The sequence below is a fragment of the Coriobacteriia bacterium genome (assembly GCA_003149935.1).
Classification (GTDB): domain Bacteria; phylum Actinomycetota; class Coriobacteriia; order Coriobacteriales; family QAMH01; genus QAMH01.
The window spans coordinates 1-329,159 of the sequence record QAMH01000004.1; the positions used below are offsets into that span (position 1 = coordinate 1).

The 329,159-nt window shown below is 59.8% G+C and carries 247 protein-coding genes, 1 tRNA gene and 2 pseudogenes; 159 read left to right on the plus strand and 91 right to left on the minus strand.

Features of this window, described 5'->3' with window-relative positions; translation table 11 throughout:
* The first annotated feature begins 98 nt into the window (after positions 1–98).
* Genes DBY20_00650 through DBY20_00660 form a run of 3 tightly spaced genes read left to right on the plus strand, consistent with a single transcriptional unit; the run spans position 99 to position 1,453 of the window.
* Entirely contained in the window at positions 99–641 is a 543-nt protein-coding gene (locus tag DBY20_00650) for a hypothetical protein (protein ID PWL79764.1), read from the plus strand.
* Positions 642–643: 2 nt separating this feature from the next.
* Positions 644–925 carry a hypothetical protein gene (locus DBY20_00655; protein PWL79765.1) on the plus strand — a complete coding sequence of 94 codons (282 nt, stop codon included), beginning with the start codon at positions 644–646 and terminating at the stop codon, positions 923–925.
* A gap of 15 nt (positions 926–940) precedes the next feature.
* A complete protein-coding gene (locus DBY20_00660) occupies positions 941–1,453 on the plus strand; it encodes a peptidylprolyl isomerase (GenBank protein ID PWL79996.1) in 513 nt (170 codons plus the stop codon).
* Positions 1,454–1,764: 311 nt separating this feature from the next.
* Here DBY20_00660 and DBY20_00665 read toward each other — a convergent pair whose 3' ends face one another.
* A complete protein-coding gene (locus tag DBY20_00665; GenBank protein ID PWL79766.1) occupies positions 1,765–2,964 on the minus strand; it encodes a hypothetical protein in 1,200 nt (399 codons plus the stop codon).
* 427 nt (positions 2,965–3,391) lie between these two features.
* On the opposite strand from DBY20_00665, the gene DBY20_00670 reads away from it, so the two are divergent.
* The 8 genes from DBY20_00670 to DBY20_00705 all read left to right on the plus strand — a co-directional run bounded on the left by DBY20_00670 (position 3,392) and on the right by DBY20_00705 (position 10,032).
* Positions 3,392–3,670, plus strand: coding sequence for an excinuclease ABC subunit A (locus DBY20_00670; GenBank protein PWL79767.1), 279 nt, complete (start codon positions 3,392–3,394; stop codon positions 3,668–3,670).
* Between the two features lie 11 nt (positions 3,671–3,681).
* The gene (higA, locus tag DBY20_00675; protein PWL79768.1) at positions 3,682–3,996 is read left to right on the plus strand and encodes an addiction module antidote protein, HigA family; all 315 of its coding nucleotides are present in this window, start codon (positions 3,682–3,684) and stop codon (positions 3,994–3,996) included.
* 302 nt (positions 3,997–4,298) lie between these two features.
* The gene (locus DBY20_00680) at positions 4,299–4,859 is read left to right on the plus strand and encodes a hypothetical protein (protein PWL79769.1); all 561 of its coding nucleotides are present in this window, start codon (positions 4,299–4,301) and stop codon (positions 4,857–4,859) included.
* A gap of 216 nt (positions 4,860–5,075) precedes the next feature.
* Positions 5,076–7,793, plus strand: coding sequence for a dehydrogenase (locus DBY20_00685; GenBank protein PWL79770.1), 2,718 nt, complete (start codon positions 5,076–5,078; stop codon positions 7,791–7,793).
* 12 nt (positions 7,794–7,805) lie between these two features.
* Positions 7,806–8,609, plus strand: coding sequence for an oxidoreductase (locus tag DBY20_00690; protein PWL79771.1), 804 nt, complete (start codon positions 7,806–7,808; stop codon positions 8,607–8,609).
* Between the two features lie 68 nt (positions 8,610–8,677).
* Positions 8,678–9,220: a hypothetical protein gene (locus DBY20_00695; GenBank protein PWL79772.1), complete on the plus strand. Its 543-nt coding sequence runs from the start codon at positions 8,678–8,680 to the stop codon at positions 9,218–9,220.
* 2 nt (positions 9,221–9,222) lie between these two features.
* Positions 9,223–9,504, plus strand: coding sequence for a hypothetical protein (locus DBY20_00700; protein ID PWL79773.1), 282 nt, complete (start codon positions 9,223–9,225; stop codon positions 9,502–9,504).
* Positions 9,505–9,519: 15 nt separating this feature from the next.
* Complete coding sequence (locus tag DBY20_00705; protein PWL79997.1) at positions 9,520–10,032, plus strand: peptidylprolyl isomerase; 513 nt, start codon at positions 9,520–9,522, stop codon at positions 10,030–10,032.
* Positions 10,033–10,343: 311 nt separating this feature from the next.
* Here DBY20_00705 and DBY20_00710 read toward each other — a convergent pair whose 3' ends face one another.
* The gene (locus DBY20_00710; GenBank protein ID PWL79774.1) at positions 10,344–11,543 is read right to left on the minus strand and encodes a hypothetical protein; all 1,200 of its coding nucleotides are present in this window, start codon (positions 11,541–11,543) and stop codon (positions 10,344–10,346) included.
* A 427-nt stretch (positions 11,544–11,970) separates the two neighbouring features.
* Between DBY20_00710 and DBY20_00715 the strand changes: the two genes are divergently transcribed.
* From DBY20_00715 to DBY20_00780, 14 genes are all read left to right on the plus strand, one after another.
* Positions 11,971–12,249 carry an excinuclease ABC subunit A gene (locus tag DBY20_00715; protein ID PWL79775.1) on the plus strand — a complete coding sequence of 93 codons (279 nt, stop codon included), beginning with the start codon at positions 11,971–11,973 and terminating at the stop codon, positions 12,247–12,249.
* A gap of 11 nt (positions 12,250–12,260) precedes the next feature.
* A complete protein-coding gene (gene higA / locus DBY20_00720) occupies positions 12,261–12,575 on the plus strand; it encodes an addiction module antidote protein, HigA family (protein PWL79776.1) in 315 nt (104 codons plus the stop codon).
* Between the two features lie 302 nt (positions 12,576–12,877).
* Positions 12,878–13,438, plus strand: coding sequence for a hypothetical protein (locus DBY20_00725; protein ID PWL79777.1), 561 nt, complete (start codon positions 12,878–12,880; stop codon positions 13,436–13,438).
* A gap of 216 nt (positions 13,439–13,654) precedes the next feature.
* Complete coding sequence (locus tag DBY20_00730; GenBank protein ID PWL79778.1) at positions 13,655–16,330, plus strand: dehydrogenase; 2,676 nt, start codon at positions 13,655–13,657, stop codon at positions 16,328–16,330.
* A 13-nt stretch (positions 16,331–16,343) separates the two neighbouring features.
* The gene (locus tag DBY20_00735) at positions 16,344–17,147 is read left to right on the plus strand and encodes an oxidoreductase (GenBank protein ID PWL79779.1); all 804 of its coding nucleotides are present in this window, start codon (positions 16,344–16,346) and stop codon (positions 17,145–17,147) included.
* A 67-nt stretch (positions 17,148–17,214) separates the two neighbouring features.
* Positions 17,215–17,751, plus strand: a complete 537-nt coding sequence (locus tag DBY20_00740) for a hypothetical protein (protein PWL79780.1) — start codon at positions 17,215–17,217, stop codon at positions 17,749–17,751.
* A gap of 9 nt (positions 17,752–17,760) precedes the next feature.
* Entirely contained in the window at positions 17,761–18,012 is a 252-nt protein-coding gene (locus DBY20_00745; GenBank protein PWL79781.1) for a hypothetical protein, read from the plus strand.
* Positions 18,013–18,100: 88 nt separating this feature from the next.
* Positions 18,101–19,561, plus strand: a complete 1,461-nt coding sequence (locus tag DBY20_00750; GenBank protein PWL79782.1) for a hypothetical protein — start codon at positions 18,101–18,103, stop codon at positions 19,559–19,561.
* A 29-nt stretch (positions 19,562–19,590) separates the two neighbouring features.
* Positions 19,591–20,229, plus strand: coding sequence for a hypothetical protein (locus DBY20_00755; GenBank protein PWL79783.1), 639 nt, complete (start codon positions 19,591–19,593; stop codon positions 20,227–20,229).
* A gap of 34 nt (positions 20,230–20,263) precedes the next feature.
* A complete protein-coding gene (locus DBY20_00760; GenBank protein ID PWL79784.1) occupies positions 20,264–21,040 on the plus strand; it encodes a hypothetical protein in 777 nt (258 codons plus the stop codon).
* 27 nt (positions 21,041–21,067) lie between these two features.
* Positions 21,068–21,583 carry a peptidylprolyl isomerase gene (locus tag DBY20_00765; GenBank protein PWL79785.1) on the plus strand — a complete coding sequence of 172 codons (516 nt, stop codon included), beginning with the start codon at positions 21,068–21,070 and terminating at the stop codon, positions 21,581–21,583.
* A 326-nt stretch (positions 21,584–21,909) separates the two neighbouring features.
* Positions 21,910–22,749 carry a hypothetical protein gene (locus tag DBY20_00770; GenBank protein PWL79786.1) on the plus strand — a complete coding sequence of 280 codons (840 nt, stop codon included), beginning with the start codon at positions 21,910–21,912 and terminating at the stop codon, positions 22,747–22,749.
* 49 nt (positions 22,750–22,798) lie between these two features.
* Positions 22,799–23,428 (plus strand): hypothetical protein, encoded by a 630-nt coding sequence (locus DBY20_00775; GenBank protein ID PWL79787.1) that lies wholly within the window; start codon positions 22,799–22,801, stop codon positions 23,426–23,428.
* Positions 23,429–23,818: 390 nt separating this feature from the next.
* Positions 23,819–24,106 carry a hypothetical protein gene (locus DBY20_00780; GenBank protein ID PWL79788.1) on the plus strand — a complete coding sequence of 96 codons (288 nt, stop codon included), beginning with the start codon at positions 23,819–23,821 and terminating at the stop codon, positions 24,104–24,106.
* A 120-nt stretch (positions 24,107–24,226) separates the two neighbouring features.
* Here the strand turns inward: DBY20_00780 and DBY20_00785 are convergent, their stop codons facing one another.
* Positions 24,227–27,457: a carbamoyl phosphate synthase large subunit gene (locus tag DBY20_00785; GenBank protein PWL79789.1), complete on the minus strand. Its 3,231-nt coding sequence runs from the start codon at positions 27,455–27,457 to the stop codon at positions 24,227–24,229.
* A 176-nt stretch (positions 27,458–27,633) separates the two neighbouring features.
* On the opposite strand from DBY20_00785, the gene DBY20_00790 reads away from it, so the two are divergent.
* The 5 genes from DBY20_00790 (at position 27,634) to DBY20_00810 (ending at position 34,100) form a co-directional block, all read left to right on the plus strand.
* Positions 27,634–29,367 (plus strand): methylenetetrahydrofolate reductase, encoded by a 1,734-nt coding sequence (locus tag DBY20_00790; protein PWL79790.1) that lies wholly within the window; start codon positions 27,634–27,636, stop codon positions 29,365–29,367.
* A 141-nt stretch (positions 29,368–29,508) separates the two neighbouring features.
* On the plus strand, positions 29,509–31,185 hold the full coding sequence (locus DBY20_00795; GenBank protein ID PWL79791.1) for a formate--tetrahydrofolate ligase: 1,677 nt from the start codon (positions 29,509–29,511) through the stop codon (positions 31,183–31,185).
* Entirely contained in the window at positions 31,186–31,818 is a 633-nt protein-coding gene (locus DBY20_00800) for a sugar ABC transporter substrate-binding protein (protein ID PWL79792.1), read from the plus strand.
* Positions 31,815–32,669: a bifunctional 5,10-methylene-tetrahydrofolate dehydrogenase/5,10-methylene-tetrahydrofolate cyclohydrolase gene (locus tag DBY20_00805; protein ID PWL79793.1), complete on the plus strand. Its 855-nt coding sequence runs from the start codon at positions 31,815–31,817 to the stop codon at positions 32,667–32,669. The genes DBY20_00800 and DBY20_00805 overlap by 4 nt, the downstream gene beginning before the upstream one ends.
* A gap of 117 nt (positions 32,670–32,786) precedes the next feature.
* A complete protein-coding gene (locus DBY20_00810) occupies positions 32,787–34,100 on the plus strand; it encodes a hypothetical protein (protein PWL79794.1) in 1,314 nt (437 codons plus the stop codon).
* A 2-nt stretch (positions 34,101–34,102) separates the two neighbouring features.
* Here the strand turns inward: DBY20_00810 and DBY20_00815 are convergent, their stop codons facing one another.
* On the minus strand, positions 34,103–35,557 hold the full coding sequence (locus DBY20_00815; GenBank protein PWL79795.1) for a hypothetical protein: 1,455 nt from the start codon (positions 35,555–35,557) through the stop codon (positions 34,103–34,105).
* A gap of 160 nt (positions 35,558–35,717) precedes the next feature.
* Between DBY20_00815 and DBY20_00820 the strand changes: the two genes are divergently transcribed.
* Positions 35,718–36,515 (plus strand): hypothetical protein, encoded by a 798-nt coding sequence (locus DBY20_00820; protein PWL79796.1) that lies wholly within the window; start codon positions 35,718–35,720, stop codon positions 36,513–36,515.
* Here the strand turns inward: DBY20_00820 and DBY20_00825 are convergent.
* The gene (locus DBY20_00825) at positions 36,493–37,500 is read right to left on the minus strand and encodes a biotin--[acetyl-CoA-carboxylase] ligase (GenBank protein ID PWL79797.1); all 1,008 of its coding nucleotides are present in this window, start codon (positions 37,498–37,500) and stop codon (positions 36,493–36,495) included. The genes DBY20_00820 and DBY20_00825 overlap by 23 nt on opposite strands.
* Positions 37,501–37,512: 12 nt before the next feature.
* Entirely contained in the window at positions 37,513–38,061 is a 549-nt protein-coding gene (locus tag DBY20_00830; protein ID PWL79798.1) for a biotin transporter BioY, read from the minus strand.
* A 169-nt stretch (positions 38,062–38,230) separates the two neighbouring features.
* On the opposite strand from DBY20_00830, the gene DBY20_00835 reads away from it, so the two are divergent.
* The 6 genes from DBY20_00835 to DBY20_00860 all read left to right on the plus strand — a co-directional run bounded on the left by DBY20_00835 (position 38,231) and on the right by DBY20_00860 (position 44,667).
* Positions 38,231–38,923: a branched-chain amino acid ABC transporter permease gene (locus DBY20_00835; protein PWL79799.1), complete on the plus strand. Its 693-nt coding sequence runs from the start codon at positions 38,231–38,233 to the stop codon at positions 38,921–38,923.
* A complete protein-coding gene (locus tag DBY20_00840) occupies positions 38,920–39,243 on the plus strand; it encodes a branched-chain amino acid transporter (GenBank protein PWL79800.1) in 324 nt (107 codons plus the stop codon). Before DBY20_00835 ends, DBY20_00840 begins: the two co-directional genes overlap by 4 nt.
* Positions 39,244–39,418: 175 nt before the next feature.
* Positions 39,419–40,660, plus strand: a complete 1,242-nt coding sequence (locus DBY20_00845; protein ID PWL79801.1) for a hypothetical protein — start codon at positions 39,419–39,421, stop codon at positions 40,658–40,660.
* A gap of 15 nt (positions 40,661–40,675) precedes the next feature.
* Positions 40,676–41,236, plus strand: a complete 561-nt coding sequence (locus DBY20_00850) for a hypothetical protein (GenBank protein ID PWL79802.1) — start codon at positions 40,676–40,678, stop codon at positions 41,234–41,236.
* The gene (locus DBY20_00855) at positions 41,233–42,714 is read left to right on the plus strand and encodes a molecular chaperone DnaK (GenBank protein ID PWL79803.1); all 1,482 of its coding nucleotides are present in this window, start codon (positions 41,233–41,235) and stop codon (positions 42,712–42,714) included. The genes DBY20_00850 and DBY20_00855 overlap by 4 nt, the downstream gene beginning before the upstream one ends.
* A gap of 144 nt (positions 42,715–42,858) precedes the next feature.
* Positions 42,859–44,667 carry a hypothetical protein gene (locus tag DBY20_00860; GenBank protein ID PWL79804.1) on the plus strand — a complete coding sequence of 603 codons (1,809 nt, stop codon included), beginning with the start codon at positions 42,859–42,861 and terminating at the stop codon, positions 44,665–44,667.
* 42 nt (positions 44,668–44,709) lie between these two features.
* On the opposite strand, the gene DBY20_00865 is transcribed toward DBY20_00860, so the two are convergent.
* The gene (locus DBY20_00865; GenBank protein ID PWL79805.1) at positions 44,710–45,942 is read right to left on the minus strand and encodes a hypothetical protein; all 1,233 of its coding nucleotides are present in this window, start codon (positions 45,940–45,942) and stop codon (positions 44,710–44,712) included.
* 228 nt (positions 45,943–46,170) lie between these two features.
* Here DBY20_00865 and DBY20_00870 point away from each other — a divergent pair, with 228 nt between their 5' ends.
* The 5 genes from DBY20_00870 to DBY20_00890 all read left to right on the plus strand — a co-directional run bounded on the left by DBY20_00870 (position 46,171) and on the right by DBY20_00890 (position 51,431).
* Entirely contained in the window at positions 46,171–48,162 is a 1,992-nt protein-coding gene (locus tag DBY20_00870; GenBank protein PWL79998.1) for a methionine--tRNA ligase, read from the plus strand.
* A 12-nt stretch (positions 48,163–48,174) separates the two neighbouring features.
* Positions 48,175–48,259: transfer RNA gene (locus tag DBY20_00875), tRNA-Leu, on the plus strand.
* 309 nt (positions 48,260–48,568) lie between these two features.
* Positions 48,569–50,182, plus strand: a complete 1,614-nt coding sequence (nhaA, locus tag DBY20_00880) for a Na+/H+ antiporter NhaA (protein ID PWL79806.1) — start codon at positions 48,569–48,571, stop codon at positions 50,180–50,182.
* Positions 50,183–50,618: 436 nt separating this feature from the next.
* Positions 50,619–51,011, plus strand: a complete 393-nt coding sequence (locus DBY20_00885) for a molybdopterin biosynthesis protein (GenBank protein ID PWL79807.1) — start codon at positions 50,619–50,621, stop codon at positions 51,009–51,011.
* A 216-nt stretch (positions 51,012–51,227) separates the two neighbouring features.
* On the plus strand, positions 51,228–51,431 hold the full coding sequence (locus tag DBY20_00890) for a cold-shock protein (GenBank protein ID PWL79808.1): 204 nt from the start codon (positions 51,228–51,230) through the stop codon (positions 51,429–51,431).
* A 271-nt stretch (positions 51,432–51,702) separates the two neighbouring features.
* Here DBY20_00890 and DBY20_00895 read toward each other — a convergent pair whose 3' ends face one another.
* The 3 genes from DBY20_00895 to DBY20_00905 all read right to left on the minus strand — a co-directional run bounded on the left by DBY20_00895 (position 51,703) and on the right by DBY20_00905 (position 53,589).
* Positions 51,703–52,344, minus strand: a complete 642-nt coding sequence (locus tag DBY20_00895; GenBank protein ID PWL79809.1) for a hypothetical protein — start codon at positions 52,342–52,344, stop codon at positions 51,703–51,705.
* The gene (locus DBY20_00900; protein PWL79810.1) at positions 52,337–52,756 is read right to left on the minus strand and encodes a hypothetical protein; all 420 of its coding nucleotides are present in this window, start codon (positions 52,754–52,756) and stop codon (positions 52,337–52,339) included. The genes DBY20_00895 and DBY20_00900 overlap by 8 nt, the downstream gene beginning before the upstream one ends.
* A gap of 134 nt (positions 52,757–52,890) precedes the next feature.
* A complete protein-coding gene (locus DBY20_00905; protein PWL79811.1) occupies positions 52,891–53,589 on the minus strand; it encodes a hypothetical protein in 699 nt (232 codons plus the stop codon).
* 243 nt (positions 53,590–53,832) lie between these two features.
* Between DBY20_00905 and DBY20_00910 the strand changes: the two genes are divergently transcribed.
* From DBY20_00910 to DBY20_00940, 7 genes are all read left to right on the plus strand, one after another.
* Positions 53,833–56,268, plus strand: coding sequence for a dehydrogenase (locus DBY20_00910; protein PWL79812.1), 2,436 nt, complete (start codon positions 53,833–53,835; stop codon positions 56,266–56,268).
* A 78-nt stretch (positions 56,269–56,346) separates the two neighbouring features.
* Complete coding sequence (locus DBY20_00915; GenBank protein PWL79813.1) at positions 56,347–56,724, plus strand: oxidoreductase; 378 nt, start codon at positions 56,347–56,349, stop codon at positions 56,722–56,724.
* Positions 56,725–56,774: 50 nt separating this feature from the next.
* Positions 56,775–58,109 carry a hypothetical protein gene (locus tag DBY20_00920; protein ID PWL79814.1) on the plus strand — a complete coding sequence of 445 codons (1,335 nt, stop codon included), beginning with the start codon at positions 56,775–56,777 and terminating at the stop codon, positions 58,107–58,109.
* Positions 58,110–58,552: 443 nt separating this feature from the next.
* A complete protein-coding gene (locus DBY20_00925; protein ID PWL79815.1) occupies positions 58,553–58,924 on the plus strand; it encodes a hypothetical protein in 372 nt (123 codons plus the stop codon).
* Between the two features lie 135 nt (positions 58,925–59,059).
* Positions 59,060–60,121, plus strand: a complete 1,062-nt coding sequence (locus DBY20_00930; GenBank protein PWL79816.1) for a tRNA preQ1(34) S-adenosylmethionine ribosyltransferase-isomerase QueA — start codon at positions 59,060–59,062, stop codon at positions 60,119–60,121.
* A 219-nt stretch (positions 60,122–60,340) separates the two neighbouring features.
* Positions 60,341–61,456 carry a tRNA guanosine(34) transglycosylase Tgt gene (locus DBY20_00935; protein ID PWL79817.1) on the plus strand — a complete coding sequence of 372 codons (1,116 nt, stop codon included), beginning with the start codon at positions 60,341–60,343 and terminating at the stop codon, positions 61,454–61,456.
* Positions 61,457–61,669: 213 nt separating this feature from the next.
* Positions 61,670–63,529, plus strand: coding sequence for a hypothetical protein (locus DBY20_00940; GenBank protein PWL79818.1), 1,860 nt, complete (start codon positions 61,670–61,672; stop codon positions 63,527–63,529).
* Between the two features lie 16 nt (positions 63,530–63,545).
* Here the strand turns inward: DBY20_00940 and DBY20_00945 are convergent, their stop codons facing one another.
* From DBY20_00945 to DBY20_00955, 3 genes are read right to left on the minus strand one after another with little or no spacing between them, the layout of a single operon-like run.
* Positions 63,546–63,830 carry a hypothetical protein gene (locus DBY20_00945; protein PWL79819.1) on the minus strand — a complete coding sequence of 95 codons (285 nt, stop codon included), beginning with the start codon at positions 63,828–63,830 and terminating at the stop codon, positions 63,546–63,548.
* 15 nt (positions 63,831–63,845) lie between these two features.
* The gene (locus DBY20_00950; protein ID PWL79820.1) at positions 63,846–64,142 is read right to left on the minus strand and encodes a hypothetical protein; all 297 of its coding nucleotides are present in this window, start codon (positions 64,140–64,142) and stop codon (positions 63,846–63,848) included.
* Position 64,143: 1 nt separating this feature from the next.
* Positions 64,144–64,980 carry a hydroxyethylthiazole kinase gene (locus DBY20_00955; protein ID PWL79999.1) on the minus strand — a complete coding sequence of 279 codons (837 nt, stop codon included), beginning with the start codon at positions 64,978–64,980 and terminating at the stop codon, positions 64,144–64,146.
* A gap of 173 nt (positions 64,981–65,153) precedes the next feature.
* Here DBY20_00955 and DBY20_00960 point away from each other — a divergent pair, with 173 nt between their 5' ends.
* The 12 genes from DBY20_00960 to DBY20_01015 all read left to right on the plus strand — a co-directional run bounded on the left by DBY20_00960 (position 65,154) and on the right by DBY20_01015 (position 75,025).
* Positions 65,154–65,426: a metal-binding protein gene (locus DBY20_00960; protein PWL79821.1), complete on the plus strand. Its 273-nt coding sequence runs from the start codon at positions 65,154–65,156 to the stop codon at positions 65,424–65,426.
* 99 nt (positions 65,427–65,525) lie between these two features.
* On the plus strand, positions 65,526–66,395 hold the full coding sequence (locus DBY20_00965) for a hypothetical protein (GenBank protein ID PWL79822.1): 870 nt from the start codon (positions 65,526–65,528) through the stop codon (positions 66,393–66,395).
* Positions 66,396–66,496: 101 nt separating this feature from the next.
* Positions 66,497–67,615, plus strand: coding sequence for a hypothetical protein (locus DBY20_00970; GenBank protein ID PWL79823.1), 1,119 nt, complete (start codon positions 66,497–66,499; stop codon positions 67,613–67,615).
* The gene (locus tag DBY20_00975) at positions 67,431–68,279 is read left to right on the plus strand and encodes an ATP phosphoribosyltransferase (protein ID PWL79824.1); all 849 of its coding nucleotides are present in this window, start codon (positions 67,431–67,433) and stop codon (positions 68,277–68,279) included. The genes DBY20_00970 and DBY20_00975 overlap by 185 nt, the downstream gene beginning before the upstream one ends.
* 69 nt (positions 68,280–68,348) lie before the next feature.
* Positions 68,349–69,710, plus strand: a complete 1,362-nt coding sequence (hisD, locus tag DBY20_00980) for a histidinol dehydrogenase (protein ID PWL79825.1) — start codon at positions 68,349–68,351, stop codon at positions 69,708–69,710.
* Between the two features lie 6 nt (positions 69,711–69,716).
* On the plus strand, positions 69,717–70,802 hold the full coding sequence (gene hisC / locus DBY20_00985) for a histidinol-phosphate transaminase (GenBank protein ID PWL79826.1): 1,086 nt from the start codon (positions 69,717–69,719) through the stop codon (positions 70,800–70,802).
* A 17-nt stretch (positions 70,803–70,819) separates the two neighbouring features.
* Positions 70,820–71,002 carry a hypothetical protein gene (locus DBY20_00990; GenBank protein ID PWL79827.1) on the plus strand — a complete coding sequence of 61 codons (183 nt, stop codon included), beginning with the start codon at positions 70,820–70,822 and terminating at the stop codon, positions 71,000–71,002.
* 16 nt (positions 71,003–71,018) lie between these two features.
* Positions 71,019–71,609: an imidazoleglycerol-phosphate dehydratase HisB gene (locus tag DBY20_00995; GenBank protein PWL79828.1), complete on the plus strand. Its 591-nt coding sequence runs from the start codon at positions 71,019–71,021 to the stop codon at positions 71,607–71,609.
* Positions 71,609–72,280: an imidazole glycerol phosphate synthase subunit HisH gene (locus DBY20_01000; GenBank protein PWL79829.1), complete on the plus strand. Its 672-nt coding sequence runs from the start codon at positions 71,609–71,611 to the stop codon at positions 72,278–72,280. The genes DBY20_00995 and DBY20_01000 overlap by 1 nt, the downstream gene beginning before the upstream one ends.
* Positions 72,281–72,354: 74 nt before the next feature.
* Complete coding sequence (hisA, locus tag DBY20_01005; GenBank protein ID PWL79830.1) at positions 72,355–73,095, plus strand: 1-(5-phosphoribosyl)-5-[(5-phosphoribosylamino)methylideneamino]imidazole-4-carboxamide isomerase; 741 nt, start codon at positions 72,355–72,357, stop codon at positions 73,093–73,095.
* On the plus strand, positions 73,089–73,853 hold the full coding sequence (locus tag DBY20_01010) for an imidazole glycerol phosphate synthase subunit HisF (protein ID PWL79831.1): 765 nt from the start codon (positions 73,089–73,091) through the stop codon (positions 73,851–73,853). The genes hisA and DBY20_01010 overlap by 7 nt, the downstream gene beginning before the upstream one ends.
* 416 nt (positions 73,854–74,269) lie before the next feature.
* Positions 74,270–75,025: a short-chain dehydrogenase gene (locus tag DBY20_01015; GenBank protein ID PWL79832.1), complete on the plus strand. Its 756-nt coding sequence runs from the start codon at positions 74,270–74,272 to the stop codon at positions 75,023–75,025.
* A gap of 160 nt (positions 75,026–75,185) precedes the next feature.
* Here DBY20_01015 and DBY20_01020 read toward each other — a convergent pair whose 3' ends face one another.
* Positions 75,186–75,995 (minus strand): amidohydrolase, encoded by an 810-nt coding sequence (locus DBY20_01020; GenBank protein PWL79833.1) that lies wholly within the window; start codon positions 75,993–75,995, stop codon positions 75,186–75,188.
* A 171-nt stretch (positions 75,996–76,166) separates the two neighbouring features.
* On the opposite strand from DBY20_01020, the gene DBY20_01025 reads away from it, so the two are divergent.
* Positions 76,167–76,655, plus strand: a complete 489-nt coding sequence (locus DBY20_01025; protein PWL79834.1) for a DNA-deoxyinosine glycosylase — start codon at positions 76,167–76,169, stop codon at positions 76,653–76,655.
* 234 nt (positions 76,656–76,889) lie between these two features.
* On the opposite strand, the gene DBY20_01030 is transcribed toward DBY20_01025, so the two are convergent.
* Together DBY20_01030 and DBY20_01035 are read right to left on the minus strand one after the other, a co-directional pair.
* The gene (locus tag DBY20_01030; protein PWL79835.1) at positions 76,890–78,146 is read right to left on the minus strand and encodes an amidohydrolase; all 1,257 of its coding nucleotides are present in this window, start codon (positions 78,144–78,146) and stop codon (positions 76,890–76,892) included.
* 102 nt (positions 78,147–78,248) lie between these two features.
* Positions 78,249–80,351, minus strand: a complete 2,103-nt coding sequence (locus DBY20_01035) for a DNA helicase (protein PWL79836.1) — start codon at positions 80,349–80,351, stop codon at positions 78,249–78,251.
* A 125-nt stretch (positions 80,352–80,476) separates the two neighbouring features.
* On the opposite strand from DBY20_01035, the gene DBY20_01040 reads away from it, so the two are divergent.
* Entirely contained in the window at positions 80,477–81,403 is a 927-nt protein-coding gene (locus DBY20_01040) for a hypothetical protein (GenBank protein ID PWL79837.1), read from the plus strand.
* Here the strand turns inward: DBY20_01040 and DBY20_01045 are convergent, their stop codons facing one another.
* On the minus strand, positions 81,404–82,603 hold the full coding sequence (locus DBY20_01045; protein PWL79838.1) for an NADP-dependent isocitrate dehydrogenase: 1,200 nt from the start codon (positions 82,601–82,603) through the stop codon (positions 81,404–81,406).
* Positions 82,604–82,732: 129 nt separating this feature from the next.
* On the opposite strand from DBY20_01045, the gene DBY20_01050 reads away from it, so the two are divergent.
* Positions 82,733–84,982 (plus strand): hypothetical protein, encoded by a 2,250-nt coding sequence (locus tag DBY20_01050; protein PWL79839.1) that lies wholly within the window; start codon positions 82,733–82,735, stop codon positions 84,980–84,982.
* A 79-nt stretch (positions 84,983–85,061) separates the two neighbouring features.
* Entirely contained in the window at positions 85,062–85,946 is an 885-nt protein-coding gene (locus tag DBY20_01055; protein ID PWL79840.1) for a methionine aminopeptidase, read from the plus strand.
* A 670-nt stretch (positions 85,947–86,616) separates the two neighbouring features.
* Here DBY20_01055 and DBY20_01060 read toward each other — a convergent pair.
* The 4 genes from DBY20_01060 to DBY20_01075 form a co-directional block, all read right to left on the minus strand.
* Positions 86,617–89,217: a homocysteine methyltransferase gene (locus tag DBY20_01060; protein PWL79841.1), complete on the minus strand. Its 2,601-nt coding sequence runs from the start codon at positions 89,215–89,217 to the stop codon at positions 86,617–86,619.
* Between the two features lie 329 nt (positions 89,218–89,546).
* On the minus strand, positions 89,547–90,206 hold the full coding sequence (locus DBY20_01065) for a vitamin B12 dependent methionine synthase (GenBank protein ID PWL79842.1): 660 nt from the start codon (positions 90,204–90,206) through the stop codon (positions 89,547–89,549).
* A 220-nt stretch (positions 90,207–90,426) separates the two neighbouring features.
* Entirely contained in the window at positions 90,427–91,104 is a 678-nt protein-coding gene (locus tag DBY20_01070; GenBank protein PWL79843.1) for an orotate phosphoribosyltransferase, read from the minus strand.
* 105 nt (positions 91,105–91,209) lie between these two features.
* Complete coding sequence (locus DBY20_01075) at positions 91,210–92,430, minus strand: LL-diaminopimelate aminotransferase (protein PWL79844.1); 1,221 nt, start codon at positions 92,428–92,430, stop codon at positions 91,210–91,212.
* Positions 92,431–92,519: 89 nt separating this feature from the next.
* Here DBY20_01075 and DBY20_01080 point away from each other — a divergent pair, with 89 nt between their 5' ends.
* On the plus strand, positions 92,520–93,248 hold the full coding sequence (locus DBY20_01080; protein ID PWL79845.1) for an N-acetylmuramoyl-L-alanine amidase: 729 nt from the start codon (positions 92,520–92,522) through the stop codon (positions 93,246–93,248).
* Between the two features lie 99 nt (positions 93,249–93,347).
* Here DBY20_01080 and DBY20_01085 read toward each other — a convergent pair whose 3' ends face one another.
* From DBY20_01085 to DBY20_01095, 3 genes are all read right to left on the minus strand, one after another.
* Positions 93,348–95,144, minus strand: coding sequence for a YgiQ family radical SAM protein (locus DBY20_01085; GenBank protein ID PWL79846.1), 1,797 nt, complete (start codon positions 95,142–95,144; stop codon positions 93,348–93,350).
* Between the two features lie 5 nt (positions 95,145–95,149).
* Positions 95,150–95,962 (minus strand): hypothetical protein, encoded by an 813-nt coding sequence (locus tag DBY20_01090; protein ID PWL79847.1) that lies wholly within the window; start codon positions 95,960–95,962, stop codon positions 95,150–95,152.
* 293 nt (positions 95,963–96,255) lie between these two features.
* Positions 96,256–96,795: a phosphatase PAP2 family protein gene (locus DBY20_01095; GenBank protein PWL79848.1), complete on the minus strand. Its 540-nt coding sequence runs from the start codon at positions 96,793–96,795 to the stop codon at positions 96,256–96,258.
* A gap of 267 nt (positions 96,796–97,062) precedes the next feature.
* On the opposite strand from DBY20_01095, the gene modD reads away from it, so the two are divergent.
* From modD to DBY20_01115, 4 genes are all read left to right on the plus strand, one after another.
* Positions 97,063–97,908, plus strand: a complete 846-nt coding sequence (modD, locus tag DBY20_01100; GenBank protein PWL79849.1) for a ModD protein — start codon at positions 97,063–97,065, stop codon at positions 97,906–97,908.
* A 1-nt stretch (position 97,909) separates the two neighbouring features.
* Positions 97,910–98,434, plus strand: coding sequence for a hypothetical protein (locus DBY20_01105; protein ID PWL79850.1), 525 nt, complete (start codon positions 97,910–97,912; stop codon positions 98,432–98,434).
* A 119-nt stretch (positions 98,435–98,553) separates the two neighbouring features.
* Entirely contained in the window at positions 98,554–100,404 is a 1,851-nt protein-coding gene (locus DBY20_01110; GenBank protein ID PWL79851.1) for a carbon starvation protein A, read from the plus strand.
* 116 nt (positions 100,405–100,520) lie between these two features.
* Positions 100,521–101,027, plus strand: coding sequence for a hypothetical protein (locus tag DBY20_01115; protein PWL79852.1), 507 nt, complete (start codon positions 100,521–100,523; stop codon positions 101,025–101,027).
* Here the strand turns inward: DBY20_01115 and DBY20_01120 are convergent, their stop codons facing one another.
* On the minus strand, positions 101,028–102,311 hold the full coding sequence (locus DBY20_01120; protein PWL79853.1) for a radical SAM protein: 1,284 nt from the start codon (positions 102,309–102,311) through the stop codon (positions 101,028–101,030). It abuts the gene before it with no gap.
* Between the two features lie 48 nt (positions 102,312–102,359).
* Here DBY20_01120 and DBY20_01125 point away from each other — a divergent pair, with 48 nt between their 5' ends.
* A complete protein-coding gene (locus tag DBY20_01125) occupies positions 102,360–103,538 on the plus strand; it encodes a hypothetical protein (protein PWL79854.1) in 1,179 nt (392 codons plus the stop codon).
* A 157-nt stretch (positions 103,539–103,695) separates the two neighbouring features.
* On the opposite strand, the gene DBY20_01130 is transcribed toward DBY20_01125, so the two are convergent.
* Positions 103,696–105,177 (minus strand): hypothetical protein, encoded by a 1,482-nt coding sequence (locus tag DBY20_01130; GenBank protein PWL79855.1) that lies wholly within the window; start codon positions 105,175–105,177, stop codon positions 103,696–103,698.
* A gap of 939 nt (positions 105,178–106,116) precedes the next feature.
* Between DBY20_01130 and DBY20_01135 the strand changes: the two genes are divergently transcribed.
* The 8 genes from DBY20_01135 (at position 106,117) to DBY20_01170 (ending at position 154,878) form a co-directional block, all read left to right on the plus strand.
* Entirely contained in the window at positions 106,117–106,332 is a 216-nt protein-coding gene (locus DBY20_01135) for a hypothetical protein (protein ID PWL79856.1), read from the plus strand.
* Between the two features lie 758 nt (positions 106,333–107,090).
* Positions 107,091–107,618 (plus strand): hypothetical protein, encoded by a 528-nt coding sequence (locus DBY20_01140; GenBank protein PWL79857.1) that lies wholly within the window; start codon positions 107,091–107,093, stop codon positions 107,616–107,618.
* Between the two features lie 59 nt (positions 107,619–107,677).
* Complete coding sequence (locus DBY20_01145; GenBank protein PWL79858.1) at positions 107,678–107,950, plus strand: hypothetical protein; 273 nt, start codon at positions 107,678–107,680, stop codon at positions 107,948–107,950.
* A gap of 699 nt (positions 107,951–108,649) precedes the next feature.
* Complete coding sequence (locus tag DBY20_01150; GenBank protein PWL79859.1) at positions 108,650–109,051, plus strand: hypothetical protein; 402 nt, start codon at positions 108,650–108,652, stop codon at positions 109,049–109,051.
* 1,042 nt (positions 109,052–110,093) lie between these two features.
* Positions 110,094–153,197, plus strand: coding sequence for a hypothetical protein (locus DBY20_01155; GenBank protein ID PWL79860.1), 43,104 nt, complete (start codon positions 110,094–110,096; stop codon positions 153,195–153,197).
* A gap of 380 nt (positions 153,198–153,577) precedes the next feature.
* Positions 153,578–153,889 (plus strand): hypothetical protein, encoded by a 312-nt coding sequence (locus tag DBY20_01160; protein ID PWL79861.1) that lies wholly within the window; start codon positions 153,578–153,580, stop codon positions 153,887–153,889.
* Entirely contained in the window at positions 153,879–154,166 is a 288-nt protein-coding gene (locus tag DBY20_01165) for a putative addiction module antidote protein (protein ID PWL79862.1), read from the plus strand. Before DBY20_01160 ends, DBY20_01165 begins: the two co-directional genes overlap by 11 nt.
* 445 nt (positions 154,167–154,611) lie before the next feature.
* A complete protein-coding gene (locus DBY20_01170) occupies positions 154,612–154,878 on the plus strand; it encodes a type II toxin-antitoxin system RelE/ParE family toxin (GenBank protein ID PWL80000.1) in 267 nt (88 codons plus the stop codon).
* A 196-nt stretch (positions 154,879–155,074) separates the two neighbouring features.
* Here the strand turns inward: DBY20_01170 and DBY20_01175 are convergent, their stop codons facing one another.
* From DBY20_01175 to DBY20_01185, 3 genes are read right to left on the minus strand one after another with little or no spacing between them, the layout of a single operon-like run.
* Complete coding sequence (locus DBY20_01175) at positions 155,075–155,830, minus strand: AAA family ATPase (protein ID PWL79863.1); 756 nt, start codon at positions 155,828–155,830, stop codon at positions 155,075–155,077.
* Complete coding sequence (locus DBY20_01180; protein PWL79864.1) at positions 155,827–156,075, minus strand: hypothetical protein; 249 nt, start codon at positions 156,073–156,075, stop codon at positions 155,827–155,829. The genes DBY20_01175 and DBY20_01180 overlap by 4 nt, the downstream gene beginning before the upstream one ends.
* Before the next feature lie 48 nt (positions 156,076–156,123).
* Positions 156,124–157,290 carry an IS21 family transposase gene (locus DBY20_01185; GenBank protein ID PWL79865.1) on the minus strand — a complete coding sequence of 389 codons (1,167 nt, stop codon included), beginning with the start codon at positions 157,288–157,290 and terminating at the stop codon, positions 156,124–156,126.
* A 164-nt stretch (positions 157,291–157,454) separates the two neighbouring features.
* Between DBY20_01185 and DBY20_01190 the strand changes: the two genes are divergently transcribed.
* The 4 genes from DBY20_01190 to DBY20_01205 all read left to right on the plus strand — a co-directional run bounded on the left by DBY20_01190 (position 157,455) and on the right by DBY20_01205 (position 159,732).
* Positions 157,455–157,574, plus strand: a complete 120-nt coding sequence (locus DBY20_01190; protein PWL79866.1) for a hypothetical protein — start codon at positions 157,455–157,457, stop codon at positions 157,572–157,574.
* A gap of 451 nt (positions 157,575–158,025) precedes the next feature.
* Complete coding sequence (locus tag DBY20_01195) at positions 158,026–158,802, plus strand: hypothetical protein (GenBank protein PWL79867.1); 777 nt, start codon at positions 158,026–158,028, stop codon at positions 158,800–158,802.
* Positions 158,803–159,172: 370 nt separating this feature from the next.
* Entirely contained in the window at positions 159,173–159,451 is a 279-nt protein-coding gene (locus tag DBY20_01200) for a hypothetical protein (protein PWL79868.1), read from the plus strand.
* Positions 159,448–159,732 carry a toxin-antitoxin system antitoxin subunit gene (locus DBY20_01205; GenBank protein ID PWL79869.1) on the plus strand — a complete coding sequence of 95 codons (285 nt, stop codon included), beginning with the start codon at positions 159,448–159,450 and terminating at the stop codon, positions 159,730–159,732. The genes DBY20_01200 and DBY20_01205 overlap by 4 nt, the downstream gene beginning before the upstream one ends.
* A gap of 356 nt (positions 159,733–160,088) precedes the next feature.
* Here DBY20_01205 and DBY20_01210 read toward each other — a convergent pair whose 3' ends face one another.
* Positions 160,089–161,027 (minus strand): aldolase, encoded by a 939-nt coding sequence (locus tag DBY20_01210; protein PWL79870.1) that lies wholly within the window; start codon positions 161,025–161,027, stop codon positions 160,089–160,091.
* Between the two features lie 198 nt (positions 161,028–161,225).
* On the opposite strand from DBY20_01210, the gene nadE reads away from it, so the two are divergent.
* Positions 161,226–162,812, plus strand: coding sequence for an NAD(+) synthase (nadE, locus tag DBY20_01215; GenBank protein ID PWL79871.1), 1,587 nt, complete (start codon positions 161,226–161,228; stop codon positions 162,810–162,812).
* A gap of 898 nt (positions 162,813–163,710) precedes the next feature.
* Here the strand turns inward: nadE and DBY20_01220 are convergent.
* Positions 163,711–164,841: pseudogene (locus DBY20_01220) on the minus strand (acetyltransferase).
* A 208-nt stretch (positions 164,842–165,049) separates the two neighbouring features.
* Complete coding sequence (locus DBY20_01225; GenBank protein PWL79872.1) at positions 165,050–166,234, minus strand: pyridoxal phosphate-dependent aminotransferase; 1,185 nt, start codon at positions 166,232–166,234, stop codon at positions 165,050–165,052.
* A gap of 271 nt (positions 166,235–166,505) precedes the next feature.
* Here DBY20_01225 and DBY20_01230 point away from each other — a divergent pair, with 271 nt between their 5' ends.
* Positions 166,506–166,835 carry a TrpR YerC/YecD gene (locus DBY20_01230; GenBank protein ID PWL79873.1) on the plus strand — a complete coding sequence of 110 codons (330 nt, stop codon included), beginning with the start codon at positions 166,506–166,508 and terminating at the stop codon, positions 166,833–166,835.
* A 3-nt stretch (positions 166,836–166,838) separates the two neighbouring features.
* Entirely contained in the window at positions 166,839–170,483 is a 3,645-nt protein-coding gene (locus DBY20_01235; protein ID PWL79874.1) for a DNA polymerase III subunit alpha, read from the plus strand.
* 44 nt (positions 170,484–170,527) lie between these two features.
* Here DBY20_01235 and DBY20_01240 read toward each other — a convergent pair whose 3' ends face one another.
* Positions 170,528–171,703, minus strand: a complete 1,176-nt coding sequence (locus DBY20_01240) for an AAA family ATPase (protein ID PWL79875.1) — start codon at positions 171,701–171,703, stop codon at positions 170,528–170,530.
* Between the two features lie 605 nt (positions 171,704–172,308).
* Here DBY20_01240 and DBY20_01245 point away from each other — a divergent pair.
* Positions 172,309–173,289 carry a hypothetical protein gene (locus tag DBY20_01245; GenBank protein ID PWL79876.1) on the plus strand — a complete coding sequence of 327 codons (981 nt, stop codon included), beginning with the start codon at positions 172,309–172,311 and terminating at the stop codon, positions 173,287–173,289.
* 535 nt (positions 173,290–173,824) lie between these two features.
* Here the strand turns inward: DBY20_01245 and DBY20_01250 are convergent.
* The gene (locus tag DBY20_01250) at positions 173,825–175,111 is read right to left on the minus strand and encodes an IS256 family transposase (protein PWL79877.1); all 1,287 of its coding nucleotides are present in this window, start codon (positions 175,109–175,111) and stop codon (positions 173,825–173,827) included.
* Between the two features lie 491 nt (positions 175,112–175,602).
* Positions 175,603–176,043 (minus strand): hypothetical protein, encoded by a 441-nt coding sequence (locus DBY20_01255; protein ID PWL79878.1) that lies wholly within the window; start codon positions 176,041–176,043, stop codon positions 175,603–175,605.
* 1,576 nt (positions 176,044–177,619) lie between these two features.
* On the opposite strand from DBY20_01255, the gene DBY20_01260 reads away from it, so the two are divergent.
* The 4 genes from DBY20_01260 (at position 177,620) to DBY20_01275 (ending at position 196,615) form a co-directional block, all read left to right on the plus strand.
* Positions 177,620–177,826, plus strand: a complete 207-nt coding sequence (locus DBY20_01260; protein ID PWL79879.1) for a hypothetical protein — start codon at positions 177,620–177,622, stop codon at positions 177,824–177,826.
* Between the two features lie 689 nt (positions 177,827–178,515).
* Entirely contained in the window at positions 178,516–191,223 is a 12,708-nt protein-coding gene (locus tag DBY20_01265) for a hypothetical protein (GenBank protein PWL79880.1), read from the plus strand.
* Positions 191,223–193,865 (plus strand): hypothetical protein, encoded by a 2,643-nt coding sequence (locus tag DBY20_01270; protein PWL79881.1) that lies wholly within the window; start codon positions 191,223–191,225, stop codon positions 193,863–193,865. The genes DBY20_01265 and DBY20_01270 overlap by 1 nt, the downstream gene beginning before the upstream one ends.
* A 194-nt stretch (positions 193,866–194,059) precedes the next feature.
* Positions 194,060–196,615: a hypothetical protein gene (locus DBY20_01275; protein ID PWL79882.1), complete on the plus strand. Its 2,556-nt coding sequence runs from the start codon at positions 194,060–194,062 to the stop codon at positions 196,613–196,615.
* 1,848 nt (positions 196,616–198,463) lie between these two features.
* Here the strand turns inward: DBY20_01275 and DBY20_01280 are convergent.
* The 7 genes from DBY20_01280 to DBY20_01310 form a co-directional block, all read right to left on the minus strand.
* The gene (locus tag DBY20_01280; protein ID PWL79883.1) at positions 198,464–199,540 is read right to left on the minus strand and encodes a type IV pili twitching motility protein PilT; all 1,077 of its coding nucleotides are present in this window, start codon (positions 199,538–199,540) and stop codon (positions 198,464–198,466) included.
* 15 nt (positions 199,541–199,555) lie between these two features.
* The gene (locus DBY20_01285) at positions 199,556–200,200 is read right to left on the minus strand and encodes a hypothetical protein (GenBank protein ID PWL79884.1); all 645 of its coding nucleotides are present in this window, start codon (positions 200,198–200,200) and stop codon (positions 199,556–199,558) included.
* Positions 200,200–200,601 (minus strand): hypothetical protein, encoded by a 402-nt coding sequence (locus DBY20_01290; protein ID PWL79885.1) that lies wholly within the window; start codon positions 200,599–200,601, stop codon positions 200,200–200,202. Before DBY20_01290 ends, DBY20_01285 begins: the two co-directional genes overlap by 1 nt.
* Positions 200,601–201,161 (minus strand): DUF4860 domain-containing protein, encoded by a 561-nt coding sequence (locus tag DBY20_01295; GenBank protein PWL79886.1) that lies wholly within the window; start codon positions 201,159–201,161, stop codon positions 200,601–200,603. Before DBY20_01295 ends, DBY20_01290 begins: the two co-directional genes overlap by 1 nt.
* Complete coding sequence (locus DBY20_01300) at positions 201,113–201,439, minus strand: hypothetical protein (protein ID PWL79887.1); 327 nt, start codon at positions 201,437–201,439, stop codon at positions 201,113–201,115. Before DBY20_01300 ends, DBY20_01295 begins: the two co-directional genes overlap by 49 nt.
* Positions 201,440–201,446: 7 nt before the next feature.
* Positions 201,447–202,499 (minus strand): type II secretion system protein, encoded by a 1,053-nt coding sequence (locus DBY20_01305; GenBank protein ID PWL79888.1) that lies wholly within the window; start codon positions 202,497–202,499, stop codon positions 201,447–201,449.
* A gap of 70 nt (positions 202,500–202,569) precedes the next feature.
* Positions 202,570–203,580 carry a transglutaminase gene (locus DBY20_01310; protein PWL79889.1) on the minus strand — a complete coding sequence of 337 codons (1,011 nt, stop codon included), beginning with the start codon at positions 203,578–203,580 and terminating at the stop codon, positions 202,570–202,572.
* Positions 203,581–204,095: 515 nt separating this feature from the next.
* Between DBY20_01310 and DBY20_01315 the strand changes: the two genes are divergently transcribed.
* The 12 genes from DBY20_01315 (at position 204,096) to DBY20_01370 (ending at position 219,656) form a co-directional block, all read left to right on the plus strand.
* Positions 204,096–205,775: an energy-dependent translational throttle protein EttA gene (locus DBY20_01315; GenBank protein PWL79890.1), complete on the plus strand. Its 1,680-nt coding sequence runs from the start codon at positions 204,096–204,098 to the stop codon at positions 205,773–205,775.
* A 1,037-nt stretch (positions 205,776–206,812) separates the two neighbouring features.
* A complete protein-coding gene (locus DBY20_01320; GenBank protein PWL79891.1) occupies positions 206,813–207,031 on the plus strand; it encodes a hypothetical protein in 219 nt (72 codons plus the stop codon).
* Between the two features lie 925 nt (positions 207,032–207,956).
* Positions 207,957–208,385: a hypothetical protein gene (locus DBY20_01325; GenBank protein PWL79892.1), complete on the plus strand. Its 429-nt coding sequence runs from the start codon at positions 207,957–207,959 to the stop codon at positions 208,383–208,385.
* Positions 208,367–208,927, plus strand: coding sequence for a TIGR00730 family Rossman fold protein (locus DBY20_01330; GenBank protein PWL79893.1), 561 nt, complete (start codon positions 208,367–208,369; stop codon positions 208,925–208,927). Before DBY20_01325 ends, DBY20_01330 begins: the two co-directional genes overlap by 19 nt.
* Positions 208,928–208,939: 12 nt before the next feature.
* Positions 208,940–209,443: a phosphatase PAP2 family protein gene (locus DBY20_01335; GenBank protein PWL79894.1), complete on the plus strand. Its 504-nt coding sequence runs from the start codon at positions 208,940–208,942 to the stop codon at positions 209,441–209,443.
* A gap of 1,265 nt (positions 209,444–210,708) precedes the next feature.
* Positions 210,709–211,899: an IS30 family transposase gene (locus DBY20_01340; protein PWL79895.1), complete on the plus strand. Its 1,191-nt coding sequence runs from the start codon at positions 210,709–210,711 to the stop codon at positions 211,897–211,899.
* Between the two features lie 285 nt (positions 211,900–212,184).
* Positions 212,185–212,460 (plus strand): 30S ribosomal protein S15, encoded by a 276-nt coding sequence (locus tag DBY20_01345; GenBank protein ID PWL79896.1) that lies wholly within the window; start codon positions 212,185–212,187, stop codon positions 212,458–212,460.
* Positions 212,461–212,592: 132 nt separating this feature from the next.
* Positions 212,593–214,782 (plus strand): polyribonucleotide nucleotidyltransferase, encoded by a 2,190-nt coding sequence (locus DBY20_01350; GenBank protein ID PWL79897.1) that lies wholly within the window; start codon positions 212,593–212,595, stop codon positions 214,780–214,782.
* Positions 214,783–215,228: 446 nt separating this feature from the next.
* Complete coding sequence (locus DBY20_01355; GenBank protein PWL79898.1) at positions 215,229–216,560, plus strand: capsular biosynthesis protein; 1,332 nt, start codon at positions 215,229–215,231, stop codon at positions 216,558–216,560.
* 1 nt (position 216,561) lies between these two features.
* Positions 216,562–218,034: a hypothetical protein gene (locus tag DBY20_01360; GenBank protein ID PWL79899.1), complete on the plus strand. Its 1,473-nt coding sequence runs from the start codon at positions 216,562–216,564 to the stop codon at positions 218,032–218,034.
* 15 nt (positions 218,035–218,049) lie between these two features.
* Entirely contained in the window at positions 218,050–219,114 is a 1,065-nt protein-coding gene (locus DBY20_01365; GenBank protein ID PWL79900.1) for a redox-regulated ATPase YchF, read from the plus strand.
* A 74-nt stretch (positions 219,115–219,188) separates the two neighbouring features.
* Positions 219,189–219,656, plus strand: coding sequence for a hypothetical protein (locus DBY20_01370; protein ID PWL79901.1), 468 nt, complete (start codon positions 219,189–219,191; stop codon positions 219,654–219,656).
* Between the two features lie 547 nt (positions 219,657–220,203).
* Here the strand turns inward: DBY20_01370 and DBY20_01375 are convergent.
* The 10 genes from DBY20_01375 to DBY20_01420 form a co-directional block, all read right to left on the minus strand.
* Positions 220,204–221,712, minus strand: a complete 1,509-nt coding sequence (locus DBY20_01375; GenBank protein PWL79902.1) for a hypothetical protein — start codon at positions 221,710–221,712, stop codon at positions 220,204–220,206.
* A gap of 593 nt (positions 221,713–222,305) precedes the next feature.
* Complete coding sequence (locus DBY20_01380; GenBank protein ID PWL79903.1) at positions 222,306–223,007, minus strand: ECF transporter S component; 702 nt, start codon at positions 223,005–223,007, stop codon at positions 222,306–222,308.
* Between the two features lie 38 nt (positions 223,008–223,045).
* Complete coding sequence (locus tag DBY20_01385; protein PWL79904.1) at positions 223,046–224,749, minus strand: cobalt ABC transporter ATP-binding protein; 1,704 nt, start codon at positions 224,747–224,749, stop codon at positions 223,046–223,048.
* Entirely contained in the window at positions 224,722–225,693 is a 972-nt protein-coding gene (locus tag DBY20_01390; protein PWL79905.1) for a hypothetical protein, read from the minus strand. Before DBY20_01390 ends, DBY20_01385 begins: the two co-directional genes overlap by 28 nt.
* Positions 225,694–225,702: 9 nt before the next feature.
* Positions 225,703–226,149, minus strand: coding sequence for a hypothetical protein (locus DBY20_01395; protein PWL79906.1), 447 nt, complete (start codon positions 226,147–226,149; stop codon positions 225,703–225,705).
* 481 nt (positions 226,150–226,630) lie between these two features.
* Positions 226,631–228,496: a hydrogenase gene (locus tag DBY20_01400; GenBank protein ID PWL79907.1), complete on the minus strand. Its 1,866-nt coding sequence runs from the start codon at positions 228,494–228,496 to the stop codon at positions 226,631–226,633.
* Positions 228,490–230,355, minus strand: coding sequence for a glutamate synthase (locus DBY20_01405; GenBank protein ID PWL79908.1), 1,866 nt, complete (start codon positions 230,353–230,355; stop codon positions 228,490–228,492). Before DBY20_01405 ends, DBY20_01400 begins: the two co-directional genes overlap by 7 nt.
* A 476-nt stretch (positions 230,356–230,831) precedes the next feature.
* Entirely contained in the window at positions 230,832–231,068 is a 237-nt protein-coding gene (locus DBY20_01410) for a hypothetical protein (GenBank protein PWL79909.1), read from the minus strand.
* A gap of 80 nt (positions 231,069–231,148) precedes the next feature.
* Entirely contained in the window at positions 231,149–232,585 is a 1,437-nt protein-coding gene (locus DBY20_01415; GenBank protein ID PWL79910.1) for a hypothetical protein, read from the minus strand.
* 10 nt (positions 232,586–232,595) lie between these two features.
* Positions 232,596–233,642 carry a sulfonate/nitrate/taurine transporter substrate-binding protein gene (locus tag DBY20_01420; protein ID PWL79911.1) on the minus strand — a complete coding sequence of 349 codons (1,047 nt, stop codon included), beginning with the start codon at positions 233,640–233,642 and terminating at the stop codon, positions 232,596–232,598.
* Positions 233,643–234,083: 441 nt separating this feature from the next.
* Here DBY20_01420 and DBY20_01425 point away from each other — a divergent pair, with 441 nt between their 5' ends.
* Complete coding sequence (locus DBY20_01425; protein PWL80001.1) at positions 234,084–234,998, plus strand: XRE family transcriptional regulator; 915 nt, start codon at positions 234,084–234,086, stop codon at positions 234,996–234,998.
* A 200-nt stretch (positions 234,999–235,198) separates the two neighbouring features.
* Positions 235,199–239,422 (plus strand): hypothetical protein, encoded by a 4,224-nt coding sequence (locus DBY20_01430; protein ID PWL79912.1) that lies wholly within the window; start codon positions 235,199–235,201, stop codon positions 239,420–239,422.
* A gap of 165 nt (positions 239,423–239,587) precedes the next feature.
* Here DBY20_01430 and DBY20_01435 read toward each other — a convergent pair whose 3' ends face one another.
* The 3 genes from DBY20_01435 to DBY20_01445 all read right to left on the minus strand — a co-directional run bounded on the left by DBY20_01435 (position 239,588) and on the right by DBY20_01445 (position 243,916).
* Positions 239,588–241,033, minus strand: a complete 1,446-nt coding sequence (locus DBY20_01435) for a glutamate decarboxylase (protein ID PWL79913.1) — start codon at positions 241,031–241,033, stop codon at positions 239,588–239,590.
* 100 nt (positions 241,034–241,133) lie between these two features.
* Entirely contained in the window at positions 241,134–242,744 is a 1,611-nt protein-coding gene (locus DBY20_01440) for a glutamate:gamma-aminobutyrate antiporter (GenBank protein ID PWL79914.1), read from the minus strand.
* 629 nt (positions 242,745–243,373) lie between these two features.
* Positions 243,374–243,916, minus strand: coding sequence for a ferredoxin (locus DBY20_01445; protein PWL79915.1), 543 nt, complete (start codon positions 243,914–243,916; stop codon positions 243,374–243,376).
* Positions 243,917–244,310: 394 nt separating this feature from the next.
* On the opposite strand from DBY20_01445, the gene DBY20_01450 reads away from it, so the two are divergent.
* From DBY20_01450 to DBY20_01460, 3 genes are read left to right on the plus strand one after another with little or no spacing between them, the layout of a single operon-like run.
* Positions 244,311–245,954 carry a glutamine-hydrolyzing GMP synthase gene (locus tag DBY20_01450; protein ID PWL79916.1) on the plus strand — a complete coding sequence of 548 codons (1,644 nt, stop codon included), beginning with the start codon at positions 244,311–244,313 and terminating at the stop codon, positions 245,952–245,954.
* Positions 245,955–245,988: 34 nt separating this feature from the next.
* Complete coding sequence (locus tag DBY20_01455; protein ID PWL79917.1) at positions 245,989–246,612, plus strand: hypothetical protein; 624 nt, start codon at positions 245,989–245,991, stop codon at positions 246,610–246,612.
* A gap of 7 nt (positions 246,613–246,619) precedes the next feature.
* Positions 246,620–247,201, plus strand: coding sequence for a hypothetical protein (locus DBY20_01460; GenBank protein ID PWL79918.1), 582 nt, complete (start codon positions 246,620–246,622; stop codon positions 247,199–247,201).
* A 33-nt stretch (positions 247,202–247,234) separates the two neighbouring features.
* On the opposite strand, the pseudogene DBY20_01465 reads toward DBY20_01460, so the two are convergent.
* Positions 247,235–247,353 (minus strand): annotated as a pseudogene (locus DBY20_01465) (transcriptional regulator).
* A gap of 11 nt (positions 247,354–247,364) precedes the next feature.
* On the opposite strand from DBY20_01465, the gene DBY20_01470 reads away from it, so the two are divergent.
* The 4 genes from DBY20_01470 (at position 247,365) to DBY20_01485 (ending at position 251,140) form a co-directional block, all read left to right on the plus strand.
* Entirely contained in the window at positions 247,365–249,197 is a 1,833-nt protein-coding gene (locus DBY20_01470; GenBank protein ID PWL79919.1) for a hypothetical protein, read from the plus strand.
* A gap of 178 nt (positions 249,198–249,375) precedes the next feature.
* Complete coding sequence (locus tag DBY20_01475) at positions 249,376–249,996, plus strand: hypothetical protein (protein ID PWL79920.1); 621 nt, start codon at positions 249,376–249,378, stop codon at positions 249,994–249,996.
* 3 nt (positions 249,997–249,999) lie between these two features.
* On the plus strand, positions 250,000–250,902 hold the full coding sequence (locus DBY20_01480) for a hypothetical protein (GenBank protein ID PWL79921.1): 903 nt from the start codon (positions 250,000–250,002) through the stop codon (positions 250,900–250,902).
* A complete protein-coding gene (locus tag DBY20_01485; GenBank protein ID PWL79922.1) occupies positions 250,871–251,140 on the plus strand; it encodes a hypothetical protein in 270 nt (89 codons plus the stop codon). Before DBY20_01480 ends, DBY20_01485 begins: the two co-directional genes overlap by 32 nt.
* Here DBY20_01485 and DBY20_01490 read toward each other — a convergent pair.
* From DBY20_01490 to DBY20_01510, 5 genes are all read right to left on the minus strand, one after another.
* The gene (locus tag DBY20_01490; GenBank protein ID PWL79923.1) at positions 251,115–251,870 is read right to left on the minus strand and encodes an AAA family ATPase; all 756 of its coding nucleotides are present in this window, start codon (positions 251,868–251,870) and stop codon (positions 251,115–251,117) included. The two genes, DBY20_01485 and DBY20_01490, sit on opposite strands and share 26 nt — an antisense overlap.
* On the minus strand, positions 251,867–252,115 hold the full coding sequence (locus tag DBY20_01495) for a hypothetical protein (protein PWL79924.1): 249 nt from the start codon (positions 252,113–252,115) through the stop codon (positions 251,867–251,869). The genes DBY20_01490 and DBY20_01495 overlap by 4 nt, the downstream gene beginning before the upstream one ends.
* 48 nt (positions 252,116–252,163) lie before the next feature.
* The gene (locus DBY20_01500) at positions 252,164–253,330 is read right to left on the minus strand and encodes an IS21 family transposase (protein ID PWL79925.1); all 1,167 of its coding nucleotides are present in this window, start codon (positions 253,328–253,330) and stop codon (positions 252,164–252,166) included.
* A 204-nt stretch (positions 253,331–253,534) separates the two neighbouring features.
* Positions 253,535–253,960 (minus strand): restriction endonuclease, encoded by a 426-nt coding sequence (locus DBY20_01505; GenBank protein PWL79926.1) that lies wholly within the window; start codon positions 253,958–253,960, stop codon positions 253,535–253,537.
* A complete protein-coding gene (locus DBY20_01510) occupies positions 253,957–254,757 on the minus strand; it encodes a hypothetical protein (GenBank protein ID PWL79927.1) in 801 nt (266 codons plus the stop codon). Before DBY20_01510 ends, DBY20_01505 begins: the two co-directional genes overlap by 4 nt.
* 172 nt (positions 254,758–254,929) lie before the next feature.
* Between DBY20_01510 and DBY20_01515 the strand changes: the two genes are divergently transcribed.
* Both DBY20_01515 and DBY20_01520 read left to right on the plus strand, forming a co-directional pair.
* Positions 254,930–256,000 (plus strand): hypothetical protein, encoded by a 1,071-nt coding sequence (locus tag DBY20_01515; protein PWL79928.1) that lies wholly within the window; start codon positions 254,930–254,932, stop codon positions 255,998–256,000.
* A gap of 40 nt (positions 256,001–256,040) precedes the next feature.
* On the plus strand, positions 256,041–256,871 hold the full coding sequence (locus tag DBY20_01520) for an ADP-ribosylglycohydrolase (GenBank protein ID PWL80002.1): 831 nt from the start codon (positions 256,041–256,043) through the stop codon (positions 256,869–256,871).
* On the opposite strand, the gene DBY20_01525 is transcribed toward DBY20_01520, so the two are convergent.
* Positions 256,849–258,240, minus strand: a complete 1,392-nt coding sequence (locus DBY20_01525) for a hypothetical protein (GenBank protein ID PWL79929.1) — start codon at positions 258,238–258,240, stop codon at positions 256,849–256,851. The genes DBY20_01520 and DBY20_01525 overlap by 23 nt on opposite strands.
* Positions 258,241–258,481: 241 nt before the next feature.
* A complete protein-coding gene (locus DBY20_01530; protein PWL79930.1) occupies positions 258,482–258,751 on the minus strand; it encodes a hypothetical protein in 270 nt (89 codons plus the stop codon).
* A gap of 212 nt (positions 258,752–258,963) precedes the next feature.
* On the opposite strand from DBY20_01530, the gene DBY20_01535 reads away from it, so the two are divergent.
* Entirely contained in the window at positions 258,964–260,163 is a 1,200-nt protein-coding gene (locus tag DBY20_01535; GenBank protein PWL79931.1) for a hypothetical protein, read from the plus strand.
* A gap of 40 nt (positions 260,164–260,203) precedes the next feature.
* Here DBY20_01535 and DBY20_01540 read toward each other — a convergent pair whose 3' ends face one another.
* Both DBY20_01540 and DBY20_01545 read right to left on the minus strand, forming a co-directional pair.
* A complete protein-coding gene (locus tag DBY20_01540) occupies positions 260,204–260,755 on the minus strand; it encodes a gamma carbonic anhydrase family protein (protein PWL79932.1) in 552 nt (183 codons plus the stop codon).
* Between the two features lie 166 nt (positions 260,756–260,921).
* Positions 260,922–261,824, minus strand: a complete 903-nt coding sequence (locus DBY20_01545) for a hypothetical protein (protein PWL79933.1) — start codon at positions 261,822–261,824, stop codon at positions 260,922–260,924.
* Between the two features lie 322 nt (positions 261,825–262,146).
* Between DBY20_01545 and DBY20_01550 the strand changes: the two genes are divergently transcribed.
* The 4 genes from DBY20_01550 to DBY20_01565 all read left to right on the plus strand — a co-directional run bounded on the left by DBY20_01550 (position 262,147) and on the right by DBY20_01565 (position 264,128).
* A complete protein-coding gene (locus DBY20_01550) occupies positions 262,147–262,488 on the plus strand; it encodes a hypothetical protein (protein ID PWL79934.1) in 342 nt (113 codons plus the stop codon).
* A gap of 96 nt (positions 262,489–262,584) precedes the next feature.
* Positions 262,585–263,100: a hypothetical protein gene (locus DBY20_01555; protein ID PWL79935.1), complete on the plus strand. Its 516-nt coding sequence runs from the start codon at positions 262,585–262,587 to the stop codon at positions 263,098–263,100.
* A gap of 323 nt (positions 263,101–263,423) precedes the next feature.
* The gene (locus DBY20_01560) at positions 263,424–263,678 is read left to right on the plus strand and encodes a DUF4160 domain-containing protein (protein PWL79936.1); all 255 of its coding nucleotides are present in this window, start codon (positions 263,424–263,426) and stop codon (positions 263,676–263,678) included.
* Between the two features lie 15 nt (positions 263,679–263,693).
* A complete protein-coding gene (locus DBY20_01565) occupies positions 263,694–264,128 on the plus strand; it encodes a DUF2442 domain-containing protein (protein PWL79937.1) in 435 nt (144 codons plus the stop codon).
* Between the two features lie 30 nt (positions 264,129–264,158).
* Here the strand turns inward: DBY20_01565 and DBY20_01570 are convergent, their stop codons facing one another.
* The gene (locus DBY20_01570; protein ID PWL79938.1) at positions 264,159–265,361 is read right to left on the minus strand and encodes a hypothetical protein; all 1,203 of its coding nucleotides are present in this window, start codon (positions 265,359–265,361) and stop codon (positions 264,159–264,161) included.
* A gap of 39 nt (positions 265,362–265,400) precedes the next feature.
* On the opposite strand from DBY20_01570, the gene DBY20_01575 reads away from it, so the two are divergent.
* Positions 265,401–266,078, plus strand: coding sequence for a hypothetical protein (locus DBY20_01575; GenBank protein ID PWL79939.1), 678 nt, complete (start codon positions 265,401–265,403; stop codon positions 266,076–266,078).
* Between the two features lie 49 nt (positions 266,079–266,127).
* Here DBY20_01575 and DBY20_01580 read toward each other — a convergent pair whose 3' ends face one another.
* Positions 266,128–267,018, minus strand: a complete 891-nt coding sequence (locus DBY20_01580) for a multidrug DMT transporter permease (GenBank protein ID PWL79940.1) — start codon at positions 267,016–267,018, stop codon at positions 266,128–266,130.
* Positions 267,019–267,064: 46 nt separating this feature from the next.
* Positions 267,065–267,544: a GNAT family N-acetyltransferase gene (locus tag DBY20_01585; GenBank protein PWL79941.1), complete on the minus strand. Its 480-nt coding sequence runs from the start codon at positions 267,542–267,544 to the stop codon at positions 267,065–267,067.
* A 268-nt stretch (positions 267,545–267,812) separates the two neighbouring features.
* Here DBY20_01585 and DBY20_01590 point away from each other — a divergent pair, with 268 nt between their 5' ends.
* The 9 genes from DBY20_01590 (at position 267,813) to DBY20_01630 (ending at position 279,354) form a co-directional block, all read left to right on the plus strand.
* Entirely contained in the window at positions 267,813–268,223 is a 411-nt protein-coding gene (locus tag DBY20_01590; GenBank protein PWL79942.1) for a hypothetical protein, read from the plus strand.
* 23 nt (positions 268,224–268,246) lie between these two features.
* A complete protein-coding gene (locus DBY20_01595) occupies positions 268,247–270,271 on the plus strand; it encodes an MFS transporter (GenBank protein PWL80003.1) in 2,025 nt (674 codons plus the stop codon).
* 217 nt (positions 270,272–270,488) lie between these two features.
* On the plus strand, positions 270,489–272,888 hold the full coding sequence (locus DBY20_01600; GenBank protein PWL79943.1) for a molybdopterin oxidoreductase: 2,400 nt from the start codon (positions 270,489–270,491) through the stop codon (positions 272,886–272,888).
* Positions 272,889–272,898: 10 nt separating this feature from the next.
* Positions 272,899–273,516: a 4Fe-4S ferredoxin gene (locus DBY20_01605; GenBank protein ID PWL79944.1), complete on the plus strand. Its 618-nt coding sequence runs from the start codon at positions 272,899–272,901 to the stop codon at positions 273,514–273,516.
* 9 nt (positions 273,517–273,525) lie between these two features.
* Entirely contained in the window at positions 273,526–274,698 is a 1,173-nt protein-coding gene (locus DBY20_01610) for an oxidoreductase (protein PWL79945.1), read from the plus strand.
* Complete coding sequence (locus DBY20_01615) at positions 274,586–275,323, plus strand: molecular chaperone TorD (protein PWL79946.1); 738 nt, start codon at positions 274,586–274,588, stop codon at positions 275,321–275,323. Before DBY20_01610 ends, DBY20_01615 begins: the two co-directional genes overlap by 113 nt.
* A gap of 130 nt (positions 275,324–275,453) precedes the next feature.
* Positions 275,454–276,353, plus strand: a complete 900-nt coding sequence (locus DBY20_01620; GenBank protein ID PWL79947.1) for a hypothetical protein — start codon at positions 275,454–275,456, stop codon at positions 276,351–276,353.
* Positions 276,350–278,722 (plus strand): dimethyl sulfoxide reductase subunit A, encoded by a 2,373-nt coding sequence (locus DBY20_01625; GenBank protein ID PWL79948.1) that lies wholly within the window; start codon positions 276,350–276,352, stop codon positions 278,720–278,722. The genes DBY20_01620 and DBY20_01625 overlap by 4 nt, the downstream gene beginning before the upstream one ends.
* A 77-nt stretch (positions 278,723–278,799) precedes the next feature.
* Positions 278,800–279,354 (plus strand): dimethyl sulfoxide reductase subunit B, encoded by a 555-nt coding sequence (locus DBY20_01630; GenBank protein PWL80004.1) that lies wholly within the window; start codon positions 278,800–278,802, stop codon positions 279,352–279,354.
* A 1,248-nt stretch (positions 279,355–280,602) separates the two neighbouring features.
* Here DBY20_01630 and DBY20_01635 read toward each other — a convergent pair.
* Positions 280,603–282,393: a hypothetical protein gene (locus DBY20_01635; GenBank protein PWL79949.1), complete on the minus strand. Its 1,791-nt coding sequence runs from the start codon at positions 282,391–282,393 to the stop codon at positions 280,603–280,605.
* A gap of 134 nt (positions 282,394–282,527) precedes the next feature.
* Here DBY20_01635 and DBY20_01640 point away from each other — a divergent pair, with 134 nt between their 5' ends.
* Together DBY20_01640 and DBY20_01645 are read left to right on the plus strand one after the other, a co-directional pair.
* Positions 282,528–283,361 (plus strand): hypothetical protein, encoded by an 834-nt coding sequence (locus DBY20_01640; GenBank protein PWL79950.1) that lies wholly within the window; start codon positions 282,528–282,530, stop codon positions 283,359–283,361.
* 377 nt (positions 283,362–283,738) lie between these two features.
* Positions 283,739–284,536: a hypothetical protein gene (locus tag DBY20_01645; GenBank protein PWL80005.1), complete on the plus strand. Its 798-nt coding sequence runs from the start codon at positions 283,739–283,741 to the stop codon at positions 284,534–284,536.
* A gap of 153 nt (positions 284,537–284,689) precedes the next feature.
* Here the strand turns inward: DBY20_01645 and DBY20_01650 are convergent, their stop codons facing one another.
* The gene (locus tag DBY20_01650) at positions 284,690–285,067 is read right to left on the minus strand and encodes a hypothetical protein (GenBank protein PWL79951.1); all 378 of its coding nucleotides are present in this window, start codon (positions 285,065–285,067) and stop codon (positions 284,690–284,692) included.
* A gap of 709 nt (positions 285,068–285,776) precedes the next feature.
* Here DBY20_01650 and DBY20_01655 point away from each other — a divergent pair.
* The 3 genes from DBY20_01655 (at position 285,777) to DBY20_01665 (ending at position 287,121) form a co-directional block, all read left to right on the plus strand.
* Entirely contained in the window at positions 285,777–286,223 is a 447-nt protein-coding gene (locus DBY20_01655) for a GNAT family N-acetyltransferase (protein ID PWL79952.1), read from the plus strand.
* Between the two features lie 111 nt (positions 286,224–286,334).
* On the plus strand, positions 286,335–286,904 hold the full coding sequence (locus DBY20_01660) for a GrpB family protein (protein ID PWL79953.1): 570 nt from the start codon (positions 286,335–286,337) through the stop codon (positions 286,902–286,904).
* Between the two features lie 31 nt (positions 286,905–286,935).
* Positions 286,936–287,121, plus strand: a complete 186-nt coding sequence (locus tag DBY20_01665) for a hypothetical protein (GenBank protein ID PWL79954.1) — start codon at positions 286,936–286,938, stop codon at positions 287,119–287,121.
* Positions 287,122–287,229: 108 nt separating this feature from the next.
* Here the strand turns inward: DBY20_01665 and DBY20_01670 are convergent, their stop codons facing one another.
* Entirely contained in the window at positions 287,230–287,904 is a 675-nt protein-coding gene (locus DBY20_01670; protein PWL79955.1) for a TIGR00266 family protein, read from the minus strand.
* Positions 287,868–288,131, minus strand: a complete 264-nt coding sequence (locus DBY20_01675) for a hypothetical protein (GenBank protein PWL80006.1) — start codon at positions 288,129–288,131, stop codon at positions 287,868–287,870. The genes DBY20_01670 and DBY20_01675 overlap by 37 nt, the downstream gene beginning before the upstream one ends.
* A gap of 113 nt (positions 288,132–288,244) precedes the next feature.
* Here DBY20_01675 and DBY20_01680 point away from each other — a divergent pair, with 113 nt between their 5' ends.
* Positions 288,245–288,952 carry a TetR/AcrR family transcriptional regulator gene (locus tag DBY20_01680; GenBank protein PWL79956.1) on the plus strand — a complete coding sequence of 236 codons (708 nt, stop codon included), beginning with the start codon at positions 288,245–288,247 and terminating at the stop codon, positions 288,950–288,952.
* A 7-nt stretch (positions 288,953–288,959) separates the two neighbouring features.
* Here the strand turns inward: DBY20_01680 and DBY20_01685 are convergent, their stop codons facing one another.
* The gene (locus DBY20_01685; GenBank protein PWL79957.1) at positions 288,960–289,931 is read right to left on the minus strand and encodes a hypothetical protein; all 972 of its coding nucleotides are present in this window, start codon (positions 289,929–289,931) and stop codon (positions 288,960–288,962) included.
* Positions 289,932–290,040: 109 nt separating this feature from the next.
* Between DBY20_01685 and DBY20_01690 the strand changes: the two genes are divergently transcribed.
* From DBY20_01690 to DBY20_01710, 5 genes are all read left to right on the plus strand, one after another.
* Positions 290,041–290,499, plus strand: coding sequence for an XRE family transcriptional regulator (locus tag DBY20_01690; GenBank protein ID PWL79958.1), 459 nt, complete (start codon positions 290,041–290,043; stop codon positions 290,497–290,499).
* Positions 290,500–290,533: 34 nt separating this feature from the next.
* Positions 290,534–291,373: an alpha/beta hydrolase gene (locus DBY20_01695; protein ID PWL79959.1), complete on the plus strand. Its 840-nt coding sequence runs from the start codon at positions 290,534–290,536 to the stop codon at positions 291,371–291,373.
* A 142-nt stretch (positions 291,374–291,515) separates the two neighbouring features.
* Positions 291,516–291,887, plus strand: coding sequence for a GntR family transcriptional regulator (locus DBY20_01700; GenBank protein PWL79960.1), 372 nt, complete (start codon positions 291,516–291,518; stop codon positions 291,885–291,887).
* Between the two features lie 18 nt (positions 291,888–291,905).
* Positions 291,906–292,790 carry an ABC transporter gene (locus DBY20_01705; protein ID PWL79961.1) on the plus strand — a complete coding sequence of 295 codons (885 nt, stop codon included), beginning with the start codon at positions 291,906–291,908 and terminating at the stop codon, positions 292,788–292,790.
* Entirely contained in the window at positions 292,787–293,479 is a 693-nt protein-coding gene (locus DBY20_01710) for a hypothetical protein (protein PWL79962.1), read from the plus strand. The genes DBY20_01705 and DBY20_01710 overlap by 4 nt, the downstream gene beginning before the upstream one ends.
* 182 nt (positions 293,480–293,661) lie before the next feature.
* Here the strand turns inward: DBY20_01710 and DBY20_01715 are convergent, their stop codons facing one another.
* A complete protein-coding gene (locus DBY20_01715; protein ID PWL80007.1) occupies positions 293,662–294,897 on the minus strand; it encodes a chloride channel protein in 1,236 nt (411 codons plus the stop codon).
* A gap of 132 nt (positions 294,898–295,029) precedes the next feature.
* Between DBY20_01715 and DBY20_01720 the strand changes: the two genes are divergently transcribed.
* Positions 295,030–295,803, plus strand: a complete 774-nt coding sequence (locus DBY20_01720; protein ID PWL79963.1) for a hypothetical protein — start codon at positions 295,030–295,032, stop codon at positions 295,801–295,803.
* A gap of 41 nt (positions 295,804–295,844) precedes the next feature.
* On the opposite strand, the gene brnQ is transcribed toward DBY20_01720, so the two are convergent.
* Genes brnQ through DBY20_01735 form a run of 3 tightly spaced genes read right to left on the minus strand, consistent with a single transcriptional unit; the run spans position 295,845 to position 298,876 of the window.
* Positions 295,845–297,134 carry a branched-chain amino acid transport system II carrier protein gene (gene brnQ, locus DBY20_01725; protein PWL79964.1) on the minus strand — a complete coding sequence of 430 codons (1,290 nt, stop codon included), beginning with the start codon at positions 297,132–297,134 and terminating at the stop codon, positions 295,845–295,847.
* A 45-nt stretch (positions 297,135–297,179) separates the two neighbouring features.
* Positions 297,180–298,214 carry a hypothetical protein gene (locus DBY20_01730; GenBank protein PWL79965.1) on the minus strand — a complete coding sequence of 345 codons (1,035 nt, stop codon included), beginning with the start codon at positions 298,212–298,214 and terminating at the stop codon, positions 297,180–297,182.
* A 5-nt stretch (positions 298,215–298,219) separates the two neighbouring features.
* The gene (locus DBY20_01735) at positions 298,220–298,876 is read right to left on the minus strand and encodes a hypothetical protein (protein PWL80008.1); all 657 of its coding nucleotides are present in this window, start codon (positions 298,874–298,876) and stop codon (positions 298,220–298,222) included.
* Between the two features lie 360 nt (positions 298,877–299,236).
* Between DBY20_01735 and DBY20_01740 the strand changes: the two genes are divergently transcribed.
* The 4 genes from DBY20_01740 to DBY20_01755 all read left to right on the plus strand — a co-directional run bounded on the left by DBY20_01740 (position 299,237) and on the right by DBY20_01755 (position 300,830).
* Positions 299,237–299,656: a hypothetical protein gene (locus DBY20_01740; protein PWL79966.1), complete on the plus strand. Its 420-nt coding sequence runs from the start codon at positions 299,237–299,239 to the stop codon at positions 299,654–299,656.
* 78 nt (positions 299,657–299,734) lie between these two features.
* Entirely contained in the window at positions 299,735–299,920 is a 186-nt protein-coding gene (locus tag DBY20_01745; GenBank protein ID PWL79967.1) for a hypothetical protein, read from the plus strand.
* 233 nt (positions 299,921–300,153) lie between these two features.
* On the plus strand, positions 300,154–300,351 hold the full coding sequence (locus DBY20_01750) for a hypothetical protein (protein ID PWL79968.1): 198 nt from the start codon (positions 300,154–300,156) through the stop codon (positions 300,349–300,351).
* 20 nt (positions 300,352–300,371) lie between these two features.
* A complete protein-coding gene (locus DBY20_01755) occupies positions 300,372–300,830 on the plus strand; it encodes a HicB family protein (GenBank protein PWL79969.1) in 459 nt (152 codons plus the stop codon).
* A 91-nt stretch (positions 300,831–300,921) separates the two neighbouring features.
* Here the strand turns inward: DBY20_01755 and DBY20_01760 are convergent, their stop codons facing one another.
* Together DBY20_01760 and DBY20_01765 are read right to left on the minus strand one after the other, a co-directional pair.
* Positions 300,922–301,374 (minus strand): GNAT family N-acetyltransferase, encoded by a 453-nt coding sequence (locus tag DBY20_01760; GenBank protein PWL79970.1) that lies wholly within the window; start codon positions 301,372–301,374, stop codon positions 300,922–300,924.
* Between the two features lie 103 nt (positions 301,375–301,477).
* A complete protein-coding gene (locus DBY20_01765; GenBank protein ID PWL79971.1) occupies positions 301,478–301,678 on the minus strand; it encodes a hypothetical protein in 201 nt (66 codons plus the stop codon).
* 143 nt (positions 301,679–301,821) lie between these two features.
* Between DBY20_01765 and DBY20_01770 the strand changes: the two genes are divergently transcribed.
* Both DBY20_01770 and DBY20_01775 read left to right on the plus strand, forming a co-directional pair.
* Positions 301,822–302,139 (plus strand): hypothetical protein, encoded by a 318-nt coding sequence (locus DBY20_01770; protein ID PWL79972.1) that lies wholly within the window; start codon positions 301,822–301,824, stop codon positions 302,137–302,139.
* Between the two features lie 47 nt (positions 302,140–302,186).
* Complete coding sequence (locus DBY20_01775) at positions 302,187–303,167, plus strand: EamA family transporter (protein ID PWL79973.1); 981 nt, start codon at positions 302,187–302,189, stop codon at positions 303,165–303,167.
* Between the two features lie 368 nt (positions 303,168–303,535).
* Here DBY20_01775 and DBY20_01780 read toward each other — a convergent pair whose 3' ends face one another.
* Positions 303,536–305,221 carry an alanine glycine permease gene (locus DBY20_01780; GenBank protein ID PWL79974.1) on the minus strand — a complete coding sequence of 562 codons (1,686 nt, stop codon included), beginning with the start codon at positions 305,219–305,221 and terminating at the stop codon, positions 303,536–303,538.
* 286 nt (positions 305,222–305,507) lie between these two features.
* Here DBY20_01780 and DBY20_01785 point away from each other — a divergent pair, with 286 nt between their 5' ends.
* Positions 305,508–306,299 carry a hydrolase gene (locus tag DBY20_01785; GenBank protein ID PWL80009.1) on the plus strand — a complete coding sequence of 264 codons (792 nt, stop codon included), beginning with the start codon at positions 305,508–305,510 and terminating at the stop codon, positions 306,297–306,299.
* A gap of 294 nt (positions 306,300–306,593) precedes the next feature.
* Here the strand turns inward: DBY20_01785 and DBY20_01790 are convergent, their stop codons facing one another.
* Genes DBY20_01790 through DBY20_01800 form a run of 3 tightly spaced genes read right to left on the minus strand, consistent with a single transcriptional unit; the run spans position 306,594 to position 311,021 of the window.
* Entirely contained in the window at positions 306,594–307,001 is a 408-nt protein-coding gene (locus tag DBY20_01790) for a nitrous oxide-stimulated promoter family protein (protein ID PWL79975.1), read from the minus strand.
* A gap of 17 nt (positions 307,002–307,018) precedes the next feature.
* Complete coding sequence (gene cydC / locus DBY20_01795) at positions 307,019–310,495, minus strand: thiol reductant ABC exporter subunit CydC (GenBank protein ID PWL79976.1); 3,477 nt, start codon at positions 310,493–310,495, stop codon at positions 307,019–307,021.
* Positions 310,496–310,532: 37 nt separating this feature from the next.
* Positions 310,533–311,021 (minus strand): DUF454 domain-containing protein, encoded by a 489-nt coding sequence (locus DBY20_01800; protein ID PWL79977.1) that lies wholly within the window; start codon positions 311,019–311,021, stop codon positions 310,533–310,535.
* A 290-nt stretch (positions 311,022–311,311) separates the two neighbouring features.
* Between DBY20_01800 and purF the strand changes: the two genes are divergently transcribed.
* The 4 genes from purF (at position 311,312) to DBY20_01820 (ending at position 315,049) form a co-directional block, all read left to right on the plus strand.
* The gene (purF, locus tag DBY20_01805) at positions 311,312–312,673 is read left to right on the plus strand and encodes an amidophosphoribosyltransferase (protein ID PWL79978.1); all 1,362 of its coding nucleotides are present in this window, start codon (positions 311,312–311,314) and stop codon (positions 312,671–312,673) included.
* A gap of 117 nt (positions 312,674–312,790) precedes the next feature.
* A complete protein-coding gene (locus DBY20_01810) occupies positions 312,791–313,966 on the plus strand; it encodes a hypothetical protein (GenBank protein ID PWL79979.1) in 1,176 nt (391 codons plus the stop codon).
* Positions 313,967–314,495: 529 nt separating this feature from the next.
* On the plus strand, positions 314,496–314,765 hold the full coding sequence (locus DBY20_01815; protein PWL79980.1) for a hypothetical protein: 270 nt from the start codon (positions 314,496–314,498) through the stop codon (positions 314,763–314,765).
* Positions 314,762–315,049, plus strand: coding sequence for a hypothetical protein (locus DBY20_01820; GenBank protein ID PWL79981.1), 288 nt, complete (start codon positions 314,762–314,764; stop codon positions 315,047–315,049). The genes DBY20_01815 and DBY20_01820 overlap by 4 nt, the downstream gene beginning before the upstream one ends.
* Positions 315,050–315,091: 42 nt before the next feature.
* On the opposite strand, the gene DBY20_01825 is transcribed toward DBY20_01820, so the two are convergent.
* On the minus strand, positions 315,092–316,126 hold the full coding sequence (locus DBY20_01825; GenBank protein PWL79982.1) for a hypothetical protein: 1,035 nt from the start codon (positions 316,124–316,126) through the stop codon (positions 315,092–315,094).
* A 42-nt stretch (positions 316,127–316,168) separates the two neighbouring features.
* The gene (locus DBY20_01830; protein ID PWL79983.1) at positions 316,169–316,369 is read right to left on the minus strand and encodes a hypothetical protein; all 201 of its coding nucleotides are present in this window, start codon (positions 316,367–316,369) and stop codon (positions 316,169–316,171) included.
* A 505-nt stretch (positions 316,370–316,874) separates the two neighbouring features.
* Between DBY20_01830 and DBY20_01835 the strand changes: the two genes are divergently transcribed.
* Entirely contained in the window at positions 316,875–318,656 is a 1,782-nt protein-coding gene (locus DBY20_01835; GenBank protein ID PWL79984.1) for an ABC transporter ATP-binding protein, read from the plus strand.
* 176 nt (positions 318,657–318,832) lie between these two features.
* On the opposite strand, the gene DBY20_01840 is transcribed toward DBY20_01835, so the two are convergent.
* Positions 318,833–319,306, minus strand: a complete 474-nt coding sequence (locus DBY20_01840; protein ID PWL79985.1) for a DUF3021 domain-containing protein — start codon at positions 319,304–319,306, stop codon at positions 318,833–318,835.
* A gap of 9 nt (positions 319,307–319,315) precedes the next feature.
* The gene (locus tag DBY20_01845; protein PWL79986.1) at positions 319,316–319,753 is read right to left on the minus strand and encodes a LytTR family transcriptional regulator; all 438 of its coding nucleotides are present in this window, start codon (positions 319,751–319,753) and stop codon (positions 319,316–319,318) included.
* A 222-nt stretch (positions 319,754–319,975) separates the two neighbouring features.
* Here DBY20_01845 and DBY20_01850 point away from each other — a divergent pair, with 222 nt between their 5' ends.
* The 6 genes from DBY20_01850 (at position 319,976) to DBY20_01875 (ending at position 325,404) form a co-directional block, all read left to right on the plus strand.
* The gene (locus DBY20_01850) at positions 319,976–321,430 is read left to right on the plus strand and encodes a hypothetical protein (GenBank protein PWL79987.1); all 1,455 of its coding nucleotides are present in this window, start codon (positions 319,976–319,978) and stop codon (positions 321,428–321,430) included.
* A gap of 155 nt (positions 321,431–321,585) precedes the next feature.
* Positions 321,586–322,098: a MarR family transcriptional regulator gene (locus DBY20_01855; GenBank protein PWL79988.1), complete on the plus strand. Its 513-nt coding sequence runs from the start codon at positions 321,586–321,588 to the stop codon at positions 322,096–322,098.
* Complete coding sequence (locus DBY20_01860; GenBank protein ID PWL79989.1) at positions 322,095–322,931, plus strand: amino acid ABC transporter substrate-binding protein; 837 nt, start codon at positions 322,095–322,097, stop codon at positions 322,929–322,931. Before DBY20_01855 ends, DBY20_01860 begins: the two co-directional genes overlap by 4 nt.
* On the plus strand, positions 322,900–323,733 hold the full coding sequence (locus DBY20_01865; GenBank protein PWL79990.1) for an amino acid ABC transporter permease: 834 nt from the start codon (positions 322,900–322,902) through the stop codon (positions 323,731–323,733). Before DBY20_01860 ends, DBY20_01865 begins: the two co-directional genes overlap by 32 nt.
* Positions 323,723–324,685, plus strand: a complete 963-nt coding sequence (locus DBY20_01870) for a hypothetical protein (GenBank protein PWL79991.1) — start codon at positions 323,723–323,725, stop codon at positions 324,683–324,685. Before DBY20_01865 ends, DBY20_01870 begins: the two co-directional genes overlap by 11 nt.
* A gap of 50 nt (positions 324,686–324,735) precedes the next feature.
* Positions 324,736–325,404, plus strand: a complete 669-nt coding sequence (locus DBY20_01875; GenBank protein PWL79992.1) for a pyridoxine-5-phosphate oxidase — start codon at positions 324,736–324,738, stop codon at positions 325,402–325,404.
* Positions 325,405–325,407: 3 nt separating this feature from the next.
* Here the strand turns inward: DBY20_01875 and pstB are convergent, their stop codons facing one another.
* The 4 genes from pstB to DBY20_01895 are packed head-to-tail and all read right to left on the minus strand — an operon-like array spanning position 325,408 to position 328,928.
* Positions 325,408–326,262, minus strand: a complete 855-nt coding sequence (pstB, locus tag DBY20_01880) for a phosphate ABC transporter ATP-binding protein (GenBank protein PWL79993.1) — start codon at positions 326,260–326,262, stop codon at positions 325,408–325,410.
* Positions 326,263–326,306: 44 nt separating this feature from the next.
* Positions 326,307–327,140, minus strand: coding sequence for a phosphate ABC transporter permease PtsA (pstA, locus tag DBY20_01885; protein PWL79994.1), 834 nt, complete (start codon positions 327,138–327,140; stop codon positions 326,307–326,309).
* Positions 327,137–327,997: a phosphate ABC transporter permease subunit PstC gene (gene pstC, locus DBY20_01890; GenBank protein ID PWL79995.1), complete on the minus strand. Its 861-nt coding sequence runs from the start codon at positions 327,995–327,997 to the stop codon at positions 327,137–327,139. The genes pstA and pstC overlap by 4 nt, the downstream gene beginning before the upstream one ends.
* Before the next feature lie 19 nt (positions 327,998–328,016).
* A complete protein-coding gene (locus DBY20_01895) occupies positions 328,017–328,928 on the minus strand; it encodes a phosphate ABC transporter substrate-binding protein (protein PWL80010.1) in 912 nt (303 codons plus the stop codon).
* Positions 328,929–329,159: the final 231 nt, after the last annotated feature.

Genomic DNA, 329,159 nt, shown 5'->3' on the forward strand with positions numbered 1-329,159 from the left:
AAGGGCCTCGGAGACGTCGCGTTTGTGTAGATGCACGAGAACCTGGGGGCCGCCGCTGGAAATGCGGCGGCCTTTGCTCTTGTGAGGGGGACAGGCATATGGACAACAAGCTATTTGGTACCTACGGAATCAAGCAGCTGGGCTATTACGTCGAGAGCATCGAGGAGACGGCCGAGCTATTCCATGGCCTACTGGGGGCAGGACCGTTCATAGACCTGGGCGTAAACGTGCCCGATACCTGCAAGGTACGCGGCATGGAGGAGCCCGTCGAGATGCGCACTGCCATTGGCTATCTAGGTGACATGGAGATCGAGCTCATCGAGGTTCTGAGCAATTGCCCGAGCCCGTATCAGGAGATGGGGCGCTATGGGCTTAACCATTACAGCATATGGGTCGACGATGTCGAGCAGGCCAAGGCCGACTTCAAGGAGCGCGGCTTCGAGATTGCCATGGAGCTCACGAGTGGTGCGGGATTGCACGTCGTGTATTTTGACATGCGCGAGACGCTGGGGCAGTACATCGAGGTGAACAATCCCAATGACCGTCTCGCGCAGATGGGCAAGGGCATTCATCAGAAGCTGGATGACCCGGCGCTCATTGGCGTCCAAGATGTCATGAAGATGGTGGCAGGCAGGGATTAGCAATGCAAATTACGTTACGAGAAATACCCATCGTTGGGATTGACAAGGCAGCGCGCGCGTTTATCGACGCGCATGAGAATCGCTACTTTGAAGTCTCCAATGATTTGTTCGTTATGGAAGGCCCCGTCGAGGAAGGCACGATTGCCTACCATGGAAGCGGGTCGCATGGCGGGCATATCGTGCTCAAGCCGTTCTACAAGCGCAAGAACGGCCGTTGGACATACCTGTACGGACCAGATAACAGCTGCCGAAAGAGCCAGAGCTCATTGGCAATTAAGGCATAGGAAAGGGTGATGCTTATGCCACGACAAGGAGACCGCGTCATTGTCGAGTATCGCGGCAAGCTCGATGATGGTACCGTTTTCGCGAGTACCAGGGACCAGGGAGAGCCGCTCGAATTCACCATCGGGGCGGGCATCATGCTTCCGGACTTCGAGATGGCCATCATGAACCTCAACCCCGGCGAGTCGGTGAGCATTCACGTTCCCGCGGCGCAAGGCTATGGGATGCGCGACGAGAGCCTTGTGATATCGATGCCCGTGACCTCGCTTCCCAACGGCGAGCCGCTGCCCGTCGGGGCTATGCTCGGCATTCAGGGACCCGATGGCGAGGTTATGCGCGTGCGCGTTGTCGAGGTGAACGACGACGAGGTCGTCCTCGATTGCAATCACGAGCTTGCGGGCGAGGCGCTCAACTTCGACATCACGCTCGTGGATGTGGAGGATGACGATGTCATGGAGCGCGAGAAGCACGCTGCCGGCTGCGCATGCGGTTGCGATAGGCTGCAGGAGTCGTTGAAAGCCGTCAAATAGCACGCCGAGTCGCATCAGGAAACGGGGATAGCGTGTCAGGAAACGGGGATAGCGACATGCAAATTGCATGTCGCTATCCCCGTTTCCTGACACGACCCATAGTGCAAGTTGTGCCCCGCGCCTCATCTTGCACCACGCGCGCACGCGGATTCGAAGCCCAATCGTGCAAGTTGTGCTCTACGCCTCATCTTGCACCACGCGGGCTGACACCGAGCCCACTCTTACGGTTAGTTCTGCATCAGATAAACAAAGAAGGTGCCCGGGAACCGCATGGCCCCCGGGCACCTCTTGTTGCGACAGGAAAGCTCGTCCTAGTCACTGATGTTGAAGACCACCTTGCAGTTGTCGTCACGTCCGCATGCCGCCTCGAAGGCGCGAATGGGCTCGTCGAGGGGATACTCTGCTGTCACGAGCCTCGACAGGTCATATTCGCCGTCGGCGAGCAAGTCGATGCACTCGCGAATGTCTTCGGGAGTATAGCCGCGCGCACCCTTGACCGTGAACTCCTTGCTCATGAACTCGTTGGGAAGGATGGTAAGCGACGTGGGGTCGAGCCCAAGCGTGGTGAAGGTCGACTTACCACGTCCCTTCTCGAGGTATTCGCCAAGAATCGACCCGAGGCCAGCGTAGTCGATGACGGCGTCGACATCGGCGCGCTCGTACGTGAACGGGCTTGCCGTGCCAAATCTCTCGGCTGCGATTTCGTATGAGTCCTTGTCCTGGTTGCAGTAGGCCTCCACGCCGAATCCACGCGCGAACTCGACACGCGAGGGCATGTACTCGACGGCGATGATGTCCTTGATGCCCTGGTGCCTCATGGCGGCCCATCCCATGAGGCCAATGGGGCCGGCACCAATCATCATCACCTTGTCGCCCGGTTTCACGCCGGCGCGGTTCTTGGTGTGCACGCCCACGCCCATTGGTTCGAGCAGCACGGCTGTCTTGAAGGGTACGTTGTCGGGCAAGATGAAAACCGTCTCGCCAAGGCGCGCGTCGACGGTGGATGCATACTCGGCAAAGCCACCGGCCATGCACGACTTGCGCGGATCTCCCTTGCAAAAGTCAGGGTTGACCCATACGCGATCGCCGATTTTGATGCCTTCGACCTCGTCGCCGACTTCGACGACGATTCCCACGAACTCATGACCAAACTGGACGTCTTTGCCCCATAGGCCGCCAGCAAGCGGGCCACGATTGTATGCGTGGATGTCCGACCCGCAGATGCTTGCCCGTGCCACCTCGATGGTGATCCCTTTGGGTCCGCATTCGGGAATGGGCAGCGTGACGCATTCCACTTTGCCGATGTCTCGGTACATCAACGCCTTCATGTTCCCTTCCATGTTCTCTCCAATCCACTCGGGTTTCCCTGTATGTCTAGGGTATAGAGCAGGGCTGTCGCGCGGTAGCGGACAAAGAGGGGGAGGTGGGAGGGTGTCTAGCATGAAACCGGCGTTTGATAAGCAGCGCTCAACATCTTGCCTGATATGTAACGTGCTGCATAGACTATGCATGTCGATTGCTGCGAGGAGAAAACGATTTGCCTCGACTGGCAATTGATTGAGTGTGCTGTCACGAGCATCATATGAGCCAGGATTCGTGGTGACAGATGCCTGTCCATCGCATTAGCTCCTTTTCCTCAACTGGGCGTCTTGACGTGTCTGGAATCATGTCGGGTGAGCCTTCCCCTCATGGAGTGAATCCGCCCCCCTTATGCGGATGCGCTGCCGGAATCGCCGGCAGCGCATCTGGATTTTGCGGCTCACTCCGACGATTCGCCGGATTTGTGGGCCGGATTTCATCTGGCCCACACAAGTTGCAGTGGGCTGCGTGGGCCGCATGGAATGCGGCCCCTGCGCAAAGGATGATTCGCGGGCGAAGACAAGTTCATGATAAGTATTGATGCTTGACGTTAATAACGAATGACGTTAATATTCTTCCATGATAAAGTCGTTCAAAGATTCGGATACGCGCAAGCTTGCTGACGGACAGCATGTAGCCCGCTTCGCGAATATCGAGAGAGTGGCGCTCAGGAAAATTCGCCAGCTCCAGATTGCCGGATCGCTCAACGACTTGCGTGTGCCGCCCGGCAATCATCTTGAGGCCTTGAAGGGGAGTCGGGAGGGCCAGCATAGCATTCGCATAAACGATCAGTACCGCATCTGCTTTGTCTGGACGCAAGCCGGGTGCGCTGACGTCGAGATAGTCGACTATCACTAGGAGGTCAAGCCATGGGAACCGTCGAATATGCAATCGTGCCCGTCTCGCCAGGCGAGCTCCTCGAGGAGGAGTTCCTCAAGCCCATGGGCATCTCCAAGTATCGCCTGGCAAAGGATATTCACGTGCCTGCCGGCCGCATTGGTCAGATCGTCGCTGGCAAGCGTGCGGTCACGGCGGACACGGATCTGCGGCTCTGCAGGTACTTCGGCCTGACGGATGGCTATTGGCTACGTGCCCAGGCAGCATACGATACCGAGCTTGCCAGACGGCGCATCGAAGGCGAGCTTGCCACGATAACGCCCCTTTGCGAGCTCGAAATGGCCTAGTGCACCAGGTCCCTGCGCAAGGATTGGCCCGCGATCACGATTGTGCAGGGGACGCCTGCAAGGCACCCCGCGGGCTGCGTGAAACGCGGCCCCTGCGCAAAGAAAGAGTTGCTCGCACGTGGCAGAGATTGCCGTTTGTGACCTCGCCACGACAAGGATATACGGTCAGTGACCGGCTGTCTTTGTCATTTGGCAAAGATGGTTGGTCAGTGACCGGCAAAGCGTGTCGTCATCATTCGACGCCGCTGTGCGTTCGAGATGCTACAATCCACCGCAAGGGGAATTATTGCGGGGGAGGCATAATGACGGCGACGCAGGAGCGTGTCATCGAGGCGTTTACCGGCATGGTCAAGGAGATGCGCTACGACAAGATCACGGTGAACGAGCTGTGCAAGCGCGCGGGCGTCTCGCGCAACGCCTTCTACGCCAATTTCGAGGACAAGGAAGACGTCATCACCTATATCTTCCGGGAGGATGTCATCCAGCCCATCCGCGACCTCAATCGCCTGCTAACCAACAACGACCTCGACCCCATGATGGAACTCATCAACGAGCGCATGTACGAACGCCTGGCAGACAACGGGGAGTTCTATCGTAACCTCGTCGGGCCCATGCGCGGTCATGATGACACCTTCCTGCGCGTGGTCACGCATGTCATCTACGACCTGAACATGCATCTTATCCCGAGCGTTTCGACTTTGACGGATCCCCTCAAAGCCGACTACGTCTCGTACTTCTTTGCATCCTCGCAGGCCATGCTCATGCAAAAGTGGGTAAGTGACGGCTTTCCCATGACACCGCACGAGCTTTCCACGCTCTACAGCTCCATTACTGCGAGCTTTTGGCGCAGCATCAAGCAGTAGGCTCATTTTCGTACATCATTCTCGCAAGAGGATGTACAAACGAATTGATTTGTAATCCCGCACATCACGAAGCACCCAGATTGCTTTCGCACGTCAATGACTCGTTGACTTTGTAAATTGTGCGCTCCCTCCATGCAGAAGAAGATAGATGCACAAGGTGGCAAAGGTGTGTCTTTCGCATGCCCAATGCCATGAAGATGAGAGGAAGGAGAGCACATGAGCAAGATGGAGACGACGCTCCAGAGCATTGCTTGCGGCGGTACGGGCGGTGAGATGACCGCGGTCGACACCATGGACGGCAAGATCGTGCGCATCAGGCCGTTTCGCATCGACACCAAGTACACGCTCGACGAGCTGAAGGACTCGATGTGGGAGATTGACGTCGACGGCGAGGTGTTCAAGCCGACGATTAAGACCTGCCCCAATTGGATGGCGCTTGCCTACAAGAACCGCGTGTACTCCAAGAACCGCGTGCTCAAACCGCTCAAGCGCGTGGACTGGGAGCCGGGCGGCGACCCCGCAAAGATCAACGCGGCCAACCGCGGCAAGTCCAAGTTCGTCGAGATCTCCTGGGACGAGGCGCTCGACATCATGGAGAGCGAGCTCAGGCGCATCATCGACACGTACGGCCCCTACGCTGTTTTCTGCGTGGGCGAGGACGGGCACCGCGAGTCCAAGGACCTGCACGCCGGCGGCGGCATGCACGCAAACCTCATGGACAAGTTGGGTGGCTACACGCGCGAGACCCGCACGCCGGACTCCGTCGAGGGCTGGTACTGGGGTGCCAAGCACGTCTGGGGTTGCGGTTGCAACAAGGGCCTGGGTCTTGCCGCGCCTGTTGAGACCGGCTACAACCCCTGGAACGTCATCAAGGACGTTGCGGAGAATTCCCAGATGCTGCTTTTCGATGCTGGCGACTGGGAGCTCACTACCAACTATGCAAGCCTCTTCCTCTCGCAGCTCATGGATTACTTCGAGGTGCTTGGCAAGGAGATGGTGAGCGTCGACCCGTTCTGCAACTACACCAACGTCTGCCACAACATGAAGTGGATCCCGGTGCTTCCAAATACTGACGCAGCCTTCCACTTCGGCGTCTTCCATACGTTGATCACCGAGGGACTCTACGACAAGGACTACATCGAAACGCACGCCATCCACTTCGATAAGCTCGTCGATTACGTCATGGGCAAGGAGGACGGCGAGGTCAAGGATCCCAAGTGGGCAAGCGAGCGCTGTGGCGTTCCGACTTGGACAATCAAGGCCTTTGCGCGCAACGTCATGGAGAAGGCGACCGCACACGTCCACTACAGCTCTGGCCACATCAAGACGCCGTATAGCCATGAGCCCGCCCGCACCTCTGCCTATCTCATGGCCATGCAGGGCCTGGGCAAGCCAGGTGTGCAGCAGCTGCACCTTGGTTCGCTGGTCGTCGCCAAGGAGAAGATTGGCCGTTCCACGTCAGCGCCGTTTACCATGGCAATCCAGTGCCGCATGTTCTATCCCAGCGCGCAGACCATTCCGCGCACCCTTGTGGCCGAGGCGCTGCAGAAGGGCAAGCTCGAGTGGTGGGGTTCTCCCTCCATCGTCTACGTCGAGACGAGCGAGCAGTTCCAAAAATTCGTGTACCCCACGACCGAGGAGAGTTTCGTCACCGCTCTTGGTACGCCCAACGCGGCTATGGCTAACTCGCGCGGCATCACGCTCGAGGAGCTTGAGGCCGAGTACGAGAAGAAGAAGCAGAATATACCGCGCTTCTCCAAGGTTCACATGCTGTGGTCGGAGAAACCCTGCAACATGAACTGCTGGGACGGCGGCTTCAACTACCAGGACGCCATCCGCACCGACGAGGTCGAGTTCTTCGTGACCAACCACCAGTGGCTCGAGAATGACTCGCTGTTCGCCGACCTGGTGCTCCCCGTCACCACCTGCCTCGAGGACAACGACGACATGGGCTCTTCGCAGACGGTTTCCATGCGACACGCCGGTCTGACCCCACCTGCCATCGAGCCACGTGGCGAGAGCATGTCCGACTTCCACATTGCCGCCACTCTTGGCGAGCGCTTCGGCGTGCGCGAGGCGATCGACAAGGGCATGAGCGACGACATGTGGCTCGAGGTCGCCTTCCAGAGCTCGCGCCTGCCCGAGGAGATCGAGTGGGAGGACTACAAGGAGCGCGGCTACTACTATCCCCAGCTCGAGGAGAACTGGGAAGATATGGTTCCGGGCATGCGCAATTTCTACGAAGATCCCGAGGCCTATCCGCTGGACACCCCGAGTGGCAAACTCGAGTTCTGGAGCCAGGCGCTTGCGGACAACTTCCCCGATGACAAGGAGCGCCAGCCGCTTGCCAAGTGGATCGTCGGCGGGCCAGCCGAGGAGGGCTGGACGCATGACGAGACCTTCTGGGGCGAGCGCTGCAAGAAGTACCCGCTGCTGGTCACCGCAAACCCGGCAAAGTGGCGCGTGCATGTCCAGGGCGACGACATCAAGTGGTTCCGCGAGATCGAGACCTGCAAGGTCAAGGGCAAGGACGGCTACCTGTACGAGCCCGTCTGGATTGCCCCGGAAGACGCTGAGGCTCGCGGCATCAAGGATGGCGACATCTGCAAGGTGTACAACGACCGCGGCACGATTCTGTGCGGTGCGCGCATCTCCGAGCGCGTCGCCGAGCGAAGCGTGATCATCGCCAAGGGCAGCCGCGTAGACCCTATCGCCCCGCACCTGGACCGCGGCGGCGCGGCGAACTTGATTTGCCCGCAAAACCAGATCTCCAAGCACTGCAAGGGCTTTGCCGTCACCGGCTACCTCGCCGAGGTTCAGAAGGTCACGGACGAGGAGTACGAGGGCTGGAAGCGCGACTACCCGGAGGCGTTCGAGCGCAAGTATGACCCGGCCACCGGCATCACCCGTGACTCGTGGATCATCGAGAAGTAAAGAGAGGTCAACATGAAGGTATTTGTCATTGATCCCACCCGCTGCGTCGGCTGCCATGACTGCCAAATCGGCTGCAAGGACGAGCATTGCGGCAACTGCTGGATGCCGTACGCGGAGTCCCAGCCCGAGATCGGCCAGTTCTGGATGAAGGTCGATCAGAAGGAACGCGGGCACAAGCCGCATGTGCGCGTAAGCTACACCCCGCGCCTGTGCAACCACTGCGGCAACGCTCCGTGCATCAAGGCTGCGCAAAACGACGCGGTCTACCGCCGCGACGACGGCCTGGTCATCATCGACCCGGTCAAGGCCAAGGGCCAGAAGCAGATCGTGGACGCGTGCCCGTACGATGTGATCTACTGGAACGAGGAGCTCGAGATTCCTCAGAAGTGCACGGGCTGCGCGCACCTCATCGACGACCCCGAGCAGCCCATCCGCACCCCGCGCTGCGTGGACAACTGCCACCTGGACGTCATCCGCTTCGGTGAGGCCGAGGACTTCGACCTTGAGGACATGGAGGTCCTGCACCCCGAGTACAAGACCGACCCGCACGTGTACTACACGAAGCTCCCCAAGCGCTTCATTGCCGGCACGCTCTACGACCCGGACACCGAGGAGGTCGTCGTGGGCGCCAAGGTCACGGCTTCGTGGGCCGAGGGCGAGTTCACGACCATGACCGATGATTGGGGCGACTTCTGGCTGGAGGACCTGCCCGCCGCCGAGTGGCGTGTCGACTTCGAGAAGGACGGCAAGAGGGCCTTCCGTGAGGTTGATACCATCAAGGAGGACAAGGGCCTCGGAGACGTCGCGTTTGTGTAGATGCACGAGAACCTGGGGGCCGCCGCTGGAAATGCGGCGGCCTTTGCTCTTGTGAGGGGGACAGGCATATGGACAACAAGCTATTTGGTACCTACGGAATCAAGCAGCTGGGCTATTACGTCGAGAGCATCGAGGAGACGGCCGAGCTATTCCATGGCCTACTGGGGGCAGGACCGTTCATAGACCTGGGCGTAAACGTGCCCGATACCTGCAAGGTACGCGGCATGGAGGAGCCCGTCGAGATGCGCACTGCCATTGGCTATCTAGGTGACATGGAGATCGAGCTCATCGAGGTTCTGAGCAATTGCCCGAGCCCGTATCAGGAGATGGGGCGCTATGGGCTTAACCATTACAGCATATGGGTCGACGATGTCGAGCAGGCCAAGGCCGACTTCAAGGAGCGCGGCTTCGAGATTGCCATGGAGCTCACGAGTGGTGCGGGATTGCACGTCGTGTATTTTGACATGCGCGAGACGCTGGGGCAGTACATCGAGGTGAACAATCCCAATGACCGTCTCGCGCAGATGGGCAAGGGCATTCATCAGAAGCTGGATGACCCGGCGCTCATTGGCGTCCAAGATGTCATGAAGATGGTGGCAGGCAGGGATTAGCAATGCAAATTACGTTACGAGAAATACCCATCGTTGGGATTGACAAGGCAGCGCGCGCGTTTATCGACGCGCATGAGAATCGCTACTTTGAAGTCTCCAATGATTTGTTCGTTATGGAAGGCCCCGTCGAGGAAGGCACGATTGCCTACCATGGAAGCGGGTCGCATGGCGGGCATATCGTGCTCAAGCCGTTCTACAAGCGCAAGAACGGCCGTTGGACATACCTGTACGGACCAGATAACAGCTGCCGAAAGAGCCAGAGCTCATTGGCAATTAAGGCATAGGAAAGGGTGATGCTTATGCCACGACAAGGAGACCGCGTCATTGTCGAGTATCGCGGCAAGCTCGATGATGGTACCGTTTTCGCGAGTACCAGGGACCAGGGAGAGCCGCTCGAATTCACCATCGGGGCGGGCATCATGCTTCCGGACTTCGAGATGGCCATCATGAACCTCAACCCCGGCGAGTCGGTGAGCATTCACGTTCCCGCGGCGCAAGGCTATGGGATGCGCGACGAGAGCCTTGTGATATCGATGCCCGTGACCTCGCTTCCCAACGGCGAGCCGCTGCCCGTCGGGGCTATGCTCGGCATTCAGGGACCCGATGGCGAGGTTATGCGCGTGCGCGTTGTCGAGGTGAACGACGACGAGGTCGTCCTCGATTGCAATCACGAGCTTGCGGGCGAGGCGCTCAACTTCGACATCACGCTCGTGGATGTGGAGGATGACGATGTCATGGAGCGCGAGAAGCACGCTGCCGGCTGCGCATGCGGTTGCGATAGGCTGCAGGAGTCGTTGAAAGCCGTCAAATAGCACGCCGAGTCGCATCAGGAAACGGGGATAGCGTGTCAGGAAACGGGGATAGCGACATGCAAATTGCATGTCGCTATCCCCGTTTCCTGACACGACCCATAGTGCAAGTTGTGCCCCGCGCCTCATCTTGCACCACGCGCGCACGCGGATTCGAAGCCCAATCGTGCAAGTTGTGCTCTACGCCTCATCTTGCACCACGCGGGCTGACACCGAGCCCACTCTTACGGTTAGTTCTGCATCAGATAAACAAAGAAGGTGCCCGGGAACCGCATGGCCCCCGGGCACCTCTTGTTGCGACAGGAAAGCTCGTCCTAGTCACTGATGTTGAAGACCACCTTGCAGTTGTCGTCACGTCCGCATGCCGCCTCGAAGGCGCGAATGGGCTCGTCGAGGGGATACTCTGCTGTCACGAGCCTCGACAGGTCATATTCGCCGTCGGCGAGCAAGTCGATGCACTCGCGAATGTCTTCGGGAGTATAGCCGCGCGCACCCTTGACCGTGAACTCCTTGCTCATGAACTCGTTGGGAAGGATGGTAAGCGACGTGGGGTCGAGCCCAAGCGTGGTGAAGGTCGACTTACCACGTCCCTTCTCGAGGTATTCGCCAAGAATCGACCCGAGGCCAGCGTAGTCGATGACGGCGTCGACATCGGCGCGCTCGTACGTGAACGGGCTTGCCGTGCCAAATCTCTCGGCTGCGATTTCGTATGAGTCCTTGTCCTGGTTGCAGTAGGCCTCCACGCCGAATCCACGCGCGAACTCGACACGCGAGGGCATGTACTCGACGGCGATGATGTCCTTGATGCCCTGGTGCCTCATGGCGGCCCATCCCATGAGGCCAATGGGGCCGGCACCAATCATCATCACCTTGTCGCCCGGTTTCACGCCGGCGCGGTTCTTGGTGTGCACGCCCACGCCCATTGGTTCGAGCAGCACGGCTGTCTTGAAGGGTACGTTGTCGGGCAAGATGAAAACCGTCTCGCCAAGGCGCGCGTCGACGGTGGATGCATACTCGGCAAAGCCACCGGCCATGCACGACTTGCGCGGATCTCCCTTGCAAAAGTCAGGGTTGACCCATACGCGATCGCCGATTTTGATGCCTTCGACCTCGTCGCCGACTTCGACGACGATTCCCACGAACTCATGACCAAACTGGACGTCTTTGCCCCATAGGCCGCCAGCAAGCGGGCCACGATTGTATGCGTGGATGTCCGACCCGCAGATGCTTGCCCGTGCCACCTCGATGGTGATCCCTTTGGGTCCGCATTCGGGAATGGGCAGCGTGACGCATTCCACTTTGCCGATGTCTCGGTACATCAACGCCTTCATGTTCCCTTCCATGTTCTCTCCAATCCACTCGGGTTTCCCTGTATGTCTAGGGTATAGAGCAGGGCTGTCGCGCGGTAGCGGACAAAGAGGGGGAGGTGGGAGGGTGTCTAGCATGAAACCGGCGTTTGATAAGCAGCGCTCAACATCTTGCCTGATATGTAACGTGCTGCATAGACTATGCATGTCGATTGCTGCGAGGAGAAAACGATTTGCCTCGACTGGCAATTGATTGAGTGTGCTGTCACGAGCATCATATGAGCCAGGATTCGTGGTGACAGATGCCTGTCCATCGCATTAGCTCCTTTTCCTCAACTGGGCGTCTTGACGTGTCTGGAATCATGTCGGGTGAGCCTTCCCCTCATGGAGTGAATCCGCCCCCCTTATGCGGATGCGCTGCCGGAATCGCCGGCAGCGCATCTGGATTTTGCGGCTCACTCCGACGATTCGCCGGATTTGTGGGCCGGATTTCATCTGGCCCACACAAGTTGCAGTGGGCTGCGTGGGCCGCATGGAATGCGGCCCCTGCGCAAAGGATGATTCGCGGGCGAAGACAAGTTCATGATAAGTATTGATGCTTGACGTTAATAACGAATGACGTTAATATTCTTCCATGATAAAGTCGTTCAAAGATTCGGATACGCGCAAGCTTGCTGACGGACAGCATGTAGCCCGCTTCGCGAATATCGAGAGAGTGGCGCTCAGGAAAATTCGCCAGCTCCAGATTGCCGGATCGCTCAACGACTTGCGTGTGCCGCCCGGCAATCATCTTGAGGCCTTGAAGGGGAGTCGGGAGGGCCAGCATAGCATTCGCATAAACGATCAGTACCGCATCTGCTTTGTCTGGACGCAAGCCGGGTGCGCTGACGTCGAGATAGTCGACTATCACTAGGAGGTCAAGCCATGGGAACCGTCGAATATGCAATCGTGCCCGTCTCGCCAGGCGAGCTCCTCGAGGAGGAGTTCCTCAAGCCCATGGGCATCTCCAAGTATCGCCTGGCAAAGGATATTCACGTGCCTGCCGGCCGCATTGGTCAGATCGTCGCTGGCAAGCGTGCGGTCACGGCGGACACGGATCTGCGGCTCTGCAGGTACTTCGGCCTGACGGATGGCTATTGGCTACGTGCCCAGGCAGCATACGATACCGAGCTTGCCAGACGGCGCATCGAAGGCGAGCTTGCCACGATAACGCCCCTTTGCGAGCTCGAAATGGCCTAGTGCACCAGGTCCCTGCGCAAGGATTGGCCCGCGATCACGATTGTGCAGGGGACGCCTGCAAGGCACCCCGCGGGCTGCGTGAAACGCGGCCCCTGCGCAAAGAAAGAGTTGCTCGCACGTGGCAGAGATTGCCGTTTGTGACCTCGCCACGACAAGGATATACGGTCAGTGACCGGCTGTCTTTGTCATTTGGCAAAGATGGTTGGTCAGTGACCGGCAAAGCGTGTCGTCATCATTCGACGCCGCTGTGCGTTCGAGATGCTACAATCCACCGCAAGGGGAATTATTGCGGGGGAGGCATAATGACGGCGACGCAGGAGCGTGTCATCGAGGCGTTTACCGGCATGGTCAAGGAGATGCGCTACGACAAGATCACGGTGAACGAGCTGTGCAAGCGCGCGGGCGTCTCGCGCAACGCCTTCTACGCCAATTTCGAGGACAAGGAAGACGTCATCACCTATATCTTCCGGGAGGATGTCATCCAGCCCATCCGCGACCTCAATCGCCTGCTAACCAACAACGACCTCGACCCCATGATGGAACTCATCAACGAGCGCATGTACGAACGCCTGGCAGACAACGGGGAGTTCTATCGTAACCTCGTCGGGCCCATGCGCGGTCATGATGACACCTTCCTGCGCGTGGTCACGCATGTCATCTACGACCTGAACATGCATCTTATCCCGAGCGTTTCGACTTTGACGGATCCCCTCAAAGCCGACTACGTCTCGTACTTCTTTGCATCCTCGCAGGCCATGCTCATGCAAAAGTGGGTAAGTGACGGCTTTCCCATGACACCGCACGAGCTTTCCACGCTCTACAGCTCCATTACTGCGAGCTTTTGGCGCAGCATCAAGCAGTAGGCTCATTTTCGTACATCATTCTCGCAAGAGGATGTACAAACGAATTGATTTGTAATCCCGCACATCACGAAGCACCCAGATTGCTTTCGCACGTCAATGACTCGTTGACTTTGTAAATTGTGCGCTCCCTCCATGCAGAAGAAGATAGATGCACAAGGTGGCAAAGGTGTGTCTTTCGCATGCCCAATGCCATGAAGATGAGAGGAAGGAGAGCACATGAGCAAGATGGAGACGACGCTCCAGAGCATTGCTTGCGGCGGTACGGGCGGTGAGATGACCGCGGTCGACACCATGGACGGCAAGATCGTGCGCATCAGGCCGTTTCGCATCGACACCAAGTACACGCTCGACGAGCTGAAGGACTCGATGTGGGAGATTGACGTCGACGGCGAGGTGTTCAAGCCGACGATTAAGACCTGCCCCAATTGGATGGCGCTTGCCTACAAGAACCGCGTGTACTCCAAGAACCGCGTGCTCAAACCGCTCAAGCGCGTGGACTGGGAGCCGGGCGGCGACCCCGCAAAGATCAACGCGGCCAACCGCGGCAAGTCCAAGTTCGTCGAGATCTCCTGGGACGAGGCGCTCGACATCATGGAGAGCGAGCTCAGGCGCATCATCGATACCTATGGCCCGTACTCGGTCATATGCGTGGGCGAGGATGGCCACCGCGAGTCCAAGGACCTGCACGCCGGCGGCGGCATGCACGCCAACCTCATGGACAAGCTGGGCGGCTACACGCGCGAGACGCGCACGCCGGACTCCGTCGAGGGCTGGTACTGGGGTGCCAAGCACGTGTGGGGCGCAGGTGCAAATCACGGCCTGGGCCTGGTGGCACCTCCCGAGACCGACTTCAACTCGTGGAACGTCCTTCCTGACATCTGCAAGAATTCCGAGCTGCTGGTCTTCGACGCTGGTGACTACGAGCTTACCACCAACTACGCCTCGATGTTCCTCTCGCAGGTCATGGGTTACTGGGAGCGCCTGGGCAAGGAGATGGTGTCTGTCGATCCGTTCTGCAACTACACCAACGTCTGCCACAACATGAAGTGGATTCCGGTGCTCCCCAACACCGACGCCGCCCTGCATTTTGGCGTGATCTACACGTGGATCACCGAGGACCTCTACGACAAGGATTACGTCGACACGCATACGGTGCACTTCGACAAGCTCGTCGACTACGTCATGGGCAAGGAAGACGGCGAGGTCAAGGATGCGAAGTGGGCAAGCGAGCGCTGCGGCGTGCCGCCGTGGACCATCAAGGCCTTCGCGCGCAATATGGCCAAGAAGACTACCGCGCACATTCACTACAGCTCCGGCCACATCAAGACGCCGTACTCCCACGAGCCTGCCCGCACGTCGGCCTACATGCTCGCCATGCAGGGCCTGGGCAAGCCCGGCGTGCAGCAGTACCACCTGAGCGCGCAGGTCACCGCCAAGGAGAGGATCGCACGTTCCACGACCGCTCCGTTCACCATGGCCATCCAGTGCCGCATGTTCTTCCCCAGCGCCCAGAGCCTGCCGCGCACGATGATCGCCGAGGCGCTGCAGACCGGCAAGGCCAAGTGGTGGGGCAGCCCCTGCATCGTCTACGTTGAGAATAGCGAGCAGTTCCAGGAGTTCAACTATCCCGGCAACCCCAAGGCCGCGCTTGCCATGCAGCAGGCCATGGCCGAGCGCATGGGTCAGCCCATTCCCACCGAGGAGCCCAAGATCGACCGCATTCACATGCTGTGGTCCGAGAAGCCCTGCAACATGAACTGCTGGGATGGCGGCTTCAACTACCAGGACGCCATCCGCACCGACGAGGTCGAGTTCTTCGTTACCAACCACCAGTGGCTGGAAAACGACTCTCTCTTCGCCGACCTGGTGCTTCCCGTCACCACTTGCCTCGAGGACAACGACGACATGGGCGCTTCCTCGCAGGTGCCGCTGCGCCATGCGGGCCTTACGCCTGCTGCCATCGAGCACCAGGGAGAGTCCCTGTCCGACTTCCAAATCGCCTGCACCATCGGCGAGCGCTTTGGCGTGCGCGAGGCAATCGACAAGGGCATGAGCGACGACATGTGGATCGAGACGGCGTTTATGAGCTCGCGTCTACCTGAGGAAATCGAGTGGGAGGACTACAAGGAGCGCGGCTACTACTATCCGAAGCTGGAGGAGAACTGGCAGGACATGAAGCCGGGCATGCGCAACTTCTACGAGAACCCCGAGGAGTTCCCGCTGGACACGCCCACCGGCAAGATCGAGTTCTGGAGTCAGGCGCTGGCCGACAACTTCCCCGACGACAAGGAGCGCCAGCCCATGGCCAAGTGGATCATCGGCGGTCCCAAGGAAGAGGGCTGGACGCATGACGAGACGCTGTGGGGCGAGCGCGCCAAGAAGTACCCGCTCTTGGTGACGGCCAACCCGGCCAAGTGGCGCGTGCACGTCCAGGGTGACGACATCAAGTGGTTCCGCGAGATCGAGACCTGCAAGGTCAAGGGCAAGGACGGCTACCTCTATGAGCCGCTGTGGATCAGCCCGGAGGAGGCAGAGCGCCGTGGCATCAAGGACGGTGACATCGTCAAGATGTTCAACGAGCGCGGCACGATCCTGTGCGGTGCCCGCATCTCCGAGCGCGTCACCGGTCCGTCCGTCGTCATCGCCAAGGGCAGCCGCGTAGACCCCATCGCTCCGCATCTGGACCGCGGCGGTGCGGCGAATCTCATCTGCCCGGGCAACCAGATCTCCAAGCACTGCAAGGGCTTTGCGGTCACCGGATACCTGGTCGAGGTCGCTAAGGTCACCGATGAGGAGTACGAGGGCTGGAAGCGCGACTACCCCGAGGCATTTGCCCGCGACTATGACCCGGCCATCGGCATCAACCGCAAGTCCTGGGTCATCGAGAAATAGAGAGAGGTCAACCATGAAGGTATTCGTCATAGATCCCACCCGCTGCGTTGGCTGCCATAACTGCCAGATCGCCTGCAAGGACGAGCACTGCGGCAATTGCTGGATGCCGTATGCCGAGGAGCAGCCCGAGATCGGCCAGTTCTGGATGAAGGTCGAGCAGAAGGAGCGCGGGCATGCACCGCACGTCAAGGTGAGCTATACCCCGCGCCTGTGCAACCACTGCGGCAACGCGCCCTGCATCAAGGCTGCCAAGGATGGCGCGGTCTACCGCCGCGACGATGGCCTGGTCATCATCGATCCGGAAAAGGCCAAGGGCCAGAAGCAGATTGTGGACGCCTGCCCATACGACGTGATCTACTGGAACGAGGAGAAGGAGATCCCGCAGAAGTGCACCGGCTGTGCGCACCTCATCGACGACCCCGAGCAGCCCATCCGCGTGCCCCGCTGCATGGACAACTGCCACCTGGACGTCATCCGCTTCGGCGAGGAAAGCGAGTTCGACCTCACCGGCATGGAGGTCCTGCATCCCGAGTACAAGACCGACCCGCACGTCTACTACACCAAGCTGCCCAAGAAGTTCATCGCCGGCACGGTGTATGACCCGGAGGCCGAGGAGATTGTCGAGGGCGCGACTGTCACTGCGACTTGCGCCGAGGGCAACGCCTCGGCAACGACCGATCACTGGGGCGACTTCTGGCTCGAGGACCTGCCCGATGCCCAGTGGCGCATCACCATCGAGAAGGACGGCAAGCAAGCCGAGCTCGAGGTGAGCACCATGGAAGAGGACCAGGGTCTCAAGGACATCCCGCTAGCGTAAACGCCATGAGCCATAGGGGTCGTCGTGACTGGGAACGACGGCCCCGCTCCTTTCAGGGAGGGAAACCATGATCGACAAGCTTATGAACAAGTACGGCATCAGGCAGATTGGCTACAGCGTCAAGAGCATCGAGGAGACTGCCGAGCTTCTTTACAGCACCCTGGGCGCCGGACCCTTCATCGACCTGGGCGTGAACAGCCCTGCCACGTGCAAGGTGCGCGGTGTCGACCAAGAGGTGACCATGCGCACGGCGATTGGCTACCTGGGGACGATGGAGCTCGAGCTCATCGAGGACATGACCATGGGCCCAAGTCCGTACAACGAGACCGGATACTACGGGCTGCATCATTACTGCATCTGGGTTGACGATGTGGATGCGGCGGTGGCCGATCTTACCGCGGCAGGCATGGACGTCGCCATGGACATGGTGAGCGGATCTGGCCTGCACGTGGTCTACGTGGACGCGCGCGAGCAGCTCGGGCAGTACATCGAGGTGAACCCGCCCAACGAGCAGCTCGCCCAGATGGGCATGGGCGTGCACCAGAAGATGGAGGGTCCGGCGCTCATCGGCATCCAAGACGTCATGGCAATGATGGGCCGCTAGGGCTGTGTCATGGCAGACCGTGGACCGGAGATACCCATCGAACGAATTGACCGGGCGACCGGCGCCTTTCTCGATGCGCAGGGCAATGGCTACTTCGAGATATCGAATGACCTGTTCGTTGCCGAGGGTGTGATAGGGGAGGGCACGATCGCCTTTCATGGATCGGGGTCGCACGGAGGCCACATCGTCTTGAAGCCGCTGTACGTGCGGCGCGGCGCGCGATGGGTGAACATGCTCACCGGCGTCGCATGCCCTATCTAGGCACATCAATCAGAAGGCTGCGCAGGCGCGGATGTAAGGCATACAGGAGGCCCGCGCAGCACATCCACTACCCATTCTAGGGGGAATCATGAGTGAAGAACAAGTGAGGGAAAACCCGTTTTACGCGGCTCCCGAATCGAAGAAGATGGTAACGCTCATCGGCGTGTACCTGGGCGTTATCGCGAATCTGCTCGTCTCTTCGACCAATGCGACGCTTCTGCCCGTAGCGGCAGCCGAGCTGGGTGGCCTGGAGATATACGGGCTTGCGCAATCGGTTGCGGGCGTTCTGGGCGTATGCGCCATGCCGATCTTTGGCTTCATTGGCGCCCGGCAGCCGCAACTCAAGCGCTTGCTGCTTGCTGGTGGCCTGGGCGTGGGCGCCATCGTCATCTTTGCCCGTGCAATCGCAATGAACTTCTGGGTGATCATCATCGCGAACGTGTTCTGGGGACTCGTGAGCGCCGGCGTGTTCGTCGTTGGCTTCACGATGGTGCGTGACATGTTTGATCAGAAGAAGGCGGGTTTCTACCTTGGCCTCAATGGCACGATGATGTCCATCGCCATGATTGCCGGACCGTTCTTGGGCGGTCTGGTCATCGACAACGTGAGCTGGCGCGTCTGGAGCTGGATCGTGTTCGCGTTCCTCGCTCTGGCGACCGTGCTCGTCTTCGTCTTTGGCATCAAGGCGACCAAGGAACAGGTTGCCGGCATGGCGGTTAAAGGTGGCTCGTTCGACTTTGCCGGCGGTGCCGCCGTCACGGTGTTTTTGGCCATGGTCATCCTCGTCCTGTCGCTGGGTGGTAGCTACGTGCCGTTTGGGTCCGCTGGCTCCTGGACTATGATCGCCGTGGGCATTGTCGCGCTCATCGCGCTCGTGTTCATCGTGCGCAAGAAGGGCAACGACGCCATCGTGCCGCTTGATGCCATCAAGGATCGCAACACGCTCGTCTTCTCGGGTACCAACTTGCTGCATAACCTGGGCCAGATGTCCATCACCTTCTTCGTCCCGGCGTTTGTCATGATGCAGCTTGTCAACGATCCGCTTGTTGGCATGCTGGGCGCAGCGCTTGCGGGCGGCATGGTCACGGTGTGCCTTGCCATCCCCGGACTGTTCCTCGGTCCAATCTGGGGCAAGATGATTGCCAAGGATTCGAGCGCCAAGCGTGCCATGACCATCGCCAACGTGTTCCGCATCATCGTCATGGGAGCATTGCTCTTCGTGCTCGTGCCCACGACCCCGGCATGGGTCATCTTCCTCATCGTTCTGCTTGCGGGCATCTACAACTCCAACATGACCGTTGCCATGTCGGCTGGCCCGCAGATCCAGCTCAAGCCCGAGCTGCGCGTTACGGGCAACTCCGTGGTGCAGCTGGGCCAGAACCTGGGTGCGGGCATTGGCGTCGCGCTCTTCACCTTTGTCATTGGCATCGATCCGGTGTATGGCATGACCATCTGCATCGCGATATCGCTCGTGTGCTTCGTCGTGCTGTTCTTCATCACGCTGTTCCTCAAGAAGGGCGGAGACGCCACGCAGCAAGGGCGGCAGTAGGCGCGTCCGCTTCGAAAGGAGAGATGGTGATGACGGGGATACTGAGAAAGAACCAGGCAGAGTACTTCCATGGCCGCGATTGGGTGCATCAGGTGGGTTTCTACGCCCCCGATTGGCGTGCCTTCGTGGAGAACCACAATCGCCTCTTTGGGTCGGGCCCGTTCTTCCACACGGTCAATACCTTTGGCAAGCTGCTCTATCACGGCGAGGAGGTCGATTGCGCGGGGCTGGAGTTTCGCGCGGCCTATGGCGCGTGGGGCGCGCACTCGATAGAGGTTGTTGAGCAAAGCGACCTGTCGGTCCCCACGATGTTCACCGAAATCAACGATACGAGCAAGCCTGGCTTCAACCACCTGCACATGTTCGTGGAGAGCCTGGAGGAGGCGCAGGACGCCTGCGACTTCCTGGCCATCCCCGTCATCACCGTAGGCTATCCGGATTTGGAAAACGCCTTGGAGAAGGCGCGCACCACGGGGGCCGACGAGGCGCTCGTGCGCGCCAATGCCGGCAAACCCTCGTTCATGGTGTGCGACATGCGCAAGGAGGTGGGCTACTGCATCCAGTTCATCGAGCCGCGCGCGAAGAATCTGCATGACGCGATTGTGCGCGCACGGGAGAAATGGGATGGCAGCGCCGAGACGCTCCTCATTTCCATGGGCGGCAACTAAAGCTATGCAAACTATCAAGTGAAGGGAAAGGCACATGAACGGAACCGAGAGATTTGACCTGACCGGGCGCGTGGCGCTCATCACGGGCGCGAGCTCGCACGGCATCGGCAACGATGCGGCAAAGCTGCTCGCGGCCAATGGCGCCAAGGTGTTCTTGGTGGCGCGTCGCGAGGAGCAGCTGCAGGTCGCGTGCGACGAGATTCGCGCGGCAGGCGGCGAGGCATCGTATCGCGCCATGGACGTGTCCGACGAGATGGAGTGCAAGGTGGCCGTCGAGCAGTGCGTCGCCGAATTTGGACGCCTTGACATCATGGTGCTCTCCGCTGGTATCTCGGGCCTGTCTGCCAGCGGCGGCATGGATGCGATCTTCGATACGGACAACTGGCGCAAGGTCCAGGCCATCAACCTCGATGGCGTGTTCTGGATGATGAAGTATGGGCATGTCGAGTGCGCCAAGCATGGCGTGGGCTCGATCATTCCCGTGAGCTCGCTTGCCGCATGGCATGCCGATGGTGCTGCTGCCTATACGGCAACCAAGGGTGCCATCCGTGCGCTCACGCACTACTTTGGCAAGATGCTCGCGCCCATGAAGATACGCGTGAACAGCATCTACCCCGGCATGATCGACACCGATATGACGCATGGGGCGTGCGCGCACGAGCAGTATGGCCCCATGATGCTCAAGTCGATTCCGCTGGGCCGTTTTGGCACGCCCGAGGACATGGCCTACGGCATCCTGTTTTTGGCAAGCGACGCATCTGACTTCATGACCGGCCAGCATCTTGTCATGGATGGCGGCGCGCTGGCGTAGCGCCAGCTAGAGAGGGGAGATACGAGCATGGTAAACGCAGGGGAGCGCGTCGTCGTGGAGTATCGCGGCAAGCTGGATGATGGCAGGGAGTTCGCGAGCACGCACGCGCAAGGCGAGCTGCTCGAGTTCGTCGCGGGGTCGGGTGCGATGCTGCCGGACTTCGAATATGCGGTCATGGGCATGAGCGAAGGCGAGACGCGCAGCATTCACATTCCCATGGACAGGGCATACGGGTCGCGTGATGAAAGTCTGGTCATCACGATGCCGGCAACGACGCTTCCCAATGGCGAGGCGCTGCCCGTGGGTGCCATGCTCGGGATACAGGGGCCCGATGGCGACGTCATGCGCGTGCGCGTGCTCGAGGTGAGTGACGACGAGGTCGTGCTCGACTGCAACCACGAGCTTGCGGGCGAGAACCTCAACTTCGACATCACGCTCGTCGAGGTGCGAAGCGAGTCCGCCATCGAGCACGAGAAGCACGCAGAGGGATGCACCTGCGGGTGCGATCGGCTCCAGGAGTCGCTGAAGGCGCAAGGAGCGTAACGGGCACGGGACGGGGCCCTCAGGCCCCGTCGCATCCCCCTCATAACCGTCGACGGGGTCTGAAGGTCTCGTCCCGTGCACATGGCCTTTATGCGCGGCGGGCCGCGTGGAACGCGGCCCCTCCAAAACAGGGTGAATCGCAAGCGCGTTTACAGGGTGAATCGCGAGCGCGTTTGCGCAGGGGACGCCTTCCAGGCGTCCCGCCCCATCTCGCGTGGGTGGCATTTGTCCGAGCGCGTTTGCGCAGGGGACGCCTTGTAGGCGTCCCGCCCTCCCAAACGAGGAGGGCATGGACTGGCATATTCAAGACAAGGAGCGTTTGAATCATGAGCATCGAGGGAAAGATTCAGGTCGTCACGGGCGGAACATCGGGCATGGGCCTTGCCACTGCCAAGGCGCTGGGCAAGTTTGGCCCCGTGCTGGTAGGGGGACGCAACGAGAAGCGCCTTGCCAATGCCGTCGCCAAGCTCGAAGCCGATGGCGTCGAGGCCTACGGGAAGACGGTCGACATCGCCGATCGCGCCTCTCTCGACGAGTTCGCGGCCTATGCGGCCTCGATTGCGCCGTTGGGAAACGTGGTGAACGCCGCGGGCGTTGACACGGGCGGTGGCGACCTCATCGTCAAGGTCAACATGGTGGGAACGGTCAATTTCGTCGAGGCGTTCCTGCCCTATCTCGAAGAGGGATCGGCCTTGGTGAACTACTCGTCCATCACGGGATACTTCGTGCAGCCCACGCCCGAGGAGCGCGAGATTTGGGACGATCCCAACAACCCTGCGTTCTTCGACAAGGTCAAGGCGGCTATAGATGCGCGTGAGGTGCCCGAGGCCATGCGTGCCATGGGCGAGGACTACCAGTACTATCCGATATCCAAGACCTTCACGCAATATTACACGCGTGCGAACACGCGGCGGTTTGGGAAGAAGGGCTGCCGTATCTTCTCCATCGCGCCAGGAGCCTTTGACACACCCATGTTGCGCGAGGCCTCCGAGGAGACGGTCGCCGGTATCGAACGTGGCACTGCGTTTGGCCGTCTGGGAGATCCTGATGAGATGGCTGAGTTCATCGTGCGCATGCTCGAACCCGGTTTGGAGTACCTGACGGGCGTTGACCTCATTTTGGATGGTGGCAAGTTTGGCATGACGATGGCAAAGCAGCTCGACTAGATTTCATTGCATGAGGCGTTTGACACTTATGCAAGAAGAAAGGATACACATGACCATGAAAGATTACTCGACTTATTTCGAAGGCAAGGACTGGGTGCACCAGCTCGGCTTTTGCGCACCCGACTGGCGTGCGTTCATGACTGCCCATAACCGCCTGTTCGGGTCCGGGCCGTTCTTCTACACGACCAACACCTTTGGCAAGCTGCTCTATCACGGTGAGGAGGTCGATTGCAAGGGACTGGAGTTCCATGCCTGCTACGGCGCGTGGGGTAGCCACTCCATAGAAGTCGTGGCGCAAAACGATTGGTCAATCCCCACGATGTTCACAGAGCTCAACAAGGAGGAAGAGCCCGGCCTCAACCACGTGCACATCTTCGTGGACAGCCTGGCCGAAGCCCAGGATGCTTGCGATTTCCTCGGCATCGACGTGATCACGGTTGGCTATCCCGACCTCGAGAACGCACTCGAGAAGGCGCGTGCGACAGGTACCGACGAGGCGATGGTGCGCGCCAACGCGGGCAAGCCCTCGTTCATGGTGGCCGACATGCGCAAGGATCTGGGCTTTGCCGTGCAGTTCGTCGAGCCGCGTGCCAAGAACCTCCACGATGCCATCATCGGCGCTCGCGAGAAGTGGGACGGCTCGCAAGAGACGATGTTCATTCCCATGGGCGGAAGGTAGCTTTCCTGTTCTTGCCGGGGGATGTCTGGGATCTCTCGGCAGGCGATATGCCCATTTCCGAGGCGTGCCATGGATTAATCCCCCTACCCTCAGGTCCATGGCGCGCCGCTCTTTCGAGAAGACCGAAGCCGGTGGACTTCGGTCTTCTCGCGTTTGGGGCTGTGGGCACGAATCGTTGCTGCCGACATGCAGAAGGGGCCGAAGCCCCTTTGGCCCTCGACCCCTTCCATGCCGGTGCAACTCACATTGCCCCGCAAGGATACCAGCCGCACGTTGCAGTGCGATGACGGGGCGCTTACCGCGGCGTTTCAGATGGGACGACCACTTTTTTGAGAACGCCCTGTTCGGGACACTCATCAGCTCAAGAACCGATACGCGCATGTCGACTGGATCGATGGGGGCGAAGACGCTCAAGGCGCAAATGATGACATTTCAAAGTGCAATAATTGCACTTTGGATTGCACTTTGGAGGAACTCACTCTACTACGTCTACTTGTAAGTGAGCCCACGATGACGCAGAAACAGTTGGCAGAGGCTCTTGGTGTTTCAGAACGAACGGTGAAGACACGCACCGTTGATCTTCAAACAAGGCAATTGCTCCATCGTGAAGGCGGGCGACGCAACGGCAGGTGGGTTGTTCCATCCGTGGTCCAGGATGAACTCGGTGTTGCGGGGTAGCGAGATTTCTCGACTTCGCTCGAAATGACAGAGGGGCTCACCGCACTCGCATCGCTCAAAATGATAGGAACCCCATCTTACGTGCGATGGGGTTCCTGCTTTGTTCGGTATGACGATGCCCTACACGATCGTGGCGTGGATGTCCTGCAACGACATGACGCTTGCCTCGCTCGCGTCCTTGACCGCCTGGATGCCCAGGGCGCTTGCCATGGCGGCGGCGAGCGTCGTCATGTAGGGCACGTGGGCCTTGATGGCCGCCTTGCGGATGTAGCTGTCGTCGACGGCGCTTTCCTGCGTGGAGGACGGCGTGTTGATGACGAAGTCGATTTCGCCGTTGGTGATGGCGTCGAGGATATCGGGCCTACCCTCACCCTGCTTGTTGATGGTGCCGCAGGAGATGCCATGCTCTGCGAGTACCGCGCCCGTGCCTGCCGTGGCGATGATGGAGAAGCCGGCACGCTCGAACTCGCGGGCGACGTCGACGGCCTCCTCCTTGTCGCGGTTGTTCACGGTGATGAGCACGGTGCCCGAAAGCGGCAGCACCGTCTGCGTGGCCTCCTGCGCCTTGAAGAACGCCTCGCCGAAGTTATCGGCCAGGCCCAGGACCTCGCCGGTCGAGCGCATCTCGGGGCCGAGGACAGGGTCGACCTCGGGGAACATGTTGAACGGGAAGACGGCTTCCTTGACGCCGTAGTGCGAGAAGGTCTTCTCGCGCAGCTCGGGAACGGGGCTGGGACGGCCGGTGATCTGACCGGTGATGACGTCGGTGGCGACCTGCACCATCTGGATGCCGCAGACCTTGGAGACGAGCGGCACGGTGCGGCTCGCGCGCGGATTGGCCTCGAGCACGTAGACGGTGTCACCCTCGATGGCGTACTGCATGTTCATGAGGCCGCAGACGTGCATGGCCTCGGCAATCTTGCGCGTATAGTCCTTGATGGTGGCCAGGTGCTCCTCGGAGATGTTGAGGCTCGGCAGGATACAGGCCGAGTCGCCCGAGTGGATGCCCGCGAGCTCGACATGCTCCATGACGGCCGGCACGAAGGCGAGCGTGCCGTCGCAGATGGCGTCGGCCTCGCACTCGAGCGCGTGCTGTAGGAAGCGGTCGATGAGGATGGGACGGTCCGGCGTGACGCCCACGGCGGCCGCCATGTACTGGCTCAGGGTCTCGTCATCGTAGACGACCTCCATGCCGCGCCCGCCCAGCACGTAGCTCGGGCGCACCATGACGGGATAGCCGATCTCGTGCGCGATGTTGAGCGCGTCCTCGACGGTGACGGCCATGCCCGCTTCGGGCATGGGGATGCCCAGGCTGTCCATGACCTCGCGGAAGCGGTCGCGGTCCTCGGCCAGGTCGATGATCTCGGGGCTCGTGCCGAGGATGTTGACTCCGGCTGCCTTGAGCTCGCTTGCGAGGTTGAGCGGCGTCTGGCCGCCGAACTGCGCGATGACGCCGACAGGCTGCTCCTTCTCGTAGATGGAGAGCACGTCCTCGGTGGTGAGCGGCTCGAAGTAGAGCTTGTCGGAGGTGTCGTAGTCGGTCGAGACCGTCTCGGGGTTGCAGTTGACGATGATCGTCGAGAAGCCGAGCTTCTTGAGCGCGAACGCCGCGTGCACGCAGCAGTAGTCGAACTCGATGCCCTGGCCGATGCGGTTGGGGCCACCGCCCAGGATCATGATCTTCTTGCCGGGAGCCGGCTCGCTCTTGTCAGGAGCGTTGTAGGTGGAGTAGAAGTACTCGGAATCGGCCGTGGAGCTCACGTGCACGCCCTCCCATGCCTGGCGGATGCCGGCGTCAAGACGTGCCTCGCGCACCTGCGTCTCAGGCAGGTGCAGAAGCTGTGCCAGATAGCGGTCGGCGAAGCCGTCGCGCTTGGCGCTGGCGAGCTCGTCGGCGGGAAGCATCTGCGCGGGATGCTCGGCGGCCCAGGCGATGATGCGCTCCTCGTGATCGACGAGCTCCTTCATCTGCTCGATGAAGTAGGCCTTGATCTTGGTGAGCTCGTGGAGTTGCTCGACCGTGGCGCCCTTGCGCAGCGCCTCGTACATCTGGAACTGGCGGTCGGGCGTGGCGAAGTTGAGCAGCGTGAGCAGCTCGTCGAGGGTCTTGTCGTTGTAGTCCTTCACGAACCCTAAGCCGTAGACGTTTTTCTCGAGCGAGCGAATGGCCTTCTGGAAGGCCTCCTTGTAGGTCTTGCCGATGGACATGACCTCGCCCACGGCGCGCATCTGCGTGCCCAGGTGATCCGAGACGCCCTTGAACTTCTCGAAGGCCCAGCGCGCGAACTTGACGACGACGTAATCACCGTCGGGGTAGTACTGGTCAAGCGTGCCGTATTTGCCGCAGGGAATCTCGTCGAGTGTCAGGCCGCTTGCGAGCATGGCCGAGACCAACGCGATGGGAAAGCCGGTGGCCTTGGAGGCCAGAGCCGACGAGCGCGAGGTGCGCGGGTTGATCTCGATGATGATGTCACGGTCGCTCACCGGATCATGCGCCCACTGCACGTTGGTACCACCGATGACGCCGACCTTGTCGACAATCGCGTAGCTCTTCTTCTGGAGGCGATCGATGACCTCTTGCGAGATGGTCTGCATGGGGGCGGCGCAGAACGAGTCACCCGTGTGTACGCCCATCGGGTCGATGTTCTCGATGGTGCAGACGGTGATAAGCTGCCCCTTGGCGTCGCGGACGACCTCGAACTCGAGCTCCTCCCAGCCCAGGACGCTCTCCTCGACGAGCACCTCGGTGACCGGCGAGGCCGCCAGGCCGCGGGCGACCGTAGTCTTGAGCTCGTCGATGTTGTAGACCAGGCCACCGCCGGTGCCGCCCATGGTGTAGGCGGGGCGCAGCACGCACGGGTAGCCGAGCTCCTCGGCGATTTCGACGGCTTCTTCGACGGTGTGCGAGACGCGGCTGCGCGCCATCTCGATGCCGAGCTCCTCCATCGTATTCTTGAACTCCTCGCGGTCCTCGCCGCGCTTGATGGCATCGATTTGGACGCCGATGACCTTGACGCCGTACTTGTCGAGGATGCCCGCCTCGGCAAGTTCGCTGGAGAGGTTGAGGCCGGACTGGCCGCCCAGGTTGGGAAGCAGCGCGTCGGGGCGCTCGATGGCGATGATCTGCTCGAGGCGCTCGACGTTGAGGGGCTCGATGTAGGTGCGATCGGCGATGTCGGGGTCGGTCATGATGGTGGCCGGGTTGGAGTTGACGAGGACGATCTCGTAGCCCAACGAGCGGAGCGCCTTGCATGCCTGCGTGCCCGAATAATCGAACTCGCACGCTTGGCCGATGATGATGGGGCCGGATCCGATGATCATTACCTTGTGGATATCGGTGCGCTTGGGCATGAGATCGCCTTTCTGCGAGAGCTTACAATCCTAGATATGATACCGCGCGTACTGGCCCTCGAATCGCACAATCTACGGATGCAGTATGCGTATCGGGGGACGGGCACGGGTGAGACACATTGGACAGGTACATCTGTCTCATTGCGAAGTTGCAATGAGACAGATGTACCTGTCCAATGTGTCTCACCCGTGCTCTCTGCTCGGCTGATATACTGCTCGCATATCGGAGAACGAGGGTAACAAGGGGGATCTCCGTGAGAAACGTGTTCCGAGAGGCGTTGGAAAACGGTGAGTTCGTCGTCACCTGCGAGATGATTCCGGGGCGCGGCGCCTTCGAGGCCTACCAGGAGGCCGATCACCTCAAGATGAAGGCCATCTGGGAAACCGGTCTCGTGCATGCCATCTCGATCACCGATTGTCCGAGCGGCAACCCTGCCATCAGCCCGCCTACCGTTGCGCGACGTTTCGCGCGCGAAGGGATTCCCTCGATCGTCCACTACACGTGCAAGGACCGTTCGCGCAACATGATGCAGGGCGAGCTCTACGCGATGCAGCTGCGCGGTCTCGAAAACCTGCTTATCATGTCGGGGGATTACCAGGGCTCTGGTTTCGAGGGAGCGGGCCGGCCGGACTTTGACCTCGATCCCGCCAACGCCCTGCGTCTCGTGAGCGCCATGAACGAGGGCCTCGTCTACCACGGTCGCGATGGCGACGTGCGCGAGACTCCCGCGCATTTCTTTCCCGGGGCCGTCGTCAATCCGTACAAGTACCGCGAGGGCGAGAGCATTCCGCAATACCTCAAGCTGGAGAAGAAGCTCATCTGCGGCGCAAAGTTCATCATCCAACAGCTGGGGTTCGATGCGCGCAAGATGCAGGAGCAGCTCTTCTATGTCGAGGAACGTGGCTACAACGTACCCATGATCGCCAATATCTTCATGCTTACCAAGAGCGCCGCACAGCTCATGCGTAAGGGAACAATTGCCGGTTGCGTCGTCAGTGACGAGCTCATGGCTGAGCTCGAGGAAGAGGCCGCGATTGACGCACAAACGCCTGGCTATGCCCGCGACAGGCGCATCGAACGCGCTGCCAAGCAGATCGCCATCGCTCGCGGATTGGGCTATGCGGGCGTGCATATCGGCGGTGTTGGCCTGGATGCGGACACCGTCACCGAGGTGCTCGAACGGTCGAGCGCCTATGAGGATGATTGGCTTGCCTGCGTCCGGGAGCTCTCCTATGGTAAGCCCGGCGGCTTCTACCTCTACGAATCCGAGCTCGACGAAGACGGCAAACCCACCGGACTCAATACGCATGAGCACGCCGCGCTCGACGAGGACATATCTGGTCGCAAGCTCTTCAAGGGTTATGGCCTATCGCGCCTTTTCCACAAGCTTGCGCTCGCGCAAGAATACGATGACGAGGGGAGCGTTGTTGGCCGCTCTGGTTTGAACGGCATGCTCGCCTGGAACATGGACCGGCTGGACCGCAAGAAGGGCGTCAACCGCGCTCATGGTTTCGAGCACACGTGCAAGACCTTCCTCTACGGTTGCATCGACTGCGGCGACTGCGGCCTGGAGTCCGTCGCCTACAGCTGTCCGATGGCTTCGTGTCCCAAGAGCGAGCGCAACGGCCCGTGCGGCGGCAGCATGGATGGCTACTGCGAGGTCTATCCTCCCACGAAGGAGGGCGGAACGCGCTTTTGCGTGCATTACATGGCGTACCATCGGCTCAAGCGCGCCGGCAAGCTCGACGAATACACGAGCTTCATCACGCCGCCCAACGACTGGACTTACTGGCAGCGCAGCGCCTGGAGCAACTACACGCACGGGCGCGATAACTGCGCCAAGCGTATCCCCATCGACATCGGTTTCGACGGTAGCCCGGGCGGCTTGCCGAAAGACGAAGCGGAATAGCGACGCCCCAGCATTTTGCTGGGAAAAACACGTATCATCTATGCAGAATGTCGGTTGCGTCGCATCATGCGCGCAAGGCAAGATGAGAAGGCGCGCGGGTTCGTCGCAAGACGGGGCCGCGACGAGGAGAAGGAGAGGCATATGCCGTCTGACATCGAAATCGCGCAGGCTTGCGAGATGGAGCCCATCGTCGAGGTTGCCGCGCAGGCGGGTATCGACGAGAAGTACCTCGAGCCCTATGGCAGGTACATGGCCAAGGTCGACAACATCTCGGTGCTCAAGGATTACGCCGACAAGCCCGACGGTAAGCTCATTCTCGTGACGGCCATCACGCCGACGCCAGCCGGCGAGGGCAAGACCACCACGTCGGTGGGCCTGGCCGACGGCATGCGCCAGATCGGCGAGGACGTGATCGTCGCGCTGCGCGAACCCTCCCTCGGGCCTGTCTTTGGCATCAAGGGCGGTGCGGCTGGTGGCGGTTATGCGCAGGTCGTGCCGATGGAGAACATCAACCTGCACTTCACCGGCGACTTCCATGCCATCGGTGCCGCTAACAATCTGCTCGCGGCCATGCTCGACAACCACATCCAGCAGGGCAACGAGCTCAACATCAATCCCAAATCCATCACCTGGAAGCGCGCCGTCGACATGAACGACCGTCAGCTCAGGCACATCGTGGATGGCTTGGGTGGCGAGAAGCAAGGCGTGCCGCGCGAGGACGGCTTCCAGATCACGGTTGCCTCGGAGATCATGGCGATCTTCTGCCTGGCGACCGACATCGACGACCTCAAGGCGCGCCTGGCCCGCATCGTCGTGGGCTACACTTATGATGGCAAGCCGGTCACAGCCGCCGACCTCAAGGCGGTGGGCGCCATGGCGGCGCTGCTCAAGGACGCGCTCAAGCCCAACCTCGTGCAGACGCTCGAGCACACGCCGGCGCTCGTGCACGGTGGCCCGTTCGCGAACATCGCGCACGGCTGCAACTCGGTCATCGCCACGACCACGGCGCTCAAGCTCGCCGACTACGTCGTGACCGAGGCCGGTTTCGGTGCAGACCTTGGTGCCGAGAAGTTCCTCGACCTCAAGTGCCGCTTTGCCGGTGTGTCGCCTTCGGCTGTCGTCGTGGTCGCCACGGTGCGCGCGCTCAAGATGCACGGCGGCCTGGCCAAAGACGAGCTGGGAACCGAGGATCTCGAGGCGCTCGAGCGTGGCCTTCCCAACCTGCTGCAGCACGTGAGCAACATCCAGGACGTCTACAGCCTGCCGGTCGTCGTGGCCATCAACGCCTTCCCGGCGGATACTCCTGCCGAGCTCAAGCTCGTTGAGGAGAAGTGCGCCGAGTTGGGCGTCAACGCAGTGCTCTCCGAGCATTGGGCCAAGGGCGGCGCGGGTGCCATCGACCTGGCACATGCCGTGGTCGATGCCTGCGAGATTCCCTCGCAGATGACGTACTCGTACGAGCTCGAGGGTACGTCCATCGAGGACAAGCTCGAGGCCGTCGCGCGCAAGGTCTACCACGCCGACGGCGTCGACTTCGTGGAGAACGCCCCGGCCCAGCTCAAGGTGCTCAAGGAGCAGGGCTTCGGTGATCTGCCGGTGTGCGTGGCCAAGACGCAGTACTCGTTCAGCGACAACCCGGCCCTGCTGGGTGCGCCACGCGACTTCCGCATCTCCGTGCGCAACCTCACCGTGTCTGCGGGCGCGGGCTTCATCGTGGCATTGACCGGCGACATCATGACGATGCCGGGTTTGTCCAAGGTGCCGAGTGCCGAGAAGATCGATGTTGATAGCGATGGAAAGATCACGGGGTTGTTCTAGATGACGAAGAGCGTCGAGCTGAGCTGCGAGGAGTTTGTCGAGGCGCTGTCCTCGAGCCAGCCGGCCCCCGGTGGCGGGGGAGCGGCCGCCCTCGTGGGCGCCATCGGCGCGGGCCTGGGCCATATGGTGGGTGCGCTCACCGTGGGCAAGCCCAAGTACGCCGATGTGGAACTCGAGCTGCTCGAGCTCATGCTCGATGCCGATGACGTGCGAGCGCGGCTGCTCGCGCTCGTGGAGGCGGACGCCGAGGCGTTCGTGCCGCTTTCGGCCGCCTACGGGCTGCCGAGCAATACCGACGAGGAGAAGGCGCACAAGGCGCAGGTCCTGGAAGCGCGCCTGCGCGATGCCTGCGCGGTCCCGCTCGACATCATGCGCGCATGCGCTCGCGCCATCGAGCTGTGCGAACGCTTCGCCGCGCTGGGAAGCCCGCTCGTTGTCTCGGACGCGGGTTGCGGTGTCATCACCTGCAAAGCGGCCCTGCAGGCGGCGAGCCTCAACGTCTTCGTGAACACGCGGCTCATGAAGGACCGCGTGCACGCCGAGGCCTGCGACGCGCAGGCACGCGAGCTGCTCGATGAGTACCTGCCGATGGCAGATTCCGTGTTCGCGAGCGTGGAGGAGCGATTGCGATGAGTGCGACGATACTCGAGGGACCGGCTGTTGCCGAGGCAATCAGCGTCGACGTGATGCAGCGCGTCGAGGCGCTCAAAGAGCAGGGCGTGACGCCGCAGCTCGCCATCATGCGTGTGGGCGAGCGAGCCGATGTCCTCTCGTACGAGCGTGGCGCATGCAAGCGCGCTGAGCTCGTGGGCGTGACGGTGCGCAATCTCGTGTTCGACGAGGACGTGACGACCGATGAGCTCGTGGCGGCTGTCGAGGCCGTCAACGGTGACGACACCATTCACGGCCTGCTCATCTTGCGGCCATTACCCGCGCATATCGATGAGGAACGTGTGTGCAACGCGCTTGCGACCTACAAGGACGTCGATGCATGCAACGAGCGCTCGCTCGGCGCCATCTTCACGGGAAGCGGACTGGGGTTCGCGCCGTGCACGGCGCAGGCCTGCATCGAGATCCTGGACCACTACGGCATCGAGATCGCGGGCAAGCGCGCCGTCGTCATCGGACGCAGTCTCGTGATTGGCAAGCCGCTCGCGATGCTGCTGCTCGAGCGCAACGCGACCGTGACCATCGCGCATTCGCGCACGGCCGAGCTCGAGAAGCTCACGCGCGAAGCCGACATCGTCGTGGCCTGCGTGGGTCGTGCCCTCATGATCGGCAAGCCGCACGTCTCGACGGGGCAGGTGCTCATCGACGTCGGCATCAACGTGATCGAGAACGGTGCGCTCGTGGGTGATGTCGCTTTCGACGAGGTGGTCGATGTCGTCGAGGCCGTCACGCCCGTGCCGCGTGGCGTCGGCTCCGTCACGACGAGTGTGCTGTGTAAGCACGTGGTACAAGCCACCGAGCGCATGTTGGTGTAGTATTCCCCTGTAAAAAATTGTGACAGCGAGCGGGGCCGAGAAATCTTGGCCGAGGCATTTTTGTGCAGCGAGGGAGGAGATCTCTCCACTTCGCCTCCTTCGGAAGCTTCAGTCGAGATGACATTACGGGCGTTTCCCTTTTTGCTGGTCACACAGGGGGAGGTGGCCGTGTCGGGTGCAAAACGGGAACATATAAAACAACGGCTGTGGACGGGTGATTTTACACTCATGCTCGCCATTGCGTTTTGCGCGTTCGTCTCCTGTCAGGCCCTCAACAACGGTACGCCGCTCTACATCACGCGCATCGGGGGCTCGACGGGCTTTGCCGGCATGCTCATTCTCGACTTCTCGATCGCTGCGGCCATTGCGCGCCTGTTCGCTGGCCGCATCATCGACCGTATGGGACGCAAGCGCATCATGGTCGTTGGCGCGCTTTTGCTCATCGCGGGCTCGGCGCTTGCCATTCCGCTGCCCGGCTTTTATCCGCAAATCGTGCTGCGCGCGCTGCAGGGTATCGGCTTTGCCTGCGTGACGACGGCGAGCGCGACGGCAGCTGCCGACGTTCTGCCTTGCGAGCGGTTGGGTGAGGGCATCGGCTATTACGCCCTCGGGCAATCGCTTGGCATGGCGTTTGGTCCGGCCTTCGGTATATTTCTTTGCTCGCTCGTCTTTACCGAGAGCCTGTTTGTCGGCGTTGCCGGCGTGGGTGCAGTGCTTCTCATCCTTGTCATGTGCTGCAACTACGAGAAGCACGTCGAGCGCCTGCCCGAGACCTCGGAGTATCGTGTGCTCGAGGAACGTCGTCGCCGTCTTGCCGAAGAGGCGGACATCGGGGCCATCGAGGAGGAGGTCGAGGACGCGGATCGCTACCGCGGACTCGCGGCGCTTTTCGAGAAGCGCGCGCTCGTCGGCGCCTTGCCGATGATCGTCATCTGCCTCGGATTTGCGATTCCCGTAAGCTACACCGCACTCTATGCCCAATCACTGGGGCTTTCGAATGCCGGCATGTTCTTCTTCGTGGGTGCCATTGCGATGACGGCTTCGCGTTTTTTGGGTGGCCGTCTGCTCGACGTCATGCCACCACGCGTTCTCTTCCTGTTGACGAACTTGTGCGGTATCGCGATGTTTCTCGTCATGGCGTTCGTGCATGCCGAATGGATGCTCTATGTCGGAGGGTTCTTCTTCGGTGTGTCGATGGGCTTCGCGTTCCCGCTGCTCAACTCGATGGCGGTCAAGAACACGCCACCGGAGCGTTGGGGCGCGGCCAATGCCATGTTTCTCCTCGCCAATGACATGGGTATCGGGCTGGGAGCATCGCTGTGGGGATTCGTCGCCGATTCCGTCGGGTTTCTTCCCGTCATGCTTGGCGGTGCGGCGATGTTCGCCATCGGCTATGCCATCGCGCTCATCGTGTTTCCGCGAAAAAAATAGCGCTAGAACAAGCCCATCATTTGCCAGAACGGTACGGCGATGAGCAGGCAGACGATGGCGATGGCGGTGTAGAGGATGCAATATTCGGCAAGTTTGGAGTTCTTCGCCATCTTCCCGTCGACGCTGTAGAAAGCCGCCAGATACACGGGATTCTGATATTGCACGAACCAAACGTTGATGACCGTGTAGCTTGCCATGCCTATGACCCAGGGATTGATGTCGAGCGTAATCGCAATGGGAATGACAAAGGCGAGGAAGATGTTGATGAAAGCGGTTTGGGAGACGATGAGGAAGCGCGCCGCGATCGTGATCAAGGCGATGCCGACGACGAGCATGTAGGGATTGTCCGCAAGTGCCATGACGAGGGGCGTGAACTCGGCGACGATCCACTCGGTAATGCCAGCTTGGGCAAAGACATCGCCCAGACCGAGCACGACGCCAATGAAAATGAGCGACTCCCAGCCCACGCCTGGCCCGAAGTTTTTCTTGTTGATGATGCCGCAGGCCGTCATCGCGACGAGTGCGCCGACGGCCGGAATCCAGGCGGCCATGCCGTGAAGGCTCTGGGTGACCCAAAGCGCAACGGTCACGGTCGTGATGATGGCCATGCGACGCTCGTCGAGGCTCATGCGGCCCAGCTCGCGACGCTTGGCCATGAGCTCGTCTTCGCTCGGCTCGGATGCGGCTTCGGAGTCAGGCTCGGAATCGACGGTTGCATCTTTGCGTCGCGGACGGTAGATCAGGGCCAGGGCCATGAGGTTGAGCACAACCATGGGGACGAACCAGGGAAGCGCGCTTACGAACCAGTGGACAAAATCGAACTGCGCTTGGACCTGGGCTGGATAGATTGCAAGGAGGGTATAGCCAACGATTGAGGAGCTGATGAAAGCAGGCGCGGCGGTCTGAACGCCGGTGAACATGGCGAGGAACAGGCCTGTCGCCTGCCGGCCCTGACGGCGGTAGCCGCGCAGGTCGCCCACCTCCATGGCTAGCGGCGCGAGCAGCGAGGCCTTGGCGGCCATGGACGGGATGAGCGGACCGAGAATCGTTCCGCAGGCGAAAAAGCCGATGACCTGAGCGGTGAATGACGAGGGAAAGCGGCTCACGATGGCGAGCGCCATGCGCTCGAGCAAGCCGGTCTCCTTCATTCCGAGGCCGATGGAAAACGCTCCGACGAGCAGCCACCAGATGGGGTTGGAGAAGAACGAGAAGCCCGATGTCGCCGGTATCTGGCCGATGAGCGCGAAGAGCGCCACCATGATGAGTGCCGTGGCGAACTCGGGCAGAACTGCGCAGATCCACCAGACGATAGCGCCCGCGAGGATAGCGAGCACGAAGCATCCCTGCTCGCCGAGCCCTTCAGGGCGAAAGAGGATCGCCATGAGCACGGTGACGATGACACCGGCGATGGCACCGACGATGCGCTTGATGCGTTGCCTGCGAGCTGCCTTGTCCACGTCTCCCTGTGCTTTCCCGATTGACCTGATTGGCTACAGAATAGCTCTCTTGGGTATTTGATACCAACATGGCACCAAAGTCGAATTTCGCTGGGGTAATATGGCTCGTTGCAGGAGCCGCCATGCGGGCGGTGTGAAACGCGAGACATGAGGGACATACGTGGGACTTCTCATCACATTTGTGCTCGGCATCTTCGTGTTGCTGGGTGCGGCCATTGCGGGTTTTGCCAAAAACGAGCATCGTGTGAGCGAGCTCTCGGTCGCAGTCGCCCTCGGCGCCATCGTCATGCTGCTCGTCCTCGACCTCTTGCCCGAGACCTTCGAGGGCGTCGAGCACATCGGCTGGGTCCTCACGCTCGTCGCCGTCATCGTGGGCTTCGCGGTCCTGGCGCTGCTCGACCGCTTTTTGCCGGATTCCGACCACGGCAAGCATGGAGCCCACGGTCATGTCGAGGACGACGATACGTATGACCATGCTCATACGCCCGTGGTTTCCGGGCATCCACATGGCAGTGCGCTCCACGTGAGCGTTGCCGTGGTGATTGCCCTCACGGTCCACAACATCATCGAGGGCATGTCCGTGTATGGCGTGGCGACGCAGTCCGTCACGGCGGCATTTTTGCTCGCCTTTGGCATCGGCATCCATAACATGCCCATGGGCATGATCATCTACTCCGGCGTGCGCGACCAGTCCCTTGGCCGACGCGTCGTCATCCTGGCGATTGCCGCGCTGTCCACCTTCCTGGGCGGCCTTGTCATGTTCATGCTCGGCACAGCCGTAGACGACCACATCGTGCACTTCATGATTGCGCTCACGGTCGGCTTGCTGCTCTACATCGTCATCTGCGAGCTCGTCCCGCATGCAATCAGGACGGACAACGCCAAGCTCACGATTGCCGGCCTGCTCGTCGGCGCCGGCGTCGTGCTTCTTGGCGTCACGCTCGCCGGCATGGCCTAGGGGCAGGGGCGAGCTGGCTCGAGGGAATGTGTACCTCGCCGCTTGCAAGCGCACGTTCCTCGCCGTTATCGAGTCGCACCCGCAGAGAGAAATCGTCATCGACTCCGATGACGAGTGCCTCGAAAACCTCGTTTCCCCGGTAGACCTCGACGCGCTTACCATCGAGAATCGAGCGCGCACGGTAGGCGGCAAGGTGCGGGAGCGCCCCGACGCCTTCATAGCCAGCCATGAGGCGATTGACCGTGTCGGCGACGATGCGGCATCGCAGATCATTCGCATCGGTGCAATCACTGGTAAGGGCGCCGACGATGTCATCCTCAAAGCCATCCGGAGGCTCGACGACGTTCACGCCGATGCCCACCACGACGTAGGCGACGGTCTGGGTCTCGGCATCGAAGCTTGCCTCGCTCAAGATGCCGCTTACCTTGCGACCATCGACGAACACATCGTTGACCCACTTGATTTGGGCATGCTTGCTCGTGTTCTCGTCGATGGCGTCAGCCAGACAGCAGGCGGCGAAGCTCGTGATGAGCGCGACATCCTCGACTGCGAAACGCGGGCGCAAAACGAGCGTAAAGTACACGCCCGTGTCCTGTGGCGAAAAGAAGGAACGGCCCTGTCGCCCGCGGCCGGCGCTCTGGGAGTTCGCGACGACGAGAGTGCCCTGCGGGGCGCCTTCTTCCGCGAGCTGCTTGGCGACCGTATTGGTTGACGAGACGCAGTCGTGGAAGTCGATGATGATTTGTGGGTCGTCGATGAGCCGCGCAATGCTCGCGGCGTCAAAGGTGCTCGGGGATGCGATGAGACGATGTCCGCGCTTCGTGACGCTTTCGATCTCGAATCCGTCGTTGCGCAGCGCCTTGACGGCTTTCCAGACACTATTGCGCGAGACACCCAGCTCCTCGGCGATATGCGCGCCTGAGATAAAGGCGCCGGGGCTCCTCTCGAGAAGCTCGCGGACGCGGTCTTTTGTGGTTCTCTGCATGCATGCAGGATATCATGCCCGCTGCCACCCGACTGCTGGGCGTACGGCAGCGGCTACGGCAATGGCGAGCACGCCTTTGGCGCAGTCGATGATGATGAAGGGCGCGTCTGCCACGAGAAAGGCCGAAAGCGGATCGCTCTGGGTAACCATCATGAACCAAAGCCAGCCCAGGATATCGGCGATGACGATGATGCAAGCGGCGGCAATGCCATCGCAGATGACCTGGCGCACGCCGCGACGTTCGAGCGTGCGACGGACAAGACTCGCAATCGTGACCGCGATGGGGTAGCTCACGAGGAAGCCGCCCGTGGGACCGAGGAACTTGCCGAACCCACCCGTCATGCTCGAGAACACGGGCAATCCGACAGCGCCCATGAGCAAATAGATGCCGCAGGTTGCCGCTGCCTGACCGGGTGTGAGCAGCAACGAGATGAGAATGATGACGGCGGTCTGCAACGTGAAGGGAACCGGACCGAGCGGGATGGTGAAGAGGCAGGAGACGACGAGGAGAGCGATAAGCAGCCCGCAGGTCACGATGGTTCTTGTTGATGGTCTTGTCATGGATGTCGTCCTTTTGTCGAATTGTCACCCAATAATGCACTAACGGGTGACAATCGTCAAATGCGGAATGAGACACATTGGACAGGTACGTCTGTCTCACTGCATGCAGTGAGACAGACGTACCTGTCCAATGTGTCTCATTCCCCAAACTGCTATCATCGTGAGTTCTATGAACAGAAGCGTTTTCACAGACGGACTCAAGGCCGCATTGCCCATCATGGCGGGTTACATCGTGCTCGGTCTTCCCTGCGGCCTGCTGTGCCAGCAAGCGGGGATGGACTGGGTCATGGTTCTCATCATGTGCGTCATTTTCTATTCCGGTGCCGGTCAGTACATGATTCCCAACATGTGGCTTGCGGGCAATCCGCTGCTTTCGATCATCCTGAGCGTGTCGCTCGTGAACACGCGCCAGATGCTCTACGGCGCCTCGCTGTCGCGGTATTGCGAATCGGCGAGCAAGCGCCTGGCCTTCCTCTTCGGCGCGACGGTCACCGACGAGTCCTTCGGCGTCAATCTCGCGCGCTTCGAGAACGGCGGCTGGGACGTGAAGCGCGCCACGGTCGTCAACCTGTGTAGCCAATCGTCGTGGGCGTTTGCCTGCGTCATGGGCGCGCTTATCGGCAACCTCGTGTCGGTGCCGACCGCCATTGCGTCGTTTGCCATGACCTCGATCTTCATCTGCCTGCTGTGCATGCAGAAGATCACGGCGACGAACCTCATCACCGTCGGCGTGGCGGTTCTGGGCGTCTTGCTGTGCAAGCTCACGGGGCTTTCCGGACCTGCGATCTTGCTCGGTGCGCTGGCGGGCATGTTTGCCGGCTATATCCATGCGACGATCACGAAGCCGGGTGAGCGCGCATGAACTGGTTCGACTTCGCCATCATCACGGCATCGGTCGCGCTCACGATGCTTGCCTGCCGCGTGATCCCGGTGTTTGCGCTCAAGGGTCGCACCCTACCATCCAACGCGGTGCGGCTGCTCAACCTCATCCCGCCCGCGGCCTTCGCGGCGCTCGTCGCCAACGACCTCATCGTGCTCGACAGCTGGGCGACGGGACCTTGGCCGGCGATGATCCCGTGGATTTCCGCGACGCTCGTGTTCGTGGTCGGCTACAAGACGAAGTCGCTCGTCTGGTGTATTGTCGTGGGTGTCGTCTCCTACGCGCTGCTCATGCTCCTCTAATAATCCCCATTTGACTATGATTTGAGACAGCGTGCCATGAGACAGCGTGCCAGGCACGCTGTCTCCTTCATTAACGATGCCTGAACAAAATGTGCAGAACGCGCATTATGCGAGAACAGTCCCGCGTGCCGTAGTAAAATCAACAGACTTGGTTTCTCGTAGGCACGGAGTGTGAATGGCCAAAGGTAGTTCGAAAAGCACGGTTCTCAAGAATGCGCAGAGAGTCGCCGCCGCCACTTCGATGGATTCCGTCGCGATTAACGCCGGAAAGTACGATGCGAAGAACCGTACGAAGCAGAGCGAGGTAAAGCCCGCAAAGCCTGCTTCACCCGCGCATTCCAAGAAACCTGAGAAGAAGATGAGTGCCGCGAAGAAGGCGCTCGTCGTATGCGTTGCCGCGATGGTCGTCGTTTTCGGGTGCTGCTGTTTCGCGTTTGCCTCGGTTGAGGAGACCCGTTCGCAATTCGTTCCGGAGACGACCATGCTTGATGGTCAGATTGACATATCCGGCATGACGCGCGACCAGCTGCATGAGCTCATTACCCGGCGCGTTAACAGCAATATCGGCACGACGATCACCTTGAGCGCAGGAGACGCGAGCCATTCGATCGAGATGTCGGAGATCGGCGCCATTGATATCGATGCAACGGTGGAGCAAGCCTTTGCCCCATATCGCGACAACCCCGTCGTGCGCGTCTTCGTGATGATCGGCGAGCTCGTGGGCGCAGAGCCAGAGACGCACGACGTAAACCTTGCGTGCGTGGTCGACCATGACGCGCTCGTCAACCGTGTGGCAGCAATTGCGCAGCAGACAAATACGCCTGCGAAGAGCGCCGGTTATGCTTACGACGAGGCCACCAATGCGCTTGTAATTGCCGAGCCCATGCAGGGTGTCATGATGGACGAGGCGACGACGGTCACGCGTATCGAAAACGTGCTTGGCGCCTCTGGCAACGGTGACCCCAATCGTCTGGCCATCCAAGCCGAGGCGACGCTGAGCGAGCCAGAGCTCCAGCCCATCGGGCAGGCCATCTTCGTCGACACGCGCGGTTGCCGGGTGAGTCTCTACGAGGAAGGCGAGGTAGTCGCGACTTATCCCTGCACGCCGGGCATGTCGGGCTACGCAACGCCCAAGGGCGATTTCTTCCTCTCGTACAAGGATTCGGCGCCCACTTGGTATAACCCGCATAGTGCCTGGTCGGAGGGCATGGAGGAGACCATCGGGCCCGGTCCGTCCAACCCGCTCGGCTTGCGCGCGCTTGCCGTGAGCTGCGGAGGCGGCATCTTCCTACACGGTACGACGAATACCGGCGGTTTGGGCTCTCCAGGTAGTCACGGCTGTGTGCGCCTCTCCAATAACAACATCGTCGAGCTATATGACCGGGTATCTACCGGCATTCCCATCATCATTCGCTAGACTCAAGGAGCAACCATGGAATCGACCCTGTATCTCGACCTTTCGACCGATGCGACGCGCAAGTCCATTTTCGGGCAGCTCGTCGCCGCCACGCCCGAACAGCGTCGCGGCAACATCGGCGTCGTCGTGGGTGACGAAAGCATTCCCGCCAAGGCGCAACTGCACGACCTCGCCGATGTCGAGCGCGCCATCGGCACCTCGGTGGCCAGCGACTGGACCAAGGAGGAAGCCAAACAGGTGTATCGCATCCTGGCGCACGCTGAAGCTCAGGTGCACGGTTGCGATGTGGAGCAGACGCACTTTCACGAAGTCGGCCTCGGGATGACCGTGCGCGAGATTCTGGGCGTGTGCTGCGCAATCGAACAGATCAATCCGGACAAGGTCATCGCCTCGAAGGTGCAGGTTGGCAGCGGCAAGATCGAGTGCGCCCATGGCGTGCTCGACATCCCCGCGCCGGCGACCGCGGCCATCCTCGAGCGCTACCACATACCGCTGGCTGAGCCGCGTCTCGAGGGCGAGCTATGCACGCCCACCTCGGCAGCATTCATCGCACGCTACGTAGAGGAGTACCAATGAGCAGACTTATCGGCATCGACCTGGGCACGACGAATTCCTGCGTTGCGGTGATGGAAGGCGGGCATCCCGTCGTCATCGCCAATGCGGAAGGGTCGCGCACGACACCGTCGGTCGTGGCATTCACGAAGAAGGGCGAGCGCCTCGTGGGCGAGATCGCCAAACGCCAGGGTGCCATGAACCCCGAGCGTACCATCGGGTCGGTCAAGCGCCAGATGGGTTCGACCACGCCCATCCGCATCGATCGCAAGAAGTATCTGCCGCAGGAGATTTCCGCCATGATCCTCGCCAAGCTCAAGGCAGACGCCGAAAGCTATCTAGGCGAGCCGGTCACCGACGCGGTCATTACCGTACCGGCGTATTTCACCGATGCGCAGCGCCAGGCCACGAAGGACGCCGGTGTCATCGCCGGGCTCAACGTGCAGCGCATCGTCAACGAGCCCACGGCTGCGGCGCTTGCCTATGGCGTGGACAAGGAGGAGAACAAGGCCGTCATGGTCTATGACCTGGGCGGCGGCACCTTCGATGTCTCGGTGCTCTCCATTACCGGTGGCGTGATCGAGGTGCTGGCCACCGCCGGCGACAACCATTTGGGCGGCGATGACTTTGACGCGCGCCTCGTCGAGGAGCTGCTGCGACGTTTCAAGGCGCAGTACGGAGTGGACATCTCGGGTGATGCGGCGGCGATGAACCGTCTGACCGAGGCTGCCGAGGCTGCAAAGCGCGAGCTCTCGTCGGTATCCACGACGACGATCAACTTGCCGTTTTTGGCCAGTAACGGTGGCCAGCCCCTGCACTTCGAGACGCAGCTCACACGCGACGAGTTCGAGCGCCTGACCGCGGACCTGGTCGAGCGTACGATGGGGCCATGCAAGCGTGCTCTGGCCGATGCGCACATGGGGCCCGGCGACATCGGCAAGGTGCTCATGGTGGGCGGATCGAGCCGCATCCCCGCCGTCAAGCGTGCGGTGCGCGAGCTTACGGGCAAGGAGCCGTCCGAGTCGATCAATCCCGACGAGTCCGTCGCCTTGGGCGCGTGCCTGCAAGCCGGCGTTTTGGCCGGCGACGTGGGCGGCCTGTTGTTGCTCGACGTGACGCCGCATTCGCTCGGTATTGAGGTCGTCGGTGATGTCATGTCGGTGCTCATCCCGCGCAATTCGACGTTGCCGACCACGAAGAGCGACATCTACACGACGGTTTCGCCCATGCAGACGACGGTCGAGATCAACGTGTTGCAAGGCGAGAGTCCTCGTGCAAGCGAGAACACGTCGCTGGGCAAGTTCATGCTGGGAGGCTTGCGTTTGGGGATGAAGAAGCCGCAGGTCGAGGTCACTTTCGAGATCGACGCCAACGGCATCGTGCACGTGACTGCCCGCGACCTCGAGACGAACAAGGCCGCCAACATCTCCATCGAGGGCTCGTCGAACATGTCGCAGCGCCAAATCGAGGCCGCGACCAAACGCCTGACGGATGGCAAGTAACGCTTCGGCATCGTGGGCGCGTGGCGGCGAAAACGTTCCTCGCTCGTGTATGATGATGAGATAAGTTGACAGGTGTGTCAGGGGGTCTGACCCCCTGACACACCGTCCCCCTGCCACGCCCAACCGCGAAGAGAAAGCAAGCGCATGGAAAAGAACGTGAAGAAGACGATTGTCATTCCGCTGATCATCACGATCGTCGTCATCGGGATTCTCTACTACGTGACCATCCCACCCATCAACATCCAGAGCGTGCAGTTCTGGAACTTCCTGATTTGGTGCCTCATCATCATCGCGGTGTGCTTTGGCGTTCCGCGTGCGCACGATGCCTCGACCAGCTTCATCTCCGATTTCATCGATGGCATCAACCGCGAGGGTCTCGGCTACATCTTCAAGTTCCGCGAGCGTCGCGCAGCTCGCAAGCAAGCCAAGGCGGATGGCGACAAGTCCGCCGTGCCCAAGCGCAGCTGGCTGTTCTGGGTCATCGCGCTCATCATCTTCCTCTTCCTCGGCATCTTCGTCGGGCAGATCGCGAGCTCCCCGCTCTTCAACGCACGAGCCTACTCGGGCCTGCTTGAAGTCAAGGAAGGCAACTTTGCCGAGGACATCTCCGAGATTTCGATGAAGAGCGTGCCCGTCGTCGATCGCGATACGGCCGTGCGTCTCGGCTCGCGCACCATCGGCGAGATGAGCGACCTGGTGAGCCAGTTTGCCATCGACGAGGGAGCCGATTCCTATACCCAGATCAATTACGAGAGCCAGCCCTATCGCGTGGCACCGCTGATTTACGCCGACCCCATCAAGTGGCTTATGAACACCTGGGAGGGTCTGCCTGGCTTCGTCACGGTCAACATGGCCACGCAGGACACGCAGCTCGTGCGCCTGCCCGAGGGCCACTACATGCATATCTCCACGGGCGAACACTTCAACAACTACCTGTATCGCTACGTGCGCTTCCAGTTCCCGTTCGAGATTTTCGGCGAGGCGGCTTTCGAGCTTAACGACGAGGGCGAGCCGTACTGGATCGTGCCCACCGTCAAGATGCGCATCGGCCTGTTTGGCGGCGAGGATTACGATGGCGCCATTCTCGTGAACGCCTGCACGGGCGAGACCACGAAGTACGCACTTGACGAGGTACCCAGCTGGTGCGACAAGGTCTTCACGGCCGACCTCGTCTACGGGCAGCTTGGCTATTACGGCAAGTATCGCTCGGGCTTCATCAACTCGCTCATCGGTCAGACTGGCGTGCTCGTGCCCACGGGCTCTCCTGCACCCGGCCTGTTCAATGACTCCGAGAGTTCCTCGAGCGTCGGTGGCGGATACAACTATCTCGCGATCAATGACGACGTCTACATGTACACGGGCATGACGAGCGCCAACAGCGATGAGTCGCTCGTCGGATTCGCGCTCGTCAACCTGCGCACCAAGGAGCCGCGCTACTATACCTGCGCGGGTGCGACCGAGTCTTCGGCCATGTCGTCTGCCGAGGGCCAGGTACAGCAGATGAGCTACAAGGCGACCTTCCCGTTGTTGCTCAACATCGCCGATCGACCCACGTACTTCCTGTCGCTCAAGGATGCAGCTGGTCTGGTCAAGATGTACGCGTTCGTTGACGTGCAGCAGTACCAGATCGTCGGCACGGGTTCGACGGTCGCCGATGCGCAGAACGCCTATATCGCGGCGCTTACCAACGACGACCAGGTCGAAATCGATGAGGGAGCCATTGCCGAAAGTGGCATCTTGCCTTCGGTGGATGGCCAGATCGAGGCCATCGAGTCGGTGGTCTTCGATGGCAACACGCGGTACTACTTCAAGCTTGCGGGTGACCCGGTCATCTACATCGCGGGTATTTCGGCCAACGAGAACATGCCGTTCTTGCGGGCCGGTTCACGCGTGTCGGTGATGTACACCGAGAAGGACAACACGCGTGAGGTCACAGCGCTCACGCTGCTGTGACCTGCGCGACCAGGCAATTGTCGCCGGGGCGCTTTTGTCTGCTTATAGACCGATGCGGGGGCTTCCCTTCTGGGGAAGCTCCTCGTCTTTGTAGAGGAATTTGATGACGTCGGGCACGAGGTCTGCCGCAGGAACCTTGGTCGTGTAGATCATCGAATGCGAGATGCAGCTATCACGGCAGAGATGGCAGTTCACGCAGAGCGCGGGCCTGAAGCTGAGAGTTGCGCGTCGCTCGTCATCGACGTGGTACTTGAGCGCCTGGGTCACACACATGCGCGCACATGCTCCGCAGCGCTTGCAACGATCGGGGTCGATATCGACCGAAGCCCAAAAGCGCGTGTCGATGGTGGCACCTTGCGGGTGCGTGCCGATGGTTTCGAGCATCCTGAGCAGACGTATGCTGCGGTAGCTGTCGGGAGCGAAGCGCTCCTCGGGGGTCATGATGATCTGGGCGTTGGGGTCGGGTACGGCCTCGCCTGTGAGACTGCCGATGGCCGAGCTCACGGCATGCCAGGCGTATCCGACTGCCGAGGCACCGGCCTGCTCGAAGGCCTCGCGCCGATCGGACTTGATGACGTTCGTCTGCGCACGTGGCTTGTCGAGGACGAGGGTGGCCGGCACTTCGTCGAGCGTGGCGAAGGTGCCGGGTATCTTCCACAGGTCGAGCACCTGGCGCGTGCTGCGGACCATCTCCTCGAAGTAGGGTTGTTCACAGTCGATGTCGCACCCCTCGCAACTCAAGGTGAAGAGGACGACGCGCTTGAACTTGAGCGCGAACATGCCGGTGATGAGATACTCGTCGAGATAGTCGAGGCACGGTAGCACGACGACACGGTCAGTATCGATATGTGTCGTCTGGGCGTGTCGCGCGCAGATGAACGCGGCGCTGCCGGCGTTGCGCTCGGCCGAAATGCGGGCCTGACGCACGATTTCCGTGGCCGAGGGCGCGGTCGTGCTCATGGCCGACGTGGGGCAGGCCGCCACGCAGGCACCGCAGTTGGTGCAGAGTTCCGAGTCGATGGAAAGATGGCCAAGCGAGCGCTTGATGGCGTCGTGCTGACAGGCTGCCAGACAGCTGCGGCAACGCGAATGCCAGTTACGGATGTAGACGCAGCGCTTGGGCACGACCGCAATCGAGGTCGCGGCCAGCTTGTCCGAGATGCTCTCTATGGTGTCGATCTTGCTCATGCGCGGATTATAACGCGCCATTTCGAAGTCGATGCGCCGGGGAATGGGGCAAGAATCAGGTCCCCATCGTATTTTTGCATGTCGCATGTAAGAAAATTGCGATTGTGTGAGAGGCGTCCGCACCCCCGTCCACGTGGTCTCACATTAACGCAAAAAAGCTGTATGCGCACTCACGCTGCTTCGCACGAACGCGAAAACAGCCAAGCGCTTCTTCGGATCCTTGCCGTATAATCAACGGTTTGTCAGCTACGAGCGAAAGGCTTCTTCGTGCACGAACGTCCCGAATTTCCCGAGCGCGCCGTCGTCACGGCGGGCATGCCCTACGGTAACAAGGGCCTCCACTTTGGCCATATCGCCGGCGTCTTCGTGCCGGCCGATGTCTACGCCCGCTTCCTGCGCGACCGCATCGGGTCGGATAACGTGTTGTTCGTGAGCGGCACCGATTGCTATGGCTCTCCCATCAACGAGGGTTACCGCAAGCTTGTCGAGGCTGGCGAGTTCGACGGCACCATCGCCGATTACGTGCAGATGAATCATGACGCGCAGAAGGCCGCACTCGACGCCTATGACATCAGCCTCGACATCTACGAGGGGAGCGGCATCGGGCTTTCCGGCATCAAACAGCAGGAGATGACTGATGCCTTCATCACGCGCCTCTACGACAATGGCTGGCTCGAGAAGCTTTCTACTCCCCAGTTCTACGATGCGCAGGCGGGCACCTTCCTCAACGGTCGTCAGGTCATCGGGCGTTGCCCCGTGCAGGGCTGCAAGTCCGAGAAGGCTTACGCCGACGAATGCGACCTGGGTCATCAGTACGACCCGGTCGACCTCATCGCTCCCAAATCCGCGCTTACCGGTGAGACTCCCGAGATGCGCGAGGTGAGTAACTGGTATTTCGAGCTCCCGCGCTTTCATGACCTCATCGCCGACCATATCGAGCAAATCGCGGGTCAGTGCGGTACGCGTCGTGTGCTCGTCGACGAGGTCGAATCCTTCCTCGCGCCGCCCATCATCTACGTTCAGGAAAAGTTCGCCGACGACTTCGCCGCCATCGAGGCAGAGCTGCCGGAGCATACGGTGCTGCCCGCCGAGAAGGGCAAGAGCTCATTTGGCGTGGAGTTCGCGAGCATTGCCGAGCGCGAACGCGCCGTTGAGGTCATGCATGCTCATGGCCTGCGTTTCCGCACGGGCAAGACGCTCGTCCCCTTCCGCCTGACCGGCAACATCGAGTGGGGCGTGAAGGCTCCGGACCTGGACGGGACGCTGCCGGACGCGACCGTGTGGTGCTGGCCGGAGTCGTTATGGGCACCCATCGCGTTTTCGCAGGCGGCGCTCGAGGAGAGCGGACGTGATGCGAGTGATTGGCGCGCCTGGTGGTGCTCGGATGACGCGAAGGTCTACCAGTTCATCGGACAGGACAACATCTACTTCTACGGCGTCGCGCAGACGGCGTTGTGGCAGGGCACGCAAGCTGGCCATGAGCCGCGCGTCGATGGCACGGGCGACGAGCTGCGTCAGACCACGCTCGTTCCCAACTACCACATCCTCTTCATGGGCAAGAAGGCCTCGAGCTCGGGCGCGATCAAGCCGCCGATGGCCTCCGAGCTACTCGATTACTACACGCCCGAGCAACTGCGCTCGCATTGGATTTCGCTGGGCCTGGGCGTCAAGCCCGCGAGTTTCTCGCCCAAGGTGCTTGACCCGAACGCCAACGAGAAGGCGCCCGATCCCGTCCTCAAGGAAAGTGCGCTGCTCACCAATATTTTCAATCGCATCGCGCGCTCGTGCTTCTACACGGCGCAGAAGCATTGCGACGATCGCCTGCCGCTGGGTGGGCCGAGCGAGGACGTGCGTGCCGCGTGCGAGCAAGCGGTACTCGAATATGAGGAACACATGGCCTGCTTCGAGATGCACGCCGTGATGGCGCAGATGGACGAGTTTTTGCGTGGCATCAACAAGTGGTGGGCGAGCGAGAGCCGCAGCGCGCTTGCCGAGGACGCGCCCGAAGGTGCCGTCGAGGCGCTGCTGCGTGATGCCTTCCATTATCTGCGATGCGCGACGCTGCTCATGCACCCCATCGTCCCGCGTGGCTGCGAGCTCATCTTCGAGTACCTGGTCATCGAGCCGAAGGACGCTTCGTGCGAGGCACATGATGCGGGCTTCTTCAACTGGTGCCACGTCTTCGAGCCCATCGATTTCTGGGCTACCGACGAGGAACGCGCCGTGGGGAGCAAGGCGCTCAAGGAGCTACCGCCGCGTTTCGACTTCTTCAAGAAGCATCCCAGTCAGTACGAGGATATGGCATAATACCGGTCACGTGCCCGAGTGGCGGAATGGCAGACGCGACGGTCTCAAAAACCGTTGTCCTCTGGGCGTGTGGGTTCGACTCCCACCTCGGGCACCAATAGAACATGATGTACGGGGCAGCGAGAGACTGCCCCTTTTGTCATTTCGAGCGCGGTGAATGAGGCTTGTCCTTGTCATTTCGAGCGCAGCGAACGAAGTGAGCGGAGTCGAGAAATCTCGGTTTAGTCTACGATAGGGGATGAGATTTCTCGACTTCGGGGCTTCGCCCCTTCGCTCGAAATGACAGGGGAGGGCAGTCGCGCCTCCGGTCGAAATGGCAGGGGAGCGCTACGCGCCTTCCGGTCGAAATGACGGGTGGGATGGCCAGCGGACCATCCGCTCTATACGATAGAAAACGGAGCTTCGCATGACCAACCAACATGAAGATACCGACGCGCGCGAGGACTTCTCCGACACGCCCATCATCCCCGGTCCCGATAATCCCGACCCCGACGGGCTGTTCATCGCTGAGGTGCAAGGTCGCAACAAGCGACTGCGCCAGCTCATCCAGTTCACGCACTCGTCCACGAAGGCCGCGGCCATCATGCTCGTGGCTGCCATCATCGCACTCATCGTTGCCAACACGCCCGCGCACGGGCCCTTCCTCGAGTTCTGGCACACGCAAGTCTTCGTCGGCATAGGGCCTTTTCATGGCGAGATGTCGTTTGCGCACATCATCAACGACATCTTCATGGCCGTGTTCTTCCTGCTCGTCGGCCTCGAGATCAAGTACGAGATGACGGCCGGCGAGCTCACCAACATCCGCCAGGCCATCCTGCCGATTCTCGGCGCGTTGGGCGGCGTGCTCGCGCCCATCGGCATCTACCTTGCGTTCAACGCGACGCACCCCGAGGCGTTCATGGGCTGGGGCGTGCCGACCGCGACCGACATCGCCTTTGCCCTCGGCATCCTGTCGCTTCTGGGGAGCCGCGTGCCCAACGGCGTGCGCGTGTTCCTCTCGACGCTGGCTGTCGCAGACGACATCATCGCCATTCTCGTCATTGCGATCTTCTACGGCGAGAGCCCCGATCTGTTCTGGCTGGCTGCTGCCGCCGTCGTCTTCGTCGCGCTCATCGTCATGAACCGCATGCACGTCTATTCGCTTGTACCCTACGTGCTCGTGGGCTGCGTGCTGTGGTTCTGCGTGTTCTCTTCGGGCATTCACTCGACGATTGCCGGTGTGCTGCTCGCGTTTGCCATTCCGTCGGGTTCGCGCGTCAACCTCGACAACTTCTTCGACTGGTCCAACAAGCGCCTGCGCATGGCCAACAGCTTTTACGAGGGCGACGAGACGCCGCTCGTGGCGCAGAAGGACTACATCACCACGGTCTCGAGCCTGAGCAAGATATCCAAGCAGGCGGTGCCCCCGGCCACGCGTCTTGAGCACAAACTCTATCCGTGGGTGTACTTCCTCATCTTGCCCCTGTTTGCGTTGACCAACGCCGGCGTCGCGGTGACGGGGCTCGACCTCGCGATGGTCACGTCTTCGCCGGTCGTGCTCGGCGTGTTCTGCGGCTTGATGTTTGGCAAGCCCATTGGCATCATGTTATTCAGCTTCATCACGATTAAGACGAAGATTGCGCAGCTGCCCGAGTTCGTGACCTGGCGTCACATGTTTGGTGCGTCGGTGCTCGGCGGCGTCGGCTTCACGATGGCCATTTTCGTGGCAAACCTCGCCTATGCGGATGCGATGCTCATCACCGAGGCCAAGCTCTCGATTCTGGTTGCGTCGACGGTTGCCGGCATCGTAGGCTTTGTGCTGCTGTTTCTGCAAGCCAAGGCAGATCAGAAGCGCGGCATCAGCTATGTCACCGTGGTGCCCGACGACGGAAACGTCTCGCATGCAGATGCCGAGATGGGCCGCGATTCCGAGGAGCTCGTCGATTCGCTGGGTGATGAGAAGCTTTCCGAGCGCATGCGGATGGCGCATGAAAGCGCGACCGTTCCCGGTGAGCTCAAGATCGAAGTCAAGGACGTGTAGAAGGCCAGACCTTCCGACGCTTGTGTTGGCTTAATGGGGAAAAGGCAACGGGCGAATGTCAAGACTGTTTCTTGCCGTAGGTAGTATGTATAGTACGTAGTGCTTCATCCTCTGACCCGGCTTATTGCGATGGACCGATGGCAATTCTATGGGATCCCGAGATCTTGGGTCGGAAAGGTATCCCTCGTTACGACGGTGGGGAAGCTGGAACGCCCAGTGTGGGAGCCCACCTTACAGGGTGGGTTCATCCTACCGGCAGGGGATGGGGTTGACTTAAGGGGCTGCTTTTGGCAGCCCCTTTTGCGTTTGTGGGATTGGGATGCTGGCTATCTGGCCATAGGGGCGCATTGTGTGGCAACCCGCTGTGGTACACTCTGCTCAAAATTCTGCGCTCGTGAGGATAATGGGGCAATGTCCCATTTGTGAGGAGGAATCGATGAAGGAATCACCGTCCATGGACCAGTGGCTCGCCGAGGCAAAGGCTGACGAGAGCGCACCGCGCTGCGGCATGTACCTGGCGCATAACGGCACGGTACGCGAGCTGCCCAAGAAGCTCGTGCGCGAGGGTGTCGATGACGGCACGAAGGTTACGGGCATGAACTTCAGCTATGATGCCGCTGCTGTGGATGCTGCCGTGAAGGAAGCACTTACGTGGCCGGGCATCGAGTACGTGCGCGTATGGCTCAACGAGGGTACGCTATCCGTGGGTGACGACATCATGTATGTGCTCATCGGTGGCGACATTCGCCCCAACGTGATTGACGCGCTTCAGAATCTCGTGGGCAAGATCAAGAACGAGATGGTGCAGGAAGTCGAAATCGCGGGCTAGCTTGTGCGGGTGGTAGCCTCTGCCATGGCCACGTCTGCGCCGAACTCGTGCAGGTAACGGCTTTCTTCTGGGGCAATGTTTTTCTTGTGGCGAGAATATAATTATTCTAGAATGTAGATAACGTGATTGGCACGTGTTTTAAGCGCTTGCTTGGGCTTGGCCGCCCGGTTTGCGTGTATTGGAGCTCCTAACGGAGCCAAACGAAAGGCGTTTCAAATGGCTGAAGGTACGGTTAAGTGGTTCAATCCCGACAAGGGCTACGGCTTCATCTCTCGTGAGGATGGCGACGATCTGTTCGTGCATTTCTCCGAGATTCAGATGGACGGCTTCAAGACTCTTGACGAGGGCGACAAAGTCAACTTCGAGGTGACGACGGGCCAGAACGGCAAGCTGCAGGCGAGCAACGTCACCAAGGCTTAAGTTCTCGATTCATACTGACGCCTAAAGGGCTCCGCGCAAGCGGGGCCCTTTTCGTTTAGCGGGGAGGGAGCGCACCCGATGGGGGATATCTGTCTCGGTTGCATGCGCGCTGGCAAGGATGCGCTCTTCTGGTACATAAATGGCAAGTAGGCGTACCAATGGCCGCTTAACTTGCCAAAAGCGACGTATTTGCGTGCCGTATCTCGCGAAACATGCCAGGTGAAGTCGCCGCTGGTTTTAGACAAGCAGGGCTTGCCTGTTCGCTCTCATGCTATTTCTGGGTACGAACGCCCTCGGCGGCCATGCAAAGCAACGCCACGTGGCGGATGTGCTTCTCCTGGTCACGTTGCATCTTGGCGGCTTCGCGCTGTGCCTGTGCTTCGGCGATGGAAAAGCGACAACCGCAGTAGTTCTGGCGGTACATGCCCTTCTCTCGGCTGATCCGTGTTGCCTCTTGGTAGCGGTCGCGGAAGTCACGCGCATCGACGTTGAGTCCGTGACGTGCAGCCGCCGCCTCGAGCTCCTCGAGGATGACGTCCGTCAGTTGGTACGGGCTGATGGTGAGCGTCGTTGAGATCGTGTCGAAGCCTCGCTTTTTGGCCTCGCGAGCCGTCTCCTCGAAGCGCAGTCGGTAGCAGGCACGGCAGCGAGCTTCGCGGTCGGTGCCGTATACGGCGACCTCGCGCTCCCAGGCGCTCGGATCGTAATCACCCTCGATGAGCTCGATATCCTGCGGATCGCATACATGCTCTCTGAGCGTGGAGAGACGGTGTTCGTATTCCTCGGGTGGAAAGATGTTCGAGTTGGCGTAGTGGATTGAGAACTCGACGTCTTCTTGCGCGAAAATGCGGGTAGGCTCAAGCGAACACGGCCCGCAGCAGGCGTGCAGAAGCATGCGTGTGCCGCTAGACATTGACGATGTCCTTGAGCATGGACTTGGCCTGGGATTCCGATATCTCGCCCGCCTGGTACATGGCGGCGATGTCCTGGATCTCGTCCTTGTTGCCGATGTTCTTGGCGACGAAACCGCTTACGGCAGCGGGGTCATCGGTGTTGACGCCGAGCTGGTCGGCGATGTCGATGACGGTTGCCGCCTGGCTCGTCGAGAGGCCGAAGTCCTGCGTGAGCATGCCGACGGTGCTCGTCGAGCCCGCTGGTGTGCTCACGCCCGTGACATGCGCTAGCGTCGAAAGCCCACGCTCGAGTTTGTCGATGGGGCCAGTGTTGCCGCTCACGGCGCTGTAGACGAAGAACGCGGAAAACGCGATGCAAATGACCGAGATGATGACGAATATCCCCTTGAGGATGTTCCCGAGGACCTTCACGTGTAACTCCAAACCAATGTGTGGGATTTCAAAGCATGCTAGTACAACTAGATGGGCCACATGTCAGATTGACCAATTCTGCGGCGAACGACCCCAAAATCAACACAATCGCGAAAGGACGTCGGGAGCGACCGCTATAGGCTGAAGAGACGAGAGATGGTGTCATCAGCCGGCTCGTTCAGCAAGTTGTAAAGCCTTCGTGGAACGGCGTCGTCAAGATACCTGCATAGGGTCTCTATGCTGTACGGCATGTTTCCGACGAACCAGTGCGTGACACCGCCGACTTCGGCATCTGCCAATGCCACGATCTGGAATTCCAGCTCCGGATCGAGCTTTTCATGCTTGTAGTCGACGATGGTCTCGCGCAGCGTCTGGATACGTCGGCGCTTGGCGTGTTCGAAGAGCGATTGATAACCCTCCATGCCGAAACCCCATCGATAGAGCGTGTCATGCTCGGCAAATGCGGTCGTGTTGAGGAAGTTTGCTTGGAACCAGTTGAGGGTGCGCCCCGTCTGGAAGAGGAAATGCTCGGCGATGGCGCCGTAGTGCCACTGGCATATGTCCCATTTGTCCTTGAAATGGTAGTAGAAAGTGGCGCGCGATATGCTCGCTTCGTTGCAGATCTGGGTCACGGAAATCTCGTCGAAGGGCTTCTCCTTCAGCAGCTTCTCAAAGGCGTTCACAACGGCGAGTCGAGTTTCGTTCAGATTGAACCCAAAGACCTCATTCATCATAGCCCCCTCTTCGAATTCCCCCTCTTTAATGTACTCGCCTTTATTGCCTTTTTGTGACGTTTGGACAAAAGAGCAGTTTTGTCTGATTGCTCCTGACATATGGATGGAAGTGACAAATACGCTCCGAGGAGGCGCATACGCCGACGCGTCATCCTGACAGCATGCAAGAGCTGTAAGTTGGTTTCAGGCGCTGCGGCGACATTGAGAGTTCCATGTGAAAACCGCGCTTCCTAATCTCTCAATTAGAGAACTCTGACTTTTTTGTTGGGGTCAGGCAGTTCCAATGAACTGCTTCTGGAGCATGGCAAGACATTGCCATGCAAGGAGAGAGGAGTGAGGATTATGGCAGAACATGGAGTGGAGGGCTACAACAACAGTGGCGTGTCGACGCAGCTCGTCGGCGACTACGTTGAAGTCCCGCACAAGCACCCCTGGCGTTACGAGGAGGACGGCTTGACCGTCACCCGCGGTAGCGCATGGTCGGGCCCGGGCTGCCACGATGGCTGTGGTGTCCTGCTGTACACGGACAAGGACGGCAAGTTCGTCAAGTGCGAGGGCGACCCCGAGAACCCCTACAACCGCGGACGCCTGTGCGTGCGTTGCCTGGACGTTCCCGAGGTGACCTACCACAAGGATCGCCTCCTGTATCCGATGAAGCGCGATCCCAAGGACCGTGGCAAGGACAAGTGGGAGCGCATCAGTTGGGAAGAGGCCATCGACCTGGTGGCGACGACCTTCCTCGATATCAAGGAGAAGTACGGCGCCGAGTCCGTCGTCTTCGGCCAGGGTACCGGTCGTGATATCGCCGCCTACATCACGCGTCTGTGCTGGTCGTTCGGCTCGCCCAACTACGTGCTGTTCCTGTCGGGCTGCGCCTGCTACCTGCCGCGCGTCGCCGGCATGGCTGCCACGGCCGGCTCGTTCTGGGTTGCCGACTGCTCGCAGCAGTTCGCCGATCGCTACGACAATCCCGAATACAAGGTCCCTGAGACGATGTTCATCTGGGGCAACTATCCCCTGCGCGCGAATTCCGATGGTTTTTACGGCCACTGGGTTGTCGACCTCATGAAGCGCGGTATGGAAGTCGTCATGATCGACCCCAAGGTCACCTGGCTGTCGTCCCATGCCAAGATTCACCTTCCCATCCGTCCCGGCACCGACGCGGCGCTCGCCTTGGGCTTCCTTAACATCATCATCAACGAGGACCTCTACGATCATGACTTCGTCGACCGTTGGACCTACGGCTTTGACGAGCTCGCAGAGCGCGTGCAGGAATACACGCCGTCCCGGGTCGCGGATATCACCTGGATTCCCGAGGAGAAGATCGTCGCGGCTGCCCGTCTTCTGGCCAACAGCAAGCCCGCCACCATGCAGTGGGGCGTCGCGGTCGACATGACCAAGGAGGCCCTGCCGGCTTCCCAGGCAATCGCCGCATGCTTCCAGATCACGGGTAACGTCGACGTGCCTGGCGGCATCATCGCTCCACCCGAGATTCTCAACTACGCCGGCGGCTGGGGTCGCGAGCTTTGCCCCGAAGAGACGTGGAAGAAGCGCATCGGTCTGGACATGTATCCACTGCTCAACTTCGGTTTCCAGATCGCCCAGCCCGACGAGCTGCGCCACACCATGGTGACCGGCGAGCCTTACAAGATCCATGCCACGTGGCTGCAGCAGAACAACACGCTGTCCTGCATGTCCGCCGACCCGCAGGAGACCTACGCCGGTCTCATGAACTGCGATTTCAACGTGTCGGTCGACCTGTTCATGACGCCGACCATCATGGCGACGTCCGACGTGGTGCTCCCAGCGGCGACCTTCCCCGAGCGCGACGGTATCCGCGTCGGTGACGGCGTGCAGCGCGGCGAGGTCATCAACAAGGTGTGCCAGGTGGGCGAGTGCAAGTCCGACATGGAGATCAACCTTCTGCTCGGCAAGCGCTTCAACCCGGAGGCATGGCCCTGGGAAAACGTCGACGAGATGTTCAGCGCCATGCTCGAGGCGCAGACGCCCTACAGCTTCCAGGACGTTCGGGAGAAAGGCCCCATCTACTTGCCGTTCAGCTACAAGCGTTACGAGACGGGCCGCCTGCGCGCCGACGGACAGCCGGGCTTTGGCACGCCGACGGGACGCATCGAGCTGTGGTCGACGTTCTACAATAGCGCCGGCATGGACCCGTTGCCCTACTTCGAGGAGCCGGTGCCAGGTCCCAACTCCACGCCCGAGCTGCTCGACGAGTATCCGCTGGTACTTACCACCGGCGCCCGTCCCTGGTCGCTGTTCCATTCGGAGCATCGTCAGGTCAAGCGCATGCGCAACCTCAAGAAGGAAGCCAACGTCTACATGAACCCCAAGACGGCGGAAGAGTACGGTTTGGTCGATGGCGACTGGGTCTGGATCGAGAACGTGTACGGCCGCTGCAAGTCAAAGGTCGTCGTCACGAACATCTACACCAACCCCAAGGTCATTGCCTGCGACCATGCCTGGTGGCATCCGGAAGGCGACCCCGAGAAGCTCTATGACACGCATGACCTCAACGTCAATAACCTGCTTCCGGGCATTCCCGGCAAGGCCGGATTCGGTTCCAACTACAAGACCACGCTGGTCAAGCTCTACAAGGTGACGCCGGAAGACGACACCAACGGGGCCTTCCTGACCGGCGAGGAAGGCGAGCATTCGCAGGCTCTCGACGGTAAGGGTGTCGAGGCGATCCAGGACTTGGTCGATCAGCGCAACGCCCTGGTCGCCAAGCGTGATGCCGCCAAGGCCGAAGCGGAATAGCCGCAACGAGATCAAGACGAACCACGGGGCGCGAACCGAGGCGTCGGCCTGCGCCCCGTACGAGAAGAGAGGTGCGCTATGCAAACTCCAGCTGAGCTCAACGCCCGAACGAGGGCGAAGTACGGAATGCTCATCGATTACCAGTGGTGCACGGGTTGCCACTCCTGCGAGATCGCTTGCCAGATGGAGCACGGCTTGCCCGTAGGACAGACTGGCATCATGGTCCACGACATGGGCCACTGGCCCCTCGAGGAGGGTGGCGATGACTGGCAGTTTGGCTATCTTGCCGCCCCCAACTCCGTGTGCGACACCTGCGCACACAGGCGCTCCCTGGGCAAACCGCCCACCTGCGTGCAGCATTGCCAGGCGCAGTGCATCGAATTCGGCCCCATCGATGAGATGGCCGAGAAAGCCAAGGAGCACAAGGACTACGTCCTGTTTGCCCTCGGTAAGTAAGTACGAAATGCCTCCGGCGTCTTGGGTGGGACGCCGGAGGGCACCCAATCATGGAAACAACTGGTCTTATGGGAGGGATAATGTCAATCGTGAAATATGGTGTTCTGGATAGGCAGACCACCAATACGGAGCGCTGGCTCGCCTTTGCCGCGCTTTTTCTGTTCGGCTTCACGGCCTCATGCAACCTCTTCAAGGCATCTCCGATTATGCCCGTGCTAGGTTCCGCCCTGGGAATCGATGCCGCCATGATCGGACTCATCATGACCTTCTATTCGATTGCCGCCGTCATCTTCGCGCCCATTGGCGCGCTTGTCATGCGCAAGGTCGGTGTCAAATTCATGGTCGTGGCATCCTGCATCATCATGATCATCGGTACCCTCATTAGCTGGCTAGCCGGTGATAACGCTGCCATTTTCTTTACTGGACGTGCTATTGAGGGCGTTGCCTATGGCCTAATTTGCGTTTGTGGTCCCAATATCTTGCCGAGGCTCTTCCCACGCAAGCAGATGGGTATGGCCGTTGGCATCTGGTCACAGTGGATTCCCTGCGGAACCATCATCGCGTTCTTTACGGCTCCGGTTATATTCGATGCGACTGGCGCATGGCAGAATATCTGGCTCGCGACGTTGATCCTAGAGGTTATCGCTCTCATCGGGCTTGTCGTGTTCGTGAAGATGCCCGCGAAGAACGAGAACACGATTGTTGCGGGCAATGCCGATGTCGAGGCGAAGCACGGCAAGCAATTCCCGGCTTCGGGCTTTGTCGTCTGCGGTATCTTCCTCATCTGGGTATACGTCTACGTCGTCAATATTAACGGCATGTATCCGACCTTCCTGATGGAGGAGAAAGGCATGAGCATGTTCGACGCCTCCATGCTGCCGAACTGGCTTGCCATCATCACCATTCCATTGGGAATCGTCGCAGGTGTCATATCCGACAAGTTCCCCATTCGCAAGAAGTCCCTTGTGGTCTTCTATATCATCGGCGCCCTGATTTTCTTCTTCCTGGCCTTCACGCCGGGCAAGGACGCCTCCAGTGCATGGGCCTTCTGCATCATCATGGGCATCTGCGCCTCGTTCATCCCAACCTACACTCGAGGCATTACGCCGCTGCTTTGCACGGACTCGATGAAATGCGACATGGCCCTGATGGTCATGGCGCTCGTTACTGGTATTGCACAGTGTCTTGCGTTCCTCGCTTCCACGAGCGTCGCCGTGCTCGGTTGGTTTGCCAATTCGCAGTTCATTTGTGCTCCGCTCATGCTCATCGCCGCTATCGTCGTCCTCATCTTCGTCAAAGACGATAAAGCCGTCGTCGAGATTCGTGAGCTCGAAGAAGCCGAAGCTCTTGCTGAGAAGAAGTGCGATACAAGCAATGCCGAATAAGTTGTAGTCCCTTTCCTCATGATGTCGGGCGTGTTCCCTCCTCTGGCAATGGCGCGCCCGGCATCACCTTTGCGGACTTCGAGGAACTTCGCGGCCCGAGGGCTTGATGCCCCCGGGTCGCTTGTCTCTTACGGGAAACGAGGAGAAACCATGTCTTGCGGATACGCTTGCGTCGGGTGCGGAAAATGCACGGGAACGCCTAAGCCCATGCTCGTAATGGGAACATGCCCCGCTTGTGGGCATCGGAACGCCAGCGATGCGATGCACTGCGACGAATGCGGGCGTCCACTGCCCCCAAGGCCCGGCATGGCCACTGCCAAACCGGTAGGTGCGGAAGACGGAGGCGGGAGTGGCTCCCGCTAGTTGTGTGAGCTGAATGCCCGGCTGCGAGACGGTGTCATACGTGCCATACTGACGCACGACGCTACGGACGGAGACCTTTCATGATTACGATATCGAGCATATTCGAGATGTTGTTTCTCATAGGCTTCGGGCTCTCCTGGCCCATGAATATCGTCAAGGACATTCGCGGGAAGACCTCCAAGGGAAAGAGCCTTATGTTCCTGGTCTTCGCGCTCTTTGCCTATGCCTGCGGAATCCTCTCGAAGCTCACCGCCGAGACCATCTCCTTCGTCCTAATCTTCTACATCATCAACGCCGTGATGGTTGTAATCGACACCGTCTTCTGGTTTGTGAATCACAAGCGCGATCTCATGTACGATGCCGAAGGGCAGGTATGCATCGAGGTCGTGGAGGAGATAACGTGCCCCTACGGATACGAGTGCGAAAGGCTCATCGTCGCGAGTGGCAAATAGGCTGTGGGAACGGTCGGCGTGGTAGTATAGCTATCTGGACACGACGAACGTTACGCTCGCCTTGCCCGTCACGTATTGGTAGAAGCAATTAATGAGACAGTTACTCTGAGCAACTGTCTCATTTTGAGGGTGTCGATGAAGACCGAAGATTTTGATTACGAATTACCCGAAAAGTTCATAGCGCAGCAGCCGGCCATTCCGCGTGATTCCTGCAAGCTCATGGTTGTGAGCCGCGATGGAATCCTCGAACATCGCGTCTTTCGCGATATCGGGGAGTATCTGCATCCGGGTGACCTGCTCGTCGTGAATGAGACGCGCGTGCTGCCGGCTCGCTTGCTTGGTCATAAGAAGGGTACGGGCGGAGCAGCCGAGGCATTGTTGCTCGACAAGGTGGCAGATGCGCCTGATACCGCTGATGAGCAGACCTGGAATTGCCTGGTCAAGCCCGGCAAACGCCTCAAGACATGCGCGCGCATGGAGTTCGAGCATGACGGCGAAGTCGTGCTCGAGGGCGAGGTCATGGGAATCGACGAGGCGAATGGTTCGCGGTCGGTGCGCTTTACGACGCCGGGGGCCATGAGCGTCGACGAAGCCATTCATTTGGTGGGCCATACACCGCTACCGCCCTATATCAAGGAATACGCCGGTGATGACGAGTTCTACCAGACCGTTTACTCGACCGAGGAGCGAAGCGCTGCGGCACCGACAGCCGGTCTGCATTTTACGGTTGGGCTTCTGGATGAGCTGAAAACCGCCGGCGTTGATATTGCGAGCGTGCATTTGGAGGTGGGGCTCGATACCTTCCGAATCGTATCGGAGGACGATCCGCTCGACCACGAGATGCATACCGAGCTCTACACCGTTCCACCCAAGACGGTGCGGGCGATCAAGGAAGCCAAGGCACGCGGCGGCCGGGTCATTGCCGTGGGCACGACATCGGTGCGCTCGCTCGAGAGCGCGGCGGCTGGCGGTGCGCTCGAACCGTGCACGCGGGCGGCCACGAGTCTCTACATCCTGCCAGGTTACGAGTTCAAGGTATGCGACGCCATCATCACCAATTTCCATGTGCCCAGAAGCACGCTCATGATGCTCGTGAGCGCGTTTTCGGGACGCGAGACGATCATGGATGCTTACGAGACTGCCAAGACCGAGGGTTACCGGTTCTTCAGCTTCGGCGATGCGATGCTGCTGCTGTAGAGGAGCTGATAGATGGCACGGGAAGGGGCGCCGCCAAGTTCTCGGAGAGCGTGTCGATGGGACTGCGTAGAACGCTGTCGAGATGACGGCAGATGACATGTTGAGGAGCTAAGCCGAGGTCTAAGGGAGCGCGCCGTAAAGACCGCGAAGCGGGCTGTCGGGAAGCGACCGTCGAGGCGATGCTCCTCAACATGTCATAAGCAAGACAAGGAGTATTACGTGTTCGAATACGATCTGATAGCGACTGACCCCGTATGCGCGGCGCGCCTGGGCTGCCTGCACACGCCCCATGGTGACGTCCAGACGCCGATCTTCATGCCCGTGGGCACGCAGGCAACTGTCAAGGGCATCACCAATCCCCAGCTCGAGGATCTGCACGCGCAGATCATCCTCGCCAACACCTATCATCTGTATTTGAGGCCGGGTATCGACATCATTCGCGAGGCTGGAGGCATTCACGGCTTCATGCATTGGGACCATCCCGTGCTCACCGACAGCGGCGGTTTCCAGATCTTCTCGCTTGCCGATACCCTCGAGCTCGATGCCGATGGCGTGAACTTCCGCTCCATCGTGGATGGCTCCAAGCACCGCTGGACGCCCGAGGACAACATGCGTGTGCAAGAGGCCATTGGCGCCGACATCATCATGCAGCTCGACCAGTGTACGCATTACCCGGCGACCAAAGAGGAGGTCGCCGCGGCCGTGGAGCGTTCGGCGAGCTGGGCGGCCCGGTGCAAGGCGGCACATACGCGCGAGGACCAGGCACTGTTCGGCATCGTGCAGGGTGGCGTCTTCGAGGACCTGCGTCTCGAGAGCGCCCAGCGTGTAAGCGAGCTTGATCTGCCGGGCTACGGCATCGGCGGATACTCCGTGGGCGAGGATCACGAACTCATGCTCGCGCAGCTGGGCACGGTCACGGCTGCGCTGCCGGCAAACAAGCCGCGCTACCTCATGGGCGTGGGCAACCCCACGACCCTCGTGCGCGCGGTGGCCTTGGGCGTCGACATGTTCGATTGCGTGCTGCCCACTCGCACGGGGCGCATGGGCACGGCGTTTTCGAGCACGGGTCGCATGAACATGCGTAACGCCAAATATGCGCGTGACTTTGGTCCGCTCGACGAGCAATGCACGTGCCCGACCTGTCGCAACCACACCCGCGCCTACATTCGACACCTCGTGAAGATGGACGAGATGCTTGGCGGGATTCTGCTCTCGATTCATAACGTGCACTTCCTGCTCGATCTCATGCGACGTGCCCGCGAAGCTATCGCCGCTGGCGAGTATGCGGCCTTCGAGCGCGCATGGATGGAGTCGGAGGCCGCTAACGATTACTAGAGGTATGCTGACGAGAATTGCCGTTTGGGGCACGTTTCGCCGAGCCAAGTCAACTTGAACCTCCGAGTCAGCTTGGGTTCCTATGGCTTTGCCCGAAATGACAGAGGATTTCCATGCTTGCGTTCTCGTGTTGTAAGATGCGGTGTCTATACTGTTGACCACGTTGTAGCGAATGGCGCATCGCGCCTGTTCATACGAGGAAAGGGGCCTTTTATGGCAACGTCATATGGGGCTTTAATCGCAAAGCGCGTCGCGGGTGTGTTTCTGGCAATCGCACTCGCCGTTTCGTTCATGCCGTTGACCGCATGGGCGCAGACCGCTCAGGTCGAGGAGCCCGCGGCCCAGGAGGCCGTGGCATCCGATGCTGACGCGGGTCTCGTGGCCCAGGCAAATGTTGCCCAGGGACATTTTGGTACCTGTAACTGGAGACTCGAATCCTCGGGACGTCTCGTCATCGAACCGGATGGCAGTGCCAGTGGTGGCGACCTTGGGGATATCCACTACAACTTTCATAGTGGCGTCGTGAGCGGTGCGGCGGAGTCGAACGCCCCGTGGTATCCCAGGCGCGATAGCATCACGTCCGTCTATATCGCCCCCGGTGTCAGGGGCAACAACACGATGACGGGCCTGTTCTACAATTGCAAGAACCTCACGAACGTCAACATCGCCAACCTCGACACTTCCAAGGTTCGCTATGCAGGTGGCATGTTTGACGGCTGCACCTCGCTTGCCTCGTTCACCATGCCCAACTTCAATTTCAATAACGTCACGGACATCAAGTACATGTTCTACGGCTGCACGGGGCTCAAGAGCCTCGATCTGCGTTATATCGACACCTCGAAGGTTGTCGTCATGGATCGCATGTTCTACGGATGTTCGGCTTTGACCTCGCTCAACCTGAGCGGTTTCAAGACGACGGCGGCAAAGCAGATGTTCGAGATGTTCCGCGGTTGTTCGTCGCTCGCTTCGGTGGACGTCTCGGGATTCGATACGAAGAACGTGACCGAGATGTGGAACATGTTCCGCGACTGCTCGTCGCTCACCGACCTCGACCTTTCCGCGTTCAAGACCGATAGCCTGACGAACATGCGCGACATGTTCTACGGGTGCTCTTCGGTCAAGTCCATCGACATCTCCGGCTTCCGGGTTTCGACTGGTTGCGATCGCGGATCCTCGCTGTTCTACGGTTGTCCTGCTCTCGAGCGTGTGAGCGTGGGCGATGGCTGGACCTTCCAGGGCAGTGGCGGTTTGGGGACTTCGCTGCCCACGGCAACCTGGCTCTCTGGTGCCACCTCCAAGACCTTCACCGCTCGCCAGATTGCCGACGAGCGAAACAACATGGCCGACGTGTACGTGAAGTACCGTCCTTCCACACCGGGTCCCATCATCAGCTATGGTGACGGTCAAAACTGGGCGCATGGTTCCATGGGCGGCGCGGCGTTCCGTTCGACGGGCAAGCTCGCCGACCTCTCGTGCGTGCGCGTGGACGGCAAGATCATCGCCCGCGGCAACTATGAGCAGCGCGATGACGAGGGATCGACGCTCGTCACGCTCAAGCCCTCGTATCTGGAGACGATTGACAACGGGACGCACACGATCGATCTCGTGTTTGCCACGGGAACGGCGAGCGCCAGCTTTAGCGTGAGCGGCAACACGTCGGGTACGGTTCTCGATCCTGTCACCATGTTCCGCCTGTACAATCCCAACAGCGGCGAGCACTTCTACACCTCGAGCACCGTCGAGCGTGACAACTGCGTGAGCGTCGGTTGGAACGATGAGGGTGTGGGCTGGGTGGCGCCTGCCGCCGGAGACCCGGTCTACCGTCTCTACAATCAGTACGGTGGCGAGCACCATTACACGACGAGCGTCGTGGAGCGAGACAATCTCATCAGCGTGGGCTGGAACGACGAAGGCGTGGGCTGGTACTCGGGTGGATCCGTGCGCCTGGATCGCCAGTACAACCCCAACGCCTACGCGAACAACCATAACTATACGTCAAGCGCCGTCGAGAAGGAGAATCTCCTAAGCTTGGGATGGCAGGACGAAGGTACCGCCTGGTACGGCGTGCGGTAGGCCTGCAAGAGCGGCTTTACGCTGGGTCGGCAGCGTTGAGGCGCAGGGCGCAGGCCTGAAGCTCGTCGGCGAGTGCGGGCGTGATGGGCTCGGGGAGCTCCCCGCCCGATTGCAGGGCCTCGTCGAGGGCGAGCATGCGACGCACGAAAGCCTCGTTATCGGCATCGAACATGCGCAGGCGCCGTGCAGCGGCAAGACCGGCGTCAATGTCGTTTGACTGCGCGACACGGCGCAGGTGCAGAATTACGAGGTTGACCGAGCCGTGAAAGCGGCGCTCGATGGGGACTTCGGTCTGGGGCATGCGCGTTCGCCTTCCTTAGTCGAGGATAGCGTCGATTTTGGCGACCTTGCTCGTCATGGTATTTGTGTGACCAGGACGGATGTCAGCCTTGAGGATGACTTCGGTGCGAATGCCGCGCTCCGCCAGGACGAAGGTCGCGTCCTTTACGACTCGCATGACCTCGTCATATTCACCTTCGATCTCGGTAAACATCGAATTGGTACGCGAGGGGAGTTCCGAATCGCGGATGACGCGTATGACTTCGGCCACGTATTCGGATAGCTCCTCGCCTTCGCCGAAGGGCGCGATGGCGACGGCAACAAGCGCGTTCATGCTAGGCCTCCTCGAGGGTCAGGGGATTGGCGGCGATGTCTTCGGGTGTGGCGCGATACAGCTCGTCGAGGAATGCGACCTTGAAGCTTGCGGGTGCGTCCGTGTGAGCGGCTGCTCGGATTGCGGCGAGGTTGAAGGCCGCGCTTGCGGTAAGGGCTGCGGTAAAGGGGTCGGCACAGGCGGCATATACGGCGGCAACGCCTCCGAGTGCACAGCCGAAGCCGGTCACTTTCTCCATGAGAGGTGACCCGCCTTGGGAATGGGCAACAAGCTTCCCATCGGTGATGAGATCGATGGGCCCGGATACGGCGACAGCGCCTTTGATGTGGCGAGCGAGTGCGATGGCAGCGTCACGAGCGCCATCGACGCTGTCGGTGGAGTCGACGCCCTTAACGCCACTGGTTGCATAGTTACCTTCGAGTCCCCAGAGCTTAGCGAGCGCGATGGCTTCGGAGGCGTTACAGCGAATGATGGTGGGCGTGTGTTCCTTCATATGCGCAAGGATGTGTCCGCGCACCTCGCCCAGGCCAATGCCGACGGGATCGAGTACCCAAGGCGTTTCATGTTCGCATAGGGCGGTTGCGGTACGGCACATTGCCTCTTCGTGGGAGGGTAGGAGTGTGCCCACGTTGATGTAGAATGCCCCGGATTGCGCACCCAGGGCTTCGCCCTCATCGGGCAGATAGACCATCGCGGCAGATCCACCAGCCGCAAGCTGCGCGTTTGCGACAAAGTCGACGGTTACGTAATTGGTAATGGAGCCCGCAAGCGGCGTGCTCTCTTTGACGGCGGATACGGCGGCAAGGATGCGTTCGCGTGTTTGGTCGAGACATTGCATCGGGTTTATCTCCATTCTGGGTAGGGGTGCGAGTTCTCATTCTAGCGCACGGGGGAGATTTCTCCACTCCGCGGCCTGACGGCCGCTCCGGTCGAAATGACAGGGGAGGCGTGGCTTACCTCGCGGACCAGACAAATGTGCCCCGGCGACTTTCGTCTGGTAGACTGCGACGCATGGACGACAAGCCGGCATATGAGTATCCGTTCTTCTCGCACGAGTCGTGTGAGTACTTTCCCTGTCACGAGGGCATTGCCCCGGACGAGTTCAATTGCCTGTTTTGCTACTGTCCTCTCTATGCGCTCGGACCGCGTTGTGGTGGGGATTTCACCTATACCGATGCCGGTGTCAAGGATTGTTCTGCGTGCACGTTGCCGCATCGCGCGGATGCCGGCACGCGCTTGGTGATGGAGCATCATGACGAGCTCAAGGAACTTTCTAAAAAGTGATAAAGGTTGCCTATGTCATTCATCGGAGAATAATACGCGTAAACCGATTTTTTGCATGTATTTGCCGCTGCTAACACACATATTATTAAACTAGATCATATGGAAGAAGCGGGGAAGACAGACAAGGTGTTTCAGTCGATCGAGTGCTCGGATGCCCTCGAACGCTTTCTCTCTTCCGATGAAGGTGCTGGGTCGGGTTACGGTGTTGCCGCATATGTCGGCACGAGTTTCGTCATCTGCCGCATCTACGATCTCCAGACAAACGAGTTGCTCGCCACGCTGCAAAAATCAGGTGACTTTGCCTCGCTTTCGGGCACAAAGCTCAAGAATACGCTGGCTGATGTGCTCGATGAGCTTGCCGAGCAAGCGCATGTCTCGCTTTCAAAGATTAACGTTGCCGTTGTGAGTGGCACGACAGCCATGGAAAGCAAGGTTGCCGGTCTCGAGCAGCCCGAGCTTCTACATGACCTCGAGGAGGAGCTGGGGGAGTTCGGCCGCGATGTCGAGTACATGCTCGCCGGATCGAACTCGATTGCCGTCGGACAAGCCTACTTCGTGCCGTGTCTTGCCGCGGAGGTGGGCGGCGATGTCATCTGCAACTTGCTTGCCATCGACATACTCGGCGCCGATAAGCCACAGCTCATCGTCAACACGGGCTCGCGCGGGACGTCCGGCATCGTGCTCGTGTACGGCAGCAAAGACAAGCTTTCGGTATGCGTCGTCCCCGACGGCGTCAGCACCAAGGACGCCATGGGCCGCCTGCTTGAGGTGTGCCAGGCCGAGCTTGGGCATATCGAGCGCATGCTCGTGTCGGGCGATGTCGATGTCGAGGTTCCGTCCGAGCTTAGCGACAAAGCGCAGCGTGTGCCCGATGTCGCGATTGAGGGAACGAGCGCCGTGCTGCTGAGCGAAGCGGCCGAGGATGAACTCTGCCGCATCGTGTCCTCGTGCAACATCATCGAGGTATAACAAGCTGCAGAAATAATAGGTATACTCCATCACTCTACTGTGATAGAGTGATGGATGTTGCGCTATAGTGTGCAATCACGCGATTTGAAGGAGAACGCACGATGATTCCCAAAACGCCGCGCGGCTTTCGCGACGTGCTGCCCACCGAAGCGGCATGGCGACGCTCGACGAGCGATGTCGTTTGCAGGCAGTTTGAGCTGTGGGGCTATCAGCCCATCGAGACGCCGGCCGTTGAGCTTGCCGCCGTGCTCGATGAGGCGCGTAGCCTCGATAACACGGCCGCACAGTTTACGACGAGTGCCGAAGCGCCATTTCGCTTCTTCGACAGTGACAGCAACCTCGTCGTGTTGCGTCCGGATGTGACCATTCCCGTGGCGCGTTTGGCCGCGACGCGCCTGCGCGAGAAACCCGGTCCGTTCCGCTTTTACTATAGCGAGCCCGTCTTCACCGAGTGTGCGTCCACATATGGCCAGGAACGTCAGTTCACGCAGCTGGGCATCGAGTTCATCGGACGCGCGGGCTATATCGCCGACGCCGAGGTTCTGAGCGTGTGCATGGAGGCGCTCGCGGCGGCTGGCGTGCGTGACTTCACCGTGGCCATAGGCACGGTCGGCGTGCTCAACGCGCTCGTGCGCTCGGCATGCGACGATGACGTGTGGCGTGACCAGGTGCTGCGCGCCTTCCACAAGTCCGACATGGTCGCCGTGGACGCGCTCAGCTGCGCCGATGGCGTCAAGCCAACGTACGGGAAGGCTATCGCCCAGCTCGCACGCATACGCGGCGGGGCGGAGGCATTCGAGGCCTGCCGTGCGATTTGCGAGCCGCTCGGCTGCGTCGATGGGCTCGACGAGCTCGAGAGGACCTACGAGCTGGTTATCGCCAATACGCGAAATGGCAAGCTCATCGTCGATTTTTCGATTGTCTCGTCCTTCGACTACTACACCGGCCTCGTCTTCAAGGCGTACGCGCCGCAAGTACCGGCTTCGCTTGCAAGTGGCGGACGCTACGACACCACGCTTGCGGCCTTTGGGCGCAATGAGCCGGCTGCTGGCTTTGCCATCGGCCTGGAGCGCGTCCTGGCCGCCATCGAGGCCCAAGGTGCTACGCCACCGGATACGCGCGCACAGGAAACGCTGCGTGGCGATGATCCCTATGAGCTCTTCGCCCGTGCTGCCGAGTTGCGCGAGCAGGGCATTCGCGTCGAGTTGGGTGGTGAGTAGCATGGAGCAGAGGAACTTGCGCATCGCCGTGTCGAAGGGCTCGCTCTTCGGCGACGCGGTGGAGCTGCTGACCGAGGCGGGCCTGGACACGACGGGCCTGGCCGATCCGGGTAGGCGCCTTATCATCTCGAACCCCGGCGTCGACTTCATCATCGTGCGGCCGACGGATGCCCCGGTCTTCGTCACCTACGGCGGAGCCGACTGTGGCATTTGCGGCAAGGACACGCTCGTCGAAGCAGGGCTTTCGGTCATGGAGCTCGTGGACCTCAAGTTCGGATACTGCCGCTTCATCGTGGCCGAGCCCGAGGAGCGCCGTGGCATTGCCGAGGAGAATTACGAGCGCCTCGGGGTGCTGCGCATCGCCACGAAGTACCCCAACATCACGCGCTCGTTCTTCGAGAAGAAGGGCGTGCAGGTCGATGTCATCAAGATGCATGGCAATATCGAGCTCGCGCCGCTTGTGGGCATGGCCGATCGCATCGTCGACATCACGGCGACGGGCACGACGCTGCGTGAGAACAACCTGCGTATCGTTGACGAGGTGCTTTCGTCAACCGCGCGTTTCATCGCAAATTCCGCATCTGTGCGCACCGATGCGCGTGTGCGCGAACTGGCGGCGCGACTCGAGGACCTGACGCGTGATCGTGACGTGAGCTTGAGTTGAGACAACGTGCCTGGCACGCTGTCTCATATTGTGGACAAAAGACTCGTTTTGACGAGGGAAGGACGGAAGATGAGGACGATCGTACTGGAAGAGGGGCAGAGCTTCGATGCGTCACTGCTCGAGAGGGACAGCGCATTCGATGCCGAGGCGCTCAAGGCGGCCACCGACATCGTCGACACCGTGCATCGCGAGGGTGATACGGCCCTGCGTGCGTATTCGGAGCGTTTCGACGGCGTGACGCTCGAGGAGCTCGAGGTGAGCGAGGAGGAAATCGACTCTGCGCTCGAGACAGTGGACGAGGAGTTCCTGCGCTCGATCGAATATGCGGCCGACCAGATCGCCGATTTCCACCAGCGTCAGCTGCAGCAGTCGTGGTTCACGACGCGTGACGACGGTGCCATCACCGGCCAGCGCTTCACGGCCCTCGAGCGTGCGGGCATCTACGTGCCCGGCGGTCGCGCCCAGTACCCCTCGACCGTGCTCATGAACGCGATTCCGGCATCTGTAGCCGGCGTGGACGAAATCATCATGTGCACGCCGCCGTCCAAGGACGGCACGGTCAATCCCTACACGCTCGCCGCCGCGTCTGTGGCTGGTGTGGACCGCATCTTCAAGGTGGGCGGGGCCCAGGCCATCGCCGCGATGGCCTATGGCACCGAAACGATTCCCAAGGTCGATAAGGTGACCGGGCCGGGTAATGCGTTCGTTGCGGCTGCCAAGAAGCTTGTCAACGGCGACGTTGGTATCGACATGATCGCCGGTCCCTCCGAGGTGTGCGTGGTGGCCGATGAGAGCGCCGTGCCCGAGTTCATCGCCATCGACCTCATGGCGCAGGCCGAACATGACCCAAAGGCAACATGTTACTTAATCACGACCGAGGAGGGCATGCTCGATGACGTCGACGCCGCGCTCGAGACGCTGCTCGAGCAGTCTCCGCGTCGCGAGATCACCGAGGCATCGCTCGAACATGGGCTCGTCGTCGTCTGCAAGACGCTTACGCAGGTCTTCGAGACGGTCAACGTGATCGCGCCTGAGCACCTCGAGATCAACATGTCTGACCCATGGGAGCTTCTGGGGGCGGTACGCAATGCCGGCGCCATCTTCCTCGGCCCCTGGACGCCCGAGGCCGTGGGCGATTATGCTGCAGGCCCCAATCACACGCTGCCGACCGGCGGCACCGCCGCGTTCTCGAGCCCGCTTTCGGTCGATGACTTCGTGAAGCGCTCTTCGGTACTGAGCTATTCCTTCGATGCGCTCGAGGCTGACGCTGACGCCGTCATGACCATGGCAGCTCGCGAGGGGCTCTGGGCGCACGGGCGCTCGGTTGACCTGCGTCTCAAGTTCATGGAGTACGTGACCGACCAGTTGGCTGGCGAAGACGAAGAGCACGAATGCGGTTGCGGTTGCGACCATGACCATGGCGAGGAGTAGACGCGCATGAGAGAGGTGCGGCGTAGCGCCGACGCGCTCGTGGGGATGCTTCCCTACGACCCCAAGTACAAGAAAAGCAATACATTGCTTTCTGCAAACGAGAGCCCGCTCAACGTGCCTGATGAGGTGCTTGAAGCGGTTATCGAGCGCATGCGCACGCTCGACTTCAACCGCTACCCCGACCCGCTCGCCAATGCGCTGCGCGTTGCGATCGCCGAATGGCATGGCCTCAAGGCGGCTAACGTGCTCGTTGGCAATGGTGGTGACGAGCTTCTCTACGATATCTTTGCCGCCTGGGGAGGCCCGGACCGCGCGCTCTTGACTTTTCCACCCACGTTCTCTGCGTACGAAACGAACGCGGTGCTCACGAACACGCAGGTTATCAACCTGCCGCGCAGCCAGGATGACTGGTCCATTGACGTGGATCGCGCCTGCGAGCGCCTGGCCAAGGGCGACATCGACATCGTCGTCATCACGAACCCGAACAATCCGACGGGTACGCTGACGCCGCTCGAGGACATTCGTCGCATTCTGGACGCGAGTGATGCGCTCGTGCTCGTGGACGAGGCATACGGCGAGTTTGCGGATGAGAGCGCGGCCAAGCTGCTCGACGAGTACGAGAACCTGCTCATCCTGCATACTTTCTCGAAGGCGTACCGCTGTGCGGGTATCCGCCTGGGGTATTTCCTCGGCAATCCGAGCGTGATCAACGAGTTCAAGAAGGTGCGCCAGCCCTATTCGGTCGATGCGATCAGCCAAATCGTGGGCGAGGAGGTCGTGCGTCATCGTGAGCTGTTTGCAGAGGGTATTGCGCAGACACGCGTCGAGCGCGATCGCCTCATTGCGGCGCTCTCGCAGCTCGACAAGGTCACGGTGTATCCGAGCGAGGCTAACTTCGTGATGCTCAAGCTTCCGTTTGCGGTGCGCACCTGGAACGACCTGGACGAGAAGCATTCGGTGCTCGTGCGCAACGTGTCGGGGGAGAATCACCTGGCTGGTTGTCTGCGCGTGACGGTGGGCACTCCCGAGGAAAACGATCGCTTCCTCGACGCGCTCAAGACGGAGCTCGACGACTTGGCGAATCAGCGGTAGGGGACGGGTTCAGGAGCATGTTGCTTGCCAATGATTCGCACCCGAAGCACGAAAAAGGCGAGGCCGCTGCGGAACTCGCGCGCAAGAACTGCGCGCTCAGACAGTCCTCGCAAGACCGCCTCGCCTTTTTCGCGCTTCTGCTCATCGGGCTTCGCAACATGCTCCTGAACCCGACTAAGCTGGCAGTATTCAGTTATTGAAAGAAAGATAGATAATATGGATCGAATTGCTGAGATTACGCGTACGACGCGCGAGACGGACATCACGATACGACTCGACCTCGATGGCACGGGAGTTACCGACATCGACACCGGCGTGCCGTTCTTCGATCACATGCTCGACGCCTTCGGACGTCATGGGCTCTTCGACCTGTACGTGCGCTGCACGGGTGACGTCGACGTCGAGGCGCATCATACGGTCGAGGATTGCGGCATCGTGCTCGGGCAGTGCTTTGCGCAGGCGCTTGGCGATTGTCGCGGCATCGTGCGTTATGGTTCGATCATCTTGCCGATGGACGAGGCGCTTGTCATGGCGGCCGTCGACATTTCCGGCCGCGGCCAGTTGCACTACGACGTCGAGATGACTTGTCCGTTGCTCGGCACCTTCGACGTGACGCTCGCGCAGGAGTTCTTCATCGCGTTGGCTGCCAATATGGGCGCTACGCTCAACATCCGATCAGTGACCGGGCGAAATATGCATCACATCCTCGAGGCGGCCTTCAAGGCGGCAGCACGTGCCATCAGCGCGGCCGTGGCCATCAACCCGCGCATCGCCAACGAGGTCCCCTCGACCAAGGGAGTGCTGTAATGGCCGCCACGATTGCCGTCGTCGACTACTGCAAGGGCAATTTGGCTAGCGTGCAGCGCGGCCTTGCCGATGCGGGTTACGATGCGCGCATCACTGACAGCCCCGCTGACATCTTGGCCGCCGATGGCGTGGTGCTGCCTGGTGTGGGCGCTTTCACCGATGCGATGACGACGATGGAGACAAGCGGCCAGGCCGATGCGCTGCGCAAGGCCGTGGCTGATGGGGTGCCTTTCCTCGGCATCTGCCTGGGGATGCACCTGCTCTTTGATTGGGGCGACGAGGGCCAGCCTGAGGGCGAGCGTCTGGCGGGGCTGGGCGTGTTGCCCGGCCATATCGAGCGCATGGCGGCGTTCGACGCGACGGGGGTTAAGCACAAGATTCCGCACGTGGGCTGGAACTCGGTTGAATACGTTGACGGGCCAACGCGCCCCGAGGACGTCGCACGCCTCTTCGACGGCATCGAAGATGGCGAACACTTCTACTTCACGCATTCATATTGCGCAGTTCCCGATGACCAGAGCGATTTGGTGGCGACGAGCGAGCACGCGTGGCGTTTTGCCTGCGCCGTGGCGCGCGACAATGTCTTCGGAGTGCAATTCCATCCCGAGAAGTCCTCTCACCTGGGATTACGGTTGCTCGAGAACTTCGGCGGGATTGTCGAAAGCGTATAAAACTGCTCAGAGTTGGATGTTTTGACTAAGAAAGTGCATTTGACCAAGATACGGGAAGAAACGGCAGGTAGATCATGATTCTCGTCCCCGCAATCGACATTCTGGATGGACGTGCAGTGCGCCTCAAGAAGGGCGACTATGCGCAGGTGACCGTCTACAACGACGATGCCGTGGCACAGGCACATCTCTTTGAGGAAGCGGGAGCACAGCGTATCCATATCGTTGACCTCGATGGTGCCCGTGATGGAGCGCCCACCAACATGAACATCATCGCGCGCATCGCCCGCGAGACGAACGTCGAGATCGAGATCGGCGGTGGCATTCGCAGCATGGAGACGATCGAGCGCTATCTCGATGCAGGGGCGACGCGGCTCGTACTTGGCAGTGCACTCGTGCGCGATCCCGAGTTTTGCGAGCGCGCCGTGGCAGCTCATGCTGATAACATCGTCGCCGGCATCGATGCCAAGGATGGCATGGTGGCCATCGAGGGCTGGTGCGAGGGGACGAGCACGCCGGCGGCGGAACTCGTGGCCGAGCTCAAGGATCGGGGTATCCACGAGCTCGTCTACACTGACATCGCGCGCGATGGCATGCAGACGGGTATCGACGCGGCTGCCTACGGGAGGCTTGCGCAGGTCGCGGGTTTTCCAATCACGGCATCCGGTGGCGTGGCCACGCTCGCGGATATCTACGCGCTCGGAGAGCTTCCCGCAGGTAGCATCGACGGTGTCATTACCGGTCGTGCCATCTATGAGGGCGCCTTCACTGTCGAAGAGGGTGTCGCAGCCTGCAAGGAGGCGAGTGCGCGATGCTGACCAAGCGTGTCATCCCGTGCCTGGACGTGAAGGACGGACGCGTCGTCAAGGGTGTGAACTTCGTCAACTTGCGCGATGCGGGAGATCCGGTCGATCTGGCCAACGCCTACGACGAACAAGGTGCCGACGAGGTCATCTTCCTCGATATTACTGCCACACACGAAGGGCGTAAGACGACCATCGCAATGGCATCGCGTGCGAGCGAGGAGGTGCACATTCCCTATGCTGTGGGCGGTGGTTTCAAGTGCGTCGATGATATGCGGCAGATGATTGCCGCGGGTGCTGACAAAGTCTCGCTCAACTCCGCTGCATTGGCTGATCCTTCGATCATCACCGCAGGAGCGCTTGCGTTCGGCAGCCAGGCGATTTTGGTTGCTATTGACGCCAAAAGGGCATCGGATGGCTCGGATAGGTGGACAGCATACGTGCACGGGGGTCGTAAGGACACGGGTATCGACGCTATCGAATGGGCCCGTGAGGCGGCACGTCGCGGTGCCGGCGAGATTCTGCTCACGAGCATGGACTGCGACGGCTCGAAGGACGGTTTCGACATCGCGCTCACGCGCACGGTCGCACGCGCGGTCGATATCCCCGTCATCGCGAGTGGCGGCGTGGGCAAGCTCGAGCACTTCGCCGAAGGTATCATCGAAGGCGAAGCTGATGCCGTGCTTGCTGCGAGCGTCTTTCACTTCGGGGAGCTCACGGTGCGCCAGGTGAAGGAGTACATGGCGAAGCAGGGAATACCCGTGCGGCTGTGATGCGAATACGGGGTATCTGCTGAGGCTCGCGGTAAGCGTGACATGGCATACGCCAGAGCTCAGAAGACCATTCGCTCTGATCGCATGCCATGTCATGCTGCACGAGGTGATGGTGTCGCGTTCAGGATTCAGAAACCCATTCATCCTGAACGCGACACCATCATCTCGAATATGTGACAGGAGCCTAATGCCCGAGCCGTGCATTCCCTGCCTCGCCATGAATGGTGAATAATGAGACAGTTACTCAGAGACGTTGTCTCATTTGTCATTTCGACCGAAGGCGCCGCGAGGCGCCGAAGTGGAGAAATCTCCTCGCGTGTCATTGTGTAAAGGATAAGGATGTGCACATTGCTGCTTCGTCATGAGGGCATGATGGGGTATTGTTCTTCTCATCGTATATATCGAAGGGGGTCAATATGAAGATACTGGAAGGAAAGAACGCCGTCGTCACCGGCGGGACGCGCGGAATCGGCCTGGCCATCGTGCGCACCATGCTCGATACGGGCGCCAACGTGGCCGTTGCCGGTTCGCGTATGGAGACGGCCGAGGCCGCGGTTGCCAAGCTCATCGAAGAGGATCCGGCGCTGGCCGACCGCCTGATCGCCATTGCTCCCAACCTCAACGACCCTGATGCCGTCGCGGCGGCATTTGACGAGGTCGTGAACGCCTTTGGGAGCCTCGACATCCTGTGCAACAACGCGGGCGTGAGCTCGCGTACGCCGCTCGTGGACTACACGGTCGAAGAGTTCGAGCGCATCGTCGATCTCAACCTCAATGCGGTGTTCGTCTGCTCGCAGGCTGCCGCGCGCATCATGATCGAGCAAAAGAGCGGTGTCATCATCAACACGAGCTCGATGGTGAGCCGTGACGGCCAGCCCTCCGGTTGCGCCTATCCGACGACGAAGTTCGCCGTCAACGGTTTGACACTATCGCTGGCGCGTGAGCTTGCCGGCAAGGGCATTCGCGTAAACGCCGTCGCGCCGGGTGTCATCCACACCGATATGGTCGATGCGCTACCCGACGAGGTCATCAAGCCGCTCATCGCGACGATTCCGCTCGGCCGCATGGGTGAGCCCGAGGACATCGCCGACGCTGTCGTGTTCCTGGCAAGCGACATGGCGAGTTATATCTCCGGCGTCGTGCTGCCCGTCGATGGCCTGGCAAGGACGTAGGGGACGACCTGGTGGGTCGACGAGATTTCTCGACTGCGGCGCTACGCGCCTTCGCTCGAAATGACAATAGGGAGGCGCTGCCGCCCTCGAAATGACGGGGAAGGACCGCTCCCGCGTTCGGAATGACGGGAGCCGCGCCTTCGCCCGGAATAACAGGGGGCTACTGCACCTGGACGCCGGCGAAGTGTTCGGCGTTGTGCCAGAGCATGGCGTCAAACTCCTCGTCGGTAAAGTCGAGACCGCGGAAAGCCTCGTATTCGCTGATGGGACTCCACATGGGGTGGTCGCTGCCCCACATGACGCGGTCAACACCCCACATGCGCACGAGTTCTGCCGTGTGACGGTCGCCCATGAGCGGCTGCGAGCTTGAGGTATCGATGAAAAGGTTGTCGTATTTCCCCAGGTAATCGTAGCCTTGGTCATAGATTGACCAGCCTCCGAAGTGTGCCGCATCCACGACGAGCTTCGGGAACGCGTCAAGCACGCGCGCGAGTCTGCGCGGATGCGAGAAGTCGTGACGATAGTCGCCGGTGTGGATGGTGATGGGCAATCGACCGGCGATGATCTCGTAGAATTCCATGAGGCGCGGATCATCGGTGTCGACCATCTGCGTGTCGGGATGGATCTTGAAGCCGTGCAGGCCAAGCTCTATCGCGCGTTCGACCTCGGCTTCCTTGTCCTCGAAGTCGGGATGCATGGTGCCGAAGCCGATAAACTCGGGATGCGCGTGCGCTTGCTCGGCGATGAAGTCGTTGATGCTCGTCACGGCATGGGGCGTCGTGGCAACCGAGTGGACGATGAAGTGCGTGATTGGAGAGGCATCCGCGCAGGCAAGCAGTGCCTCGGGCGTACCGGGGTCACAATTGCCGCCATCGTACATGCCAACGCCATAAAATGCGCCGACTGCCTCGACGGCTCTCGTTGCGATTTTCTCTGGATAGATATGCGCGTGCGCATCGATAATTGCCATGTTCTCTCCTTCAACATGCAGCATCCTACCCCAATCATGAAGTTTGGGGAAGATAAAAGGTGAAAAGTCGGGTAATGGACGTTCCGGACAAGTGGCTATTTTAGGCATGGCGACCAGAATATAACCAGACAAAAGTGCTCCGGCAACGATTGCTTGGTTTACACTGGGGGCATGGAGTACACGCGACATATCCACGAGATCGAGCCGGTGTTCGATGAGCGCCCACGCGTCTTGCTGCTTGGCAGCTTTCCCTCACCCAAGTCGCGGGAGCTTGGCTTCTTCTACGGTCATCCGCAAAACCGCATGTGGAAGGTGCTTGCTGCGGTGACGGACGAAGACGTGCCGCAGACTGTTGTCGAGCGCCGCGCTTTTCTGCTGCGCAACGGTATCGCGATGTGGGATGTACTCGCCAGCTGCGCCATCAAGGGCGCATCGGATGCAAGCATTCAGGATGCCGTTCCCAACGATTTGTCGCGCGTCCTTGACACGGCGCCCATCGAGCGCATCTACGCGACGGGCGCAAAGGCGCATGAGCTCTATCGACGCTACCTGGAGCCCGTATATGGACGAGAGTGCGTGCGCCTACCTTCGACGAGTCCGGCGAACGCGGCAATGGGACTCGACGAGCTTATCGAGGCGTATCGGGTGATTCTGGACTAGAGAGATTTCTCGACTGCGCTCACTTCGTTCGCTCCGCTCGAAATGACAATGGGGCGCCACTTCGTTTGCTCCGCTCGAAATGACAATGGACCACGACTGCCTCGCTCGAAATGACTGGGATGCGTCGCTGCGTTCCGCTTGAGTGCATTATTGTCATTTCGACTGGAGCCGCCGATAGGCGGCGCAATGGAGGAATCTCTCCATTCGCTCGAAATGACACAGGGGCATCAAGGTCTACGAGAGCATGTCGAGGGCCCATTGGGCGGCAATGGTCGCGCCAGGGGCCAAGACGCTCTCATCAATACGATACAGGCAGCTGTGCTGTGGATGGATGGCACCGATATCGGGGTTGTTGATGCCGGTGAAGACGAAGACACCGGGTACGTATTGCAGATACTCGGCAAAATCCTCGCCTGACAGCGTGCCGTGATATGTCCCGGTAGCTTCCTTGCCGAGCGTCTTCTCGATGGCACGGGCCGCAACATGGGTTACGGCCTCGTCGTTTACCACGGCAGGGTTGCCGGGCGTGTACTCGATGCTGATGCTCGCACCGTATGCGCTGCCAATGCGGCCGCCCATCTGCGAGAGTCTCTCCGCAATGAAGTCACGTGTCTTCTTGTTCCATGTGCGCACGGTGCCGGTGATATAGGCGCTCCCGGCCATGATGTTGCGGGCCGTACCGCCGTGAATTTCGCCAACGGTGACGACGACAGGCTCGAAGGGTGACGATCGACGGCTCACGAGCAATTGCAGCGCGTCGACGATTTCGCAGGCGACGACGATGGCGTCCAGGCCCTTGTGGGGCATCGAGCCGTGAGCGCTTACGCCCTCGATATCGATGCGGAACCAGTCCGTGTTGCCCATGCGGCCGCCTGGCTCGGCCGAAAACGTTCCCGCATCGACCTCGCTCCATACGTGCTGGCCGAAGATGGCGTCCACGCCGTCGAGTGCACCGGCGGCGATCATGTCGCGAGCGCCGATGGAGATTTCCTCGGCAGGTTGGAAGATGAGGCGAACCTCGCCATGCAGCTGGTCGCGCATGTCCATGAGGATGTGCGCGGCACCGAGCTGCATTGCCATGTGGCAATCATGTCCGCAGGCATGCATGACCCCGTCGTTCTGCGATGCGAAGGGCAGGTCGGTCTTCTCGGTGACGGGCAGCGCGTCCATGTCGCAGCGCAGGGCGACGCGCATGGCGGGATTGCCCTGGCTATCATAGGCATCCGGTGCCTCGCCGCGTATGGTCGCGATGATGCCGGTGCCGATGAACTCGTCACGTTCCTCGCGCTTGTCCTCGGGATGTGGCCCGGTAATGCGCTCGTAGGGGATGCCGAGCTCGTCGAGATACGCGCATATGTAGTCGCTCGTGGCATGCTCCTGAGCGGAGAGCTCGGGATGCTGGTGGAAGTGACGTCGCAGGGCGATGATATTGTCGGCGTAGCGCTCGCCTAGCTCGCGGGTAACTTGTGCTGTATCGGCTGTGTCGGACATGGTCGGCTCCTTCATCGGAAATCGCAGTCCTATGATACAGCGATTGCGGGATACGGATGAATGAGACAAGCGGCCTCGCCGGTCGAAATGACGGGGGACGGCCTACCCCAGCAAGCTCGTGAGCTTTCCGTTGGCGACGAGTGTGACCTTCTTGGTCGCGCGCGATATCGCGGTATAGAGGCGGTGACGTGCGAGCGTCTCGTCGGGATAGGAGCGATTGCCTGCATCGGGCACAATGACCTGGTCGAACTCGAGGCCCTTGGCAAGTTTGATGTCGAGCAGCAGCACGCCGTGTTCGGGCATGGTCTCCTTGCCGGCGCCCGTCGTGATAGGCAAGTCTTCAAGCAACTGCTCGAGTTTGGCCAGGCGGCGTGCATCAGGAGCGATGATGGCGGCCAGACACTCGGCTTCGAGTGCCTCCTCGACTGCCGTCTTGAGCTGCACCTCGTAGTCGAGGTCATCGGCGCATTCGATGATGACCGGCTCGATGCCTGCCGGCTGGACGGACTCGACGCGCACGCGCTCCTCGTTATCGAGCAGGCTCGTGAACAGAGCCGTAATCTCCGGTGACGAACGGTAGCTCGTCATGAGCTCGCAGTTGTCGACCGAGCCACATGCACGCGTGAAGACCTCGCGAATCTCGTCGAAGCTCGCCGTACCTTCCCGGATGGCCTGGTTCTCGTCGCCGAGCATCATGAAATGCGCCTTGCCGAAGTAACGCGCCAGGCACATGAGCTGCGCGGCGCTATAGTCCTGGACCTCGTCGATCATGACGTAGCGCGCGTGGCGCATACCACCACCGACGAGCGCGAGCTTGAGGTAGAGCCACTCGATGGCACTCAGGTTTTCCGAGCCGGTCAGGCGCATGCCAATGGCGTCGAGACGCAGCCAGCGACCCTCAGCGATCTCGTGTTCGACGCCTGCATAGCGCCAGCGCAGGAAGCGCTCGGTATAGCTCACGAGCTCGGCTTCGTCCATGTCGCCGATGTAGACGTTCTCGCCAAAGCACTCGATTTGCTCGGCATCGGACATGTCGCTGATCATGTCCTGGTACTTCTCGGACTTCGCGAGACGCTTGATGCGCTGCTCAAGACGATCGAGGAGGTCGTCAATGACGAGCGCGCTGCGATGCGAGCTGGTGGGGAGGTTCTTGAGCTTGTTCCACGCTCCGTGTGCCTGAGCTGCCGTGATGACGGGCTCACCTTCGATGCGGATGTCGGTAAAGTCGCCCTGCTTGAGCTTGAAGTCCGGGAGCATCTCGTCAATGGCGCGCAGCGCGTCGGCGCTGACATCGCGCCCGAGGTCGCGGCTACCGAGCCCGAGACCGCACATGAGCGATTCGAAGGTAATCGACGAAGGGTTGCTTTCGCCCATCTCGGGCAAGACGTTCTCGATATAACGCTGGAACACCGGGTTAGGCGTGATGAGGAAGACGTCCTCGGGCTTGAGCGTGTCGCGTTGCCGATAGAAGAGATAGGCAATGCGTTGCAGAAGCACCGAGGTCTTGCCAGAGCCTGCGATGCCGCTGACGAGCAGCGCCGGGACATCCTCATGGCGGATGACCTCGTTTTGCTCCTTCTGGATAGTTGCCGTGATGGCCGACAGGCGCGAGGAGCGGTTCTGCGCGAGCGCGGCGAGCAGCATCTCGTCTTGGATGGCAACGGTGGTGTCGAAGAGGGCCTTGAGCTGGTCGCGCTCGATGTCGAACTGGCGGCGCAGCTTGAGTTCGCAGTCGATGGTGCGACCGTTGGCTTCGTAGCTCGTCTTGCCGTTGTCCTGGTTGTAGTAGACCTCGGCGATGGGGCTGCGCCAATCGACGATGAAGTGACGGTAGTCGTTGTCGGTCATGCCGACATTGCCGATGTAGATGTCCTTGGGCTCGCTGCCAGGTTTGAACTGGAGCGTGACCTTGGCGAAGTAGGGCTGCTTGAGGAGGAGCTGCGCGCGATGCAGGCGTTCGGTCGTGACGTCGGCTGCGATGTTGTAGGTGTCGATGATGCGGTTGACGGCTTCGAGTTCGGCCATGGTCTCGACGTGGATTTCCGCGTCGAAGTCGAAGTTGAGCTCGTCAGTGATGAGGTTCTTCTCGGAAGCGACCTCGCTGAAGATGCTCGCGAGCTGCTCTTGCAGGCTGCGCTCGATGCTCTGGAGCTTCGCGTATGTTGTGCTCAGGTGCTCTTGTTCGACTTCGAATGTCTTGTCCATGTTGCCCCTTTGGCGTTGGTGGTGTGTGCGGTGCCCGTCTCGCTCTACCGTGGTCCAAACAAAACATGGCAATCAATTGTACGCGAGTGCGATGAATGTGACCATGCCGCCCAGGGGATTTCTCCGTGAGCTATCATACGGGCATGGATCCGATCTGGCTCATAGGTGGATGCGCACTGGTGATCGTGGCTGTTGTCGCGGTCGTGGCCGTCGTTCTCGTTCGCCGATATAGGCGTCAACGGGAGATCTTCATCAAGTTTGACACGATGGCGGGGCCGTGCCGTGTCTTCACGATCGAGCGCAAGGATGGTCTGGTGCGCGTGATGAACGTGGCGGGTACCATGCAGTCTGCCACCTATCTCGATGATGACACGTACTGCGATCTTCCCTATGCCTACACGCGTGACTATGACAGCATGTTCTTCGCCGGGGTTCCCGTGCGTGACGTGCTGGTTTTGGGCGGCGGCGGGTATTCGTATCCCAAGCACCTGATTGCGCATCATCCGGAGACATACGTGACGTGCGTTGAAATAGACCCGGTCATCACGGCAATCGCGTGTCGATACTTTTTCGTGGATCGACTTTTCGAGGAATATGACCTCGATGAAACGGGGCGCCTGCAGCTCCTCGAGGGCGATGCGCGGGAGTTTCTCGAAGAAACGGACGAGCGCTACGATGCGATCGTGAACGACTGCTTCAGTGGCATGAGCCTCGTCGAGAGTCTCGTGACGCAAGAGGCCGCGCAGCTGTACCACGAGCATCTACGCGAGAATGGTGTCTATCTGGCCAACGTGATTGGCGCGATAGAGGGGCCGCGCTCACGCATGATGCGTCGCATCATGCGTACGCTTGCGAGTGAGTTCGCACACGTCTACGTGTTGCCGGGGCAACCCGACATCCTCTCGAATTGTGACAACAACGTTGTGATAGCGACAGACGGGCCATGGCGTTTTGTGGGCGCGATCGAGCTCGAGGCATGGGAGCTCGCAGGCGCCGAGCTGCTGCTCGACGCGAACACGGCTGAGGAAGACTGGACGGTGCTCAAGGCGTAACTACAGTCGTGCGGCCACCGCTTCGATGAAGCCCTCGGTGGAAAGCACGGTGGGGTTGGGCAGGGTCGTGATGCGCGCAAGATCGCCGGTCATCTGGCCATCCTCGATGCACGAGAGCGTTGCCTGCTCGAGCCTGTCCGCGAAGGCCATGAGCTCGGGTATGCCATCGAGCTCGCCACGCTTGCGCAGCGCACCGCTCCACGCGAAGATCGTCGCGACGGAGTTGGTCGAGGTCTCCAGTCCCTTGAGATGCTTGTAGTAATGACGCTGCACCGTGCCATGTGCAGCCTCGTATTCGTAGTAGCCGTGCGGGGAAACGAGCACGCTCGTCATCATCGCGAGGCTACCGAAGGCGCTCGAGACCATGTCGCTCATGACATCGCCATCGTAGTTCTTGCAAGCCCAGATAAAGCCGCCTTCGGATTTCATCACGCGTGCGACTGCATCATCGATGAGCGTGTAGAAATACTCGATGCCGGCCTGTTCGAAGCGCGCGCGGTACTCGGTCTCGAAGACTTCGGCGAAGATGTCCTTGAACCGGTGATCGTAGATTTTCGAGATTGTGTCCTTGGTCGAGAACCACAGGTCCTGTCCGGTTTCGAGTGCGTACTCGAAGCAGCTTTTCGCGAAGCTCTCGATGGAGGCATCGAGGTTGTGCTGGCCCTGCACGACGCCGGGGCCGGTAAATGTATGCACCAGGGTGCGTATTTGCTCGCCGCCATCGGCTGGCGTGAAGACGAGCTCGACGCTACCGGGAGCTTCGATACGCATCTCAGCGTTCTTGTAGACGTCACCGTAGGCATGGCGAGCGAGCGTGATGGGTTTCTTCCAACAGCGCACGCAGGGCTCGATGCCCTTGACGACGATGGGCGCGCGAAAGACCGTGCCGTCGAGCAGGGCGCGGATGGTGCCGTTGGGGCTCTTCCACATCTGCTTGAGGTCATACTCCTCGACGCGTGCGGCATTAGGTGTAATGGTTGCGCATTTGACGGCAACGCCAAGGCGCCTGGTTGCCTCGGCGGCATCGATGGTGACTTGATCATCCGTAGCATCACGGTGCTCAAGGCCAAGGTCGTAGTATTCGGTCTTGAGGTTAATGTGCGGTATGAGCAGCTCCGATTTGATCAGCTGCCAGATGATACGGGTCATCTCATCGCCGTCCATCTCGACAAGCGGGGTCTTCATCTCGATTTTGCTCATGGCACTCTCCGGTATTCGCGTGGGTGATGCGCCAAGGGGTCAGGCCCTTTGGCACGTTTGCGTGTATTGGTTGGTCATTGTAGCGGTAATGGGCGTGGCGTGCGCGGCAGATAGGCTATAGTTAATCGCATGGAAATCTTCGGTGATACCCTCATGTTTGGCAGCGTGCGCTCTGCGCCCGAAGATCTTGACCTCAGTGAGCTTGAGGTCAAGACGGGGCAAGACGCCATCGCGGTCATTACCGAGGTCATGGATCGCCAGCGTCGTGAGCTTGCGGAGCGTCGCGTACGCGAGGAGGAGCGTTGCTCCGAGCTGCGGCATGAGACGATTGACGGCGTGATCTGGGAGTATGTCGTCGTTGATGGAACATTCGCCCGCATCGTAGACTGCGAGCTGCTGGATGCCAGTATGTGTGAGCTTACGGTGCCGAGCAAGTTGGACGGCCTTGCCGTGCTCGAGCTGGCGTCCGGCGCTTGCGAACAGCTTACTGGTGTGGAGCGCATCGTCTGCGCCGATTGCATCGAGGTAATCGGTCCGTCGGCGTTCAGATCATGCCGCGACCTACGCAGCCTCGTTCTGCCGCGCATGACGGCAAGCTTCGATTCGAGCTGGGTCAACCAGTGCCGCAATCTCGAGGAGCTGACGTTGCCGGGCATGCTCGAGCGCGTGGGGCTGGAAGTGCTGAGCGTGAATGGGCTCAAGCGGCTTACGATAGGAATGGGGACGCGCGCGGTAGAGCCTGGTGCTTTCGTGAATAGCGCGCTCGAGGAAATCCGCCTTGACGATCACAATCCCTTTTTAGCAACGGATTGCATAAGTATTTTCGAACGTGCGTGCCCAGATGGAGATGGTGCCGGGTTGCGGCTTGCGGCGGTTGCCGTGCCGGTCGAGGAATACGAGGTACCGGCTCGTTGCGTCGAAATCGGTGCCAAGGCATTCGCATGCTGCCCGGAGCTGCGCAAGGTGACATTTGCAGGTGGCGTTCAGTCGATTGGCGCCCATGCGTTTTCGCGCACCAGGTTGCGTAAGTTCATGGCTCCTCCGAGCTTGCGTCGCATCGAGAAGCGCGCGTTCTTCCGCTGCCGCGAGCTCGAGAGTGTCACACTCAGCGAAGGGCTCGTCGAGATTGGCGAGGAGGCATTCGCCGAGAGCGGTATCACTGAGCTGCATGTGCCCGCGAGCGTACGGCAACTAGCCTGCGACTGCGTAGCACGCACGGGTGTACGCTGCGTCATCGAGAATGGTGGGACGCTCCGACTTGACGAGCATGGTGTGCTGTACGCGAACGGAACGCAAGTGCTCGTGGGCGCGATGGATCCCGAACTCGTGCAGTACGCCGTTGCTTCCGGTTGCGAGATTGTCTGCGGGCACGCGTTTGCGAACATGCCACGTTTGCAGCAGGTGACGCTCCCCGAGGGACTCGTCGAGATTGGCGATGCGGCCTTTCGCGGTTGTCGCAACTTGCGACGGGTGCGTTTTCCGGAGACCCTGCATTCCATCGGTGACGAGGCGTTCTTCGACACGGCGCTCGAGGGTATCTACTTGCCTGCGGATTTCGAGCATCTGGGCAAGCTCGCGCTCGTCACGGCCGGCGTGCGTGATATCAGTGGCAGACCTTCTCTCGTGAACGTGCATGTCAACCCCAATTGCGAGCGTTTCTACCATACGGGTGGCTTGCTTTGCGAGCGCATGGATAATGACGCGTCGCGCGTCGTGCTCTACGACGAGAGCAGACCTGATGTCGCCATCCCGCGTGAGGTCGATACGCTCGCACCGTTCGCATTTGGCAACGCAACGAAGCTTTCCTCGCTCACGATTGGGACAAACGTGCGGCATATTCAAGACCGCGCCCTCAACGTGAACTGTCTCATCGAGCATATCCACGTTGATTTCGCCGAGCCCATTCAAGAGCACGACTGCATTGACCTGCATTTCCCCGTCACCTTCCGTAGCCTCAACGAGATCGTGCGCGGTTTCAACTCGATGACCTACTTCAATGCCGAGGCGCTGCTCGCACGTTATGACGCGTGCGTGATCAACATGCATGACTATGATGCGAAGAGCATGGCGCCCATCGATTTGTATGGCCAGCTTATACGCATTATCGAACGGCTGCGCGACCCGCTGTTCTTGAGCGAGAACACGCGCCGCATGTACGGGCAAATTCTTCGCGACAATCTTGTGGAAATGTGCGTTGCCGCTGCGCGCCACGATGACCGTGCGAGCGTTGATGCGCTTGTCGAGCTCGGCTACCTCGATCGCGAGACGCTGCTGCCGGTTATCGAGGCCGTCACCAAACTGCAGGATGCTGCCATGACGGGATATCTGCTCGAGCTGCAGAGGCACCTCGCGGGCCACGAGGTCGATTTCGAGCTGTAGGGAGCGCTCGACGGCGGGGGTAGTACAATGGGGCGAGCCGTGAACGCAAACACGAAACGCGAGACAAGTGAGGAATCCCGTGTACGATAACTTGGAAAGTCCTGGTCGCAACGATGAGTGCTGGTGTGGCAGTGGCAAGAAGTACAAGAAGTGCCATCTCGACTTCGATCATCGCTTGCAGGAGCTATATGATGCGGGCGAGATCGTCCTCGGGCGCGACCTGCTCAAAACGCCCGAGGAAATCGAGGGCATCAAGGCATCGGCCAAGGTCAACATCGGAGCACTCGATTACGTGGCCGAGCATATCGGCCCAGGCGTGAGCACCGAGGAGATCGACCGCTGGGTACACGACTACTGCATCGAGCATGGTGCCATTCCCGCCGACCTCAATTACGAGGGCTTTCCCAAGAGCGTGTGCACTTCCATCAACGAGGTCGTCTGTCATGGCATTCCGAGCGAGGACGATGTGCTCGCCAGCGGCGACATCGTCAACGTCGATATGTCGACAATACTCGATGGGTACTTCTCGGACTCGTCGCGCATGTTCTGCATTGGCGAGGTCGATGAAGAGAAGCGCCGGCTGGTCGAGGTCACGCGTGAAGCCGTCGAGGCTGGCCTTGCGGCTGTGAAGCCGTGGGCGCACCTAGGCGATGTGAGCGCGGCGGTCAACAAGGTTGCGACGGATGCGGGCTTCTCGGTTGTCGTCGAGTTCGGTGGCCATGGCATCGGCCTCGAGTTCCACGAAGATCCGTTCGTAAGCTTTGTGGCAGCTGCGGGGACGGGCCCCGTGCTCGTTCCTGGAATGTGCTTCACGATCGAGCCCATGGTCAACATGGGTGCAGCGAAAATCGATATGAACGACCCGAATGGCTGGACCGTGCGCACGGCCGATGGCTCGCCGTCGGCACAGTGGGAGGTGCAGATCGTCGTCACTGAGGATGGCTACGAACTGCTGTGCTGGTAGTCCCGTCATTTCGAGCGAAGGAGATCTCTCCGTTCCGTGGCCTTGCGGCCGCTCCAGTTGAGATTGCATTGCTCTCTGATGCCATTTCGAGCGAAGGAGTGCCCCCTCTTGTCATTTCGAGCGAAGCGGAGCGAAGTCGAGAAATCTCAACCTTGCGTTTCATCGGGTCGTGGCGGGGGAGATTTCTCCACTACGCCGCCTAACGGCGGCTCCGGTCGAAATGACAACGGTGGTGGTCTGCACGGCTCCGGTCGAAATGACAACGGTGGCGGTCTGCACGGCTCCGGTCGAAATGACAAGGCATTTTCCGCAAACAAAAGGGACCCCGAAGGGTCCCTTTCTTCATGCTATGTTGCCGCGTCTATGCGCCGATGGCGGCAATCAGGAAGAAGCAGGCGATCACGGCGATCGAGGCGATGTAGCCAGCGGTCGTGGTGAGAATGATTTCCTTGAAGCCGCGCTTCTTGGGGGTGACGGGGGAACCGTACTGAGCCTGCATGGCGGAGCGCTCCAGAGCCTTTTCGGGGTTGAGTATCATTGTCTCATCCTTCTCTCTAGGCGGCACGCTGCCGCCGGATTTCACACTTCCTGCGATGATAAAGCTTCGCGAGAACCTGCGCAAGAGCGTGTCGGTGGGTGCGCTAAAGGACCCGGCACCCTGGCGCGCATCTCATCCATCGAGGAGCTGCTGGGCGACACGAACGGAGGCTGCCGCGTCATCGGCGTAATAGTCGGCGCCGATGCGTTGCGCATAGTCCTCGGTGAGCACAGCACCGCCCACCATGATGCGGGTTTGGGGTGCCTGCTCGCGCAACAGTGCGATGGTGCGCTCCATTGCGGGCAATGTCGTGGTCATGAGAGCCGAAAGGCCCACAAGAGGGGCGTTGGCATCGAGCGTCGCATCGACGATGGCTTGGGGAGCTGCATCACGACCAAGGTCGATGACCGTGTAACCATAGTTTTCGAGCAGCATTTTGACGATGTTCTTGCCGATATCGTGAATATCTCCCTCGACTGTGGCGAGGATGATTGGCAACGTATTGCGTTTTGCAGCGCCAGCCGAGGCGCTTGCTTCGCTAAGCACGTCGAAGGCCGATTTGGCGGCCTCGGCTGAAGCCATGAGCTGGGGGAGAAAGTACGTGCCCTCGTCATAACGCACCCCAACCTCGTCGAGGGCGGGTGCGAGGACGTCTCCTGCGATGGAAGCGACATCGCTGGTTGCGAGCATGGTGCGTGCCGCTTCGGCGGCAGTATCGCGCTGGCCAGTGAGGATTGCATTATGGAGGACGGAAGCGCTGTCATTTCGACCGGAACCGTGCAGGCCGCCGCCGCTGTCATTTCGACCGGAACCGTGCAGGCCGCCGCCGCTGTCATTTCGACCGGAGTCGCCGTTAGGCGACGCAGTGGAGAAATCTCCTTCGCCACTGCCAGCGAAACGCGAAGGGCGAGGTTTCTCGACTGCGCTCGAAATGACAGGAGGGGCACCCGCTGCGCTCGAAATGGCGTTCTGCATCGCGTGCACGTATTCCAGGCAGCCGGCGTCCTGGCCGTTGATGATGCGGAAGGCTGCAATGGCCTCGCGGTAGCGCGCCTCGAGCGGGTTGATGATGGGCAGATCGAGCCCGCAGGCAAGCGCGGCCGTGAGGAAGCTCGCGTTGAGGACGGGACGTGCGGGCAGCCCGAAGCTCACGTTGGAGATGCCGAGCACGGTGCGCACGCCGAGGCGCTCCTTGCAGAGTCGAACGGCTTCGAGGATCTCGGGGATTTCGGGCTGATTGGTGGCGGCGGCCATGACAAGGCAATCGATTGCGATGTCCTCAAGCTGCAGGCCAGCCGAAAGAGCAGCGTCGATGATACGCTCGGCGATGGCGAGGCGCTCCTCGGCAGACGGTGGGATGCCGTCTTCGTCGAGCGTGAGGCCAACGATAGTCGCGCCATAGCGTGCTGCAATGGGCAGCACGGCGGCGAGGCTTTCAGCCTTGCCGTTGACCGAGTTGATGAGCGGACGTCCCGCATAGCTGCGGCAGGCAGCTTCGAGTGCGTGAGGGTTGGCGGAGTCGAGTTGCAGGGGCGCTGATACGGTGGCTTGCAGGCGCTCGGTAAGCTCGCGCAGCGCATGCGACTCGTCAATGCCCGGCACCCCGACGTTGACGTCGAGAATGTCGGCGCCAGCTTCGATTTGCGCGACGGCTTCGGAGATGGCTAGGTCATAGGAGCCGCTGGCAAGTGCCTCCTTGAGGCGCGGCTTTCCCGTGGGGTTGATGCGCTCGCCGATGGTCGCGACCGTGGGTGCGCCTGGCATGAGTTCGACTAGCTCCTGAGCACTTGTCACGACGAAGGAAGGTCGATAGTCGGAAACGTTATCGTGCAACCAGTTGCCATCATCAATGAGCTGGCGCAATGCCGCGATATGGGCCGGCGTCGTTCCGCAACAACCGCCGACGATGCGAGCCCCGGCTTCCAAGATGGCGCCCATGGCCTGTGCGAATCTTGCGGGATCGACATCGTAGACCGTGGAACTATCTTCGGCGATGCGTGGGAGTCCCGCATTGGGCTGCACCATGAGTGGGCAGCGGGTGTGCGGGGCCATCTGCGCGACGAGAGGCGTGATCTCGCCTGGGCCGAGCGAGCAGTTGATGCCAACGGCCGAGGCACCGAGCGCGGAGAGCGTGGCGGCGGCAACGGCGGGTGTCGTGCCCATGAAGGTACGACCATCCTCGCCGAAGGTCATCGTCACGAAGACCGGCAACGGCGTGTTGTCGAGGCAGGCGAGCAGCGCCGCTTTGGCTTCGAGCAGATCGGCGAAGGTTTCGAGAAAGATGAGGTCGCAACCAGCTGCGCAGGCGGCGCGGGCTTGTTCGGCGAAGATATCGTAGGCCTCCTCGAAGCTGAGTTCCCCAAGCGGGGCAAGCAACGATCCGGTAGGACCGATGTCACCGGCAACAAGCGGTGCTCCCGCATCACGCGCGATCTGGGCTGCGGCTGCGTAGAGCTCATCGACGCTCGCGTCATGATTCGCGAGTTTGAGGCGGTTCGAGTTGAAGGTGTTGGTGGCGATGCAATCGCTACCTGCTTCGACATAGCCGCGTTGCAAGGTGCATATGTCGTCTGCGTGCGTGAGGTTGAGGAAGTCCGGCACATCGTGGATTTGCGAGAGGCCCGCCTGTTGGATGAGGCTTCCCATGCCGCCATCGCATAGCAGCGGCGCGCGGCCATCTATGACGCGTTTGAGGAGATCGTTTGCGATTTCGAGTTCTCGGGGAGCTGCCATATCCGCCCTTTCAGATCGTGGGTAGATGATACCGCAAGACAAAGCGCGGCCTTTGTGTCGCGAGATAGAGTGTGCGCGGCGTGCGACAATCATCTGGGTACACTCGCGTGCAAGCTTTTTTCGATTTTGTGTAATCGCAAAAACTCGGATGCAAGCTTTAAGCGATTTTGTGTAATCATCCAACGGGTTATGCACATTATTTTCGATTTTGTGAGGCGGCCATCTCCTATGTTTCGCAAAATCGCAATTTCTTTGCACGCTGTCCGTTGCAGGCACACATTATCGAAATTAATCTGCACGAGAATTCCGTGGCCTTGAATAATTGCACCTTACGTATGAGGATCTGGCTTCAAGCCGACTATCGCAGTGACGCTCTTCATCGGCGTCATGAGGTGCGAGCTTGCGGTATGGATGCCGAGTAGCTTGCCGGCATCGATCGTCTGGATGAGGGCGTCTTGCAGCTCGAGCGGCAGGTCACCAAAGCCGGGGCTAAAGCGTTTCGTGGGCACGAGATCGATTTCATCGGCGAGTTCGGCGATGCGCCGAGACGCGGCCTGGGCGGCTTCCTCGGCCATTGACGAGGCACACACATCGAAGAGCAGCGCGTCAAGTGGGTTCGTGGCCTGCAGGCGTGCAATCGTGCGCTCGCTCTCCATGCCGAGGGTCACCGCGAGCAGGCAGGCAAGGGTGCAGCCATCGAGGTGGCGGGCGATGTTGCGTCCGGTCAGGACGAGGGAGCTGCCCGCGAGTGCGATGCCATCGGGGCGTTCTCGGTCAATCGCGAAGCTACGTGCGATGCCACGTGGCCGGGCGACGCGTTCGCAGCGCGCGACAGCGCCTTCGAAGCGAGTTGCGAGTTCGTCGGTGAGCTCTTTGCCGCGTTGCCCGAGGTACTTGAGGGCGCGGAACTCGTCAACGTGGCAGGAGAGTGTCTCGGGACCGAAACGCATGACGCGCAGGGCGCTGAGCGTGTCGTCGGGAATGTCCATCGGCGTCTCCTTCGTCGGTCCGATCGCAAGCGCGCCATTTCGGCTTGAGGTGCATGGTGCCAGGATGGGAAGGCCCCGTCCCTCTTGTCTGCCGGTGGGGTTGAGATTTCTCGACTCCGGCGCTTCGCGCCTACGCTCGAAATGACAGGAGGGGGCACGCTCGCCCCGCTCGAAATGACAGGAGGGGAATGCTCCGTCCGCTCCGGTCGAAATGGTGGGGCTAGCGGGCGCCGTATTGCTCGTAGTAGGCATCGAGGGCGGCCTTGACGCCGTCGTCGATGACCACGCGGCCACCGCGCTCCTGGTTATGCAAGTAGCCGATGACCTCGCCCATCGTCACGATGGCGGCAGTGGGAAAGCCGTACTTCTCGCTCACCTCGTCGATGGCGCAGATCGTGCCGCTCGGGCCGACCTCCTGGCGATTGAGCGAGACCATGAGTCCCACGACCTCGACATCGGCAATGCTCTTGAGCAGGGGATACGTCTCATCAATCGACTTGCCCGAGGTCGTTACGTCCTCGACCATGACCACGCGATCGCCATCGTGTAGCTCGGCACCGAGCAGGATTCCCGCATCGCCGTGATCCTTGGCCTCCTTGCGGTTGGAGCAGTAGCGCGCTTCCTTGTCGTAGAGCTCCTGCAGAGCGATGCAGGTTACGACCGAGAGTGGGATACCTTTGTAGGCGGGGCCGAAGACGATGTCGAAGTCCAGGCCGAAGGCATCGTGAATGGCCTGTGCATAGTAGAGGCCAAGTTTATGCAATTGATTGCCTGTTACGTATGCGCCCGCGTTCATGAAGAACGGGGACTTGCGTCCGCTCTTGAGCGTGAACTCCCCGAACTTGAGCACGTCGGAATCGACCATGAAGTCGATGAACTCCTGCTTGTAAGCTTCCATGAATCTCCTCGTCTTTCCTGTCAATGAGACAGTTGAATCTGTCCAATCTTTCCCATAACTTCCTCCTCTGGCCAAGATATGAGACAGCGTGCCAGGCACGTTGTCTCAGAAGGAGAGATCCTCGATGCGGCGCATGGCTTCCTTGGTGGCCTCGGCATCGCCGAAGGCGGTGAAACGGATGTAGCCCTCGCCAGCCGGTCCGAAGCCTGCGCCCGGCGTGGTGATGACGCCGCAACGCTCGAGCAGGATATCGAAGAACTCCCACGAGCTGATGCCTCCAGGGGTGCGACACCACACATACGGGCTGTTCACGGCACCGTATACTTCGTATCCGCAGGCTTCGAGTGCGTTCTTGATGACGCGAGCGTTTTGCTGATAATAGGCAATCGTTTGCATGACTTGCTGCTTGCCCTCGGGCGTGTAAATAGCAGCCGCGCCTTTCTGGATGACGTAGCTCGCGCCGTTGAACTTGGTCGTCTGGCGGCGGTTCCACATGGCGTTGAGGTTCTGGCCATCGCGCTCGAGCGCCTTCGGCACCACGGTGTAGCCGCAGCGTGCGCCCGTGAAGCCGGCTGTTTTGGAGAACGAGCGGAACTCGATGGCGCAGGTCTTGGCACCCTCGACCTCGAAAATGGAGTGGGGCACGCCTTCCTCGACGATGAAGCGCTCGTAGGCGGCATCGAAGAGGATAACGGAGCCGTGCTCGTTGGCGTAATCGACCCAGGCCTTGAGTTGGTCGTAGGTGAGTACGGTGCCCGTGGGATTGTTGGGCGAGCACAGGTAGATGAGGTCGACCGGGGTTTCGGGCAGCGCCGGACAGAAGTCGTTTTCCGCGGTCGTGGGCATGTAGACGATGTCCGTCCAGCCCTCCGTCGTCTCGTCGTAGAAGCCTGCGCGGCCGGCCATGGCGTTGGTGTCGACGTAGACGGGATAGACCGGATCGCATACGGCGACGCGATTGTCGATGGCGAAGATGTCGCCTATGTTGCCGCAATCGCTCTTGGCGCCGTCGGAGACGAAGATCTCATCGGCGGCGATGTCCACACCACGGGCTGCGAAGTCGTGCTCGACGATGGCCTCGCGCAGGAAATCATAGCCTTGTTCGGGGCCGTAGCCATGGAAGGTCTCCACATGGGCGAGATCGTCAACGGCGGCGTGCATGGCCTCGACAACGGCGGGCGCGAGCGGACGCGTCACGTCACCAATGCCCATTTTGATGAGCTTGATGTCCGGATGGGCCGCGGAGAACTCGGCCGTACGATGGGCGATGTCGCTGAAGAGGTAACTACCGGGGAGTTTCTGATAATTCTCGTTGACTGTGGCCACGAGGAGTCCTTTCGTGTGGGAGTAAATCGTAACTCGTAACTCGTAAGTGTACAACGAGAAGCGACCGTGGTTGTGGCAGAATAGGCGCCATGAAAAAACGCATCATATATATGGTCACTGTCGCGCTTGTGGGTGCTTGTGCGCTTACGGGCTGTGCGTCGGGGGCCAAGACACCCGTTGCGTCATCGGCAACGAGTGCCGCACCGGCGATGACTGGCAACAAGGCGGCGCAGGCAGCTGACGTTGTCGGGGCACAGCTCGAACGCTTGGATATCGTGGAGGACATGCGTCCTGCATTCGATCACGGCGAGAAGGGCCGGGAGTTCCAGCGCTACATCGTCTTGCACGACACCGAGAGCGAGGCCGATGCCGCGAGCATCGTGGAGTACTGGGACCAGGCCGGCACGGGCGTGGCGGCGCACTTCATCGTCAACCGCGATGGTAGCATCGTGCAGTGCGTGCCGCTTGATCGCATCGCGCATCATGCCGGTTTTGGCGATACCGGTCACAACGAGCTCTACGGCGTTATGGACGAGTCGCGCGACGATAAGGTGGGGACGGTCCCCATTGGCAGCGACATGGCCGATTACGGGATGAACTCGTATTCGGTTGGCATCGAGATGGCGCACGCGGCCGGGCAGGACTATCCCGAGGCGCAGCTCGCGGCCGTGGATGCGCTCATCGCGTACATCGACGGGTATTATGGCTTCGAGAGTCGCATCATCGACCACAAGGCTTGGCGCACGGGCAATTCGGACACGAGCCCGCAGTTTGCGGAGTACCTGGCCAACTACCAGGCCCATGGGACGCATGTGTAGAGGTATTTGAACAGAGGCAGTTGACTCGCGGGGCTTACACCGCTGACCGGTGGTAATTCTAGCATGGAATCGAACGTATGTACGAAACCAGATGCAAAATCACTTTCGGATGAGGCATTTGGGTCCGGGGCCGATGAGGTCGTTGCGTCCGGCCTTGAGAAGCGCCTCTCTCACGAGCTTGCGGTTCTTGGGGTTGCGGTACTGGATGAGCGCGCGTTGCATGGCCTTTTCGTGCGGCGTTTTTGCCACGTAGACCGGCTCCATCGTGCGTGGGTCGAGCCCCGTGTAGTACATGCAGGTCGAAATCGTCGAGGGCGTGGGATAGAAATCTTGGACCTGCTCGGGGTTGTAGCCCATGTCACGTACGAATTCGGCAAGCTCGACGGCATCGGCGAGCGTTGCGCCGGGATGTGACGACATAAGATAGGCAACCAGATACTGTTTGAGCCCGGCTTTCTTGGTTGCCCGCTTGAATGCGGTGGCAAATCGCTTGAAGACGCTGATGGGCGGTTTGCCCATGGTCATGAGCACTGCATCTGACGCATGCTCGGGTGCGACGCGAAGCTGGCCGCTCACATGGTGCTCTACGAGCTCGCGCAGGAAGCTCGGGTCATCGTCGAGCATCATGTAATCGAAACGCAACCCACTGCGTATAAAGACCTTCTTGACATCGGGCAGCGCACGGAGCTTGCGCAGCAGGGCAAGATAATCCTCGTGCGTGACGCGCAGGCTGGGGCACGGCTCGGGCGATAGGCAGCGCTTGCCCACGCAGGCGCCGGTTTTGAGTTGCTTGTTGCAGGCGGGTACGCGGAAGTTCGCCGTAGGGCCGCCGACATCGTGAATGTAGCCCTTGAAGGCGGGGTCTTCGGTCATGAGGCGCGCCTCGTCGAGGATGGACTCGTGGCTCCGGGCCTGGATGATGCGGCCCTGGTGGAAGTTGAGCGAGCAGAAGGAGCAGTCGCCGAGACAGCCACGATTGCTCGTGATCGAGAACTTCACTTCGGCAAGCGCGGGTACGCCGCCTGTCTGCGCGTACGAGGGATGCGCGTCACGGGCATAGGGCAGTGCGTAGATGGCATCCATCTCGGGCATGGAGAGCGGCTTAGACGGTGGGTTTTGCACGACAAAGACATTGTGCGGGTATTCCTCGGCAAGAATGTGCGCGGAGAAGGGATCGAGATTTTCGTACTGTATCGCGAAACTCATTGCATATTTGCTCGAGTCCTGCTGTATCTCCTCGAAACTCGGCAAGACGATTGCGTCGTTGGGAAGGTGGTCGAGTGAGCGCGCTTTGTAGACGGTACCGTCAATGAAGCTCAGGTCATGTACCGAGAGACCACTGGCCAAGGCATCCGCTATCTCGACAATGGACCGCTCGCCCATGCCGTACGAGATGAGATCGGCTCCCGAATCGAGCAGGACGGAGCGTTTGAGGCTATCTGACCAGTAATCGTAATGCGCGAGACGGCGCAGGCTCGCCTCGATACCACCGAGGATGATGGGCGTTTTCTTGTACGTGCGGCGAATGAGATTGCCGTAGACAACGCAGGCATGATCGGGACGCAAGCCGGACTCGCCACCCGGCGAATACGCGTCTGACCTGCGGCGCTTCTTGGCGACCGTGTAGTGGTTGACCATGGAGTCCATGTTGCCGGCCGAGACGAGAAAGCCAAGCCGCGGCTCGCCCAGAACGGTAACGGAGGATGGGTCGCGCCAGTCGGGCTGCGCGATGATGCCGATGCGATAGCCGTGGGATTCGAGCAGGCGGGTGATGATGGCGGCCCCGAAAGAAGGATGGTCGACGTATGCGTCGCCGCTCACGTAGACGAAGTCAAGCTCATCCCAACCGCGATCGCGCATATCGGCGCGGGTCATGGGTAAAAAGCCACTTGTCACGGTGACTACTCTTCGTCTTCGGGAAGCTCGAAGGCGATGAAGTCGATGAAATCGTACTGCTCGTAGCGCTTGTTGATTGCCTTGATCGCGTCAGCGCGTGTCGCGAGCTTGTCGAGTATCTCGCGGCGACGGCGAAACGCCAGCCGTCCGAGCGTGCCGTATTCCTCGCGCAACGCGTCATATTCCTTGACATAGGACATGACGTCGTCCTGGTACTCGGCGATGATTTCGTCGTTCGTCTCTTCCTGATCGCCCGCCTTGGCGTCTTGAGCGGCTGCCATGAGCTCTGCGTGCTGGCGCGTGAGGTAGTTTATATCGGTGAGGCGCTGGCGCAGCTCGGTCTCGAACTTGTCGAGCTGGGTGGCCTTGGAGCGCGTGAAGGGTGTCATCGTGCTCGTGAAACGTGCCCAGAACGACTCCATGAGCTGCTGGAGGGCGGTGACCTTCTTTACGAAGTCCTTGCCGAGTAGACCGACTTCACGGCGGATGTTCTCGTGTTTGACCTGGTCGAAGACCTGGAGCGCTGTGAGCTCGCCGGCAAATTGGCGGCCAAGCAATTCCTCGCGCTCGGTGACGTGCTCGGGGTCATACGTACCCGAACCTTCGGGCGTGTAGGGCTTGTTTCCGATGACGGAGATTTCGTCACCGACCTCCTTGACGAGGTCAAGGAACTCGAGGATGCGCACGACGGTGTCGTCCACGCTTTCCTTGCGGCGACGGAGAGACTCGGGCAGCGACTTATAGGCGTAGCGCTCGGCGGCCGTCATCTCGGGCCGGGGCGGGACGTACTTTCCACCTTTCCGCTGCTCTGCGGGCATCTCATCTCCTTCGCGCGTTAGCGCAATCTATTCTACGCCCCAAGAGCGTCTGGGGTAAATGGGGATTCGGGCAAACGTGCCTGGCACGCTGTCTCAAAAATAAGCCAATTGCCGGGATATGGCGAGCTTATGAGTCACCGTGCCTGGCGCGCTGACTCTGGCGGCGTGGCTCGTTTATGGAGTTATGGTACATCACAAGTGCCATTGCTTCCGTTTTTTGTCGGTTATTGTCGAGTTATCGGAGTTATGGCGCATTGCATGTGCCAAGTTGCATGCTTCTTGCCAATGCCTCGCTAGCTGGAGATTCCTGACGACTTACCCGAAGCGATGCGGTTGCTGATGGCGATGCCGATGAGAGCCGCGAGGACGCCGATGATTGCGCCGGCGAGTACGTCGGTGGGGAAGTGTACGAAGAGGTAGAGACGCGAGAACGCAATGGCAACCGCCATGACCCAGGCGGCGATTTTCCAACCGCGGGCGATAGGCGCGCGCGTGATCACGGTGGCAGCGAGGAACGAGGAGAGCGTATGGCCCGAGGGAAACGAGAAGCTGGCTGGAGCCGCGATGAGGAGCACGAAGCTGGGGTCAGCGATGAAGGGACGGGGACGGGCGACGAGGTTCTTGATGCCAAACTCGCAGATGGCCCAGGTGACGGCAAGGGTCACGAGCAACGTGATGCCCCAACGGCGTGTCTTGGGAAAGATAAGCAACAAGATGCCCGCTATGATCCAAATCAGGCCATGATCGCCACATGCGGTGACGATGGGCATGAGTGCATCGAGAAACGGGCAGCCGAGCACGTTTTGGATGCCGTAGAGTATGGCGAAGTCCATGCGCGTCCTTTCGGGATGATTGCTGGCATTGTGCCACATGCGTAGGCTGATTGAAACGAGGTGCATGAGATGTCCGCCGAGGCTCAGAAACCCATTCGCCTCGGTCGCACATCCCCCGCGTCTCGGTCGTACAGCCCCCGCACCTCGCCTCGGCGTACATCCTCCAAAGCTCTGACATGCGCGCATCCCGAAAGGACGCGCGATGGAGAGAGGGGGAGTGGGAGTGGTAGTATGTGCGGCATCCATCGTCGTAGACTAGGAGTGCCCATGTACATAGCCGATTCGTACCTCGAAGAGCTCATCAGCGAAGATGTCCCGAGTGTCGACCTAACCACGCACGTGCTGGGCATCGGCGGGCATCACGGCTGTATAGAATACTTCACGCGGGATGCGGGCGTGCTGTGCGGTACCGAGGAAGCCGAGCGCATCTATCACATGCTGGGTGCCGAGCGTGTCGAAATCCAGCCGTCGGGCACCCAACTTGCGCCCGGTGATGTCTTCATGCGCGTCTGGGGACGGGCAGAAGTCCTGCACATGGGTTGGAAGTGCTGCCTTAACATCTTCGAGTACTACAGCGCGCTGGCGACCAAGACGCGCGCCATGGTCGATGCAGTGCATGCGGAGAATCCCCGTTGCGAGGTGCTGACGACGCGCAAACGCATGTCGGGTACCAAGCCGCTCGACACGAAGGCAACGCTTGTGGGCGGCTCCTTCCCGCATCGCCTGGGGCTTTCCGAGACCGTGCTCGTATTTGCGCAGCATGTTGCGTTTTACGAGGGCGGCATCGATGCTCTCATCGCCGACATTCCTGAGCTCAAGGCGCGTTGTTGCGAGAAGAAGTTCTTCGTCGAAGCCGATGCGTCCGATGCGGTGCGCTTTGTCGAGGCGGGCGTTGACGGCATCCAGCTCGACAAGGTTCCCGCAGACAAACTCGCGCAGCTCGTGCGCACCCTCAAGGGCATCAATCCCCAGGTCACGGTTATCGCAGCTGGTGGCGTCAACATGGAGAACGCTCGCGCATATGCGGCGAGCGGCGTCGATGGCATTGCGACGACCTGCCTGCACTTCGCCAAGCCGCTTGATATGAGCGCCCGCATGGTGGCAGATGCCTGACATGTCGATGGATGCCGCGGCTTCCGAGAGGGCACATGCGGTGCTCGAGCGCCTGCTTGCCGCACACGAGGCGTACTTTGACGTCGAGCACAACTACTCGTTTGCGGGACGCGATTTTGAGGGGTATGCCGAGCTGCATTCGAGCGCTTTGCAATACGTGCTGGTGAAACGTGCCAAGCTCTGGGAAACCACTTCCCACGAGTATCTGTTCTTTAAGCTCGTGGGCCATTTGGATGCCGGAACGTTCGACGAACTCGTGGCGTTCATGCAAGAGGAGACCATTGCCAAGGTCTCGCTCGGGCCCGATCACATGAACTCGTTTCTCTCGCTCGTCATCATCGCTGATTCCATAGATGCGGGACTAGCGCGTCGCGTGCGCAAGACGCGCTTCCGCAAGAACTTCGCGCTTGGCCTCAAGGGCTGGGCTGACCTGCGCGTATGCGTCGTCTGTCTGGACGAGGGCGCGGTGCATGCCAACGCGATGGGGGCTGATATGGTGCCCACACTCGAGGCGAACGCCTTCTAGACGTATCCCTCGCTTCCATTGGTTCCCATAAGAATTAGCCGCGGTTAAATTTTTCTTCCATCTGCCGCCAAAAGTACTAAAATCCCGTGCATTAACGAATGGACGAGAGGTGAGTATCGATGAATGCAATGCTGATTCTGCTGGTCTCCATAGTGGTCTTGGTGCTGGGCTACATCTTCTATGGCGGATGGCTCGCCAAGCAATGGGGCGTCAAGGCCGAGCGCATCACGCCCGCTCACGAGTATGAGGATGGTCGCGACTACGTTCCCGCGCCGCCGTATGTCGTGCTTGGTCATCATTTCTCGTCGATTGCCGGTGCTGGTCCCATCAACGGCCCCATCCAGGCTGCCATCTTTGGCTGGGTGCCCGTGTTGCTGTGGGTACTCATCGGCGGCATCTTCATCGGCGCCATGCACGATTTCGGCGCGCTGTTCGCGTCGCTCCGGCACAAGGGCCAGACGCTTGCGACCGTCATCCAGGAAAACGTTGACGGCATGGCCAAGAAGCTCTTCTGCATTTTCGCCTACCTTACGCTCATCCTCGTGGTCGCTGCCTTTGCGTCCATCGTTGCCAGCACGTTTGCCGTCACTCCGGTTCCGGCCGACGCCGCCAAGGCTGCCACTGTCGAGATGACGAACCTCGCCAACACGCGCACCGCCATGATTTCGATGCTGTTCATCGTCGTCGCGGTCATCTTCGGTCTGGCCACGCGCGGGCGTAAAATTCCCACGGCCATCAACGTGATTTCGGCAATCGTCATCATCGTGCTTGTCGTCACGCTGGGCTTCCTCTTCCCGGTCATCTCGCTCGACAATACCACGTGGATGATCATCATTGGCGTTTACATCCTACTCGCCTCGGTCGCGCCCGTGTGGATCTTGCTGCAGCCGCGCGATTATCTCTCAAGCTACCTGCTTTACGGCATGATCGTGCTTGCACTCGTCGGCATCGTGGGATCGGGCATCGTGGGAGGCTCGAGCGATCTGTCGATTCCCGCGTTCACCGGCTTCACCGCCGCTGCCGGCACGTCGAAGGTTGCGACGAGCGGTTTCCTCTTCCCGGCACTGTTCATCACCATCGCCTGTGGCGCCATATCGGGCTTCCATAGCCTTGTGGCCTCGGGTACGACGTCCAAACAGCTCGATCGCGAGAGTCAAGCGCAACCTATTGCGTACGGTGGCATGCTGCTCGAGTGTCTGGTCGCCGTCATTTCGCTGTGCGCCGTGGCGTTCGTGTTCTCGGGGTACATGGATGGCACCTACACCTCGCCCACGCAGGTCTTCGCGGCGGGCCTTTCGCAGATGCTCGGCATGATTCCGGGGCTTGCCGGTGCCACCGACATCGCGTACGCGCTGCTCATCCTTGCCGTTTCGGTGTTTTGCCTGACCTCGCTCGACACGGCGACCCGCCTGGCGCGCTACATGTTCCAGGAGCTCTTTACGCCGCAGGGTGTCGAGATCAAGGACCTGACCGGATGGCGTCGCGTCGTGACCAATCCTTGGTTTGCGACGATTGTCACCGTCGTCTTGGGCGTGTGGCTCGGCATGACGGGCTACCAACTCGTATGGCCGCTGTTCGGCGCCGCAAACCAGCTTCTCGCCGCCTTGGGCCTGCTCGCCGTGTGCGCATGGCTCGGCAATGCGGGACGCAACAACAAGATGTTCTACGTGCCCATGGCGTTCATGCTCATCGTGACGCTGACTTCACTTGTCATGACGCTGTACGCCAAATGCATGGCGCTTGCGGGCGGTGCGTTTGACGCGGCGACCATTCTGCAGCTGCTCATAGCGCTGCTGCTCATCATCTTGGCGGTCATTCTGGCCGTGAAGGGGCTCAGGACGATCTTCGGCGCCCACAAGGGCGGATCGGGGACGTCGGGTGGTGACTCGGCGAGTGCGGACGCGAAGGCGAACCCGGCTGACGAGCCCTTCGAGCATGCTGACCTGGGATTTGAGGATTTAAATATATAGGTGGGAGCGAGAGGCCCCGGAGCGGAGGAATCTCTCCCGCTCGCAATGATGGGGAGCGGAGCCGTTCTTGCATCGCAAGGGAATCGTGCTAGAATAACCGCAATAAGTTGCACAAGATGTGCCAAGGGCCCGATTCCCTGGCACGGGCCTTATCCAGGAGGACGATTACCATGCAGCGCAGCGAACGGGGACAGTACGAGCAATTCGTCATCGGTGCCATCTCGATTCTCTCGAATCGCTTCAATCGCTTTGCCGATTCGCTGCATTCGGACATCACCTTCAAGCAGTGGTACCTCATGATGATGATTTCGCGCATGGAAGACGAGCCCAAGAACGTGCGCGACATCGCCGAGTTCACCGGTACGACGCGTCAGAACGTCAAGAAGATGCTCGCGGCACTCGAGGAGAAAGGCTATGTCACGTGCAGCCGCTCAAGCGCCGATGGCCGCGCCCTGGACGTCGAGCTTACGCGCAAGGCATACACGTACTTCTCCGATAACGGAGCTGCTGCGGAGCGCAAGATCGACGAGCTCTTCGCAAACGTGTCGGATGCCGAGCTCATGTCCATCGTAAAGGGAATCCAGAAGCTCACCGAGTGCCTGGACGAACTCGAAGAAGAGTAACTAGAGAACTTCAAGCCCCACTTCGCGCAGGTAGCGGCCCTGATCGTCACGCTCGAGCACGTTATAGGAGACGACGGGCGTGCAACGCGTGCCTGCGAGCGCGTCCACAAAGCCTAGCGGAAAAGCAAGCGAATGCTCGTGCGTGCTCTCGATGTAATCGGTGCATCCGGCAGCCTGAAGGCGCTTACGGGCTATCTCGACGTCCTTGCCGAAGACCTTGCCCGATTTGAGGAAGAAGTCCTCTTCGTCAAAGCTGAAGCAGGGGTGCATATCGCGTCCGACCTCGTTCATCTGGCGCATCTCGCTGCGGTGCTTGTTGTCGAGCGAGCAATAATGCATGCCGAAGGAAAGCCCCTCGTCCATCGCCCACAGCATGAGCTCGAGTGCGAGCTGTTCGCTGCCATCGATGGCCAGCCCGCCAGAGTAGTTGTAGTCATACATGACGTCAAAGGGAGGATTGCGCAGTTCGAAGCCGCGCTTGGCGAACTCCTCCCAGCTATGGAAGGGGAAGCAGAACTCGAGAAGGTTCATGCCATCGATGCCCGCCTCGTCAAAGCGCCGCATCCAATCGCGCATCGCATCGTCTGTGCCGGGGATGATGGGCATCTCGACCATGACCGATGGGATGTACTCGGTGGCCATCTGCATATTGGCGAGCACGCGTTCGCGCTGTTCGTCGGTGTCATCCTGCTTGATCGAGAAGCGAATCTCGTCGAGCCCGGCATCACGCAGCTGCTCGGCCATCTCACGCGTGAGCAGGTCTCCCGAGGTGTACATGCGCTTGTGGGCGTCACCGAAGAGCTCATGCGCGCGGGCGAGGAAGGCGAGCGTATCGGCGAAGTTGAGCAGGGGCTCCCCACCGGTCAGGCCAACGACGGCCATCTTTCCGCCGGTTGATTGCGCAGCCTGTTGCATAACTTCTTCCCACGGGCAGCCTTCCTCGACGAACTTGTCGTAGTCGGCGAGGTTGTAGTTGAAGCAGAAGTAGCAATCTCGGTGGCATTTGAAGGTGGTCGAGAAGGTCTCGCTGCCGTTTGCGCCGGTACATTCGACGCAGGCGGGAGAGAGCCAACCCACGCGAATGCTTGCGCCGCCGTTGCGCATCTCGGCGCCTCGATCGGCAAGCTGCCTGCGCAACTCGTCGATCGCATCGTGACGCGCATCTGCATCGGCAAAGGTCAGGCCCCTTTCACGCAGGGCCTCGATGTAGTTTTCCTCGGTGCGCTCGAAAACACGCAGGGCATTGCGTAATGACTGGTTGTTCATGAGGTTCCATATCCACATAGACGGCTTTCCACTGGCGATTATAGAGCCACCGAAGGGTGGCGTGGCGTGGAAAGTGCCGATATACTGTACGAGTTCGCGCCTGGGAGGGATGCGAAGACGCCTGCCATGCTCATGGCAGGCGTGGGAAGCCGCGCGAGCGCTACGCGGCTTTTCTCGTATAGGCGCGGGTCTGCAGGAGGGCCGACCCGCACGAACAGGGGGAATTACATGAAACCTTACAAGACCGTGTTCTACAGCTTCTGCGTGGGCGGCGTTCTCGCCCTTATCGCGCAGGCCATCTTGTCGTTCTGGCAGTTTGCGCTGACCGGTACGCCGATGGAATTCTTCACGGGTGGTGCCACGCTGGTGAGCATGGGCCTCATCGGCTGCGTGCTCGGTGGCTTTGCGTGCTACCAGTACGTCGAGGAGTGGGCTACGTTTGGTGCCTTGCTGCCGTTCTCCGGCTTCGCGATGGCCGTCGGCATGAAGGGCGTTGGCCCATGGACCAAGGAAAACGCCTCGATGGGCAAGTGCATCTGGAATTGCGTGTGGTTCGTCATCTGGTTTAACGTCGTGTTCATGCTCGTGTGCGTCGTGATTGGTTACGTGTGCGGCATGATGGGCGTCCAGCCTGGCCAAAACCTGGGCGTGGCGAAGACCGAGGGCGGCATGCTCTTCTTCAACGCCCTGTGGGTGGGCGGCTTGCTCGCCGCGTTCTTCCAGATTCTGTTCCTGGTCTGCAAGTCCATTACTTCCAAGACGACGCCGCTCCACATCCTGATGACGGCATGGATGTTGGGTGCGATTCTCGCGCCCTTCGGCATTTCCGGTGCGCTTGCGAACTTCGCCGGCCAGGGTTTTTCGGTCATGATCACCGTTGGTGGCTACAACACCTACAACATCGGCATGGACCTGTTCCTCGGTGGCGAGCATGCCATCGCTGGTCTGGTTCACCTGGGTTCCTTTGCGCTGGCTGTGTGTGGCCTGGCGCTCACGGCGCTGTTCACCTTCTGGATTTATAACGCCATCTTTGGCCGCAAGCCCATCAACGAAGTGCATGCCGAGAAGGCGCTGCATTCGCTCGAAGAGCTTGGTTATGACGCCTCCATGGTCAAGGTCGCCAAGGTCGAGGAGCAGGAGGGCTTCGACGAGGGGGCCGATGGCACGCCCATGGGCACGGGTGGTGCAGTCGATGCCAATGACGATGGCATCGTTGACGTAACTGGAGATGTTATCGATAAATAACAGGTTGCGTTTAGGCAGCTGGTTTTGGCGTCGAGGGCGCCCGCAATTCCTCAGAAGCCCATTCGGAATTGTCGGGTCCCTCGACGCTTTTACATAGCCGCAGGTAGTTGACGCAGAATGGATCCAGTGTAATAATGCAATAGGTAGCGTATAGTGGTTATCGGTGATAGTACGCGCGGCGCTCGAAGATGGGCTCGCAGCAGACGTTGATGCCGAGGTTTGCGTAGGTTTTCTCATCTGTCGAGGAGATGATGACCGAGAAATAGGCATCGCAGCCGCGTAGAGCTTCGGTTGCATCGATTGCCCTCTGGGCGAGAGGGTCGGTGGCCGAGCTAATGGAAAGGGCAATAAGTGTCTCATCTGAGTGGAGACGCGGATTGATGCTGTGCAGATGCTCGGTCTTGAGGTGACAGATGGGCTCGAGGGCCGCATCGCTCACGATATAGGTGCTGTCATCGATGCCGGCCACGACCTTGAGGGCGTTGAGCAGGAGCGATGAGGCAGCACCGAGGAGCTCCGAAGTCTTGCCGGTGACGAGCGACCCGTCGGGGAGTACCAGGGCGCCAGCGGGCAGGCCCGAGGCTTCCGCTTTGGCGAGTGCGGCCTGGTGAGCGGGGGAAAGGTCGACATCGACACCCGCATCCTTCATGAGAAGCTCGAGCTTGCCGACTTCCTCTTTGCCGGTACCGACGCGTGCGAGTTGTTCGCGGGCACGGAAGTAGCGGCGTACGACCTCGTTGCGGGCTGCATCGCTGCAGACCTCATCGTCACAGATGCAATTGCCTACCATATTAACGCCCATATCGGTGGGGGATTGGTAGGGGCTCTCTCCCAGGATGCTCTCCATCATGGCCTTGAGCACGGGGAATGTCTCGACATCACGGTTGTAGTTGACGGCAATGCTCCCGTAAGCCTCGAGATGGAACGGATCGATGATGTTATTGTCCTCAAGATCTGCCGTGGCGGCCTCGTAGGCGATGTTGACCGGGTGCTTGAGCGGGAGGTTCCAGACCGGGAAGGTCTCAAACTTGGCATATCCGCAAGTAACACCATGCTTGTTCTCGTGATAGAGCTGGGAGAGACACGTTGCCAGCTTGCCTGAGCCCGGACCGGGGGCCGTGACGACGACAAGCGGGCGCTCCGTTGCGATGTAATCGTTTTTGCCGAAACCATCATCGCTCACGATATGCTCGATATCCGACGGATAACGGTCTATGACATAGTGGCGGTAGCATTTGATGCCCATGGACTCTAAGCGGCGCTGGTACGCCTCTGCATGGGGCTGGCCGGTGAATTGCGTGATAACGACGCCGCCGACGAGCAGGCCCATCTCGCGATATACATCCATGAGGCGCAGAACATCCTCGGAGTAGGCAATGCCGATATCTGAGCGATGCTTATTGCCCTCTATATGATTAGCGTTGATTGCAATGACGACCTCTGCATCATCGGCCAGGGTCATGAGCATGCGGACCTTGGAATCAGGCTCGAAACCAGGAAGCACGCGTGAAGCGTGGTAATCGTCAAAAAGCTTGCCACCGAACTCGAGATACAACTTGCCACCAAATTGCGCAATGCGCTCCCTGATGCGAGCGGCCTGCATTTCGATATACATGTCGTTGTCGAATCCGATGTGCATGCCATACAACCTTCCACTCGAAATTTTTCATCATCATACACGACAGCCGAGACACGAAAAGCAGAGCGATGCGTTGAATCGGTTGGCGCGTCTCCACAAGAATCCACAAGAAAAGTGACCAAGATATTTTGGCAGAAATTCAGGTCTAACAGAGTCCCAAACGAAGGAAGATTTTCAGTCCCAAAAAAGAGGCTTCAGAATCGCGCCTATGGCACTTTTAGAGATTGATTGGCATCGAAACACAAAGAGCAGTCAGAGGGGCTGAGAAGCCAGTATTTTGCACGAGAGAGCAAATTCAAAATCTGGAAGCAGAAAGAGAGAATTTGAAAGCAAAATCTTTAGCTTGTACCAGTTGAAGATATGTTATTAAGTTGCATAAATAAGAGAATTTGAGAGTGGCAGAAAGATCTATGTGGAAAAAGACGAGAGGTTTGAATTATCTGATTTGGAAATAAAGGATTATCAACAAACAGATAATCAATATATCAGAACTTGAGATAAAGAACTATCTGAGAACAGGATAATAGAGCATATGAAGTGCTATTTACTAACTGGTGCCAGTTAAAAATACGGAGATCCGTATCTATTATTTCATACCAAGAATATATAATTATCAAATTTGAGATAAATTAAATCGAAGCGAGCAAAATTTGTATTGAAGCGAAATTATCCAAATATGAGATAAAATATTATCTAGATAAAGAATAAATTAATTCAGATTGGTAAAAGATTGACTCTTGAGTTAATTAACTACTAATCAGATAAAGATTTATCAGAAGAAAGAATAATAAGACCGGATGGGATATCAAAATCGGGAAGAGAAGAATAAGCAGGTACCAATAAAAAATATGCGTTGATTTAATCTAGATTAAAGATAAAAGAATTATCTAAAAATCAGTTAATGTTATATCTACGAATAAGATAAAGAATCCTGAGTTGATGATTTTCGCGAGTTCGAAAATACAAACGGAAACAAATTGGAATCCTGTTGAAAAGGTCTGGAGGCTCTCTGAGGCACGAGAATCAATTTTGAGCCGTTTTAGCCTCCGTGGAGTCTTTGAGTCCGAGATGGTTTTCCAGAACGTCTTGAGGCCCAAAATAATCAGTCAAATTTTCAATGCCCAAGATCGAAATTATTATCTGTATTGTGAATAAAGATTTCCAGAAAAAGATTGGACCTGATTTTTCGTTTCTCGTTCGAAACTTTATTATAAAAGCAGATAAAGATGACTCGAATCAAAAACATGGCATATTAACTTAAACTAAGATAAAGATTTCTTTTCAAAATAAGCTAAATAATTCTACGTTAAGAATAATAAAGGCACCCCATCTTAATCTGATTAGTCGATAAAGTATAACAGGGTTGTCTGAAAAATCAGGAATCGAGTTGTGATCGAATCATGAATCGGCTGTTACCCAAACTCTCCATTCACGATAAAAAATCTTTGCAGAAATCTGCTAGAAACGCTCAAAATTTAACGATAGCTATCGCGGGATTCTGCCCCAAAACAAAGGCCTTAGAAGGGCTTAAAATCGCTTGTAGATATACCGTGAAAGCAAGCTTTGATTTTGTATAGAAAAATGTATATATTGCCTGATAAATCGCTGATATCATTAATTTGCTAACCAGGCGATAACACAGCTAAATCAGGCGTTAGCGTGGCTACCGAATCCCCTTCGCTATGCGTCTTGAAAATCGGGCCGTGAGAACCACTCAGAAGCCACAGAAAGCGTCAAGCTATCAATTTGTATTTTTTATAGATTTGCGTATATCACTTGGTATATAATCTCAAAGACTTTAGATGAGTCAGATCGTCTAGTTACTCGCCAAGAATGTTCTCAAAAATGTAGGTTAGGTGGTTGAGTTGAGTTCAAAAGTCAAACAGGCGAACTTCCGTTTACCCCTCGAGTACATGTCGATGATTGATGATTTCGCGCATCGCGAAAACATCACCAAGGCGGCTGTCATCACCCGCGCCCTGGATTGCATGTGGGCATCGTACGACTCGGGCAACAACGGAATGCCCGTCACCGATTCCGGCTCGGGTATTTCCGAGCAGGAATTCAACGATCTTAAGAATCAGCTGAAGCAGGCGGAGGAGCGCGCGCAGGCCGCAGAGCAGCGTGCGAACGATGCCGTTTTGGCTCGCGATGCCGCCGAGGCGAAGGCTCGCGAAGCGGTGGCGGATGCAAGCGTTGCAGCCCCCATCGTTGCCGCAGTCAACTCCGTTTCGGACGACGAGATCGAGCGCCTCAAGGCACTGGTTGCCAAGCAGGAGGCAAGCCTCGAAGAGAAGACAAAGGCGCTTGCCGCCAAGGAAGCCGAGGTCGCAGCAAAGGAGGCGCAGATTGCCGAGCGTGACGCTCGCATCACGTCTCTGAGCGAGCAGCTCGGTGCGGCAAATGCCAAGGCTCAACTGGCCGCACCGCTCAGACCGTGAGCGTCGCACCCATAGATGGTGGTGGTTCACCCGGAGAAGATTCAACCCGTGCGCTGACCATGCTTAACATGCTTGGCGGTGTCATGGGTGCATTCCAGCAGCAGGTCGACGATGCCCGCCAGGTGGGTGAGCAAGAAGGCCGCTCGGCTGTTCAGAAAGAGCTCGAGGATATGATCAATAGGGCTCGAAACGATGGTTATCGTGACGCAATGACATATCTCGATGACCGTGTCACAACCGCACGTGAGTCTGGGGCCAAGGAGGAAAGAGCACGTATCGCCAATATGGGATTCTTCGAACGCCGCCGTTACCTCAAGATTCACTTAGCCTAAAGGAAGCATCAAACACACACCAGGTTTCACCACTTACCACGACTTCCGCACTTCCCTTACAACCCTCCAGCGACCCCGGATCCACCTACCGGGGTCGCTGTTTTTATGCCCGCAAACGCTCAGGGCGGCAGGCTTTTTTGTCCCGGCGTGTCATCTCGACCGGAGGTGCCGTAAGGCACAGGAGCGGAGAGACCTCGTGGGTGCTCGGGGCATGAGATTTCTCCACTCCGGCGCTGCGCGCCTCCGGTCGAAATGACAAAGGGGCGGGCTTCGCTTCACTCGAAATGACAGGGGGCGGGCTTCGCTGCGCTCGAAATGACAGGGGAGTGGGCTTCGCTGCGCTCGAAATGACAGGGGGCGGGCTGCGTCCCGTGCTCGAAATGACAGGGGTAGTTTTTTGTCATTTCGATCGAAGCGAGCGCAGTGAGCGGAGTGGAGAAATCTCCCACGCCGTGCATCAGCAAGGGTTCTCGAAGCATGTGGGAACGCCACTTTTTGGCTCGTGCCTGTGACTCGATACCGTAATTGACTGGTACCAGTGATAGCGAAACGAAACGTTCTGCGCGAAAGGGAAATGAGAGTCGAAACGATGATAGTGATAGGTCGATTTTAGGGTTTTCGAGTGTCTTCTTTTGCTATTCATGGGGCCTCGGGGGCGCAGATATATCGATGAGAATGTCGGTCAGTTCAGGCGTGCGAATGGGGTCGCGTCTGCTGTATCGGGAGCTGATTTTGAGTCTGAAACTATGGTGCGTCGATGCCGAAATCAGCTCCCTGTTTGAGCGATTCGTGGTGGAGAGTCAAAGCGAAATTGGCGGCGCGGACGGATCGCGGAAGTCTGCTGAGACTCCCGCGATTTCGTTTCAGGTTCCGCGCCAGCAAGTTTATGAACCGATTTTATTGGAGCGGGGGTTCCGCGCCGGGGCGCGGAAACGAGCGCTGAATTGCCGCGCGGTGCCGCGGTCGATTTTTGGGGCGCGGCGAGGCATGCGGAGGATGGATTGGGACGTGTGGGTGCTTGGCGGTTTTCGGAGGTGTGTTGGTCGTTGGCGCGTGGAGAATATGGCTCATGGGTACTATTGTCTTGGGGGTGGCTGCTGAACCGAAGTGACCAAGATACTTGAAGTGAGCAGGGAAGGGGAACTCGAGGCGCTATCTTGGTCTGATGATGAGGGTTCAAAGGGATTGCGATAAGTCGGTTGAAGCGTCTGAAAAAGTCCGGATTGAGTTGAACCGCTATAACGAATCGCCTTAAGTGAGGGAAGAAGTGGGCGGGTTTGAGCAAATCGCTATATGCAGGATGCAATTTGGGATTGCGTGATTGGGTTTTTAGGAACCTGTGGAGGTACGGATGGGTCGCGCAGATGTCTCCCGGGTCCATTTTTGGCTCTGGAGCGAACGGCTTGGTTTTCTTACGCAACAAGGACGAAAAACGATGCCTTAGAATCGATTCTAAGGCGTTTTGCCCGTATGACAGGTATCCGAATGTGCCAGAAGAACATAAAAGGGCTTAAAACGCCTTAAAATGCGCCAAATGTCTCTCAGGCTTGATTTGGAAGCTTTGGATGAGACTTGAGCTGCACGGAAGGGGTTTCGAACCTAATCTGGGCCCCGATTCTCCTTCAGGGGGATCCAAATCGGACCGAAATCACGAAAATGGTCTTCGATGCATAGTAGCGTCAGAGTTGTCAATCATTTTTTCACAAAGAGAGATGGGCAACTCAAAGAAGATAAGAAAATCCATACGAGTATATCTAAAAATAGGATAAAGATTTTGAATGTTTGGCTGGTGGGGGCGTGAAAAATGCGCAATTGGTTTCGTGAAGAACTTGCCAACCAAATGTGGAGGAATTGTGAAGACGAAAAATAGTTTTGAGCTTGGGTTTTGCTTGCAAATGGCTAGAAATGGCCAAAAAACAGTGCCTGATGCTACCAAAATGTTTTAGCAGTCTCATTTACGCGTTTATCCAGTGGTTCTATAGACACTCTATACAAATGTAGCGTAAAAGCTATGCAATGCTTGCAGGGTGGTAGATGCTGCTAAACCCGCAGGTAGATGGCACAATTGCCGAAGTTTCTCGCTTGCAAGGCAAAACGCGATTTTGTACATTGCGCATGCCGGTGAGTGAGGAAAGTAATACGAATGATCCAAAGCAACGAAAATATCTTTCGCGGTGCACGTGCGTTACGCGCGCGTGCGCGCGTTATATATATGGTCGTTGCAGCGATCTTCCTCAGTCTCACCATTTCGGCAATTTCCGCCACGGTTTTCACCCCCGCCGCTTTTGCAGACGATACGCTCCTGGTTGCCCAAAGCGCCACGAGCGATGACGCTGTAAACGCTGGCGCGGATGATTCCGCCGGCACTCCTGTTGACCAGGCGATTTCTGGCGCGGAAGGTGGAGATTTCTCGACTCCGCTCACTGCGTTCGCTTCGCTCGAAATGACAGGAGAGGGTGCCACTGCTCCTGCCGAAATGGCAGGAGAGGGCGCTGTTGCCGAGAATGGCGCGGAAGACTTCTCCGAAGATGCTTCTGACCAGCAGATTTCTGGCGCGGAAGGTGGAGATTTCTCGACTGCGCTCGAAATGACAGAGGGGGAGACGGCCGACGAAGATTCCGCCGCCACGGAGAACGTCGAGAATCCCACCCCCGAAGAAACCACTACCGTTGAGGAGGAGACCACTCCCGACCAGGTCGACGTGCCTGGCATCGAGGAGCCCGAGGAAGGAGATTTCTCGACTTCGCTCGAAATGACAGATGGGATCTACGGTCCGGTGCGTTATCTGGCCGCTGCGTCTGCGCCGGTCATCGCGCCTGCTGCGGGCACCAATACGTTCTCGGATAACGCAAACATCACCTGGGAGTACAAGAATCATGTGCTGACGATCACTGCCGGTGGCAGTGACAAGCAGCTCACGACTTCCCTGACGGGTTCCAACCTGCCCTGGCTCACCTCGACCACGAGTGCGGTCAGCCGTGCCGACATCCATAGTATTAAGTTCGTGGCCAACGGCTCGGGTGGCAAGGTCACCCCGTTGGACCTCACGAGCTGGTTTGCCGATTACACGGCGCTCACCACCATCGACGTGACCAATCTGGATGTCTCCAAGGCCGTGAGCTTTGACAAGATGTTCCAGAACGCGAAGGTGCTCACCACCATCACGGGTATGGGAGGCTGGAAGACCGACAGCGGCATCTCGTTCCAGGACATGTTTGCCAATGTCGAGAAGCTCGAGTCGCTCGACCTCTCGGGAGTCTATACTGCGACAGGTTCCGGCAGCAATGTTGCTGACGGTACCGAGAAGAATAGACTCGATATGTTGGCCGGCATGAAGTCCTTGCGCACCATCACGCTGCATCCTGACACTGCGCTGACCGATACGGGTATCGAGCGCATCTCCTCGCGCAATGACGACCTTGGCTACTGGATGGCCACGCGCGTCGTTCAGGGCGAGATCAACGTTTGGCAGGGCAAGCCCTCCGAGCTGATCCAGCGCTGGGGCACCAACGGTGCGGCGGACAACGGACTCAAGGCGAACTTCACCCTCAACTTCTTCCCCGAGGGTTACTTCACTAGTAATAGTGCAATCAAGTGGACCTACAACTGGAATCGCAAGACGCTCGAGATCGAACTTGATCCGAGCATCGCCCATACGGACTTCGCCGTCACCGAGACCGCCAGCCAGCTGCCCTGGCTGCGTGCCGTTCCGAGCGAGCTCATCAACATCGTCACCTTCCACGAGACGATCGACGGCACTAATACGTATAAGACGGTTGCCCCCGCATCGATTGCGAACTGGTTTGCCGACTACGTCAACCTGAGCGTCTTCAGGGGTTCTGGTCTCGATGTCAGCAACGTCACGGACTTTGGCGGCCTGTTCAAGGGCTGCATCAATATCGCGAACATCGACATGACGGGTTGGGTCATGGGTGCATCGGCCAACATTTCCGAGATGCTCGGGGACTGCCGTTCGCTCAAGACCATCACCGTTTCGGACACCACGCGCATTGCCGGCGCCGGCCTGCTCGACATCTCGTCGATGAACAAGGCCAATGGCATCTGGGAGCGCTACGACGACAAGGGCAAGGTCAAGGATCCTTGGTTTGGCACGACCGACAACCTCGAGCGTCGTTACAACGGCACCATCCTGGGCGCTGCCCACGGCGATGCCACCTACCGCTTCAACACCATCCTGCGCGGCGGTCGCTTTGACAACGACAACACCTGGTGGAAGTTCGACAACGTCAACAACATCCTGTCCATCGGCGCTGACGATGATGAGGATGGCGAGACCCTGGGCAAGCTCATCAGCGAGACCGCCAGCGCCAACGGCACCCGCTACATGCCGTGGCTCGAGCAGGTCGATGGCCAGCCCATCGTCACCATTCGCAACGTGGAGCAGATCAAGACCTATAACGGTGCCCAGCCCGCTGACATGTCCTACTGGTTCAAGGACTTCGTGAAGCTCTTCGACTTTGATGGCACCGGCCTGGACACGAGCCAGTGCGTCGGGTTCACGGGCCTGTTCATGAACGATGTCAATCTTGGTGGCATCAACAACGGCGTCCTCGACATCAGCTCCTTTGACATGAGCCACAGCATGAGCGCCAATCGCGCTGACATGTTCAAGGGTGTCAACAAGTTGCTTAATATCAAGTTGGGTCCCAAGGTGCAGCTCATCGGTTCCGGTCTGGACAAGCTCGACCTCCATGACCAGACGAGTGGCACCTGGGTGCGCAAGGGCTCCGATACCGACTACTGGATCGGCACCTCCGCCAGCTTGCTGAACCGCTACGGCAATGCCGCCTCCGAGGGAGCCGCCCTGGGCGAGGCTGCCCTCTACTTCTGGGATGTCACGTTGCTGCGCAACGTCTTCCAGTCCAACGGCAACATCTGGTGGGAGTACGACTCTGATGCCGCAACGCTGCGCATCGGTGCCACCAACCCGAGTGGCAACGTCACCATCACCGAGCGTCCCGATCCCGTCAACGTGCAGAACGACCAGCCTTGGCTGCTCGTCATTGGCAAGGCTGCTGGCAGCGGTGAGCCCGCCCGCGCTCTGGGCCGCTCCTCGATTCGCTACATCGTCTTCGAGGACAAGCTCCACATGCTGTATCCGGCCGACTGGTTCAAGGACTATGTCAATCTCGAGAACCTGCGCTTTGCCAAGGGCATGGACTTCACGGGTGCCACGAGCCTCGCGAACTTCTGCGCCAACTGCACGGCGATGCACACCATCTCGGGTATGGGCAACTTCACTAATACTACGGGGATCACCTCCGTGGCCCATATGTTCGATGGCACGAGGTTTGCCACGCTGGCTGGCGTAGACGTCTTCGACACTTCCAACGTGACGGACTTCAGCTACTTCCTCGCCAACAACACGGTGCTGCGCACCTTCGACAAGGCTGCGGCTTGGAACACCTCCAAGGGCACCAACTTCAGCTACTTCTTCTACAACAACCGCTCCCTGTCCACGCTCGACATCTCCGGTTGGGACATGAGCAAGGCGACGACCGCGAGCTCGCGCGAGAACTTCCTCGCAGGTCTCAACTCGCTCGAGATGCTGTTCCTGGGCGACAAGATTATCCTGACCGATTCCGGTCTGGGTGACGCCACGCTCGCCCCGGACCGCGCCCAGGATAAGGGCAGCTTCCAGGCCAGCACCTTTGATCCCTCGACGGCCACCAACGCCAGCGTGACTCACAAGTGGCTCGGCCCCTCGGCCGATCTCGAGCGTCGCTACCCGGTGACCAGCCGCAATTACGGAAGCAACTTCCTCTACGAGTGGAGGGCCCGCAACTACTCTGGTCGCTTTAGTGACGTCAACGGCGGAGACATGGCCTGGTGGAAGTACGATGCCGTTACGGGCATGCTGACCGTTGGCACCGACACCACCAACCCCATCCAGCTCGCGCTTGACCCGACCGAGGCCGAGGCTGCCTGGATCCCCGTCATCGATGCCATCTACGAGGCCGAGAACCAGTACGATGGCCTGGCCAACGTCAAGTCCTTCGTCGCCGAGGCCCTCAACGGCAATCCGACCATCCGCCTGTCGGCTTGGAGTCTCGCGAACCTCTTCGCCACCCATTACACCGGGCTCACGAGCTTCAACGGCGCGGGCCTGGCAACGGACCTCGTGATCAGCCTCGCCTCCATGTTCGAGGGCTGCGACTCGCTCGTCAGCTTCACCGGCGTGGAGAACTGGGACACGGGCAAGGTCACCACCGTAAACGCCATGTTCAAGGACACCAAGAGTGCCATCGAGATCGAGGGCACCCAGAACTGGAACACCTCGGCGGTCACCGACTTCTCCTCGATGTTCGAGAACGCCATCGGTGTCGAGAGCATCCTCAACATCGGTACCTGGGACGTCTCGGCGGGCACGACCTTCGAGAACATGTTCAACGGCGCCACGAGCCTCAAGTACCTCAACATCGCCTTTACCCCGGCTGCCGGTGGCCACATGAGCGTCACGGCCAACCGCAACGGCATGCTCGCCAACGCACCGGCCATCCTCGAGCTCACGGTCGGCAACAACTCCTACCTGGCCGACACGGGCATCGATGACAACCACAAGTCGTCGCGTGGCTCCTGGGAGCGTCGCGACGAGTCGTTCACCATCGTATGGTTTGGCACGACGAAGAACCTTATGGTGCGCTATCCGGTGTCTGACCCGGCAAGTGACCTGGGCGTCGTCAAGTACACCTGGGAAGAGGGCACGCTGCGTGGTCGCTTCACTAACGAGAACGCCTGGTGGCAGTTCACCTACACCGACGACGAGAAGACCCATGGCGACCTCATAATCGGTCTCATCGACACGAGCACGGGCGCCGACCACGTCATCACCGAGACGGCCGCCGAGCTTCCCTGGGCCGACGCCTTCGGCGACAACAGGGTCTCGGCCGTCACGATGCAAAACGGCGTCACCTTCGTGGGCGACAACCTCGCGGGATGGTTCGAGAACTACACCGCGCTCGAGCACTTCGATGGCACCAGCATGAACGTCAGCGGCGCCACGAGTCTCGCCAATCTCTTCAAGGGCGATGACAAGCTCATCGTCGTCGAGGGCCTCTCCAACTGGAGCGTCCACAACGTACTCAGCTATGACTCGATGTTCGAGGGTTGCGCATCGGTCACCTCCATCGACGTCCACGGCTGGGAGATGAACGTCAACGCCACGCGCGTCAACATGTTCAAGGGCCTCGACTCCATCATCTCGCTGTACCTTGGCCAGTACATCAGCCTCGAGGGCACCGCGCTGTTCGATTCCGACACGCGCAACGCCACCATGGGTTCCTGGATGCGCGCCACCAAGGACGCGGATGCTGTGCTCTACGCCGATGACCCCTGGTTTGGCAGCTCCGATGACCTCGTACGCCGTTACGAGAACCCTGCCGGCAACGACCATGGCTGGAAGAACACCGACACTTACGGTGCCTACTACTACTGGCAGACCGGCGTGTTCCGCGGCCGCTTTGGCGAGAACGACAACGCCTGGTGGTCCTATGACCGCGGTACGCTGACCTTTGGCATGGACCTGCCCGAGGTATGGTCGAGCGAGAACACCGTCGAGCCCGTCGTGACCGACCGCTCCATCTACGAGGCCGACACCATCGACCCCGAGACCGGCAAGGTCGTCAAGGGCGAGCAGAGCTCGCAGCTGCCCTGGGAGAAGGCCTCGAGCGTTGACGGCCTGTTCAACGCCTGGACCGACGTGGTCTCCGTCACGGCACAAACCACCGAGTACAACGGTGTCACCTACAAGATCAACCCGCGCAACCTCTCCTTCTGGTTCAAGGATTACAAGGGTCTCAAGAGCTTTGACGGCGTCAACATCAACATGAAGTCCGATGAGCAGTCCCTCGAGTCGCTGTTCGAGGGCTGCACGAGCCTCGCCGTCCTCAACTTCTCCGGTTGGGAATGGGATGGCGACATGGAGCGCACCAACATGCTCGCCAACCTGCCGGCGCTCTCCAGCCTCACCATCAAGCGCGTCGTGCTCGAGGGCACGGGCCTGGGCCTCGACGTGAACGGCAAGGAGCTTGCCGCCCGCGCCGCCAACGTGGGCCGCTGGGTCATGGACAACAACATCGTCCATGACGTGCCGTGGTTTGGTCCCACCGCCAAGCTCGTGAGCCGCTATGACGTGATCCTGTCCGTCGCCATCGACGACGAGCACATGTACACCTGGGACTCCAAGTACGCCGGTAGCCGCGTGGACAACAACCCCAACGCCTGGTGGATCTTCTCGCTGGTCGATGACGAGGAGAACGACGTCAAGAAGGGCACGCTCATCATGGGGTCGGATGCCAGCGAGGACCGCGACATCAACAAGTCCGGTACGGCTACCTTGGTGGACGGCAAGATGGAGTACAGCGGCTCCACCCTGCAGTGGGCGCTGTCGCCGGGCACCACGGTCGTCAAGACCGGCACCCTCGACAACATCGTCGAGATCACCGAGGACCTGATTGCCGGCATCCCCAACATTGCGGCTGTCAAGCATGTCAGCACCTTCTCGACCCTGGTTCCGCAGGACACGATGCTCGGCTGGTTCTCCAACATGGTCAACCTCGAGAGCTTTGACGGCACCTTCCTGGACGTCTCCCACGTCACCAACTTCAACGGCCTGTTTGCCGGCTGCAAGAAGCTTGCCTACGTCAAGATCGGCAACTGGATCATGCATGATGCCGGCCGCGATGCCGATGTCACCGACATGTTCCGCGACTGCCAGTCGCTCTACAAGCTCACCGTGGGCAAGGGCGTCGTGCTCTCGCAGGCTTCCGGCCTCAGCGAGACGCTGACGAATCGCGAGCCCGACAAGGGCACCTGGATCTACAACCTGTGGTTTGGCTCCTCGAGCGACCTGGCCGACGACTACACCAACGCTGGTATCTCGAGCGCGGCCGACGCCCTCTACACCAGCGGCTCGGTCGTCTCGACCGAGATCACCTACACCTGGGACGAGGGCAACCTGGGTGGCCGCTTCCCGAGCAACCCCAACGTCTGGTGGCGCTACACGGGTGTCGTGCGCGACGGCATGGTCGGCCTGCGTGTGGGTCTGCTGCGTATCGGCAGTGACTCCGAGGACAACAACGCCATCACCGAAACCTCCGTGCAGCTGCCCTGGCGCAAGCTGCTCAAGAACGTCAACACCATCACCGAGGTGCGCACTGCCGCCGACGGTAGCTATCCTGTCTCGGTCAAGGACCTCTCCGGTTGGTTTGGCACCTATCTGGCCGCCGACAACTCGACCCGTGCCCATACGGGCCTGGATACCTTCAAGGGCGAGGGCTTCATCCTGGACAAGCCTGGTAACGAGTGCATCAGCCTCGAGGGCATGTTCGACGGCGCGACCAAGCTTTCCAAGGCCACGGGCATGGAGCACTGGAAGACCTCGACCGTGCGCAGCTACGTGCGCATGTTCTACGCCTGCCAGGTGCTCTACGACCTGGACATCCAGGATTGGGATATGACCACGGCCCACATCCAGGACACGCCCACCACTCAGGACATGTTCCACGGCATGGGATCGTTCCACATGGGCCTTGCCAGTTTGACGCTCGGCCCCAACGCCGTGCTTGAGGGCACCAACCTTGCCATGCTGCTGCCCAACCAGCAGGAGGGTCGCACCTTCCACAACAACGGTGACGGCGTGTGGGTCATGGGTGATGCCCTCAACTCCGATGCCATCACCGGCGATACCGACACGCCGTGGTGGGATACGACGGCTGCTCTCGTGGAGCGCTACAAGCTCGACAAGACCGCCCAGCGCACAGCCGCCTCCATCGCCACGAAGACGACGCCCGCAACCGTTGCTCCGCCGGCTGACCTCATCCACAAGTACACGTGGACCCCGGGCATGCTCGGTGGTAACTTCCCGAGCAACGCCAACGTCTGGTGGAAGATCGATCATGACACGCGCGACCTCACCATCGGCTTGCACAACAAGGACCTTTGCAACGTGGTGACCGAGTACAACCATTTTGCTGACGGCGATGTTGTCGCAGGTTACGAGCAGTACATGACTCCGTGGGCAAAGATTGGCGCGACCATTGCAAGTTTCAAGGTCGATACGAAGAACGGCAAGGTCGCCCCGACTACTCTCGAAGGCTGGTTTGACGAGGATTACGTCTTCCGTAACGGTGGCATTGCCGGTAGCTTGGGTAATCCCGCCTGGAATGCAAATAACAGGCTCGATGAGTGGCAGCGCTATATCAGTTCCGAGTGGATTAACCTCGACTGGGAGTCGACGGCGAACGGCTACAAGCCCTCTGACGGCTACAACGAAGTCAACTCCTTCTACCATAATTGGACGAATTGGACCTATTCGTTCGATCCGCAGTGGTACAAGGACAAGTACGATAGCAATGGCAATAGGTATACGAGCTACATCGCTGAGAAGATCTTCACGCCCGTATACCTCGAAGCTGGCGAGACCTACTACATGTCTCTCGATTACATGACGAGGAATGAGCCGGATTCTTATTGGGGTTGGTATTGGGGTTATCCCGATTACAGCTTCGAGCTCTACGACACTCTCAGTCCGCGCCAGAGCACGCACCGCTATAAGGGTATCCACGTCTCCTTGCCGCGTAATCACGATTATCTTACGCATGGTTATGTCACGTTCACGGTTGACAAGACTGGCACCTACTACGTCGGCTTCGATGCCTCGGGCTTCTCGGATAACTATGGTCATCTGACTGGCTGGCTTGCCAAGGATCTTGCCGTGTCTCGCTACACGAAGTTCACCTATTTCGACGGCTCGGGCTTGGATACGACCAATACCACGTCCACGGAGCGTCTGTTCAACAACGCCGTGTTCCTGCGTGACATCATCGGCATCGATGATTGGGACACCACGCGCGTCACCACCATGCAGTCCACCTTCCGCAACACCAAGGCTCTCACGACGCTCGATTCCATCAAGGAATGGAACGTCTCCAACGTCGTCAACTTCAGCCGCATGTTCGAGGGCATGCAGTCCATGGACGCCACCCTCAACCTCGACTGGGTCACCATCTCGGCCGAGGACCTGAGCTACATGTTCCTCAATAACACCTTCGTCCCCAACACCAACTACCTCAAGCTGTGGGATGTTTCCAAGGTCACCAACTACACGGGCATGTTCAAGAACGCCACGGCGCTCGAGGACGCGGCCGCCATCTCCGACTGGCGTCTGGGCATCGACGTCACGAGCGACCTCACCGAGATGTTCATGAACACGCCGGCGCTTGCTGCCATCGACACGCGTGGTTGGAACCTGGGTAGCCCCACCATCATCGACCGCATGCTCTGCAACGCCACGGCCCTGCGCTCCATGGCCTTTGGCGTCACCACCTCGCTCAAGGGTGCTTACCTGGGTCTTGACGAGAACGGCAAGCAGTTCCCCTCGCGCAACGCCCGCGCCGGTGGCTGGATACGCCTCAATGCCTCCAAGGACTGGTTCGGCTCCACGGCCGACGTCGTGGCCCTGTACCCGACGCTCAACTGGGGCGACACGGTCGAGGGCCCCTACACCTACATCTGGACCGACGAGCAGACCGGCGGCAACTCCTTCCCCAGCAACGAGTATGCCTGGTGGAAGTACATGAAGGACTCCAAGACCCTCATCATCGGCATCGACGAGGAGAAGGCCAATAACCCCGACTTCGTCAACTACCACACCTGGGTCACCGAGACCTTCGAGGAGCTGCCCTGGTTCGTTTCCGAGGATGGCACCGAGAACCTCATCTACACGCCCGAGGAGATCGAGAACGTGCAGTTCGTCTCCAACGTGCACGTCATCAACCCCTCGCGCTGGTTTGCCGGCTACGTGAACCTGCATTCGGCCGACCTCTCCGGCATGCGCATCGATCTGGCTGGTGACATCTCCGGTCTGTTCGATGGCGACGTCAAGCTCCAGAGCGTCATCGGCTTGGATGATTGGTACAACGAGATCGGCGCCGCCACGGATGCCGCCATCGACGAGGCCAACAAGACGCTGCCTTCCGACAAGCAGCTCGTGAAGGACGACACGATCATCACGTCCTTCGAGAACCTCTTCAAGGACAATACGCTGCTGCGCGAGCTCGAGACACTCGAGAACTGGGATGTCTCCACGGTCACCAACATGGCCGGCATGTTCTGGGGCGCCGCCACGCTCAATGACATCTCGCAGCTCAACAACTGGACGACCGCGCAGGTCACGACCATGGAGAACATGTTCCGCGGCATGCTCAAGCTGCGCAAGGTCGATGCCGTCGTCAACTGGGACACCTCGTCGTGCGCCAACTTCGACGGCATGTTCCAGGACTGCAAGACCGTCGTTTCGGTGGACCTCACGAGCCCCAACTGGACCACGGATGCGGCCATCTTCCCCAACGGCGATGGCACCAACCGTCTGCAGGCCATTGACATGCTCGCGGGCATGGATGCCCTCAAGTTCCTCTACGTGAAGCCCACGACCATCCTCACGGGCACGGGCCTGGAAAAGTCCGACACGCACGAGGGCCGCGATGGCCGCTGGACCCTGCAGACCATCAACGGCTACGTGCCGTGGTGGGGTAGCGCCACCGACCTCGTGGAGCGCTATCCGATGGAGTACAACACCGAGCTCGACCCGTTTGGCGGCCCCGACGGCATGAACCTCACCTATCGCTTCGAGTTTGGCAAGCCGGGTGGCCGCTTCGAGAGCAACAAGTTTGGCTGGTGGTACTTCGACAACGACCCCGAGTCCGAGACCTACAAGACGCTCTTCATCGGCGTGGACACCGAGTGGGTGCAGGTCACGGTCACCAAGGACGGCTCCGGCAACAAGAGCTTCAGCTACGCGAAGGTGCCCGTCGACAACTTCGTCGTGACCGAGACCGCCGACTACTTGCCGTGGCTCACGCCGGCATCCGGCGCCATCGAGCTCACGCCCGAGGCGGCCCGTCCGCTCATCGAGCATGTCTCCTTCAACAATAACGGCATCACGCCGACGGACATCTCGCGCTGGTTTGCCGGCCTGACCAACCTCATCGACGCCGATTTGGCTGGTGTCGAGATGAGCCAGACGCGCTCCATCGCAAGCCTCTTCGAGGGCGATGCTAAGCTCGAGACGCTCAACACGGGCAACAAGGGCCAGCGCTGGACCGCCATGTCCAATGTCACGACTGCCGCCAACATGTTCAAGGGCTGCGCGATGCTCGGTGCCGTCACGGGCATGGAGTATTGGGACATGAACAAGGTTCTCAACTTCTCGTCCATGTTCCAGGGTTGCACCGTGTTGCCCAACCGCATGATCGAGCAGGCGGGCAAATGGCAGCTCAACACCGATACCGCCACCACTGTCAGCATGGCGAACATGTTCCAGGGCTGTGCCACCATCACCACGCTCGACGGTTTGCTCGACTGGAACACGAGCCGCGTCAACACCTTTGCCTACATGTTCGAGAACTGCGCCTCGCTGCTCTACGCCAACGGCGTGCGCAATTGGACCACCGACATCTGCATGGATTACACGGCCATGTTCCAGGGCGATCGCGCCCTCAAGGAGTTCAACGCCAAGAACTGGGTCGTGGACCGTGGCTGCGCCTACGAGAACACCTTCTACCTGTGCATGGCCCTCAACCGCTGCGTGCTGGGCGAGGGCTGGTCCACCATCAAGGAGCCGACCCGCGTCGATCCGTTCCAGAATATCGTCAACGTCACGCTCGATCCCGGTCAGTCCTACAGCTGGAAGTTCACCGCCCCGCAGTGGGCCGACGGCTTCTACGTCGAAATCTTCAACTACATCTTCGACAGCCACTATCCGAGCTGCCCGGCTACTCACGGCTACATCTACGGTGCCGAGAAAGAGGGCATGCCCCTGACGATGTTCTGGACCGACTACAGGCATGGTTCCACGAGCGCTCTTATCGATGGCCGCTTCTGCCAGATCGATATCGTCGTGCCCGGTGGCTGCGCTGCTAAGTCCTACATCAACTTCCAGGTGCACTACGTCTATCCCGAGAAGATGATTTGGGAGTGCGAGGAGGACCACTGGACCGGCACTTGGGATAACATCAACGAGGGCTTTGACAAGTACCAGGCAACCATGGCCGGCACCTACGTATGGGGCGACTTCAAGGCCGGTGCGCGCTTTGACTCAAACGACCGTGCCTGGTGGACCCTCGAGATTCGCGACGACAGCTACGAGCTCGTCATTAGCCTCGACGAGGGCGACAGCACCCGCGGCAAGGTCAACACCGACCCGGCCAAGGGCCTGACCGTCACCGAGACCCGCTTCTACGTGGACGAGGCGCTCAAGTCCCAGCTCGGCTGGTCGCCTTGCAGCCGTTTCAAGGACTACGCGCGCTACGTCAAGATCGTCAACACATATAACGGTGTCAACGTGCTGTATCCCAACAGCTGGTTCGAGAACAACGTCAAGCTCGAGAGCTTCGACGGCTCGGGCCTGACCGTGGGCGATGCCACGGATATGAACCGCATGTTCAATAACGACGGCAAGCTCTCGAGCTTCACGGGTGTCGAGAACTGGGATGTCTCGCACGTTCTCGACTTCAGCTACATGTTCAACATGTGCGCCTCGCTCGGGGACATCAGCCCGCTTGTCGGCTGGCATCTCAATACCGATACGGGTAATACCATCAACATGACCCACATGTTCTATGGCACGCGCATCGTGGACCTCAACCCGCTGGCCGCGCCGCAGCCCGGCCAACCCACTGGTTGGGACATGTCGCACGTCCTGGACACGAGCTACATGTTTGCCGAGAACAAGTTCCTCGTGGACCAGACGCCCATCGCCCATTGGGACATGTCCACCAACGTCAACTTCAGCTACATGTTCGCCAACGACAGCGCCCTTGCCACGATGGACCTTTCGCGCTGGCAGATGCGTCGTGTCGTGAGCACGAGCCCGTACTATGCCGTCAACCTCGACAACATGCTCGTCGGGCTTTCGAGCCTCGGCCAGCTCACGGTGGGCGAGTCGTCCCTGCTGCAGGGCACGGCGTTCAACAATAGCCTGTCCAATCACGGCCCAACAGACGGCATGTGGCAACTCACGTCTACGCGCGACGGCATCGAGGATGGCCTGCTCTTTGCCGACGGACGTAGCCCCTGGTTTGGCGACACCTCCAAGCTCGCCGCACGCTACACCAACGACCCCTATTCGGCCGACGCGCTCGTCTTCAAGTGGGTTCCCAAGCAGCTGGGCGGCCGCTTTGACAGCAATCCGTACGCCTGGTGGCGCTACGACAAGGACCCGGAGTCGGATACCTACGGCACGCTCACCCTGGGCGTGGACGACCACGACAGCACCACCAAGTACGTGGCTGCCGATGACGACACGACCGTTTACGGCAAGAACGTGACCGAGCTTTCCGGCACCGTCGATGGCATCGAGTACGTCCTTCCCTGGTTGCAGGTCACCGACGACGAAGCCACCATCACCGACACCTCGCTTCCCACCACCCCCAATCTCGTCACCAAGACGATCATGGCCGTGACCGACGTCAAGAACGTCGTCAGCTTCAACGGTCTACTCATCGACAATCCCGCCAACTGGTTTGCCGGCTACTCCGCCATGGAGAGCTTCGACGGCACCCAGATGGACGTCATCAACGCCACGGACATCTCCCACATGCTGCAGGGGACGAGCTCGCTCACCTCGCTCACGGGCAACTGGAACGTCTCCAACGTGACCGACATGTCCTACTTCCTGAATGGCGCGAGCTCGCTCGAGTCGATCGCGGCGCTCACCAACTGGGACGTGACCAAGGTCACCACCATGGCCCACAGCTTCGACGGCATGAAGAGCCTGCCCAATCTCGACGAGATCGGCTCCTGGCAGATCAACAGCCTCGAGGACGCCTCCTACGCCTTTGCCAACACGGGCATCACCAACCAGCTCGCCACCATGCACTGGCCCATTCTGGGCACCATGAACCTCACGGGCATGTTCGCCGGCAGCCATGAGCTCGCCACCGTGGACATCTCCTACTGGGATACGACCAACTGCACCGTGACCGACATGTTCAAGGAGCTGCGCAGCCTCGGTGCCGACACCGGCTACCTCAAGGTCTCCGGCTTCAACACCCTGATGGGCACGAGCCTTGACGGCATCTCGACGCGTCTTGCCAACCAGGGCATGTGGGTGCGCCAGGAGACCACGCCCATCGAGTGGTTCGGCAACGGCAACTCGCTCATCAAGCTGTATCCGGCCACGGGCAAGGGCGTCAACGAGGACACCAACGTCTTCACCTACAGCTGGGATCCGACCCGTCTGGGTGGCCGCTTCGAGAGCAACCCGTACGTCTGGTGGATCTTCTATCCCAACGCCCTGGGCGATCATGCGGCCAAGACCCTGACCATCGGCTCCGATCCCGGTTGCCCGAGCACCGAGGTGACCGAGACCAACACCGGTACCACCGACGAAGCCGGCAACGTGACCAATCTGCTGCCCTGGCTCGTCTACAACGAGCACATCGACGGCCCCATCGTGCCCAAGGGCAATGTCGTGCACTTCATCGCCGAGAGCGACGTCACGCCGGTGGACGCCGCGGGCCTTGCGGCCGAGAGTCGTGGCAAGAGCTTCGAAGGCTGGTTCAGCGGCTACAGCGTGCTCAAGGACTTCGATGGCAAGGGCCTCGTGATCGGCAACCCCATCACGTCCTTCAAGGACCTGTGGAACGGGGACTCGAGCCTCACCAGCATCAGGAACATCTCGCACTGGGATGTCTCCAACATCACCAACATGGCCAACCTGCTCAAGGACAACAGCTCGCTCGAGACCTACGGCGAGTTTGGCACCTGGGCTGCTGGTCTGGGCACGGGCAAGCTCGTCAACATCTCCGGCTTGCTCTACAACAACGACAAGCTTACCAACGACGACCTGGCCTACTTCGGCGGCTGGGACGTCACGGGTGTCACCGACATGAGCTACCTGCTCTACGACGCCGACGCCATCACGACGCTCGTCAACCTCGAGAACTGGCGCGCGAGCAGCCTGCAGACCATCAACTACGCTTTCGCCGAGATGGAAGAGCTCACGACGCTCGATGGCCTGGCGGATTGGGCACCGGGTCGTGGCGGCGCCGTCTCGCTGTTCACCATGGCCCACATGCTCGAGAACGACCTCAAGCTCTCCGACGTGACGGCCATTACCGGTTCTGCGGCTGGCGGATCGTTCTGGGATGTCTCCAACGTCACGGACTTCAGCGCGCTCTTCAAGAACATGGGCCGCAACGTCTGGGCCCAGAAGGTCACCAAGCTCGACCTGTCGCGTTGGGACATGCGCAGCATGACCCATCGCTCGGTGCTGCCGACCGTTACCGACATGATGCTCCTGGGCACCATCACCGCCGAGGACATGGACTTCTCGAACTTCGTCGAGCTCACGCTCGGACCCAACGTCATCCTGGAGGGTACCGGCCTTGACAAGAGCGGTTGCCAGGCCGGCGACTACGGCGTGTGGGTCAAGAACGATACGAGCATCGGCAGCGGCGTGCCCGTGGGCAACACCGGCGACCTGGTGCGCATGTATCCGGCCTCCACCTCGGCGACCGGTCCTGTCGACGTCACCGTCTACACCTGGGACACCACGCACCTGGGCGGCACCTTCGACTCCAATCACAACATCTGGTGGACCTATGCCAAGGAGAACTTCTCCAACGGCGAGAAGACCGGCACCATTACGCTGGGCGCCATCGACCGCTCCAAGCCCCTCTACACCTTCGAGGTGGCCGCGGACGTGCCCTGGAAGCGCCTGCAGGAGACCGTGAGCGCCTTCACCGTCAACGACGTGAACGGCAAGGTCGCTCCCGTCAGCCTGGCCGAATGGTTTGCCGAGTACCCGGCGCTCGAGGACTTTGACGGAAGCAAGCTCGACGTCAAGGACGTCAACAGCTTCTACCGCATGTTCTACAAGACGCCGTCCCTGCTCACCTTCAGCGGCACCGAGAACTGGAACACGAGCAGCGCAGCCACCTTCGAGGGCATGTTCCAGGAATCTCCGCAGGTCATCGAGATCCACATGGAGAGCTGGGCCATGCGCTACAACCATGCCAAGGTCACGACCCTGCAGCCCGACGGCTCCACGAGGACCGAGTACACCTGGGTCGTGCCGAAGCTCACCAACATGTTCCTGGGCACCGAGCACCTGCGCGTGCTGGGCCTGGGCGAGAGCTCCGTGCTCGAGGGCAGCGGCATGACCGACATCGTGGCCGTGGGCCCGACGCGTCGCGGCTTCTGGTACCAGGACACCGACGATGTGGACGCACCGGGCGTCAACAAGTACCTGACAACCGAGCTTGCCAACCACTACCGCGCCGGGCTCACCGACATTCCCGGCACCCACGTGTACTACTGGGTGTACAACTCCGCGTTCAAGAACGAGAACGTCTGGTGGCGCTACGACAACAAGACCTACACGCTGGTCATGGGCGTCTACGACCCGCTGGGCAATTGCGTGGTCGAGGAGTTTGGCGATGACCTGCCCTGGAAGGGTTCCATCGACACCGAGGCCTCCAACCGCGTCGAGAACGTCGTGACCTACAACGAAAACGGCGGTCGCATCGCGCCCAAGTCCCTCGAGGGCTGGTTCGATAACTACAAGAGCCTCATCACCTTTGACGGCACGGGTCTGCGCGTCGATGACACGGGCAGCTTCGAGCGTCTGTTCAAGGGCGACGACAAGCTCGAGACCGTCGACATCTCCAACTGGGTCATGGTCACCGGCCCGCGCTTTGCGCAGGCAAGCGACGCTACGCTCACCACGCTCGATCCGAGCGTCACCGACATGTTCACCGGCGCCTCCTCCATCCGCGAGCTCTCGACGCGTTACACCGTCAAACTCGACGGCAGTGGCCTGAACCGCAAGGACGGCATGTGGGCCACGGGCAACTTCACCGACAACCACACGCCGGACGACACCTTGTGGTTCCTCACCTCCGAGCGCCTGCGCAAGAACTATCCGAGCGCCACCATCGAAGAGGCGAGCAACGCCAAGACTGGCTCCATCCGCTTCAACGAGCACGTGGTGTACTACTTCGTCAAGGGCTCCGGCAACATGCTGCATGACAACCAGGACGCTGCCTGGGCCGTGGTGCTCGAGGACACCGTTGTGGGCAACACGACGCTGCACGCCAACGAGATGTACATCGGCGTGCGCCCCGAGGCCGAGAACAAGGAGATCAGCGGCATGCGCTGGCGCCCGTGGGGTCCCTACACCGAGAAGGTCACCGACATCAAGACCTACGGCCTGCTGTCGCCCGACTACATGTACGACTGGTTCAACAACTCGCGCTATGCCTACACGCAGCCCCTCGAAGAGGGCGTGTACCTCATCCATGCCGAGAATCCCCAGTACAACGGCTATCTGTACTATGCCTTTGAGTCGGGCCATAGCTACGGTGGTGGCTATTGGGAATATTGGTATGGTGGCTTGGGCAGCCGCAACCAGGGCTGGTACATCAAGTACATGGGTACCGACCCGACCTATGGCCACTACTACGAGATGCGCTACGGCAGCTCCACGGGCAACAGCATCACCGACGTCGGCCGTGTCGGCGGTTACGTGTACATCCGCAACTACTACAGCGGCGATCGCGGCACCTGGAACGGCGTCACCATCAGTCCCGTCAATAACCCCGGCCTCATCCTCGACCGTGCGGGCGGAGGCAATCGACTCCAGTGGATCAATGACCCTCGTGGCTACGGTGGCTGGGCTCGCTTCTGGAGCGGCGGCGGCTACTTCACCGGCAGCTACAGGCCGCAATCGCAGGGCGGCGGTATCACTGGTCAGTGGTATGCCACTTCCTGGGGCATCGAGCGCCCGTACGACCCGTTCCCCAACCTCACGACCTTTGATGGCACGGGTCTGGACGTCTCGCGCGTCAACAGCTTCGAGCATCTCTTCCGCGATTGTCCCAAGCTCGAGAGCGTTGACTTCTCCAACTGGGAGATGAAGCTCGACGCCAAGACCGACCGCATGCTCAAGACCAACCCGAAGCTCAGCGAGATCAGGCTCGGCAACAAGTGCCTGCTCACCGAGTCGGCGCTTGACGCCCACTACGACGCCATGGGCCGTTGGGAGACCTGCGATCCGGACGCCCTCCTCTTCGACGGCAAGTGGTGGGGCACCACGCAGGACCTCATCAACCGCTACTCCAACGAGCACAACACCCACGGCTACCGCATCTACCAGTGGAACGACGGGGCGTTGGGTAGCCGCATCGGCAGCAACGACCGCGTCTGGTGGTACTACACCGAGGACGGCTTCAGCCCCGAGGGCGTGCACAAGCCCAAGGTGAATCCCAACTCGCTCGTCATCGGCGTCGATGATGGCTACCTGGACGCTGCCCTCAACGTCACCGTGAGCGGTTTTGACCAGGTGCCCTGGTACAAGTTCCTCAAGGGCGGCATCATCGAGCACATCTACTCGTTTGCCGGTGACAAGGGCAAGATCACGCCCACCACCCTGAACGAGTGGTTCTATAACAAGGACGGCCTCTACGAGAACAACGTCACCTTTGACGGCAGCGGCTTCAACACCGCCCTGGTCAAGGACTTCACCAACGTCATGCGCGGTCAGGATTGGCTTGCGGCCGTGAACTTCTGCGGTTGGGACTTTGCCGATGACGCCAAGATCGACAACGCGCTCACCGACACCGTGCGCCTCAAGGAGCTCACCGTCAACGACGACTCCTCGCTGCGCGTGCTCTCGACCCTGCCCGACCATGGTGCCGGCCGCTGGATCGCGATGTCGGTCGAGACCGTCCCGACCGACAAGAACCCGGCCTACGTGGGCCAGTTCCTCAACAACACCGAGATCCAGGCCTACTACCCGGCCGGCGGCAACGACCATGGCCTGGTCACCTGGGAGTGGAAGAACGGCACGCTGCTCTACTTCGAGAAGAACGTTGGCGACAACTCGGTCACCGGCGACCTCGAGACCATCTTCCTCGAGCGCGGCCTGACCTACACGCTGCCCACCCGTGACAGCGATCCGACCTGGCATCGTGCCGGCTACAACCTTATGTACTGGAACACCAAGGCCGACGGCACGGGCGACGAGTGGCAGCTCGGCAGCGAGTACCTCGCCGAGTACGCCGAGTCCATCACCTTCTGGGCGCAGTGGTACCGCGATGCCTACGTGACCATGACCTACGTGCTCGACACGGGCGAGGGCAACTACCCGCTCGGCCCGGATGCGGCCATCTCGACCGGCCGTGCCCACAGCGCCGGTGCCGACCTCATTGGCAGCGACCGTCTCATCTGGGACGGCACGGCCGAGAACGCCGTCGAGGAGGGTGTCACCATCCAGGCTCCGTTCGTGCGCCCGGGCTACGAGCTGTCCGGCTGGGTGTACTACACGCGCCAGACCATCGAGGGCGAGGAAGGCGAGGAGCCGCAGGTCATCACCACCGAGCACAAGGTCGCCTTTGGCGACACGCTGCGCCTCTTTGACGCCAACGCCGGCGCTCCCGGCAACACCGAGATTGTCTTCTACGCCTGCTGGACGCCGCTCACCGGCTACAACCTCATCTACGACCCCGCGGGCGGCTCCTACACGCCGGCTCCGCGCGAGGTGGGCTACGAGGACAAGAACCTCATGCCGACGGACGCCGACCAGATGACCAAGCATGGCTACCGCCTGGCTGGCTGGTACGCCACTCGCCTGGTCAACGGCGTGGAGGAGAAGATCATCCTCGACGACCAGGGCAACTACCTGATCACCGCCGAGACCATGTTCCGCACCATCGCCGCTTCCGCCGACACCTCGGTGGTCACGACGTTGCACGCCGAGTGGGTCGTGGGTAACGTCGACCTCGTCTTCGACACCGACGGCAACGGCTACAACGGCCTGGGCGGCGTGGGTACGAGCCCGTCGATCACCCAGACGGTGCCCGGTAACGACACCACCAAGCACAACTTCGTCCAGACCAACCCCATCAGCGACGGCCACTACCACTTCTCGCACTGGACCGTGGACTTCGACCCGACCTGGCGCTGGGACGACTCGCTGCTTCCCATCGACGAGATCACCCGCATCGCCTTCAACGCGCTGGGCGACGGCCTGTGGGTCGACGCCACCTTCACGGCGCACTTCGAGCCCAATGAGTACGAGATCGTCTTTGCCGGTGGCCAGGGCAAGCACGGCGAGGTCGCCGTGGGCGCCCGCCCCGACGAGCATGCCGCCTTCGGCACGGCGTTCGAGGCTCCCGCCGGCACCGACTTCACGCTGCCGGGCTACATCTTCGTGGGCTGGCTCACCGACGAGCAGGTTCCGCGCGTGCTCAAGGCCGGTACCGCCTACAAGGACCTCACGAGCGCCAACGACGTCATCACGCTGACCGCCCAGTGGCAGGCCCAGACCTCCACCTTCACCTACATCGCCCAGACTGGCGGCACCGTCTCGACGCCCGAGTCCACCAACAACCAGCCGAGCCTCACGCTCACCTTCGACCGCGTGTCCCCGACGATCACCACCGTCATCGCCCGCCCGAAGCCCGGCTACGCCTTCCTCGAGTGGCGCGACACCGTCACCGGCGACCCGATTGTCGCGGGTAACGGCGTCACCATCACCATGAACTCCGATGGCAGCTGCAGCCTGTCCATGGTGCTGCCCACCGGCACGCTGTGGCCCGCAAACGCGAGCTTCACCGCCGCCTTCAAGGCCGCCACCTACACCATCCACTACGAGATGCCCAACGACGGCTCCGTTGGCACGGTGCCCGCCGACCAGACCAAGACCACCGGCATCAAGCTGCGCCTCACCTCGCTCACGGCCGACACCGTCGATCCCACGCTGCAGCGCGAGGGCTACATCTTCGACGGCTGGAAGACGGTCGTGGGCAACAAGACCTACACCTTTGCCGATGGCGCCCTGCTCGACTTCGATCTCTCCACCGTCCAGGACGCCGTGGTCACCCTGACCCCGGTCTGGAAGGCCACCAACTACACCGTCGTGTTCTTCCGCGGTGCCGACACGGCCGTCGGATCCATGGAGAGCCAGGTCTTCACCTACGGCGTCAAGCAGCAGCTGCGCGACAACGCCTTCCAGCGCAACGGCTACACCTTTGCCGGCTGGGCCACGCGCATCAACGGCGAGCCGCTGTGGACGGACTGCATCGAGGCCGATAGCCACGGCAAGATGCACTACTACCTGACCACCGCCGGCAAGGAGGGTCAGCGCATCGTCGTCTACGCCCTCTGGAACGTCATCACCGAGTACGAGGTGAGCTTCGAGGTCGACGGCATCGACGTCGACAACGTGACGCTGCATGACGCCGACCCGGTCATGGTGCCCATCAACGGCTTCGCGCCGGCCAACCCGACCTGGACCAAGAACCCGGATGCCAAGGGCTCCTACGAGCTGGCCTACTGGTCCTACATCACCTACCACGAGGTCACGGGCCCCGAGGTCGGCATCACCCAGGACATCACCAAGATCGCCATCACCGGCCGCACGATCTTCACCGCGCACTTCGACAAGGACGCCTTCACGGTGCGCTACGACCCGGGTAGCCATGGCGGCTACATCGAGACCAAGGACCAGACCTTCTTCACCGGTCTCACCATCAACTCCGACATGCCGTTGTTCGCCAACACCGGCAGCGCCGGCACGAGCCAGAGCCCCGACTTCTTCGACACCGCGACGTCCAACTACGTCAACGTCGGCAAGCCCAAGGGCGAGATGGGCTGGATCTTCCTCGGCTGGGCCTGGGTGGATGGCGACGGCCTCGGGTGGCAGGACTACTCCGACGCGCCCATCACCATCGACGGCCTGGTCTACAACCGCGCCGAGAAGCCCACCAAGGTCACCTTCCGCACCACCTTCGTGGCCCAGTGGACCCCGACCGAGACCATCGTGCGCTTCCAGCCCAACAAGGGCTCCATCGCCCCGGGTCATGAGACCGAGATGGCCAACAAGACGCTCTACGTGGGCGACACCGTCGTGCTGCCCGCGGCCAACGCGGTCTTCCGCGATGGCTACGTCTTCGAGGGCTGGTCCATGGAGGAGAACGGCGACGCCACCTTGCAGCCTGGCGACAAGGTCACCGTCGTCGGCAGCCCCGGCGGCATGAACATCTGGGCCATCTGGTCCAAGCTCTCCTACACGCTGCACTACGACAGCCAGGGCGGCAGCTCCGTTGCCGACCTCACGGGCGTGGCCTGGGATGGCAAGAACCTCGTCAACGTCGCCGACCCGACGCGTCCCGGCTACACCTTTGCCGGCTGGTACTCCAGCCCCGACACCACCATCCAGGAGGGCCTGGCCAAGGTCGATAACGACATCCCGTTCAGCGTCATCGCCAAGGCAAACGGCAAGGACGCCACCGAGGCCCTGGCCACGGGTGCCTACCTCTACGCCAAGTGGCTCCAGGTCGAGGTCATGATCAGCTACAAGCCGGTCATCATCGACCCGGCGACCGGCGAGTTCGTCGAGACCACGGGCGGCATGACGACGCCGATGGTCAACTCCGTGGGCGCCGACTTCGACATCCCCAAGGGTGCTTCGGCCTACGCCAACCCCGGCTACAAGTTCCTGCGTTGGCAGAGCGTCGACGGCAGCCAGGTCTCCACCGACCCGCTGGCCTTCATCCCCACCAAGAAGCATGGCGAGCTGTGGGGTGACGAGCTGCATGCCGTCTACTACGCGGTCTTCGCGCCCATCACCTACACGATCACCTTCAACACCAACGGCGGCATCGGCGTCATGGACGCGATCAGCGCCCAGTTCGGCGAGACCAAGAAGCTTCCCGCCAACAACGGCCAGATCGCCCGCATGGGCTATGACTTCATCGGTTGGAACACCCGCGCCGACGGTTCGGGCATGATGATCGATGACGAGGGCGAGGTCCGTAACCTCTCCAACCTCGACAACGCCATGGTGCGCCTGTACGCGATGTGGGTCGGCAAGGACTTCAAGCTCACCCTCAACGCCAACCATGGCACGCCCAACACGACCCTGGGCCAGGAGTTCGACGAGAACGGCAACATCTCCTATATGATCAAGGCCGGCACCTCCACGCGCCTGCCCGACGCCCGCACCTTCACGCGCCAGGGCTACGTCATGGACGGCTGGGCACGCACGCCGGATGGCGAGCTGGCCTACACGCCCGGCTCCCTGTACTGGATGGCCGGCGGCGAGACCACGCTCTACGTCCACTGGGCACCCAACACCTACACCATCCGCTTCGCCCCCGACTTCGTGGATGCCACGGGCGTCATGGACGACGTGAAGGCCCCGATGGGCAAGAGCGTGTCCCTGCCCGCCAACACCTTCGAGCGCGGCGGCTACGACTTCCTGCGTTGGCGCTACACCTACGAGGGCGAGACCTTCTACTTCAACAACATGGAGGCCGTCAAGGACCTCGTGCCGACCGACGGCGCCGTGGCGATGCTCTTTGCCGAGTGGACGCCCAAGCTCAACACCGTCGTCTTCGAGAACGGCGATAGCGGCGTCATCAGCGGCGTGGCCAACCCGCAGCAGGTGCTCACGGGCTCCAAGCCCTCCATGAAGAACCTGAGCGTCGAGGGCCTGCCCGGCTACGTCCTGCTCGGCTGGGATTACGAGATGCGCGTCGAGGGTGCCAAGGCGCTCACCGGCCACATCACCGACCCGTCCGATCTCGTCATCCTTGGCCCCACGACCTTCACGGCCGTGTGGTCCAAGCCAATCGTCGTCAGCTACCTGCCGGGCGAGCACGGTCTGTTCACTCCCTACGAGCAGGGCAAGACCACCTTCTCCAACCTGCCCGTCACGGCGACTCCCGACTCCTACCGCATCGCGCTGGACGCCGACATGGTCTCCATCGCCACGGGCAATCCGCTGGGCGACGGCGACTGGGTCTTTGCCGGCTGGCGTCGCGCGGCCCTGGACAAGGACGGCAAGCCCACCGGCCAGGTCTTCGACTACCTGGTCAAGGACATCAACCCCGGTGATCCCTTCCCGTTCCCCGGTTTCAGGGTCGAGGAGTCCTCGGTCACCTTCACCGCACTGTGGACCCGCAACATCAAGATCACCTACCAGCTCGGCACTGACGACGAGGGCAACGAGCTCGGCATCGAGAACTGGGCCAATCCCAACTACGGCGGCGAGAACCGCGTCGGCAGCGGTGCCCCCGTCATCCTCTCCGTCGAGTCCGGCAACACCATCGAGCTGGCCAACGGCGACGACCTGTTCCGTCCGGGCTGGCGCTTCGAGGGTTGGGCCCTGAGCCCCGAGAAGGCCGAGCTTGCCCTCATCGCCTACCTGGGTGTCAACGACGACGGCACCAAGCAGGAGATCACGCTGGATGGCGACGACATCACGCTGTACGCCGTCTGGACCGAGCTCGTCTACAAGATCCACTACATCACCGACGGCGGCACCTACATCTCGCCGGCGCGCCTGCACTGGGACGAGGCCTCCGTCATTCCCGAGGAAGACCCGACCTGGGACGGCCGCACCTTCAACGGCTGGTATTCCGAGGACAATACCGGCGTCCCGGCTGGTAGCGCCCCTAACGGCGTCAGGGGAGTCTACGGCATGACCGTGGCCGAGTTCGCCGCGCTCATGAACTTCGATTACCGCGTCACCGACATGAACGTCTACGCCTGGTGGATCCCCAAGAACGCCACGCTGCACTACGGCGTGTGGCAGGGCGTCGGCGGTACCGTCAGCGTCTACGAGGAGACCATCGACTCGGCCACGGGCGTTCCCACCGGCTCGATCGCCACCCCGTCCAAGAGCTACGCCTTCATCGGCTGGGTTGACGCCTCCGGTCGCCTCGTGTGGACCTCCGAGAACCTCGTGCCCACCAAGACCGCCAACGAGGCCTGGGTCGACGGCACCATCTGGTACGCGAAGTTCGCCTACGACACCTACACGATCCGCTACGACTCCAACGGCGCCGAGTCCGGCAGCATTCCCGACCAGTACGTGGGCTATGACGAGACCACCTACCTGACCGAAAACAACGAGCGCCTGCAGCGCAAGGGCTTCACCTTCCTCGGCTGGTCCAAGGAGAAGCACGACTACTTCGTCGATGGCGACGCGGCTCGTGCCGCCCGCGATTACGTCGATGGCGCGCAGATCACCTCGATCTGCCCGAAGGGCCAGTCCATCATCACGCTGTACGCCGTGTGGCTCATGACGGGCTACAAGGTCAACTACGTGCTGACCGACCAGAACGACTTCTACGGCGAGCACTACCTGGGCTACATCGACGACAACCTCAACGGCATCAAGCACATCTACGGCGATCAGGTCACCGCCCTGCTCGAGACCGATACGCACAACGCGCATCGCGAGGGTTACAACTTCGCCGGTTGGAAGTACTACACCGACAACGGCACGCCGGTCTTCGTGGACTTCGGCTCGACCTTCGAGATGCCCAACTACGAGATCACCCTCGAGCCCAACTGGCGCCCGATCAGCTACACCGTGCAGATCCTGCCCGGCGAGGTTCCCGCGGCCAACGTCATTGCCGACTACGCCTTTGACGAGTTCCTCAAGTACGACGCCAACAAGATGCCCTACTTCGAGTTCGAGGTGGCCTGGGACGAGATGTTCGACGCCCTGCAGCGCTTCACCGCGCCGGGTTACGAGTTCGTCGATTGGTACGTCACCGGTGGCCAGAGCTGGTACGTGGACGTCGACGGTCCGCATGAGCCCGGCTGGTACAAGAACTTCTCCGACGACCTCAACGGCACCGCCGTCGTCGTCTTCACGGCCCGCTGGCGCACCGAGGCCCAGCACGTGGTCTTCACCACGCCCGATCCCAACGAGGGCGTCATCGGTGGTGCCTACGAGCAGGACATCTACATTGGCGACGTGGTGGCCTACGACAAGCTCGCCATCCAGCCCGCGCACAAGAAGTACCTGGCCGGCTGGAACGCCGAGGAGGTCGTGACCGTCGATGGCGTCTCGACCACCAACACCTACACCAACCTCACCCTCGACGAGGTTGCCAACTGGGAGGTCAAGGGCAAGATCACCTTCACCGCCATCTGGAAGGACGGCTTTGCCATCCAGTACAAAGAGGGTAGGGAAGAGATCGGCGTCGGCATCTTCGGCGACTTCTACGGCGACCATGACCACAGCCACGACATCGACGGCATCGAGGGCAAGACGCTGTTTGCCCACGTCGCCCCCGATTCGCCCACGCCCGCCTATAACGGCATGACCTTTGGCCAGCCGCGCAGCATCGACAACAAGCTCTACAGCTTTGCCGGTTGGACGTACCTTGATTACGCCACCGGCCAGTGGCTCACGATCGGTCAGGTCGACCTCTCCGACATCGTGGTCACCGAGGACCGCATCTACTACGCGGTGTGGGCGACGGCCGGCTACTTCATCGACTTCGAGCCCAACTTCCCGACGCAGCCCACTTACGGCGACGTCGAGTTCAAGAACGACGGCGAGATGGACGTCCAGGGCATGAGCTTCGGCGTCGAGGTCGCGCTGGCCCCCAACCGCTACACGGCCAACGGCTTCGAGTTCCTCGGCTGGTCCACCAAGCCGGTCAACCATGACCTCAACACCGGCGCGGCGGCGCTGCTCTTCGGCACCGCCTTCCCGGCCAACTTCGACGATGACGCGGTTGCCGCGGCACTTGACGCCTGGGGTACCGAGCTCATCCTCGACAAGTCGATGTTCCGCCGCCTCGACGACGGCACCATCGCCTACGGCGCGACGATCAAGCTCTACGCCGTGTGGCGCGTGGCGACCTACGACGTCTTCATCGACAATGGCGACGCCAACTCCGGCGAGGTCACCGGCGATGCCGACCAGATCGCGCAGAAGGTGCCCTATGGCGGCGGCGCCGTGACCGATACCATCACGGCCACGCCCTACGACAAGCACGCGTTCAAGGGCTGGGACTTCGAGGTGACTCTCGACGACGGCACGACCTTCAACGGCACCGTCGCCGATCTGTCCGACCTTCCCATCTACGGCACGGTGAAGGTCTATGCGAACTGGGAGCGTACCTACTCACTCACCTACGCTCCCGGAACGCATGGCGTGTGGAGCGTCACCGACGAGGGCGCCCATTTCGAGGGCCTGCGCGCCGGCGATACCCCCGACACCTTCCCCGAGTTCAGCGCCAAGAACGGCCTGTGGACTCCGCCGTACCAGATCTCGCTCAATGGCGAGCTGGCGTACCACCAGCTGCCCAAGAGCAATGACGAGAACTACATCTTCGACGGCTGGCAGAGCAGCGATGGACGCTTCTTCCTGACCATCGCCGATGCCGCCAAGGCGCTCATGACCGAGCCGGCAGACGGCGAGGGCATCACGCTCACCGCGACCTGGATCTACGCGCAGGTCACCATCAAGTTCGACCCGGGTGCGGGCGAGCCGGTCCTCGACGAGTACGGCAATTCGCTGCTCGCTCCCAAGACGGCCGTGCCCTACACCGTGGTCACGCTGCCCAGCAGCCTGTCCGCCACCCGCACCGGTTACACGCTCGACGGCTGGATGCTCGACGGCGTGCTCTACCCGGTCACCTACAACGGTGGCGTCATGGTCGCCCCGCGTCATAGCGTCACGATGCTCGCCCACTGGGCCGAGCAGGTCGTCACCATCACCTACCATGCCGAGGCCACCAACACCACCGGCTCCGGCTACATCTCCGGCGACGGCGGCTCGCTGCACTGGGAGCCCTTCAAGCCCGGCTTCGTGCTGAACGGCCAGGGCGAGCAGATCGCCCCGGTGCGCTCCGACACGGTGAGCCAGAAGCTCCTCAGCGTCACGGGCAAGGCCGTGGACTGGGAGGATGGTCAGACCGTCGTGAGCGATTACCCGCTCATCATCAAGGCCACGGCCCGTACCGGCTATCACTTCCTGTACTGGGTCGACCACAACAACAACATCGTCTCCTACGAGTCCTCCTTCGTGGCACCGCAGAGCGCCGCGGGCGTCTGGGAGAACTCCGAGTACTACGCGATCTTCGCCGAGGACGAGGACGTCAAGATCTACTACCGCATCAGCGACTACGACAAGGGCTGGCTGCGCTGGAGCAGCGAGGAGCTGGCACCTGCCACCGGTAACCCGCGCGGCACCGAGCTCATCCTGCTGCCCGGCTTCGAGCTGGACCACTGGGAGGACGACCTCGGCAACATCGTGGGCGGCCCGGACGACAAGATCTTCTTCCCGCCGCGCTACGACACGTACAACAACTCCGGCTACAAGGGCCAGGACACCTACGTGAGCCACGTCTACACCGCCGTGGTCAAGAGCGCGCCTGCCGTCAAGTTCAAGGTGGAGCACTACCGCCAGGAGGAGAGCGGCACGACCTTCGAGTTCGTCGAGGAGGCCACGGGTTACTACGCCGGTCCGACCAACGGCTTTGTCGCCGTGGTCAAGCATGACGACTCCGGCCGTTACCACCTGGCCCAGCTCTCCGACACGGGCAAGGTCCTCGAGGGTTCGCTGTTCCAGGTGCTCGATGCCGACGGCAACGTCATCCAGACGGCCGTTGACTTTGGTCTGCAGGACGGCGAGCAGCTGCTCATGGACGACAAGTTCCTGCACGAGGGCGCCCTCAACTGGGTCTACGACCCGGAGGTTTCGGCCCAGACGAGCCGCATCATCCTGACCACCACCGCCGAGGGCGAGCACGTGGTGCGCCTGTACTACTCGCTGCATCCCAGCCAGTACGCGCGCATCGTCTACGAGGTCCAGAACCGCCTGAACGACGGCACGACCGAGTTTGGCAACGGCGCCTACGGCGCGACCGACCCGACCTACGAGCTCGTCGCCCCGGGTGCCCTGACCACCGGTTCCACCGCACAGCCCGCTCCCGCAGGCTTCGAGTTCTACGGCTGGTTCCGCTCCGACGGCACGCGCCTCACCGACGGCGCCACCTTCACCTACGCGCCCACCATTGCCGACCTCGGCCTGGACGCATGGGAAGTCGGCCGCGCCTACACCGTGTACGCCGTGTACCGCGAGCTCGCCGACGTGACCACCTACTATGGCGTCAAGGACGGGAAGGGTGGCACGCTCTCCAAGGAAGTCGAGATCTATCCGCCCGTCTCCGGTGCCCCGAGCGGCCCGGACATCACCACGGCTCCCGGCTACATCTTCGACCACTGGGAGGACAAGGACGGCAACTACATCCTCATCGATGGCACCAGCATCGTTCCCTCGCTCGTGACCGAGGACACCGAGCTCATGACCGAGGCGCTGCACCTGTTCAAGGACGCCGACGGCACCTACTACAACCAGGACGGCAAGACCTACTTCGCGGTCTTCCGCTTCACCAAGGTCGACGTGACCATCGAGCACTACCGCGTCATCGAGGGCGAGATCGTCAACGCCAAGGAAGACGGAACCCTCGTCACCGGCGTCAACAAGCCCTGGATCATCGAGAGCCTCAAGATCCTGGCGGAGAGCGACATCGACGGCACCGTGGCCAACCCCGACTTCGGGAACCATGGCTCCTACGAGCCTGACTGGCCCGGCTTCACGCTTGACCTCACCTGGGGTGGCACCATCAAGACCGCCAAGGTCAACCCCGATGGCACCACCGTGCTGCGCCTGTACTACACGGCAAACGAGACCACCTCGTTCACCGTGCACAGCAAGCTGGTCTACGAAGACGGCACCATCGTCGACTACGATGACTACATCCACGGCACCACGCCCGATGGCGTCATCCACGACGATTGGGGCGGTATCACCGACACCGAGATGTCGCTCATGGTCAAGGTCGGCGACGAGTGGATGCTGCTCGATGGCTCCACGCCCGAGACGACGGCCGTCAAGGGCCACCAGGCTCCCGTCATCGTGCCCGCCGGCTACGAGTGGGACAACAGCCGCATCGATAACATGCGCGGCATCGTCAAGGGCGATGGCAGCCTCGAGCTCACCGTGTACTTCAAACCGAAGCACAACGGCACCAGCTACTCGGTCGAGTACTGGACCGTCGATGGCATGAACAACCTCACCCGCGTCCACACTGACGTCTTCGACATGCAGACCGCCGGTGACCCGGCCGATGCCGAGACCGACCAGTCCAAGCTGGCCGCCGACGTCTACGCGCGCCTCATGGGCTACGAGTTCACCATGGACACCATGGACGTCACCTACGAGGGCAACCACGTGCTCGTGAAGTCGGTTATCCATGCCGACCACATCGCCGGCGACGGCTCCACGACCCTGCGCGTCTACTACAAGGCGCTGCCGCGCACCCTGCACTACGTCACCGGCACCGGTACGGTGTGGAGCGACGGCGGCACCGACGACAGCCATGACCTGGCACTTGCCACCGGCACGCAGACCAGCCTCATCAAGGGCGGCGTCTCGCGTCCGGGCTACGAGTTCAAGGGCTGGTCGCTCGAGAACTACGGCCTGCTCACCACGGGCACCGCCTCCATCAACGAGGCCCAACGCATGGCCGACAACGGCCTGATCATCACCGACGACCCCTGGACCGTCATCACGAGCAACGACCCCGTGATCAACCTCTACGCCGTGTGGAGCGCACTGCCCACTACCTACGACGTCGAGGTCTGGGTCGTCAACGGCGACAACTCCATCGAGCACTACACCACCTACGACCTCGTTGGCGTGGCCGGCACCACCGGCAACACCGTGGACTTCTCCGACCCGACGGCTCCGTTCGAGAGCTGGGGCGTCAACGCCGACGAGAAGCTCATGCTCGGCGAGGACTTCGTCATCAACGTTCCCGGCTTCCTGTTCATGAAGAACGGCTACACGCCCACTCCGGGCCAGGCGACCGTCGGCGGCGTGACCGCCCCGGCTGGCAGCGTCTACTCCGCGCAGATCGACGCCACGGGCACCAAGCTCATCCTGTTCTTCAACGCCACCGAGGTCGAGTACACTGTGCGCATCCAGAAGATGCTCTCCAACGGTACCGTCTACGACGCCTCCACCGACACCGTCAAGGCTAACGCCGGCTCCTGGGCCCATGCCGTGGCGACGCTGCCCGGTCCGGGCGACGCCGGTTTTGACGCGACGGCAAGCTACTACGTCGTCACCGACAACATGCCGGGCTTCGAGCTCGTGTGGGATCTCTCGCCGATCGTGTCGACCCGCATCAAGGGCGATGGCACGAGCGAGCTCGTCATCATGTTCCGCGCCAAGGACTACGCGCTCACCTATGATTTCATGACGCCGAATGCCTACTGGACGAGCAACGACCTCAATCGCGACGGCATCAACATGGCCAAGGTCCACTCCGAGGACGTCATCACGCTGCCGAGCAACGCGGCCGTGACCCGCGAGGGCTACGAGCTCCTCGGCTGGGCCACGAGCGCCGCCGATGCCGCCGCGGGCATCTTCGATCCGAGCGCCGCCGCCGGCTCCAAGACCTACGTCACGCCGGCAAGCGACGTCGACGTCATCCTCTACGCCGTGTGGCGCGCCATCGAGGTGCCCTACACCGTCGAGGTCTACACCGTGACCGCCGATGGCACCGAGAAGCGTCGCAAGGACCTCGAGAAGCTGTGGCTGTTTGCCGACGAGCTGGGCGACACCCTGCTCAAGGCCCCGACGGATTCCCTCGTGGGCTTCGACAAGAACTCGCCGGCACCAGCTGGCCTGCTCACTGCGCCCACGTTCACGGGCTACACCTTCTATCCCGAGTACGCCAAGGCCATCAACACCGGCATCGTCAAGGGTAGCGGCGACCTCAAGCTCAAGCTCTACTACACGCCCAACCAGTACGGCTCCAACTTCGTCGTCGAGTACTGGTACTGGAGCCCCGAGGGCACTACGGGCATGCCCACCAAGTTCGACGAGAACACCGTTCCCTCCGAGCGCGTCTGGGGCACCGCCGGCTTCGTGGCCAACGTCAACAAGAACGGTGCACCCACCTATATCGACGCCTCCGGTAACCTCGTGGGCCCGGCCGATGCCAACGGCCACATCCACGGCGACGAGTCCGATGGCCGTAACTCCTTCAGCTATCTGGTCAAGGACATCCCCGGTTACCAGTTCCAGGCAACCAAGACCTGGCGTTACAGCGGCGTGTCGGGCGACACCAACGACTTCATCTACAGCTACCTGGGTATCGATGGTGCCACCAAGGTGACCACCATCAAGTACGGCACAATGTACGGCACCCATGCCACTGGTACCATCCAGGGCGACAACAGCCTCGTGCTCTACCTGTTCTACGAGCCCGTCGAGCGCACCCTGACCTTCCATCCCGAGCCGGGCGGCTGGGCTGGCGGCAGCGACAAGTTCTCGACCAACACCTCGACGATCCACTACGTCACGGGCCAGAAGGTCGACGTGCCGGCGGCCAAGGACGTGGACCGCAAGGGCTATGACCTCATCGGCTGGACCACCGTGGCCGGTGGCACCACGCCCGAGTACGTGGCTGGTACCGACACCGCCAAGTACACCATGACGCTTGATCCCGACCAGCACCTCTACGCGGTCTACGCGGTGCGCAACGACACCAAGTACACCGTCGAGCACTACCGCGTCGGCGTCGTGCTCAACGCCAACGGCACCATCAAGCACGTCATCAACGTCGAGGACACGCCCATCTACACCACCACGCAGATTGGCACCACCGAGGCCACGGGCACGGGGCTCCCGCTTACCGGCGGCACCGATTACCCCGACCTCATCGGCTACAACTACTACGTGGGCTTCAACCAGTACGGCGACCTGGTCTATGCCGACGGCAGCAAGGTCGATCCGGCCATCGTCGAGCTTCTGAGCGACACGATCATGGGCGACGGCTCCACGACGCTGCGCCTGTACTACGTCGCCACACCCGTGAGCTACACCATCGAGTACTGGACGGTTTCCGGCTCCGGTGTGGCCACCAAGTACGGCGAGCGCACGGACCGCGAGGGCATCGCCGGCACCTGGGCCAAGGCCGATGCCGAGTACAAGCCGGGCACCACGACCTCCTTCCTGGATTACTTCACCTACGCCGCGGATGGCAGCCAGCCCATCCTCACGCTCACCCACGATGCCTTTGACATGGTCATCCCGGGCTACACGTACACGCCCGACACCATCTCCCTGGGTGGCATGACCTACCGCAGCGACGCGTACAAGAAGGTCAACGGTGACGGCTCCACGGTCATCAAGCTCTACTACATGCCCAAGGAGTACACGCTCAACCTGAGCCTCAAGCTCGGCGCCAGCGACGCACATTGGAACCTCAACTACAACGGTGGTGGCGCGGAGTTCCTGCGCAACATCGACGCCAACGATATCGCCGGTCGTGTCGTGCGCTCCAAGGAAGACATCTTCCTGCCGAGTACCGCGATCGCCAGCCGTGACGGCTACCTGCTCAAGGGCTGGTACATCGGCGTCGAGGGCGTCACCCTCAAGGGCCAGGCCTCCATTGACTTCTACAACGACCTCGCCACGAGGATCGACCAGCTGCGCGCCGACAGCGAGTTCGGCGGCGAGCTCACCGACTGGGAGTACACGACGCCCGAGAGCGACGTCAACGTCACGCTGTACGCCGTGTGGGTTGCCCAGAACTCGCACTTCTCCATCGAGCACTACAAGGTCATCGACGGCAACGTGCCCGCCAACCCGGCCTACGTCGACACCGATCCCAACTACCAGTACGCCACGGGCGATAACGTGACGCTTTCCGAGGTCACCAGGCTGTGGGGTAGCCCCATCGTCGACACCACCGCCACCTTCAGCGACGGCGGCACGATCTACGACTTCCGCGGCTACACCTTCGACGCCACGGACGCCCTGGGCGTGGCCGTGTGGACCGCCGAGGTCCTGGGCGACGGCTCCACGGTGCTCAAGCTCTACTACACCTCCAACACCGACACCGACTACGTGCTCGAGCATTACCTCGTCACCGGTGCCGGCACCATCAAGGGCGACGGTCCGATCTACGTCGAGCATCTCGAGGGCCTCACCGACACGATGATCGTGCTGGCCGACAAGGAGCACTCGCAGGCGCTGTACACCGACCCGACCACGGGCAAGGTCTACGACTTCCGCGGCTACGTCTTCCGTCCGCGCAGCGACGGCCCGTATCGCCTGGTCAACGGCAAGTACGTGCAGACCGATGCCGATGCGACGATCCTGGGCAGCGGCGAGCGCGTGCTCAAGCTCTACTACCTGGCCCAGACCGTGCACCTGCAGCTCGAGCTCGGCACCGCCGACAACGACCCGGCCGACGGCGTCACCGACGCGCACTGGCTCAACGCCGGCCGCGACATCTCCGGCAACAAGCTCGCTGACAGCATCATCACGCTGCCGACGGCCGATGCCGCCATCAGGCCCGGCTACGAGCTGGTCGGCTGGTACATCAGCGATCTGGGCTCCAACGAGGAGGGCAGGCGCTCGGTCGAGATCGCCAACGAGATCATGGGTTACCACCAGCTCGACACCACGGGTGCCAACAACGTCTTCGTGCCGGTGGGCGCGAGCTACACCGTGCCGCAGATCGGCGCGACCCTCTACGCCGTGTGGCGCGCCAAGGAAATCGAGTACGAGGTCGAGCGTTGGCAGATCGTCGGCAGCAACATCGCCGCCGTCAAGATCGACACCGTCATCCGCACGGGCTACACTGGCGACTTCGCCCATGGCAGCTTCGACGGCAACGACGAGACCGTGCCGCTGGGCTACCACCTGATGGGCACCGACCCGGCCGACCCGACGAGCGTCACCATCAAGGGCGTCACCTACGAGAACCTCAACGCCGTCGATGGCGTGAACAAGATCACGGCCAACCCCGTCGGTCCCAGGATCGTCCACGTCTTCCTGGCAAACGACGGCACCGAGTTCTACATCGAGCACTACCTGGTCGATGGCTCCGGTGCGCTCGTCCAGGGCACCGGTGGCGTGGACTACGTGCTGCGCGAGCTTTCCAGCGGCAAGACCGGCGATATCGTCAACGCCGCAAGCTGGGTGCGCCCGATCGCCACCGACGACGGCAACAACTACATCTTCACCGGCTACGACTTCTTCAAGGATTACCGCTACCCGGCCGACCCGAGCGTCTACGAAATCTACGAGGGCTCGATTTCGGCCGACCCGGATGCTCCGCTAGTCCTGCGCCTCTACTACGGTGCGGCCATCCAGCACCTCGACTTCTACATCGGCGACGTCGACTTCGACATGGACGGCAACCCGGATGCCGAGTGGCTCATCGACAAGCCCGAGGCCGACTACCGCACCGGTAGCAAGGTGACGCTGCCGGTGGGCGCCAGCGCCCAGCGTCCGGGCTACACGCTCGTGGGCTGGTACGAGGCCCCGACGGCCGCCGACGGCGAGGCCGTCTCCAACCTCGTCGGCACCCTGGCCCGCGATTGGCACGACACCTACATCTCGGCCGACTTCTTCCATCCGGTCGGCAGCGAGTGGCGCATGGCCAACCATGACACGATCCTGTACGCCGTATGGCGCGCCAACAACGACACCGAGTACACCGTCGAGGTCTGGGTCATCCAGGGCGACGGCACCGAGGACCACCTGCCGCAGTACGACGTGAACGCCAAGGGCATCACGGGCGACAAGGTCGTCCATGGTGACGACGTGACCACGCCGGCCAATCCGTATGCCGTGCGCAACCCGAACGACGGCACGCGCGAGTCGCTGGCCGGTGACCCGTACAACTACGACATCAAGAACGTGTGGGGCTACACCTACGACGCGACCCGTACCGGCACCGAGGGCGTCGGCTACGTGAGCGCCGAGAAGAGCGCCAACGGCAAGCTCGTCCTCAAGGTCTGGTACCGCGCCGTCGAGAACGGCACGACCTTCTTCGTCCAGAACTGGTACGTGCCCGTTGATAGCCAGGGCAAGAAGCTCACGCCGCTCAAAGCCGGCGACACCATCACGCAGTACGGCACGGCTGGCTCCTACGTGCGCGTCGACGCCGACCCGGCCCTGACCGGCACCGGCAACGGCACGGAGCCCCTGCCGTTCCTCTACGCCTACGTCACCAACATCGACGGCTACGAGTACAACCCGAACTTCAACTACAAGCTCCCCGAGGGCTCCGTCGACGCCGTCACCTTCATGACGATCCACACCGGTCGCATCATCGGTCACGAGAACCCGAACAAGATCGACGACGGCGGCCTGGTGCTCTACCTCTTCTACGAGGTGAAGTACTTCACGCTCACCATCGACCCGGCCGGCGGCGTCTTTGCCGATGACGGCTCGACCGCCTCGCGCTCCGAGCTCCTGGCCCCGGGCCACAGCACCAAGCTGCCCGGCGCCACGCAGGTTACCCGCACGGGCTTCGAGCTCACCGGCTGGACCGATGGCGTCAACACCTATCCGCTGGGCACCGGTGGCAACGGCCCGCTGTTCGTGATGCCCGGCAACGACGTGACCGTCACGGCCGTCTGGGAGGCCCTGCCCGTGGCCTACGAGGTCTACCACTTCAAGGTGCATCATGACGGCACCCTGGACCTCGCCTGCGTCGACAAGTACCAGAAGAAGGCCGGCACCACCGCCACGGTGGCCGACCGCGGCACCGATCCGCAGCCCGACGTCGAGACCCACGTGGACGTCAACGGCGTGGTCAACGGAACCTTCACGAGCGTCAACGCGCTCACGACGCTCAACTACACGAGCCCGGCGACGCAATCGCTGTGGATGGGCTACGCGCACTTCTTCCCGGGTGGCACCTACCACTGGGACGGCGACGCGCGCCTGGCGGCCGGTGACTACTCCATGGTCGAGCAGGCCGTGGTCATGCCCGACGGCTCCACCAAGCTCTTCGTCTTCTACGATGCGCAGCTCGTCGAGTACAAGGTCGTCCGCTACAAGGTGACCGGTGACGGCAACCGCGTCCAGATCGACACCGATCCGATCATCTACCAGGGCTACACCGACAACACGGCCTTTGCCGACGGCAACTACCACGGCGCCGCAAACGCGGGCGTCTCGGCTGGCGACCTGTCCATCGAGTACCAGTTCGCCGACACCGACGTGCCCGGCTACACCTACCGCGAGCAGGACGCCCCGAGCGCCTTCCCCTATAACGGCGCCTGGAACAGCAAGGCCCATGGCAAGATCGTCGGCGACCAGAGCCGCCAGCTCACGCTGTACCTCTACTACGAGGCCGACGAGCACACCGTGACCCTCAAGCTGCACGAGCCCGTCAATGCCGAGACCTTTGGCACCTTCAAGCCGGATGTCAACTGGACCTTCGTGGACGAGTACACGCTGCAGCGCACCTACCGCACCGAGACCACCACCGTCTCGCTGCCGGCCGACCTGTTCGACCCGAGCACGCATCGCCACAACGTGTCGCGTGCCAACCCGTTCCGCAGCGGCTACGAGCTCGTGGGCTGGTCGACTTCGATGGCTGGCTCGAACCTCTTTGGCAAGGACTCCGTCGACATGGCGGCCATCATGCGCGGCTACGTCCATGACTTCAATGACCCGAGCCTGGCCGGCGCCGACTTCACCGACGGCACCGCCCAGTTCTTCGTCGATGACGCCCTCAAGATCGTGACCCCGGCCACCGACCTGGTCCTGTGGGCCGTGTGGTCTGCCGACCTCAACACCACCTTCACGGTGAACCGCCACAAGGTCACCGGCAACGGCGACATCGTGCTCGACGGCACCGAGGTGTTCGAGGGCTACACCGATGCCACCGTCATCGCTGACCAGAACTACGTCGAGCGCGTGCTGCGCCAGCCCGTGACCAACACCGACCTGCTGTCCTACGTCTACGGCGACCGTCCCATCACGGGCTACAGCTACCATCGCATCATTCCCGATACGATCACGCTGCCCAACGGCATGGTCATCGCCGTTCCCGGTGCGGGCACCACGTCCAGCTACATGGGCCGCATCGCCGCCGACGGCAGCCTCGTGCTCGACCTCTACTACGCTCCGTTCGAGGTCGTGGAGCCGGGCGATCCCGATCCCAACCCGGATCCCAACCCGAACCCGGATCCCAACCCGACCGACCCCGATCCGGACAACCCCGATCCGGACGATCCCAACGAGCCCGATCCCAACGATCCGGACGATCCCAACCCGCGCCCGGTGCCCGATCCCGATCCCAACAGGCCCGATCCGCCCACGCCTCCGGGACCTGACGATCCGGACCCGTACCCGGTCGACCCCGATATCCCCGATCCGGATATCCCCTCGCTGCACACCTTGATCTACCGCACCGGCCCCGCCGGCAAGTGGGTCAACGGCGAGTGGGTCACGAGCCCGCAGGAGAACAAGGTCTACTACTACTTCACCGAGCAGACCATCGATGTCATGCAGTTCATCCCCGAGCGCCCGGGCTACGAGGTGCTGGGCTGGTCCACCGACCGTACCGGCTCGACCACCTACGGTAGCGATAACCGCACCGCCGCCGAGCAAATCGCCGGCACGGACGCGACCGATCCGTTCAACCACATCGATCCGGGTGTCCGCACCATCACCGGCTACGGCAAGGACATGTTCGGCGACAAGGAGAAGAACCCGAACCTGAACCTCATCGACGGCACCGCCCACTACTACTGGGCCAAGGGTGACGCCGACGTGGTCATGCCCGCCGGTCCGGTGGTCGTCTACGCCGTCTACTACGCGCTTGACGACTACGCCACCTACACGGTCGACCACTGGAGGGTTGATGGCAACGGTGACATCAAGGCTGCCGTGACCGAGACGGTCAACTGCATCACCGACGAGGTCGTGTATGCCATCGACCGCTTGGGCGACCAGGTCAAGATCGACAACTACACGGCCATGAAGAAGCCGTTTAACGAGGACGCCCAGTTCACCGGTTACACCATCCTCGATGATGCTGGTACGGTAACCTACAACCCGAACATCTGGACGACCCTGGATCATAACGTGCGCAGCGGCCGCGCCAAGGCCGATGGCAGCCTCACGCTATCGCTGTTCTACACGGCCGACCCAATCAAGATCTACTTCGATTTGGGCAGCTACGGCAAGATGACCCTGGCTGATGGCACCGTGATTACTGGCGACAGCTACTACATCGAGGCATTTACCGAGCAGCGTATCCAGCTCAATCCGTACTCTGACGTTGAGCGCCTGGGTTATGACCATGATGGTTGGACGACCGTCAAGACCGTCGATGGTACCGACGTAGCCGACGCCAAGGGCACCAAGGCTGACGATATCGAGATTTATCTCCAGGGCAACGGCCTGTACATCGATAGGACGGGATTCTGGACTGCGGGCAATACCGATATCGTGCTGCATGCCGTCTGGGCACCGTATTACGTACGCGTCAACTACGTCATCGGCGGTACGGGTGATGTCGTGAACTATGGCATACCGACTGGTCCGCGCTACTTCGTTGACGATGAGATTACGCCGCCGGGTACCACGTTACTCGAGCGTCCCGGCTATAAGCTGCGTGGCTGGTATTACACCAGCGAGGTTCTTGTGGATGGCGTGCCTGTCAACGTCGGCACCTCCGAGGGTACGCTCTCGGTGCGTGCTGCCGATGTCGCTGCTGCCGATACGGTCAAGTACGTCGACGACCTCATCAACGGCAACCACTTCACACGCTGCAATGGCACGCTGTGCGATCCGTACACCATTCCTGTGGGTGCTGGCCGCTCCATCAGCCTGTACGCCGTGTGGCAGGCCGACAACACGACCGAGTACACGGTTGAGTACTACAAGGTCGATGGCAACGGCCTGCTCCAGGACGTCGTGTCTCTCAAGGCCCATGGCGTGACCGGAGAGTCCGTAACCATCGTCGATCCGAACAGCACCAGCTATAACCCGAGCGTCTACGAGGGTCGTCTCGAGCCGTGGAAGAACGCATTCGAGGGCTACGAGGCCCAGTACACGACGCCCGTGACCTATGACATCGATGGCCGCGCTGGCATGACGCCGATTCCGGTTCCTGGCGCCTCCATCTCGGCTGCTTCGAGCTTTGCCGACTTCTACGGCCCGTTTGCCTTCAGCTACTCCATCCTGTCGGCTCCCACCGGCGTCATCACCGCTGACGGCAACCTGAAGCTCACGCTGTTCTACAGCGCAAAGCCCTCGCAGATCCTGCTCGATCTGGGCGACGGGACGAACACGACCGGCACCTGGGCCACGGGTGCGCAGGTGGCCTACGACCACTTCACCAACCCGGGCGTCTCCGATAGCGTGAGGGTGTACCTGCCGGGTGCCGACGATCTGGTGCGCGAGGGCTACGAGTTCAAGGGCTGGTCCACCAACATGGCCGCCCTGCGCGATACGGCCAACGGCAATGCGCTGCTCACCGGTAAGGCGTCGGTGGATGCGGCGGCCACGTGGGTTGGCTTGACCTCGAGCACGGACAAGGTGCCCGACTACATCGCCCCGGGTGGCAACTTCATCATGCCAGGCCATGGCGTGACGCTGTACGCCATCTGGGAGGCCAAGGAAGTCGAGTACCAGGTCGTGCGCTACGTCATCGACGGCAACGGCAACCGCACCGTCCATGACGTGACCATCCACACCGGCTGGACCGACGAGATCGCCGTGGCCGAGGATGGCGACGAGACCGACGTCTTCACCTACACCAACACCGACAACAAGCCCATCGACGGCTATCGCTACTTCCTCGCCGCCGACGGTGACGTGTACTACCCGCTACCCAATGGCTCCAACGTGACCTGGCTCGACGACGGTGGCAATACCGTGCAGTCCACCGCCAACGGCGCGATCCTGGGCCATGGCGGCCTGGACGTGGCCGACGCCGATGGCATCTGGAGTGTCGTCGATGGCCAGATCCTCACGCTCACGCTCTACTACGTGCCCCGTGCCTACATCCTCAACCTGGATCTGGGTGCCGGCACGTGGCAGGATGCGGGTGGCAACGACACCTCGGCAACCGACCCGTCGGGCACGTACCTGACCGGCACCATCATCGACCTGCCCTACGACCAGAGCTACGGCGGCACCGTGAGCATGATCGCCGACGGCATCCCCTACGCGTTGCAGGGCTGGGCCTACGACGATGGCCGCACCGAACCGTTCACCCTGACGCTGTCCGACGGCAGCCAGGCCAACCTGACCCTGAGCCAGCTGCTCGACCGTGCCAAGACTGCCGCCAAGCTCGACAACTTCGTGTACCTGCAGGCCCTCAAGGACGCCGGCCTGCTCATCGAGTCCGATGCCACGCACATGACCGGACAGTTCACCATGCCGGGCCATGACACGACGCTCGTGGCCGTCTGGTCGCTGTCGGTGCAGAAGCTGACCTTCGATCCGAGCGGCTATGCCGACATCAACGATCCGAGCTTCGTCATTCTCGATCCGAACGATCCCAGCAAGACTCTGACCTCGCTGTATCACATGTACTACAACAGCGATGGCACGGTTGACGAGACCCAGGATGATTCGGCCAAGGCCCTGGGCGAGTGGAACACGACTAACAAGCAGGCCCCGGCAGGCTTCGAAGACGGGAAACAGCACAATATTGCCGAGCTCGTGACGCTGCCGTCGCCTGACATGGTCTATCGCACGGGCTACATGCTCATCGGCTGGTCGACCAAGTTCGATGCCACGCAACCCGATCCGGGTCTGGCCTACATCGACGTGGACGGTGACGGCATTCCCGAGAAGGCTCCCACCAACTGGACCATGCCGGCCGAGGAGACCACGTTGCACGCCGTGTGGAGCCCCAAGCGTGTCGAGCTCTTCTACGATCCCGACGATGAGGAGAGGTTGGTCATCCCGCCGGCTCCGACCCTGGGCTACACCGACTGCGTCGCGTCTATCACCGACGAGGTTCCCACGCGCCCGGGTTACACCTTCGTGGGCTGGGCCAATTCCTCGGGCAGCGAGAAAATTGACTATGTCGCGAATGGAGACTACAAGATGAAACCGCCCACCGTCTCCTGGATTCCGGCGGGTGACGGCAGTGGCAACACGATCCTCAAGGAGACCGACTCGAACATTGTCTATGGTGTGTGGAAGGCGAACAAGGTCACGCTGATTTACATGTCGTACACCGACGAGTCTCCGTCTGACTACGTGCCCGTGAAGGAGCTCCAGGTCGATCCCGGTGATTTCTTTGACAATAAGTTTGATCAGAACAAGGACGTCGACAATAACGGCGATTACATCACCGAGAACGACTACCTGCCCTACAAGCCGGTCGGTTGGTACAGCTACGATTACGGCGATTTCTTCGATGCGACGATGAACAATCCAGACGACTTTGGCTACGATCTCACGATCCAGTACCTTATCGACACCTTTGGCTTGGACGAAAATGGCAATGTTGTCGTTTGGGCCGAGCTCGAGATGCGCACGATTGAAGTTACTTTTGACTCCGGCGGTTATGATCAGAGCAACTATTTCAATTCTGTTCAGTATATTTCGTGGGATCAGTCACCAATTGAAGCACTGACATGGCAGGGCAACATGCTCTTCGAGTGCTATGACGAGAACTTCGATCTTGTCGATGACACGCTCACTTGCGGCGACATCCTCATCCGCCTTGGTAGGGCAGTAGAAGACACGCTTTTCATCGTAATTACTTGGGATACGTTTGCTTACACTGTTCACTTCGAGTTTCCTGATGGTTCAGATTCTACAGAAAGCATTAACTATGAGCAGTACATTCCCATTCCAGATGTTGACATGTCACAGTACCCGGGGCAGAGTTTCGTTGGATGGTTTACTCCCGAGGGAGTGGAAGTAACTAACCTTTTGAGGTATGGAGAAGTTGTCCCTGACCATGAGATATTTGATCTGTACCTGCACCTCGAACTCACTCCCGCCCCTGGTACCTCAAGCTCGCCAGCCGAAGGGGCCGACGACATCGCCAACTCCACGGGTGGCAACGGCGGCGGCACTATCATGGGCCCGGCGGGCTCCGATGACGTGACCGATGAACTGCCGGGCAACGTCTCCCTCGTCGTCGATGACGTGCTCTCCAGCGTGAGGCTGCCGCAGCTCGTTGGCACCAGCACCATTGGCGTCGTGGAGGCAAGCCGTGCGCTCACAGGCGCCGAGGCCATGGTTGCCACCTACGCCGCTCCCGCCGTTGTCTACGAGGTCGCCGGCGAGCCCCAGTCCTCGCGCACCAGCGCGGGCAACGTGACCACCGTCTCCCGCACGGCCACGAACAACAGCTACGGCACGAACGCCACTCAGGCCAGCGTTCTTTCCGCCATTACCGATAGCATTCTCACGGAGGCATCGCAGGTCAGGATCGCGACTCCCGTCGCCGATCAGATCTCTGCCTCGGTCCACGCGGCAAACGCTGGAGTCGCCTCACTCACCGGCACTGTGTGCAGCGGCTCCAGCGTCCCCGCATTCCCGACCTCCATCGCCACCAGCATGGCTCCCGTGGCCGTCGTCCCCGCCACCACCCGTCGCGAGGCGTAAGGGAAAAGCGCACTCGCTTCGCTCGCCTTGCATGCGCTCGCTGACGCGCGCGGAGAGCGACCGGCGCATGTCCCTCTTGTCATCTCGACCGGACGCTGAGACACATTGGACAGGTACATCTGTCTCAATGAGATGGTGCGGTGTCGCATCTCATCCCAAAATCATTTGGCTTTATGTCCGAAGTTGCTCCGGGAAGTCCCGGAGATTCGACCACGCGCGCTCGGCGATTCTGTTAGACGCGAGGCGTAGAGTAGGGAAGCGTTGACGAGACGGTCAGCCTGCAGACATTTACGGAAGATGGATCTCTTCTGCCATCTATGCACATTGTCTCAAAAGTCAGGATGATGTATCTTATAAGATACAGTTAGGTCAAAAAACTCATGAGAATCATAAAGACGTCAACCTACGAGAAATGGTTCAGAAGACTCAGAGACAGAAATGCTCAGGCACGGATTAACGCACGGTTGCGTCGCATAGGAGTCCATGGCGAGGTGGTTGGTGATTTTAGGATTCTCGGGGATAAGGTAATTGAATTGCGCTTCGATATGGGGCCCGGCTATCGCATCTACGTTACTGTCAAAAAGGAAGAGCTTCTCTTACTGCTTGTTGGCGGCGACAAGTCAACTCAGGATGCGGACATACGGAAGGCGAAGGAGCTGTCACGGCTTTGGAGGGATACAGATGAAGCTTGAGACAAGCGCATGGGACGCGAGCGAGTATCTCGAAAGCGAAGAAGACATCGCTGCGTACCTGACCGCAATCATGGAAGAGGGCGACCCCGCCCTTCTGCAAGCGGCGCTTGGCGATATTGCCAAGGCGCGGGGGATGACCGAGATTGCGAGAGAGGCCAACGTGGGTCGCGAAAGCTTGTACAAGTCCCTTTCCGAAACCGGCAACCCATCTTTTCGGACCATCGCCAAGGTCGCGGCATCGCTGGGCCTGGAAATCGCCTTTAAACCCGCTCCCTAAGATTCGAAATGAAGGGCGAGATTTCTCGACTCCGCTCGCTTTGTCGCGCTCGAAATGGTGGGGGACACAGTGTCATCTCGACTGGAGCGGCCGTAAGGCCGCGGAACGGAGAGATCTCCTTTTATGTGCTTTCCGACACTATGGTGACCCCTGCGGCTCCTTAGACGGCATCTGAGTCCCCCTGGCAGCCAGTTTCCATACCGCATCTCACTCCGAAATCATTTGGCTCCATGCCCGAGATCGCTCCGGGAAATCCCGGCGATTCGACCATGCGCGCTCGGCGATTCTGTTAGATGCGAGGGGTAGGGTGGGGGAGAGTTGATTGCATGAGAATTATCATATATGATAATCACGCGAAAGAGGCAATGTGTTCGACATACGCTATTACGAGAGTCATGCCGGTCGCAGGCCCGTCGAGGAGTTTATTGATGGGCTCGACGTGAAGATGCGCGCCAAGGTCTTTGGCAGGCTCGAGCTGCTCGAAGAGTATGGCTCGCAGATCGGAATGCCGTTTTCCAGACACCTCGAGGATGGGATATTCGAGCTACGGCTGGCGCAGGGTGGCAACACAGTGCGGATACTTTACTTCTTCGCCGTAGGAAGGACGATCGTCCTGACCCACGGTTTTGTCAAGAAGACACGGAGAACGCCTGCTCGGGAGATAGAACGGGCAAAGCGGTTGCGCGGAGATTGGAAGCAGCGCCATGAGTGACTTCAGAAGGCACTTGGAGAGGTCCCTCGCGGATGAGGACTTCAGGGCCGAATGGGACGCGCAATCTGTCGAGCGTGAAGTCACGCGACAGATTGTCGAGGCGCGCATGGAAGAGGGGCTCACTATTTTCGTCAACAAGAAAATGAACAAAACGCTACGTTCATTTTGAACAAAACGCTAACATGCCCAAGCTTCTCTAACTTTCGTTTTTACCAAGCATGAGCGCTGTGTCCATTCTATGGCTCGGGCCGCTGAACTCTATAAGTCTTCCATGATGGACGATCCTGTCTATAACGGCCGATGCTAACTTGTCATCTCCCAATACCGTTCCCCACTTCGAGAACTCGATGTTGGTGGTAATTATCAAGCTCCTCCTCTCATAACAATCGGATATCACCTGGAATAACAAGCGCGCTCCTTCGATATCTATCGGTACGTATCCGAACTCGTCCAAGATGATCAGATCCGCTTTGAAAAGATCTTTCAAGAATAGATCGAGCCTTTGCTCTCTTTTGGCTCTGACCAGTGCGATAACGAGTTCAGCTGTCGTGAAGAACCGGCAAGCAAGACCCCTATTCACACAAGCGATACCGATCGCGATTGCCAGATGGGTCTTGCCACGACCAGTCTGGCCATAGAACACAAAATCTTCTGCTGCATAGATATAGTCAAGCGACATGATGTCTTCTTTGCCATAACCTTCAGGAAGCCCTAATTGAGCGAAGTCATAGTCGGTAAAGCTCTTTATTTGAGGAAATCCCGCTTTTCTAAAAAGACGATCTCGCTTGTTCTTTTCCCTGACACCTTGTTCGAAGCTGATGAGTTCGATCACGCATTCGGCTTGAGCCGCGCTCGCATTCTCTAGGAAATGCTCTACGCTGTCCTTAGAGAAGAACATCTTTCTTGCAAGACCCCTGAACTGCTCTATCGTCTCTTTCGACCTGATCGTCATAGCAGATCCTCTCGCTTGAAGCTCATTGCTGCGTCATAGATATTCAAATCTATCGGTTCGTCATAGGCGATCTTTGCTGTGCTAAGCCCTTTCGCGGCTACGCTCACGCTGGCATCATCTAACCTTCCGCACCGCTCTAAGGTGATCTTTGCGGCTTCAACCATCATGTTCCACCCAGATTGTGCAACCACGGCTTGCATGATCTTTAAGTCCTCACGAAGATCGGCCTTATTAAGTGAGTCCATATATGCGCGAAGGTCGTCAGGAAGGGCAAAGCGCACCTTGGAATTGATTCAACCGCCAGGCTTTCGTATAAGAAGCGGTAGCTGGCTCGCGGGATCGCTTGTATCTGTTGGTGCATCTCCGTATTGCCTTGTGTGTCGAACGATGAACATGCCATCTTCGCTATAAAGCTCGATATGGTTTGCGCTAAGAGCACATATGAGCACTTGTTTAGCAAACTCAGGAGAAGAGGAATACTTGTGGTTCCCACAAAGCGTGACCTTTCCTTGAAGGTCTGCTTTTCTTCGTTCATACCTGACAACGCTGAAAGAGACCTCAGGAAGACCTGAAAGAGCAAACCTGTCTTCTATGAACAGCTGATCTTCAGGCTCTCCTTTGGCATAGTGCATCTTCGAGAGCCCCATGCATTTACGCAAAAGGCGTTCGTTATAGACATCGATATTGTCGATACGAGGAGGAGGGGTGAAGATGTTTCTTCTGATAAACCCCACCTTACCTTCAACGTTTCCTTTCTCGTGACCCGAATCGGGGTTGCAGAAGGTATAGGCGAAGTTGTAGTGGGCGCAGAAGGCAGAGAAGAGCTTCGTGAGCTTAACCGCATCCATCGTCCTTCTGCCGACGCCCGTCGCGTTGTCGAAGACGATGCGCGAGGGAACTCCTCCTATGAATTCGAAGATGTTCTTGAGCCCCTGGCATACGCATTCGGCATTCTCCGAGGAGAAGAGCTGGGCAAATCCCATGTTTGAATAGGGAAACGAAAGCACAAAATAACTCAAGCGTCGCTTCTGCCCTAATACGAAGATATCTACCTCCCCGAAGTCAGCTTGAGCTTCACCTGGTGGCCACTCTAGGTCCAAGAATTGCTCGTTTTGCTCGCCTCTCTCGACCTTAAGCCTTCTCACATAGTTGCGCACCGTCGATTCTGAGCAAGATATGCCGCACTCTTCTTTAAGGCGCATCCAAATCCTGTGAGCTGTATGTTTTTGCTTATGCCAATTCCTCTTGTCCTCATCCAGCCAGCTTTCTATGATTGCTCTGTAGCGATCGAGCATGCATACCTTGTCAGTCTTCTTCGGGATAGGCTCTGAAAAATCGCTTTCCTTAAGGTATTTATAGACGGTGTTTCTGCAAACACCTGTCTTTTCGGCAATATCGGTGATTGATTCGCCTTGTTTTTTGAGCTGGCGTATAGAATACGCTTGGGACATGCTTATCATTCCTTTCCGGCCTCCTTGGTCGCATTAACTTATCCAAGACCAATTTAGCCAATCGTTTGGTGGGCATGTCCTTTAGCGTTTTGTTCAAATGTTACATAGCGAATTGTTCATTTTTACGATAGCGAAAATAGCTCACGCAGCGCGAGCTCGCTCGACGCTGCGGCATGAAGGCATCGAACCTCAGCAGGCTCGAGAACGGCGGCGGCAACCCCTCCGTGGCCACGCTCGCGAAGATTGCTCGTGGACTCGGGCGAAGGCTTGAGATTAGGTTTGCTCAGGGTTAGCGGCCGTAAGGTTCGCGCATCGTCATCTCGACCAAAGCGACCGCAAAGCGTCCCCGACGTCGTCATTTCGACCGGAGGCGCGTAGCGCCGCAGCGGAGAAATCTGCGCGTAAGATTTCTCGACTCCGCTCACTTCGTTCGCTCCGCTCGAAATGACAGGGGGGGGCGCCCACTTCGCTCCGGTCGAGATGACAGACGGGGGCGAAGGGGCGTAATCACGTCCCATCTCATTCCGAAATCATTTTGCTTTATGTCCGAGGTCGCTCCGGGAAGACCCGGCGTTTCGGCCACGCGCACTCGGCGATTCTGTTAGATGCGCCGTATAGGATGTGCGCTACGTTGACGAACGACCAGGAAGGACGTAGCGCATGGCAGACCATAGGCTTATGCCGGAAGGGGGTCGGAAGACAGGTCCTCCCTTTCCCGGTAACTTTACTATCGGGAACAACCTTATGTTCGGACATGTGATGCGCGATCCTGATATCTGCAGGGGGATAATCGAACGCATCTTGGGCGTTGAGGTTGGCAAGATCGCCTATCACGAAACGCAGAAGGAGATGATAGGCGAGCTGCTTGCGAAGGGGGTGCGTCTGGATGTCTATGTGGAAGGGACTGGCGCAGTCTACGATGTTGAGATGCAAGCGACACGCGAGCTGGCGTTGGGACGTAGGTGCAGATACTATCAGGCCATGATCGACACCGGACTGTTGCGCCGCGGCGGAGTTTACGGTGATCTGACCTGCAGCTTCATCATCTTCGTATGCACCTACGACCCGCTTGGGGCCGGTCTTCCCGTCTATACGGTGGAGCCGGCTTGCCTCGAGCGAGGTGGTCTGGACGTGGGAAGCGGCATGCGCTGGGTGCTGCTCAATGCTCCCGCTTGGCGTGCCGAGGCCAATCCGGGATTGCGGCGTTTGCTAGAATACGTGCATGAGGGTACGGTTCCCGATGGCGATGAGCTCATCGGCGACATCGATAGAGCCGTGCATGACGCCAACAATGACGAGGGACTGGTGAGGGACATGTGGTGGTCAGTCAATACCGTCGAGGGGAATGCCGAAATGCGCGGGTACATGTACGGTCGCGAAGACGGTCTCGCCGAGGGCGAGGCCAGGTACAACGCCCTCGTCGCCAAGCTTGCCGCCGAGGGGCGCATTGATGAGTTGGTGGACGCATCGCAGGATGCCGAGGCACTTGCGGCGCTGCTCGCCGAACTCGACCGAGACTAACGCAACTTTTCCCGCTTCTTATATCACTTTCGATCGGAGTGGCCGCAAGGCCCGCACATTGTCATTCCGACCGTAGGCGCGAAGCGCCGGAGCGGAGGAATCTCCGCCGTCAGGGATTTCTCGACTCCGCTCACTTCGTTCGCTCCGCTCGAAATGACAGGGACCCGCTTTGGTCGCTTCGCCCGCGGTGTCGCATCTCATCCCGAAATCATTTGGTTCCATGTCCGAGATCGCTCCGGAATCTCCTGGCGTTTCAGCCGCATGCGCTCGGCGATTTTGTTAGATGCAGGGCGTAGGGTAGGAGAGGTCAGTTTTTCAGCTCGTGATCTAATAAAGTAGTATAATAAAGTAGTAGAAAATAGAGGAATCCATGGACTCTTTGGAGATTCATCCTCGCGTGTTTGCACGTCATCCTGAACTCTCCAAAGAGGATGTCGTCGCTGCATGGAGCAACGTATATTACGAGGCAGTACGACCGGATAGTCCGAACTTTCCGGAATACCTGTGGATTGGGAGAGATGCACGTCAGCGCGACATTGAAATGGTCGGCGTGAGGACGGAGACGGGATGGCTTGTCTATCATGCGAACACGCCGCTGTCCAGGCGGACACGTGCTGAGGTTGAGAGGGCGAGGAGGCGCGGGCGATGACCGAGCATAAACTTGCAAATGGATATGTCTTAAGTGACGAGGAGATTGAGTCGAGGGCGCGTGAATGGGAGGATGGCACGTGGAAGGGAAGTCTTGTCGAGCTTCGCGTGGGCAGGCCCAGACTTTCTGACGAGCCGAATGCCAATTTATCGTTCAAATGTCCTGAGTCGGGTGCGCAGATGATCGAGCAAGCCGCCAGGGCGTCAGGTATGAAGAAATCCGCATTCATGCGCGATGCGGCTTTGGAAAAGGCCGCTCTCGTCTTGGCAAAGGCGACCTGAGATAAGTGGCGAGCGCAGCAACGTGCACGGCAGCGTGCGCAGAAAGCGCTGCTCTCAAATCCTAGACATCCGCAAGAAATGCGCGGATAAGGGCCTACGATAAGTCTCGCGTCTTCGGCCATCGTAAACGAAAGGGGCCGCCGAAGCGGCCCCTTGCCTGTACCAGTATCGTGCGTGCAACTCGCTGCGCGTTGTCATCCCGAGCGAAGCGAACGAAGTGAGCGGAGTCGAGGGATCTCGGCGTGAGATTTCTCGTCAGGAGATTCCTCCACTACGGGGCCTTCGGCCCCTCCGGTCGGAATGACAGGGGACGGGAGCCCGCCGCGCCTCCGGTCGAAATGACAGAGGGGAAGGCCTTAGAGCGTGTAGTGCTCCTTGCCTTCGAAGACGTCCATGGCCTCCTCGACATCGTAATCGCCGAGCGTGATGGCGCTGATGGCCTGCGTAAGGCGCACGGCCTCGTCGAGCGAGCGCATGTGGATGTTGCGGCCGGTGGCGTTGCCGACAGCACCGCCGACGTGAATCTGGTCGTAGAGGCTCGAGAGGAACTCGCGGGCATCGGCCTTGGAGCCGCCTGCGCACACGAGGCCCGTGCGGCCGGCAGCGCGGCTTGCGATGGCCAGGAGCTCGGCACTCGTCTTACCGTCTGCGGCTGCCGGCGGGTTGACCTTGACGAAGTCCGCGCCCAGGCACAACGCGACGCCCGCGGCACCGGCGATGAGGTCGGCGGCCTTCTCGTCCGTCACGGCCTCGCCGCGCGGGTAGATCCACAGCACGACGAGCAGGCCCTCGGCATGCGCCTCGGCGATGAGCTCGCCAGCCTCGGCCAGCATGTTGGCCTCGAACTCGCTACCCAGGTAGATGGTGTAGCCCAGGCCGACGATGTTGACGCCAGCCTCGCGCATCGCGAGCACGGCCTCGAGGTCGTAGAGCTGCGGGGAGTAGGGGTCCTGCTGGGCGGTCTTGACCAGGTTGGTCTTGGAGTTCATCTTGACCAGGTAGTTGATGTTGGGATAGTCGCGCGCGTACTGGGCGATGAGGCCGCGCTGGCCGGCAAGCACGCCAATCGTGCCTTGGTCGCCGATCTGGAAGAGATGCTCGGGGTCGCCATCGGCCGGATCGATGCCCTCGCCGTGGAAGTCCTTGTTGAGGTGCTCGATCTTCTGGTCGCAGGCAAAGAGCATGAGACGGCCGGTGCCGCGCGTGGCGGCCATGTAGTTATCGAGGTAGAGCTCGACGGCCTCGGGCATGACGTCAGCGGGAACGCGCACGTCCTCACGGGTAATCTGGGGCATCGTGGTAATCCTTTCGTTTTTGGCGAGGCGCCCGTGTGTCTGGGGGCGCGTCGCTTCAATGCATTGCCCATCATTGTACCGCGAGAGCGGGGTAATATGTGCTCATTTTGGTGCCGGAAGTGAAATGTTCGCACGCCGCGCCGCACCTGCGCTCATGGTATCCTTGGGGGCAGACGTACCGAGCCAAGGGAGCGGCATATGCGCATTGCGGTTGCACAGGTAAACCCCCGTGTCGGCGATCTGTCCGGCAACATGAGCAAGATGCTCGATTACGCGCGGCAGGCAGCGCACGCGCACGTTGACCTCGTCGTCTTCGGGGCGGGTTCGCTCACCGGCGCGCACATCGGCGGTCTCGTCGACTCGCATGCCTTCATCGAGGACGCGCATGACCATCTCTGCGCCTTCGCGAAAGAGTCGCCCGTGCCCGCGCTCGTCTCGTGCGCGAGCGTCAACGAGCTCGACGCCGACACGCTCGCCATCGTTCCCGAGCTCTTCCTCGCCGGTGCCGGCTCGCTCGAGTCGCTCGGCGCACCCGCGTTGCTCGAAAGCGACGTCGTCCCGGTCATCGAGCTTGCGGACAGCAACATCGCCGTGCTCTTCGATGGGCACTTCGAGTCGGGCAGCAAGCTTTCCAACGTCGACGTGCTCGTCGAGATGAACTACGACGCCTTCGGTGACCCGATGGCGGCTCCGGCGGCGCGCGGTGATCTGCGGCATCTCTCCGCGCTTGCGAGCGAATGCGGCGCGCATGTCGTGAGCGCTAACCAGTGCGGCGCGGCCGATGCGGTCGTGTTCGCCGGAAACTCCACGGTCACGGCACCCAACGGCAGCCTCATGCACGCCGCGCCCATCGACGAGGAGGACCTCTTCGTCTTCGATACCGCGCCTGGTGCCGTCCACGAGGTGCAGCAGCGTCCGGCCGTCGAGCTCGACATCCGCGAGATCGTCTGGCGCGCGATTGTCGTCGCGACGCGCGATTACGTGCAAAAGAACGGCTTTTCCGATGTCATCATCGGGCTGTCGGGTGGCATCGATTCCTCGGTCGTGGCCGCGATCGCGGTCGACGCGCTTGGCGCGGCCCACGTGCATGGCGTCGCGATGCCCGGTCCCTATTCGAGCGATGCGTCGCTTGCCGATGCACAGGAGCTCGCCCGCATGCTGGGTATCGACTGCGCGGTCGCGCCCATCGACGAGCCGCTCGAGGCCTTCGAGCGCGTGCTCGCGCATTCCTGCGGCGGCAGCGTCGATGGCCTGGCTGCCGAGAACCTCCAGGCCCGCGTGCGCACCGTCGAGCTCATGACGATTGGCAACAGCCACGATTGGCTCATGCTCAACTGCGGCAACAAGTCCGAGGCCGCGATGGGCTTCTCGACGCTCTACGGCGACACGGCCGGGGCGTTTGCGCCCATCGGTGACATCTACAAGACCGAGGTCTACGAGCTCGCCGCATGGCGCAACGCGCAGGAGCCGCGCATTCCACAGGCCATCATCGACAAGGAGCCGAGCGCCGAGCTTTACGCCGGCGCGCGCGATACCGACCGCCTGCCACCGTACGAGCAGCTTGACGAGCTGCTCGAGGCGCATGTCGAGGGCGAGCTGGGCGCAGCCGAGGCCATCGAGGCCGGCTTTGACGCGCATCTCGTGGCATGTGTGCTCGCTGCGGTTCAGCTCAACGAGTACAAGCGCCGCAGCGAGCCCATCGCGCCGCATGTGCTCGGGACGTCGTTCACGAAGGACCGTGCCTGGCCGATTACCAACGGCTGGCGCGATCCAGGCATCGTCTAGGGGCGCTGCGCTCCCTGTCATCCCGAGCGCAGCGAAGCGGAGTCGAGGGATTTCTTCATCACGCTGGCTGCGGCTCGCGTATGGCCTCTGCCGGCAGGAATCCCTTGACGCAATCGAAGATGAGGTCCTCGTAGACGACGGCGCCCTCGGGGCGCAGATGCTCGTGATCGTCCCAGAGGTACTCGCCCACGTGATCGACGACGGCCGCGTACCAATCGACGAGGTGCACGTTCTCGTGCGCGGCCGCGAAGTCCGCCAGCATCGGGTTGTTGTGGTCGGTCACGTCCTTCTCGTTGTAGACATTGACGAGGAAGATCTGCTTGTCCGGGCCCACGAGCTCGTACATCTTGTCGAGCTCGTCGTCTTCGAGCATGAAGTTCGAGAAGCACGCGAAGATCACGACATCGCCGACGACGCCTTGCGCGAGATAATCCTTGTAGACATCGCGTGCCTGCCAGAACCATCGCCCGATGTAGCTGTCCATCAGGGCGTTCGTGTAGTGCGAGTAGAACTCGTCGGCGGAGTCTCCGGGTACGGAATCACCAATGAGCAATGGGTTGCGTATACGCGCGAGACGCTCGGCTTCGGCGAGTTCGGCGGCTTCCTGGTCGAGTTTGCCCTTGAGGTAGTTGCTCGCGGCCACCGCGTTGCCGATGACACCGTTTGCGGGATCGTAGCTTGGCGGTGCGTCGCCGTAGAGCTGCATGGCCGCGCCCGCGGAATGCCCCGTGCTCTTGATGGCGTCTTCGGGGACCTGGTACTCGTCGGGAATGATCGTGCAGCCTCCGATGGCGATTGCGGCGGTGAGGATGCTCGCGAGCGCCGGCGCGATGACGCGGGGGCGCGTGATGCCGCGACCGGGTTTGCCGCGGCGCTCGCGCCAGCTCGCGATGGCGCGTCCGATGGCACCGTGGCGGATGGGGTTCTCGACGAAGGTGTAGGACAGCGCCGCCACCACGAAGGTGATGACGAAGACCGCGAGGATGAACCACCAGGCATAGCTTGAGCCGGGATTGAGCGGCTTCATCAGTAAGATGATGGGGTAGTGCCACAGGTAAATGCCGTAGGAGCGCTGGCCGACCCACACGAAGGGCTTGAGGCTCGCGAAACGTGCCAGCCTGCTGCGCGGGTGCACGAGCACGGCGATGAGCACGGCCGTGAGCACGGAGTTAATGATGATGCCGCCGTGGTACATGAAGCCCGAGAAGCCGTCGATGAAGGCCATCATGCCGATGATGCCGACAAGCGCGATGACGCCGATCACGTCGAGGAGATTGATGGTGCGCGAAGGCACGTTGCGCGTGCCCTCCTCCGTGAGGGCCTGGCCGGGCCAGAAGAGTGCGAGCCATGCGCCGATGAGCAGCGAGCAGGCGCGCGTGTCGGTGCCGTAGTAGACGCGCGTGGGGTCCTCGAGCGGGTTGTAGAGCACCCACATGAGCGCGGCGGAGATGACTGCCAGTACGACGCAGCCACGGCGGATGATGGTCTTGCTCGCGCCGAGGTGGCTCACGACGAGCAGCAGTATGGGCCAGATGAGGTAGAACTGCTCCTCGATGGCGAGCGACCAGAAATGCGTGAGCGGGGACGGGTCGCCGAGCGAGTCGAAGTACGAGAGGCCGCGGAAGACGTACCACCAGTTCTGGAACCAGAAGAGCGAGGGCACGACATCGGGACGCAGCTTGGTGAGCAGCGGGTGGTTGAAGAGCACGCAAAGCGCGGTGACTACCACCACGACGAGCACGATGGCGGGAAACAGGCGGCGCACGCGGCGCAGCCAGAACTGCGGGAGGTTGACGGTGCCGGTCTCCTCGAGCTCGGCCATGAGCAGGCCGGTGATGAGGTAACCGGAGAGCACGAAGAAGACGGTGACGCCGAGGAGGCCGCCACATGCGAAGCGGAGGTCGAGGTGGTATGCGATGACGGCGACGACGGCCAGGGCACGCAGGCCATCAAGCGACGCGATGTAGCGCTTCTTCACCTTTTTGGGCGCTGGTCGCCCCGTGCGTCGTGCCGTCAATGCCCCCTCCATCTTTACAGCACGCAATATAAGCCGCGCGCGTGCATGGTGCAAGGGGGAGCATTGTCATCTCGACTGGAGGCGCGCATGGCCGCGGCACGTTGTCATCTCGACTGGAGGCGCGAAGCGCCGGAACGGAGAGATCTCATGGCGAGATTTCTCGACTCCGCTCACTCCGTTCGCTTCGCTCGAAATGACAGGGGAGGGGCGCTTGCTGACGTTACCCGCGGTATTCGGCGTAGACGTCCTCGAAGGCCTTGAGGGCACCGCGAATCGTGGCCTCGTCGCAGCAGTAGCCGACGCGCGTCCAGCCCTTCGTGAGAAAGCCGTCGGAGGGCACGAGCAGTAGCTCGTGCTGGCGGCAGACCTCGCAAAACGCCTGCGCATCGGGCTCGAGCGCCTCGATCCACATGTAGAACGCGCCCTGCGGGTAGATGACGTTGTAGCCGATGCTGGTGAGGCCATCGTAGAGGAGCTTGCGATTGCGGTCATAGGGCTCGACGTCGATGGGGGCGTCGATGCACTCGGCGACCGCGAGCTGGAAGAGCACCGAGTCGCAGATGTAGCCGAGCGAGCGGCCGGCACCACACACGGCCTTGTAGACGCGATCGAAATCGGGCATCGAATCGGGGACGAGCAGGTAGCCGATGCGCTCGCCGGGTAGCGAGAACGACTTGGACCACGAATAGCAGACGAAGGTGGCGTCGTAGAGGCTCGGGACCCAGGCGGGTGTGAGGCCGTCGTAGACGAGCTCGCGGTAGGGCTCGTCGCTGATGAGGTAGATGGTGTGGCCGTATTCGGCGGATTTGGCGCGCAGAAGGTCCGCGAGCTGCGTGAGGTTCTCGTCGCTGTAGACCGAGCCGACGGGGTTGTTGGGCGTGTTGATGATGATGGCGGCTGTCTTGGGCGTGATGGCGGCCTCGATCGCGTCGATGTCGAGCATGAAGTCGCTTGCGCGCGCGGGTACCTCGACGGTGATGGCGCCGGCGTTGCTCGCCCAGGTCTTGTACTCGGGGAAGTACGGCGTGATGGCGATGACCTCCTCGCCAGGCAGGACGACGGCCTTGATGGCGATGCAGATGGCGGCCGAGGCACCGGCCGTGAAGTAGAGGTTGCCGGCCGTGTAGTGCGTGCCATAGCGGCGGTTGAGGTTTTGCGCGATGGCCTCGCGCGCCTCGACGAGGCCGGGAGACATGGTGTAGACGTGCATGGTGCCCTGGCCCTCGCGCACGAGGCGCTCGATGGTCTCGTCGACGATGGCGGGGGAGGGTACGCTTGGGTTGCCGATCGAGAGGTCGAAGACCCTGTCATCGCCGATCTGGGCCTTGCGCTCGAGGCCGTAGGCGAATATCTCGCGAATCTTGTTGGGTGCGGCACCCAGGGCGTACATATCTTCGTTGATCATGTGGGCTCCTTTTGCGGGAGATGCGGGCAAACGGGATACGTGACAGTGTAGCGCAACGAGACGGGGAAGTGTCATTTCGACTGGAGGCGCCGAGGGCCGCCCCTCTGTCATTTCGACTGGAGGCGCGAAGCGCCGGAATGGAGAAATCTCGTCCTCCTCTCATTTCGCCTATGAAACGGTGCCGAATCGGAATTTACGCGAATCGTGTCGCAGGAGCGTAGTAGGATATCCGCATACTCAAAATCATCCGCGATTAGCCTTGGGAGCGCACGTGTCCGACAAACTCCGAACTCCGCTCGTCGATAAGCTGCTCACCGTGCTCGCCAGCATGGACAGCACCGATGAGGTCTACGACTTCCTGCTCGATTTGTGCACCGTGCGCGAGATAGCCGAGATGTCGCAGCGCCTCGAGGTCGCGCGGCTGCTGGCAGGCGGTCAAAGCTACCTCGACGTGCAGGACGTCACGGGGGCCTCGGCCACCACGATCAGCCGCGTGTCGAAGTGCCTCAACTACGGGAGCGGCGGCTACGAGGATGCGCTGCGCATCATCGCGGCAGGCGATGCCCCGGGCGAGGCCGCGGGTTCGGAAGGCGAGGAGTAGGGTATGGCGGAACAAGACATCCCCGCATTCGAGCAAATCAAGGCCGCGAGCGAGGGCGAAGGCCCCATCCCCACCTCATGCCGCGAGGCCGGCACCTTCGTGCACCTGCACGTGCACACGGAGTATTCCCTGCTCGACGGTGCCACGCGCATCAGCGAGCTGTGCACGCGTGCCAAGGAGCTCGGCATGCCCGCCGTCGCCATCACGGACCACGGCTACATGTACGGCTGCGCGGAGTTCTACCAGGCGGCCATCAAGGCCGGCATCAAGCCCATCATCGGCTGCGAGGTCTATTTCACGCCGGATTCCACGCTGAGCCGCGACAAACGCCCGGAGCTCTACCACATGATCCTGCTCGCCAAGGACAATCGCGGGTATCGCAACCTCATGCGCATCGTCTCGGATGCTGCAACGGACGGCTTCTACTACAAACCGCGCGTCACGCTCGAGGCTCTGCGCCAGTACCATGATGGCATTCTGGCCACGAGCGCTTGCATCGCCGGCGTCATTCCCAAGTCCATCGACCGCGGCGAGTTCGAGGTGGCCAAGGAGTGGGCGCAGACCTTCATCGACATCTTCGGCAAGGATGACTTCTACATCGAGCTGCAAAACCAGGGCCCGGAGATCGTGACCGACAACGGTATCAGCCAGCCACGCCTCAACGACGCGCTGTGCAAGCTCGCCGGCGAGATGGGCCTCAAGGTCGTCGGCACGAACGACCTGCATTACCTGCGCCAGGAGGACGCGTACACGCAGGACCTCATGCTGTGCATCGGCATGGGCAAGTTCGTGAGCGACACCAACCGCATGAAGTTCTCGAACGACCAGTTCTACCTCAAGAGTCCCGAGGAGATGGCCGAGGCGCTCAAGGAGCATCCGGAGTGTCTGGCAACCACGCTCGAGATCGCAGATAAATGCAACGTGACCTTGGAGTTCGGCAACATCATCCTGCCGCGCTACCCCTTCCTCAAGGAAGGCGAGACAAACGAGTCGCTGCTGCGCGACATGTCGATGGAAGGCCTCAAGCGCCGCTACGGCGATCCGCTGCCGCAGGAGGTCATCGACCGTTTCGAACACGAGTACGAGATCATCTGCTCGAAGGGCTTCGCGGCGTACTTCCTCATCGTGCAGGAGTTCGCGCGCTGGGCCAAAGGCGAGGGCATCGGCGTGGGGCCGGGGCGTGGCTCGGCGGCCGGCTCGATTATCAGCTACGCGCTCGACATCACGACCTTCGACCCGCTTGCCAACGACCTCATCTTCGAGCGCTTCCTGTCGCCCGAGCGCACGGAGATGCCCGATATCGACATGGACTTCGACGACGAGCGCAGGCTGGACGTCATCCAGCACTGCCGCGACATCTATGGCCCGGAGCGCATCGCGCACGTCATCACCTACGGCAAGATGAAGGCCAAGCAGGCCGTCAACGACGCCGCGCGCGTGCTCGAGTATCCGGTGTACATGAGCGCCGCCATCTCCAAGATGATCCCCAACGACCCCAAGATGACGCTCGAGCGCGCGCTTGCGGAGAACCCCGACCTGCGCAAGCAGTACGAAAGCGACCCGGACACCGCCAAGATCATCGACGCGGCAAAGCGCCTCGAGGGCATCACGCGCGGCGAGGGCGTGCACGCGTCGGCCGTCATCATCTGCCGCGACCCGGTCTACGATTACGTCCCCACCAAGCTCGACACCAAGGGCGGCATGATCATCACGCAGTACGACGGCGTGATGACCGCCAACATGGGTCTGCTCAAGATGGACTTCCTCGGCCTGCGCACGCTTACCGTCATCTCGAAGGCGCTGGCCAACATCAAGGCCAACCACGGCATCGACATCGACCTCGACAACATCGACATGAAGGATCCGGCGATGTACGAGCTGTTCGCGCGCGGCGGCACGGCCGGCGTGTTCCAGGTGGAGTCACCGGGCATGCGCGTGCTGCTCAAGAAAATGCGCCCGGACTGCTACGACGACATCGTCGCCGTCATCGCGCTGTATCGCCCCGGCCCGCTGGGTGCGGGCATGGTCGACGACTTCGTCGACCGCAAGCTCGGCCGCAAGCCCATCGCGTACTACGACGAGCGGCTCAAGCCCGTGCTCGAGAGCACCTACGGTACCATGGTGTACCAGGAGCAGGTCATGAGGATTTCGGTCGTCATGAGCGGCTTCACCACGGGCGAGAGCGATAAGGTGCGCAAGGCCGTGGCCAAGAAGAAGATCGCGCTCATGCGCGAGGTCGAGCAGAAGTGGGCCGACGGCACGGTCGAGACCATGGAGGACCACTGGCTCAATGGCGCCGAGCGCAACGGCTACGATCGCAAGATCGCGCAGACGATCTGGGACGACGTGCTCAAGTTCGCGGAGTACGCGTTCAACAAGTCGCACTCGGCCGCGTACGGCATCCTCACGATGCAGACCGCGTGGCTCAAGGCGCACTATCCCAACGAGTACATGGCCGCCGTGTTGTCGAGCTACACGGGCAAGACCGACAAGATCGTGCACTACGTCAACGCCTGCAAGCAGGACGGCATCGCCGTGCTTCCGCCGGATATCAACCAGTCGCGCGGCGACTTCACGGCCACGCCCGAGGGCGTGCGCTTTGGCCTGGCGGGTCTCAAGGGCGTCGGCGAGAAGGTCGTCGAGCTCATCATCGAGGAGCGCGAGAAGAACGGGCCGTTCACGTCGCTGCACGATTACACCTATCGCGTGCCGGGCGAGGCCTGCAACAAGCGCGTGGTCGAGGCACTCGTCAAGGCCGGTGCCTTCGATTCGACGGGTTATACGCGCAAGCAGCTTTGGGGCTTCATCGAAGGGGGCTCGCTGCTCGAGCAGGCCGCGCAGCGCCAGCGCGACCGCGAAAGCGGGCAGGTCACGATGTTCGACTTGTTCGCGGAGGCGGATGCGGGCGATAACGCCGAGATCGAGGAAGAGATTCCGGCACCCGATGGCATCGAGTGGGATCGCAGCATCAAGCTGCGCTACGAGAAGGAGTCGATCGGCATCTTCGTCAGCGACCATCCGTTGTCGCCCTACGCCGGCGTGATGGCGAAGACGGCGTACGCGGGCCTGGGCTCGCTCGACGACGAGGAGGTCTTCCACGACGGGCGTACCTACGACTTCGCGGGTATGGTCGCAGACGTGCAGGTCAAGACCACCAAAAAGGGTTCGAACATGGCGATCGTGCGCCTCGAGGACATGGAAGCCGGCGTTGACTGCCTGTGCTGGTCGAAGACCTGGGAGGAGTACCGCCAGGTGCTGCAATCGGAGCTCGAGACGGGCGAGATCGCGGCCGTGCACGTGCGCGGCAAGCTCGAGCGCAGCGACCGCGGTTCGCAGGTCATCGTGTACGAGGTCAAGCCGCTTGCGGCTGACAACGGTGCCGATGGCGGGGCTGCGGGTGCGGTCAGGCGCGGGCCGAGCGCGATGGCGATTCACGTGCGTTCCGAGATGTTCTCGAACGAGACGATGCACGAGCTGTCGGCGATTTTCGATAACTATCCGGGTGCGCACCCGGTCACGCTGTTCATCGAGCAGGCGGATGGCAGGAAGTTCCGTGCCGAGCTGCCGGTGAGCGTCAACTGCGGATCGCGGGAGATGGTCACGCGCGTTGGCGAGCTTGTCGGTGCAGGTGCCGTCGAGGTGAGGTAACGCCGTAGGGGCGGGGCCGCAGTGCGGGAGAGTGGATAGATGGGTTATCTGACTCCCATGAGCCAATCTCTCGCCGATAGTACCCGACACTCTTTCGTCTGGTAGCTGTCCTCTACGCGAGCAACCACAAATCGCCTGGACTGGGCAATGTCAAGCTCGTCCCCCACGCCAAGCAAATGTCGCGCGTATTTGGAGTGGTAGGTACGCGACGATTTTATTTCCACAGCCTGCCTGTCCGCAGGGTTCGTGAAGTCGAGGAGGTCGATTTCACGCTTGCTGTCATCTCGGTAGAAGTACAGTTCCGGACGCGTGGCGTTATTGAGATGCTGCTTTGCGGTTTCGGAAATGATGAGATTCTCGAACACGGCTCCAAACATCTCATGATTAACGAGTTGCTCCACTGACGTGATGTGAAGCAAGTGGCAAAGCAAGCCCGTATCGTAGAAGTACAGCTTGGGGGATTTTGTCAGGCGTTTCCGGGCATTCGCGTGGAAAGGCTGAAGCAAGAAGACGATGTGGCTCGATTCGAGGATGGAGAGCCACGATTTTGCAGTCCTTGGGGCCACGTCCGCGTCGTTTGCAAGTGAAGAGTAGTTTAGAAGCGCCCCCGTGTTCAAAGCGCACATCTCGAGCAGCCTGCGAAACGACGTCTTGTTTCGCACGTCAAGCAATCCCGCAACATCTCTTTCTATATATGTCTCCACGTAGCTTGGAAAGTATGCTGCTGGTGGGATATCCGCAGAATGAAGGCGTGGATACCCGCCCATGAAGGTGAAATCATCAACTGCGTAGTTTCCCTGCATGCTGTCTTGAAGCTCCCGATAGGATAGGGGGAGTAATGTCGTCAATCCGATGCGTCCGGCGAGCGACTGGGAGATGCTTTCCATCAAGAGGAAGCTCTGGGATCCGGTGAGAACGTATTGGCCGGCAGATCCGCGTTCGTCACTCACGACTTGGATCATCGAGAAGAGGCCGGGAGCATACTGTGCCTCGTCGATGATGAGACGCTCCGGCCTATTGCGAATGAAGCTCACCGGATCCTCGATCGCCGCTGCGCGTATTTGAGGGTCCTCCAACGTTACATACGAATAATCGGGGAACGCGTGCTTGGCGAGCGTTGACTTTCCGCTTTGACGCGGACCGGTAAGCGAGACGACTGGGTACCAGCCCGCGGCCTGTTTAAGCTTCGGTTCAAGCGCCCTATGTATGAAGCCTTGCATGCAAGTCTCCTCGAAAACCAGAATTGGTAATTAGATAATACCAAAATTAGGAAGTAAGACTTACCAAAATAATGAAGTAGGGAATACCGAAACGTTTTCTGCACGTGGGGTTGCAGGTGCGATGTCGCGGATGCACAGAAACGGCGCATGTCTAGGGTCGCGGGGGCTCAGGCGCGGTCGGATGACGCACTTTTGGCTGATGTCTAGGGCCGGGGGCGCGCGAAGGCTAGAGGTTGGCGATTTCTGCGCAAGCGGAGACGGCGAATCCTAGAGATGGCCGCTTTTTGCGCGTGGGAAGTCGCAGACGCGAGGTTGCAGGTGCGAGAGAGCGCGGGTAATCCTAGGATTGCGGGATTATTGCGCTCGGAGGCTGCTATAATGCGCATCACTACATGGAGGCCATTAACTCCTCCTCCTCTTAATATTGGACGCTGCTGACCGGCGTTCTCATTCTAGGCATTTCGGGCATGTGACCCTTTGCAAATCGTCTCCGCGAGGACGGCTTTTCGTTTACTCGCTTCCGCTTGATCCACCAACCGAATACATCCCGAGCCTCCTGAACACACCGCAGCAGTTCGATTGTCCGAAAGGAACAGTGAGGCTCTATGTCATTGCACATTGATGCCGATTGTGCGCTTGCATACTGGATGTCGAGTGCAGCGGGGCGCGGGGCTGCCAAACGTGCGTCGCATGAGACGCTCATGGAGCGGTTTCAATCGGGCAATTTGCCTGGCTGGGCATACGGCAACGACATGCGCCTGCATGTCGTTGCCGAGGGCAAGAGTGCGTTCGTGAACAGAAAGGGACTCTATTGCCGCGTGGTCATGTCGTCCCTGCCTCGTGATTCCTTTGCCTTTACCGATACGGGATTGCCCGTTGTCTCACCCGAGTACTGCTTTCTGCGACTTGCGAGCGCCCTATCGCTGCCCGAGCTTGCGAAGGTGGGCTCGCTGCTTTGTGCGGCGTTTTCGTTTGACGAGGCCGGTTGCCTGATGGAGCGTTGCGATCCGATTGTCTCCACCAATACATTACATAGGTACATCAAGGCGGCTGGGTCTATGAAGGGCGTAGTGCGGGCTCGCCGGGCGCTGCAGTTTGTTGCGGCTGGTGCGGCATCGCCGCCGGAGATAGACGCGACACTTTTGTTGTGCCTACCACCAATGCACGGCGGATATGGGTGTCCAATGCCAGAGCTCAACGGGCATGTTAGGTTGAATCCCGTCATAGCGCGGTCACTGGGGTATGCGGATTGCTATGGCGATTTGCTCTGGCGCGATGCGAAGTGCATCGTCGAGTACACTTCCGAGCAGCATCACACCGGCTATAGGAAGCAGGCGCGCGACGAGATGCGTCGCGCTGCGCTTGAGGCCATGGGCTATCGGGTATTTCTGCTCACAAAACCGCAGCTTCATAACCAGGTCGCGTTCGAGGGGTTTGCGCGGGCAGTGCTGCGCGCTATTGGGAAGCGTATGCCTCGCCGGAGTCTCGAGTATCAGAGCGCACAGTATGAGCTGCGCAAAAGCCTGCTCTTCGAGCCGTCATGGGCGATTACGCATGCATGTCACGATCGGGTGGGGGAACTGTGAGACGAAGAAAGCCGGCAACTGTGGCAGGTATCGAGCTTTGGCTGGGTATCGGGTGCTGCAGATACTGCCGATGGCGTCGCAGGCGCGCAGAAACGGCGCATGTCTAGGGCCGCGGGGGCTCAGGTGCGGTCGGATGACGCACTTTTGGCTGATGTCTAGGGCCTGGGGCGCGCGAAGGCTAGAGGTTGGCGGTTTCTGCGCAAGTAGAGACGGCGAATCCTAGAGATGGTCGATTTTTGCGCGTGGGAAGCTGCGGGTGTGAGATTGCGGATACAGGGGCGGTTATGGGAATGCTTGGAAAATATGCATTTTTAAGAAAATTATCCCTGGAAAATATGCAACTAAAGAGCGAATGGCAATCAACCTCAGGCAAGAGAAGTTTGCATTTTTGCAATTTCCAGCGTTTTAAAGTTTGCAAAAATGCAAATTTTGACTGTTTGAAGTCTACATTTTTGCATTTCACCTGGTAGATCCGGGTAGTGTCCCGAATGTTGGTGTAGGCACCTAGAATCTGGTTCGTATTCTAGCCCATCATCTAGGCGGCCCTCCTTCCAATCGGATTATCGGCGACCACGACATCGATGATCCGCCTCGCATGCTCTTCGGCGGTTCCCTCGTATGCAGGCGCAGGAGCGGTCGGCTTTGACGGAGCCGTTGCCTGAGCGATCGATTCCTCCGTGAACCATCTCCTGCTCGCCCAATCCTCGTCCATCTCGGAGAACACGGCTCCCAGCATCCGGATCAGCGACTTTCTGGATGGGAATACCTGCACTACGCGGCTCCTCCTCTTGAGCTCGCGGTTGGCACGCTCCTGCACGTTGTTGGTGCGAAGGCGCCTGTGGTGGGCATAGGGAAAATCGAGATAGGCGAGGGCATCCGCCTCTGCCTCCTCCAAAAGCTCCGCCGCCTTCGGACAGAAGCTGGAGACCTCCTCGCATGCAAGATGGTAGAGCTCGCGCACGAGATCCGGGTCGCGCTCGTCGAAGACGGCGTGCAGGATGGCGAGCACAGCCGCCCTCTTTTGCCTCGTGGGTGCACTTGATGCGGCATTCCTCATCAAGTGCACGATGCAGCGTTGCCAAGCAGCTCCTGGAAAGACCTCCTCTATCGCACGCCTCAGTCCCTCATGGGCATCGGAGGTCACGCAGGCTACACCGTCTACCCCTCTCTCGCGAAGCGACCTCAAGAATGAGATCCAGCCTGCATAGGTCTCCGTATCGATGGCATCAAGGCTCAGCAGGCGCCTATAACCATCAGCGCCGACACCAATCGCGGTAACGAGGGCGCAAGAGGAGACATGACCTTCATCACGGCATTTGATATAGGTGGCATCGAGCCAGATGTAGGGATATGCCACCTCCGAAAGATCGCGGCTCTGCAAATCGGCCACGATGTCATCCAAGGACTCGCAGATCCGCGACACTTGGCTTGAGCTCATGCGCTCGATGCCCATAGTGTGAGCTACGCGCTCGACCTTCCTTGTTGACACACCATTTGTCACCATTTCCGATATCGCCGCGATTACCGCACGATCCACCCGTGAATAACGCACTATCAGATCCTCTGGGAAATAGCTGCCTCGCCTGAGTTTTGGGATGCGCAGGTTGATCGTGCCAACACTGGTGTGAAGCATCCGCTCGCGATATCCGTTTCTCCGGTTGCCATCGGCGCAGGCGTCTTCTGCCTGCGCGTCCATTATCTCGTTTACAAGCGATTCGGCCATGATGCGGATGAGCTCTTGGATGTTGACCATCCCGTCATCGAATCTCGGTAAATCTTGGCAAAGTGCTTGCTGCTGCTCTAAACTGTTCATTGCGGTCATCCCTTTCATCTCGAACTTCAGCAATTCAAGATTCTAGGCGATGACCGTTTCTTATGTTTCAATCGAAACGGTTCTTACACCAACATTTGGGACATGATCTAGATCCGTCACTTCTGACGATGCTTGATACTGTCGAGTACAGCCCCTCTTTGATTCGGCTCAGCATGGTCTAATAAAGAGAAAGATCGCTTTATCGTATAGGACGTCGCGGGTACGCAGAAACGGCGGATGTCCAGGGTCCGGGGCGTACAGAGGCTAGAGGCCGGCGATTTCTGCACGTACTGGGACGGCGGACCTAGAGATTCGCGGTTTTGCGTGCTGGGGACTGCAGACGTGAGGGGTGCAGCACAGGAGAGTCATTAGGGGCAACGTAATGAGTCATGTAAGTGCTGGAGGAAGGACTCACTAATATCAAATGAAAAGCACCGGTCCAAGAGGAAAATGACCTCCATACCAGTGCTTATGCATGAATAATCTTAAAATACGACGAACTAAATGTCAAACCTATCAGTCTGTTTTACAACAATGATGTTGCGTTTGCGATTAACAAACAGAAGATTTTTCAGGGCTCTTAATGCAGGAGAAATCTTGCGAAGCTCATGTTCGATTTGAGTGTCTGTCAGGTTTTTAATTCTTTGGCTGTCATATATGACATTTGGCGATTGATGTATTGCCTCACGAACGATCTTTAATACTTTGTCTGGTTTTGGACTTCGAGGTGATTTGATCTCCCAGACCAAGCCAAAGATATTTGCGTCGGGCGAATTGCGATAATCGTCATTGCTTTTCTTCGGGAAAAGCACGTCATGGCCACGTATTGCAAACGCTTCTGCTGTTCGCAGCTCGTGTGGCCAGACATTGGCTCCCGATTGAATGACTATGTTTCCTTCTAATCTCTTCATAGAGATCATTATACTTGCGTTAAGCGACATCAATCTCGTTTCTAGCCTTTGCGTGAGATAGCGCTGAGAGGGATGTCTCCATGGATTATCTTTTCTCGTTTAGATTTGCATGTCTTCTGGTTCGAATTATCTAGGTTCTGATCGATGCGAGGATCAAATTATCTTGTGTATGGATAAATGTGAGTAACGCTTTATCAGAGAATCAGATTAATTTGAAATCTGGTTAATGTTCTAGAAGATTAATTAGAAAACAGATTAATTTGTAATGTAAATAATGCATCAGTTAGTCTTAAGTGAGTAAAGCATTTAGTTTTAAATAGTCTATATATGGACAGTACTTTTACTAAAGTAATTCTGTTAAAGGATAAGTACATTTATAAGTAAAAGTCACTAGTAGGATTTCAATTATTAACTGGCAATACCTGCTAAATAATAAATACAAGTATATGTATTTTATTATTAAGTGATTTAAACAATTAGAATGTATATCCAAATAGAGAATGAAATCTTTTAAAATCGCTATCTGAATAGTTAGCAAAAATGGATGTTCAACTAACAATTGATATTTATGAAATCTGAACAGCTAGGATTTTGTGAATTGCTCATAGCAAAGCTTCGAAAATGCATAGCGGTTTTGGATATGGGGTTCGATTTTCGTATATCGAAGTCGAAAATGGGCCAAAATCGCGTAGCTCGGGTGCCAAAACAGGGCAAATCGAGGCTTGGAATCAAGGGTTTGCGGCTCGGTCGATGTCTCGTGGCTAACGAAACGATATCCCCTGCAAAAACGACGCGTTTAAACGCCTTCTAACGGGTTTTCCGGGGTCATGGGGTGTCTTGGGGCGCAGAGAAGGCCTTAGCGCCTCTCAGCGCCACATATTGCCCCAGCGTGAGGGGGCACGGGGTGTGCCTGCCAGGGCTTAGAAACCCATGCGCCCTGGTAGATACGTCCCGCCCCTCGTGTTGTTTGCTGGCATTGTGACCACGGGAATCTGTCGGCTGAAGTCGCAAACAGGTTCAATCGATGTATCGCCCATATATAGAACGGGCGCGTGGGCTCTGGTTTCGGAGGGCGCGCGTGGTGCGTCTCCATGGCTTAGAAGCCCATGCGCCCTGGTAGACGCACCACGCGCCCTAGGTGTTGCATCTGGCGCTGTGTGTCACGGGGTCTGACCCCGTGACACATTTTGACCGGAGGGGCCGAAGGCCGCCCTCTTGTCATTTCGACCGGAGGGGCCGAAGGCCCCGGAGTGGAGAAATCTCGCCCGTCACAGCTACTGGAACGTAAGAGCGAGATCCCTCGGCTCCGCTCACTGCGTTCGCTTCGCTCGGGATGACAGGGGGGGTGCCGCGAGGCGGCGGAACGGGGAGATCCCTAGACTCCGCTCACTGCGTTCGCTTCGCTCGGGATGACAGGGGGGGGTGCTGCGCTCGGGATGACAGGGGGTGCCGCGAGGCGGCGGAACGGGGAGATCCCTCGGCTGCGCTCACTGCGTTCGCTGCGCTCGGGATGACAGGGGGTCGCTTCGCTCGGGATGACAGGGGGGGGTCGCTTCGCTCGGGATGACAGGGGGGGTCGCCGCCTTCCGAGAATTGTGAATGGAGGATGGAGAGGGCGGGGTTTCACGCGCCGCTCGTTGTCGAAAATCGACCGTTCATATTGGAGGCGCAGAAATCTGGGAGGGATTTGCAGCGGTGTCTGGACGGGTTTGCAGCCCACGTAATGCTTCGGCGCGGAAGCGCGGATAAGCAAGGAGAGGGTGGCGCGGAAAGGCTGGTGGGCGGAGCGAAGATGGCGCGGAACCGCAGGTAAACGGCAATAAAGGGGCATTTTTGGACACTCGCTGGAAATCGAAGAAAGGGCTCGCGTTGGTCAAGTTTCTATGCCGTCATCGGGCGCTGCTGCTGTTTCTGGCTGGCAAAGTGACGTCGTTCTATAGGCTTCCGCGCTTGGTTCCGCGCTTCATAACACCAGGTCAAAGCATATCGAACAGCGATTTCGGTACTTTTCCCGCGCTGGGTTCCGCGCCTGTATTTTGGACAGCGCGGGGATTTTGGGTGTGATAAGAGATGATTTGACGGCTTCCGCGCCTCGTTTGCGCAGGTCAGGTGGTGTCCCGCGCCAAAAATGCCAAAAATCCCGCGCTTTCTTTGACCTGGGGGTTTACAGCGCGGGGGTCTGGGAGTAGAGTACGCAATGATTCAAAAGCGGCATTGGGCGCACTGCGCCCTTCGCGAGGAGTCAGCCAAAGTCACCCAGTGGGGGACTTGACGGCAAGCCTTAGGGCAAACCGTCAAACCCAGAGGGCGCGGCGGATCGTATGAACCGCAAGCCTTCATAAACGGGAAGACTGTGCGGCGACTCGCGGGCCGGAAGCAAGAAGGAAAGGCAGCAGGGTGCAGAAGCACTACGACATAGAGAGAAGCGGGCTGGCGACAGCCGTCTCTCATGCTGCCCACGCGCAGACGAGGAGATCGCTGGTATTAGCGGCCCTCTTTGCCGTGCTCGTTGCCTTTGTCTGCTTCCTCCTTCAACCTATGCACGCTTTTGCGTCAACTGATAGTAATAATGATAGCATGTGTACTGCTAGTACGCAAGCGGTCGCTACGTCCAACGGAGACACCGCTGTGAAGCTAGAAACGCAAAATGCTATTTCAGATGGCATTGATGCCGGTCAGGTCGAAATAGTGACCTTGGCATCAACATCGTCTGGCAAAGCTAGTCCGGGTGATGAACCCGGCTCCTCTGGGACCGAAGGTCCAGGGGATGCAGCTAAGGCAGATAGCGCCTCCAACGAAGACTCCGCCACCGATTCGGTCGCGGGGTCTTCGTCTATTCTGGGGACGGTAAATTCCGCCGATGCTGATAGCAATCCTGATAGCGCCGATAGCGCCCAGGACACCGCCGACGAATCCGCAGGTGAGAATGCGGATTGCGATGTTGATGCCAACGTTGCGAAGCCCTCCCTGAACGACAACAAGGCTGAAGGCCCGGATAGCACGCAGACGACGACTAGCGACGAAGCTAATGCATCTGCCTCTAGCCCGGGTGTAGCCGAGGATGTGACTATCACTCAGCCGACGACTAGCGATCAAGCTAATGCAGCTGGGGATAGCTCCTCTGTTGTCGAGGGAGGTGATATCGAAGAAGAAGTATACGGCCCCGTGCGGCACCTATCTGCTAACGTAGATAATGCGGGCGAGGATGTGTACGGTCCCGTGCGCTACCTGACGCCCCAGTCCACTAATACTGTGACTATTCACTTTGACTGGGGAATTAGGCAGGGCGGTTCTTTACCGAGTAGCACTACTATCACGCAGGCTGGCTATACGACAGTCGAAGAGGTTGTTGCCGATGCCAAGAACAAGTTTGGTTTCCAATCCATTGGCAATTCGTTCGATCCGATTTTTAACAAGAGCGGCAAACTGATGTTTCGTGCTGGCGAGGCATATACCTTTACTTTCGATACCACTAACAACGATACAAAGAAAGCTTCTCTCGCTGAACTCAATGCTCTCTTCAATGGTTTGAAGAGATATGGCTTTTCTCCGAATCAGCATACGTTCATTCGAATGAATAACGGAAAAGTCATGGCGACCAATATTAACTGGTCTGAGACTGGAGATTACTTTGCTTCCACGCTCGCTACTGCTATGAATGCAACCGTTACGAATTGCCATATTTATACTAGATGGAATATGTCGCAGTTTGATTTGCAGTTTTATGATACTGGCGGAATCAAGATTAATGGTATCGGTGGAACATACAATTGGGACAAGGAGCTTGAATATCCCACAAAAGCGGACTATCCCAGTGCTGTTTTCACTGAGCCGTACAAGATTTATATGACCAGCAGGATGTATAGCACATCCCTGGATCCTGATTGCACGACGCCGCTGCCTGGCCCTGGGTATACGCTCTCGCAGTTCGTTAACCTGATTACGGGTTACGGCACTTCTAGCCATGATTACGATTTGAATTTCATACTTCCGGGCGGTCACTACGAGCTCGTTTGCAAGACCCAGGAGGTCAAGGTTTCCTTTGATGTGACCTATGATCCCAATGGCGCTACGGGCACTGCTCAGAAGATTACCTACGATAACCTTGCCGCTACCGCCGCATCCAAGCCCGCGGGTTGGACGGACAAGGCTGGTCACACCTTCCTGGGCTGGGCCAAGAGTCCTAGCGCTACCGCCGCCGATTACGTTGCGGGCGCGGCACTTACTAATATAGATGGGTCGGGTACGCCGGCTGACGGTGGCAACTACACGCTCTATGCCGTGTGGAAGATTAACCAGTACGACGTCACCATAAACTATAATAAGAATACGACCGGCAATCCTACGGGCATGCCGTCTTCCTCCACCACGAAAGTCAACTATAACGCCACCTTCAGCGGCACTGCCGGTGCTGCGCCGTCGCTCTCCGGCTATCGCTTCGATGGTTGGGCCGAGAGTGCAAGTGGCCCCGTCGTCTACGCTGCCGGCGGCTCCATCAGCATCCCGAACGTGACGGCCAACACGACCAAGACCCTCTACGCCAAGTGGACGCAGCTGTTCACCGTCTCGTACAACGGCAATGGCTCGACCAGCGGCTCGGCCCCGGTCTCCGCAACCGTCGCTTCGGGCGGCAGCCATACCGTCGCGGCCAATCCGTTTAGCAAGACCGGCTCCGTCTTCACGGGCTGGAACACGGCTGCCAATGGCTCCGGTACCGCTTATGCCGCCGGCGCCACCATCAGCAACATCACCTCGAACATCACGCTGTATGCGCAGTGGGCCGCAAACCCCGCCATCAGCTTTAACGCGAATAAACCCACGGGCGCTGTAACTAACGTCACTGGCACGCCCTCTAATACTACCGTTACCTATAACACGCCCTATACGCTGCCCAGCACCACTCCGAGCGTCATGGGCTACACCTTCGCCGGCTGGAATACGGCCGCCAATGGCTCCGGTACCGCCTATGCCGCCGGCGCCACGACGAGCAACATCACCACCGCCACCACCTTCTACGCGCAGTGGACCGAGCGCACGGGCTTCAGCGCCGTGTTCTACGACCAGGCTTCCGGTGCCAGCGACGGCACGGCCTACAACACGCAGCCCAATCTCAAGTGGACTGCCAACGTGACGCTCCCGACTGCCCCCACCAAGACCGGTTACACCTTTGGCGGCTGGTTCTTCCAGAAAGACTCCAACGGCAGCGGCACCGGTACGCAGATGTCCAACGCCATGACCTTCAACAACCTATGGAACGCCGCCAAGGGCGCGGGCCAGGCAAACGAGTCTACCACCACCATCAAGCTCTACGCCAAGTGGACCGAGAAGGACCGCGTCACCTTTACCCTGAACCCCAACGGTGGCTCCTATGGCAGCGCCGGCACCGGTGTGACCACCACGGCCAACATTCTCAATGGCGGCTCCTACACCATCCCGTCCGTGACCAACCCCACGCGCGTTGGTTACAACTTCCTCGGCTGGACCGAGACGAAAGACTCCACCACGGCAACCAGGTATCAGGCTGGCGCCACCTTCAACAACCTGACCGCATCCAAGACGCTCTACGCCCTGTGGCAGGCTGCCCAGGTGACCTTCACCTTCCAGCCGGGCGCGGCGGATGCCACCATCAAGTCTGGCGTGTCGCCCAACCCCTACACGATGACCGCCAACTACGGCGCCAACCTCAACGTGCCGGCTGGCAGCACCATCTACCAGCGCACGGGCTTCAATTTTGACAAGTGGTCCTATACCAACGCGAGCAACGCGGCGGCCACCGTCGCGAGCGGCAATACGCCCGTGGCAAACTTCAAGATCTCCTGGTCCGGCAGCTCTGCCGACGGCACCCTCAAGGGTACCGCCACGCTGACCGGCACCTGGGCTGCCTTCACCTACACCATCAGCTGGAACGCCAACGGTGGCTCGCCCAACACGAGCACGCCCAACGCCCAGCCCGAGACGGCGCTGACGCTTCCGAGCAATCCGACGCGTGCCGGTTACACCTTCAAGAAGTGGAACACGGCCGCCAACGGCAGTGGCACTGACGTCGCCGGTGGTGCTAAGGTCAAGGACGTCTTCTCTCTCGCCGGCGTTGCCAGCGGTGCCACGCTCACCATCTACGCGCAGTGGGAGGAGAACAAGGTACAGCTGAGCTTCTACAGCGATGCCAGCTCCACCCTGCAGTTTGGCGGCAACGCCCTGGCCGATGGCAGCGTCCTGTACGTGGGTGCCGCCACGGGCGACATCTATGCCAGCGCCAGTGCAACGACGCCGACCGGCCAGAACATCTCGGCTGGCATCCGTCCCGTCATCGACAGCAATCATGAGTATTCCGTTGCCAGCGGCTCCAAGTGGACCCTGGGTAGCTACAGCGGCACGGCCGTCGCGGCTGCCAACGTGGGTGCTGGCGGCGTGCTGACCGTTCCCAAGACGAGCGGTCTCTACACTAATAACAGCTACTATCTGACCGTGTCGCCCAAGGGCATCGCCTTCACCGTCGAGTACTACTTCCAGAGCACGACGAGCGACACCACCTACACCATTGACGCAAGTGCCACTACGAATGACACCGCGCCCTTTGGCTGGACCGTCGAGGCCGGCACCACCGCCGGCACCGCGGGCAATGCCATCACCATCGTGCGCAAGTCCTTCACGGGCTTCACCTATGACGATGCCAAGACCGGCACCGCCAAGAAGATCACCATCAGCGGCACGCCCGGTGACAACGTGATCAAGCTGTACTTCAAGCGCAACGTCAACGACGTGCAGGTAAGCTACTCTGGTGACGTTCCGGCTGGCGCCGTCTACACGCCCGCCACCCAGAGCGTCAAGTACGGTGCCACCGTCAACCTGACGGCTCCCTCTGCCGTGACCGGTTACACCTTTACTGGCTGGACGGTTGTCTCCGGTGGTGTCACTATCTCCGGTAACTCCTTCACCATGCCCAATAACGCCGTCGTCATCCAAGGCGTCTGGTCCAAGAACAAGTTCAACGTCACCTTCAAGAACTCCAACACCAACCAGGGTACCCTGGGTACCCCGACGAGCCAGAGCATCGACTTTGGTGGCAATCTGTCGGGTGTCCCGACGACCACCGCCAAGACGGGCTACTACTTCATCGGCTGGGAGGTCTACGAGAACTGCACGACGTCTGGCAGCGAGTCCACCGGTACCAACATGGGCATCGTTTCCACCGCCGGCCTCCTGGGCACAGATGGTGCGGTTTCCACGCCGTGGACCTGCAATGGCAATGCCGTCATGATCGCCCGCTGGGGCCGCACGCTCACCATCATCTACCAGGCACCGAGCACTGGTGGCTTCACCGAGGTCAATGGCAATATGGTGAGCGGCGCCGTGACCGTGCCCGGCACGCGTTACGTCGGCCTGCAAAATGGTTGGGATCTGCCGGAATATGGCGGTGCTCTTGACCCTGCCGGCGATCGCAACGAGGGTAACCCGAAGGCCAAGCCTGGTTATAAGTTCACGGGCTGGAAGTTTACGGGCGACGACGGCACGACGGGCTACGTCGAGGGCTACTACAGCTCCGGTGTCTTCGTGCGCACGGGCGGCGACAACATGCCCGCCACCGTGACCATGACCTACGAGTTCGAGGCCGTCTACACCGAGACTGCCCAGCAGCTGCACTTCGATAACCATGTGGCCAATATCTCCGGCCTCATGGGTACCGGTGCCACGGACATGGTCGTCCATACGGGCGATATTGCCAACCTGCCCCTGGACGCCACCTACAAGATGACCACCAATCCGAGCGCCTACGAGCTGCTCGGCTGGACCACCGATGCCACCTACGTAAGTGGTACGAGCACGCTCTACACCACGAGCTTCACCATGACGTCGGGCACCAAGAACAGCATCTACAACATGGCCGGCGTTGACTACGGCTACGGTGTCACGCTGTACCCGGTCTTCCGCGAGAAGCTCGTCACCATTACCTACACCACGACCACGGGTTCTGCCTCCATGGGCACGCTCTCCAAGAACAACGAGGGCTCCAACTTTGGCATGGCCTCTGGCACGCCCGCGGGCTCCACGCCTACGGCCGGTACCGGTCATAAGTTCATCGGCTGGTTTACCGATGCTGCCGGTACCACTTCCGTGCCTGCCGGTTGGGTCGATGCCAGCAACAAGCTCACCCCGCAGGCCACTGGCGGCGTCTTTGCCAATGCCACCTACTATGCCAAGTTCGAGGCCGAGAAATACGACGTCACCTTCAAGATCGGTGACCATGGCACCTGGACCGACGGCAGCACTGCCGACAAGACCGGTCTCAAGGTCACCTACAACACCGCCATCGGTTCTGCCAACGTGCCCGGAACCAAGGCCAACACCGGCTATGGCTTCGTGCAGTGGGTCGACGCCGACGGCAAGACCTACTCCAACGCCGCTCTGGCCAGCCTGCTCATCACCAAGCCGATGACCTTCACGGCCAAGTGGGAAGAGCGCACGGGCAACACCATCAACTACGTGGTCAACGGCGGTACGCCGCAGCCCGCGAGCCAGCAGGTGTCCTACACCGCCGTCATCAACAACGTCATGAGCAACGACGCCAAGAACGTTGCCAAGCAGGGCTACAACTTTGCCGGCTGGTACATGGATGCCGGCCTCACCAAGGCCCTCACTAATACTATGAGCTACGCCGATGCCGTGGCCGCCGCGGGCATCACCGCTAAGGACGACGGTACCTTCGAGCTCACGCTGTACGCCAAGTGGGATGAGAAGTCCTACACCATCCATTACAACGCGCGTTACCCCGAGGGCACCAGCCCCGCCATCGCAGACAAGACCGTGACCTGGACCCAGGCTAACCTCCTCGCCTCCGGCTTCGAGACCCTGACCGTCCCCGGTTACGACTTCATCAAGTGGAGCTCCACCACGGCTGCTTCCGGCATGACCGTCAACAACTCCACCGTGTTCTCGGCTCTCTACCAGAGCCTCTTCGGCACGACCGACAACACCAAGACCGAGATCACCCTCTATGGCATCTGGGATCAGAAGAGCTTCACCGTCCGCTTTGTCGACGACAAGGGCGCCGACCTGCGCGCGCCGATGAGCGGCCTGACCTGGAATGACCAGATCGATTACTTCGACTACATCATCACCGACGGCTCCGCCTTCCTCAATGGCTGGAAGTACACGCCGGCCGGTGGCACCGAGCAGACCTGGCTCAAGACAAGCGGCAAGCTCAACGTCTCCGCCTTTGACGGCACGCCGACGCCTGCCGACGGTTCGACCTTCATCCTGACGGCCGACCTCATCAAGAACGCCCTGTTCGAGATCGAGTTCAACACCGTCGACTTCGTGGCCAACACGCCTGGTACCCTTGACCCCAACGGCATCCACAAGGTGGGCTCCGTCACGGGTTACATGACGCCGGGCACCATGGCCGACATCACCAACCTCAACACGCATGACTACATCGCCGAGTTCGAGCGTCCTGACGGTACCAACCGTAACGACCTGCTCAAGGGTTACGTGTACCAGATCGTCAACTGGCCCGCGGGCTCCGGTCGCTCCGACACCAAGACCACCTCGATTGCCGCTGACGTCGTCTCCGGCGCCAAGGTCACCTTCGTGGTCTACTGGGTCGAGAAGCAGTTCACCGTCAAGTACGACCTGGGCACGGACTCCACGGGTGCGCCCGCTCCGTCCAGCGTCGTCAAGCCCGCCGACAAGAACGTCGGCTGGAACTCCACCAACCTGACGCCGACGGGTGCCGACGTCCCCGTGTGGGATGGTCACTATCCGCCCGTGTGGCAGTACAAGAACGCCTCGGGCAACTGGATTGACGTGCCCAGCGGCGCCAAGTTCTCCGCCATCGCGCTCAACAACGATACCGTCACCAGCATCACGCTGCGTGCCAAGTGGGAGGCCAACGAGGTCACCATCACCTACACCACGCAGACCGGTGGTACGGCCAAGAGCTCCGACAACGTCATCAACGTGCCCAACCACGGCTCGGCTTCCGAGAAGGTCAACGCCGTGTCTGGTACGCCCCATGCCGTGACGGCCACCGCCAACGCCGGCTACAAGTTCATCGGCTGGTATAAGGACGGCGTGCTCGTCACCTCCGGCGCGACGCTGACCGTCACCAAGCCTGCCGGCAGTGACATCTTCACCACCGGCACCTACGAGGCCCGCTTCACCCCGCTGGGCCAGATCGACTACACCATCGAGTACTGGCTCGAGCAGCTCGACGGCACCTACGCCGAGGACCTTGCCCTCGCTCCGCGCGGCAACGGCTCCGGCGAGGAGGGTTCGACCGTCGTCGTCACCAACGCCATGAAGAAGAGCATCAAGGGCTTCACCTATACTCCTGGTGTCACCGGCTCCATCGAGACCATCGATCCGCTGACCGGTGGCCAGAAGCTCAAGCTCTACTACGTGCGCAACGCCTACAACGTGAACGTTTCCTCGGCAGCTCCGGGTGCTGACGCCCCCGAGACCCTGCCGGTCCCGAACTATCCCACCACGGGCATCACCGCCGCGACGACCGAGCAGAAGTACGGCACGCCGCTCGTCATGCCCACCATGCCCGCGACCGATGGCTGGACCTTCAGCTGGTCCGTGAGCTACACCGAGACGGGCGCCACCGCGCCGGTCACCATGACGCTGGCCAACGCCGTCAACTTCACGATGCCCGACGGTCCCGTCACCATCGTGGGTGTCTGGTCGCGCAACGGCCACAACGTCGCCTTCCGCTCCGACTCCACGCCGGGCATGGGCGGTACCGTCACCGTCAAGGCTCCGGCCACGATGCCCTTCACCGTCGCCCATGGCAAGACGCTTACCGACGCGAGCTCGACGGGCAACTCCAGCAACATCACCGTCACCCCCGACTACGACTTCGTCTTCGCGGGCTGGAGCTACGTGGGCGCTGACGGCGTGACCTACACGACGCAGAACCCCGACAGCGTCATCATCAACTGCGACACCACCTTCACCGCGATCTGGGCCCAGACCTTCTTCGTGAGCTATGGTCCCGGCAGCGGCCCCAACAACCATGGTGGCGCCGGCTTCACGAGCACCATCGTGGTCGATGACGAGGTGTCCGGTAACCCCAACGTCAACACCTTCCCGCTCATGATCGGCGGCAACGACCGCACGCAGGACGCTCCCGCGGCTGCCGGCTACCGTTTCGTGGGCTGGACCTGGAACATCAACGGCACTAAGTACTACTGGATTGCCCCGAGTGGCGCCGGTTACGACACCACTGGTCTCGGCACCGCCGGCACCATGGACTTCGAGGTTCGCAGCAACGTCGAGTTCATCGCCATCTGGGAGGCCATGGAGCAGGACCTGATCTTCTCCATCGACAGCCTCGAGGGCACCGGCACCTGGACGCCCACGGGCACCGCTGCCGGCACCACCGGTAACTACATCGTGATGCCCAAGCCGCGCACCGACCAGACCGTGACGCTGCTCACGAGCGCCGACATCACGCTTCCCAACTACTCGCTCGAGGGTTGGAAGATCTGGACCGACACCAACAACGACGGCGTCATCAGCGCCGGCGAGCTTTCCGCGACCGCCTACACCGGTACCTTCAAGATGCCGGCCCATGGCGTCATCTTCGTGCCCGTCTGGAGCTTCGATGGCCTCAAGATCAACTACGCCATCGCCAATCCGGATGGCTCCACCTACGTGCGTGGCACGCTCTCCAACTTCGTCGATCCCATCAACAACGCGTCCATGACCGTTGCCCCGGGCACCGTCGCCACGGCCAAGCCGGGTTACAAGTTCGTGGGCTGGTACCTCGACGCCGACTGCACCATCCCGCTGGGCGTCGATGAGGTCCGCGACTGGGTCAGCAACATCACGGAGGGCACCAGCGTCATCTCCTCCACCCTCAAGCCGCATCGTCCCGATTCCGGCTGGGCGCCCGTGACCTTCTACGCGAAGTTCGCTCCCGCCGCCACCGAGTACACCATTACTTACATGGGTCAGAACATCGACGGCAAGGGTTACAGCAAGCTCGACTCCATCAAGTTCTCGGATATCGAGTCCGAGGGTACGGCTGACGTCATGGATTCGAGCAACCCGGCTGCCTCGCACCTGCTCGACACCACGAGCGGCCGTTACTTTGGCTACAAGTTCGTCACCGGCATCACCGGTGAGCTGCTGCGCGCCTTCGTCAAGGCCAACGGCACCACCGAGCTGATCGTCTACTACGACCGCATCCCGTACGACATCACCTACGATCTGGGCACCAACGGCTCCGCCACCGGTACCTGGACTGGCAACGCCGGCCCCTCGCAGGCCTTCGGCACCGTCACCGTCAACGTTCCGGGCGCCACGCTCGCAGGCATGAGCCTGTCTGGTTGGACCGTCACCTGGAACGACCCGACCGACGGCAGCGAGAAGACCGCCACCCTGGGCGCCGACGGTGCACACTTCACCATGCCCTTCGCGCCCGTCAAGGTCACCGCGAACTGGGCCAAGAACATGGAATTCTCCATCCTCGTCTACAAGCTCATCTACGACGAGAACGGCAAGCTTGTTGTGACCACCGAGACCATCCCCACGGGCTGGAACAACAAGTACACGACCATCGAGGGCAGCACCGTCACCATCAAGCCGGGTGCCTCGACCCTCACCATCACGGGTGCCGGCACCCAGACCAGCAGCCTGCCTGGCACGCTGCCGATGCCGAGCTGCCCGGGCTGGGCCTACGTTGCCGGCCAGTGCGATCCGTTCGGCGTGTACAGCACCGCGGGTCTTGGCGCTGACGGCGAGCCCGTTGTCCTCAAGATCTTCTACGCGCCCAAGACCGGCTACGTGGTCAACTACGTCGTCGAGGTTGACGGCAAGCAGACCGGCGTCGGCAAGCGCGACGGCGTGTACTGGTACACCAACGACCTGGCCATGGAAGGCTCGCCTGCCGGCATCACCGGGTACGAGCTCGAGGGCTACGGCTGGCAGTACAAGGACGCGGCCGGTAACCTCCATGACATCACCGCTGCCATGACCTATGGCAACATCGTCAAGGGCATCCATGGCGTCGAGCGCGACTCCATCATGAGCATCACGCTGTACGCCAAGCTCAAGGCCCGCAACTACACCGTGATCTGGGGCGACGACACCAATGGCGCCGACGCCAGCTACGTCGAGATCACGAAGAAGAACAACTTCGGCTGGACGAGCAACGTGCCGCTGGACGATCCCGCGACGCTCGCCAAGTACAACAAGCCGGGTTACAAGTGGATGGGCTGGGAGGTCCGTCCCGCCGGCGGCGCCACGCCCACCAAGTACGCTCCGGGCGCGACCGTCGATCTCAAGACGCTGGCCGCCCTCCTGGGCATCAGCGACCGTGACGATGCCTCCTCGGCCAACGCCATCGTGCTCTACGCCGTGTGGGTCAAGTGGGCTCCCGTCACCATCGAGTTCTACACCAACGACGGCGGCGTCGAGAACAAGCTGCCCGACACCGTCCACTTCTCCGAGGCCGACCAGGTCGTCTACGAGGGTGCCCGCTACACCGTGAGCGAGGCCATCGTCAAGGCGCACCGCCCGATGGGCTACACCATCCCGGGCACCATGCCGAGCCTCATCGCCAAGGCCGAGGGCAACATCCTCAAGGTCGTGTACCAGGCCATCAGCGACTTCAAGCTCAACCTCGCCACCAATTACGGTGAGGAGGGCACGCTGGCCCAGATCATCACGGGCCTGACCTGGAACGAGCAGCCGGATGCCAAGGCCACGGCCGAGCCGACCCGCGTTGGCTACAGGCTGCTGGACAAACCGGCCCGCTGGAACACCAAGGCTGACGGCTCCGGCCACAGCTTCGACGCTGACGCCACCTACGCTCAGATCGCCGCGTGGATCTTTGGCGAGGGCATCGACGACATGACCGTGCTGGAGCAGGGCCTCACGCTCTACGCCCAGTGGGTGCTCGCCAACGACTTCGAGGTCATCTACGACCTGAACAACGACCCCGAGAAGAACGGCAACGTTCTGACCGTGGTGCCCGACAACCGCACTCCGATTGACGTCGAGAACCTCAACATGCACGGCGTCGGCTGGACCGAGGGCGGCTTTGACAAGAGCAACGACGACGAGCTCGACGCTGCTCCCAATGGCTACGAGTTTGCCGGCTGGAACACCAAGGCCGACGGCACGGGCCTGCAGATTGACAACACCATGACCTACAAGCAGATCTCCGACTACCTCGACCCGAAGCACGAGCAGAAGACCATCACGCTCTATGCTCAGTGGAAGGAACTCGAGATCGAGATCACCTACACCGTCTCCAACGAGGAGCATGGCAGCATCGACCGCTTCGTCGACAAGGTGAGCGCCGTCACGCTGCAGCCCGTGGGCGAGGGCTCCTCGGCTGGCACGCAGCTGCACTCCGTGGCTACCGCCAAGCCTGGCTACCACTTCGTCGAGTGGGTCCTCGTGACGCCCGAGATGCAGGCGCAGATGATGGCGATGGCTAACAACACCTACGCCAACGTCCTCAAGATGCTGCGCGATGACAAGAGCGAGCTGTCCATCGACAAGCACGCCAACGACGGCCGCCTTTACGCCGCGACCTACATGGCCCGCTTCGAGCGCAACGCTGACGCGAGCGTCATCTACGACGCCAACGGTGGCTACGGTTCCATCGATCCGTTCTCGACCGCCCATGGTCTGACCTTCAACCTGGACGGTGGCAGCAACTTTGGCATGAACCACCACACGCTCAAGGGCTGGAACACCAAGGCCGACGGCACGGGCACGCACTACGAGCTCGGCCAGACCGGTCTGGTAATGCCCGAGGAGGGCATGAAGCTCTACGCCGAGTGGGGCATCAACTCCTACGGCGTCAACGTCCTGCCTCCCAAGGATGGCGGCTCGGTTAACGTCAGCGGCACCGATGTGGTCTGGGGCGAGAAGATCCCGCAGTCCTTCATCGAGGGCCTGAACCCCTGGGCTGACTGGGGCCACAGCTTCTCCGGCTGGGAGTACACGATGACCAATGCCGACACGGGCGAGGTCACCACCGGCTTCCTCAACGACCTGAGCGAGCTCACCGTGCTTGGCCCGCTCGAGATCAGGCCGGTCTTCGAGGGCAGCTACGTGGTCGATGGTCCGCCGCGCACCGGTGACGAGTTCACGATGCTGACGCTCGAGGCAGTCTGCGGCATCGCGGCCCTCATGATGCTCCTGCTCGTGATCGCGCGCAGGCGCCGCGAGGAAGAGGATGAGAAGTAATGACGCGTGCTCAGAACATACAGCGCAAACTGGGGCTGCTCGCTGCGGCCCTGGTGCTGTGTCTGGGCGTGCTCGCCCTGGGCGCTCCGGCGCTCGCGTCCGCATCCGATCTGGATGCGCAGAAGCAAGGCGATATTTTGGCGTCTGAGGCCCTGAACGACACCCAGATGGGTTCGGATGAGGGTGTGGATGCCGTAAGCCCTGAGAAGGCGAATACGGCGCTCACGGACGAAAAGGCTCTCGAGGGTGCCGTAGGAGACGATTCCGAAGGCCTTGAGCAGGGCGAAGAGAACGTTTCAACGGACGTGAAAACGAACGAGGACGCTGAACCCGCCGAGAATGGCGACGAAGCCCTCGACACGGACGAGGTTTCCGAGGATGCCGAGAAGGGCGATTCCGCCGAGGCGGACGCGACCGACACGACTGACGAGAACCCTGTAGAAAATGATGAGAACACGAGCCTCGACGAGGACGGTCGCGAGCAAAATGGCGACTCCAAAAACGAGGATTCGAACAAGAACGAGGTGCCCGCTCCCGTCCAAAACGAGAGCGATGCTACCACTCCGGTGACTCCCGACAACAATGGCGAGGAGGGTGAAATATACGAATCTAGCAGCGACTTTGCAAACACTGCTATCACCCTTTCGTCTCAAGATAGCAATGCACCTCCCGGCACGCTATACGATGTGTCGCGCCCACTGAAGAGCGGACAGTACTTCATCCGGTGGGACAAAAACGACAACTTCTGGTTGGGCGAAAATGAAAATCAAATAACCAGTTTTTACAATCCGGAAATGGAAGAGACCATCCTTTGGCAACTCACGTCCATTTCCGATGGTTCGTATGCGGGATTTTATCTTTTGCAGATTGGTCAATATTATCTCGCGCGTACCAACACTTCCGAGCTGCGCCTCGTTCTTTCCCCGGTAGATGATGCCTATTGGAACATCGTCCCGTACGTGGAAACGATTGATGGCGTGGATCACACTTATTACTATGTCTTCGATCTCTACAAGATCGACGCTCTCTCGATTCTCGTGGACGACAAGGGCATGCCGACTTCGGTCGTGTGCAACTCGTCTCACGGCATGCCGTATGGAGATGGCGAGTATCCCGGAATCGAGTGGCGTTGGATCATCGATGCGGCGGTCGAGCGCGACTGGACTATCAATTACTTTGGCAATGGCACCGAAGATGGAAGCACCGACGCTACCCAAGTCACGATTGCGCACGGCGCCACGATAGCCGATTCGGGCTTCACGCGTTTTGGCTATAGCTTCGATGGCTGGAACACCAAGCCCGATGGTAGCGGCACGGCCTATAGGGCTGGCGAGCATATCTCCGGTCTTGGCGTCCTCGCTAGTAACTATGTCATGAAGCTTTACGCGCAGTGGAAGCAGATCTTCGTGGACATCATCTACACCGTCGAGAACGGCGGCAAGGTGCAGTCCGGAAGCAGTGATAAGACCTCCACGGTGACGCAGACCGTGAGTGCGGGCGATGGCCTCATCAAGGGCAGCTCCGACAAGACCCTTGCCGGCGTCACCGCCTATCCCAACGAGGGCTACCACTTCGTGACCTGGAAGGCGAGCGGCACCTTGGGTGACATGCCCGACGCCATTCGCGACCGTGACAAGCTGACGGCTGAGGTCGTCATGGGCCTCTCGAAGTACACGGACGAAAAGACCGGTTACTCGCTCTTCCACAACATCACTCTGACAGCGATTTTCGCCACTAATACTTATACGATCAATTACGACGCAAACGGCGGCTGGGGCGAGGCTGCTCCGATGACCGTTTCCTACGGTTGCAAGGACATCCTGACCAAGGCAGCCGCCCTCAAGCGCGATCATTACCTCTTTGCGGGCTGGAACACCAGAGCCGATGGCACGGGTATCGCGCTGGGCACTGACGAGACGCTTGCCGCTCTTATCAAGGCCGGTATCCTGGCTGACAAGGACGGTGCCTCCTCCACGCTCTATGCCATGTGGACTCTTGACACCGCTGCTGATCCCAACGAGCATCCAAATGATCCGAGCACGCCGAACGTGCCTGTCACGGATTCGCTTAGGCCCACGCCGCCGGCTGATCCGAGCCTTAACGGCAGCGCCAATGGATACACGCCCTACGGCGGCCGTGGTAGCAATAGCGGCTACAGCGGTAACGGTGGCATTCCGACTGCCGAGGCAGCCGAGATTGCCGAGGCGGCTGAGGGCATGTTCGAAGTGCCCGAGGTCGAGGAAATCCAGACCATTGGCGCTGAGGACAAGGGCGTTTTCGGTGGCATTGCGGACTTCCTGTCCACCGATACCGGTAGGGTCGTGGGCACCGTCGCCGCTGTTGGCGTAGGTGTCGCGGCAGTCGCCGGCGTTGTTGGCGTTGGCCTGTCCATTGCCGGTGCCAGTGCGGGTGCTGCTGCGGCGGGAGCTGCAGGCGCTGCCGCTGCGGGTGCCGCTGGGGCAGCAAGCGCTGCAGGTGCCGCCAGTGCTGCTGGAGCTGCGGGCGCAGCTGGAGCAGGTGCTGCAGGTGCCGGTGCAGGAGCAGGCGGTTTCTTCTTCCGTCTTCGCAAGAGGATTGCGCGATTCTTTGGCTTTGGCAAAGAAGACTCCGAGGATGACGACGAGGATTCCACGGAAGAGTAAAAGGTTCCTGTAACCTTTACGCGCATAGGTACGGCTAAGGAGAGAGACCCCTTGCGGGCCCCTCTTTATTTTATGGCCCCTGTTGGTTATGTGTGACAACATCATGAGTGAGTTGTTACATGTTACAACGGAGCCTGTTGGTAACGTGGTAGGTTGCTTTGAGGGCAACGCTACGTTTGTGAGGAAGTTTGGAGATGGCACAGGCTGAAACCAAACATAGAGCGGTTCAGTCAAACCGGTACCGTGCAAGACGGATCGGGTTCATTGCTGTTGCCATCGTATGTGCCGTACTCGGTATCTGGCTACTTGTCTTCAATTTCGGGCTTGCCTCGCGCACCCAGCAGGTAGCCGTGCAGTACGTGAGCACCACGCAACCCGTCGCGGATATTCTGCTCGTCATGAGCTATGACGAGTCCGAGGCCAATACGCCGCGGGCACGTGATGGCGTGCTCGACGTGATGGAGCGTAGCTCGGTCAATGTCGATGTCGTCTACATGGACGCGTACAATGCGCCGCTCGGCAGTGATGCCTACAACGCCTGGGTGAGCCAGCTTGGGCAAAAGGTTGCGCAACACGGGCGCTATGCGGCCGTGATCTGCGCCGATGACGAGGCGCTCTACTTCATGGAGAACAACCACGACAGCATGTTCCCGAGCACGCCCGTCGTGTTCTTTGGCATCAATGACTTCAACCATGCGCTGTACGCGACCTCGAGCGGGTACATGACGGGCATGGTGGAGCAAAGCTATGTCGGTTCGATGATGCAGGCGACGAAGAAGCTCATGCCTGAGGCGACGAGCTTCACCGCCATCATCGACGAGACACCTGCCGGCATTGGCAATCGCGCGCAGTTCGACAAGGCTCTTAAGTCTTTCGAGGGCATGACGGTGACGTACATCAATGCATCGCAGCTCACGCGCGAGGAGCTTGCTAGTAGTGTTGCTGGCACCAGTAAGGACACCATCGTGTTCCTGCTCGATGCGAACAATGATCGCTACGGGAATGTCTATTCGCTCGATAACAGTGTCGCATATATTACAGGTGCCTGCTCATGCCCTGTCTTTCGTGCCACCATCGGTGGCGTCGGGGGAGGGGTCGCGGGGTCGGCCTTCCTCGATCCGGAGAATGACGGTCAGCGTGCCGCGCAGCTTGCGATTCATGTTCTCAACGGCACACGACCTGCGGAAATCGAGCTTGTGAAGGACGGCACGCTTGGCTATGTCTTCGATCAGCAGGTGCTGAGTGACTACGGCTTGTCGACGTCCAACCTGCCAGCAGGCAGCTCCGTCATCAACCGCAACTACTTCAGCTTTGATACGCTCATGCTTATTGTGCTACCAGCTGCCTTATTAGCGCTCGCAGCCTTCTTCTTCGTCGCATCGCTTCGCCTCGGGCGGCTTGCGACGGCTCGCAAGCCGCGCCCCGTATCTGTTCCCGTACGAGCCGTTACGGTGCCTGAGCCGCCGTATGAGCCTGAGAAACCGCAGATTACGCAGAGCGTGTATCGCGATGAGGTTACGGGTCACCATAATATGCAATGGCTTGCGGAATTTGCGCAGAGCTCCCAGGCAAACGACATTCGCGCGCTCGTCGAAGTCGAGATCGTTGCCTACGAGGACATCGTCGCGGCTTTCGGGCGTACCGTGAGCGAGGGGCTGCTGCGCTGCGTGACCGAACGCATGGAGGGTCTCGAGAAGGCGTTCCTCGTGCGCTCTGCGGGCGCCCAGTTCTTCCTTGGCTTCGAGACCGAAGTTCCCCATGGGTCGCATCAGATTGACTTTCTCGAGTACTTGTTGCGCCAACCCGTGACAATCGACGAGGACACCATCGAGTTCGATACGCGCATGGCTGTGACGAACCGTCAGCCTGGCATGACGATGGATGACATGATCGCCGGTTCGGACTATGCGATACGCCAGGCGCGCGAGTTTGGCGGCGGCCACAGCGTCGTTTTCTACGATGACAACATGCGGCATGCGATGGAGGACGCACGTGAGATCACGGCCCTGCTTCGCATCGCGATTCGTAACGAGGACTTCGTCATCTGCTACCAACCCCAGATCGACCTGCGTCTCAATGACGTAGCCGGTTACGAGGCGCTCGTGCGCCTCAAGAACGACGAATACCCGCCTGCGCAGTTCATCCACGTGGCAGAGATGAACGGCATGATCGTCGACATCGACCGCATCGTCGCCAAGCGCGCGATCGAGCAGCTCGCCACCTGGAAGAAGCGCAACAAGCGCCTGCGCCCGATTTCGATCAACTTTTCGACTGCTCATCTCACGCGTAACGACGATTTCGTGGACTTCCTGCTCAGCGAGCTCGCGGCTAACGAGATCCCAGCCGACTACATCAAGCTCGAGATTACCGAGGGCTTCTTTAGCGCCAACAGCGATCAGGTCGAACAGGTGCTGCGTCGTCTCATCGACAACGGCGTCACGATTGCGCTCGACAAGTTCGGCGCTGGGTATAGTTCCTTCTCCGATGTGATGTCGGTGCCGGTCGCGCTCGTGAAGATCGACAAGGCCTTTGTCGACACCTTCCTCGTTGACGGTAACGACGACAACTTCGAGAATCTCGTGCGTCTGGCACACGGTCTTGGGAAGAAGGTCGTCGTTGTGGGCGTCGAGAAGAAATGGCAGATCGAGATCTGTCGTGATCTCAACTGCGACATCGTCCAGGGTTACTACTTCTCGAAGCCGCTCTCGCCCGAGAACGCTGTTCAGTACCGCCCGAGTGCCAACGCATAGAGGCTATGGCACCTGGGCGCGTTGAAGCCCGTTTCGTTCTCAAAAAGGTGTTAATTCTTTAATGACTCATTGATTGCTTGCTGCTAGGCCAGGGGAGTCGATTAAACGACGGCCTCAGAGCCGCTGTAAGGCGTTTTAAGCACATAGTTGGTCTCACTGTATCCATAGACTTCAAATCGTCTGAAAAGGGCGCTCTAAGCGCTCACAAGCCCATTTGCCAAAAACGAGCGTTGGCATGCATCGGTGCCTTTCATGTGGTGGAGGGTAGAGGAAATCATGAGCTGGTGCCTGCGAAACGTCAAGATGGATGTCCGTCCACTTGTTCCTTTGTTTTGCAGATACCAGTTTGAATCATAATAATGCAACATCTTGCTGAATAAAGACATTCATATGGAACCCATGAGAAGATAAAGGAACTGAGGCCTGCGAAACCATTTTGCCAGAAGAAGTCTACAGGAGTGTCATATATTTCTTCTGGTACAAGATGTATCTTGAACTGATGATGCGAATTCTAAAGACCCTAGAAGTGGGAGCCTGTTTGATTTCTGAGCATAGGCTATATAAAACAAGCAGGAGCCAGTTAATGTAAAGGTATATTTCATAACTAGACACTATAGGCAATAAGATGCATGTCTTCTTGCAAGCTATTTTCAGTTGGAACCAGCAGAAAATAACTCATTTCATCAAGTGATTCCTGTGAGTGCAGTCAAGTTAGGAAGAAATTCTCTTTAACATTAAACATGTACCTACTAGAGTTGGTTTATAGACTTCATATCTCATTAGGTATTTTCTAGAAGTAACCTGTTTAAAGATGTTATTTCATGTACCAGAAATTTCAAATTTGATTGACTGAGACTAATGTCTCACATAATTGGGTGTTTTGTCGTAATTCCACAGATCTCTTCATCTCATTTTTTGGCGTAGAAAGACGCCTATTTCTCTCCTTCTCTGTGAAGCTTAGAAACCCATCTTTCGAAGCTCTTCAGGTCTTCATTGAGGCGCTATCTTCCTTTTAGGGAAAGATAGGCGCTTTGACAACGATAATCTGCTTATAAACAACGGTTGAAAAGACCATATAGGTAGATGAAGTGCATGTTTGCGGAATGATAATATGTATAATAAAAGATAATGATTTTTTGAAAAATAAGCTCGTCAAAATTAGTAATTAAGTCAATACATTTCCAGTTGTCGAATTTAATAATTGACGAATTACCTGTAGATTTCTAATCTGCTGGCATTTTCGCAGGTCAAGCACGTATTTAAGTTGTTTCAAAAAGTAGGCAATGCACTGCATATAAATTTAAGGACAACTCGTTTGCTTTGCTTCGAGGAAAATCCAAGATTCGCATTAGAGCGAATTTGATCGAGCGAAACAACTGAATCTTAGTCATATTTTGTAAATCAAGAATTATCCCCAGATACAAGAGTTAGACGCATTTTCACTAACCATGAAGAGAGATTTCTCGACTGCGCGACCTGCGGTCGCTCCGCTCGAAATGACAGGGGGCTGTCCGCTCGCCTGGGTCCTGGAGGTCTGTCCCCTCGTTGCCCGACATTGTCATCTCGACCGGAGGTGCCGTCAGGCACCGGAGTGGAGAGATCTCTCGCCAGGAGATTTCTCGACTTCGCAGCCTTCGGCTGCTCCGCTCGAAATGACAAAGGGGCCAGATTTCTCGACTGCGCTCCGCTTCGCTCGAAATGACAGAAAGGGGTCTGTCCCCCTGTTGCCAACGGGGCGTTATTTTGGCGTGTAACCGAAAAGGGAGACCCAAGATGGGTCTCCCTTCGTTTCTGCGTGCAAAACGCCGTATACGGCAAAATATTGCGTCGGTATCGCAGGCAGCCGCCCTAGCCGATCTTCTCGGTCTCCATGCGGCGCTCGAGTGCGGTCGGGTGGATGCTGTGACGCAGCGCCGTCTCGGGTGTGATCTTGCCCTCCTTCACGAGCTCGAAGAGGCTCTGGTCCATCGTGCGCATACCCTCGCGACCACCAGCGGCGATGATCGAGTCGATCTGGTAGGTCTTCTCCTCGCGGATGAGGTTGCGGATGGCGGCGTTGGCGACCATGATCTCGAAGACCGGCAACGTCGTGCCGTCAATGGCCGGGACGAGCTGCTGGCTCACGACGGCCTGGAGCACGAGCGAGAGCTGCATGCGGATCATGTGGCGCTGCTCGGCGGGGAAGGCGTCGATGATGCGGTCGATGGTGCCGGCCGCGCTGTTAGTGTGCAGCGTCGAGAAGATGAGCTGCGCCATCTCGGCGGCGGTGATCGCGATGCCGATGGTCTCGGCGTCACGCATCTCGCCGAGCAAGATGATGTCCGGAGACTCGCGCATCGCGCTGCGCAGGCCCTCGGCGTAGGTCGCGATATCGGTCGGGACCTCGCGCTGCGTCACGATGCAGTTCTCATGACGATGCACGTACTCGATGGGATCTTCGAGTGTGATGATATGGCGATTGCGCTCGTGGTTGATGCGGTCGATGATGCAGGCCAGCGTCGTGGACTTGCCCGAGCCGGCAGGGCCGGTGACGAGCACGAGGCCCTTCGTGAGGTCGGCGAGCCTGAGGACGCTGTCGGGGATGTGCAGCTCTTCGGGGTCGGGCAGGCCGAAGGGAATCACGCGGATGACAGCCGAAAGCGAGCCGCGCTGGCGGAACACGTTGGCACGAAAGCGGCCGATACCGGGGAGCGCGAACGAGAAATCCTCGTCAAGATTGTCCTTTTCGACGAAGTTGCTGAAGTCACGCCCGGCAATCTCGTAGATGGCCTCGACCACCGTACGCGTGCTCTCGGGGGTCAGTGCCTCGCCGTCCATGCGCGCCTGGCGCCCGTTGACCTTGTAGGTGAGCGGCAGGCCGGCCACCACGAAGATGTCCGACACCTTCAGGTCGATCATCTGCTTCAAGAGCTCCGAAAGTAACATGATTCTTCCTCTCCTTTACATGCCCGACCAAAGGGTATCGGTCTCGGCGCTATTGACCTTGGCTGTCATGTTCCACTTGGTGATGCGGTACGTCCCGCCCGAGCCAAGCTCGAGCTCGATATCGAGCACGCGTCCGCTCGGGCAGGTGAATTGGGCGGTGATGGTGGAGCCGTCGAGCTCGGCGCTCACCTCGATGACGTCATCGGTCGCGGCGGCTGCCTCGGCGCAGATCGCGGGCAGGGCGCTCGCGAGCGAGCCGGCGGCGGTGATGGCGCTCGTGGTGGCGGCATCTTGCGTGGCAGTGGCCGGGTCGCCTGCCGTGGCGGGCGATGCGGCCGGAGCCGAAGAGCTGGCATCCGATTGACCCGTACGTGCCGCGAGCTCGGCGGCGGCTTTCTCGGCCGCGGCCTTCTGGGCGGCCGCGCGCTCGGCGGTGACGGTCGCGTCGGCGTAGCCCGCGTCGATGCGGGCTACGAAGGTCTGGGCGGCGGTCTCGGCCTGGTACTGCTGGGCCATGGAGTCGGCCTGCAGCGTGGTGAGGCGATAGGTCGCGTTGGAGGTGGCGATCGAGAGAACGGCGAGCGTGGCAAGGCAGATCACCGCGATGAGGGCGAACAGCGAGATGGGGCCAATGCGCACGGAACTCTGCGACTCGTTCATCATCTCACCTCGCTTACGTAGCGGGCCGTTGTCAGCGTGTAGATGTCCTCGTACTCGTTGGAGACGGTGATCGTCGCCTCGTAGAGCGTGCCGCTCGTCGTGAACTGCGGCGTGATCGCGCAACGCACCGACAGGCCATCCTGGCCGGCTTCGGAGATCTCGGCGCTCGTGGGGTTGGCCGAGAAACGCTCGGCGGCGTTGGCGGCGACGGTAATCGCGCGCTCGAGCTCGAGGCTCTTCTGCGCCTGGTTGGCCGACGCGAAGAAGAGCTGCGAGACGATGGCGAGCGTGATGACGAGAAAGACGAAGAGGACGAGGGCCTCGACGATGAAGGCGCGGCTTCCCCGGCGCGTGCGACGCGGTGAGCGATGTTCGCTCGTATGTGCGGCGCGCGTGCTCATCAGCTGTCTCCCTGCATCGTGCGCAGGGCGACTTCCGTGGTGCCCTGATCGGTTTTGATGGTGAGCAAGCCGCTATCGTACGAGAGGTCGAACTTGGACGAATCCGCCAATTTGACGGATCTACTCGCATCATAGGGGGTACCCGAAACAGCGTATTCCTCGACAATTGCATCGTTTATGAGGTAGATACGGGTCTCGTAGGTGCCCGTGTCGAGGTACTCCACGAGCACGAGGGACGGGCCTTCGGGGCCCACGCCGACGCGGACGGCGTTCACTCCGTCGCGTGCGCGGACGGTGTTGCCGATGAGCTGCTTGCCGAGGCGCCCCTCGTCGGTCGACAGCTGGATGCTGGCGACGTTCTTGTAGAGGGTGACGCCCGTGATGAGTGCAACGAGCAAGATGGCCAGGAAGACCAACATAAGCAATGCGGGGAAGTAATTTCGACGCCGTTTCTCGGGCTTTTCAGCTCGTATGGTCGTCAAAGCGTTGAGAATGTCGGTGTTTCGCTGTGTCATCGCACGCTCACCGCCACGCTCGGGGGTATGTTGTCGGCGAACCATTCGTAGTTGATGATGTAATCGTCATGGTTGACCGTGAGGCCGTAGGCATCCTCGAGATGCGAGAGCGACGAGGGATAGGAGCCCTCGATCGCGTAGCACTGCATGGCCGTCGATAGGATTGACTCGCGTATGGAGGCCGTGCCTTGCTCGCGTGACATCTTCTGGAAGGCGATCGTGCCGATCACGAGGGCCACGATGAGGACGAGCGCCACGAGCGTCACGATGACGCCACGCACGCGGCGTGCCCTGATCTCCGATTGTGTGCGCTCGTGATACATCTGCGTCCTAGCCGATCGAAGTCATGATGCCGATGAGCGGGAGCATGACCGAAACGAGCGTCGCGCCGACTGCGATGGTGAGCAGCGCGGCGAGCATCGGCTCGATGCGGTCGAGTGCGCGGTCGAGTTGAAGAGTTGCGTCGTCGAAGAGCATGGTCGACATGCTCATGAGCACCTCGTCGAGGCTGCCGGCGTGGGCGCCCACGGTGAGCATGTGCGCGTAGAGCGGGTCGAGGACGTCGTTTTCCGCGATGGCCTGTGCAAGGCTACGCGGGTTCTCGAGGTTCTCCATGGCCGCAAGCGTGCGTGCGAGACGTGCCCTGAGCTTCTTGTGACGCACCGTTTGCATCGCCTGGCGCATGGCCGTCTCGGCCGTGATGCCGGCGGCAAGGTACGTCGAGAGCGCCGAGGTGAAGCGCGAAAGCGCAAGCTGGTACATGGCCAGCTTCGTGGAGCCGACATGTTCGAAGAGACGCAGGACGCGCTCTCGGCCCGCCTGCGTGCGGCTCGAGATCGCGAGGTAGATGGCGAAGAGGGCGCAGACGACCGTGATGCCGAAGGCAACCCAGCCGATGACGATGGAGGCAAAGCCCATGCCGGAGAAGCCGGCGGTGAGCGAGCCGGCCATGTTCTCGTAGACGTTCGTGAAGACGGGGAGGATGACGATGACGGTCACGGCGAGGATGATGGCCATGATGCAGAGCAGCGCGGCGGGATAGCCCACTGAGCTGCGGACCTTCTGGAAGGTGCGGTCCTCCTCGCTGTAGTAGACGTCGAGGGTGCGCAGCACCGACTCGAGGCGACCCGACTTCTCGCCCGTCTCGACCATGTCGACGGTGTGCTGGGGGAAGGCGCCGGTTGCGCGCATGGAGGCCGAGAGCGACTCGCCGGCGATGATGCCGCGGTAAATCTGGTCGCAGACCTGCCTGAAGCGCGAGCCTTCGCGGTTTTCCGCGAGCAGGTGCACGGCCTCATCGACCTGCATGCCCGCGGAGAGCATGGTCGCGACGCTTCCGCAGAAGGCGGATAGGGCGCCGCTTTCGAGCAGTTTAGCTGCCATTGTTCTCCTCGCATCCCTCGTCTAGCGTGACGTTCATTCTAGTGCATCCTCACGATTATCGTTGAGCCGGTTAATACACGTAGCGGTCTTGGTAGCCCACGCCGTCGCCGACATAGTCGCCGCCGCCGGTCGAGGCGAAGGTGAGGTCGACGCGCGACCATTCGCGCGGGTTGACGGAGAACTGGACCGTGTGCCAGGTGCCATCGATGTAGACCATGATCCAGGCGTGGTAGAAGTCGTTGGGCGAGACGTAGCCGGTGACGATGCGCGCCGGGATGCCGACGCTGCGCAGCATGGCCGCGCCGAGGGAGGCGTAATCGAAGCAGATGCCGCTCATCGAGGACAACGTGGCGTCCGGGTCGGGGACGTAGCCGCTCGAAGACGAGAGACGCTCGGCTTTGGCGGTGTCGTAGGAGACGTTGTCGATGATGAAGTTGCAGATCGCGCGCAGTGCGTCGCCTTGCGTGGCGCAACCGGCCGTGATCTCGCGCGCCTTGCGCACGACCGCGCTTCCATCGTCGAAGCTGCAGAATACGTTGGGACGCAGGTAGGGCTCGAAGGGGGAGTCCAAGGTGACGCCCTCGGTGGCGGAGAGCAGCTCGACGTAGTTGGAGCCGCTCGTGTTTTGCATGACGCGCAAGGTGTAGGTGCCGTTATCCATGTTCATGGGCACGAAGACGGGCGTGCCGTCATTGGGCATGTCGTAGTTGTAGCTGTTGTCGCCATTCTTGACCTGCAGTTTGAGGCGTGCACTGCTCACGCCCGTGGCGGCGGCGTAGCCCTGCGAGACGTGCGAGACGTCGATTGCGCAATTTGGCCCCTGAACGGCGGCTCCACTATCGAAGGAGACGCTCTGCACCGAAGCTGGCGGGTTGAAAGCGGCACCCGAGACGGTCTCGCCGCTGCCCGAGCCGCCCTGTTGGGCTGCGCTGCTCGTGCCCTCGGACTTGGAGGAGCTGGGTGTGGAGGAATCGTCCGGGATGCTGCAGCCGCAGGCGGCAAGCACGAAGAGGGCGAGCAGCGCGAGCATGGCAGTGCCCACCGCGATGACCCTCGTGATATGCGCGCATTGACGCTGCACAGACGCTCCCGAATTCGAATTGCATATACGTACCAGGCATTATAGAAGACGCGCGTGACGTATCCGTGACACGCCTGCAACGTCTCGGCTGACGGGGAGGGGGGGTCAAGATAATGGCCTGTACCATTAATGGTACATAATCTGCCAAGCGGCACATATGCCAGGGTTCAACGGTTGCGGGCCGGTGGCGATAAGGGGACAGACCCTCCCCGTTGTCATTTCGAGCAAAATGGCGAGATTCCTCCACTTCGGGGCCTTGCGGCCCCTCCGGTCGGAATGACAATAATGCATTCGGGCGGAGCCCCCCCCTGTCATTTCGAGCGGAGGCGCGAAGCGCCGCAGTCGAGAAATCTCGTGACGAGGGATCTCTCCACTCCGGTGCTTGGCGGCACCTCCGGTCGAGATGACAATGCTAGTGGCGATAAGGGGACAGACCCTCGGATGCCATTGCGGCTGGGTGTGAGACAATAGGAAGAACTAGCTTACATGCACGTCAACGCGAGGAAGGGACGCTCATGCCCGAGTTCATCTACCAGATGCACGATGCACGCAAGGCACATGGAAACAAGGTCATTTTGGACGAAGTGACTTTGAGTTTTTACCCAGGGGCCAAGATAGGCGTCGTTGGACCCAACGGAATGGGCAAGTCGACCCTCCTCAAGATCATGGCGGGTCTAGAGGACGTGAGTAATGGCGAGGCCCGTCTCACGCCCGGCTTCACCGTCGGCATACTTCAACAGGAGCCAGAACTTGAGGAAGACAAGACCGTGATCGAGAACGTGCGCCTCGCCTTCGGGGACATGCTCGCCAAGATTGAGCGCTTCAACGAAGTCTCCGCCGAGATGGCCAATCCCGATGCCGATTTCGATGCTCTCATGGAGGAGATGGGACGGCTCCAGGACGAGATTGATGCGGGCGATGGATGGGATCTCGACAGTCAGCTGACGCAAGCAATGGACGCATTGCAGCTGCCTGATCCAGAGGCACCTGTTGAAGTGCTCTCGGGTGGCGAGCGAAGGCGTGTTGCACTTTGCAGGCTCCTGTTAGAAGCTCCCGATCTATTGCTGCTCGATGAGCCGACAAACCACCTTGACGCAGAATCCGTGCTCTGGCTCGAGCAGTTCCTGAAGCGTTACGAGGGTGCCGTGCTTGCCGTGACGCATGACCGATACTTCCTCGATAACGTTGCGGAGTGGATCTGCGAGGTTGATCGCGGTCATCTATATCCTTACAAGGGCAATTACTCCACGTACCTCGAGACCAAGGCCGCGCGTTTAGAAGCGCAGGGCCAGCAGGAAGCCAAGCTCGCAAAGAAGCTCGAGCGCGAGCTCGAGTGGGTGCGCTCGAGTCCCAAAGCGCGACAGGCCAAGAGCAAGGCCCGTCTTGAGCGCTACGAGCAGATGGATGCCGAGGCACGTTCGATGAAGAAGGTCGACTTCACCGATATTCACATCCCCCCTGGTCCACGATTGGGCAACAAGGTGCTCATTGCGGACCACCTCAGCAAATCCTTCGGGGACCGCGTACTCATCGACGATCTCTCCTTCGAGCTGCCGCGCAACGGTATCGTGGGTATCATCGGCCCCAACGGTGTGGGCAAGACCACGCTCTTCAAGTGCATTGTCGGTCTTGAAGAGCCAAGTGCAGGCACGCTTGACATCGGCGAGACCGTCAAGATCGCCTACGTGGATCAGAACCGCGCTGGTATCGATGCGGACAAATCGCTGTGGGAAGTTGTTTCGGACGGCCTCGATATCATTCAGGTGGGCGAGACCGAAGTGCCGAGTCGCGCATACGTGGCGGGCTTCGGTTTCAAGGGCCAGGACCAGAGCAAGCCTGCAGGTGTGCTCTCGGGTGGAGAGCGCAACCGCCTTAACCTCGCGCTCACACTCAAGCAGGGAGGTAATCTCCTCCTGCTCGATGAGCCAACAAACGACCTCGATACCGAGACGCTCGCGAGCCTTGAGGAAGCGCTGCTCGCATTCTCTGGCTGTGCAGTCATCACAAGTCACGACCGCTGGTTCCTCGATAGGATTGCGACGCACATCCTTGCCTGGGAAGGAACCGAGGAGAACCCTGGGCACTGGCACTGGTTCGAGGGTAACTTCGACTCGTACCAGAAGAATCGTGTCGAGCGTTTGGGAGAAGTGGCCTCTCGTCCGCATCGTGTCTATCGAAAACTGACGAGAGACTAATAAGTAATAGATTGCGTATTCAACCTAAAATGGTCACATGAAAAAGCAATATATTGCATACAATGTCTATTTTACCTGTATATATGGGATGCATAAGTAATATGACGATATATTTAGCTGGTGCCTATAGCGAATGCGCGTTACGAGAGTGTTTTATGACGCCATATTATACGGAACCTGTATATAGTGTTGGTTTCAGCGATTCTGAGAGGGCGTAGGACGCCTCGAACATAGTCGGGTCCTCTTGTATCGCTCTTAATTCAAAACTATACAGCCACTATTAGACGGTACCGCTGTAATTTTATGCGGGGTGCCATCCAGATTGTCATCAGTGCAATCGCGTCTGTTGGCAAAGTCATCCTGAACGATGGGGTACCCGTTAAGCATGGCTGCATTTAACGTGCTTCGCATCTTCATTTGCTCGCATCATATTAACAGGCACCATATTGAATTGAGAGGAAAGCCCGCGTTTGATCACGTTATGCAAGCCTTCTGTGCGTTTCCATGCGAGTGAAATCTACCTATGCCTGTGGAAAATTACTATCTCCACCTTTCTGGAGATATGTATCGTGACCGTGTCTCTTCTCTGAGCTGGTACCGGCATAACATGCAGTACCTGTGTCCTGGTCATGCCGCATTTCTTTTACGCAGGCACCAGTTAAATAAATCAAATTCCAAAGGGACAAGTAGAAGATTCTCGTAAAAAGAGGCATCAGAAACCCTGTTAGAAATTACTGAATAGGAAATTTATTCACGGCCCCTATACGAAGTTCCCCTTCTTCTGAATTATGGCTAAGTTTCCCGTAGGAGCCTGTTTTCAAGATATACAGGGTTCCAACAGGGGCAGGTTTTGTTGATAGCCTGAGCCCTGGATGATCTTCAAATTATTTTTTAGAGAAACTGGTCGTATAGCACAATTTCTCTTGTTTTTTCTTTTTTCGAGCTCAACCAGGTACTTTTCCCTGATATCGCAGGTCAAAAACAACGCGCTCTAGTGCCTCTCAAAACGATTCTGGCCTTTAAGGTGGTACTTGGACATGCAAAAAACCTTATCGGCCCTTAGACGCCAAAATATTGCGTTCTACGGGTATATCGCCTATTTCGGTGTCAAAATGCTCCAACTTGAACTCCAGAAGCGCCCCTCATACAGGTACCAACCGCTGCTGTGGCAGGAACCCGAAGCTGAAGAGGGAAAGAAATGCTTCGAAGCAGCGCAGATCTATGAAAATTTCTATTTAGGCATGATACCCAAATAGAAATTAATGTCCAGGTAGGGGAAGTCTTGCAAAATAATCTTAGCCATTAATCCCAGGAAATGACCACATTAATGCTTAATTACCGCAATATGCTAAGAAACGACCAAAAAGCCCTTAAATCCTAGTCAAAATTTAAGAGTGGGTAACATGGTCAGTGCTAGCAAAAATCGCCCTGATAGCAGGAAAGTTGCTATACAGGCATAGCAAGATAGCACTGCTGTAAAGCACTGCGTCAAATCCCGTAAAGCAAGATACCTGGTTTACTATCTGGCTTCTATCGAATGGCTATTCGATCCAGCGAAACCAGGCTCTGACCTTGTATAGCATAGGGAATAGCATAGCTAGGCAACGTATAGCCTAACGCTATAACCAAGTCCCTCCTGGATAGCTCTTCAGTTGTGAATCGTTCGTTCGTGCTCTGTTTCTCGTTCTTGGTACATTTCTTGCTTCGTTTTCATACGCCGAGTGTCTTGATGGTGAGATCAAAACACTGTCAGAGGAACTGGTTGTTTGCCGGTGTTTTGGTTGCCCATTACTATGTTTAACCAGTTCCGTGACGTATTACGGACGAATTATACGCATATAACCAGGAAACGCAAGCTTTTAAATAACTTAGACATATTAGTAATAAAAGACTAAGACAATAATTAGCCTTCTATAAAAGCGCAGGTCAAATGGTGTTTTTATCCTTTCTATTCATGCTGTGTTTCCTCAAAAATCTTGTTCATTCACAGCATTTTCACATCTTACCCACAAATATATTTCCGTCCTATATAAACCTCAAAATATGGGATATCGCCTTTCCCAAACGCAAGACCTTGTGCTAGGTACCTGCGGTGATGAGTCCTTCTTGTGCGCTTTGCCTTGTTCTTCGCACGCAAACTTCTGTCTTTACTGCGTGTTCAGGTATCATTAAGGTCGTTCGATGCGTGATTCACCTGTCATCGAGGATGTGAACGAGATGAAGAAACTCATACCTTGTCTTATTAGTGCGCTGTGCCTATCCCTTCTGTGCCTTGCACTTGTCGCTTGTGGCCCTGACTACAAGCCCAACTTCGTGGGTACTTGGCGTGTCACGGCAATGACGGATAGTTCGGGTGCCGAGCTCACCTCCACAATCGAGCAGCTTGCTTCCGCAGAGAAGTACCTCACCCTTACGCTTTCCGATGAGGATGATCAGGCCAGCTTCGATCTTGCCAACCAGACGACGCTTTCGGGCACTTGGAAGCCGACGGGGGAGGATGCCTGCGTTATCGACTTCGAGGGCTACGAAGAGATACCTGCCACGCTTTCAGACGGGGCGCTCACCTTTGAAGAGGGCGGCCAGACCATGACCTGCACGAAGCAGGAGTAGACGTGAACATTACGGTCTATTGTGCCTCATCGTTTGGCAAGGACGAGGCCTTTGCTCGAGAGGCGCAGACTCTTGGATCCTGGATCGGCGCGCATCATCACACACTAATATATGGGGGTACGAGTGTCGGCCTCATGGGGCTCATTGCAGGTGCCGTGCTTGATGCGGGAGGCGAGGTCATTGGCGTCTTGCCCGACATACTTTCCGATCGCGAGCCGCCGTCTGGTCGTCTGACGCAGCTCATTCGCGTCGAAACCATGGCGCAACGCAAGGCCACGATGATCGAACTCGGCGAGGTTTTCGTTGCTCTGCCAGGAGGCCCGGGCACGCTCGAGGAATTATCGGAAATCATGTCCCTCGTTAAATTAGGCACACCGCCTGGTTATCTGTATCTACTCAACAGCAACGGATACTATGACGAGCTCATCGCCTTATTCGATCGCATGCTCCTGCATGGCTTCATGACGCCAGAGATGCGCTCATATCTCAAGGCTGCAGACTCGGCAGACGAGCTTGTACGCATGATTGCCACTTTGGAGTAGGGGAGTCGCGCCATGAACGCCGAACAATATGCGGCTTTGTCGCGTCCGTTTCGTGACAATCCTGCGGCGTTACGGACGTTAGTGCTGGTCAACGACGGGCTCAAATGGCTCTGTTACCTCCTCTATCCCATGCTGTTGATACTCGTGACCCTGTATGACCCATCCTTGTTGTTAAAGGAAATACTAGTACCAGCGGTGCTCTTCATCGGATTGAGCGTGTTTAGGCGTCTCTATAATGCGCCACGCCCCTATGAAGCGCTTGTGATCGATCCGCTCATACATAAGGACACCCAGGGCAAATCCTTTCCCAGCAGACACATATTCTCGGTGTTCATGATTGCCATGTGCTGGCTAGCATACTGCCCATTGGTCGGCATTGCTCTGTTGGCGGGTGGTGTGGTCATGGCGGTCGTACGTGTTATCGGGGGAGTGCATTACCCCAGAGATGTCATCGCGGGGGCGCTTGTGGCCGTGCTCGGCGGTATTCTGGGGCTGTGGATATTGCCCTTGTCCTAGTTCCTGTCAGGCTTTTCCATGTTTGGGTAGGATGATAGAGCAGAAAAGCGCTCTTACCCACAAGCATTGATATGACTTGAATACCATACAAATTCCACTTGATTTTTGTCTAAAAAAGTGTATTATCCTACCCAGATGCAAGAAAAGTGTCTAATACAGACATTTTGATGCACTCTGCATGACGGCGACTTGCATGCAGGTTGTGACGAGGATTTAACGGGTTCTCTGCACAACTCAACATAGCCTCAACGCAGTCGCGCGCAAGATCGCCGTCATGCAGGATCGAGGGTTGTTCGGCGTGTTTTTGGCGCGAAATCCTCGTACAAAAGAAGGTGGGGGAGACCCCTTCGCGCAGACGAGAAACCGGCTCCAGGAGGGCGGTGATGCTCGTCTGCTAGCGTATATCATCCCAGGACAACGTGTATAGCAACCAGATGCCTTCTCAAGGTGCTAGCAACTGCCTTCAAGACCTTCAAAACTCTCTTTTCGCCGCATAAGACCCATGGGCAACCAATGGCCTTTCGAGGATTCCGGGAGTGGTTTTACGCCTCACATGGAAAGAAGGGGACAGACCCTGGATTCTATAATTAGATACAAAATCTAGCCAAACTACTCGTTTTGTGGGTAGAATCACATTTCTTCTTGGTCGTGCATGTCCTCAATCTGTCTGAAATACGGTCAAAGACAGGCTTATTCTCCCCACCTGGCCACTATGGGGAGGGAGGAGATTTCATCCTCCCCAGCAATTGTCTATGTTAGGAATATACAGGCATCATATTACCTATTCAAAAGCCTTTAAAAGCACCTGCTCAGAGCATCATATTCCAAGGTCACATGCATTTTCATGCAATGAGGTACCTAGTATCTTGCCATCGGCTGTCCATAATACGGATTATCTTGGCCCCAGTAGGCCACCATTTGCGCAAGAGCACTTTCCTCCTCCATTGATTGTGGTTTATCAGGGAAAATCCTACCCAAATGGCAAATGCTGCATCCGTTCATGCCGGTCAGAGGAATATCAGCCGAAGAACGCGCACGCTCGGCAATGCTTCCGCGGCGTGCCTACGCGCATAATTTGTCCTGTTTTCTATGCACCGAAAATATCGTTATACCTGCTCACATGTATAATCATACCCATTGAATCGCATGATTGAGCAAGATTTAACAGCATGAACAGAGAGGATTCGTGACATGGGGACGGGGAGGTGACAGGGGGACGGGGCGGATTCTAGCGGTCATTGCACGCATGGAAAGGATGTGGTGCAATGGCTAAATACTCTATCGATGATTGGACGGCGGTCAAAGAGAGGCTTCGCGCGGGTGATTCGATCAGGGAGTGCGCAAGGCGGACCGGAATCGGACGTGGTGCCGTTTTCAAGTGGAGCCGAATGGACCGCCCTCCGGATCGGATGGTGCTTACAATGGACGCCGCGAGCTGCCCGACCCCGAGCGCAAGAACATCGCCCAAGCAGCGCCTGACATACGAGGACCGCTGCTTTATCGCGGCCCTTCTCGATGTCGGGCGCACCAACCAAGAGATTGCCGATAAAATGAACATCAGCAGGACGACCGTCGCTCGCGAGCTTTCCCGGGTGCAAGGACCCTACGATCCGAGGCACGCCCAGCTTGATGCGAGGAAGAAGGCGAAAAGGCCAAAACCCCGCAAGCTCGATGCCCGAGGCCCCCTCAGGGCCTATGTGCTGCAGATGCTTGCCAGCAGATGGTCGCCCGAGCAGGTCTCCAAGCGGATCGAAGAAGACTTCCCGGATGACGAGGAGATGCGCATAAGCCACGAGACGATATACCAGTCCCTTTATGTGCAAGGCTACGGGACGCTGCGCCATGAGCTCGGCGTCGAGTACGCCTTGCGCACCAAGCGCCGCGGTCGCAAACCGGCATCCAAGCTCCCCGCAAAGAACAGGCCCTGGCTTAAGGATGCGCATATATCCAAGAGGCCCCCGGAGGCGGGTGACCGCTCCATCCCCGGGCATTGGGAAGGGGACCTGATCATTGGAAGCGACCTGTCGAGCTGCCTCATAACCCTCGTGGAGAGAAGGTCGCGCTTCCTTTTGATGTCGAGGCTGACCTGCCATGACGCGGACACGGTCGCAGAGCGCATGGCGCAGATGGCCGAGGGGATCCCCGAGGAGCTCAGGCGCACGCTCACCTGGGATCAGGGGTCGGAGATGGCATGCGTGGACAGGTTCAAGCTCTCCTCTGGCTTCGAGGTGTATTTCTGCGATCCGCACTCTCCTTGGCAGCGGCCCACCAATGAGAATGTGAACGGGCTGATCAGGGAGTTCTTCCCCAAAGAGACTGACTTCACGGAGGTGTCGGACGAAGAGGTGGGCAAGGTGCGGTGGCTGCTCAACAACCGTCCGAGGAAGGTCCTGGGCTGGAAGTTCCCTTCCGAGGCTATGCAGGAAGTGTTGGCGGAAGGTGCAATGATCGCCTGAACCCGCCCGGGGGTTCTGTCACGTCCATGGACGTGACAGAACCCCCGTCCCCCTGTCACCTCCCCGGCGTGCGCCCCTTACGGCCTCAGTGCCTATACCCCGCGGAAGATATGGAGAGGGAGGGGAGAAAGCTTGCTCGCGCGCGAACTAAAGGGTATGATGGGCGCTCGTGTGTACCCGCAGCTTGGCTGTGCACCCGGCACCCTGGATGTCGGCTCAGCTTCGGGCGTATTGTAAAGGCGCCGACCACACACGGTGCCCAGGTATGAAAGGGTGGCTAGTCACATGGCAGTCTCCAAGGAACGCAAGGCCGAGCTCATCAAGGAGTTTGGCAAGGATGCTAACGATTCTGGCTCCGCCGAGGTCCAGGTCGCAATCCTCACCGAGCGCATTCGTGAGCTCACCGAGCACGTCAAGGTCCACAAGAAGGATCACCATACGCGCCGCGGTCTGCTCATGCTCGTCGGTAAGCGTCGTCGTCTTCTCTCCTATATCAAGGAGCGCGACATCAACAACTACCGCGAACTCATCGCAAAGCTCGGCATCCGCGACAACATCTAGTCGCAAAGCGCAGGGAAGGGCCGCATGCAGCGGCCCTTCTTGTACCTGCATCTCATGGTAATGCCCGTCCACGCAGGACGGCTGAAGGTGCTCTTTCGCACGGGGCGGGAGGGCTGAAGTAGAGGAAAGAACATGACTAAGATTACGCACGAATTTGAACTGTACGGGAAGAGCTACAGGCTCGAGACCGGCGAACTTGCCAAGCAGGCAACGGGCGCGGTCGTCGTGAGCCAGGGCGACACTATCTTGCTCACAACGGCTGTTGTGTCCAAGGAGCGTCGCGATCTCGATTTCTTCCCCCTTACGGTAGATTTCATCGAGAAGATGTACGCCGTCGGTCGCATTCCCGGTGGCTATCTCAAGCGCGAAGCGCGTCCGAGCGAGAAGGGCACGCTCACGGCTCGTCTCGTCGATCGCCCCATTCGCCCGAGCTTCCCCGACGGCATGCGCAACGACGTCCACATCGTCATCACCACGCTTTCCGTCGACCAGGTAAACCAGCCTGACGTCATCTCCATCATGGGCGCTTCGGCCGCTCTCATGGTGGGTGGCGTGCCCATCGAGGGCCCGGTCGCCGGCGTGCGCATCGCACGCACCATCGCCGAGGATGGTCTCGTCGATTACATCGTCAACCCGACCTTCGAGGAGGCCGAGGCCTCCGACCTCAACCTCACCGTTGCCGGCACCAAGGAGTACATCTCCATGGTCGAGTGCGGTGCCGACGAGGTCACCGAAGAGGATATGATCGGTGCGCTCGAGTTTGCCCAGGAGGCCATCGGCGCGTTCTGCGAGGAGCAGCAGAAGTTCCTCGACAAGTGCACCATCGAGCCCAAGACCTACGAGCTCGACGAGCCCATCCCCGAGGTTGTCTCCAAGGTCGACGGCTTCTACGCCGCCATGGAGGCCGCTCTCAAGGACGCCGACAAGCAGTCGCGCATCGCCAAGGTCGAGGAGCTCAAGGACGAGATCAAGGCGTCCTTCACCGAGGAGGAGCGCAGCATGTGGGGTCGCGAGATCGCCGCTGCCTGCAAGGCCCTCGAGAAGCGCGCCATGCGCACGATGATCATCGAGACCGGCGAGCGCGTCGACGGCCGTGCCAACGACGAGATCCGTCCGCTCTACATCGTGCCGCATTATCTGCCCCGCGCCCATGGCTCGGGTCTGTTCCAGCGCGGCCAGACGCAGGTTCTCTCGGTCGTCACGCTCGGCATGCTCAACGAGTGGCAGCGTCTCGACACGATCGACCCGGCCGAGGGCAAGCGCTACATCCATCAGTACAACTTCCCGCCGTACTGCACGGGCGAGGTCGGCCGCATGGGCGCCCCCAAGCGTCGCGAGCTCGGCCATGGCGCCCTGGCGTCCCGCGCGCTCGAGCCGATGATTCCCAGCGAGGAGGAGTTCCCGTACACCATTCGCGTCGTCTCCGAGGTCATGGAGTCCAACGGTTCGTCGTCCATGGCATCGACCTGCGGCTCCACGCTCGCGCTCATGGACGCCGGCGTGCCCATCAAGCGCCCGGTTTCCGGCGTGGCCATGGGCCTCATCAAGGAAGGCGATCAGCATGTCATCCTGACCGATATCCAGGGTCTCGAGGACTTCCTCGGCGACATGGACTTCAAGGTCTGCGGCACGACCGAGGGCATCACGGCCCTGCAGATGGACAACAAGGCCAAGGGCCTCTCGACCGAGATTCTCGCCGAGGCGCTCGGCCAGGCCAAACGCGGTCGCGCCTTCATCCTCGATGCCATGCTCGAGAAGATTCCCGCCCCGCGCGAGGAGCTTTCCGAATATGCGCCGCGCATCATCACGATCAAGATTCCGGTCGATAAGATCCGCGACGTCATCGGCACCGGTGGCAAGGTCATTCGCGGCATCCAGGAGGAGACCGGCGCTTCCATCGAGGTGCACGAGGATGGCAACGTCTTCATCGCGTCGGTCGATACCGGCGGCGAGGTTGCCCGCAAGATGGTCGAGGATATCGTCAAGGTGCCCGAGGTGGGCGAGGAGTACGAGGGCGAGGTCGTCAACATCCAGTCCTTCGGTGCCTTCGTCAAGCTCACGCCGAACAAGGACGGCTTGCTCCACATCAGCCGCGTGGCCAACGGTCGCGTCGGCGCCGTCGAGGACGTGCTTTCCGAGGGTGACATCGTCAAGGTGAAGATCATCGAGGTGGACGAGAAGACCGGCAAGATCAGCTTGGATCGCCTCGACAAGCCCGACGCTCCCGAGGGCAGCTCCAAGCCGCGCAACGACAAGGGCCATGGCAACGACCGCAACAACCGTCGTTCCAAGGACACGCGCAAGCCGCGTCGTAGGGACTAAACGCACCACCTTCGCTTCTTTCGCGACTTCTATAGGACGCGGGGGATGTACGCCAGAGCTCAGAAACCCATTCGCTCTGGTCGCACATCCCCCGCGTCTCTTGTATCGTAGGGGCGCAGACGGTGCGTGCCAGAGCTCAGAAACCCATTCGCTCTGGTCACGCACTGCTCTGCGCCCCTTTTGTTGCTAATGAAAAATGCGGCGGCGCGCGCATCGTACGCCGCCCCGATTGCAGAAGCGATGAAAATGCGAAGCGGTACATCATTGTCATTTCGAGCGAAGTTGACCCCTTTTGTCATCTCGAGCGAAGCGAAGCGGAGTCGAGAGATCTCTCCGTTACGCGGTCTGGCGACCGCTCCAGTCGAGATGACAACGCTCCCTATGTACGCCCAGCGCGCGCGACATGGTAGAATACAGGGACTTTTACGAGTTCCAGGAGCAATCACGTGGCACGACGCAGGGAGACATACGTAGGTGGCGGTCCTCACAAGGGTCGCATCATCTACGGCGGTGACAAGCGCGGCATCTTCGGCAGCACCGGTCGGCGTCACATGGGCTCCCAGATGCGCATCTACAGCAAGACGCCGCGGCGCTGGCCGCGCATCGTCCTCATCATCGCTCTCGTCGTCATCTTCATCGCCTGCGTGTGGCAGTTCGCCTGTGGCGGTCTACCCTTCCTCAAAGCCGAGGAGAAGGCCGAGAGCAATTCGGGTGTGCTGGCCATCGTCATTCAGAACATCGACGTGGCGCGTCAGAAGGCCGGACTTGCCGGTCTCAACGGCACGGCACAGCAGGGTCTCGACACGCAGGTTACCATCTCGGCAGTGGGGGACTGCACCTTTGGCAAGGATCCGGATTTTCCGGATGCGACGAGCTTCAACGCGTTCTACCAGGCAAACGGCCCCGCCTATTTCTTTGCAGACGTGCTACCGTTCACCTCGGCAGACAACCTGACGATCGCCAACTGCGAGGGTACCTTCACGGATAGCAATGACATCCAGGAAAAGTCCTTTAACTTCAAGGCTCCTGCGGAATACGCCAACGTCTTCGTCCAGGGCAGTGTTGAGGCTGTAAACCTGGCCAATAACCATTCGTTTGACTATGGTACTACGGGTTACAATGACACGAAGGCAGCGCTTCAGAATGCCGGAATTACGAGCTTCGGGTATGACCGCACGAACACCTACGAGGTCGATGGCGTCAAGATCGGCCTCTTCGGCGTCAACGAGCTCGATGGCGTCGAGAAGGCGCAAAGCCTCATGCTCCAGGATATCGAGCGCCTGCAGAAGGAGGGCTGCGCGATTATCGTCGGCACCTTCCACTGGGGCAACGAGGGCGAGTACGAGGTCACGGCCACGCAGGTCTCGCTCGCGCACCAGGCCATCGATGCCGGATGCGACCTTGTCCTGGGCTCTCATCCCCATGTGCTGCAGGGCATCGAGTACTACAAGCAGCGTTACATCTGCTACAGCCTCGGCAACCTCTGCTTTGGCGGCAACACCAATCCCATGGATTATCGCACCGTGATCTATCAGCAGACCTTCCCGATCAAGAACGGTCAGATCGCGCTCGGCGAAGCCATGCGCACCCAGGCCCGTGTCGTACCGTGCCTGGTCAGCAGCTCCTCGAGCGTGAACGACTATCAGCCCATGCCGCTTTCCGGTGATGCGGCTGTGGCGGCGATCGAGGCGCTCAACGGCTATTCGGCCACGCTGGCGGGTGATGGCGCCGAGTTCTCCACGCGACTCGATGAGTCCGGATATTCGCAGGTGAAGTGATTTGGCCAAGCGCTGGAATATCATCCTGCCCATCGTGGTCGTCATCATCGTGGCAGTCATCGTCTTCATCAAGCGTGACGACCTGGGTTCCTTTGTCGAGACCATCAAGGATGTCTCCATCGTTCCCTTCGCACTTGCCGCATGCTGTCTGTTCGGGCGCTATTTCAGTCATGCCTTCGCGTACAAGGCGGTGTTTCACTGCGTGGACGAGGACGTGAAGTACCTGCACATCGTGCCGCTCGTCTTCTCCGTGACCTTTGCGAACGACTGTGCCCCCACGGCAGGTACGGCCGGATCGGTACTCATCGCCGCCTGGTCGCATAAGCAGGGGCTCGACATGGGCAAGTCGGTTACGGTCGTCTTTCTCGAGAAGATCGGCTTCTTCGGAGGCTTCGCCGTCGTCATGCTCGTTGGCTTTGCCATCCTCATCTTCACGGGGCAGATGGTTTGGTATCTTGCCCTTGGTGGCCTAGCTGTCCTACTTATGATTTTTACCTTCGGATTCGTGATGTGGCTCGGATATAGTCATGTCGAGACAGAGCAGAAGCTCTTCGCCTGGATCGAGAACCTCGTCAATCGTGCCCTTGTCGTTTTCAAGCGCAAGCCTGCCGAGCCTTGGGCCGGCCGCATCGCGGCGTCATTTCACGAGGCAGCGAGCATTGCCGTCGACAAACCACGCCAGCTCATCGTTATGTTCTGCCGCATGGTGTTGCTGCATGCCTGTGATTGCATGTGCTTCATCTTCGTAGGTTTTGCCTTCGGGTACACGTACATCCCGTTCCTCATGGCCTCCTACGTGGCGGGCTTCATCATCGCGACCTTCATCCTGCAGACCATTGGTGCTGTCGAGATTCTGCTCGCGCTCATCCTGAGCGCCTATGGGGCCACACCCGCCCAGGCCGCGGCCATCGCGCTGGCGTATCGTGGTCTCATCTTCTGGATCCCCTTCATCATCGGTGCCATCTGCATCAACATCACTGGCCAGCAAAAGCAGGTCTTTGCGCAGGGGAGTGAGGAGGTGCTCGTCAAGGGCGGTGACGAAAACGCCGCTCAGGCTAAACTCGAGAGCACGTCGGAGGCTCCTGTCATCGAGGATATGACCGAGATGCTGCCCGTGCCGCCCGCGGCCTGGACGCGCGAGCACGAGCGTGAGCATCACGAGACCTACGCGGTCAAACTGGCAGACATCGTCGATGCCTTCCAGATTGATGATATCGTGGCTTATACTACGGCAGGTGACGTAAACGAGAGTGAAATCGAAGTTACCCAAAATGACCAAGATGAAATAATCGCAGGTCAGAACACTGATGAAGTAAATGATTCTGAGTATCCTGTTCCCCCTCAAGGTGGCTCTGATACTACGGTGGATGAGATATTTATGCGGGTCACAGCTGACCAGGAACAGACTCAAACCGATGACGTAGATACTGTAATCTTAGACATGCAAGAAGAAACTGACGAGGAAACAGAATAGGAGCGTACGACAAGCATGGCCCTCTCAATTGGCATCGTTGGACTTCCCAACGTGGGAAAGTCCACGTTATTTACGGCTTTGACCGATCAAACCGGTCTCGCGGCCAATTATCCCTTCGCAACCATCGACCCTAATGTAGGCATCGTTCCCGTACCCGATGAACGTCTCGAGAAGTTGGCCGAGATCGCCCATCCCGGACGCATCGTTCCGGCGACGGTCGAATTCGTCGATATCGCAGGGCTCGTGAAGGGTGCGAGCGAGGGCGAGGGACTGGGTAATCAATTCTTGGCCAATATCCGCGAAACTGACGCAATTTGTGAGGTTGTCCGCTATTTCAGCGACCCTGATGTCATACGACATGAGAGCAGTCAGGATCCGACATCCGACATCGAGACCATACGTACTGAGCTGGTCTTAGCTGATTTGGCCACGCTCGAGAAGGCACTCGTGCGACTCGAGAAGGAGGCCAAACGCGACAAGGCAAACCTTCCCAAGTACGAGATGGCAAAACGCGTGGAAGAGTGGCTCAACGAGGGGCATCCCGCACGCCTCCTGGACATGACTGACGAGGAAAAATCTCTCCTGTACGACTTGCACCTTTTGACCATGAAACCTGTTCTTTACTTGGCCAATGTTGACGAAGATATGGTCAATGCAGACCTTGATGAGATCGACGGCATCAAGCCACTGCCTATTTGTGCACAGGTTGAGGCAGAACTTGCCGAGCTTGATGCTGATGAGAAAGCCGAGTTCCTTGCCGATATGGGGTTAGAGGAGCCGGGTCTTTCGCGTCTGGCTAAGGCGGCTTATCGCCTGCTGGGCCTGCAGTCCTTCTTCACTGCAGGCGAGATAGAGGTCAAGGCTTGGACTATTCCCATCGGTGCCAAGGCTCCGCAGGCTGCTGGCGTCATTCATACGGATTTTGAGCGTGGCTTTATCAAGGCTGAAACCTGCAGTTATGACGATTATGTCGAGCTTGGGGGAGAGGCTGGTTGCCGCGCTGCCGGCAAATTGCGCCAGGAAGGCAAGGAATATGTTGTGCAGGATGGCGACGTCATGCACTTCAAGTTCAATGTGTAAGCGGACTGCACGCACACATATATATAAGCAGCACGCGTATTAGATAAATAGTCTAGTTATTAAAGGAGATTCGTATGAAAAACGCTCATGCCAGCTCGATCAAGGGTCTGAGCATCGCCGTCATCATTTTGTCTGCTCTGGGCATACTTGCTGCTGTTCTTCTCATGGTGTTCTCAGGCGTGCTCAGTGCGATCATCATGAATGAGGGTCCGGACCTTATGAATGGCATGCGCTATGAGTACGGTAGCTCATCGATGTACCTTAACGATATCGATTCTGATGACGCATTCTTTGTCAGCGCCATCATGATGCTGCTTGGCGGGGGCCTGTCGGTTTGGCTGCTCATTTGCTGTGTCGGTGGACTTATCGCAGGCATTCTCGGCGTGATGCATGCTGCCAATCCGCCCAAGCTCGGGCTTGTCATGGGTTGGGCTATAGCCGGTACCATTTTAAGTTTCCTTGGCGGAAGCGTCATCGTGGCTGTCTTGCTCATCATCGTTGCCGTTTTCGCTAATTCCGACAAGCGCATGTACTGCCAATAAACGTCAGCGTCATCAGAGCGCGTGAAAGGGGTGTCAGAATTATCTGGCACCCCTTATTTTTTCGGCAGGGTTGGTGACATTCTGGGAATAGAGTAGCATTGCTTGCGCAAAGACCTTGCTGGCGCCTTTGCTTTGCACGCCGCCCGTTCTGTCAGTTGGTGCATGTGGTCTTATTGCCGCTTCGTCCTATCGGACTAGCAGGTACAGGATAATTCTCGTTGGGTCGACTGGTAACCAAATCGCTTTGAGCACCAGTAAATCAAATGGGTACCCGCTTATATAAGTGGAAAGTCCGCATGTTTGGCATAGGGACGCATGAGAGCGGATCCCTCTGGTTTCGAGAAAGGAAGATTATGTTGCCAGTGCTCTTGTTCTGGCGGACGCATGCGGTGCTGAGACCGCGCGGGGAGAAGATCTGTCACAACAACTATGTCACGGAGCTGTGATTGATTAGAAAAGCAGTATATTGCCTATGTATTATGACAAGGTCATAGGCATTTCGTATGCATAGTATGCAACATATAGGAAATATATTGCATAAATTTCTCTAGAAGAGAAAATCGAAGGAGAGCTGGTCTTCCTCGTTTGAGTCGCTCGATTCCTCGGACCTTACCTCAGGTTCAGCAACGGGCTCTGTTTGCGACGTTGATTGCTCATCGTCAGCTGATTTGACGGGTACCGCTTGTTCATCGAGCGAGTCAGACGCGGATCCGTCTGAGAGTTCAGATACATCGGTGTCTGTGGCTTTGTGGCTTCCCAGGCCTTCTGCATCTCGCTTAGAAACCCTTTCAGTTTCTGGGATGTCCTCGGTTTCCCGCGCGGGGAGGGCTTCGGATTCATGATTCTTTGCAGCCTCCTGTTCTAGATTGATGGTCGGTTCGCTTTCTTGCTCCGCTTCATTTGCAGAAACATCATTGAGGTCCTGCGCTGGTGCGTGATCATCTTGAGATTGCGCTTCATTGACAGGTTTCTGCTCTGATATTGCCTCATTTGCGTGCTCCGTTTCTTGCTGCGTTTGTATTTCATTTTCTGGTACCTGCTCAGATACCAGGCTAAAGCCTTCGTGAGTCTCGATTATGGTCTCGGAAACAATCTCCTCTTCGACCGTTTCCTCTATTTCGCTTGTATGAGCAGAAATATTGGCAGGCACCTGCTCAATTTGCTTACCTGTTGATTCCGGAACGGTGGCGTCCTCGCTCGAAAGATCTGCCGATTCCTGTTCTTCTGCTACTTCGGGAGAAATATGGGCCGTCTCATCCTCATTCCAAGAAGTGGCCATTTCGCTTCCGGTGAGGTTTGTGGACGTGACACGCTCTTCGATAATGGGCTCGGATGCCGCGGAATCGCTTTCCAGACGGATGTCATCGGAAGGTGCTAGCACCCCATTGACCGGGGCGTTCTTTGCCTCTGCGAGGATTTCCTCGACTTCTTCCTCTCTGACGACAAATTCCTCGACCGTACGTTCGACGACGACCCGTTCCTCGGTCATCTTCGTGTACAAGCTCTGTGACCAGGAGCTTTGTGCAGGCTCCTCGGGGTCAAGGTCACTACGCAGCATCGCGATGGTGTTCGTGAGGAGGGGAGAACCCTCGATCGTTGCCTCGAATGTATCCAAATCCCCTGGTCGGCCACCTGCTAGCAGGGCCGTGACCCCACCAAACACGAAGTCGATGGAGGAGCGTGTCTCGCTCGGGAGTCTGTCTTCGCGCAACTTGAAGAGGGCGAGCCATTCGTTCACGACGGAGCGCTTGGCATCCTCGAGGAGGCGCTGGTTGCCGTTTTCGCTCGCCAGTACGCGTAGATGATCGAAGCCTTTCTGCGCTTGATCTGCGACGTCGTCTGCATCAGTGGCTTCATCGGCGACGAAGCCTTCGAGGAGCACGCGTGCCACGGCTGCGAAATCCGCATGCTCGACACTCGCCTGGGCGAGATCCCACATGCTGTCGTAGTGGTAGTAGTAGGAGTTACGATTGACCTTGGCGCGGCTGACGATGTCACGTACCGTAATTTCGCTGAAGGGCATCTCCTTCATGCAATCCCAGAATGCGAGCTCCATGCGCTCGGTTGCGCTCGGTCCTTCTGCATTCTTCGGCGGTCGTGCCACGTTTGCTCCTAAAATAGACGTTGTATCTAGAACATGCTGAAAGAATATATCCAGATGTTATTTAGATTAAGTGTCTATGCATACTAACACGAATTAGACTGCGTGACTATAAAAAGAGCAATTATTTTAAACGCACGCCATCCTTGCGAAGATCGTGATTCGGGGCAAAAAGAAGCGACCCCTCCGACATGCGGAAGGGCCGCCCTCGTGCGTATGGAATATCGCGCGAGCCTAATCGAGGTTCGGGTCGATATTGCCGTAGCCTTCTTCGGTCCTGATATCCGGATCTTCCTCGAGCTCGACTTCGGTGTCGATGATATCGATGTCCTCGGTCCCGTAGCCTTCCTCCGTGCTGATATCGGGATCTTTCTCAAACTCAACCATGATGGACTCCATTCCCTCACGATGTGCATGTGCAGACTTATCTGTCCACGTGAATATTTTACTCTCCCTATAAATGAACGCGGCCGACTTTGCGCGTTTCGTAGTGGGGATTCTCCAATTTCAGTACCCAGGTATGAGCACTTGAACGGCGAGTATGAGGCTCAGCGCACGAGCATACCGTATTTGCGTTGTGCGCGGGTGAGCTTGTCGAGCAGGGGGTTTGCCACGAGCAGCAGCGTGACGAATGTCGCCGCCGCCTGCATGCAGTTCATCGGGAAGCCGGCGAGATAGACGGCGATGACGGCTTCGGGCGTGATGCGCGAAAGCATGAAGAAAAGCGAGCTCGTGTCGAGGATGGGTCCCGCGACGAGCACGACGAAGACGGCACCGCTTGCGGCCACCCCCACGCGGGCCCACACGCTCAACTTCTCGCGGCGTATCAGGCCGCGTTGGGCGAGCGCTCCGAAGACGAGGCCGCAGAGCCCGAAGGCGAGCATCTGCCAGGGCGTCCAGGGGCCTTGACCGAAGATGAAGTTGCTCGTGAGCGCCGCGAGCGAACCGACCAGAAAGCCCGATGACGGTCCGAAGGCGATGCCCGCGATCATGATGATGGCCGCCATCGGCTTGAAGCCCGGCAGCCAGATGAAGGCCGCGCGTGCTGCCACCGCCAGGGCGCACATGACCGCGAGCATGACGAGCTCGCGTGCCTGCGGACGCCGTGTCTCGAAGATCGCGAAGAAGGGGACGATGGTGCAAAGCACCACGATGAAGCTCGCGACCACGTATGCCTTGCCGCCTACGAGCGCGCTGATGACGACGCTCGCGACCGCGCACGAAAGCGACAGAATCCATGCGAGGGCCATGTGCCGACGGGCAGCTGCTTGCCCATTTTGGTTTCCGTCTAGCTCAGGCACAGCTCGATCACGTCCTCGTCCGTGATGGCGCCGGCAAACACGCTGCGGCTCATGCGATTGGCAGCCGTCGTGTAAAAGCCGCTGTCCGAGAAGAGACGGCGCGGAGTTGCCGTGGTCACGACGCTGCCGTCGAAGAGCAGACCGACGAAGTCCGCATAGCGCGCGCAAAACTCGATGTCGTGCGAGACCATGATGATGGAAACGTCGCGCTCGGTCAGGTGGTGCAGGAGTATGGCGAGCTCGTGCTTGAAGAAGGCGTCGATGCCCTTGGTCGGCTCGTCGAGCAGGAGCAGACGCGGCTCGGTCAGGAGCACCTTGGCGAGCGCCACGCGTTGCTGCTCGCCGCCGGACAGATCACGCGGGTGTGCATCGAGTATCCTTTCGATGCCGCAATCGTGCGCCATGGCCGCACAGCGCCGTGCGTTTTCGCTCGCATCAAGCCCCTGATCTGCGAGCATCTCGGCGAGTTCCTCGTGCACGCTGTTCTTCGAGAAGAGGTTGGCTGGGTCCTGGGGCAGCATGGCGACGCCCTCCTGGAGCCGCTCGGCGCCTTTGCTCGACTTGCGTTTGCGGCCGAGCACGCGCATCTTGCCGCGATAGGGGCGCTGCACGCCGCAAAGGCACCTGAGCAGCGTCGACTTGCCACTGCCGTTGCTGCCCACGAGTGCGAAGAGCGCGGCTTGCGGCACGCGCAGGTCCAAGCCGCGTAGCACGTCAGGTGCCTGTCGTTCGTAGCGAAACCACAGGTCGCGAAGCTCCACGACGGGTTTGCGCGCGTCCATGTCGTCGGTGTCGTCGGGGATGTTCACTCGCCCGGGTGGTTTGGCGAGCACGCGTTCGACAAGCCACGTGCGGCCCTCGCGCACCGTGAGCGGACAGGGCGGGGCGCCGTCACCCGTCCCCGCCGTCGCTCCGCCTGGCATCCCCTGAACCCCATAGAACACGCGTACCGGCGAGGGCAATGCACGCGTCATGTCATCGCCCGTGGCGTATAGGCGGGCCGCCACTTCGCGCGGCGTGCCGTAAGCCGCCATGTGGCCCTCGTCGAGGACGAGCGCGCGGTCGGCCTGCGCGAAGACGTCCTCGAGGCGATGCTCGCTGATGATGACGGTCACGCCGAGCTCGCGGTTGAGTCGACGCAGCGTGTCGAGGAAGCTTGCCGTCGCGATGGGATCGAGCTGGCTTGTCGGCTCGTCGCAGACGAGCACGTCAGGCTGCATGGCCATCACGCCGGCCAGGTTGAGGAGTTGCTTCTGCCCGCCGGAGAGCTCGGAGACGTCACGGTCGAACCAGTCGGATATGCCGAAGTAGCTTGCCATCTCCGCCACGCGCAGGCGCAGCACCGGCGAAGGGCAGCCAATGCTCTCCAGTCCGAAGGCGAGCTCGTGCCATACCTTGTCGGTCACGATCTGCGCATCCGGATCCTGCATGACGAAGCCGATGCGCCGGGCCTGCGTCTCGAGTGGTACCTCGTCCAGGGAAACGCCATCGAGCAAGATGGTACCCGAACGCTGCCCGAAGGGAGCGAGAACGCTCTTGAGCTGACGCAGGAGCGTCGTCTTGCCGCAACCGCTCTTGCCGCAGACGCAGAGATACTCGCCGCGCTCGACCTCGAGGTTGAGGTCGTCGAGCGCTGGTGCCGTGGCATCGGGATAGCCGAAGCTCAGATGCTCGAGAGCGAAGAGCGCCATGCGATCGCCTCCCTCGCGTCGATGACAGATGGCACGAATACGAGCACCGTACACGCCACGAGCGCGCCGATGCCAAGCGGCGAGAGTGCGGGAATGTCGATGGCGGGCACGTAGCTGACGGCGAGCGCGCCGCTTGCGAGGGCGGCGTAGGTGACGAGGATGCATGCGAGCATGAGGACGAGCAGCAGCGCATCGCGCATGCGGAAGCGGCATTGCAGGTAGCGCCCGCTGTCATGCCACTCGGAGGCACCAGCCCACCCCCTGTCATTTCGAGCGGAGGCGCGAAGCGCCGGAGTCGAGAAATCTCCTCCGCCTTTCGTCCCGTACCCACGTGAGCGCATCGAGTCGGCCGTGGTCACGGCACCCTCGAGCGCCCAGCTCGTGAGCGCCGAGAGCAGCGAGGCCCCATCTCGCGCACGCTCGCGCACGCTGCCCTGCGTCATCGACAGGCCGACGCAGCGCCGTGTCGTCGAAATCTGCCGGGCCTTGCGTGCGTAGCTCGGCACGAGGCGCAGCGTCATCGTTAGCACGAGCGTGAGCGCGGGTGCCCGGCGGCCAAAGAGGTACGTGAACTTGTCCGTGCTCATTACCTGCGCATAGCAGGCAAACCACAGCATGACGCTCACGAACATGGTCGCGGTTGACGCACCATAGGCGAGCGCTTCGAGCGTGTAGGGGCGTGTCCCCAGGTACGTGAAGAGCACGGTGTCGCCAAGCGTGTTGAAGAGGGGGTTGATCGCGGCGAGCATGACGAGCGCCAACGCCATCGCCACAAGCAGACGCCAGGCATCGCGACCGCGCAGGCACAGGTAGTAGAGCACCGCGCCCATGAGGCCCACCGCTTGCACGACGGGTTGCTGCACGAGCACGCACAGCACGATGACGCCCACGAAGAAGGTGAGCGTCACCGCAGGATGATGTGTCGAGAAGGCATCGGGGCGCATGCGCGTGCGCTACATCGTGATGAAGGAGAACTCCACGGTATCACCGGCAGCCACGGGGCAGACGTCGACGGCTTCCATGATCTGCTCGCCGTTGACCGTGTAGACCCAACCCGAATTGCCCTCGGCCGTGATGCCGTTGATGGCGGTGATGTATGTGCCGTACTGGCTGTTCTCGGTGGTGACTTCGGCATCGGTTGCCTCGAGCACGGCAAGTGCCGTCGCATCGGCTGCCGGTATCTGGACGGTGTAGCTCGTGGTGTTTCCATCGGCATCCGTGATCGTCGCCTTGGTCTCGATGAGCTCGCCGGGCTGGTCAGCCTGTTGGCTCGCCACCGCGGAGGAGGAGCCTTGCGTGCTCGCTGCGCTCGACGATGCCGGGGCATTCGAGCCGCAACCGGCGAGTGCCAGCGAAGCGAAGAGCGCGCAGGCGGCAATGCATGCAAAAAGACGTTTCATGATAGACCTCTTTCATCCAGGGCTTTCGGTCATGGCTCGGTAGTCCGACTTCGGCCGTATTGCGCATCGCGCCCGGCACCTTACGGTTACTGGTATAGCGCGGGATTCGCACCCGCATTCCCCGAGGCCTCTACGAGGCACCGCCTATCGGAGGCGGCCCGTAAGCCAATTACCGCTCCATTGTACCCGCCGATGCACCACCGCGCCCCTGCCATTTCGAGCGGAGGCGCGAAGCGCCGGAGTCGAGAAATCCCATTGCCAGAGGGGCATGCGGACCCCGTTGCATCTGCCATGCGCACTTTGCGCGAATGTCTAGGATTCGTGGGAACACCGTGCGCATATATGGCGGAAGTCTAGGATTTCCGTGCTCAAATCCTAGACTTCCGCGTTTTTTGCGCGTGTGGTTCGTTTGCGGCGTATTCGGACCCTAGACTTCCGTGGTTTTTGCGCACGCAATCGTAATTTGGCGGTGCGGCGGGCTCTACAGCGTCCACTGCTCCTGATCGGTGTGGAGCAGCTCGTGTGCCAGATGCGAGAGCGGCTCGCCTAGGAACTCCTCGTAACACGTGGTCACGTTGGGGTTCTCGTGGCTAAAGCGCGTCGGACGCGTGCGGTCCAGTGCGTAGAGCGTCTGGCCGCGCTCGCCTGCCATCTCGCGTGCCTCGTGGATGGGCTGGCCACCGCCGCCGGCACAACCACCCGGGCACGCCATGACCTCGACGAAGTCGTACTCGACCTCGCCGGCATCGATGGCCGCCAAGAGCTTCTCGGCATTTGCCAGGCCACTTGCCACCGCGATGCGTACCTCGCTACCACCCAGGTCGAAGGTCTTCTCCTTCCAACCGTCCAGGCCGCGTACCTCAGTGAAGGCGTCGGGGTCGGGGTTGGTTCCGTTGACGAGGAAGTAGGCGCTGCGCAGTGCGGCTTCCATGACGCCGCCAGTCGCGCCAAAGATCACGGCGGCACCGGAGCCCTCGTTCATCGGGTCGTCGAAGGGCGTCTCGTCAAGAGCGGCGACGTTGAGGTGCATGAGGCGGATGAGCCTGCCGAGCTCGCGCACGGTGAGCACCGCATCGACGTCGGGTTCGGTCTCGCGCACCATCTCCTCGACGGCAGCCTCGTACTTCTTGGCCACGCACGGCATGCACGACACGTTGAAGATGCGCTTGCCCATCGGCGCCGACGTCGCGAAGCCCGTCTCGGCACCTGCCGCCACCATCGCATCGTCATTGGCGCCGGTACCGACGGGGTTGGTGTCCACGCCGATGCCCAGTCCCGCACCCCCGCGTACGCCTTCGAGTCCGTGGGCGCCCTCCCTGGGCGGTACCATGCCGAGCTTGGGGCCGACGTACTCCTTGAGCAGCGCACCGAACATCTGCTGCGGCGACTTGGCGCTCGAGAGATGGGCGAGCTTGTCGGGATGCTTGATCTTGAGGTAGCGCACCCAACCCGGGCAGCACGACGTGAACATGGGCATGGCGCCCTGGCCGCCCAGGCGCTCGAGCAGCTCGCTGCCTTCCTCCATGATTGTCATGTCGGCGCCGAAGTTCGTATCGAAGACGTAGTCGAAGCCCAGTGCGCGGAAGGTGGCCGCCAGGCGCCCCTCGGTCGCGAGCTCCGCTGGCAGATCCAGCGTCTCGCCCCACGAGGTGCGCACCGCCGGGGCGACCTGCACCGTCGTGACCACGTCCGGGTCGGCCAGCGCCTCGAGCACCGCGTCGATGTCGTCACGTGCGCGCAGCGCGCCGGTGGGGCAGTGGGTGATGCACTGGCCGCACAGCGTGCAGCCCGCCTCGTCGATGGGAAGCCCGTCGCGCACGCCCACGTCCAGGCGCGTCGCGCGGTTCTTGAGGTCCCACACGTCGCAGCCCTGCACCTTGTGGCACACTTGCACGCAGCGCAGGCAGCGCACGCACTTGGAGCTGTCGCGGATGAGCGGGAAGTCCTTGTCCCAGGGCGTGAAGGTCGGCTCCTTCTCGTAGGGGACGTCGAGTATGTTGAGGTCCTGCGCGAGGTCCTGCAGCACGCAGTTGCCGTTGCGCACGCAGGTCGCGCATTGCACGTCATGCTGGGAAAGCAGAAGCGACACATTGACGCGGCGTGCCTCGAGCACGCGCGGGGTGTCGGTGCGGATGACCATGCCCTCCTCGAGCAAGGTGTTGCAGGCGGGCACGAGGCGCTCGATGCTCTCGACCTCCACGACGCACACGCGGCATGCGCCGATGTCGCTTATGCCCTCAAGGCCGCACAGCGTGGGCACGTAGTTGCCCGAGGCAAAGACCGCCTCGATGATCTTGGAACCTTCCGGGAGCGCGATGGGCGTTCCGTTGACCGTTGCGTTTACCATGAGAGCTCCCTCCCTCCACGAAACGCGCCTAGGCCGAACTTGTCGCAGCGCAGGCAGCGGTTGGACTCTTGGGCAGCTTCCTGGTCAGTGAGACCGCACTCCATCATCGCGAAGTCGCGACGACGCACCTCGGCGCTGCGCTCGGTCGTGTTGGAGCGGCCGCAGGGCATGCGGTCGGTGGCGCGGGCATCGGGTACCTCGACGTCGGTCTCGATCACGTGGTCGTAGCCGAGGAACTCGTCGATGTTGCGCGCGGCGGCCTTGCCGGCGGCGATGGCGCGGATGACCGTTGCCGGGCCGCTCTCGCAGTCGCCTCCGCAGAACACGCCTTCCATGCCTTCGACCTGTCCAAACGGGCTGGTCACGACTTTGCCCCATTCGACCGGCAGCTCGTCTGCGCCCAGCTCGGAGGCGCCGACGGCCTGGCCCACGGCCATGAGCACACGATCGCATTCGATCGTCTGGGGCGGCGTGTCGGCCTTGACGGGTTTGGGGCGTCCGCGGTCAAACTGTCCGATGATCTGGGGCTGGACCTCGAGACCCGTGACGCAGCCGTCCCTCTCGATGACGCGCAACGGAGCGGCGAGCTCCATGATCTCGCAGCCTTCGGCGATGGCACCGTCGATCTCCTCGCGCTGGGCGGTCATGTCGTCGATGCGACGACGGTAGACCACGGTGACGGACTCGGCGCCGAGGCGCAGCGAGGTACGGGCCACGTCCATGGCAACGTTTCCGCCGCCCACGACGACGATGCGCTGACCGGCGAAGTCGTGCATAAAGCCGTCGCCGATGGCGCGCAGCATCTCGACGGCCGAGAGCACGCCCTCGGCATTTTCGCCCTCGATGCCGAGTGTCTTCTCGTTATGGGCGCCGATGGCAATGTAGACGGCGTCGAAGTCGCGGCGCAGCTCGCCCAGGGTCACGTCGTTGGGAACGGTCGTTCCCATGCGCAGCTCGATGCCCTGCGAGACGATCCAATCGACCTCGCGCTCGAGCTCGGGACGCGGGAAGCGGTAGGCGGGGATGCCATAGCGCATCATGCCGCCCAGGTGCTCGCGCTGCTCGAACACGACGGGGGAGTGCCCCATGAGCGCGAGGTAGTACGCGGCGGTGAGGCCGGCCGGGCCGCCGCCGATGACGGCGACGCGCTTGCCGGTGGCGGGGTAGTGGAAGGGCTTCGAGGGCTCGGCGGGTGCGCCGTCGGAGTCGAGTTCGAACATCTCGGACGCGTTATCCACCGCATAGCGCTTGAGCGCGCGGATGTTGATGGCGTCGTCCACCACGCCGCGCCGGCACGCCAGCTCGCAAGGATGCTCGCAGATGAGCCCGCAGGCAAGCGGGAAGGGGTTATCCTTGCGGATGAGGCGCACGGCATCATCGTAGCGGCCGGCGTGGACCAAGGCGACGTAGCCGGGAATGTCCACGTGGGCGGGGCATGCTGCGCGACAGGGCACAGCGTTACGTGCGCCGGCCGTGCAGCGACCGGCCGTGGCATGCGAGACGAAGTCGTCACGAAAGCCGCGCACGGCCCGCAGCACCATGGCGCCGGCCTCGTAGCCGATGGCGCAGTCGGCGCTCAGGTAGGCGCTACGTGCGGTGCGCTCGAGCACGTCGATGTCGCGCTCGCTTGCGCGTCCGTCGAGGATGGCCTCCACGAGGTTGCGCATCTGGGCAAGCCCCACGCGGCAGGGGACGCACTTGCCGCAGGATTGCGAGGCGGACAGGCTGACGAACGCGTCCGTGAGCTCGACGGGGCAGGTGCCCACCGATCCGGACTGCGCCCTGCGTGCGATCGTGTCGCACACGTCCTCCATGACGGCATGCGCTGCTGTCGGGCGTTCGATTTCGATTAGTGTCATAAGGCTCTTCCTCCCGGAGCTATAGACAAGTGCGTAAATGCTAGCGAGCAAATATGTCGAACATGTTAACAGCGCGTACGAGATGCTCGCGCTGGCAATGTGCACTCGGTCGGGGGTGAAAGATGTGCATGCCGTCATCCCGAGCAGGCGGAGTCGAGGGATCTCTCCATTACGCCGCCTGCGACGGCTCCAGTCGAGATGACAACGTCCTCTGTCATCCCGAGCGAGCGCTCCCTTCTGTCATTTCGAGCGGAGCGAACGAAGTAAGCGGAGTCGAGAAATCTCCTGCGCTCGGGCCGGGCCGAACGTGGCGCTAGCTACGCTTCGCGACCATGTGACCGCGTGATTTGCACCTCGCGGCCACAGTGCCACAATTATGGGCCGCTCCATCCGTCGTGCCGCGTTTTGCGGGCTGGCGGCTGTGCGGGTCGGCGTGTCCCGCGAAGCTTCCCAGAGTTGGCAAGACCATCTAGGCGCTACGCAGCGTCGCTTTCAAGGTAGGAAAGCATGTCGCTTGGGGAGAGGGCCGCAAGGGGTGCCTTGTCCTTGAGTTTGTTGTCGTTTGTCACGAGATACCTTACGTTTGCGAGCTGGCAGGCGGCCAGGACAAGGCAGTCCTCGAAGTCGAGGTTCGTGTGCTTGAGCTTTCGTGCGAGCCAGACCTGCCGAACATCGCGGTCACTGACCGCTAGACGTGGCGCTCTGCCAAACATCGCGGTCACTGACCGATAGACGTGGCGTTCTGCCAAACATCGCGGTCACTGACCGGCGAACCTGGCGCGACCCTCCGCGCCTACAGCTTCACGATGTCGCAGCCGAGTGCGGCGGCGTCCTCTTCGTCATGGGTGGCGATGATGAGGGTGCGGCCATCCAGCTCCTCGTCGATGAGGCGTATGCACTGCTCCTTCGTCGCCTCGTCAAGCCCGGCGAACGGCTCGTCGAGGATGACGATGGAGGAGGGGTGGGCCAGGGCGCGGGCAAGCTCGGCGCGTCGGCGCATGCCGCCCGAAAGCGCGCGGGCGGGCTTGGCCAGCGCCTCTTCGTCGAGCATCGCGCGGCACAGGCGTGCGCCGCGGCGTATCTCGGAGGCGTCCTTCGCCACGAGCGCGATGTTCTCGAGGGCCGAGGCCCACGGCAGCAGCGTGCAGTCCTGCAGTACCGCAGCCATGGCCGGTGCCTGCCCGTTGTTGTAGGCGATGGTGCCCGCGCTAGGTCGTTTGATGCCGGCCACCATGGACAGCAAGGTGGTCTTGCCGGCACCCGATGGCGCCATCACGCACAGGCGCGCACCGGGCGCCACGGCCAGGTCCTCGTAGTCCAGGCGCAGGGGAACGCCGCCATCGGTGTCGTAGACGCATGCGAGCCCCTCGATACGCAAGCCCATCGGCATTGTGGTCACCGGCGTGCCGGCGCCCTTTGCGGCCAGTGCCCTGCGCACGCGCGCGTCCAGCCAGCGCCCCGGCAGCCGCATGACGCCGTCGACCAGCGCGAGCAGGAACTTCTCGGACAGCCAGCTCAACACGATGACCGTTGCCGTCCAGGCGATGATCGAGGCGCTGTCCAGCGAGATCTTCGCCAGGTACACGCCCTCGCCGATCGAGATGCCCGGCAGTCCGATGAGTTCGGCTGCCACGCCGGACTTCCAGGCCAGACCTGCGGCCGTTGCCGTCGCGGCCCGCACGGAGGCGCCGAAGGCGACGAGTTCCACGCACAGCGCCCGGCGCATGCCCGGCACGCCAAAGACGTCCAGGACCTTGTCGACCTCGCTGTCACGCGCGAGCACCGATTCCATGACCGCGTGGTAGAACTGCGGGAAGACGACGAGTCCGACCACGATGGCGGTGGTCACGTGCGATCCCACCGCGACGAGTAGCAGCGCGATGACGCAGACGACAGGCGCGCTCTTGACGACAAGGATGGCGGGTTTGAGGAAGATGCGCAGGCCGGGGAGCTTCGCGGCCAGGTATCCCAGGACGCAGCCGGCGATGAAGGCGATGCCGTAGCCAATCGCGATGCGCGCGATCGAAGAGGCGACCGCCTGCCAGAAGCCCGCGGTGAGCACGAGCTGACCCCATGTTCGCGCGGTCTCGACCGGGCCGCTGAGCAGCCAGGGGTTGGCGAGGGCGACCGCGATGAGCTGCCAGATGACGAGCCAGGCGATGATGGCCAGCGCCCCCTGCGCGAAGGCGGCGGGGGAGCGTCGATTGCGTATCCGGCGGTCGTTGCCCACGGGAGACCCGCTAGCCTATGTAGTAGAAGCCGTCGTCGGGGAGTTCGCCGCCGATGGAGGAGGGCTCGGCTTCGTAGAGCGCCTGCAAGTAGCCCGAGAGGTCCCCCTTCATCTGCTCGTGGAGTATGCAGACGATGTTGCAGCGTGGCACGGCTGCATCAGCGATAGACACGTTGCCCAATATCCCGAAATCCACGAGCGTCTGGGCGATGGAGGAGGGATTCGCGAGTCCCGCCTGCACCGAGGCATCCCACGCGTCCATGAAGCGGGCGAGGCTTTCGGGATCGTTGTCGATGAGCTCGCTTCTCGCCACGGTGACGCCCGTGACGAAGCGACCATGCTCCTCCTTGCCCGCGGAAGACTCGTCCCACAGCGCGGTCATGTCGAGCACGCGGGCAAGCTCGGTGTCCTTGGCAAGCGAGGCGGTCGCGAAGGGTTCGGGCACGATGGCGACGGCCGTGCGGTCGGCGTTGAGGCGGGCGAGTGCCTCGGAGGGTTCGGAGACGTATTCGAGCGTGACGCGATCGGAAAGCCCGGCCTTGTCCAGCAGATACTCGACGGTGTAGCCCGGAACCGAGCCCTTGCCGGTGAGGTAGACCGTGCGTCCGGCGAGGCCATCGAGGTTCTGAATGCCACCATCGTAGGAGATGCCGTAGAGCACCCCGAGCGTGTTGATGCCGATGACGCGGATGCCACCGTTGGTCTGCTTGTAGAGCTTGGCGGCGAGATTGGCGGGTACGCAGGCGATGTCGAACTCGCCTGCTGCCACGCGCGGGACGAGCTCATCGGCCGTAGCCGCAACCGTGAATTCGTAAGCCGGCTTCTTGCCGTCGTCGGCCAGGGCGTCTTGCTCCTGCATGAGGTGAGCCATGCCGATGGCCGTCGGACCCTTCATGGCCGCCACTGTGAGGGGAGCTCCGCCTTCGCCATTGGCGCCATTACTTGGCGTGCCTCCCGATGCGCAAGCGCCGAGGCCGACCACGCAGCAACCCAGGGCCAACGTGACCAGCGTCGAGACGATGATTCGCCGTGCCTTCATGATGAACGTCCCTTCCATCGCGAGCGTATTGGCCGTGATTCTAACACGGGCGTCCCGCGGCTTTTGTAAACGACTCGTGACAAATGTGCACACATCTTCCCTGTCATTTCGAGCGAAGCGCACGAAGCGGCGCCCCTGTCATCCCGAGCGCGGTCGAGAAACCCCGCCTAGATCTCTCCGCTCCGGTGCCTGACGGCACCTCCGGTCGAGATGACAATGTATCCTGTCATTTCGAGCGCGGCAAAGCGCCCCTCCTGTCATTTCGAGCGAAGCGAAGCGGAGTCGAGAAATCTCTCCTCTCTCTTCTCACGCGCAGCGCGCGCATTTCCCCGTTCAGACGCATGCGCGCAACCGATAATTGCGCGAAGTTCCAACTAGAATCGCTGGCGCAACCAGCCGCTCTCCCGTAACTTTCCCCGACAGACATGGCTTATCATGCTTGCAGGAGAAAGGATGCGCATGGATGTAGATATCGCGAAACGGCTGGCGGATAGGCGTCGCGCGGCGGGCTTCACGCAGGAGGAGCTTGCCGAGAAACTCGGCGTCTCGCGGCAAGCCGTCTCCAAGTGGGAGTGCTCGGAATCCTCGCCCGACACGGACAACCTCATATCCCTGGCGCGGCTCTATGACGTCTCGCTCGATGACCTGCTATATACGGACGTGGAGCGCGACGGCGTCGACGCCGCTGGCGGACAGGGCGTGGGGGAGGAAGACAGTGCCGAAGAGCCCGATGCGGCAGGCCGTGCGGACACACATGCGGACGAGGAAGCCGATGATGACGATGCGCCAGACGATGAGCCCGCCACCGGCGACGCCGCCGAGTCTCGCGAGGGCGACGGTACGACTCACATAGGCCTCGACGGCATCCACGTCGAGGACGGCAAGGATTACGTTCACATCAACTGGCGCGATGGCGTGAACGTCATCGACGGCAAGAAGGGCGACCACGTGCACGTGGGATGGGATGGCATCCACATCAACGATCGTGAGTTCGACAACCTGGCCGACGCGAACGCGTATATGGGGACCGGCAAGAAAGGGTCATCGTTTCTGCGCACGTGGAACCGATTTCCGTTTCCGCTGGTAGTGCTCATCGCGTATATATTAGTTGGGCTCGTGTACGAGGCATGGGGTTACGGCCTGTTCCTGATTGCCGCCATACCCGTCTACTACGCGCTGGGCGGCCTTTTCGGCGCGAAGCGCATCGCGGGGTTCTTCTGCACGCTCTACGTGGTCGGCGCGATTTGCTGGTTCTGCTACATGGCGTTCGTCTGCAACCAGCCGCATCCCGCGTGGGTGGTGTTCCTGACGATTCCCCTCGTGGGCTGGCTTTGCGGAGCGCTCTCGCATTGGTGGAGGAAGCGCCGCAAATAAGGTAGCGCGCCGGAAAGCACCTCTGGGCAACTGTCTTATTTTGTGGTGCTTGCCCGTTCTCTTTCTGGCAAGAACTCCGTGCTATGGCACCTCATGTGTACCATTGCGCGCCAAATTTAGCGAATACGCCACGTTTTTCGCGTGCTGGCACATTACATGTGCCATAGCATCCAGAACTTGACACCTCGTCATGCGGTTAAATGTCCCAAGGCAACGGCTCGGCATCGGGCTGTCACCTGGCGCGCACATCCTATTCGCCGCCTCGTATAATGAATGAGACAAATGTACCTGTCCAATCTGTCTCACCCACTTCGAGGTCGCCCATGACGTATCGCATCGGCATCGACGCCGGTTCCAAGACGCTCAAGCTCGTCGTGCTCGACGAGGCGGGCGCCGTCGTCTACGACACCTACATGCGCCATCGCGCCAACATCGCGCGCACGCTGGGCGAGGCGATTCACGACCTCAACTGGCGCCATGGTCCCGTCGACGCGTCGATCGCCATGACGGGGTCGGCCGCGATCGAGGTCGCACGTGTCCTCGGCATCCCCTTCGTGCAGGAGGTCGTCGCCACGACGCATGCCGTGCGCGGCCTTGAGCCAGACGCCGATGTCGTCATCGAGCTCGGCGGCGAGGACGCGAAGATCATCTACCTCGACGAGCGCCCCGAACAGCGCATGAACGCGACGTGCGCGGGCGGAACCGGCGGATTCATCGACACCATCGCCTACATGCTCGACATGCGCAGCAGCCAGATGAGCCAACTGGCCTTTGGCGCGAGCCGCAGCTATCCGATCGCCTCGCGCTGCGCTGTCTTCGCGCAGACCGACGTGCGCCCGTTGCTCAACGCCGGCGCGAGCAAGGCCGATATCGCCGCGAGCGTCTTCGACGCCGTCGTGCGCCAGACGCTGTCGGGGCTGGCCTGCGGGCGGCCCATCCGCGGTAACGTCGTCTTCCTGGGCGGTCCGCTCGAGCACATGCCGTACCTCGTCCACGCGTTTCGCCGGACGCTCGGGCTTTCGGCGCATGAGGGCGTCAAGCCGAAGAACGCGCACCTGTTCACCGTCACGGGCGCGGCGCTGCTCTCGGATGACGCGCGTTCGCTGGGGTGTGCTCCCGTCGTCATGAACACGTCAGAGCTCGAGCGACGCATCGCCGACATGGGTGAGCTCAAGAGCGACCTCGCGTTTCTACCGCCGCTGTTCGAGGATGCCAACGAACTCGCGGCGTTTCGCGCGCGGCATGCGCAAGCCGAGTTCGAGCGCCAGGGCATCTACGAGGCGACGGGTCCCTTGTTCCTCGGCATCGACGCGGGCTCGACGACCCTCAAGCTCGTTGCGCTCAACGCCGACGCGCAGATTGTCTACAGCGTCTACGAGCCCATTCGCGGTGACCTTATCGAGACGCTGCGCGAGGCGCTCGACGAGTTGTATCGCAAGATCGAGCCTCCCTCGTACCTGCCACATGCCAAGTCGAGCACGTGGATTGCCCGCGCGTGCGCGACCGGTTACGGCGAGGAGCTGCTGCGCGCCGCATTTGGGGTCGACATGGGCGTGGTCGAGACGGCCGCGCACCTTCGATCGGCGCGGCACCTATGCGATGACCTTGACTTCCTACTCGACATAGGCGGCCAGGACATGAAGGCGCTGTGGGTGCGGCACGGCATGGTGACCGATGCGGCGCTCAACGAGGCGTGCTCGAGCGGATGCGGCGCGTTCATCGAGGGTACGGCTGCCGCGCTCAAGACGACGCCGTGGCAGTTTGCCGACGACGCCCTGCTCGCGCGCCATCCCATCGACTTGGGCACCAAGTGTACGGTCTTCATGAACTCGCGGGTCAAGCACGCGCAGAAAGCCGGTGCGCCGATCGAGGATATCGCCGCCGGCGTCGCGTACTCCGTCGTCAAGAACGCCCTGCACCGCATCATTGGCGACGATCGCATTCCGCAGCCCGGCCAACGCGTGGTCGTCCAGGGTGGAACCTTTCGCTCGGACGCCGTGCTGCGTGCCTTCGAGCTGCTATGCGGTGTCGAGGCCGTGCGTCCCGCGCAGGCGCATCTCATGGGAGCGATTGGCTGCGCGCTCTTCGCGCTCGACGCGGTGGGTGCGGATACGACGGCGAAAAGCGGCCTCATCAGCCTCGACGAGCTTCGGTGTCTCGAGATTCGTCGCGAGAAGGTCGCGTGCACGGGCTGCGCGAACGCATGCGAGCTGTCGATCGTGAGCTTCGATGCCGAGAGGACGCGCTGCTTTGTCAGCGACAACAGGTGCGAACGTGGTCTCGACGAGCCACGGCGCCGATGGGGAGAAGCGAGCGGAGTCGAGGCCGCACCCACTGTCATTTCGAGCGAGGCGAGCGGATCAGCCCCCACTGTCATTTCGAGCGAAGCGAACGAAGTGAGCGGAGTCGAGAAATCTCCGCCCCGAGATCTCTCCATTACGCGGCCTGGCGGCCGCTCCAGTCGAGATGACAACGGCTCCCCCAACGTCATTGCCGACGAGCAGCGCCTAATCGCGTCGTTTGGCGATATCGAGCAGCAGGGGAGTCGCGGTTCGCGGCGCATCGGCCTCATGGACTCGATGGCGCTCTACGCATACCGGCCCTTCTGGCGCACACTGCTCGCCGAGCTCGGCTTCAGCGTCATGCTTCCTCGTCCCGGTTGCGAGGCCGACCGCATGAGCGAGGCGTGGGAGACGGTGCCTTCCGAAAGCGCGTGCTATCCGGCCAAGACGTCACACGTGCGCTATTTCAGCCTGTGCGAGAAGGGCGCCGATGCCGTCTTCATGCCGCGCTTCACGCGCAACTACCATTGCCCGGTCCAGACCGGATATGCCAGCGCGCTCGCCGCCAACGTCGGGACGGCCCGAAGCGCTGCCGGTCTCGCGCCCATCGTGTCGCCACAGCTCGCCAACTATCGGCCCGTGCGTTTCGTGCGCGACGAGGATTCGATGGAGCGGCTGTTCGGTGCCATGAACGAGCTCGCCGGAGATGAGGTGCCCGCCATCACGCGCGACGAGTTCGACCGGGCGTTTTCCGTGGCGGTGCAGTGCCAGGAGGAGGTCAACGCCGAGCTTGCGGCGCGGTCCGAGGATGCTCTGCGCTGGCTTGCCGATGATCCGTCGCGTCACGGCATCGTGCTCGCCGGACGTCCGTATCACATGGACGAGGCACTGCTGCACGGCATCGACCGCGAGCTCGCCCGGCTGGGGTTTGCCGTGCTGGGCGTGGCAGGTCTCGCGGCGTCCGATCCGTCGCGTGCGAAGGCGCACCTCGATGGCGCGTATCCATGGATGCCGGCCAAGCGGCTCGTCGGGATCGCGCGTTTCGTCGCCGGTCATCCGCAGCTCGATGCCGTGTTCCTGCAGTCGTTTGGCTGCGGGTTCGAGGCGGTGTCGGTCGAGGAGGCAGCCGATGTGCTCGACGCGGCGGGCAAGCCGTGCACGACGCTCAAGGTCGACGACATCAGCGACCTCGCGCACATCCGCATCCGCCTGCGCACGCTTGCCGCGGCCATCGCCATGCGCGGAAATGTCGAGAGAAGCGAAGCGGCTTCCTTTGTCATTTCGAGCGAAACGGCCGGGGCCGCCCCCGCTGTCATTTCGAGCGAAGCTGCCGAAGCGGCTCCCCCTGTCATTTCGAGCGGAGCTGCCGAAGGCAGCGAAGTCGAGAAATCTCGGTCTTTGCGTTCCAACGAGACCGGCTCATCTGCTTCGTTTCTCGATAGCATCACCAAACGCCCTCTCGATGCTGACGACCTCGAGTGCGCGCGGCGTAGCTGCGTGAAGGACGTGTGCTTCACCGCCAACGCGATGGCGGCGCGCGTCATCCGCATGCTGCGTGACGACCCAGGCATCACGCGCGTCGAGCTTCCGCAGGTCTGCGAGACCTGCCTGACCGATGCCGTGCCCCGTATCGTCGAGCGCGCCTGCGGCGCCACGCCCGAGTACGTCTGGGTGCCATGGGGCCCTGTCATTTCGAGCGAAGCTGCCGAGGCCGCTCCCTCTGTCATTTCGAGCGAAGCTGCCGAAGGCAGCGCAGTCGAGAAATCCCAACCGAACCCTCGTCCCCGCATCGGCATCGTCGGCAACCCGCTCATCGTGTTCGAGCCCTTCATGAACGACCACATCGTCGAGATGCTCGAGTCGCTCGGATGCGAGCCCGTCATGCCCGATCCCGCGCTTCTCGCGGGTGACGACGTGCGTTACCTCGATCAACTCGCCCTCTTCGCCGAACAGGGCATCCACGACGTCATCTACCTGCTGAGCTTCGGTTGCCTCAAGGGACACGTGAGTGCCCGCGGGGCCCTGCGTGAGCTGCACGAGCGCTTCGCCGACATGCGCATCACGGTTATCGACTACGATCCCGAGTCCTCGGCGCTCAACCGCGAGAACCGCATTCGCCTCGCCGTCGATGCCGCCCGATAAAAACCGGGGCAAATGATCTGTCCACTTGTCCCACATAAACCAGTACCGGCTCTCCATCGAAATGGAGAGCCGGTACCGTGCCGTTGCCCTGCTTTGCGGCTTAAGCGGGGCGTGAGTAGGGGGAGGAAAGTAAAACTATATCGTCTCCCACTCGGAGCCGTTCGTTTACCTGCCGCTGTGGTCGAACGACTTCTTGGGGGCGATGTTGGTGTCTGCCGAGCCGATCACCTTCGCGTTGTCGAGGTTCTTGATCTCTGCCTCCATGTCCTTGAGGAACTTGTCGGCCATGGTCATCGAAAGATCGGCACGGGCCACGATGCGCTGGCAGGTGACATCCTGCATGTTCTCGGGCAGCGGGTAGGCCGGAATCTGCCAACCGTGCATACGCAGACGGTCGTCCAGGTCGTACAGCGTCCACTTCTTGCCGGCCTTGGGATCCAAGCTCCAGCACAGAATGGGAATCTCGGAGGCCTCCTCGTACATGACGAAGATGCCGAGCTTCTTGATGCCCTCGACCAGATGACGTGCCACGTCCAGGGTGCGCTTCTGGATCTCCTTGTAGCCCTCGAAGCCGTTGCGCATGAAGACGTAGTACTGGCCGATGATCTGCGATGCCGAGCGGCTGAAGTTGATGGCCATGGTGGCCTCCTCGCCGCCGAGGTAGCTGACCCAGAAGATCAGGTCCTCGGGCAGGGCCTCCTTCGAACGCCACATGACCCAGCCGATGCCCGGGTAGACCAGGCCGTACTTATGGCCGGAGGTCGAGATGGACCAGACGTTGGGAAGGCGGAAGTCCCACTCGAGCTCGGGCTCGATGAACGGGGCGACCATGGCGCCGGACGCGCCGTCGACGTGGATGCGGACGGGTACCTTTGCCGTCTTGTTGTACTCGGTCAGAGCGGCGTCGATGCCCTTGACGTCATCGTAGCAGCCGGTGTAGGTGATGCCGAGCAGGGCGACGACGCAGATGGTGTGGTCATCGACGAAGGGCATGCACGACTCCGGGGTCATGTACAGGTGCTCGGCGTCCATGGGGACCAGACGCATCTCGATGTCCCAGTAGCGGCAGAACTTCTCCCAGCAGATCTGGTAGCCGGAGGTGATGACCAGGTTGGGGCGATGATCGCTGTAGATGTCGATGCCAGCCTTCTTGGCCAGGGCCTTCCAGCGGAACAGGGCGGCCAGGCCACCCAGCATGCAGGCCTCCGACGAGCCGACGGTCGAGGTGCCCATGGGCTGCTCGTCCTGATCGGCATGCCACAGGTTCTGGATGATCTTCACGCATCGGTTCTCGAGGTCGGCCGTCATCGGGTATTCATCCTTGTCGATGGCGTTCTTCTCGAGCGTATCCTTCATCAGCTCCGCAGCCTCGGGCTCCATGTAAGTCTGGACGAAGGTGCAGAGGTTCTGGTGGGCGTTGCCCTCGGTGCCGATGTACTCGCGAATCATCTCGCTCGCGATACGCGGCTCGATGGGCATCTTGTTGAGCTTGGTCTCGGGCATCTCGACGTCCGAGGCATAGCTGCCGAAGATCGGGGACGTGTATGAGGTCTGGGCGTCCATCTCTGCCAGTTCCTCGGTCGAAACGAGGTCGATGTCTTTAACAGTCATGATAATCTCCTCCTAATCACTATCCGAATCGCTTCGGATTTGGTACCTACGTTGAACGAACTTACGTGCCTTCACGTGCTTGGTATGGTTTGTCGACACATCACTCCTTCTGGGGCGTGTCCGCGGGGGTAGCGTCTTGCGTGCCGGCAGCGGGCGAGGGGACGGAGTGCTTGCCGACGGGAGTCGGCGCGTCTGCGGCCGTTGCCATCGCCGCACGCTCCTTCTTGCCCGGGATCGTGGGAGGCTTGTGGTCAACGCCGCCATTCCAGTGATGGCGTAGGCCGTAGATGACGAACGGGATCGCCACCGAGATGACCCAGCAGACCAGCAAGGTGATGACGTACACGGTGCCGGACGACGCATTGAGCTGGCTCGGCGGGAAGAACGACACGATCAGCGCGAAGACCGTGAGTATGAGGCCGAGGCCGGCGACGATGCACTTGCCCGCGGTGCCGCCGAAGATCTGGAACACGCGAGCGTGGTCCTTGCCCTTGAACACCAGCTTGAAGTAGGCGAGGAAGAACAGGACGTAGCCCACGAGGTAGATGACGACGGTCAGGCCGACTGCCGTGAGGTACGAGATCGACGAGCCCGAGCCACCCGCCAGCGCCATGGACCCGCAGAGCACCGCGTCCCAGATGGTGACGATGACGCCCTGGACCACGACGGTCTTGACGGAGACGCCGTGCTTGTTGGTCTTGGCGAAGCTACGCGGGATGATGCCCTCGTTCGCGGTCTCGAGCAACGCGCGCGACGGGCCGACGATCCAGGAAGAGATCTCGGCCAGGACGCCCGCGGCCAGCAGGAACGCGATCACGTACACGAGCCATCCGCAGTGGAAGTGCGCGTCGAATATGTTGGCGAACGCCACGACGACACCGGTGGAGAGGTTGGCGTCGAGCTGTGCCTCGGTCATGGTCATGGCAACCGCGAGACCACCCAGCGTGTCGAGCACGATGGTGAGGATGCAGAGCACGATCATGACCATCGGGTAGATCTTGCCGGGGTTCTTCAGCTCGTTCACGTGCGAGGCGGAAGCCTCGACGCCCGCGAAGGCGAGGATGAACGATGCGAAGATGACCAGCGTGCTCACCTTCGTGAAGTCGGGGACGATGCCGCCCGCGTCAAAGTGCAGCTGCGAGACGCCGCCCGTGGCCAGGTACGCGATCAGGCCGATCAGAAGGACGACGGCGGGAATCAGCACGCCGCCGAAGAAGCCGATCTTGGCTATGCGGGCGGTGAGCTTGGTGCCGCCGAGCTGCGTGAGCGTGAGCACCCATACGATAATCGCCACGCCGATGAACATGACGAGCGGATTATTGTAGAGCGCGTCCCATCCCACGATGTACGAAATCGCGGCCAGGACGAAGAACGCCATGGTCACGAAGCCGACCGTGATCTGGAACCATTGGTAGAACAGGGCCGCGAAACCCCAGCGCTTGCCGAGGGTGTTGCCGACCCAGGCATAGATGCCACCGTCTTCCCATCCTTTGACGGTCGCCATTTCGGCGGCGACCAATGCGACTGGGAGGAACCAGAAGATACCACCCAGTATGAGGAAGAAGATCAGATGCAGACCAGATGATGCGAAGTTGGGGTACGCATACACGGTCATGACCATCGATGCCGTCATGGCGAAGAAGCCACCGAATCCGAGCATCTTTGCCGCTTGCTTGCCGGATGCCGCCGGTGCCGTCTTTTCTTCACTCATTTTCCTCACCCCTTTCCTGATAGATCTCTCATCCGTTTTCGGGTTTGAAAACAACCATCGAATGAAGCTCTGTCAGCGTGAGATGGAGGAGTCGAGCAGTCTTCCATTTCCTGACAATTTGTCATTCATGGTTAGAATCTTGCCGCACACCGATTGTATCACTAAAAATTTAGAAAATAAGTTGACAGATAGAAATAATTACTGTCTTGAAGAATTAATTCTGTGGAAAACTCGATATCCGCAGTTCAAACGCTTGATTCTGCGAAAAAGAGCGGCCGTTTTCGCGAGAATTCGGCCCTTTTTATTTCAAATTGTGAATAAAATTATTCTCTCTGCAGGTCAAAATTGCAGAATTTGTGGATAACTCCCATTGACACGGACAGGGAGGGGTTGGGGTGCTCAGATGAGCCTGCATAGACCCATACGCTGGGCGAAATGTGCCCAATTGCTCCCGCGTAGACCCGTTTGCCGTGCCTTGTCGCCCGAACGAGACTGCATAGACCCGCAGAATGGGTCTATGCAGTCGTCTTTCGGCGGATTCTACCCGTTTCTTTCTGCTTAGACCCATTCGTGGGTCTGCATGGGCAAAACCCGTCACTTGCGCGTGTCGGGGCAGGCTCTACAGTACGTTATGCCTGCGGACGGGTGCTCGGGCGGTCGAAGAAGGGGCTCTTCGAGCCGATGGAGATGGGGATCGCGTAGACCTGGCCGACGCCTTCGCCCAGCAACCCCAGGCGTTCGGCGGCAAGGCCGGCCGAGAAGAGCACGCGGCTGTCGACGCGCATGTCGGCGGCGCGCGATACCGCCGACCCGATGGCGATGCCCACGTCGATGCAGTTGATCGCGCAGGGGTTTGCCTGCGGCTTTTCCGCGCAGGTGGTGTAGCCGCAGTGTCCGCAATCGAGGCCCATGAGCTGCGAGCGCGTACCGATGAGCACGACGGCCTGGGCCTGGCGGACGTTGTCCGCGTCGCGCAGGAAGAGCTTGTGGCCGCGCTCGGCGGCGATGGCCTCCATCTCGCAGGCGAGCTCCTCGGCATGCTCGGCGGTGATGACGGCGCATTCGACGATGTCGACGCCCTTGCCCTTGGGGGCCGTGCGTGCCGCGACCAGCATCTTTCTGGCGATATCGAGGGCCTGCTCGTCGCGCAGGTCGCGTTCGGACTCAAACATGGGGGTTCCCTTCGTGCGAGGGTGGCTTGCGTTGCGAGTATCGTAGCACGGAGAACGCGAGGATGGGGGAGTCGCCAAGGATCGCGGGTCGCTGACCGCAAAGTGACAAGAAGCTTGGTCAGTGACCGCGAAGTTTGGCGTAATGGGACGAAATCGTTATTTTGGCGGTCACGCGCCCGGCATCTTTGGCACGGCAGGCTCGAAAAGGGTCACGCGTCCGGCATCTTTGGCGGTATCTTCGATGCACGCCCTATCGCAGCACATAAAACGGACGGTGGACGCGCATGCGCCCTCCCATGCTCGGCCGCGACATTTCACGTGTGCGAAACACGGTGACGGCGGGGGAGGGTGTAGAATCGTCGCCGAACATGCATCCGTTTTCGAGGAGGTCTTCGTGCCCACGTCTGCAAGCCCCGTCCAACCGGTCATCGTCGTCGATTTCGGCGCCCAATACGGGCAGCTCATTGCGCGGCGCGTGCGCGACCTGGACGTGTACTCCGAGATCGTGCCCTGCGACATCACGGCCGACGAGGTGCGCGCGCTGGCGCCGGCGGCGATCATCTTGTCGGGCGGCCCGGCAAGCGTGTATGCCGAGGACGCGCCTACAATCGACTCGGAAATCCTCGAGCTCGGCATCCCCGTGCTCGGCTTTTGCTACGGGCAGCAGGCAATGGCCGTCGCGCTCGGCGGCACGGTGGGGCACACCGAGAAGGGCGAGTACGGCTCGGCGCTCATCACGCGCGAGGGAGCCGATTCGAAGCTGCTCGCGGGCACGCCGCACGAGCAGATCGTGTGGATGAGCCACCGCGACGCCGTGACCGAGGTACCTGCGGGCTTCACCGTGACCTCGCGCACCGACGTGTGTCCGGTGGCGTCGATGGAGGACGCCGAGCGGGGACTTTTCGCGACGCAGTTCCATCCCGAGGTGCATCACACGCCGCACGGCAACGAGATGCTCGCGAACTTCCTCTTCGACATTTGCGGCCTCGAGAAAAATTGGACGATGGATTCAATTATCGATGACAGCATCGAGGCGATCCGCACGCAGGTGGGCGATGACCGCGTGATCCTGGGACTTTCGGGTGGCGTGGACTCGAGCGTCGTGGCGGCACTCGTGTCGCGCGCGATTGGCAACCAGGTGACTTGCGTGTTCGTGAACCACGGGCTGCTGCGCAAGGACGAGCCCGAGCAGGTGGAGGAGGTCTTCACCAAGCAGTTCGACGTCGACTTCGTGCACGTGCATGCCGAGGACCGTTACGCGCAGCTGCTGGCCGGCGTGACCGACCCGGAGCAGAAGCGTCGCATCATCGGCGAGCAGTTCTGGAAGGAGTTCTTCGCCGTGGCCGAGGAACTGGCCGGGGACGGCCGTCCGGTGCGCTTTTTGGCGCAGGGCACGATCTATCCCGACATCATCGAGAGCGGCGCGCGCAAGACCGGCGGCAAGGCCTCGACCATCAAGAGCCACCACAACCTGATCCCGTTTCCGGACGGGGTGAGCTTCGAGCTGATCGAGCCGCTCGACCACTTCTTCAAGGACGAGGTGCGCGCGCTGGGCACGGCGCTTGGGTTGCCCGACCACATCGTACAGCGCCAGCCGTTCCCGGGGCCGGGCTTGGCGATTCGCATCATCGGCGACGTGACGCCCGAGAAGCTCGCAATGCTTAAGGAGGCCGACGCAATCGTGCGCGAGGAGCTCGACGCCTACAACGCGATGATCGCCGAGGAGAGCGGCGAGGCAAACGGCGAGGTCGAGCGCGGATGCGCCGGCGGCCCCGTGATCGAGCGGGCCGTGTGGCAGTACTTCGCGGTACTGCCCGACATCAGAAGCGTCGGCGTGATGGGCGACGAGCGCACCTACGCGCGCCCGATCATCCTGCGCGCCGTGGAGTCAAGCGACGCGATGACGGCGGACTGGGCAAAGCTGCCCTACGACGTGCTCGGGCGGATCAGCAGCCGCATCGTGGCCGAGGTGTCGGGGATTAACCGCGTGGTGTACGACATCACGAGTAAGCCGCCCAGTACCGTGGAGTGGGAATAAGCATTGAGACGATATATGCGAGAGGATGATATTTATGGCGATAAGCTTACCCTATGTTCAAGCGCACAGTAATATTAGTAAAGTTCTAGAAAAGATAAAGAACGCTTCGTTGCCGCCGCGTTTTACGCAAGATTATCTGGCTACAAAGCTTGGCATAAAAAGCAGTGCCGCAAAACCTGTGATTCCCTTTTTGAAAAGAATTGGATTTCTAGGTTCTGATGGAGTGCCAACTGATCTTTATAAGGCTTTTCGTAATTCAGTAGAAAGCGGCCGAGCGGCTGCAGAAGGTTTGCGAATTGGTTATAGAGAGATATTCGAGATTAATGAATACGCCAATGATTTGAGCGATGCTGAATTAAAAGGCATTGTTGTCCAGATCACTGGTTTGGAGCCTGATGCAAGAAACACGCAGGCCATTGTCGGATCTTTCAAAGCGTTAAAGGAATTTGCGGATTTTAATGCTGACCCTCCAGCAGAGAAGATTGTGCAAGTTGAAAGCATTGCGCAGCTGGAGTCGGAGTTGGCTCCCACAAACAGTAGACGATCTTCGGATACTCTGAGTCTTTCTTATACGATAAATCTCAATTTTCCAGCTACTTCTGATATCGCTGTTTTTGATGCGATTTTCAAGAGCCTGAAAGACCACCTTCTGAAGTGAGAAATAAATGAACGAATCAGATATTAAGCTATTTCATATAAGCAATCAGCTTGTAGAAAACGATTTGGATAGAATTGAGCGCAAGTTCGGGATTTCTCTTGGAAGAACGCATGTTAAAACGATAGAAACGGATTCAGATTATTATCCTCAGATTGATTCAAGCATTAGGGCTGAGGCCAGTCAGATGTCGGAAGCGTACGAGATATTCTATTCTCTGGAAAAGACGATCCGTAATTTTATTGAAGATTCTTTTGATGCGGCTGGTGTCCATGATTGGTGGGACGAGAAATATGTACCAGAGAAAATAAAACAGGATACAGAGGATCGCATTCAGAGAGAGATTGATTCTGGAGTTACCCCTAGGTCGGAAGATCCTATTGACTACACTAACTTTGGTGAATTGGGCGAGATCATAAAGCATAATTGGGATGTTTTCGGTGGTACATTACAGAGCCAAAAGGCAGTAACGAAAGTCTTATCCGGATTAAACACTCTTCGAGCTCCAATTGCACATTGCAGTATGCTGGCTGAAGACGAGATGATTAGATTGAGATTAAGCGTGCGTGACTGGTTTAGATTAATGGGCTAATGAAGAGCGCGATGTGCTGTCAATTAACGTTAACTATACGGAAGTAGTTGCTACATCCAGTTTGAGTCCAAAAGTCTTCACAACTTTCTGCACCGTGTCAAACGACGGGTTTCCCGTAGGGGCGAGAGTGCCTTGTAGAGTCCACCGCGGGTACTAGCCAAGCATGATCGGGAATGTGCCGAATACCATTTTTAGGACACCTTCCGGTGTGTTCATAGGAGACAATAGGGGTGCGTTAGACAGTCCTGTTTCCCAACGACAAGGGGAACCCACCGTAACCGCCCGATTAGAAGGTTGGAATAACGCGATGACGCAAATGCAGAAGTGCGACAACTGCGGCAACGAGTTTGCTTATCTCAAGGGAGATCTCGATACTCTTGCTTGCTCGGAATGCGGAGCAAAGCATCGTCTGGAATACTATCTTGAGCAAGAGCATGGAACCGGGGAAGTGCTGAGCTGGGTAATGGGTTCTTACAGCTCCACCATGCTAAGTACGGCTTTGAGGTATTGCGATTCCATCTTCGATTACGAGGCCGATGATTTTTTCGGAGCTGTCGATCCGGACTCATTGGACGAGAATGATTTCCATGAACGCTGCAAAAAAGACATCGCCAATTTTCTGTGCTGCCTAGCTGCTGAAGACGGTGCTGTTTCAGAAAACGAAGCCACCTATATCAGTGCCGTTTTGCATTCGAGCTACACATCAGATGAGATACTCGATATCGCGGATACGTTTGAGTATGGGGACGACCCGTTAATTGGATTTCCAGAAAGTATCGAACTTGTTTCTAAGATCGAAAATGCGGTAGAAAAGCGGCTCGAGGGAAATGACTTTGAGCGCACGAGAAGGCTTCTTCGCACCTATGCCCAACTGGGGTCAGAGCTCATAGTCACGGACATGAAAAAGGATGAAAGCGAAGTCGAAGCCCTTACGAATTACATGGACTTTCTTGACATGGAGCTTGAGGAGAGGCGAGGGGAGTGGCTCTATCTCGGCGAGTATTCCAATCTCGAGTTCGATATGCCAATAAAGGCTTATGTAAATGGAGAAAGATGCGAGTTGTGGAATCTTGGCTCACAAACCGAGGACCTTTCTCACGGTGAGAAGCTCGCTCGCAACAATGCACATACGAGCGAGTCGGACTCTCTCAATTCTAAAGATGCAGAGAACGACGGTAGCGATGACGCTATGAAGCAGTTGATGGGACTCGTCGGGCTTGAGAGCGTCAAGCGCGAAATTACCACGTTGGGCAATCTGGTTCGTGTGAGAAACGTCCGGGAACAACAAGGGCTCAAGCAGCCGGATCTCTCGCTTCATATGGTTTTCACGGGAAATCCCGGCACTGGGAAAACGACAGTGGCGCGTTTGCTTGCGCAGGTATATGCAAACCTTGGGGTCCTATCAAAGGGTCACCTCATAGAAGTAGACCGCTCTGGTCTGGTGGCGGGCTATACCGGGCAGACGGCACTGAAGACCAAGCAGGTCGTGGACCAGGCCGTGGGAGGCATCTTGTTCATCGACGAGGCGTATGCTCTCACTGTTAACAGGAATGAGACCGATTTTGGATATGAGGCCGTTGACACACTGCTGAAGGGGATGGAGGACCACCGCGACGACCTTGTCGTTATCGTGGCGGGGTATACCGAGCTCATGCAGTCGTTCCTTTCTTCCAATCCTGGGCTTAGGTCTAGATTCAACAAGTTTTTGGACTTCCCGGATTATTCGCCCAGCGAGTTGTTTGACATATTCATGGGGGTGTGCGAATCGTCAGACATGGCGTTGGCGGGTGAGGAAGAGCGTGCGTTTCTGAGAGATTACTTTCAAGAGCTATCGGAGACACACGATCAGAGCTTCGCCAATGCGAGAAGCGCGCGTAATTACTTCGAGAGAGCCCTATCATTTCAGGCCAACAGATTGATTGAAAATGGCACTTTAGAATTAGATTCTTTGAAGGAATTCAAGCTGGATGATCTGGTTCTTGCAAGTGAAGAATAGCCCTCCATGGCTGTTACGAATCGCCTTGGTTGGCCGTCACAACCCGTTCGACTGCATCACGTTCGCCTGGGCGAAGACGGACGGGCTGGCTCTTTTCGTGCACGGCGCGTGTTTGTAATGATCTTCCCGGCAAATCTAGTTATCTGCAAATGTAACGATAAAATGTTACAATTGCAGCATGAAGGCTTTAGAAGCATTAAACATACTCGGCGATCTCTGCGCTTCCCAAAAAGGGATGTTCACCACCGCGCAGGCCCAGTCGATGGGCATTGACAGGATGGCGGTTTCTCGACTTGCGCGCAACGGCCAGCTGGAACAGGTAACACGCGGCGTCTACCGCGTAACTGCAGCGCCGGTATTTCGCGGCGAGGACGTCTACGCATCTTGGCTCGCGCTCGCTCCCAGCATTCCCGCCTTCGACAGGCCGCTCGACGGCTCGGGCTTTACGGCATCGCTCAATACGGCGGCCTGGATTCAGGAGCTTGGGGAACTTCAAGCATATCCTTTGGTCTTCTCGTTTCCCGTGCGGCGCCAATCTCGCACGGGCATTCGGTTCTTGCGACGGGATCTTCCCAAATCGGACATTATCGTTACTTCGGGTATTCCAGTGACGACGCCTAGGCGTACGGTGCTGGATCTCATCGATTACGGAGAGGACCTGAGTCTCGCGGCGTCGGTACTCAAGGATGCGGAGGCGCGCGGGGTTCCAGAGGGCATTGCTCGAGAGGTGAACGAGAGGGCCGTACGCTGTGGTTTTGCAAAGGGGTTCGACCTCTACGGCTACCTGAAAGGACGCTAGGGGATGGACAAGACATACGCGACTCCGGCGGCTTTCGATCGGGCGCTCAAGAAAGCCGCGAAGACAGCCGGCAATAATCTCGGCGAAGCGTACCGTCAGGCACTTCGCGATAGGTTTTTGTGCAGGGTCTTCCATGACGGCAATGAGGGTTTTGTGCTCAAGGGAGCTGGCGGCATGCTTGCGAGAGTTCCAAACGCAAGGGCGACGAGGGACTTGGATTTCGCCGTTGCGGGACATGCCGGCATAGACCAAGTGCTGGCCGAGATGGAGCGCATCGCGTCGATTGACTTGAACGACTGGTGCTCGTTTCGCCTCACCAAAAGCGAGGAGTCAATGGATGAGAACGGGTACTCGCGTTTGCTGAAACTCCGATTTGCTTCCTTTGTAGGCATGGAGGAAAAGGATCCCATTCTGATTGACCTGTCGCTCGATTGCGTAATGACGCGTCCGCCAGAACGGATAACCCCTGCCAATCGCATTGATGTGGAGGGTCTCGAGACCTGTGACTATTTAATCTATCCGCTTGCCGACCAGCTGGCCGATAAGTTCTGCGCCATTATGGAAGTTCAGCCTGGTGGTCACCCGTCATCGAGGATGAAAGACCTCGTCGATGTCGTGACGTATGCGACGAGCGAATGTTTTGAGCTCAGTCAACTCAGGCATGCCATTACGAGCGAATGTGTCAAACGTGGTATGACAATGCCCAAACGCTTTGACGCGCCAGAAAGCTGGCGGGAGAGGTTCGCTGGATTTGCAACGAAGAATCGAGTGGTCGAAGAGTTCGCTTCCTTCGACGAGGCATCGAACCTTGCCTCCAAGCTTTTCGACGCCGCGCTTTCGGATGAAAGCGAGGATGACCTGGTGTGGAATCCTGGTGATCTTTGCTGGAGCGTTCGCCCCGTTTGACGAGTTTCAAGGGAATTGGACGGCCGTTCTTGCGGTCATCGTCGCCGGCGCCGTAGGCTTCGGTGTCTACGTGGGCGACTACTATCACGCGGATGACGCGGCCCAGGCCGCCATGGAATCGACCGACGCCGTGGCCGTGTATTTTCGTCAACAAGAAAATGAACAAAACGCTACGTTCATTTTGAACAAAACGCTAACATGCCCAAGCTTCTCTAACTTTCGTTTTTACCAAGCATGAGCGCTGTGTCCATTCTATGGCTCGGGCCGCTGAACTCTATAAGTCTTCCATGATGGACGATCCTGTCTATAACGGCCGATGCTAACTTGTCATCTCCCAATACCGTTCCCCACTTCGAGAACTCGATGTTGGTGGTAATTATCAAGCTCCTCCTCTCATAACAATCGGATATCACCTGGAATAACAAGCGCGCTCCTTCGATATCTATCGGTACGTATCCGAACTCGTCCAAGATGATCAGATCCGCTTTGAAAAGATCTTTCAAGAATAGATCGAGCCTTTGCTCTCTTTTGGCTCTGACCAGTGCGATAACGAGTTCAGCTGTCGTGAAGAACCGGCAAGCAAGACCCCTATTCACACAAGCGATACCGATCGCGATTGCCAGATGGGTCTTGCCACGACCAGTCTGGCCATAGAACACAAAATCTTCTGCTGCATAGATATAGTCAAGCGACATGATGTCTTCTTTGCCATAACCTTCAGGAAGCCCTAATTGAGCGAAGTCATAGTCGGTAAAGCTCTTTATTTGAGGAAATCCCGCTTTTCTAAAAAGACGATCTCGCTTGTTCTTTTCCCTGACACCTTGTTCGAAGCTGATGAGTTCGATCACGCATTCGGCTTGAGCCGCGCTCGCATTCTCTAGGAAATGCTCTACGCTGTCCTTAGAGAAGAACATCTTTCTTGCAAGACCCCTGAACTGCTCTATCGTCTCTTTCGACCTGATCGTCATAGCAGATCCTCTCGCTTGAAGCTCATTGCTGCGTCATAGATATTCAAATCTATCGGTTCGTCATAGGCGATCTTTGCTGTGCTAAGCCCTTTCGCGGCTACGCTCACGCTGGCATCATCTAACCTTCCGCACCGCTCTAAGGTGATCTTTGCGGCTTCAACCATCATGTTCCACCCAGATTGTGCAACCACGGCTTGCATGATCTTTAAGTCCTCACGAAGATCGGCCTTATTAAGTGAGTCCATATATGCGCGAAGGTCGTCAGGAAGGGCAAAGCGCACCTTGGAATTGATTCAACCGCCAGGCTTTCGTATAAGAAGCGGTAGCTGGCTCGCGGGATCGCTTGTATCTGTTGGTGCATCTCCGTATTGCCTTGTGTGTCGAACGATGAACATGCCATCTTCGCTATAAAGCTCGATATGGTTTGCGCTAAGAGCACATATGAGCACTTGTTTAGCAAACTCAGGAGAAGAGGAATACTTGTGGTTCCCACAAAGCGTGACCTTTCCTTGAAGGTCTGCTTTTCTTCGTTCATACCTGACAACGCTGAAAGAGACCTCAGGAAGACCTGAAAGAGCAAACCTGTCTTCTATGAACAGCTGATCTTCAGGCTCTCCTTTGGCATAGTGCATCTTCGAGAGCCCCATGCATTTACGCAAAAGGCGTTCGTTATAGACATCGATATTGTCGATACGAGGAGGAGGGGTGAAGATGTTTCTTCTGATAAACCCCACCTTACCTTCAACGTTTCCTTTCTCGTGACCCGAATCGGGGTTGCAGAAGGTATAGGCGAAGTTGTAGTGGGCGCAGAAGGCAGAGAAGAGCTTCGTGAGCTTAACCGCATCCATCGTCCTTCTGCCGACGCCCGTCGCGTTGTCGAAGACGATGCGCGAGGGAACTCCTCCTATGAATTCGAAGATGTTCTTGAGCCCCTGGCATACGCATTCGGCATTCTCCGAGGAGAAGAGCTGGGCAAATCCCATGTTTGAATAGGGAAACGAAAGCACAAAATAACTCAAGCGTCGCTTCTGCCCTAATACGAAGATATCTACCTCCCCGAAGTCAGCTTGAGCTTCACCTGGTGGCCACTCTAGGTCCAAGAATTGCTCGTTTTGCTCGCCTCTCTCGACCTTAAGCCTTCTCACATAGTTGCGCACCGTCGATTCTGAGCAAGATATGCCGCACTCTTCTTTAAGGCGCATCCAAATCCTGTGAGCTGTATGTTTTTGCTTATGCCAATTCCTCTTGTCCTCATCCAGCCAGCTTTCTATGATTGCTCTGTAGCGATCGAGCATGCATACCTTGTCAGTCTTCTTCGGGATAGGCTCTGAAAAATCGCTTTCCTTAAGGTATTTATAGACGGTGTTTCTGCAAACACCTGTCTTTTCGGCAATATCGGTGATTGATTCGCCTTGTTTTTTGAGCTGGCGTATAGAATACGCTTGGGACATGCTTATCATTCCTTTCCGGCCTCCTTGGTCGCATTAACTTATCCAAGACCAATTTAGCCAATCGTTTGGTGGGCATGTCCTTTAGCGTTTTGTTCAAATGTTACATAGCGAATTGTTCATTTTTACGATAGCGAAAATACCTCGAATATGAGCTCGTAGATATTGGCGTCGTGCGAGAGCTTCATTCCAGGAGCCACTTCCTCGCCATCGTATCTAATCAATGAGATACACCTCCATATGCACGTTCCACCAGGTGCCGCGCAGCTCGCGCGATACGAGTTCACCGCTAAGCGTCTTGCCGCCATCCATGAGCCGCGCCAGCACCTCGTTCTTGTCTGCCGGCATGTAGCCGATCTTCTTGCCGTCATGCTCGACGCGGATGGCCCAGCCGTCTGTCTGGTTGTCGGGTTCGCGCACGAGGCTCAGCCGCGCTTCATCGGGCATCTGGCCCATGGTCGCATCGATGTCCGGCGCATGGCTCGTGCCCGCGACTCGTATGGATTCGAATAGGACGATCTTCGACTCGAAGGGCATGGGTACGGACAGCGTGCTTGCGCCCACGAGCCCCAGCTGCTGGGCTTGCGTGATCGTGGCCAGCGTGCCCGTGTCGGGCTGGGTTGTTGTCGAGCACGCCATCATCGCGTGTTGCCTTCCATCAAGCTCGCGATCTTGCTCTCGTATGTCCTCACGACTTCCTTCTGGCGTTCGATCTCCATCTTGAGCTCGTGCGTGCGATGCGTGAGCTCGACTGGGTCACTGAGCAACTCGGCGAGGATATAGGGATGGCTGTGCTTCAAGACGTCCAGCTGCTCACGTGCGACGTTGAGCTGAGCTTCTGCCATGGCAAGTTCGATTGTGGCATCGTCTTCCGATAGGTTCACCGTATCGGCATGCTCCTCATAGTCCTCGGTCGCCGTGTCCACGACGCGCAGCGTGTCGACATCGCCGTTCTCGTATGCCGATTGGGCGATGAGGAAGAATCGCCGGGCATCCTCGGGAAGATCGGGATGGGTGTCTGGATGCAGACGCCTGATCAGCTTCCTGTGAAGCTCCTTGAGCTCGCGCCCCTCGGACGGCGAAAGCGGACGCGAGCCCGCGAGTGCTTCCAAAAGCTGCAGCTGATCGTCCAGTCGCTCTGCAAGCTGCACTTCCCATTCCGCGAACTCATCGTCAAGCGTGCTGTCAATTTCGTCTAACGCGATGGGTTCGTGCTTGTTGGCGGCTGCCTGCGCGAGCGCGAACCTGCGCTTGCAACGGCGCGCCTTGAGCTGCCATTTGAACAGGTCATCCTCCAGATAGCCGATTGTCTTTGCATACTGGGCAAGTAGCTGCGGATTGACTTGCAGCTTGATATCGTCGATCTCCAGCAGCGTGTCGATGACCCGCTGCCGCACTTCCACAAGCTTCTCGCTGATGCTTGCTTCGCTTGTATTCATCGCGCCATCCTCCTTCTGCCGCGACGCATCCTTGTTGGACGCTAGCCCCTTCCAGGGGATATTATCTCGTGAGTAATGTGAGCAGGGTGTCCCATAGAGGGGTCAGTTAATAGGGGCGACCATAATAAGATTTCATGCAAGGAACAAACTTGCGCTTTTCGAGGAGGGCCAAATGGCATTCGAAGACCTCACAAATCTCGATCTCGAAATCACACGAGAGCCGGGGAAGAAGAAGGACCGGAATCATGCCTACGTAAACAAAGTGCATGGCCTTACGGAGGCTCTTCAAGCTAGCGGCCATTACAAAGAGGACTACGAGGCGGTTCTTCTCGATCTGGGTATCAAGGCAGCAAAGATCGAGCCCGAAGCATACGGACTGCTTGAAATTGATCACATGAATGCTGAGCAAGCGCTTGCATTGCTCACGGCGATAGTAAAGAAGGACGAGCGCGTCGAGGGCTTTGCCGCCATGTGCCTCGAGAGCGGCTTTATCGAAGAACTGCTCTCGAGGCTTGAAGCTATCGACTATGAGAATCGCGAGATTCCCTCGTGGATCGAGGATGCTGTTGACGACATCATACCCAAGTTAATGGATCTTCCCAAAGGTGCAGAGACCACGGTAAATCGCCTCATGCAGCCTTACTTGCATTACATCGATGCAAGCGGCGAGTATAAAGAGCGCACATACAATTTTTCCGAAGGCGAAGCTGATGCTGTCGACGTGCTTCATCAGAGGGCAAAAGAGTATGGGATGTACTTGGATTCATCTGCATATGATTACATGACACTCAGCACTCCCGGCAACATTCACTTTCAGGTGAGGAGGATAGAAAAGGGAAGTGGTGGCCCTAAAACCATTTTCCAATTCGGGCTGGGGGGAATACTCGGCGGATGGTGTTCAATCAGGATTGATGAGTTTGTCGACGAACATGTTTGCATAATGTACAACAAAGAACGACTGATTGACCAAAAGATTAAGAATGTCAATCAAGATCAGCTCATGCGGCTTGAGAGCGCCATCGAAAAAGCCGGCGTTCAGAAGTGGATGCCCGAATATATTGACAACACGGTGTTGGACGGCGAGAGCTGGTCAATTCTGATAAATGGTGCCAGCGGCATTTTTGAATCTTCAGGATCGAATAAATACCCCAAGGGGTTTGACACTCTCCTTGATTGCTTACGTGATTTGTTTGGGCTTGAGGCTTATCCACCAGAAGGAGGATATGAAGGGCTTTCTGATTAATTTATGATCAAGGGACTAACGCATGAATTCAAGAAACGCCATGTGTCCAAAAACCGACAAGCGCCGGGGCATCGTCTTCGGAGCAGCCGTGGGCGATGCCCTTGGCGTGCCCTACGAGTTCCTGAAGAGGGACACCTTCGAGTGTACGGGAATGTCCGAGGGCGGGGTTCACGGAAAGCCTGCGGGGACGTTCTCGGACGACACGTCGTTGCTGCTCGCGACATGCGCGAGCCTCAAGGAGCGTGGCGAAGTCGACGTCGAGGATATGCGGCGGCGGTTCTGCGATTGGCTCTACAAGGGCGCATACACGTCCGACGGTAGCGCTTTCGACGTCGGAAACGCTACGGCGACCGCCCTCGAACGTGGCCTCGGCTGCGATGGGGAGCGCTCCAACGGCAACGGGTCCCTCATGCGCATCGCCCCGCTGGTCTTCGTGCATGCATCGGATGACGAGGTGCGCGCCGCATCGGCGATAACGCACGCGCATTGGATCTCGACCGAGGCGTGCGTCATGTTCGTGAGAATACTCGATGACCTGATGGACGGGGATTGCCTCGAGGACGCGATAGCACGCAACATGTCCGGCAACGAGCGCTTCGCCTTTCTGCGGGGCTTGGCAGACATGCCGCGCGATGCCGTGAAGTCCAGCGGCTTCGTCCTCGACACGCTCGGAGCCGCGCTTTGGTGCGCCCTACACACCAGCAACTTTTCGGATTGCGTGCTCACCGCCGTGAACCTGGGGGATGACTCCGACACGACCGGCTGCGTTGCCGGCGCATTGGCGGGCACGATGTACGGCTACGAGAGCATTCCCGCGGAGTGGATAGACGCACTTCGCGGAAGGAAGCTCATCGAGCAGTGCCTCTTCTAGTGGCCGCCTCCGCAAACAGATTATCGCCCGATATCAGCTGTAAATCCTCGGCCTTGAAATCGAATCCGGCAGAGCAGACGAAGCCGACACCTGTCACGTGCAAATCTTCGATTCGCTGTACCTGGTCGATTTCGGCCATGCACTCGTTTCGGGACATTGGCTTCTTGTAGTATTTGACCTCGAATATCTCGTATCCGTCTGACCGCTTCAAGGCGCAGTCGAATTGCCCGTTCGCGTGTTTTGCCTTGTCGTCATACCAGTACGATCCCATATCCGTGACATCCGGCAGGCGGCCCTGCCATGCTAGGCGCTCGAAGTACTGCAAGGCAATTGACTCGAACCTGAGCGACACGAACGTCTCGAGGGTCCTGCCTATGCGCTGCTTGAAGAAGGAGTCCTCTCCCAGCCTGATGGCGCTTTCTTCGTTGGCAAAGATGTAGGTGAAGTAGAAGCGCATGAGGTTATCGCTTATCGAGTAGAACTGCTTGCGCCTGTCTCCTCGTTTGTTGATGGGAGAGTCCTTGCAGATGGTTTCCATGGAGATGAGGTGCTTGAGCTGCTTGTCGAGCAGTCCGTTTTTCTCTGCCCCGATGAAGGAGGCTATCTCCGAATATTTCTTCTTGCCGTTGCCCAGGTATTCGAGGATACGAACGTCGAAGCTCTTCCTGATCTCCGACAGCGCGACGTTTTCTATATGCGAGCGCAGGATGCTGTTGTCCGGTAGGAGCAGCTTCTTGATGCTTGTTTCGACGGAAGATCTGCCGGTGAGCTGCGAAAGCACGAAGGGCGACCCGCCGAAGATTGAGTAGAGGGCGATCTTGTCGCGCACCGAGCGGTCTGGATAGAACAGCTGGGCGTCGAGGTAGTCCATCTCCTTTAGGTGGATTATTGAAGTGAAGCGTCCGAACAGCGGGTTGTCCTGCTCGAGCAGCTCTCGCATCATAGTGACGTAGGATCCACACAAGACAAGCTTGATGTTCTTTGGCAGGGTGTCGATTATCGCCTGGAACATCGAGTCGAGCTCCTTACCGCGCAGGGAGCTCTTGAAATATTGGTACTCGTCGATTACGAGGAGGAGGGGCTTTTCGCGTGTCTTAAGGAAGTCGAAGAGGTCGAAGAGGGTGTCGAATCTCATTGACGGCAGGGTGAGAGCCTGCGTCACGCTCCTTGTTAGCAGATCGAGGTTGCCCTTGAACGTGCTCTCTACGCAGAGGTGGTAGATGACTGTCCCAGAAAAGCTCTTGGCGGCTTCTCTGATCAGGGTTGATTTGCCGATGCGTCGCTTGCCGTAGACCAGCACGGCGGCCTTATCATAGGAATCGAACTGCTCGCGGAGTTGCTCGAGCTCATTCTTGCGACCATAGAACATAATCGGGCTCCATTGCTGAATTATTATTCACTGAATAAATTTTCAGTGAATAATAACATATTCGGTTGGTCGCGTGGCATAGCCCTCGTTATGCAAAATGTCTACGTACCGCGGTGGCATGCAGTGAACGGCTCAAAGGGGAGACGCTATGGCTCATCTCGAAGAAGCATTACGGTGAGGCTGGCTTTAGCCCGTTACCGTATACCTTGCTTGTCTATTGGGCTACAGCAGTACAAGAACGCTACAGCACGGTGCCGCTCGAACCGTTTTCGATAATCGCGTGCGCCTCCCCGTTTGGGTCAAAGACCGTCTTGATTGGACTGTCGCCAATCACGGCATGCATGCCATCGGGTCCAGAGACTATGTTGCCGTTTCGGAAGTAAACGCCATCGTGATCGCCGGAGCCAATGACGGCAAACGTATTTGGGCTGGATCCGACTACGGCAGACACGTTGCCATTGGGTCCGAAGAGCGTTTGAATGCCGGATTGCGGCTGGTTGTTGTCAAACATGGACCCTCCAATCATCTAAAAGATGCTGGGAACATTATAGCCTGCGCCTAGACTCATCATCGGTGACACCCAATTGCAGTCAAAGAATCTAAAACCGTCCAATAAAATGACCGATTTTTCGAAATATATAAAAACCGTCCAATAAAATGACGAGTTTGGTTTAAAATCAAGACAGTAAACAAAGACCCGCTTTCGAAAGCGAGACGACCATCATGTTTCGCACTCTGATACCCCGTCCTCGTGTTATGAGATGGCTCGAACGCTGGTGTGATAAAGAACCCATAAAGGTGATAACGGGCTTGCGCCGTTGTGGCAAATCCAGCGCCCTCGCGCTCTTCCGCGAGAGACTGCGCGAGACCGGAATTCCGGCGGAGAACATCTTGTCGATTAACTTCGAGAGTCTGGATAATGCGTATCCGACGGAAGCACAAGCGCTGTATGACTACGTTACCGAGCGGCTTCGCGCGGGCATGAACTATATTTTCCTGGACGAAGTGCAGCATGTTCATGACTTCGAGCGCGCAATCGATGACCTGGCACTTCGGGATGACGTTGACCTGTATGTGACAGGATCGAATGCCGACATGCTCTCGGGGGAGCTGGCAACCCAGATAACGGGACGCTACGTCGAGCTTCGGATGCATCCGTTTTCATTTGCCGAATATCGCATGGCTTTCGAGGGCATGGATGATGAGACCCTATTCGACAGATACCTCACCTATGGTGGTATGCCCTATACGGTGAATCTGGCAGATGAGCAAAGTATCTCCGACTATCTGGGCGGCGTGTTCAATACGGTCGTGATGGTTGATGTGGCATGTCGTCATCCGCGCATGAATATGCAGGCATTCCAGCGCACCGCATCGTTTTTGGCGGACAACATCGGCAATGTGACATCGCTCAGTCGTATTTCATCTGGGCTAAAGGGGGTGGGCGGCACCGTCTCGGTTGGAGCGGTAAGCGAATACGTGGGCGCGCTGATGGAGAATTACCTGCTTTGCAAAGCGCCGCGCTTTAACATCAAGGGCAGGGAGTATCTGGAGACACTGGAGAAGTATTATCTGGAAGACCTTGGCTTTCGTTTCTGGTTGCTTGGCAAACGCCAGGGGGATATCGGACATCGCATCGAGAACGTGGTGTACCTCGAACTGCTACGACGGTTCACGAACGTGAGCGTCGGGAAGATTGGTCAGGCCGAAGTCGACTTTGTGGCAGTGAAGGACGGGATTCCCACATACGTCCAGGTCGCGCAAAGCGTGATGAGTGAAGACGCGCGCAAACGAGAGTTTTCGTCATTGCGGGCCATTAAGAACAATCATCCGAAGATCTTGTTGACGCTTGACCGAATCGGGAATGGCGACTATGACGGCGTACAGCAAGTTAACTTGATAGATTGGCTTATCAGGCAGTAGCGTCTTCGGTCCAGCGAGACGAAGGGTATGTGTCCGTCCTCTACCCCAGCGGCGGCTTGGGTACTTCGCCCGTGAGCAGCCAACCCTCGCTCGCCAGTTGGTATCCCACCTCAACGTACTCGGCGGCGTTCGCGTCCAGGCTGGCCTTCTCCTCGTCGGTCAGCGGGCGTTTCGCCCGCGCGGGCGCGCCCACGACGAGCATGCCGTCCGGGATGCGCGCCGACCCCGTTACGAGCGCTCCGGCTCCGATGAGACAGTGACTGCCGATCACGGCACCGTCGAGCACCGTGGCTCCCATGCCGACGAGCGAATGGTCGCCGATGGTACAGCCGTGCACGACCGCGGCATGACCGATGGTCACGTCATGGCCGATGATCGTGGGCGCGTCGTGGCTCACGTGCAGGCAGGCGCCCTCTTGCACGTTCGTGCGCTTGCCCAGCCTCACGAAGCTGTCGCAGTCACCCCGGATGGCCGCGTTGAACAGGACGCAGCACTCGTCGCCGATGGTGACGTCGCCGATGACGGTCGCGTTGGTCGCCACATGCGCGGTGGGGGAGACGGTGGGGGCTTCGTTCGGCTTTTGCATGGTCATCCTCTCTGGATGCGTTCGTGTGTGAATATGCGTTGTTGCTCAATATGGCAGAACACTACCAATTATGGCGAGGTTTTGCCACAACATGATGATGCAGTGATGCAATGCGGGATTACAGTAAACGACCATTCGGAAAAGGCTCTCCCATCATGGCAGCGTTGCCATGCTAGACACGTAGCGGAACCACCTCAGCGTGTCCGTTACTGAGCAATAGCGCCGTTCCGTCCCCGATGGGCCGGTTGCTTGTCGTGCGGGAGAGGGTGTCGCATAGCCAGATGGTCTCGTTGATGTCGTCGATTTTCTCGCATGTGGGAACGGGCGTATGCCCGACGATTTGGTTGATGCCCTGCGCTGTGTCATCGCGTAACTCCGAGAGATCGGCCCACAACGGTCCTGGCACTCCGTAGCCGCCCCGGGCCCAACCCACCATCGAGAGCTTTTCTCGGCAGTGGGAGCTGCCATCGAAGAAGAACTCGTTGATGCGCGTGGCGCACGCCTTTGCATCGTCGCATCCAGGTAGGTTCTCGTCTCTCCATTCCTGCGTGAGCCCGGCATGTGCGAGCAAAAACCCATCGACACATGCTGCGGCTTGCATTTCTATTTCCTGCAGCTTGTCGCGGATTTCGATGAACGCCTCGTGGTGCGTGCCGGAGCAGCCGCGACCAATCAGGTATTCGAAATCGTGGTTTCCCACAAGGCAGGTCACGTTCATGCCGTCAGCTGTCTGTTCCTCTAGCCAGCCGATTTGGAAATCCAGGGCATTGAGTACGTCGTCAGCCGTCGAACCCCACTCGTCAGTGTAATCACCCAAGAGTACGATGCTTCGTGCGCCTCGCTCCTTGGCAACGGCACTGATTCGCGGCAGCATCTCTGCCTGCTTGCAATGCAAGTCACCAACGACAAGCGTGCCGTTTCTCGTTTCAATGTCCTTTTTCTTCAAATCGATTACTTCGCTTCTTCGACCATATCGTGGCAGCACAATGCGAGGTGGCTGCCTCTTCCAGCGCAGAGGTGCTTTGGAGGCCGTTTTTGGGACGACGACCTCAACTGTTGCTAGAGGTGCTTGCATTGCGATCACCCGCTTCTTGTCCGACCCTCAATACCTGCGCAAATCATGTCGCGAATTTCTTGCTCATTTGGTGACACCTGCATGCTTCCAATGAATAAGTTGCTGTAGGTACCGTACTGCAGCTGGCTCTATACAAAAACAGTCGCAATAGTCCGAATTCGAAATTCCCAACATGAGATTGCCGGGAATCTCATGTCCCTATTGCCCTGTACAATGCTTTTGTGGTGTAGTCGCCCGTCTATGAGGGAAGGTGTCGCCAAGCATGACAGGAAACCGTCAATCAGCGTCGCTGCGGTGTTTTCGCACGAAGCGTGAAGATGCCATGGAAGAAAGCGTCCGTGATGCGATCGCCTCTTTGCTGGCAGAAGGTACGACACCTTCGTTCTACAAGGTTGCAGATCGTGCGCAGATTGCACGAAGCTCGCTGTATAGGAAGCAAAATCTCAGGCAGCTGGTCGAAGACGCGCGCGAGGGACGTGGAATCGGAGGCAATTCCGCGCATAGCTATGACCGGCTTGTACAAGAGAACGAGAGCCTCAGACGTGAGGTCCGTGCGTTGCGTCGTGAGGTGAAGGCGATAAGCGGTGCCGAAATTGTTGTGATAGGAGAGAAACGGTCATCTGTCATCGAGTATTGCATCATCGACTTTCCCCAGGCGGCATAGACAAGTCTATCGTCGCAAAATCGGACTATTGCGACTATTGAGATGTGGGTTTTCCTCTTGGTATTGTCTAGCCCCCTGATTGATTAGATCGAAAGGGTGCGACGTATGGAATTCACATCTGCCAGCGCAAACAAGTATCTTCGCAAACTGCAAGACGAGAAAAGCCGTCTGCTTCATACGGAGCAAGAGGTGTGCACGTATGAGCTTTCGGAAGGGGAGGAGACAGAGCCGCCGTCTTATGACTACGAGGCGACTCGGGCGAAAATCGACGAGATTGACAATCGAGCGCGAGTCGTTCGCAACGCCTTGCACGGTTTTAACATGCGGACGGTTCTTCCTGCTAGCGGCATAACCATAGACGAGGCATTGATTCTTCTGGCGCAATTATCTGCGAAGAAAGATCGTCTAAGCTCTCTGGCATCTCGGCAGCCAAAGGAACGTATACGAGAGCGCTTCTTCGGGAGCAGCTCAGGTTCAGTCGAATATCGCTATGCAAACTACGACGTTGCCAGAGTCGAGGCTGATTACTGCGCTGTGGCAGATCGCATCGCCGAATTGCAGCTCGAGCTTGATTTGGTGAACCAGACCGAGGCATTTGCCGTTAGCTTTTAGTTCTTTCCCGGGCTCGTCGCGCTCTCATTTTGGTGAAACCAGAGGCGTTCATGTTGAGTGTTGGTGTTGCTGAGTAGTTTGTTGTGTGCAGTGCAATGGCGTTTGATCGTTTGCACCCGGCAAGAAGTCCGATACTTCCTCCACTATCGCTACGGGCCAAAAGCTTCAGATGTCTTCGGTTAGAAAGCATCTGCGATGCCGAAGCACGGTCATAGGCATCACTTCTGTATTTTGTGCAAAACATCATTCGCTAAATGAGGACAATTATCCAACCATCTGATATCACGGTATCGTGATATACTGCCAGGAGGTGAAGCACAGTCATGCCGACGCTTGCGAGGTTTTACGGAATCGCCATCAAGATGTACTTTCTCCAGTCGGAGCATAATCCTCCTCATGTCCATGCAATATACGGGGAGGATGCCGGAGCCTTTGATATTGGGACTGGAACGCTGATTGACGGAGGGTTGCCTGCAAGAGCATCCGATTTGGTCAGAGAGTGGATTGCGATACACAGAAGTGAATTGCTTGAGATGTGGGAAACGCAAGAGTTCAGGAAGCTCGATCCGTTGGTATAGGGGAGGAGGCGTACGATGTTCCGTAAGGTGAAGGAGGTATATCCGCTTCCCGGTATGCGGCTCAGTGTGATCTTCGCCAACGGAGCTACCAAGGTCTATGACGTCGTGCCGCTACTCAGCAGGTTCGATGCGTTCAAGGTACTGCAAGACCCCAACGTTTTCGGTAGCGTCGAGGTCGATGTCGGTGGGTACGGCATCGTATGGAACGATGATATTGACCTGTCTTGTGACGAGTTATGGGAGAACGGCATAGTGGAGGAGACGCCGTTCGACGGCCTCATATCGTTTGCAGATGCCACCGAGCTCTGGGGCCTGAGCGAATCGACGCTTCGCAAGGCCATCTCCTACGGCAAGCTTGTCTCGGGCGTAGACGCGAGGAAGTACGGGAAGCAATGGATTGTTACCGAGGCCGCCATGCGGCGCGAATACGGCGAGCCTGTTTCTGCGTGATCCCCGCCTTTCCACCATGCCTTGCTCGCGTCAGTCGATACCGAATTCCTCCGCGTACCTGACCACGCCCGATATTGCCGGGGCGTCTTCGCAAAGCCTGCATGCCATGAAGTTCTCGCTCGGAACGTCGAAGCACGGAAGAATCCCCAGCGTCTCGGCCGGTACGTAGCCGACGCGTGGGTAGTATTCGTCGCTGCCCAGCACGATCGAGTAATCGTATCCAAGGTCTCGGGCAATCCTATGTCCTTCGCTGATCAGGGCGGTGCCGATGCCGCGTCTTTGCCACGCCGGAGCCACGGAGAGCGGGGCAAGCGCGAGCGCGACATGGTCGCCCACGTGCAGCTCGGTGAACATGGTGTGTCCGACGATCTCGCCGTCAACTTCGCATACCAGCGACAGCTCGGGAACATACGCGTCGCTTTGCCGCAGCGCATCTACCAGGTCATGCTCGTTTCCATCGCTGTGCTCGGCGGTCGCGAAGGCATTCCTGACCACCTCGCGCACCGCATCGTGGTCGCCTTGCCGCTCTACCCGTATCACCATGACAATCGCATCGTGCCTCGATTTGGTGTTGCCTGTCTCGTTCATGACGCTCCTGTCCTGCAGCTCTCTCCTCGTTCGCGCCGAGCGGATGATAGGCGCGCAGATTTCCTCGATATCACGCACATACGACCCTGCTTCCGCGCTCGCCTCGCTTTTCGCCCAGCGCTTCATCGTGTTGAAGATCCCGCCGGCCAAGAACGCCTGCATGTTCCGTTCGCGGGAGTCGAATCCGTTGAGCACGCCCATGGAGTTCAGGAGGTTTTCGAACCTGTGCAGGATTCTCGAATCGAGGTTTGCGCGAAACAGGCAGGAGAGGAAGGGACGGTTTCTTTCCAGGAGTCGCCCGAGCGAATCGAAGATGTTCTCCAGGGCTGCGCCTTCGAGCTCACGTGTGAACATCTCGCCGAGCAACTGATCCAAATGTCCCAGGTAGACGTCCTCCTTGCTCTTGTAATGACGATAGAACGTCTGCCTGGATATGTAGGCGCTCTTGCATAGCTCGACGATGGAGATGTCATCGAAGGGACGTGCCGATTGCAGTTCCATCAAGGCGTCGAGCGCACGTTGGTCTATGTCCGACAAATCCGCTGGCAGTCTTCCCATGGCATCTCCAAAGTGACAAATCCTCGTATCTGTAGCGCATCGAGCGGCAGGGACGCTCTCATCGCATGATCCCCAGTATACTCTCATCAAAGTTACATGTGTAACTTTATATGAAAGGAGAGGGATATGGCATTCATTGCGATAAGCGGCGTGTTCTGGACCATCGTCTACATCTTGATCATCAGGCGGGATTTCGCCGACAAGACCTTCGGCATGCCGCTTGCGGCGTTGGCGATAAACATCGCTTGGGAGATTCGCTTCTCGATGGTGTTCTACTCGCCGGACATCATGTTGTTACCTCAGGTTATCAACACGGTATGGGCAATCTTCGATGTCGTCATCGTCTTTACCGTGTTCAAGTACGGAGCACCGGCGTTCTCCCAGGACTACAAGGCAAAACCCGGCAAGGCGAGTTTCTATGCGATGTTCGCGACCATGCTGGCATTCTGCTTCGTCTTCATCTTCGTGGGAACGGACTTCCTGGTTACCATTCCCGCGTTCGATGGAAGCGTCTGGGAGGCGGCGAAGCTCATCGCGTACGCGCAGAACCTCCTCATGAGCGCCCTGTTCATAGCGATGATCTGGCAGCGCAATAGCACGAAGGGACAGTCTTTCTGGATCGCCTTCTGCAAGTGGTTCGGCACGTTCATCGTCATGTTCAACTACCTGCCCGCGCACCCTCTGCCGGAGTTCGCCATGATGTGGCTCATCTTCGCCGCAATCGAGGTATGCGACATCTGGTACATGGTGCTCGTGTGGCGCAAGGCGAAAGCGGAGGGAAAGAATCCCCTGAAGGTCATCTAGCCGCACATTCGAACGACGCCCCGCGTTCCCCACGAAGGCGGGGCGTCCCCTATGGCCACGCCGTCATGAGCGCCGTTCCGCAGACGATGAGCGCGAGCCCCACGCCCGCTCGCCACGACAGCCGCTCGTGCAGGAACAGCCAGGCAAATGCGATCGACACGACGATCGAGAGTTTGTCGATCTGCACGACGATGCTCACCTGGCCGGTTTGTATGGCGTAGTAGAAGAACAGCCACGACGCACCGGTCGCGATGCCTGAGGCCACCAGGAACAGCGCCTCGCCGGGCCGCACGTCGCGCACGGCCCGCAGCTTTCCGCGTGCGGCGACGATGCCCCACGCCATCACCAGCACTACGCAGGTGCGAATCGCGGTTGCCAGGTTCGAGTCGACGCCCTCGATGCCGACCTTCGCGAGGATCGAGGTGAGTGCCGCGAACACCGCGGCCCCGATGGCGTACCATAGCCATCCATCTCCGCCTGTGCTGCCGTGCTGCGCTTCGTCGTCGTTCTGCGTCGCTTTCCTCTCGATCATGAGGTAGGTGCCCGCGCCGATCGCGACGATGGAGCCGAGCTTGACCGCGAGGTTGCTCGTTTCGCCGAACAGGACGATCGCGAAGAGCGCGGCCAGGATCGTGCTCGACTTGTCTACGGGCACGACCTTGTTGACGTCACCGAGCGAAAGCGCCTTGAAGTAGCAGATCCACGATGCGCCGGTCGCGAGTCCCGAGGCGATGAGAAACGTCCACGAGAGGGGAGCGATGCGGGTTATCCCGCCTTGCGCGCCGGTGAGAAAGACCACGACCCAGGCAAAGACGAGCACGACCGCGGTTCGAATGCCCGTAGCGATGTCGGAATCGGTCTCTCGCACGCCGCATTTGGCGAGAATCGACGTTACGCCCGCGAAAAGCGCCGCGAGCAGCGCCGCGCTAACCCAGCCCATAGCCTATGCTCCCGATCCCCCTCTGGTCATCGCCATCTCGCCAGCCCTACAGCTCGTGATAGTACGGGCAAATGTCGGCATACGTGCCATCGGGCATCCTAAAGCCGCCCGGTATGGTGCCGAGCTGTACGAAGCCGAGCTTCTCGTAGAGGTGACGTGCGCCGGCGTTGGTCGCAACGACGGCGTTGAACTGCAGCACGCGAAAGCCGTGCGCCTTGCCCTGGGCCAGCGAATCCTCGACGAGCAAGCGGCCCGCGCCCTTGCCGCGTGCGGCCGATCCGACCGCGTAGCTGGCGTTGGCGATGTGCCCGCAGCGCCCGACGTTGTTGGGATGCAGGGTGTAGAGCCCGATGACGTGCCCGTCTTCCTCGGCGACGCCGCAGTACGTCTGCGATGCGAAGAACGCGCTATCGCTCGCAAGATCCAGCTCCTCTTCCTGGGGAAACGCGACCCCGTCTCTCACGACCTCGTTCCAGATGTCCACCATCTCGGCAAGGTCATCCTGCCGGTATTCCCTGATCTCCATCATCTGCTCCTCGTCATGTGCCTACCCGTACGTATGGTCTCCAGGCTGGGTACGCGCAAGCGGCCTTGGCGCTCGCGAACCCCTCCCCGGGACTGCATGCGATATCGCGAAATAACGTGATCATGATAGTACACCGCTCGAGCGGGCCACGTCGGCTCCCATCGCACGGGCATTCAGAGTCTTCCGCACCATATCCACTTGAAGTGCCGCGCCCATTGGACTACCGTTGCAACGGCAACTGTTGTGCCGGCAATCGTGAGGATCCTTCATGTTCATGTCAGATGTCTCCATCATCGTGAGGAAGATGCGCATCGCCGCCGAGCGCGGGCAGTCCTCTTCCGGAGTGGGGTTTCCCGAGCAGCTGGTGCTGATGTACCTGAAAGCGCACGGATCATCCAACCAGGAGAACATCGCGGCGTATCTGGATATAGACAAGGGCGCCATCGCCAAGACCATCGCCAAGCTGGAGAAAAAGGGCCTGGTCGCGCGCGAGGTCAATCCGAATAACAGGCGCGAGAACAAGGTCGTGCTGCAACCTGACGCCGAGGACGTTCTGGTCGGGATGCGCGATTCGTACAGGGACTTCGAGGCGAGGATGTTCGTCGGGCTTTCGATAGACGAGAGAGAGCAACTCGAGCGCCTCGTCGCACTGGTCGCTCGCAACGTATCCGATATCTAGGGGAATCGCACGCGATGGGAATGATGGGTCACGGCCATAAGAATGACCACGGACGCAAGGTGGGCCAGGAGCATGACGGCGCCGCGGCGTTCTCAAAGGAGTCGCGCGGACAGAGCAGGGGGTATGCGCTAATCGCCGTCGTGTACCTGCTGGGCCTGATCATGGGTGCCCTGGACATGAGCATCGTCAATCCGGCGCGTACCGTCATCCAGAACACCATGAGCGTCAACGACGCGCTGGGTGTCTGGGTCATCACCATCTACACGCTCGCGTACGCGGCATCCATCCCGATCATGGGCAAGCTGGCCGATCGCCACGGCCGCAAGAGCGTCTACCTGCTGTGCATTCTCCTGTTTGGCGGCGGGTCGCTGCTGTGCGGTCTGGCGCGTTTTACCAATAGCTTCGAGTTGCTACTCGCCGCGCGCGTCATCCAGGCCATCGGCGGCGGTGGCATCATGCCGGTCGCCACGGCCGAGTTCGGCACCGCCTTTCCCGAAGAAAAGCGCGGCATGGCCCTCGGTATGGTCGGCATGGTGTACGGGGTCTCGAGCATCCTGGGCCCCTCCGTCGGCAGCGGCATCCTCGAGATATTCGGCCAGACCGAGTGGCAGTACGTCTTCTTCATCAACGTACCCATCTGCCTGATCGTCCTGGTCCTGGGTGCCGCGAAGCTCCCGCAAAGCAAGGGGGAGAACGTCAAGCCCATCGACGGTCTGGGCACCTTCTTGCTGACGGGCATGACGCTCAGCATCATGTACGGTCTGAAGAACATCGACTTCTTCAACCTGGCGCAATCCGTCGCCAGCACCGACGTGTGGCCCTTCCTCCTGATCTTCCTGGTGCTGCTCCCACTGTTCGTGCTGCGCGAGAAGAAGGCCGCCGATCCCATACTCAACCCGAGCTACTTCACCAACCGCAACATCGTCATCACGCTTGTCTGCTCCATCATCAGCGGCATCGTCATGATGGGTACCATCTTCTTCCCGCAGTTCTGCGAGAACGCCATGATGATGAAGTCCGGCTCGGGCGGGTACTTCATCGCCATCCTGGGCATCGGCACGGCGATTGGCTCCATGGGTTCCGGTCGCCTGATCGACAAGCACGGCGTCAAGCCCATTTTAGGTGCCGGCTTCGTGGGCGCGGCCGTGGGCTCGCTGTTCATGGCCTTCGTGGCCTGCGAGTACCCCAACTTGCTCACCGTGTGTCTGAGCATGTTTTTGAGCGGTGCCGGCCTGGGCTTCACCATGGGCACGCCGCTCAACTACATGATGCTCAACAACACCGATGACGCGGAGTCCAATTCCGCTCTGGCTACTATGTCGCTGGTCCGCTCCATCGGCACGGCCGTGGCGCCCGCGATTATGGTCGCCTTCATCGTACACGCTAGCGTCGGCATGCAGGACAACCTGATGGATGCGTTGCCCAAGCAGGTTTCCGTCTCGCCGCTGCCCTATGCCGCGCAGATTGACCAGAAGCTCGATGACATGCGTGCCGACGAGGAGACCGCCGAGATGCTTGAGGGCCTCGACATCCCCAGGCTGAGCGATTACCAGACAATCGAGGTGAACATGGATTCCGAGGGCAGCGACTTCGATGTCGAGATCAACGACGAGTTGCTGGAGAAGATGGAGAACTCCGACGTGACCACCATCGTCGGCGTGTGCAAGGAGATGACCTCCGACATCTTCGCCCAGGTCAAGCCAAAGCTGATCTCCCAAGCCGCCGAGGGCATGGAGACCGGTCTCGTCACCATGAACGAGAAGGCCCAGGAGATGCAGCAGGCCTATGATTCCCTGGCCGAGACGATTGCCCAGCTCGAGGAGACGGACGCCGCCATACCCGGTCTGTTCGACGAGGCCGAGGCTAACTATCTGACATCCATCGACGACAACGCCGAACAGATCCAGCAGGTCTACCAGCAGACCCTCAACGGGGGATTCCGCGGCATGGCAATCTTCGTGGCCATCGTGGCCCTGATCGGCTTGCTGGTGCTCGTTCCCTACAAGGACAACAGGCCGGGTCAGAAGAATGAGGTAATCGAGGTCTAGGTTCGCGCATTATCGTTTGACGCCCAATCACGCTGCGTGACACGAGGAGCCCTCGGGGCTCCTCGTGTCTTTTGTTTCCCTAATTTGAGTCGAGATAACAGCAAAACCCAAGGTAGAGAGCATGCACAACAGGGGTTGTTTCCTAGAATCCGGGCATCTTGCTTCATATAATTCATCGTAAGGCAAGATGTATCGAAACTAGGAACAAGGAGGGGTAATGGCTGATTCTTCGATAACTGGCAGGGGATTGAGCCGTCGAGACTTCCTGAAAGTCTCGGGTGTGACGGCAGGGGCCCTGGGCCTTGCCTGCGCTGGTGGCATGACGACGACGAAGGGCTGGTTGTCACAGGCCGAGGCAGCTCCCGAGGAGCACGTGGCACGTACCTATCACCAAAGCCACTGCGGTGGCATGTGCTCGCTTGCCTGCACGGTGCGCGATGGTCGCATGGTGAAGGTCCAGCCCAACGGCGTGGGAAATCCAGATTTCCAGACAATCTGTCTAAAGGGAATCTCGGAAGTCGCCCACATCTACGGAAAGGGGCGCGTACAGACCCCGCTCAAGCGCGTCGGCGAGCGTGGTTCGGGACAGTTCGAGCCCATTAGCTGGGATCAGGCGCTTGACGAGGTCAGTGACCTCATCAAGAAGACCCAGGATGCACACGGCCGCGATTCCGTCATGGTCGTCGCCACCGCCGAGGCCGACTTTGGCTTCCTGGCTCCCATGCTGGGTGCCCAGACCGGTGGCTTTGACGGCATCGACGTCGGCATTGGCAATGGCCTCGATCCCGCGATGGGGTTTGGCTCCGGGTATGCCATGTGCGCTCCCGAGGCACGTGACTGGACGCGTTCCAAGCTCGTCTTGACGGTGGGCTCGAATTACTGCGAGTCCAGTCTGCCCAACTGCTTCACCTTCTTCGATGCAAAGGAGGCCGGCGCCCATATGGTGACGGTCGACCCGCACTATTCCACCACGGCGTCGAAGTCCGACGAGTGGATTCCCATCGAGCCCGGTACTGATGCGGCGCTGTTTCTGGGCATGATCTCCCACATCATCGACAATGACCTGACGGATACCGACTTCATGCGCCGCCATACGAGCATGCCGTTCCTGGTCGATGCCGAGACGGGCATGATCATCCGCGACCATGCCGTGCGCTCCGATGCGGAGGAGCCCGAGACGGGCCAGCAGAATCCCTACTACGTTATCAACCCGGCGACGGGGGCGGCGGTTCCGTACGCGAGCTGCCCGAATCCCTCCCTCTCCGGTTCGGCTGTGGTTCGCGGTCGCAGGGCGGTTACGGTATGGGACCTGCTCTTGCAAACCCAGAAGCCCTACACGGTCAATTGGGCGGCCGAAATTACCGGCATCGATGCCGACCGCATAGAGGCTCTTGCGGAAGAGTACGCAAAGGGACCCTCCTCGCTCGCACTCGGCTGGGGCGGCAACGACAAGATGACCAACGCCGACATCGCCGGCCATGCGGCTGCGGTGCTCGTGGCTGTCACCGGCAACGTGGGCAAGCCCGGAACGGGCGTGGGCGTTTACGTCGGCCAGGAATACAACAGCTATGCGCCAGAGCTTGGTGCATGGGAGATGCCTGCGGACTGGGCGGCCGCCGACTCCGAGGTGAACATCTACGACATGCCCTTCAAGGAGAACAACTGCCATGCGGCCATCTTCTGCGGTGACATCGTCGCGCAGCACATGGCGAACATGAACGAGACGTGCGAGTGGGCAAAGACGCTCGACTTCATCGTGACCATGGACCCGTACTTCACCGAAGGCGCCAAGTGGTCCGATTACATTCTTCCGTGCACCTCGCGCTTCGAGTATGACGAGCCCTATGGAAACGTGAAAACCGGATACAGCCAGATCGTCATCCAGGAAAAGGTCATCGACCCGCTGTTCGAGGCACGCACCGACCTGTGGATCCAGCGCGAGCTCGCAAAGCGCCTGGGTCTCGAGGCTGGCATTCCCGCCAGTTCGGTCGATCGCTGCAATGCGATCCTGTCCACGTCGGAAGAGTCGTGGGTTTCCCAGTTGACGGTCGAGAAGATAGCGGAGGAGGGCGCGGTCTGGCCCGTTCCCGGCCGCGAGGAGATTCGCGAGGTCGTCTCCGACGGCGTGTTCCCCACGCCTTCCGGGCGTATGGAGCTCTACTACGACAACATGGTGCCCTTCGACCAGCAGCTACCCCGCTGGGAGGCGTGCACCGAGATCGCCAACGAGGACTTGCGCAAGACCTTCCCCTTGCAGCTGACCAACACGCGCACGCGTTTCCGCATCCACAACCAGTTCTACGATTCCGATTGGCTGCAGCTCATGTACGAGCCGCTCGTCATGTTGAATCCGACTGACATGGAAAGCCGCGGACTCAAGACGGGCGATGTGGCGCGCGTGTTCAACGACAGGGGCAGCTTCGAGGTCCATGTTGCCTCGAACAACGCCATCCGTCCCGGCTCGGTTCGCATATACGAGGCCGCCACGGCGGACTACACCGTCGAGGGCAATCTTCAGAGCGTGACGAACAACACCATGATCGAGCGTGGCTACGACCTGATGTGCGGTCCGGTCATTCCCTTCTCGGACACGCTCGTCGAAATCGAGAGAGCATAGGAGGTTCGTCATGACAAGATTAGCCATCGCCATCAACCTCAGCCGCTGCGTCGGCTGCCATACGTGCGCGTTGTCGTGCAAGATGCAGAACAACGTTCCCGAGGGCATGCTGTGGAACAGGGTGCTCACCGAGAACTGCGATGTCGTGGACGGTGCCGAGGGAACGTACCCCAACGTCACGAGGACGTTCCTTCCCGTCGCCTGCCAGCATTGCCAGAACGCGGCCTGCCAACGCGTCTGCCCCACGGGCGCGACCTACAAGGACGATAAGGGCCGCGTCGAGATCGATTACGACAAGTGCATCGGCTGCCGCATGTGCATGGCGGCGTGTCCCTATAACGCGCGCAACTTCAACTGGCAGGTCCCCACGCGTGTGACCGGCGCAAATTACGGAGATGCCGAGGTTCCCGTGCGTCCCAAGGGCGTGGCCGAAAAGTGCACGCTCTGCAAGGAGCGCACCGATCGGGGCGAGAAGCCGATGTGCGTCGTCTGCTGCCCGGCCCATGCGCGCATCTACGGTGACCTCGATGATCCGAACAGCGAGATTTCCCAGACCATTCGCGACCGAAAGGCCTGGGTGCTGCTCGAGGAGCAGGGCACACGTCCGTCCGTCCACTACTTCGATTAGGAGCCATCCATGGAACTTCTCAAACGATACAAGCCCTTGACGGTCGTGCTGGCCGCCTTCGTGGCGGTGGGCGTGGGCTGCTGGATCTACCAGCTGATAATGGGCCTCACTGTGACCGGCATGAACAACGGCACTTCCTGGGGTCTCTACATCACTTGCTTCATGTTCTTCGTGGGCCTTTCGGCAGGTGGACTCATCGTCGCCTCCTCGGCTTCGGTCTTCCACATCGTCAAGTTCAAGGCAGTCGCCCTGCCCGCCATCATCTTGTCGACGGTGTGCATATGCGCCGCCGGCATGCTCGTGCTGGTCGACCTTGGCGGTATCCAGCGCGTCTGGCGCATCCTCACCGGGCCGAATCCGACCTCGCCGCTGGTCTGGGATATCTGCGTCATCACGTGCTATCTGATCATCAACATCCTCTACCTGGTGTTCATGACCAAGAAGAACCAGAGGGCGGTCTCCATTGTGTCCCGCTTCGCGCTTCCGTGTGCCATCCTGGTCCATTCGGTGACCGCATGGATTTTCGGCCTCGAGATGGCGAAGGAAGGCTGGTATTCCGCCATCCTCGCCCCCATATTCGTTGCCTCGGCAATGGATTCCGGCCTCGCGCTGCTGCTGCTGGTCTTGGGCGCCCTGAAGAAGATGGGCGTGTACGAGACGTCGCGTGACCTGTTCTCCTCCCTTGCCGGCCTGCTCTGCACGTGCGTGGCCGTGGACGCGTTCTTCATCTTCTGCGAGCTGCTCACCATGATGTATCCGGGTTCCCATGGGGCCGTCGTCATCTTGACGGAGCTCACGCAGGGGGCGACCGCGCCGTTCTTCTGGTTCGAGATAATCTGCGGCCTGGTCATTCCCTTCTGCATCCTGGTGTTCGCCAAGAACCGCCAGAACAAGAGGATGGTCAACATCGCCTGCGTGCTCATCGTCGTCGGCGTCTTCTGCAAGCGCATCTGGCTGCTGTTCACGGCCTTCATCACGCCCAACGTCATGGGCGCCCCGGGCATCATTTCCGGCTCGAGCGTGGCGGCTCATGCGACCGGCACGAGCTCGTTCGCGGTTCTGAGCTCCTATGCACCCACTGCCATCGAGATACTGGTGGTATGTGGTGTCGTCTCGCTGGTGGTATTGGGATTCATGGTTCTCGTCGGCGAGCTCGTCGTCAAGCGCGGGGGCGAGGAGTAGGATCATGGCGCATGCGAACGTCATCTGCGACGAGCTTGCCGAGGCATTCGCGTTCGTCGGCAACTCATTCCTGAAGCCGATGAGCCAGGCATCCGATGCGGGCCTTGACCGCGCGTTCTGGGCCGCGTTTCCCGATTTCGGGGACGAGGGCGTCGCGACGGTGCTGGAGCGTTGCTTCCAGTGGGCCGCCAAAGGCGAGTCCGTCTCGCGCGATGAGCGGGTCAGGGACGTTTCCGTCGAGTACGCGCGTCTCTTCATCGGGCCGCCGGAGCCCGCCGTGGCGCCTTGGGAGACGTTCTACGAACGAGAGGACGTCGTCTCGGGGTTTGGCGAGCCGACCTTCCGCATGCGCGAACGTCTCCGCCAGCTTGGCCTCGTGGTGAGTAACGAGAACAACCAGTACGAGGATCATATCGGAATAGAGCTCCTCTGCTGCAGCGAGTACGTTCGCCGTGCCGTGGAAGATCCGGCTTGCACACGGGAGGCGAGCGCGTTTGCCACAGACGTTCTCGCTCCCTGGGTCGGTCGGTTCGCCATGCAACTGGAGGAGTCCTCCGCGAGCTATTACCGCTTGATGGCCGAGCTGGCGATGTCCCTCATCGCGCTTCTCGCCCCTTCGGAATGAGCACGCTCCCTTCGGGCCTGCGATAGCCATCGCCTTGATGCGGCGCCCGCATTCGTTGCCCTATAATGGCAGCGAAACGGGTGCCGCTCGCGTTACGGGCGCATCCTTGATGGCGGAGGAGGGGGCGGCGATGGACTGTTCCAAGGCACATGCCGTTACTCTTTGGTGCGCCGTGCTGGCAAAGGCGTATCGCGGGTTTTCCCAGGGGGCCCTCAAGGATGCCCTTTCCACTCGCTTTCGAATCATCATTCAACTCACCTTGCCCGGTTGCGCGCGCTTGCGTCCGATGGACCTTTCGAGGGCGCTGGCGATCAAGCCGGATGATGCGCGTGCGACTCTTGAGTCACTGGAAGATCAGGGCTTGGTCACATGCAGCGCTCCTGATGGATGCTATGAGCTGACGGAACGAGGAAAGGATGAGGCGGCGAATTACGTTGCCGAGCTCGATGGGTTCTTCGGGCTTTGCGCGAGCGCGCTTTCCGATGAGGACAAGAGGGTCCTTGCGGGTTTCGTGCGGTCAGTGCTCCTGGTCCCCGGCGGATTTTATTCGCACAAGCAGGACATCGATTGCTCGGATCCGGAATGCGGGTCGCGATATTGCCTGCTGGCCTACGCGCAGGTCTTCCAGGTTTTCGTGACGACGGTAAAGCGTTCGGCTGGTTTCTCGGTCACCGATTTCCGCTTTCTGCTCGAGCTGTATCCGAAGAAGCGCTTTGGCGAGAAGATTCATCGCGCCAAGGACATGGTTCGCTTCCTGCGCACGGGACGTGCCTACGTGGCGACGGCTTCGGTGCGCCTGGAAGAACGGGGCTTCATCTCGCGGCATTCCGATGAGAAGGATGCTCGCGGCGTGCTCTTCAAGCTGGAGCCTGCCGGGTTCCTGTGCGTGCAGGATACGTCCGAAGACATCTACACGGTTCTGGTGGCGTTCTATGGTGATACCTGCGACAGCCGGGTCACTCTCGACGTTCTCAAGAGGCTGCTCGTTGCGGAAGATGCCGCGCTCGAACATCTTGCGAGGCAACGATGACCAGGTGGGCCTCACAGCGCGCCGATCGCTCGGGGATCAGCGAGGTTCGGCAGACGTGCTCGTTCAATTGCGGATCGCGTTGCCTGCTGCGTCTCCAGGTGCGTGACGGAAAGATCCTGTGGGTCGAGACCGACAACGGCGAGGAGGCCTCGGGAGTTCCGCGGATGCGCGCCTGCCTGCGCGGGCGGGCACTGCGTTATTGGGTCGATTGTCCCGAGCGCCTGAACGAGCCCCTGCGACGCGTCGGACCGCGCGGATCGGGCCTGTTCGAGCCCGTGAGTTGGGACGAGGCCCTCGACGAAATCGCCAGTCGCATCGAGCACACCGTGAAGACGTGGGGAAACGAGGCTGTCCTCATTCCCTATGCGACGGCCATCTGGTCCGCATCGGGGTCCCCCTTCGAGAGGCTCATGAACTGCTATGGCGGACATCTCGGGATTTACGGTGACTACAGCTGCATGCAGCTCCAGGCTGCCTGCGATTTGCTTTACGGGGATGACGGCTACTATTCCGGATCGACGCTCGACGAGGCCGCCCATGCCGATCTGGTGGTGTTCTTCGGAGCCAATCCCGCCCTCACGCGCATGGGAGGGGCGAGTGGGGCGTATCGGTTCGCCCGGGCAAGGGAGAGGGCGCTGGCCGAGGGGCGCCCCTTCAAGACGGTCGCCATCGATCCCTATCAAAGCGATGCGGTCATCCAGGAGGGCGACGAGTGGATTCCCATCAGGCCCGGGACGGATGCCGCGTTCGTCGCGGGCGTGGCGTACGTCCTCATCACCGAAGGGCTCGTCGACGAGGAGTTCGTCCATAGGTACTGCGTCGGCTACGATGCCCCGACGATGCCGGAGGGGGTTGACGCGACCGAGGGATACAAGAGCTATGTACTTGGCGATGCGTCCGACGGCGTGCCGAAGACGCCCACTTGGGCGGCTAGGATCACGGGTTGTCCCTCGACGAGGATAGCCACGTTCGCCCATGAGCTCGCGCATGCGCGACGCGCGTTCGTCATGCAGGGATGGGGACCGCAGCGCACGGCTTGTGGGGAGCAATCCGCACGGGCCATCTGCCTGCTTGCCATCCTTACGGGCAATATCGGCCTGCCCGGCACCAACGGCGGCGCCCGCGAGCGGTTGTTCGCACCCTGCCTGCCCGACGATTTCGTCGGCGAGAATCCCGTGAAGACGACGATACCCGCTTTCTCGTGGTCACGCGCCGTCTTCGATGCGGCGAAGATGACGAGGGACGATGCGGGGGTCCGCGGATCCGATGGACTGAGCGTCCCGGTCAAGCTCATCATCAACCATGCCGGAAACGCGCTGACGAACCAGCACGCCGATATCAACCGCACGCACGAGATACTGGCCGACGAGAGCCTGTGCGAGTTCATCGTGGGCATCGATGTGGTCATGACCGATTCGATGCGATATGCCGACATCATCTTGCCCGACGTTGCGCAGGTCGAGCAGGCATCGCTCAGGGCTTCGGGAAACTCCGATGGATTGCGGGCGGTCATCGGGTGCGAGTCATGGGATGCCGACTTGCACGATCGCAGGCCGGCGTGGGATGTTGCTCATGATCTTGCCCGGCGTCTGGGGGTGGAGGAGTCGTTTTGCAGCAGGGGGTCGAGTCACGTCGAATCCGAGGAGTCCCGCTGGGCCGAAAGCGACCTCTCGAAATGCGAGCACGCTTTCGATGCACTTTCCAAAGACGGTCTCGTCCTGCAGTCGCAGGAGCTCGGCATGGTTGCCTACCGGGCTTTCCGAGAGGATCCCGATGCGAACCCCCTGCCCACGCCTTCGGGGAAGATAGAGATCTACTCGCAGCGCGTGGCCGAGCGGATGTCGCGCATGGATCATGACCAGGTGCGGATGATGAGTCCCATTCCGGCATATGTTCCCGATCCGGAGGGGGCGGAGGTGGCCGCGGACGGGAGCTTTCCGTTCCAGTTCATCACCCACCACGGACGTCAAAGCGTTCACTCGAGCATGGCAAACGTCAGGGAGATCGAGGCGGTGACTGCACGGAGGCTCCTGATCAACCCGGTTGATGCCGGGGCGCTGCGGATAGGACCGGAGACGCCCGTCGTGGTGGAGAACGGCCGCGGAGCCCTCGTCTGCCGCGTTCGCATAACGCCGAGGATCATGCCCGGCGTCGTGAGCTTGCCCGAGGGAGGCTGGCATGATGCGGATATGGAAGGCGACCGTCTTGATTGGGGCGCCTGCTCCAATACGCTGACATCGGACGAGCCGACGGCCTGGTCTTATGGTAATCCCCACAACTCGTGCTTGGTCAGGATTCGTTTGCTATCGGATGCGGAGCGAGAGGAGCTCGAACGAAGAGAAGACCGTGGGGGAGGTGAGAGCGCGTGATTGACGAAGATGCGCATGGCAGCCAATTTGGCTTTTCCTATGACCAGGGTCTGTGCACGGGCTGCAAGACATGCGAGATGGCGTGCAAGGACTATCACGACCTTGGTTCGAATGTTTCCTTCCGCACCGTTTACGAGTACGCGGGAGGAACCTGGCAGCAGGATCGGGATGGGGCGTGGGAGCAGGATGTCTTCGCCTTCTACATCTCCATGTCCTGTAACCATTGCTCGAACCCGGCGTGCCTGAGGGTGTGTCCCGTGGACGCGGTCATCAAAGGCGATTTCGGCTTCGTGATGATTGACACCGAGGCATGCACTGGCTGCCAGATTTGCGTTCTGGCCTGCCCGTATCACGCCCCGCGCCTCGACGGGGCAAGCGGATGCGTCCAGAAGTGCGATGGATGCTTCGACAGGGTCGAGGAGGGACTTGCGCCCATCTGCGTCGAGGCATGTCCCCAGCGCGCCCTTGACTTCGGATTGTACAAGGAGATTGACCGCCCGCTCTTGGTCGAGCGCGTTGGTGCGATGCCCGACCCGTCGATCACGCAGCCAAACTACGCGATCGATCCGTGCGAGGTCGCCACTCGGGTGACGGTCGAGCCCGACGACTTGCGCAATCTTCAGGAAACGTAGGCGTTACCAAGATGGGATGCGCGTGCTACTATCGTCTTGCCTGCAGGGTGTTCCACGTAGACTATCCGATGGCGTATTGATCTCGCATGGAGGTTGCTATGGAGTGCACGGTCGATCGGCAAGGGCAACCAACGGTTTTCGGTTCTTGCCCGTGCTCCGATGCGGAGATGAACCCGTTTTGCAAATCCCTTAACGAGCAGACGCGCTGCAAGCTCTGCGCGGCATCGAGGGAGGCAGCTGTTCGTCAAACGTGGCGCAATCGTTCCTTCTGCTGAGTTCTCTTCGGAGATACTCATCGTGAAATCCGGTGTTATCGCCACGGTTTTATTGACGGAGAGTGGAAAGACTCAAGGATGCTTTCTTGGGCATAGAGGATACGTCGTCAACATAATTCGGGTTGCGGGGTCCACCGAGCGATATTCTGCCGGATACACCGATTCTCATTTCGGATACGTCTTCACAGACGCCCATCTCTGCGCTATTCAGCTAGAGATTGTGCGGGAGTGCTTTCGCGAAGACTCTGACTTTGCATGGAAGATACTGATCGAGCTCACCAACCGCAGCAAGGACTTCCTAGAAAGTCTTACTTTAGTATCCGAGATGTCCGGAGCCGAGAAGGTCGCTTGGCTTCTCGATGAGCTTGAAGGAGCAGGCGTCGACCTGACGGCCGTTACGCACGAGACGATTGGGCGTGTCCTCAACATGAACCGCGTGAGCGTCTCGCGCGTCATGGCATCGGCGCTGGAAGAGCGTTCGCGGCGCTGAGGTTTCATCAGCGCATCCTGGCAACGTGGTGCCTAGCTTTCCATAACCGATTCGCTTGTAACATGCGTTACCAAGGGGCTCTGCCCGTAACACAGGTTACAGACGAGGCTCGCAGCGCCCCCATAGACTCTTCTCATCGTCAGCTACGAGAAGTAGAGAAGGGGGAGGTCTAATGTCCGAGGAGAGTTTTGTCTACACTGCGTGTCCTGGGTGGGGTGACCACGAGTATTGCGCACTGAAGACGGTCGTCAAGGACGGCAAGATCATCCGCACGGAGCCCGCTGATTACACGGGCTGCGAGTGCAAGGAAGGTTTCATCTGCCAGAAGGGCGTCATGTCCTGGCGTCAGGTGTACAACGAGAAGCGCCTTACGGTGCCGCCGTGGCATTCGCCGGTCACGCACAAGCAATCCTTGGCACGGTGGGATGGCGCATGTACCAGCTCTCGATGCCTTGGATGCTTGCAAGCGATGTGTCCTCCGCCTCAGAGCGTGAGCTGCTGGATGTACACGTCGTTACGGAGCTCCTTGGCGTGCTTGGGGTCGACCTGCCCGTCGTGGGCCATCTCCTTCACGTATTCGAGCTCGCGGGAAAGCGCCTGGGCCTGGACGTCCTCCACCGCATCGTAGACGTCACGCAGGGCGCGAAAATGCGCGGTGAGGATTGATGGGTCTTCGGCCTCCTCGTCACCGTCGTAGAAACCGGATTCCCTGAGCTCGGAGTCGAGCTCCTCGATGCGCTCGTATTGCTCGTCGCATTGCGCTATCACCTGTCGGGCCTGCGCGGCCACGTCGGCGGAGGCGCGCTTGGCGATGTCTGCGAGCTGGTCGGCGTAGCGCTTCATCACGATGACCGTGGCCGGTTCGTCAACATCGCCGTTTACGGCTGCCATCTGCGCCGATGCCTCCCCGGTGACCGATCCCGTCTGGTGGGCATCGGCCCTTATGGATTCGATGACCCGCATGAGTAGGCGCGCTTCGGCATCCACCTGCCTTTTCGTGCGGCGCGAATCGGCCTTGTGCGGTACCAGCGCCGGCACGGCGAAGTTCGCCAGCAAGAGCGTGCACAGGATGACGCCGGAAGCGATGGACGCGAGCATGGTGTGGACCGGGAGCGCCCCGGATGCCGGTAGCGTGACGGGCACTGTCAGGATGAGCGAGAGCGTGATGCCGCCCTTGGGGCCCGCGAAGGCCGTGGCCAGTGCACTGCGAAAGTGCTCGCCGTCGAGCAAGGTGCGCACGGGCTGCCTGCGGGCGAGGCAGTGCACGACGTCCATCCCCGCGATCCAGCAGAAGCGTACGATTTCCAGAATTAGCGTGAGGACGATGACGACGCCGAACATGAGCCACGGATCGCCGAAGCCGCCGTCGGCAGCCGGCGCGATGAAGCGGGGCAGCTGCATGCCCAGCAAGACGAAGATGATGCCGTTGAGGATGAAGCCGAGCGTATCCCAGACGCCCTTGGCCTGCATGCGCTGGCGCGCGGTCTGGGGCGTGTGACGATGGGGGAGAAGCGACATGACCATGCCCGCCATGACCACGGCGATGACGGCGCCGATGTGGATCTGGTGGCAGATGAGGTAGATCACGAAGGGCAAGAGCAGCTCGAGAGTCACGTGCAGGTTGGGGCTGTCGATGCCGCGACGGCGGATGAACTCCAGCAACAGCCATGCCGCGAAGCCCAGGATGACGCCTCCGAAAAGTCCGCCGAAGAGCTCCAGGGCGAGCTCCTCGCCGGCGTGCGCCAGGGAAAGCGCCCCCGTGAGGGCAAATCCGATGGCGGTCTTGAACACCACCGTACCGGTCACGTCGTTGAAGAACGCCTCGCCCATCAAAAGCGTCTCGTGGCGCTTGCCGAAGCGGAAGTCCTTGGAGAGCTCCGTGACGGCCACCGCGTCGGTCGATCCCATGGCGGCGCCAAAGGCGATGGCGGCGGCCAATGGGATGGCGGGAAGCAGCGCGTGCAGCGCGAAGCCCACGGCGACGACGGTGACGAGCACGAGTCCCACGGCAAGCGAGAAGATGCCCCAGCGGCTCTTCCAGAGGGCGCCGGAATCGGCATGGCGCGACTCGTTGAAGTGCAGCGGGGCGATGAACAGGATGAGCAGCAGCTCGGCATCCAGCCCGGTGTCGAAGGAGCCCGTGACGAAGACGGCGATGACGGCACCGAGCGCAATCTGCACGAGGGGAAGCGACAACGCGGGCAGGAAGCGCCCGATGATGCTGGAGACCACCACGGCCGCCAGCAGGAACAGCACGAGTTGCAGCGCTTCCATCCGTGTCCTCCTTCGTAGGTTTTCAGAGCATTGTAGCGCGATGAGTTAGTGGGGAAGCCGACGGATAATGAGAAGCGCTCTTTAATATGTATGTATTATAATACATACAACAACATTAGACCGAGGAGCTGCCAGTGGGTACTCGCGATGTCATAAAGAAGTTACAAGACTACACGCATCTCGCGTGGGACGAGAAAGCCGTCACAAGTGGCACGGGTGGCACGTTCCTCAAGTCGCGTACCAAATCGAGTAGGGGAAACATCTACTATAAGCTTTCCTGCTATGACCGACATCAGGGTATTTACGGACACGAATCCGTGAACGAGCTCATCGCGAGCCGTCTGCTCGATAATCTCGGCATTTCCCATATCCCCTATAAGCTCGTACATGCACTTGTCATGGTGAAGGGGCAGACGCACGAGACGTGGCTCAGCGAGTCGAGGGACTATCGTCGTCCCCACGAGCGACGCCAGGCCCTTGACACCTATATCGACCTGAATGCCCGGGGTGATGAGTCGCCACTCGAATTTTGCACGAAACGGGGATGGACGGATGCGATTAACGCGATGATGGCGTTCGATTATCTCATCATCAATCGCGATCGCCATGGCGCGAACATCGAGGTTATCTTGCGTGACGGGACGGTCGAGCTTGCGCCACTTTTTGACCATGGCGTCTCCTTCGCGTTTTCGTGTTACGACGACGAAGAGCGGATACGTACGTTCGATCCGATGGCTGACAGAAACGCAAACAACTACATCGGATCGCGTTCGCTCGAGCGCAATCTCGAACTTGTCCCGTCAGGCACGCTACAAGGCAGCGTGCTCTCTGATGGGGGTGCATCCCTTTTCCGGGGACTCGAAGATGCGATGCCCGACTGCCTTCGGGAAAAGATATGGGAGATCGTCAGCACGCGCTGGCAGCATCTTGCAGACCTTGGCATAGCAAAGGAGCGTGGTGACCAATGACGGTCGAATACTTTGCCATACGGGACAGCGCGCGCAGAAAGGCCTCGCCGTGCGCGTTCATGCGTCACGCCGATGATATAGGCTTCGAGATTGATATCGATTCAGACGTTTCCGTGGATGAAGTGCCGGCGTTCTTCGTTCCGTTTGTCGAGAAGGAGGAGCGCTATATCGGTGCGGACCTAGCCCTTCGTTGGGTACGTGAGCGTGTGCCACCTCCGGGAAGGCAAAACCTGGGCGAGATTCTGGATGCCCATGGGCTTAGCGAATACAGCGAGCTTGCGCTGCTGCGGGCAGGACGTGGGGAGAGCTCTCAGGATAGTTTCGTCGTCGAGGAAATAGACGAGGCAAGCTACGAGTCAGGCCGCGTTGATCGAACGATGCAGCGCCGGCAGAAGCTCGGCCAGGAGATCAAAGCACGGCGCATGGGTCTGGGCATGTCCCAGCGCGAACTTGCGGATGCCATCGGCATCGACCAGCCGGCATTGAGTCGGATTGAGGCGGGCAAGGCCAATGTGACCTTCGACTTGCTGGCTGATATCGATGAGGTGCTTTCCGGGGATAGTCGGCCGATACTGAGTCTTACTAGACGCGCGTTGTGGAATGCGGAACGCAGAGAATTGCATGGGCTCATCAAGCGAAGCGCGCCATCGCTTGCCCAGGTATATAAGCGGCTGATTGACGAGCTTGAGGTGTATTTTGAAGATGCGGCATCGGCGAATGTGGATGCGCGGATTATCTCGTGGTGTTTCGAGGAGCTTGGCTCCACAATCGCGGGACTAGAGAAGGAAGCGCCTGCATTCGAGGGATGCATGAGCCAACTCATTGTCCTTGAGGACACTCTGAAGGATGCGCTCGAGAAGCTTCTCGATGCAAACGAGGAGCTCTTCGAGTTGACCAGGAGAGCCAATCGTGTCGATGCCAAAGGCAAGTACGTGGCTCCAGGGCAAGACGATTTCAGCACGTTTCTTGCGTTGTTTGAGGCTAGCGACATGCAAGATGCGGTGATGCACGTGTTAAGGAATCCGTACTGGTTAGATGCATTGAGCGATGCAGGGTTAACCGAGCACCGCACCGACCTTGGGGCAGGCAGTGAGTTCGGCACGCAGCTTCGCGTTTGGCGGACCGGAGGAGCAACATGCCATGCTCGAGTCCGAGGGCGTGGATTTCGACGATGACGGCCGTGTGATGATGGAGAAATGCCAGTGGGATGATTGCGGCGTCGATTGGGAGACGGAGCTGGTGCAGTGGCCACTTCACGATTGCGAGAGTTGCGATGAGCCGAGGAAAGATTGCAAGAGGACACTGGCTTAAAGCTGCCGTAGTCTCAATTACTCCTCTTTCACCTCCACCATCGCATATTCCACCCGCTGCTTGGCCTCTGCCTTGCGGCGATACGCCGTCGAGCGTGACACGCCAAGGGCCTCGGCGATTGTCTCGGCTGCCGTTCTGACGAGCCAGTCGTCGGTCTCCGATTCGCTCATGCCGGCAATTGCGCTGTCGGCAGGCGCTTGCTTTCTCTTGCGACCGGCGCCGCGCTTGTAGGCATCGCGGTCGTACTCGAAGACGAGCTCGCCGCCGGCGGGAGGGTCGGGAAGTGTGACGGTGATGCCCATCGCGCCCAGGTCACGGGCCAGTGTCTGTATGGCAGATGTCTCTTTATCGCCAATCTTCCCTGACAGGGGAATGATTACTCTTACCAGGCTCATGCGTGTCCCTCATTTCGCGTGGATGATCTCATTGTATCCCAAAATTAAATATGACATATACGGATTGTGTTGCTATAATAGAACAAATGTTCGTATACGAGCAGAGAAGCATCTGCTCCTTGAAATCTGAACACCGGGTCGCTCGTCGCGAAAGCGGCTGGTGATATGGGTAGGTGCAAGCGTATCTCGCTAGGCAGAAAGCAGGTACGCGTATGGATATGGAGTTTCTGGTCGCCTTGTTGCAGCTGTATGCCTCGATTGCCGCTCTGCTCGTGGCGGTCGTGGTAGGCACAAGGCAGATGAAATGAAATAACCACCCACAATGTGAGTGGCTATCTCGCTCAAGTAACTGATAGGAATACTTGAGATACGCGCACCGTTGCAGCGGTGAGTGCCTACCCATCCTATCATACTGCGTGGTTAAAGTCCATGGTCAGAACAGCTTCTCACTTCCCGTACGCCCCGTTGTCGTGCTTCGTCGCCGTCACTATCGAGAAGTGAAAGATCGGCTTGTCCACGCGGCGGATGCCGACGCGCATGTGCGGCATGCCAGCAGGCAGAAGATGATGCTCGTCTTGGTCAGCAGATGCTCTTTGCTATCGAGCGCGAGCATGATCTCGCCACCGAGGTTGTAAGAGTCATTCAGATGCGATGACCCTTCATGGCATTTACAATGATGCCAAAGTCCGCGTCTCAAGGAGAACCGTTCGTGCTCATTCGCGAGGAACATGGCGACAGACGGCGTCACCTGCCCCTGCTCCTGCTTGCCGATGAGCAGGAAAGCATGGTCGATCGCTATCTCGACGAAGGCACGATGTACGTCCTGGAGGTCGACGGCGTCGTGGTGGGCGAGTGCGTTGTGAACGATGTGGGCAACGGCGTGCTGGAGATCAAGAACATCGCTGTCAATCCCTCTCACCAGCACCAGGGTTATGGGCGCATACTCATCGACTTCGTGGCCATGCGCCATGCAGGCGAGTATGACATCCTGCAAGTGGGGACAGGCGACAGTCCGCTCACCGTGCCGTTTTACGAGCGATGCGGCTTCGAGCGCTCTCATGTGGTCGAAGGATTCTTCACGGAAAACTACGACCATCCCATATTCGAGGGCGGTGTTCGGCTTGTCGACATGGTCTATCTGCGCAAGCGTTTGTAGATGGAGCTTGGGTTTACCGTGCGGCGGTTCCTCTTATCCTTTCGCGCCTGTCCTAATCCGGCTAAGAGTATTTACAATGACTCCATGGCCACGACCAAAGGAGCGCTACCTGTGTCCAAATCCTTGACCGACATGTCCCTTGAGGAGCTCTGGCAGCTCTTTCCCATCGAGCTCGTGGAGCATCGGGATTGCTGGGCTGGCTGGTATCGAGAGGAGGCCTCCGCGCTCGATGGCATCCTGTCTCCGGGCCTGCCGCATGCAATCCACCACATCGGTAGCACGGCAATCGATGGCATCTGGGCAAAACCCATCGTCGACATTCTCGTCGAGCTACCCGATGATGCGGCCATCGAATCCGCCAAGGCACGGCTTGCAGCCCATGGCTACCTGGCCATGGCCGACCGCGACCTCAACAAGGGCTACACGCCGGAAGGCTTCGCCGAGCGGGTTTTCCACGTCCACTTGCGCATTGCCGGCGACAATGATGAGCTTTACTTCCGCGATTATCTCAACGCCCATCCCGATGTCGCCCAAGAGTACGAGCGCCTCAAGCTCTCGCTTTGGAAGGAGTTCGAGCACGACCGCGATGGTTACACGCAGGCGAAGGCCGCCTTCGTCAGGAAGCACACGGACCTCGCCAAGGCCGAGCATTCGTCTGGCACGGACGTGTTACCCTGCTGAGTAACACATGTGGTTACTTGAAGGAGCAGACATGGAAGCCGGTACGCAGATGAAGGGTCATGTGGACTCCACGTTGAAGGAGACGGCCGAAGACATCCGCTGCGAAGATCATCCGCAGCAGGAAGCTGCGACAGCGCCGGGAGAACTTCCCGCGGACAAGAAGGCACTCGCAGATGAGCTCATCAAGCAGTATCGCCTCGAGGAGCTCTGCAGGTAATACGCATCCATGAGAAGCGGCAGGGGTTGCTCCTCGCCGCTTCATCTTCAGGAATAGCTTGCATTCGAAGCCGCATGCGGGAATTGCTCCGCGCCTGTGCCGCCTTCGCTAGCTGGAGACGGGCAGGTGCGCGGCGATGGAGTTTGCCAGCGTCGCGAGCGGCATCGTCTGCAGCCACAGCGTACCCGGGCCAGTCACCTTCGTGTTGAAGAGGCCTTCGCCGCCCAGCATGATGTTCTTGGCTCCATGGATGCGCTCGACCTCGATCGTCATGCCCTCGGTAAATCCGAGCACGTTGCCGGTGTCAATGAGCATGCTCTGCCCGGCGGCCAGCTCGTACTTCATCAGCTCGCCATCACATTCCAGAAAGACGATGCCCTGACCGCTCATGCGCTGCATGATGAAGCCCTCGCCGCCAAAGAAGCCGCCACTCATCTTCTTATTGAAGAAGATCGACAAATCAACGCCCATCTCCGAGGCGAGAAACGACATCTTCTGGGCGATGAAGCCCTTGCCAGGCTCGATTTGGATGGGAAGGATCTTGCCGGGAAAGCTCGAACCGAACGCGATGAGGCCGGCCGATGACGCGGTATAGATGTTCTGGAACATGGACTCGCCCGAGAACATCTTGGAGAACATCTTACCGACACCGCCGCCAGTCGTCTCCATGGTCATGCAGGGATCCATCCACACCATCGATCCCTTCTCGGTCTTCATCTGCTCACCGGCCTCCAGGTGGCAGACCACTACGGGAAACGCTCCGCCTTCGATTTCGTATTGCATGGGTCCTCCTCGACTTGGGCATTCGAACCATCGGGAGCGCCATTATAAGCGGTTTGCCATGCACGACGGTCGCAAACCGACGCTTCCCGGCGTGCGCGGAGTCCCGTGCGATGCTGCGTGTCGATATCGTTTCCCTGACGGTTCGGTGACGTGGGGTCGATGGCTTTGAAGCATGCCTTTAGAATGACCGTGACCTGCTCCTTCGATTCGGCCAGCTGATGTGCGATGAATCAAGGAAATCGCACCGAGCGTAGCAGCCGCGCACATGCCAGTGTTTAACAAAATCCCTTGGATTATGAAACGTGAGTATGGTTTTATGGTGACTCCGAAAGGGGTACTCATGACTAATATCCCCCGATATGGCAACCGCACGCCCGCCAAAGCGGCTTCACATGTCAGACCTCGACGCAAGAATCTCATGGAAACACGACGTCTTTCTGGGACGCAGGGCTCGATCGTGAGCGCGGCACGCAAACTCATAGAGCGCAATGGAGTCCATGCGACGACGGTCACCGCCATCGCCGAGGAAGCCAACGTCACGCGCGAGCTCGTCTACTATCACTTCCAAAACAAGAATGGCGTCATAGAGGCGCTGCTCGATGACTATGTCGAGGATCTTGTGGAAAGCGTCATCACGTGGAACGAGGAGCGCACCTTCGGCGACACCGCCGGGTCGCTCAAGAAGTGCATACGCACCTTCCGTTACGTGCTCTACGATGCAAAGGGCAAACCGCGCCCGATGATTCACGTGCTCGAGGAGCTGGGGGTGCGCGATGCGTTCGGCGTGCGGGCAGCGCAGGAGACGGTGGACTGCTTCAGCGACCACATCGTCACGGAGTATGCGGCCCATCATCAGATCGAGATCGACCTCGTATACGAAATGCTCTGCGTCACGATTTACGGCCTGGTGGGGTTAGCCAAGATCAAGCCCAGCGTCTCGGACGAGGAGCTCATGAAGATCGTGGAGCAGACGCTCCGCCTTGACATGGGTGTGATCGAGGAAGCCGGGAGCAAGCGCGAGGCCACCCCAAACGCATCCGAGGCATAGCCCCGTCCTATGCCGTATCTTTGCCCTTCAGGGTAATGACGAGGACGGATGCGACGATGACGACTGCGCCGACGAGCTGGATGACGGATAGTGTCTCGCCTAGGATGAGCCATGCCAGGAAGAGCGATGCGGGGGTTTCGATCAAGCTGAGTATCGCCGCCTTGGTGGAGCCGATGTACTTGATCGCGACGATGTAGAGGACAATCGGCAGGATCGTGGCAATGATGGCAAAGCCGGACGCGATGCCAAAGCGGTACAGGTCAAATCCCATGAAGGCGCCGGGGACCTCTGGGGCAAACAGAACGAGCGATGCCACCAGGCAGACCGTCGACATCGTGAACGTCGAGGTAAACGAGCTCTCCTCGGAGCTTGTGACGTGGATTATCACGGAATAGCCCGCGAACGAAAGGCAGGCGAGGACCGAGAAAAGCACCCCAAGGGGCTCCATGAACACGGCATGCGGCTCGAGTATTCCGGATATGAGGATGATGCCGATGATGGAAAGCGCCAATGCCATCACCACGCGCCAGGTCATCTTTTCCTTGAAGACTATCGTGTTGAGCAGGGCGACCACGGCGGGAAACGTATAGAAGATGCACGTCACGAGACCGGCATTCATATGCTGCACCGCAAGGAGATAAATCCATGCCGAAAGGAAGAAGAATGCCGACTGGATGTATGTCTCCTTATGACGGCTGAACAATCGGTGCTTGCGCCATATCAGCAGCAGGGCACCGAGATAAACTACGGTGAACCCCATGCGCAGTATCATCGCCTGGCTGGAATCGAGACCCGTGGCATACAACAGCTTGCCGAAGATGCCCATGGTCGAGTATAAAATCGCCTGGATGATGGCGGTCGAATATCCTATGAGATTGGCTGAGGCTTTGCTGCCCATCGATAGCCCCCATTGCGAGAAAGCGTGACTTCGGTCAATTGTATACGACAAGCCATTCTCGCCGAATGGATTTCTCGGCATCGCCTGCGAGAGACCCCTTTGTGCATGAGCGCAACAGATGGTTGCTTGAGCTGCGCGCTGCCGTGGCGGACAATCATGGCCAGTCGAGAATCAATCGGAAGGCAATGTCATGGCAATGAATGATACTATCAAGAAGCTCCGCAAAGAGATGGGGCTTACGCAGGAAGAGATGGCGCGTAGGCTTTACGTAACGAGGCAGGCGGTCTCGCGTTGGGAGACTGGTGAGACGCAGCCGGGTATCGACATGGTGAAGCTCATCTGCGCCACGTTCAACGTACCGCTCGAGCGCTTTTTCGAGATGCCCATGGATTACTATTGCCAGAGCTGCAGCATGCCCATTCCAGATGCGGAACTGCATGGAACGAATGCGGATGGTTCCGAGAACGCGGACTATTGCAAGTGGTGCTTCAGCGACGGCGGTTTCACTGCCAAGGGGGTTACCATGGACGAGTTCATCGAGGCGACGGCGGACATGGAGGCCGAGGCGATCGGCTGCTCGCGCGAGGAGGCCGTCTCGCTCATGGCCACGTTACTTCCGCATCTGAAGCGCTGGCGTGAGGTCGAGTAAAACGAGGCCATCAAGTTGGAATACGGAGACAGACATGCCCAATGCCCCGGAGCATAAGACTTACCAGGCCGAAGACGGCATCATCCACTACTGGACGAGCGGGGGCTCTGATCCTACGGGACGGACCCTCGTCTTCTTGCCGGGGCTGACGGCCGATCATCGCCTGTTCGATAGGCAGATGGAGTACTTTGCGGGCAAACCGGGCATGCGCTGTCTTGTCTGGGATGGCCCCTCGCACGGGCTGTCGCGGCCCTTTCCGCTTACCTGGAGCCTCGATGACCTTGCGCGCGTGCTTGACGGCCTGCTCGAGCAGGAGGGAGTCGAGCATCCCGTTCTCGTCGGACAGTCGCTTGGCGGCTATGTCGCGCAAGCGTATATGGATTTGTTTCCCGGCAAGGCGGCGGGATTCGTTTCCATTGACTCCGCGCCGCTTCAGCGCGAATACATCACGGCCGTCGAGCTCTTCTTGCTCAAGCACACGCACGCGATGTATGCCTCCATTCCGTGGAATGCACTCAAGCGCTTTGGTGCGCAGGTCGCCACGTCTGGTTACGGCATGCAGCTCATGCGCACGATGATGGACGACTACGAGAAGCCAGAATACGTCGATTTGACGGCGCACGGCTTTCGCGCGCTGGCCGAGGCGATCGAGGCGAGCCGTCCGTACGTGATCGATTGCCCGGCGCTGTTGATATGCGGCGAGAAGGACAAGGCGGGCTCAGCCATGCGCTATAACCGCGCATGGACGAAACGCACGGGGCTGCCGCTCGAGTGGATTGCGGGTGCCGGGCACAACGCCAACACCGATGCTCCCGATGAGGTCAACGGACTCATCGAGGAGTTCGTAGAGTCGCTGCACGCTCCGTCTGTCTGATGATCCCTCTATCCTATCTCCCTTGACGGCTGTGTATAGGTGTGTATATACTGTCTATATTGCATATGCACACCGTCTCGTGAGGGGACGCCTTCGCGGGGCGACACGGTAGCTGCTGCAGGGCTGCCGGAAAAGAGGACCATTGGAAATAGTCATTTCAAATTCGGGCTCGGTTCCGATTTACGAGCAGATAGAAGCGCAGATCAAGGACGCGATTCTGTCCGGAGAGCTTACGCCGGGGGAGCTTCTTCCGAGCATACGTTCTCTAGCCAACGACTTGCGCGTCAGCGTAATCACGACCAAGCGGGCCTATGCCGATCTCGAGGAGCTCGGTTTTGTGGTCACGGTCCAGGGTAAGGGCACGTTCATCGCTGCCGGTAACCAGGACTTGCTGCGCGAGGAGCGCGTGCGGCATGTGGAAGAGTCGCTCGAACGTGCGATAGCGGATGCGCGTCCGCTCGGGCTCACGTCTAGCGATTTGCACGAGATGCTCGATCTGCTTCTTGAGGACTAGCCCGGCAAGGAGACACGAATGGACGCATTGATACAGGCAAACGGCCTGGGGAAGCGCTACGACGACTTCCACCTTAAAGGCATAGACATACGCGTTGAGGCCGGTACCGTCGTGGGCCTCATCGGCTCGAACGGGGCTGGAAAGACCACCACGATCAAGATGCTGCTCGGCATCCTGCGGCCCGACGAGGGCGACGTGCGGGTGCTTGGCTGCCCTGTCGGGAGCGGCTCCGCGCCAGAAGGGGAGCTCAAGCAACGCGTCGGCGTCGTCTTGGATACCTGCGCGTTTCCCGACACATCGAAGGTGAAGGATGTGGAGACGCTTGGCCGCTTCGCCTACCGCAATTGGGACGCGCATCGGTTCGCCGCGCTCTGCGAGCGCTTCGGGCTTGCTTCCAAGAAAAACGTGAAGGAGCTGTCGCGCGGCATGGGCATGAAACTCATGCTGGCGTTCGCGCTCTCGCACGATCCGGAGCTGCTCATTCTCGACGAGGCTACCGCCGGCCTCGACCCGATGGCCCGCGACGAGGTGCTCGATATCCTGCGCGAATTCATGGCCGCGGAGGGTCATGCCATCCTGCTCTCGACGCATATCACGAGCGATCTTGAGAAGATCGCCGACGAAATCGTGTGCATTGACGGCGGCAAGCTCGTCTTCGACGTTCCCAAGGACGAAATCTGCGATGTGGCCGGTGTCGCACATTGCAGGAAACGCGACCTCGAGCTGATAGGGGAGAGCACATGGGCCGATGATGGGCGCGTGCGAAAGCTCAAGAGCGGCATGACGTACGACGTGCTCGTACCCGACCGCTTCGCCTTTGCGAAGGCGTTTTCCGATATCGCGCTCGACAGCGCCAGCATCGATGATTACATGACGCTCACCTTGAAAGGAGAGCAGCTATGAAAGCCATGATTTTCTCCGACCTCATCACTTCCAAGAACGTTGCGGTGCAGCTATTGCTCGTGTCTGTCGTTATCTGCGGATTTCTCGCATGGGGCACAAACGAGACCATCGTTGGCACGGCTGCCATGGCAACGATGACGCCCATGATGTATCTCTTCTCGATTTTCGCATACGACGAGATGAACGGGTGGGAACGCTTCCGTCTGACGCTGCCTATCACCAAGCGGCAGGTCGCCTACGGGCGCTATATCAGCATGCTCATCATCGCGGTCATCTCGCTGCTTGCGGCCTGGATCGTCTCGTTCGTCTTTCTCGCAATCGTCCAGGTGTGCGGCGGCCTCGGCATGGGTACGGAGCTCGTGAATCCTGATGCCTTCATCGCAATTCTCGATTGCGGTTTTGCCGGCTTCATCTTCACCATCGTGCTCGCCTCGCTCACCTTGCCGCTTCTGATGCGCTTTGGCATGAACAAAGCAACGCGCCTCTTGCCGCTCCTCGTTGTCGTCACGATCGTGCTTGCGAGCGTTGCGATCGGTAACATGTCCGGCGCAATCGATTTGACGGCCATACGCACGTTCCTGAACGAGAACACGGGCCTTATCGCGGCAGGCACCTGCGTCGTGGCGGCTATCTTGTACGTCGCAAGCGCATTCATCGCCGCGCGCCTTTACCAGGTTCGCGAGCTGTAGGGTGCTTGCTGACATTCTTCGCATTTCGCTGCGCATTTTTTGCGAGAGGCTAGGATTCATCGCCCGGTGTTCCTAGACTTTCTGCATTTTTGCGCACACAGGGGCCAGGAACCCTAGACTCTCCGCGTTTTTGCGCGCGCAGGGCCGGGGAAACCCTAGACTTGGGCGACTTTTGCGCGGGTCTATTCCCGCGTCGCCATCCAGGCGCTCGGCACGGGAACGATTGACCCGATGGCCGCCGCGACGAGCAACACGGGCGCGCCGGCGATGGGGAAGACCAGGAACAGCAGCACCATCGTCATGATGGGCTGGCGCATGACGGCGCCGACGAGTGCCCCGGTCACGGCGCAGAGCGCGAACACCGGGTCGATGCCCGTGAGGGCTGCCATGCCGTACCCGATTGCGATGCCCGCGAAGATGATGGGGAAGAAATGGCCGCCACGCCAGCCCATGTTCAGGCAAAGCTGCGTTGCGAACACCTTGACGAAGCCCGTTGCGATAAGGAGCCCCGCGCCTATCGTCGTCCAGGTAAGGGACAATTCTTCGGTCTGGGCTTCGCCTGCGAACAGCACGAAAGGCAGCGCGACGCCGAGCGCCCCGAGAACGAGACCGGCAAGTGCGGGCTTCACGATTAGGTGGTTTCCCATGAGTGCGGAGAGCTTGCGTGCGAGTGCTCCGAACGGGAAGTAGAGCCAGCCCGCCACTGCGCCGATGGCGATGAGAGGTAGCGCCCAGAGCAGCTCGAGCGGACCGAGCGCGATATCGCTGAAGTGGGGGAGACCACCGCTGCGTCCGAAGATGGACCCGAGCAGCGCCATCATCCCCATTGCCCCTGCGGCTGCCAGCACGTAGACGACGACCTTGACCGGTTTGGATACGTCGAGTCTGATCTCGCTTACCGGGCGGTTCCCGTTGGACTCATCGGCCGATCCGAAAACGGGCACGGCAAGGCCAAAGAGCGGTGTGGAGAAGATTGCCGATATCGCGGCGGCACAGCCTGCTTCGGCGAGCTCGCGCATCTCGGCACCCATGAAGCGCAGACGGTCGCCCACCCAGGTGCAAAGCCCGGCGATAACGCCGGTCAAACCCGCCTCGGGACCTATCGAGCCGCCAAACAGCAGCGGAAGAAGCGCGCCGAAAAACGATGCGCCCAGATGCTTGTACTCGTACCGTCCCTCGCTCTTGACCTGGGCCATTACGGTATTCATGTCATCGGGGTGGGGCCCAAACTTCTTTGCGAACAATCCGATGCACAGGCCGCCAAGCGCGCAAAAGACGATGGGGTAGAGAACGGCCGGCAATCCGGCTGCCGCAAGTGAGGTGGGAACGACGTCCCAGAGCAGATGGATGCCTGCGTTCATGAGGAAGAAGAACGCCCAAACGAAGGCACCGGCAAAGGCGCCAAAGGCAATCGTCATCACGATGAACAAAGCTCTTCTCACGGTCTATTGGCTTCCTCATGCTCGGCTTACGTGGTTTCGCACGTGGTAATTATGACCGTCTGACCTGCGAATGAGAAGTGGCGAGGGACTGTGATATAGAATGTGCCCATGAGGACTCGTATCACGAAATACCAGCGTATCTCCCGGCCACGCTGTCTCTTCGCGCTCACTCTCGTCCTTGCGCTCGGTCTCTTGGCCGCCTGCACGCAGGACCTGCCTCTCGGGAGCATCTTGTCGCAAGACCGCGCTGCGGACGCTCCTGCCAGCGAGGCTGCGACCAGCTCCGTCGTCGATCTCGGCTCGATTCCTCCCAACGACGGCAAGGGTTATGTCGAGCTCAACGGCGGCAAGCCCACGTTCACCGATGCCGACAAGGTCCTCCCGTACGGCTACGAATCGTATGCGCCGCTCGACAGCCTCGGCAGATGCGGGGCGGCCATGGCGCTCGTCGGCGTCGAGACCATCCCGGAACCAGGTAGCAAGCGCCAGAACATCAGCAAGATTCATCCAAGTGGCTGGGAGCAGGCGCGTTACGACTTCATCCCTGGCGAGGCCCTATACAATCGCAGTCATCTGATCGCGCGCGAGCTCACGGCCGAGGAAGCCAATCCCAACAATCTCATCACGGGCACGCAGTACATGAACCAGTCGAACATGCGTCCCTTCGAGGATGCCGTGCGCAACTTCATCGACTTGACCGGCTACCATGTGCTCTTCCGGGCAACGCCCATCTTCCAGGGAGACGAGCTCGTGGCCCGCGGTGTCCAACTCGAGGCGTGGTCGCTCGAGGACGAGGGGGACGGCATATGCCTCAACGTCTACTGCTACAACGAGCAGCCGGGCGTGACCATCGATTACGCGACGGGCGCTTCCTGGCTATAGGTCTTATGGCGCCTGGAGGCCGCAAATAGCCACGGGTCGGGTTACGCGCGTTTGCCCATCACCCATCCGATGGCTCCCCCTACGATGGCAAACGCGATCCATCCGAGCCCCATCGAGTAGAGCGGTAACCAGTCGAGAGGCACCACGACGGGCGCGCCCGTGCCGTACAGCTCGAGGGCCACGCCCGCTAGAAACGCACCGATAGCCGCACCTTGATAGACATGGCGGCAGGCGATGTGCTTGTGGAAGAGCAGTAGCACGACCACGGCGATGAACGGCGGGTAGACGATGCCCAGCACCGGGTCGGCAAGCTGGATGATGTTGTCAAGCCCGATATCGCAGATGAGGACGCCGATAATGCAGTCGATGAGGAGCAAGACGTTGTAGGAGACTCTTCTCTTGAAGAGCACGCAGAAGAAGTCCGCGGCCGAGCTCACGAGTGCGACAGCGGTTGTCACGCATGCCAGCAGCACGACGACGCTGAGGAGAACCATACCCGTGTCGCCGAGCAGCGCATTCACGACTGCCACGAGCAAATCGGCCTGCGACATGTTGCTCCCGAGCGTCAGCGACGTGGCGCCCAGGTACGTCAGGCCACCATAGACGATGGCGAGCATGACCACGGCGCATACGCTCGCGCGTGCCAGCAGGGACAGCCTGTCGCGCTCCTTAGAATGGCTCTTCACGACGGCGGAGTCGAGGATGATGATTGAGAATGCCGCTGCACCCAGGACGTCCATCGTCTGGTATCCCGCCCGGACGCCCTCTTGAAACACCGTGCTCGTGAGGGGAGCTTCGATAGGCCCGATCGGGTGAACGATTCCCACGACAATCAGCACGAGGATACCAAGCACCAGGGTGGGCGTGAAGAACTTGCCGATGATGTCGACAACGCGCGATTTGCGACAGGCGAGGAGATAGACGATGGCGAAGAAGACGATGGAAAACGGGACGAGCCATGCGGATGCCGCGTTGCCGAGATAGGGGGCGACCGAAAGCTCGAAGGTCGTCGCCGCCGTGCGGGGCATGGCGAAGACAACGCACAGGCACAGGATTGCCGCCGTGCCCAAGATGGTGCCGCCTACCTTGCCGAGCACCTTGTCGAAGGCATCGCGTGGGCCACCCACCGCGTTCATCACGAAGACGCCGAGGCACGATAGTACCGCATCGACGAGCAGAAAGCCGACGAAGCCCCATGCCCACAGGTCGCCGCTTTCCTGACCGAGCGTTGGCGGAAAGATGAGATTGCCTGCTCCGAAGAACATCGCGAACAGGGCGAACCCGACGATGACCGAGTCCTTTGCCAAAGATATGTTACCGTGCGCCTTCATGTGAGCATTGTAGCGCGATGAGGAGGAAGATGGGCTTGGCGTACTCTAGCGCAGGGTGCGCAGGTAGTTCTTCATCTCGTTGCTGATGCGTCGGCTCTCGATGGCCTTCTGGATTGCCTTGCGGCGTGTCCATTCGTCAAGCAACGCCTCATCACCTTGCTGCTCGAGATACGGAAGTGCGGACGTTTCCTGCTTTGCAAGTGCCTCGGCAAAGTACCAGGCACGCATCATGTCAACGTAATAGATATCGTCTTCGCTGGCGGGGTTTTCGGCGGTATTGGGCATGCGTGTGCGTGCGACCAAATCGAGGAAGCGCTCGTCGAATAGTTCGTCGAGATAGAGGCGCATGAGCACGCCCATGGCAAAGCGAATCGTGTAGCAGTGTCTTGATGCGAGCCAGCGTTCGATGTGCTCGAGCGTCTCGTCGGGACGTTTGGCAAGCACCTTGACCGGCAGCTGGTCGCAGGTCGCCCAATTGTCTACGAAGGGCAGGAAGCGTTCGTAAAGCGCCAGGGCCGTGTCGTAGTCCCTCTCCAACCCGATGGCAAAGGCATGCACCTGGTTCTCGTCGAACAGGCGATGGGGAAGCGTTTTGAGGAACGCGTCAACGTCATCGCGCTTCACGAGCTCCTTGGCGATCGTACGCAGGGCGGGAGTCCTGACGCCGGCGATGGTCTTCTTGTCCACGGTGGGCACGAGGCGTGCATGGAAGTCGCGATAGTCCAGGTCAACGTTGCGTGCCAGGCTGCGGCATACGAACTCGCCGGCCGTGTCCTCGCCAAAGCCGGGAAGCTCGACGCATAGCACGTCTTCCAACGGCGTATTCGCCGCCTTGGCGAGCAGCACGTCCTTGTTCGCACGGTCGAGCTGCTTGAAGCGTGCCTCCGCGCTCATGGCGCGCTCCTTCGAGTAGAAGCGTGCCTGCGCGACGAGCCGCACGGGTGCATGGGCCTTCGTGTACTTGGCGCCGGTTCCCGCCTGATGCGCGGCTACGCGGGCGTCGACATCGGTGGTATAGCCCGTGTAGAGGCTACCGTCTCCACACTCCAGGACATACATGTAATGCTCGAACGGGGTCATGGGCGTTACTGTGCGAAGAGCCAGCCGAGCACTTCGGGGTCACGTGCCATGCGGGGACTGCCGCCGCCATGCTGCTCGTCCGGGTCCCAGAAGTACGACGCCGGCTTCACGTCGAGCACGACCAGACGGTCGATCTCCTCCTCGCCGAGCCCCTGTGCCTCGTAGAGGGCACGCAGTTCATCGACGACCCTTTGCGCGGCCTCGACGCTGTAGAACTCGTCGTTGTCGCCCAGCGAGATGCGCAGTGGTACCCGCGCGGTGGCCAGGGCCTCGACATCACCATCCCATTGCGAGGCGAGATGTAGGGCGGCGCGGTAGAGTTGCGGCTTGGTATCCATGACGAGCGACAAGGTCTCGCCGCCGTAGGAGTAGCCCTCGAGGTAAACGCGCTCGGGATCGATGTCATAGGCGAGCAGCAGGTATTCGGTCAACTCGACGATCTGGTTGGCCGAGGTCTGTGTCCAGTCATTGGGCTGCGGTGCGACGATGATCATGTTGGGGTCGTAGCCTTGCGCGGTAAACGCGAACTCCTCCACCTGCAGGTTTGCGCCAGCGCCCTGATAGTAGAGGCCTGGCTCGGCGGGAAGCGTCACGAAGAGCGATACGGGCCGCGTGACGTCATAGCTCTCGGGGACGAGGAGACTGAAGTGGATGTCGCCCAGATTGCCCGCATGGAGCACGTTATCGACGAGGAAGCCACGATCGGCGTAAGTTCCGGGTGTGACCTCGTACGATGCGAGGAGCTGCACGCGCGCCTCCTCGGTGGCGGCGGCTGCCTTGTCGAGGGTGGATGCGCGGACGTCCTGCGCCGTGGCCGTGGAGCCGTACGGCGTGGCGGTATAAGTGCCTATGAAGAGCAGCGCGCCCACGAGGAGCGTCAGGACTGCGACGGGCATGCGCACGGGAACGTCCTTTCCAATTTACGGTCATCCATTGTATATGGCACCGGGTTATCCAACCTTGCAAAATCGTTAGGCAAGCGTAAGCGGGTTCGATGGTGGCTGTTATCTGCCGTTTTTAGGATGGATACATGGTCTTGGGTTGCGGATTCGTTTGCGAGGAGGCAAAAGGTGGGTAAGAGGGTAGCCGTTATCGCGGCCGTGGTACTGGTTGCCGCGGTCGCCGTCGTTGGCTTTCGCTGGGGACTCATCCCCGGGATGGCGAGCGGAACGTATTACACGCAGGTCGACAACACGCAGGTTCGGGAGCAGGAGTCGGATGGCGGCGTCATCGACTTCACGGGTGGCATGCCGCTGCTTTACACGCTGCCTTCCTATGACGAGAACGGAAGCGTGCAGGATTTGAGCTTTGGCACGGAACGCCAGCTTCGGGAAGGTGCGTACCTGCGACTCAACGTCCTTCCCGTCCGCGGTGTCACGGAGTGGCGCGAGGTGCACTACGAGGAGCTTCCGTCCGCGGTCCAGGCAAGAATGCGGCGGTAAGAACGCAGCGTCGTGCGGTTCGCGTCCCCTCATCGCGTATCATGTACGAAGCATATACGCGCGACGAGAGGGGCTGTCATGGAACGAACCGAAAGCGTCATCGAGTCTCCCGCGAGCATCCAGACGCGCCTGCGGCAGCCAGGGCCACTCCTCAACGAGCGTGGTGAGCTCGCGTGCGCGGGCTATGCGACGCGCCCGCTTTTGTCCTACGAGCGCGCGGCAATCGGCGCTCCTCCCTGGCGCATCAAGGAATGGTCGGAATAATTTGCAGCTGTCCCATAACTGGGGCGGGTTATTTCATTTCTTAGGCGTGGATTAAAACTTAAATTAGCAGTGGGCAACGGTTGCCCACCAGGTTGTCCCTCGGCAAGTCCCTAGCCTGATGTCGCAACGTTCAAAAACGACGCAGACTAGGGACTTAATTATAAATCGTTTATGTTTTCATCATTTCATAATTCTAAATGGTTTATAATAAAAGCCTGAAAGGGGGATGGTGCATGCCAAAGGAGTCGAGAGACACACGCAAGGTGATAGCACGGCTCCTAAGGGAAGGGTGGATCATGCGACAAGGCAAGGGCGATCATATGAATTTCCACAAGCCCGGATGCCCTGATCTCATCACCATCGATACCGGCGAGAAGCAGATAAAGAAGCCGATTTACAATAGGATCAAGAAGATTGTCGGCTGGGATTAGTCGTCTGGTAGGAGGAGCTCATGGGAAAGTACGTATATGCGGCCATCGTCAGACCCGATGTGGATGATGGCGGTTTTTGGGCTGAGGTTCCAGATCTTCCGGGTTGCTTCGGACAGGGCGAAGATTACATCGGGGCGATCGAGAACGTCTTGGATGGCATCGAGACACACCTCGTGGCGCTCGCGGAGAGCGGCAAACCCATTCCCAAGGCCACGGTCATCAGTGCCGATGATGGCGATGTGGTTTATGTTTACGCTAAAACCGATGGCCTCAAGCTTGGCGTACCGACGATTTCCGCCGCCGAGGCGGCCAGGCGGCTCGGTGTCACGAAGGGCCGCGTATCCCAGCTCATCTCCGAAGGCCGGCTCGTTGCCGAGCGATCGGCTGCGGGCACTCAGGTCACCGTCGACAGCGTCGAGGCGTATGCTGCCGGCAATCGCTCACCGGGCCGTCCCAAGAAGTCCGCTGCGATGGCGTAGGAGCCGAACACCTCTTCGTCCTAAGTCTCCCAGAAGGCCTGCTTGACGCCCAACATGTCGAGGTCACCCATGCACGTGGGGGCATTGTTCGCTAGAGACGCACCTTCAGACGCATGTGCAGGATGGGGAAGGGCTCGCCCTGTTCGTCGGTTTCCGAACGCCCAATGACCTCGAAGCCCTTGTGCTCGTAGAAGCCGCGGGCCTGGGCGTTTTGCTCGTTCACGTCCACGTGCGTGACGCCCAGTTCGCGTATCGCGAGGTCCAGCAGCATCGCTCCCACGCCTTTGCCGCGATGCGCGGGATCGATGAAGAGCATCTCGAGCTTTCCGCCATCTACACCGGCAAAGCCTCGCGCCCGTCCGTCGTCATCGCACGCCGTCACAAGAGAGGGAACCGTTCGTATCGCCTCCGGCACGTATTGTGCGATGCGCTCGATGTCCTGTGCGCCCAGGAAGTCAAGCGTTGCTTCGACGGATGCGCGCCATACGCCCGCCAGCTCGTCTACGAGCGCATCGGTGCGGTCATGTGGCATCGTAATCTGCATCGGACGTGCCTTTCTCGGTGTGATCTCGCCGCATCTTAGCATTGCGCTTGGCCTCGGCAGGAGGCTATGCGATACCGTGCATTGAGGTGCATTTTGTCGCTGGCTACAGCAGCCCGTGCTCACGGTGCATGTCCAACATGGCCGACAACGTCATCTTGCGGGCGAAGAGCTGCTTGTAGGTGACGGTCTTGAACTTGCCGGCGGCCTTGAGCTCATCAAGACGTGCGATCACCTCGTCGAACTCCCGCACGATGTCGTCGCGCATCTCCCGGTATTTCTCAAGCGCTTCGTCAGTCATGGTCATCCGTCTCCCGCTCGTCGTCCTGTCTGTAGCATACTGCATCGCGATTCTGACATTCGGGAAAGATGACATGCCAGATTCCATCGCCCCATCCTTCATTCTTGGACTAGAATATATACATCAGCATACAAACGAAGGAGGCCATCATGGCTGACAAGGAACTTCTACATAAGATCGTGGAGATGCAGGAACGTGTCATCGCGCAGATGGATTCGCTGAAGGACCAGGACCTCGTCACGAACGACCTCAGGAAGGCCGCCGACAAGGCTCAGGAATGGGCACGCGCGGTCATGAAGGAGGAGGGCAACGACAAGTCCTACCGCGAGTGGCCGCCCAAGCAGTTCGCCCACGAACTCAAGAAGCACATCAACGCGTTCGGAAACCACGAGGGCACGCAACTCGTGCGCGAGTACGAGCAGCTCGTCGGAAAGCTGCCCTACGACGCCGATCACGAGCATGTCTAGGCTACATCCCGTCATTGCGCTAGGCTTGTCGTGGCATTGACGGTGCCATGCGTCGAGCGCGAGGTGACGAGAGGTTGACTGACGGCAAACGTAGGTTCTGGATTGGCGTGGCCATCACGCTGCTCGGCGGCGCCCTGTGGGGCGTGTCGGGCACGAGCGTGCAGTACCTCACGACGACGGGAGGGGCGAGCCCCGCGCTCGTCACGTTTCTGCGCACCTTGCTCGGCGGCGGGCTCTTCTTCGTCTTCCTGCTCCTGACCAAGCGTCATGTCGTCAAGACGATGTTTTCATGTCGGCGCACCGTTGGCGCCCTTTTCGCCTTTGGATTCGCGCTCTACGCCAACCAGCTCTGCTACGCGCAGACCGTGCAGATCACCAACGCGGGGACCGCGACGGTGCTTCAGATGCTGGCCAGCGCGTTCGTCATGCTCTACGTGTGTGTGACCCTGCGCAGGGCACCGCGTATCAGGGAGGCGATTGGTCTGCTCCTCGCGCTGTTGGCGGCCCTCTTCATCGCCACACAGGGCGATATTCGCACGCTCAACGTCCCGGCCGGCGGGCTCGTCTGGGGGTTGCTCACGGCTCTTTCGACGGCCGTCTACATCATCGTCCCCAAACGCTGTGGCCTCTTCGAGCGATACGGGAGCATGCCGGTGGTGGGGACGGGCATGCTGCTCGGTGCGCTATTTGCCCTGCCGGTCTATCTGATCCAGGGAAACACGCTTGCCGACGCTGCGACTGTGCTGACGGCCTTCGGGGGCTTCGAGTGGCTCGTCTTTCTGGGTGGTCTCGTCGTGGTCGGCACCATCTGCGGATATGGCCTCTACTTGCACGGTGTCGCGATCGTGGGCTCGGTCAAGGGGTCGCTTCTGGGCGCCATCGAGCCCGTGAGTGCCACGGTGCTGGCGGCGTTGTGGCTGGGAACCGCGTTTACCGGCTACGATTTGGCGGGTCTGGTGCTCATGTGCGTCATGGTCGCGTTCGTCACCTCCGACGAAGACGATGCTTCCTCCGATGATGGTGGATGATGTTTCAGCAACGCCAGCGTGCGTTCGAAAAGCAGGCGCGCGACGGAAATCGGTAATCAGGCATTTTTGCCCTCGTATGTAAAGAATTTGCGAAAGTGCGAGGCTTCCAAATTACGCCTGCACGTTTTTTTCGATAGTGTGAGACGTTCGCGCGATTCGAGTACGCACTATCGAAAAAAACCTACATGAATCCAGGGTCATGTACACATAATCGAAAATTCTTTGCGTCTTTTGTCATCGAGCTACACACTTTCGAAAAAACGTTCCTATTTGCAATATCCAAACGCAATCGCAGAGGCCCGCATACGCAAGGATGCCGGCCACGTTTTCGCGACCGGCATCCCGTCTAATCGTATGTCTCGCGACGTTTACTCGTCCTTGCCGTCGTCTTGCATGCGACCCACGTAATCGCCGCGCTCCTCGAGGATCTCGAGCGTCGCGGCATCTTCCTCGGCACGAAGCGCACTCTCGGCATCGCGCTCGGCTTCGGCCCAGGCCTTCTCCTCGGCATGCTCGGCGCGCACGTCAGTTGCCTTCTTGTCATGCTTGGCGTTGGCAATCGCAAGAACCGAGCCGGTCAGCGCAAACAATGCGATGGCGTTGGGAAGCACCATCAGCTGGTTGAACATGTCCTGCAACTCCCAGACCAGGTCGATCTTGAGCACCGCGCCCAGGAACACGAAGAACGTGCAGATGCAGGCGAACACGAGGATCGTCTTCTTGCCAAAGAGGTATTCCCAGTTGAGCTTCGCAAAGAGGTTCCACGACAGGATCGTCGAGAACGCGAAGAACAGCAGGCATATGGCGACGAAGATGTTGCCGCCGTTGGTGGTGAAGAACTGGCTGAACGCAACCTGGGCCATGTTGCCGTTGTCCAGGCCAACGGCCGCGGCCAGGGCGGCGGGGTCGTTCATATCGTCATCGGTAAGGACTGTATCGCCCTTCGCGTTGACGAGCGCTCCGTCCGAAATCACCATGCCCTCGCCGATAGCGTCGCCTTCGGCCTGCACGAACTCGACAACGGTGTCGTACTTGCCGGCGTCCTCGTAGGCCTTGGCCAGCGCGCCATCGCCCACGTAGAGGGTGGAGATGACGACGAGCGCTGTCATGGTGACGACCACGAGCGTGTCGATGAAGACGCCGATCATGGCGACGACACCCTGCTCGTGCGGGTCACGTACCTCGGCGAGCGCATGCGCGTGCGGGGTGGAGCCCATGCCGGCCTCGTTGGAGAACAGGCCGCGCTTGGCGCCATAGGTGATGGCAGCGACGATGCCGAAGAACGCACCGCCGATGCCGGCTTGCGGGCTGAAGGCGCACTGGAAGATGAGCGCGAAGGCACCGGGGATGTTCTGCCAGTTCATGACGAGCACCACGATCGAGCCCACCACGTAGAGCACGGCCATGACGGGCACCATCTTCTCGGTGATGGAAGCCAGGCGGTGTATGTTGCCGATGAACACGAATCCTGCGAGCACGGCGATAATGATGCCTATCATCCAGGGTTCGATGGAGAATGCCGTGTTCATGGTTGCGGCGATGGAGTTCGACTGCACCATGGGGCCGATGAAGCCCAGGGCGATGATGACGGCCACGGCAAAGAAACCGGCAAGTGCCTTGCCACCCTTGCCCTTGAACGCGGTGGTGATGTAGTAGGCGGGACCACCGTGAACCGACCCGTCGGCGTCGACCACGCGGGTCTTCTGCGCCATGACGGCCTCGGCATAATTGGTCGCCATGCCCAAAAGGGCGATAAGCCACATCCAGAAGATGGCACCCGGGCCACCTACCAGAATGGCACCGCAAGCGCCGACGATGTTACCGGTGCCGACCTGTGCGGCAATGGCCGTGGCCAGGGCCTGGAACGACGTCATGCCGCCGCCCTGCTTGCCGCCACGTAGCGAGAAGTCGCCGAAGATGCGGCGCCAGCCCTCGCCAAAGCAGCGGAATTGCACGAACTTCGTGCGAATGGTGAACCAAAGGCCCATCGCGATGAGCAGGGTGAGTAGAACGTAATTAGACAGATACGAGTTGATCGTCGTGACGATCCCCAATAGTGCTTCTTCCACGGATGTTCCCTTCCTTGACAACGGCTACCCATTATCAGAGAAGCGGAGGAAAAGTGGTTCAATTTCGAGTTATTTAACGTGACCGTGACAAACGGGTAGGCGATTTGCCACGCTGCTGCGATGGAGTAGCGAACGATCTCATTGCCAAATGTGACGATATTCTCACATTCCCATACACGTATTGTGTTTGACGTGGCGACACCATAGACTTGCTTAGCAATTGGATCATACGGAGGGATACGCCATGACCGAAAGCGATGAAGTAGCAAGCATGACCGTCACCCCGCGAGTTCTACGCACGCCCGAGCTCACGGGCAACCTGCGCGCCCACAGCGTGCGCCTTCCCGAGGCCGCGCAGGAGGCAAGCGGCATACGCGTGCTCGGGCGCACCATCCGATCGATCGTCTACACGACCGACATCGCGATCATCCGCAACTGCGATGCCGATGCGGTCTTCGCCGTGTATCCCTTCACACCGCAGCAGATCATCTCCAAGGCCATCATGGAGGCCTCCGCGATTCCCGTGTTCGCCGGGGTCGGGGGAGGGACGACGGCCGGTCCGCGCTCGGCTGCGCTTGCGCAGGATGCCGAGGCCGACGGCGCGTATGGCGTCGTGCTCAACGCGCCGGCGAGCTATACCACGCTCGAGATGGTGAGCCGCGTCATCGATATCCCGGTGATCGTGACGGTCGTCGATGCCGATAGGGACGTGGTCGCCAATCGAATCGCCGCCGGTGCCTCCATCCTCAACGTCGCCGCTGGCGCCGCGACGGCCCAGGTGGTCGCCGATATCCGGGAGGAGTTTCCCGACGTGCCCCTCATCGCCACGGGCGGGTCGAGCGAAGAGAGTATCCGCGCGACGGTCGAGGCGGGCGCGAACGCGGTCATCTGCACGCCCCCGACCAACAAGGAGCTGTTCTCGGGAATGATGAAACGCTACCGGGAGTCCTCGGACATCCACGCGACTACGCCATCGAATGCCCGCGGCTTGTCGGACGCGAGCCTACGCGAAATCGAGGCGCGTCTGCGTGAGATTCGCGACGCCGGCTTCCTCGATCGCTAACTGGCGCGGACCAGGTGGTGCCACATCGGCGAAAGTTGTCGTTTGTGGCACGTTTTGGGCCTGGTGCTGGCGAGTATTGACGATTGGGGCGCGTGTGATTGCCCCAATCGCGCCTTTTCGTCACGTTTTGCCGAATATGATCGTTTGGGGCGCATTCGATGTACCACAAACGAACATCTCGGTCAGCTTACTCCATGTAACGTGCCACAAACGCACATAGCCGGCATGTCCCAAATCGCGCATGGGCTGGCCGGGGCAGACGGGTCTCGTAGGACGCTCGCAGACCGCAAGCACCTATGTGCCGCTTGCCTTGCGCGTTCCCAGCTTGCCGACCAGGTGCCGGACGGCTGAGATGGGGTGCTTCTTCAGCATACGCGGTCCCGCGTAACGCATCACCTGACGAATCCGCTCGCGCATGGCAGGGGCGTAGCAGTGGTTGGAGCACACCTCGCAGCTCACCTTCTCGCCCATGCGACGGCACCGCTGCGTCCTTAGGCACGCGTAGTCATCGAGGGCCTTGCATGCGGGGCAGACGGGCTCGCCGCAGATGGCTCGCTCGCTGCGCTCGTCCTTTGGGTGGTTGCCCGCGCAGTAGATTGCCACCATCTGAGACACGGTTTTCGTCTCCCGCTCGCGCTTGCGCCGGATGGTGGCGCTTTCGCTTTGCGCTTGAGTCGGAGTGCGCCTGGTGGTGTCGTTCATAACGGAATCGGCTTGTCTCACGACTGTCGTCCTTTCGTCTGCACGGCATAGGCTTTGTCGGCGATGGATGCCGCCGAGGGGCGGTGGCTCACCAGCACGACGGTTCTGCCATCCCTGTTTTCCGAGAGACTGCGGAGTATGACCGTTTCATTTAGGCTGTCAAGGTTGCTCGTGGGCTCGTCGAGCAGGATGAGGGGAGCATCATGGAGCAGCACCCGTGCCAGGCCAAGCCGCTGCCGCTCGCCACCGGATAAGCTGTTTCCGATGGCACCGATAGGCGTATCGAGTCCATCGGGTAGTCGGTCGACGAAGTTTGCCAGGGAAACCTTCTCCAGGACTTCGTGAAGCTCGTCGTCTGTGGCCTGCGGTTTGGCCATGAGGAGGTTATCACGGATCGTGCCGTCAAACAGGAACGTCTCCTGGGTCATGAAGCCTTCAATACCCCTCAAGGATGTCGTGTTGACATGGCGAACGTTACGGTCCGAGACTCGCACCTGGCCGCTGTCCGCATCCCAGAAACGCATGAGCAGCTTCAGCAGCGTTGACTTTCCGGCGCCGCTTTTACCCTCGATGCGAACGATGCTGCCTGGTTCGATTGTCAGGTTCACGTCGTCGAGTATGGGGGTGTCACCGTAGGAGAAATCCACGGATCGCAGCTCGGCTCCCGTGAAGCCATCGACGTCCTTTCCGTCGCGCACCTCTTCGGTGACCGGCTCCTCGGCCAGCAAGTCCAGTACGCGGCTGCCGCAGGCCAGCGTCTGCTGCAGGGTGGTTCCCAGGTTTGCCACCGCGATGACGGGGCCGAAGGAGGACATGAGCGCGGCAACGGCGAGCAGGGCGGGCCCGAAGGCGAGCTGGCCGGTCGCCACCAAGAACGCCGCCAGGGCGAGCATGGCCAGGTCGAAGACCATGACGAGGGTTCCCGTGAGTGCCATGGAGCAGGCGGTCCGCCGTTTGAGGGAGTCCTCGGCCTCCATCAGGGCATGCGTTCGTTTCTCGAGCTCGCGGCGGCGCTCCCGGGATTGCCCGAACTGGAGGATTTCGGGGAGGCCGCGCAGGCTGTCCAGGACGAAGGTGTTCATAGCACCGATGTGACGGCGCACGCTGTCGCCGAGCGTTCCGGCCGAGCGCGAGGAAAGCCAGGGGACGGCCACTCCCATCACCAGGTAGGCGCAGGCGGCGAGTACGGCAAGGATGGGGGATTGGGAGGCGATGAACACGGTCATTCCCGTTGACACGATGAGCGCGATGGCCGCCGGTGAGATCGTATGGGCGAAGAACACCTCGAGGAGCTCGACGTCGGACGTCATGAGCGAGACGAGGTTGCCCTTGTCACGTCCCTCGAGCCTGGCCGGAGCCAGCTTGCGCATCACGGCGAACAGGCGGTCGCGTACGAGGGCGAGGACGCGAAACGCGAGATAATGGTTGCAGAGCTGCTCGCCATAACGCAAAGGCCCGCGGACGATGCCGCATATCGCCACCGCCATGGCTGCCGCCATCCAGTCCATTTCGGCGCCCTGGCCGACCAGGTCGAGCAAGCTGTAGCTCGCGAACACGGTCAGGAAGATGGCTGCGCCAAATCCGAGGACTCCCAGCACGATGGCCATGGCGAGGACCGGCAGCAGGGGAGTGACGAGCCTCAGCAGCCGGGCCATGACGCTCAGGTGCGAGCGATGGGTGCCGCCGATGGCATCGGGAACGGTCGTGGCGGGCTCGCCCCCCTCGTCTTCCTCGTCGATGACGGCGATTTCTCCGGTATCCGTGGCGGGTGCCTGCGCGAACGACTCGAGCCGGGACTGCTCGTCCCAAAGTCGCCCGTAGGCACCTCCCGCAGCGCTCAGCTCGTCATGGGTACCGGACTCGACGACGCGTCCATCGGCAAGGACGTAGATACGCCCGGCGTTCCTCAGCGCCGCGAGGCGGTGGGTGATCATGATTACGGTCTTGGTATCTGCGAGTTGCCTCACCAGCTCGATGATGGCCGCCTCGCTCTCGGCGTCAATGTTGGAAGTCGCCTCGTCCAGGATGTACACCGGCGTGTCGTGCAGGAGCGCTCGTGCCATCGCCAACCGTTGACGTTGGCCACCGGAGAGGTTCGTCCCTTCGGCGGCCACCGGGGCCTGCAGGCCACCTGTGCGACGCACGAGTCCCTCGAGGCGACAGCGGTGCAGGACGTCCCAGAGCTCTTCGTCCGTGGCATCGGGTTTTGCCAGGCGCAGGTTTGATGCCACGGTGCCTTCGAACAGGTAGCTCGCAAACGGAACGTATGTGATCGTCTCGCGCAGCGATGTACGGGATATGTCGCGCAGGGGGATGCCGCCGATGCTGACGTTGCCCGCGTAGCGGTCAAGTGACCTGGAGAGTATGCCGGCCAAGGTGGACTTGCCGGAGCCGCTTTCGCCGGTTATGCCGACGAAGGAGCCCTGGGGGATGGTGATGTCGACATCGCTTAGCACGTTACGGTCGCCATCGTAGGAGTACGAGATGTCGTGGCATTCGATCTGCACGTTGCCGTGGTCAACCGTGCGCTCTCCGCTAGGAGGGGTCGGCGTGTCAAGGATTTTGAACATCCTGTCGGCTGCCGCCATCCCGCTCATGGCCGTATGGAAAAACGAGCCCAGGGCGCGCATGGGCAAGAAGAACTCGGCCGACAGGAAGGTGATGGCAAAGACCGCTCCGAACGAGGCGTTGCCTTGCGAGAGCTGCACGAGGGCCATGATGATTCCCGCGGCCGCGCCGCAGAAGGCGAAGAGATCCATCACGGTGATGGAGTTGAGCTGCATGACGAGCAGGCGCATGGTGGCCTGCCTGAAGCTCTCGGCCTCCCGGTTCATGGCCTCATGACGGCGCTGGTCGGCTTGGAAGATTTTGAGGGTGGTGAGTCCCTGGATGCTTTCCAGGAAGAAGGATCCCAAATCGGTGTAGGAGCCCCAGTAGTTGCCCATGACGCGTTTGGCGATCCTTTGCACCGCGACGATGGATAGGGGGATGAGGGGCACGCAAACCAGGAGGGTGATTGCCGTGGGCAGCGAGAGCGGAGCGAGACATGCGAAGAGCGTGAGCGGCGCCACCACCGCGTAGAAGAGCTGGGGAAGGTAGGAACCGAAGTAGGTCTCCAGATGTTCGACGCCCTCCACGCTCACCTGCAGGGCCTCGCTCGGCGTGGTGCTTTCGCGATAGGACGGCCCCAGGTCCACAAGCTTGGCGTATATCGCCTGGCGGATGGTGCTCTTGGCCGCGTTGGCCGCCCTCTGGCCCATGCGTTGTGTCCCCATCTGGCAAAAGAAGCGTACAGCCAGCGTGAGCAGGGCGACGACGAGCAGGATCGCGACGTGCGAGGCCTGCAGGGTATTCTCGAGGAGTCCCTGCAGGAAAAGGCCGATGAGGATGAACAACACGATATTTGCGACGAGTGCTATCCATTGCAGGGCCACGTCGGCGCCGATGTAGCGACGTGCGTTGGTGACCATGGTAATGAGTCGTTTGTTGAACACGGATTCTCCTACCTGACGGATGCCCGATCTTTGATCGTTAGTCCTCCTGCAGCGCTTGCTGCCGCTGCAGCACGTTTGCCTGGGGCCTGTCCGTCTTCACGATGAAGCCGAAGTAGACGATGTGGCCGATGAAGATGATGGCCACGACGATGCGCCCGATGGGTACCGACCCCATGAGCGCGAAGGACACGGCGAGGAGGAGCGTGATGGGGGCGAGGAGCTTGAGTTTGGCCACGATGGTCATGGACTTGCGCGTCAGCAGGCCCTCGAACACCGATTTGTAGAGTTTGGTCGACTGGAACCACGCGTTGAGCTTGCGTGAGCTGCGAGCAAAGCAGAAGGCCGCCAAGAGGATGAACGGCGTGGTGGGGATGAGGGGAAGTATGGCACCCAGGACGCCAAGCCCAAAACTGATAAGACCACCTGCACCCCAGAGCCACGAGGCGAGGGTTCGCCTGCGCGTGGGGCTTGCGTCGCCAGACGCATCGTTAACGGGGGATAGCAAACGCGTGAAGTTGTGTTCCATGAGTCCACCTTATCTATGAGTTAGCTGAAATTAACTATAAGTTAGCAGAATCTTACTTAAAAATGCAAACATCTGTAACTGGGATGTTTCTAAGAATATGGTTACTCTATGCGAGCTCGTGACCTGCAGAATGCGGAGAGGGTGAGTCTCGAAGCATCTCTTCTCGCGTTAACATCATCGAAATCTCCCGTGGCTACAATGCGGGTGCATGGCGGGATGCCCTCGTCGGGACGGGCATTCCGTCGTGCCATGTCATCGAGGCATCGGGAGGTATCTTGAGTACGGACACCATGGAAGAGGCCTGCGGGGTCTTTGGCATCTACGCGCCGGGCAAGGACGTTGCCCGCATGACGGGCTTTGGCCTGCAGGCACTGCAGCACCGGGGGCAGGAAAGCGCGGGCATTGCCGTGGGGGATGGCGAGACGGTCAACGTCTCCAAGGACCTGGGGCTCGTGACCCAGGTGTTCGATGACGAGCGTCTGGATGCCCTCGTCGGTGACGTCGCGATCGGCCATGTGCGCTATTCCACGAGCGGGTCGAAGGCCTCGTGGGAGGCGGCCCAGCCGCACATGTCGGCCATGGGCGAGGTGCTGCTCGCGCTTGCCCACAACGGTACGCTCACCAACACCAACAAGTTGCGCGCCCGGCTCATAGCCGATGGCGCCCGGCTATACTCGTCGACCGACTCCGAAGTCGCCGCCAAGCTCATCGGCATGTACACGGAGCGCACCAACCACCTGCGCGAGGGCATACGCCATGCCATGGAGCTCATGGAGGGGGCCTATGCCATGGTGCTGTGCACGGCCGATGCCCTCTACGCGTTTCGCGACCCTCACGGCATCCGCCCGCTGTGCATTGGCGAGCTGCCCGACGATGCCGGCTGGGTCATCTCGTCGGAGACCTGCGGGCTGGATATCGTCGGCGCCACTTACGTGCGTGACGTCGAACCGGGCGAGGTCGTGCACGTCAACGACGAAGGCATGCGCTCGTTTATTGCCGTCGAGCCCGCCAGGCGCACCTCGTGCATCTTCGAGTACGTGTACTTCGCCCGGCCCGACAGCGTGATAGATGGCCAGAGCGTCTACCAGGCACGACGCGATACCGGACGCATCCTCGCCCGCGAGAATCCCGTGGAGGCGGACCTCGTGCTCGGCGTTCCCGATTCCGGCGTCCCGGCAGCCCTCGGCTACGCCGCCGAAAGTGGCATCGAGTACACCGACGGCATCGTGAAGAACCGCTACGTGGGCCGTACCTTCATCCAACCCACCGACGAGATGCGTCAGCTCGGCATCAGGCTCAAGCTCAATCCGCTACCCGATGTGATCGCGGGAAGGCGGCTCGTCGTCATCGACGACTCCATCGTGCGTGGCAGCACCTCGCGCAAGCTCGTGGCGATGCTGCGCGATGCGGGAGCCGCCGAGGTGCACCTGCGCATCACGAGCCCGGAGGTGTTGTGGCCCTGCTTCTACGGCATCGACACGGCCACGCGTGAGCAGCTCATCGCGGCGAACATGGATCTCGCGCAGATGAACGAGTGGATCGGATCGGATTCGCTCGCGTTTCTCTCCCTTGCCGGATTGCGCGAGGCGGTTTCCGGTGCGCGCCATCCCTCCTTCTGCGAGGCCTGCTTCACCGGCGAGTATCCCGTCTGATTTGCCGTCCTCGCCTGTAGTTATTCTGGAGCTAGAAGAATTACGGCCTTTCCCGAGGCTGCGCGTATTAAAATAGGCGAATGTGTTTCATGTAACGTTTTCGATCAGGAGGTCAAGATGTTCAAAGCCAACACAGGGTACAGCACGGGCGCGTCGGCATTCGACGCGGGCAAGGAAGCCGCCGCCCAGGCGGTCGAGGGGCTGGACGCCCCCAAGGTGGCATTCGTCTACTGCAGCTGCGACTATAACGTCACGGCGGTCGTCGACGGTGTCAAGGAGGCGATTCCCGGCGTACCGGTTCTGGGCAACACCTCCTTTACTGGCGTCATCGTCTCCGATGGCGGCTACGTGGGCGGTGACGAGCCGTTCGTGGGCGTGATGGTGCTCTCGAGTCCGGAGATGGCCGTCGGCATCGCCGCGGCAGATCGCGCGCAAAACGACGATCCCTTCGAGGCCGGCCTCATCATGGCCGAGGCCGCGCTTGACGCCGCGGGCAAGGACGTCGCCCCCGACTTCTTCTACATGGCCGCCTCTCCTGCCGAAGAGGAGCTCTACCTCAAGGGCATTTCCTCTGTCATCGGGCGCGTGCCCTTCTTCGGTGGTTCGGCTGCCGATAACTCCATCGCCGGCGAGTGGAAGCTCTACGATACCGACGAGAGCTTCGGTGACGGCTGCGTCATCGCGCTCTTCTGGGACGCTCCGGCGATGACCAACATGTTCACCGGTGCCTATCACGAGACGGACGACTTCGGCGTCATCACGAAGGTCAACGGTCTGCGCACTATCGCCGAGATCGACGGCGTGCCGGCCGCCAAGAAGTACCAGGAGTGGACCGGCTGCTCCGACGACGATATCGCCGGTGGCAACCTGCTGGCCTACTCGATCACCTCGCCGCTCGGCGTCAAGGATCGTCTGGGCGACCTGGTCGCCATCCGCCACCCGATGAACGGCAATGACGACTTCACGATCAACGTGGGCAACAACCTGGCCGAAAAGACCTGCGTCATCCGCATGGAGGCCACGGTCGACGAACTGATTGCGTCGGTGCCCGATACGCTCGAGTCGCTCATTGACATGATGCCCGGCAAGCCCGCCGCCTTCCATCTGGTGCATTGCGGTGGTCGTCGTGCCGGTATCGACGCGCGCATTGGTGAGGTTGCCGATGCCGTTGCCAAGATCGCCGGTGACGTACCCTACATCATGGAGTTCACCTTCGGCGAATACGGCTTCGAGTCCGACAACAACAACACCTGCGGCGGCCTCATGCTGTCGTTCACGGGCTTCAGCGAATAGCGCAGGGCTTTCGACCGGGGCGCTCGCCAGATTGCGCCATCGTCATTTCGACCGATGCGACCGTTGGGTTGCGTCATCGTCATCTCGACCGATGCGACCGTTGGGTAGCGTTGTTGTCGACTGGAGCGGCCGTTGGGTTGCGTTGTTGTCATCTCGACCGAAGGCGCGCAGCGCCGGAGTGGAGAGATCTTCTAAAGCTGGAGAGATTTCTCGACTTCGCTGTGCTGTGCTCGAAATGCTGAAAGGGAAGGGGTCGCCATCACGGCGACTCCTTCTTCTTTTGCGCGAAGAGGAAGTAGGGGGATGACGCGCATTGACGTTCGAAACGCGTGCAATGTGCCCCATTCGCACATCTCTGTCACTGCTAAATAAAACGCAAACTGCTCTGAATTACATGCTATAATCGAACAAATGTTCTGGTTGGAAGCCTCCTAACTTCGATGAGAAGGACAGCCTCTCGAAGGTCAGGAGGTCATTGTGCGCACGCGTTCCATTCCGTATAATTACGTAATACGAAATAGGGTAGACCATGTTTGAGGTAATGGTGCATCCTCACGCCCTGAAGCACGGGATTTCCGAGTCGGACATCCTGCATGCGTGGGAGAACTTCATCGCGAAGCAACGGAGGGCGGCGCCACGGGAAGGTGAGATCGTTGCCATAAGCGTGACAGCGAATGGAACGATGATTCAACTTATCGCAAAAGATCTCGGGGATGTGCTTTTGATCTTTCATACCATGGCTCCGCCTTCGGAGAAAGTAATGAGGGAATTGGGTCTGAAAAGGAGGCGGGCGCGATGATGACGGCAGAAGAAATCGAGGAGCGCCTTGGTATCTCACAAGCGCAAGTCGAGGAGTGGTCGGCGGCATGGGAGCGTGGTGAGCTTCCTGGAGAGCCCGTGGGCGAGGTCATATACGGGCGTCCCCTGAAGTTTGGCGAGCCCTTGCAGGTCGTGACCTTCAAGGATACCGAGCAACATATCAACGCCATGGACAGGCGTGCCAGCGAGCTTGGGTTCAAGCGCTCCGATTATCTACGCTGGCTCATCTCTCAGGACCTCGCGGCTGCCGGCCTTGCCTCGTAGTCCTGCGTGGTATCGAATGAGAGTACTGGGGACCCGTTTGGATTACTCGTGCACCCAACGGAGGGGCACGGATGCCTCGTCTGCCAATGCGTGACGGCAATCCTCGAATGCCCTGTGGCATGCCTCGTAGACATCGCCCGTGAACTCGTCGTGATAGAAGGCGCTGATGACGAAGCCGAAGTTCATGTCGCGTATGGGCAGGATAGTGAGGGGACCCTCGAACATCGTGGCGTTCATGTTCGAGATGAACGCGACACAGTCCTCGGTGCGCAGCTTCAGGTAGAGCAGGTCCATGTCCATGTAGAGCTCCTCGGCCTCGGCGACGATCTCGTCATCCACGAAGGGGCGTACCTGTTCGGCAAGTCCCGAGGACAGGTAGCTGTCGGGAATGAGCAGCTTTTGGTCGCGCAAGTCATCGAGGGTTATGCCATCGGTCATGGATGCCAGGGGGTTCTCGCGGTTGCATACGATGACGAACTGGTCGTGGTAGATGGGCGTGGACCGGTAGTTGGATGAAATCGAACTATCCACGTTGATCCCAATCGCCACGTCGACGTTGTGTTCCTCCAGTGCTTGTCGAAGCTCGCCGTATTTCATGCACAGGAGCGAGAGGCGGATGTTGGGATGCTCCTTGGCCATGGAGTTCACGAATCGTACGAGGAAGGGACGCGCGCCGTTGCGCAGGTAGCCGATGCGCACGAGCTCGCCGCCTGTGCTGGAGACGGCTCTCACGCGCTCTCGTGCCAGGTTCCATCCGCGTAAAAGGGACTGCGCCTCCTGGAGGAAGACCTCTCCGGCGTCCGTCAGCTCGACACCGTGCGTGTTGCGCACGAGGAGGAGTGCGCCGAGCGACTCCTCAAGCGCGGCCATGTGACGACTTATAACCGAGCGGCTCACGAAGAAATGCTCCGCAGTGCGCCGAAAGCTCAGGCTACGCGCCAAGTGGACAAACTCGTCAAGATACTCGAAATTCATCACATCACCCGGATTGGTTCGACCTCTCATTTGAGGTCTCATGATAGCAAGGAAGAGGAATGGCGCCTGCCTGAAAGGCGCCACATAGCGAAGGAGCCCCACGAATGGGGCTCCTTCTTCTTGCGTCTCTTGCGTCGTCGAACGCTAGGCTGCGTTCTTCTGCTCTGCTGCGACGCCCGTGGACTTCACGGTGTTCTCCTTCGCGGCCTGCTCGAGCTTGTCCTTGCGCTCGGTGCGACGAATCTGGAGGTTCAGCAGCAGTCCGCCGCCAACCAGCAGCACGATCATGACGATGAGAACTACGAGGTCGTTGCTCATGGTATCGTCCTTTCCCTTAAACCCCATCCTTCGACACCTCGATGACAATGGCGTCCGGGCTCTCTACCTGGTGCAGTAAACGCGTCGGTGTTGCCAAAACCGCAATGGTGACTTCGGGTCAGCATGGGGGGTTGGAAGGTTACACCGGAGGAACGTTTAATTCGAAATCGCGAATTTTGTTGTCTTCCCTGATGCGCAGATTTGGCGCTTGTCTAGGATGCCGCGAGGCTCGATGCGCAGATTTGGCGCTTGTCTAGCCAAAAGCAGCTCTTGGCCCTAGACATTCGGCAAAAGTGCGCACACGGCAGTCGCCAAACCTAGACATCCGGCAAAAGTGCGCACGCGGCAGCCACCAAGCCTAGACATCCGGCAAAAGTGCGCACGCGGCAGCCTCTGGCTCCGGTTCCAGTTCACGATGAGGCGCCATTGTAACGGGCAGTCGACGCCCATCGTTGCTTCAGCGCTTTTCCCGGAGTATGGAGTAAACTCTCAGCCACACACAGCCGCCAAAAGACGCGGGAAGAGGAAGTCGATGTCGAAGAAGCAATCGTTGACGAGGCGTAGCCTGCACTATTACTGGCTGGCGACGCGCAATCACCTAGGACTGTTCGTGGCGCTCGTTGCCTCGACTATCGGGTTCTGCGGCTTTCTCACCTACGGTAATCCCTACGTGATGAGCCTCATCGTTGATCGCATCGCCGCCGAGCCGGTGGCCGCGGATCAGGTGTTCGCGGTGTTCGGTCCCTACATCGCGGCGCTCATTGGCATCAACGTCGCCGGCCAGGCATGTAGCAAGCTTCAAGACTACACGCTCTGGAAGCTGCAGATCGCCGTGAACTACGATCTTGCCACCATGGCCTTCGACTGCCTGTGCAACCAGTCGCTGTCGTTTCACTCCAACCGCTTCGGCGGCACGCTCGTGAGCCAGACCTCCAAGTTCATGGCCGGCTATACCCAGCTGCTCCAGACCATGAACTTCCCGTTCCTTCCCATCCTGTGCTCGATCACCTTCACCTGCCTCATTCTGTTTCCCGCCGTGCCCATCTACGCCGGCGTGCTCATGGCCATGCTCGCCGTGTACGCCGTCATCTCCTACATCATGTACAAGCGCATTCTGCACCTGAACGAGAGGGCGGCCAGCGCCCAGAACCAGCTGTCCGGAGAGCTGTCCGACGCGGTCACCAACATCCTTGCCGTGAAGACCTACGGCCGCGAGGAGTACGAGCGCCAGCTCTTCGACGCGGCCAACAGGGAAGTAGTGGCCCGCGACTCCAAGCGCATGTGGGCCTCGCTTGCCCGCGGCATCACCACGGCGGCCATCACCGTGGTGATCATGTCCGTGGTGACGGTGTTCATTTCCGGTGGCAACGCCTGGTTCGGCATCACACCGGGCACGGTCATCCTCATGTTCACGTACACGAACACGGTGACCAACCAGTTCAACTTCATCAACACGGGCCTACAGCGCATCAACCAGGCCTTTGGCGATGCCTCCGGCATGACCGCCGTGCTCGACGAGCCGCGCCTCGTGGCCGACAAGCCCGACGCCAAGCCGCTCGACGTGGAGGAAGGCGAGATCGATTTCGACGACATCAACTTCTGGTACACCGACGGTGATGTGAAGACGCAGGTGTTCGACGACTTCAACCTGCACATCCCTGCCGGCCAGCGCGTTGGGTTGGTGGGGATGTCGGGCGCGGGAAAGACCACGCTCACCAAGCTGCTGTTGCGCCTTGCCGACATCCAGGAGGGCGAGATCCTGGTGGACGGCCAGAACGTGGCCGACGTGACCCAGCAGAGCCTGCGCCGCCAGATTGCCTACGTGCCCCAGGAGGCGCTGCTGTTCCACCGCACCATTGCCGAGAACATCGCCTACGGGCGCCCCGACGCCACCATGGAGGAGATTCGCGAGGCTGCCCGCGCCGCAAACGCGCTGGAGTTCATCGAGGCGCTTCCCCAGGGCTTCGCCACCATCACCGGTGAGCGCGGCATCAAGCTTTCCGGGGGCCAGCGCCAGCGCATCGCCATCGCCCGCGCGATGCTCGCCGACTGTCCCATCCTCGTGCTCGACGAGGCGACGAGCGCGCTCGATTCCGAGAGCGAGGCCGCCGTGCAGGAGGCGCTGGCCCGCCTCATGGAGGGCCGCACCGCCATCGTGGTGGCGCATAGGCTGTCCACGGTGGCGAGCCTCGACCGCATTGTCGTGCTGTCAGAAGGGCGCATCGTGGAAGATGGCCCGCATGCCGAGCTCGTGGCCAAGGGTGGCGACTACGCGCGGCTATGGAACCGCCAGACCGGCGCGTTCGGGGAGTGAGGGAGTCGAATGAACGGTGTGCCAAGAACCCCATGCTCCTGACATCGAATGCCAAGGTGCACGGTCACTGACCGCTATCTTTGGCAGAATGCCAGGAACCACGGTCACTGACCGTCAACCTTGGCAGCGTGCTCGTGAACCGGGTCACGCACTCGCGGTTCCGGGCAGCTTCGGACCTAGCGCCCGGACTTGTACCTCTCGAGCTTCTCGTTGAGCGCTTTGGCCTCGCGTCGGTAGATCATCGTGAAGAGCACGGTAAGAAGCGCCAGGATCACGATGTAGATGACGGTCCAGCTAATCCATGCGCCCGGAATGTCGGTGGGAAACCAGCCGAAGAGCGCGGCGAGTGGCGTGAGGACGGCGTAGAAGCCCACGCCAAACAGGGCGACGCGAGCGGCATAGCCGAGCCTGCGTATGACCAGCGGCGTGAAGAAGACGAGCTGCATGACCACAGCGAGGAGCATGGCCCCTGCGATGCCCCAGCAGTACATGATGCCCGTCCGGGCCTCCGCATCGGCGAAGATCATGCCGAAGACCATGCTGAACAGCATGAAGATGGTAAACGCTATGCAGAAGTTGATTCCCAGCATCTTGAGGACCTCGCCGGGTCCCTTTCTCTCGGTGTCTATGATCTTATGGCTCATCGTCATCTTCTCCTCCTATGCGTTCAGTTGTTTCCTTATTTCACCCGCGTACTTGCGCGAGATCACGATCTCCTCGTCGTTGTCCAGCCGGGCGAGCAGCCTGCCGCCGACGTAGGGACGTAGTCCCGCGACACGGCACAGGTTGACGAGACAGTTCCGGGCAACCTTGACGAAGCCGGTGTCCACCAGGCGCTCTTCCAGCTCGCAGAGGCGAAGCGGCATCTCCAGGACCGCATCGCCCGTGTAGGCGAAGCTGTGGCCGTCGATGGACTCCGCGTAGAGAATCTCGCCTGCGGAGACAACGCGCATCTCGCCATCGCTCTTGCCCGTCATCTTGCGGTCATGCATGCGCAGACTGGCGATGATGGAGGCAACGCGTTCGTCCACGACGGCGCAACGCAGGAGGATTTCCGGTTCGCGCAGGGATTCGTCAGTTTCGATCTCGATCTTCATGGCCCTTCCTTTCTCGACGAGAGTATAGGGCGCAAGCTGCGAGGGGAGGAGCTCGTCCGAGCGAGATGCACGGGGATGCCACCGAAATGCACGCGACGGTACGACATAGCGCTCTCGTCACAGCGGGTTTCGTCGCGCTCTGCGTCGTGAGGTTCCGGTTTGGTATCCTTGTCGCGAATCATCGGCAACCCTAACGAGTAACGAAACGGATTTGCTAGCCTCATGTCGATATACCAACGTGTGCTGAAGTACCTCTGCGTCGCGATCATCGTCTTCGCGTCCTGTTTGACACTTGCGGGCTGCGTGTTCCTGGCGACACTGCTCATGGGCATCAGCCTGGATGGCATCGTCGAAAACGCCAATGCAGCCGACGTGCTCGTGGTCATCGGAACGCTCGGGGGATTCTATACCACGCTCGGAGTCGCCGAAATCGTTGCAGGCGTCCTGGGACTGCGTTGCGTGAAGAGGCCCGATGCCGACAGGCCCTTCGTCATCCTGTCCATCGTGCTGCTCGTGGTCAGCCTGGGAAACATCATCTACCATGCCGTCACCGGCACTATCGATGGTGACAACATTATCACCCTGCTGTTACCGCTGTTGCTGCTGACGCTCGCCATGGTCTGTGCCATCCAAGTCAAACGCGGCTATGACAACGGGACCATCCGCGAACTGCCCGTCAAGCCGCAGGAGGAGCGGCTCGGGTTCCTGCGAGTCATCCAGGTTCTCTTCGCTATCAACATCGTGGCGACGCTCGTTAGCGTGGCGGCCGTGCAGTCCGGCGGGTACGTGCTCGGATTCGATGAAGTCCTCGACCTCGTCAATCTCGTGTTCGATGGCGTGTGCTTCTGGCTCATCATGCAGCGTTCCAAGGCGACGCGCTGGTGGGTGATCGGCTTCAGCTCGTTCAACATCGTGGTGGGTACCATCTGCAACGTGGCAATCGGCCAGTTCGATCCCATCTCGCAGCTCGTGGCCTGTGCCTTCGACATCTTCCTGCTCCTTTACTTCTGTCTTGCCAAGCGCCCGCGCCTTGTGCTGACCCAGGAGTTCACGGTGCGTCGCGTGCACGAGATGGTGCTCGAGGCGTGGGATCTCTACAAGCCGCGCACCTGGTCGTTCTGGCGTTCCATGATCATCTACTACTGCCTGTTCAGCATCGTGGGCCATTGGATGGAAGCGGGCTTCTGCACCCTCATCATGTGGGGCATCGTGCCGGGAATCTACGATCCCAATTCCGGCATCTGGCATGACTACCTCAATCCGTTTCCCGTCTACGGGTTTGGCATGGTGGCTTGCGCCGTCTTGCTCTACCCGCTCAAGAACGTGCTTGAGGACAAGCTCGGGGGATTGTGGAAGCCGCTTCTCGTGAGCTTCGTGCTGAACACCCTCGTGTGCTCGGGTATCGAGCTCACCCTTGGCCTCGTGCAGAACATGCCCGATGCAAACGGCGTCTACCCCCTCTGGGATTACTCGACGATGCCGTTCAACTTCATGGGACAGATATGTCTCCAGAACTCGCTTCTCTTCGGCGTGGTCGCCACGCTCGTGACCTGGGTCATCTTTCCGGCGCTCCAGCGTATCTATGTTCGGCTACCGGAAGACATGCGGCAGACGCTCTTCGTGGTGGTCGTCGTGTTCTACGCGATCGTGCTCTGCCTCTACGTGATCAACATCTAGCGGGAGAGACGCACGGGTGGTGGTTGCAGCCGGACCAGACAAAAGTGCCCCGGCGACAACTGTCTGGTTCGGCATGGCATGCTGAAACCTAGCATGTTGACGATACTTCGATATCGAAGTATTATTCCCGAAATGACGTCGAGAATCGGGGACGCATGATGGCGAGTGTTACGAATCGTGACAAGGGACAGACGTACCCCGCGGGGGCATCGAGCTTCGTGAGCACGCTCTCGCGCACGCTTGCCGCCGCGAACCGCTTTCTCATGACGCGTCTGCGCGACGAGGGACTCGACACCCTCGTGCCATCCCACGGTGACATCCTCATGCATCTGTTCGTCCACGAGTCCGTGACCATGCATGAGCTCGCGCGTGCCATCGGCCGGGAGCCCTCCACGGTCACCAGCCTCGTCAAGAAGCTCGCGAACGCCGGTTACGTGCAGACGGACAAGCATGGGAGCGATCGCCGCATAACCTACGTGACCTTGACCGATGAAGGCAAGGAGCTTAGGGGCATATTCGACGGGATTTCCGCGGAGCTCGTCTACGTGCAGATGGACAGGGTGACACCACAAGGATTCGACGTTACCCGTGACACGCTCGAGACCATGAGGAGAAACTTCGAGGAAGCACTTGATACTCACGGAAAAGGAAATGGAGACAAATCATGAGAAAGAGACTGACCCTGGCATTTGCCCTGACGGCTGTCCTGGCGCTTGGCGTGCTCGGCCTTGTGGGCTGCGGATCGCAAGGTGGCGGCACGCAATCGCAGGATAGCAAGCCCGTCCTCACGGTGGCGATGGAGCTCGCCTACCCGCCGTTCGAGACGAAGGACGACGCTGGCAATCCCGCCGGCCTGGCCGTAGACTTCATGCGGGACTTCGCGAATCGCTACGGCTATGACCTTGTGATCGAGAACACGGCCTGGGACGGCCTTATCCCATCGCTGCAGACCGATAAGGCCGACTGCGTCATCAGCTCCATGACCATCACCGAGGAGCGCAAGGAGGCCGTCGACTTCTCCGACCCGTACGCCATGGCGCAGCTCGCCATACTCGCCAACGCCAATTCGGGCGTCGCGAGCATCGACGACCTCAATCAGCCCGACAAGAAGGTCGCCGTCAAGACCGGATCGACCGGTGACGTGTACGCCACCAAGAACCTGCCCGAAGCCCAGATCGTCCGCCTGGCCGACGAGAGCGCCTGCGTCACCGAGGTCGTCCAGGGCAAGGCCGACGGCTTCCTCTACGACCAGCTGACCATCTACCGCAACAACGTCGCCAACCCGGATACCACCGAGGCGATCTTCATCCCCTTCCAAGAGGCCGAGTCGTGGGGCATCGCGGTGAAGAAGGGCGATACCGAGCTGCTCGACCAGCTCAACGAGTTTATCGCCGCATCCAAGGCCGATGGCGAGTTCGATCGCCTGACCGAGAAGTATCTCGCTGACGAGAAGCAAGCCTTCGACGAGCATGGTTTCAAGTGGTTCTTCGACTTCGAGTGAGGGGAGTGCAGTCGTGTCCGTGTTGCGTAGTCTGTTCGTGGCGCCTGTGGGCGAGGCGGTCGCTCCGCTGAAGAAGGCCGTCAACTACCTGCTCGTGTGCGTGGCGGTCATCCTCGTCGTGGGGTGTTCGCTCGGTGCCGTCGGCATCACGCTGAACTTCGACTTCGTGGGTCAGTACCGGCTGCGCATCTTCGACGGCTTCATGCTCACGGTGTGGCTGTCGGTCGCGAGCCTCATAGGCAGCATGCTCATCGGCGTGCCGGTCGCCCTCGGCAAAAACTCGCGCATCCTGCCCATCCGCTACCTATGCGATCTCTACGTCAAGATCATTCGCGGCACGCCGCTCATCGCCCAGATCTACCTGTTCTACTACATCATCGGGACGGCCTGGGGCGTGGAAAACCGCGTCGTGGCCGGCATCATCATCCTGTCGGTCTTCGCCGGTGCCTACATCGCAGAGATCGTGCGCGCGGGCTACGAGTCGCTCGACCGCGGGCCGCTCGAGGCGGCACGCGCCCTGGGGCTCACCCGCGTCCAGACTGCCGTGTCGGTGGCGCTGCCCCAGATGGTGACCCGCACGCTTCCGGCGCTGACCGGCCAGTTCGCTTCCATCATCAAGGACTCGTCGCTGCTCTCGGTCATCGCCGTCATCGAGTTGACCCAGACCATGCGCGAGATCAGCGCGACCAACTACAACTTCTTCGGGTGCTTCCTGCTTCTGGGGGCGCTCTATCTCTGCCTGACCCTGCCGGTCATGCTCGTGAGCCGCTACTTCGAGAGGAGACTCGACTATGCGCACTGATCGGCTTTCGCGCATCGGCGTTCTCTACGAGTCCGACGAGTGGTCGGACCACAAGCTGGCAGCCGAGCTCGTCACGGCGCTTGCCGATGCGTGCGGCGACGGTGCGCCCACGGTCGAGATGATTGACATGACGCGCGGGGATTGCGTGGAGCGGGCCCTGGGCTGCGACATGCTCGTGAGTCGCGTGTTCGCCAGCGCGCGCTTTCGCGGACACGACGCCGCCCTCGCGCACATGGAGCGGCTCGTGGACGAAGTGCGAGCCCGTGACATCGTCATGATCAACGAGCCACGCGCGCATCGCTACGAGATCAGCAAAGTGGCGGCAACGCGCACGCTCGCGGAAGCCGGCCTAATGACGCCGGCGATCATCGCCTTTGGCATGCCGGAAGAGCTTGATGCCTCGGCCTTTGCGTATCCCTGCGTCATCAAGCCCGATTGCGGCGGTCGCAGCACGCATACGTTACTCGCGCATGACGAAGACGAGGCAAAGTGTTTTCTCGCGCAGGCGCCCGCGATGCCCTTCGTGGCGCAGGAGTATGTCGAGCCCGAGTTCGGCTACGTGACGCGCATCGAGGTGGTGGATGACGAGCTGCCGCTCATCGCCAAGCGCAGCATCGGCGACGGCGGCCTGTCCTCCTATCATGCCGGCTCCACCTACGAGCTCTATCCCGATTGTCCCGATGCGGTGAGGCAAGCCGCCTTGCGCGCCACGGCGGTGCTCGGCATCGGCTTTGGGAGCTTCGACGTCATAGAAACCAGGCACGGTGCCTATTTCATAGATGCCAACAGCGTCTCCAACGTGTCCGAGGACTGCACCAAGCTGTTCGGATTCGACCTGATGCGCGCCCATGCACGGGGAATGGCGCGCAGATACTGCCAGATGCGTTCCGATTCAGACAATGAGACAGTTTGCTCAGGTCAATCTGTCTCATTTACAGGCACCAGTAGATAATGAGACAAGTTGCTCAGACCAAACTGTCTCATTGAGAAAGGGGAGATGCCATGCTGAGCATCAAGGACGTGTACGAGAAGTTCGACGAGATCGGGTGTTGCAGCTTTGCGACGCTCGATGGCAACGGGGGAGTGGATTCGCGCATCGCACACTTCTTTGCCTATGATGACGAGGGGCTCTATCTGCGCACCATGACGGGCAAGCCGTTCTTCCGGCAGTTGATCGAGGGTGGTAAGCTCTCCGTGTGCGGCGAGCGTACCGATGCGCCCGTGACATGGGACGACGAGAACATGCCGCACTTCCAGCCCGGCTACATGATGCGCGCGAGCGGCAGCGTGCGCCTTCTCACCGACGAGGAACTTTCCGCCAAGGCCGCGGCCAACCCCATGTTCGCCGTGGCGACCTACGATATAAACAAGTATCCGGAGACCGTGGTCCTCGTCATGGATAGCGCCTGGGGTGAGCTCTACGACTACGACTTCAACATGGTGCACCGCGACCACAAGATCCTGCGCGAGCGCTTCGCGTGGGGTGGCGCGGCTTTCGTGCCCGCAGGCTTCACCATCACCGATGAGTGCATTGAGTGCGGTACGTGCATGGACGCCTGCACGCACAAGGCCATCGTCGCCGGGACGCCGTACCGCATCTTGGGCGAGCGCTGCGACGAGTGCGGCAACTGCCATCATGCCTGCCCCGCCGGCGCCGTCGTCGAGAAGTAGCGCCTACCCGAACCTTCCCGCGACGTAGTCTGCGGTGCGCTCGTCACGCGGATGCGTGAACAAGGTTTCCGTGTCGTCGGCCTCGATCATCTCTCCCAGAAGGAAGAACGCGGTCTTGGTCGAGACGCGCAGGGCCTGCAGCATGTTGTGGGTTACCATGATGACGGTATAGCGGTGCCTGAGCTCGCCGACGAGTTCCTCGATCTTGGCCGTCGATATGGGGTCCAGCGCACTCGTGGACTCGTCGAGCAGGAGCACCTCCGGCTTCACCGCCAGCGCACGGGCGATGCACAGGCGCTGCTGCTGTCCTCCGGACAGGCCCAGGGCGCTGTGCTTCAGACGGTCCTTGACTTCGTCCCAGATGGCGGCGTCGCGAAGGGACGACTCGACGATGTCGTCCAGCTCGCCGCGGTTGCGGACGCCGTGGGTCCGCGGGCCGAAGGCGACGTTGTCGTAGATGCTCATCGGGAACGGGTTGGGCTGCTGGAATACCATGCCGACGCGCCTGCGCAGGTCGGTGGTGGGCATCGTGCGGTAGACGTCATGGCCGTCGAGCTCGATGCAGCCTCGTACCGAGCAGCCCTCGACGAGGTCGTTCATTCGGTTGAGCGTCTTGAGCAACGTCGACTTGCCACAGCCGGACGGGCCGATGAGGGCCGTCACCTCGTTTTTGGGAAAGGAGAGCGAGATGTCCTTGAGCGCATGAAAGTCGCCGTAGTGCAGGTTCAGGCCCCTCACCTCCATCTTGGCCTCGCGGTTTGGGCATGCGGAGCCCATGGCCATGTCATCGGGGCATACATGAGGATCGCGAGGCTCGTTCATGACGATTGCCGGGGTCTTCTCTCGGACGCATTCCATCGGATTGTCCTTTCGCTTGATAGGGGTATCGGATTTCGACATCGCTAGCCCCGCACGTTCAATCGCTTGACGACGAGGTTCGTCCCCGCGTTCAGCAACACGACGAGGACGAGCAGCACGACGGCCGTGGCATAGGTTTCGTTCAGGTGCAGTCCCTCGCTTGCCAGGACGTACATGTGCACGGCGAGCGTGCGGCACGAGTCGAACAGGGCGAAGACGCCCTCGCCGCCAAAGTCGGGGATTTGCGCCACGGTGCCGGCGGTGAACAACAGCGCCGCCACCTCGCCGACGCAGCGGCCCAGCGCGAGCAGCACGCCACCGAAGATGCCGGGCAGCGCGCTCGGGAGCACGCAGCGGAATATGGTGCGCACGAGTCCGGCTCCCAGGGCAAGCCCGCCGTGCTTGTAGGATTGGGGCACGGCGAGAAGGGCCTCCTCGGTCGTGCGCATGATGATGGGGAGCACCATGATCGCCAGGGTGCACGCGCCCGCGAGTAGCGAGAGGCCCCAACCCAGAAGCGTCGTGAAGAAGAGCAGGCCGAACAGTCCGTACACGATCGACGGGATGCCCTGGAGCGTCTCGGTCGTCATGCGCACCACGCGTACGAAACGGCTCGCGGGCCTCGCGTACTCGACGAGGTACACCGCCGAGGCGATGCCGACGGGAGCTGCGATGATGAGGGCGAAAAGCGCCATCAGGACCGTGTCGACCAGGGCGGGCATGAGCGAGACGTTGTCGGAGGTGTACTCCCATTCGAACAGGGTCGGACTGAGGTTCGGGATGCCGTTCACCAGGATGAACCCAATGATCAGGACGAGCATCGCCGTCGACAGGATGGCGCCCGCGTATACCACGGCGCGAAGGAGACGGGCCGTCATCTCAGGGCACCTCGTTTCTTTATCGCGCCGAACAGCAGGCTTATGAGCATGACGAACACGAAGAGCACGACGCCGGTGGCGATGAGCGCTCCGCGATGCAGGTCTGCGGCGTAACCCATCTCGAGCACGATGTTGGCGGTCATCGTGCGCACGCCATCGAAGATGGAGGAGGGAATGACGGCCTGGTTTCCCGCCACCATGACCACGGCCATCGTCTCTCCGATGGCACGCCCCACGCCCAGGACGACGGACGCCATGATTCCCGAGAACGCGGCTGGCACGATGATGCGAAAGACCGAGCGCTCGTGCGTGGCCCCCAGGGCGAGCGCCCCCTCGTAGTAGCTCCGGGGTACCGCATCGAGGGCGTTCTTCGACACGGTGATGATGGTGGGCAGGATCATGATGCCCAAGAGGAAGGAGGCGGCGAGCAGCGACAATCCGTTGCCCGGGCCGATCGAGCGTACGATGGGGACGACCACCATGAGGCCAAAGAAGCCGTAGACGACCGACGGGATGCCGGCGAGCAGCTCGACGGCGGGTTTGAGCAGCCGCGCGATGCTCGCGTTCGCGAAGCGGGAGAGGAAGATCGCCGTCAGGATGCCCGCGGGCACGCCGACGACAATCGCCCCGGCGGTGACGTAGAGGCTACCGACTATCATGGGGAATATCCCGTACATATCGCTTCCCGGTTTCCAGGTGCATCCCAGCAGGAAGTCGGGTAGTCCTATTTGCGCCATGGCGGGAACCCCGTTGGCAAAGAGGAAGAGGCAGATGAGCGCCACGGCCAGGATGGAGATCGCGGCAGCGGCGGCAAAGAGCCACCGCGCCACGCCTTCCTTGAGGGTCTGCCTTGACATGGAATGGCTCATGGGATGGCTAGCCAATCACGTCGGCCCAGGTCTTTGCGACACCGGAGAAGATGTCCTTAACCTGCTGGCTGGTCAGCTCGTCGACGGATGAGGACGGTGTGACGATTACGGCGATTCCGTCACGGGCGATGGGCTGGGACCTGACGCCAGCGGCAACTTCGGAATCCTTGAGCTCGCGGGATGCCATGCCGATGTCACAGGTGCCCTCGATGGCCATGTTCACGCCCGTGGTGGAGTCCGACTGCTGGACCTCGATGGTGACGGCGGGATTGACGGACTCATAGGCCTCGGCGAGCTTCTCCATCACCGGCGTGACCGATGACGATCCCGCGATCACGACCTTGCCGGACACGTCGCCCTTCTGGTAGGGCTGGGCGGCGTCGTTGACGGCAATGTAGTGGTTATCCTCGACGATGGCCTGTCCGTCGGCGCTCATGACGAAGGTGACGAAGTCGTTTGCCGCCGCATTGGACATGTCGCTGAGGACGATGTTGAAGGGACGCGAGACCTTGTAGGAGCCGCCCTTCACATTGCCCGCCGTCGCCTCCACGCCGTCGATGCGGACGGCCTTGACGGAGTCGTTGAGCGAGCCGAGGGAGATGTAGCCGATTCCATTGGGGTCGTTGGCGACCGACGTCATCATGACCGACGTGGAGTTGGTGATGGCCGCCTTGTCGGTCGTGGTATCGGTCTTGTTGCCCTGCGCGTCCTTTTCCTCCAGGCCGAAGAGCTCGATGAAGGCTCCGCGCGTTCCGGATCCGTCCTCGCGCGAGTAGACGGAGATCTGCTCGTCGCCGACCGAGTTCTGGGCGCCGGATTCCTGGCCCGGCGAGGAGCACCCGATTACGGCGAATGCTCCCAGGATGCAAGCCATCGCCATGAGAATCGTCACGGCGGCGCGTGCTATTGTCTTGGTCATGTCCAAATCCTTTCCTATGGTCATTGCCCATCTCCATGTCATGGATGGGCTTTGGCCACAGGATAGGATCGGGATGTAAAGCTCCTATCAGGCGCTTGTAAAACCTCTGCAAAATGCGATGGGGCGCATAGGCGACGGGGAGGGGATAGGGGGGGGCGAGACACATTGGACAGGTACATCTGTCTCATGAACCCCAATGAGACAGATGTACCTGTCCAATGTGTCTCGCCC

Coding starts and splice junctions, on each gene's coding strand:
- DBY20_00650 (PWL79764.1), top strand. CDS start 99: ATGGACAACAAGCTATTTGGTACCTACGGAATCAAGCAGCTGGGCTAT.
- DBY20_00655 (PWL79765.1), top strand. CDS start 644: ATGCAAATTACGTTACGAGAAATACCCATCGTTGGGATTGACAAGGCA.
- DBY20_00660 (PWL79996.1), top strand. CDS start 941: ATGCCACGACAAGGAGACCGCGTCATTGTCGAGTATCGCGGCAAGCTC.
- DBY20_00665 (PWL79766.1), bottom strand. CDS start 2,964: ATGCATAGTCTATGCAGCACGTTACATATCAGGCAAGATGTTGAGCGC.
- DBY20_00670 (PWL79767.1), top strand. CDS start 3,392: ATGATAAAGTCGTTCAAAGATTCGGATACGCGCAAGCTTGCTGACGGA.
- higA (PWL79768.1), top strand. CDS start 3,682: ATGGGAACCGTCGAATATGCAATCGTGCCCGTCTCGCCAGGCGAGCTC.
- DBY20_00680 (PWL79769.1), top strand. CDS start 4,299: ATGACGGCGACGCAGGAGCGTGTCATCGAGGCGTTTACCGGCATGGTC.
- DBY20_00685 (PWL79770.1), top strand. CDS start 5,076: ATGAGCAAGATGGAGACGACGCTCCAGAGCATTGCTTGCGGCGGTACG.
- DBY20_00690 (PWL79771.1), top strand. CDS start 7,806: ATGAAGGTATTTGTCATTGATCCCACCCGCTGCGTCGGCTGCCATGAC.
- DBY20_00695 (PWL79772.1), top strand. CDS start 8,678: ATGGACAACAAGCTATTTGGTACCTACGGAATCAAGCAGCTGGGCTAT.
- DBY20_00700 (PWL79773.1), top strand. CDS start 9,223: ATGCAAATTACGTTACGAGAAATACCCATCGTTGGGATTGACAAGGCA.
- DBY20_00705 (PWL79997.1), top strand. CDS start 9,520: ATGCCACGACAAGGAGACCGCGTCATTGTCGAGTATCGCGGCAAGCTC.
- DBY20_00710 (PWL79774.1), bottom strand. CDS start 11,543: ATGCATAGTCTATGCAGCACGTTACATATCAGGCAAGATGTTGAGCGC.
- DBY20_00715 (PWL79775.1), top strand. CDS start 11,971: ATGATAAAGTCGTTCAAAGATTCGGATACGCGCAAGCTTGCTGACGGA.
- higA (PWL79776.1), top strand. CDS start 12,261: ATGGGAACCGTCGAATATGCAATCGTGCCCGTCTCGCCAGGCGAGCTC.
- DBY20_00725 (PWL79777.1), top strand. CDS start 12,878: ATGACGGCGACGCAGGAGCGTGTCATCGAGGCGTTTACCGGCATGGTC.
- DBY20_00730 (PWL79778.1), top strand. CDS start 13,655: ATGAGCAAGATGGAGACGACGCTCCAGAGCATTGCTTGCGGCGGTACG.
- DBY20_00735 (PWL79779.1), top strand. CDS start 16,344: ATGAAGGTATTCGTCATAGATCCCACCCGCTGCGTTGGCTGCCATAAC.
- DBY20_00740 (PWL79780.1), top strand. CDS start 17,215: ATGATCGACAAGCTTATGAACAAGTACGGCATCAGGCAGATTGGCTAC.
- DBY20_00745 (PWL79781.1), top strand. CDS start 17,761: ATGGCAGACCGTGGACCGGAGATACCCATCGAACGAATTGACCGGGCG.
- DBY20_00750 (PWL79782.1), top strand. CDS start 18,101: ATGAGTGAAGAACAAGTGAGGGAAAACCCGTTTTACGCGGCTCCCGAA.
- DBY20_00755 (PWL79783.1), top strand. CDS start 19,591: ATGACGGGGATACTGAGAAAGAACCAGGCAGAGTACTTCCATGGCCGC.
- DBY20_00760 (PWL79784.1), top strand. CDS start 20,264: ATGAACGGAACCGAGAGATTTGACCTGACCGGGCGCGTGGCGCTCATC.
- DBY20_00765 (PWL79785.1), top strand. CDS start 21,068: ATGGTAAACGCAGGGGAGCGCGTCGTCGTGGAGTATCGCGGCAAGCTG.
- DBY20_00770 (PWL79786.1), top strand. CDS start 21,910: ATGAGCATCGAGGGAAAGATTCAGGTCGTCACGGGCGGAACATCGGGC.
- DBY20_00775 (PWL79787.1), top strand. CDS start 22,799: ATGACCATGAAAGATTACTCGACTTATTTCGAAGGCAAGGACTGGGTG.
- DBY20_00785 (PWL79789.1), bottom strand. CDS start 27,457: ATGCCCAAGCGCACCGATATCCACAAGGTAATGATCATCGGATCCGGC.
- DBY20_00790 (PWL79790.1), top strand. CDS start 27,634: ATGTGTCTCACCCGTGCTCTCTGCTCGGCTGATATACTGCTCGCATAT.
- DBY20_00795 (PWL79791.1), top strand. CDS start 29,509: ATGCCGTCTGACATCGAAATCGCGCAGGCTTGCGAGATGGAGCCCATC.
- DBY20_00800 (PWL79792.1), top strand. CDS start 31,186: ATGACGAAGAGCGTCGAGCTGAGCTGCGAGGAGTTTGTCGAGGCGCTG.
- DBY20_00805 (PWL79793.1), top strand. CDS start 31,815: ATGAGTGCGACGATACTCGAGGGACCGGCTGTTGCCGAGGCAATCAGC.
- DBY20_00810 (PWL79794.1), top strand. CDS start 32,787: ATGACATTACGGGCGTTTCCCTTTTTGCTGGTCACACAGGGGGAGGTG.
- DBY20_00825 (PWL79797.1), bottom strand. CDS start 37,500: ATGCAGAGAACCACAAAAGACCGCGTCCGCGAGCTTCTCGAGAGGAGC.
- DBY20_00830 (PWL79798.1), bottom strand. CDS start 38,061: ATGACAAGACCATCAACAAGAACCATCGTGACCTGCGGGCTGCTTATC.
- DBY20_00835 (PWL79799.1), top strand. CDS start 38,231: ATGAACAGAAGCGTTTTCACAGACGGACTCAAGGCCGCATTGCCCATC.
- DBY20_00840 (PWL79800.1), top strand. CDS start 38,920: ATGAACTGGTTCGACTTCGCCATCATCACGGCATCGGTCGCGCTCACG.
- DBY20_00845 (PWL79801.1), top strand. CDS start 39,419: ATGGCCAAAGGTAGTTCGAAAAGCACGGTTCTCAAGAATGCGCAGAGA.
- DBY20_00850 (PWL79802.1), top strand. CDS start 40,676: ATGGAATCGACCCTGTATCTCGACCTTTCGACCGATGCGACGCGCAAG.
- DBY20_00855 (PWL79803.1), top strand. CDS start 41,233: ATGAGCAGACTTATCGGCATCGACCTGGGCACGACGAATTCCTGCGTT.
- DBY20_00860 (PWL79804.1), top strand. CDS start 42,859: ATGGAAAAGAACGTGAAGAAGACGATTGTCATTCCGCTGATCATCACG.
- DBY20_00865 (PWL79805.1), bottom strand. CDS start 45,942: ATGCGACATGCAAAAATACGATGGGGACCTGATTCTTGCCCCATTCCC.
- DBY20_00870 (PWL79998.1), top strand. CDS start 46,171: ATGCCCTACGGTAACAAGGGCCTCCACTTTGGCCATATCGCCGGCGTC.
- nhaA (PWL79806.1), top strand. CDS start 48,569: ATGACCAACCAACATGAAGATACCGACGCGCGCGAGGACTTCTCCGAC.
- DBY20_00885 (PWL79807.1), top strand. CDS start 50,619: ATGAAGGAATCACCGTCCATGGACCAGTGGCTCGCCGAGGCAAAGGCT.
- DBY20_00890 (PWL79808.1), top strand. CDS start 51,228: ATGGCTGAAGGTACGGTTAAGTGGTTCAATCCCGACAAGGGCTACGGC.
- DBY20_00895 (PWL79809.1), bottom strand. CDS start 52,344: ATGTCTAGCGGCACACGCATGCTTCTGCACGCCTGCTGCGGGCCGTGT.
- DBY20_00905 (PWL79811.1), bottom strand. CDS start 53,589: ATGTCAGGAGCAATCAGACAAAACTGCTCTTTTGTCCAAACGTCACAA.
- DBY20_00910 (PWL79812.1), top strand. CDS start 53,833: ATGGCAGAACATGGAGTGGAGGGCTACAACAACAGTGGCGTGTCGACG.
- DBY20_00915 (PWL79813.1), top strand. CDS start 56,347: ATGCAAACTCCAGCTGAGCTCAACGCCCGAACGAGGGCGAAGTACGGA.
- DBY20_00920 (PWL79814.1), top strand. CDS start 56,775: ATGGAAACAACTGGTCTTATGGGAGGGATAATGTCAATCGTGAAATAT.
- DBY20_00925 (PWL79815.1), top strand. CDS start 58,553: ATGATTACGATATCGAGCATATTCGAGATGTTGTTTCTCATAGGCTTC.
- DBY20_00930 (PWL79816.1), top strand. CDS start 59,060: ATGAAGACCGAAGATTTTGATTACGAATTACCCGAAAAGTTCATAGCG.
- DBY20_00940 (PWL79818.1), top strand. CDS start 61,670: ATGGCAACGTCATATGGGGCTTTAATCGCAAAGCGCGTCGCGGGTGTG.
- DBY20_00945 (PWL79819.1), bottom strand. CDS start 63,830: ATGCCCCAGACCGAAGTCCCCATCGAGCGCCGCTTTCACGGCTCGGTC.
- DBY20_00950 (PWL79820.1), bottom strand. CDS start 64,142: ATGAACGCGCTTGTTGCCGTCGCCATCGCGCCCTTCGGCGAAGGCGAG.
- DBY20_00955 (PWL79999.1), bottom strand. CDS start 64,980: ATGCAATGTCTCGACCAAACACGCGAACGCATCCTTGCCGCCGTATCC.
- DBY20_00960 (PWL79821.1), top strand. CDS start 65,154: ATGGACGACAAGCCGGCATATGAGTATCCGTTCTTCTCGCACGAGTCG.
- DBY20_00965 (PWL79822.1), top strand. CDS start 65,526: ATGGAAGAAGCGGGGAAGACAGACAAGGTGTTTCAGTCGATCGAGTGC.
- DBY20_00970 (PWL79823.1), top strand. CDS start 66,497: ATGATTCCCAAAACGCCGCGCGGCTTTCGCGACGTGCTGCCCACCGAA.
- DBY20_00975 (PWL79824.1), top strand. CDS start 67,431: ATGAGCCGGCTGCTGGCTTTGCCATCGGCCTGGAGCGCGTCCTGGCCG.
- hisD (PWL79825.1), top strand. CDS start 68,349: ATGAGGACGATCGTACTGGAAGAGGGGCAGAGCTTCGATGCGTCACTG.
- hisC (PWL79826.1), top strand. CDS start 69,717: ATGAGAGAGGTGCGGCGTAGCGCCGACGCGCTCGTGGGGATGCTTCCC.
- DBY20_00990 (PWL79827.1), top strand. CDS start 70,820: ATGTTGCTTGCCAATGATTCGCACCCGAAGCACGAAAAAGGCGAGGCC.
- DBY20_00995 (PWL79828.1), top strand. CDS start 71,019: ATGGATCGAATTGCTGAGATTACGCGTACGACGCGCGAGACGGACATC.
- DBY20_01000 (PWL79829.1), top strand. CDS start 71,609: ATGGCCGCCACGATTGCCGTCGTCGACTACTGCAAGGGCAATTTGGCT.
- hisA (PWL79830.1), top strand. CDS start 72,355: ATGATTCTCGTCCCCGCAATCGACATTCTGGATGGACGTGCAGTGCGC.
- DBY20_01010 (PWL79831.1), top strand. CDS start 73,089: ATGCTGACCAAGCGTGTCATCCCGTGCCTGGACGTGAAGGACGGACGC.
- DBY20_01015 (PWL79832.1), top strand. CDS start 74,270: ATGAAGATACTGGAAGGAAAGAACGCCGTCGTCACCGGCGGGACGCGC.
- DBY20_01020 (PWL79833.1), bottom strand. CDS start 75,995: ATGGCAATTATCGATGCGCACGCGCATATCTATCCAGAGAAAATCGCA.
- DBY20_01025 (PWL79834.1), top strand. CDS start 76,167: ATGGAGTACACGCGACATATCCACGAGATCGAGCCGGTGTTCGATGAG.
- DBY20_01030 (PWL79835.1), bottom strand. CDS start 78,146: ATGTCCGACACAGCCGATACAGCACAAGTTACCCGCGAGCTAGGCGAG.
- DBY20_01035 (PWL79836.1), bottom strand. CDS start 80,351: ATGGACAAGACATTCGAAGTCGAACAAGAGCACCTGAGCACAACATAC.
- DBY20_01045 (PWL79838.1), bottom strand. CDS start 82,603: ATGAGCAAAATCGAGATGAAGACCCCGCTTGTCGAGATGGACGGCGAT.
- DBY20_01050 (PWL79839.1), top strand. CDS start 82,733: ATGGAAATCTTCGGTGATACCCTCATGTTTGGCAGCGTGCGCTCTGCG.
- DBY20_01060 (PWL79841.1), bottom strand. CDS start 89,217: ATGGCAGCTCCCCGAGAACTCGAAATCGCAAACGATCTCCTCAAACGC.
- DBY20_01065 (PWL79842.1), bottom strand. CDS start 90,206: ATGGACATTCCCGACGACACGCTCAGCGCCCTGCGCGTCATGCGTTTC.
- DBY20_01070 (PWL79843.1), bottom strand. CDS start 91,104: ATGGAAGCTTACAAGCAGGAGTTCATCGACTTCATGGTCGATTCCGAC.
- DBY20_01080 (PWL79845.1), top strand. CDS start 92,520: ATGAAAAAACGCATCATATATATGGTCACTGTCGCGCTTGTGGGTGCT.
- DBY20_01090 (PWL79847.1), bottom strand. CDS start 95,962: ATGCCCGCAGAGCAGCGGAAAGGTGGAAAGTACGTCCCGCCCCGGCCC.
- DBY20_01095 (PWL79848.1), bottom strand. CDS start 96,795: ATGGACTTCGCCATACTCTACGGCATCCAAAACGTGCTCGGCTGCCCG.
- modD (PWL79849.1), top strand. CDS start 97,063: ATGTACATAGCCGATTCGTACCTCGAAGAGCTCATCAGCGAAGATGTC.
- DBY20_01105 (PWL79850.1), top strand. CDS start 97,910: ATGTCGATGGATGCCGCGGCTTCCGAGAGGGCACATGCGGTGCTCGAG.
- DBY20_01110 (PWL79851.1), top strand. CDS start 98,554: ATGAATGCAATGCTGATTCTGCTGGTCTCCATAGTGGTCTTGGTGCTG.
- DBY20_01115 (PWL79852.1), top strand. CDS start 100,521: ATGTGCCAAGGGCCCGATTCCCTGGCACGGGCCTTATCCAGGAGGACG.
- DBY20_01120 (PWL79853.1), bottom strand. CDS start 102,311: ATGTGGATATGGAACCTCATGAACAACCAGTCATTACGCAATGCCCTG.
- DBY20_01130 (PWL79855.1), bottom strand. CDS start 105,177: ATGCACATCGGATTCGACAACGACATGTATATCGAAATGCAGGCCGCT.
- DBY20_01135 (PWL79856.1), top strand. CDS start 106,117: ATGATTTTCGCGAGTTCGAAAATACAAACGGAAACAAATTGGAATCCT.
- DBY20_01140 (PWL79857.1), top strand. CDS start 107,091: ATGTCGATGATTGATGATTTCGCGCATCGCGAAAACATCACCAAGGCG.
- DBY20_01145 (PWL79858.1), top strand. CDS start 107,678: ATGCTTAACATGCTTGGCGGTGTCATGGGTGCATTCCAGCAGCAGGTC.
- DBY20_01150 (PWL79859.1), top strand. CDS start 108,650: ATGGGGTCGCGTCTGCTGTATCGGGAGCTGATTTTGAGTCTGAAACTA.
- DBY20_01155 (PWL79860.1), top strand. CDS start 110,094: ATGATCCAAAGCAACGAAAATATCTTTCGCGGTGCACGTGCGTTACGC.
- DBY20_01160 (PWL79861.1), top strand. CDS start 153,578: ATGAGAATCATAAAGACGTCAACCTACGAGAAATGGTTCAGAAGACTC.
- DBY20_01165 (PWL79862.1), top strand. CDS start 153,879: ATGAAGCTTGAGACAAGCGCATGGGACGCGAGCGAGTATCTCGAAAGC.
- DBY20_01170 (PWL80000.1), top strand. CDS start 154,612: ATGCGCGCCAAGGTCTTTGGCAGGCTCGAGCTGCTCGAAGAGTATGGC.
- DBY20_01175 (PWL79863.1), bottom strand. CDS start 155,830: ATGACGATCAGGTCGAAAGAGACGATAGAGCAGTTCAGGGGTCTTGCA.
- DBY20_01180 (PWL79864.1), bottom strand. CDS start 156,075: ATGGACTCACTTAATAAGGCCGATCTTCGTGAGGACTTAAAGATCATG.
- DBY20_01185 (PWL79865.1), bottom strand. CDS start 157,290: ATGATAAGCATGTCCCAAGCGTATTCTATACGCCAGCTCAAAAAACAA.
- DBY20_01190 (PWL79866.1), top strand. CDS start 157,455: ATGAAGGCATCGAACCTCAGCAGGCTCGAGAACGGCGGCGGCAACCCC.
- DBY20_01195 (PWL79867.1), top strand. CDS start 158,026: ATGTTCGGACATGTGATGCGCGATCCTGATATCTGCAGGGGGATAATC.
- DBY20_01200 (PWL79868.1), top strand. CDS start 159,173: ATGGACTCTTTGGAGATTCATCCTCGCGTGTTTGCACGTCATCCTGAA.
- DBY20_01205 (PWL79869.1), top strand. CDS start 159,448: ATGACCGAGCATAAACTTGCAAATGGATATGTCTTAAGTGACGAGGAG.
- DBY20_01210 (PWL79870.1), bottom strand. CDS start 161,027: ATGCCCCAGATTACCCGTGAGGACGTGCGCGTTCCCGCTGACGTCATG.
- nadE (PWL79871.1), top strand. CDS start 161,226: ATGCGCATTGCGGTTGCACAGGTAAACCCCCGTGTCGGCGATCTGTCC.
- DBY20_01225 (PWL79872.1), bottom strand. CDS start 166,234: ATGATCAACGAAGATATGTACGCCCTGGGTGCCGCACCCAACAAGATT.
- DBY20_01235 (PWL79874.1), top strand. CDS start 166,839: ATGGCGGAACAAGACATCCCCGCATTCGAGCAAATCAAGGCCGCGAGC.
- DBY20_01240 (PWL79875.1), bottom strand. CDS start 171,703: ATGCAAGGCTTCATACATAGGGCGCTTGAACCGAAGCTTAAACAGGCC.
- DBY20_01245 (PWL79876.1), top strand. CDS start 172,309: ATGTCATTGCACATTGATGCCGATTGTGCGCTTGCATACTGGATGTCG.
- DBY20_01250 (PWL79877.1), bottom strand. CDS start 175,111: ATGACCGCAATGAACAGTTTAGAGCAGCAGCAAGCACTTTGCCAAGAT.
- DBY20_01255 (PWL79878.1), bottom strand. CDS start 176,043: ATGTCGCTTAACGCAAGTATAATGATCTCTATGAAGAGATTAGAAGGA.
- DBY20_01260 (PWL79879.1), top strand. CDS start 177,620: ATGGAGAGGGCGGGGTTTCACGCGCCGCTCGTTGTCGAAAATCGACCG.
- DBY20_01270 (PWL79881.1), top strand. CDS start 191,223: ATGACGCGTGCTCAGAACATACAGCGCAAACTGGGGCTGCTCGCTGCG.
- DBY20_01275 (PWL79882.1), top strand. CDS start 194,060: ATGGCACAGGCTGAAACCAAACATAGAGCGGTTCAGTCAAACCGGTAC.
- DBY20_01280 (PWL79883.1), bottom strand. CDS start 199,540: ATGTTACTTTCGGAGCTCTTGAAGCAGATGATCGACCTGAAGGTGTCG.
- DBY20_01285 (PWL79884.1), bottom strand. CDS start 200,200: ATGAACGAGTCGCAGAGTTCCGTGCGCATTGGCCCCATCTCGCTGTTC.
- DBY20_01290 (PWL79885.1), bottom strand. CDS start 200,601: ATGAGCACGCGCGCCGCACATACGAGCGAACATCGCTCACCGCGTCGC.
- DBY20_01295 (PWL79886.1), bottom strand. CDS start 201,161: ATGGTTCGCCGACAACATACCCCCGAGCGTGGCGGTGAGCGTGCGATG.
- DBY20_01300 (PWL79887.1), bottom strand. CDS start 201,439: ATGTATCACGAGCGCACACAATCGGAGATCAGGGCACGCCGCGTGCGT.
- DBY20_01305 (PWL79888.1), bottom strand. CDS start 202,499: ATGGCAGCTAAACTGCTCGAAAGCGGCGCCCTATCCGCCTTCTGCGGA.
- DBY20_01315 (PWL79890.1), top strand. CDS start 204,096: ATGCCCGAGTTCATCTACCAGATGCACGATGCACGCAAGGCACATGGA.
- DBY20_01320 (PWL79891.1), top strand. CDS start 206,813: ATGCAAAAAACCTTATCGGCCCTTAGACGCCAAAATATTGCGTTCTAC.
- DBY20_01325 (PWL79892.1), top strand. CDS start 207,957: ATGCGTGATTCACCTGTCATCGAGGATGTGAACGAGATGAAGAAACTC.
- DBY20_01335 (PWL79894.1), top strand. CDS start 208,940: ATGAACGCCGAACAATATGCGGCTTTGTCGCGTCCGTTTCGTGACAAT.
- DBY20_01340 (PWL79895.1), top strand. CDS start 210,709: ATGGCTAAATACTCTATCGATGATTGGACGGCGGTCAAAGAGAGGCTT.
- DBY20_01345 (PWL79896.1), top strand. CDS start 212,185: ATGGCAGTCTCCAAGGAACGCAAGGCCGAGCTCATCAAGGAGTTTGGC.
- DBY20_01350 (PWL79897.1), top strand. CDS start 212,593: ATGACTAAGATTACGCACGAATTTGAACTGTACGGGAAGAGCTACAGG.
- DBY20_01365 (PWL79900.1), top strand. CDS start 218,050: ATGGCCCTCTCAATTGGCATCGTTGGACTTCCCAACGTGGGAAAGTCC.
- DBY20_01370 (PWL79901.1), top strand. CDS start 219,189: ATGAAAAACGCTCATGCCAGCTCGATCAAGGGTCTGAGCATCGCCGTC.
- DBY20_01375 (PWL79902.1), bottom strand. CDS start 221,712: ATGGAGCTCGCATTCTGGGATTGCATGAAGGAGATGCCCTTCAGCGAA.
- DBY20_01380 (PWL79903.1), bottom strand. CDS start 223,007: ATGGCCCTCGCATGGATTCTGTCGCTTTCGTGCGCGGTCGCGAGCGTC.
- DBY20_01385 (PWL79904.1), bottom strand. CDS start 224,749: ATGGCGCTCTTCGCTCTCGAGCATCTGAGCTTCGGCTATCCCGATGCC.
- DBY20_01390 (PWL79905.1), bottom strand. CDS start 225,693: ATGCGCCCCGATGCCTTCTCGACACATCATCCTGCGGTGACGCTCACC.
- DBY20_01395 (PWL79906.1), bottom strand. CDS start 226,149: ATGAAACGTCTTTTTGCATGCATTGCCGCCTGCGCGCTCTTCGCTTCG.
- DBY20_01400 (PWL79907.1), bottom strand. CDS start 228,496: ATGGTAAACGCAACGGTCAACGGAACGCCCATCGCGCTCCCGGAAGGT.
- DBY20_01405 (PWL79908.1), bottom strand. CDS start 230,355: ATGACACTAATCGAAATCGAACGCCCGACAGCAGCGCATGCCGTCATG.
- DBY20_01410 (PWL79909.1), bottom strand. CDS start 231,068: ATGTTTGGCAGAGCGCCACGTCTAGCGGTCAGTGACCGCGATGTTCGG.
- DBY20_01420 (PWL79911.1), bottom strand. CDS start 233,642: ATGGAAGGGACGTTCATCATGAAGGCACGGCGAATCATCGTCTCGACG.
- DBY20_01425 (PWL80001.1), top strand. CDS start 234,084: ATGGATGTAGATATCGCGAAACGGCTGGCGGATAGGCGTCGCGCGGCG.
- DBY20_01430 (PWL79912.1), top strand. CDS start 235,199: ATGTCCCAAGGCAACGGCTCGGCATCGGGCTGTCACCTGGCGCGCACA.
- DBY20_01435 (PWL79913.1), bottom strand. CDS start 241,033: ATGACTGTTAAAGACATCGACCTCGTTTCGACCGAGGAACTGGCAGAG.
- DBY20_01440 (PWL79914.1), bottom strand. CDS start 242,744: ATGAGTGAAGAAAAGACGGCACCGGCGGCATCCGGCAAGCAAGCGGCA.
- DBY20_01445 (PWL79915.1), bottom strand. CDS start 243,916: ATGTTTGAGTCCGAACGCGACCTGCGCGACGAGCAGGCCCTCGATATC.
- DBY20_01455 (PWL79917.1), top strand. CDS start 245,989: ATGGCGATAAGCTTACCCTATGTTCAAGCGCACAGTAATATTAGTAAA.
- DBY20_01460 (PWL79918.1), top strand. CDS start 246,620: ATGAACGAATCAGATATTAAGCTATTTCATATAAGCAATCAGCTTGTA.
- DBY20_01470 (PWL79919.1), top strand. CDS start 247,365: ATGATCGGGAATGTGCCGAATACCATTTTTAGGACACCTTCCGGTGTG.
- DBY20_01475 (PWL79920.1), top strand. CDS start 249,376: ATGAAGGCTTTAGAAGCATTAAACATACTCGGCGATCTCTGCGCTTCC.
- DBY20_01480 (PWL79921.1), top strand. CDS start 250,000: ATGGACAAGACATACGCGACTCCGGCGGCTTTCGATCGGGCGCTCAAG.
- DBY20_01490 (PWL79923.1), bottom strand. CDS start 251,870: ATGACGATCAGGTCGAAAGAGACGATAGAGCAGTTCAGGGGTCTTGCA.
- DBY20_01495 (PWL79924.1), bottom strand. CDS start 252,115: ATGGACTCACTTAATAAGGCCGATCTTCGTGAGGACTTAAAGATCATG.
- DBY20_01500 (PWL79925.1), bottom strand. CDS start 253,330: ATGATAAGCATGTCCCAAGCGTATTCTATACGCCAGCTCAAAAAACAA.
- DBY20_01505 (PWL79926.1), bottom strand. CDS start 253,960: ATGATGGCGTGCTCGACAACAACCCAGCCCGACACGGGCACGCTGGCC.
- DBY20_01510 (PWL79927.1), bottom strand. CDS start 254,757: ATGAATACAAGCGAAGCAAGCATCAGCGAGAAGCTTGTGGAAGTGCGG.
- DBY20_01515 (PWL79928.1), top strand. CDS start 254,930: ATGGCATTCGAAGACCTCACAAATCTCGATCTCGAAATCACACGAGAG.
- DBY20_01520 (PWL80002.1), top strand. CDS start 256,041: ATGTGTCCAAAAACCGACAAGCGCCGGGGCATCGTCTTCGGAGCAGCC.
- DBY20_01525 (PWL79929.1), bottom strand. CDS start 258,240: ATGTTCTATGGTCGCAAGAATGAGCTCGAGCAACTCCGCGAGCAGTTC.
- DBY20_01530 (PWL79930.1), bottom strand. CDS start 258,751: ATGTTTGACAACAACCAGCCGCAATCCGGCATTCAAACGCTCTTCGGA.
- DBY20_01535 (PWL79931.1), top strand. CDS start 258,964: ATGTTTCGCACTCTGATACCCCGTCCTCGTGTTATGAGATGGCTCGAA.
- DBY20_01540 (PWL79932.1), bottom strand. CDS start 260,755: ATGACCATGCAAAAGCCGAACGAAGCCCCCACCGTCTCCCCCACCGCG.
- DBY20_01545 (PWL79933.1), bottom strand. CDS start 261,824: ATGCAAGCACCTCTAGCAACAGTTGAGGTCGTCGTCCCAAAAACGGCC.
- DBY20_01550 (PWL79934.1), top strand. CDS start 262,147: ATGGAAGAAAGCGTCCGTGATGCGATCGCCTCTTTGCTGGCAGAAGGT.
- DBY20_01560 (PWL79936.1), top strand. CDS start 263,424: ATGCCGACGCTTGCGAGGTTTTACGGAATCGCCATCAAGATGTACTTT.
- DBY20_01565 (PWL79937.1), top strand. CDS start 263,694: ATGTTCCGTAAGGTGAAGGAGGTATATCCGCTTCCCGGTATGCGGCTC.
- DBY20_01570 (PWL79938.1), bottom strand. CDS start 265,361: ATGAGAGTATACTGGGGATCATGCGATGAGAGCGTCCCTGCCGCTCGA.
- DBY20_01575 (PWL79939.1), top strand. CDS start 265,401: ATGGCATTCATTGCGATAAGCGGCGTGTTCTGGACCATCGTCTACATC.
- DBY20_01580 (PWL79940.1), bottom strand. CDS start 267,018: ATGGGCTGGGTTAGCGCGGCGCTGCTCGCGGCGCTTTTCGCGGGCGTA.
- DBY20_01585 (PWL79941.1), bottom strand. CDS start 267,544: ATGGAGATCAGGGAATACCGGCAGGATGACCTTGCCGAGATGGTGGAC.
- DBY20_01590 (PWL79942.1), top strand. CDS start 267,813: ATGTTCATGTCAGATGTCTCCATCATCGTGAGGAAGATGCGCATCGCC.
- DBY20_01595 (PWL80003.1), top strand. CDS start 268,247: ATGGGTCACGGCCATAAGAATGACCACGGACGCAAGGTGGGCCAGGAG.
- DBY20_01600 (PWL79943.1), top strand. CDS start 270,489: ATGGCTGATTCTTCGATAACTGGCAGGGGATTGAGCCGTCGAGACTTC.
- DBY20_01605 (PWL79944.1), top strand. CDS start 272,899: ATGACAAGATTAGCCATCGCCATCAACCTCAGCCGCTGCGTCGGCTGC.
- DBY20_01610 (PWL79945.1), top strand. CDS start 273,526: ATGGAACTTCTCAAACGATACAAGCCCTTGACGGTCGTGCTGGCCGCC.
- DBY20_01615 (PWL79946.1), top strand. CDS start 274,586: ATGCACCCACTGCCATCGAGATACTGGTGGTATGTGGTGTCGTCTCGC.
- DBY20_01620 (PWL79947.1), top strand. CDS start 275,454: ATGGACTGTTCCAAGGCACATGCCGTTACTCTTTGGTGCGCCGTGCTG.
- DBY20_01625 (PWL79948.1), top strand. CDS start 276,350: ATGACCAGGTGGGCCTCACAGCGCGCCGATCGCTCGGGGATCAGCGAG.
- DBY20_01630 (PWL80004.1), top strand. CDS start 278,800: ATGGCGTGCAAGGACTATCACGACCTTGGTTCGAATGTTTCCTTCCGC.
- DBY20_01635 (PWL79949.1), bottom strand. CDS start 282,393: ATGGAAGCGCTGCAACTCGTGCTGTTCCTGCTGGCGGCCGTGGTGGTC.
- DBY20_01645 (PWL80005.1), top strand. CDS start 283,739: ATGCAGCGCCGGCAGAAGCTCGGCCAGGAGATCAAAGCACGGCGCATG.
- DBY20_01650 (PWL79951.1), bottom strand. CDS start 285,067: ATGAGCCTGGTAAGAGTAATCATTCCCCTGTCAGGGAAGATTGGCGAT.
- DBY20_01665 (PWL79954.1), top strand. CDS start 286,936: ATGGAAGCCGGTACGCAGATGAAGGGTCATGTGGACTCCACGTTGAAG.
- DBY20_01670 (PWL79955.1), bottom strand. CDS start 287,904: ATGCAATACGAAATCGAAGGCGGAGCGTTTCCCGTAGTGGTCTGCCAC.
- DBY20_01680 (PWL79956.1), top strand. CDS start 288,245: ATGACTAATATCCCCCGATATGGCAACCGCACGCCCGCCAAAGCGGCT.
- DBY20_01685 (PWL79957.1), bottom strand. CDS start 289,931: ATGCCGAGAAATCCATTCGGCGAGAATGGCTTGTCGTATACAATTGAC.
- DBY20_01690 (PWL79958.1), top strand. CDS start 290,041: ATGGCAATGAATGATACTATCAAGAAGCTCCGCAAAGAGATGGGGCTT.
- DBY20_01695 (PWL79959.1), top strand. CDS start 290,534: ATGCCCAATGCCCCGGAGCATAAGACTTACCAGGCCGAAGACGGCATC.
- DBY20_01705 (PWL79961.1), top strand. CDS start 291,906: ATGGACGCATTGATACAGGCAAACGGCCTGGGGAAGCGCTACGACGAC.
- DBY20_01710 (PWL79962.1), top strand. CDS start 292,787: ATGAAAGCCATGATTTTCTCCGACCTCATCACTTCCAAGAACGTTGCG.
- DBY20_01715 (PWL80007.1), bottom strand. CDS start 294,897: ATGACGATTGCCTTTGGCGCCTTTGCCGGTGCCTTCGTTTGGGCGTTC.
- DBY20_01720 (PWL79963.1), top strand. CDS start 295,030: ATGAGGACTCGTATCACGAAATACCAGCGTATCTCCCGGCCACGCTGT.
- brnQ (PWL79964.1), bottom strand. CDS start 297,134: ATGAAGGCGCACGGTAACATATCTTTGGCAAAGGACTCGGTCATCGTC.
- DBY20_01730 (PWL79965.1), bottom strand. CDS start 298,214: ATGACCCCGTTCGAGCATTACATGTATGTCCTGGAGTGTGGAGACGGT.
- DBY20_01740 (PWL79966.1), top strand. CDS start 299,237: ATGGATACATGGTCTTGGGTTGCGGATTCGTTTGCGAGGAGGCAAAAG.
- DBY20_01745 (PWL79967.1), top strand. CDS start 299,735: ATGGAACGAACCGAAAGCGTCATCGAGTCTCCCGCGAGCATCCAGACG.
- DBY20_01750 (PWL79968.1), top strand. CDS start 300,154: ATGCCAAAGGAGTCGAGAGACACACGCAAGGTGATAGCACGGCTCCTA.
- DBY20_01755 (PWL79969.1), top strand. CDS start 300,372: ATGGGAAAGTACGTATATGCGGCCATCGTCAGACCCGATGTGGATGAT.
- DBY20_01760 (PWL79970.1), bottom strand. CDS start 301,374: ATGCAGATTACGATGCCACATGACCGCACCGATGCGCTCGTAGACGAG.
- DBY20_01765 (PWL79971.1), bottom strand. CDS start 301,678: ATGACCATGACTGACGAAGCGCTTGAGAAATACCGGGAGATGCGCGAC.
- DBY20_01770 (PWL79972.1), top strand. CDS start 301,822: ATGGCTGACAAGGAACTTCTACATAAGATCGTGGAGATGCAGGAACGT.
- DBY20_01775 (PWL79973.1), top strand. CDS start 302,187: ATGCGTCGAGCGCGAGGTGACGAGAGGTTGACTGACGGCAAACGTAGG.
- DBY20_01785 (PWL80009.1), top strand. CDS start 305,508: ATGACCGTCACCCCGCGAGTTCTACGCACGCCCGAGCTCACGGGCAAC.
- DBY20_01790 (PWL79975.1), bottom strand. CDS start 307,001: ATGAACGACACCACCAGGCGCACTCCGACTCAAGCGCAAAGCGAAAGC.
- DBY20_01800 (PWL79977.1), bottom strand. CDS start 311,021: ATGGAACACAACTTCACGCGTTTGCTATCCCCCGTTAACGATGCGTCT.
- purF (PWL79978.1), top strand. CDS start 311,312: ATGGAAGAGGCCTGCGGGGTCTTTGGCATCTACGCGCCGGGCAAGGAC.
- DBY20_01810 (PWL79979.1), top strand. CDS start 312,791: ATGTTCAAAGCCAACACAGGGTACAGCACGGGCGCGTCGGCATTCGAC.
- DBY20_01815 (PWL79980.1), top strand. CDS start 314,496: ATGTTTGAGGTAATGGTGCATCCTCACGCCCTGAAGCACGGGATTTCC.
- DBY20_01820 (PWL79981.1), top strand. CDS start 314,762: ATGATGACGGCAGAAGAAATCGAGGAGCGCCTTGGTATCTCACAAGCG.
- DBY20_01830 (PWL79983.1), bottom strand. CDS start 316,369: ATGGGGTTTAAGGGAAAGGACGATACCATGAGCAACGACCTCGTAGTT.
- DBY20_01835 (PWL79984.1), top strand. CDS start 316,875: ATGTCGAAGAAGCAATCGTTGACGAGGCGTAGCCTGCACTATTACTGG.
- DBY20_01840 (PWL79985.1), bottom strand. CDS start 319,306: ATGACGATGAGCCATAAGATCATAGACACCGAGAGAAAGGGACCCGGC.
- DBY20_01845 (PWL79986.1), bottom strand. CDS start 319,753: ATGAAGATCGAGATCGAAACTGACGAATCCCTGCGCGAACCGGAAATC.
- DBY20_01850 (PWL79987.1), top strand. CDS start 319,976: ATGTCGATATACCAACGTGTGCTGAAGTACCTCTGCGTCGCGATCATC.
- DBY20_01855 (PWL79988.1), top strand. CDS start 321,586: ATGATGGCGAGTGTTACGAATCGTGACAAGGGACAGACGTACCCCGCG.
- DBY20_01860 (PWL79989.1), top strand. CDS start 322,095: ATGAGAAAGAGACTGACCCTGGCATTTGCCCTGACGGCTGTCCTGGCG.
- DBY20_01865 (PWL79990.1), top strand. CDS start 322,900: ATGGTTTCAAGTGGTTCTTCGACTTCGAGTGAGGGGAGTGCAGTCGTG.
- DBY20_01870 (PWL79991.1), top strand. CDS start 323,723: ATGCGCACTGATCGGCTTTCGCGCATCGGCGTTCTCTACGAGTCCGAC.
- DBY20_01875 (PWL79992.1), top strand. CDS start 324,736: ATGCTGAGCATCAAGGACGTGTACGAGAAGTTCGACGAGATCGGGTGT.
- pstB (PWL79993.1), bottom strand. CDS start 326,262: ATGGAATGCGTCCGAGAGAAGACCCCGGCAATCGTCATGAACGAGCCT.
- pstA (PWL79994.1), bottom strand. CDS start 327,140: ATGACGGCCCGTCTCCTTCGCGCCGTGGTATACGCGGGCGCCATCCTG.
- pstC (PWL79995.1), bottom strand. CDS start 327,997: ATGTCAAGGCAGACCCTCAAGGAAGGCGTGGCGCGGTGGCTCTTTGCC.
- DBY20_01895 (PWL80010.1), bottom strand. CDS start 328,928: ATGACCAAGACAATAGCACGCGCCGCCGTGACGATTCTCATGGCGATG.